At 52.7% G+C, this 461,373-nt stretch carries 430 protein-coding genes, 8 tRNA genes, 3 rRNA genes, 2 other RNA genes, 3 pseudogenes and 1 riboswitch (1 of these 447 only partly in view); of the genes and pseudogenes, 254 read left to right on the forward strand and 192 right to left on the reverse strand.

The annotated features are described in order from the left end of the window. The 4 genes from J4617_RS07380 to rrf (J4617_RS07395) form a co-directional block, all read left to right on the forward strand. Positions 1-103 (forward strand): 23S ribosomal RNA (locus tag J4617_RS07380); the annotation flags it as partial. A gap of 198 nt (positions 104-301) precedes the next feature. Next, a 5S ribosomal RNA gene (gene rrf / locus J4617_RS07385) occupies positions 302-417 on the forward strand. A 14-nt stretch (positions 418-431) separates the two neighbouring features. Further along, a tRNA-Thr gene (locus J4617_RS07390) sits at positions 432-507 on the forward strand. Positions 508-546: 39 nt separating this feature from the next. After that, positions 547-662, forward strand: a 5S ribosomal RNA gene (gene rrf, locus J4617_RS07395). Positions 663-1,490: 828 nt separating this feature from the next. Here the strand turns inward: rrf (J4617_RS07395) and J4617_RS07400 are convergent. The 3 genes from J4617_RS07400 to J4617_RS07410 all read right to left on the reverse strand — a co-directional run bounded on the left by J4617_RS07400 (position 1,491) and on the right by J4617_RS07410 (position 6,232). Continuing rightward, on the reverse strand, positions 1,491-1,712 hold the full coding sequence (locus J4617_RS07400) for a membrane protein (RefSeq protein ID WP_000825645.1): 222 nt from the start codon (positions 1,710-1,712) through the stop codon (positions 1,491-1,493). A gap of 237 nt (positions 1,713-1,949) precedes the next feature. Further along, on the reverse strand, positions 1,950-5,063 hold the full coding sequence (locus J4617_RS07405) for an efflux RND transporter permease subunit (protein ID WP_001273283.1): 3,114 nt from the start codon (positions 5,061-5,063) through the stop codon (positions 1,950-1,952). Positions 5,064-5,074: 11 nt separating this feature from the next. Beyond that, on the reverse strand, positions 5,075-6,232 hold the full coding sequence (locus tag J4617_RS07410; RefSeq protein ID WP_000160383.1) for an efflux RND transporter periplasmic adaptor subunit: 1,158 nt from the start codon (positions 6,230-6,232) through the stop codon (positions 5,075-5,077). 413 nt (positions 6,233-6,645) lie between these two features. Here J4617_RS07410 and envR point away from each other — a divergent pair, with 413 nt between their 5' ends. Continuing rightward, the gene (envR, locus tag J4617_RS07415) at positions 6,646-7,308 is read left to right on the forward strand and encodes an acrEF/envCD operon transcriptional regulator (RefSeq protein WP_001085721.1); all 663 of its coding nucleotides are present in this window, start codon (positions 6,646-6,648) and stop codon (positions 7,306-7,308) included. 26 nt (positions 7,309-7,334) lie between these two features. Here the strand turns inward: envR and J4617_RS07420 are convergent, their stop codons facing one another. From J4617_RS07420 to J4617_RS07480, 13 genes are all read right to left on the reverse strand, one after another. Continuing rightward, entirely contained in the window at positions 7,335-9,410 is a 2,076-nt protein-coding gene (locus J4617_RS07420; RefSeq protein WP_001524655.1) for a bifunctional diguanylate cyclase/phosphodiesterase, read from the reverse strand. A 150-nt stretch (positions 9,411-9,560) separates the two neighbouring features. Then, positions 9,561-9,725 (reverse strand): DUF2556 family protein, encoded by a 165-nt coding sequence (locus J4617_RS07425; protein ID WP_000620015.1) that lies wholly within the window; start codon positions 9,723-9,725, stop codon positions 9,561-9,563. An 82-nt stretch (positions 9,726-9,807) separates the two neighbouring features. Beyond that, complete coding sequence (gene yhdJ, locus J4617_RS07430; protein WP_000642611.1) at positions 9,808-10,692, reverse strand: adenine-specific DNA-methyltransferase; 885 nt, start codon at positions 10,690-10,692, stop codon at positions 9,808-9,810. Positions 10,693-10,777: 85 nt separating this feature from the next. After that, positions 10,778-11,074 (reverse strand): DNA-binding transcriptional regulator Fis, encoded by a 297-nt coding sequence (gene fis, locus J4617_RS07435; RefSeq protein ID WP_000462905.1) that lies wholly within the window; start codon positions 11,072-11,074, stop codon positions 10,778-10,780. 25 nt (positions 11,075-11,099) lie between these two features. Continuing rightward, on the reverse strand, positions 11,100-12,065 hold the full coding sequence (gene dusB / locus J4617_RS07440; protein WP_001219664.1) for a tRNA dihydrouridine synthase DusB: 966 nt from the start codon (positions 12,063-12,065) through the stop codon (positions 11,100-11,102). Positions 12,066-12,725: 660 nt separating this feature from the next. Then, positions 12,726-13,607 carry a 50S ribosomal protein L11 methyltransferase gene (gene prmA, locus J4617_RS07445; protein ID WP_001145846.1) on the reverse strand — a complete coding sequence of 294 codons (882 nt, stop codon included), beginning with the start codon at positions 13,605-13,607 and terminating at the stop codon, positions 12,726-12,728. Between the two features lie 11 nt (positions 13,608-13,618). Continuing rightward, complete coding sequence (panF, locus tag J4617_RS07450; RefSeq protein ID WP_017465405.1) at positions 13,619-15,070, reverse strand: sodium/pantothenate symporter; 1,452 nt, start codon at positions 15,068-15,070, stop codon at positions 13,619-13,621. Beyond that, a complete protein-coding gene (locus J4617_RS07455) occupies positions 15,060-15,302 on the reverse strand; it encodes a YhdT family protein (RefSeq protein ID WP_000340018.1) in 243 nt (80 codons plus the stop codon). Before J4617_RS07455 ends, panF begins: the two co-directional genes overlap by 11 nt. Positions 15,303-15,410: 108 nt before the next feature. After that, complete coding sequence (accC, locus tag J4617_RS07460; RefSeq protein ID WP_000884627.1) at positions 15,411-16,760, reverse strand: acetyl-CoA carboxylase biotin carboxylase subunit; 1,350 nt, start codon at positions 16,758-16,760, stop codon at positions 15,411-15,413. 10 nt (positions 16,761-16,770) lie between these two features. Next, positions 16,771-17,241: an acetyl-CoA carboxylase biotin carboxyl carrier protein gene (gene accB, locus J4617_RS07465; protein ID WP_000354626.1), complete on the reverse strand. Its 471-nt coding sequence runs from the start codon at positions 17,239-17,241 to the stop codon at positions 16,771-16,773. Between the two features lie 392 nt (positions 17,242-17,633). After that, the gene (msrQ, locus tag J4617_RS07470; protein ID WP_001241496.1) at positions 17,634-18,233 is read right to left on the reverse strand and encodes a protein-methionine-sulfoxide reductase heme-binding subunit MsrQ; all 600 of its coding nucleotides are present in this window, start codon (positions 18,231-18,233) and stop codon (positions 17,634-17,636) included. Continuing rightward, complete coding sequence (gene msrP / locus J4617_RS07475; RefSeq protein WP_000723876.1) at positions 18,234-19,238, reverse strand: protein-methionine-sulfoxide reductase catalytic subunit MsrP; 1,005 nt, start codon at positions 19,236-19,238, stop codon at positions 18,234-18,236. A 112-nt stretch (positions 19,239-19,350) separates the two neighbouring features. Then, positions 19,351-20,325: an MDR family oxidoreductase gene (locus J4617_RS07480; protein ID WP_001148246.1), complete on the reverse strand. Its 975-nt coding sequence runs from the start codon at positions 20,323-20,325 to the stop codon at positions 19,351-19,353. A 203-nt stretch (positions 20,326-20,528) separates the two neighbouring features. Between J4617_RS07480 and csrD the strand changes: the two genes are divergently transcribed. The 8 genes from csrD to tldD all read left to right on the forward strand — a co-directional run bounded on the left by csrD (position 20,529) and on the right by tldD (position 32,986). Beyond that, positions 20,529-22,469, forward strand: a complete 1,941-nt coding sequence (gene csrD, locus J4617_RS07485) for an RNase E specificity factor CsrD (RefSeq protein WP_001241381.1) — start codon at positions 20,529-20,531, stop codon at positions 22,467-22,469. A 307-nt stretch (positions 22,470-22,776) separates the two neighbouring features. Then, positions 22,777-23,820: a rod shape-determining protein MreB gene (gene mreB / locus J4617_RS07490; RefSeq protein ID WP_000913396.1), complete on the forward strand. Its 1,044-nt coding sequence runs from the start codon at positions 22,777-22,779 to the stop codon at positions 23,818-23,820. A gap of 64 nt (positions 23,821-23,884) precedes the next feature. Further along, on the forward strand, positions 23,885-24,937 hold the full coding sequence (mreC, locus tag J4617_RS07495; protein ID WP_000802538.1) for a rod shape-determining protein MreC: 1,053 nt from the start codon (positions 23,885-23,887) through the stop codon (positions 24,935-24,937). A 2-nt stretch (positions 24,938-24,939) separates the two neighbouring features. After that, a complete protein-coding gene (gene mreD, locus J4617_RS07500) occupies positions 24,940-25,428 on the forward strand; it encodes a rod shape-determining protein MreD (RefSeq protein WP_000179403.1) in 489 nt (162 codons plus the stop codon). A gap of 8 nt (positions 25,429-25,436) precedes the next feature. After that, positions 25,437-26,030, forward strand: a complete 594-nt coding sequence (locus J4617_RS07505; RefSeq protein ID WP_000210306.1) for a nucleoside triphosphate pyrophosphatase — start codon at positions 25,437-25,439, stop codon at positions 26,028-26,030. Further along, complete coding sequence (gene rng / locus J4617_RS07510; RefSeq protein ID WP_000123188.1) at positions 26,020-27,489, forward strand: ribonuclease G; 1,470 nt, start codon at positions 26,020-26,022, stop codon at positions 27,487-27,489. The genes J4617_RS07505 and rng overlap by 11 nt, the downstream gene beginning before the upstream one ends. Before the next feature lie 106 nt (positions 27,490-27,595). Beyond that, positions 27,596-31,396 (forward strand): AsmA2 domain-containing protein YhdP, encoded by a 3,801-nt coding sequence (yhdP, locus tag J4617_RS07515; RefSeq protein WP_024145772.1) that lies wholly within the window; start codon positions 27,596-27,598, stop codon positions 31,394-31,396. 144 nt (positions 31,397-31,540) lie between these two features. Beyond that, positions 31,541-32,986 carry a metalloprotease TldD gene (gene tldD, locus J4617_RS07520; protein WP_017465407.1) on the forward strand — a complete coding sequence of 482 codons (1,446 nt, stop codon included), beginning with the start codon at positions 31,541-31,543 and terminating at the stop codon, positions 32,984-32,986. Positions 32,987-33,108: 122 nt separating this feature from the next. On the opposite strand, the gene aaeR is transcribed toward tldD, so the two are convergent. Next, complete coding sequence (aaeR, locus tag J4617_RS07525) at positions 33,109-34,038, reverse strand: HTH-type transcriptional activator AaeR (RefSeq protein ID WP_000440300.1); 930 nt, start codon at positions 34,036-34,038, stop codon at positions 33,109-33,111. Between the two features lie 181 nt (positions 34,039-34,219). On the opposite strand from aaeR, the gene aaeX reads away from it, so the two are divergent. The 4 genes from aaeX to J4617_RS07545 all read left to right on the forward strand — a co-directional run bounded on the left by aaeX (position 34,220) and on the right by J4617_RS07545 (position 37,780). After that, a complete protein-coding gene (gene aaeX, locus J4617_RS07530) occupies positions 34,220-34,423 on the forward strand; it encodes a p-hydroxybenzoic acid efflux pump operon protein AaeX (protein WP_000051840.1) in 204 nt (67 codons plus the stop codon). 7 nt (positions 34,424-34,430) lie between these two features. Further along, positions 34,431-35,363, forward strand: coding sequence for a p-hydroxybenzoic acid efflux pump subunit AaeA (aaeA, locus tag J4617_RS07535; RefSeq protein WP_000855134.1), 933 nt, complete (start codon positions 34,431-34,433; stop codon positions 35,361-35,363). 5 nt (positions 35,364-35,368) lie between these two features. Then, complete coding sequence (aaeB, locus tag J4617_RS07540) at positions 35,369-37,336, forward strand: p-hydroxybenzoic acid efflux pump subunit AaeB (protein WP_000510913.1); 1,968 nt, start codon at positions 35,369-35,371, stop codon at positions 37,334-37,336. A 171-nt stretch (positions 37,337-37,507) separates the two neighbouring features. After that, positions 37,508-37,780 carry a hypothetical protein gene (locus J4617_RS07545; RefSeq protein WP_001103887.1) on the forward strand — a complete coding sequence of 91 codons (273 nt, stop codon included), beginning with the start codon at positions 37,508-37,510 and terminating at the stop codon, positions 37,778-37,780. Positions 37,781-37,839: 59 nt separating this feature from the next. Here the strand turns inward: J4617_RS07545 and yhcN-B are convergent, their stop codons facing one another. From yhcN-B to argR, 3 genes are all read right to left on the reverse strand, one after another. Beyond that, a complete protein-coding gene (gene yhcN-B / locus J4617_RS07550) occupies positions 37,840-38,106 on the reverse strand; it encodes a DUF1471 family stress response protein YhcN-B (protein ID WP_000853277.1) in 267 nt (88 codons plus the stop codon). Between the two features lie 103 nt (positions 38,107-38,209). Continuing rightward, the gene (yhcN, locus tag J4617_RS07555; protein ID WP_000695693.1) at positions 38,210-38,473 is read right to left on the reverse strand and encodes a peroxide/acid stress response protein YhcN; all 264 of its coding nucleotides are present in this window, start codon (positions 38,471-38,473) and stop codon (positions 38,210-38,212) included. A gap of 364 nt (positions 38,474-38,837) precedes the next feature. After that, positions 38,838-39,308 (reverse strand): transcriptional regulator ArgR, encoded by a 471-nt coding sequence (gene argR, locus J4617_RS07560; protein WP_001257852.1) that lies wholly within the window; start codon positions 39,306-39,308, stop codon positions 38,838-38,840. Between the two features lie 414 nt (positions 39,309-39,722). Between argR and mdh the strand changes: the two genes are divergently transcribed. The 10 genes from mdh (at position 39,723) to J4617_RS07610 (ending at position 49,345) form a co-directional block, all read left to right on the forward strand. Then, positions 39,723-40,661 (forward strand): malate dehydrogenase, encoded by a 939-nt coding sequence (mdh, locus tag J4617_RS07565; RefSeq protein ID WP_000861586.1) that lies wholly within the window; start codon positions 39,723-39,725, stop codon positions 40,659-40,661. A gap of 119 nt (positions 40,662-40,780) precedes the next feature. Further along, on the forward strand, positions 40,781-41,410 hold the full coding sequence (locus J4617_RS07570; RefSeq protein WP_000723776.1) for a GntR family transcriptional regulator: 630 nt from the start codon (positions 40,781-40,783) through the stop codon (positions 41,408-41,410). Beyond that, a complete protein-coding gene (locus J4617_RS07575) occupies positions 41,397-42,062 on the forward strand; it encodes a GntR family transcriptional regulator (RefSeq protein ID WP_001171581.1) in 666 nt (221 codons plus the stop codon). Before J4617_RS07570 ends, J4617_RS07575 begins: the two co-directional genes overlap by 14 nt. A gap of 210 nt (positions 42,063-42,272) precedes the next feature. Continuing rightward, entirely contained in the window at positions 42,273-43,541 is a 1,269-nt protein-coding gene (locus tag J4617_RS07580; protein WP_000433390.1) for an SLC13 family permease, read from the forward strand. Between the two features lie 32 nt (positions 43,542-43,573). Next, entirely contained in the window at positions 43,574-44,473 is a 900-nt protein-coding gene (ttdA, locus tag J4617_RS07585; RefSeq protein ID WP_000045349.1) for a L(+)-tartrate dehydratase subunit alpha, read from the forward strand. Next, positions 44,473-45,090, forward strand: a complete 618-nt coding sequence (gene ttdB, locus J4617_RS07590) for a L(+)-tartrate dehydratase subunit beta (RefSeq protein ID WP_000162405.1) — start codon at positions 44,473-44,475, stop codon at positions 45,088-45,090. The genes ttdA and ttdB overlap by 1 nt, the downstream gene beginning before the upstream one ends. Before the next feature lie 156 nt (positions 45,091-45,246). Then, positions 45,247-45,489 (forward strand): oxaloacetate decarboxylase subunit gamma, encoded by a 243-nt coding sequence (locus J4617_RS07595; RefSeq protein WP_000180123.1) that lies wholly within the window; start codon positions 45,247-45,249, stop codon positions 45,487-45,489. A gap of 15 nt (positions 45,490-45,504) precedes the next feature. Beyond that, positions 45,505-47,280 carry a sodium-extruding oxaloacetate decarboxylase subunit alpha gene (gene oadA / locus J4617_RS07600; RefSeq protein ID WP_017465409.1) on the forward strand — a complete coding sequence of 592 codons (1,776 nt, stop codon included), beginning with the start codon at positions 45,505-45,507 and terminating at the stop codon, positions 47,278-47,280. 12 nt (positions 47,281-47,292) lie between these two features. After that, on the forward strand, positions 47,293-48,594 hold the full coding sequence (locus tag J4617_RS07605; protein WP_017465410.1) for an oxalacetate decarboxylase subunit beta: 1,302 nt from the start codon (positions 47,293-47,295) through the stop codon (positions 48,592-48,594). A gap of 19 nt (positions 48,595-48,613) precedes the next feature. Beyond that, entirely contained in the window at positions 48,614-49,345 is a 732-nt protein-coding gene (locus J4617_RS07610) for a triphosphoribosyl-dephospho-CoA synthase (protein WP_000602033.1), read from the forward strand. A 33-nt stretch (positions 49,346-49,378) separates the two neighbouring features. On the opposite strand, the gene degS is transcribed toward J4617_RS07610, so the two are convergent. The 3 genes from degS to zapG form a co-directional block, all read right to left on the reverse strand. After that, a complete protein-coding gene (gene degS / locus J4617_RS07615; protein ID WP_000497705.1) occupies positions 49,379-50,449 on the reverse strand; it encodes an outer membrane-stress sensor serine endopeptidase DegS in 1,071 nt (356 codons plus the stop codon). A 92-nt stretch (positions 50,450-50,541) separates the two neighbouring features. Next, on the reverse strand, positions 50,542-51,909 hold the full coding sequence (degQ, locus tag J4617_RS07620; protein WP_000716690.1) for a serine endoprotease DegQ: 1,368 nt from the start codon (positions 51,907-51,909) through the stop codon (positions 50,542-50,544). 156 nt (positions 51,910-52,065) lie between these two features. Further along, a complete protein-coding gene (gene zapG / locus J4617_RS07625; RefSeq protein WP_001519074.1) occupies positions 52,066-52,464 on the reverse strand; it encodes a Z-ring associated protein ZapG in 399 nt (132 codons plus the stop codon). A gap of 192 nt (positions 52,465-52,656) precedes the next feature. On the opposite strand from zapG, the gene zapE reads away from it, so the two are divergent. The 12 genes from zapE to nanQ all read left to right on the forward strand — a co-directional run bounded on the left by zapE (position 52,657) and on the right by nanQ (position 62,870). Further along, positions 52,657-53,781 (forward strand): cell division protein ZapE, encoded by a 1,125-nt coding sequence (gene zapE, locus J4617_RS07630; RefSeq protein WP_001191223.1) that lies wholly within the window; start codon positions 52,657-52,659, stop codon positions 53,779-53,781. A gap of 287 nt (positions 53,782-54,068) precedes the next feature. Further along, positions 54,069-54,497: a 50S ribosomal protein L13 gene (gene rplM / locus J4617_RS07635; RefSeq protein ID WP_000847559.1), complete on the forward strand. Its 429-nt coding sequence runs from the start codon at positions 54,069-54,071 to the stop codon at positions 54,495-54,497. 15 nt (positions 54,498-54,512) lie between these two features. Then, positions 54,513-54,905 carry a 30S ribosomal protein S9 gene (gene rpsI, locus J4617_RS07640; protein WP_000829815.1) on the forward strand — a complete coding sequence of 131 codons (393 nt, stop codon included), beginning with the start codon at positions 54,513-54,515 and terminating at the stop codon, positions 54,903-54,905. Positions 54,906-55,104: 199 nt separating this feature from the next. Continuing rightward, positions 55,105-55,857 (forward strand): DUF695 domain-containing protein, encoded by a 753-nt coding sequence (locus tag J4617_RS07645; RefSeq protein ID WP_000950539.1) that lies wholly within the window; start codon positions 55,105-55,107, stop codon positions 55,855-55,857. A gap of 262 nt (positions 55,858-56,119) precedes the next feature. Next, the gene (sspA, locus tag J4617_RS07650) at positions 56,120-56,758 is read left to right on the forward strand and encodes a stringent starvation protein SspA (protein WP_000257298.1); all 639 of its coding nucleotides are present in this window, start codon (positions 56,120-56,122) and stop codon (positions 56,756-56,758) included. A gap of 5 nt (positions 56,759-56,763) precedes the next feature. Continuing rightward, complete coding sequence (gene sspB / locus J4617_RS07655; RefSeq protein ID WP_000366112.1) at positions 56,764-57,264, forward strand: ClpXP protease specificity-enhancing factor; 501 nt, start codon at positions 56,764-56,766, stop codon at positions 57,262-57,264. A 108-nt stretch (positions 57,265-57,372) separates the two neighbouring features. Continuing rightward, on the forward strand, positions 57,373-58,164 hold the full coding sequence (nanR, locus tag J4617_RS07660) for a transcriptional regulator NanR (RefSeq protein WP_000382926.1): 792 nt from the start codon (positions 57,373-57,375) through the stop codon (positions 58,162-58,164). 134 nt (positions 58,165-58,298) lie between these two features. Continuing rightward, on the forward strand, positions 58,299-59,192 hold the full coding sequence (gene nanA / locus J4617_RS07665) for an N-acetylneuraminate lyase (RefSeq protein WP_001029665.1): 894 nt from the start codon (positions 58,299-58,301) through the stop codon (positions 59,190-59,192). A gap of 115 nt (positions 59,193-59,307) precedes the next feature. After that, the gene (gene nanT / locus J4617_RS07670) at positions 59,308-60,798 is read left to right on the forward strand and encodes a sialic acid transporter NanT (protein ID WP_000108071.1); all 1,491 of its coding nucleotides are present in this window, start codon (positions 59,308-59,310) and stop codon (positions 60,796-60,798) included. A 46-nt stretch (positions 60,799-60,844) separates the two neighbouring features. After that, complete coding sequence (locus J4617_RS07675) at positions 60,845-61,534, forward strand: N-acetylmannosamine-6-phosphate 2-epimerase (protein WP_000054439.1); 690 nt, start codon at positions 60,845-60,847, stop codon at positions 61,532-61,534. Continuing rightward, a complete protein-coding gene (gene nanK / locus J4617_RS07680) occupies positions 61,531-62,406 on the forward strand; it encodes an N-acetylmannosamine kinase (protein WP_017465411.1) in 876 nt (291 codons plus the stop codon). The genes J4617_RS07675 and nanK overlap by 4 nt, the downstream gene beginning before the upstream one ends. Beyond that, the gene (nanQ, locus tag J4617_RS07685; protein WP_000979905.1) at positions 62,403-62,870 is read left to right on the forward strand and encodes an N-acetylneuraminate anomerase; all 468 of its coding nucleotides are present in this window, start codon (positions 62,403-62,405) and stop codon (positions 62,868-62,870) included. Before nanK ends, nanQ begins: the two co-directional genes overlap by 4 nt. An 82-nt stretch (positions 62,871-62,952) precedes the next feature. Here the strand turns inward: nanQ and J4617_RS07690 are convergent, their stop codons facing one another. The 5 genes from J4617_RS07690 to gltB all read right to left on the reverse strand — a co-directional run bounded on the left by J4617_RS07690 (position 62,953) and on the right by gltB (position 72,787). Continuing rightward, the gene (locus J4617_RS07690; protein ID WP_017465412.1) at positions 62,953-64,233 is read right to left on the reverse strand and encodes a cytosine deaminase; all 1,281 of its coding nucleotides are present in this window, start codon (positions 64,231-64,233) and stop codon (positions 62,953-62,955) included. Beyond that, entirely contained in the window at positions 64,220-65,473 is a 1,254-nt protein-coding gene (gene codB, locus J4617_RS07695; RefSeq protein WP_017465413.1) for a cytosine permease, read from the reverse strand. The genes J4617_RS07690 and codB overlap by 14 nt, the downstream gene beginning before the upstream one ends. A 115-nt stretch (positions 65,474-65,588) precedes the next feature. Continuing rightward, a complete protein-coding gene (locus J4617_RS07700) occupies positions 65,589-66,692 on the reverse strand; it encodes a PDDEXK nuclease domain-containing protein (RefSeq protein WP_208290681.1) in 1,104 nt (367 codons plus the stop codon). A gap of 206 nt (positions 66,693-66,898) precedes the next feature. Next, a complete protein-coding gene (gltD, locus tag J4617_RS07705; RefSeq protein WP_000081635.1) occupies positions 66,899-68,317 on the reverse strand; it encodes a glutamate synthase subunit GltD in 1,419 nt (472 codons plus the stop codon). Positions 68,318-68,326: 9 nt separating this feature from the next. Then, on the reverse strand, positions 68,327-72,787 hold the full coding sequence (gltB, locus tag J4617_RS07710) for a glutamate synthase large subunit (protein ID WP_017465415.1): 4,461 nt from the start codon (positions 72,785-72,787) through the stop codon (positions 68,327-68,329). 671 nt (positions 72,788-73,458) lie between these two features. On the opposite strand from gltB, the gene J4617_RS07715 reads away from it, so the two are divergent. The 4 genes from J4617_RS07715 (at position 73,459) to mtgA (ending at position 78,423) form a co-directional block, all read left to right on the forward strand. Continuing rightward, a complete protein-coding gene (locus J4617_RS07715) occupies positions 73,459-74,388 on the forward strand; it encodes a TIGR01212 family radical SAM protein (RefSeq protein WP_001176879.1) in 930 nt (309 codons plus the stop codon). Positions 74,389-74,481: 93 nt separating this feature from the next. After that, on the forward strand, positions 74,482-76,818 hold the full coding sequence (arcB, locus tag J4617_RS07720) for an aerobic respiration two-component sensor histidine kinase ArcB (protein ID WP_017465416.1): 2,337 nt from the start codon (positions 74,482-74,484) through the stop codon (positions 76,816-76,818). Between the two features lie 226 nt (positions 76,819-77,044). Next, positions 77,045-77,698 (forward strand): isoprenoid biosynthesis glyoxalase ElbB, encoded by a 654-nt coding sequence (gene elbB / locus J4617_RS07725; RefSeq protein ID WP_000719822.1) that lies wholly within the window; start codon positions 77,045-77,047, stop codon positions 77,696-77,698. Continuing rightward, positions 77,695-78,423 (forward strand): monofunctional biosynthetic peptidoglycan transglycosylase, encoded by a 729-nt coding sequence (gene mtgA, locus J4617_RS07730; protein WP_000044657.1) that lies wholly within the window; start codon positions 77,695-77,697, stop codon positions 78,421-78,423. The genes elbB and mtgA overlap by 4 nt, the downstream gene beginning before the upstream one ends. Positions 78,424-78,497: 74 nt before the next feature. On the opposite strand, the gene yrbL is transcribed toward mtgA, so the two are convergent. From yrbL to J4617_RS07790, 12 genes are all read right to left on the reverse strand, one after another. Further along, positions 78,498-79,130, reverse strand: a complete 633-nt coding sequence (gene yrbL, locus J4617_RS07735) for a PhoP regulatory network protein YrbL (RefSeq protein ID WP_000602196.1) — start codon at positions 79,128-79,130, stop codon at positions 78,498-78,500. A 248-nt stretch (positions 79,131-79,378) separates the two neighbouring features. Continuing rightward, entirely contained in the window at positions 79,379-79,651 is a 273-nt protein-coding gene (gene npr, locus J4617_RS07740) for a PTS phosphocarrier protein NPr (RefSeq protein ID WP_000216797.1), read from the reverse strand. Continuing rightward, the gene (gene rapZ, locus J4617_RS07745; RefSeq protein WP_000243749.1) at positions 79,648-80,502 is read right to left on the reverse strand and encodes an RNase adapter RapZ; all 855 of its coding nucleotides are present in this window, start codon (positions 80,500-80,502) and stop codon (positions 79,648-79,650) included. Before rapZ ends, npr begins: the two co-directional genes overlap by 4 nt. A 45-nt stretch (positions 80,503-80,547) precedes the next feature. Beyond that, complete coding sequence (gene ptsN, locus J4617_RS07750; protein ID WP_000609332.1) at positions 80,548-81,039, reverse strand: PTS IIA-like nitrogen regulatory protein PtsN; 492 nt, start codon at positions 81,037-81,039, stop codon at positions 80,548-80,550. Between the two features lie 117 nt (positions 81,040-81,156). Beyond that, the gene (gene hpf / locus J4617_RS07755) at positions 81,157-81,444 is read right to left on the reverse strand and encodes a ribosome hibernation promoting factor (protein ID WP_001176589.1); all 288 of its coding nucleotides are present in this window, start codon (positions 81,442-81,444) and stop codon (positions 81,157-81,159) included. 22 nt (positions 81,445-81,466) lie between these two features. After that, positions 81,467-82,900, reverse strand: a complete 1,434-nt coding sequence (rpoN, locus tag J4617_RS07760) for an RNA polymerase factor sigma-54 (protein ID WP_000809020.1) — start codon at positions 82,898-82,900, stop codon at positions 81,467-81,469. Positions 82,901-82,947: 47 nt separating this feature from the next. Beyond that, complete coding sequence (lptB, locus tag J4617_RS07765; protein WP_000224104.1) at positions 82,948-83,673, reverse strand: LPS export ABC transporter ATP-binding protein; 726 nt, start codon at positions 83,671-83,673, stop codon at positions 82,948-82,950. Between the two features lie 6 nt (positions 83,674-83,679). Next, the gene (gene lptA / locus J4617_RS07770; RefSeq protein ID WP_000669770.1) at positions 83,680-84,234 is read right to left on the reverse strand and encodes a lipopolysaccharide ABC transporter substrate-binding protein LptA; all 555 of its coding nucleotides are present in this window, start codon (positions 84,232-84,234) and stop codon (positions 83,680-83,682) included. Next, positions 84,203-84,778 (reverse strand): LPS export ABC transporter periplasmic protein LptC, encoded by a 576-nt coding sequence (gene lptC / locus J4617_RS07775; protein WP_000047845.1) that lies wholly within the window; start codon positions 84,776-84,778, stop codon positions 84,203-84,205. Before lptC ends, lptA begins: the two co-directional genes overlap by 32 nt. Beyond that, a complete protein-coding gene (gene kdsC, locus J4617_RS07780; RefSeq protein ID WP_017465417.1) occupies positions 84,775-85,341 on the reverse strand; it encodes a 3-deoxy-manno-octulosonate-8-phosphatase KdsC in 567 nt (188 codons plus the stop codon). The genes lptC and kdsC overlap by 4 nt, the downstream gene beginning before the upstream one ends. Before the next feature lie 20 nt (positions 85,342-85,361). Then, entirely contained in the window at positions 85,362-86,348 is a 987-nt protein-coding gene (kdsD, locus tag J4617_RS07785; protein ID WP_000018617.1) for an arabinose-5-phosphate isomerase KdsD, read from the reverse strand. 13 nt (positions 86,349-86,361) lie between these two features. Next, the gene (locus J4617_RS07790) at positions 86,362-87,339 is read right to left on the reverse strand and encodes a calcium/sodium antiporter (protein WP_000922742.1); all 978 of its coding nucleotides are present in this window, start codon (positions 87,337-87,339) and stop codon (positions 86,362-86,364) included. 212 nt (positions 87,340-87,551) lie between these two features. Here J4617_RS07790 and mlaF point away from each other — a divergent pair, with 212 nt between their 5' ends. From mlaF to murA, 7 genes are all read left to right on the forward strand, one after another. Further along, positions 87,552-88,364: a phospholipid ABC transporter ATP-binding protein MlaF gene (mlaF, locus tag J4617_RS07795; protein ID WP_000531566.1), complete on the forward strand. Its 813-nt coding sequence runs from the start codon at positions 87,552-87,554 to the stop codon at positions 88,362-88,364. 7 nt (positions 88,365-88,371) lie between these two features. Beyond that, the gene (mlaE, locus tag J4617_RS07800; RefSeq protein WP_000925786.1) at positions 88,372-89,154 is read left to right on the forward strand and encodes a lipid asymmetry maintenance ABC transporter permease subunit MlaE; all 783 of its coding nucleotides are present in this window, start codon (positions 88,372-88,374) and stop codon (positions 89,152-89,154) included. A 4-nt stretch (positions 89,155-89,158) separates the two neighbouring features. Continuing rightward, positions 89,159-89,710, forward strand: a complete 552-nt coding sequence (gene mlaD / locus J4617_RS07805) for an outer membrane lipid asymmetry maintenance protein MlaD (protein ID WP_001193591.1) — start codon at positions 89,159-89,161, stop codon at positions 89,708-89,710. Between the two features lie 18 nt (positions 89,711-89,728). Beyond that, positions 89,729-90,364, forward strand: a complete 636-nt coding sequence (gene mlaC, locus J4617_RS07810) for a phospholipid-binding protein MlaC (protein WP_000476475.1) — start codon at positions 89,729-89,731, stop codon at positions 90,362-90,364. Further along, positions 90,364-90,660 (forward strand): lipid asymmetry maintenance protein MlaB, encoded by a 297-nt coding sequence (mlaB, locus tag J4617_RS07815; RefSeq protein WP_000188844.1) that lies wholly within the window; start codon positions 90,364-90,366, stop codon positions 90,658-90,660. Before mlaC ends, mlaB begins: the two co-directional genes overlap by 1 nt. Before the next feature lie 187 nt (positions 90,661-90,847). Then, complete coding sequence (gene ibaG, locus J4617_RS07820; protein ID WP_001518349.1) at positions 90,848-91,102, forward strand: BolA family iron metabolism protein IbaG; 255 nt, start codon at positions 90,848-90,850, stop codon at positions 91,100-91,102. A gap of 53 nt (positions 91,103-91,155) precedes the next feature. After that, complete coding sequence (gene murA, locus J4617_RS07825) at positions 91,156-92,415, forward strand: UDP-N-acetylglucosamine 1-carboxyvinyltransferase (RefSeq protein ID WP_000357288.1); 1,260 nt, start codon at positions 91,156-91,158, stop codon at positions 92,413-92,415. 58 nt (positions 92,416-92,473) lie between these two features. On the opposite strand, the gene sfsB is transcribed toward murA, so the two are convergent. After that, the gene (gene sfsB, locus J4617_RS07830; RefSeq protein WP_000444167.1) at positions 92,474-92,761 is read right to left on the reverse strand and encodes a DNA-binding transcriptional regulator SfsB; all 288 of its coding nucleotides are present in this window, start codon (positions 92,759-92,761) and stop codon (positions 92,474-92,476) included. Between the two features lie 231 nt (positions 92,762-92,992). Beyond that, a complete protein-coding gene (gene ispB, locus J4617_RS07835; RefSeq protein ID WP_017465418.1) occupies positions 92,993-93,964 on the reverse strand; it encodes an octaprenyl diphosphate synthase in 972 nt (323 codons plus the stop codon). A gap of 257 nt (positions 93,965-94,221) precedes the next feature. On the opposite strand from ispB, the gene rplU reads away from it, so the two are divergent. The 4 genes from rplU (at position 94,222) to cgtA (ending at position 97,093) form a co-directional block, all read left to right on the forward strand. Beyond that, positions 94,222-94,533: a 50S ribosomal protein L21 gene (rplU, locus tag J4617_RS07840; RefSeq protein WP_000271396.1), complete on the forward strand. Its 312-nt coding sequence runs from the start codon at positions 94,222-94,224 to the stop codon at positions 94,531-94,533. A 19-nt stretch (positions 94,534-94,552) separates the two neighbouring features. Further along, a complete protein-coding gene (rpmA, locus tag J4617_RS07845; RefSeq protein ID WP_000940593.1) occupies positions 94,553-94,810 on the forward strand; it encodes a 50S ribosomal protein L27 in 258 nt (85 codons plus the stop codon). A gap of 129 nt (positions 94,811-94,939) precedes the next feature. After that, positions 94,940-95,905 carry a DMT family transporter gene (locus J4617_RS07850; protein WP_000813052.1) on the forward strand — a complete coding sequence of 322 codons (966 nt, stop codon included), beginning with the start codon at positions 94,940-94,942 and terminating at the stop codon, positions 95,903-95,905. Positions 95,906-95,920: 15 nt separating this feature from the next. Then, positions 95,921-97,093, forward strand: a complete 1,173-nt coding sequence (cgtA, locus tag J4617_RS07855) for an Obg family GTPase CgtA (RefSeq protein ID WP_000673556.1) — start codon at positions 95,921-95,923, stop codon at positions 97,091-97,093. Positions 97,094-97,223: 130 nt separating this feature from the next. Here the strand turns inward: cgtA and dacB are convergent, their stop codons facing one another. After that, complete coding sequence (gene dacB, locus J4617_RS07860; RefSeq protein WP_001212674.1) at positions 97,224-98,657, reverse strand: serine-type D-Ala-D-Ala carboxypeptidase; 1,434 nt, start codon at positions 98,655-98,657, stop codon at positions 97,224-97,226. Between the two features lie 247 nt (positions 98,658-98,904). On the opposite strand from dacB, the gene greA reads away from it, so the two are divergent. Continuing rightward, entirely contained in the window at positions 98,905-99,381 is a 477-nt protein-coding gene (gene greA / locus J4617_RS07865; protein ID WP_001148008.1) for a transcription elongation factor GreA, read from the forward strand. Between the two features lie 155 nt (positions 99,382-99,536). Here the strand turns inward: greA and yhbY are convergent, their stop codons facing one another. Next, positions 99,537-99,830 carry a ribosome assembly RNA-binding protein YhbY gene (gene yhbY, locus J4617_RS07870; RefSeq protein WP_001592995.1) on the reverse strand — a complete coding sequence of 98 codons (294 nt, stop codon included), beginning with the start codon at positions 99,828-99,830 and terminating at the stop codon, positions 99,537-99,539. Positions 99,831-99,956: 126 nt separating this feature from the next. Between yhbY and rlmE the strand changes: the two genes are divergently transcribed. The 6 genes from rlmE to J4617_RS07900 all read left to right on the forward strand — a co-directional run bounded on the left by rlmE (position 99,957) and on the right by J4617_RS07900 (position 105,559). Next, positions 99,957-100,583: a 23S rRNA (uridine(2552)-2'-O)-methyltransferase RlmE gene (gene rlmE, locus J4617_RS07875; RefSeq protein ID WP_000145974.1), complete on the forward strand. Its 627-nt coding sequence runs from the start codon at positions 99,957-99,959 to the stop codon at positions 100,581-100,583. A gap of 103 nt (positions 100,584-100,686) precedes the next feature. Next, complete coding sequence (gene ftsH / locus J4617_RS07880) at positions 100,687-102,621, forward strand: ATP-dependent zinc metalloprotease FtsH (RefSeq protein WP_001107480.1); 1,935 nt, start codon at positions 100,687-100,689, stop codon at positions 102,619-102,621. A 104-nt stretch (positions 102,622-102,725) separates the two neighbouring features. Beyond that, a complete protein-coding gene (gene folP / locus J4617_RS07885) occupies positions 102,726-103,574 on the forward strand; it encodes a dihydropteroate synthase (RefSeq protein ID WP_000764711.1) in 849 nt (282 codons plus the stop codon). Then, the gene (gene glmM, locus J4617_RS07890; protein ID WP_000071169.1) at positions 103,567-104,904 is read left to right on the forward strand and encodes a phosphoglucosamine mutase; all 1,338 of its coding nucleotides are present in this window, start codon (positions 103,567-103,569) and stop codon (positions 104,902-104,904) included. The genes folP and glmM overlap by 8 nt, the downstream gene beginning before the upstream one ends. A 222-nt stretch (positions 104,905-105,126) precedes the next feature. Further along, a complete protein-coding gene (gene secG / locus J4617_RS07895; RefSeq protein WP_000272679.1) occupies positions 105,127-105,459 on the forward strand; it encodes a preprotein translocase subunit SecG in 333 nt (110 codons plus the stop codon). Between the two features lie 13 nt (positions 105,460-105,472). Further along, positions 105,473-105,559: transfer RNA gene (locus tag J4617_RS07900), tRNA-Leu, on the forward strand. A gap of 197 nt (positions 105,560-105,756) precedes the next feature. On the opposite strand, the gene argG is transcribed toward J4617_RS07900, so the two are convergent. Then, positions 105,757-107,100, reverse strand: coding sequence for an argininosuccinate synthase (gene argG / locus J4617_RS07905; RefSeq protein WP_000207645.1), 1,344 nt, complete (start codon positions 107,098-107,100; stop codon positions 105,757-105,759). Between the two features lie 343 nt (positions 107,101-107,443). On the opposite strand from argG, the gene J4617_RS07910 reads away from it, so the two are divergent. The 12 genes from J4617_RS07910 to mtr all read left to right on the forward strand — a co-directional run bounded on the left by J4617_RS07910 (position 107,444) and on the right by mtr (position 121,236). Then, a tRNA-Met gene (locus J4617_RS07910) sits at positions 107,444-107,520 on the forward strand. Positions 107,521-107,727: 207 nt separating this feature from the next. Further along, positions 107,728-108,180 carry a ribosome maturation factor RimP gene (rimP, locus tag J4617_RS07915; RefSeq protein ID WP_000105461.1) on the forward strand — a complete coding sequence of 151 codons (453 nt, stop codon included), beginning with the start codon at positions 107,728-107,730 and terminating at the stop codon, positions 108,178-108,180. A 27-nt stretch (positions 108,181-108,207) separates the two neighbouring features. Further along, positions 108,208-109,710, forward strand: coding sequence for a transcription termination factor NusA (gene nusA / locus J4617_RS07920; protein WP_001031038.1), 1,503 nt, complete (start codon positions 108,208-108,210; stop codon positions 109,708-109,710). A gap of 24 nt (positions 109,711-109,734) precedes the next feature. Continuing rightward, positions 109,735-112,413, forward strand: coding sequence for a translation initiation factor IF-2 (infB, locus tag J4617_RS07925; protein ID WP_000133064.1), 2,679 nt, complete (start codon positions 109,735-109,737; stop codon positions 112,411-112,413). A 220-nt stretch (positions 112,414-112,633) separates the two neighbouring features. Further along, the gene (rbfA, locus tag J4617_RS07930; protein ID WP_001040199.1) at positions 112,634-113,035 is read left to right on the forward strand and encodes a 30S ribosome-binding factor RbfA; all 402 of its coding nucleotides are present in this window, start codon (positions 112,634-112,636) and stop codon (positions 113,033-113,035) included. Further along, positions 113,035-113,979 carry a tRNA pseudouridine(55) synthase TruB gene (gene truB, locus J4617_RS07935; protein WP_017465419.1) on the forward strand — a complete coding sequence of 315 codons (945 nt, stop codon included), beginning with the start codon at positions 113,035-113,037 and terminating at the stop codon, positions 113,977-113,979. The genes rbfA and truB overlap by 1 nt, the downstream gene beginning before the upstream one ends. 150 nt (positions 113,980-114,129) lie before the next feature. Beyond that, the gene (gene rpsO, locus J4617_RS07940; protein ID WP_000059465.1) at positions 114,130-114,399 is read left to right on the forward strand and encodes a 30S ribosomal protein S15; all 270 of its coding nucleotides are present in this window, start codon (positions 114,130-114,132) and stop codon (positions 114,397-114,399) included. Positions 114,400-114,640: 241 nt separating this feature from the next. After that, positions 114,641-116,776, forward strand: a complete 2,136-nt coding sequence (gene pnp / locus J4617_RS07945) for a polyribonucleotide nucleotidyltransferase (protein ID WP_001670767.1) — start codon at positions 114,641-114,643, stop codon at positions 116,774-116,776. Positions 116,777-116,885: 109 nt separating this feature from the next. Next, positions 116,886-117,770 (forward strand): lipoprotein NlpI, encoded by an 885-nt coding sequence (nlpI, locus tag J4617_RS07950; RefSeq protein WP_000802069.1) that lies wholly within the window; start codon positions 116,886-116,888, stop codon positions 117,768-117,770. Positions 117,771-117,875: 105 nt separating this feature from the next. Further along, complete coding sequence (gene yrbN / locus J4617_RS07955) at positions 117,876-117,956, forward strand: protein YrbN (RefSeq protein ID WP_010723222.1); 81 nt, start codon at positions 117,876-117,878, stop codon at positions 117,954-117,956. Next, entirely contained in the window at positions 117,949-119,838 is a 1,890-nt protein-coding gene (gene deaD, locus J4617_RS07960; RefSeq protein ID WP_000807244.1) for an ATP-dependent RNA helicase DeaD, read from the forward strand. Before yrbN ends, deaD begins: the two co-directional genes overlap by 8 nt. A gap of 153 nt (positions 119,839-119,991) precedes the next feature. Continuing rightward, positions 119,992-121,236: a tryptophan permease gene (mtr, locus tag J4617_RS07965; protein WP_000224385.1), complete on the forward strand. Its 1,245-nt coding sequence runs from the start codon at positions 119,992-119,994 to the stop codon at positions 121,234-121,236. A 60-nt stretch (positions 121,237-121,296) separates the two neighbouring features. Here mtr and J4617_RS07970 read toward each other — a convergent pair whose 3' ends face one another. Then, a complete protein-coding gene (locus J4617_RS07970; RefSeq protein WP_017465420.1) occupies positions 121,297-121,827 on the reverse strand; it encodes a hypothetical protein in 531 nt (176 codons plus the stop codon). Between the two features lie 158 nt (positions 121,828-121,985). Between J4617_RS07970 and J4617_RS07975 the strand changes: the two genes are divergently transcribed. Next, entirely contained in the window at positions 121,986-122,705 is a 720-nt protein-coding gene (locus J4617_RS07975) for a murein L,D-transpeptidase family protein (RefSeq protein ID WP_000532745.1), read from the forward strand. Here the strand turns inward: J4617_RS07975 and J4617_RS07980 are convergent. The 3 genes from J4617_RS07980 to J4617_RS07990 all read right to left on the reverse strand — a co-directional run bounded on the left by J4617_RS07980 (position 122,683) and on the right by J4617_RS07990 (position 125,750). After that, the gene (locus tag J4617_RS07980; RefSeq protein WP_000130438.1) at positions 122,683-123,690 is read right to left on the reverse strand and encodes an LLM class flavin-dependent oxidoreductase; all 1,008 of its coding nucleotides are present in this window, start codon (positions 123,688-123,690) and stop codon (positions 122,683-122,685) included. The genes J4617_RS07975 and J4617_RS07980 overlap by 23 nt on opposite strands. A 177-nt stretch (positions 123,691-123,867) precedes the next feature. Beyond that, the gene (locus tag J4617_RS07985; RefSeq protein WP_077907188.1) at positions 123,868-124,764 is read right to left on the reverse strand and encodes a U32 family peptidase; all 897 of its coding nucleotides are present in this window, start codon (positions 124,762-124,764) and stop codon (positions 123,868-123,870) included. After that, positions 124,755-125,750 (reverse strand): peptidase U32 family protein, encoded by a 996-nt coding sequence (locus J4617_RS07990; RefSeq protein WP_000421309.1) that lies wholly within the window; start codon positions 125,748-125,750, stop codon positions 124,755-124,757. Before J4617_RS07990 ends, J4617_RS07985 begins: the two co-directional genes overlap by 10 nt. A 216-nt stretch (positions 125,751-125,966) precedes the next feature. Between J4617_RS07990 and J4617_RS07995 the strand changes: the two genes are divergently transcribed. Together J4617_RS07995 and J4617_RS08000 are read left to right on the forward strand one after the other, a co-directional pair. Beyond that, positions 125,967-126,491: an SCP2 domain-containing protein gene (locus tag J4617_RS07995; protein ID WP_000884721.1), complete on the forward strand. Its 525-nt coding sequence runs from the start codon at positions 125,967-125,969 to the stop codon at positions 126,489-126,491. After that, the gene (locus J4617_RS08000; protein ID WP_000908562.1) at positions 126,485-126,988 is read left to right on the forward strand and encodes an N-acetyltransferase; all 504 of its coding nucleotides are present in this window, start codon (positions 126,485-126,487) and stop codon (positions 126,986-126,988) included. The genes J4617_RS07995 and J4617_RS08000 overlap by 7 nt, the downstream gene beginning before the upstream one ends. Here the strand turns inward: J4617_RS08000 and J4617_RS08005 are convergent. Beyond that, entirely contained in the window at positions 126,975-127,292 is a 318-nt protein-coding gene (locus tag J4617_RS08005; protein ID WP_000928379.1) for a GIY-YIG nuclease family protein, read from the reverse strand. The two genes, J4617_RS08000 and J4617_RS08005, sit on opposite strands and share 14 nt — an antisense overlap. A gap of 37 nt (positions 127,293-127,329) precedes the next feature. Here J4617_RS08005 and J4617_RS08010 point away from each other — a divergent pair, with 37 nt between their 5' ends. Continuing rightward, positions 127,330-127,773 (forward strand): YhbP family protein, encoded by a 444-nt coding sequence (locus J4617_RS08010; protein WP_000380404.1) that lies wholly within the window; start codon positions 127,330-127,332, stop codon positions 127,771-127,773. On the opposite strand, the gene yhbO is transcribed toward J4617_RS08010, so the two are convergent. Continuing rightward, positions 127,753-128,271 (reverse strand): protein/nucleic acid deglycase, encoded by a 519-nt coding sequence (gene yhbO, locus J4617_RS08015; protein ID WP_000037599.1) that lies wholly within the window; start codon positions 128,269-128,271, stop codon positions 127,753-127,755. The two genes, J4617_RS08010 and yhbO, sit on opposite strands and share 21 nt — an antisense overlap. Before the next feature lie 130 nt (positions 128,272-128,401). Here yhbO and J4617_RS08020 point away from each other — a divergent pair, with 130 nt between their 5' ends. Further along, complete coding sequence (locus tag J4617_RS08020) at positions 128,402-129,037, forward strand: NAD(P)H-binding protein (RefSeq protein WP_001530791.1); 636 nt, start codon at positions 128,402-128,404, stop codon at positions 129,035-129,037. 66 nt (positions 129,038-129,103) lie between these two features. On the opposite strand, the gene dolP is transcribed toward J4617_RS08020, so the two are convergent. Genes dolP through J4617_RS08040 form a run of 4 tightly spaced genes read right to left on the reverse strand, consistent with a single transcriptional unit; the run spans position 129,104 to position 132,696 of the window. Beyond that, on the reverse strand, positions 129,104-129,679 hold the full coding sequence (gene dolP, locus J4617_RS08025) for a division/outer membrane stress-associated lipid-binding lipoprotein (protein ID WP_000643280.1): 576 nt from the start codon (positions 129,677-129,679) through the stop codon (positions 129,104-129,106). A gap of 9 nt (positions 129,680-129,688) precedes the next feature. Then, the gene (gene diaA, locus J4617_RS08030) at positions 129,689-130,279 is read right to left on the reverse strand and encodes a DnaA initiator-associating protein DiaA (RefSeq protein WP_000893481.1); all 591 of its coding nucleotides are present in this window, start codon (positions 130,277-130,279) and stop codon (positions 129,689-129,691) included. A 21-nt stretch (positions 130,280-130,300) separates the two neighbouring features. After that, entirely contained in the window at positions 130,301-130,696 is a 396-nt protein-coding gene (locus J4617_RS08035) for a YraN family protein (RefSeq protein ID WP_000057285.1), read from the reverse strand. Beyond that, positions 130,654-132,696 (reverse strand): penicillin-binding protein activator, encoded by a 2,043-nt coding sequence (locus J4617_RS08040; protein WP_017465421.1) that lies wholly within the window; start codon positions 132,694-132,696, stop codon positions 130,654-130,656. Before J4617_RS08040 ends, J4617_RS08035 begins: the two co-directional genes overlap by 43 nt. Before the next feature lie 63 nt (positions 132,697-132,759). Between J4617_RS08040 and rsmI the strand changes: the two genes are divergently transcribed. Beyond that, positions 132,760-133,623 (forward strand): 16S rRNA (cytidine(1402)-2'-O)-methyltransferase, encoded by an 864-nt coding sequence (rsmI, locus tag J4617_RS08045; RefSeq protein WP_000812288.1) that lies wholly within the window; start codon positions 132,760-132,762, stop codon positions 133,621-133,623. A 157-nt stretch (positions 133,624-133,780) separates the two neighbouring features. On the opposite strand, the gene J4617_RS08050 is transcribed toward rsmI, so the two are convergent. The 10 genes from J4617_RS08050 to J4617_RS08095 all read right to left on the reverse strand — a co-directional run bounded on the left by J4617_RS08050 (position 133,781) and on the right by J4617_RS08095 (position 143,418). Beyond that, a complete protein-coding gene (locus J4617_RS08050) occupies positions 133,781-134,554 on the reverse strand; it encodes a DeoR/GlpR family DNA-binding transcription regulator (RefSeq protein ID WP_001083900.1) in 774 nt (257 codons plus the stop codon). Between the two features lie 110 nt (positions 134,555-134,664). Further along, entirely contained in the window at positions 134,665-135,708 is a 1,044-nt protein-coding gene (gene gatD, locus J4617_RS08055) for a galactitol-1-phosphate 5-dehydrogenase (protein ID WP_000844174.1), read from the reverse strand. A gap of 43 nt (positions 135,709-135,751) precedes the next feature. Further along, entirely contained in the window at positions 135,752-137,125 is a 1,374-nt protein-coding gene (locus tag J4617_RS08060; protein WP_000490601.1) for a PTS galactitol transporter subunit IIC, read from the reverse strand. A 3-nt stretch (positions 137,126-137,128) separates the two neighbouring features. Next, complete coding sequence (gatB, locus tag J4617_RS08065) at positions 137,129-137,413, reverse strand: PTS galactitol transporter subunit IIB (RefSeq protein ID WP_000824293.1); 285 nt, start codon at positions 137,411-137,413, stop codon at positions 137,129-137,131. A gap of 30 nt (positions 137,414-137,443) precedes the next feature. Then, positions 137,444-137,908 (reverse strand): PTS galactitol transporter subunit IIA, encoded by a 465-nt coding sequence (gene gatA, locus J4617_RS08070; protein WP_000080445.1) that lies wholly within the window; start codon positions 137,906-137,908, stop codon positions 137,444-137,446. Between the two features lie 14 nt (positions 137,909-137,922). Beyond that, positions 137,923-139,194, reverse strand: coding sequence for a tagatose-bisphosphate aldolase subunit GatZ (gene gatZ, locus J4617_RS08075; protein WP_017465422.1), 1,272 nt, complete (start codon positions 139,192-139,194; stop codon positions 137,923-137,925). 197 nt (positions 139,195-139,391) lie between these two features. Then, a complete protein-coding gene (locus tag J4617_RS08080) occupies positions 139,392-140,198 on the reverse strand; it encodes an HPr family phosphocarrier protein (protein ID WP_017465423.1) in 807 nt (268 codons plus the stop codon). Beyond that, positions 140,185-141,612, reverse strand: coding sequence for a PTS fructose transporter subunit IIBC (locus J4617_RS08085; RefSeq protein WP_017465424.1), 1,428 nt, complete (start codon positions 141,610-141,612; stop codon positions 140,185-140,187). Before J4617_RS08085 ends, J4617_RS08080 begins: the two co-directional genes overlap by 14 nt. 26 nt (positions 141,613-141,638) lie before the next feature. After that, the gene (gene pfkB, locus J4617_RS08090; RefSeq protein WP_001520582.1) at positions 141,639-142,553 is read right to left on the reverse strand and encodes a 1-phosphofructokinase; all 915 of its coding nucleotides are present in this window, start codon (positions 142,551-142,553) and stop codon (positions 141,639-141,641) included. Between the two features lie 10 nt (positions 142,554-142,563). Then, the gene (locus J4617_RS08095; RefSeq protein ID WP_000469985.1) at positions 142,564-143,418 is read right to left on the reverse strand and encodes a tagatose bisphosphate family class II aldolase; all 855 of its coding nucleotides are present in this window, start codon (positions 143,416-143,418) and stop codon (positions 142,564-142,566) included. Between the two features lie 333 nt (positions 143,419-143,751). Between J4617_RS08095 and J4617_RS08100 the strand changes: the two genes are divergently transcribed. Together J4617_RS08100 and J4617_RS08105 are read left to right on the forward strand one after the other, a co-directional pair. Continuing rightward, the gene (locus J4617_RS08100; RefSeq protein ID WP_001118363.1) at positions 143,752-144,585 is read left to right on the forward strand and encodes a DeoR/GlpR family DNA-binding transcription regulator; all 834 of its coding nucleotides are present in this window, start codon (positions 143,752-143,754) and stop codon (positions 144,583-144,585) included. A gap of 10 nt (positions 144,586-144,595) precedes the next feature. Beyond that, positions 144,596-145,543, forward strand: coding sequence for a sugar kinase (locus J4617_RS08105; RefSeq protein WP_001027807.1), 948 nt, complete (start codon positions 144,596-144,598; stop codon positions 145,541-145,543). Positions 145,544-145,782: 239 nt separating this feature from the next. On the opposite strand, the gene garD is transcribed toward J4617_RS08105, so the two are convergent. Further along, positions 145,783-147,354: a galactarate dehydratase gene (gene garD, locus J4617_RS08110; RefSeq protein ID WP_001273723.1), complete on the reverse strand. Its 1,572-nt coding sequence runs from the start codon at positions 147,352-147,354 to the stop codon at positions 145,783-145,785. 529 nt (positions 147,355-147,883) lie between these two features. Here garD and garL point away from each other — a divergent pair. The 4 genes from garL to rnpB all read left to right on the forward strand — a co-directional run bounded on the left by garL (position 147,884) and on the right by rnpB (position 151,220). Then, positions 147,884-148,654, forward strand: a complete 771-nt coding sequence (gene garL, locus J4617_RS08115) for a 2-dehydro-3-deoxyglucarate aldolase (protein ID WP_001057715.1) — start codon at positions 147,884-147,886, stop codon at positions 148,652-148,654. A gap of 25 nt (positions 148,655-148,679) precedes the next feature. Then, positions 148,680-149,570: a 2-hydroxy-3-oxopropionate reductase gene (garR, locus tag J4617_RS08120; protein WP_000178106.1), complete on the forward strand. Its 891-nt coding sequence runs from the start codon at positions 148,680-148,682 to the stop codon at positions 149,568-149,570. 97 nt (positions 149,571-149,667) lie between these two features. Continuing rightward, on the forward strand, positions 149,668-150,813 hold the full coding sequence (gene garK / locus J4617_RS08125; protein WP_000706458.1) for a glycerate 2-kinase: 1,146 nt from the start codon (positions 149,668-149,670) through the stop codon (positions 150,811-150,813). 32 nt (positions 150,814-150,845) lie between these two features. Next, an RNA gene (gene rnpB, locus J4617_RS08130) (RNase P RNA component class A) lies at positions 150,846-151,220 on the forward strand. Here rnpB and J4617_RS08135 read toward each other — a convergent pair. Then, positions 151,215-151,568 carry a hypothetical protein gene (locus J4617_RS08135; protein WP_137975355.1) on the reverse strand — a complete coding sequence of 118 codons (354 nt, stop codon included), beginning with the start codon at positions 151,566-151,568 and terminating at the stop codon, positions 151,215-151,217. The two genes, rnpB and J4617_RS08135, sit on opposite strands and share 6 nt — an antisense overlap. Before the next feature lie 598 nt (positions 151,569-152,166). Between J4617_RS08135 and tdcA the strand changes: the two genes are divergently transcribed. The 8 genes from tdcA (at position 152,167) to J4617_RS08175 (ending at position 163,565) form a co-directional block, all read left to right on the forward strand. Beyond that, entirely contained in the window at positions 152,167-153,105 is a 939-nt protein-coding gene (gene tdcA / locus J4617_RS08140; RefSeq protein ID WP_208290682.1) for a transcriptional regulator TdcA, read from the forward strand. Positions 153,106-153,202: 97 nt separating this feature from the next. Continuing rightward, the gene (gene tdcB / locus J4617_RS08145; RefSeq protein ID WP_000548368.1) at positions 153,203-154,192 is read left to right on the forward strand and encodes a bifunctional threonine ammonia-lyase/L-serine ammonia-lyase TdcB; all 990 of its coding nucleotides are present in this window, start codon (positions 153,203-153,205) and stop codon (positions 154,190-154,192) included. A 20-nt stretch (positions 154,193-154,212) separates the two neighbouring features. After that, on the forward strand, positions 154,213-155,544 hold the full coding sequence (gene tdcC / locus J4617_RS08150; protein ID WP_000108129.1) for a threonine/serine transporter TdcC: 1,332 nt from the start codon (positions 154,213-154,215) through the stop codon (positions 155,542-155,544). A 66-nt stretch (positions 155,545-155,610) separates the two neighbouring features. Next, positions 155,611-156,819, forward strand: a complete 1,209-nt coding sequence (gene tdcD / locus J4617_RS08155; protein WP_001001855.1) for a propionate kinase — start codon at positions 155,611-155,613, stop codon at positions 156,817-156,819. Positions 156,820-156,852: 33 nt separating this feature from the next. Then, positions 156,853-159,147, forward strand: coding sequence for a formate C-acetyltransferase (pflB, locus tag J4617_RS08160; RefSeq protein WP_017465425.1), 2,295 nt, complete (start codon positions 156,853-156,855; stop codon positions 159,145-159,147). A gap of 69 nt (positions 159,148-159,216) precedes the next feature. After that, positions 159,217-160,581, forward strand: coding sequence for an L-serine ammonia-lyase (gene tdcG, locus J4617_RS08165; protein ID WP_000622075.1), 1,365 nt, complete (start codon positions 159,217-159,219; stop codon positions 160,579-160,581). Between the two features lie 316 nt (positions 160,582-160,897). Beyond that, on the forward strand, positions 160,898-162,229 hold the full coding sequence (locus J4617_RS08170) for an amino acid permease (RefSeq protein WP_000443187.1): 1,332 nt from the start codon (positions 160,898-160,900) through the stop codon (positions 162,227-162,229). Positions 162,230-162,254: 25 nt separating this feature from the next. Beyond that, positions 162,255-163,565, forward strand: a complete 1,311-nt coding sequence (locus tag J4617_RS08175) for a serine dehydratase subunit alpha family protein (protein WP_001748612.1) — start codon at positions 162,255-162,257, stop codon at positions 163,563-163,565. A gap of 112 nt (positions 163,566-163,677) precedes the next feature. Here the strand turns inward: J4617_RS08175 and J4617_RS08180 are convergent, their stop codons facing one another. Together J4617_RS08180 and J4617_RS08185 are read right to left on the reverse strand one after the other, a co-directional pair. Then, complete coding sequence (locus J4617_RS08180) at positions 163,678-163,842, reverse strand: hypothetical protein (RefSeq protein ID WP_000039326.1); 165 nt, start codon at positions 163,840-163,842, stop codon at positions 163,678-163,680. A 23-nt stretch (positions 163,843-163,865) separates the two neighbouring features. Beyond that, positions 163,866-164,567: a pirin family protein gene (locus J4617_RS08185; RefSeq protein ID WP_000633547.1), complete on the reverse strand. Its 702-nt coding sequence runs from the start codon at positions 164,565-164,567 to the stop codon at positions 163,866-163,868. A 104-nt stretch (positions 164,568-164,671) separates the two neighbouring features. Between J4617_RS08185 and yhaJ the strand changes: the two genes are divergently transcribed. Beyond that, entirely contained in the window at positions 164,672-165,568 is an 897-nt protein-coding gene (gene yhaJ / locus J4617_RS08190) for a DNA-binding transcriptional regulator YhaJ (protein WP_001041026.1), read from the forward strand. A 38-nt stretch (positions 165,569-165,606) separates the two neighbouring features. Here yhaJ and J4617_RS08195 read toward each other — a convergent pair whose 3' ends face one another. The 14 genes from J4617_RS08195 to J4617_RS08260 all read right to left on the reverse strand — a co-directional run bounded on the left by J4617_RS08195 (position 165,607) and on the right by J4617_RS08260 (position 176,002). Then, entirely contained in the window at positions 165,607-165,972 is a 366-nt protein-coding gene (locus J4617_RS08195; protein WP_000384139.1) for a DUF805 domain-containing protein, read from the reverse strand. Between the two features lie 123 nt (positions 165,973-166,095). Continuing rightward, positions 166,096-167,082 (reverse strand): glutathione S-transferase family protein, encoded by a 987-nt coding sequence (locus J4617_RS08200; protein ID WP_021000797.1) that lies wholly within the window; start codon positions 167,080-167,082, stop codon positions 166,096-166,098. Positions 167,083-167,149: 67 nt separating this feature from the next. Then, a complete protein-coding gene (locus J4617_RS08205; RefSeq protein ID WP_001592732.1) occupies positions 167,150-167,542 on the reverse strand; it encodes a DoxX family protein in 393 nt (130 codons plus the stop codon). Between the two features lie 237 nt (positions 167,543-167,779). Then, positions 167,780-168,079, reverse strand: a complete 300-nt coding sequence (locus J4617_RS08210; protein WP_000095496.1) for a YqjK family protein — start codon at positions 168,077-168,079, stop codon at positions 167,780-167,782. Then, positions 168,076-168,474 (reverse strand): phage holin family protein, encoded by a 399-nt coding sequence (locus J4617_RS08215; RefSeq protein ID WP_000785626.1) that lies wholly within the window; start codon positions 168,472-168,474, stop codon positions 168,076-168,078. Before J4617_RS08215 ends, J4617_RS08210 begins: the two co-directional genes overlap by 4 nt. A gap of 2 nt (positions 168,475-168,476) precedes the next feature. Next, positions 168,477-168,782 (reverse strand): YqjD family protein, encoded by a 306-nt coding sequence (locus tag J4617_RS08220; RefSeq protein ID WP_000031219.1) that lies wholly within the window; start codon positions 168,780-168,782, stop codon positions 168,477-168,479. Positions 168,783-168,823: 41 nt separating this feature from the next. Then, on the reverse strand, positions 168,824-169,192 hold the full coding sequence (locus tag J4617_RS08225; protein WP_000877297.1) for a DUF1090 domain-containing protein: 369 nt from the start codon (positions 169,190-169,192) through the stop codon (positions 168,824-168,826). Positions 169,193-169,336: 144 nt separating this feature from the next. Next, a complete protein-coding gene (gene mzrA, locus J4617_RS08230; protein ID WP_017465426.1) occupies positions 169,337-169,720 on the reverse strand; it encodes an EnvZ/OmpR regulon moderator MzrA in 384 nt (127 codons plus the stop codon). Between the two features lie 3 nt (positions 169,721-169,723). Further along, entirely contained in the window at positions 169,724-170,386 is a 663-nt protein-coding gene (yqjA, locus tag J4617_RS08235; RefSeq protein ID WP_000422141.1) for a DedA family general envelope maintenance protein YqjA, read from the reverse strand. Between the two features lie 449 nt (positions 170,387-170,835). After that, the gene (gene sstT / locus J4617_RS08240) at positions 170,836-172,080 is read right to left on the reverse strand and encodes a serine/threonine transporter SstT (RefSeq protein WP_000235363.1); all 1,245 of its coding nucleotides are present in this window, start codon (positions 172,078-172,080) and stop codon (positions 170,836-170,838) included. Between the two features lie 254 nt (positions 172,081-172,334). Further along, positions 172,335-173,303, reverse strand: coding sequence for a TerC family protein (locus tag J4617_RS08245; protein ID WP_001098837.1), 969 nt, complete (start codon positions 173,301-173,303; stop codon positions 172,335-172,337). Between the two features lie 270 nt (positions 173,304-173,573). After that, positions 173,574-174,572, reverse strand: a complete 999-nt coding sequence (locus tag J4617_RS08250) for a Gfo/Idh/MocA family oxidoreductase (RefSeq protein ID WP_017465427.1) — start codon at positions 174,570-174,572, stop codon at positions 173,574-173,576. Positions 174,573-174,660: 88 nt separating this feature from the next. After that, the gene (locus tag J4617_RS08255) at positions 174,661-175,353 is read right to left on the reverse strand and encodes a vancomycin high temperature exclusion protein (protein WP_000951045.1); all 693 of its coding nucleotides are present in this window, start codon (positions 175,351-175,353) and stop codon (positions 174,661-174,663) included. A gap of 151 nt (positions 175,354-175,504) precedes the next feature. Further along, positions 175,505-176,002, reverse strand: a complete 498-nt coding sequence (locus J4617_RS08260; RefSeq protein ID WP_000202969.1) for a M48 family metallopeptidase — start codon at positions 176,000-176,002, stop codon at positions 175,505-175,507. An 85-nt stretch (positions 176,003-176,087) separates the two neighbouring features. Here J4617_RS08260 and rlmG point away from each other — a divergent pair, with 85 nt between their 5' ends. After that, positions 176,088-177,224: a 23S rRNA (guanine(1835)-N(2))-methyltransferase RlmG gene (rlmG, locus tag J4617_RS08265; protein ID WP_000019989.1), complete on the forward strand. Its 1,137-nt coding sequence runs from the start codon at positions 176,088-176,090 to the stop codon at positions 177,222-177,224. Positions 177,225-177,304: 80 nt separating this feature from the next. Here rlmG and J4617_RS08270 read toward each other — a convergent pair whose 3' ends face one another. Continuing rightward, positions 177,305-179,323, reverse strand: a complete 2,019-nt coding sequence (locus J4617_RS08270) for an NADPH-dependent 2,4-dienoyl-CoA reductase (RefSeq protein WP_017465428.1) — start codon at positions 179,321-179,323, stop codon at positions 177,305-177,307. Between the two features lie 170 nt (positions 179,324-179,493). After that, complete coding sequence (gene ygjG / locus J4617_RS08275; RefSeq protein ID WP_001536702.1) at positions 179,494-180,873, reverse strand: putrescine aminotransferase; 1,380 nt, start codon at positions 180,871-180,873, stop codon at positions 179,494-179,496. A gap of 429 nt (positions 180,874-181,302) precedes the next feature. Here ygjG and J4617_RS08280 point away from each other — a divergent pair, with 429 nt between their 5' ends. Together J4617_RS08280 and J4617_RS08285 are read left to right on the forward strand one after the other, a co-directional pair. Then, positions 181,303-182,823 carry a PAS domain-containing methyl-accepting chemotaxis protein gene (locus tag J4617_RS08280; protein WP_000094645.1) on the forward strand — a complete coding sequence of 507 codons (1,521 nt, stop codon included), beginning with the start codon at positions 181,303-181,305 and terminating at the stop codon, positions 182,821-182,823. Between the two features lie 387 nt (positions 182,824-183,210). After that, the gene (locus J4617_RS08285) at positions 183,211-184,776 is read left to right on the forward strand and encodes a methyl-accepting chemotaxis protein (RefSeq protein ID WP_000478471.1); all 1,566 of its coding nucleotides are present in this window, start codon (positions 183,211-183,213) and stop codon (positions 184,774-184,776) included. On the opposite strand, the gene J4617_RS08290 is transcribed toward J4617_RS08285, so the two are convergent. Next, positions 184,773-185,420 (reverse strand): PadR family transcriptional regulator, encoded by a 648-nt coding sequence (locus tag J4617_RS08290; protein ID WP_000983434.1) that lies wholly within the window; start codon positions 185,418-185,420, stop codon positions 184,773-184,775. The two genes, J4617_RS08285 and J4617_RS08290, sit on opposite strands and share 4 nt — an antisense overlap. Before the next feature lie 231 nt (positions 185,421-185,651). Here J4617_RS08290 and J4617_RS08295 point away from each other — a divergent pair, with 231 nt between their 5' ends. After that, complete coding sequence (locus J4617_RS08295) at positions 185,652-186,419, forward strand: siderophore-interacting protein (protein WP_017465430.1); 768 nt, start codon at positions 185,652-185,654, stop codon at positions 186,417-186,419. A 79-nt stretch (positions 186,420-186,498) separates the two neighbouring features. On the opposite strand, the gene J4617_RS08300 is transcribed toward J4617_RS08295, so the two are convergent. Beyond that, positions 186,499-186,574, reverse strand: a tRNA-Ile gene (locus J4617_RS08300). A gap of 125 nt (positions 186,575-186,699) precedes the next feature. On the opposite strand from J4617_RS08300, the gene mug reads away from it, so the two are divergent. Beyond that, a complete protein-coding gene (mug, locus tag J4617_RS08305; RefSeq protein WP_000237776.1) occupies positions 186,700-187,206 on the forward strand; it encodes a G/U mismatch-specific DNA glycosylase in 507 nt (168 codons plus the stop codon). Positions 187,207-187,329: 123 nt separating this feature from the next. Here the strand turns inward: mug and rpoD are convergent, their stop codons facing one another. The 3 genes from rpoD to rpsU form a co-directional block, all read right to left on the reverse strand. After that, complete coding sequence (gene rpoD, locus J4617_RS08310; protein WP_001120159.1) at positions 187,330-189,312, reverse strand: RNA polymerase sigma factor RpoD; 1,983 nt, start codon at positions 189,310-189,312, stop codon at positions 187,330-187,332. Between the two features lie 14 nt (positions 189,313-189,326). After that, entirely contained in the window at positions 189,327-191,072 is a 1,746-nt protein-coding gene (gene dnaG / locus J4617_RS08315; RefSeq protein ID WP_000918865.1) for a DNA primase, read from the reverse strand. Between the two features lie 235 nt (positions 191,073-191,307). Continuing rightward, positions 191,308-191,523: a 30S ribosomal protein S21 gene (gene rpsU, locus J4617_RS08320; RefSeq protein ID WP_001144069.1), complete on the reverse strand. Its 216-nt coding sequence runs from the start codon at positions 191,521-191,523 to the stop codon at positions 191,308-191,310. A gap of 227 nt (positions 191,524-191,750) precedes the next feature. Here rpsU and tsaD point away from each other — a divergent pair, with 227 nt between their 5' ends. Beyond that, complete coding sequence (tsaD, locus tag J4617_RS08325; protein WP_001264391.1) at positions 191,751-192,764, forward strand: tRNA (adenosine(37)-N6)-threonylcarbamoyltransferase complex transferase subunit TsaD; 1,014 nt, start codon at positions 191,751-191,753, stop codon at positions 192,762-192,764. 122 nt (positions 192,765-192,886) lie between these two features. Here the strand turns inward: tsaD and J4617_RS08335 are convergent. Together J4617_RS08335 and plsY are read right to left on the reverse strand one after the other, a co-directional pair. After that, positions 192,887-193,015 (reverse strand): annotated as a pseudogene (locus tag J4617_RS08335) (fumarate hydratase); the annotation flags it as partial. Next, positions 193,014-193,625, reverse strand: coding sequence for a glycerol-3-phosphate 1-O-acyltransferase PlsY (gene plsY / locus J4617_RS08340; protein WP_001272784.1), 612 nt, complete (start codon positions 193,623-193,625; stop codon positions 193,014-193,016). The gene plsY and the pseudogene J4617_RS08335, both read right to left, overlap by 2 nt. A gap of 106 nt (positions 193,626-193,731) precedes the next feature. Here plsY and folB point away from each other — a divergent pair, with 106 nt between their 5' ends. Together folB and bacA are read left to right on the forward strand one after the other, a co-directional pair. Beyond that, positions 193,732-194,091: a bifunctional dihydroneopterin aldolase/7,8-dihydroneopterin epimerase gene (gene folB, locus J4617_RS08345; protein WP_000355776.1), complete on the forward strand. Its 360-nt coding sequence runs from the start codon at positions 193,732-193,734 to the stop codon at positions 194,089-194,091. Between the two features lie 97 nt (positions 194,092-194,188). Next, positions 194,189-195,010: an undecaprenyl-diphosphate phosphatase gene (bacA, locus tag J4617_RS08350; protein WP_001281933.1), complete on the forward strand. Its 822-nt coding sequence runs from the start codon at positions 194,189-194,191 to the stop codon at positions 195,008-195,010. 104 nt (positions 195,011-195,114) lie between these two features. Here the strand turns inward: bacA and J4617_RS08355 are convergent, their stop codons facing one another. Further along, entirely contained in the window at positions 195,115-196,356 is a 1,242-nt protein-coding gene (locus tag J4617_RS08355) for a multifunctional CCA addition/repair protein (RefSeq protein WP_000708447.1), read from the reverse strand. 62 nt (positions 196,357-196,418) lie between these two features. Next, positions 196,419-197,033, reverse strand: coding sequence for a TIGR04211 family SH3 domain-containing protein (locus J4617_RS08360; protein ID WP_001125344.1), 615 nt, complete (start codon positions 197,031-197,033; stop codon positions 196,419-196,421). 241 nt (positions 197,034-197,274) lie between these two features. Here J4617_RS08360 and J4617_RS08365 point away from each other — a divergent pair, with 241 nt between their 5' ends. The 3 genes from J4617_RS08365 (at position 197,275) to hldE (ending at position 203,018) form a co-directional block, all read left to right on the forward strand. Continuing rightward, positions 197,275-198,576, forward strand: coding sequence for an inorganic triphosphatase (locus J4617_RS08365; RefSeq protein ID WP_000046223.1), 1,302 nt, complete (start codon positions 197,275-197,277; stop codon positions 198,574-198,576). 117 nt (positions 198,577-198,693) lie between these two features. Further along, positions 198,694-201,537 carry a bifunctional [glutamate--ammonia ligase]-adenylyl-L-tyrosine phosphorylase/[glutamate--ammonia-ligase] adenylyltransferase gene (gene glnE, locus J4617_RS08370; RefSeq protein WP_017465432.1) on the forward strand — a complete coding sequence of 948 codons (2,844 nt, stop codon included), beginning with the start codon at positions 198,694-198,696 and terminating at the stop codon, positions 201,535-201,537. Between the two features lie 47 nt (positions 201,538-201,584). Continuing rightward, complete coding sequence (hldE, locus tag J4617_RS08375; RefSeq protein ID WP_000867682.1) at positions 201,585-203,018, forward strand: bifunctional D-glycero-beta-D-manno-heptose-7-phosphate kinase/D-glycero-beta-D-manno-heptose 1-phosphate adenylyltransferase HldE; 1,434 nt, start codon at positions 201,585-201,587, stop codon at positions 203,016-203,018. A gap of 159 nt (positions 203,019-203,177) precedes the next feature. Here hldE and J4617_RS08380 read toward each other — a convergent pair whose 3' ends face one another. The 3 genes from J4617_RS08380 to J4617_RS08390 form a co-directional block, all read right to left on the reverse strand. Beyond that, entirely contained in the window at positions 203,178-203,237 is a 60-nt protein-coding gene (locus J4617_RS08380; protein WP_001804776.1) for a type I toxin-antitoxin system Ibs family toxin, read from the reverse strand. 239 nt (positions 203,238-203,476) lie between these two features. Then, positions 203,477-205,156, reverse strand: a complete 1,680-nt coding sequence (locus J4617_RS08385) for a flotillin family protein (protein ID WP_000342878.1) — start codon at positions 205,154-205,156, stop codon at positions 203,477-203,479. Between the two features lie 18 nt (positions 205,157-205,174). Further along, complete coding sequence (locus J4617_RS08390) at positions 205,175-205,795, reverse strand: OB-fold-containig protein (protein WP_000171738.1); 621 nt, start codon at positions 205,793-205,795, stop codon at positions 205,175-205,177. A 257-nt stretch (positions 205,796-206,052) separates the two neighbouring features. On the opposite strand from J4617_RS08390, the gene glgS reads away from it, so the two are divergent. Then, positions 206,053-206,262, forward strand: a complete 210-nt coding sequence (gene glgS, locus J4617_RS08395; RefSeq protein WP_000928927.1) for a cell surface composition regulator GlgS — start codon at positions 206,053-206,055, stop codon at positions 206,260-206,262. 74 nt (positions 206,263-206,336) lie between these two features. Here the strand turns inward: glgS and ubiK are convergent, their stop codons facing one another. Then, entirely contained in the window at positions 206,337-206,633 is a 297-nt protein-coding gene (ubiK, locus tag J4617_RS08400) for a ubiquinone biosynthesis accessory factor UbiK (protein WP_000566824.1), read from the reverse strand. A gap of 132 nt (positions 206,634-206,765) precedes the next feature. After that, positions 206,766-206,964, forward strand: a riboswitch (FMN riboswitch). A gap of 105 nt (positions 206,965-207,069) precedes the next feature. On the opposite strand from ubiK, the gene ribB reads away from it, so the two are divergent. Continuing rightward, positions 207,070-207,723 (forward strand): 3,4-dihydroxy-2-butanone-4-phosphate synthase, encoded by a 654-nt coding sequence (ribB, locus tag J4617_RS08405; protein WP_001076978.1) that lies wholly within the window; start codon positions 207,070-207,072, stop codon positions 207,721-207,723. Positions 207,724-207,926: 203 nt separating this feature from the next. On the opposite strand, the gene dsbI is transcribed toward ribB, so the two are convergent. From dsbI to J4617_RS08420, 3 genes are read right to left on the reverse strand one after another with little or no spacing between them, the layout of a single operon-like run. Then, on the reverse strand, positions 207,927-208,604 hold the full coding sequence (gene dsbI, locus J4617_RS08410) for a protein-disulfide oxidoreductase DsbI (RefSeq protein ID WP_000345576.1): 678 nt from the start codon (positions 208,602-208,604) through the stop codon (positions 207,927-207,929). Positions 208,605-208,618: 14 nt separating this feature from the next. Beyond that, positions 208,619-209,290, reverse strand: a complete 672-nt coding sequence (locus J4617_RS08415; protein WP_000096230.1) for a thiol:disulfide interchange protein DsbA/DsbL — start codon at positions 209,288-209,290, stop codon at positions 208,619-208,621. A gap of 19 nt (positions 209,291-209,309) precedes the next feature. Next, positions 209,310-211,106: an aryl-sulfate sulfotransferase gene (locus J4617_RS08420; protein WP_000460259.1), complete on the reverse strand. Its 1,797-nt coding sequence runs from the start codon at positions 211,104-211,106 to the stop codon at positions 209,310-209,312. A 399-nt stretch (positions 211,107-211,505) separates the two neighbouring features. Here J4617_RS08420 and J4617_RS23135 point away from each other — a divergent pair, with 399 nt between their 5' ends. Continuing rightward, a complete protein-coding gene (locus J4617_RS23135; RefSeq protein WP_000469259.1) occupies positions 211,506-211,682 on the forward strand; it encodes a hypothetical protein in 177 nt (58 codons plus the stop codon). A gap of 66 nt (positions 211,683-211,748) precedes the next feature. Here the strand turns inward: J4617_RS23135 and zupT are convergent, their stop codons facing one another. Beyond that, positions 211,749-212,522: a zinc transporter ZupT gene (gene zupT / locus J4617_RS08425; RefSeq protein WP_000115874.1), complete on the reverse strand. Its 774-nt coding sequence runs from the start codon at positions 212,520-212,522 to the stop codon at positions 211,749-211,751. Between the two features lie 140 nt (positions 212,523-212,662). Here zupT and ygiD point away from each other — a divergent pair, with 140 nt between their 5' ends. Next, positions 212,663-213,451, forward strand: a complete 789-nt coding sequence (gene ygiD / locus J4617_RS08430) for a 4,5-DOPA dioxygenase extradiol (RefSeq protein ID WP_000059619.1) — start codon at positions 212,663-212,665, stop codon at positions 213,449-213,451. Positions 213,452-213,511: 60 nt separating this feature from the next. Here the strand turns inward: ygiD and J4617_RS08435 are convergent, their stop codons facing one another. From J4617_RS08435 to tolC, 3 genes are all read right to left on the reverse strand, one after another. Beyond that, positions 213,512-214,675 (reverse strand): glutathionylspermidine synthase family protein, encoded by a 1,164-nt coding sequence (locus J4617_RS08435; RefSeq protein WP_000442833.1) that lies wholly within the window; start codon positions 214,673-214,675, stop codon positions 213,512-213,514. A gap of 5 nt (positions 214,676-214,680) precedes the next feature. Then, the gene (locus tag J4617_RS08440; protein ID WP_000831520.1) at positions 214,681-215,352 is read right to left on the reverse strand and encodes a DUF1190 family protein; all 672 of its coding nucleotides are present in this window, start codon (positions 215,350-215,352) and stop codon (positions 214,681-214,683) included. Positions 215,353-215,561: 209 nt separating this feature from the next. Next, positions 215,562-217,040 (reverse strand): outer membrane channel protein TolC, encoded by a 1,479-nt coding sequence (gene tolC, locus J4617_RS08445; protein ID WP_072100718.1) that lies wholly within the window; start codon positions 217,038-217,040, stop codon positions 215,562-215,564. Positions 217,041-217,240: 200 nt separating this feature from the next. Here tolC and nudF point away from each other — a divergent pair, with 200 nt between their 5' ends. The 5 genes from nudF to parE are packed head-to-tail and all read left to right on the forward strand — an operon-like array spanning position 217,241 to position 221,645. Beyond that, positions 217,241-217,873, forward strand: a complete 633-nt coding sequence (nudF, locus tag J4617_RS08450) for an ADP-ribose diphosphatase (RefSeq protein WP_001231950.1) — start codon at positions 217,241-217,243, stop codon at positions 217,871-217,873. After that, positions 217,870-218,292 (forward strand): DUF1249 family protein, encoded by a 423-nt coding sequence (locus J4617_RS08455; RefSeq protein WP_000833404.1) that lies wholly within the window; start codon positions 217,870-217,872, stop codon positions 218,290-218,292. The genes nudF and J4617_RS08455 overlap by 4 nt, the downstream gene beginning before the upstream one ends. A gap of 24 nt (positions 218,293-218,316) precedes the next feature. Continuing rightward, entirely contained in the window at positions 218,317-219,144 is an 828-nt protein-coding gene (gene cpdA / locus J4617_RS08460; protein ID WP_000444735.1) for a 3',5'-cyclic-AMP phosphodiesterase, read from the forward strand. Further along, positions 219,144-219,725, forward strand: a complete 582-nt coding sequence (gene yqiA, locus J4617_RS08465) for an esterase YqiA (RefSeq protein ID WP_000105725.1) — start codon at positions 219,144-219,146, stop codon at positions 219,723-219,725. Before cpdA ends, yqiA begins: the two co-directional genes overlap by 1 nt. Before the next feature lie 27 nt (positions 219,726-219,752). Further along, positions 219,753-221,645 (forward strand): DNA topoisomerase IV subunit B, encoded by a 1,893-nt coding sequence (parE, locus tag J4617_RS08470; RefSeq protein ID WP_000195318.1) that lies wholly within the window; start codon positions 219,753-219,755, stop codon positions 221,643-221,645. 124 nt (positions 221,646-221,769) lie between these two features. Here parE and J4617_RS08475 read toward each other — a convergent pair whose 3' ends face one another. From J4617_RS08475 to qseB, 4 genes are all read right to left on the reverse strand, one after another. Then, positions 221,770-222,084, reverse strand: a complete 315-nt coding sequence (locus J4617_RS08475; protein ID WP_000958587.1) for a putative quinol monooxygenase — start codon at positions 222,082-222,084, stop codon at positions 221,770-221,772. A gap of 31 nt (positions 222,085-222,115) precedes the next feature. Next, positions 222,116-222,697: an NAD(P)H-dependent oxidoreductase gene (locus tag J4617_RS08480; protein ID WP_000065416.1), complete on the reverse strand. Its 582-nt coding sequence runs from the start codon at positions 222,695-222,697 to the stop codon at positions 222,116-222,118. Positions 222,698-222,803: 106 nt separating this feature from the next. Further along, entirely contained in the window at positions 222,804-224,153 is a 1,350-nt protein-coding gene (qseC, locus tag J4617_RS08485) for a quorum sensing histidine kinase QseC (RefSeq protein WP_000779327.1), read from the reverse strand. Continuing rightward, positions 224,150-224,809, reverse strand: coding sequence for a quorum sensing response regulator transcription factor QseB (gene qseB, locus J4617_RS08490; protein WP_001221574.1), 660 nt, complete (start codon positions 224,807-224,809; stop codon positions 224,150-224,152). The genes qseC and qseB overlap by 4 nt, the downstream gene beginning before the upstream one ends. 151 nt (positions 224,810-224,960) lie before the next feature. On the opposite strand from qseB, the gene J4617_RS08495 reads away from it, so the two are divergent. The 5 genes from J4617_RS08495 to ftsP all read left to right on the forward strand — a co-directional run bounded on the left by J4617_RS08495 (position 224,961) and on the right by ftsP (position 231,140). After that, positions 224,961-225,353 carry a YgiW/YdeI family stress tolerance OB fold protein gene (locus J4617_RS08495; RefSeq protein WP_000731552.1) on the forward strand — a complete coding sequence of 131 codons (393 nt, stop codon included), beginning with the start codon at positions 224,961-224,963 and terminating at the stop codon, positions 225,351-225,353. A 71-nt stretch (positions 225,354-225,424) separates the two neighbouring features. After that, the gene (locus J4617_RS08500; protein ID WP_017466111.1) at positions 225,425-226,291 is read left to right on the forward strand and encodes an AraC family transcriptional regulator; all 867 of its coding nucleotides are present in this window, start codon (positions 225,425-225,427) and stop codon (positions 226,289-226,291) included. Between the two features lie 110 nt (positions 226,292-226,401). Then, positions 226,402-228,660, forward strand: coding sequence for a DNA topoisomerase IV subunit A (parC, locus tag J4617_RS08505; protein ID WP_017466110.1), 2,259 nt, complete (start codon positions 226,402-226,404; stop codon positions 228,658-228,660). 256 nt (positions 228,661-228,916) lie between these two features. Continuing rightward, complete coding sequence (plsC, locus tag J4617_RS08510) at positions 228,917-229,654, forward strand: 1-acylglycerol-3-phosphate O-acyltransferase (RefSeq protein ID WP_000965730.1); 738 nt, start codon at positions 228,917-228,919, stop codon at positions 229,652-229,654. Positions 229,655-229,727: 73 nt separating this feature from the next. Beyond that, positions 229,728-231,140 (forward strand): cell division protein FtsP, encoded by a 1,413-nt coding sequence (gene ftsP, locus J4617_RS08515; protein WP_017466109.1) that lies wholly within the window; start codon positions 229,728-229,730, stop codon positions 231,138-231,140. Positions 231,141-231,185: 45 nt separating this feature from the next. Here ftsP and J4617_RS08520 read toward each other — a convergent pair whose 3' ends face one another. Genes J4617_RS08520 through J4617_RS08530 form a run of 3 tightly spaced genes read right to left on the reverse strand, consistent with a single transcriptional unit; the run spans position 231,186 to position 234,011 of the window. Further along, positions 231,186-232,493: a TRAP transporter large permease subunit gene (locus J4617_RS08520; RefSeq protein WP_000345260.1), complete on the reverse strand. Its 1,308-nt coding sequence runs from the start codon at positions 232,491-232,493 to the stop codon at positions 231,186-231,188. Between the two features lie 10 nt (positions 232,494-232,503). Further along, entirely contained in the window at positions 232,504-232,986 is a 483-nt protein-coding gene (locus J4617_RS08525) for a TRAP transporter small permease (RefSeq protein WP_001221827.1), read from the reverse strand. A gap of 41 nt (positions 232,987-233,027) precedes the next feature. Beyond that, positions 233,028-234,011 (reverse strand): TRAP transporter substrate-binding protein, encoded by a 984-nt coding sequence (locus tag J4617_RS08530; protein ID WP_000799371.1) that lies wholly within the window; start codon positions 234,009-234,011, stop codon positions 233,028-233,030. A 487-nt stretch (positions 234,012-234,498) separates the two neighbouring features. Here J4617_RS08530 and J4617_RS08535 point away from each other — a divergent pair, with 487 nt between their 5' ends. After that, the gene (locus J4617_RS08535) at positions 234,499-236,670 is read left to right on the forward strand and encodes a YgiQ family radical SAM protein (RefSeq protein WP_001274458.1); all 2,172 of its coding nucleotides are present in this window, start codon (positions 234,499-234,501) and stop codon (positions 236,668-236,670) included. A gap of 202 nt (positions 236,671-236,872) precedes the next feature. Then, positions 236,873-237,067 (forward strand): hypothetical protein, encoded by a 195-nt coding sequence (locus tag J4617_RS08540; protein WP_000525382.1) that lies wholly within the window; start codon positions 236,873-236,875, stop codon positions 237,065-237,067. A gap of 157 nt (positions 237,068-237,224) precedes the next feature. Here J4617_RS08540 and J4617_RS08545 read toward each other — a convergent pair whose 3' ends face one another. From J4617_RS08545 to yqhD, 4 genes and pseudogenes are all read right to left on the reverse strand, one after another. After that, entirely contained in the window at positions 237,225-237,680 is a 456-nt protein-coding gene (locus J4617_RS08545) for an HIT family protein (RefSeq protein ID WP_000128242.1), read from the reverse strand. A gap of 44 nt (positions 237,681-237,724) precedes the next feature. Further along, positions 237,725-239,189 (reverse strand): annotated as a pseudogene (locus tag J4617_RS08550) (DASS family sodium-coupled anion symporter). A 186-nt stretch (positions 239,190-239,375) separates the two neighbouring features. After that, positions 239,376-240,203 (reverse strand): 2,5-didehydrogluconate reductase DkgA, encoded by an 828-nt coding sequence (dkgA, locus tag J4617_RS08555; RefSeq protein ID WP_000013100.1) that lies wholly within the window; start codon positions 240,201-240,203, stop codon positions 239,376-239,378. 105 nt (positions 240,204-240,308) lie between these two features. Further along, positions 240,309-241,472: an alcohol dehydrogenase gene (gene yqhD / locus J4617_RS08560; protein WP_001058722.1), complete on the reverse strand. Its 1,164-nt coding sequence runs from the start codon at positions 241,470-241,472 to the stop codon at positions 240,309-240,311. A 192-nt stretch (positions 241,473-241,664) separates the two neighbouring features. Here yqhD and J4617_RS08565 point away from each other — a divergent pair, with 192 nt between their 5' ends. After that, positions 241,665-242,564 carry an AraC family transcriptional regulator gene (locus J4617_RS08565; protein ID WP_001078198.1) on the forward strand — a complete coding sequence of 300 codons (900 nt, stop codon included), beginning with the start codon at positions 241,665-241,667 and terminating at the stop codon, positions 242,562-242,564. A gap of 63 nt (positions 242,565-242,627) precedes the next feature. Here J4617_RS08565 and yghB read toward each other — a convergent pair whose 3' ends face one another. Then, positions 242,628-243,287 carry a DedA family general envelope maintenance protein YghB gene (gene yghB / locus J4617_RS08570; protein WP_000268444.1) on the reverse strand — a complete coding sequence of 220 codons (660 nt, stop codon included), beginning with the start codon at positions 243,285-243,287 and terminating at the stop codon, positions 242,628-242,630. Between the two features lie 139 nt (positions 243,288-243,426). Beyond that, entirely contained in the window at positions 243,427-244,614 is a 1,188-nt protein-coding gene (metC, locus tag J4617_RS08575) for a cystathionine beta-lyase (protein ID WP_000130262.1), read from the reverse strand. A 251-nt stretch (positions 244,615-244,865) separates the two neighbouring features. Between metC and exbB the strand changes: the two genes are divergently transcribed. Together exbB and exbD are read left to right on the forward strand one after the other, a co-directional pair. Further along, positions 244,866-245,600, forward strand: coding sequence for a tol-pal system-associated acyl-CoA thioesterase (exbB, locus tag J4617_RS08580; RefSeq protein ID WP_000527859.1), 735 nt, complete (start codon positions 244,866-244,868; stop codon positions 245,598-245,600). A gap of 6 nt (positions 245,601-245,606) precedes the next feature. Next, positions 245,607-246,032 carry a TonB system transport protein ExbD gene (gene exbD, locus J4617_RS08585; protein WP_001251476.1) on the forward strand — a complete coding sequence of 142 codons (426 nt, stop codon included), beginning with the start codon at positions 245,607-245,609 and terminating at the stop codon, positions 246,030-246,032. 113 nt (positions 246,033-246,145) lie between these two features. Here the strand turns inward: exbD and J4617_RS08590 are convergent, their stop codons facing one another. The 3 genes from J4617_RS08590 to J4617_RS08600 form a co-directional block, all read right to left on the reverse strand. Then, positions 246,146-247,030 (reverse strand): SDR family oxidoreductase, encoded by an 885-nt coding sequence (locus tag J4617_RS08590; RefSeq protein WP_000019032.1) that lies wholly within the window; start codon positions 247,028-247,030, stop codon positions 246,146-246,148. A gap of 123 nt (positions 247,031-247,153) precedes the next feature. Further along, on the reverse strand, positions 247,154-247,558 hold the full coding sequence (locus J4617_RS08595; RefSeq protein WP_000665658.1) for a hypothetical protein: 405 nt from the start codon (positions 247,556-247,558) through the stop codon (positions 247,154-247,156). Then, a complete protein-coding gene (locus J4617_RS08600) occupies positions 247,545-247,955 on the reverse strand; it encodes a hypothetical protein (RefSeq protein WP_000936444.1) in 411 nt (136 codons plus the stop codon). Before J4617_RS08600 ends, J4617_RS08595 begins: the two co-directional genes overlap by 14 nt. Positions 247,956-248,058: 103 nt before the next feature. On the opposite strand from J4617_RS08600, the gene J4617_RS08605 reads away from it, so the two are divergent. From J4617_RS08605 to J4617_RS08670, 14 genes are all read left to right on the forward strand, one after another. Continuing rightward, entirely contained in the window at positions 248,059-248,562 is a 504-nt protein-coding gene (locus tag J4617_RS08605) for a hypothetical protein (protein ID WP_001650708.1), read from the forward strand. Positions 248,563-248,840: 278 nt separating this feature from the next. Further along, positions 248,841-249,335 carry a TIGR00645 family protein gene (locus J4617_RS08610; protein ID WP_000439335.1) on the forward strand — a complete coding sequence of 165 codons (495 nt, stop codon included), beginning with the start codon at positions 248,841-248,843 and terminating at the stop codon, positions 249,333-249,335. A gap of 306 nt (positions 249,336-249,641) precedes the next feature. Further along, the gene (locus J4617_RS08615) at positions 249,642-251,285 is read left to right on the forward strand and encodes a methyl-accepting chemotaxis protein (RefSeq protein ID WP_001238434.1); all 1,644 of its coding nucleotides are present in this window, start codon (positions 249,642-249,644) and stop codon (positions 251,283-251,285) included. 84 nt (positions 251,286-251,369) lie between these two features. Next, positions 251,370-251,657, forward strand: coding sequence for a DUF2623 family protein (locus J4617_RS08620; RefSeq protein WP_001059119.1), 288 nt, complete (start codon positions 251,370-251,372; stop codon positions 251,655-251,657). A 189-nt stretch (positions 251,658-251,846) separates the two neighbouring features. Beyond that, the gene (gene hybO, locus J4617_RS08625) at positions 251,847-252,965 is read left to right on the forward strand and encodes a hydrogenase 2 small subunit (protein WP_000145429.1); all 1,119 of its coding nucleotides are present in this window, start codon (positions 251,847-251,849) and stop codon (positions 252,963-252,965) included. Positions 252,966-252,967: 2 nt separating this feature from the next. Further along, complete coding sequence (gene hybA / locus J4617_RS08630; RefSeq protein ID WP_001081721.1) at positions 252,968-253,954, forward strand: hydrogenase 2 operon protein HybA; 987 nt, start codon at positions 252,968-252,970, stop codon at positions 253,952-253,954. Further along, positions 253,944-255,122: a Ni/Fe-hydrogenase cytochrome b subunit gene (gene hybB / locus J4617_RS08635; RefSeq protein WP_000017678.1), complete on the forward strand. Its 1,179-nt coding sequence runs from the start codon at positions 253,944-253,946 to the stop codon at positions 255,120-255,122. Before hybA ends, hybB begins: the two co-directional genes overlap by 11 nt. Beyond that, entirely contained in the window at positions 255,119-256,822 is a 1,704-nt protein-coding gene (gene hybC, locus J4617_RS08640; RefSeq protein WP_000083044.1) for a hydrogenase 2 large subunit, read from the forward strand. The genes hybB and hybC overlap by 4 nt, the downstream gene beginning before the upstream one ends. Beyond that, entirely contained in the window at positions 256,822-257,316 is a 495-nt protein-coding gene (locus tag J4617_RS08645) for a HyaD/HybD family hydrogenase maturation endopeptidase (protein WP_001221960.1), read from the forward strand. The genes hybC and J4617_RS08645 overlap by 1 nt, the downstream gene beginning before the upstream one ends. After that, entirely contained in the window at positions 257,309-257,797 is a 489-nt protein-coding gene (hybE, locus tag J4617_RS08650; RefSeq protein WP_000004951.1) for a hydrogenase-2 assembly chaperone, read from the forward strand. The genes J4617_RS08645 and hybE overlap by 8 nt, the downstream gene beginning before the upstream one ends. Next, positions 257,790-258,131: a hydrogenase maturation nickel metallochaperone HypA gene (gene hypA, locus J4617_RS08655; protein ID WP_000544945.1), complete on the forward strand. Its 342-nt coding sequence runs from the start codon at positions 257,790-257,792 to the stop codon at positions 258,129-258,131. The genes hybE and hypA overlap by 8 nt, the downstream gene beginning before the upstream one ends. A 27-nt stretch (positions 258,132-258,158) precedes the next feature. Beyond that, positions 258,159-258,407, forward strand: a complete 249-nt coding sequence (gene hybG, locus J4617_RS08660) for a hydrogenase maturation factor HybG (protein WP_000334887.1) — start codon at positions 258,159-258,161, stop codon at positions 258,405-258,407. A gap of 75 nt (positions 258,408-258,482) precedes the next feature. Continuing rightward, complete coding sequence (locus J4617_RS08665; RefSeq protein ID WP_017466050.1) at positions 258,483-259,535, forward strand: ABC transporter substrate-binding protein; 1,053 nt, start codon at positions 258,483-258,485, stop codon at positions 259,533-259,535. Further along, a complete protein-coding gene (locus J4617_RS08670) occupies positions 259,535-260,245 on the forward strand; it encodes a molybdate ABC transporter substrate-binding protein (protein ID WP_017466051.1) in 711 nt (236 codons plus the stop codon). The genes J4617_RS08665 and J4617_RS08670 overlap by 1 nt, the downstream gene beginning before the upstream one ends. Before the next feature lie 67 nt (positions 260,246-260,312). On the opposite strand, the gene yghU is transcribed toward J4617_RS08670, so the two are convergent. Next, complete coding sequence (gene yghU, locus J4617_RS08675; RefSeq protein ID WP_000774852.1) at positions 260,313-261,179, reverse strand: glutathione-dependent disulfide-bond oxidoreductase; 867 nt, start codon at positions 261,177-261,179, stop codon at positions 260,313-260,315. Between the two features lie 226 nt (positions 261,180-261,405). On the opposite strand from yghU, the gene gss reads away from it, so the two are divergent. Beyond that, a complete protein-coding gene (gss, locus tag J4617_RS08680) occupies positions 261,406-263,262 on the forward strand; it encodes a bifunctional glutathionylspermidine amidase/synthase (RefSeq protein WP_017466052.1) in 1,857 nt (618 codons plus the stop codon). Positions 263,263-263,931: 669 nt separating this feature from the next. Then, on the forward strand, positions 263,932-264,990 hold the full coding sequence (locus tag J4617_RS08685; protein ID WP_017466053.1) for a methyl-accepting chemotaxis protein: 1,059 nt from the start codon (positions 263,932-263,934) through the stop codon (positions 264,988-264,990). Positions 264,991-265,289: 299 nt separating this feature from the next. Here the strand turns inward: J4617_RS08685 and uxaC are convergent, their stop codons facing one another. From uxaC to uxuA, 3 genes are all read right to left on the reverse strand, one after another. Beyond that, complete coding sequence (uxaC, locus tag J4617_RS08690; protein WP_000190180.1) at positions 265,290-266,702, reverse strand: glucuronate isomerase; 1,413 nt, start codon at positions 266,700-266,702, stop codon at positions 265,290-265,292. Positions 266,703-266,713: 11 nt separating this feature from the next. Further along, on the reverse strand, positions 266,714-268,186 hold the full coding sequence (locus tag J4617_RS08695; RefSeq protein ID WP_000437136.1) for a fructuronate reductase: 1,473 nt from the start codon (positions 268,184-268,186) through the stop codon (positions 266,714-266,716). Between the two features lie 110 nt (positions 268,187-268,296). After that, positions 268,297-269,481 carry a mannonate dehydratase gene (gene uxuA, locus J4617_RS08700; protein WP_000815479.1) on the reverse strand — a complete coding sequence of 395 codons (1,185 nt, stop codon included), beginning with the start codon at positions 269,479-269,481 and terminating at the stop codon, positions 268,297-268,299. 404 nt (positions 269,482-269,885) lie between these two features. Between uxuA and J4617_RS08705 the strand changes: the two genes are divergently transcribed. The 5 genes from J4617_RS08705 to iraD all read left to right on the forward strand — a co-directional run bounded on the left by J4617_RS08705 (position 269,886) and on the right by iraD (position 275,016). Beyond that, a complete protein-coding gene (locus J4617_RS08705; protein WP_000784371.1) occupies positions 269,886-271,190 on the forward strand; it encodes an MFS transporter in 1,305 nt (434 codons plus the stop codon). Between the two features lie 395 nt (positions 271,191-271,585). Then, positions 271,586-272,464 carry a carbon-nitrogen hydrolase family protein gene (locus J4617_RS08710; RefSeq protein WP_001137804.1) on the forward strand — a complete coding sequence of 293 codons (879 nt, stop codon included), beginning with the start codon at positions 271,586-271,588 and terminating at the stop codon, positions 272,462-272,464. 38 nt (positions 272,465-272,502) lie between these two features. Next, positions 272,503-273,426: a polysaccharide deacetylase gene (locus J4617_RS08715; RefSeq protein ID WP_000540888.1), complete on the forward strand. Its 924-nt coding sequence runs from the start codon at positions 272,503-272,505 to the stop codon at positions 273,424-273,426. 724 nt (positions 273,427-274,150) lie between these two features. After that, entirely contained in the window at positions 274,151-274,636 is a 486-nt protein-coding gene (locus tag J4617_RS08720) for an Hcp family type VI secretion system effector (RefSeq protein WP_017465454.1), read from the forward strand. Further along, the gene (gene iraD / locus J4617_RS08725) at positions 274,636-275,016 is read left to right on the forward strand and encodes an anti-adapter protein IraD (protein ID WP_000988938.1); all 381 of its coding nucleotides are present in this window, start codon (positions 274,636-274,638) and stop codon (positions 275,014-275,016) included. The genes J4617_RS08720 and iraD overlap by 1 nt, the downstream gene beginning before the upstream one ends. Before the next feature lie 135 nt (positions 275,017-275,151). On the opposite strand, the gene J4617_RS08730 is transcribed toward iraD, so the two are convergent. Then, positions 275,152-276,636, reverse strand: a complete 1,485-nt coding sequence (locus J4617_RS08730; RefSeq protein WP_001286388.1) for an NAD-dependent phenylacetaldehyde dehydrogenase — start codon at positions 276,634-276,636, stop codon at positions 275,152-275,154. A gap of 161 nt (positions 276,637-276,797) precedes the next feature. Between J4617_RS08730 and J4617_RS08735 the strand changes: the two genes are divergently transcribed. From J4617_RS08735 to J4617_RS08750, 4 genes are all read left to right on the forward strand, one after another. Then, a complete protein-coding gene (locus J4617_RS08735) occupies positions 276,798-278,099 on the forward strand; it encodes an FAD-binding oxidoreductase (protein WP_001092814.1) in 1,302 nt (433 codons plus the stop codon). Positions 278,100-278,113: 14 nt separating this feature from the next. Beyond that, positions 278,114-278,488, forward strand: a complete 375-nt coding sequence (locus tag J4617_RS08740; protein WP_000542980.1) for a cupin domain-containing protein — start codon at positions 278,114-278,116, stop codon at positions 278,486-278,488. Between the two features lie 208 nt (positions 278,489-278,696). Continuing rightward, positions 278,697-280,196: an APC family permease gene (locus J4617_RS08745; protein WP_000475953.1), complete on the forward strand. Its 1,500-nt coding sequence runs from the start codon at positions 278,697-278,699 to the stop codon at positions 280,194-280,196. Continuing rightward, complete coding sequence (locus J4617_RS08750; RefSeq protein WP_000100099.1) at positions 280,174-280,731, forward strand: DUF3156 family protein; 558 nt, start codon at positions 280,174-280,176, stop codon at positions 280,729-280,731. The genes J4617_RS08745 and J4617_RS08750 overlap by 23 nt, the downstream gene beginning before the upstream one ends. A gap of 103 nt (positions 280,732-280,834) precedes the next feature. Here J4617_RS08750 and J4617_RS08755 read toward each other — a convergent pair whose 3' ends face one another. Then, entirely contained in the window at positions 280,835-281,518 is a 684-nt protein-coding gene (locus J4617_RS08755; protein ID WP_001275361.1) for a LuxR family transcriptional regulator, read from the reverse strand. 511 nt (positions 281,519-282,029) lie between these two features. Here J4617_RS08755 and J4617_RS08760 point away from each other — a divergent pair. Both J4617_RS08760 and J4617_RS08765 read left to right on the forward strand, forming a co-directional pair. Then, on the forward strand, positions 282,030-283,214 hold the full coding sequence (locus J4617_RS08760; RefSeq protein WP_017465455.1) for an anaerobic sulfatase maturase: 1,185 nt from the start codon (positions 282,030-282,032) through the stop codon (positions 283,212-283,214). A 68-nt stretch (positions 283,215-283,282) separates the two neighbouring features. After that, a complete protein-coding gene (locus J4617_RS08765) occupies positions 283,283-285,022 on the forward strand; it encodes an arylsulfatase (RefSeq protein ID WP_017465456.1) in 1,740 nt (579 codons plus the stop codon). A gap of 47 nt (positions 285,023-285,069) precedes the next feature. Here J4617_RS08765 and ripR read toward each other — a convergent pair whose 3' ends face one another. Then, positions 285,070-285,948 (reverse strand): itaconate degradation transcriptional regulator RipR, encoded by an 879-nt coding sequence (gene ripR, locus J4617_RS08770; RefSeq protein WP_000423170.1) that lies wholly within the window; start codon positions 285,946-285,948, stop codon positions 285,070-285,072. 91 nt (positions 285,949-286,039) lie between these two features. Between ripR and ripC the strand changes: the two genes are divergently transcribed. The 4 genes from ripC to J4617_RS08790 all read left to right on the forward strand — a co-directional run bounded on the left by ripC (position 286,040) and on the right by J4617_RS08790 (position 289,228). Continuing rightward, positions 286,040-286,882 carry an itaconate degradation C-C-lyase RipC gene (gene ripC / locus J4617_RS08775; protein ID WP_001112897.1) on the forward strand — a complete coding sequence of 281 codons (843 nt, stop codon included), beginning with the start codon at positions 286,040-286,042 and terminating at the stop codon, positions 286,880-286,882. A gap of 23 nt (positions 286,883-286,905) precedes the next feature. Further along, positions 286,906-287,433, forward strand: coding sequence for a (R)-specific enoyl-CoA hydratase RipB/Ich (ripB, locus tag J4617_RS08780; RefSeq protein WP_001094307.1), 528 nt, complete (start codon positions 286,906-286,908; stop codon positions 287,431-287,433). A 24-nt stretch (positions 287,434-287,457) separates the two neighbouring features. Then, positions 287,458-288,783 (forward strand): itaconate CoA-transferase RipA/Ict, encoded by a 1,326-nt coding sequence (gene ripA, locus J4617_RS08785; RefSeq protein WP_000982337.1) that lies wholly within the window; start codon positions 287,458-287,460, stop codon positions 288,781-288,783. Between the two features lie 64 nt (positions 288,784-288,847). After that, on the forward strand, positions 288,848-289,228 hold the full coding sequence (locus J4617_RS08790) for a VOC family protein (RefSeq protein WP_000582672.1): 381 nt from the start codon (positions 288,848-288,850) through the stop codon (positions 289,226-289,228). Positions 289,229-289,386: 158 nt separating this feature from the next. Here J4617_RS08790 and J4617_RS08795 read toward each other — a convergent pair. Together J4617_RS08795 and J4617_RS08800 are read right to left on the reverse strand one after the other, a co-directional pair. Next, a tRNA-Phe gene (locus J4617_RS08795) sits at positions 289,387-289,462 on the reverse strand. Between the two features lie 105 nt (positions 289,463-289,567). Then, a complete protein-coding gene (locus J4617_RS08800) occupies positions 289,568-290,275 on the reverse strand; it encodes a DUF554 domain-containing protein (protein ID WP_000234466.1) in 708 nt (235 codons plus the stop codon). 425 nt (positions 290,276-290,700) lie between these two features. Between J4617_RS08800 and J4617_RS08805 the strand changes: the two genes are divergently transcribed. Beyond that, positions 290,701-292,836, forward strand: a complete 2,136-nt coding sequence (locus J4617_RS08805) for an ornithine decarboxylase (protein WP_017465457.1) — start codon at positions 290,701-290,703, stop codon at positions 292,834-292,836. Positions 292,837-292,897: 61 nt separating this feature from the next. On the opposite strand, the gene J4617_RS08810 is transcribed toward J4617_RS08805, so the two are convergent. The 4 genes from J4617_RS08810 to mutY all read right to left on the reverse strand — a co-directional run bounded on the left by J4617_RS08810 (position 292,898) and on the right by mutY (position 296,924). Further along, on the reverse strand, positions 292,898-294,154 hold the full coding sequence (locus J4617_RS08810; RefSeq protein WP_001049804.1) for a nucleoside permease: 1,257 nt from the start codon (positions 294,152-294,154) through the stop codon (positions 292,898-292,900). Positions 294,155-294,370: 216 nt separating this feature from the next. Then, complete coding sequence (mltC, locus tag J4617_RS08815) at positions 294,371-295,456, reverse strand: membrane-bound lytic murein transglycosylase MltC (RefSeq protein WP_000976289.1); 1,086 nt, start codon at positions 295,454-295,456, stop codon at positions 294,371-294,373. A gap of 112 nt (positions 295,457-295,568) precedes the next feature. Further along, positions 295,569-295,844 carry an oxidative damage protection protein gene (locus J4617_RS08820; protein ID WP_000091706.1) on the reverse strand — a complete coding sequence of 92 codons (276 nt, stop codon included), beginning with the start codon at positions 295,842-295,844 and terminating at the stop codon, positions 295,569-295,571. Between the two features lie 27 nt (positions 295,845-295,871). Then, positions 295,872-296,924, reverse strand: coding sequence for an A/G-specific adenine glycosylase (mutY, locus tag J4617_RS08825; protein ID WP_001148956.1), 1,053 nt, complete (start codon positions 296,922-296,924; stop codon positions 295,872-295,874). Between the two features lie 154 nt (positions 296,925-297,078). On the opposite strand from mutY, the gene trmB reads away from it, so the two are divergent. The 5 genes from trmB to J4617_RS08850 all read left to right on the forward strand — a co-directional run bounded on the left by trmB (position 297,079) and on the right by J4617_RS08850 (position 301,268). Further along, positions 297,079-297,798, forward strand: a complete 720-nt coding sequence (trmB, locus tag J4617_RS08830) for a tRNA (guanosine(46)-N7)-methyltransferase TrmB (protein WP_000786890.1) — start codon at positions 297,079-297,081, stop codon at positions 297,796-297,798. Then, positions 297,798-298,124 (forward strand): YggL family protein, encoded by a 327-nt coding sequence (locus tag J4617_RS08835; protein WP_001107574.1) that lies wholly within the window; start codon positions 297,798-297,800, stop codon positions 298,122-298,124. Before trmB ends, J4617_RS08835 begins: the two co-directional genes overlap by 1 nt. A gap of 49 nt (positions 298,125-298,173) precedes the next feature. Next, positions 298,174-298,893: a DUF2884 domain-containing protein gene (locus tag J4617_RS08840; RefSeq protein ID WP_000984827.1), complete on the forward strand. Its 720-nt coding sequence runs from the start codon at positions 298,174-298,176 to the stop codon at positions 298,891-298,893. Between the two features lie 188 nt (positions 298,894-299,081). Beyond that, positions 299,082-300,128, forward strand: a complete 1,047-nt coding sequence (ansB, locus tag J4617_RS08845) for an L-asparaginase 2 (RefSeq protein ID WP_000394189.1) — start codon at positions 299,082-299,084, stop codon at positions 300,126-300,128. Positions 300,129-300,260: 132 nt separating this feature from the next. Then, the gene (locus J4617_RS08850; protein ID WP_000252197.1) at positions 300,261-301,268 is read left to right on the forward strand and encodes a DUF1202 domain-containing protein; all 1,008 of its coding nucleotides are present in this window, start codon (positions 300,261-300,263) and stop codon (positions 301,266-301,268) included. A 91-nt stretch (positions 301,269-301,359) separates the two neighbouring features. Here J4617_RS08850 and hemW read toward each other — a convergent pair whose 3' ends face one another. From hemW to J4617_RS08875, 5 genes are read right to left on the reverse strand one after another with little or no spacing between them, the layout of a single operon-like run. Continuing rightward, positions 301,360-302,496, reverse strand: coding sequence for a radical SAM family heme chaperone HemW (gene hemW, locus J4617_RS08855; RefSeq protein ID WP_017465458.1), 1,137 nt, complete (start codon positions 302,494-302,496; stop codon positions 301,360-301,362). Further along, positions 302,489-303,082, reverse strand: coding sequence for an XTP/dITP diphosphatase (locus tag J4617_RS08860; RefSeq protein WP_001174769.1), 594 nt, complete (start codon positions 303,080-303,082; stop codon positions 302,489-302,491). The genes hemW and J4617_RS08860 overlap by 8 nt, the downstream gene beginning before the upstream one ends. A 7-nt stretch (positions 303,083-303,089) precedes the next feature. After that, on the reverse strand, positions 303,090-303,380 hold the full coding sequence (gene yggU, locus J4617_RS08865; RefSeq protein ID WP_001277203.1) for a DUF167 family protein YggU: 291 nt from the start codon (positions 303,378-303,380) through the stop codon (positions 303,090-303,092). Then, entirely contained in the window at positions 303,377-303,943 is a 567-nt protein-coding gene (locus J4617_RS08870; RefSeq protein WP_001094848.1) for a YggT family protein, read from the reverse strand. Before J4617_RS08870 ends, yggU begins: the two co-directional genes overlap by 4 nt. Positions 303,944-303,961: 18 nt before the next feature. Beyond that, positions 303,962-304,666: a YggS family pyridoxal phosphate-dependent enzyme gene (locus J4617_RS08875; protein ID WP_000997812.1), complete on the reverse strand. Its 705-nt coding sequence runs from the start codon at positions 304,664-304,666 to the stop codon at positions 303,962-303,964. A gap of 17 nt (positions 304,667-304,683) precedes the next feature. Here J4617_RS08875 and J4617_RS08880 point away from each other — a divergent pair, with 17 nt between their 5' ends. Together J4617_RS08880 and J4617_RS08885 are read left to right on the forward strand one after the other, a co-directional pair. Further along, entirely contained in the window at positions 304,684-305,664 is a 981-nt protein-coding gene (locus J4617_RS08880; protein ID WP_017465459.1) for a type IV pilus twitching motility protein PilT, read from the forward strand. A 133-nt stretch (positions 305,665-305,797) separates the two neighbouring features. Further along, positions 305,798-306,484 carry an IclR family transcriptional regulator gene (locus tag J4617_RS08885; protein ID WP_000098321.1) on the forward strand — a complete coding sequence of 229 codons (687 nt, stop codon included), beginning with the start codon at positions 305,798-305,800 and terminating at the stop codon, positions 306,482-306,484. Between the two features lie 46 nt (positions 306,485-306,530). Here J4617_RS08885 and ruvX read toward each other — a convergent pair whose 3' ends face one another. From ruvX to metK, 8 genes are all read right to left on the reverse strand, one after another. After that, the gene (ruvX, locus tag J4617_RS08890; protein ID WP_001285491.1) at positions 306,531-306,947 is read right to left on the reverse strand and encodes a Holliday junction resolvase RuvX; all 417 of its coding nucleotides are present in this window, start codon (positions 306,945-306,947) and stop codon (positions 306,531-306,533) included. Next, on the reverse strand, positions 306,947-307,510 hold the full coding sequence (locus J4617_RS08895; protein ID WP_001053167.1) for a YqgE/AlgH family protein: 564 nt from the start codon (positions 307,508-307,510) through the stop codon (positions 306,947-306,949). Before J4617_RS08895 ends, ruvX begins: the two co-directional genes overlap by 1 nt. Positions 307,511-307,725: 215 nt before the next feature. Continuing rightward, a complete protein-coding gene (gene gshB / locus J4617_RS08900; protein WP_000593243.1) occupies positions 307,726-308,673 on the reverse strand; it encodes a glutathione synthase in 948 nt (315 codons plus the stop codon). A gap of 19 nt (positions 308,674-308,692) precedes the next feature. Continuing rightward, on the reverse strand, positions 308,693-309,424 hold the full coding sequence (gene rsmE, locus J4617_RS08905; protein WP_023203985.1) for a 16S rRNA (uracil(1498)-N(3))-methyltransferase: 732 nt from the start codon (positions 309,422-309,424) through the stop codon (positions 308,693-308,695). Between the two features lie 76 nt (positions 309,425-309,500). Continuing rightward, positions 309,501-310,208 (reverse strand): deoxyribonuclease I, encoded by a 708-nt coding sequence (gene endA, locus J4617_RS08910; protein ID WP_000286133.1) that lies wholly within the window; start codon positions 310,206-310,208, stop codon positions 309,501-309,503. Between the two features lie 95 nt (positions 310,209-310,303). Beyond that, entirely contained in the window at positions 310,304-310,801 is a 498-nt protein-coding gene (locus J4617_RS08915; RefSeq protein ID WP_000856775.1) for a SprT family zinc-dependent metalloprotease, read from the reverse strand. A gap of 78 nt (positions 310,802-310,879) precedes the next feature. Continuing rightward, a complete protein-coding gene (gene galP, locus J4617_RS08920) occupies positions 310,880-312,274 on the reverse strand; it encodes a galactose/proton symporter (protein WP_001113171.1) in 1,395 nt (464 codons plus the stop codon). A 492-nt stretch (positions 312,275-312,766) separates the two neighbouring features. Continuing rightward, positions 312,767-313,921: a methionine adenosyltransferase gene (gene metK, locus J4617_RS08925; protein ID WP_017465460.1), complete on the reverse strand. Its 1,155-nt coding sequence runs from the start codon at positions 313,919-313,921 to the stop codon at positions 312,767-312,769. A 55-nt stretch (positions 313,922-313,976) separates the two neighbouring features. On the opposite strand from metK, the gene J4617_RS08930 reads away from it, so the two are divergent. From J4617_RS08930 to J4617_RS08955, 6 genes are all read left to right on the forward strand, one after another. Further along, a complete protein-coding gene (locus tag J4617_RS08930; protein ID WP_001540882.1) occupies positions 313,977-314,276 on the forward strand; it encodes a hypothetical protein in 300 nt (99 codons plus the stop codon). 59 nt (positions 314,277-314,335) lie between these two features. Beyond that, positions 314,336-314,485: a hypothetical protein gene (locus tag J4617_RS23140; RefSeq protein WP_001751809.1), complete on the forward strand. Its 150-nt coding sequence runs from the start codon at positions 314,336-314,338 to the stop codon at positions 314,483-314,485. Between the two features lie 85 nt (positions 314,486-314,570). Continuing rightward, positions 314,571-314,702, forward strand: coding sequence for an acid stress response protein YqgB (yqgB, locus tag J4617_RS08940; protein WP_000729109.1), 132 nt, complete (start codon positions 314,571-314,573; stop codon positions 314,700-314,702). 8 nt (positions 314,703-314,710) lie between these two features. Beyond that, complete coding sequence (speA, locus tag J4617_RS08945) at positions 314,711-316,687, forward strand: biosynthetic arginine decarboxylase (protein ID WP_001278580.1); 1,977 nt, start codon at positions 314,711-314,713, stop codon at positions 316,685-316,687. Between the two features lie 143 nt (positions 316,688-316,830). Then, a complete protein-coding gene (locus tag J4617_RS08950) occupies positions 316,831-317,562 on the forward strand; it encodes a hypothetical protein (protein WP_000032796.1) in 732 nt (243 codons plus the stop codon). Positions 317,563-317,715: 153 nt separating this feature from the next. Then, the gene (locus J4617_RS08955; RefSeq protein WP_001576357.1) at positions 317,716-318,516 is read left to right on the forward strand and encodes a FadR/GntR family transcriptional regulator; all 801 of its coding nucleotides are present in this window, start codon (positions 317,716-317,718) and stop codon (positions 318,514-318,516) included. Positions 318,517-318,833: 317 nt separating this feature from the next. Here J4617_RS08955 and J4617_RS23190 read toward each other — a convergent pair. Further along, a pseudogene (locus J4617_RS23190) lies at positions 318,834-318,929 on the reverse strand (hypothetical protein); the annotation flags it as partial. 819 nt (positions 318,930-319,748) lie between these two features. Between J4617_RS23190 and J4617_RS08965 the strand changes: the two are divergent. The 6 genes from J4617_RS08965 (at position 319,749) to speB (ending at position 326,068) form a co-directional block, all read left to right on the forward strand. Next, positions 319,749-321,221, forward strand: a complete 1,473-nt coding sequence (locus tag J4617_RS08965; protein ID WP_000379521.1) for a mannitol dehydrogenase family protein — start codon at positions 319,749-319,751, stop codon at positions 321,219-321,221. A gap of 2 nt (positions 321,222-321,223) precedes the next feature. Further along, positions 321,224-322,240, forward strand: coding sequence for a zinc-binding alcohol dehydrogenase family protein (locus J4617_RS08970; protein WP_000853913.1), 1,017 nt, complete (start codon positions 321,224-321,226; stop codon positions 322,238-322,240). Between the two features lie 13 nt (positions 322,241-322,253). Continuing rightward, on the forward strand, positions 322,254-323,261 hold the full coding sequence (locus tag J4617_RS08975) for an Ldh family oxidoreductase (RefSeq protein ID WP_000104231.1): 1,008 nt from the start codon (positions 322,254-322,256) through the stop codon (positions 323,259-323,261). A gap of 38 nt (positions 323,262-323,299) precedes the next feature. After that, positions 323,300-323,794, forward strand: coding sequence for a YhcH/YjgK/YiaL family protein (locus tag J4617_RS08980; RefSeq protein WP_023198643.1), 495 nt, complete (start codon positions 323,300-323,302; stop codon positions 323,792-323,794). Between the two features lie 192 nt (positions 323,795-323,986). Next, positions 323,987-324,943, forward strand: coding sequence for an alpha/beta hydrolase (locus J4617_RS08985; protein ID WP_077907189.1), 957 nt, complete (start codon positions 323,987-323,989; stop codon positions 324,941-324,943). Positions 324,944-325,147: 204 nt separating this feature from the next. Then, positions 325,148-326,068: an agmatinase gene (gene speB, locus J4617_RS08990; RefSeq protein WP_000105552.1), complete on the forward strand. Its 921-nt coding sequence runs from the start codon at positions 325,148-325,150 to the stop codon at positions 326,066-326,068. Between the two features lie 99 nt (positions 326,069-326,167). Here speB and J4617_RS08995 read toward each other — a convergent pair whose 3' ends face one another. After that, complete coding sequence (locus J4617_RS08995) at positions 326,168-326,926, reverse strand: M48 family metallopeptidase (RefSeq protein ID WP_000701824.1); 759 nt, start codon at positions 326,924-326,926, stop codon at positions 326,168-326,170. 275 nt (positions 326,927-327,201) lie between these two features. Between J4617_RS08995 and tkt the strand changes: the two genes are divergently transcribed. Then, positions 327,202-329,193, forward strand: a complete 1,992-nt coding sequence (gene tkt, locus J4617_RS09000; RefSeq protein ID WP_000098655.1) for a transketolase — start codon at positions 327,202-327,204, stop codon at positions 329,191-329,193. A 43-nt stretch (positions 329,194-329,236) separates the two neighbouring features. Here the strand turns inward: tkt and J4617_RS09005 are convergent, their stop codons facing one another. From J4617_RS09005 to J4617_RS09025, 5 genes are read right to left on the reverse strand one after another with little or no spacing between them, the layout of a single operon-like run. Beyond that, on the reverse strand, positions 329,237-329,893 hold the full coding sequence (locus tag J4617_RS09005) for an ATP-binding cassette domain-containing protein (protein WP_017465466.1): 657 nt from the start codon (positions 329,891-329,893) through the stop codon (positions 329,237-329,239). Beyond that, positions 329,887-330,564, reverse strand: coding sequence for an energy-coupling factor ABC transporter ATP-binding protein (locus J4617_RS09010; RefSeq protein WP_023198645.1), 678 nt, complete (start codon positions 330,562-330,564; stop codon positions 329,887-329,889). The genes J4617_RS09005 and J4617_RS09010 overlap by 7 nt, the downstream gene beginning before the upstream one ends. Next, a complete protein-coding gene (locus J4617_RS09015) occupies positions 330,552-331,259 on the reverse strand; it encodes an energy-coupling factor transporter transmembrane component T (protein ID WP_000553285.1) in 708 nt (235 codons plus the stop codon). Before J4617_RS09015 ends, J4617_RS09010 begins: the two co-directional genes overlap by 13 nt. Then, positions 331,260-331,838 (reverse strand): ECF transporter S component, encoded by a 579-nt coding sequence (locus J4617_RS09020; protein WP_000124001.1) that lies wholly within the window; start codon positions 331,836-331,838, stop codon positions 331,260-331,262. A gap of 25 nt (positions 331,839-331,863) precedes the next feature. Beyond that, complete coding sequence (locus J4617_RS09025; RefSeq protein ID WP_000218564.1) at positions 331,864-332,289, reverse strand: PPC domain-containing DNA-binding protein; 426 nt, start codon at positions 332,287-332,289, stop codon at positions 331,864-331,866. Positions 332,290-332,662: 373 nt separating this feature from the next. On the opposite strand from J4617_RS09025, the gene epd reads away from it, so the two are divergent. The 6 genes from epd to J4617_RS09055 all read left to right on the forward strand — a co-directional run bounded on the left by epd (position 332,663) and on the right by J4617_RS09055 (position 338,844). Next, complete coding sequence (gene epd / locus J4617_RS09030; RefSeq protein ID WP_000218338.1) at positions 332,663-333,709, forward strand: erythrose-4-phosphate dehydrogenase; 1,047 nt, start codon at positions 332,663-332,665, stop codon at positions 333,707-333,709. Positions 333,710-333,730: 21 nt separating this feature from the next. Beyond that, on the forward strand, positions 333,731-334,894 hold the full coding sequence (pgk, locus tag J4617_RS09035) for a phosphoglycerate kinase (RefSeq protein ID WP_000111274.1): 1,164 nt from the start codon (positions 333,731-333,733) through the stop codon (positions 334,892-334,894). Positions 334,895-334,995: 101 nt separating this feature from the next. Then, the gene (fbaA, locus tag J4617_RS09040; RefSeq protein ID WP_000034386.1) at positions 334,996-336,075 is read left to right on the forward strand and encodes a class II fructose-bisphosphate aldolase; all 1,080 of its coding nucleotides are present in this window, start codon (positions 334,996-334,998) and stop codon (positions 336,073-336,075) included. Between the two features lie 232 nt (positions 336,076-336,307). Beyond that, positions 336,308-337,168, forward strand: a complete 861-nt coding sequence (locus tag J4617_RS09045) for a small-conductance mechanosensitive channel MscS (RefSeq protein ID WP_000389833.1) — start codon at positions 336,308-336,310, stop codon at positions 337,166-337,168. Positions 337,169-337,368: 200 nt separating this feature from the next. Then, the gene (gene argO / locus J4617_RS09050) at positions 337,369-338,004 is read left to right on the forward strand and encodes an arginine exporter ArgO (RefSeq protein WP_000626863.1); all 636 of its coding nucleotides are present in this window, start codon (positions 337,369-337,371) and stop codon (positions 338,002-338,004) included. A 93-nt stretch (positions 338,005-338,097) separates the two neighbouring features. Then, entirely contained in the window at positions 338,098-338,844 is a 747-nt protein-coding gene (locus tag J4617_RS09055) for an oxidative stress defense protein (protein WP_000669854.1), read from the forward strand. A 265-nt stretch (positions 338,845-339,109) separates the two neighbouring features. On the opposite strand, the gene argP is transcribed toward J4617_RS09055, so the two are convergent. Then, complete coding sequence (argP, locus tag J4617_RS09060; protein WP_000828348.1) at positions 339,110-340,003, reverse strand: DNA-binding transcriptional regulator ArgP; 894 nt, start codon at positions 340,001-340,003, stop codon at positions 339,110-339,112. Between the two features lie 153 nt (positions 340,004-340,156). On the opposite strand from argP, the gene rpiA reads away from it, so the two are divergent. Together rpiA and serA are read left to right on the forward strand one after the other, a co-directional pair. Then, the gene (rpiA, locus tag J4617_RS09065; protein ID WP_000189741.1) at positions 340,157-340,816 is read left to right on the forward strand and encodes a ribose-5-phosphate isomerase RpiA; all 660 of its coding nucleotides are present in this window, start codon (positions 340,157-340,159) and stop codon (positions 340,814-340,816) included. Positions 340,817-341,082: 266 nt separating this feature from the next. Continuing rightward, on the forward strand, positions 341,083-342,315 hold the full coding sequence (serA, locus tag J4617_RS09070) for a phosphoglycerate dehydrogenase (protein WP_001151627.1): 1,233 nt from the start codon (positions 341,083-341,085) through the stop codon (positions 342,313-342,315). Positions 342,316-342,695: 380 nt separating this feature from the next. Here serA and J4617_RS09075 read toward each other — a convergent pair whose 3' ends face one another. From J4617_RS09075 to zapA, 3 genes are all read right to left on the reverse strand, one after another. Beyond that, positions 342,696-343,292: a 5-formyltetrahydrofolate cyclo-ligase gene (locus J4617_RS09075; RefSeq protein WP_031609764.1), complete on the reverse strand. Its 597-nt coding sequence runs from the start codon at positions 343,290-343,292 to the stop codon at positions 342,696-342,698. 20 nt (positions 343,293-343,312) lie between these two features. Continuing rightward, positions 343,313-343,496: non-coding RNA, 6S RNA (gene ssrS, locus J4617_RS09080), on the reverse strand. Positions 343,497-343,537: 41 nt separating this feature from the next. Continuing rightward, entirely contained in the window at positions 343,538-343,867 is a 330-nt protein-coding gene (zapA, locus tag J4617_RS09085; RefSeq protein ID WP_001276011.1) for a cell division protein ZapA, read from the reverse strand. A 166-nt stretch (positions 343,868-344,033) separates the two neighbouring features. On the opposite strand from zapA, the gene J4617_RS09090 reads away from it, so the two are divergent. From J4617_RS09090 to J4617_RS09125, 8 genes are all read left to right on the forward strand, one after another. Next, positions 344,034-344,612 carry a YecA family protein gene (locus J4617_RS09090; RefSeq protein ID WP_000027236.1) on the forward strand — a complete coding sequence of 193 codons (579 nt, stop codon included), beginning with the start codon at positions 344,034-344,036 and terminating at the stop codon, positions 344,610-344,612. 25 nt (positions 344,613-344,637) lie between these two features. Next, complete coding sequence (gene pepP, locus J4617_RS09095; protein WP_000193681.1) at positions 344,638-345,954, forward strand: Xaa-Pro aminopeptidase; 1,317 nt, start codon at positions 344,638-344,640, stop codon at positions 345,952-345,954. After that, positions 345,951-347,129 carry a 2-octaprenyl-6-methoxyphenyl hydroxylase gene (gene ubiH / locus J4617_RS09100; protein ID WP_017465469.1) on the forward strand — a complete coding sequence of 393 codons (1,179 nt, stop codon included), beginning with the start codon at positions 345,951-345,953 and terminating at the stop codon, positions 347,127-347,129. Before pepP ends, ubiH begins: the two co-directional genes overlap by 4 nt. Before the next feature lie 124 nt (positions 347,130-347,253). Beyond that, on the forward strand, positions 347,254-348,456 hold the full coding sequence (gene ubiI / locus J4617_RS09105; protein ID WP_001748678.1) for an FAD-dependent 2-octaprenylphenol hydroxylase: 1,203 nt from the start codon (positions 347,254-347,256) through the stop codon (positions 348,454-348,456). 454 nt (positions 348,457-348,910) lie between these two features. Next, positions 348,911-350,005 (forward strand): glycine cleavage system aminomethyltransferase GcvT, encoded by a 1,095-nt coding sequence (gcvT, locus tag J4617_RS09110; protein ID WP_017465470.1) that lies wholly within the window; start codon positions 348,911-348,913, stop codon positions 350,003-350,005. 25 nt (positions 350,006-350,030) lie between these two features. Then, a complete protein-coding gene (gene gcvH / locus J4617_RS09115) occupies positions 350,031-350,420 on the forward strand; it encodes a glycine cleavage system protein GcvH (RefSeq protein ID WP_001295377.1) in 390 nt (129 codons plus the stop codon). Between the two features lie 162 nt (positions 350,421-350,582). Beyond that, entirely contained in the window at positions 350,583-353,456 is a 2,874-nt protein-coding gene (gene gcvP / locus J4617_RS09120; protein ID WP_001626633.1) for an aminomethyl-transferring glycine dehydrogenase, read from the forward strand. A 455-nt stretch (positions 353,457-353,911) separates the two neighbouring features. Continuing rightward, entirely contained in the window at positions 353,912-354,805 is an 894-nt protein-coding gene (locus tag J4617_RS09125) for a transporter (RefSeq protein ID WP_000819375.1), read from the forward strand. A gap of 47 nt (positions 354,806-354,852) precedes the next feature. On the opposite strand, the gene bglA is transcribed toward J4617_RS09125, so the two are convergent. Beyond that, positions 354,853-356,286, reverse strand: a complete 1,434-nt coding sequence (gene bglA / locus J4617_RS09130; protein ID WP_017465472.1) for a 6-phospho-beta-glucosidase BglA — start codon at positions 356,284-356,286, stop codon at positions 354,853-354,855. A gap of 158 nt (positions 356,287-356,444) precedes the next feature. Between bglA and yqfB the strand changes: the two genes are divergently transcribed. Together yqfB and J4617_RS09140 are read left to right on the forward strand one after the other, a co-directional pair. After that, the gene (gene yqfB, locus J4617_RS09135) at positions 356,445-356,756 is read left to right on the forward strand and encodes a N(4)-acetylcytidine aminohydrolase (protein ID WP_001182976.1); all 312 of its coding nucleotides are present in this window, start codon (positions 356,445-356,447) and stop codon (positions 356,754-356,756) included. Positions 356,757-356,920: 164 nt separating this feature from the next. After that, positions 356,921-357,580, forward strand: a complete 660-nt coding sequence (locus tag J4617_RS09140) for a hemolysin III family protein (RefSeq protein WP_000250289.1) — start codon at positions 356,921-356,923, stop codon at positions 357,578-357,580. 115 nt (positions 357,581-357,695) lie between these two features. Here J4617_RS09140 and ygfZ read toward each other — a convergent pair whose 3' ends face one another. Further along, a complete protein-coding gene (gene ygfZ, locus J4617_RS09145) occupies positions 357,696-358,676 on the reverse strand; it encodes a tRNA-modifying protein YgfZ (RefSeq protein ID WP_000874178.1) in 981 nt (326 codons plus the stop codon). Between the two features lie 249 nt (positions 358,677-358,925). Here ygfZ and sdhE point away from each other — a divergent pair, with 249 nt between their 5' ends. Both sdhE and J4617_RS09155 read left to right on the forward strand, forming a co-directional pair. Further along, positions 358,926-359,192 (forward strand): FAD assembly factor SdhE, encoded by a 267-nt coding sequence (gene sdhE / locus J4617_RS09150; protein WP_000351186.1) that lies wholly within the window; start codon positions 358,926-358,928, stop codon positions 359,190-359,192. Beyond that, complete coding sequence (locus tag J4617_RS09155) at positions 359,173-359,586, forward strand: protein YgfX (RefSeq protein ID WP_000244756.1); 414 nt, start codon at positions 359,173-359,175, stop codon at positions 359,584-359,586. The genes sdhE and J4617_RS09155 overlap by 20 nt, the downstream gene beginning before the upstream one ends. Before the next feature lie 52 nt (positions 359,587-359,638). On the opposite strand, the gene fldB is transcribed toward J4617_RS09155, so the two are convergent. Beyond that, a complete protein-coding gene (gene fldB, locus J4617_RS09160; protein ID WP_001055885.1) occupies positions 359,639-360,160 on the reverse strand; it encodes a flavodoxin FldB in 522 nt (173 codons plus the stop codon). A 112-nt stretch (positions 360,161-360,272) separates the two neighbouring features. Here fldB and xerD point away from each other — a divergent pair, with 112 nt between their 5' ends. From xerD to lysS, 5 genes are all read left to right on the forward strand, one after another. Next, the gene (xerD, locus tag J4617_RS09165) at positions 360,273-361,169 is read left to right on the forward strand and encodes a site-specific tyrosine recombinase XerD (protein ID WP_000434302.1); all 897 of its coding nucleotides are present in this window, start codon (positions 360,273-360,275) and stop codon (positions 361,167-361,169) included. A 23-nt stretch (positions 361,170-361,192) separates the two neighbouring features. Further along, the gene (dsbC, locus tag J4617_RS09170; protein ID WP_000745614.1) at positions 361,193-361,906 is read left to right on the forward strand and encodes a bifunctional protein-disulfide isomerase/oxidoreductase DsbC; all 714 of its coding nucleotides are present in this window, start codon (positions 361,193-361,195) and stop codon (positions 361,904-361,906) included. Between the two features lie 5 nt (positions 361,907-361,911). Beyond that, complete coding sequence (recJ, locus tag J4617_RS09175) at positions 361,912-363,645, forward strand: single-stranded-DNA-specific exonuclease RecJ (RefSeq protein WP_208290683.1); 1,734 nt, start codon at positions 361,912-361,914, stop codon at positions 363,643-363,645. Positions 363,646-363,749: 104 nt separating this feature from the next. Next, positions 363,750-364,848 (forward strand): peptide chain release factor 2 gene (prfB, locus tag J4617_RS09180; RefSeq protein WP_010989230.1). Its coding sequence is split into 2 segments (ribosomal slippage): positions 363,750-363,824 and positions 363,826-364,848, totalling 1,098 coding nucleotides; the frame shifts between segments, so codons are not numbered across the junction. Between the two features lie 9 nt (positions 364,849-364,857). Further along, entirely contained in the window at positions 364,858-366,375 is a 1,518-nt protein-coding gene (gene lysS, locus J4617_RS09185) for a lysine--tRNA ligase (protein WP_000003339.1), read from the forward strand. A gap of 75 nt (positions 366,376-366,450) precedes the next feature. Here the strand turns inward: lysS and idi are convergent, their stop codons facing one another. Further along, the gene (gene idi / locus J4617_RS09190) at positions 366,451-366,996 is read right to left on the reverse strand and encodes an isopentenyl-diphosphate Delta-isomerase (protein ID WP_000133986.1); all 546 of its coding nucleotides are present in this window, start codon (positions 366,994-366,996) and stop codon (positions 366,451-366,453) included. A gap of 264 nt (positions 366,997-367,260) precedes the next feature. Between idi and actS the strand changes: the two genes are divergently transcribed. Then, positions 367,261-368,019: an amidase activator ActS gene (gene actS, locus J4617_RS09195; RefSeq protein WP_000244328.1), complete on the forward strand. Its 759-nt coding sequence runs from the start codon at positions 367,261-367,263 to the stop codon at positions 368,017-368,019. A gap of 79 nt (positions 368,020-368,098) precedes the next feature. Then, a tRNA-Gly gene (locus tag J4617_RS09200) sits at positions 368,099-368,172 on the forward strand. A gap of 131 nt (positions 368,173-368,303) precedes the next feature. Here the strand turns inward: J4617_RS09200 and J4617_RS09205 are convergent. Both J4617_RS09205 and J4617_RS09210 read right to left on the reverse strand, forming a co-directional pair. Beyond that, positions 368,304-369,110, reverse strand: a complete 807-nt coding sequence (locus tag J4617_RS09205) for a DUF1460 domain-containing protein (RefSeq protein ID WP_077907190.1) — start codon at positions 369,108-369,110, stop codon at positions 368,304-368,306. A gap of 274 nt (positions 369,111-369,384) precedes the next feature. Then, positions 369,385-369,636 carry a hypothetical protein gene (locus tag J4617_RS09210; protein WP_001748683.1) on the reverse strand — a complete coding sequence of 84 codons (252 nt, stop codon included), beginning with the start codon at positions 369,634-369,636 and terminating at the stop codon, positions 369,385-369,387. Between the two features lie 208 nt (positions 369,637-369,844). On the opposite strand from J4617_RS09210, the gene vapB reads away from it, so the two are divergent. The 10 genes from vapB to J4617_RS09260 all read left to right on the forward strand — a co-directional run bounded on the left by vapB (position 369,845) and on the right by J4617_RS09260 (position 379,615). Beyond that, on the forward strand, positions 369,845-370,072 hold the full coding sequence (gene vapB / locus J4617_RS09215) for a toxin-antitoxin system antitoxin VapB (RefSeq protein ID WP_000557545.1): 228 nt from the start codon (positions 369,845-369,847) through the stop codon (positions 370,070-370,072). Further along, entirely contained in the window at positions 370,072-370,470 is a 399-nt protein-coding gene (gene vapC, locus J4617_RS09220) for a tRNA(fMet)-specific endonuclease VapC (protein WP_001748684.1), read from the forward strand. The genes vapB and vapC overlap by 1 nt, the downstream gene beginning before the upstream one ends. A gap of 805 nt (positions 370,471-371,275) precedes the next feature. Next, on the forward strand, positions 371,276-371,812 hold the full coding sequence (locus J4617_RS09225; RefSeq protein ID WP_017465475.1) for an STM3031 family outer membrane protein: 537 nt from the start codon (positions 371,276-371,278) through the stop codon (positions 371,810-371,812). A gap of 46 nt (positions 371,813-371,858) precedes the next feature. Further along, positions 371,859-372,491: a YfdX family protein gene (locus J4617_RS09230; RefSeq protein ID WP_000835265.1), complete on the forward strand. Its 633-nt coding sequence runs from the start codon at positions 371,859-371,861 to the stop codon at positions 372,489-372,491. Positions 372,492-373,209: 718 nt separating this feature from the next. Beyond that, complete coding sequence (locus J4617_RS09235) at positions 373,210-373,797, forward strand: fimbrial protein (protein WP_001244643.1); 588 nt, start codon at positions 373,210-373,212, stop codon at positions 373,795-373,797. 119 nt (positions 373,798-373,916) lie between these two features. Continuing rightward, on the forward strand, positions 373,917-376,406 hold the full coding sequence (gene stdB / locus J4617_RS09240) for a fimbrial outer membrane usher protein StdB (protein ID WP_000705488.1): 2,490 nt from the start codon (positions 373,917-373,919) through the stop codon (positions 376,404-376,406). Positions 376,407-376,446: 40 nt separating this feature from the next. Further along, positions 376,447-377,190: a fimbrial biogenesis chaperone StdC gene (stdC, locus tag J4617_RS09245; RefSeq protein WP_000798500.1), complete on the forward strand. Its 744-nt coding sequence runs from the start codon at positions 376,447-376,449 to the stop codon at positions 377,188-377,190. Then, a complete protein-coding gene (locus tag J4617_RS09250) occupies positions 377,187-378,257 on the forward strand; it encodes a fimbrial protein (protein WP_017465476.1) in 1,071 nt (356 codons plus the stop codon). Before stdC ends, J4617_RS09250 begins: the two co-directional genes overlap by 4 nt. Positions 378,258-378,363: 106 nt before the next feature. Next, positions 378,364-378,870 (forward strand): CaiF/GrlA family transcriptional regulator, encoded by a 507-nt coding sequence (locus J4617_RS09255; protein ID WP_000093329.1) that lies wholly within the window; start codon positions 378,364-378,366, stop codon positions 378,868-378,870. Further along, entirely contained in the window at positions 378,857-379,615 is a 759-nt protein-coding gene (locus J4617_RS09260; protein ID WP_000134795.1) for a transcriptional regulator, read from the forward strand. The genes J4617_RS09255 and J4617_RS09260 overlap by 14 nt, the downstream gene beginning before the upstream one ends. A gap of 204 nt (positions 379,616-379,819) precedes the next feature. Here J4617_RS09260 and J4617_RS09265 read toward each other — a convergent pair whose 3' ends face one another. Further along, positions 379,820-380,662 carry a nickel/cobalt efflux protein RcnA gene (locus tag J4617_RS09265; protein ID WP_000503690.1) on the reverse strand — a complete coding sequence of 281 codons (843 nt, stop codon included), beginning with the start codon at positions 380,660-380,662 and terminating at the stop codon, positions 379,820-379,822. Between the two features lie 121 nt (positions 380,663-380,783). On the opposite strand from J4617_RS09265, the gene rcnR reads away from it, so the two are divergent. After that, positions 380,784-381,056, forward strand: a complete 273-nt coding sequence (gene rcnR / locus J4617_RS09270) for a Ni(II)/Co(II)-binding transcriptional repressor RcnR (protein ID WP_000019953.1) — start codon at positions 380,784-380,786, stop codon at positions 381,054-381,056. A 30-nt stretch (positions 381,057-381,086) separates the two neighbouring features. On the opposite strand, the gene J4617_RS09275 is transcribed toward rcnR, so the two are convergent. Next, a complete protein-coding gene (locus J4617_RS09275; protein WP_017465479.1) occupies positions 381,087-382,316 on the reverse strand; it encodes an amino acid permease in 1,230 nt (409 codons plus the stop codon). Positions 382,317-382,457: 141 nt separating this feature from the next. Beyond that, the gene (locus J4617_RS09280; protein WP_017465480.1) at positions 382,458-382,913 is read right to left on the reverse strand and encodes a multidrug/biocide efflux PACE transporter; all 456 of its coding nucleotides are present in this window, start codon (positions 382,911-382,913) and stop codon (positions 382,458-382,460) included. Between the two features lie 103 nt (positions 382,914-383,016). On the opposite strand from J4617_RS09280, the gene J4617_RS09285 reads away from it, so the two are divergent. The 6 genes from J4617_RS09285 to J4617_RS09310 all read left to right on the forward strand — a co-directional run bounded on the left by J4617_RS09285 (position 383,017) and on the right by J4617_RS09310 (position 389,857). Beyond that, on the forward strand, positions 383,017-383,880 hold the full coding sequence (locus J4617_RS09285; protein ID WP_017465481.1) for a LysR family transcriptional regulator: 864 nt from the start codon (positions 383,017-383,019) through the stop codon (positions 383,878-383,880). Between the two features lie 122 nt (positions 383,881-384,002). Then, on the forward strand, positions 384,003-385,181 hold the full coding sequence (locus J4617_RS09290; protein WP_000665980.1) for an acetyl-CoA C-acetyltransferase: 1,179 nt from the start codon (positions 384,003-384,005) through the stop codon (positions 385,179-385,181). A gap of 429 nt (positions 385,182-385,610) precedes the next feature. Beyond that, positions 385,611-386,447, forward strand: a complete 837-nt coding sequence (gene kduI, locus J4617_RS09295) for a 5-dehydro-4-deoxy-D-glucuronate isomerase (RefSeq protein ID WP_000383270.1) — start codon at positions 385,611-385,613, stop codon at positions 386,445-386,447. Positions 386,448-386,503: 56 nt separating this feature from the next. After that, positions 386,504-387,265, forward strand: coding sequence for a 2-dehydro-3-deoxy-D-gluconate 5-dehydrogenase KduD (gene kduD / locus J4617_RS09300; protein ID WP_000602491.1), 762 nt, complete (start codon positions 386,504-386,506; stop codon positions 387,263-387,265). 353 nt (positions 387,266-387,618) lie between these two features. Then, on the forward strand, positions 387,619-389,037 hold the full coding sequence (araE, locus tag J4617_RS09305; protein ID WP_000253650.1) for an arabinose-proton symporter AraE: 1,419 nt from the start codon (positions 387,619-387,621) through the stop codon (positions 389,035-389,037). Positions 389,038-389,149: 112 nt separating this feature from the next. After that, positions 389,150-389,857, forward strand: a complete 708-nt coding sequence (locus J4617_RS09310) for an aspartate/glutamate racemase (RefSeq protein ID WP_000848631.1) — start codon at positions 389,150-389,152, stop codon at positions 389,855-389,857. On the opposite strand, the gene J4617_RS09315 is transcribed toward J4617_RS09310, so the two are convergent. Then, positions 389,829-390,764 carry a LysR family transcriptional regulator gene (locus tag J4617_RS09315; protein ID WP_017465482.1) on the reverse strand — a complete coding sequence of 312 codons (936 nt, stop codon included), beginning with the start codon at positions 390,762-390,764 and terminating at the stop codon, positions 389,829-389,831. The two genes, J4617_RS09310 and J4617_RS09315, sit on opposite strands and share 29 nt — an antisense overlap. Positions 390,765-390,881: 117 nt before the next feature. Here J4617_RS09315 and lysA point away from each other — a divergent pair, with 117 nt between their 5' ends. Further along, positions 390,882-392,144 carry a diaminopimelate decarboxylase gene (gene lysA / locus J4617_RS09320; RefSeq protein ID WP_017465483.1) on the forward strand — a complete coding sequence of 421 codons (1,263 nt, stop codon included), beginning with the start codon at positions 390,882-390,884 and terminating at the stop codon, positions 392,142-392,144. A 9-nt stretch (positions 392,145-392,153) separates the two neighbouring features. On the opposite strand, the gene J4617_RS09325 is transcribed toward lysA, so the two are convergent. Both J4617_RS09325 and galR read right to left on the reverse strand, forming a co-directional pair. Continuing rightward, entirely contained in the window at positions 392,154-393,176 is a 1,023-nt protein-coding gene (locus J4617_RS09325; RefSeq protein WP_000968353.1) for a LacI family DNA-binding transcriptional regulator, read from the reverse strand. A 10-nt stretch (positions 393,177-393,186) separates the two neighbouring features. Continuing rightward, positions 393,187-394,215 (reverse strand): HTH-type transcriptional regulator GalR, encoded by a 1,029-nt coding sequence (galR, locus tag J4617_RS09330; RefSeq protein ID WP_017465484.1) that lies wholly within the window; start codon positions 394,213-394,215, stop codon positions 393,187-393,189. Between the two features lie 592 nt (positions 394,216-394,807). Between galR and aas the strand changes: the two genes are divergently transcribed. Both aas and lplT read left to right on the forward strand, forming a co-directional pair. Next, positions 394,808-396,967 (forward strand): bifunctional acyl-ACP--phospholipid O-acyltransferase/long-chain-fatty-acid--ACP ligase, encoded by a 2,160-nt coding sequence (aas, locus tag J4617_RS09335; RefSeq protein WP_000896109.1) that lies wholly within the window; start codon positions 394,808-394,810, stop codon positions 396,965-396,967. Then, complete coding sequence (gene lplT / locus J4617_RS09340) at positions 396,960-398,162, forward strand: lysophospholipid transporter LplT (protein ID WP_000004679.1); 1,203 nt, start codon at positions 396,960-396,962, stop codon at positions 398,160-398,162. Before aas ends, lplT begins: the two co-directional genes overlap by 8 nt. Positions 398,163-398,248: 86 nt before the next feature. Here the strand turns inward: lplT and J4617_RS09345 are convergent, their stop codons facing one another. From J4617_RS09345 to mutH, 4 genes are all read right to left on the reverse strand, one after another. After that, the gene (locus tag J4617_RS09345; protein WP_000558960.1) at positions 398,249-399,289 is read right to left on the reverse strand and encodes an NADP(H)-dependent aldo-keto reductase; all 1,041 of its coding nucleotides are present in this window, start codon (positions 399,287-399,289) and stop codon (positions 398,249-398,251) included. Positions 399,290-399,479: 190 nt separating this feature from the next. Beyond that, on the reverse strand, positions 399,480-399,698 hold the full coding sequence (locus tag J4617_RS09350; protein ID WP_000758662.1) for a YgdI/YgdR family lipoprotein: 219 nt from the start codon (positions 399,696-399,698) through the stop codon (positions 399,480-399,482). A gap of 169 nt (positions 399,699-399,867) precedes the next feature. Then, positions 399,868-400,581: a TerC family protein gene (locus tag J4617_RS09355; protein WP_000895635.1), complete on the reverse strand. Its 714-nt coding sequence runs from the start codon at positions 400,579-400,581 to the stop codon at positions 399,868-399,870. 181 nt (positions 400,582-400,762) lie between these two features. After that, a complete protein-coding gene (gene mutH / locus J4617_RS09360) occupies positions 400,763-401,458 on the reverse strand; it encodes a DNA mismatch repair endonuclease MutH (RefSeq protein ID WP_001274930.1) in 696 nt (231 codons plus the stop codon). Between the two features lie 682 nt (positions 401,459-402,140). Between mutH and rppH the strand changes: the two genes are divergently transcribed. The 12 genes from rppH (at position 402,141) to recD (ending at position 420,563) form a co-directional block, all read left to right on the forward strand. Beyond that, complete coding sequence (gene rppH / locus J4617_RS09365; RefSeq protein WP_000564481.1) at positions 402,141-402,671, forward strand: RNA pyrophosphohydrolase; 531 nt, start codon at positions 402,141-402,143, stop codon at positions 402,669-402,671. A gap of 12 nt (positions 402,672-402,683) precedes the next feature. Continuing rightward, entirely contained in the window at positions 402,684-404,930 is a 2,247-nt protein-coding gene (gene ptsP / locus J4617_RS09370; RefSeq protein ID WP_000957888.1) for a phosphoenolpyruvate--protein phosphotransferase, read from the forward strand. 215 nt (positions 404,931-405,145) lie between these two features. Then, positions 405,146-406,021, forward strand: a complete 876-nt coding sequence (gene lgt / locus J4617_RS09375) for a prolipoprotein diacylglyceryl transferase (protein WP_000204645.1) — start codon at positions 405,146-405,148, stop codon at positions 406,019-406,021. Positions 406,022-406,027: 6 nt separating this feature from the next. Then, entirely contained in the window at positions 406,028-406,822 is a 795-nt protein-coding gene (gene thyA / locus J4617_RS09380; RefSeq protein WP_000816247.1) for a thymidylate synthase, read from the forward strand. Positions 406,823-407,006: 184 nt separating this feature from the next. Continuing rightward, the gene (locus tag J4617_RS09385; RefSeq protein WP_000744668.1) at positions 407,007-407,477 is read left to right on the forward strand and encodes a prepilin peptidase-dependent protein; all 471 of its coding nucleotides are present in this window, start codon (positions 407,007-407,009) and stop codon (positions 407,475-407,477) included. Continuing rightward, positions 407,468-408,031 (forward strand): prepilin peptidase-dependent protein, encoded by a 564-nt coding sequence (locus tag J4617_RS09390; protein WP_000029153.1) that lies wholly within the window; start codon positions 407,468-407,470, stop codon positions 408,029-408,031. The genes J4617_RS09385 and J4617_RS09390 overlap by 10 nt, the downstream gene beginning before the upstream one ends. Then, positions 408,028-408,435, forward strand: coding sequence for a DUF2509 family protein (locus J4617_RS09395; protein WP_001078532.1), 408 nt, complete (start codon positions 408,028-408,030; stop codon positions 408,433-408,435). The genes J4617_RS09390 and J4617_RS09395 overlap by 4 nt, the downstream gene beginning before the upstream one ends. After that, complete coding sequence (locus J4617_RS09400) at positions 408,420-408,740, forward strand: prepilin-type N-terminal cleavage/methylation domain-containing protein (RefSeq protein WP_000019286.1); 321 nt, start codon at positions 408,420-408,422, stop codon at positions 408,738-408,740. Before J4617_RS09395 ends, J4617_RS09400 begins: the two co-directional genes overlap by 16 nt. Before the next feature lie 15 nt (positions 408,741-408,755). Then, positions 408,756-412,127 (forward strand): exodeoxyribonuclease V subunit gamma, encoded by a 3,372-nt coding sequence (recC, locus tag J4617_RS09405; RefSeq protein ID WP_000946829.1) that lies wholly within the window; start codon positions 408,756-408,758, stop codon positions 412,125-412,127. Between the two features lie 177 nt (positions 412,128-412,304). After that, entirely contained in the window at positions 412,305-415,193 is a 2,889-nt protein-coding gene (ptrA, locus tag J4617_RS09410) for a pitrilysin (RefSeq protein ID WP_017465486.1), read from the forward strand. After that, the gene (gene recB / locus J4617_RS09415; RefSeq protein ID WP_001000533.1) at positions 415,186-418,731 is read left to right on the forward strand and encodes an exodeoxyribonuclease V subunit beta; all 3,546 of its coding nucleotides are present in this window, start codon (positions 415,186-415,188) and stop codon (positions 418,729-418,731) included. Before ptrA ends, recB begins: the two co-directional genes overlap by 8 nt. Then, positions 418,728-420,563 carry an exodeoxyribonuclease V subunit alpha gene (recD, locus tag J4617_RS09420; protein ID WP_001660909.1) on the forward strand — a complete coding sequence of 612 codons (1,836 nt, stop codon included), beginning with the start codon at positions 418,728-418,730 and terminating at the stop codon, positions 420,561-420,563. The genes recB and recD overlap by 4 nt, the downstream gene beginning before the upstream one ends. Before the next feature lie 102 nt (positions 420,564-420,665). Here recD and argA read toward each other — a convergent pair whose 3' ends face one another. Beyond that, entirely contained in the window at positions 420,666-421,997 is a 1,332-nt protein-coding gene (gene argA / locus J4617_RS09425) for an amino-acid N-acetyltransferase (RefSeq protein ID WP_000588964.1), read from the reverse strand. 232 nt (positions 421,998-422,229) lie between these two features. On the opposite strand from argA, the gene amiC reads away from it, so the two are divergent. Beyond that, positions 422,230-423,483, forward strand: a complete 1,254-nt coding sequence (amiC, locus tag J4617_RS09430) for an N-acetylmuramoyl-L-alanine amidase AmiC (RefSeq protein ID WP_000011919.1) — start codon at positions 422,230-422,232, stop codon at positions 423,481-423,483. Positions 423,484-423,592: 109 nt separating this feature from the next. Here amiC and J4617_RS09435 read toward each other — a convergent pair. Together J4617_RS09435 and J4617_RS09440 are read right to left on the reverse strand one after the other, a co-directional pair. Further along, a tRNA-Met gene (locus J4617_RS09435) sits at positions 423,593-423,669 on the reverse strand. A gap of 29 nt (positions 423,670-423,698) precedes the next feature. After that, a tRNA-Met gene (locus J4617_RS09440) sits at positions 423,699-423,775 on the reverse strand. A 207-nt stretch (positions 423,776-423,982) separates the two neighbouring features. On the opposite strand from J4617_RS09440, the gene mltA reads away from it, so the two are divergent. Both mltA and tcdA read left to right on the forward strand, forming a co-directional pair. Further along, positions 423,983-425,080 carry a murein transglycosylase A gene (gene mltA, locus J4617_RS09445; RefSeq protein WP_000678621.1) on the forward strand — a complete coding sequence of 366 codons (1,098 nt, stop codon included), beginning with the start codon at positions 423,983-423,985 and terminating at the stop codon, positions 425,078-425,080. 109 nt (positions 425,081-425,189) lie between these two features. After that, complete coding sequence (gene tcdA / locus J4617_RS09450) at positions 425,190-425,996, forward strand: tRNA cyclic N6-threonylcarbamoyladenosine(37) synthase TcdA (RefSeq protein WP_000117748.1); 807 nt, start codon at positions 425,190-425,192, stop codon at positions 425,994-425,996. A 51-nt stretch (positions 425,997-426,047) separates the two neighbouring features. Here tcdA and rarD read toward each other — a convergent pair whose 3' ends face one another. From rarD to csdA, 3 genes are all read right to left on the reverse strand, one after another. Then, complete coding sequence (rarD, locus tag J4617_RS09455; protein ID WP_077907200.1) at positions 426,048-426,935, reverse strand: EamA family transporter RarD; 888 nt, start codon at positions 426,933-426,935, stop codon at positions 426,048-426,050. A gap of 299 nt (positions 426,936-427,234) precedes the next feature. Further along, positions 427,235-427,678, reverse strand: coding sequence for a cysteine desulfurase sulfur acceptor subunit CsdE (gene csdE / locus J4617_RS09460; protein WP_000184195.1), 444 nt, complete (start codon positions 427,676-427,678; stop codon positions 427,235-427,237). Further along, complete coding sequence (gene csdA, locus J4617_RS09465; protein ID WP_000991053.1) at positions 427,678-428,883, reverse strand: cysteine desulfurase CsdA; 1,206 nt, start codon at positions 428,881-428,883, stop codon at positions 427,678-427,680. Before csdA ends, csdE begins: the two co-directional genes overlap by 1 nt. A 192-nt stretch (positions 428,884-429,075) precedes the next feature. Between csdA and J4617_RS09470 the strand changes: the two genes are divergently transcribed. The 4 genes from J4617_RS09470 to rlmM all read left to right on the forward strand — a co-directional run bounded on the left by J4617_RS09470 (position 429,076) and on the right by rlmM (position 432,074). After that, positions 429,076-429,303 (forward strand): YgdI/YgdR family lipoprotein, encoded by a 228-nt coding sequence (locus tag J4617_RS09470; RefSeq protein ID WP_000750393.1) that lies wholly within the window; start codon positions 429,076-429,078, stop codon positions 429,301-429,303. A 346-nt stretch (positions 429,304-429,649) separates the two neighbouring features. Next, positions 429,650-430,567 carry a glycine cleavage system transcriptional regulator GcvA gene (gcvA, locus tag J4617_RS09475; RefSeq protein WP_000044409.1) on the forward strand — a complete coding sequence of 306 codons (918 nt, stop codon included), beginning with the start codon at positions 429,650-429,652 and terminating at the stop codon, positions 430,565-430,567. Positions 430,568-430,585: 18 nt separating this feature from the next. Then, positions 430,586-430,981, forward strand: coding sequence for a DUF423 domain-containing protein (locus J4617_RS09480; RefSeq protein WP_000203913.1), 396 nt, complete (start codon positions 430,586-430,588; stop codon positions 430,979-430,981). Further along, a complete protein-coding gene (gene rlmM / locus J4617_RS09485) occupies positions 430,974-432,074 on the forward strand; it encodes a 23S rRNA (cytidine(2498)-2'-O)-methyltransferase RlmM (RefSeq protein WP_017465992.1) in 1,101 nt (366 codons plus the stop codon). The genes J4617_RS09480 and rlmM overlap by 8 nt, the downstream gene beginning before the upstream one ends. Before the next feature lie 58 nt (positions 432,075-432,132). On the opposite strand, the gene fucR is transcribed toward rlmM, so the two are convergent. From fucR to fucP, 5 genes are all read right to left on the reverse strand, one after another. After that, the gene (gene fucR / locus J4617_RS09490) at positions 432,133-432,843 is read right to left on the reverse strand and encodes an L-fucose operon activator (RefSeq protein WP_000642330.1); all 711 of its coding nucleotides are present in this window, start codon (positions 432,841-432,843) and stop codon (positions 432,133-432,135) included. Positions 432,844-432,900: 57 nt separating this feature from the next. Further along, positions 432,901-433,323, reverse strand: coding sequence for an L-fucose mutarotase (gene fucU, locus J4617_RS09495; RefSeq protein WP_000920848.1), 423 nt, complete (start codon positions 433,321-433,323; stop codon positions 432,901-432,903). 1 nt (position 433,324) lies between these two features. Continuing rightward, positions 433,325-434,743, reverse strand: a complete 1,419-nt coding sequence (gene fucK, locus J4617_RS09500; protein ID WP_000806780.1) for an L-fuculokinase — start codon at positions 434,741-434,743, stop codon at positions 433,325-433,327. Between the two features lie 100 nt (positions 434,744-434,843). Further along, positions 434,844-436,619 (reverse strand): L-fucose isomerase, encoded by a 1,776-nt coding sequence (fucI, locus tag J4617_RS09505; RefSeq protein WP_000724126.1) that lies wholly within the window; start codon positions 436,617-436,619, stop codon positions 434,844-434,846. A 31-nt stretch (positions 436,620-436,650) separates the two neighbouring features. After that, positions 436,651-437,967 carry an L-fucose:H+ symporter permease gene (fucP, locus tag J4617_RS09510; RefSeq protein ID WP_000528625.1) on the reverse strand — a complete coding sequence of 439 codons (1,317 nt, stop codon included), beginning with the start codon at positions 437,965-437,967 and terminating at the stop codon, positions 436,651-436,653. A gap of 555 nt (positions 437,968-438,522) precedes the next feature. Here fucP and fucA point away from each other — a divergent pair. Beyond that, complete coding sequence (gene fucA / locus J4617_RS09515) at positions 438,523-439,170, forward strand: L-fuculose-phosphate aldolase (protein WP_000440819.1); 648 nt, start codon at positions 438,523-438,525, stop codon at positions 439,168-439,170. Between the two features lie 16 nt (positions 439,171-439,186). Continuing rightward, positions 439,187-440,335 (forward strand): lactaldehyde reductase, encoded by a 1,149-nt coding sequence (fucO, locus tag J4617_RS09520; protein ID WP_000013564.1) that lies wholly within the window; start codon positions 439,187-439,189, stop codon positions 440,333-440,335. A 91-nt stretch (positions 440,336-440,426) separates the two neighbouring features. Here fucO and xni read toward each other — a convergent pair whose 3' ends face one another. From xni to queF, 5 genes are all read right to left on the reverse strand, one after another. Then, entirely contained in the window at positions 440,427-441,182 is a 756-nt protein-coding gene (gene xni, locus J4617_RS09525) for a flap endonuclease Xni (protein ID WP_017465991.1), read from the reverse strand. A 170-nt stretch (positions 441,183-441,352) separates the two neighbouring features. Then, a complete protein-coding gene (gene sdaB / locus J4617_RS09530) occupies positions 441,353-442,720 on the reverse strand; it encodes an L-serine ammonia-lyase II (RefSeq protein ID WP_000626376.1) in 1,368 nt (455 codons plus the stop codon). A gap of 58 nt (positions 442,721-442,778) precedes the next feature. Beyond that, positions 442,779-444,068, reverse strand: coding sequence for an HAAAP family serine/threonine permease SdaC (gene sdaC, locus J4617_RS09535; protein WP_000450462.1), 1,290 nt, complete (start codon positions 444,066-444,068; stop codon positions 442,779-442,781). A gap of 564 nt (positions 444,069-444,632) precedes the next feature. Beyond that, a complete protein-coding gene (gene ppnN / locus J4617_RS09540; protein ID WP_000627973.1) occupies positions 444,633-445,997 on the reverse strand; it encodes a nucleotide 5'-monophosphate nucleosidase PpnN in 1,365 nt (454 codons plus the stop codon). 112 nt (positions 445,998-446,109) lie between these two features. Continuing rightward, positions 446,110-446,958, reverse strand: a complete 849-nt coding sequence (gene queF, locus J4617_RS09545) for an NADPH-dependent 7-cyano-7-deazaguanine reductase QueF (protein ID WP_017465990.1) — start codon at positions 446,956-446,958, stop codon at positions 446,110-446,112. A 68-nt stretch (positions 446,959-447,026) separates the two neighbouring features. Here queF and syd point away from each other — a divergent pair, with 68 nt between their 5' ends. From syd to J4617_RS09565, 4 genes are all read left to right on the forward strand, one after another. Continuing rightward, positions 447,027-447,572: a SecY-interacting protein gene (gene syd, locus J4617_RS09550; RefSeq protein WP_001619865.1), complete on the forward strand. Its 546-nt coding sequence runs from the start codon at positions 447,027-447,029 to the stop codon at positions 447,570-447,572. 611 nt (positions 447,573-448,183) lie between these two features. Continuing rightward, entirely contained in the window at positions 448,184-448,513 is a 330-nt protein-coding gene (locus J4617_RS09555) for a YqcC family protein (protein WP_001522911.1), read from the forward strand. Beyond that, positions 448,513-449,295: a tRNA pseudouridine(65) synthase TruC gene (gene truC, locus J4617_RS09560; RefSeq protein ID WP_001619863.1), complete on the forward strand. Its 783-nt coding sequence runs from the start codon at positions 448,513-448,515 to the stop codon at positions 449,293-449,295. The genes J4617_RS09555 and truC overlap by 1 nt, the downstream gene beginning before the upstream one ends. Before the next feature lie 18 nt (positions 449,296-449,313). Next, positions 449,314-449,763, forward strand: a complete 450-nt coding sequence (locus tag J4617_RS09565; protein WP_000807738.1) for a flavodoxin — start codon at positions 449,314-449,316, stop codon at positions 449,761-449,763. Between the two features lie 148 nt (positions 449,764-449,911). Here J4617_RS09565 and J4617_RS09570 read toward each other — a convergent pair whose 3' ends face one another. Further along, a complete protein-coding gene (locus tag J4617_RS09570) occupies positions 449,912-450,160 on the reverse strand; it encodes a hypothetical protein (RefSeq protein WP_001531815.1) in 249 nt (82 codons plus the stop codon). An 82-nt stretch (positions 450,161-450,242) separates the two neighbouring features. Here J4617_RS09570 and gudP point away from each other — a divergent pair, with 82 nt between their 5' ends. From gudP to J4617_RS09590, 4 genes are all read left to right on the forward strand, one after another. Further along, entirely contained in the window at positions 450,243-451,601 is a 1,359-nt protein-coding gene (gene gudP, locus J4617_RS09575; RefSeq protein ID WP_000097015.1) for a galactarate/glucarate/glycerate transporter GudP, read from the forward strand. Next, on the forward strand, positions 451,598-452,938 hold the full coding sequence (locus J4617_RS09580) for an enolase C-terminal domain-like protein (RefSeq protein WP_017465989.1): 1,341 nt from the start codon (positions 451,598-451,600) through the stop codon (positions 452,936-452,938). The genes gudP and J4617_RS09580 overlap by 4 nt, the downstream gene beginning before the upstream one ends. 20 nt (positions 452,939-452,958) lie before the next feature. Next, positions 452,959-454,299: a glucarate dehydratase gene (gudD, locus tag J4617_RS09585; RefSeq protein WP_000107113.1), complete on the forward strand. Its 1,341-nt coding sequence runs from the start codon at positions 452,959-452,961 to the stop codon at positions 454,297-454,299. Positions 454,300-454,376: 77 nt separating this feature from the next. Next, positions 454,377-455,519: a glycerate kinase gene (locus J4617_RS09590; protein WP_000706479.1), complete on the forward strand. Its 1,143-nt coding sequence runs from the start codon at positions 454,377-454,379 to the stop codon at positions 455,517-455,519. 43 nt (positions 455,520-455,562) lie between these two features. On the opposite strand, the gene barA is transcribed toward J4617_RS09590, so the two are convergent. Continuing rightward, positions 455,563-458,319 (reverse strand): two-component sensor histidine kinase BarA, encoded by a 2,757-nt coding sequence (barA, locus tag J4617_RS09595; protein WP_000186397.1) that lies wholly within the window; start codon positions 458,317-458,319, stop codon positions 455,563-455,565. Positions 458,320-458,376: 57 nt separating this feature from the next. Here barA and rlmD point away from each other — a divergent pair, with 57 nt between their 5' ends. Then, complete coding sequence (gene rlmD / locus J4617_RS09600; RefSeq protein WP_000046853.1) at positions 458,377-459,672, forward strand: 23S rRNA (uracil(1939)-C(5))-methyltransferase RlmD; 1,296 nt, start codon at positions 458,377-458,379, stop codon at positions 459,670-459,672. Between the two features lie 51 nt (positions 459,673-459,723). After that, positions 459,724-461,373, forward strand: partial view of a GTP diphosphokinase gene (gene relA / locus J4617_RS09605; protein ID WP_000226838.1) — the 5' portion only. 585 nt of this gene lie beyond the right edge of the window; 1,650 of the gene's 2,235 nt are visible here — the first part of the coding sequence; the start codon lies at positions 459,724-459,726; its stop codon lies beyond the right edge, outside the window.

The following is a 461,373-nucleotide window of genomic DNA, read 5'->3' on the forward strand; positions in this document are numbered from 1 at the left end:
TCTCCTGAAGGAACGTTGAAGACGACGACGTTGATAGGCCGGGTGTGTAAGCGCAGCGATGCGTTGAGCTAACCGGTACTAATGAACCGTGAGGCTTAACCTTACAACGCCGAAGATGTTTTGGCGGATGAGAAGACAGATTTTCAGCACTGATTCAGAGTTGAGTACGCAATAATTTGCGCAGCAGCAAGGCGGCAAGCGAAGGAAAGGAAGGAGCATACAGAAGTATGTGACTGACTTTACGAGCGCAGGCAACGCCGCTGATGCGATAAAAAATTGCGTACAGAGCACAAAGAATTTGCCTGGCGGCAGTAGCGCGGTGGTCCCACCTGACCCCATGCCGAACTCAGAAGTGAAACGCCGTAGCGCCGATGGTAGTGTGGGGTCTCCCCATGCGAGAGTAGGGAACTGCCAGGCATCAAATTTAGTGTGCTGATATGGCTCAGTTGGTAGAGCGCACCCTTGGTAAGGGTGAGGTCCCCAGTTCGACTCTGGGTATCAGCACCACTTAATACGGTTAAAGTTCGGTATTTGAAAAAGAATTTGTCTGGCGGCAGTAGCGCGGTGGTCCCACCTGACCCCATGCCGAACTCAGAAGTGAAACGCCGTAGCGCCGATGGTAGTGTGGGGTCTCCCCATGCGAGAGTAGGGAACTGCCAGACATCAAATAAAGCAAAAGGCCCAATCGAAAGATTGGGCCTTTTTGCATTTATCTCTCTATGGAAAAAGTTATCGGTTAATGGCGCCGACGCGTTTTATATTTGGTTTATACCCTTCATACTTCAAGTCGCTTATGTGTTGGCTACGGATTACTCGGCCCATTCATGGGCCTCGCCCTGACGGGCCGTCGCACGCGACGTTCAAATCTGCTCCCGGCAGATTTGTCGCTCACCCCAGTCACATAGTTATCTATGCTCCTGGGGACTCACTCCCTTGCCGCCTTTAAGCAACTCGAATTATTTTGGGTATATAACATCTTCGTAGAGTGGATAAAAACCGTTTTAGTCAACGTGATTTCCCGCCATATATCCGCCTGAACCATAGAATGTGAACCGTGTTGAAGTGGATGTACAAACGGCTTTTACTTACGCCTCTAATAAGCAATAGAGATATTCGCTGAGGACTAAGAATCTGGCCCATTAGGCTATTTTATTTGCCAGTTTGGCCCTGGGACAGTGCTCAAAATCCTCATGTATTACGTGTATGCTCCGGTTTTTATCCAGACTGTCTGCGATAATTACGCCTAATGACCACGCTCTAAGTCTTACTGTATAAAGCGTGTTTGTAATGCGGCTTACGATGCTATCAAGCTACAATTTTGTCTGCATCGGACAAGGAATAGAATAAATACCATCGGGATGGGCGAGTAAGAAAAGAGAGCGTTTTATCGTGTTAACTTTCGGGGGACAGGCTGAACAGATTACGTCGCTGAGTATCCTTACGACCTTTATATTATTACTGAAAGCGCGGCATTGCCGCGCCTGCATGTATCATTTAGAAAGCGCAATGATACCCATCGTCAACCCTGCTACCGCCGCAGCGCCGCCAGCAATAGCGCCTGCTGTCTCCCAGTTATCCTGCGTAGTACCTTTCATACATGTATTGGTATGAACCAGCCGCCCTTGATCGTCATAAACCGGTACGCAGGGAGAATCATGTGCACAACCTGCCAATAAGGTGGTAAGCAATGCAACTGGAATTAGTCTTTTCATGGTGTTACCTCATTAATCAGCGTTTCGCGAAGTACAACAACGTAAATGCTGGCTCTAACCGCTGCGAAAACGAGAGTTATTTTACCACCACAGAAAAAATGGCCGACATGAGGAATCATCTCAATTCATGTGAATTGTAAAAACTATGGAGAATGCAAAAGTAAGCGGAGAGGGAGGAATAGCGGAGATAAAGACGTACCGTTTAAAAAGGCGTCCGAAGACGCCTCTGTTTACCGGTTAATCATGATGGCGATTAAATCGGCGTTTTACAACAACGAAGAATACTGGCACGAAGAAGATAGCTAATAAGGTTGCGGTTAACATTCCCCCCATAACCCCTGTGCCTACTGCGTTCTGTGCCCCACTACCTGCGCCACGACTGATAACTAACGGCATTACCCCGAGAATAAAGGCCAGCGAGGTCATTAGAATAGGACGTAAACGCATACGGGATGCTTCCAGCGTCGCTTCAATCAATCCACGTCCTTCTTTTTCCATGAGATCTTTGGCGAACTCGACAATCAGGATGGCGTTTTTAGCAGAAAGGCCAATAGTGGTTAACAAGCCAACCTGGAAGTAAACGTCATTGTTCAGACCGCGCAATGACGCTGCAAGCAGAGCGCCAACCACGCCGAGCGGTACGACCAGCATTACCGAGAACGGAATTGACCAGCTTTCATACAGAGCGGCAAGGCAGAGGAAAACGACAATGAGTGAGATTGCGTACAGCGCCGGCGCCTGGTTACCTGACAACCGTTCCTGATACGACATACCTGTCCAGTCATAGCCAATACCGTTTGGCAGCTGTGAAGCCAGGTTTTCCATTAACGACATGGCTTCACCGGTACTTCGTCCGGGCGCTGCTTCACCGAGCAGTTCCATTGACGGCATCCCGTTATAGCGTTCCAGGCGTGGCGAACCATAAATCCACCGTGCTGAGCTAAAGGTAGAGAAGGGCACCATCTCGCCATTAGCGCTGCGAACATAAAGATTGTTGATATCTCCCGGCAGCATACGGAACTGAGCGTCAGCCTGAACGTATACTTTTTTCACTCGTCCGCGATCGATAAAGTCGTTAACGTAATAGCCGCCCAACGCCGCGGAGATGGTTTCGTTGATATCAGACAGCGAAACGCCGAGCGCCTGCGCTTTTTCTTGATCGACATCCAGCTTGAACTGTGGCGTGTCTTCCAGCCCGTTCGGGCGTACGCGCACTAATAGATCAGGATGCTTCGCGACCATACCCAGGAGTTGATTACGCGCTTTTGTTAACGCATCGTGACCGAGTCCTCCCTGATCAATCAGTTCGAAGTCGAAACCTGTTGCGGTACCTAACTCGACAATTGCCGGCATGTTGAAGGGGAACACCAACCCGTCGCGAATCTGGCTAAAGGCGCGTGTCGCTCTGGCGATAACGGCTTCGACGCTATTTTCTTCACCGTTACGCTCTTCCCAGGGTTTAAGGCTGACAAATGCCATCCCTGAGTTTTGTCCCTGACCGCTAAAGCTAAAGCCGTTTACGGTAAACACGCTTTCGACGTTCGCTTTTTCATTATTCAGGTAGTAATGAGTGACTTGATCCAGCACTTTCTGCGTACGTTCTTGCGTAGCGCCAGAGGGGAGCTGAATCATGGTCAGGAATACCCCCTGATCTTCTTCCGGCAGGAAGGAGGTCGGGAGGCGTAAAAACAGAACCGCCATTCCGACTACAATAAGTAGATAGATAATGAGATAGCGACCCGTATTACGCACGATGCCGCTTACGCTGTTAGTATAGTGGTTAACGCTGTGGTCAAACCTGGTATTGAACCAGCCAAAGAAGCCGCTTTTTTTCTCGTGATGTTCAGCAGATACGGGTTTAAGCAGCGTAGCGCACAGTGCTGGCGTCAGAATCAACGCAACCAGAACGGATAGCGCCATTGCTGAAACAATAGTAATAGAGAACTGGCGATAAATTGCCCCGGTCGAGCCGCCAAAAAAGGCCATCGGGATAAATACCGCAGACAGTACCATCGCGATACCAACCAGCGCTCCCTGAATCTGCGACATGGATTTTTCCGTCGCCTCTCGGGGAGAAAGGTTATCCTCCATCATTACACGTTCAACGTTTTCTACGACCACTATCGCATCGTCAACCAACAGCCCTATCGCCAGTACCATACCAAACATCGTCAGAGTATTGATGGAATAGCCAAAGGCGGCGAGTACCGCAAAAGTGCCTAGCAACACGACAGGAACAGCGATGGTAGGAATCAGGGTTGCCCGGATATTCTGTAAGAACAGATACATTACCAGGAACACCAGAATAATCGCTTCAAACAGCGTTTTTACCACTTCGTGGATAGATATTTTTACGAAGGGCGTTGTGTCATAAGGATAAACCACCTTCATTCCCTGGGGGAAGAAAGGCTGCAGCTCCGCCAGTTTCGCTTTGATTGCGGTTGCGGTATCCAGCGCGTTAGCGCCGGTCGCCAGTTTAATACCGAGACCGGAGGCCGGTTTACCGTTAATGCGCGCTACAACGTTATAGTTTTCACCGCCAAGCTCAATACGCGCGACATCTTTGAGATGAACGACAGAGCCGTCGGTATTGACGCGCAACGTAACTTTGCCGAACTCTTCCGGATCTTTCAGACGCGTTTGGGCGATGATTGAGGCGTTAAGCTGCTGGCCCGGTAATGCTGGCGTGCCGCCCAGTTGGCCTGCCGCAATCTGGTCGTTCTGTACTTTTAACTGGTTGATGACGTCAACTGGCGTGAGCTGGTATTTATTTAGCAGATTCGCATCCAGCCAGATACGCATGGCGTACTGTGCGCCAAAGAGCTGAACGTCGCCCACACCATTCAGACGGCTGATAGAATCCTTAATGTTAGAGGCGACATAGTCAGAGATGTCGTCCTGGGTAGTGTTCGGATTATCTGAAACGAACCCGGCGACCATCAAAAAGCTGCTGCTGGACTTTTCAACGCTAATCCCCTGCTGCTGGACTTCTTGCGGCAGTAAAGGCGTGGCGAGCTGCAATTTATTTTGCACCTGAACCTGCGCGATATCCGGATCGGTTCCGGACTGGAAGGTCAGGGTGATGGTCACGCTACCAGCAGAGTCGCTGGTAGAGGACATATACATCAGGTTATCGATACCGTTCATATTTTGTTCGATAACCTGAGTAACCGTATCCTGTACCGTCTGCGCATCCGCGCCAGGATAGGTTGCAGAAATAGAAACCGCTGGCGGCGCAATGGTTGGATACTGCGCAACGGGAAGTTGCATTATTGCCAGTGCGCCAGCCATCATCAGGATAATGGCCAGAACCCAGGCGAAAATAGGACGTCTAATAAAAAAGTTTGCCATGTACGGTTACCTTATTGCGCCGTTTTCGCTGCAGGAGCATCGGTAGTGGCTTTCACCTGGACGCCCGGTCGCGCTTTTTGTAAGCCGCTGACGATGACCTTATCGCCCGGTTTTAACCCTTCGCTGATGAGCCATTTATCGCCAATGGCCTGCGCCGCCACGACATTGCGGGCTTCGACCTGGCTTTTATCGTTAACCACCATCACCATTGCGTCGCCGCGCGGCGTGCGGGTTACGCCCTGCTGGGGGACAAGGATGGCATTGGGCTGGACGCCTTCATCAATGCGGGCGCGAACAAACATACCGGGAAGCAGACTGTGTTGCGGGTTAGGGAACACCGCCCTGAGCGTGATAGAGCCGGTGCTTTCATCTACGGTAACGTCGGAAAATTGCAGCGTGCCTTTAATCGGGTAGACCTGACCATTTTCCATTACCAGTTGAACCGTGCTACTGGCGCTGTCTTTATGTAGGTTACCTTGTTCGACGGATTGCTTGAGTCGCATAAAGTCGTTGCTTGATTGCGTCACGTCGACATAAATCGGGTCGAGTTGTTGCACGGTAGCCAGTTCAGTTGACTGACCATTAGTCACCAGCGCGCCTTCAGTCACATTAGATTTTCCTATACGCCCGCTGATGGGTGAGGTGACTTTGGTATACGCAAGGTTAATACGCGCGCTTTCAACAGCGGCTTTTGCCGCCACAACGGCGGCATCGGCCTGGCGGGCGTCGGCAATCGCCTGATCATATTCCTGTTGGCTGATATATTTTGTGCCGACCAGTGGAACATAGCGTTTGACCGTCAGGTGCGCGATAGCCGCAGCCGCTTCGCTTTTAGCAAGTTCGCCTTTAGCGCTGTCATAATCGGCCTGATAAGTGGCAGGATCGATCTGATAGAGCGACTGCCCGGCCTCTACATCGCTACCTTCGGTGAAGTTTCTTTTAAGCACGATCCCGCTCACCTGGGGGCGAACCTCCGCAATGCGAAATGCGGACGTACGTCCGGGAAGTTCGGTCGTTACGGCTAGCGGCGCTGTTTCGACCACATGGACGGTGACTTGCGGCTCGCCGGCATGAGCCTGGGTATCTCCCTGGTCATTACAACCGGCCAGCAGCGCAGCAGAGAATATGATGAATGAGGGCAGGAGTGAAAACCTGGCATGTTTCGTCATTACTGTTCCTTAAAAAACCGAAAGCTCGTTATTCACCGGATAACGGTAAGGCGTTAACGCGCGAAAAATAGAATAGCAGTGGGGTATCCTACAAATTATTAGCTTGTGATGTAAGCAATACTTATTTTGGGATGGGGTTCACGGCACATAAAAGCAAAAAAAAAGAACTATTCCCTGTCGTTTCATAATGTCCCGATTAGTAAAATCATGATGTTGAATAACATAAATAGAAATATATATTTTATATGAATGTGTTTTATTAATTTATTTGTTTTTATTATTGATTTGGCGATATTGTGCGAAATAAAAATAGCTGTCTCTCGTCTGACTAAAAAGGACATGATAAAGTTGTTTTTTGTGCTGAGTATTTTATCAGCGTATTTATCGTTTTTATGGTCCAGGATATCTTAATTATGGCGAAGAAAACGAAGGCGGATGCGCTTAAAACGCGGCAACATTTGATTGAAACCGCTATTGCGCAGTTCGCTTTGCGCGGCGTTGCCAACACGACGCTGAATGATATCGCTGATGCCGCTGATGTCACGCGGGGCGCCATCTACTGGCACTTTGAGAATAAAACGCAGTTGTTTAATGAGGTTTGGTTACAGCAACCACCTTTACGCGAACTTATTCAGGATAGGCTTACGGGATGCTGGAATGATAATCCTTTACAGGATCTACGAGAGAAATTTATTGCAGCCTTACAATATATTGCGGCAGTGCCTCGTCAGCAGGCATTAATGCAGATTTTATATCATAAATGTGAATTCCATAATGGTATGATATCGGAACAGGCCATTCGGGAGAAGATTGGTTTCCATCATCAGTCGCTGCTTGAAGTATTACAGCGATGTATGGATAAAAAGCTGATCTCAGGCAGTCTTGATCTGGATGTCATATTAATTATTCTGCATGGTAGCTTTAGCGGAATAGTAAAGAACTGGTTAATGAATCCCACAAGTTATGATCTTTATAAGCAGGCGCCTGCATTAGTCGATAATGTATTAAAAATGCTAAGCCCGGATGGCAGTGTGAGGCAATTAATGCCAAATGAACAACAGGCGGAAGAAGCCTGAGATTATTTTGAGTTGATATTATATATTTACCTTGTGAATATATTGGCAGGGTCCCGAATATCGCGAGCAATTTCCTCTGCCGTACGCGGCTTGCCAAGCAGGAACCCCTGAAGCGTATGGCATCCTAACTGGGTCAAAAATTGTTGCTGCGTTTCATTTTCTACCCCTTCTGCCACAATTTGCAGATTTAACGCTTTCGCCAGCGCGACAATAGCCGCAACAATGGTCGCGCCGTCGCCTGCCTCGCTGAGTTCATGTACGAAAGCGCGATCAATTTTTAGTTCGCACGCTGGAAGACGTTTCAGATAGAGAAGGCTGGAATAACCGGTGCCAAAGTCGTCAATAGAGGCCTTAACCCCCATTTCCGTTAATCTGGTGAGTATAGCGACGCTTTGCTCTGGCTTGTTCATCGCCGTGGTTTCGGTGATTTCCAGAATCAATAAATCGGGACGGATACTGTGTCGGGCCAGGCTCCGCGTAATGGTGTCCACAAGCCCGGGCTGCTCAAATTGTAAGGCGGACAGGTTTACCGCCACTGACCATAAGGCGTATCCCTGTAAGTGCCACTCGCGGAGCTGTCGACACGCCTCGTCTATCACCCAGCTACCGATAGTGACGATAAGACCCGTTTTTTCCGCCAGCGGTAAAAACTGGTCAGGATTCAGTACGCCTTGTTTTGGATGATACCAGCGCAACAGGGCCTCAAATCCTACAATGGGGCCGGCAGGGGCCTGAAATTTAGGCTGGTACACCAGCCTGAGCTCTTGTCTTTCCAGCGCCAGCCACAGGTCATTCATTAGCTGAAGTTGGGTTTGCGCCAGCATATTCATTGATGGCTGAAAGAAATGGTATCCGTTACGCCCCGTATGTTTCGTGTGGTACATCGCGGCATCGGCGTTGAACATCAGTTCCCGTTCGTTTTTTCCGTCCAGCGGATAGAGCGCTATTCCCACGCTAAGGGTGACGACCAGTTCGTACGGATCTATCGTAAAGGGCGCATCTATAGAATGTACCAGCGCGCTGGCAAGGGAAGCCGCTTCGTCAGGCGCGCTGACTTCTGCAAGCAGCACAAATTCGTCGCCGCCAATCCGCGCCAGGGTAAACTGCCCGCTCAGCGGTTGGTTCAGACGATGCGTGACCGCTACCAGTAGCTTATCGCCGATATCATGACCATAAGCGTCATTAACGGCTTTAAAGCCATCCAGATCCATAAACAGTAGCGCGAAAGACGAGCCTTCCCGATTCGCTTTGCTGATGGCCTGTTCCAGACGATCCTCAAGGAGTACCCGGTTTGGTAAACGGGTGAGCGTATCATGCAGCGCCAACTGCGCCAGTTCCTGGTTCGCCTGCGCCAGCGAAGAGGCAAGTAGTGCGGTGCGGGCCTGAAGCCGGGCGTCAAATAAAGAAACCAGAAGAGTAATGCCCAGGATAGTCAGCGCGACCACGCTGACAAGAACAGCCAGCCAGTTGCTATCGACGCCACGATGTTCCATCGGCCAGTTTTGGGGAAAGTGTGCGGCCTTCATGCCGGCGTAATGCATGCCGGCGATAGCTATCCCCATTAATACCGCGGCGCCTGCTCGCCTCAGGGCGACATCTGTTCCCTCATGACGCAGGCGGAACGTGAGCCACAGCGCGCCGCAGGACGCCAGTAGCGCGATAATGATAGAGAGGGCAACCCATGCGCTATTCCAGACGATAATGGAAGCAAATTGCAGCGCCGCCATCCCGGTATAATGCATTGCGCTGATGCCCAGTCCCATCACCAGCGCGCCCGGCAGTAAACGGCGCAGGCGCAGTTTTTCAGCGCTGACCAGCCATAGCGCAAACAGGGAGGAGCCGATCGCGATCAGCATGGAGAGGCCGGTGAGGAACGGATCGAAGCGCATGTTCATCGCGTGATCCATCGCCAGCATCCCGACAAAATGCATCGCCCAAATACCGACGCCCAGCGCGAAGCCGCCGCCCATTAGCCATATTCTGGCGTTTGATCGGGCGCTTCCGGCTACGCGTCCGGCCATATTTAATGCGGTATAGGACGCAAAAATAGCGACAGCAAATGAAACCGCCACAAGGATGTGGTTGTACTCACTAACCGGCATGTATCATTAGCTCATTGGTTATGCAGGAAAAGAACAGGACGAGACAGTATCACCCCTTCTTTTATCCTCAACGTGTTTTAATTCCCTGTTTTTATAAGGGATAAAAGAAATCCGGGTGATAAATAATCATAGGTTAAATCGCCCGGTTCGCTACTCCAGATCGGTACAATTGATCAATTTGAGAGGGTTAACCGAATCCATGTTTCGGCACTTATCCTGTTCAGTTGCCATCAATTCGATCCATTGCATCAAAAGCGCATCAAAAAGAAAAACGGAGACGGCAAAAACAACCAGCCACCAATACTTACGTATCATCGTCAAATCCTGTGTATTCATGCCCATGCGTGCTGGGAATATACATGAAATTTTGACGCTGAAAAGCGGACTTACAATGCTTTTACTTCTCTGAAGATAGCGCGTTTATCCCGACATTTCGCTGCTTTTTGGACAGGTTTTGTGTTTTTCTCTTTTTGACTTTTGCAAGTTCATTTTCTGAATAATGCGAAGTGACGCTCAATCTTCTGAGCCCCATTTTTACGTACTCATTATTGAGTTCAATACCGATAAACTTACGACCTGACGCCGCTGCGACAGCGCCTGTGGTGAAACTGCCCGCGAAAGGGTCCAATACGGTATCGCTCGGGTTAGAAGAGGCCAGTATGATCCGTTTTAACAGCGCGCTGGGCTTTTGCGTAGGATGGTTTTCATATTCATCCATCAGATAACGTACACGAGGAAATGACCAGACGTTGCCCGGCACTTTTTTCTGATTGTATGGTTGGGGCGGGTTTTTTCGATAATCGATTAGCGCGCGCTTAGCGCCCGTGGTGGTTTCGACCAGAATCGCATCACGGTTAAAGGTATAGCTTTTCGGGTTTTTTACCATCATCAGGATCGGTTCATACATAGAACCAAAGTATTTTTTCGCCTGCACCCCGGAACTATCATAGGACCAGACGATACGGCTTTTGATGGTAAAAAGCGTTCGGCATTTGAGATCGATATACGGCATATTTTCTGTGCTATTCATGATGTACATGGTGCCGTGTTTCTTCAGTACGCGGTGGCACTCATCAATGCATTCATACAGCCAGGCCAGAAAAGACGCTTCGTCCCAGGATTCCACCATACCGTCGAAATCTTTTCCGATATTGTAAGGCGGATCGGCAAAAATTAAGTCAATGCTTTCAGAAGGCAGTTTTTTAAGTTCTGTTAGCGCGTCACCGTGAATAATCTTCTTCGATTCATCGCCAAAGTACTGAGGTTCACATTCCGCTTTCATGACCAAATTCCATGTGATGCGTATAAAAAAGGCGCTTCCCCATGCCGAGTAGCGCCTTTTTAAACAAGCAGTTAGCTAATCGAAATTAGTTCATGCCGTATTTTTTTAATTTTTTACGCAGCGTACCACGGTTGATGCCCATCATCAGAGCAGCACGGGTCTGGTTACCACGGGTGTATTGCATCACCATGTCCAACAGGGGCTGTTCTACTTCAGCCAGTACCAGCTCATACAGGTCATTAACGTCCTGACCATTCAGTTGAGCAAAATAGTTCTTCAGTGCCTGTTTAACCGAGTCACGCAGGGGTTTTTGGGTTACCTGATCCTGAGAGTTAACGGTAGAAACGGTCAGTACGTCAGAATTTACGCGTTGTTCGAACATAGTTCTGTCAGCTCTTTATTTCTGTTTACGCAAAATTTTCGAAGTATGCCTCCAACGCCTCCAGCTGTTCGCTGGCGTCCTCAATAGCGTTGAATGTGCGCCGAAACTGGTCGTCTGGAGCGTGCTCCTGGAGATACCAGGAGACGTGTTTACGCGCGATTCGGTACCCTTTTGCCTGACCGTAAAAGTCATGCAGTTCCCGAACATGCGTGCAAAGCAAGCGCTTTACCTCTGCCAGCGGCAGCGGCGGAAGCAGCTCCCCAGTGTCCAGATAATGCTGGATTTCCCGAAAGATCCAGGGTCTTCCCTGAGCTGCGCGGCCTATCATCAGGGCATCCGCCCCTGTATAGTCGAGAACAGCTCTGGCTTTATGCGGGTTAGTAATGTCGCCATTCGCGATAATCGGAATGGAAACTTTCTGCTTAACTGCCCGAATACTGTCGTATTCAGCTTCTCCGTTGAACAAACAGGCGCGGGTGCGGCCATGGATGGTCAGAGCCTGAATACCACAATCTTCAGCCAGTTGGGCAATCTCTACGCAGTTACGGTGTTCCGGCGCCCAGCCGGTGCGAATCTTGAGAGTCACAGGAACGTCCACTGCGTTTACGACCCCGATGAGTATAGACTTCACTAAATCCGGGTACTGCAAGAGGGCTGAACCTGCCAGCTTACGATTCACTTTCTTCGCCGGGCACCCCATATTGATATCAATAATCTGGGCGCCGCTTTCCACGTTAATACGTGCGGCATCGGCCATCTCAACAGGGTCGCTACCGGCAATTTGCACCGTGCGAATTCCTGGCTCATCAACGTGCACCATCCGTAAACGAGATTTATCGCTTTCCCACACTTGCGGGTTAGAAGACATCATCTCGGATACTGTCAATCCTGCTCCCATCTCATAGCACAGCGTCCGGAAAGGTCTGTCAGTAATGCCAGCCATGGGCGCTGCGATCAGGCGATTTCTGAGCTGATATTGTCCGATGCGCATGAGTTAAGAAATGACCATACTGTGACTGCAAGGCGGCGTATATTACGCATTTTTTGCACGAGATGAAAGGCCAAACTTTGAACAATCCACTGTTGTAGATCAATGAATCGTGCTTAAAAACAGCAAAATAAATTTATAATTCAGTAAAATCATAGGTTTATTTATTGTCGGCGGTTTTGTACGCGCTTACAAATTCCCGTAACTTCTCTCTATTTCTTCGACCAGAAACAAGATAAGCGGAATAATCTGCTTTTTTTATAAGCTAATTACCCCAAATGAATGGGATCGCCGTCTCGTTTCAGGACAAGATCACTTCCCGCTGCGCGTGACTTTTCTCCGTTGCCAGTCGGAAGGGGGCGCACAGATGCGCTTTTGTGTTCATGAATGGCACGCATAAATTTTTCCAGCTGTGCTGAAGAGCGCGATAGCGGATGCTGCAGAACAACCCGGACAGCATTACTAAGTACGAGGGCGATGGCTGCGACCCGTTAAAACGCCAGTACCTTTTGTCCGCTGGTAGCAGCTGTTTATCCAGACGGATAGTGACAAAGAAGTCATTTCAGGCATTCATTTGATGAATTTAATGATGTCTCGGTGCCTGAAAGGCGTTAAGGCAGTTGTGTGGAGAAAAGCGTGGCCGGGCGACCACGCTGACAAGAATTATTTCTTACGGCCAGTAATGCGGCACCATTCTTCTTTTTCGACGACCGGGTCGAGAGTGAAAAGCTCGGCGTAAGCATCGCAGACGCTTTCCGCCTGGCTGGCGAGAATACCTGAAAGCCCCAGCAGACCGCACTCAACGGGCAGTACGCTGATTAACGGGGCCAGTTCGCGTAATGGGCCTGCCAGGATGTTAGCGACGACCACGTCGGCTTTCATGGCTTCTGGCTGGTCTTTCGGCAGGTACAGCTCCAGCCGGTCAGACACGCCGTTGCGTTCAGCATTATCGCGACTGGCCTGAATAGCTTGCGGATCGATATCAATACCAATCGCCTTTGCCGCTCCCAGTTTCAGCGCGGCAATCGCCAGAATGCCTGAACCGCAGCCAAAGTCGATCACGGTTTTGCCGTTGAGATCGAGCCCGTCCAGCCATTGCAGACATAAAGAGGTGGTGGGGTGCGTACCCGTACCGAACGCCAGTCCCGGGTCGAGCATCACGTTGACGGCATTCTCGTCCGGAATGTCACGCCAGCTGGGACAAATCCACAGACGCTCGCCAAAACGCATCGGATGGAAATTATCCATCCATTCGCGTTCCCAGTCTTTATCTTCCAGTTGTTCGATTTTATGGGCAAATCCGGCACCCAGCAGCGGATGTTGCTCCAGAATCGCGACAACGTCTTTCATGTCGGTTTCGGCGTCGAACAGACCGATCACATCGGTATCGCCCCACAGACGGGTTTCGCCCGGCAACGGCTCAAAAACCGGCGTATCGTGCGTATCCTGAAAGGTAATGGAAACGGCGCCCGCTTCCATCAGCGCATCACTCAGCTCTTCAGCATTCGCGCCGGTGGTATTCAGTTTCAATTGGATCCATGGCATGGCAAAACTCTTTATTTATCAGTAGACAATACGGTGGCTTGCGAAGCGGAAGAGCCGAATCGGTTTCCGATCAGAAAAGCCAATAAACTTAACAGTAACGCGGGCACAATCGGATGAAAGCCCAGGTACTGAATATTAAATGTGGCAAGCAGGGCATATAGCACGCCGCCCACGATCATGGCGCTTAATGCGCCTGCCGCGTTTGCCCGCTCCCAGTAAAGGCCCAGTACCAGCGGCCATAAGAACACCGCTTCCAGGCCGCCAAACGCCAGCAGGTTGAGCCAAATGATCATCTCTGGCGGTTTCCATGCTGCCAGCAGCAACAGCGCGCCTAGCAGTAATGTAATCGCTGCCGACATACGCTTCAGCCGGATCTCATTTTGCATCTGATCGGGGCGCAGGTTGAGATAGAGATCTTTAATGATCGTCGCGGAACTTTGCAGCAGTTGGGCATTAATTGTTGACATGATCGCCGCCATTGGCGCAGCGAGGAAGATCCCGGCGGCAAACGGCGGCAAAACTTTCACCATTAGCGTTGGGATCACCAGATCCGGCACCGTCAGATCCGGAAGCACCGCGCGACCCAGCGCGCCGGCAAGGTGCATCCCGAACATTAAAATCGCCACGACAATCGTACCGATAATAATGCCCCGGTGTACCGCTTTACTGTCTTTATAGGAGATGCAGCGCACCGCCGTATGCGGCAGGCCAATCACACCAAAACAGACCAGTACCCAAAAAGAGGTCATAAAGGCGGGAGAAAGTATGTCATCGGCGCCCTGCGGCGTTACCAGTTTGGGGTCGAGAGCGTGCAGCGTGTCAATGGCCTGACTTAGACCGCCCGCCGCATGCACCACGCCCACCAGCAGCACTATCGTGCCGACCAGCATCACCAGGCCCTGTAGCGTATCGTTAAGTACGCTGGCGCGAAAGCCGCCAAACGCCGTATAGAGTGCGATACTGACGCCAAATATTAGCAGGCCGGTTTCGTAGGGAATTCCCGCCGCGGTTTCCAGCAGTCGCGCGCCGCCGATAAATTGTACGGTCATTGCGCCAATAAACGCGACCAATAAACTCAGGCTTGCCAACCACACCAGCAGGCGGCTTTGGTAACGCGCGAATAGCATATCGTTAAGCGTGACGGCATTATAGCGACGCGCCAGGATAGCGAATTTTTTACCCAGAATACCCAGTGAAAGCCAGACGGCGGGAAGCTGGATCATCGCCAGCAAGACCCAGCCCAGACCGTATTTATAAGCCGCGCCGGGACCGCCGATAAATGAACTGGCGCTAATATAGGTGGCGGTAAGCGTCATCGCGAGCACGATCCCGCCCATCGAACGGCTGCCAAGAAAATATTCGTTTAAAAAAGTGCCGGCGGTACGCTTGCGCATAGCGTAAATCGAGACCCCGAAGACCACGACCAGATAGGCTACCAGCGGTAGAATGACCTCAAGCTGCATCGTCATCCTCCAGCGAAATATCGCGATAAATGAATTTCACCATCGCCCAGCACAGCAAAATAAAGACCAGCGGCGTCAATAAGCAGGCCATCTCGAACCAGTGCGGCAGACCGGTAATTCCCGGCGAGTCTCCAGGTAAGTAAGCAGCCACTAACCATGCCGCCAGATAGCAAAGGGTCAGCCACAGCGCCCAGCGCGCCTCTTTATGGGCCTGAACAAAACGAGCGTCCATTTTTTGTCCCTTATGGGTGAAGAAAGCGGGAATTGTACATGATGGGGCATCGCTATCCCCAGAAATAAAAAAGGCCGGATTCACCGGCCTTTTGAGATTAACGTGCGATTACTTTTCCTGAAGACCGAGTTTTTTCTCCAGATAGTGGATGTTGGTTCCACCGTGCTGGAAGTGCTCGTCATTCATGATGCGGGTCTGCAGATCGATATTGGTTTTGATACCATCGATAATCAGTTCCTGCAGGGCATTTTTCATACGGGCAATCGCCACATCGCGGTTTTCACCGTAGCAGATGAGCTTGCCGATCATGGAATCATAGTACGGCGGCACCGTGTAGCCCGCGTAGATATGAGATTCCCAGCGAACGCCAAAGCCGCCAGGCGCATGGAAGCGCGTGATTTTGCCAGGGCTTGGCAGGAAGGTGTTCGGATCTTCGGCATTGATACGGCATTCTACCGCATGGCCTCGAACGACAACTTCGTCCTGTGTGATCGACAGCGGCTGACCCGCCGCGATGCGCAACTGCTCTTTGATCAAATCGACGCCAGTAATCATTTCAGTCACCGGGTGTTCAACCTGAATACGGGTGTTCATTTCGATGAAATAGAACTCGCCGTTTTCGAACAGGAATTCGAACGTCCCTGCGCCGCGATAGCCGATGTCTACGCACGCTTTCGCGCAGCGTTCGCCGATATAGCGACGCAGTTCCGGCGTAATGCCTGGCGCCGGGGCTTCTTCAACCACTTTCTGGTGGCGACGCTGCATGGAACAGTCGCGTTCCGCCAGATAGATAGCGTTGCCCTGGCCGTCCGCCAGCACCTGAATTTCGATGTGGCGTGGATTTTCCAGGTATTTTTCCATGTATACCATGTCGTTGCTGAAAGCTGCTTTCGCTTCCGCTTTGGTCATGGAGATGGACTGCGCCAGTTCAGCATCGCTACGAACCACGCGCATACCGCGGCCGCCGCCGCCGCCGGACGCTTTGATGATCACCGGATAGCCAATACGTTTGGCATGAGCGCGGTTCGCATTCATATCGTCGCCCAGCGGGCCGTCAGATCCTGGTACGGTCGGCACGCCCGCTTTTTTCATCGCGGTAATCGCGGACACTTTATCGCCCATCAGGCGGATGGTGTCCGCTTTCGGGCCGATAAAGATAAAGCCGGAGCGTTCAACCTGCTCGGCAAAATTGGCGTTCTCAGAAAGGAAGCCGTAACCCGGGTGGATTGCCACCGCGCCGGTGATTTCAGCGGCGCTAATGATAGCCGGGATGTTCAGATAACTTTTTACGGACGGTGCCGGACCAATACAGACCGTCTCATCCGCCAGCAATACGTGTTTTAAATCGCGATCCGCGCTTGAGTGCACAGCGACGGTCTTGATGCCGAGTTCTTTACAGGCTCGAAGAATACGTAGTGCGATCTCGCCACGGTTGGCGATGACAATTTTATCCAACATGTTCGCCTCGTTACTCGATGACGACCAGTGGCTCGTCAAATTCTACCGGTTGACCACTTTCGACCAGAATCGCTTTCACAGTACCTGCTTTGTCAGCTTCGATCTGGTTCATCATTTTCATGGCTTCAACGATGCACAGGGTATCGCCCACGTTCACTTTCTGGCCCACTTCGATGAACGCTTTCGCGTCCGGGCTTGGGGTGCGGTAGAAAGTACCAACCATTGGGGAGCGTACGATGTGACCACTGATTTCCGCTGCGGCAGGCGCTTCCATTGCTGGAGTAGCCGCTGGCGCGACAGCGTTAGACAGAGCGGGTTGCTGCATCATCGGCGCCGCATAAGCCTGCTGCATCACCGGAAAACCGGCGTTTGCCGTTGTGCGGCTGATGCGAACAGATTCTTCGCCTTCAGAAATTTCCAGTTCGGAGATACCTGATTCTTCAACCAGCTCGATCAGTTTTTTAATCTTACGAATATCCATGAGTGGGTTCCGTACTCTTTGTTTAGTGTGATTGTGACAGGCGTTTTAGCGCCGTCTGTAAAGCATGTGAATGACTGCCGCGGGTAAAATACCGCGCATCTTTGATTTGCCTGTTATGCCGTAGCACCCGAAGGTGAAATTCATGATTTGCCAGTCATTGTGTGGCTATCTTCTGCCATTTTCGGGCAAAAAACAAAATATACCTTCATTGCTCGATTGTCACCCTTTCTGCGAACGAAAATCGCCGTTGGGCAATGTAAAGTCGCACATTATAACTATTTCGTCGCAATTGGCAGCTAAATACTGGTCTTATCAGGGAAGATAATCAACCCGAAACATAAAAAGGACATTACCTGTTTTGCGTTTTGCAATCGACCGCACAGTTCACCAAACTAGCGCCACCACTGGCGAAACTTCCGGTAACGCAACGCTAAAAGGGCTAACGCTAATGCCGCGTAGATGACCGGTTGCGGTGATAAAATCTTTACCGACCACAGGTAATGTATGGGAGCCAGGATCGCGACAAGATAGACGACGTTATGCAGTGTTTGCCAGCGTTTGCCCAATTTACGCTGCGCAAATTGCGTTGAGGTCAACGTTAGCGCCAATAACACCAGCCAGCTAATGATCCCAAGCGTCAAATAAGGGCGTGAAATCAACTCGCTTCCTAACAACGCCAGGTTATGTATCCCCAGTTCCAGTAAGGCATAGCTGGTTAAATGCAGTGTCGCCCAAACGAAACACCATAACCCCAACAGGCGGCGTGTGCGTATCAATAATGGCTGTTTAGCGTAGCGCGCCAGCGGTGAAACCAGCAAGGTGGCGAGCAAAAATTTGAGCGCGGTTCTGCCGGTAAAGTGTTGGATATCCTTTACCGGGTCTGCGCTGAGTCCACCGTGATTTATCGCCCAAAAGAGCCACAGAAGCGGCAAAAAACCGGCAAGATGCAGACAAACTTTTAGCCAGGTTATCTGTTTTACTGTCAGACGCACTTAAAAATTCTCCCGCAAATTGAGACCGCGATACAGCGAAGCGACTTCATTGGCGTAGCCGTTAAACAGCAGCGTCGGCTGCCTTTGCACATCAAGGATACCGCCTGAACCAATAAAGCGTTCGGTAGCCTGAGACCAGCGTGGATGATCCACATGCGGGTTCACATTGGCGTAAAAACCATATTCGTTGGGAGCCGACAAATTCCAGGTGGTTGGCGGACGTTCGCGGGTGAGTTTAATGCTGACAATAGATTTAATACCTTTAAAACCATACTTCCATGGAACGATGAGTCGAATGGGCGCGCCGTTTTGCGGGGGTAACGCCTTACCATAGACGCCAACGGTCATCAGAGTCAGCGGATGCATGGCTTCATCCAGACGTAGCCCTTCGACATAAGGGTATTTCAGTCCGCCGCCAATAAAGCGATCTTTCTGTCCTGGCATATCATCCGGCGCGTATAGCGTTTCGAATGCCACATATTTAGCGTGGCTGGTGGGCTGTGCCTGCGCGAGTAGCTTATATAAAGGGAAACCAATCCACGGCACGACCATGGACCACGCTTCGACGCAGCGCATTCGATAGATACGCTCTTCTAATGGGAAACGATGTGTTAAATCGTCGTAATCCAGCGTAAATGGCTTCGCGACTTCCCCGCTGATTTTCAACGTCCACGGTTCGGTTTTCAGACTTCCGGCATTGGCCGCCGGGTCGGCTTTATCAAGGCCAAACTCATAGAAATTGTTGTAGCCCGTCACCTTATCTTCCGGCGTTAACGCTAAATCGCTTCGCCAGGCGGCAGGCTGACTAAACTCAAGCGGTTTACCGGCAGGCGCTTTCGGACGATCGTTGCCTTTAAACCAACTGAAGAGATCGGCCTGCGCCGTTGAGGGTAAGGATAAGGCGGCCGCGCTGATGCCTAATGCTTTTAGCACCTGTCGGCGCTGCATAAAAAAAGCCGATTCCGCAGTCACATCGGCTTCTGTTAATGGACGTATCTTTTTCATCACAGACTCCCGGTCTACCCACCACAACATGGCGTGTAGTGAATATGACAGGGAGTGTGTCAATGTGTAAAAATAAATAGTTAATTAAGTGTAAATTTTTTTATACGTGACGTTATTTTATCTTCACCAGCGTACGGCCCTGAACCTGATTATTGATGATGGCATCGGCGAACTTCGGCGCATCCGCCAGCGTAATCTCTGTGGCGGCCTGAGCATAGAACGATTCCGGCAGATCCTTAACCAAACGCGCCCAGGCTTCTGCGCGACGTGCCGGTGGGGTCATCACCGAGTCCACCCCTTGCAAACGCACATTACGCAGAATGAATGGCATAACGGTGGTCGGCAGCGCGAAGCCGCCCGCCAAGCCGCAGGCGGCCACGCAACCGCCATAGTTCATCTGTGCCAGCACTTTCGCCAGCACTTTATCGCCAACGGTATCAATTGCACCGGCCCACAGCTGTTTTTCCAACGGGCGAGATTCAGCAAACTCATCGCGGCTGAGAATACGGTTAGCTCCCAGGCTCTTAAGATAGCCGTGGGTGCTTTCACGTCCTGATACTGCTGCAACCTGATAGCCCAGCTTATGCAGTAATGCAACGGCAGTGCTGCCCACACCGCCGCTGGCGCCGGTGACGACAACCTCACCGTCTTGCGGGCGAATACCTGCATCTTCAAGCGCCATGACGCACAGCATGGCGGTAAAACCGGCGGTGCCGATGATCATGGCGTTACGGCTGCTCAGTCCCGCAGGCAGCGCGACCAGCCAGTCGCCTTTAACGCGTGCGCGTTCGGCCAGGCCGCCCCAGTGGTTTTCGCCCACGCCCCAGCCAGTCAGTAGTACTTCCTGGCCTGCATGAAAGCGAGGATCTTCGCTTGCGTGAACGGTGCCGGCGAAATCAATACCAGGAATCATCGGAAAATGACGGATAATTTTCCCTTTTCCGGTGATAGCCAGAGCATCTTTATAATTCAGGCTGGACCAGTGGACATCCACCGTCACATCACCTGCCGGCAGTTGACTCTCTTCGAGATGTTGCACGGATGCGAGGGTTTTACCGTCCTGCTGTTCTAAGATCAACGCCTGCATAACCTGTCCTCACTTTACATGGTAGATTGGAAAAATAGCTACGAAGACTATACTCGCTAATTAAAACGTGATGCCGATGCAACGCAATAAATTGCCAGATAGATCCATTTTGGTAGTATGCCTGCTTCATTGCGCGCCGTGGCGAATTCCGCCTTCAGATTCGCTTTTTCATACTGTTTATAACCGTCGGAGTTAACTCAAGGATGCGATTAACGACGAAATTCTCAGCTTTTATCACGCTGCTCACGGGGTTAACGATCTTCGTGACTCTGATAGGTTGCTCGCTAAGCTTTTATAACGCCGTACAGTATAAGTATGTCAGCCGTGTGCAGGCGACGGCAACAGCCATTGATACGCACCTGGTGACCCATGATATTGTCTCGCTGACGCCGCAAATCGACGAGCTCATGATTGCTTCCGATATTGTGCGTGTCGATCTGTTGCAGGGGGAGCGCAGCGTCTACAGCCATTCTCGCGCCAGAGGTTATCGGCCAGCCGGCACCAGCGACATGTATCGCGAGCTGGTCGTACCGCTGATAAAACATCCAGGAATGTCGCTACGTCTGGTTTATCAGGACCCGATGGGTAACTATTTTCACTCACTGATCACCACGGCGCCGCTGACGCTGGCGATCGGTTTTATCGTTCTGATTTTGTTTTTATCGGTGCGCTGGCTGCAGCGGCAGCTTTCCGGGCAGGAGCTTCTGGAAATTCGCTCCACGCGTATTCTGAACGGCGAACGTGGGGCGAATGTCCGCGGTTCTGTTTACGAATGGCCGGCGCGCACCAGTAGCGCGCTTGATGTATTGCTTTCCGAAATTCAGTTTGCTCACGAACAGCGTAGTCGCCTGGACACCCTCATTCGCTCCTACGCCGCGCAGGACACCAAAACCGGGCTCGGTAACCGTCTGTTTTTTGATAACCAACTGGCGACGCTGCTGGAAGATCAGGAAAAAGTGGGAGTGCATGGCGTGGTGATGATGATCCGCTTGCCAGATTTCAATCTTCTGCGCGACAGCCTGGGAGGCAATCAGGCGGAAGAGCAGATGTTTATGCTTATCAATCTGCTATCGACATTTATTATGCGTTACCCAGGCTCGCTGCTGGCGCGTTATCACCGCAGCGACTTTGCCGTGCTGCTACCGCATCGAACGCTGAAAGAAGCGGAAAGTATTGCCGGACAACTTTTAAAAGCTGTCGATGCGCTACCGGCTAACAAAATGCTCGATCGTGACGATATGGTACATATCGGCATTTGCGCCTGGCGCAGCGGACAGTCCACCGAGCAGGTGATGGAACATGCTGAAGCCGCGGCGCGGAACGCCGCCCTGCAGGGGGGAAATAGCTGGGCTATCTACGACGACACGCTGCCGGAAAAAGGGCGCGGCAATGTGCGCTGGCGCACATTGATTGAGCAGATGCTGAACCGGGGCGGACCGCGACTTTATCAAAAACCGGCGGTCACGCGAGAAGGTCGCGTACATCATCGGGAATTGATGTGTCGCATCTATGACGGTAAAGAAGAGGTGAGCTCGGCGGAGTATATGCCGATGGTGTTGCAATTTGGTTTATCGGAAGAGTATGACAGATTACAAATTAGCCGCCTGATTACGTTGCTGGGCTACTGGCCGGATGAAAATCTGGCAATGCAGTTGACGGTTGAGTCGCTGATTCGTCCGCGTTTTCAGCGCTGGTTGCGCGATACGTTAATGCAGTGTGAAAAATCACAGCGAAATCGCATAATTATTGAACTTGCGGAGGCAGATGTTTGTCAACACATCAGCCGGTTACAACCCATCCTTCGCTTAGTCAATGCGCTTGGCGTTCGGGTGGCGGTGACACAGGCGGGTTTGACGCTGGTTAGCACGAGCTGGATTAAAGCGCTCAATGTGGAATTACTCAAGCTGCATCCGAGTCTGGTCAGAAACATTGAGAAGCGAACGGAAAACCAGCTTCTGGTTCAAAGTCTGGTAGAGGCCTGCGCGGGCACGCCTACGCAGGTTTACGCGACGGGCGTCCGTTCGCGCGGCGAGTGGCAGACGCTGACAAAACGCGGCGTGGCTGGCGGGCAGGGTGATTTTTTTGCCTCCTCCCAACTACTTGACACAAACGTGAAAAAATATTCGCAAAGATACTCGGTTTAACCTGCCGTTTAATTTGTTTTCACGTAGAATAACGCGCGCTGCGCCTCATGGGGGTGTGCTTGTCTGCTCGCCAGATTGTTGCAGCAAATATGCAGGTGAATGACCTTTGACAGGTTGCAAACGAAGGCGAGGATTGCTGCTGATTTTTTCAGCCCTGAGGGACTCAGGCCGAGATTTGTAACAAAGGAAACGAACTGCACTAATTTTCACCGTAGCAGATGATTTTTGCGCCTTGTCGCTGCTGCGTGTGGTTGGTAAAGTAAGCGGATTTTGTTTTCCGCCCCAGCTTTCAGGATTATCCCTTAGTATGTTGAAAAAATTTCGTGGCATGTTTTCCAATGACCTGTCCATTGACCTGGGTACCGCGAATACCCTCATTTATGTAAAAGGACAAGGCATCGTATTGAATGAGCCTTCCGTTGTGGCCATTCGTCAGGATCGTGCCGGTTCGCCGAAAAGCGTGGCTGCAGTCGGTCATGATGCGAAGCAGATGCTGGGCCGTACGCCGGGCAATATCGCTGCGATCCGTCCGATGAAAGACGGCGTTATCGCTGACTTCTTTGTGACCGAAAAAATGCTCCAGCACTTTATTAAACAAGTGCACAGCAACAGCTTTATGCGCCCAAGCCCGCGCGTACTGGTATGCGTGCCGGTCGGCGCGACGCAGGTAGAACGCCGCGCGATTCGTGAATCCGCTCAGGGCGCAGGCGCCCGTGAAGTCTTTTTGATCGAAGAGCCGATGGCGGCCGCGATCGGCGCAGGTCTGCCAGTTTCTGAAGCAACCGGTTCAATGGTTGTGGATATCGGTGGTGGTACCACTGAAGTTGCCGTGATCTCCCTGAACGGCGTGGTTTACTCTTCTTCTGTCCGTATTGGTGGTGATCGCTTCGACGAAGCCATCATTAATTACGTTCGTCGTAACTACGGTTCTCTGATCGGTGAAGCCACCGCAGAACGTATTAAACACGAAATCGGTTCCGCTTATCCGGGCGACGAAGTCCGCGAGATTGAAGTGCGTGGCCGTAACCTGGCGGAAGGCGTTCCACGCGGCTTTACCCTGAACTCAAACGAGATTCTGGAAGCGTTGCAGGAACCGTTGACCGGTATCGTCAGCGCGGTAATGGTGGCGCTGGAACAGTGTCCGCCGGAGCTGGCGTCAGACATCTCCGAGCGCGGTATGGTGCTCACCGGCGGCGGCGCGCTGCTGCGTAACCTTGACCGTCTGTTAATGGAAGAGACGGGCATTCCTGTCGTGGTTGCTGAAGATCCGCTGACCTGTGTGGCGCGCGGCGGCGGCAAGGCGCTGGAAATGATCGATATGCACGGCGGCGACCTGTTCAGCGAAGAGTAGTTGGATACGGGCAGGATTATCCCTGGATTGTCCTGCCTCTCCGACGCGAGAATACGCATAGCCTATGAAGCCAATTTTTAGCCGTGGCCCGTCGCTACAGATTCGCCTTATTCTGGCGGTGCTGGTGGCGCTCGGCGTTATCATTGCCGACAGCCGCCTGGGGACGTTCAGTCAAATCCGAACGTACATGGACACTGCCGTCAGTCCTTTCTATTTTATTTCAAACGGCCCTCGTGAACTGCTCGACAGCGTGTCGCAAACGCTGGCTTCTCGCGACCAGCTTGAGCTGGAAAACCGGGCGCTGCGCCAGGAATTACTGCTAAAAAACAGCGACCTGCTGATGCTGGGGCAGTACAAACAGGAGAACGCGCGGTTGCGCGAGCTGCTGGGGTCGCCGCTGCGTCAGGACGAGCAGAAAATGGTGACGCAGGTTATTTCAACGGTTAACGATCCTTACAGCGATCAGGTCGTTATCGATAAAGGCAGCGTTAATGGCGTATATGAAGGTCAACCGGTCATTAGCGACAAAGGCGTCGTAGGGCAGGTTGTCGCCGTGGCGAAACTGACCAGCCGCGTACTGCTGATTTGCGATGCGACTCATGCGCTGCCGATTCAGGTACTGCGCAATGACATCCGCGTGATTGCCGCCGGTAACGGCTGCACTGACGATCTTCAGCTTGAACATCTGCCCGCCAATACCGATATTCGCGTCGGCGATGTGCTGGTAACGTCCGGACTTGGTGGGCGTTTCCCGGAAGGGTATCCGGTGGCGGTGGTCTCCTCCGTCAAGCTGGACACTCAGCGCGCCTATACCGTCATTCAGGCACGTCCAACCGCGGGTTTGCAGCGTTTGCGCTATCTGCTGCTGTTGTGGGGAGCCGATCGTAACGGCGCCAATCCGATGACGCCGGAAGAGGTTCACCGCGTCGCCAATGAGCGCCTGATGCAGATGATGCCGCAGGTGTTGCCTTCTCCGGATGCGATGGGGCCGCCGGCGCCAGTGCCGGACCCGGCGACGGGGATTACTCAGCCATCTGCGGGCCAGACTGCGCCGGTATCAACGCAACCATCGCCTTCGGGCGCGACCACGCCGCCTGCGCGTGCGCCGGGAGGGTAATGGTGGCGAGCTATCGTAGCCAGGGGCGCTGGGTTATCTGGCTCTCTTTTCTTATTGCGCTGTTGCTGCAAATCATGCCCTGGCCGGACGACATCATTGTTTTCCGGCCAAACTGGGTTTTGCTTATCTTACTGTACTGGATTCTGGCCCTGCCGCACCGCGTAAATGTGGGGACGGGATTTGTGATGGGTGCCATACTTGATCTCATCAGCGGTTCCACACTTGGCGTGCGCGCTCTGTCGATGAGTATTGTCGCCTATCTGGTCGCTCTGAAATTCCAGCTCTTCCGTAACCTGGCGCTCTGGCAGCAGGCGCTGGTGGTAATGTTGCTTTCACTGGCCGTGGACATTATTGTTTTCTGGGCCGAGTTTTTAGTGATCAACGTCTCTTTCAGACCGGAAGTGTTCTGGAGTAGTGTAGTCAATGGCGTGCTGTGGCCCTGGCTCTTTTTGCTGATGCGTAAAGTACGCCAGCAGTTTGCTGTGCAATAAAGGTCGATATGACAACTCTGTATCTTGCTTCCGGTTCCCCGCGTCGCCAGGAATTATTGACTCAACTTGGATTTTCATTCGAGCAGGTCGTGCCTGGTATTGAAGAGCAACGGCGTGCTCAGGAAAGCGCGCAGCAGTATGTTGTTCGGCTGGCACGCGAAAAGGCGCAGGCTGGCGTGGCGCTGGTTCCCCGTGATCTGCCGGTGTTGGGCGCGGATACGATAGTCGTGTTAAACGGCGAGGTGCTGGAAAAGCCGCGCGACGCCGCTCATGCCGCAGAAATGCTGCGTTTGCTTTCCGGAAATACGCATCAGGTGATGACTGCTGTTGCGCTTGCGGACTCGCAGCAGACGCTGGATTGTCTGGTGGTAACGGAGGTGACTTTCCGCACGCTTTCTGCGCAGGATATTACTGGCTATGTCGCCAGCGGCGAGCCTTTAGATAAAGCAGGTGCATACGGTATTCAGGGGCGGGGTGGCTGTTTTGTCAGGAAGATAAATGGCAGCTATCACGCCGTGGTCGGCTTACCGCTGGTTGAAACGTATGAGTTGTTGAGTCATTTTAACGCACTGCGTGATAAAAGGGATAAACATGACGGCTGAATTGTTGGTAAACGTAACGCCATCGGAAACGCGCGTGGCGTACATTGATGGCGGTATTCTTCAGGAAATCCATATTGAGCGCGAAGCGCGACGCGGAATCGTAGGCAATATCTACAAAGGTCGTGTAAGTCGTGTACTTCCAGGTATGCAGGCGGCTTTTGTAGATATTGGGCTGGATAAAGCCGCATTTCTTCACGCTTCCGACATTATGCCGCATACCGAATGCGTGGCGGGCGACGAGCAAAAACAGTTTACCGTGCGCGATATCTCCGAACTGGTGCGTCAGGGACAGGATCTGATGGTGCAGGTAGTGAAAGATCCGCTCGGCACGAAAGGCGCGCGTTTGACCACGGACATCACGTTGCCCTCCCGTTACCTTGTTTTTATGCCCGGCGCGTCACACGTTGGCGTTTCCCAGCGTATCGAAAGCGAAAGTGAACGCGAGCGCCTGAAAAAGGTGGTGGCGGAATACTGCGACGAACAGGGCGGGTTTATTATCCGCACCGCGGCGGAAGGCGTGTGTGAAGAGGATCTCGCGTCTGACGCCGCCTATCTCAAGCGCGTCTGGACGAAAGTCATGGAGCGCAAAAAGCGTCCGCAAACGCGCTACCAGATGTATGGCGAACTGGCGCTGGCGCAGCGCGTGCTGCGCGATTTCGCCGATGCGCAGTTGGACCGAATTCGCGTCGACTCACGTCTGACCTATGAGTCGCTGCTGGAGTTTACCGCAGAATACATCCCGGAAATGACCAGTAAGCTGGAGCATTACAGTGGCCATCAGCCGATCTTCGATCTTTATGACGTGGAAAATGAGATCCAGCGCGCGTTGGAGCGTAAGGTTGAACTCAAGTCCGGCGGTTATCTGATTATCGACCAAACCGAAGCGATGACGACGGTAGATATCAATACCGGCGCGTTTGTTGGACACCGTAATCTCGACGACACCATTTTTAATACCAATATTGAAGCGACTCAGGCCATTGCCCGCCAGCTACGCCTGCGTAATCTGGGCGGCATTATCATTATCGATTTTATCGACATGAATAATGAAGATCATCGCCGCCGGGTGCTGCATTCGCTGGAACAGGCGTTAAGTAAGGATCGCGTGAAAACCAGTATTAACGGTTTTTCGCCGCTGGGACTGGTGGAAATGACCCGTAAACGGACTCGTGAAAGCGTGGAACATGTGCTTTGTAACGAGTGTCCAACCTGTCATGGCCGCGGGACGGTAAAAACGGTGGAAACCGTCTGCTATGAGATCATGCGTGAAATTGTACGTGTTCATCACGCTTATGACTCCGATCGCTTCCTGGTTTATGCTTCTCCTGCGGTGGCGGAAGCGCTGAAAGGCGAAGAATCACACGCGCTGGCGGAAGTCGAAATCTTTGTCGGCAAACAGGTTAAAGTTCAGGTCGAACCGCTTTATAACCAGGAGCAGTTTGACGTCGTAATGATGTAAAAGACCGCGACCCGTACGAGCATTTGCAGGCCGGATAAGGCGTTCACGCCGCCGTCCGGCAAAGCAAGGTTGTGAGTCGTATTTTTTGGCAGACAAGGAGAGACGCGTGAGGCGATTGCCGGGGATTTTATTGCTCACTGGAGCCGCGCTCATCGTCATTGCAGCGCTGCTGGTTAGCGGGCTGCGCCTGGCGTTGCCTCATCTTGACGCCTGGCGTCCAGCTATCCTGAATAAAATTGAGTCCGTGACCGGCGTGCCGGTGGCCGCCAGCCAACTCTCCGCAAGCTGGCAAAATTTTGGCCCTACGCTGGAAGCGCATAATATTCATGCCGCCCTGAAAGATGGCGGCGAACTGTCGATAAAACGCGTTACGCTGGCGCTGGACGTCTGGCAAAGCCTGTTGCATATGCGCTGGCAGTTTCGCGACCTGACCTTCTGGCAACTCAATTTCCGCACCAACACGCCTCTTCAAAGCAGCGACGGCGAAGGCATCGAAACCAGCCGTTTAAGCGATCTTTTCCTGCGGCAGTTCGATCATTTCGATCTGCGCGATAGCCAAATCAGTTTTCTGACGCTTTCCGGACAACGCGCGGAGCTGGCGATCCCACAGCTTACCTGGCTAAACGGCAAAGAGCGGCACCGCGCCGAAGGCGAAGTCAGCCTCTCCAGCCTGACCGGCCAGCACGGCGTGATGCAGGTGCGGATGGATTTACGCGATGACGACGGTTTGCTAAATAACGGCAGAGTCTGGTTACAGGCCGACGATATTGACGTCAAGCCGTGGCTGGGCAAATGGATGCAGGATAATGTGGCGCTCCAGACGGCGCGTTTCAGTCTGGAAGGCTGGATGACGCTCAGTAAAGGCGAAATCGCCGGAGGGGACGTCTGGCTGAAACAGGGCGGCGCAAGCTGGCTGGGCGATAACACGACGCACACGCTGTCTGTCGATAACCTGACGGCGCAGATTAGCCGCGAGCAGCCGGGCTGGCAGTTTTATATTCCGGACACACGGATTACGCTTGATGGTAAACCCTGGCCGAGCGGAGCCTTAACCGTGGCCTGGCTCCCGCAGCAGGATGTCGGCGGCGAGAATCACACACGTAGCGATGAGCTACGCATTCGCGCCAGTAATCTTGAACTGGCGGGGCTGGAAGCATTACGTCCGCTGGCGGCTAAACTGTCGCCTGTGCTGGGCGAAATATGGCAGGCTACGCAGCCGAGCGGAAAGATCGCCACACTGGCGCTGGATATTCCGCTACAGGCGACCGAAAAAACGCGTTTTCAGGCATCGTGGGAAAACCTTGCCTGGAAACAGTGGAAGCTGTTGCCCGGCGCGGAACATTTTTCCGGTACGCTGGCGGGAAGCGTAGAAGACGGGCAGATGAAGGTTGCGATGCAGCAGGCTAAGATGCCCTATGAAACCGTTTTTCGCGCGCCGCTGGAAATTGAAAACGGCGTCGCGACGCTTAGTTGGTTGAAGAATGAGAACGGCTTTCAGCTTGATGGCCGCGACATTGACGTCAAAGCAAAGGCGGTACATGCGCGCGGCGGGTTCCGCTATCTGCAACCGACGGGCGACGAACCGTGGCTGGGCATTCTGGCCGGAATCAGTACCGACGATGGATCTCAGGCGTGGCGCTATTTTCCGGAAAACCTGATGGGCAAAGCGCTGGTCGATTACCTTAGCGGCGCGATTCAGGGCGGCGAGGCGGATAACGCCACGTTGGTTTACGGTGGTAACCCGCACCTCTTTCCCTATAAGCATAACGAAGGTCAGTTTGAAGTGCTGGTGCCGCTGCGCAATGCGACGTTTGCCTTTCAACCCGACTGGCCGGCGCTAAAAAATCTCAACATTGAACTGGATTTCCTGAACGACGGCCTGTGGATGCGTTCGGATAGCGTCGATTTGGGCGGGGTGAAGGCCAGCAAACTCGCGGCGGCGATTCCGGATTATTCCAAAGAGAAACTGCTCATTGATGCCGATATTAACGGGCCGGGAAAAGCCGTTGGGCCTTATTTCGACGAGACGCCACTAAAAGACTCGCTTGGCTCGACGCTGGCGGAGCTCCAATTAGATGGCGATGTGAATGCTCGCTTACATCTTGATATTCCGCTGGACGGAGAACAGGTTACCGCTGAGGGCGATGTCTCGTTGCGTAATAACAGTCTGTTTATTAAGCCGCTAAACAGCACGCTCAAAAATCTGAACGGTAAATTCAGCTTTGTGAATGGCGCGCTAAAAAGCGGGCCGCTGACGGCAAACTGGTTTAATCAGCCGCTTAACCTGGATTTCAGTACGACGGAAGGGGCAAAAGCCTATCAGGTCGCCGTCAACCTGAACGGTAACTGGCAGCCAACGCGTATGGGCGTCTTACCGCCGCAACTGAATGACGCCCTGAGCGGCAGCGTGACGTGGAATGGTAAAGTCGGCATCGATCTTCCATATCACGCTGACACCACTTATCACATCGAGCTGAACGGCGATCTGAGAAATGTGAGTAGTCACTTACCTTCTCCGCTAAATAAACCCGCAGGCGAAGCCATTCCGGTGAACATTCAGGCTGACGGCAACCTGAAAAGTTTTGCGCTAACGGGGAGCGCAGGGAGTAAAAATCACTTTAACAGCCGCTGGTTATTAAATCAGAAGCTGACGTTGGATCGGGCTATCTGGACGACGGACAGCCGGACGATTCCGCCATTGCCTGCTCAACAAGGCGTTGAGCTCAATCTGCCGGCGCTGGATGGCGCGCAATGGCTGGCGTTATTCCAGAAAGGCGCGGCGGATAACGTGAGCAGTTCGGCCGAGTTTCCTCAACGCGTCACGTTGCGTACTCCCGCGCTATCGCTGGGCGGCCAGCAGTGGAACAATTTGAGCGTCGTTTCAGCCCCCTCGCTGAACGGAACAAAAATTGAAGCGCAGGGCCGTGAGGTGAACGCCACGCTGCTCATGCGCAACCATGCGCCGTGGCTGGCGAACATTAAGTACCTGTATTACAACCCTGGCGTCGCAAAAACGCACGCCTCGTCACCAACGCCGACATCGCCGTTGGCTTCGGCGAACACGATTAGCTTCCGCGGCTGGCCGGACTTACAGCTTCGCTGCGAAGAGTGCTGGCTATGGGGGCAAAAATATGGGCGTATTGATGGCGATTTCGCCATCAAAGGCAATACGCTGACTCTGGCGAATGGCCTGATCGATACCGGATTCGCCCGTTTGAAAGCGAGCGGCGAGTGGGTGAATGCGCCGGGTAATGAACGAACCTCGCTGAAAGGTAGTCTGCATGGTAGTAACCTCGACACGGCTGCCGGGTTCTTCGGCATCTCGACGCCAATCCAGAACGCGTCTTTTAACGTAGATTACGATCTGCACTGGCGAAACCCGCCCTGGCAACCTGAGGAAGCCACGCTCAACGGGATTTTACGTACGCGTCTGGGCAAAGGCGAGTTTACTGATCTCAGTAGCGGTCATGCCGGACAGCTACTGCGGCTGCTCAGTTTTGACGCGTTGCTGCGTAAGCTGCGGTTTGACTTCAGAGATACCTTTAGCGAGGGCTTCTATTTCGACTCTATTCATAGTACCGCGTGGATTAAAGATGGCGTCCTGCATACTGACGATACGCTGGTGGATGGGCTGGAAGCGGATATTGCAATGAAAGGTTCTGTTGATCTGGTGCGTCGTCGTCTTGATATGGAGGCCGTTGTCGCACCGGAAATTTCCGCCACCGTGGGCGTCGCCGCCGCGTTTGCCGTTAACCCGATTGTCGGCGCGGCGGTATTTGCCGCCAGTAAAGTGTTGGGGCCGCTATGGAGCAAGGTCTCCATTTTGCGATATCGCATTACCGGTCCGGTCGATGCGCCGCAGATCAACGAAGTTCTGCGCCAACCGAGAAAAGAAAGCCAGCAATGATTTGACGGGGGCGAGGAATTGCCCCACTCTCAGTAAATAGTCATGCCGGACGGCGCTGCGTTTATCCGGTTTGTACAATCTAACAACGTAGTCCGGATCAGGCGTGAACCGCCATCCGGCAGAAATCAACGAGTAGCAAAAACGATGAGTCTGAACCTGGTAAGTGAACAATTGCTAGCGGCGAATGGCCTGAACCATCAGGATCTGTTCGCTATTTTGGGCCAACTGGCCGAACGCCGTCTTGATTATGGCGACCTCTATTTTCAGTCGAGCTATCACGAATCCTGGGTTTTAGAAGACCGCATCATTAAAGATGGTTCATATAATATCGACCAGGGCGTTGGCGTTCGCGCCATTAGCGGCGAAAAAACCGGTTTTGCTTATGCTGACCAGATAAGCCTCCTCGCGCTGGAGCAGAGTGCGCAGGCAGCGCGAACCATTGTACGCGAGAACGGCGAAGGCAAGGTAAAAACGCTCGCCGCCGTAGCGCATCAGCCGCTCTACACCCCCCTTGATCCGCTGCAAAGTATGAGCCGCGAAGAGAAGCTGGATATCCTCAGACGCGTTGATAAAGCGGCGCGAGAAGCCGATAAACGCGTGCAGGAAGTTAACGCCAGCCTGACCGGCGTATATGAATTAATCCTCGTGGCGGCGACCGACGGGACGCTGGCGGCGGATGTCCGTCCACTGGTGCGTTTGTCCGTTAGCGTGCAGGTGGAAGAAGACGGTAAACGCGAGCGCGGCGCCAGCGGCGGCGGCGGTCGCTTTGGTTATGAGTATTTTCTTGCCGATCTCGACGGCGAGGTGCGCGCCGACGCGTGGGCGAAAGAAGCGGTACGCATGGCGCTGGTTAATCTCTCCGCGGTCGCTGCGCCAGCGGGGACGTTACCGGTGGTTCTGGGCGCCGGGTGGCCGGGCGTATTGCTGCACGAAGCGGTCGGGCACGGGCTGGAAGGTGATTTCAACCGTCGTGGGACGTCAGTGTTTAGCGGTCAGATCGGTGAGCAGGTTGCCTCCGCGCTTTGCACCGTAGTGGATGACGGCACAATGATGAACCGTCGTGGCTCCGTTGCTATCGATGATGAAGGTACGCCAGGCCAGTACAACGTATTGATTGAAAATGGCGTGCTGAAAGGATACATGCAGGACAAGCTGAACGCGCGCCTGATGGGCGCTGCGCCGACCGGTAACGGGCGTCGCGAATCTTATGCGCATCTGCCGATGCCGCGTATGACGAATACCTATATGTTGGCGGGGCAGTCAACGCCGCAGGAAATTATCGAATCCGTTGAGTACGGCATCTATGCGCCTAACTTTGGCGGCGGTCAGGTGGATATCACCTCCGGCAAGTTTGTGTTCTCTACCTCGGAAGCGTATCTGATTGAAAACGGAAAAGTCACGACGCCGGTGAAGGGCGCGACGTTGATTGGATCAGGCATTGAAACGATGCAACAGATCTCCATGGTCGGCAATGACCTTAAGCTGGATAACGGGGTGGGGGTTTGCGGTAAAGAGGGGCAAAGTCTGCCGGTAGGCGTAGGCCAGCCGACGCTGAAAGTCGATAACCTGACGGTTGGCGGCACCGCATAACTGCCCGCCTTATCAGGCCTGTGGTGTGTGCCGCCCAGGCCTGATAAGCGCAGCGCCATCAGGAAATGTCAGCCTCGGGTGGCATCTGGCCTACAATCGTCTTCAGCAATTACCCGGTGTTTTTATTTTTCTTTCCCTCGCCCGTGCATCCCCTGAAACAGGTGTGCGACATCGACAAAATAGTCAGTTAACGCGTTAATCACTACCTGCACTTTAAGCGGCAGCTTATCTTTTTCGGTGTACAGCGCGTACACCGGACGGGGATCGGACTGATAGCGAGGCAGCAGGATCTCCAGATCGCCACGATTGATCTCATCGATCACCCACATCAGCGGCACATAAGCGATTCCGGTTCCGGCGGTCAGCCAGCGTACCAGCGTCATCGGATCGTTAGTGACGAACCGCCCCTGTGGAATCAGTCGGGTAGAAATTCCTTCCGGCGCGATAAGTTCAAACTCATTATCCGGGCGCACGCTATATTCCAGCCAGGAATGGCTACTGAGATCGGCGGGTTTTTCCGGGACGCCGTACTGAGCGAGGTAGGGCTTGGCGGCGCACACAACCATCGGCATCGCGCCGAGTCGACGGGAAAACAGGCTGGAGTCTTGCAGCGCGCCCACGCGGATCACCACGTCCAGCCCGTCGGCAATTAAATCCGGAGCCGGAATTCCTGTCACCAGATTGACCGCCAGACCGGGATACTCTTTTAATAATTTTGCGGTAAGCCCGGCCAGCACATTTTGCGCCATGGTTGAAGAACAGCCGATACGCAATGTACCGATGGGCGTGTTATTAAAAGCGTAAAGCTGCTCATGAACATCCTGCACTTCATGCAGCATACGACGGCAGCCCTGATAATAGATTTTTCCAGCCTCGGTAAGCCCAATGCTGCGTGTGCTGCGGTTGAGCAATTTAACCTGAAGCTCATCTTCCAGTTTCGCCACAGTCTGGCTGATGGACGATACGCTCATTTGCAGCTGTCTGGCTGCGGCGGTAAAAGAGCCAAACTCGACAACTTTGGCGAATACCGACATTCGTTTTAATCGTTCCATTATTCACTCTGGCTTAAAAGTGATTTAGATCACATAATATAGATAACAGCATAACAATTACGTTAATATACTATTATTCGAATAAGAGCTATGTCGCTCTCGCCTGGCGTCTCTTGCCCTTCTCTGCGGCGATGTAGCTTAACAATCTATCGCCTGCTCTCTCTCAGAAATCAAGGTCAACATGAGTCTGTTTCCCGTTATCGTGGTGTTTGGTCTTTCCTTCCCACCGATATTTTTCGAATTGCTTTTGTCACTGGCTATTTTTTGGCTGGTGCGTCGGATGCTTGTGCCGACGGGTATCTATGATTTTGTCTGGCATCCGGCTCTGTTCAATACCGCGCTGTATTGTTGTCTGTTTTATTTAATATCGCGCCTGTTCGTTTGAGGTTGAAGTGAAAACACTAACAAGAAAACTCTCCCGTACGGCCATTACCCTCGTACTGGTTATTCTGGCCTTTATCGCCATTTTCCGCGCCTGGGTGTATTACACCGAATCTCCCTGGACGCGCGACGCGCGTTTTAGCGCCGATGTCGTCGCTATTGCCCCGGATGTCGCGGGCCTGATTACCCATGTAAACGTGCATGATAACCAACTGGTGAAAAAGGATCAGGTCCTGTTTACCATCGATCAGCCACGCTATCAAAAAGCGCTGGCGGAAGCGGAAGCTGATGTAGCCTATTATCAGGTACTGGCGCAGGAAAAACGCCAGGAAGCCGGTCGCCGTAATCGCCTCGGCGTACAGGCGATGTCCCGGGAAGAGATCGATCAGGCGAACAACGTCTTGCAGACGGTACTGCATCAACTGGCTAAAGCCCAGGCGACGCGCGATCTGGCTAAACTCGATCTGGAGCGTACCGTCATTCGCGCGCCTGCCGACGGCTGGGTGACTAACCTTAATGTTTATGCCGGTGAATTTATTACCCGCGGTTCCACAGCCGTCGCCCTGGTGAAAAAGAACTCTTTTTATGTGCAGGCCTATATGGAAGAGACCAAGCTGGAAGGCGTGCGTCCGGGATATCGTGCCGAAATCACGCCGCTTGGCAGCAACCGGGTATTAAAAGGTACCGTCGATAGCGTGGCGGCAGGGGTAACGAATGCCAGCAGTACCAGCGATGCGAAAGGGATGGCGACGATAGACTCTAACCTCGAATGGGTGCGTCTGGCCCAGCGTGTCCCGGTGCGTATCCGGCTCGACGAGCAGCAGGGGAATTTGTGGCCTGCCGGTACGACGGCAACCGTCGTGATCACCGGTAAGCAGGATCGTGACGCAAGCCAGGACTCCTTCTTCCGTAAACTGGCGCACCGGCTGCGCGAATTCGGTTAATCGTCATGGGCATTTTCTCCATTGCCAACCAGCACATTCGTTTTGCGGTAAAGCTGGCGTGCGCCATTGTGCTGGCATTATTTATCGGCTTCCATTTTCAACTGGAGACGCCGCGTTGGGCGGTGCTGACCGCCGCGATCGTGGCGGCAGGCCCGGCATTTGCCGCCGGCGGGGAACCCTATTCCGGCGCTATCCGTTATCGCGGAATGTTGCGTATTATCGGGACGTTTATTGGCTGTATCGCCGCGCTTATCATTATTATCTCTATGATCCGCGCGCCGCTATTGATGATTCTGGTGTGCTGTGTCTGGGCCGGTTTTTGTACCTGGATCTCCTCTTTAGTACGGATCGAAAACTCTTATGCGTGGGGACTGTCAGGTTATACTGCGCTGATCATTGTGATTACCATTCAGACGGAGCCGCTGCTTACGCCGCAATTTGCGCTTGAGCGCTGTAGCGAAATCGTCATCGGCATTGGCTGCGCTATTTTAGCGGATCTGCTTTTCTCGCCGCGATCGATAAAGCAGGAGGTTGATCGCGAACTGGACAGTTTACTGGTAGCGCAATATCAGCTAATGCAACTTTGTATTAAGCATGGCGACAGCGAAGAAGTCGACAACGCCTGGGGCGATCTGGTGCGACGCACGGCGGCGCTGGAGGGAATGCGAAGTAATCTGAATATGGAATCTTCGCGCTGGGTACGCGCTAACCGCCGCCTGAAAGCGTTGAATACGCTTTCGCTCACGCTGATTACGCAATCCTGTGAAACTTATCTTATTCAAAACACGCGGCCGGAACTGATTACCGATACATTCCGGGAACTGTTCGAGACGCCGGTTGAAACGGTACAGGACGTCCACAGGCAGTTAAAACGGATGCGGCGTGTCATTGTCTGGACCGGCGAGCGCGAAACGCCCGTCACGCTTTATAGCTGGGTAGGCGCAGCGACGCGCTATCTGCTGCTTAAACGCGGCGTGATCAGTAACACCAAAATCAGCGCGACGGAAGAAGAGATCCTGCAAGGCGAGCCCGTAGTTAAAGTGGAATCCGCTGAACGTCACCATGCGATGGTGAACTTCTGGCGCACCACGCTTTCCTGCATACTGGGGACATTATTCTGGCTATGGACCGGCTGGACATCGGGTAATGGCGCGATGGTGATGATTGCCGTGGTGACCTCGCTGGCGATGCGTTTACCCAATCCGCGCATGGTCTGCATTGATTTTATTTATGGCACTCTGGCGGCGTTGCCGCTGGGATTGCTCTATTTCCTGGTGATTATTCCCAATACGCAGCAAAGTATGCTGTTGTTATGTTTGAGCCTGGCGGTATTGGGGTTCTTTATCGGCATTGAGGTCCAGAAACGGCGTCTGGGGTCGATGGGGGCGCTGGCCAGTACGATTAACATTATTGTGTTGGATAATCCGATGACGTTCCATTTCAGCCAGTTCCTCGACAGCGCGTTGGGGCAAATTGTCGGCTGTATGCTGGCGTTTATCGTCATCCTGCTGGTGCGTGATAAATCCAAAGATCGAACCGGTCGCGTGCTGCTTAATCAGTTTGTTTCCGCTGCGGTCTCGGCAATGACGACCAACGTGGTACGTCGTAAAGAAAACCGTCTGCCTGCGTTATATCAGCAACTCTTTTTGCTGATGAATAAATTCCCTGGCGATTTGCCGAAGTTTCGCCTGGCGCTAACGATGATCATTGCTCATCAACGTCTGCGCGACGCGCCGATACCGGTTAATGAGGATCTGTCAGTGTTCCACCGCCAGCTTCGTCGTACCGCAGACCATGTTATTTCCGCCGGAAGCGATGATAAACGGCGACGCTACTTTGGTCAGTTGCTGGATGAGCTGGATATCTATCAGGAGAAATTACGTATCTGGGAGGCGCCGCCGCAGGTGACGGAACCGGTTAAACGTCTGACGGGCATGTTACATAAATACCAGAACGCGCTTACCGATAGCTAACCCACAAGAACCGATGCCAAAAGCGTCGGTTTTTTTATGACTATACTTATTTGAGATACAAAAACAGCGCAAGAGTGCTCCGGGGCTAAAAGCGTTTCTGGAAGTGAAACCTCTGCATAATGATGCTTAGTAGTAAAACAGACAATTGTCTGTCGGGGATGGTGGCTGGCTATGAATGTCTATACTTTTGATTTTAATGATATTAAAAACCAAAGCGATTTTTATCGCGAGTTTACGCAGACGTTTGGTCTTGCCAGTGAGAAAGTAAGCGATCTTGATACATTATGGGATGCGGTAATGAGCGATATCTTACCTCTACCGCTAGAGATTGAGTTCGTTCACCTGCCTGATAAACTGCGCAGGCGCTACGGGGCGCTGATTTTACTCTTTGATGAAGCGGAAGAAGAGCTGGAGGGGCGGCTACGGTTTAATGTCCGGCATTGAAAAAGCATAAAAAAGCCCCCGGCAGGCGGGGGCAAGTCGTCGGGTTAGACGACGAGGGTTTACTTATACAACTCGGCGGTGGCGTGCCAGTTATCACCTTCTTTTAATTCGATGATGCGATAGCTATTAGCGCCTGCTTTTTCAGCTTTAGCGACGATCTCCTGGCGCATATCCATTGGCGTACTGCCAATCTGCGAGACGGAAATGGTGCCCATCGGTTGCAGATTCTGCGCCTGTTCCGCGTTGACCTGATGTACTGCGGCATTTGCGCCGAAAGAGAGCAGAGTGGCCAGGCCGAGTGATGCGATAATGTATTTCGTTTTCATGATCTTTTATTCCTTTATAGGGTCAACCTCGCGGATTAATGGGCTTTTCTTATGCGATATCTCCGCGAAGCAATGACACGTTATATGCGATGGCAGGTGAATTTTATTTGTACAGTTCGGCAGTGGCGTGCCAGTTGCTGCCGCTACGCGCTTCGGTAATGTGGTAGGCCGTAGCGCCTTGTTCATCCGCTTTTTTGCTCAGCATGGCGTTCATATCCATAGGCGATGAGCCGATAGCGCTGACTGAAACCGATCCGATTGCTTCACGGTTTTGCGCTTGCTCTGCGCTGATAGGTTCTGCGGCGAAAGCGCCAAAAGAGAGAACGGACAGAATACTTAATGTTGCAACAGTGGTTTTGATTTTCATGATTTTTACCTCGTCGAATTCCTTTACTGGGGTCTTTGTTTCGTGACCCTCATCACAAAATTAAGTATACACTAATCACGCGATTAATTAATACCACGCTAATTGTTTCTGCTTTTTAAAGACATTAAAAATTTTATTTTTTATAACGTTATGGAATTAAAATTGCTGTTTTTCGCCGCTGTCATTTAAAAAATAAAAGAAAATCAATTGGTTAAAAAAATTGACATTTTGTGCGTTTTTTTGATTTGTCATTCATGTGGTGAATGTTTAAGGGCATGATTTGCCAAATGATAGCCGTACAGGAAAGCGGCGAGGGGAGAGGACAAAAAGGTGCCTCCGCCGTACGACGACGGAGGAAGTGGGACTAAAGCTCTTGTTCAAAAAGTTCCAGAATGGCTTCGTACAGATCTCTTACGGAAAAGCCGCTGGCAGGCGTAGTGAAGATAGTATCGTCGCCGGCAATCGTGCCGAGAATACCTTCTGCTTTCCCCAGTGAATCCAGCAGGCGCGCGATGAGTTGTGCCGCGCCGGGGCTGGTATGAATCACCACGACAGCGTCGTTATAGTCGATATCCAGCACCAGGTTTTTCAACGGACTGGATGTTGTTGGGACGCCCAGTTCAGCCGGAAGACAGTACACCATTTCCATTTTTGCGTTACGTGTACGCACTGCGCCGAACTTAGTCAACATGCGCGAGACCTTGGACTGATTGATATTTTCAAAGCCCTGATCCTGCAACGCGAGGACGATTTCGCCCTGTGAGCTGAATTTTTCTTCTTTGAGGAGCGCTTTAAACGCTCTTACTAGTTCTTCTTGTTTAGCCGAGCTTCGCATAAGTCACCCGTAATATGGCGGTAGAAACAACATTATTGTGCATACAGATGAATTTTTATGCAAACAGTCTGCCTTGTTTAAGGCTGAAATAATGTTATGAAAGAGCGGAATTTTATCAAATTTCGTTATCAAGAAACATGCCTGTGTCACGCCTCGCAAATAAGATTAAAAGTAAATTAATTGTTATCAAAATGATGTTGTTTTGAGAGGATAGTAGGGTATATTGTCACCACCTGTAGGAACGTTGCTCTCTGGTTGCAGTCGATCCGGATTACGCAAATTAAATGCATAAAAGCCAAAATTGCGCGACTCCGCATTCTTGATGAGTGAGGATTGTAATCATTGAATTTGTGAATTAAGGTCGCCGCCGCGGAGCAATAGACACTTAGCTAATCATATAATAAGGAGTTTAGGATGAAAGTCGCAGTCCTCGGCGCTGCTGGTGGTATCGGTCAGGCGCTGGCATTACTTTTAAAAAACCAACTGCCTTCAGGTTCAGAACTCTCCCTGTACGACATCGCTCCAGTGACTCCCGGTGTGGCCGTTGATTTGAGCCACATCCCCACCGCTGTAAAAATCAAAGGTTTCTCCGGTGAAGACGCAACCCCGGCGCTTGAAGGCGCTGACGTAGTACTGATTTCTGCGGGTGTGGCGCGTAAGCCGGGTATGGACCGTTCCGACCTGTTTAACGTTAACGCCGGCATCGTGAAAAACCTGGTGCAGCAGATCGCTAAAACCTGCCCGAAAGCGTGCGTGGGCATTATCACCAACCCGGTGAACACCACCGTTGCGATTGCGGCGGAAGTGCTGAAAAAAGCAGGCGTATACGACAAAAACAAACTGTTTGGCGTTACCACGCTGGATATCATCCGCTCTAATACCTTTGTCGCAGAGCTGAAAGGTAAGCTGCCAACGGAAGTTGAAGTGCCGGTGATTGGCGGACACTCCGGCGTGACGATTCTGCCGCTGCTGTCGCAGATTCCAGGCGTAAGTTTTACCGAACAAGAAGCGGCTGAGCTGACTAAACGTATTCAGAACGCCGGTACTGAAGTCGTCGAGGCGAAAGCCGGCGGCGGATCGGCAACCCTCTCTATGGGTCAGGCTGCCGCGCGTTTCGGTCTTTCTTTGGTTCGCGCTCTGCAGGGCGAAAAAGGCGTGGTGGAATGCGCCTATGTGGAAGGCGACGGTCAGTATGCCCGTTTCTTCTCTCAGCCGCTGCTGCTGGGTAAAAACGGTGTAGAAGAGCGTAAATCCATCGGCACACTGAGCGCTTTCGAGCAACATTCGCTGGACGCTATGCTGGATACGCTGAAAAAAGATATTCAGTTGGGTGAAGATTTTATTAATAAATAAGCTGTTCCTGCCCGATGCCGGGGCTTTTGCTCCGGCTTCTTTGACTGTAAACAAGCCACGAAATCAAGTACTAAATCTGCTAAACTCCTCACGTCTTATCGGTTATTAACGAGAACGTCGTGAAAAAGATCCAAAGAACGCAAACCCGCGATCACATTACGCAAATGCTTCGCTATGAAATTCTTTCCGGCAATATAAAAGCGGGAGAAGAACTCGCGCAGGAAAGTATTGCGGAGCAGCTTGGTCTTTCACGAATGCCGGTTCGAGAAGCGCTACAGTCACTCGAACAGGAAGGTTTTTTAATCCGACTGCCCAACAGGCACATGCAGGTCGCGCATCTTGAGGCCGATCGCGTGAGTCATATTTTTCGCGTGATTGCCGCGATGGCCGCCGAAATGTTTTCGCTGATACCCAGCGAAGTAGGCGATGCCCTCCTGATACGTGCGCAAGCGCTGGCTGTCGCAGAAGACAAATCCTGCGAACTGGAGTGTCATGCGATGCTGATTTCTTATGTGAATAACCGCTATCTGGAAAAGGTGTATCAGCAGTTCCTGGACGGTTATGTCTCTTATGTTATTTTGCATCTGAAAAAAGATAATCAGGAGTCGGCGCAGCTTTTCGCTGAACTGGCTGACGTCATACGCCAGGGGCGGCGTGATGAGATTGGGCAAGTTATGCAGCGTTATTTCCTCTCTTTAGCAGAAATAATGCGTCAACATATGAAGGATTGGGAAAGTGCAGAAGCCTAAGTTAGGGAAGATTAAGCTTCTTTCAGCGAAAGAACAGGTCGCGGCAGTGCTGCGTAAAGCGATTCTTTCGAGGGAGTTAGTGGAAGGGCAGGAGATTACGTTAGAAGGCATTGCCGGAATGGTCGGCGTGTCCAGTATGCCAGTGCGCGAGGCGTTTCAGATTCTGGCGGCGGATGGGCTGATAAAAGTGCGCCCTAATAAAGGGGCGGTGGTGTTGGGCATCAATGAACAAACGATCCGTGAACACTATGAAATTCGCGCGCTGTTAGAAAGTGAGGCGGTGGCTAAAGCTTCTCGTCCTGGCACCGATATCTCGCGGATAGCCCAGGTGCATTATGCCGCTGAAAAGGCTCTCGCGGAAAATAACTCGGCGGAATACTCCGACCTGAATCAGGCATTTCATATGGAAATATGGAATGTTGCTGGCAACGAAAAAATGAAAATGTTGCTCTGTAATATGTGGAACGGCCTGTCGATGGGCCATAAGGTCACCGAAGAAGAGTATGCCGTGATTTCCATTCAGGAACATAAAAGTATTCTGCAAGCTCTTGAACTTCATGATGAAACATTGGCACGCCAGCGCATGCGCGAACACATTATTCGCTCAATGGAGAATATGCTGACCCGCTATGTTGGTGACCCTTCTGCCTGATCTTTTCGCCTGCGTGAGCATCGCAGGCGCTTCAACCAATTCTTCAATTCTATTAATCACGTCCAGTAACGATCTAACCACGATCTTGATGTAGATCCCACTCCTGCATCTTTCCTGAGAAACGATTTGACTTAGTTTTTTTATGGGAATAATTTCTCCCTGTCAACATTGGATACAATATCATATATCATTGATTGGATAATTATAAATATGGAACCCATTACCCTTACCTTATGTTTATTGGTGTTCGCTATCGTCATGTTTGTATGGGAAAAAGTGCCACTGGCCGTCACTTCCATGATTGTCTGCGTGGCCTTAGTGATCACCGGCGTTCTGAATATCAAACAGGCCTTTGCTGGCTTTATCGACACTAACGTCATCCTCTTTGTCGCGATGTTCATCGTGGGCGGCGCGTTGTTCGAGACCGGTATGGCAAACAAAGTGGGCGGCGTCATCACGCGCTTCGCGAAAACAGAAAAACAGCTGATCTTCACCATTATGGTGGTGGTGGGTTTGATGTCTGGCGTCCTTTCTAACACCGGTACCGCTGCGGTTTTGATTCCGGTGGTGATCGGCGTGGCGGCAAAATCGGGCTTCTCGCGTTCTCGTCTACTGATGCCGCTGGTTTTCGCCGCTGCGTTGGGCGGTAACCTGTCGTTAATTGGCGCGCCGGGAAATCTTATCGCGCAGTCTGCGCTACAGAATATTGGCGGCGGCTTTGGCTTTTTTGAATACGCAAAAATCGGTCTCCCGATGCTCATCTGCGGCATTCTCTACTTCCTGACTATTGGCTATCGCTTTCTGCCGAATAATGCGACCGGCGGTGAGGTGGGGAGCGTCGGGGAGCAACGTGACTACAGCCATGTTCCACAGTGGAAACAACGGCTCTCACTCGTGGTGTTGATCGCAACGATCCTCGGCATGATCTTTGAGAAGAAGATCGGTGTCAGCCTGGCCGTGACCGGTTGTATTGGCGCTCTTGTGCTGGTAGTAAGCGGCGTACTCACGGAAAAACAGGCCTATAAAGCCATTGATTCACAGACTATTTTTATCTTTGGCGGCACCCTGGCGCTGGCAAAAGCGCTGGAAATGACCGGGGCAGGTAAGCTGGTTGCGGACTATGTAATCGGCATGCTGGGGCAAAACTCCTCACCGTTCATGTTGCTGATCGCCGTTTTCGCCTTATCCGTTGTGATGACCAACTTTATGTCCAATACCGCAACGACAGCGCTGTTGGTGCCGGTGAGTTTGTCCATTGCCGCAGGTATGGGGGCCGACCCGCGTGCGGTTCTGATGGCGACGGTCATTGGCGGTTCCTGCGCCTACGCAACCCCTATCGGTATGCCTGCCAACATGATGGTGCTCTCCGCGGGTGGCTATAAATTTGTCGACTACGCTAAGGCCGGTATTCCCCTGATTATCGTTTCAACCATTGTCAGCTTGATCCTGCTGCCAATCCTTTTCCCTTTTCATCCGTAATTAACGGAAGCTGTTCTGACTAAGGAGCATTTATGAGCAAAAGTGAACAGATATCCCATATGACCGACGTTATGGCCAAGTTTGTGGGATATACCGGCAAAGTTTTGCCTGATGATGTCACTGCAAAACTGGAAGATTTGCATAAGAAAGAGACCAGTAAACTGGCCGACGTCATCTTTACTACCATGATTGAGAACCAGCGTCTGGCGAAAGAGCTGGATCGACCTTCCTGCCAGGACACCGGTGTCATTCAGTTTCTGGTGGAGTGCGGGACGAACTTTCCGCTGATTGGCGAGCTGGAAGCGTTGTTGCGTGAGGCGGTGATCAAAGCAACTGTAGATTCTCCGCTGCGCCACAACAGCGTAGAAACTTTTGATGAATACAACACCGGTAAAAACGTGGGTAAAGGTACGCCGACGGTCTTCTGGGAGATCGTTCCCAATTCCGATCAGTGCAGCATTTATACCTATATGGCGGGCGGCGGTTGTTCTCTGCCGGGGAAAGCGATGGTGCTGATGCCGGGTGCTGGCTATGAAGGCGTGACCCGCTTTGTACTGGATGTGATGACCAGCTACGGCCTCAACGCGTGTCCGCCGCTGCTGGTTGGCGTGGGCGTAGCGACCTCTGTTGAAACGGCGGCACTGCTATCGAAAAAAGCGCTGATGCGTCCGATCGGTTCGCATAACGAGAATGAGCGTGCAGCCTCGCTGGAAAAAATGCTGGAAGACGGCATTAACAAAATTGGCCTGGGGCCGCAGGGGATGTCCGGTAATACCTCCGTTATGGGCGTGAACATTGAAAACACCGCGCGTCATCCTTCTACCATCGGCGTGGCGGTAAACGTCGGCTGCTGGTCGCACCGTAAAGGGCATATCGTTTTCGATAAAGATTTGAATTACACCATTACGTCTCACAGCGGAGTGAATTTCTGATGACTAAAAAAATCCTGACTACGCCAATTAAAGATGAAGATTTAGCGGATATTAAGGCTGGCGATATTATTTATCTCAACGGTCATATTGTTACCTGCCGTGACGTAGCCCATCGCCGTTTAATTGAAGGTGGTCGCGAACTTCCGGTAGATGTTCGCGGCGGCGCTATTTTACACGCTGGCCCCATTGTCCGCCCAATTAAAGGCGAAGACGATAAGTTTGAAATGGTCTCCGTTGGACCAACCACCAGCATGCGTATGGAGAAATTCGAAAAAGAGTTTATTGCGCAAACCGGTGTCAAATTAATTGTTGGTAAAGGCGGTATGGGTAAAGGTACCGAAGAGGGCTGTGCTGAACACAAAGCGCTGCACTGCGTATTCCCTGCCGGTTGTGCGGTTGTAGCCGCCGTGTGCGTGGAAGAAATTGAAGATGCCCAATGGCGCGATCTGGGGATGCCGGAAACGCTGTGGGTCTGTCGGGTTAAAGAGTTTGGCCCGCTGATTGTTTCTATTGATACCCATGGGAATAATCTGTTTGAACAGAACAAAATTATTTTTAATCAGCGTAAAGAGATCGTCGCTGATGAAATATGCCAGAACGTAAGTTTCATCAAATAAACCTGATTACGTAAATTGCACGATAATGGTGGTAATACGTTATGACGATAATAATAACCAAGGGCTCTGGCCGGGGGCGGCTCAGGGAAATCCACCCTTATTATTTCATCGTCATAAATAGCCCCATTATCGTGCCTCCTGCCTGAAGGCTATTTTATGACTAATGCAGCTCTGCTATTAGGTGAAGGCTTCACCCTGATGTTCCTCGGCATGGGATTCGTGCTGGCGTTTCTGTTCCTGCTGATTTTCGCCATCCGCGGCATGTCCGCCGTGATTACTCGCTTCTTCCCGGAACCCGTCGCCGCGCCCGCACCGCGTGCCGTTCCCGTCGTGGACGACTTCACCCGCTTAAAGCCGGTGATTGCCGCCGCCATTCACCATCACCGCCTTAACGCTTAATTCCCGGAGGGATCCATGACTATTGCCATTACCGACGTCGTCCTGCGTGACGCCCACCAGTCCCTGTTCGCCACCCGCCTGCGTCTTGACGATATGCTGCCGATTGCCGCTCAGCTCGACGACGTGGGCTACGGCTCCCTCGAATGCTGGGGCGGCGCCACCTTTGACGCCTGCATCCGTTTCCTCGGCGAGGACCCGTGGCTGCGCCTGCGCGAACTCAAAAAAGCCATGCCCAAAACCCCGCTGCAGATGCTGCTGCGCGGCCAGAACCTGCTCGGCTACCGCCACTACGCCGATGATGTGGTGGAGCGCTTCGTTGAGCGGGCGGTGAAAAACGGCATGGACGTGTTCCGCGTCTTCGATGCCATGAACGACCCGCGCAATATGAAAGCCGCCCTGCAGGCGGTGCGCAGCCACGGCGCGCACGCCCAGGGGACCCTGAGTTACACCACCAGCCCGGCGCACACCCTGCAGACCTGGCTGGATTTAACGGAGCAACTGCTGGAAACCGGCGTTGACTCGATTGCCATCAAGGATATGTCCGGCATTCTCACGCCGATGGCGGCGTATGAGCTGGTCAGCGAAATCAAAAAACGTTTTGAGGTGCGCCTGCACCTGCACTGTCATGCCACCACCGGGATGGCGGAGATGGCCCTGCTGAAGGCCATTGAAGCGGGCGTCGACGGCGTCGACACGGCGATTTCCTCCATGAGCGCCACCTACGGCCACCCGGCCACCGAAGCGCTGGTGGCAACGCTTGCCGGCACGGAACACGACACCGGGCTGGATATCCTGAAGCTGGAAAACATCGCCGCGTACTTCCGCGAGGTGCGCAAAAAGTATCACGCCTTTGAAGGCCAGCTGAAAGGCTATGACAGCCGTATTCTGGTGGCCCAGGTGCCGGGCGGAATGCTCACTAACCTCGAAGGCCAGCTGAAGCAGCAGAACGCGGCGGACAAGCTGGACCAGGTGCTGGCGGAAATCCCCCGCGTGCGCGAGGACCTCGGCTTTATCCCGCTGGTGACCCCCACCTCGCAGATTGTCGGCACCCAGGCGGTGCTCAACGTGCTGACCGGGGAACGCTACAAAACCATCGCCAAAGAAACCGCCGGCATTCTGAAAGGCGAGTACGGCCACACCCCGGTGCCGGTTAACGCCGCGTTACAGGCCCGCGTGCTGGAAGGGGGCGCTCCGGTGACCTGCCGTCCGGCGGATTTACTCAAACCGGAACTGGCTGAACTGGAAGCGAACGTCAGGCGCCAGGCGCAGGAGAAGGGCATCACTCTGGCGGGAAACGCCATCGACGACGTGCTCACCGTGGCGCTGTTCCCGCAAATCGGCCTCAAATTCCTTGAGAACCGCAATAACCCGGCGGCGTTTGAGCCACTGCCGCAGGCGGAAGCCGCGCAGCCGGTGGCAAAAGCAGAGAAGCCTGCCGCTTCCGGTATCTACACCGTGGAAGTGGAAGGCAAGGCCTTTGTGGTGAAGGTCAGCGACGGCGGCGATATCAGCCAGCTTACTGCGGCTGTTCCGGCGGCCTCTTCCGCACCGGTTCAGGCTGCCGCTCCCGCAGGCGCCGGCACCCCGGTCACCGCGCCGCTGGCGGGCAACATCTGGAAGGTGATTGCCACCGAAGGCCAGACGGTGGCCGAAGGCGATGTGCTGCTGATTCTGGAAGCCATGAAGATGGAAACCGAAATCCGCGCCGCGCAGGCCGGGACGGTACGCGGTATCGCGGTGAAGTCCGGGGATGCGGTTTCCGTGGGCGACACCCTGATGACGCTGGCGTAACGGAGAACTGAAATGGAAAGTCTGAACGCCCTGCTTCAGGGCATGGGGCTGATGCACCTTGGCGCGGGCCAGGCCATCATGCTGCTGGTCAGCCTGCTGCTGCTGTGGCTGGCGATAGCGAAGAAGTTCGAGCCGTTACTGCTGCTGCCGATAGGCTTCGGCGGTCTGCTCTCCAACATCCCGGAAGCGGGTATGGCGCTGACCGCGCTGGAAAGCCTGCTGGCGCATCACGACGCCGGGCAGCTGGCGGTGATTGCCGCGAAGCTTAACTGCGCGCCGGACGTGCACGCCATTAAGGAAGCATTAGCGCTGGCGCTGCCGTCGGTGCAGAGCCAGATGGAGAACCTGGCGGTGGACATGGGCTACACGCCGGGGGTGCTGGCGCTGTTCTATAAAGTGGCGATTGGCTCCGGCGTCGCGCCGCTGGTCATCTTTATGGGCGTCGGCGCGATGACCGACTTCGGCCCGCTGCTGGCCAATCCGCGCACCCTGCTGCTCGGCGCGGCGGCGCAGTTCGGCATCTTCGCCACCGTGCTGGGGGCGCTGACGCTGAACTACTTCGGCCTGATTTCCTTCACCCTGCCGCAGGCGGCGGCCATCGGCATCATCGGCGGCGCGGACGGCCCGACGGCGATTTATCTGTCGGGCAAGCTGGCGCCGGAGCTGCTGGGGGCCATCGCGGTGGCGGCGTACTCGTATATGGCGCTGGTGCCGTTAATCCAGCCGCCGATTATGAAGGCGCTGACCAGCGAGACGGAGCGGAAAATCCGCATGGTGCAGCTGCGCACGGTGAGTAAGCGGGAAAAAATCCTCTTCCCGGTGGTGCTGTTACTACTGGTGGCGCTGCTGCTGCCGGACGCCGCGCCGCTGCTGGGGATGTTCTGCTTTGGCAATCTGATGCGCGAAAGCGGCGTGGTGGAGCGTCTGAGCGACACGGTACAGAACGGGCTGATTAATATCGTGACCATCTTCCTCGGGCTGTCGGTGGGCGCAAAACTGGTGGCGGACAAGTTCCTGCAGCCGCAGACGCTGGGCATTCTGCTGCTGGGGGTGATTGCGTTCGGGATTGGGACGGCGGCCGGGGTGCTGATGGCGAAGCTGATGAACCTGTGCAGTAAGAACAAAATCAACCCGCTGATTGGCTCCGCCGGCGTGTCGGCAGTGCCGATGGCGGCCCGCGTATCGAACAAGGTGGGCCTGGAGTCGGACCCGCAGAACTTCCTGCTGATGCACGCGATGGGGCCGAACGTGGCCGGGGTGATTGGCTCGGCCATTGCGGCGGGCGTGATGCTGAAATACGTGCTGGCGATGTAATCCAATCTAACCGGGGGCAGTGATTCTGCTCCCGCAAAATGAGGACACAGTAATGAGTGAAATGGTTGCGTTTCGGCAAGGTACATCCATGCCATCCAGAGAAACCATCTTGCGTTATGTTGTTGAGACGGTGAATCAGATAACTGAGCTTGAGCCAGCACTGCATTTGCTGCCGTGGTCTGGCGTCAACTCAGCAATATATGAGCAACGTTTTGCACAGTGTTACGACGAGGGGCTTTGTGCCGCACAGACGTCGGCACCGAATGTTCCGCAGGGGATTCTGCCATCGACCGATTGGGCTCAGGGTATCGGGTTACTCTGTTTTGCCGCAGGGTATATGAGCGCAGGCGAGCGGCCATTAACACACAATCAGTTATGCGATTTCGTCAAACAGGCGGCTGTTGGTTTATCGCCGATTGAGGAGGAGGCGGCGAGCGGTTTCTCGACGGTACGTAGTATTGCATTACCCGTATTCAGGCGATTACAACGCGATGGTCACGCGTCTCGGATCCTGCTGTTACAAACGTTGCTGCATCTGGTCGCCTGGAAAAGCGCATCGCAGTATGCGCGTCAACAGGCGCAACGACTGCTCTGGATGGGCGGCATTCTGGGGGAAGGGGGCGAGTCTGGCTTATTGGCACTCGATAAGGCGCTGCGTGAAGAGGCCGTCGGGGAGAAAAGTCTCCCCGCTCTGCTGATCTTCACGAGTTTCCTGGCGCATTTTCCGGCAGGGCCAGTCTTTATTGACTAGTCGTCGAACGACGCAGGCAAAAGCTGCGTCGTTTTAGTTCGACGCCGGGTATTCCTGCACCGTCACCTGGAACGTGAGCTGCTTATCATCTCGCATCACCACGACCGGAATGACAGAGCCCGGGCGGATTTCCGCCACCTGATCCATCGTCTCCAGCGCGGACACGGCGGGTTTATTATTGACCGAAATAATCAAATCATTAACCTGAATACCGGCAAGCGCGGCGGGGCCGTTTGGCGTTACTTCATTAACGACAATGCCCTGAATCGGGTCCATGCCGCTACCCTGCTGCGCGTGCAGCGGCGCGATTTCTCGTCCGCCAATACCGATATAGCCGCGAATCACGCGACCGTCGCGGATAAGCTTATCCATAATTTTCGTGGCTAGCTGGAAGGGAATCGCAAAACCAAGGCCTTCCGGCGTTTCGCCATCGTTACTCTTATCAAAAGAGAGGGTGTTGATCCCCATCAGTTCGCCTAACGAGTTGACCAGCGCGCCGCCGGAATTACCGTGGTTAATCGAGGCGTCGGTCTGGAGAAAATTCTGTCGCCCCGTCGGGTTCAGGCCGATACGACCCGTTGCGCTGATGATTCCCTGGGTGATGGTCTGTCCCAGATTATATGGGTTGCCGATAGCCAGTACGACGTCGCCAATATGCGGTGTACGCTTTGTATTAATCGGGATGGTAGGCAGCCCGCCAGTGGCGTTGATCTTCAGCACCGCCAGGTCGGTAAGCGAATCGGAGCCAACCAGTAGTGCTTCAAAGACGCGGCCATCCTGTAGCGCGACGATAATCTGATCGGCATCGTTAATCACGTGCTTGTTGGTAATAATATAACCGCGTTGATCCATGATCACGCCGGAACCCAGCGTGCGGATCTCCAGTTGATTATGCGCGGTACTGTTCATACTGCGGTTATAGACGTTGACGACGGCAGGCGCGGCGCGGCGAACCGCAAAATTATAACTGGCTGGCGTCTCATCGGTACTGTCGAATTGCGGGACGGCGATAGGATTAATTTTGCGCAAAGAAGGCATGACGGCCAACAGAATAGCGCCGACAATTAAACCTATTGCGACCGAACGTAAGAGCTTCACAAACATGATGGAGGCGTCGTTAAAAAAGGGAACGGCAGCAGCATACCATGAGTTAACCGGACATCACATCGCAGGCTGATGCCCGGTTTAAGACAGGATTAGCGCAGCAATAGATAAATGTTCTCGTTGCCGCGTACTACCTGAAGAGCAATGATGGACGGTTTTGCCGCCATCACTTTACGCATTTCGGCGATAGAACTGATGCGATCGCGATTAACGCCGATGATAACATCATCTTTTTGCAAACCGGCCTGCGCGGCAGGACTGCTTTTTTCGACGCTATCAACCTTAACGCCTTTCGTCCCGTCTTTCAGTTGGCCGTCGCTCAACGTCGCGCCTTGCAACGCCGGGGCGATCATTTCGGCGCTGGCGGAAGAAGAGGTATTGGAATCCAGCGTGACTTCCACCTCCAGCGGCTTACCATCGCGCAGCAGGCCCAGCTTCACTTTCGTGCCCGGTTCGGTGGTGGCGATACGTGAACGCAGTTCGGCAAAGCTATTCAGCGGCTTACCGTTAAGACTGATAATCACGTCTCCGGATTTCACCCCGGCCTTCGCCGAACCTGAATTGGGTAAAACCTCGCTGACAAAAGCGCCACGCTGAACGTTCAGTTTGAATGCCTTGGCGATATCAGCGGTCATTTCAGTGCCTTTAATTCCCAGCAATCCGCGTTTGATTTCGCCGAACTGAATCAACTGCTGCGCCAGCGTCTGCGCCATATTGGAAGGAATAGCAAAGCCAATGCCGATGCTCCCGCCCCCTGGCGCGAGGATCGCGGTATTAATCCCGATCAGCTCGCCGTTCAGGTTAAGCAGCGCGCCGCCGGAGTTGCCGCGGTTAATAGAGGCATCGGTTTGAATAAAGTTCTCAAGCCCTTCCAGATTAAGCCCGCTGCGTCCCAGCGCTGAAATAATCCCGGAGGTGGCGGTTTGTCCAAGACCAAACGGATTACCGACCGCCACGGCGAAATCGCCGACGCGGAGTTTGTCGGAATCGGCGATGGCAATTTGCGTTAACTTGCTGGGATTCTGAATTTGTAACAGAGCGATATCGCTCTGGTCGTCGCCGCCGATCAGCTTCGCGTCGAATTCGCGTCCGTCATTCAGTTGAATGCTGATCTTCTGTGCCTGATTAATCACATGATTATTGGTTAATACATAGCCTTTCGCGGCATCGATAATCACCCCCGAACCGAGTCCTTCAAACGGCTGGGACGGCTGGTCTGGCAGATCCTCGCCAAAGAATTTTTTAAACTCCTCCGGCACTTTTTGGCTCTGGGCGGCGGTTCCCTCGACTTTTACGCTGACGACAGCAGGCAGCACTTTCTCCAGCATAGGGGCAAGGCTTGGCAGCGTCGCCTGGCCTGGCACCTGGCCTGGTATCGATGCAAGGGCTGGAAACGGCGCCGAAAGAGTTAACCCGACACTTAACGCTAATGCACTTAACAGCTGGGTGTGTTTTTTCATGGATGCTGCTCTCGTACCTTGAATGAACGGATAGACAATTCAAAACAGATTGATGTTATTGAATTTTCAGCCTGGTAACAATGATAATAGCTGGGACAGGAAAGATAGAGAGAGGGCGCAAGCGATGCGCCCGATAAATTTCTTAACGGCGTGCGATTAATCGCGTTTCGCGCCGCTACGTAACAGGCCAGACGCGCCTTCAGAATAATCACGTGGCATTTGTACTGGCGCCTGATCGTTGCTCGCCTCAGACTCCGCCAGACGGTTACGGAACGGATTCGACTCCGCAGACATTTCCGGCAGCAGGCTGCTGGAGCTTTTCGCCATATGCTGATACAGCTGGCGGTAATCATGCGCCATGGTATCCAGCAGTTCCGCGCTGCGGGCAAAGTGGCTAACCAGCTCTTCACGGTACTCTTCCAGCTCAGCTTTGTTTTTTTCCAGTTCGTACTGCAATGCCTGCTGTTGACGTAACTTACGATTACCAAAACGCATGGCCACGGCACCAATGATGATACCGACGACTAATCCAATTAGCGCATATTCCCAGGTCATGAACATCTCCCGTTGTCTTATGTTTCCGTAGGGTGTTGGCTCCAGGCTCCATGCCCGCGCCTGATTATGCCACTATAACCGCTAATTTCGTAGAAGTGGAATCCCGACAGCATATCGCGTAGTGTAGAACGGCCTTTTTTTCGTCAGCCGTGAACGACGGCACATCGATTTTCAAGGAATAACAATAACATTATGCAAAGCCTTTCCCCTACATCGCGTTATCTCCAGGCACTCAACGAAGGCACCCATCAGCCTGACGACGTACAGAAAGAGGCGGTCGACCGTCTGGAAACCCTTTATCAGGCGCTCACCGCGAAAAAATCGTCGGCTACGCCACCCGGCGGTCTGATAGCGCGACTGGGGAAATTATTAGGCAAAAACGAACCGGACGCGCAAATACCGGTTCGCGGGCTGTATATGTGGGGGGGCGTGGGGCGCGGCAAAACCTGGCTCATGGATCTCTTCTACCACAGCCTGCCGGGCGAGCGAAAACTACGCCTGCATTTTCATCGGTTTATGCTGCGCGTGCATGAAGAACTTACCGCGCTACAGGGACAGATCGATCCGTTAGACATTATTGCCGATCGGTTTAAAACCGAGACGGACGTACTGTGTTTCGATGAGTTTTTCGTCACCGATATTACCGACGCCATGCTGCTGGGCGGTTTAATGAAAGCGCTGTTTGCACGCGGCATTACGCTGGTCGCGACCTCCAATATTCCGCCGGATGAACTCTACCGCAACGGTTTGCAACGCGCCCGCTTCCTGCCGGCTATCGATGCCATTAAACAGCACTGCGACATTATGAATGTGGACGCCGGCGTCGATTACCGGCTGCGGACGCTGACGCAGGCCCATTTATGGCTAACGCCGCTTAATAATGAAACCCGGCGGCAAATGGATAAACTGTGGCTGGCGTTAGCGGGGGCCGCACGAGAACACGCTCCGACGCTGGAAATCAATCATCGCCCTTTATCCACCCTGGGCGTTGAAAACCAAACGTTAGCGGTCTCTTTCGCTACGCTGTGCGTCGAGGCCCGCAGCCAGCATGATTACATTGCGCTCTCAAGGTTATTTCACACGGTTCTGCTGTTTGACGTGCCGGTCATGACGCCGCTGATGGAGAACGAAGCGCGCCGCTTTATTGCGCTGGTGGATGAGTTTTACGAGCGCCACGTTAAGCTGGTGGTCAGCGCCGCCGCGCCGTTATATGAGATTTATCAGGGGGAGCGCCTCAAGTTTGAATTTCAGCGCTGTCTGTCACGCCTGCAAGAGATGCAGAGTGCGGAGTACCTCAAGCGGGAGCATATGCCGTAAGCCGGACAAGCGCAGCGCCCCGGCATTCTGTGCAACCTCCCCGACCGAGGGTGAACCAGGCCTGAACAAAACCCGCGGCAAATCGCAAAAAGGGGTCGATCTTTGACCTGGACTTCTCTATAATCCTGCGACCCCACGTTACAAGAGAGTTTTTTCCCAAACTTTCTCTGTGCCGGCCAAACATATCCGAGGGGGTAGGTTTACCGGACTTTGTCGTGTGAACCTCAACTATTTAAAACGTTTGGGTGTTCACCAACGTGTAACTTATTTATTTGGGTAAGCTTTTAATGAAAACTTTTACAGCTAAACCAGAAACCGTAAAACGCGACTGGTATGTTGTTGACGCGACCGGTAAAACTCTGGGCCGTCTGGCTACTGAACTGGCTCGTCGCCTGCGCGGTAAGCACAAAGCGGAATACACTCCGCACGTAGATACTGGTGATTACATCATCGTTCTGAACGCTGACAAAGTTGCTGTAACCGGCAACAAGCGTACTGACAAAGTGTACTATCACCACACCGGCCACATCGGTGGTATCAAACAAGCGACCTTTGAAGAGATGATTGCCCGCCGTCCTGAGCGTGTGATTGAAATCGCGGTTAAAGGCATGCTGCCAAAAGGCCCGCTGGGTCGTGCTATGTTCCGTAAACTGAAAGTTTACGCGGGCAACGAGCACAACCACGCGGCACAGCAACCGCAAGTTCTTGACATCTAATCGGGATTATAGGCAATGGCTGAAAATCAATACTACGGCACTGGTCGCCGCAAAAGTTCCGCAGCTCGCGTTTTCATCAAACCGGGCAACGGTAAAATCGTTATCAACCAACGTTCTCTGGAACAGTACTTCGGTCGTGAAACTGCCCGCATGGTAGTTCGTCAGCCGCTGGAACTGGTCGACATGGTTGAGAAACTGGATCTGTACATCACTGTTAAAGGTGGTGGTATCTCTGGTCAGGCTGGTGCGATCCGTCACGGTATCACCCGCGCTCTGATGGAGTACGACGAGTCCCTGCGTGGCGAACTGCGTAAAGCTGGCTTCGTTACTCGTGACGCTCGTCAGGTTGAACGTAAGAAAGTCGGCCTGCGTAAAGCACGTCGTCGTCCGCAGTTCTCCAAACGTTAATTGTTTTCTGCTTCGGCAGACAACTGTTAGCGAAAAAACCCGCTTCGGCGGGTTTTTTTATGGCTAAAGTCCGAATCCAGTCTCTTTTCCTCCCTATCTTTAGCATTATTCTCATCTTATTCATCTTTCATGCACGCTCAGAGAAAAGGAAGTCGCAGTGGGATTTTTTAACTCATTGTTTACTAAGAAAGAGTCGTTAATGCTGTCGAATAAATGGGAATTCTTTATAACAACGGTGGATGACCATGTTACGGGGATACGTGTGGATATCGGCGCCATTCAGGATGAAAAATTTGATCGCCTTATCCATACCGGGTTCTTACGTGTTCATTACACCAACTGTTATGAAAATGGTTTACCGCAGCCCGATGAAACACAGCGTTTAAATCGTATAGAGGACTGGCTTGATGAAAAGGGGAAGACGTTTCCGATCTGGCTGGTGGGTGTGGTTACCCAACAAGGCTGGCGCGATTTTGTGTTCATGTCGGAAGAGGATCTTAACTGGGAAAAGACGCTGGATAAATTGCTCGCTGGTGGCCCGGAAATCTCTTTTAGTTATAGAGAGAGTCACAATGATAAAGGAAACTTTTACCGCCAGTTCTTGTATCCAACCCGATACGACTGGAACTGGATACACGATTCCCGTGTGTGCCGGGGATTACAGGAACAAGGTGATGATCTGACGCTTCCGCGCGCTATTGATTATTATGCGACATTGCCTACAGAGGTCGCAGCGCGCGACCTGGCGCAAGATATTGCTGCATTACCGTATGGCATAACGCTGGTCAGTATTCGAATGAATGACCCGCAACAGGGGTTTATGGCGTCTTTTATCAGCACCGATGCTCCGCAACAATGGCATATGACAGAAATCACTTGCCAGCTTACCGATCTGGCTGAAAAACATGGCGGCAGTTTTGATGGCTGGGGCGCACCGGTAGTACAGGCATAACAGGCGAAAGACAATATCTCAGGTGGGGCGAGCATTTCAGACCAGGAATATCTCTTTTTCCTCATTTCCAGAATCGACTCACCACAAAGGTCACAAAATCTGGTAAACTATCATCCAATTTTCTGCCCAAATAGCGGGGAATGTTCATTTTTTGTCTCGTTTCTGAGCAATGATGGCTTTTTTCGCCCTGGGTGACATAACATCTGGCTGGTCACATTGTGGCTGGTAGCAGTAAAAATTCTGAATATACCTGGAGGTTTTCATGGCTGTCGCTGCCAACAAACGTTCGGTAATGACGCTGTTTTCTGGTCCTACTGACATCTATAGCCATCAGGTCCGCATTGTGTTGGCTGAAAAGGGTGTTAGTTTTGAGATCGAACATGTGGAAAAGGACAATCCACCTCAGGATCTGATTGACCTCAACCCGAATCAAAGCGTTCCGACACTGGTGGATCGTGAGCTGACCCTGTGGGAATCTCGCATCATTATGGAATATCTGGATGAGCGTTTCCCTCATCCGCCGCTGATGCCGGTTTATCCGGTCGCGCGCGGTGAAAGCCGTCTGTACATGCACCGTATTGAAAAAGACTGGTATACGCTGATGAACGTCATCGTAAACGGGTCTGCTTCCGAGGCCGACTCTGCGCGTAAACAACTGCGTGAAGAGCTGCTGGCGATTGCGCCGGTATTTGGTCAGAAACCGTATTTCCTGAGCGACGAATTCAGCCTGGTTGATTGCTACCTGGCGCCTCTCTTGTGGCGTTTACCGCAGTTGGGTATTGAATTCAGCGGCGCAGGGGCGAAAGAGCTGAAAGGCTATATGACCCGCGTCTTTGAACGTGATTCTTTCCTGGCTTCTTTAACCGAAGCTGAACGTGAAATGCGCCTCGGTCGGGGTTAACCTGTATGGATTTGTCACAGTTGACGCCGCGTCGTCCCTATCTGTTGCGTGCTTTCTACGAGTGGTTGCTGGATAACCAGTTGACTCCGCATCTGGTGGTGGATGTGATGCTGCCTGGCGTGCATGTCCCTATGGAATATGCGCGCGATGGGCAAATCGTCCTCAATATTGCGCCGCGGGCGGTAGGTAATCTGGAGCTGTCTAATGATGAAGTGCGTTTTAATGCGCGCTTCGGCGGCGTTCCCCGTCAGGTTTCTGTGCCTTTGGCTGCGGTGCTGGCGATTTACGCCCGTGAAAACGGCGCAGGCACCATGTTTGAGCCTGAAGCCGCCTATGATGAAGACGTTGTCAGCTTAAATGATGATGACAATACCGCAGGCGCGGAAAGCGAGACCGTGATGTCCGTCATTGATGGCGATAAGCCCGACCACGATGACGACAGTAGTCCTGATGACGAGCCGCCTCCGCCGCGTGGCGGACGTCCGGCACTGCGCGTAGTAAAATAATCAACAGGCCCTGAAGGGCCTGTTTTGTTTGGCCTCCTCGCGGGTTCACCCTGCTTTTGAAGCTGTGTTACGATAAGCTTGCTATTATTTGCCACCGACCACTCATGAATGGACGTTATGAACGCATTTGATTCGCAAGCAGAAGATTCACCGACATCCCTCGGGCGTAGTTTGCGCCGCCGCCCGCTGGCGCGTAAAAAACTGTCTGAAATGGTTGAGGAAGAGCTGGAGCAGATGATCCGCCGTCATGAGTTTGGCGAGGGAGAACAGCTACCGTCTGAACGTGAATTAATGGCCTTCTTCAATGTGGGACGTCCCTCCGTGCGTGAAGCGTTAGCTGCGCTGAAACGTAAAGGTCTGGTGCAAATCAATAACGGCGAACGCGCCCGCGTCTCGCGCCCCTCTGCTGATACCATCATCAGCGAACTGTCGGGTATGGCGAAAGATTTTCTTACTCATCCTGGCGGCATCGCTCACTTTGAACAGCTACGGCTTTTCTTTGAATCCAGCCTGGTACGCTATGCGGCGGAACATGCCACCGACGAGCAGATCGCGTTGTTAACGAAAGCGCTGGAAATTAATAGCCAGTCGCTGGATGACAACGCGCTGTTTATTCGTTCGGATGTCGAGTTTCACCGGGTGTTGGCTGAAATTCCCGGCAATCCGATCTTTATGGCTATTCATGTTGCTCTGCTGGACTGGCTAATCGCCGCTCGCCCAAGCGTTCCCGATCGTGAGCTGCATGAACATAATAACGTGAGTTATCAACAGCATATTGTGATTGTTGATGCCATTCGCCAGCGAGATCCCGATAAAGCGGATCGCGCTCTGCAAACCCACCTCAATAGCGTTTCCGCTACCTGGCACGCACTCGGTAAAAAAAGTCAAAAAATGCGGTAGCGATCGCACCTCCGATCCCGGTTTAGTGAAGCAGATCGCACTATAAGCGTTCTGTATTATTTGCTGCTTATTTGATCTGGTATAACAGGTATAAAGGTAGGTAGTTAATATATTCATCATCCGTAGAGGTAGGTATGGCAAAAGCATTGCAAGGCGTAATGGCGGCGTTGTTGACCCCATTTGATCATCAGCAGCAACTGGATAGCGAAAGCCTGCGCCGTCTGGTGCGTTTTAACATCGGGCAGGGTATCGACGGGCTGTACGTTGGCGGTTCCACCGGGGAAGCATTCGTACAGAGCCTTGCTGAAAGAGAGCAGGTACTGGAGATTGTCGCCGAAGAGGCGAAGGGAAAAATCACGTTGATCGCCCATGTCGGGACGGTAAGCACCGCAGAAAGCCAGCAGCTTGCCAGCGCCGCAAAGCGTTACGGTTTTGATGCGGTCTCTGCGGTGACGCCTTTTTATTACCCTTTCAGTTTTGAAGAGCACTGTGACCATTATCGGGCAATCATTGATTCCGCAGATGGATTGCCGATGGTGGTATACAACATTCCGGCGTTAAGCGGCGTAAAACTTACCCTCGATCAGATCAATACGCTGGTGACATTACCGGGCGTGAGCGCGCTGAAGCAAACCTCCGGCGATCTCTTCCAGATGGAGCAGATCCGCCGCGCGCATCCGGATCTGGTGCTGTACAACGGTTATGACGAAATCTTCGCTTCCGGCCTGCTGGCGGGCGCGGACGGCGGTATCGGCAGCACATACAACATTATGGGCTGGCGTTATCAGGGGATTGTTCAGGCATTACGTGAGGGCGATGTGGCGAAAGCGCAGCGCCTGCAAACCGAGTGCAATAAGGTTATTGATTTACTGATTAAAACCGGCGTATTCCGCGGCCTGAAAACGGTCCTGCATTATATGGACGTGCTATCGGTGCCGCTGTGTCGTAAACCGTTTGCGCCTGTTGATGAAAAATACCTGCCGGCGCTCAAGGCGCTGGCTCAACAACTGATGGAAGAAAAGGCGTAACAGCATAATGCCGGGGGCGCTACGCTTGCCCGGCCTACAACAGTGCGAACAGTAGGCCGGATAAGGCGGAGCCGCCATTCGGCATAACGACAACAAAAATCGTCGGGAGAGTAAAATGAGTACTTCTACCCAGAACATCCCGTGGTATCGCCATCTCAACCGGGCGCAGTGGCGGGCATTTTCCGCTGCCTGGCTGGGATATCTGCTTGATGGTTTTGATTTTGTGTTAATTGCTCTTGTACTGACTGAGGTACAAAGCGAATTTGGGCTGACGACGGTACAGGCGGCAAGCCTGATTTCTGCGGCTTTTATCTCTCGCTGGTTCGGCGGGTTATTACTGGGCGCGATGGGCGATCGCTATGGGCGTCGTCTGGCGATGGTCAGCAGCATCATTCTGTTTTCGGTGGGAACCCTGGCATGCGGGTTTGCGCCCGGTTACACCACCATGTTCATCGCCCGACTGGTGATTGGTATGGGCATGGCGGGCGAATATGGTTCCAGCGCGACCTATGTGATTGAAAGCTGGCCAAAACATTTACGCAATAAAGCCAGCGGTTTTCTGATTTCCGGCTTCTCCGTCGGCGCGGTCGTTGCCGCGCAGGTGTACAGCCTGGTGGTGCCTGTCTGGGGCTGGCGCGCGCTGTTTTTCATTGGCATTTTGCCAATTATCTTCGCTCTCTGGCTGCGGAAAAACATTCCGGAAGCGGAAGACTGGAAAGAGAAACACGCGGGTAAAGCGCCGGTACGCACGATGGTCGACATTCTTTATCGGGGCGAGCATCGCATCATCAACATTTTAATGACTTTCGCCGCCGCCGCTGCGCTGTGGTTCTGTTTTGCCGGTAACCTACAAAATGCTGCGATTGTGGCGGGGCTGGGACTACTGTGCGCGGTTATCTTTATCAGCTTTATGGTGCAGAGCAGCGGTAAACGCTGGCCCACTGGCGTCATGCTGATGCTGGTGGTACTGTTTGCTTTCCTCTATTCCTGGCCGATTCAGGCGCTATTACCCACTTATCTGAAAACCGAGCTGGCCTACGATCCGCATACGGTGGCGAATGTCCTGTTCTTTAGCGGATTTGGCGCGGCGGTTGGTTGCTGCGTAGGCGGTTTTCTTGGCGACTGGCTGGGAACGCGTAAAGCATATGTCTGTAGCCTGCTGGCCTCGCAAATCCTCATTATTCCGGTCTTTGCGATTGGCGGCACAAACGTCTGGGTTCTGGGTCTGCTACTGTTTTTCCAACAGATGTTGGGGCAGGGGATTGCCGGGATTCTACCGAAACTGATCGGCGGTTACTTCGATACCGATCAGCGCGCGGCGGGGCTGGGCTTTACTTATAACGTCGGCGCGCTCGGCGGCGCGCTGGCGCCGATCCTGGGAGCGCTGATCGCTCAACGTCTGGATTTGGGCACTGCGCTGGCATCGCTCTCTTTCAGCCTGACGTTTGTCGTGATCCTGCTTATTGGGCTTGATATGCCGTCTCGCGTACAGCGTTGGCTACGTCCGGAAGCGTTACGCACCCACGATGCTATTGACGACAAACCGTTCAGCGGAGCCGTACCGCTTGGCAGTGGTAAAGGTGCCTTTGTAAAAACGAAAAGTTAATCCGCTTGCCCGGTTTTTAACCGGGCAATATCTGTAAGGGAGTAGTATGTCGTTACTTGAACAACTGGATAAAAATATTGCCGCTTCTGGCGGCCTGATTGTCTCCTGCCAGCCCGTTCCGGGCAGTCCGCTGGATAAGCCGGAGATTGTAGCGGCAATGGCGTTGGCAGCGGAACAGGCGGGCGCGGTTGCGGTGCGTATTGAAGGCATAGACAACCTGCGTATGACCCGCTCGCTCGTTTCGGTACCCATTATCGGCATTATCAAACGCGATCTGGACGACTCTCCAGTGCGCATTACCCCTTTTCTCGACGATGTAGATGCGCTGGCACAGGCCGGAGCAGCTATTATCGCCGTTGATGGAACCGCTCGGCAACGGCCGGTAGCCGTTGAGGCGTTGTTGGCGCGCATTCATCACCACCATCTACTGGCGATGGCCGACTGCTCATCCGTGGACGATGGTCTCGCCTGTCAACGGTTGGGCGCGGACATTATCGGCACGACAATGTCCGGCTACACCACCCCCGATACGCCGGAGGAACCCGATCTGCCCTTAGTCAAAGCGTTGCATGACGCCGGATGCCGGGTAATAGCCGAAGGGCGCTATAACTCGCCAGCACTGGCAGCGGAGGCGATCCGCTATGGCGCATGGGCGGTGACGGTGGGGTCCGCCATTACCCGTCTGGAACATATCTGTGGATGGTATAACGACGCATTAAAAAAGGCGGCGTCATGACTACGTTAGCAATTGATATTGGCGGGACTAAACTTGCCGCCGCGCTCATCGACAAAAACTTGCGCATTAGCCAGCGTCGCGAGCTACCGACCCCCGCGAGCAAAACGCCGGATGCGTTACGTGAAGCATTAAAGGCGCTGGTTGAACCACTACGGGCAGAGGCGCGTCAGGTAGCGATAGCTTCTACCGGGATCATTCAGGAAGGGATGCTGCTGGCGCTAAACCCCCATAATCTGGGCGGCTTGCTACACTTTCCGTTAGTACAAACACTGGAAACGATCGCTGGCCTGCCGACGCTGGCGGTGAACGACGCGCAGGCGGCGGCCTGGGCCGAGTATCACGCGCTCCCTGATGATATCCGCGATATGGTATTTATCACCGTTTCAACCGGCGTTGGCGGCGGCGTTGTCTGCGACGGCAAACTCCTTACCGGAAAAGGCGGTCTGGCCGGGCATCTGGGACACACCCTGGCGGACCCACACGGGCCCGTATGCGGCTGTGGACGCGTTGGCTGCGTAGAGGCCATCGCCTCCGGACGAGGGATGGCCGCGGCGGCGCGGGACGATCTGGCGGGATGCGACGCCAAAACCCTATTTATTCGCGCTGGCGAAGGTCATCAGCAGGCGCGATATCTGGTAAGCCAATCCGCGCAGGTAATAGCGCGGATGATCGCCGATGTGAAAGCGACTACCGACTGCCAGTGTGTGGTCATTGGCGGCAGCGTAGGGTTAGCTGAGGGATACCTGGAGCAGGTTCGCGCGTTTTTGATGCAAGAGCCTGCGCCTTATCACGTGGCGCTGAGCGCCGCTCGCTATCGGCATGACGCAGGATTATTAGGCGCTGCGTTGTTAGCTCAAGGAGACACATTATGATGATGGGGGAAGTACAGTCGTTGCCTTCTTGCGGGTTGCATCCGCGATTGTTGGATGCCTTGACTCTCGCGCTGGCGGCAAGGCCGCAGGAGAAAGCGCCGGGGCGCTATGAATTGCAGGGCGACAATGTCTTTATGAATGTAATGCAGTTAACGACGCAAATGCCGGCCGAGAAGAAAGCGGAATTGCATGAACAATACATTGATATTCAGCTACTACTAACCGGCGTCGAGCGTATTGCGTTTGGGATGTCCGGTGCCGCTCGCCAGTGCGAGGAGATGCACGTTGAAGAGGATTACCAGCTTTGTAGTCAAATTGTCGACGAGCAGACTATTACGCTGCAAGCGGGGATGTTTGCTGTGTTTATGCCGGGAGAACCGCATAAACCGGGATGTGCAGTGGGTGAGCCAGATGACATCAAAAAAGTGGTAGTGAAAGTACGCGCCAGTCTGCTGGCGGCCTGAATCTCTTGCCGGAGCAGTCTTCCGAACGCAGCCCCTTACGGGGCTGCGTGGTGAATGTGCCGGAGAGCGCGGGTATGACGGGTTAACGCTTAAACGTCACGGCTTCCGGCTGGGTCAGGTGCAGCGTCGTCTGGCTCGGCACCGTCTCGGCAATAACCCGCCCGTGGCGAATCGAGTAACGGGCAGGCGTCTGGCGACGTACCGCATCGAATCCATTCTCAGCGGGTAAGATAACCAGATTCGCGGCATTGCCGACGCTCAGACCGTAGTCCTGTAAATGCAGGGTTTTTGCGCTGTGGGTAGTGATCAGATTTAACCCGTCGTTGATTTGCCCATACCCCATCAACTGGCAAACGTGTAACCCCATATGCAACACCTGCAGCATATTTGCTGTGCCTAATGGATACCACGGGTCGAAGACGTCATCATGGCCAAAGCAGACGTTGATCCCCGCCTCCAGCATCTCTTTCACTCGCGTGACGCCACGACGTTTCGGGTAAGTGTCAAACCGCCCTTGCAGATGAATATTCACCAGCGGGTTGGCGACGAAGTTAATCCCCGACATTTTCAACAGGCGGAACAGGCGTGACGCATACGCGCCGTTGTACGAGTGCATAGCCGTGGTGTGGCTGGCGGTCACGCGCGCCCCCATGCCATCACGATGCGCCAGCGCCGCGACCGTTTCGACAAAGCGAGACTGCTCGTCATCAATTTCGTCGCAGTGCACATCGATCAAGCGATCGTATTTCTGCGCCAGGGCGAAGATTTTGTGCAGCGATTCAACGCCATATTCCCGAGTGAACTCAAAGTGCGGAATGGCGCCAATAACGTCAGCGCCCAAACGCACGGCTTCCTCTAACAGCGCTTCACCGTTGGGATAAGACAGAATACCTTCTTGCGGAAAGGCGACGATTTGCAGGTCTACCCACGGCGCAACCTCTTGCTTCACTTCCAGCATGGCTTTCAGCGCGGTGAGCGTAGGATCTGAAACGTCAACGTGAGTACGAACGTACTGGATGCCGTTAGCCATCTGCCATTTCAGGGTCTGCATCGCGCGCGCTTTCACATCTTCATGCGTGAGCATTGCTTTACGTTCTGCCCAGCGCTCAATCCCTTCAAACAGTGTGCCGGACTGGTTCCAGCTCGGTTCACCCGCCGTTTGCGTGGTATCCAGGTGGATATGTGGCTCAACAAACGGTGGAATAGCCAGGCCGCCTTCGGCATCAAGCACTTCGCCCTGCGGTAACGATGCGGCTTCCTGAGGCTCAATCCGGCTAAAGCGCCCGTTTTCAATCGTAAGCTGCCATAATCCTTCGTGTCCCTGCAGACGCGTCTGACGAATGGTGATGTTATTGTTCTGCATGGCTGACCTCTGGTGATTTAGCAAGGCTGCGGTTGAAAAGTGGATTCAGCAGGATATAGCTGAAGACGCCGCCGAGTACGGCGTTGACGGGCACAATACCAGGAGCATAATGTCCGGCGGCGATGCCCAGCGCGACGGAAAGAATAGCAATCCAGTTAACGGGAATAAAGCGCACGGTGTTGAAGTCGGCATAGCGGCGGCGGTTCAACAGATAGTCGGCAATAATCACTCCGCCAATCGGTGGGATGGCAGATGACAGGAACGTCAGCCAGCCGACAAAATTATTGTAAAGCCACAGCGCGCACACGGTACCGATAATCCCGTTCACCACCGACAGCGTGCGGCTGGAAAGACCGGTAATATTGGCGAAGCCCAGACCCGATGCGTACAGCGCGTTATCGTTGGTGGTCCATATATTCAGGCCGAGCACCACAATCGCGGGCAGCAGCAGCCCCTGCGCTATCATCACGTCAGAGATATCCGCCTGACCGACAGCGGCAGCGCCTGCCGCGCCAAAGATAAACATCAGCGAGTTGCCGAGGAAAAAAGCGATCATCGCAATCAGTACGGCGCTTTTGGCATGACGCCCGAAGCGGACGAAGTCGGCGGTCAATGTACCGGCGCTGACAAACGATCCCACCACCAGCGCCAGCGCGCTGGAAAAATCCAGCGGCGTCTGCGGCACTATCGTTTTTAAATGCTCCAGCCCACCCACGCCGCTGATCGCCAGCCAGACGGAGTAGCTGCCCAGTATAACGATCGCGGGTACGGCAATGATAGACAAAATGGTCAACGCCGAGATGCCGAAAAAAATGGTCAGGGTCATCAGTAGACCCGAAACGGCAATCAGAATATTGGCATCAATGCCCGTCGCTTTACTGACCGGAATAGCGAACATCGCTACGCCAACGCCAAACCAGCCTACCTGTGTGCCGCCTAGCAGCAGCGAGGGAAGCCATGATCCTTTAACGCCAAAGGAGTAACGTGCAAGGAGGTGGGTGGAGAGTCCGGTTTTTGCGCCGATGTAACCAAGAAATGCAGTGTAGATACCGAGGAGGAGATTACCGAAGAGAACTGCGAGGAAGAAATCATTATAAGAAAGACCGGTGCCGAGTGTCCCTCCGGTCCACATACTGGCGGAAAAAAACGTTAAACCCAACATGACAAACGTCAGTGGAATCACGCCCTTCCGCGCCGCCAGAGGGACGGGGCCCTGGCTATAATTGTTGTCCTGCGACACAACGCCTCCATGAATTTTGCCCAAAAAATCCGCCGCATAATATACAGTTCTCAGAATAAAGCAAACGTTTTCGTATGATATTTTTTTGATAATTATTCATGGCATTAATTGTTCGCTAGTTTTTCTCCGTTGTCAGTGAACCACCGCGTGTGAGTTGAGTTTCCAGCATGGTTTGCGAACGAATAAGTTCGTCTGTGAGTAATTTTTCGTCGGGCAACTGCACTTTGTATTCGCTCGCCATGATGGTGTTTGGCAGGCCAGTCAGCGCGTAATGCGCTTCCCCCGCGCCTTTCCCTGCGCACAAAACCAGGCCGACTGGCGGGTTTTCTCCGGGTATTGTCCAGTGCTCTTTGGCATAGTTCAGGTACATATTCATCTGCCCGGCATCCGCATAACCGAATTTGCCTACCTTCAGGTCAACGAGCAACAGGCAGCGCAAGCGACGATGGAAGAACAGCAGATCGACGCGGAACCAGCTATCGTCTATGCGTAGTCGGCGTTGGCGGCCAACAAAAGCAAAATCGTCACCGAGCTCCAGCATAAAGTCCATCAGGTGGCTGAGCAGCGCGTCTTCGAGGTCTGATTCGGAATACTCGTCCTTCAGGTTAAGAAATTCCAGAATGAACGGGTCGCGTATGGCTTGCTCCGGCAAAACGTTTGGCTCGGCGGGTGCAGGCTGCTGCAACATGGCGGATTTGTCGTGGGACAGTAGCGTTCGTTCGTAAAATTGAGTGGCGATTTGCCGATCGAGTTGCCGTACGGACCAGCCGTTACGTAGCGTCTCTTTCTCGTAAAAAGTGCGGGCATTGGGATTTTTTACCGACAAGAGGCGGACATACGCCGACCAGGGGAGTGGGAATGTTTTGGCGAGCGGTATGAGATTTGAAGATTCCGCAGACAGTGTCTGCGGAATTTCAATATGTTGAAAAAAAAGATAAAATGTACGAATTTGCCATAGGTTTCTGGTGGAAAAACCGCGCTTATAGCGCTGACTTAAATCTACCGATAATCGTTCGATAAGCTGGGTGCCATAGGCCGCTCGCGCTTCTCCTCCCTGTTCAAATTCGACAATGCGTCGGCCAATTTCCCAGTAGGTGGCAGTCATAATGGCATTGATGCTGCGCACGGTCTCGGTACGTGCCGTATCGACCAGACGAATAATACCGTCATGAATTTGCTGATATTCATCAGACTGTGGCGCTAAAGTTGGATTCGTCATGTCATCCCTTACGTGATAGTTTCATTGTGAAATTAGAACGCTATCAATACGCTTCAGGCGTAAACGGATCAATCTATGAACGGATTTTACATGGCATTACATCTCGATTTACGAGCGGGTTTCCAGAATCGGCAGGAGAGATATTGAGGAGAGGAATATCGGCTCCCCAGCCATCAGCCAAGGCAGTAAGCGGGGAGCCGGAAGGGTTATACTTCGAGGTAGTTCATAATCCCGTCAGCCGCTTTACGGCCTTCCGCAATCGCCGTCACCACCAGATCGGAACCGCGCACGATGTCGCCACCGGCGAAGATTTTCGGGTTGCTGGTCTGGAAAGCATTATCGCTGCGTTCCGGCGCGATAATTCGTCCCTGCGAGTCCAGTTCCACGCTGTGTTTCGCCAGCCATTCCATGCTGTGTGGACGAAAACCAAACGCCATCACCACCGCATCAGCCGGAACCACATGCTCGGAACCGGCGACGATCTCTGCCCGCCGACGGCCTTTGGCATCCGGTTCGCCCATTTCAGTGCGCACCATTTTTACGCCGCTCACTTTGCCGTTGGCATTGACTTCAATGCCCAGCGGTTGAACGTTAAACTGAAATTCGACACCTTCCTCGCGCGCGTTCTTCACTTCGCGTCTGGAGCCCGGCATGTTCTCTTCATCACGACGATAAGCACAGGTTACGTGCGTTGCGCCCTGGCGTATGGAAGTGCGTACGCAGTCCATTGCGGTATCGCCGCCGCCCAGCACCACCACGCGTTTGCCTTCCATGCTGACATATGGTTCGTCGCTGGTTTCGCCAAACCCCATGATCTGCTTCGTATTGGCGATCAGGAACGGCAGAGCGTCGAAAACCCCGTCCGCATCTTCATTTTCCAGCCCGCCGCGCATCGACTGATAGGTGCCGACGCCAAGGAATACCGCATCGTAATCTTTCAGCAGATCTTCAAGCTGTACATCACGACCCACTTCGGTATTAAGTTTGAACTCAATACCCATGCCGGTGAAGATCTCACGGCGGCGGGTCATGACTTCTTTCTCCAGCTTGAAGGCCGGGATACCGAAGGTCAGCAGACCACCGATTTCCGGATGGCGATCAAAGACCACCGCCTTCACGCCGTTGCGGGTCAGCACGTCGGCGCACGCCAGCCCTGCCGGACCTGCGCCGATTATCGCTACCCGTTTGTCCGTCTGGCGTACGCCGGTCATATCCGGGCGCCAGCCCATCTCAAACGCTTTATCGTTGATATAGCGCTCAATGTTACCGATGGTCACTGCGCCGAACTCATCGTGCAGCGTACAGGAGCCTTCGCACAGGCGGTCCTGCGGGCAGACGCGGCCACACACTTCCGGCAGGGTGTTGGTCTGGTGCGATAGCTCAGCCGCCTCAAAAATACGCCCTTCGTTAGCCAGTTTCAGCCAGTTCGGGATGTAGTTATGTACCGGACATTTCCACTCGCAGTAGGGGTTACCGCAGGACAAACAGCGATCCGCCTGGGCTTTCGCCTGACCTTCGGAAAACGGTTCGTAGATTTCAACAAACTCGATCTTACGGATCTTCAGCGGTTTCTTCGGCGGATCAACGCGCTGCAGGTCGATAAATTGATAAACATTCTGGCTCATTTCAATTCCTTACTGCGCCTGCACGCGCAATTCTGCCGCACTACGACTACGGTGGCCCAACAGGGCTTTGACATCGCTGGACTTGGGCTTAACTAACGCGAATTGGGTTGAGAAGCTTGACCACCTGGACAGGATCTCTTCGCCGCGTTGCGAACCAGTATGTTGCACGTGCTCGGTGATCAGGCCGCGCAGATGCTCTTCGTGGATAGCCAGCGAATCAACGTCCAGTACTTCTACCAGTTCCGGGTTCACGCGTTTACGGAATTCGCCATCTTCGTCCAGCACATAGGCGAAGCCGCCGGTCATCCCCGCGCCGAAGTTAACGCCGGTTTTACCCAGCACGCAGACGATGCCGCCGGTCATGTATTCACAGCCGTTGTCGCCGATGCCCTCTACTACGGTAATCGCCCCGGAGTTACGCACGCCGAAACGTTCGCCCGCGCGGCCCGCCGCGTACAGACGGCCACCGGTGGCTCCATACAGGCAGGTGTTGCCGATAATGCTGGCTTTATGACTGAGGAAGGCGGAACCTACCGGCGGTCTGATGGCGATCAAACCGCCTGCCATACCTTTACCGACATAGTCGTTGGCATCGCCAGTCAGATATAACTCTACGCCGCCCGCGTTCCACACGCCAAAGCTCTGGCCTGCGGTACCGCTGAAGTGTGCTTTAATCGGATCGGAAGCCAGCCCCTGATCGCCGTGGGTCTGTGCGATGTAGCCGGAAAGCGACGCGCCGACGGAACGATCGGTGTTGCGGATGTCGAACCAGAAGGTTTTGCTCTGGCGCGCATCGACAAACGGCTTCGCCTGCTGCAACAGTTGCGCATTCAGCACGCCGTTATCAAACGGCGGGTTATTCTCGGTGCAGTACAGCGCTTTACCCGGATGAGGTTCAGCGGTTTCCAGTAGACGAGACAGCGCCAGCTTCTGCTGTTTAGCGGTGAAGCCCTCCAGCTCTTTCAGCAGGTCGGTGCGGCCAATCAAATCCACCAGGCGGGTCACGCCAAGCGAAGCCATCAGCTCGCGCACTTCGCGGGCGATAAATTCAAAGTAGTTGGTTACTTTGAACGGCAGGCCGTGATAGTGGTTCTTACGCAGTTTTTCATCCTGCGTCGCCACGCCGGTTGCGCAGTTGTTCAGATGGCAAATGCGCAGGTATTTACAGCCCAGCGCCACCATCGGGCCGGTGCCGAAGCCGAAACTTTCCGCACCGAGAATTGCCGCTTTAATGATATCGACGCCGGTTTTCAGACCGCCGTCCACCTGCAGACGAATCTTGTGACGCAGACCGTTGGCGACCAGCGCCTGCTGGGTTTCAACAAGTCCGAGTTCCCACGGACAGCCCGCATATTTCACCGAAGAGAGCGGGCTGGCGCCGGTACCGCCGTCGTAACCGGCGATGGTGATCAGATCCGCATAGGCTTTCGCCACGCCGGTCGCGATGGTGCCGACGCCCGGTTCGGACACCAGCTTCACGGAGATCATCGCCTTCGGGTTGACCTGTTTGAGGTCGAAAATGAGCTGCGCTAAGTCCTCGATAGAGTAGATATCGTGGTGCGGCGGCGGGGAGATCAGCGTCACGCCCGGTACTGAATAGCGCAGTTTAGCGATATACGGAGTGACTTTATCCCCCGGCAACTGACCGCCTTCGCCCGGTTTCGCGCCCTGCGCGACTTTAATCTGAATCACATCGGCATTCACGAGGTAGGCCGGCGTCACGCCAAAGCGGCCGGAAGCCACCTGCTTGATGCGCGACACTTTATTGGTGCCGTAGCGCGCCGGGTCTTCACCGCCTTCGCCGGAGTTGGAGTTACCGCCGAGGCTGTTCATCGCTTCGGCCAGCGCTTCGTGCGCTTCCGGACTTAATGCGCCGATAGACATGGCTGCGGTATCAAAGCGTTTAAACAGCTCACTGGCGGGCTCAACCTCGTCGATAGTCACCGCCTCGCCGTCTGGATGTATCGCCAGCAGATCGCGCAGCGTTGCCGCCGGACGCTCATTGACCAGTTTGGCGTATTCCTGATAATCGCTGTACTCGCCGCTCTGTACCGCCTGTTGCAGAGTACGCACGACATCCGGGTTATAGGCGTGATATTCGCCGCCGTGGACGTACTTCAGCAGGCCACCCGGGCTAATGGGTTTGCGCGCCAGCCAGGCGCGTTTGGAGAGATTCAGCAGATCCTGCTGGAAGTCATCAAAGCTCGCGCCGCCGATACGGCTGACCACGCCCTGGAAGCACAGGTTTACCACATCATCGTGCAGTCCGACCGCTTCAAACAGTTTGGAGCAGCGGTAAGAGGCAATGGTCGAAATGCCCATTTTGGACATAATCTTGTACAGCCCCTTGTTGATGCCGTTACGGTAGTTCTGCATCACGGTACGGTAGTTTTTGGCGATGGCCTGGGTATCAATCAGACGCCCCAGCGTTTCGTAGGCCAGGTACGGATAGATGGCCGTTGCGCCAAAGCCGAGCAGTACCGCAAAGTGATGCGGATCGCGGGCGCTTCCGGTTTCTACGATGATGTTGGCGTCGCAGCGCAGGCTTTGATCGACCAGACGAGTCTGCACCGCGCCCACCGCCATCGGCGCGGGGACCGGCAGGCGATTCTTACCGATATTGCGATCCGAGAGGACCAGCAGCACGGTGCCGTTGCGCACCATCTGTTCCGCTTTATCGCACAGCGCCTTAACCGTCGCGTCCAGTGTGGTTTCGGTGACATCAAAGGTAATATCAAGCCAGTCGGCGCGGTAGTGATGCTCGCTCATGGTGGTGAGCTGTTTGAAATCGGAGTACAGCAGAATTGGCGATTTAAAACTCAGGCGATGGGCCTGACCTTCCGCTTCGCAGAAGACGTTCATTTCGCGACCGATGCTGGTGGCGAGCGACATGACGTGCGCTTCACGCAGCGGGTCGATAGGCGGGTTAGTGACCTGCGCGAACTGCTGGCGGAAGTAGTCGTAAATAATACGCGGCTGGCTGGAGAGCACGGCAAAGGGGGTATCGTCGCCCATTGAACCGACGGCTTCCTGGCCGTTTTCGCCCAAAACGCGGATAACCGAGTCCAGCTCTTCGGCGCTGTAGTTAAACTGTTTTTGATAGCTGGCGAGCAGGTCATCGTCCAGTTCGCGGCTACCGACTTCTTCATCAGGCAGCTCTTCAAACGGCACCAGGCGGCGGACGTTTTTCTCCATCCACTCTTTATATGGATGGCGGCTTTTCAGGTCGTCATCGGTTTCCGCGGAATGCAGAATACGTCCGCCGCGGGTGTCGATCACCATCAGCTCGCCTGGGCCGACGCGGCCTTTCTCGACCACTTCATCCGGCTGATAGTCCCAGATACCGACTTCGGAGGCGCAGGTGATCAGCTTGTCTTTGGTAATGACGTAGCGCGCCGGGCGCAGGCCGTTACGGTCAAGGTTACAGGCGGCGAAGCGCCCGTCGGACATCACGATGCCTGCCGGACCGTCCCACGGCTCCATATGCATGGAGTTAAAGTCAAAGAAGGCGCGCAGATCCTGGTCCATATCGGGGTTGTTCTGCCAGGCGGGCGGCACCAACAGGCGCATGGCGCGGATGATGTCCATCCCGCCTGCCAGCAGCAGTTCCAGCATGTTGTCCAGCGAGCTGGAATCCGAACCGGTTTCGTTAACAAACGGCGCAGCGGACTGTAAATCCGGGATCAGCGGCGTCTGGAATTTATAGGTACGGGCGCGCGCCCACTGGCGGTTGCCGGTGATAGTGTTAATCTCGCCGTTATGCGCCAGGTAGCGGAACGGCTGCGCCAGCGGCCAACGCGGCACGGTGTTAGTGGAAAAGCGCTGGTGGAACAGGCAGATGGCCGATTCCAGACGCAGATCCGCAAGATCCAGGTAGAAGCGCGGCAGATCCGCCGGCATACATAGACCTTTATAAATGTTGACCAGGTTCGACAGGCTGCATACGTAGAAATCTTTGTCGTCCTGCAGACGTTTTTCAATGCGTCGGCGGGCGATAAACAGACGGCGCTCCATATCGCGCGGACGCCAGCCCGCCGGAGCGTTGACAAAAATCTGCTCAATACGCGGCAGGGAGGAGAGGGCGATTTCACCGAGCACGCCTTCATTGGTTGGCACATCGCGCCAGCCGACAATCGACAGGGTTTCCTGTTGTAATTCTTCTTCGACAATATGGCGTGACGCGGCGGCCAGTTCAGGATCTTTATTCAAAAAGATCATCCCGACGGCGTAGTTTTTGGCTAAGCGCCAGCCGCGCTCTTCGGCCACGATGCGAAAGAAACGGTCAGGTTTTTGTAACAGCAAGCCGCAACCGTCGCCGGTTTTACCGTCGGCAAGGATCGCGCCACGGTGCTGCATCCGGGCCAGCGCGTGTATGGCAGTACGCACTACCTTGTGGCTAGGTTCGCCTTCTATGTGGGCGATCAGGCCGAAACCACAGTTATCCTTCTCAAGGGATTTATCGTACAACATATCAGTGAACCTCCCCAGGCTCTACGGGACGCTCTCCCAACCGACGGCGCGCGGGCACAGCAAGAGCATGGCGACGGGGCTGGCGCATCATACGCTTACCTCGCATTCGCCCTCTTTGTGTCCTTTGCGCATTGGTAAATACGGTTAAGAGGGAATCTCAATTACTGCATAAATATGATGAGCAGACGGCTCATCCAGAAAGCTTCCAGCGGATCCCCAACTTATCGGGAATCCACACCCAGGTCAAATGGCAAACTGATTTATGCAAAAGTGTGCTGTAGCACAGATAACTTTTTGAATATATTGAAATTAAAAGGTTTTTTATAGAGGGGCTGCTAATACGGAGCGGCAGAAAGCCTGTGATCTGTCTCACTATAAGAGCCGCTCGCCAGACGTTATCTGACCTTTCTTTTTCAAAAATCTTGGCATTTTATGCTGTTTTAAGCGTGAGCAGTATTGAATGCTACTGTTTTTATCGATGACCCAGCAGACGCTGAAAAAAGAGGGGAATATCAGGAAAAATCATCAGCGGGATTATGAATGAAATATCGTTTATTTTGCTTGATTATGCAATTGGTAAAAGCCTTCCGGGACGATTGATCCAGGTCATCGCCAAAGGAGACTAAAAATGGCAGGCTTTGGCCTCTTTTTAAGAGGCGGTCTATCAGATTATGCAGTTACAGAAATTAGTCAATATGTTTGGTGGGGATCTTTTACGTCGGTATGGGCAAAAGGTTCATAAGCTGACGCTTCATGGCGGTTTTAGCTGCCCTAACCGCGACGGCACCATCGGGCGTGGCGGTTGCACCTTCTGTAATGTCGCCTCTTTTGCCGATGAGGCGCAGCAGCATCATTCGATTGCCGAGCAGCTTGCGCATCAGGCGCATCTGGTGAACCGCGCTAAACGTTATCTGGCCTATTTCCAGGCCTACACCAGCACCTTTGCGGAAGTGCAGGTGCTGCGTTCCATGTATCAACAGGCGGTCAGCCAGGCCAGTATCGTCGGGTTATGCGTCGGTACGCGTCCGGATTGTGTCCCGCAGGCAGTAGTAGATTTACTGTGTGAATATAAAGATCAAGGCTACGAGGTATGGCTGGAACTGGGATTGCAAACCGCGCACGATAAAACCCTGCACCGAATTAACCGCGGGCATGACTTCGCCTGCTATCAGCGTACCACCCGGATTGCCCGGGAGCGCGGGCTGAAAGTGTGTGCGCATCTGATTGTGGGGCTGCCGGGAGAAGGGCAGGCAGAATGCCTGCAAACCATGGAGCGTGTGGTGGAGACGGGCGTTGACGGTATTAAACTGCATCCGCTGCATATTGTGAAAGGCAGTACGATGGCCAAAGCCTGGGAAGCGGGGCGGCTGAACGGCATCGAACTGGACGACTACACGCTAACGGCAGGTGAGATGATTCGTCATACGCCGCCGGAGGTGATTTATCACCGAATTTCAGCCAGCGCTCGCCGTCCGACGCTGCTTGCCCCGCTGTGGTGCGAGAATCGCTGGACGGGGATGGTTGAGCTGGACAAATACCTGAATGAGCATGGCGTACAGGGCTCTGCGCTGGCCCGTCCCTGGATACCACCTGTAGCGTAGCGTGATGAGGGGCGCTACGCATATTTCGCACAATATTCAACGCGGTTCCCATAATTGGGTATTATGTGCGAAGTTGTGGTGAAGGAATCCTCTATGAAGCAAATTCGTATGCTGGCGCAATACTATGTCGACCTGATGATGAAATTGGGTCTGGTGCGCTTTTCCATGCTCCTGGCGTTGGCATTGGTGGTGCTGGCGATTGTCGTGCAGATGGCGGTGACCATGGTGCTGCATGGTCAGGTTGAAAGTATCGACGTTATTCGTTCCATCTTTTTTGGCCTGTTAATTACGCCCTGGGCGGTCTATTTCTTATCCGTTGTTGTTGAACAACTGGAAGAGTCAAGGCAGCGACTGTCGCGTCTGGTGCAAAAGCTGGAGGAGATGCGCGAGCGCGATCTCAAGCTTAACGTACAGTTGAAGGACAATATTGCCCAGCTTAATCAGGAAATTGCCGATCGCGAAAAAGCGGAAGCGGAGCTGCAAGAGACATTTGAACAGCTAAAAGTAGAAATTAAAGAGCGTGAAGAGGCGCAAATCCAGCTAGAACAGCAATCCTCTTTTCTGCGTTCCTTTCTGGACGCCTCGCCGGATTTGGTTTTTTATCGTAATGAGGATAAAGAATTTTCCGGCTGTAACCGCGCAATGGAATTGCTAACCGGCAAGAGCGAAAAACAGCTGGTGCATTTGAAGCCGGAAGATGTGTACTCTCCCGAAGCGGCGGAGAAAGTCATTGAAACCGACGAAAAAGTATTCCGCCATAACGTCTCCCTGACCTATGAACAGTGGCTGGATTACCCCGACGGACGAAAGGCCTGCTTTGAAATTCGTAAAGTGCCTTATTACGACCGTGTCGGTAAACGTCATGGCTTGATGGGATTTGGTCGTGATATTACCGAACGTAAGCGTTATCAGGACGCGCTGGAGCGCGCCAGCCGCGACAAGACCACGTTTATCTCTACCATCAGTCATGAGCTGCGCACCCCGCTTAACGGCATCGTCGGTTTAAGCCGCATCCTGCTGGATACCGATCTCACCGCCGAACAGGAAAAATACCTTAAGACAATCCATGTCTCCGCCGTGACGTTAGGCAATATTTTCAATGATATCATTGATATGGATAAGATGGAGCGGCGTAAGGTTCAGCTTGATAAGCAACCCATTGATTTCACCAGCTTTATGGCCGATCTGGAAAACCTTTCCGGTTTGCAGGCGCAGCAAAAAGGGCTACGTTTTGTGCTTGAGCCGACGCTGCCGTTGCCGCACAAAGTCATTACCGACGGAACGCGTCTGCGCCAGATTTTATGGAATTTGATCAGCAATGCGGTGAAGTTTACTCAGCAGGGCCAGGTGACGGTGCGGGCGCGCTATGATGAAGGCGACATGCTGCACTTTGAAGTGGAAGATTCCGGGATCGGCATTCCGCAGGATGAGCAGGATAAAATTTTCGCCATGTATTATCAGGTGAAAGACAGTAACGGCGGCAAACCGGCAACGGGTACCGGTATCGGGCTGGCGGTCTCCCGTCGGCTGGCGAAAAATATGGGCGGCGATATTACCGTTTCCAGTCTGCCGGGCAAAGGATCGACCTTTACGCTAACGGTTCATGCGCCAGCGGTGGCGGAAGAGGTGGAGGACGCCTTTGATGAAGATGACATGCCGCTGCCCGCGCTGCATGTTCTGCTGGTCGAAGATATTGAACTGAACGTGATCGTGGCGCGTTCGGTACTGGAAAAACTGGGTAACAGCGTGGATGTCGCGATGACCGGCAAGGCGGCGCTGGAGATGTTCGCGCCAGGCGAATATGACCTGGTCTTACTGGATATTCAGCTACCGGATATGACGGGTCTGGATATCGCCAGAGAACTGACCCGTCGCCACACGCGGGAAGATTTACCGCCGCTGGTAGCGCTTACGGCTAACGTTCTGAAAGATAAAAAAGAGTATCTGGACGCTGGTATGGACGATGTGCTGAGTAAGCCGCTGTCGGTGCCGGCCTTAACCGCGATGATTAAAAAATTCTGGGATGCCACCGATAAAGAGGAGAGTACCGTGACGCCTGAAGAGAGCGATAAAGCGCAAGCGCTGCTGGATATCCCGATGCTGGAACAATACATCGAGTTGGTTGGGCCTAAATTGATCACCGACGGTCTCGCGGTGTTTGAAAAAATGATGCCTGGCTATTTAAGCGTGCTGGAGTCCAATCTGACGGCGCGTGACAAAAAAGGCGTCGTTGAGGAGGGGCATAAGATTAAAGGCGCCGCCGGTTCGGTAGGGCTGCGTCATCTGCAACAGCTTGGCCAGCAAATCCAGTCGCCGGATCTTCCCGCCTGGGAAGATAACGTCGCGGAATGGATTGAAGAGATGAAGCAGGAGTGGCAGCACGATGTCGCGGTGCTGAAAGCCTGGGTGGCAAACGCGGAAAAAAAATGACCCCGGTTTGACCGGGGTGCGCGAATACTGCGCCAACACCAGGGAAATCGTGGCTGCGCCGTGCTTATTATGATGATGTCAAAGGCGCAGTCCTGTTTTCAGGCCGCACGCAGTTAAGATAGCAAATCCTAAATGATTTGTTACATGAATCATTTAAATGTGTGAAGCGTAGCATTTTAATCAAAATTATTAATGGGCTTGAGTCGGTTGCAGGAGGATGTTCACCATGAAAAAAATTGGCGTAGTGCTCAGCGGATGCGGCGTCTATGACGGCACCGAAATTCATGAGGCCGTTCTGACGCTGTTGGCCATTGCCCGCAGCGGCGCGCAGGCTGTCTGCTTCGCGCCGGATAAACCACAAGCGGATGTTATTAATCACCTGACCGGCGAAGCGATGGCGGAAACGCGTAACGTTCTGATTGAGGCGGCGCGTATTACGCGGGGCGATATTCGTCCCCTGTCCCAGGCGCAGCCAGAGGAGCTGGATGCGCTCATTGTGCCCGGTGGTTTCGGCGCGGCGAAGAACCTGAGTAATTTCGCCAGCCAGGGGAGCGAATGCCGGGTGGATAGCGATGTCGTCGCGCTGGCGAAGGCCATGCACCAGTCCGGCAAGCCGCTGGGATTCATCTGTATCGCGCCCGCAATGTTGCCGAAAATCTTTGACTTCCCGCTACGTCTGACAATAGGGACGGATATTGATACCGCTGAAGTACTTGAAGAGATGGGCGCCGAACACGTACCTTGCCCGGTTGATGATATCGTTGTGGACGAGGATAACAAGGTCGTGACCACCCCTGCCTATATGCTGGCGCAGGATATCGCTCAGGCGGCAAGCGGCATTGATAAATTAGTGTCGCGCGTGCTGGTTCTGGCGGAATGAGCAAACGACGCATCGCGCCGTTAACGTTTTTGCGCCGTCTACTTTTACGTATCCTTGCTGCGCTCGCCGTCTTTTGGGGCGGCGGCATTGCGCTGTTTAGCGTGGTTCCGGTGCCTTTTTCGGCGGTGATGGCGGAACGGCAGATTAGCGCCTGGCTAAGTGGAGAATTTGGTTATGTGGCGCATTCTGACTGGGTCAGTATGGCGGATATCTCGCCGTGGATGGGGCTGGCGGTAATTGCGGCGGAAGACCAGAAGTTCCCTGAGCACTGGGGCTTTGATGTTCCGGCGATTGAAAAAGCGTTGGCGCATAATGAGCGGAATGAGAGCCGTATTCGCGGCGCCTCTACGCTTTCGCAGCAAACGGCGAAAAATCTCTTTTTATGGGATGGACGCAGTTGGGTGCGCAAAGGTCTGGAGGCTGGGCTAACGCTGGGCATTGAAACTGTCTGGAGCAAAAAACGCATTCTCACGGTTTATCTGAATATCGCGGAGTTTGGCGATGGTATTTTTGGCGTGGAGGCTGCGGCACAACGGTATTTTCATAAACCTGCCAGTCGCTTGAGTGTGTCTGAAGCCGCGTTGCTGGCGGCGGTATTGCCAAATCCGTTACGCTATAAGGCGAATGCGCCGTCTGGCTATGTGCGTAGCCGGCAGGCGTGGATTATGCGCCAGATGCGACAACTGGGCGGGGAATCTTTTATGACGCGCAACCAGCTTAATTAATTTTGCCGATTGGCGGCGCGAACGCCTTATCCGGCCTGCGATCTGTGTCGTCCAGGCCTGATAAGCACAGGCCATTAAGCTTCGTGAGAAGTAAGCGCCAGCCGTTTCTTGTCTTTTGGCTGCGCGTCCCTCTCCAGGGCAACGGCCAGCGCAGGCTGGGCGATAAACCGCTGCCACACTCTCTCCAGTTTGCGTTCACAGCACCATGTTGACCAGGTCGCCAGCGGGATAAAGGTACTTTCCCCCAGATTGTCGCAAACCACCGGAACCACTTCTGACTCGCTGATACGCTGGCACAGGATATTTTGCGGCTTCAGCGACATCGTCACAATATGGTTATCCAGCAGGTAACGTTTCAGTTTTTTCAGTAGCCGCCGCAGGACAGCGACATCCTCTTCATAACGACATTGCGCGGCGAACTCGGTCAGGGTAATAGAGGGCGCGCCGTTGAAATCGGTAATCATGTCGTAGACATAGCCGGTGCCGCAATCGGTTTCTACCGTGCCGTAATAACGGGGGATAGCGCTCCAGTCCGTCAGGTAGCGGGACAGATGTGCATAGTAGCTCAGTTCACGCCGAATCTCTTTATCACCGCCGTGGTCACGGTTGTAAATAACTTTTATGCAACGCCGGGCATTATCCGGATGCGTATAGCATTTACGATGTCGACCAGCGCCCAGCGGAGTCTGTTTCGATAAGAGGATCATGGCAAGTCCTGGAAAAATTTATTCACATAAATTTAGTATGGACAAAGAACTTAAACAAAACCTAAACGAAATTTTTTAAGGTTTTCTTAATGTTTTTATGCATAGGTAAAGCGCACGAAATGTACAAATCTTACGAAAGGGCGGGGCTGCGGGACAAGAGGCAGGCAGGCGTAACACGCCCGGTTTTGGGGGGACTGTCATCAAATACCGGGACGGCGTTGGGGGAAATAGGGTATAGAGGGGGAGGTTTAGTCTTCGTCAAAGCCGGAATTGAACAGCGCGATAACCGCCGCCAGCGCTTCAACTTCTTGCGGGCCGGTGGCTTCAATTTCGATCTGACGCCCTTTGGCGGAGTCGAGCATTAACAGCGCGATGACGCTGTTTGCTTCCGCTTCGGTGCCTTCGTCATTGCGTAATAGCACCTCGGCGTCAAACCCCTGCATCAGTTCGAAAAGCTTCATGGCAGGCCGGGCATGCATGCCCAGCTTATTGGTGACTTCAACTGTTTGCTTTACGGTCATGTTTTGCGTTTTTCCAGCGTGCGATGGCGAGACTGGACATTTTTACCGCGCGAGCGGAAGTAGTCTGCCAGCTGTTCTGCAATATACACCGAACGGTGTTTCCCGCCGGTACAACCGATAGCGACGGTAAGGTAGCTGCGGTTGTTGGTCTCCAGCATCGGTAACCATAGCTCAAGATAGCTGCGAGTCTGATAGATAAAATTGTGAACTTCTGTGTGTCGGTCAAGAAACGCGGCTACCGGCTTATCAAGCCCGGTCATGGGGCGCAGTTTTGGATCCCAGTGCGGGTTGGGCAGAAAGCGGACATCAAACACATAGTCCGCATCAATCGGGATACCATGTTTAAAGCCGAAGGACTCAAATACCATCGTCAGTTCACGCTCGCGTTTGCCCAACAGCCGGGTACGCAGCATCTCCGCCAGCTCATGGACGGACATTTCTGAAGTGTCGACGATCAGATCCGCACGTGAGCGTAACGGCTCCAGCAAGTCACTCTCTTTATCGATCGCACTCTCTAAAGAAAGATTTTTGCTGGAAAGCGGATGCAAACGGCGCGTGTCGCTGTAGCGGCGAATCAAGGTATTGCGGTCGGCGTCAAGAAACAGCAATTGCGGCGAGAAAGCGCCAGGCAGATTATTCATCGCCTGTTCAAAAATCTCAGGTGATTCAGGCATATTGCGCACATCAATGCTGACGGCGGCGGAAATCTGGCGATCGGCCAGCGTTCGCGCCAGATCGGGCAACAGCACGACGGGGAGGTTATCCACGCAGTAAAATCCCATATCTTCCAGCGCGCGCAGAGCGACAGATTTACCTGATCCGGAACGCCCGCTGACGATCATCAGTACCATGTACCGTTTCTCCTCACAACGACAGAAAGAAATGCCATTGAGTTGTTATGCCTCATTCTGCTCACCTTCGGTGTCAGTAATGATTTGATACAGCTCTTCATCATTCAGCGCCGCGCGCAGGCGGCGGCAGATCGTTTTATCCGCCAGACGTTTCGCCACCAGCGACAGCGTGTGCAGATGCGTTTTAGTTTGATCGGCGGGCACCAGCAGGGCGAAGAGGAGATCGACCGGCTGGTTATCGATGGCGTCGAACGCGATCGGCGTTTCGAGCTGAACGAACACACCGACGGCGCGTAAGGTATCTTCTTCCAGTTTCCCGTGCGGGATGGCGATACCATTACCAATACCGGTACTGCCCATTTTTTCGCGTGTCAGAATGGCTTCAAACACGACCTGAGGAGGTAAACTGAGCTGTTTTGCCGCCAGTTCGCTGATGATTTCCAGCGCGCGTTTCTTACTCTGACAATGAACGCCGCTACGCGTACACTCCTGGTTAAGTACACTGCTCAGTTGTAGAGTCGTATCGTTATTTATCATAATTTCACCTAAGAACCTGTCCTGTCAGGTTGATGGCCAGGTTCGGAGCGCTAACTGTACAAATGGCCCGTTGTGTCACACAACAGGCCGTCCTGCACTGGCTAACTGCCCGGACAATTAGTGTTGTTTCAGTTTATCTTTATGCCTGGTTAACTGCCTTGCCAGTTTATCAATCAAGCCGTCAATGGCGGCATACATATCCTGGCCTTCCGCGCTGGCGTGAATTTCGCCGCCATTAACGTGTAGCGTCGCATCCGAGATGTGCGTGACCTTCTCCACTTTCAACACCACGTATACCTGATTAATCCGCTCAAAATACTGTTCAAGTTTGGCGAATTTCGTCGTCACAAATTCACGCAGGGCTTCAGTAATTTCGACATTATGTCCGGTGATATTGAGCTGCATAGTGTCTTCCTTATCGGTTGGGTCAAACCAGCTGTTTGCGTTGGTTTGACGGCGGAATGGATAAAGACTCTCGGTACTTCGCAACAGTGCGGCGCGCCACCATGATACCCTGTTCTGACAGCAGAGAGGTTAACTTGCTGTCGCTCAGCGGTTTCGCGGGGTTTTCCGCCGCAATTAACTTCTTCACCAGCGCGCGAATCGCGGTGGAAGAGGCTTCGCCTCCGCCTTCGGTATTGACGTGGCTGGAAAAGAAATATTTGAGTTCAAAAATACCGCGCGGGCTGTGCAAATACTTCTGCGTGGTCACGCGGGATATAGTGGATTCGTGCATCTCGACGGCCTGGGCGATATCCGCCAGTACCATCGGTTTCATATATTCTTCGCCCTGTTCAAAAAAGGCTTGCTGTTGCTCGACGATGCAGCGACTGACGCGCAGCAGCGTGTCGTTGCGGCTTTCAAGGCTTTTTATCAGCCATTTCGCATCCTGTAAATTACTGCGGATGAACTGGCTGTCGGCATCGTTGCGCGCGCTATTGCACATGGCGGCATAGTGCTGGTTAATCTGTAAACGGGGAATACTGTCGCTATTAAGCTCCACCGTCCAGCGACCGTTATGCTTGCGTACCAGCACATCCGGGATAACGTACTCCGGCTCGCCGGTCTGGATCGATTGACCGGGTCTGGGATCGAGCGACTGAATCAGGTTTACCGCCTCTTTCAGCACCTCTTCTTTCAGTCGGGTAACGCGCATCAACGTGCGGAAATCGTGATTGGCCAGCAGATCAAGGTGATCGCAGATAATAAGCCGCGCCTCTTCCAGCCACGGCGTGGATTTGTCGAATTGTGAAAGCTGGATCAGCAGACAGTCGCGAAGATCTTTTGCCGCGACGCCTACCGGATCAAAACGCTGAATGCGCTTCAGAACGGCTTCAACCTCATCGAGATCCACCTCTACATCGCCCATGCTTTCGCGAATTTCGTCCAGGGATACGGTGAGATAACCGGTATCATCTACCGCATCGACAATAGATGTCGCAATAGCGCGATCGGTGTCCGAGAAGGGCGTTAGCTCAACCTGCCACATCAGATAATCCTGCAACGACTGCGTTGTTTCGCCCTGATAGACGGGCAGCTCATCGTCGATATAATCGCCGCTGGGGCCGGACGGCGTCCCGGCGGTGTAAATTTCATCCCAACTGGCGTCAAGCGGCAGCTCTTCCGGCATCTCTTTTTGTTCGAGCGCGTCGGCGGTATCGAGAGGATCGTTATCCTGAGGTTGCTGAGTGTCGATTTCGTCATGAAGATCGGTTTGCTCAAGCAGCGGGTTATTTTCCAGCGCTTGCTGGAGTTCCTGCTGAAGTTCCAGCGTAGACAACTGCAACAGACGGATGGCCTGTTGTAGCTGAGGCGTCATCGCCAGTTGTTGGCTAAGCCTGAGTTGCAAACCTTGCTTCATATTCAGAGTCGTTTTCTCCCGCTAGAGCAGCATAGCCCTCTACCCTATCAGAGTCTGAAGTCTTCCCCAAGATATACACGCTTAACGTGTTCGTCTTGCAGGATTTCTGTCGGCGTACCGTGGGCAATAAGGTGGCCCTGGCTCACGATATAGGCGCGTTCACAGACTGCCAGCGTCTCACGGACGTTATGGTCGGTGATCAGCACGCCGAGCCCGCTATCGCGCAGATGCTCGATAATGCGTTTGATGTCGATAACGGAAATCGGGTCAACGCCGGCAAAGGGTTCATCCAGCAGGATAAATTTGGGATTAGCGGCCAACGCGCGGGCTATTTCTACACGACGGCGTTCACCACCGGACAGCGCCTGTCCCATGCTGTCGCGCAGATGCTCGATATGAAACTCTTCCATCAGCTCGTTGGCGCGGTCTTCTCGCTGTTCTGCGGTCAAATCGTCACGAATTTGCAGTACCGCCATCAGGTTATCAAATACGCTGAGACGGCGGAAAATAGAGGCTTCCTGCGGCAAATAGCCGATACCGCGGCGCGCGCGCGCGTGCAGCGGCAGCAGACTGATATCTTCATCATCGATGATGATATTGCCCGCGTCACGCGGCACGATACCGACGACCATATAAAAGGTGGTGGTTTTACCCGCGCCGTTTGGACCGAGCAGCCCGACAATCTCCCCGGAGTTAACGGTCAGACTGACATCTTCCACTACGCGACGGCCTTTATAGGCCTTCGCCAGATTCTTTGCAGTTAATGTTGCCATAACGAATTAGTTACTCTTCTTTTGCGCCGGAGTCTGGCCTTTGTTTTTGTCTTGCAACTGCGACGGCACCAGAACGGTGGTGACGCGTTTGCCTTTCTCGCTGAAGGCCTGCATTTTCTGCTCTTTCACCAGGTAGGTGATTTTGTCGCCGGTAATGTTGCTGTCAAGCTGCTCCAGATAAGCGTTGCCGGTCAGCACCACAAAATCTTTCGCCAGCTCGTAATGCATATGGGAAGCGTGGCCTTTCACCGGCTTACCGTTGTCCTGCATCTGGTAGAAGGTGGCCGGATTGCCGTAACCGTCGATCACCTCTTTCCCCTGTTCGCCGCCAGGGCGGGTAACCACGACTTTATCGGCGTTGATCTTAATCGTGCCCTGGGTCATCACCACGTTGCCCGTAAAGGTCACGACGTTGCCTTGCATATCCAGCGACTGTTGATCCGAGTCAATATGAATAGGCTGTTCGGTATCGCCCGTGACGGCGAAAGCCGGAATGCTGGCGGCCAGCAGCGAGCCGGCAAGCATAAGATTAAGGCTGAGTTTGTTTGTTTTGAATTTCATAAGAGGTTCTAACCTTTTCAATCAGCTCGGCGTTCTTGCTGCGTAAGTTACCGCGCATTTTCAGTCCGCTGGAGTTAAATGTTGTGCCGTATAACGTCACCAGATCGTTCGAGGTAACATCCTGCGTCACCAGATTAATCTGCGCGTTATCGGTGGTAATTCTGCGTAATTGAGCGTCAGGCACCAGGGCGTTGACTTCAACATGGCCATACAGATAGAGCATCCGATCGTTAGTCAATTTGGCTTTATCGGCCTTGATCGACCATGTCGGCACCTTATCCTTATCAAAGGTGGTTAATACCGGTTGCGTAAACCATGAGACCGCCTGATCGGAAAAATATTCAACGTGCTGCGCAATCAGACGATAGCTCAACGCGCCTTCCGGACTGTACACGACGGTATCCGTATGCTCGCTTTTATACGTGGGATCGTTGCTGTTGACCATCACGGCAGCAGGATCGTCTTTATCCGCCAGATTGATACCAATCAGTACCAGAATGGCCAGCGACAGTAGAATGATAACCCAACGTCTGGTTTTACTCATATCGATTGCCCTTTGGCCTCATCCAGCTTGCCCTGCGCCAGCAGCAACAAGTCGCACACCTCACGTACCGCGCCGCGCCCGCCGACAATGTGCGTCACATAGTCAGCGCGGGGGATCAGCAGCGGATGCGCATCCGCAACGGCAACGCTTAACCCCACTTTTTCCATCACTGGCCAGTCAATCAGATCATCGCCGACATAGGCAACATTTTCCGGCGCAATGGCCAGTTTTTCCAGCAGATCGCTAAAGGCGATCAGCTTATTCGACTGTCCCTGATAAAGATGGACAATCCCCAGCGTGGCGCAGCGATCTTCTACAAGTTTAGCCTTTCGTCCGGTAATAATGGCAACCTCGATATTGGAGGTCAAAGCACAGCGAATACCATAGCCGTCACGAACGTTGAAAGCCTTCAGCTCTTCGCCGTTATTGCCCATATAAATCAGGCCGTCAGACAATACGCCATCCACGTCCAGGATGAGCAGGCGGATATTCTCCGCTTTGGTCATGACATGGGGGCTGACGGGGCCATAACAGGTCGCAAGCGACGCACCTGCTTTACTCATCGTTAATTATCCTTGAGTTTCTACACGACGCCTGCACGCAGGAGATCATGCATATGTAACACACCGAGTAACTGGTCGCCATCAGCAACCAGTACGGAGGTGATATGGCGGGACTGCATTAAATTCAGCGCATCGACGGCGAGAATACCGGGACGCACGCGAATGCCCCCTGGCGTCATCACCTCGGCGATCCCCAACTGGCGCATATCGCCGCCCATATCGAACACGCGACGTAAATCGCCGTCGGTGAAGATACCGTCGATCTTCATGGATTCATCGCAAATGACGGTCATACCGAGATTTTTACGCGTAATTTCTAACAGCGCATCACGCAGGGTGGCATGTTTATTAACATGCGGGATTTCATCGCCAGTATGCATAATATCGCTTACGCGCAGCAGTAGCTTACGTCCCAGCGCGCCGCCAGGATGCGACAGAGCGAAATCCTCGGCGGTAAAGCCGCGCGCTTTTAACAATGCCACGGCGAGCGCGTCGCCCATCACCAGCGTTGCGGTGGTACTACTGGTAGGCGCCAGTCCTAACGGACACGCTTCTTTGGGCACTTTAACACACAGATGCACATCTGCCGCACGCGCCATGCTGCTTTCCGGTCGCCCGGTAATGCAAATTAACGGTACGTGCAGACGTTTAAGCACCGGTATTAGCGCCGCGATCTCGCTGGATTCGCCGGAGTTGGAGATAGCGATAACCACATCCTGCGGTGTAACCATCCCCAAATCGCCGTGCGCGGCTTCGCCCGGATGTACAAAAAAGGAAGAGGTGCCGGTACTGGCGAACGTGGCGGCCATTTTCCGTCCGATATGGCCGGATTTCCCCATCCCCATGACCACCACTTTTCCGGTGCAGTTGAACATTTTTTCACAGGCCAGCGTGAAATGCTGGTTGATATATTGATCAAGCTCCGCCAGGCCTTCACGTTCAATTTCCAGGACCTCTTTGCCTGCCTGCTGAAAGTCAAACCCCGGTTGCAACGCTAAATGCGACATAATCCGTTTCCAGTTATCCAACAAGAAGTGGCGATAGCCAATAGAGCATCGCCAGCCATACGATAAACCCGCCGGTCAGCAGTATACCTGCGCCCCGACCAATCTGGCGCGGATGCCGCCAGCAAAGTAAAGCGAAAACCACGCTAACCAGCAACATCACGCTATAATCTCGCCCAAACGCCAGCGGGTTGATCTCCCCCGGCGCGATCAGCGCAGGCAGTCCCAGCACGATGGCGAGATTAAAAATATTGGCGCCAATGAGATTACCAACGGCAATATCATTTTCGCCTTTTCGCACGCCGGCAATCGCCGTCGCCAGCTCTGGCAGACTGGTGCCGACAGCGATGACTGTCAGACCGAGCGTTAATTCACTCATGGCGAAATAATTCGCCAGCACCGTAGCGTTATCGATTACCATGCGCGTCGCCATCGGCATGATGACCAGCGCAATGCCCAGCCATAAGAACGCGACGGGGAGCCCGCCTTCGCGTGGCAGCTCCGCCAGTTGTTCGCGGGTGAGGCTGTCATTCCCCTGGCGTTCGGCCAGACGCGCGATTTTAACAATGAATAACAGCCATAGCACAGCCAGAAGCAGGAGAAAGATACCATCACTGCGGCTTAACTGTCCGTCATGCAGTACGGAACCGGCTACCACGCTAACAAATAACATTAATGGCAATTCGCGACGTAAAACATCGGAATGCACGGTAAATGGACGAACCAGCGCCGCCAGCCCTAAGATCAGCAAAATATTGGTGATGTTAGAACCGAGCGCCGCGCCGACGGCCAAATCGAGCTGGCCGTGTAGCGATGCGGCGACCGACACAATAATTTCCGGCAGCGAGGTGCCGATACTCACGACCGTCATCCCGATGATCAGCGGGGGAATACCGAATGTACGGCATAAAATAGAGGCCGCAAACACCAGACGATCGGCGCCGTAGGCCACCAGAAGCAAACCAATTATGAGTAGCGCCATCGCTAAAAGCATCTAAAGTCCTTTCTTCAGGTATACTCGCCGGTCCCCTGGAAGGGATATCTGGAAGCCGTAACGAAGTCCTAATTTTGACTTTATGCGGCTAAAAAGTAAAACGAATGCCAGCTTTCGCTAACCCTGTCAGTTAATATTCTGTAATTATGTCGAACCCATGGTTAAATTCAGCGCCATGGTTACCTCAACAAGGCAATACGAAGGATGAATCAATGGGTCAGTCTGCGGCCAATTTAGTCGATATGCGCGACGTCAGCTTTTCCCGTGGCGAACGCTGCATTTTCGATAATATTTCCCTGACGGTGCCGCGCGGGAAGATCACGGCGATCATGGGGCCGTCGGGCATCGGTAAAACCACGCTGTTGCGCCTGATTGGCGGACAGATCCCGCCGGATAAGGGCGAGATCTTATTTGATGGCGAGAATGTGCCGGCCATGTCCCGTTCGCGGCTCTACACCGTCCGCAAACGTATGAGTATGCTGTTTCAGTCGGGAGCGCTGTTTACCGACATGAACGTGTTTGACAATGTGGCCTATCCGCTACGGGAGCACACCAATTTACCCGCGCCGCTGCTAAAAAGCGTCGTGATGATGAAACTGGAAGCTGTCGGGCTGCGCGGCGCGGCAAAACTGATGCCTTCCGAGCTCTCCGGTGGAATGGCGCGCCGCGCCGCGTTGGCGCGCGCCATCGCTCTGGAACCGGATCTCATCATGTTCGATGAGCCGTTTGTTGGCCAGGACCCGATTACCATGGGCGTTCTGGTGAAGCTGATTTCAGAATTGAACAGCGCGCTGGGCGTGACCTGCGTGGTGGTCTCGCATGATGTGCCAGAGGTGCTCAGTATTGCGGATCACGCCTGGATCATGGCGGACAAAAAAATCGTCGCTCACGGTAGCGCTCAGGCGTTGCAGGAGAATACGGACCCGCGCGTGCGTCAGTTCCTTGACGGTATTGCCGACGGGCCGGTTCCGTTCCGCTATCCGGCGGGCGACTATCACCTTGATTTACTCGAAACAGGGAGTTAAGCCACTCATGCTGTTAAATGCGCTGGCAGCACTCGGACACAGCGGGATCAAAACCGTCAGGACGTTCGGGCGCGCCGGGTTAATGTTATTCAATGCGATTATCGGTAAGCCGGAGTTTCGCAAACATGCGCCGCTGCTGGTGCGCCAGCTTTATAATGTGGGCGTCTTGTCGATGCTTATCATTATTGTCTCCGGCGTATTCATCGGTATGGTGCTGGGGCTGCAAGGCTATCTGGTTCTGACCACTTACAGCGCGGAGACCAGTCTTGGCATGTTAGTGGCGCTTTCGCTGCTGCGCGAGCTGGGGCCGGTGGTCGCGGCGTTGCTGTTTGCCGGGCGGGCCGGGTCGGCGTTGACGGCGGAAATCGGCCTGATGCGGGCGACGGAGCAGCTCTCCAGTATGGAGATGATGGCGGTCGATCCATTGCGCCGGGTGATTTCGCCGCGCTTTTGGGCGGGCGTGATTTCGTTGCCGCTACTGACCATTATCTTTGTGGCGGTCGGTATCTGGGGCGGCTCGCTGGTCGGCGTAAGCTGGAAAGGAATCGACGCCGGGTTCTTCTGGTCCGCGATGCAGAATGCCGTCGACTGGCGTATGGACCTGGTGAACTGTCTGATAAAGAGCGTGGTGTTCGCCATTACGGTAACATGGATTGCGTTATTCAACGGTTATGACGCAATACCAACTTCTGCCGGGATTAGCCGGGCAACGACGCGTACCGTGGTTCACGCATCGTTGGCCGTTCTGGGGCTGGATTTTGTGCTGACCGCACTGATGTTTGGGAATTGAGTTCATGCAAACGAAAAAAAATGAAATTTGGGTAGGCGTTTTTTTGCTGGTAGCGTTGCTGGCGGCGCTGTTTGTTTGCCTGAAGGCGGCAAATGTGACCTCTATGCGCACGGAGCCGACCTATAAGGTTTATGCGACCTTCGATAACATCGGCGGTCTGAAAGTGCGTTCCCCGGTACGCATCGGCGGGGTGGTTGTCGGGCGGGTTGAAGATATCTCGCTTGATCCGAAAACATACCTGCCGCGCGTAACGCTCGACATCGAAGAGCGTTATAACCATATTCCCGATACCAGCTCGTTGAGTATTCGTACTTCCGGGCTGCTGGGGGAGCAATATCTGGCATTAAACGTCGGTTTTGAAGATCCTGAGCTGGGAACGTCTATCCTCAAAGATGGGAGTACGATTCAGGACACCAAGTCTGCAATGGTGCTGGAAGATATGATTGGCCAGTTCCTTTATAACAGCAAAGGCGACGACAATAAGAATTCTGGCGATGCGCCAGCCGCAACGGAAGGTCATACTGAAGCCACAACGCCCGCGGGCGAAACGAAATAATCTCAGGAGAATTGAGGCATGTTTAAACGACTGATGATGGTGGCCCTGCTGGTCATTGCGCCATTAAGCGCAGCAACGGCAGCGGATCAGAGCAATCCTTATAAACTGATGAACGAGGCGGCGCAGAAAACTTTTGATCGCCTGAAAAACGAACAGCCGAAAATTCGTGCCAATCCGGATTACCTGCGAGACGTTGTTGATCAGGAACTTCTGCCGTACGTGCAGGTAAAATATGCCGGCGCGCTGGTGTTGGGCCGCTACTACAAAGAGGCGACCCCGGCGCAGCGTGAAGCCTATTTTGCAGCGTTTCGCGAATACCTGAAACAGGCATACGGTCAGGCGCTGGCGATGTACCACGGTCAGACTTACCAGATAGCGCCTGAGCAACCGCTGGGCGATGCGACCATTGTGCCTATCCGTGTAACGATTATCGATCCCAACGGTCGTCCGCCGGTACGCCTGGATTTCCAGTGGCGCAAAAACACCCAGACCGGCAACTGGCAGGCGTATGACATGATTGCGGAAGGCGTCAGCATGATCACCACCAAGCAAAATGAGTGGAGCGACCTGCTGCGTACTAAAGGCATCGACGGCCTGACCGCACAACTGAAATCTATCTCTCAACAGAAAATTACTTTGGACGAGAAACAGTAATGACGCCGCAACTCACCTGGACGCGTGAGGCGGACACTCTGGTGCTGGCGGGAGAGCTGGATCAGGACGTGTTGGCGCCGCTATGGGACGCGCGCGTAGAAGCGATGACTGGCGTTACCCGTATCGACCTGAGCCAGATCTCCAGGGTGGATACGGGGGGACTGGCGCTGCTGGCGCACCTTGTGAACCAGGCAAAAAAGCAGGGCAATGCCGTGTCGCTGTCTGGCGTTAACGACAAGGTTTACGCGCTGGCGCAATTATATAACTTGCCCGAAGACGTACTTCCCCGTATGTAATGAATGCCGGATGGTTTATCCGGCCTACACTTCGCATGATCCCCGTAGGCCGGATAAGTTGCGTTAGCAGCACCATCCGGCACTTTTACCGCGCTGATTTATCAGCGTAATCTTTTGCTTATTTAAGACGGCGCGACTTTGCTCTAAGATGTTGGGCTGTTTTCACTATTTGACGAATAAAGAACCCATGGAAAATCATGAAATTCAGAGTGTGCTGATGAATGCCCTCTCCCTCCAGGAAGTCCACGTCTCCGGCGATGGCAGTCACTTTCAGGTTATTGCCGTGGGCGAGATGTTTGACGGCATGAGCCGGGTCAAGAAACAGCAAACGGTCTATGGGCCGCTAATGGAGTACATTGCGGACAACCGTATCCATGCCGTATCGATCAAAGCGTATACCCCGGCGGAATGGGCGCGCGATCGTAAACTTAACGGATTTTAAGCTACGGGTAACCTGCCGGTAGCGGAGATGAATGCTTAACTGAGAATACAATAATGGATAAATTTCGTGTACAGGGGCCAACGACGCTCCAGGGCGAAGTCACAATTTCCGGCGCCAAAAACGCCGCGCTGCCGATCCTGTTCGCCGCTCTGCTGGCAGAAGAACCGGTAGAGATCCAAAACGTTCCAAAACTGAAAGACGTGGATACGTCGATGAAGCTCTTGAGCCAATTAGGCGCGAAAGTGGAACGCAATGGATCGGTACATATTGACGCCAGCCAGGTGAACGTGTTCTGCGCGCCTTATGATCTGGTTAAGACCATGCGCGCCTCGATATGGGCGCTGGGGCCGCTGGTTGCCCGTTTTGGTCAGGGACAAGTCTCTCTGCCGGGGGGCTGTACTATCGGCGCGCGTCCGGTTGATCTGCATATTACCGGTCTGGAACAACTGGGTGCGACCATCAAGCTGGAAGAGGGCTACGTAAAGGCCTCCGTCGAAGGACGTCTTAAAGGGGCGCATATCGTGATGGATAAGGTCAGCGTCGGCGCGACCGTCACCATTATGTGTGCCGCCACGCTGGCGGAAGGGACGACCATCATTGAAAACGCCGCGCGCGAGCCGGAAATTGTCGACACCGCTAACTTCCTGGTTACGCTGGGGGCGAAGATCGCCGGGCAGGGCACCGATCGTATTACGATCGAGGGTGTAGAGCGTCTGGGCGGCGGCGTTTATCGTGTGCTGCCGGATCGTATCGAAACGGGGACTTTCCTGGTGGCGGCAGCGATCTCTCGCGGCAAAATCCTCTGCCGTAACGCGCAACCGGACACTCTGGACGCGGTACTGGCGAAACTGCGCGATGCTGGCGCGGATATCGAAGTGGGCGAGGACTGGATTAGTCTGGACATGCACGGCAAACGACCGAAGGCGGTCAATGTCCGTACCGCGCCGCACCCGGCATTCCCGACCGATATGCAGGCGCAGTTCACGTTGCTGAACCTGGTGGCGGAAGGGACGGGCTTTATCACTGAAACCGTCTTTGAAAACCGTTTTATGCACGTGCCTGAACTCAGTCGCATGGGCGCGCGTGCGGAAATTGAAAGCAATACCGTCATATGTCATGGCGTAGAAACGCTCTCTGGCGCCCAGGTCATGGCGACAGATCTGCGGGCATCTGCGAGCCTGGTGCTGGCGGGCTGTATTGCGGAAGGCACGACGATTGTGGATCGCATTTATCACATCGATCGCGGTTATGAGCGCATCGAAGACAAACTGCGCGCGCTAGGCGCGAATATTGAACGCGTGAAAGGCGAATAACCTTCTGTACGCTGAATAACCCCCGCGAACGCGATTGCGGGGGTTGTTTTACAGACACTTACTCTACATTCTGTTTGTCTTTATTACGCGCTCTCATAAGCCGCGTTCTGTCGATAAACTCATGCGTGCGCGGATCGTGATAACGCGATGGCCAAATAACCCAGGGTTCCGTTCCCAATGCTTTCGCAATAATCAACTCTCCTTTCGGCCACGGGCGCGTTAATGCATTGGCCAGCGTGGATGAACTCAATCCATTCCGGCGTGACTCAGCGGCCATTGAAGTCCCTTTTTTACGTAGTCCGGCAATGATATCGGCCGGATGCCAGTCAATAAGCTTGCTTTCCATACATCCATCACTCCTTAGGTTAATCACTTACGGTTTTAACAACCCGACGACGTTCGATACTATAACGCTTCGTGAAGGAATGTTCTAAAAAGTTCATGTAAGTGGCGGCAATATTCAGAATATGCCAGGGGAAGTCCTGGATGAGTATGTGAAAAACAGGCGATAGGGTATCTGGAGTTTATTAGAACTTAATGGGATATCCCGCGCAGTACGCGGGATAAGAGAACGGCATTAACGATCGCGCTGCACCGCGATGTGTGCGAGACCGATTAGCGCCTCACGCCATGGGGTATTCGGCAATATCTGCAACGCGGATATCGCTTTGTCGGCTTCTTCTTCCGCTCGCTGACGCGTCCATTCCAGCGAGCCGCAGGTGGTCATCGCTTCCAGAACCGGTTCCAGAAGATGACGGCCATTACCTTGTTCAATAGCGGTACGGATCATCGCTGACTGTTCTGGCGTACCGTGGCGCATGGCGTGAAGCAACGGTAAGGTGGGTTTGCCCTCATTGAGGTCATCACCCACATTTTTACCGAGATGCTCGCCGTCGGCACTGTAATCCAGCAGATCGTCAATGAGCTGGAAAGCCGTACCAAGGTAGCGGCCATAGTCCTGCAACCCTTTCTCTTGCTCAGGCGTACAACCGGCAAGAATACCGGAGCACTGGGCGGCGGCTTCGAACAGACGGGCCGTTTTACTGTAAATCACCCGCATGTAATTTTCTTCGGTAATGTCCGGGTCATTCACGTTCATCAATTGCAGCACTTCGCCTTCTGCAATCACGTTGACCGCTTCCGACATCACTTCCAGCACTTTTAACGAGCCGAGGCTGGTCATCATCTGGAAGGCGCGGGTATAGATAAAGTCGCCGACCAACACGCTGGCGGCATTACCGAAAGCGGCATTTGCCGTCGCTTTGCCGCGACGCATATCGGATTCATCCACCACATCATCATGTAGCAGCGTCGCCGTGTGGATAAACTCGATCAGAGCGGCGATAGTCACGTGCGCGTTACCCTGATAACCCACCGCGCGCGCGGCAAGAACGGCAATCATCGGACGAATGCGTTTTCCGCCGCCGCTAATAATGTAATATCCTAGCTGATTAATCAGTTGAACGTCGGAATTAAGCTGTTCAAGGATTGTCGCATTGACACCCGCCATATCTTGCGCGGTTAACTCGTTGATTTTTTCTAAATTCATCGCAAAAGCCGGGCTTATCGCCCCGATTATCCCATGTCTGAATGAGGTAACGTAGGGTTTATGGTTAGAAATATACCCTGATTGTACTGAAAAAACGCCGCAGATAAACGTTACCGTATGCGTTGTGTTTTTTTTCTTCATGTATTGATGGTAGCACTTGTCAAAGCCGTGCAATTTGCGTAATATTCGCGCCCTATTGTGAATATTTATAGCGCGCTCTGAATCATTGAAAGGTGTGCGCGGAAGCGGAGTTTTTTATGTACGCGGTTTTCCAAAGTGGTGGTAAACAACACCGAGTAAGCGAAGGTCAGACCGTTCGCCTGGAAAAGCTGGACATCGCAACTGGCGAAACTATCGAGTTCGCTGAAGTTCTGATGATCGCAAACGGTGAAGAAGTCAAAATCGGCGTTCCTTTCGTTGATGGCGGCGTAATCAAAGCTGAAGTTGTTGCCCACGGTCGTGGCGAGAAAGTTAAAATCGTTAAGTTTCGTCGCCGTAAACACTACCGTAAGCAGCAGGGCCATCGTCAGTGGTTCACTGATGTGAAAATTACCGGCATCAGCGCTTAAGATTAGGGGAGCAGATTAAATGGCACATAAAAAGGCTGGCGGCTCGACTCGTAACGGTCGCGATTCTGAAGCTAAACGTCTGGGCGTAAAACGCTTTGGCGGTGAAGCAGTTCTGGCAGGCAGCATCATCGTTCGTCAACGTGGTACTAAATTCCACGCTGGCACCAACGTTGGTTGCGGTCGTGACCACACTCTGTTTGCTAAAGCAGACGGTAAAGTGAAATTCGAAGTTAAAGGCCCGAAAAACCGTAAATACATCAGCATCGTTGCTGAGTAAGTTTTTTGTGGTCCGGTAACGGATGAAAGCCCCGCACCTGTTGCGGGGCTTTTTACATTCGATGGCCGACTAAAATATACCCGTGTGGCTGTGCGAATGCCGTTAACGGGTCTTTGCAGGGAACACGGCATGAAGCAGCAGGCAGGCATTGGCATTCTTTTAGCGCTCACTACCGCGATGTGCTGGGGAGCGTTGCCAATAGCAATGAAGCAAGTGCTGGAGGTGATGGAGCCTTCAACCATTGTCTTCTACCGCTTCTTAATGGCCAGTATTGGCCTCGGGGCGATACTGGCAGTAAAAAGAAAGCTGCCGCCGCTGCGTATTTTTCGTAAGCCGCGCTGGTTGGTGTTATTGGCGATAGCGACCTGCGGACTGTTCGGTAATTTCATTTTGTTCAGTTCTTCCCTGCAATATTTAAGCCCAACCGCGTCGCAGGTTATCGGCCAGCTCTCGCCGGTTGGCATGATGGTCGCCAGCGTCTTTATTCTGAAAGAAAAGATGCGCGGTACGCAGGTGATTGGCGCGCTGATGTTATTGAGCGGGCTGGTGATGTTTTTTAACACCAGTCTGATCGAGATTTTTACCCGACTGACCGACTACACCTGGGGCGTTATTTTTGGCGTAGGCGCGGCGATGGTGTGGGTGAGCTATGGCGTGGCGCAAAAAGTATTATTGCGACGTCTGGCCTCGCAGCAGATCCTGTTTTTACTGTACACTTTATGTACGATAGCGCTCTTGCCGCTGGCAAAACCGATGGTGATAGCGCAACTGAGCGACTGGCAGCTCGCCTGTTTGATTTTCTGCGGGCTAAATACGCTGGTAGGATATGGCGCCCTGGCGGAAGCGATGGCGCGTTGGCAGGCGGCGCAGGTGAGCGCGATAATCACGCTTACACCGCTATTTACCCTGCTGTTTTCAGATCTTTTATCTATGGCCTGGCCCGATTTCTTCGCCAGACCGATGTTAAACCTTTTAGGTTATCTCGGTGCGTTTGTCGTGGTTGCGGGCGCGATGTATTCCGCCATTGGTCATCGTATTTGGGGCGGTTTACGCAAGCATGAAACGGTGGTTTCGCAACCCCGCTCAGGCGAATGATTTACGGAGAATAAAATGAAGTTTGTTGATGAAGCATCGATTCTGGTCGTTGCAGGCGATGGCGGTAATGGCTGTGTGAGCTTCCGCCGCGAAAAATATATCCCGAAAGGCGGCCCGGACGGCGGTGATGGCGGCGACGGCGGCGACGTCTGGATGGAAGCCGATGAAAACCTGAATACGCTGATCGATTACCGCTTTGAAAAATCGTTCCGCGCTGAACGTGGTCAGAATGGCGCGAGCCGGGACTGTACCGGTAAACGCGGTAAAGACGTGACCATCAAAGTGCCGGTCGGTACGCGCGTTATCGACCAGGGAACCGGTGAAACGATGGGCGACATGACCAAACACGGTCAGCGTCTGTTGGTCGCGAAGGGCGGCTGGCATGGGTTAGGCAATACCCGTTTTAAATCCTCGGTTAACCGTACGCCGCGCCAGAAAACCAATGGTACGCCGGGCGATAAGCGCGACCTGCTGCTGGAACTGATGCTGCTGGCGGATGTCGGGATGCTGGGGATGCCAAACGCCGGTAAATCAACGTTCATTCGCGCGGTATCGGCAGCAAAACCGAAAGTCGCGGACTATCCGTTTACCACGCTGGTGCCGAGCCTTGGCGTGGTACGAATGGATAGCGAAAAGAGTTTTGTGGTGGCCGACATTCCGGGGTTGATCGAAGGCGCGGCGGAAGGCGCGGGCCTGGGGATTCGCTTCCTGAAGCACCTCGAACGTTGCCGCGTACTGCTGCACCTCATTGATATCGATCCGATCGATGGTTCCGATCCGGTGGAAAACGCCCGTATCATTATTGGCGAACTGGAAAAATACAGCCAGGATCTGGCGGCTAAACCGCGCTGGTTAGTGTTCAACAAGATCGATCTGATGGATAAAACCGAAGCGGAAGAGAAAGCGAAAGCAATCGCCGAAGCGTTGGGCTGGGAAGGGAAATACTATCTGATTTCCGCTGCCAGTCAGCTAGGGGTGAAAGATCTCTGCTGGGATGTGATGACCTTTATCATCGAGAATCCGATTGCGCAGGCTGAAGAAGCAAAACAGCCGGAAAAAGTCGAGTTCATGTGGGACGATTATCATCGCCAGCAGTTGGCTGAAGTGGAAGAAGACGCAGACGATGACTGGGATGACGACTGGGATGAAGACGACGAAGAAGGCGTCGAGTTCATCTACAAACGTTAATCTCGTAGCCGGATGGCGCTTACGCTTATCCGGCCTATAAAAGCCAACGGGCCGCATTTGCGGCCCGTTTTATTATGTTCGTTGTAGGCCGGATAAGACGCGTTAGCGCCGCCATCCGGCAATAATGCACTCAGTTATTCTGATAAATATCCTTGTACAATCGACTCTCGAAGCGTACCAGCGGAATACGTCGATTACGCTGATCGGCAGGTGGAACCGCGTAGCCGGACAAATACTGTACAAATGCCATCCGTTGCCCGCTTGCGGTGGTAATAAAGCCCGCCAGATTATACACGCCCTGCAGTGACCCGGTTTTCGCTGAAACCTTACCGTCTACGCCCGCCTGATGCAGCCCGGCGCGGTATTGTAATGAACCATCATAGCCCGCCAGCGGCAGCATAGAGATAAAGTTCAGCTCGTTATCGTGTTGGGCGATATATTGCAGCACCTGCATCATCGTGGCGGGAGCGATCAGATTATGGCGAGAAAGACCGGAACCGTCGGCAATAATGGTATTGGCGATATCAATTCCCGCCTGTTGGCGCAGGATCTGGCGAACGGCATCCGATCCCGCCCGCCAGGTGCCAGGCACGTTAAACCTGACATGACCAATCATCCGAAAAACAGTATCGGCGATCATGTTGTCTGACTTTTTCAGCATAATCTTAAGCAGATCGTGCAGTGGCGCCGACTGTTTACTGGCGACGATCGTTCCGGGCTCGTTAACCTGCGTCTGGCGCAGTAGCGTGCCGCGGTAAGTTATCCCGGCCTCTTTCAGTTCCTGCTTGAGGATCGCGCCCGCGTAGCTGGCGCCGTCCTGAATAGCAAAGGCCAGCGGCAGCGGGTCGGCGCGCTGTGGTAAACAGCCGGTAAGCGTATAACGGTTCAAATCGCCAGGCACAACATCCAGCTCGCAATACTGCGCGTCTGCCGAACCGCGCGGCAGAGTCCGTACCTGGCTGAACATCGTTACCGGATAATAAGAGGCCACGCGAATAAAGGCTAAATCGTTTGGTTTTTGCGCGCTATAAAGCGACACAGAAAAACAGTTGCGGTCAACAATGGCGGCGGCGGGAGGCGCGCTGAAACACTGCGTCAGGTCGTTCCACGGCCAGCCTGGCGCTTTATCGTGGCTGGCGAAAATCGACGTGTCGATAAGCACATTGCCGTCGATTTGCGTGACGCCGGACTTTTTCAGCGTCGCGACCATATTGCGAATATCCTGACGTTTTAGCGTTGGATCGCCACCGAAGCGCGCAATTAAGTCACCTTTCAGGATGCCGTTATCGACGTTGCCTTTAGTCTCCAGCGTGGTCGTAAAACGGAAATCCGGGCCGAGTTGAATCAGCGCCGCCAGCGCGGTAATCACCTTTTGGGTACTGGCGGGAAGCGCCATCTGCTGACTATGATAATCAATAGCCGGCGCGGGCGCGCCAATCTTTTGCACCATCAGCGCGAGGTTGGCGCCGGCCGGAAGCTGTTTGATGTATTCGTCAATATTCGCGGCCTGAACGCTGAACGCTATACTGGTGGTCAATCCGATGATAAATCTGGAAAATCGCATAATCTCGCGCTAACACCCTGGAAACAAGCCGTCATACTACGGCGCAACGCCCTAAAAAGTAAACGATGACCCATAGGGAACTCCAGGGTAAAATGGTTATCAAAGAGGAAATTGTAGCTGACCTGGGACTGCGCGCCCGGGTTGGTGTTTTTTTGCTTCTGACCCTGGTATGGCATATGCCGGGGCTGGCTTAGCAGCCGGGGTAGAGTTCATTGCCCCCTACAGGAATGTTCAAGAGGTATAACAAATGCAAGCTATTCCGATGACCTTACGCGGAGCCGAAAAACTGCGCGAAGAGCTGGATTTTCTGAAATCTGTGCGCCGTCCTGAAATCATCGCCGCTATCGCCGAAGCGCGCGAACATGGCGATTTAAAAGAAAACGCGGAGTATCATGCTGCACGCGAACAGCAGGGTTTCTGCGAAGGGCGCATTAAAGATATCGAAGCAAAACTGTCGAATGCGCAGGTGATTGATGTCACTAAAATGCCGAACAATGGTCGCGTGATTTTCGGCGCTACCGTCACGGTGCTGAACCTGGACACCGACGAAGAGCAGACCTACCGCATTGTTGGCGATGATGAGGCGGATTTTAAGCAAAATCTCATTTCGGTAAACTCGCCAATCGCTCGCGGTCTGATCGGCAAAGAGCAGGATGACGTCGTGGTGATCAAAACGCCTGGCGGCGATGTGGAATACGAAGTGCTTAAAGTGGAATACCTTTAAGCAGTACTCAATACGCAAATTGTTGGTGTATTGTAAAGAAAGGAAAAAGGCCGCATAGCGGCCTTTTATCAACGGAGAGAGCGTGGCATTTTGCTCTCCTGCTCGTGGAAAACCCCTCGTTTTACACAGATTTTGTGTTCGACTTTAGGATATCCTTAACGCGGCAGCGAGATTTTACGCTCTTTAGTTGGGCGATACAGCACCAGCGTTTTACCGATGACCTGTACGTTACAGGCGCCGGTTTCGCGCACGATAGCGTCCACGATCAAGGTTTTTGTTTCGCGATCTTCCGAGGCGATTTTCACCTTGATAAGTTCATGGTGCTCTAACGCTTGTTCAATCTCGGCCAGTACCCCTTCGGTCAAACCATTATTGCCAAGCATAACAACAGGCTTGAGCGGATGTGCCAGACCTTTTAGGTGCTGTTTTTGTTTAGTACTCAGATTCATCGTATATTTTTGCTTACGTTGGGATTGAAAACGGGTCATTCTACCGCCATCTCCCTTATATCGCCAAATAGGCGTGTAGAAATTTACGCCATTGGCTACGATGAACTGCCCCGACGGGAAAGTTAAATGACAGGTAAAAAGCGTTCTGCCAGCTCAAGCCGCTGGCTTCAGGAACACTTTAGCGATAAATATGTTCAACAGGCGCAGAAAAAGGGGCTACGCTCCCGTGCCTGGTTTAAACTTGATGAAATACAGCAAAGTGACAAACTTTTTAAGCCGGGAATGACGGTAGTCGATCTCGGCGCTGCGCCAGGAGGCTGGTCACAGTATGTGGTCACGCAGATTGGCGGCAAAGGCCGCATCATCGCTTGTGATCTTTTACCTATGGATCCTATCGTTGGTGTGGACTTTCTTCAGGGCGATTTTCGTGATGAACTTGTCATGAAAGCGTTACTGGAACGCGTGGGTGACAGTAAAGTACAAGTTGTCATGTCGGATATGGCACCAAACATGAGCGGAACACCGGCGGTGGATATCCCCCGCGCCATGTATCTGGTGGAGCTGGCGTTAGAGATGTGCCGCGATGTGCTGGCGCCAGGCGGAAGTTTTGTAGTGAAGGTGTTCCAGGGCGAAGGTTTCGATGAGTATCTAAGGGAAATTCGCTCCCTGTTTACGAAGGTTAAAGTTCGTAAGCCGGACTCTTCGCGTGCGCGTTCGCGTGAAGTGTACATTGTAGCGACCGGGCGAAAGTGATAACCGGCAGATTTCAGACGTAAGGTTTGAAAGAAACTGGATATAGAGTATCCTGACGCTGTTTTTAACACAGTTGTAATAAGAGGTTAATCCCTTGAGTGACATGGCGAAAAACCTAATACTCTGGCTGGTCATTGCCGTTGTGCTGATGTCAGTATTCCAGAGCTTTGGGCCCAGCGAGTCTAATGGCCGTAAGGTGGATTACTCTACCTTCCTGCAAGAGGTCAATCAGGACCAGGTTCGCGAAGCGCGTATCAACGGACGTGAGATCAACGTTACCAAGAAAGATAGTAACCGTTACACGACTTACATTCCGATTAATGATCCGAAGCTGCTTGATAACCTGCTGACTAAAAACGTCAAGGTTGTTGGCGAACCACCTGAAGAGCCAAGCCTGCTGGCTTCTATCTTCATTTCCTGGTTCCCGATGCTGTTGCTGATCGGCGTCTGGATCTTCTTCATGCGTCAGATGCAGGGCGGCGGTGGCAAAGGCGCCATGTCGTTCGGTAAGAGCAAGGCGCGTATGCTGACGGAAGATCAGATCAAAACCACGTTTGCTGACGTTGCGGGTTGTGACGAAGCGAAAGAAGAAGTGGCGGAACTGGTCGAATACCTGCGTGAACCGAGCCGTTTCCAGAAGCTGGGCGGTAAAATTCCGAAAGGTGTCCTGATGGTCGGCCCGCCGGGTACCGGTAAAACCCTGCTGGCAAAAGCCATTGCGGGTGAAGCGAAGGTGCCATTCTTTACGATTTCCGGTTCTGACTTTGTGGAAATGTTCGTCGGTGTCGGCGCGTCTCGTGTGCGTGACATGTTCGAACAGGCCAAGAAAGCGGCGCCGTGCATTATCTTCATCGATGAAATCGACGCCGTAGGTCGCCAGCGTGGCGCAGGTCTGGGCGGCGGTCACGATGAACGTGAGCAGACGTTGAACCAGATGCTGGTTGAGATGGACGGCTTCGAAGGTAACGAAGGTATCATCGTTATCGCCGCAACTAACCGTCCGGACGTTCTGGACCCGGCGCTGCTGCGTCCAGGCCGTTTTGACCGTCAGGTGGTGGTAGGCCTGCCGGATGTGCGCGGTCGTGAGCAGATTCTGAAGGTGCATATGCGTCGCGTACCGTTAGCGACGGATATTGATGCGGCGATCATTGCGCGCGGTACGCCGGGCTTCTCCGGTGCTGACCTCGCGAACCTGGTCAACGAAGCGGCGCTGTTTGCCGCACGCGGCAACAAACGCGTTGTGTCGATGGTTGAGTTCGAGAAAGCGAAAGACAAAATCATGATGGGCGCCGAACGTCGCTCCATGGTGATGACGGAAGCGCAGAAAGAGTCGACCGCGTACCATGAAGCGGGCCACGCGATTATCGGTCGCCTGGTGCCGGAACACGATCCGGTGCACAAAGTGACGATTATCCCGCGCGGTCGTGCGCTGGGCGTGACCTTCTTCCTGCCTGAAGGCGACGCGATCAGCGCCAGCCGTCAGAAACTGGAAAGCCAGATCTCCACCCTGTACGGCGGTCGTCTGGCGGAAGAGATCATCTACGGTGCCGAACATGTTTCTACCGGGGCGTCGAACGATATTAAAGTCGCGACTAACCTGGCGCGTAACATGGTGACTCAGTGGGGCTTCTCCGACAAACTTGGTCCGCTGCTGTATGCGGAAGAAGAGGGCGAAGTGTTCCTCGGCCGTAGCGTCGCAAAAGCGAAACATATGTCTGATGAAACTGCGCGTATCATCGACCAGGAAGTGAAAGCGCTGATTGAACGTAACTACAATCGCGCTCGTCAGATCCTGACTGACAATATGGATATTCTGCACGCGATGAAAGATGCGTTGATGAAATATGAAACCATCGATGCGCCGCAGATTGATGACCTGATGGCGCGTCGTGAAGTGCGTCCGCCTGCGGGCTGGGAAGATCCAAACGGTACCAATAACTCTGACAGCAATGGTACGCCTCAGGCGCCGCGTCCGGTTGATGAACCACGCACGCCGAACCCGGGCAACACGATGTCAGAGCAGCTGGGCGACAAATAAGCATTTGTTTTACAACATTATGTTTAGCGCTCACCGAAACCCTGGGGCTTGCCCCGGGGTTTTTCTTTTTTTAACTCACCATAAATAAAACAGGGATTTTGACCATGAAACTCTTCGCTCAGGGCGCCACGCTCGATCTCACTCATCCGCATGTTATGGGGATCCTGAACGTAACGCCGGATTCGTTCTCCGACGGCGGCGCGCATAACACGCTGATTGAGGCGGTGAAACATGCGAATTTAATGGTGAATGCCGGGGCGACAATTATTGATGTGGGGGGGGAATCAACGCGACCAGGCGCGGCGGAAGTGAGCGTGGAAGAAGAGCTGGATCGCGTTATTCCGGTACTGGAAGCAATCGCGCAACGTTTTGAAGTGTGGATTTCTGTGGATACCTCTAAACCCGAGGTGATCCGTGAAGCGGCAAGGGCGGGCGCGCATATTATCAATGATGTCCGTTCACTCTCCGAACCCGGCGCGTTGGAAGCGGCAGCGGAAACCGGCTTGCCGGTCAGTCTTATGCACATGCAGGGCAACCCCAAAACCATGCAGGAGGCGCCGAAATATGACGATGTCTTTGCCGAGGTGAATCGCTACTTTATTGAGCAAATAGCACGTTGTGAGAAGGCCGGCATCGCAAAAGAGAAATTGTTGCTCGACCCAGGATTCGGTTTCGGTAAAAATCTCTCTCACAATTATACCTTACTGGCGCGACTGGGTGAGTTTCATCATTTTAACCTGCCGCTGCTGGTGGGCATGTCACGTAAAACGATGGTTGGTCAGTTACTTAACGTGGGACCATCAGACCGTCTGAACGGTAGCCTTGCGTGCGCGGTAATTGCCGCGATGCAGGGCGCGCAGATCATTCGCGTCCATGACGTCAAAGAAACCGTAGAGGCAATGCGGGTGGTGGAAGCCACTCTGTCTGCAAAGGGAAACAAACGCTATGAGTAATCGTAAATATTTCGGTACCGATGGGATTCGCGGACGTGTAGGCAATGCCCCCATTACACCTGATTTCGTGCTTAAACTGGGTTGGGCTGCCGGAAAAGTGCTGGCGCGTCATGGCTCGCGTAAAATCATTATCGGTAAAGATACGCGTATTTCCGGCTATATGCTGGAGTCCGCGCTGGAGGCGGGCCTTGCCGCTGCGGGACTGTCGGCCTCGTTTACCGGACCTATGCCAACGCCAGCCGTCGCCTATCTGACGCGGACTTTCCGCGCGGAGGCGGGTATCGTTATCTCGGCTTCGCATAACCCGTTCTATGATAACGGCATTAAATTCTTCTCTATCGACGGTACGAAACTGCCTGACGATGTGGAAGAAGCCATCGAAGCCGAAATGGAAAAAGAGATCACCTGCGTAGACTCCGCCGAGCTGGGGAAAGCGAGCCGCATCGTCGATGCCGCCGGACGCTATATTGAGTTCTGTAAAGGCACCTTCCCGAACGAACTGAGCCTCAATGGCCTGAAAGTGGTTGTGGATTGCGCCAACGGCGCTACCTACCATATCGCGCCGAATGTGCTGCGCGAGCTGGGCGCGACCGTTATCGCCATCGGCTGTGAGCCAAACGGCGTCAACATTAACGAAGAAGTGGGCGCGACCGACGTGCGCGCGTTGCAGGCGCGCGTGTTGGCGGAGAAGGCGGACCTCGGCATCGCGCTTGACGGCGACGGCGACCGGGTCATCATGGTTGACCATGAAGGCAATAAAGTCGATGGCGATCAGATCATGTATATCATCGCGCGCGAAGGGCTGCGCCAGGGACAACTGCGCGGCGGCGCGGTGGGGACGCTGATGAGCAATATGGGGCTGGAGCTGGCGCTCAAGCAGCTTGGCATTCCGTTTGCCCGGGCGAAAGTGGGCGACCGCTACGTGTTGGAAAAATTGCAGGAAAAAGGCTGGCGCATCGGCGCGGAAAACTCTGGTCACGTTATTCTGCTGGATAAAACGACCACTGGCGACGGTATTGTAGCGGGGCTACAAGTTCTGGCGGCGATGGTGCGTAATCATATGAGTCTGCACGATCTGTGCAGCGGTATGAAAATGTTCCCGCAGATTCTGGTTAACGTGCGTTACACCGCCGGTAGCGGCGATCCGCTGGAAAATGAAGCGGTGAAAGCGGTAACGGCGGACGTAGAAGCCACGCTCGGCAATCGTGGGCGGGTACTGCTACGTAAATCCGGTACCGAACCGTTGATTCGCGTGATGGTTGAAGGCGAGGATGAAGCGCAGGTTACGGCTTTCGCCCATCGTATCGCGGATGCGGTAAAAGCCGTTTAAGCGTTTAAGTGACTAAAAAGGCGGCGGTTGCCGCCTTACTGCCCGCAAAAAACAACGTTTTTGCTGTTTTTTTCCGCAGTTGATACAATGCGCTTAAATTGCCCTTGCGAAGGTCATTCGCTTTGGTTAGTATTCACACCCGCTTCAGTGGGAAACAGTAAAAATCCCGCTTTATTGGTAGAAGCATTGGTACGCGGCAACTCCGCAAGGAACAGGTTGATTATGTACGAAGCTCTTTTAGTTGTTTTCCTTATTGTGGCAATTGGTCTTGTAGGCCTGATCATGCTGCAGCAAGGTAAAGGCGCTGATATGGGAGCCTCCTTCGGAGCAGGCGCTTCCGCTACGCTATTTGGTTCAAGTGGTTCTGGTAACTTCATGACCCGAATGACGGCGGTATTGGCGACGCTGTTCTTCATCATCAGTCTGGTGTTGGGTAATATCAATAGCAATAAAACCAATAAAGGAAGCGAGTGGGAAAATCTGAGCGCGCCGGCGAAGACCGAGCAAACTCAACCTGCTGCACCGGCTCAGCCGGCCAGCGATATCCCGCGCTAATAGCAGTGTCCGTGCCGAGGTGGTGGAATTGGTAGACACGCTACCTTGAGGTGGTAGTGCCCAATAGGGCTTACGGGTTCAAGTCCCGTCCTCGGTACCAATATTCCAGAAAAGAGACGCTGAAAAGCGTCTTTTTTTTCGTCTGTTATTTGTGGTTGTCTGTAGGTCGGATAAGGCGTTTACGCCGTCATCCGACATTATTACAACCCATGATGGCGCTACGTTTATCAGGCCTACAGACACCTTATATTCCGCGCATAAAAAAGGCCGCTTTCGCGGCCTTAAAATGATAAATGTTTACTTCGCTTTGTTTTCCAGATTCTCAACCTGCGGCAGACCGGTCGCGGAAGAGGCGGTTAACAGACCCGCTTTCGCGTAGCCGAACAGTTTCTCGCGGGTATCGGTAATGTCCAGATTACGCATGGTCAACTGACCGATACGATCGTCCGGTGAGAATACGGACTCGCCTTTCTCCATGGTCAGACGCTCAGCCTTATAGGTCAGGTTGTCGGACACGGTGTTCAGGATGGAGTAGTCGTTGCCGCGACGCAGCTCCAACGTCACTTCACCGGTAATCTGGCTGGCGACCCAACGTTGCAGGCCGTCACGCAGCATCAGCGCCTGCGAGTCGAACCAGCGGCCCTGATACAGCAGTTTACCCAGCTGACGACCATGAGAATGATACTGTTCAATGGTGTCTTCGTTGTGAATACCGGTCAACAGACGCTCGTAAGCGATGTGCAGCAGCGCCATTCCGGGGGCTTCATAAATACCGCGGCTTTTTGCTTCAATGATGCGGTTTTCAATTTGGTCGCTCATGCCCAGGCCGTGACGGCCGCCGATGCGGTTTGCTTCCAGCATCATCTCAACATCATCGCTGAAGGTTTTACCGTTCAGGGCAACAGGGTGACCCTGTTCGAAGCGGACGGTCACCTCTTCTGCCGGGATCTTCACGCTCTCGTCCCAGAACTTCACGCCCATAATCGGGTTGACGATCTTGACGCTGGAGTTAAGAAACTCCAGATCTTTCGCTTCATGCGTGGCGCCGAGCATGTTGGAGTCGGTGGAGTAGGCTTTTTCAACGGACATTTTATAGTCGAAACCGCAGGCAATCATAAATTCAGACATCTCATGGCGACCACCCAGCTCATCGATAAAGTCGGTATCCAGCCACGGTTTGTAAATCTGTAATTCAGCATTCGTCAGCAGGCCGTAACGATAGAAACGTTCAATATCGTTGCCTTTATAGGTACTGCCGTCGCCCCAGATATTCACGCCGTCTTCTTTCATCGCGGCGACCAGCATCGTGCCGGTTACGGCACGGCCCAGAGGCGTGGTATTGAAATAGGTCAGTCCGCCAGTCGTATTATGGAAAGCGCCGCACTGAATCGCTGCGATCCCTTCTGCAACCAACTGCTTGCGGCAATCAATCAGGCGAGCATTCTCTGCGCCATACTCCATTGCGCGACGAGGAATGGCGTCATAGTCATCCTCATCCGGTTGTCCCAGATTCGCAGTATAGGCATATGGGACAGCTCCTTTTTGTCGCATCCACAGCAGCGCGGCGCTGGTGTCCAGACCGCCGGAAAAAGCGATACCAATACGTTGACCTGCTGGAAGATGCTTAAGAATCGTCGTCATAGAATAGAACCCTGCTTGATTGACTGATAATGAGATCGGTTTCTGCTTTAGTGCATTTTTATGCAAAATAAATGAGTTTTCATTTAATCATCTTTTAGCAGAGACAGGAAGCGTTTAGTGAAGGTTTACTGAAATAACGTTGTGAAATGCGTGTATAAGCCGGAGAGGTGGGATGAGTATAACGAAGAGTGATATTCATTCATCTGCATATTGGGAATAGGGTTGACATAACTCATGCCAGGTCACTATACTGTGCGCAGATTTTACGTCCCGTCCTCGGTACCAAATCCCAGCAGTATTTGCAAATTTTGCCCAAAACGAGTAGAATTTGCCACGTTTCAGGCGCGGGGTGGAGCAGCCTGGTAGCTCGTCGGGCTCATAACCCGAAGGTCGTCGGTTCAAATCCGGCCCCCGCAACCACTTTCCCTTAGAGTTCTTTTTCAAATATACTGTGAAGATTATGTCCTTCGTAGCTGGATTTGAAAAAAATTCTTTCGGAAGGTACACCAGACCGCCGTTGCGGTTATAGGGTTCAGTTATCTAAAGCCCCGATTTATCGGGGTTTTTTGTTATCTGACTACAGAATAACTGGGCTTTAGGCCCTTTTTTTATGTCTTGGGGGTGGGCTTGTCCACATTAGAGCAAAAATTAACAGAGATGATTACAGCGCCAGTTGAAGCCTTAGGCTACGAGCTGGTCGGCATCGAATTTATTCGCGGTCGCACATCCACACTGCGCATCTATATTGATAGTGAAGATGGCATCAATGTTGATGATTGTGCTGATGTGAGCCACCAGGTAAGCGCGGTGCTGGACGTTGAAGATCCTATCTCCGTGGCTTACAACCTTGAAGTCTCGTCACCGGGTCTCGACCGTCCTATGTTCACTGCCGATCATTATGCGCGTTTCCAGGGTGAAGAAGTCGCGCTGGTTCTTCGCATGGCGGTACAGAACCGTCGCAAGTGGCAGGGCATTATCAAAGCGGTGGACGGTGAAATGATTACCGTCACAGTCGAAGGCAAAGATGAAGTGTTCGCGCTGAGTAATATCCAGAAGGCGAACCTGGTTCCCCACTTTTAACAGTCTGGATGAGGTGAAAAGCCCGCGATGAACAAAGAAATTTTGGCTGTTGTTGAAGCCGTCTCCAACGAAAAAGCGCTGCCACGCGAAAAAATTTTTGAAGCGCTGGAAAGTGCGCTGGCGACAGCAACAAAGAAAAAATATGAGCAGGAGATCGATGTTCGTGTAGAAATCGATCGTAAAAGCGGTGATTTTGATACTTTCCGCCGTTGGTTGATCGTTGAAGAAGTGACCATGCCGACGAAGGAAATTACGCTGGAAGCGGCGCGTTTTGAAGACGAAAGCCTGAATGTCGGCGACTATGTTGAAGATCAGATTGAATCTGTCACCTTTGACCGTATCACCACGCAGACTGCGAAACAGGTTATCGTGCAGAAGGTCCGTGAAGCTGAACGGGCGATGGTTGTCGATCAGTTCCGCGACCAGGAAGGCGAAATCGTCACTGGCGTGGTGAAGAAAGTGAACCGCGACAATATCTCTCTGGAAATTAAATCCGAAGGGATGGCCGGTAACGCTGAAGCGGTGATTCTGCGTGAAGATATGCTGCCGCGCGAAAACTTCCGCCCTGGCGACCGTATTCGCGGCGTGCTGTATGCTGTTCGACCGGAAGCGCGTGGCGCGCAGTTGTTCGTCACCCGTTCCAAGCCGGAAATGCTGATCGAACTGTTCCGCATCGAAGTGCCGGAAATCGGCGAAGAAGTGATTGAAATTAAAGCGGCGGCTCGCGATCCGGGTTCTCGTGCGAAAATCGCAGTGAAAACCAACGATAAACGTATCGATCCGGTCGGCGCTTGCGTGGGGATGCGCGGCGCGCGCGTTCAGGCGGTCTCTACCGAACTGGGCGGTGAGCGTATTGATATCGTGCTGTGGGATGATAACCCGGCGCAGTTCGTCATTAATGCGATGGCGCCGGCAGACGTCGCGTCTATCGTGGTGGACGAAGATAAACATACCATGGATATCGCCGTTGAAGCCGGTAATCTGGCGCAGGCGATCGGACGTAATGGTCAGAACGTCCGCCTGGCTTCGCAATTGAGCGGCTGGGAACTCAACGTAATGACCGTTGATGACTTGCAGGCTAAACATCAGGCTGAAGCACATGCCGCTATCGAGATCTTTACTAAATATCTTGATATTGATGAAGAGTTCGCGACCGTTCTGGTAGAAGAAGGTTTCTCCACGCTCGAGGAACTGGCCTATGTGCCAATGAAAGAACTGCTGGAAATTGACGGCCTTGATGAGCCGACCGTTGAAGCACTGCGCGAGCGTGCTAAAAACGCACTGGCCACTCTGGCGCAGGACCAGGAAGCAAGCCTCGGTGATAACAAACCGGCTGACGATCTGCTGAATCTGGAAGGATTAGATCGCGATATGGCTTTCAAACTGGCGGCTCGTGGTGTTTGTACGCTGGAAGATCTCGCCGACCAGGGCATTGATGATCTGGCTGATATCGAAGGGTTGACCGACGAAAAAGCCGGTGAGCTGATTATGGCTGCCCGTAATATTTGCTGGTTCGGCGACGAAGCGTAATAAACTGTAGCAGGAAGGAACAGCATGACAGATGTAACCCTAAAAGCGCTGGCCGCAGAGAGACAGGTTTCCGTGGATCGCCTGGTACAGCAGTTTGCTGATGCAGGTATCCGGAAATCTGCTGACGACTCTGTGTCCGCACAAGAAAAACAGACTTTACTGGCGCACCTGAACCGCGAAGCGGTTTCTGGTCCCGATAAACTGACGCTGCAGCGTAAGACGCGCAGCACCCTGAACATTCCAGGTACCGGTGGAAAAAGTAAATCGGTACAAATCGAAGTCCGCAAGAAGCGCACCTTTGTGAAACGCGATCCGCAAGAGGCTGAACGCCTGGCCGCGGAAGAGCAGGCGCAGCGTGAAGCGGAAGAGCAAGCCCGTCGTGAGGCAGAAGAACAGGCCAAACGCGAGGCGCAACAAAAAGCTGAACGCGAGGCCGCAGAACAAGCTAAGCGTGAAGCCGCTGAAAAAGCGAAACGTGAAGCTGCGGAAAAAGACAAAGTGAGCAATCAACAGACTGACGATATGACCAAAACCGCCCAGGCCGAAAAAGCCCGCCGTGAGAATGAAGCTGCAGAGCTGAAGCGTAAAGCGGAAGAAGAAGCACGTCGCAAACTCGAAGAAGAAGCGCGTCGTGTAGCAGAAGAAGCTCGCCGCATGGCGGAAGAAAACAAATGGACCGCAACGCCTGAGCCAGTAGAAGACACCAGTGACTATCATGTCACCACTTCTCAGCACGCTCGCCAGGCCGAAGACGAAAACGATCGTGAAGTAGAAGGCGGTCGTGGTCGTGGCCGTAATGCAAAAGCGGCGCGTCCGGCGAAAAAAGGCAAACATGCCGAATCCAAAGCCGATCGCGAAGAAGCGCGTGCTGCGGTTCGCGGTGGTAAAGGCGGCAAGCGTAAAGGGTCTTCTTTACAGCAAGGCTTCCAGAAGCCCGCTCAGGCCGTTAACCGTGACGTGGTGATCGGTGAAACCATCACCGTTGGCGAACTGGCGAACAAGATGGCGGTTAAAGGCTCTCAGGTCATCAAAGCGATGATGAAGCTGGGTGCTATGGCCACCATCAACCAGGTTATCGATCAGGAAACCGCACAGCTGGTTGCCGAAGAGATGGGCCACAAAGTTATCCTGCGTCGTGAAAACGAACTGGAAGAAGCGGTAATGAGCGACCGTGATACCGGCGCTGCGGCTGAACCACGCGCCCCGGTTGTGACCATCATGGGCCACGTTGACCACGGTAAAACCTCTCTGCTGGACTACATTCGTTCCACGAAAGTAGCCTCTGGCGAAGCGGGCGGCATTACTCAGCACATCGGTGCCTACCACGTTGAAACTGACAACGGGATGATCACCTTCCTGGACACCCCGGGCCACGCCGCGTTTACTTCCATGCGTGCTCGCGGCGCCCAGGCAACGGATATCGTGGTTCTGGTGGTAGCGGCAGACGACGGCGTGATGCCGCAGACTATCGAAGCTATCCAGCACGCGAAAGCGGCAGGTGTGCCGGTCGTGGTTGCGGTGAACAAAATCGATAAGCCGGAAGCGGATCCGGATCGCGTTAAGAACGAACTGTCCCAGTACGGCATTCTGCCGGAAGAGTGGGGCGGCGAGAGCCAGTTCGTTCACGTGTCTGCGAAAGCGGGCACCGGTATTGACGAACTGCTTGATGCTATCTTGCTGCAGGCCGAAGTTCTGGAACTGAAAGCGGTACGCAAAGGTATGGCGAGCGGCGCGGTTATCGAATCCTTCCTGGATAAAGGTCGTGGTCCGGTGGCTACCGTGCTGGTTCGTGAAGGTACGTTGCATAAGGGCGATATCGTGCTGTGTGGCTTCGAATACGGCCGCGTGCGTGCGATGCGTAACGAACTGGGTCAGGAAGTGCTGGAAGCGGGTCCGTCCATTCCGGTGGAAATCCTCGGCCTGTCCGGCGTTCCGGCTGCGGGTGACGAAGTGACCGTCGTTCGCGACGAGAAGAAAGCGCGTGAAGTTGCTCTGTATCGTCAGGGTAAATTCCGTGAAGTTAAACTGGCGCGTCAGCAGAAATCTAAACTCGAGAACATGTTCGCCAACATGACCGAAGGCGAAGTTCACGAAGTGAACATCGTGCTGAAGGCCGACGTACAGGGTTCTGTGGAAGCGATCTCCGACTCCTTGCTGAAACTGTCTACCGACGAAGTGAAAGTGAAGATCATCGGTTCTGGCGTAGGTGGTATCACCGAAACCGACGCGACCCTGGCTGCGGCGTCCAACGCCATTCTGGTTGGCTTCAACGTTCGTGCCGATGCCTCTGCGCGTAAAGTGATCGAATCTGAAAGCCTGGATCTGCGTTACTACTCCGTCATCTATAACCTGATCGACGAAGTGAAAGCGGCGATGAGCGGTATGCTGTCTCCGGAACTGAAACAGCAGATCATCGGTCTGGCTGAAGTGCGCGATGTGTTCAAATCGCCGAAATTCGGCGCGATCGCGGGCTGTATGGTTACCGAAGGTACAATTAAACGCCATAACCCAATCCGCGTTCTGCGCGACAACGTGGTTATCTATGAAGGCGAGCTGGAATCCCTGCGCCGCTTCAAAGATGACGTTAACGAAGTCCGTAACGGCATGGAATGTGGTATCGGCGTGAAGAACTACAACGACGTTCGCGTTGGCGATATGATTGAAGTATTCGAAATTATCGAGATCCAACGTACCATCGCTTAATCTTCGTCGTCTTTTGGGCCGCAACGGCGTTGGCTGCGTTCGCTCACCCCGGTCACATAGTTATCTATGCTCCCGGGGATTTACGAGCTTGCCGCCTTGTTGCAATCCAAAATCCTTAGAAGATGATTAGGCGTAGGCCGGGTAAGCGAAGCGCCACCCGGCAAGAAATTTAAAAAGGGGCTTATGGCCCCTTTTTTGTCTTTATTCTGGAGAATTTATTATGGCGAAAGAATTTGGTCGCCCTCAGCGCGTAGCGCAAGAGATGCAAAAAGAGATCGCAATCATCCTGCAGCGCGAAATTAAAGACCCGCGCCTGGGTATGATGACCACCGTTTCCGGTGTCGAAATGTCCCGTGACCTGGCCTATGCCAAAGTGTTTGTCACTTTTTTGAACGACAAAGATGAAGACGCAGTAAAAGCGGGCATCAAAGCGTTGCAGGAAGCGTCTGGTTTCATCCGCAGCTTGCTGGGTAAAGCGATGCGTCTGCGCATCGTGCCGGAACTGACCTTCTTCTACGACAACTCGCTGGTGGAAGGGATGCGTATGTCCAACCTGGTGACTAACGTGGTGAAACATGACGAAGAACGTCGTGTGAACCCGGACGACAGCAAGGAGGACTGATGAGTCGTCCTCGTCGTCGTGGCCGCGACATTCACGGCGTTCTGCTGCTGGATAAGCCGCAGGGTATGTCCAGCAATGACGTGCTGCAGAAAGTTAAGCGCATCTACAATGCTAACCGCGCCGGGCATACCGGCGCGCTGGACCCGCTGGCGACCGGCATGTTGCCGATTTGCCTCGGCGAAGCGACAAAATTTTCGCAGTACCTGCTGGATTCTGACAAACGCTATCGTGTTATTGCCCGTCTGGGGCAGCGCACGGATACCTCTGACGCCGATGGTCAAATCGTGCAGGAGCGTCCGGTGACTTTCAGCGCTGAGCAGCTTGCGAGCGCGCTGGAGACCTTTCGTGGGGATATCGAACAGATTCCCTCGATGTATTCGGCGCTGAAGTATCAGGGCAAGAAACTGTACGAATATGCCCGCCAGGGTATCGAAGTGCCGCGCGAAGCCCGCCCGATTACCGTCTACGAACTGCTGTTTATTCGCCATGAAGGTAACGAGCTGGAGCTGGAAGTTCATTGCTCCAAAGGCACCTATATTCGTACCATTGTTGATGATTTAGGTGAGAAACTGGGCTGTGGCGCGCACGTAACGTACCTGCGTCGTCTGACGGTCAGCAAGTATCCGGTGGATCGTATGGTGACGCTGGAGCATTTGCGCGAGCTGGTAGCACAGGCGGAACAGCAGGGCGTTCCGGCGGCGCAGTTGCTCGATCCATTATTGATGCCAATGGACAGTCCAGCTTCGGACTATCCTGTTGTTAATCTGCCGTTAACATCTTCGGTATACTTCAAAAATGGCAACCCGGTTCGTACCACGGGCGCGCCGTTGAAGGGACTGGTTCGTGTGACGGAAGGTGAAGACGATAAATTTATCGGTATGGGCGAAATTGACGACGAAGGCCGTGTCGCGCCTCGTCGGCTGGTAGTTGAGTACCCAGCGTAATGTCGCTTCGTCTTGCGATAAGAGAGCGCTGCGAGTAGAATACCGCCGCTTAACGTCGCGTAAATTATTTAACAGTTTACGCGGCGTACACTGGGATCGCTGAATTAGAGATCGGCGTCCTCTCATTCTTAAATACTTTGGAGTTTTAAAATGTCTCTAAGTACTGAAGCTACAGCTAAAATCGTTTCTGAGTTCGGTCGTGACGCAAACGACACCGGTTCTACCGATGTTCAGGTTGCTCTGTTGACTGCACAGATTAACCACCTGCAGGGTCACTTTGCAGAGCATAAAAAAGATCACCACAGCCGTCGTGGTCTGCTGCGTATGGTTTCTCAGCGTCGTAAACTGCTCGACTACCTGAAACGTAAAGATGTTGCACGCTACACCGCGCTGATTGAGCGTCTGGGTCTGCGTCGCTAATTCTTTCGAGTTTCAGAAAGAGGGGGCCTTCATGGCCCCTTTTTTCCAGCAGATGGCAGCAATTCGCTGGAAACTAATGTATTGTTGCTATGAATGATCTTCCGTTGCAGAGGTTCGCGCGGCTAATGAGAGGCTTTACCCATATCAGGGTTAGGGTTGTCATTAGTCGCGAGGATGCGCAGAAGATCGGGTATTAACGACGGCGCGTATTATGCCGTCAAAAATTGGAAAGGATATTATTTTGCTTAATCCGATCGTTCGTAAATTCCAGTACGGTCAGCATACCGTTACGCTGGAAACTGGCATGATGGCGCGTCAGGCCACTGCCGCTGTTATGGTAAGCATGGATGACACCGCCGTATTCGTTACCGTTGTCGGCCAGAAAAAAGCCAAGCCAGGCCAAGACTTCTTCCCACTGACCGTTAACTATCAGGAGCGTACCTACGCTGCTGGTCGTATCCCGGGCAGCTTCTTCCGTCGTGAAGGCCGTCCAAGCGAAGGCGAAACCCTGATTGCGCGTCTGATTGACCGCCCGGTTCGTCCGCTGTTCCCGGAAGGCTTCGTTAACGAAGTGCAGGTTATTGCGACCGTCGTTTCCGTTAACCCGCAGGTTAACCCAGACATCGTTGCCATGATCGGCGCATCCGCTGCGCTGTCGCTGTCCGGCATTCCGTTCAACGGCCCAATCGGCGCGGCGCGCGTAGGTTACATCAATGACCAGTACGTGCTGAACCCGACCCAGGACGAGCTGAAAGAAAGCAAGCTGGACCTGGTGGTTGCCGGTACCGAAGCGGCTGTGCTGATGGTGGAATCCGAAGCTGAACTGCTGAGCGAAGACACTATGCTGGGCGCGGTGGTATTCGGTCACGAGCAGCAGCAGGTTGTTATCCAGGCGATCAACGATCTGGTGAAAGAAGCCGGTAAACCGCGTTGGGACTGGCAGCCGGAAGCCGTCAACGACGCGTTGAACGCGCGTGTTGCTGCGCTGGCTGAATCTCGTCTGAGCGACGCGTACCGCATCACCGATAAACAAGAGCGCTATGCTCAGGTTGACGTAATCAAATCCGAAACCATCGAGCAGCTTATTGCAGAAGATGAAACTCTGGATGCTAACGAGCTGGGCGAAATCCTGCACGCTATCGAGAAAAACGTGGTGCGTAGCCGCGTACTGGCAGGCGAGCCGCGTATTGATGGCCGTGAAAAAGACATGATCCGTGGTCTGGACGTGCGCACTGGCGTACTGCCGCGTACTCACGGTTCCGCTCTGTTTACCCGTGGTGAAACGCAGGCGCTGGTTACCGCAACTCTGGGTACTGCCCGTGACGCGCAGGTGCTTGATGAACTGATGGGCGAGCGTACTGACAGCTTCCTGTTCCACTACAACTTCCCTCCGTACTCCGTAGGCGAAACCGGCATGGTCGGTTCTCCGAAGCGTCGTGAAATTGGTCACGGTCGTCTGGCGAAGCGCGGCGTGCTGGCAGTGATGCCGGACATGGATAAATTCCCGTACACCGTTCGCGTGGTGTCTGAAATCACCGAATCCAACGGTTCTTCCTCTATGGCTTCCGTGTGCGGCGCTTCTCTGGCGCTGATGGACGCTGGCGTGCCAATTAAAGCCGCCGTAGCAGGTATCGCTATGGGTCTGGTGAAAGAAGGCGACAACTACGTTGTACTGTCTGACATTCTGGGCGACGAAGATCACCTGGGCGATATGGACTTCAAAGTGGCGGGTTCCCGCGACGGTATCTCTGCGCTGCAGATGGATATCAAAATTGAAGGTATCACCAAAGAGATCATGCAGGTTGCGTTGAACCAGGCTAAAGGTGCGCGTCTGCACATCTTGGGCGTGATGGAACAGGCGATCAACGCGCCGCGCGGCGATATCTCTGAATTTGCGCCGCGTATCCATACCATCAAGATCAGCACGGACAAGATCAAAGACGTGATCGGTAAAGGCGGTTCTGTGATCCGCGCGCTGACTGAAGAGACCGGCACCACCATCGAAATCGAAGATGACGGTACTGTGAAGATCGCGGCGACCGACGGTGAAAAAGCGAAATACGCTATCCGTCGTATCGAAGAGATTACCGCGGAGATCGAAGTCGGCCGTATCTACAATGGTAAAGTGACCCGTATCGTTGACTTTGGCGCGTTTGTTGCCATCGGCGGCGGTAAAGAAGGTCTGGTTCACATCTCTCAAATCGCGGATAAGCGTGTAGAGAAAGTGACCGACTATCTGCAGATGGGTCAGGAAGTCCCGGTTAAGGTTCTGGAAGTTGACCGCCAGGGCCGTGTACGTCTGAGCATTAAAGAAGCAACCGAGCAGTCTCAACCTGCGGCTGCGCCGGAAGCTCCGGCGAGCGAACAGGCCGAGTAAGGTAGCCTTTTGCCCTCCGCAGTGCGGAGGGCTTTAGACCTGGCTGGACGCCTTGTTGAGCCACCGGGGAACAGGACGTTCATTCAATCGTTGTCTTCGGGAGTGGGAAATGAAGCCTTTTTTGCGCTGGTGTTTCGTTGCGACAGCACTTACGCTTGCAGGATGCAGTAATTCCGCCTGGCGTAAAAGTGAAGTCCTCGCAGTACCATTGCAACCGACTTTACAGCAGGAAGTGATTCTGGCGCGTATGGAACAGATTCTTGCCAGTCGGGCTTTAACCGATGACGAACGCGCACAGCTTTTATATGAGCGCGGAGTGTTGTATGATAGTCTTGGTTTGAGGGCATTAGCGCGAAATGATTTTTCACAAGCGCTGGCAATCAGACCGGATATGCCTGAAGTATTCAATTACTTAGGCATTTATTTAACGCAGGCAGGCAATTTTGATGCTGCCTATGAAGCGTTTGATTCTGTACTAGAGCTTGATCCAACTTACAACTACGCGCACTTAAACCGCGGTATCGCATTGTATTACGGCGGCCGTGATAAGTTAGCGCAAGATGATCTGCTGGCGTTTTATCAAGACGATCCCAATGATCCTTACCGCAGCCTGTGGCTGTATCTTGTTGAGCAGAAGCTTAATGAGAAGCAGGCGAAAGAAGCGTTAAAAGCACGCTTCGAAAAATCGGATAAAGAGCAATGGGGATGGAACATTGTCGAGTTCTACCTGGGCGACATTAGCGAAGCAACGCTGATGGAAAGGCTCAAGGCGGACGCAACGGATAACACCTCGCTCGCTGAGCATCTCAGTGAAACCAACTTCTATTTAGGTAAGTATTACCTAAGTCTGGGGGATTTGGACAGCGCCACGGCTCTGTTCAAACTGGCGGTGGCCAACAACGTTCATAACTTTGTTGAGCACCGATACGCATTGTTGGAATTATCGCTCCTGGGCCAGGACCAAGATGACCTGGCAGAATCGGACCAGCAATAGCTGACGAACATATCAGCCCGTAATCTTTTTGATTGCCATCACCTTCGCGGGTGAGGGCGTTGTTGTTCGTTAATACACCTACTTTGAGCCGGTTCACACTTTTCAATGAAAATTGCAGATCAATTTCATGATGAGTTATGTAGACTGGCCGCCATTAATTTTGAGGCACACGTACTACATGGCTGAATTCGAAACCACTTTTGCAGATCTGGGGCTGAAGGCTCCTATCCTTGAAGCCCTTACCGATCTGGGTTACGAAAAACCATCTCCAATCCAGGCAGAGTGCATTCCGCATCTGCTGGGCGGTCGCGACGTGCTGGGCATGGCCCAGACCGGTAGCGGCAAAACCGCAGCGTTCTCTTTACCGCTGCTCAACAATCTTGATCCTGAGCTGAAGGCACCTCAGATTCTGGTGCTGGCGCCAACCCGCGAACTGGCGGTACAGGTTGCCGAAGCCATGACGGATTTCTCTAAACACATGCGCGGCGTAAACGTGGTTGCCCTGTACGGCGGTCAGCGTTATGACGTGCAGTTACGCGCCCTGCGTCAGGGGCCGCAGATCGTTGTCGGTACGCCGGGACGTCTGCTTGATCACTTAAAACGTGGCACTCTCGACCTCTCTAAACTGAGTGGTCTGGTGCTGGATGAAGCCGACGAAATGCTGCGTATGGGCTTCATCGAAGACGTTGAAACTATTATGGCGCAGATCCCGGAAGGTCATCAGACCGCTCTGTTCTCCGCCACCATGCCGGAAGCGATTCGTCGCATTACCCGCCGCTTTATGAAAGAGCCGCAGGAAGTGCGCATTCAGTCCAGCGTGACTACCCGTCCTGACATCAGCCAGAGCTACTGGACTGTCTGGGGCATGCGTAAAAACGAAGCGCTGGTGCGTTTCCTGGAAGCGGAAGACTTTGATGCGGCGATTATCTTCGTGCGTACCAAAAACGCGACCCTGGAAGTAGCAGAAGCGCTGGAACGTAGCGGCTACAACAGCGCCGCGTTGAATGGCGATATGAACCAGGCGCTGCGTGAGCAGACTCTGGAACGCCTGAAAGATGGTCGTCTGGACATCCTGATCGCTACCGACGTTGCGGCACGTGGTCTCGACGTTGAACGTATCAGCCTGGTGGTGAACTACGATATCCCGATGGACTCCGAGTCCTACGTTCACCGTATCGGTCGTACCGGCCGTGCGGGTCGCGCCGGTCGCGCGCTGCTGTTCGTTGAGAACCGCGAGCGTCGTCTGCTGCGCAACATCGAACGCACCATGAAGCTGACCATTCCGGAAGTGGAACTGCCGAACGCAGAACTACTGGGTAAACGCCGTCTGGAAAAATTCGCCGCGAAAGTTCAGCAGCAACTGGAAAGCAGCGATCTGGATCAGTACCGTGCGCTGCTGGCGAAAATCCAGCCGTCTGCTGAAGGCGAAGAGCTGGATCTCGAAACGCTGGCCGCCGCACTGCTGAAAATGGCGCAGGGCGAGCGTCCGCTGATTCTGCCGCCGGATGCGCCGATGCGTCCCAAGCGTGAATTCCGTGACCGTGACGACCGTGGTCCGCGCGATCGTAACGACCGTGGCCCGCGTGGCGATCGTGAAGATCGTCCGCGTCGTGAACGTCGTGACGTTGGCGATATGCAGTTATACCGCATTGAAGTGGGCCGTGATGACGGCGTTGAAGTTCGTCATATCGTGGGCGCTATCGCTAACGAAGGCGACATCAGCAGCCGTTACATTGGTAACATTAAGCTGTTCGCGTCTCACTCCACCATCGAGCTGCCGAAAGGTATGCCGGGCGAAGTGTTGCAGCACTTCACGCGTACCCGCATTCTGAACAAGCCGATGAATATGCAGCTGTTGGGTGATGCGGTTCCGCACGCGGGCGGCGAACGTCGCGGCGGTGGTCGTAGCTTCAGTGGCGAGCGTCGTGAAGGCGGTCGTAATTTCAGCGGCGAACGTCGTGAAGGCGGTCGTGGTGATGGTCGTCGCTTCAGCGGCGAACGTCGTGAAAGCCGTGGTCCGCGTCGTGATGACTCTACCGGTCGCCGTCGTTTCGGCGGTGATGCGTAACTCACGCTGACCTGCGCATTCACAGCGTAAAGTAAAATATACAGCCCCGATCGTCACAATCGGGGCTTTTTTTATTTCTTTTGTACTCGTGTACTGGTACAGTGCAGCGTATTGAGAGATAGTCACACTATAAATGACTGGAGAGAGAGCTGAATGGCAACACTTACCACCACCCAAACGTCACCTTCGCTGCTTGGCGGCGTGGTGATTATCGGCGGCACCATCATTGGCGCGGGGATGTTCTCCCTGCCGGTGGTCATGTCCGGGGCGTGGTTCTTCTGGTCGATGGCGGCGCTGGTCTTTACCTGGTTTTGTATGCTGCACTCCGGGCTGATGATTCTCGAAGCCAACCTTAACTACCGCATTGGTTCGAGTTTCGACACCATCACCAAAGATCTGTTGGGCAAAGGCTGGAACGTGGTCAACGGCATTTCTATTGCCTTTGTGCTCTACATCCTGACTTACGCCTATATCTCGGCGAGCGGCTCAATTCTGCATCATACCTTTGCTGAGATGTCGCTGAACGTTCCGGCGCGAGCGGCAGGTTTTGCCTTTGCGCTGCTGGTGGCGTTTGTCGTGTGGCTGAGTACGAAGGCGGTCAGTCGGATGACGGCGATTGTGCTGGGCGCGAAAGTGATTACTTTCTTCCTGACCTTCGGCAGCCTGTTGGGGCACGTTCAGCCTGCCACGTTGTTTAACGTGGCTGAAAGCCACGCGTCATATACGCCGTACCTGCTGATGACGCTGCCATTTTGTCTGGCCTCTTTTGGTTATCACGGTAACGTACCGAGCTTGATGAAATATTACGGCAAAGATCCGCGTACCATCGTCAAATGCCTGATTTATGGGACGTTACTGGCGCTGGCGCTCTATTCCGTCTGGCTGCTGGGGACGATGGGCAACATCCCGCGTCCGGAATTTATCGGCATTGCGCAGAAAGGCGGCAATATTGATGTGCTGGTACAGGCGTTGAGCGGCGTGCTGAACAGCCGCAGCCTGGATCTGCTGCTGGTGGTGTTCTCTAACTTTGCGGTCGCCAGTTCCTTCCTTGGCGTGACGCTGGGGCTGTTTGACTATCTGGCGGATCTGTTTGGTTTTGATGACTCGGCAATGGGGCGTTTTAAAACGGCGCTGCTGACTTTCCTGCCGCCGATGATTGGTGGCCTGCTGTACCCGAACGGTTTTCTGTACGCCATTGGCTATGCAGGTTTAGCTGCAACTATCTGGGCGGCCATTGTGCCTGCGCTGTTGGCACGTAAATCTCGCGAACGTTTCGGCAGCCCGAAATTCCGCGTCTGGGGCGGTAAACCGATGATTGCCCTGATTTTGGTCTTCGGTGTTGGCAACGCGGTTATCCATATTCTGTCGAGCTTTAATTTGCTGCCGGTGTACCAGTAATTGAACGAGCCGGATGAGCTGTTTTCATCCGGCAATATTTCACAAGTCCGCGAAATGGTATCAAATAAAACCCTGTTTATTATAAAGTTCTTCGGCGAGTGCTTCCCCGTGTTCATCGAAAAAAGCATCGGCGATAGTTAAATTTTCTGCCTTAGGATTTGCCGTTATTCTGCTACCATTGGCGTCAAATTCGAGCGCGATGGCGATCTCCGAACCCCACCAGTAATAATAAATTAGCGCAAAATTATTTTCCCCTGGCGTAATAAATTTCTCGATTCCCCGCACACAGGCCATGAGTGGCATGAAGATTTCATAGCTCTCTGAGAGAAATATGAGATCCATCGTGACTATCTGTGTTTCTTTATTAAAGTTGATATGTTCAGCATAAATATTCTTTTCACTTTCACCAGAATTACATGTGGCAAGATTGTTAAGCATTTTTGCAGGATCGCCGTACAACCTTTGCTCCTCAGTAAACCATGGCAACCAGTCGTCATAGTCTTTAATATTTGTTGCCGGTGAATGGAAAAATTTCTTGAGGTTACTCTCGGTAATATGTGCATGAAGAAAAAAGGAAGCAGGTTCACTCATGATGATTTTCTCTGGTAATAAGTCGATTTATTCATATCCCTGTTCGGCCATGATAAAACGATTACTATTTTATAAAAGTACAGAACTGGACCTTTCCTCTATTTCATATCATAGGAAAATATATACTTGAACTGGTTCAGAATAAGCGGAATACGAAAATGGGGCGTAAAGGACTACTCGCTATTGTATTATTGAGCCTGTTTATCGCTTTTATTTTAAAATTTTTCTGGCTCACTCCGTACGATGAAGACGTTTACCTGCCAGTGGAAAAACCTGTCGCATCGTCTTTAAAAATCATTCACCCCGGCGACCAGTTATTTATCCGCATTCTGAAAGCGGAAGATAAGCTGGAACTGTGGGCAAGCGCCAATAACAAGCCTTACAAACTCTACAAAACCTGGACTATATGCGCATGGTCTGGTGGCTTAGGGCCAAAACATAAACAGGGAGACGGTAAAAGCCCGGAAGGCTTTTATGCCACCAACAAAGGGTTGCTTAACCCAAACAGCCGCTATCATCTGGCATTTAATATTGGCTACCCGAATGCTTACGATCGGGCAAATGGCTACACCGGTGATTTCATTATGGTTCACGGGAACTGCGTTTCGGCCGGTTGCTATGCCATGACCGATGCCGGTATTGAAGAGATTTATCAACTGGTGGCGCAGGCGCTAAACAGCGGGCAGAAGAGCGTGCCTGTCCATATCTTCCCATTTACGATGAATGACGAAAATATGCGCCAGGCGCAAGCATGGCCGGAATATAATTTCTGGCGTATGTTGAAGCCCGGCTATGATTACTTCGAAAAAAATCGCCGATTGCCAACCATCACCGTTGAAAATCGGCGTTATAAAATCAGCCCAACAACTCTTCCTTAACATCCATCGCCAAATCAAACGAATGCAGCCGCGCCTGATGATCGAAAATCTGCCCGTTGACCATAATTTCATCCGCCTGGGTCTCCCGCAGGATGGATTCCAGCCCGTGGCGGACTTTCGCCTTATCACCGACCAGCGACATACTCAGCGCCTGTTGCACGCCATACTGCTCGGATGGCGACCAGAAGGTCTCCATATTCTCAATCGGCGGCGGCAGTTGGCCGGTTTCCCCACGGCGTAGCTTCACGAAAGCCTGCTGCATGGAGGTAAACAGGAATTCGGCGTCGCGGTTGCTGTCGGCGGCGATAATATTGATACACACCATCGCGTACGGTTTTTCCAGCCGCGCTGAAGGTTTGAACTGGGTACGGTACAGATGCAGCGCCTGGAACAACATATCCGGCGCGAAATGCGAAGCAAAGGCGAACGGCAGGCCAAGCTGGGCCGCCAACTGTGCGCTATACAGGCTGGAGCCCAACAGCCAGACCGGGATCTGCTCGCCGTAGCCGGGCACCGGGCGCACATGCGGATTAGGATCGCGAGCGTCGAACCAGTCCACCAGCTCTGCGACATCGCGTGGAAAGTTATCGATATCGCCGCTCATATGGCGACGCAGCGCGCGCATCGTCGGCTGATCGCTACCCGGCGCGCGTCCCAACCCTAAGTCGATACGTCCCGGGTAGAGCGTATTCAGCGTGCCGAACTGCTCGGCAATCACCAGCGGTGAATGGTTAGGCAGCATCACGCCGCCGGAGCCAAGATGTAATGTTGTGGTATTGGCCGCCAGATAACCAATCAATACCGAGGTCGCCGCGCTGGCGATACCGGTCATGTTGTGATGTTCTGCCAGCCAGTAGCGGTGATAACCGCGCTTTTCAGCCAGCCGTGCGAGATCCAGCGAGTGCGTGAAGGCTTCTTTTGCCGAAGATCCTTCAGGGATCGGCGCCAGATCCAGCACCGAGAACGGAATAGTTTTGTCAGTCATAACGGCTCACTTTGTTACCGGTTAATCTTTTAATACTGCATTAAAGATTAGCGAATGTTGTTAACAAAGTGAGCTTTATGAGACTGACGGCAAAAACAATGCCCGATAGCGCTGCGCTTATCGGGCCTACGGGATCGCTATTTGTAGGCCAGATAAGGTCTTTATGCCGCCATCCGGCTAGGCCTGTAGCTCCAGCCCGGCCAGCCGCTTCCAGTAGCCGTTGCAGTCGCTATGCGCGGCAAGCGCTAATGGCGCGCCGCCGTTTTCGTTAGCGCGAAAGGCATCAAGCATGGCAAATGTCTCCGTACCCAACGGCGACAGCCGCACGATATCGACCAATCCCTGCATCGACGTCAGTTCGTTGCCAAGGTTATAGACATAGCCGCTCATGGTCTGAATACCGTTAAGCACAAACACCTGCTGATTCTCTTGCGAGAGCACGTCACGACCGTTTGGATACTTGATACAGCAGGTTTCGCACTCATCTTTCGGGCGGTCTTCCGAACGGGCGGTAAAGCAGCGAGCGGAGTAGGCCAGCGGCAGATGCCCGTAGCTCAACACTTCCACTTCAAACTGATTGCGGATGCCCAGTTCATCGCACTGATTAAGCAAATTCACCAGCCAGTCGCGGGACAGCTCCACCGGCATACACCAGCGTACCATGCCTTCTTTCAGCAACCGGCGCAGCGTGACCGCGTTGTAGCAGTTCAGCGCATGGCCGGCGACAAACGGCAGTTTGCGCTCGGCGCACAGATTCACCACGCCAAGATCGCTGGCTTCCAGCAGAAAATCGCCGTTGTCCACATAGCGTTTCAGCTCGCTTAATTCAGATGACGCCTGTACCAGCGCCAGGGTGGAGAGCGCCACCTGCTTACCGCTGGCGGCGAGGGATTTCGCCATTTCCAGCCAGTCGCCGACTTTGGTTGCGCGACGCTTGCTGCACACCGCTTCGCCCAGATAAATGACATCAGCGCTGCTTTTTGCGGCCTGCTGATAAAAATCTTCCAGCGTCTCTTTCGGCCAGTAATAAAGCACCGGTCCTAAGGAATATTTCATAGCTCCTCTCACTGCCATTTACGGTGATATGCGCCAAGCGTGGTTTGGGTGCCTTCGGACATCGCGCCGAGCGTCTCCATCCAGTCGCGCTGTGGAACGAAGTTTTGCGGGGCGGCTTTGCAGCGATCGATCGCCTGGCGCCACACTTTCGCCACCTGGCTGACGTAGGCCGGGCTGCGCTGGCGGCCTTCGATCTTCACCGAAGCGATGTTCGCCGCCATGAGCTCCGGCAGCAGTTCCAGCGTGTTCAGGCTGGTTGGCTCCTCCAGCGCGTGATAGCGCTCGCCGTCCACTAAATAGCGGCCTTTACACAGCGTTGGGTAGCCTGCGTTTTCGCCATCCTGGTAACGGTCAATCAGGACATCATTCAGGCGCGATTCCAGCCCCTGCGGCGTTTGCTGCCAACGGACAAAGCGGGCGGGAGAGCAGGCGCCGACGGTATTGGGCGACTCCCCCGTCAGGTAGGAAGAAAGATAGCAGCGACCTTCCGCCATAATGCACAGGCTGCCAAACGCGAATACCTCCAGCGGCACCGGCGTGACGCGGGCCAGTTGTTTTACCTGGTGAATCGACAGTACACGCGGCAGTACTACACGGTGGACATCAAAGTTGCGGTGATAAAAGCGAATCGCCTCTTCGTTGGTTGCCGAGGCCTGAACGGAAACATGGCGCTCAATATGCGGGTAACGCTCTGCGGCATATTCCAGCATAGCGAGGTCGGCAAGAATCAGCGCGTCGGCGCCAAGCTGCGCCGCCATATCCACGGCGCGCTGCCAGCGGGCATAGCCGTCCGGATGCGCAAAAGTATTAATGGCGATGTGTAATTTGCGGCGATGCTGGTGAACAAAACTCACCGCTTCCTGCAATTTTTTTTCGGTAAAGTTAAGGCCGGCAAAATGACGGGCATTGGTATCGTCTTTTAACCCGATATAAACGGCGTCAGCGCCGTTTTCGATGGCCGCCTTCAGCGCCGGGAGATTTCCGGCAGGGCAGAGCAGCTCCATAATTTATCCTGAGGGTTACGTCTGAGACGCAAAATTGTTAACGAACAGGGATTTTAGTTAACCTTGCTGCGACAATTTTTGATTTAAGGCAGTTAAAGGCGTATTGGTAACACCAATAATGGGGTAGAAAATCAGACCCAATTGTTGATTTACGCCGCCATGTGATTTATTGGATATGGCAAAATAACAGGACTATTGAAACAGGGAGTAAAGCTCGTGTTAGATAAACTGCGTTCACGCTTAGTCCATGCTGGCCCGTCTCTGATGAGTGTACCGGTTAAACTGACGCCCTTTGCGCTAAAGCGCCAGGTTCTGGAACAGGTTCTGAGCTGGCAGTTTCGTCAGGCGCTGGCCGATGGAGAGCTGGAATTCCTCGAAGGTCGTTGGTTAAGCATTCATGTTCGTGACATCGACTTAAAATGGTATACCACGGTTGAAAATGAAAAGCTGATCGTTAGCCAGCAGGCGGATGCTGACGTCAGTTTTAGCGCCGACGCCAGCGATCTGCTAATGATCGCCGCCCGTAAACAGGACCCGGATACGCTCTTTTTCCAGCGTCGACTGGTCATTGAAGGCGATACTGAGTTAGGGTTGTATGTGAAGAATCTGATGGACGCCATCGAACTGGAGCAGATGCCGAAAGCGTTACGCGTTATGCTGCTGCAACTGGCGGATTTTGTTGAGGCGGGAATGAAAAACTCGCCGGAAACCAAACAGACCTCGGTAGGTGAACCATGCTAATTCGAGTAGAAATTCCTATTGATGCGCCTGGTATTGATGCGCTGTTACGCCGTTCATTCGAAAGCGATGCGGAAGCGAAGCTGGTTCACGATTTGCGTGAAGATGGTTTTCTGACGCTCGGACTGGTGGCCACGGATGATGAAGGTCAGGTGGTGGGCTATGTCGCCTTTAGCCCGGTTGATGTGCAGGGCGAAGATTTACAGTGGGTCGGCATGGCGCCGCTGGCGGTCGATGAAAAGTATCGCGGGCAAGGGCTGGCGCGCCAGTTAGTGTATGAAGGGCTGGATTCGCTCAACGAGTTCGGCTACGCGGCGGTCGTGACGCTGGGCGATCCGGCGTTATATAGCCGCTTCGGTTTTGAACTGGCCGCACATTACGATCTTCACTGCCGTTGGCCCGGTACGGAAAGCGCTTTCCAGGTACACCGTTTGGCTGAGGATGCGCTGGAGGGCGTGACGGGGCTGGTGGAGTATCACGACCACTTCAATCGTTTTTAAGCACCGGCGTTTGCAGGCTGGACAGCAGCGCCTCAAACGCTTCGCGTTCCGTCACAAGGCGCTCTTTCTGGCGCTTTGTGAGCTGTTTGATGCGATACTCTATGCGCAGGGCCAGCGAGCGATCGCCAACCTGCGCCGCAAACGCCAGCGTTAACTCGCCTTTTCCCCGTAATGCTTTTGCGCCTTTTCCCGTTTGATGCTGCCTGTAACGACGCGCCACATCGGTGGTTATTCCGGTGTAAAGCGCATTGTCTGCAGTACGAATCAGATACAGATACCAGGGTGTCATTGTCGCCATCAGCATGATAATTTTCAGGTTCCCAGTATAAGCGAGAATAAAGATGGACACACTTACCGCTATTGGCCGTTGGCTGGCGAAACAACACGTGGTGACCTGGTGCGTACACCATGAGGGAGAGCTGTGGTGCGCCAATGCGTTTTATTTGTTTGATGCGCAAAACGTCGCGCTGTATCTGTTAACGGATGATAAAACCCGCCATGCGCAAATGTCTGGCGCGTGCGCGCCAGTTGCGGGAACGGTCAATGGTCAGCCGAAAACGGTGGCGCGCATTCGCGGCGTACAGTTTAAAGGGGAAATTCGCCGTCTGGAGGGGCAGGAGAGCGACGCCGCGCGTAAAGCTTACCTTCGTCGCTTCCCGGTCGCCAGGGTGCTGCCAGCGCCGGTATGGGAAATCCGGCTGGATGAAATTAAATTCACCGACAACACGCTGGGGTTTGGTAAAAAACTGCACTGGTTACGCGACTCACGCGCCCAGCAGGCGTAGCGCCTCGCGGTTAAATGCCGGCAGGTCGTCAGGCGTGCGGCTGGTCACCAGCTGATCTTTATCGACGACGACTTCCTGATCGTAAAATTCCGCGCCCGCGTTCTTCACATCGATAATAATCGGTTTCACCGCCGTGAGTTTGCGGCCACGAATGACATCGGCGCTGATCAACAACTGTGGGCCGTGGCAAATGGCAAAAACCGGTTTACCGCTGTTAACGAAATCGCGGGTAAAATCCACGAAACGGCTGTCGCCGCGCAGGTAGTCCGGCGAATGACCTCCCGGCAATAGCAAGGCGTCGAACTCGTCGGGACGAACGTCATCAATAGCCTTATCAATGGTGACGCTGGCCTCGCCTTTTTTTCCTTTCACCGTTTTACCCGCCTCTTTTTCGATGGTGATGACCTCATGGCCGGCCTGACGGAATTCTGCTGCCGGCGAGGTAAATTCTGAATCTTCAAATTCATCGGTAATCAAAACGGCAATTTTCTTACTCATGCGTTTCCTCCGCAGTGGTGGCGTCGGGTAAGGCAAATTTTCCACAATGATGGATACTTACCTCGTAGACTATTAAGCCTGGTCGATAGGGCCGAGAGTGCAAGGTGGACAAATCTGTAAAGGAGCGAGGATGAGTCAGGTACTGATTACCGGCGCGACCGGACTGGTCGGCGGACATCTGCTGAGAATGTTAATCAACACGCCGCAGGTGAGCGCTATCGCCGCGCCGACGCGTCGCCCGCTGACGGATATTGTCGGCGTTTATAACCCTCACGATCCGCAGCTTACCGACGCGTTAGCTCAGGTGACCGACCCGGTGGATATTGTTTTTTGCTGCCTGGGCACGACCCGGCGTGAAGCGGGAAGTAAAGCGGCGTTTATTCATGCGGATTATACGCTGGTGGTTGATACCGCGCTGACCGGGCGTCGACTGGGCGCGCAGCACATGTTGGTGGTCAGCGCAATGGGAGCAAACGCGCACTCTCCGTTTTTCTACAATCGGGTGAAAGGAGAAATGGAGGAGGCGTTAATCGCGCAAAATTGGCCTCGTTTGACGATTGCCCGACCTTCTATGCTGCTCGGCGACAGAACAACGCGGCGGGTGAATGAAACGCTTTTCGCTCCGCTATTCCGGCTGTTGCCAGGAAACTGGAAATCGATCGATGCGCGGGATGTGGCGCGGGCCATGCTGGCGGAAGCGCTGGCGCCAGCACAAGAAGGCGTGACGATTCTGACCTCATCGCAACTGCGGGAAAAAGCGGAGTAGCGAAGCCGGATGATTTACCGGATGGCGACGCGGTTTACACATTCTTATCGCCACCCGGCACACCGGTTACTTGATATACGTAAAGGCGGTGGTCACGCGTTTCACGCCGCTCACCCGGCTGGCGATGTCTGCTGCCGCTTTACCTTCACGTTCAGTCACCAGGCCCAGCAGGAACACTTCGCCATTCTCGGTGGTGACTTTCACATTTGACGATTTTACCTGATCGCTGGTCAGTAGCTGTGAGCGAACTTTCGTGGTGATCCAGGTATCGTTAGAGGCGGTCCCCAGGCCGATAGGCTGACCCTGGCGAATCTCGTTATAGACCTCGGTGGTGCCTTCAACGCCCATCGCTATCTGTTTCGCGCGTGCGGAGAGTTCGCTGTTTGGCGACTGGCCCACTAACAAAACTTTGCCCTGATAAGCCGTGACATTGATGCGCGTCTCTTTTTTGATTTGCTCATCTTTCGACAGCGCGCTGCTGACACGCAGTTCCAGCGTTCCGTCATCCACCTGGGTGCCCACGCTACGCGGGTCGGTTGCGGCTTTGGTGCCGACGGCTGCCGTACCCACTACCGCGGCGGCGACGCAACCTTGCAATAGCAACGCAGAAATAAGGACTGCGAGCGGCGAAAATGCCTTCATGTGTACTCCTTAATCATCCTGGTGAGGAAAAAGCGTGTTATCGATCAAATCGCACAGGCAGTTTACCGTCAGCATATGCATTTCCTGAATGCGCGCGCTGTGGTGTGAAGGGATACGAATTTCGACATCCTGCGGCCCTAATAGTCCGGCCAGCTCGCCCCCGTCATACCCGGTTAGCGCCACAATGGTCATGTCACGTGTGACGGCTGCTTCAACGGCTTTTACGATATCGCGACTATTACCACGCGTAGAGATCGCCAATAAAACATCGCCTGCATGTCCCAGCGCCCGGACTTGTTTTGCATAAACTTCATCGTGCAGGCGATCGTTAGCGATCGCAGTTAAGACCACATTATCGGTATTTAGTGCAATGGCGGGTAAACTGGGTCGCTCCGTTTCAAAGCGGTTAATCATGCTGGCAGCAAAATGCTGTGCGTTGGCCGCGGACGTCCCGTTTCCACAACAGAGGATTTTGTTGCCGTTAAGCAGGGAATGAACCAGCGTCATGGCGGCGCGGGAAATGGCATCCGGAAGCGCTTCCGCCGCAGCAATTTGAGTTTGAATGCTTTCTGTAAAGCAAACTTTGATTCTTTCGAGCACGCTAATCCTTAAAATCTTCAATTATGAGTGGTCGTTAAACGCATCCCGAAACCACTCAATCTCATTTCCGGTGAAGGCTAACACATCGAACCGACAATCCACAGTATCAAAACTCCCATTCTGGCGGGCGAGCCACAAGCGGGCAGTATGTAATAATTTGTGTTGCTTGCTGCGGGTCACACTGGCCGCCGCGCCGCCATAAAGCCCGGAGCGCCGATAGCGGACCTCAACAAAAACCGTCGTTTTTCCGTCGCGCATGATCAGATCGATTTCGCCGCCGCGCTCGCGCACGTTGGCGGCGATAAACCGCAGTCCTTTGCTTTCCAGCCAGCGACGCGCGGCAGCTTCCCACGCGTCGCCAGCCTGTTTACGCGTTAGCTGGCGGGAACAATCTCCCCTTGCTGGTATTTGAGCCATGATAACTTCCTGTTAATCACACAATCCGGGCTGGCGGTTAATGCGCCGGTATTGCCATTGATCTCAAATCCCTGCACCTGACGCATCTGCGAAAAGTGGTTTGCCAGCGTCCAGGCATCCACGCCCATGGCGTACATCCGCGCCAGAGAATAGTCGTTATGTACAGCGCTCAGCGCCTGCTGCATCAACGGCATATTGCCGCCTGCCAGCATAGGAATTTCACTGTATTGTAAACCCTCCATTTCCAGACGGAAGTCAGGGCCGGAGGTGCCTTGCGCGCTGCGAGAGCTGGCATACAGCGTCGCGCCGCTCTGGGTGCCGTTACGCATGGCGATCATCGGTTTGATAAAGCCAATCTCTTCCGGCGTAGCCAGAATATAGACCGCGTCTACGCGTCCGCCGCCGGTGATTTGCGCGTCGGTCGGCGGCGCAGGGATAGTCAGACCGCCAATGGTGACGCCAGGCTGTGCAGGCACGCTGGCGGCGACCGGACTGCCCGTCAACGCGATACCCGCGCCGCCGTTCACGCCCATTTTCAGCTCGGCTACGGAGCCGAATTTTTGCTGTAACACGATGCCGCCGCCCAGTTTTTGCCACTCCTGGGTGAAGGCGTTCGCCACGCGATCGCCAAGCGTGCTGCGTGGGATCAACAGCAGCGGCGACTGCTTGCCCTGGTCATAAATATGATGCGCCGCGTCACGGGCTTCATCTTCTGGAGAGAGCGCGAAATAGCAGATATTAGGGAAGCTACGTACCGTTTCCGGCTGGTTGAGCGCCAGCACGTTGAGCGGCGTGTTGCTTTTCATCAGCGCTTCCACATTGTTTTTCAACAGCGGCCCGACCACGATACTGGCGCCGTCTTGCTGAACCTGAGCAAGCACCTGATCCAACGGCTGGGAAGAGGTATCGTAGATTTTTAATTCAGCGGAGGGATCCGCCGGCGCGCTTGCTGTAGCAGGGGGAGTTTGTGGCGCGCTGACTGGCGTAGCGGACTGGGCTGGAGCGTCATCAGTCAGATCGCTCACCGAGGCCTGCGACGGACTGGCGACGCCGTTGGTCATTTGTGGTTGCGTCTCCTCCACGCCAGGTTCTACTGGCGCATCAGGCGCGGCGGCAGGCTGCATCTCTACCGCCTGGGTGCCGAGGTTTTTCGCGGCTTCGAAACCTTGCTGGATGGTACGGCCAAACACGGCAGCCTGACCGTTCAGCGGCAGCAGCAGAGCGATTTTGCTGGTGGAAGCTGGTTTAAAACGTTGTACATTGACGAGCTGCGTCGGCAGCATTTTCGCCCCCGGATTTTGCGGGTAGCGTTTTTGCCAGTCGGCGATCCCAGCTTTCAGCATGTCTGGATCGTTGCGGTTGTCAAACCAGACGCGTTGCAGATCCAGCCAACCCTGAAGCACATTTTCATCAGCGTTGATAACCAGCGTCCTGGCCTGATCCGGCGTCATGGCGGAGAGCGCCTGCCAGGTGGCGTCGATATTTTTTTGTTTATCTTTCGCCGCCAGTAGCGGTTCCTGGGCGATTAACGCCCGCAACAGGGTAAGCGACGGGCGTCCCTGGCTGGCAACGATCTGCGCCTGCCAGTAACGCGCTTGCTGATTTGGCGCAAAGTCGGCGGGTTTTAGTTTATCCAGCAAGGCCTGCGCGCCTGCGACATCTTTTTGCGCCAGTTTGATTTCTACCGCTAATAAAGACTGTTCGCGACGCTGGGTATCGTTCAGATTTTGCGGGAGTTGGTTGAACAACTCGACGGCCTGCTGGCTTTTTCCTTCTTTCAGCAGTGCATGAATGGCGAGTAATTGCCAGTTGGTCTTGCTATCATCTGCGCTTTGCTGCATCTGATGCAGGTAAAAGGCGGAGTCAGCTTGCGCTGAACCCTGCATATAGGCTGCGCTTTGATCTGGCGCCTGGGTGCCGCACCCGGCGAAAAGTAGCGCAGCCAGGACGACAGGCAGCGCGCGTGCGGCGTTCAAACGAGAAAATGTTGAGGGTACCATACTGTATCCAGTGATATTTTTTTACGCAATGCTCAATATTAAATCGGCAATACGGACGACACAATGAAACAAAACGAATCGGCGGATAATTCTCAGGGCCAACTCTTTATTGTACCTACTCCTATCGGTAATCTGGCGGATATCACCCAGCGTGCGTTGGAGGTGTTACAGGCTGTAGATCTGATTGCCGCCGAGGATACTCGTCACACCGGTTTATTGCTGCAACATTTTGGGATTAATGCCCGATTGTTCGCGCTGCACGACCATAACGAACAACAAAAAGCGGAAACGCTGGTCGCGAAGCTAAAAGAAGGGCAGAACATTGCGCTGGTTTCCGACGCCGGTACGCCACTAATTAATGACCCCGGCTATCACTTGGTGCGTACCTGCCGTGAAGCGGGGATTCGCGTGGTGCCGCTACCAGGGCCATGTGCGGCGATTGCCGCCCTGAGCGCCGCTGGCCTGCCATCTGACCGTTTCTGCTATGAAGGCTTTTTACCGGCGAAATCCAAAGGCCGCCGTGATGCGCTAAAAGCCATTGAAACGGAACCGCGAACGCTGATTTTTTATGAGTCAACCCACCGCCTGTTAGATAGCCTGGAAGATATCGTCGCGGTATTGGGAGAATCCCGTTATGTGGTGCTGGCGCGTGAGCTGACCAAAACCTGGGAGACGATTCACGGCGCGCCGGTCGGCGAGCTGCTGGCGTGGGTCAAAGAAGATGAAAACCGTCGCAAAGGCGAAATGGTGCTGATTGTCGAAGGCCATAAAGCGCAAGAAGACGACCTGCCCGCCGACGCGCTGCGCACGCTGGCGCTGCTACAGGCAGAACTGCCGCTGAAAAAAGCGGCGGCGCTGGCAGCAGAAATTCACGGCGTGAAGAAAAATGCGCTGTATAAGTATGCGCTGGAGCAGCAGGAAGAGTAAAAGCGAGCGCCCGGGAACCGCCTTTTATCGCCATCGCGTTAATACTCAATCAGGTGATTGATGTGGGTAAATTGATGGGGGCATTGGGCGGTGATAGCGGGCCGGGCCTTTCCTTCGAGCTTACTCTCGCGATCAGCAACGCATAACCGACTCCTTTTTAGACGATCATTAATTCCACGCCTGTTTTCGCTAATGCCGCTTTATCCTGTTTGCTGATAGTGTCATCGGTTATCACACAGTTGATCTTGTCCATCGGCAATACCTGGTTAAAGCCGCGACGGTTAAATTTGGTCGCGTCCAGTACCGCGATAACTTTGTGTGCCGCCGCCGCCATGACGCCGCTAATGGAATAACCTTCGTTAAACGTGGTAATACCGTTTGTCGCATCAATACCATCCGCCCCGACAAACATGACATCGGCGCTGATGCCGTGTAGCGATCGTTCCGCAATCGTGCCGTGCATTGAGTGGGTTTTATGCCGTACCGTACCGCCGCAGACCACCAGCGTGAGATCTTTATTTTCTGATAGCGTAAAAGCGGCAGGCAAGCTGTTAGTGATCACCGTAATATTGCTTTTTCGCGCGAGCGCTTCCGCAATCAGTAATGTTGTGCTCCCGCTATCCAGAATGATGGTCATTCCTTCTTCAACCATTGCCGCAGCCGCCTGGGCAATCCGCTTTTTCGGATCGCTGGCGAGTTGATACCGATCTTCCAGAATGACTTCCTGATTGTCGCCTTCCGCCAGATGACTTCCCGGTTTTGCCGCGCCGCCATGAAAACGGGTGACAAGGCCTTTCTCTTCCAGCAGACGCAGGTCAGCACGGATAGTCACTTCAGAAATACCAAAGGTATTTGAAAGGTCCATCACCAGCACGCTGCCTTGCGTATTAATCAGGTCGACAATTTTATTTCTTCGCTCAAATGAGTTCATATTGATTTGCCTGATAATTAACTGTAACTAGTTTAATCGAAGGATTGCGAAAGGTGAACGCTAAATTTCGAAAGGAAATGTGAGCCAGCGCAGGTTGCTGGCTCGTACCATCAGGAAAGTTGAAGTAAGATTTTGCCCTGCATGGGCGCGCCATTAAGCGCTTTGACTGCTTCTGCAAAGCTTTCCGCATCGCCGCGATGGGCAATGAGAGGGGTCAGTTGAAGACGTTTTTCAGCCAACAGGCGCGCTGCGGTTTCCCATTCTTCTCCTGGCCATGGCGCGGAGTAGTTCATCCAACTGCCGAGGAGCGTGAGCTCTTTACGCAAAATTAGCCCGAATGTACGCGTTGTCAGGGTGAGATCGTGATGTAACGTCCCCACCAGCGCCAGTTGCGCGCGCGGCCCGGCGATATCGATAGCCAGCGAGACGGTCTGGGGAGTTCCTGCCGTTTCGAGAACCAGTTGATCAAACTGAATGTCGGACAACGCGGTCTGGATGTCGTCGGCGGTCATTTCCCGGCTATTACAGGTATGCGTTGCGCCGAGCGCTTTCGCCAGTTCCAGTTTCTGCGGATTGATATCAATCGCCGTTACGCTTCGCGCGCCCAGTTCCCGCGCGCACTGTAAGGCCAGCAGGCCAATTGTCCCGGCCCCGACGATAATTACGTTTTTCCCCTCGCAGCCCTGCGCCAGATGAAAGGCGTGTAAGCCCACGGTAATCGGTTCGATAAACGCGCCATCTTCAATCGGCATATCAGACGGCAAGCGGAAAAGATTGGCCCGTTTGACCACCACATATTCCGCATTACCACCTTCGCTGCGCGATCCTACAAACTGATACTGTTTGCATAAAGAAAAGTAACCGCGTTCGCATTGCGGACAGTGAAAGCAGGGAAGAAGCGGGACACAAGCGACGGCATCGCCGGGCTGCATATCCGTTACGCCTGTGCCGTAGGATTCAACGTAGCCGCTGAATTCATGACCTAACGTAATAGGATAATAATGGGCGCCCTGCGCGAAAATACGCGGGATATCCGACCCGCAAAGCCCTGAGCTAACGACCTTGACCAACACATCGTCCTCGGCTTGCAGTTGTGGTAAGGGACGTTCTTCAACGCGCACGTCTCCCTCAGCGTGAATAACCACTGATTTCATAACATTCTCCAGGAAGGTGAGGGGAGCGATTGCTCCCCTAAAATTAAGAGGCGATTTGACTTTGCTGTAGCGCCGTGGCTTTCTCAGCCGCGACAAACTGTCGGGCGCGACGCCAGGTCAGCAGTACGCCGGCCAGATAGATAATGGCAATGACGGCGAAGCCGACGATATTCTGCCAGGTAAAAAGTTGAATCAGCAGCCAGGTGATGGGGGAACCGCCCTGATCCAGCGAGGCGACTTGTCCGCCTGCTTTTAGCGCTCCGGCATTGGCAGCCAGCTGGGTATGCAGGCCAATCGTCTGGGTGGCTATCCACAGGGTGATACCCATAATAATGACACCTGAAATCAGCGTGCGGAACAGGTTGCCCTGGTGTACCGCGACCGCCATCGCAATAAAGAAACCGATGGTGGCGAGGTCGCCGAACGGCAGCACCTGGTTCCCCGGTACTAAGACGGCAATCAGGATGGTCAGCGGAATGAATATCAGGCTCGCGGAGACAACAGAGGTATGACCGAGCAGTAGCGCTGGATCAAGGCCTATCAGGAACTCCTGCCCGCCAAATTTGGCCTGTAGACGTTTACGCGCATGTTTCGCGATAGGCGTTAGGCCATCCATAATAGGTTTAATGACGCGTGGCATAAGCAGCATCACCGCTGCGGTTTTGACCGCCAGTTGCAGAACGGCTTTGGCGTCGTAGCCTGCCAGTACACCAATCACCAGCCCCATCACGAAGCCGACAGTCACCGGCTCGCCAAACGGTCCGAAGCGTTTCTGGACATCATCTGCGCTAAAGTGAATACGATTGAGGCCCGGAATTTTCTCGATAATGGTATCAACGAGCACCGCCACGGGGCCCAGGTACGCGGATGAGCCGTGTGGGATAGCAATCCCCTCGAGGCCAAAATAGTCGCGGGTATCTTTGGCAAACCAGTCCCCCAGTTTGTAGACAAAGGCGGCATGAACCACAACGCCCAGAATCCCCAGCCAGTATGAACCGGTCGCCAGATGCAGCATGGCGCCCGTGAAGGTCATGTGCCAGATATTCCAGATATCAACATTCACCACGCGGGTCATGCGGGTCACCAGCATCAGGACGTTAACCCCGATGGCGACAGGGATCGCGACCAGCGCGATTTGTGACGCCCAGGTCATGGGCGATGAACCTGGCCAGCCGACGTCAATAACGTGGAGATTGATTTGGAAATGTTCCGCCATGGCTTTCGCCGCGGGGCCGATAGAATCCAGCATCAGGCCGATGACCAGACCAATACCCACGAAGCCGATACCAATATGCAAACCCGATTTAAAACAATCCCCAAGCTTCATTCCCAGCAGTTTAGAGAACACGATGATCACCAGAGGCAACATCACCGTTGGGCCTAAGTCGAGGATATAACGCATTATTTCGCTAAACATACGTTACCCCATGAGAATGGACAGAATTTTTTGCTGTAATGCTTCAATACCCACGCCGGAAACAAAAGGCATACCGTGAACGACGGGAATATCGCCGAAGGCGCGATCGACCCTGGCAGTGGTACAGATAAGATCGGCGCCGTCCATATAGGTTTCGATTTCGGTGACCCGGCATTGCACTAAGTCGAGCTCAATATGGTTGGCATCACATAGCTCTTTAATTTCTTCCGCAGCCATCGTTGAGGTTGCAACCGCACCGCCACAGGCCACAATTACTTTACGTTTCATAGGGTATTCCTCATTATTATCAATTTATTATCAAACCTGGACGCACTGCTCAGGCTCAAGGATGGTTTCCTGAAAGCGTATCGCCAGTTCGGCATCCGGCGCGCTTAACAGGGCATCGAGGGTGCTCGGGTTCTGTAGCTCACTAAACAGGCGGCGCAGAAGTTTTAGCTGTGCCGCCGGGTTTTCAACGATTAAGGCGATGATTAACGAAACGGCAATCTCTTCGTCATCATCCGCCTGTTGAAACATGACCGGCTTATCTGGACGAATCAGATAGATAGCGGGTGATTTCGCATGAACCGCCTCGCAATGAGGGATAGCGACGGCGTGACGCTCCAGCGCAATGCCGGTAGGAAAAGACGCTTCACGTTCCACCAGCGCCTGCGGATAACTATCATGTACCACGCCTTTCGCCAGCATCTCTTTGCCAATGTGCGCCAGCGCCTGTTGGCTCGAGTCGAATGTGATTCCGGTTCGGACAAATAGTTGGCTCATAAATTCTCCATTATTCAGGCGACATCCGGCGTGCAACCGAAGCGATAAGCGCGCAGAACATCCTGAATTTTGTCAATAATCAGGTTATGCGGCGTAGGGGTGAGCACGCCCTCAGACAGGCGTTCAAACTGTACGGGCATAAACTGGCTAATTAATCCCAGCGGCAATGTGACGTTGTTCAGATTGGCGATTAACTTCTCTACGCTTTGACGAATACGCGGGTGCGGCCAGTAATAGCGAATACGGTCAGACAAACTAAAGTGGATGTCGACCATCGCCTGGCTCCAGGTTGGACGGTAGTATTTTTTCCAGTAGCCTGGTTCGTTGAGCATCACTTCATCGATAACTTCCATCACGCGGCTACGTTGTTCCGGGGATACCAGTTCATTTTCCATTTGCGCAAGTGCGAAAATGGCTTCGCGCAGCGCGAAAGTGAGCGCCGGGCCGACCTTCAGAATGGCGTAATGATCGCGAACGAGGGCGCGGTAGGCCTGGCGAGTTTGGTAATCAGTCGAATGCGCTTCATAGACCATCGGCGTTTCTTTTATCCATGCGGAGAGCGCCTGTGCCGCCTGCGGCTGATAATGAATAATCTGGGTATGATCAAATTCAACGCCCGGCTGCACCACAATGGCGATCACGCGTGACAGTGCTTCTTCCAGACCTGATTCACGAAACGCGATTTGGTGAGTTTCCAGCGTACGGGCAGCATCGACTTCGCGGGTGACATGAACGCTGCCGATGGTACTGGCTTCACCGCCAGGAACGGGCACTTCCGTGCCGATGACATAAGTCAGATGGCATTTTTGTTCTTCGTTTGCGGTCTCTTCTGCTGCTTTACAAAGCACGGCGGCACGGCGTGCAACGACCATCGGATCCAACGGTGTCGGGTCGTCAGCGCAGGACATCGACGCGTCCAGGTGAATTTTGCTAAAACCAGCGGCGACATACGCTTTTATTAACTCAACTGACTTTTCCATTGCCGCCGCTGCCGGTTCGTTCTGCCAGCAGTTAGGCCCTAAATGATCGCCGCCAAGAATCAACCGCTCACGTGGAAATCCCACTTCCTGAGCAATGCCATAAACAAAATCACGAAAATCAGCCGGTTTCATTCCGGTATAACCGCCAAACTGATTCACCTGATTGGATGTGGCTTCAATCAATACCTTGTTGTCAGTATTGAGATCGAAAAGCAGAGCTGATTCGATAACCAGGGGATGAGCAGAACAAACTGAACAGATGCCCAGATGTTCTCCTGCTTTATGACGAGCAATTATTTCTTTCACTTTTATCTCCGAGTTCTTTCGTTTTTCTTCTTCGAAAGAATTTATAGGCTTTCGTAATGTTGTTTTGTGATTTTGATCTGATAAATGAAAGTTGCGAAAGGAAATGTAAGGTAACGAAATGGTGTGTAATGTCTGTAACTTCACTTTGTCATGAAAAACCGTACCCGCCGGAGCGGGCACGGAGGAACAAATGAAGGCTAATTAAACAATCGAGATAGCCAACTGCGCTTTGGCTGCATGACTTCTGGTGGTGGGGTAACGGGAACGGTGATCATCTCGCCTGCACCAGAGGTGATAAGTTCCCCGATTTCACGTAGTGCCTGCTGTGCATCTTCGCCCTGCGCCCGGAACAACAAGCGATGCCCCTTTTTCGCGCCGAGCGACACCACTCGCATCAGGTTTTTCCCGTCCACCGGGCCGGAGGCGCTATCCAGATTTTCTACCGTAATGTGGCTTTGAAACTGTTTGATAAACTTCACCAGTACCGCACTGGGTCTGGCATGTAAACCATGCGGATTATGGATGACAAACGTTGCCTGCTCACCCTCCTGCAACTCCACGGCTGCTGGCGTATTGGTCGTCGATCCAGTCAGTAGCGCTAAAACCTGACTGGGGGATTCGGCTTTAGCCAGTGCTTGCAGAATAGCGTCATCGCTGAGCACGCGAGTCAGTTGGCGCAAAATCTCAAGATGTTCATTGGAGCGCGCGGCAATTCCGGTGACCAGATACGCGGTATTGCCGTCACCCCAGTCAACGCCGTGGCGAAAAACGATTACCTTTACACCGGTTTGTAATACCGCATCGCGAGACTCTGGCGTACCGTGTGGGATCGCGATTCCATTTCCCAGATAAGTGGAGATCTGTGCTTCGCGATCCAACATGCCGCGTAAATAGTCAGTCGTGGTATTGCCAGCCGCAGATAACTTTTCCACCACACGGTGCAGAGCGGTGACTTTATCGAGGCGCTCATCGCTGATAAAAATATCGTGTTCACAGAGCTGCATTCTGACCTCCAGCCTTTGCTACAGGAGTTGTGTTGACTGAATTTTTGCGCACAGCCCACAATCTCCATAGGCCAAGCATCACCGCACCACATGCAGAGCCCGCAAGGATACATAACACCCAGGCCAGCGGCTGACTCACCAAAGGTAAAATTAAGAAGCCGCCGTGAGGAGCCGGAACCTGAATACGCAAGCTGTAGCTAAGTACTGCGGAAATGCTGGAAGCAATCATCATCATCGGGATGACACGCAAAGGATCTTTCGCTGCGAAAGGAATCGCGCCTTCAGTGATGTGTGTACAACCGAGGATATAGTTAACCATGCCTGCGGCACGTTCTTCCTCGCTAAAACCTTTTGGAAAGAAGGTGGTCGCCAGAGCAATTACCAGTGGTGGAGTAATACATGCGGCAGACACACCAGCCATAAAGTAGAAGTTGCCCTGGCCCAGTAAAAGCGTGCCGGTGACATAAGCGGCTTTGTTTACCGGGCCGCCAAAGTCAAAAGAGCACATTGCACCCACCACAATACCCAGCAATATTGGATTCGCTTCCTGTAGCGATGCCAGCCAGTTCATCATGCTATTATTGATAGCTGCGACAGGTTGCCCAAGCAGCGACATCAACACGCCAATAACCAGTACGCCAATGAGCGGCATAATAAAAATCGATTTCAGGCCTTCATACTGACGCGGTAAGCCTTCGAGTCGATTCTTTACCCATAACATCAGGTAACCGGCGGCGAATCCGGCAATTATCCCACCGAGAAATCCTGCTCCGGTAGCATTTGCCAGTAAGCCGCCGACAAACCCAGCCACCATCCCTGGTCTGCCAGAAATAGAGAATGCAATATAAGCGGTAAAGACCGGAACCATAATCGAAAAGGCTTGCTGACCGATTTTCATTAGCATAGCGGCGGTTGCATTGTATTCAGCTGAATTAGGATCAGCGGAATAAATCCCCCATAAAAACGACATCGCAATTAATATGCCTCCGGCAACTACAAAAGGTAGCATATTTGAAACACCACTCATCAGGTGCTTATAAATTTGTCGCCCCAGTGATTCTTTTTCGATAATTTCCGTGCTGGTGGTTGATTCGCCTTTACGTATTGGGGCTTCACCATTAATAACTTTGTTAATCAGCTCCGCAGGATGATGGATTGCTTCTTTTACCGGTACTTCAATAACCGGTAAACCATTAAAGCGATCAGGTAAGACATCTTTATCCGCCGCAATAATGACTCCGGCAATATCTACCAGATCAGCAGGTTGAATGGCATTTTCAACGCCACTGGCACCATTGGTTTCAACTTTTATTTCAACAGATAATTTTTTCGCGGCATTTTTTAAGGCTTCTTCAGCCATAAATGTATGCGCAATACCGGTAGGGCAGCCGGTCACTGCAATGATCTTTTTCATAAGCAGACCTTATATTGTAATTTAACCTACAGCTTTCTGACGTGGATTTGCGAAAGTAAGGTTTCTATTGCCGCAAGTTGGCCTAGTCCGGCAGAACTTGCGACATCAGCTCCTGTTGCACTGGCAAGAGATAAGGCATATTCCACTTCTCCTGTAGATAACCACTGGCTGAGAAAGGCGGCCAGTGCAGCATCGCCTGCACAGGCGGAGCTCACCAAATCAACCGTTGGCGCGCTACAAAACCAGTAATCAATCCCATTGGAGAAATACATTCCTTTAGCGCCAAGGGTTAGCAGAACATTTTGTGCACCAAGTGCATGTAAAGTGGTTAGAGTATTTTTCGCATCATTGTCGTCAGAGACAGTTAAACCGAATATTGCTTTAACCTCTTCATCATTTGGTTTAATTAATAACGGTTTGAACTCCAGTAACTGACGTAATGACGGATGACTAATATCTAAAATTACGCCGATATTTTTTTGCTGACAAATATGCATAATTTCTGCGTAAAAGCGGCTTTCAATACCTTGTGGCAGGCTGCCGCTTATCACCAGATAGTCTGCATCGGGCAGTTGCGAAATAATCGTGATAATTTGTTGTTTACATTCATCTGGAATATATGAGCCAGGGTTGACCAGTTTATATTCCTGCTTACCGTCATGAATGAAAATATTAATCCGCGTGGGTTCTTCTACCCATGCTGGTGTGACTGGCATTTTTCGGGTACGCAGGCTTTCTACAATATAATGCCCGGTGAAACCACCAAAAATGCCTAATATATGCGCAGGTATTTGAAAGTGATCCAGAACCAGCGCAACATTTACCCCTTTACCATTTGGGCAAAACTCGGTGTGGTGAGTGCGATTGACAATATTTGGCTGTAAAGGATCGCTAAATATATTCATATCAATCGCGCTATTAAGTGTTAGCGTGTAGATCACAGGCGATTCCTCACAGTTGCCCTTCACAGCCGCAAACATGAATTACTTTGCGTACCACCTCTTTCATCGCCTGTTTTGCTGGTTGCATATAGTGGCGGGGATCATTGGCTTTCGGGTTTTGTAGGAAATACTCTTTTAAGGCGTCGGAGAAGGCGATTTTCAGTTCGGTGGCGACATTGACTTTGCATACCCCAAGGCTGATGGCCTGGCGAATATCGCTTTCTGGCAAACCAGATGCCCCATGCAATACCAGAGGGATATCCACCAGAGCGCGTATTTCTGCCAGTCGCTCAAAATCAAGTTTAGGTTCAGCGGCATACATGCCGTGTGCCGTGCCGATAGCAACCGCCAGCGAATCAATGCCGGTGCGCGCCACAAACTCACGTGCTTGCTGTGGGTTGGTGTAAAGGGCATCTTTGCTGTCTACCACTAAATCATCTTCGATCCCACCCAGGCGGCCCAGTTCTGCCTCCACGCTGGTGTCGTAGCGATGGCAAAAATCGACCACGCTTTTCACCAGCGCCACATTCTCTTCAAAGGGAAAGTGGGAACCATCGATCATGACTGAACGAATCCCTGCCATAACTTTGCTTTCAATATCGGCTAACGATTCATGATGATCCAGATGAATGGCCAGTGGCAGATTGTATTCACGAGCCAGATCGCCCGCGATCGCCACAATGTTACCCATTCCGGCATAGCTAAACGTGCCTGGTGTTCCGGCAACGATCAGCGGTGAGCGCATTTCTGCGGCGGTTTCTACCACCACCTGCAAGGTTTCCAGGTTATGGATGTTAAAGGCTGGCACGGCATAGCCTGCATGCTGGGCCTTCTGGAGCATATTTTTACTGGAAATAATGAACATAGTGGTCTCCGTTTATAACTTTCGAAATTAAAGTTTAAAATAAAAATAACCTTCGTTTTGAAAGTAATGTAACGATCATTGCCACACATGATTGTGATCATCAACACAAAAGCAGGATAATCTTTCTTAAATGAAAGAAAAAGTGTGGATTTAAATTTTGTTTTGTAAGTAAATGGGAGATGTGAAAATTCTATAATTACTTGATTTTATTGTGATGTTTTCCATTGAGCATTCGGTGACGTGGTGCAAAATTGACATCCCCTGTCAGAAGTTTAAAAATGAAAGTTAAAGCACGGGATAACTTCCCGACGAAGCGGAAAAAAAGGGTATGTTGTGGCAAAACCATCTACCAGCCTGTTGAAAAGGCGTCTGGACATTGCCGAAATCGTCCGTAAAAACGGCGAAATAAAAGTAGACGATTTGGCTGAAATGTTATCGGTTTCAGGGGTAACGATCCGTAATGATCTCAATTACCTGGAGCAACAAGGCTATCTGAAACGCTCCTTTGGCGGAGCGATTTACACGGCCCAACCCGTCAGAGCAGCGGTAAGCCATGAAGTGGTGCAGTCGCAGGCGTTAGAGCATAGCGTAGAGCTTGAACTGGCTAAGCAAGTTGCCCGTCTGGTCTGCGACGACGATACCGTGTTTCTGGGGGCCGGAGAGGTGTTGCGTAAAGCGCTTCCTTTCCTGGGCGATTATCGGGATCTGTGCCTTATCATCAACGATCTTAGCCATGTTGCACCGGCCCGTGATTATATCGATGGTGAAATTGTGTTGTTGGGCGGTGTACTGGGGCATAGTGGTCAGGCGTTGGGGGGCGAAATCGCCATCCAATCTTTGCAACAATTTCAACCGTCATGTTGTCTGGTGATGGTGGACCATATCAGCGAGGATGGCACGCTCAACGTGAAAAACGAAAGTGCAGCTGCTTTGCTAAGTGAATGCCTGCGCCTTAGTGGACAGAGTATTGCCGTGGTGGCGCAGCGTCCGATTCATGATGTGGCGCGTTATCCGGTAGGAAAACTGAATACGCTGAGCGCGATTATTACGCCACAGATTGTCGCCGCTGAGTACCACTCACGGTTTCTGGCCGACGGCTTAACCAACAGCTATACCAATAACGAATGTCTGACCTGGATAAACCCGACCCTGCATCAGGCAAGATGAAGGACAACGCATGAACATAACAATCGCAACATTGGGTGAATTGCTCGTCGAGTTTCTGGCAAAAAAAGAGAACCAGGGATTTTCCTCACCGGGGGAATTTTGGGGGCCGTATCCCAGTGGGGCGCCTGCCATATTTGCCGATCAGGTTGCTAAACTTGGTTTTCGTTCATTGTTGTTTAGCTGTGTTGGCAACGATGCCTTTGGCGTTATGAATATTACCCGCTTGTCGCGCGATGGCGTAAATGTACAGGGAATTTCCGTACTGCCGAACGCCACAACAGGCAGTGCTTTTGTCAGCTACCGAAGCCAGGCCCAGCGAGATTTTATTTTCAACATGCCGGACAGTGCGTGCGGTTTGCTGAGTGCCGACCACCTTGATGAAACATTACTTAGGCAATATCGCCACTTTCATATTATGGGATCATCATTATTTTCCTTTCGTTTGATCGATGCCGTACGCAAGGCGATCAGCATTGTAAAAGAAAATGGTGGCACAATTTCTTTCGATCCTAATATCCGTAAAGAGATGCTAAAGATCCGCGAAATGTCGCAGGCCTTTGAATATATTCTTGACTACACGGATTTCTTCCTGCCAAGCGATGGCGAACTGGATTATTTCGGCCTGAGCAAATCCCGCGATGAAGAGAAAATTGTCGCAAGGCTTCACAAGCGTGGAATTGCCCATGTCATCATTAAACGTGGCGCTCGTGGAGCCAGTTACTATTCAAAAGACGAACAACATCATGTGGCTGGGTATCCGGTGAAGGTGGTTGATCCTACAGGCGCTGGCGATTGCTTTGGCGCAACCTTTGTCAGCCTGTTTCTTGCGGGATATTCCGTACCCGATGCTTTAGCCCATGCTAATGCCGCAGGATCGCTGGCTATCTCTGCGCGTGGGCCGATGGAAGGCACGTCCACGCTGGCACAAATTAAAGAATTGATGAGGCAGCAGAATTAAGTAAAGGTGATTAATAGGCTGTCGTTATATTCGACATACCTCAAATTGCATGTGCTGCGACTCAAATTAGTGAGAAACGTAAGGTTGCGCCTGGCATAGAATTTCAATTTATTGAATTTGAATGGTTTTATGGTGGGTTAGATGTTTTTGCCATATCCGGTATGAACATGGCGCAGTTTATCAAACATATGAAAACATGGCCCTTAAGCCATGTTTTGCGAGGCGCTTTCCAGAATAGATCAGGTCACAGGTGCCGGGTTAAACACTGCCAGCTGGTTATGCAATCCCCATTGATCTGAGAAAGTCTTTTTCCGGCCGCTGGCGACATCGAGAATAAAGTGAAATAGCTTCCAGCCCACATCTTCGATTGTCTCTTCACCCGTGGCGATGGTGCCTGCATTGATATCCATTAAGTCATACCAGCGGTTCGCCAGCTCGGTACGCGTCGCCATTTTAATGACCGGCACCGCCATCAGCCCGTACGGCGTGCCGCGTCCGGTGGTAAAGACCTGTACGGTAATGCCGGAAGCGACCTGCTGCGTGCCGCAGACGAAATCGCTGGCGGGCGTCGCGGCGTAAATCAGGCCGCGTTTGGTGGGGCGCTGGCCCGGCGACAATACTTCGACAATGGCGCTCTTACCCGATTTAGCGATAGAGCCCAGCGCTTTTTCCACGACGTTCGCCAGGCCGCCTTTTTTGTTGCCGGGGGACGGGTTAGCGCTGCGATCGGTTTTCCCCATATCAAGGTAGTTATCGTACCAGGCCATTTCATCCAGTAGGCGTTTACCCACGGCTTCGTTGATGGCGCGCGGCGTCAGAAGATGAATGGCATCGCGCACTTCGGTGACCTCCGAGAACATGACGGTCGCGCCGCAGCGTACCAGCAGATCGGAAGCATAACCCACCGCCGGGTTTGCCGTGACGCCAGAAAACGCATCGCTGCCGCCGCATTGCATCCCGACGACCAGCTCGGAGGCCGGGCAGGTTTCGCGCTGGCGCTGGTTCAGTTTCGTCAGATGGCGTTCGGCGACCCGCAAAATATCGTCGACCATTGATTTAAAGCCGACATGCTGCTCGTCCTGTAAACGCACAATACTGGCGCTTTCAACGGCGATGGCGGGAACATCCTCGGTGCCTTCCAGCAGCCGTTCCGGCTGCAGTTTTTCGCAACCGAGGCCAATCACCATCACTTCGCCGCCAAAATTGGGGTTGAGCGCGATATTATGAATCGTGCGAATCGGCACGACCGCCGCTGGCGCGTTGATTGCCACGCCGCAGCCGTACAGATGGTTTAGCCCTACAACGCCATCGACATTCGGGTATTTGGGCAGGAGATCGCGCTCAATTACTTTCACCACATAATCGACCACGCCCGCCACACAGTGCACGCTGGTGGTAATGCCAAGCAGATTTTTGGTGCCGACGCTGCCATCGGCGTTACGATAGCCCTCAAACGTGTAGCCTTCCAGCGGCGGCAGCGGTTCCGGTACTTTGGTCGCCAGCGGTAGCGTATTCAGCGGCGGCGCTTTTGGCAGTTCAACCAGCGACTCGTCGATCCAGCTTCCGCGCGGGATGTCGCGTACCGCATAACCGATGACTTCGCCATAACGGATGATTTCGCCGTGAGCGGGGATATCCGTCAGAGCGACTTTATGGCCTTGCGGAATATGTTCAGTCAGTTCCAGGCCATCCGGAAAACGTGTTCCGGCTTTAAGGCCGTGGTCATTAACAATAATTGCGACATTATCGGTTTCATGTACTTTTATATAAAACGCCGATGGCGATTCCTGGCGAATTTCGATATTGGCCATTGTTCAACATTCTCCAGCCTAGATGATAGAAATAGGATTATCTATTTTGGTTATGGTTAAATCGTTAAATCTCAATATAAGAAATAAAGTTCATGCATAATGAAATAAGAATGACAGGAGTATAAATATAAGAATGTGATCCAGATCACCGCAAATTATGAAATTTTTTATGTAGGCCGGGTAAAGCGTAAATGTGTGCATTAGCGCCCAGTATCATGGGCGTATGCTCAAAAATAAGCGTTAAACAATCCCTTTTTAATGAGCGTTTGCACAATGATTATCCGCCATAGGCTGTTTATACTGAATGGCGAATTCAGTGTATCTGACGAGTTATTTGAAAATATCATGATAATAATAAAAGACGATAAAGATATCAGAACGGTATATTGTGCTACAGGATGTGTACCACATTAGAAATAGAATGCGGAGACCCATTCTGATTTCAGATAAGCATTTTATTGTCGTTGCTATAAGTTATGGTGGCGGCATCACATGTAGAGAATTAAAGAAATAAGCGAAGGTATAAGCGATGAATAACGCTATTTTCCCGAATAAGTTTAAAGCGGCGCTGGCGGCGCAACAGGTGCAGATTGGCTGCTGGTCTGCACTGGCAAGCCCAATCACCACCGAAGTTCTCGGTCTGGCGGGATTTGACTGGCTGGTACTGGATGGCGAACATGCGCCGAACGATGTGACCACCTTAATTCCGCAGTTAATGGCATTGAAAGGCAGCGCCAGCGCGCCTGTAGTACGTGTGCCAACCAATGAACCGGTCATTATCAAACGGATGCTGGATATTGGGTTTTATAATTTCCTGATCCCCTTTGTTGAAACGCAAGAGGAAGCGGCTCGCGCCGTCGCCTCGACGCGTTACCCGCCGGAAGGCATTCGCGGCGTCTCCGTTTCTCACCGCGCGAATATGTTCGGTACGGTGCCTGATTACTTTGCGCAGTCGAACAAAAACATCACCATTATTGTTCAAATCGAAAGCCAGTTGGGTGTCGACAATGTTGATGCCATCGCCGCAACGGAAGGCGTTGATGGCATTTTTGTCGGCCCAAGCGATTTGGCCGCCGCGCTGGGTCATCTCGGCAATGCTTCTCACCCTGACGTGCAGCAGACGATTCAACATATTTTCGCCCGCGCTAAAGCGCACGGTAAACCGTGCGGCATTCTGGCGCCGGTAGAGGCGGATGCCCGCCGTTATCTGGAATGGGGCGCGACCTTTGTCGCCGTTGGCAGCGATTTAGGCGCATTCCGCGCCAGCACGCAGAAGCTTGCCGACACCTTTAAAAAATAATCCTGGTATGGAAAGAGAGAACGCTATGACGATGAAAGTTGGCTTTATTGGCTTAGGCATCATGGGTAAGCCCATGAGCAAAAACTTACTGAAAGCAGGGTATTCGCTGGTGGTGTCCGATCGTAATCCTGAAGCGATTGCTGACGTCATTGCCGCAGGCGCGGAAACGGCCTCTACGGCGAAGGCGATCGCTGAACAGTGTGACGTCATCATCACGATGCTGCCTAACTCTCCGCATGTGAAAGAGGTTGCGCTGGGCGAGAACGGTATCATCGAAGGCGCGAAGCCAGGAACCGTATTGATTGATATGAGTTCTATCGCGCCGCTGGCAAGCCGTGAAATCAGCGATGCGCTGAAGGCGAAGGGCGTTGAGATGTTGGATGCGCCGGTCAGCGGCGGCGAGCCGAAGGCGATTGATGGCACGCTGTCGGTGATGGTGGGGGGCGATAAAGCCATTTTCGACAAGTACTACGACCTGATGAAAGCGATGGCGGGTTCCGTGGTGCATACCGGCGATATCGGCGCAGGCAACGTCACAAAACTGGCTAACCAGGTGATCGTGGCGTTGAATATCGCCGCCATGTCTGAAGCGCTGACGCTGGCGACTAAAGCGGGCGTCAACCCGGATCTGGTCTATCAGGCGATTCGCGGCGGTCTGGCTGGCAGCACGGTACTGGATGCGAAAGCGCCGATGGTCATGGACCGAAACTTTAAGCCAGGTTTCCGTATCGATCTGCACATTAAAGATCTGGCGAATGCGCTGGATACCTCCCACGGCGTTGGCGCGCAGCTCCCGCTGACCGCCGCCGTTATGGAAATGATGCAGGCGTTACGCGCGGATGGACACGGTAATGACGACCATAGCGCGCTGGCGTGCTACTACGAAAAACTGGCGAAAGTGGAAGTCACTCGCTAACGACGTTGTGCCCGGATGGCGTGTAGCGATCCGGGCCTGAATTTCAGGCTGGATAAGTGAAACGCCATCCGGCGTTGTGCAGTAACAGGCTACCACTATGAAAATCGTAATTGCCCCCGACTCCTACAAAGAAAGCCTTTCTGCCGCCGAGGTAGCGCAGGCGATAGAAAAAGGATTTCGGGAAATTTTCCCCGATGCGCAATATGTCTCTGTTCCGGTTGCCGATGGCGGCGAAGGAACGGTCGAAGCCATGATTGCCGCGACGCAGGGCGTTGAACGCGCCGCATGGGTGACCGGGCCGTTGGGTGAAAAAGTGAAAGCCTGCTGGGGAATGTCCGGGGATGGTAAAACCGCGTTTATTGAAATGGCGGCGGCCAGCGGACTGGCGCTGGTTCCGCCAGAAAAACGCAACCCTTTGATTACAACCTCGCGGGGAACGGGGGAGCTGATATTGCAGGCGCTGGAAAGCGGCGCAAGCAATATCATTATCGGCATTGGCGGCAGCGCGACAAATGACGGCGGCGCAGGGATGATGCAGGCGTTAGGCGCAAAACTGCGCGATGCAAACGGCGCGGATATCGGTTACGGTGGCGGAAGCCTTCATTGTCTAAGCGACATTGATATTTCAGAGCTCGATCCCCGTTTAAAACTCTGCGCGATTCGTGTCGCTTGCGATGTCTCTAATCCTCTGATCGGCGACAACGGCGCATCACGAATTTTTGGGCCGCAGAAAGGCGCGACCGAAGAGAACATTGTTGAGCTGGACAGAAATCTTGCTCACTATGCCGACATCATAAAAAAATCGCTGAATGTCGACGTAAAGGCGGCGCCCGGCGCAGGCGCGGCAGGCGGTATGGGGGCGGCGTTAATGGCTTTTCTCGGTGCGGAATTACGCAGCGGGATCGAAATTGTCACGGCGGCACTGAATCTGGAGGAGCATATCCACGACTGTACGCTGGTGGTGACGGGAGAAGGGCGGATTGATAGCCAAAGTATTCGCGGTAAAGTGCCGATTGGCGTCGCGAATGTGGCGAAAAAATATCATAAGCCAGTGATTGGCATTGCCGGCAGCCTGACGCACGATGTAGGGATAGTGCATCATTATGGCATCGACGCTGTCTTTAGCGTACTCACGCGCATCGTGACGCTGGAGGAGGCTTTTCGGGGCGCTTTTGACAATATTTATCGGGCATCCAGAAATGTTGCTGCCGCTCTGGCGATAGGAATGCGCAGCGCAGGGTGACAAAGTCGCGCGAACCCTCTATACTGCGCGCCGAAGCTGACCAGACAGTCGCCGCTTCGTCGTCGTCCTTTCGGGGAGACGGGCGGAGGGGAGGAAAGTCCGGGCTCCATAGGGCAGGGTGCCAGGTAACGCCTGGGGGGGAAACCCACGACCAGTGCAACAGAGAGCAAACCGCCGATGGCCCACGCAAGTGGGATCAGGTAAGGGTGAAAGGGTGCGGTAAGAGCGCACCGCGCGGCTGGTAACAGTCCGTGGCACGGTAAACTCCACCCGGAGCAAGGCCAAATAGGGGTTCATAAGGTACGGCCCGTACTGAACCCGGGTAGGCTGCTTGAGCCAGTGAGCGATTGCTGGCCTAGATGAATGACTGTCCACGACAGAACCCGGCTTATCGGTCAGTTTCACTTCTTCATGCAAAAAACCGTCAGTGTAAGCTGGCGGGTTTTTGCTTTTACCGGGCGACAGGATGAATGACAGTCCACGACGCTATACCCAAAAGAAAGCGGCTTATCGGTCAGTTTCACTTCTTCATAAAACCCGCTTCGGCGGGTTTTTGCTTTTACAGGGCGGCAGGATGAATGACTGTCCACGACGCTATACCCAAAAGAAAGCGGCTTATCGGTCAGTTTCACCTCTTCATAAAACCCGTCAGTGTAAGCTGGCGGGTTTTTGCTTATCAGGCCGGTGAGGGGTATAGAGGTTCCAGAAGACGCCAGCGTCACCATTCGGCAATTAATTGACAGCCGTGGTGACATAATATTATTCGTTTTTGTGATGAGAAACACAAAACGCTATGGATTGCGCTCTTTTTAGTTGAAGTGAAAAGCAATCGATTTCTTTCACAAAATTACATCCTGAAAAACAGCAAGAAAGCGGTGTAAATTATTTGTTGTAAATGAAAATTAAATGTATGAAATATTTTGGTTAAAATTTTATTAAATGTTTCTTTACAAACAAATAAGGTAAAAAAATGTGACGCGTAACGGTTTTTAAGCGCATTTACCTTCGGTTTATACTTAAATTTGAGAAATTACGCTTTAAATTTAACGCTGGAATTGCCGATAAAATGTCCCGTAATTGATTGAAATATCGTCTTCATGGGATGTCGAAAATAGGAGATAAAATAGGCTGGTTATCGCCATAATATATCGTTATCCCGACCCTGTTTTTTGATTGAAATCAGGCTAAGTTGCTGTTTTGTTTTTGTAACTCATTGAAGTAATGGGTTTTCTTTATTTAATAAAGACCATGTAAAAACTGCGGTAAGTTAATTTGTGAGTGGTCGCACATAACCTTTAAGATTTAATTTGCTACACTTCCTGCCGTTCACAATGTTATTTCAGAGCGGTAGATATGAATACTCTTGTTCTCCCTAAAACACAGCATTTGGTGGTCTTTCAGGAAGTCATTAGAAGTGGTTCTATCGGTTCTGCCGCAAAATCGTTAGGGTTAACCCAACCCGCCGTCAGTAAAATCATTAGCGATGTTGAGGCCTATTTTGGCGTTGAGCTAATTGTACGTAAAAATACCGGCGTTACGTTGACCGAAGCGGGACAGGTACTGCTTTCCTGGTCTGAATCTATCACCCGCGAAATGAAAAACATGATCAACGAGATGAACAGTATGACGTGCAATACCGTTGTCGACGTCTCGTTTGGCTTTCCTTCGCTGATTGGCTTTACCTTCATGTCCGATATGATTCATAAGTTCAAAGAGGGCTTTCCAAAAGCACAGGTATCCATGTACGAAGCCCAGCTCTCTTCATTCCTGCCGGCCCTGCGCGACGGGCGGCTGGACTTTGCTATCGGTACGCTCAGTAATGAAATGCAACTACAGGATCTGCATGTCGAGCCGCTGTTTGAATCAGAGTTTGTCCTGGTAGCCAGCAAGTCCCGAACATGCACCGGCACCATCACACTGGAATCGTTAAAAGACGAACAGTGGGTGTTGCCGCAAACGAATATGGGCTACTACAGCGAATTACTCACCACTCTACAACGAAATGGCATCAACATCGAAAACATTGTTAAAACAGATTCCGTTGTCACAATATATAATCTTGTTCTCAATGCTGATTTCTTAACTGTTATTCCCTGCGATATGACCACGCCTTTTGGCTCTAATCAATTTATCACGATACCAATCAAAGACACGTTACCCGTCGCACGTTATGCGGCGGTATGGTCTAAAAATTATCGTATCAAAAAAGCCGCTTCAGTATTAGTAGAATTGGCTAAACAATATTCATCATATAATGGATGCAGACGCAGGCAGTTAATAGAAATTGAATGATATGGAATAAACATATTTAGCGAAATTGACGTCACCTGTTTCTTTTGAACAGTGGGCAACGGTAACTTATTTTTAATACCCAGGTTAAGAGGTTATAATGCACATTACATACGATCTCCCGGTTGCAATTGAAGATATCCTCGAAGCGAAAAAAAGACTGGCGGGGAAGATATATAAAACGGGAATGCCTCGCTCTAACTATTTTAGTGAACGTTGCAAAGGCGAAATATTTCTCAAGTTTGAAAATATGCAGCGTACGGGTTCATTTAAAATTCGTGGCGCTTTTAACAAACTTAGCTCGTTAACGGAGGCGGAAAAACGTAAAGGCGTCGTGGCCTGTTCCGCAGGTAATCATGCACAGGGCGTTTCTCTTTCTTGCGCAATGCTGGGTATTGACGGCAAAGTCGTGATGCCGAAGGGCGCGCCAAAGTCAAAAGTGGCGGCCACCTGTGATTATTCGGCGGAAGTGGTGCTCCACGGTGACAACTTCAATGACACCATTGCTAAGGTGAGTGAAATTGTCGAAACCGAAGGCCGCATTTTTATTCCGCCTTACGACGATCCAAAAGTCATTGCCGGGCAGGGCACTATTGGTCTGGAAATTATGGAAGATCTGTACGATGTCGATAATGTCATCGTGCCTATTGGCGGCGGTGGTTTAATTGCAGGTATTGCCATTGCGATTAAATCGATTAACCCGACCATTAAAGTTATCGGCGTACAGGCCGAAAATGTTCACGGTATGGCGGCGTCTTATTACGCTGGCGAAATAACCACGCACCGAACGACCGGCACCCTGGCGGATGGTTGTGATGTCTCCCGCCCGGGTAATTTAACCTATGAAATTGTTCGTGAATTAGTCGATGACATTGTTCTGGTTAGCGAAGATGAAATTCGTAACAGCATGATCGCTTTAATTCAGCGCAATAAGGTTATTACTGAAGGCGCTGGCGCTCTGGCCTGCGCCGCACTATTAAGCGGGAAATTAGATAGCCATATTCAGAACAGAAAAACGGTCAGTATTATTTCTGGCGGCAATATCGATCTTTCTCGTGTATCACAAATTACGGGTTTAGTTGACGCTTAATCTTTTCGTGAGGATAGGATATGAGTACTACTGATAGCATTGTATCCAGCCAGGCAAAACAGTCGTCATGGCGTAAATCGGACACGACGTGGACGCTGGGTTTATTTGGTACCGCCATTGGCGCCGGGGTGCTGTTTTTCCCTATCCGCGCCGGGTTTGGCGGGCTTATCCCCATTCTGCTGATGCTGGTTTTAGCTTACCCCATTGCGTTCTATTGTCACCGGGCGCTGGCGCGTCTGTGTTTATCCGGATCTAATCCGTCCGGCAATATTACGGAAACGGTCGAAGAGCACTTTGGTAAAACGGGCGGGGTAGTTATCACGTTCCTTTACTTCTTTGCGATTTGTCCGCTGCTGTGGATTTATGGCGTCACCATCACTAACACGTTCATGACGTTTTGGGAAAACCAGTTGCAGATGCCAGCGTTGAATCGCGGTTTCGTGGCGCTGTTCTTGCTGCTGCTGATGGCCTTTGTGATCTGGTTTGGTAAAGATCTGATGGTTAAGGTGATGAGTTACCTGGTATGGCCGTTTATCGCCAGCCTGGTGCTAATCTCATTATCGCTGATTCCTTACTGGAACTCGGCGGTTATCGATCAGGTTGATCTCAGTAATATCGCGCTGACCGGGCACGATGGCATACTGGTTACGGTGTGGCTGGGCATCTCTATCATGGTGTTCTCCTTTAACTTTTCGCCCATCGTCTCTTCCTTCGTGGTGTCTAAGCGGGAAGAGTATGAGAAAGAGTTTGGCCGCGAATTTACCGAGCGTAAATGTTCACAGATCATCTCGCGCGCCAGTATGCTGATGGTCGCCGTGGTGATGTTCTTCGCCTTTAGCTGCCTGTTTACGCTCTCTCCACAGAACATGGCGGATGCGAAAGCGCAGAACATTCCGGTACTTTCCTACCTGGCCAACCATTTCGCCTCTTTGTCGGGGACAAAATCTACTTTTGCAACGGTGCTGGAGTATGGCGCGTCTATCATCGCGCTGGTTGCTATTTTCAAATCTTTCTTCGGTCACTACCTGGGGACGCTGGAAGGGCTGAACGGCCTGGTGCTGAAATTCGGTTATAAAGGCGATAAAACCAAAGTCTCTATGGGCAAGCTTAACACCATCAGCATGATCTTCATTATGGGGTCTACCTGGGTCGTAGCTTACGCAAACCCGAACATTCTGGACCTGATTGAAGCGATGGGCGCGCCGATTATCGCCTCGCTGTTATGCCTGCTGCCGATGTACGCCATTCGTAAAGCGCCGTCGCTGGCGAAGTACCGTGGTCGTCTGGATAACGTGTTCGTCACCCTGATTGGTCTGCTGACCATCCTGAATATTGTCTACAAATTGTTCTAATCCTCACGTTTAGCCTGCGTTCCGCCCCAGGGCGTGGACGCAGGCTGACATCGACGGAGGCACTACATGAATGAATTTCCGGTCGTTCTGGTCATTAATTGCGGATCATCTTCTATCAAATTCTCTGTACTGGATGTCGCTACCTGTGATGTTTTAATGGCGGGAATAGCAGATGGGATGAATACTGAAAACGCCTTTTTATCTATTAATGGCGATAAGCCGATAAACCTCGCGCACTCTAATTATGAGGACGCGTTAAAAGCCATTGCCTTTGAGCTGGAAAAACGTGATTTAACGGATAGCGTGGCATTAATTGGTCACCGTATCGCGCACGGTGGAGAGCTATTTACGCAGTCCGTCATTATTACCGATGAGATTATCGATAATATTCGTCGGGTATCACCTTTAGCGCCGCTGCATAATTACGCTAATTTAAGCGGCATTGACGCGGCGCGGCACCTTTTCCCGGCCGTGCGTCAGGTGGCGGTATTTGATACCAGTTTCCACCAGACGCTGGCGCCGGAAGCCTATTTGTACGGATTGCCGTGGGAATATTTTTCCAGCCTGGGTGTGCGTCGCTACGGCTTTCACGGTACGTCGCATCGCTATGTTTCGCGGCGCGCGTATGAACTGCTTGACCTCGATGAAAAAAACTCGGGTCTGATTGTCGCGCATCTGGGCAATGGGGCGTCTATCTGCGCGGTACGCAATGGTCAGAGCGTGGATACCTCAATGGGGATGACGCCGCTTGAGGGGCTGATGATGGGCACTCGCAGTGGCGACGTTGATTTCGGCGCGATGGCGTGGATAGCCAAAGAAACCGGGCAGACGTTGAGCGATCTGGAGCGAGTGGTGAATAAAGAGTCCGGTTTGCTCGGCATCTCCGGGTTGTCATCCGACCTTAGAGTCCTGGAAAAAGCCTGGCACGAAGGACATGAGCGCGCCCGGTTAGCGATAAAAACGTTTGTCCACCGTATCGCCCGTCACATTGCCGGACACGCGGCATCGTTACATCGGCTGGATGGCATTATTTTTACCGGCGGTATTGGTGAAAATTCAGTATTAATTCGCCAGTTGGTCATTGAACATCTGGGCGTGCTGGGGCTTACGTTAGACGTTGAAATGAATAAGCAGCCGAATTCTCACGGCGAGCGCATTATTTCCGCTAACCCTTCTCAGGTTATTTGCGCTGTTATTCCCACGAATGAAGAGAAAATGATTGCCCTTGATGCCATTCATTTAGGCAACGTGAAAGCACCAGTGGAATTTGCATAACTTAACGGCTGTTCTGTAGAGAGATTATTTTTCATGAAGGTAAATATCGATACCAGCGATATGCTGTATGCCGAAGCATGGCGTGATTTTAAAGGTACGGACTGGAAAGAAGAAATTAATGTCCGTGATTTTATTCAGCATAACTATACGCCCTATGAGGGGGATGAATCTTTTCTCGCCGACGCGACGCCAGCGACCACGGCGTTGTGGGAAAAGGTGATGGCGGGAATACGTATCGAGAACGCGACCCATGCGCCGGTGGATTTCGATACCAACATCGCGACGACGATTACCGCGCACGATGCGGGGTATATTGAAAAAGATCTGGAAAAAATCGTCGGTTTACAAACGGATAAGCCGCTTAAACGCGCTTTGCATCCGTTTGGCGGCGTTACCATGATCAAAAGTTCATTCCACGCTTATGGCCGCGAAATGGACGCCGATTTTGAATATACCTTTACCGACCTGCGGAAAACCCATAATCAGGGCGTATTCGATGTTTACTCGCCGGATATGCTGCGCTGCCGTAAATCCGGCGTATTAACCGGTTTGCCGGATGGTTATGGTCGCGGGCGCATTATTGGCGATTATCGCCGCGTCGCGCTGTATGGTATCCGTTATCTGGTGCGCGAACGCGAGCTGCAATTCGCCGACCTGCAGTCGAATCTGGAGCAGGGACAGAATCTTGAGGCGACGATTCGCCTGCGTGAGGAGTTGGCGGAGCATCGTCGCGCGCTGCTGCAAATGCAGGAGATGGCGGCGAAATACGGCTACGATATCTCCCGCCCGGCGCGGAACGCGCAGGAAGCGGTACAGTGGCTCTACTTCGCTTATCTGGCGGCGGTAAAATCGCAAAATGGCGGTGCAATGTCGCTGGGAAGAACCGCCTCGTTCCTTGATATCTACATTGAGCGCGATTTCAACGCGGGCCTTCTGACAGAGCAGCAGGCGCAGGAACTGATCGACCATTTCATCATGAAGATCCGCATGGTGCGTTTCCTGCGCACGCCGGAATTTGATTCGCTCTTTTCCGGCGATCCGATCTGGGCCACCGAAGTTATTGGCGGGATGGGGCTTGATGGCCGCACGCTGGTGACGAAGAACTCCTTCCGTTATCTGCATACCCTGCACACGATGGGGCCAGCGCCGGAGCCGAACCTGACCATACTGTGGTCAGAAGCGTTGCCGGTGGCATTCAAGAAATATGCTGCGCAGGTCTCCATCGTGACCTCATCTTTGCAGTATGAAAACGACGATTTAATGCGTACCGACTTTAACAGCGACGATTACGCCATCGCTTGTTGCGTCAGCCCGATGGTCATCGGTAAGCAGATGCAGTTCTTCGGCGCGCGCGCCAACCTTGCCAAAACGTTGCTGTACGCTATCAATGGCGGCGTTGATGAGAAACTGAAAATCCAGGTTGGGCCGAAAACCGCGCCGTTAATGGATGAGGTGCTGGATTACGACGCGGTAATGGAGAGCCTCGACCACTTTATGGACTGGCTGGCGGTGCAGTACATTAGCGCGCTGAACATCATTCACTACATGCACGATAAGTACAGCTATGAAGCTTCGCTGATGGCGCTGCACGACCGTGATGTGTATCGGACGATGGCGTGCGGCATCGCCGGACTGTCGGTGGCGGCGGATTCCCTGTCCGCCATCAGGTACGCTCAGGTGAAGCCGATCCGCGACGAAAACGGCCTTGCCATCGACTTTGCTATTGAAGGCGAGTATCCGCAGTACGGCAACAACGATGAGCGCGTGGACAGCATCGCCTGCGACCTGGTGAAACGCTTTATGCAAAAAATTAGCGTGTTGCCAACGTATCGCAATGCGGTGCCGACGCAGTCCATTTTGACCATCACCTCGAACGTCGTGTACGGGCAGAAGACCGGCAATACGCCGGATGGACGTCGCGCCGGAACGCCGTTCGCGCCGGGGGCGAACCCGATGCATGGTCGTGACCGCAAAGGGGCGGTGGCCTCGCTGACGTCGGTGGCGAAACTGCCGTTTACCTACGCCAAAGACGGTATTTCGTACACCTTCTCGATTGTGCCTGCGGCGCTCGGGAAAGAAGATGCGGTGCGGAAAACCAATCTGGTCGGCTTGCTGGACGGCTATTTCCATCATGAAGCACAGGTGGAAGGTGGGCAGCATCTGAACGTCAATGTCATGAACCGTGAAATGTTGCTGGATGCGATTGAACATCCGGAAAACTACCCGAACCTGACGATCCGCGTTTCCGGCTATGCCGTGCGCTTCAATGCGCTGACGCGTGAACAGCAACAGGACGTTATTTCGCGCACCTTTACTCAGGCGATGTAACGTGAACGGGGCGATCGTGTGGATCGCCCCGCAACGGATCTTCGCTGAACGGTAATCTTAGGGGGAGATATGATTAGCGCATTTGATATTTTTAAGATTGGCATTGGACCTTCAAGCTCCCATACCGTTGGGCCAATGAATGCAGGAAAATGTTTTATCGATCGGCTGATCGACAGCGGCGACCTGCCGCGAACGACGCGCATCACGGTTGATCTTTACGGATCGCTATCGCTGACGGGCAAAGGCCACGCGACCGATACCGCCATCATTATGGGCCTGGCGGGCAATACGCCGCAGGATGTCAATATTGATAGCATTCCGGCGTTTATCCAGGAGGTTGCCCGCAGCAGCCGTTTATCGGTGGCGGGTGGCGCGCATGTGGTGGATTTTCCCGTCGCCGACAGTATTCTCTTTCACGCTGAAACCCTGGCGCGCCATGAAAACGGTATGCGTATTACCGCCTGGAACGGACAAGCGCCGCTTTTACACAAAACGTATTACTCTATTGGCGGCGGCTTTATTGTCGAAGAGGAGCGTTTTGGTCAGTCGCACGACGTAGAAAAATCGGTGCCGTATGATTTTCATTCCGCCAGCGAACTGTTGACGCTGTGTGAAAGACAGGGGCTCTCGGTTTCCGGCCTGATGATGCAAAATGAACTGGCGTTGCGGAGCAAAGAGCAGATTGACGCTGGCTTTGCCCGCATCTGGCAGGTGATGGCGACCGGAATTGAACGTGGCATGAATACTGAGGGCGTGCTGCCGGGGCCGCTGAACGTTCCACGCCGCGCGGTAGCGTTACGGCGTCTGCTGGTCTCCAGCGATAATCTCTCCCGCGATCCGATGAACGTCATCGACTGGATTAACATGTTCGCCCTGGCCGTGAGTGAAGAGAACGCGGCGGGTGGGCGAGTGGTCACCGCGCCGACCAACGGCGCGTGCGGCATTATTCCCGCGGTGCTGGCCTATTACGACAAATTCCGTCGTCCGGTCAATGCCAACTCTATCGCCCGTTATCTGTTGTCGGCGGGGGCAATTGGCATGCTGTACAAGATGAACGCCTCGATATCCGGCGCGGAAGTGGGGTGTCAGGGCGAGGTTGGCGTCGCGTGTTCGATGGCGGCGGCAGGGCTGACAGAACTGCTGGGCGGTAGCCCGGCGCAGGTCTGTATTGCGGCGGAAATTGCGATGGAGCATAACCTTGGCCTCACCTGTGACCCGGTGGCGGGTCAGGTACAAATCCCTTGTATTGAACGTAATGCGATTAACGCCGTTAAAGCGGTAAATGCGGCGCGAATGGCGCTACGCCGTACCTCTGAACCGCGGGTTTCGCTCGATAAAGTAATCGAAACCATGTACGAAACGGGTAAAGACATGAACGACAAATATCGCGAGACGTCGCGCGGCGGTCTGGCGATTAAAGTCGTTTGTGGATAGGCCCGACAGGCGCAGAGTGAGCAGGCTATGGGATAACGTAGAAGACAGAAGTTGAGAAAAGGGCGCACCAACGTGCGCCCTTTTTTGTTGTGATATGCGTCAAATAGAGAAAATAACAACATTAAACCAATAGTAAATAGAAAAGAATTCTTAACCCACAAGAAATGAAGGTGTTTTATTGGTAAGTTTTTCTCTTATCGTGCGCGTATGATTTTCTTATTACAAGAAAGTACCTGCACCTCACGTTCTGCATATCGCCTTGCTGCGGCACGAAAAATAAAAAAAAACCTCTACCTACACATTGAGCGAGAATTCTATGGAATCGGCTAGTAATACCAGCGTAATCCTCGACGCATCAGCCCCGGCGCGTCGGGCAGGGATGACAGAAAGCGAATGGCGTGAAGCCATCAAATTTGATAGTACCGACACCGGTTGGGTCATTATGAGTATCGGGATGGCGATCGGCGCAGGGATCGTTTTTCTTCCTGTCCAGGTCGGCCTGATGGGACTTTGGGTCTTTTTACTCTCTTCTATTATTGGCTATCCGGCCATGTACCTGTTCCAGCGGCTGTTTATTAATACGCTAGCGGAATCCCCGGAATGTAAAGACTACCCCAGCGTGATCAGCGGCTATCTGGGCAAAAACTGGGGTATTTTATTAGGCGCGCTGTACTTTGTGATGCTCGTCATCTGGATGTTCGTCTATTCTACGGCGATTACTAACGACAGCGCCTCTTATCTGCATACTTTCGGCGTAACGGAAGGATTACTTTCCGATAGTCCATTTTATGGTCTGGTGCTGATCTGCATCCTGGTGGCGATTTCCTCACGCGGTGAAAAATTACTGTTCAAAATTTCCACCGGCATGGTGCTGACCAAGCTACTGGTAGTGGCGGCGCTGGGTGTCTCTATGGTGGGTATGTGGCATCTGTATAACATTGGCGCGCTGCCACCGATGGCCCTGCTGATTAAAAACGCCATTATTACCCTGCCATTTACGCTGACCTCGATTTTATTTATCCAGACGTTAAGCCCAATGGTGATCTCTTACCGTTCACGCGAAAAATCTATTGAGGTCGCACGCCATAAAGCGCTGCGCGCCATGAATATCGCGTTTGGCATCCTGTTCGTTACCGTCTTTTTCTATGCGGTTTCCTTCACCCTGGCGATGGGGCATGACGAAGCGGTGAAAGCCTACGAGCAGAATATTTCCGCCCTGGCGATCGCCGCGCAATTTATTAGCGGCGATGGCGCTGGCTGGGTCAAAGTGGTTAGCGTAATTCTGAACATCTTTGCCGTCATGACCGCCTTCTTTGGCGTTTATTTAGGATTCCGCGAAGCGACGCAAGGCATTGTGATGAATATCCTGCGCCGCAAAATGCCCGCCGAGAAGATTAAGGAAAATCTGGTACAGCGCGGCATTATGATTTTCGCTATTTTGCTGGCCTGGAGCGCCATTGTGCTCAACGCGCCGGTACTGAGCTTCACCTCTATTTGTAGCCCTATCTTCGGTATGGTGGGCTGTTTAATTCCGGCATGGTTGGTCTACAAGGTTCCCGCATTGCACAAATATAAAGGCGCTTCGTTGTACCTGATTATTATTACCGGTCTGCTGCTATGCGTTTCTCCGTTCCTGGCATTCTCTTGATATACCTGAGATTAAGGTTGTTGTTATGTTTGAATCTAAAATAAATCCATTGTGGCAAAGTTTTATTCTGGCCGTACAGGAAGAAGTAAAACCGGCGCTGGGGTGTACTGAGCCAATTTCACTGGCGCTGGCGGCAGCGGCGGCGGCGGCTGAACTTAACGGCACAGTTGAACGCATTGACGCGTGGGTTTCGCCCAATCTGATGAAAAATGGTATGGGCGTTACCGTTCCAGGAACGGGAATGGTAGGGCTACCGATCGCCGCGGCGTTGGGCGCGTTGGGCGGTGATGCGAAAGCCGGGTTGGAGGTGTTAAAAGACGCTTCCGCTAAAGCCGTTGCCGATGCAAAAGCGATGCTGGCCGCTGGACATGTCGCGGTGATGTTGCAGGAGCCATGTAACGATATCCTGTTTTCACGGGCGAAAGTGTATAGCGGCGATAGCTGGGCATGTGTCACGATCGTCGGCGATCATACAAATATTGTGCGGATAGAAACCGACAAGGGTGTGGTATTTACCCAGGCCGATAATGCGCAGGAAGAAGAAAAAAACTCGCCACTGGGAGTGCTGTCTCATACCTCGCTGGAAGAGATCCTGGCGTTTGTGAATGCGGTGCCCTTTGACGCTATCCGCTTTATTCTCGATGCGGCCAGGCTAAACGGCGCGTTGTCGCAGGAGGGACTGCGTGGTTCCTGGGGGCTGCATATCGGTTCGACGCTGGCCAAACAGTGCGATCGCGGTCTGCTGGCGAAAGATCTCTCCACGGCGATTTTGATCCGTACCAGCGCGGCGTCAGACGCCAGAATGGGCGGCGCCACGTTGCCCGCGATGAGCAACTCCGGCTCCGGCAACCAGGGGATTACCGCCACGGTGCCAGTCATGGTGGTTGCTGAACATGTCGGCGCCGATGACGAGCGCCTGGCGCGCGCGCTAATGTTATCGCATTTGAGCGCTATCTATATTCACCATCAGCTTCCGCGTTTGTCGGCGCTGTGCGCGGCAACTACGGCGGCGATGGGCGCGGCAGCGGGTATGGCGTGGCTGATAGATGGTCGTTACGACACTATCGCAATGGCTATCAGCAGTATGATTGGTGATGTCAGCGGGATGATTTGCGATGGCGCGTCGAATAGCTGCGCGATGAAAGTCTCTACCAGCGCGTCGGCGGCGTGGAAAGCCGTACTGATGGCGTTGGATGATACGGCGGTGACCGGAAACGAAGGGATTGTGGCGCACAATGTCGAACAATCTATTTCGAATTTGTGTTCGCTGGCGTGTCGCTCAATGCAGCAGACCGACAAGCAGATCATCGAGATTATGGCCAGTAAAGCGCATTAATAATAACGCCCCGGCATGACGTCGGGGCAGCGTGTTGCCCGATGGCGCTGCGCTTATCGGGTCTACCCGTTATCAGCCGGATCGGGCGCTTGCGCCGCCATCCGGCATGATTTCAGGCTGCGGCCTCTTCTTCTGCCAGCCGGGCTTCGGCGTCCGCCACGATGGCTTCCAGTTCGGTTAGCATCTCTTCATAGCCCAGCGGCACAGTGGCGCTCATCGCCTCCTGTACGGCAGGTTTTACCACGGGCTGACGTTTCTTCGCCGATTTTTTACTCATCTTGCGACTCCTTTTCTGGCTGGCTACACCGGTAAATCTACCAGTAACGCGCGCAGCGGCGTATCGGCAACCAGCGTAATGTTAGGTTCATCACGAATAAATGCGCCATCTCCGCAGGTTAACGCCTCGCGTTCTTCGTTGTGCGTCATCGCGTGGAACGTACCGTGAATCGACTGCAAATAGGCGCGCGGCCCGTGAAGCTGGAAATTAAGCGATTCGCCTTTCTCCAGCGTAATATGATGTACCCAGACCTGTTGGCGCAGTTGTAAGCTGTTTTGCTCACCGTCGGGCGAGGCAAGAAGCTGTTGTTGCGCCGCCAGGAGTGGGATTTTTTGTACCAGCGTGTTTTCCCGTTCAGGACAGGCGTCAAGCCACAGTTGCATTCGGGTTAACGGCTTAACTTTGCTGATATTATGTTCGCTGTAGCTAATGCCCGGCTGCGCGGCGAGCAGTAACGCTTCGCCCGCTTTAGCCTGTACATGGTTGCCGTCGCTGTCGCGGTATTCCGCTTCGCCGTCCAGAATCAGGTTTAAAATATCCACCTTTGGATAAGTTCGAGGCTGAAAAGAGGCGCCCGGCGCCAGCACTTCCTGGTTCAGTACGCGCAACGACGCGTAGCCCAGCAGTGTAGGGTCGAAGTAGTGTCCAAAGGAGAAGGTATAGCGGGCCTGTAGCCATCCGTAGTCTGCCTGTCCACATTGTTTGGCGGTTCGGGTCGTAATCATCGTTATTAACCTCTCTTTACTTCCTTTTATGTTAAGGGGCTGGACGCTGCATTGTTAGCCAGATATTCTGCCCGGTATGTTCAAATTTCCTGAATGAGAACGTTATGGCTAAAGAGAGAGCGCTGACGCTTGAAGCATTGCGTGTGATGGACGCCATTGACCGCCGGGGCAGTTTTGCCGCAGCGGCTGATGAGTTGGGGCGGGTGCCCTCCGCGCTGAGTTACACCATGCAGAAGCTGGAAGAAGAGTTGGACGTTGTACTGTTCGATCGCTCCGGCCATCGTACAAAATTCACCAACGTCGGACGTATGCTGCTGGAACGCGGGCGGGTATTGCTGGAAGCGGCAGACAAGTTAACGACGGATGCTGAAGCGTTGGCCCGCGGTTGGGAAACTCATCTGACGCTGGTCACTGAAGCTCTGGTACCGACGCCTGCTTTTTTTCCGCTGATCGACCGGCTGGCCGCTAAAGCCAATACGCAGCTTTCATTGATTACCGAAGTACTGGCTGGCGCATGGGAGCGGCTTGAGCAGGGACGGGCGGATATCGTCATCGCTCCGGATATGCATTTTCGATCGTCGTCGGAAATTAACTCCCGTAAGTTGTATACGCTTATGAATGTGTATGTCGCCGCGCCTGACCATCCTATTCATCAGGAGCCGGAGCCGCTTTCGGAAGTGACGCGGGTTAAATACCGCGGCGTAGCGGTAGCGGATACCGCGCGCGAGCGGCCGGTATTAACGGTGCAACTGCTGGATAAGCAGCCACGTCTGACGGTAAGCACGATTGAAGATAAACGTCAGGCGCTGCTGGCCGGGCTTGGCGTCGCGACCATGCCATATTCGATGGTGGAACAGGATATTGCCGAAGGGCGGCTACGCGTGGTCAGCCCGGAATCGACCAGCGAAATCGATATTATTATGGCCTGGCGGCGCGACAGTATGGGGGAGGCAAAAGCCTGGTGCCTGCGGGAAATACCTAAGCTATTCGCCGGAAAATAAATAGCGCGCGGCGCTTTAAAAGCGGCGCCGCGCCGCCATCAGGAAAAACGTTTCGGATCGGGGCCGAAGCGGTTGTCGCCCGGCGTACCATTCTGGCAGTTGAACGCGATGATGATAAGCCAGCCGATAATGGGGATAAGTAGCAACAGTAGCCACCATGCGGAGCGGTCAGTGTCATGCAGACGACGGAACTGCACGGCCCACCACGGTAAAAAGATCAGAACGCCGTAAATGGTGGTCAGAACGCCTTCACCCCCGGCGCGTTGCCAGCCAAGCATGGCGTCCAGCAGGCCCAACACAAAGGTAAAGATGATATTGACCAGAATAAACATCCAGTACTCTTTGCGTCGCGCGCGGCCGCCAAATCCCAGATAATTTTTTAAAACCTTTAAATACCAATCCATTTTCGCCTCAATAATGGTTCAATCACTTGTTTTTAAAGTAATCAAACTAAGAATAGCCGCGAATGAAATGTTGGTAAATATTTGTGGTATTTATTAATAAGGCATCCCGGAGGACGCCTGAAATTAGCCAAAGCGCACGTCGCGCCCGTGAGGTTCGAGCAGATCCTGCCACGGTCCGACAGAAATGATACCCGTGGGGTTAATCGTTTTATGGCTACGGAAATAGTGGTGACGAATATGGTCCATATTAACAGTTTCAGCAATGCCCGGTATTTGATAGATATCGCGCAGGAAACCGTACAGATTCAGGTAGTCGCTGATTCGGTATTTGTCGCATTTGAAATGAGTCACGTAAACCGGATCAAAGCGTACCAGGGTCGTCCATAAGCGGATATCCGCCTCGGTCAACTGGTCGCCCGTCAGATAGCGGTGCTGTCCGAGAATCTGTTCCAGGCGCGCCAGCGCAGTAAATACCTTGTCTACCGCTTCATCATACGCTTGCTGGCTGGTGGCGAAGCCTGCTTTATAAACGCCGTTATTAACGTTGTCATAAATCCAGCCGTTTAACTCGTCAATTTTGCTTTGCAGCGCGGGGGGATAGTAATCCCCGGCTTTAGCGCCCAGCCCATCGAAGGCGGAGTTAAACATACGAATGATTTCGGCGGACTCGTTGCTGACGATAGTATGATTTTTTTTATCCCATAAGACCGGTACGGTGACGCGGCCGCTGTAGTGTGGATCGGCGTGCAGATACAACTGGTAGAGAAATTCATGCTGATAGAGGGTATCGCCGGTGGCCGCCGGAAAAGTATCATCAAACGTCCAGCCGTTTTCCAGCATCAATGGATTCACGACGGAAACCGGAATAAACGGCTCCAGACCTTTCAGTTTACGGAAAATGAGCGTGCGATGCGCCCAGGGGCAGGCAAGGGAAACGTACAGATGGTAACGATCTTTTTCTGCGGCGAATCCGCCTTCGCCGGAAGGTCCGGGCGCGCCGTCAGCGGTAAGCCAGTTGCGGAAAGCCGACGCTGAACGCTGAAATTTCCCCCCGGAAGATTTGGTGTCATACCAGGTGTCGTGCCAGACGCCATCGATCAGTTGTCCCATGTCTCTCTCCTTCAGATGACAAAAGCGAGGCGCTATTCCCTCGCTTTTTTAATTGAGTATAGATTGCTTACCACTTTTTATTCAGCAGACGGTCAAGGCTGAACGCGCCAGGCCCGGTTAACGCCAGTAATAAGAATCCGCCGGCAATGGTCAGGTTTTTCATAAACATCAGCGAGTTTACACCTTCTGCAAAATTGCTATGGAAGATCAATGCCGTCAGCAACGTAAAACCAGCGGTAAAAAGCGCAGTGGTGCGGGTGAGGAACCCCAGCAGAATCGCCAGACCGCCGCCGAACTCAAGCAGTATGGTGAGCGGCAGCAGGAATCCTGGTACGCCCATCGCTTCCATATACTGCTGTGTGCCCGCATAGCCGCTAATTTTTCCCCATCCTGCGGTAATAAACAGAACTGGCATTAAAATACGCGCTATCAGTACACCAACATCTTCTAATTTTTTCATTTTATTCTCCAGGGGGCCGATTCGGCGGCTGCTGCTATTTTCATGAGCAATGACGCGGTTTGGCGCATCATTGTTATCGCTGGAGAGAATCATAAACGTGGCGTGCAGGAATTGTTAGCAAGGAAAATTGCCAAATTTTTTCAAAAAATTTGAGTGATTGCTAAAGAGACGATATGCATAAAAGTATCGCGCCACCAGGTGATAACCTGATGGCGCGATGCTATAAAAGAAAAGATATTAACCGCGGAGCTGTTGTTGACGGAGGGTAGTTTTTACCAGGCGCCAGGCGCTCCAGATACCCAGGCCGCGTTTCGCCCAGCGTACCAACATATTAGGATGACGGATGGTCCAGATGGCCATTACGCTGCTACCGACCAGCGCCCAGGAGCGCAGGCTTAACACCGTATTCCAGCCGCGATCGTACGCGCCGGTGGTCTCCAGCCAGTCGCGACGGCTGGCGGACAGATCCAGCCGTTGCTGCTGGATCTGACTGAGAAGCAGCGCTTTACGTTTTTCGCGTTCGCCTTTGCTGCTCACGACTGATCGTCCTCCAGAATTTGCCGATCGTTAGCCAGTTCGTGCCGCGTATGGCGCAATAGCGTGGACTGACGCGCTTTGCGCAAAGTCCAGATGCCGCCGATTAGCGCAAGCACTAACAGCACAACTGTGGTAGCGATCATCGCGTTCAAACGGTACTGAGGATCGATAGCCCAGATGACCAGAACCATCAGGCTCATTAAGCCAAACGCCGCGAAGAGCATGGTAAGACCTACCATCAGCAAAAGCTGAAAGAGGTTCGCTTTCTCTTCTTCCAGTTCTACTACCGCCAGTCGCAGCCGGGTTTCCACCATCTCAACGATAATGGTGACAATCCGCTGCCCGATACCCAGTACGCTTTTGCCTGGTCCTTGTGCCTGTCGAGAGTCCGCCATAATTAACGACGCGTCAGCAGTACGCCCAACACCAGACCGACAGCGGCGCCAATGCCTACGCCTGTCCAGGGATTTTCGCGCACATAATCATCGGCGCGGGCGGCGGCGACGCGAGTCTGTTTGGCAATCACATCACCCGTTTCGCCCAGGCGGTAACGGCTCTCTTTCAGCGCGCGCTCGGCTTTGCTACGAATCTTACTCAACTCTTCTTTCGACTTTTCGCCCGAAGAGCTCAGCACTTCTTCAAGCGTATCGGTCAGGGATTTCAACTCAGCGCGCAGATGTTCCGTAGTGTTATCTTTCGACATAGTTTTCTCCAGGTGAGTGAGTATTTACATTCGGCGTTAATTTAGTAGTCTCTGGCCTCAAGTTTTTTTAGCTCATCCTGAGCCTCGGCCAGCTTACGTTCACGTTTGTCTATTTTATCCGCATCGCCTTTTGCTTTTGCCTCGGCTAAATCACGTTGGCGTTCGGCTACCTCTTCTTTTTGCTCAGCGATCTTTTTCTGATGCTCGGCGCGCAGCTTGCTGTCAGTACAATTGGCGCGTACTTCGCTGAGCGCCTTGTTCAGACCCTCAATACGGCGCTGATTGTTGTGCTTTTCAGCGTAGCTAATTTCCTTTTGTATATCCTGCTCTTTTTCCTGACAAAGCGAATTAGCGTAGCTACCGGCGCTAAGTGTAAAAAGCGTGATAGCCAAAGCGATGCGGTATTTCATTCCTGAACTTTCCCTTATGTTCGGACCCGTTGTCCGGGGCGGTGATCCCGATAATAACGCGGTGGGTTAAACACCGCTTTATTAATCATAGTCATTAAACAATGAAATCACCAAAGTGAGTGATATGATTCGGATTCCTGGAGATTAGCCAAAGCGGTGTGAGCTTTCCCGTAAGCGGGACAGCCACTGTACCGTTTCGTTGTCATCGTCCTGCTGAGCGACGACATAACCGTGTGGTAACGTTTGATCAAGCACTGTTTTTGCTGCGGCGCTTTGCGCAGGGGAATCGAAGGTAATGAGCAACATGTCATTTTTAGGCGTAATGCTTTTAAAATGAATGCCGTTCGCATCCAGATGATGCAGAACTGAGAAGCCGTCTGGCATACTGACGCCCTGGTTAACCGCGCGAATGGCTAGCGTCGACTCTTGCTGACGCAGCGTTGACCACGTCATCATGAGTATGGTCAGCATCAGTAGAAAAGCGCTGATCCAAATGAGTTGTCGGGCAGTTATGCGTGGTTTAAGCATAAGTTATCCCCGGCTCCCATACTTCTTTTTCCACAGCATGACCAGTGAACCCGCCAGGCCAAAAAAGAGCAGCACCACGGGCAGCAGCATCAGGCATGACATTAACTGATCTTCATACTTCATAAAGACGGGCGTTTTGCCCAGCAGATAGCCCAGCGACGTCAGGATAAGCACCCACAACAAGCCGCTCATCCAGTTGAAGAACTGAAAGCGCGCGTTATTCAGGCCGGATATGCCGGCAATGGTGGGCAGCAGCGTTCTGACAAACGCGATAAAACGGCCTATCAATAATGCCGACAGGCCGTGCTTATGGAAAAGGTGATGGGCGCGTTGATGATAATGTGCGGGGAGATGAGAGAGCCAGTTTTGCACGGTGCGGGTATTCCCCAGCCAGCGGCCCTGAATATAGCTCACCCAGCAACCCAGGCTGGCCGCGACGGTAAGCAGCAAAATGGTTTGTGGAAAACCCATCGCGCCTTTGGCGATCAGCACGCCGACCAGGATCAACAGGCTGTCGCCAGGCAAAAAGGCGGCAGGGAGCAGCCCATTTTCCAGAAACAAAATCATAAATAACACAAAATATAACATGCCAATCATGGAAGGATTGGCCAGTGTTTCAAAGTCCTGAGCCCACAGGGCATTCAGCAATTGAGTCAGTAGTTCCATTCAGTATTCCTGGAGAATCGGTTAACGTCACGCCGGTGATCTGAGGTTTGCACTGCCGCAACAGAGTTGGAGTTTTTATCAGCGTTGCGGAAACGGCAAATTCGCGGCCTGAACTATTCCTTGTTAAGTTGTGAAGTAAGCAAGCACTAACACACAAAAATTCAAAATGCATCTAATTGTAACAAAGGTCAACGAAGTCCGTTATAGAAATTACGCGTCGTTGAGCTTTGATTTTGCTTATCGCAAGGGAGGGTGGCGAGAGGATTTACACAGGCTGACACTTTATACTTTACGCTGACCGAGCGCCGCGGCAGACGCCATCTACATATAACGTTACGCGAGGATGTTGCGCGTGAACATCAATTCGCTTTCCATCACAGCCTATGGATTGGGAGATTCAGATCTATCGTTACGCCGGATGGCATACGCCATCCGGCATCGATAATCACTTAGCTACGCAAGGCGTTATTCGCCAGACGTTCGTCCTCTGCCTGGCAGGCTGCCGCAGTGAACAGAACATCGGTAGACGAGTTCAGCGCCGTTTCACACGAATCCTGCAATACGCCGATAATAAAGCCGACCGCTACTACCTGCATCGCGATATCGTTCGGGATGCCAAACATGTTGCACGCCAGCGGGATCAGCAGCAATGAACCGCCTGCCACGCCGGAGGCGCCGCAAGCACACAGCGAGGCCACCACGCTCAGCAGCAGCGCTGTAGGCAGATCCACCGGGACGCCTAACGTATGGACTGCCGCCAACGTCAGAACCGTAATGGTAATTGCCGCGCCGGCCATATTGATAGTGGCGCCCAGCGGAATGGAAACGGAGTAAGTATCCCTGTCCAGATTCAGCTTTTCGCACAGCGCCATATTCACTGGAATATTGGCGGCAGAGCTGCGGGTAAAGAAGGCATAAACGCCGCTTTCACGCAGGCAGGCGAACACCAGCGGATAAGGGTTGCGACGAATTTTCCAGAATACCAACAGCGGGTTGACCACCAGCGCGACCAGCAGCATACAGCCAATCAAGACGACCAGCAGGTGCGCATAACCCCACAGGGTAGAGAAGCCGGTGGTTGCAAGCGTTGATGAAACCAGACCAAAAATACCGACTGGCGCGAAACGGATCACCAGTTTCACCATAAAGGTCACGGCGTTAGACATATCGTTCACGAGGTTTTTGGTGGTTTCATTGCCATGACGCAGGGCAAATCCCAGACCGACGGCCCATACCAGAATCCCGATATAGTTAGCGTTCAGCAGCGCGTCGATGGGGTTCGACACCATGCTCATCAGCAGACCGCGCAAGACTTCTACAATGCCGGACGGCGGCACGATATCCTGGGCGCTACTGGACAGATGCAGCGTTGAAGGGAAGGCGAAGCTGAACACAACGGCCGCCAGCGCGGCTGAAAAGGTGCCTAGCAGGTAAAGAAAGAGAATAGGGCGAATATTGGTTTTTTGGCCGTGCTGGTGGTTGGCGATCGAGGCCATTACCAGCATCAGCACCAGAACGGGGGCGACCGCTTTTAAGGCGCCGACGAACAGGGTGCCAAGCAAGCCAACCGCTTCTGCCGCAGGCTTAGAAATCCATGCCAGTAAAATCCCCAGTACCAGACCCACTAAAATTTGTTTAACCAGACTGCCTTGCGCTAAACGCTGCAGTAGCCCTGATGCTCGTTGCGTAGCCATTTCATATTCCTTGTATTGTGTTGCTGGTCATCCCCTGCACGCTCTTACGGCGCATCTTTCAGGATGTAACAAAGTGTTTGCCTGGTTGAGTATAAGGAAAGTTGAAGGTTCGGGAAGCGAAATATCCTGGATTTTTTGCTGTGATCATGTTTTATAACTTTATATTAACAGTATTGTGACATGTTAAACAAAAACGCCCGACAGGTGTGCGCTGCCGGGCGTTTTTGACGGGGCAGGTTTACCCCGATAAAAGATTATTGCGCTCGTAGTTTCTTATCGCGCTGATGGTTAACCCAGGCGTTAATCACCAGCGTAATGGTCAGAATGCCAAACACTACGCCCAGCGAAATCGCGATAGGAATATGGTAGAAGTCGACGATCAGCATCTTAATGCCGATAAAGACCAGAATGACCGCCAGACCATATTTCAGCATCGAGAAGCGTTCCGCCACGCCGGACAGCAGGAAGTACATCGCGCGCAGTCCTAAGATGGCAAACAGGTTAGAGGTCAGTACGATGAACGGGTCGGTGGTGACCGCAAAGATCGCCGGAATACTGTCAACGGCGAAGATTACATCGCTGAGCTCAACCATAATCAGCACCAGCAGCAGCGGCGTGGCATACAACAGGCCGTTTTTACGTACGAAAAAGCGCTCGTTCTCGATCGTATCGGTCATACGCAGATGCCCGCGCAGCCAACGCACCATCGGTTTTTCGCCAATGCCGGATTCGTCTTCCTTCGCCAGCGCCATTTTTACGCCGGTAAACAGCAGGAAGGCGCCGAACACATACAGCAGCCATTCGAACTGAGTGATAAGCCAGGTACCGGCGAAAATCATGATAGTACGCAACACGATCGCGCCAAGAACCCCATACACCAGCACCCGGCGTTGCAGAGCCGGAGGGACGGAGAAATAGCTAAACAGCATCAGCCAGACAAAGACGTTATCTACGGCCAGCGACTTCTCAATCAGATAGCCGGTAAGGAACGCCAATGCCTGCGGGTCAGCAACTTCGCGCCCTTGCGTTTCAGCCAGATACCACCAGAAAGCGGCGTTAAACAGTAGCGAGAGCGTTACCCACAGGATTGACCATCCTGCCGCTTGTTTCATCGACATCGCATGTGCGCCACGGCGTCCCTGCAACAACAGGTCGATGGATAGCATTATCACCACAACAACCGCGAATCCACCCCATAATAATGGCGTACCAACAGTATTCATTATTTCTCCCTATGCAAAAAAAAAACGGCTAACGCCGAATGGCATTAGCCGTTGCTTTTATGCATAGACCTTGCCATTCGGCAAGGTCTCACTTACAACAATAAAGGAATACGCTGACGCATTCCTTTATGGCTGCCCGGTGACCGGATGTGGTTTTGCACACATCGTAATGACGATCGACCGGCAATGAAGTTACTCCCCTTTGCGCGTAACAAAGTATGACAGGCCACGCGTAGAGTCAATGGCCTGTAACATATGATTTACATAATTTTACGCAGTAAGGGGATGAGTCAGATCGTCCGCCGGGAAGATGACCCCGGTTTGACGGCGTATTTCTGTCAGCCATTTTGCCGTGGCGCGACTTAGCGACAACCCCGGATGTTCCACGGCATGGTTTTCAATAAGCTGGGCAAACGCCCCGGCTTCATACAGCATGGTATTAATATGCTGAAGCTGGGTCAGATCCTGCATCAGCGCGCCGCGCGGCGCAAAACACACTTTCTGGCATTCCGACAGCTTTTCAATGACCAGCGATCCCCTCTCGCCCTGAATTTCACTGGCCAGTACCGAGTCGCTGACTTTGGAATGCTGTAGCGTGACGCTAAAATCGCCGTAATCCATAACCACGACGCCGTGCGCATCTACTCCGCTTTCCAATAAATTCGCCGACGCCTGAACACTGCGCGGCTCGCCCCATAGCGCGATCGCCGACGCCAGACAGTAATACCCGATATCCATAATCGAACCATTGGAGAAGGCCGGATTAAACGTATTCGGATTTTCACCGTTCAGATAGCGCTGATAACGTGAAGAGTACTGGCAGTAATTTAGGAATGCTTTATGCATTCTGCCGATTTTCGGCAACGATTCCCGCAGCAGCAGGAAATTGGGCAGGCAGGCGGTTTTAAAGGCTTCAAACAGTACCCGCTGATTATCGCGCGCGCAGGCGATAGCGGCATCAACCTCCGCCAGGTTAGAAGCCAGCGGCTTTTCGCACATGACATGCTTTTTATGCTGCAAAAAGCGCTGCGTCTGGGAGAAATGCAGGGAATTCGGGCTGGCGATATAAACCGCCTCAATCGCGTCGCTTTGCGCCATCGCTTCCAGCGAGGTAAACAGATGCTCGACGGGATAATCATTTGCGAAAGACTGCGCCTGTTCAAGACTACGGGAGTAAACGGCGGCGAGCCTGAATTTGCCGGTTTCATGGGCGGCGTCGACAAACTGGCGCGTGATCCAGTTAGTCCCAATTACAGCGAAACGTATCATAAACGTCAGCGGACTCCAGAAAGGGATTTTTCGTCAATGTAGCACGCCTTTCCGCCCTTGCCAGTGCGCTGCGACGCACTCTGGCATTTTACTGGCGAGAAGGGCACCCGTGTGCGCTATCAGCCCCAATAGTGACGCCAGCGCCCAGATATTTAGGCTGACGGTGCAAAATTTTGGCATCCAGCACCGCGCTAACCCGCGCCAGCTTTTCCCGAAGTCGTGTGTAGGTTCCGTGCCTTTTATTCAGATCCGGCGCGTTAACGCCGATAGCGTCAATGCCATATTGTTGCGCCAGCCAGATCGCCCGTTGATTATGGAATGCTTGCGAGATAATCGTAATGCGGCTTTCGCCAAACACTTTCCGGGCGCGAACTACGGAGTCCAGCGTGGAGAATCCGGCATAATCACAAAAAATGGCCGCTTCCGGCACACCTTTCGCTATCAGCGCCTGCTGCATCGCCGAAGGTTCATCGTACTCTTTTTTGCCGTTATCGCCGCTGACTAACAGCCACTTCACTTTACCGGCGTGATACAACGCGGCGGCAGTATTAATCCGCCGGGTAAAATACCGATTGCCGGGTTTAGCGCCTAACACCAGCCCGACGTTGCGGGCGGGAACGGTCTGAATATCATTCCATGTCAGATGCTGCGAGGCGTTGACGATAAGCCAGTTGGAATAGAAAAGCGCGACGCCTGCTGCGACAAGCAGAAAACACGCCACTGTTAACGCCCGGCGTGTAAAACAGAGGCGGCGGATAAAACGGGCACATTGTGAGAGCATGGTTGTTGCGCGGTTCCGTTGGCGGTGGATAAAAAATACCCTCTACAGATCGTCATCCTTGACGTGGCGGCAGGCAATGAGCGAAATGTGAACGCGCCGATTTTATGCCCACGCCGTTAAAAAGATACGGGGGAAGGGGCATTTTCAGAATTTATTGTGCCGACAGCGCCTGATGCGTCAGCCACAGTCGCGTATCAAACTCCAGTTGATGGTACTGCGGCTCCATATGGCAACAGAGCTGATAAAACGCTTTGTTATGATCTTTCTCTTTCAGGTGTGCCAGTTCGTGAACCACAATCATCCGTAAGAATGGCTCCGGGGCGTTGCGAAACACGGTGGCGACGCGGATCTCCGCCTTTGCCTTGAGCTTGCCGCCCTGAACGCGCGAGACAGCGGTATGCAGTCCCAGCGCATTTTTCAGCACATGGATCTTGCTGTCATACATCACTTTATTGATGGGCGGCGCATTGCGCAGAAACTGACTTTTCAGTTCCTGAGTATAGTGATATAGCGCTTTGTCAGTGGCGTAATCATGCGCGCCGGGATAACGTTTTTCCAGCACCGCTCCCAGGCGCTGCTCGGCGATTAAGGTGCGCACCTGGGCAAGGAGATGTTCCGGATACCCCTGAAGGTAAGTTAGTGAGGTCATCAAAGCTCCATGTTGCTGATAAAAAGTGTATACTCACGCACCCTTTTCAGGGATAACGCCGCAATTTTACCATTCAGGAGGCCTAATGAGCCACGTAGACGACGGTTTCCGTTCACTGACGCTGAAACGTTTTCCGCAAACGGATGATGTTAACCCGCTTCTGGCGTGGGAGGCGGCCGATGAGTATCTGCTGCAACAGTTGGATGAGACGGAAATTCGCGGCCCGGTGCTGATCCTGAATGATACGTTTGGCGCGCTAAGCTGTGCGCTGGCGGAGCATTCGCCATACAGTATTGGCGATTCGTATTTAAGCGAACTGGGTACGCGAGAGAATTTACGCCATAACGGCATCGCGGAGTCCAGCGTAACGTTTCTCGACAGTACCGCTGACTACCCGCAGGCGCCGGGCGTGGTATTGATTAAGGTACCGAAAACGCTGGCGTTGCTGGAACAGCAGTTACGCGCTTTGCGTAAGGTCGTTACGGCGCAAACGCGTATTATCGCCGGCGCGAAAGCGCGAGATATTCATACCTCTACGCTGGAACTGTTTGAAAAAGTGCTGGGCCCAACCACGACGACGCTGGCGTGGAAGAAAGCGCGCCTGATTAACTGTACCTTCAGTCATCCGCAACTGGCCGACGCGCCGCAAACGCTAAGCTGGAAACTGGAAGATACAGGCTGGACGATTCACAACCATGCGAATGTGTTTTCTCGTACCGGATTGGATATCGGCGCGCGCTTCTTTATGCAGCATTTGCCGGAAAACCTCGACGGGGAGATTGTCGATCTCGGCTGCGGCAATGGGGTGATTGGCCTGAGCTTACTGGCGAAAAATCCGCAGGCGAACGTGGTATTTGTCGATGAATCGCCGATGGCGGTAGATTCCAGCCGTTTGAATGTAGAAACGAACCTGCCGGAAGCGTTCGAACGCTGCGAATTTATGATCAACAATGCGCTCTCCGGCGTGGAGCCGTTCCGTTTTAACGCTGTGTTCTGCAACCCGCCGTTCCACCAGAAACATGCGCTGACGGATAATATCGCCTGGGAGATGTTCCATCATGCCCGCCGCTGCCTGAAAATCAACGGCGAACTGTATATTGTGGCGAACCGCCATCTGGACTATTTCCACAAGCTGAAGAAGATTTTCGGTAATTGCGCGACGATAGCAACCAACAATAAATTTGTTATTTTGAAAGCGGTGAAGCAGGGACGCCGTCGATAAGGCGCTCAAGCGTCATACCGGCCTATAAAACCGGTATGACGACGTAAGCCCGATAAGCGCAGCGCCATCAGGTAAAGTCGTTAAATCTCCAGCGCCAGTCGGGTGCCCTGGGCAATCGCCCGTCGGGCATCCAGCTCCATCGCGACATCGCATCCGCCGATAAGATGTACCGTTTTACCTGCGGCGCGTAACGGGTCCGCCAGCTCGCGGCGAGGTTCCTGTCCGGCGCAGATCACCACATGATCCACTTCCAGCAACTGCGGTTCGCCGCCGATCAAGAGATGTAATCCGTCGTCGTCGATCTTCTGGTAACTGACCGCCGGGATCATCTTCACGCCGCGCGCCAGTAACGTCGCGCGATGGATCCAGCCGGTGGTTTTACCTAACCCTTCGCCCGGCTTGCTGGCTTTGCGTTGCAGCATGACGATTTGCCGTGGACTACGTGCCAGGCGCGGGCCTTCCGGGCGCAGACCGCCTGCCTGTTGCAGGCTGGTATCAATTCCCCATTCCGTACAAAATTCAGCAATATTTTGGCTGGTGGATTCGCCGTGCTGGCTCAGATACATGGCCGTGTCAAAACCGATCCCGCCGCAGCCAATGATCGCCACTCGCTTACCAACCGGCGCTTTATCGCGCAATACCTCCAGGTAGGTCAATACTTTTGGATGATCGATACCGTCTATCGGCGGGCGGCGCGGTACTATTCCGCAGGCGAGGATCGCTTCGTCAAACGGCTGAAGATCCTCTGCGTTCACCCGTTGGTTCAGTTTCAGCGTAACGCCAGTAACATCGATCATTCGACGGTAGTAGCGCAGCGTTTCATAAAACTCCTCTTTACCCGGGATCTGCCTGGCGATAGTAAACTGACCGCCAATTTCACTCTGAGCGTCAAACAGCGTGACATGATGGCCGCGCGACGCGGCGTTAATCGCGAAAGCCAGCCCCGCCGGGCCTGCGCCGACAACGGCCAGGTTCTTTTTGCGTATGGCCGGCGTTATCGGCATGTGGGTTTCGTGACAGGCGCGCGGGTTCACCAGACAGGAGGTCACTTTGCCGATGAAGATCCGATCCAGACAGGCCTGATTACAGCCGATACAGGTATTGATCTCATCTGCGCGTCCGGATTGCGCTTTAGTCAGGAATTCAGCATCGGCAAGGAAGGGACGCGCCATCGACACCATATCGGCATCGCCGCGCGTCAGGATCGTCTCGGCGACCTGCGGATCGTTAATGCGATTGGTCGCGATCAGCGGAACCGACACATGACCTTTGAGTTTCCGTGTCACCCAGCTAAAGGCGCCACGCGGTACTGGCGTGGCGATGGTCGGGATTCGCGCCTCATGCCAGCCAATGCCGGTATTAATTAGGCTTGCGCCTGCGGCTTCAATGGCTTGCGCCAGTTGTACCGTTTCGTCGAACGTGCCGCCATTTTCCACCAGATCGAGCATCGACAGGCGATAGATAATAATAAAGTCGTTCCCTACCCGCTGGCGTACCGCGCGTACTACCTCAACCGCGAAGCGCATACGGCTGGTATAGTCGCCGCCCCATTCGTCATCGCGATGGTTAGTTCGCCGCGTGAGAAATTCATTAATCAGATAGCCCTCTGATCCCATCACCTCTACGCCGTCGTAGCCTGCTTCCCGCGCCAGCTGCGCGCAATGCGCGAAGTCGTCGATTAACTGCAAGATTTCATCATGCGTCAGTTCATGCGGCATAAAGCGGTTGATTGGCGCCTGAATTGCCGACGGCGCGACCAGGTGCGGCTGATAGCTGTAACGCCCGGTGTGCAGAATTTGCAGCGCGATTTTACCGCCTTCCGCATGTACGGCATCGGTCACCACGCGGTGAGGCGTTAATTGGCTGGCGTCGTTCAGCATCGCGCCGCCGGTCATCACGACCCCGGAGGGAACGGGCGCAATACCGCCGGTGACGATTAACGCTACGCCGTGTCGCGCGCGCTCGGCATAAAATGCCGCCAGGCGCTCGGCGCCATCAGGATGTTCTTCCAGACCCGTGTGCATCGATCCCATCAGCACGCGGTTTCTGAGAGTAGTAAAGCCCAGATCGAGCGGGGCGAACAGCGACGGGTAGCTCATAAGCGTATCCAGTATGTAAAATTATTGTTATGTGGTCGGATGAGTTACTACTGTAGCCGTCGCGAGGTAAAAGGGAAAAGGGGAATGTGGTGATTGTGATGGGATTCAAAAAAGAGGCCGCGACCCGGGGAAAACAGGCCGGATAAGCATAGCGCCATCCGGCATCGTGTTTAAACCTCTTCAACGCTCACCTGCATCGCCGCCAGCGCATTACGCGCTGATTTCAATACCTGTTCGCACAGTTCAATGGTTAGCGTGAGCGGTGGCTCGATACGAATTGTTTTCGCATTATTCAGCGTACCAGCGACCAGCACGCGTTGACGGAACATCTCACTGGCAAAACGGTAGCCCGTTTCGTTATCGACAAATTCAATGGCCATCAACATACCTTTGCCGCGCGCCTCGTGTACCAGATTGGGATATTCACGCGCAAGTTGTCGAAAACCATCCAGGAGCGTATCGCCTTTTTGTTCCGCCTGGGCCGGGAGATTTTGCTCCAGCAGGACGTTAATGGTCGCCAGCGCGGCAGCACAAGCCAGCGGATTACCGCCAAAAGTGGTGGTATGCAGGAAGGGGTTGTCGAACAGAACCGAAAACACCTCTTCAGTCGCGATGGTGGCGCCAATCGGCATCACGCCGCCGCCCAGGGCTTTCGCCAGACACAGAATATCAGGCTGCACATTTTCGTGCTCACAGGCAAACATCTTGCCGGTACGCCCCATGCCGGTTTGTACTTCATCCAGAATCATCAGCGCGCCGAATTCGTCACAGAGCTTACGTACCTCTGTCAGGTATCCCTGCGGCGGCAGGATCACGCCGCCTTCACCCTGAATAGGCTCCAGAATCACGGCTGCTATCTCGTCGCCCGTTTTTTTGCCTTCGCTAAATGCCATGCTCATCGCGTCGATATTGCCAAACGGCACATGGCGGAAGCCCGGCAGTAAAGGCATAAAGGGTCTGCGGAAGGTGGATTTGGCCGTGGCGGAGAGCGCGCCCAATGATTTGCCATGAAATGCGCCGCTGGTGGCGATAAAGGTAAACTTGCCGCGCGGCGACTGATACGCTTTTGCCAGTTTTAGCGCCGCTTCGACGGATTCGGTGCCGCTGTTACAGAAAAAGCTGTACTTGAGTTTCCCCGGTGTCAGCGCCGCCAGCGTTTTTGCCAGCATCGCCCGCAAGGGGTCAAGTAACTCCTGGCTGTGGAGAGGTTGTTTTGCGAGTTGATTCTGGACGGCGGATACCACAACAGGATTACGGTGCCCCACGTTAAAGATGCCAAACCCCCCAAGACAGTCGATAAACTCCTGCCCCTGGGTGTCGACAAGCGTATTCAAACTGCCCGCTTGCCACTCTACGGCTCCGTAATCCCCGCCGGCGGTAACAGATTTCCGGTATTCCAGAAATCCTGGATTTACATGCTCTTTAAAGTAGTCAATGACCTCTCGGTTTAGTGCTTTCATTTCCTCATGGTTTAGCGTTCGCTTCTCGATGAGATTCAGTGCGTGCGCGCTACAGGCCAAAGCCGATGCGCTGGAAGGTAACCTGTTCAAAATGAGCTCCAGAGGGCCGTGTATCACATGATACTGAATTAAGTATTGCAGGGATTAGCGGGGGTCTAAGCCCATAGTGAAAATCGGGATAAACACCAGGAATAATCACATTTACACAACATTTAATGTCATGTGTTAACAATTGGATGCATTTTGAGCAGATCTTGTTTTACGGTTTACGGTGTGTTGCGTTAGAGGCGGCGTGAGAAAAAGGTGAGCCAGGGCAGATTTTAAAGAAAAAGGTTGTCCACGCTAAACAATTTCATAATGAAAATAAGGCGCAGGATGAGGTGAAAATCGTACAAATATTAAGGATTAATCGCAAATTGCGATCCAGAGCAATTTTAACAACTAAAGATAAATAGATTAGCGCCGAAATAACATCCGAGCGAAAAATTAACATCCAGATAACCTGCACAGGACGCTATCATGTCTTCTCATCCCTACGTCAGCCAGCTAAATACCCCGCTGGATGATGATACCACTCTGATGTCTACGACCGACCTGGAAAGCTATATCACTCACGCCAATGACACTTTTGTCCAGGTGAGCGGCTATCAGTTAAACGAGTTACTGGCGCAGCCACATAATCTGGTGCGTCATCCGGATATGCCGAAAGCTGCCTTCGCAGATATGTGGTATACCCTAAAACAGGGCGAACCGTGGAGCGGCATTGTGAAAAACCGGCGTAAAAACGGCGACCATTATTGGGTGAGGGCCAACGCGGTACCGATGATACGTGAAGGGCGTGTGACGGGATATATGTCGATCCGTACCCGCGCCACGGATGATGAGATTGCCGCCGTCGAGCCTTTATATCAGGCGCTAAATGAAGGGCGGTGTAGTAAACGTATTCATAAAGGCCTGGTGGTTCGTCAGGGCTTGCTGGGCAAACTGCCCGCTATGCCTGTTCGCTGGCGAGTGCGTAGTATTATGGGGCTAATGGCCGTAATGCTGGCGTTGGCGTTGTTCGGTACGGATGCCTCATGGCAGGCGTTGCTGTTGGGCGCGTTGGCGATGCTGGCAGGTACGGCGCTATTTGAATGGCAAATTGTGCGTCCCATTGAAAATGTGGCGACGCAGGCGCTGAAAGTGGCGACCGGCGAACGCAACAGCGTACAACATCTTAATCGTAGCGATGAGTTGGGGCTGACGCTGAGGGCCGTGGGGCAGCTTGGCTTGATGTGCCGCTGGCTGATCAATGACGTATCAAGTCAGGTTTCCAGCGTCAGAAACGGCAGTGAAAGGCTGGCGAAGGGTAACAATGATCTGAACGAACACACCCGTCAGACCGTGGAGAATGTTCAGGAAACGGTAACGACCATGAACCAGATGGCGGAGTCCGTGAAGCTCAATTCCGAGACGGCTTCCGCTGCGGATAAGCTTTCCATGGCGGCCAGTAGCGCGGCGACTCAGGGAGGTGAGGCGATGGATACGGTGATTAAAACGATGGATGATATCGCTCACAGTACGCAACGTATCGGGACGATCACCACGCTAATTAACGATATCGCTTTTCAGACGAATATCCTGGCGCTGAATGCGGCGGTAGAAGCGGCGAGAGCGGGCGAGCAGGGGAAAGGGTTTGCCGTGGTTGCTGGCGAGGTACGTCATCTTGCCAGCCGTAGCGCTAATGCGGCGAACGATATTCGTAAATTAATTGACGCCAGCGCAACAAAGGTGCAGTCAGGCTCCGAGCAGGTTCACGCCGCAGGCCGTACCATGGATGACATTGTAGCCCAGGTGCAAAATGTCACCCTGCTTATCGCACGGATCAGCCAGTCGACGCAGGAACAGACAGATGGGCTTTCCAGCCTGACTCGCGCCGTGGACGAGTTGAACCGCATAACCCAGAAGAATGCGGCGCTGGTGGAAGAGAGCGCACAAGTCTCCGCGATGGTAAAACACCGTGCCAGCCGGCTGGAGGATGCGGTCACGGTACTGCATTAAATTTATTTGTAGGTCGCAACGGTAATGACGTCCGCCCGGTAGCAACAAGCTTACCGGGCGGATGCGCTCTGATAGAAGGCGGTGCCTGCCATCATAGAGAGTATCAGTGGCCTGTGATGTTAAAAATAATGTGATATTTATTCCTTCTCCCTTGTCTACCTATTAATAGGTATAAACTCAGTTAATAAATAAGAAATGGTTAACCTTTTAGCGTATTTCTTTCATTATTAGTGCCAATTTATGTCACTTTTGGTTCATCTTTCTGTGAACAATAAATATTACTTACTAATAATGCTCCGAAATAAAAAGCGATCAATATCATAAAGTTAGTAACATTATTGCCGATAAATCTTCCTGTATGAGGATATGCAATCCCAGGGAGAAAATATGTTTTTGCATAACATTAAAATACGTTCAAAATTATTTATGGCCTTTGGCTTATTCATTGTTCTCATGGTGGTGAGTTCCGCTCTGTCTTTGTTTAGCCTTGATCGGGCTAATACGGGTATGCAGAACATTATTACCAATGATTATCCCACCACGGTAAAAGCCAATCTGTTAATCGATAATTTTAATGATTTCATCATCGCGCAGCAGCTCATGTTACTGGATGAAGAGGGGCGCTGGAGCCAGAGTTCGCAGAAAGAGCTGGATGAAATAAGCCAGCGTATTACGGCGTTACTGGATGAGCTTTCCAGCAATCGTCACGATGCGGCTTCGCAGAAAATCATTACCGAGATCCGTGAAGCGCGCCAGCAATACCTGGAGTCCAGATTCCGTATTTTGCAAGATATTCAAAGCCATAATCGTCAGGCGGCCATTCAGGAGATGATGACCAGAACGGTGCAAGTGCAAAAGGTCTATAAGGACAAAGTTCAGGAACTTATCGCCGTTCAGGATGCGCAGATGCACAACGCGGGCGTGCAGGTCGAAGGAGATTTTAAAACTAACCGGACGCTGTTAATTACCCTGGCGCTGATAAGCATCGCTGCCGGATGCGTAATGGGATGGTATATCGTACGTTCCATTACCCGACCGCTTGATGACGCAGTACGCTTTGCCGAGGCGATTGCCGATGGCGATCTGACTCGCCATATCACCACCGACTATAAAGATGAAACAGGCGTACTACTGCAAGCATTAATGGCGATGAAAACGCGTCTGCTGGATATCGTACAGGAAGTGCAAAACGGTTCGGAGAGTATCTCCACGGCGGCGGCGCAAATTGTCGCCGGTAACCAGGATTTGGCCGCGCGTACGGAAGAACAGGCCAGCTCGGTTGAAGAAACGGCGGCGTCGATGGAACAGATTACCGCCACGGTTAAAAACACAGCTGACCATACCAGTGAAGCGACCAAACTCTCTGCCGGCGCCGCCAGCGTAGTGAAAAACAATGGGGAGATGATGAATCAAGTGACGCAGAAAATGCGCGTCATTAACGATACGGCAAATCGTATGTCGGATATCATCAATATCATTGATTCCATTGCCTTTCAGACCAATATTCTGGCGCTGAACGCGGCGGTTGAAGCGGCGCGTGCGGGCGAACATGGACGTGGTTTTGCCGTTGTCGCCGGAGAGGTTCGCCAGTTGGCGCAAAAGAGCGCCTCGTCAGCCAGTGAAATCCGTAATTTGATTGAAGATTCAACCAGTCAGACTCAGGAAGGGATGCACCTGGTGGAGAAAGCCAGCGCCCTGATTAATGGCATGGTGGACAACGTCGAAGAGATGGATGTGATATTACGCGAGATTGGGCAGGCCAGCCGCGAGCAAACTGACGGTATTTCGCAGATTAACAGCGCGATTGGCCTGATTGACGCCGCCACGCAACAAAACTCCTGCCTTGTGGAAGAGTCTGTTGCCGCCGCAGCGTCGCTGAACGAACAGGCGTTACATTTAAAAGAGCTGGTTAACGTGTTCCGCGTCCGCGAAGAGGACACGCAGCCCGCTTAATCCAGTTCGGCGATTTCCAGCGCCGCGCGATCAATCACGCCGATAATGCGTTTGATTTGCGCGTCGTTGATATCGCTGTGGTTTATCCGCAGATCCAGCACGGCCTTGAAGTTATCCAGCGCCCGCTTCATCTGCGGATTTTTACGTAACTCCATGCCCACACAACGGGCTTTTAGCCGCGCCTGAATATGCGTCAGGTGTTCGCGATTTTCATCAAGCCATTGCGCGCCGTTCGCGGTAATCGCGATTTTTTTCCGCCCGCCTTCTTCGTCGCTAATCGTGATAAATTGCTGATCCTGTAAAAAATCCAGCGTAGGGTAGATCACACCAGCGCTTGGCGTATAGCCGCCCCCCGTCAGGTTTTCTATCGCTTTAATCAGTTCATAGCCGTGGCTGGCGTCCCGGGTCAGGATATCAAGAATGACCAGCCGAAGCTCCCCGTGGCCAAAAAATCGCTGACGTCGACCACCGCCCTGTCCATGACGACCACAGCCGTGTCCGTGACGGTGTTCGCCGCCGCAACTGGCGTTCTCATGCTGATGCGCGCTATGGCAGCCTTCATGCTGATGTTCGCGATCTTTACAGCAGCCGTCGTGCTTATGATCCCGGTTTTTGCAACACCCTTCATGTTGATTTTGCATCATTGTCTCCTGTTTATTTAGATGTATCTAATTTATATCTAAATGATGATTTTTAGCAAGGGCAAAAGCGATTGTTTATATAATCTATTAATTTATAAGGTTTTATTGTAAGGTTATAGTTAACGACGCGTTGCCAGAACACTATCAAAAAACAGTTGCATTTTTACTGATTAACAATCATTATCATTTAAAATTTTAATTTAGATATATCGTATTACTTCACGAAGGCAAAAAATGACGACATCATCCGCACGCTATCCACAGCGTGTTCGTAATGAACTGCGTTTTCGCGAGCTGATCGTTCTGCGGGTAGAACGTATTAGCGCAGGATTTCAGCGGATCGTACTTGGCGGCGAGGCGCTGGACGGTTTCATCTCCCTGGGCTTTGACGATCACACGAAAGTTTTTTTCCCTGAGCCAGGCTGTCGCTTTACGCCTCCGACAGTCACTGAGGAAGGCATTATCTGGGGGGAGGGCGTTCGCCCGGTCTCCAGGGATTACACGCCGCTGTATGACGAGGCGCGTCGCGAGCTGGCGCTGGATTTCTTTATCCACGATGGCGGCGTAGCCAGCCGTTGGGCAATGGAAGCCCGTGAAGGCGATACACTGACGATCGGCGGGCCGCGCGGTTCGCTGGTGGTGCCGGAAGATTATGCCTGTCAGGTTTATGTCTGCGATGAGTCCGGTATGCCTGCGCTACGTCGTCGTCTGGAATCGCTTAGCCGTCTGCCTGCGCGCCCTGCGGTAACCGCGCTGGTGAGCATTCAGGATGCGGCATATCGCGATTATCTCGCCCATTTGACGGATATTACTGTGGAATATGTTGTTGACGGCGATGAACAGGCAATGCAAACGCGCCTGTCGCAGCTGACAATACCAGAATCAGACTATTTCATCTGGATTACTGGCGAAGGCAAAACGGTAAAACGTTTAAGTCAGTGCTTTGAAAAGGGGTTTGATCCACACCTGGTACGTGCGGCAGCCTATTGGCATCGTAAATAGCGGTATGGGGTGAGCCCTGTCAGAAACAAAAAGGCCACTCTTTAGAGTGGCTTAATTATATGATTTTAAAGCTAAAATTTGGTGGCCCCTGCTGGACTTGAACCAGCGACCAAGCGATTATGAGTCGCCTGCTCTAACCACTGAGCTAAGGGGCCGTGGCGGTGGATTATAATGTAACTTTACGCTGTAATCCAGCCGTAACCGTGCGGGTGCTGTTTTTATAAACAATGTGTTTTCAACCCGTTATACTTAAAGAACGTTGTATTGCTCAGGAGTAATAATGGTTAAGGACATACTGGCGCCAGGGCTACGGGTGGTTTTTTGCGGCATCAATCCGGGACTCTCCTCGGCGAATACCGGCTTTCCGTTTGCGCATCCCGCGAATCGTTTTTGGAAAGTTATTCATTTGGCCGGTTTCACCGATCGACAGTTGAAACCGGAAGAGGCGGAAAAATTACTGGATTTTCGCTGCGGGGTAACGAAACTCGTCGACCGACCGACGGTACAAGCGACTGAGGTGAAGTTGCATGAATTACGTAGCGGCGGACGAAACCTGATTGAAAAAATAGAGGACTACCAGCCCGCGGCGCTGGCGGTGCTTGGTAAACAGGCTTTTGAACAGGGATTCAGCCAGCGCGGTATCGCCTGGGGTAAACAAAAGATCGCCATTGGCGCGACGATGGTGTGGGTGTTGCCGAATCCCAGTGGCTTAAACCGAATTAAAACGGAAAAACTGGTCGAGGCCTATCGCGAACTGGATCAAGCGCTCATTATGCGTGGGCTATAGCAATGGGGAATGAGGGCGCGAATACTCGCGCTGTGTAGAAATTCTGCAGGCCAAATAGGGCGCTTGCGCATGGCCTGATAAAAAAACGCCGCCTTGCGGCGGCGTTTATACGTGTGCGGCGAATTAATCGTCGAGGAAGCTGCGCAGCACTTCAGAACGGCTCGGGTGGCGCAGTTTACGCAGCGCCTTCGCTTCGATCTGACGGATACGTTCGCGGGTAACATCGAACTGTTTACCCACTTCTTCCAGCGTGTGGTCGGTGTTCATATCGATACCGAAACGCATACGCAGCACTTTCGCTTCACGAGCGGTCAGGCCAGCCAAAACGTCGTGAGTGGCGGCACGCAGGCTCTCGGTAGTGGCAGAGTCCAGCGGCAGCTCGAGGGTGGTATCCTCGATGAAATCACCCAGATGCGAATCTTCATCGTCGCCGATCGGCGTTTCCATGGAGATTGGCTCTTTGGCAATCTTCAGCACCTTACGAATTTTATCTTCCGGCATCAGCATCCGTTCAGCCAGCTCTTCCGGCGTTGGCTCGCGGCCCATCTCTTGCAGCATCTGGCGAGAAATACGGTTGAGCTTGTTGATGGTCTCAATCATATGCACCGGAATACGGATGGTGCGCGCCTGATCGGCGATAGAGCGGGTGATCGCCTGACGAATCCACCAGGTAGCGTAGGTGGAGAACTTGTAACCACGACGGTATTCGAACTTATCTACCGCTTTCATCAGACCGATGTTGCCTTCCTGAATCAGGTCAAGGAACTGCAAGCCACGGTTGGTGTATTTCTTAGCGATAGAAATAACCAGACGTAAGTTCGCTTCAACCATCTCTTTCTTCGCACGGCGGGCTTTCGCTTCCCCGATGGACATGCGACGGTTGATGTCTTTCACCTGTTCGATGGTCAGACCGGTCTCTTCTTCAATCTGCCGCAGTTTTTGCAGGCAGCGTTGCACTTCTTCCGCGACATCGTGCAGTTTTTCCGACCACGGTTTGTTCATCGCGATAGCGGCATTGAACCAGGTTTCGCTGGTTTCATTACCGGTAAACAGCGTGATAAAGTTCTTCTTCGGCATTTTGCACTGCTCGACGCAGAGCTTCATGATCAGACGTTCCTGGGTACGCACGCGATCCATCATCACGCGCATACTGTTGACCAGATAGTCGAATTGCTTCGGTACCAGACGGAACTGTTTGAACACTTCAGACAGCTTCAGAATCTCTTCCTGCGCGGCAGCATGGCTGCGGCCTTTCGCTTTGATGGTGTCGCGCGTAACGACGTATTGCGCGCGCAGCTCAGCGAATTTTTCGCGTGCCAGTTCAGGGTCAATGCTGTTGTCGTCATCGGCGGCGTCATCGTCGCCGTCTTCTTCATCTTCGTCTTCGTCATCATCCAGGTCTTCCTGGGAGAGTTCAGAACCGACGTGAGTTGCGGTCGGCGCCATCTCTTCTTCCGCGTTCGGATCGACAAAGCCGGTGATAAGATCGGACAAACGAGCCTCTTCAGCCTCAACGCGATCGTACTGTTCCAGCAGATAGGTAATGGCTTCCGGGTATTCGGCAACGGAGCATTGAACCTGGTTGATCCCGTCTTCGATACGTTTAGCGATGTCGATTTCGCCTTCCCGGGTCAATAGTTCAACAGTGCCCATTTCACGCATATACATGCGTACCGGGTCAGTCGTACGACCGATTTCAGACTCAACACTGGACAGAACTTGTGCAGCAGCTTCTTCCGCATCTTCATCGGTGCTGGTGGTATTTTCAGCCAGCAGCAGATCATCGGCATCAGGCGCTTCTTCCATTACCTGAATACCCATGTCGTTGATCATTTGGATGATATCTTCAATTTGATCTGAATCGACGATATCTTCCGGCAGATGGTCATTGACCTCAGCATAGGTCAGATAGCCTTGCTCCTTACCACGGGTGACAAGAAGTTTCAGCTGTGACTGCGGGTTTTGCTCCATAAGACGGTATCCACACTTATTCGTTTGATTGGTGTCGACGGTATAGCTGTCGACATTTAAAGCGAGGGCATACTTATATTTTGGCCGCTGCCTCTCACTGCGGCTGTCGGGGGCTTCCCGATCGATATGCGGCATTTAAGCCGTTAAATTCATTTTCTGGCCAGCTCCTGGTTTAACGTCCAGAGCTCTCGGCGTTCTTCGCTGCTTAAACCATGAGTGCGATCGCGAGCGATCAGCTCTTCTTGTCGCAGTTGCAGCAGCGAATCAAACATATGGTTGAGTGAGTCGGTAAAGGTTTTTTCGGCAATCGCCTTATCTGCTATATCGTCCCACATCGATAATTTTTCAAGGGTCGCAGCATCATTTGTGCCACGGTAGAGTTCCAGAAGTTGTCCGGTAGTAAGACCTGGCTGAGCCAAACAAGTTTTGACCAATTCTTTAAATAAGCCAAGTCCAGGCAGCTTATTCTGATCCAGCGCGTCTAATGGCGGCACTAACGGCGCGAGATCCGGGTTTTGCACCAGTAATCCTATCAGTATACGCATGGTCGTGCGTTTTAGCTGCGGAGCCGGGCGGGAAACGCCGCTTTCCGCCTGTTTTGGCACTAAACGATCAAGCTGACTATCATCGAAAATGCCTAACTTCAGCCCCAACGTCTGGCGCAGCTGAATACGGTGCGCGTCGCCAGGCACCTGATTAATGAGCGGCAGCGCCAGCGCGGCTAACTGCGTGCTGCCATCCGGCGAGCTTAAATCCACCTGCGGCAGGAGGCTATTAAACAGAAACGTAGAGAGCGGCTGCGCCTGCTCCATCCGCGCTTCAAAAGCCGCCTTGCCTTCTTTACGCACCAGCGTATCCGGGTCTTCGCCGTCAGGTAAAAACATAAAGCGTACCTGCCGACCGTCGGTCATATAAGGCATTGCTGTTTCCAGCGCTCTCCAGGCGGCATCACGGCCAGCCCGGTCGCCGTCGTAACAGCAAATCACGTTGTTCGTCGCCCGGAATAACATATGCATATGGTCTGCCGTGGTTGAGGTACCCAGCGAAGCGACCGCATAGTTAATGTCGTATTGCGCTAGTGCGACGACATCCATATAACCTTCGACCACAAGCAAGCGTTGCGGTTCAGCACTATATTGCTGAGCCTCATAAAGACCATATAGCTGGCGGCCTTTATGGAAAATGTCCGTTTCCGGAGAGTTAAGGTATTTCGGCGTGTCGTTCCCCAGAACTCGGCCGCCAAAACCAATCACCCTGCCGCGTTTGTCCCGAATAGGGAACATGACCCGATTACGGAAACGATCGTAAGTGCTGCCCTGCTCGTTATTGACCAGCATTCCGGCATCCAGCAACAATGCCTTGTTATCGCTGTTATTACCGAAGCGCTTTAACGCGTTATCCCACCCTGGCGGCGCGAAGCCAATGGCGAAACGCTGAATAATTTCAGCGCTCAGACCGCGCTTTTGCAGATAGTCACGCGCAGGTTTTGCCGCAGGATGGGTAAGCGACTGCTGATAAAAGTCATTCAGACCATTCATCAACTGATAGAGGTTTTGCCGTTGATGGCGCTCTATCTGGCTAAGCCCGGTGCCTGCTTCATAGGGAATTTCCAGGTTATGCATGGCCGCTAATTCTTCGACGGTTTCGACAAATTCGAGTTTGTCGTAATTCATCAAAAAGTCGATCGCATTGCCATGCGCGCCGCATCCAAAGCAGTGATAAAACTGTTTTTCACCGTTTACGGTGAAAGAAGGGGTTTTCTCATTATGGAATGGACAACACGCGTGATAGTTCTTGCCCTGTTTCTTGAGTTTTACGCGCACGTCGATCAGATCGACGATATCGGTTCTCGCCAGCAGGTCATTAATGAATACGCGTGGGATTCGTCCAGCCATATGCCCCTTTTATACACGTCATTCTTCAGGCTGCCGTAGTGTTGGCTACGTTCGCTCACCCCTGTCGCTGACTTGCGTAAGCGCCGGGGACTTGCTCTCTTGCCGCCTGGACGCAGCATGAATGATTTTGTGTATATGCTAATGCATAAACGAAAACAAGCCGCGCATTCCTTTCGGAAGCACGGCCTTACAACTACAACTCGATCTGAATTGAGAGCAGCCCGCTCTCAAAAGATTAGTACAGACGAGTACGGCGTGCGTTTTCGCGAGCCAGTTTCTTCGCGTGACGTTTCACTGCAGAAGCTTTAGCGCGCTTACGTTCGGTCGTCGGTTTTTCATAGAACTCACGACGACGAACTTCCGCCAGAACACCTGCTTTTTCGCAGGAACGCTTGAAGCGACGCAGAGCTACGTCGAACGGCTCGTTTTCACGTACTTTAATTACCGGCATGTGCCTCTCACCTTTGATTAATTCGGTTTGCCGCTGGCATCAACGCCAGCTTATTTCAAAATGGTGCGGAATTTTACTGCAATTGCTGCTGCTTTGTAAAGCACCGCGGCCTTTTTTGAAAGGGACTTTTATAAGGGGAGGGAGTATACACGAAGTCGGGACTGAGGGTATACATCCACCCGCATTCGACCTACACTGCGCGGTATTAGAGCGAGGTAAAACAAGTCATGCGTGTACTGGGTATTGAAACATCCTGCGATGAAACCGGCATCGCTATTTACGACGACAAAAAGGGTCTGTTAGCCAACCAATTGTATAGTCAGGTGAAATTACATGCTGACTACGGCGGCGTAGTGCCTGAACTGGCTTCCCGCGATCATGTGCGTAAAACCGTGCCGCTGATTCAGGCGGCATTAAAAGAAGCCGGTCTGACGGCGAGCGATATCGACGCGGTGGCCTATACCGCAGGCCCGGGCCTGGTCGGCGCGCTGCTGGTCGGCGCAACCGTCGGGCGTTCACTGGCATTTGCCTGGAATGTGCCGGCCATTCCTGTACACCATATGGAAGGTCATCTGCTGGCGCCAATGCTGGAAGATAATCCCCCGGAATTCCCGTTTGTGGCGCTACTGGTCTCCGGCGGACATACGCAGCTCATTAGCGTGACCGGAATCGGTCAGTACGAACTGCTGGGAGAGTCGATTGACGATGCCGCCGGTGAAGCGTTTGATAAAACCGCCAAATTGTTGGGGCTGGATTATCCTGGCGGCCCGATGCTGTCGAAAATGGCGTCGCAGGGGACGGCGGGGCGTTTTGTCTTTCCGCGCCCGATGACCGATCGTCCGGGGCTGGATTTTAGTTTTTCCGGTCTGAAAACCTTTGCCGCTAACACCATTCGTAGTAATGGCGACGACGAACAAACTCGCGCTGATATTGCGCGCGCTTTTGAAGATGCGGTCGTGGATACGCTGATGATCAAGTGCAAGCGCGCGCTGGAAAGCACCGGTTTTAAGCGTCTGGTCATGGCGGGCGGCGTCAGCGCTAACCGCACGCTGCGCGCGAAGCTTGCCGAAATGATGCAAAAACGCCGCGGCGAAGTGTTCTATGCGCGCCCGGAGTTTTGTACTGACAACGGGGCGATGATCGCCTATGCCGGAATGGTGCGGTTTAAGGCGGGCGTTACGGCGGATCTTGGCGTAACGGTACGTCCGCGCTGGCCGCTGGCCGAGCTGCCGGCGGCGTAAAAGCGGAGAAAGGGGGCGACATCATGCCGCCCCAACGGGTTTACAGCAAAACGATGGGCATCCACAACAGCCTGGAGACGATCAGCAGCACCAGGAAGATCAGGCCGAAAATCGCGCCTAACCACGCCAATGGTGGAAGGGTGACGCGCGGCGGATTCGATATGTACGCCCATCACCAAGCTATTGCCGGTCAACCCTTGTGAGCCGATCCCCAGACGGTTGAGGCCCTCTTCCAGACGCAGTTCCAGCTCAATCTTTCTGGCGTTTCTTTTTCAGCTTCGTCCAGATTTTCGTCTCCTGGCGACGCCACAGACGCTGGATGTTGTCATGATGGCGCAGCAAAATGAGACATGACAGCATCGATACCGGGAAGGTGAACTGCGGTTTAAACCACCAGACGTAAAACGGCGCAATCAAGGCGCTGACAATCGCCCCTAACGATGAATAACCGCTTAACAGGACCGTCAGCAGCCAGGTGCCAGCCATGACGCCGGTTAAATCCCAGCCGATGGGCGCAATGGCGCCAAACGCGGTTGCTACGCCTTTCCCGCCTTTAAAGCCAAAAAAGACCGGCCAGATATGCCCCAGACAGGCGGCGATAGCGATAAGCCCCAGCCAGAAAGGGGTAACGCCTAACGCATACGCGCCCCAGACGGGCAACATGCCTTTAAGGATGTCAAAAATAAGTACCGCGACAGCCGCTCCCTTGCCACCGATTCGTAATACGTTCGTCGCGCCCGGGTTGCCGGAGCCGCTTTCTCGCGGATCGGGCAGCCCGGCGATGCGGCAAACCAGAATGGCACTGGAAATTGAGCCGCAGAGGTACGCGAAGAGGATCATTCCAGGCGCGATTGCACTCATAAGCTGTTCCGTATTGAAAGTGTCGTTTTATTTACTATTTCTGTGGATAATACGCACATTTCGCCGGAAGTGGTATCCGGGTTAGCCAAAAAGCAGGCAGGTCGTGATGGATATTGTATTTATAGAGCAACTTTCGGTAATCACCACTATCGGTGTTTACGACTGGGAACAGACTATCGAGCAAAAACTGGTGTTCGATATCGAAATGGCGTGGGATAACCGTAAGTCGGCGAAAAGCGATGATGTCGCAGATTGTCTAAGTTATGCGGATATCGCCGACACGGTGATAAATCATGTCGAAGGCGGGCGTTTTGCTCTGGTCGAGCGCGTGGCGGAAGAGGTGGCGGATCTGCTGCTTAGCCGATTTAATTCTCCGTGGGTTCGCATCAAACTGAGCAAGCCTGGCGCCGTCGCGCGCGCGGCGAACGTAGGGGTAATTATTGAGCGTGGCAATAATCTGAAATAAAAATAAATAATTTTATATTTTTTAAACCAAACGGTTATATATGGGGTCTTAACGCGAGATCCATTTTTGCAGTGTTTTTCATTTTAGGGGTTTATTGATGAGCGATATGCACTCGCTGCTGATAGCGGCAATTTTGGGTGTGGTCGAAGGATTGACGGAGTTTTTGCCGGTATCCAGCACGGGCCATATGATTATTGTGGGTCATCTGCTGGGGTTTGAAGGCGATACGGCCAAGACATTCGAAGTGGTGATTCAACTTGGATCTATTCTGGCGGTCGTGGTGATGTTCTGGCGGCGGTTGTTTGGTCTCATCGGTATTCACTTTGGCCGCCCGCTACAGCGTGAAGGTGAAAGTAAAGGTCGATTAACGTTGATTCACATCCTGCTGGGCATGATTCCGGCGGTGGTGCTGGGGTTAGTCTTTCATGACACGATCAAGTCGCTATTTAACCCGATTAACGTGATGTACGCGCTGGTGGTAGGCGGTCTGTTGCTGATTGCCGCCGAGTGCCTGAAGCCGAAAGAACCGCGCGCGCCGGGGCTGGATGATATGACGTATCGTCAGGCGTTTATGATTGGCTGTTTCCAGTGTCTGGCGCTGTGGCCGGGCTTCTCGCGTTCCGGAGCGACCATTTCCGGTGGGATGCTGATGGGCGTCAGCCGTTACGCCGCCTCTGAGTTCTCGTTCTTACTGGCTGTGCCGATGATGATGGGCGCAACGGTTCTGGATCTCTACAAAAGTTGGTCATTCCTGACCGCAGCGGATATTCCGATGTTCGCGGTGGGCTTTGTGACGGCGTTTGTGGTGGCGCTGATCGCCATCAAGACTTTCCTGCAACTGATTAAGCGTATCTCGTTTATTCCGTTTGCGATTTACCGCTTTGTGGTGGCGGCTGCCGTTTACGTCGTCTTCTTCTGATGATTGACCGTGCCGGATGGCGGCGTACCGCCTTGTCCGGCCTAACTGTTTTGTCGGTCTGATAAGCGCAGCGCCATCAGGCAATTTATCGTGCCGGATGGCGTTTAGCTGGCGGGGTTCGGGCAGCGCTTCTCTTTCCAGTTGGCGACCGCTGCAATTCGTCGCTTCGTCAGTTCCTCGCGAATCTCAATGCCCTTAAATCCGGCCTCCACCACCTCTTTCGTCGGTACCGCTTGGGCCACCTGCCAGGCTTCGCGCAGCCAGCGCCCCTGCGGGTAATCCGACGCTTCAAAGCCGGTACGTCCACGGACATCGGCCTCGCTGGTCAGCGCAATCTGCTCGACGCGCTGCGGTTTACGCCATGCATCAATGGCGTCAAACAGCTTAACGATCGTTTTCGGCTGGAGTATCGGAAAGGTGTGGATCAGATCGTGGTACTCGGCGACCAGTTTAGCTAAATCACGCAGGTCATTGGGGACGCGCAAACGCTGGCATAACTGTTCGACCAGTTTCACGCCCGCCGGGCCGTGACCATGATGGCGCGGCCAGAGGTTTTTCGGCGTTAAGCCTTTGCCCAGATCATGACAAAGCGTGGCGAAACGGACATCAAGCTGCGGACTGAGCATGGCGGCCATCGACAGTGTCATCAACGTATGAACTCCGGTATCAATTTCCGGATGCCACTTTGCTGGCGCGGGTACGCCAAACAGCGCGTCGATTTCCGGAAACAGGACGCGCAGGGCGCCGCAGTCGCGCAATACCTGGAAGTAAACCTGCGGATTGCGGGTGGTAAGCGCATTTTCCGTCTCTTTCCATACCCGTTCCGGCGTCAGATGTTCCAGCTCGCCTGCCGCGGTCATTTCGCGCATTAGCGCCAGTGTTTCATCGGCGATACGGAAACTCAGATGAGCGTAACGGGCGGCAAAACGCGCCACGCGCAATACGCGCAAGGGATCTTCGCCAAACGCGGGAGAGACATGGCGCAGTAGACGCGCCTCCAGATCCCGGCGCCCGTGGTAAGGGTCGATAATCTGGCCGTCATCGTCGCGCGCCAGAGCATTAATGGTCAGATCGCGACGCTGGAGATCGGCTTCCAGGGTAACGTCCGGCGCGGCATAACAGGTGAAGCCCGTGTAGCCGGAACCGGATTTACGCTCGGTACGCGCCAGCGCGTATTCTTCGTGAGTTTGCGGGTGGAGAAACACAGGAAAATCACGGCCTACCTGCTGGTAGCCCGCATCAAGCATCTCCTGCGGCGTGGCGCCGACAACGACCCAATCTTTATCTTTAACCGGTAGCCCTAACAACGCATCCCGAACCGCACCACCGACCAGATAAATCTTCACGCCACTTTCCTTTTAAAAACGATCATCCTCTAATGATAAGACAGTGCCGCAGAGAAGGCGATTTAGTTCATCCAGCGGTCTTTGCGTTTACGGCTTGGGATCATATGCGGCAGCACCAGCCCTAACAGCAAGCCAATACCCAATACACCGCCGCCATACATAAACCACTGCATAATAATGGTGCGCTGTTTGTCATCCAGTTGCAGATTCGCGGCGCTAACTTTTTTCTGCGCGACAATCAGCTCGTTTTTCAGCTTCTGGTTCTCTTCTTTTAGCCCGTTGATGACGCTGTCGCTTTGCGCCACTTTCTGCTGCATATCGGCGGTGCGCTGATTCCACGTGGTATCAATATTGTTGAGTTTATCGGTTAACGTTTTGACCTGATTTTCCAGATCCGGCACGCGGGTACGCAGGCTTGGTGTGGTATTCAGTTCTTTTAACGGTATCCAGGCAGTACGACCAGAACTGTCTTTAATTTGACCATAGTTGGCATCGCTCTGTAAGAGCGTGACTTCCTCGCCGGCGTTGACGGTACCCACAAGGCGATAATTATCTCCCGGACCGCTGCGGACCCAGGTATTCAGTTCATCAGAAACGTAACGCGTCTCTTCAGCATGAGAGACGGCGGTGGCGCTAAGCGCAAGTAAAGTTAGTCCAATCAGGCGTAATTTTGGCATCAGGCTGTCGTTATTGTCAGAGAAAGTGGAACGATAGTAACGGCATCAGTGTCGCTACGCAAAGTAGTCGACATCAATCGGAATCATCTGTGTCGCCTTTGCCGCTACGTCAAACTTTTACGCCCGTCAAATTGCTCGTTGCATGGCAATTTGGCGCAAAATACTATCTACTGACAAAAATAATGCGGGTAAGTTCGCCAAGAATCTTCCCAGATGTGACATAACCCATAAGTACAAGGCCATGGCTCAGGAAATCGAATTAAAGTTTATCGTCAATCACGACGCCGTAGATGCGCTGCGAAATCATCTTCATACGCTCGGCGGCGAGCATCATGCGCCCAGCCAGTTGCTGAATATCTACTTCGAAACGCCTGATAACTGGCTACGCCGCCATGATATGGGGCTGCGTATTCGTGGTGAAAATGGGCGCTATGAAATGACCATGAAAATTGCCGGCCGGGTAACGGGGGGGCTGCACCAGCGACCCGAATACAATGTCGCGCTAAGCGAACCCGTGCTGGATCTGACGCAACTTCCGGCGGAGGTCTGGCCTGATGGCAACCTGCCCGCCGGCCTGGCATCAAGCGTACAGCCGCTGTTCAGTACCGATTTTTACCGGGAAAAATGGTGTCTGGACGTTGACGGCAGCAGGATTGAAATTGCGCTCGATCTCGGCGACGTAAAAGCGGGCGAGTTTGCCGAACCGATTTGTGAGCTGGAGCTTGAGTTGCTTCGCGGCGATACGCGCGCCGTGTTAAAACTGGCGAAGCAACTGCTGTCGCAAACCGGTTTGCGTCAGGGCAGTCTGAGTAAGGCGGCGCGAGGTTATCACCTGGCGCAGGGGAATGCGCCGCGAGAGAATACACCAACGGCAATTCTGCGGACTGCCGCGAAAGCCACGGTAGAGCAAGGGCTGGAGGCCTCGCTGGATCTGGCGTTGTCACAGTGGCAGTACCATGAAGAGCTCTGGCTGCGCGGCGACGAGTCGGCGAAAGAACATGTGCTGGATGCTATGGGATTAGTGCGCCATGCCTTAATGCTTTTTGGTGGCATTGTTCCACGTAAAGCGAGCGCTCACTTACGTGATCTACTTACCCAGGCGGAAGCGACGATGACATCCGCGGTGTCCGCCGTCACAGCCGTTTATAGTACGCAAACGGCGATGGCGAAACTGGCATTGACGGAATGGCTGGTGACGAAAGCCTGGCAGCCATTTCTGGACGCGAAGGCGCAGGCCAAAATGGCCGATTCTTTTAAGCGTTTCGCCGACATTCATCTTTCTCGTCATGCTGCTGAATTAAAAAAAGTTTTTGGACAACCGCTGGGTGATAAGTATCGAGACCAGTTGCCGCGTTTGACTCGCGATATCGACAGCGTTTTACTGCTGGCCGGGTATTATGATGCGATGGTCGCGCAGGCATGGCTGGAAAACTGGCAGGGATTGCGTCACGCCATTATTACCGGGCAACGTATTGAAATTGAACATTTCCGTAATGAGGCCATTAACCAGCAGCCGTTCTGGTTGCACAGCGGAAAACGATAATCAGAACCGTAGAAAGCGCCTGATGACGCTGCGCTTATCAGGCTTACGGTATGCGGACTTGTAGGCCGGATAAGGCGAAACGCCGCCATCCGGCATTATTTAAAGGATATCCCCTAAATGACGCCGCTCTCCTCACCCTTATCGCAGTACTGGCAGACCGTTGTTGAGCGCCTACCAGAAGGATTTACTGAGACATCGCTTAGCGTGCAGGCGAAGTCAGTACTTACATTTAGCGATTTTGCGCTGGATAGCGTGATAGCGCATCCGGAGTGGCTTGCCGAACTGGAATCCGCATCGCCGCAGGCTGATGAATGGCGACATTATGCTGGCTGGTTACAGGAGGCGTTGGCAGGTGTCTGTGACGACGCCTCGCTGATGCGTGAACTGAGGTTTTTTCGTCGTCGCATCATGGTACGCATCGCCTGGGCGCAGACGCTGTCGCTGGTGGACGATGAGACTATTTTACAACAGTTGAGCCATCTGGCGGAGACGCTCATTGTGGGGGCGCGCGACTGGCTGTATGCCGCCTGTTGCCGCGAATGGGGAACCCCCTGTAACCCGCAGGGCGTTCCGCAGCCGCTCTTGATTTTAGGCATGGGCAAGCTGGGCGGCGGCGAACTGAATTTTTCGTCTGATATCGATCTGATTTTCGCCTGGCCGGAACATGGCGAGACTCGGGGCGGGCGTCGTGAACTCGATAACGCCCAGTTTTTTACGCGTCTCGGGCAGCGGCTGATCAAAGCGCTGGATCAGCCCACAATGGATGGTTTTGTCTATCGGGTGGACATGCGCCTGCGACCGTTTGGCGACAGCGGCCCGCTGGTACTGAGTTTTGCCGCGCTGGAGGATTACTATCAGGAGCAAGGACGCGACTGGGAACGCTACGCTATGGTGAAAGCGCGGCTAATGGGCGATAACGACGACGCCTGGTCTCGTGAATTACGCGCCATGCTGCGGCCTTTCGTTTTCCGCCGCTATATCGATTTCAGTGTCATCCAGTCGCTACGTAATATGAAAGGGATGATCGCCCGCGAAGTGCGACGCCGCGGTTTGAAAGACAACATTAAACTTGGCGCGGGCGGTATTCGGGAAATTGAGTTTATCGTGCAGGTATTCCAGCTCATCCGCGGCGGGCGCGAGCCGTCGCTACAGTCGCGTTCGTTACTGCCAACGCTGGATGCTATCGCTGCGCTGCATTTGCTGCCTGAGAATGACGTGGCGCAACTGCGCGTGGCCTATCTTTTTCTACGTCGTCTGGAGAATCTGCTGCAAAGCATCAATGACGAACAGACGCAAACGTTGCCTGCCGACGATCTGAATCGGGCGCGGCTGGCCTGGGGAATGAAGGCGGAGAACTGGCCGCAGCTTGTTGGCGAACTGACGGATCATATGGCTAATGTACGCCGCGTATTCAACGAATTAATTGGCGATGATGAAGCCGATACCCCGCAGGAGGAAGAACGTTCAGAGCCGTGGCGTGAAGTATGGCAGGATGCGCTACAGGAGGATGATTCGACGCCAGTGCTGGCGCATTTAGCCGATGAGGATCGGCGACAAGTTCTGACCCTCATCGCTGACTTCCGTAAGGAACTGGATAAACGCCCTATCGGCCCGCGCGGGCGGCAAGTGCTGGACCAACTGATGCCGCACCTGCTTGCTGATGTCTGTTCTCGCGAAGACGCCGCTGTTACGCTATCGCGGATAACGCCGTTGCTGGCGGGGATTGTCACTCGCACCACCTATCTGGAGCTGCTGAGCGAATTTCCCGGCGCGCTGAAACACCTGATTATGCTCTGCGCCGCTTCGCCAATGATAGCGAGCCAACTGGCGCGTTATCCGTTGTTGCTTGATGAACTGCTCGACCCCGGCACGCTTTATCAGCCGACGGCTACCGACGCTTACCGCGACGAATTACGCCAATATTTGCTGCGCGTGCCGGAAGAGGACGAAGAACAACAACTGGAGGCATTACGCCAGTTTAAACAGGCACAGCTTTTGCGGATTGCGGCGGCGGATATTGCCGGTACGCTGCCGGTGATGAAAGTAAGCGATCACCTCACATGGCTGGCGGAGGCGATGATTGATGCTGTGGTGCAGCAGGCGTGGACGCAAATGGTTGCGCGTTATGGTCAGCCAGCGCATCTGGACGAGCGCCAGGGGCGGGGGTTTGCGGTTGTCGGTTATGGCAAGTTGGGCGGATGGGAGCTGGGCTACAGTTCCGATCTGGATCTCATCTTCCTGCATGACTGTCCGATGGACGTCATGACCAACGGCGAACGCGAAATCGACGGGCGGCAGTTTTATCTGCGCCTGGCGCAGCGCATTATGCATCTGTTCAGTACGCGCACTTCCTCCGGCATTTTGTATGAGGTGGATGCGCGTCTACGCCCCTCTGGCGCGGCGGGAATGCTGGTGACTTCAGCGGACGCGTTTGCCGATTATCAGCAGCATGAAGCCTGGACCTGGGAACATCAGGCATTGGTACGCGCTCGCGTGGTATATGGCGACCCGCAGCTTACCTCACAGTTTGATACGGTGCGCCGCACTATCATGACGACGGCGCGCGACGGCAAGACATTGCAGACTGAAGTGCGTGAAATGCGCGAGAAAATGCGGGCGCATCTCGGCAATAAGTATCGCGATCGTTTTGATATTAAAGCTGATGAAGGCGGTATTACGGATATTGAGTTTATCGCGCAATATCTGGTACTGCGCTACGCTCATGAAAAACCTAAATTAACGCGCTGGTCTGATAACGTGCGCATCCTGGAACTTCTGGCGCAAAACGGCATTATGGATGAACACGAGGCGCAGGCGCTGACGGTAGCCTACACCACACTGCGTGATGAACTGCACCACCTGGCGTTGCAGGAGCTTCCCGGTCATGTGGCGCAGACGTGTTTTAGCAAAGAGCGCGCGCTGGTGCAGGCAAGCTGGCGGAAGTGGCTGGTAGCCGTTTGAATTATGCTATTATCGCGCGCAAATTTTGAATCTCTCAGGAGACAGGAATGAAAGTAAATCTGCCAGCGTTTGAACGTGCAGGCGTCATGGTTGTGGGTGATGTAATGCTGGATCGCTATTGGTATGGCCCCACTTGCCGTATTTCACCGGAAGCGCCGGTGCCCGTGGTTAAGGTAAATACCGTTGAGGAACGTCCGGGCGGCGCGGCGAACGTGGCGATGAACATTGCGTCTCTGGGAGCGAACGCCCGTCTGGTCGGCCTGACGGGTATTGATGACGCCGCGCGCGCGCTGAGCAAAACGTTGGCGGAGGTCAATGTGAAGTGCGACTTCGTTTCTGTGCCGACGCATCCGACGATTACCAAACTGCGCGTGCTATCACGTAATCAGCAGCTCATTCGTCTTGATTTTGAAGAGGGCTTTGAGGGGGTGGACCCGCAGCCGTTGCATGAGCGTATCAACCAGGCGCTGGGATCGATCGGCGCGCTGGTATTGTCCGATTATGCCAAAGGCGCTCTGACCAGCGTGCAGACTATGATTTCCCTGGCGCGCCAGGCGGGCGTGCCGGTGCTCATCGATCCGAAAGGAACGGATTTTGAACGTTACCGCGGCGCCACGCTGCTGACGCCAAACCTTTCTGAATTCGAGGCGGTCGCGGGGAAATGTAAAAGCGAAGACGAACTGGTTGAACGCGGCATGAAGCTCATTGCCGATTACGACCTTTCCGCGCTGTTGGTCACGCGTTCCGAACAGGGAATGACGCTGCTGCAACCGAATAAAGCGCCGCTACATATGCCGACGCAGGCGCAGGAAGTTTATGATGTTACCGGTGCGGGCGATACGGTGATCGGCGTGCTGGCGGCGACGCTGGCGGCGGGAAATACCCTGGAGGAGGCGTGTTATTTCGCCAATGCGGCGGCGGGCGTAGTGGTAGGTAAACTCGGGACGTCAACGGTTTCCCCTATTGAGCTGGAAAACGCAGTGCGCGGACGCGCGGATACCGGCTTCGGCGTTATGACCGAAGAGGAGTTGAGACAGGCCGTCGCCAGCGCGCGTAAGCGTGGCGAGAAAGTGGTCATGACCAACGGCGTTTTCGATATTCTGCACGCGGGCCATGTCTCTTATCTGGCGAACGCGCGCAAACTGGGCGACCGCCTGATTGTTGCGGTCAATAGTGACGCCTCGACTAAACGCCTGAAAGGCGAAAGCCGTCCGGTTAATCCGCTCGAACAGCGTATGATCGTGCTGGGCGCGCTGGAGTCAGTCGACTGGGTTGTCTCTTTTGAAGAGGATACGCCGCAACGACTGATTGCCGGTATTCTGCCGGATCTGCTGGTAAAAGGCGGCGACTATAAGCCGGAAGAGATCGCGGGCAGCGAAGAGGTCTGGGCCAACGGCGGCGAAGTCATGGTGCTGAACTTCGAAGATGGTTGTTCCACGACCAATATCATCAAAAAGATCCAGACCGAGAGCGAGAAGTAAAACCGCGACATCAGGCGTTACAGACGCTGTGGGCGCTGATTTTGAAGGCGCGTCGGACATTTTGTTTCGACGCGTATCTCGCGGTTGACGCTGCTTTTTTTTCGACCTAAAGTAAAGGAATAAGGGTGAGAGGGGATCTCTCCCCCCTCTGATTGGCTGTTAGTAAGCTGCGAAACTTATCAGTAACAGAACAATCAGTATGATGACCTGGTGCATCATAACCCTTTCCTTATTAAAGCCCCTTCCTCGGGAGGGGCTTTCCCGTTTCAGCCCCTTGCTGACATCGCGATTGTTGGTGAGTGGCCTGTCTGGCGCAAGGGCTTTCTCCCGCCGATTTTGCGTTACTGGATCGCCCACGCAAAATGGCCTGCTGGTCATAACGCTTTGTACAGACAAGGTGGAAAAAAGATAAAAAAATCCCCGGTCTTATGACCAGGGACAGGAGATATGGCGGGGGGTTATTGCTCTTTTATCGTTGCTTCGCGATTAATCTCATCCGTTGCCGATGAAACCAACGGCGTGGTCAGCGCCTTTAGCGAGCCGCCGGCGATGCCAATCTCGTTTAACAGCGAATCGATCAGCGGCGCCTGGGTACGATAGGTGAGCGCGGCAGATAAGGCTTGTTCCGCCAGGTTTCCCCCGTTAGCGCCGCCAGCGGCGACGTCGCCCGCCGTCGCGCCGCGATTGAGGCCATCGACCTGAATAATCTTAATGCCGTCGATGGATTTCATCGGTTCAACAGACTTCTCAATAACAGCAGGCAACGATTGTAAGAGCGCTAGTTTAAATTTGAGGCTGGTTTGTTCGTCAGATAGTACGTTGATAGCGTCATTCAGCGCCCGTTGCGCTTCGGCTTCCGCCAGACCTTTTTTACGCGTTGCTTCCGCCAGTTCGATGATAGCGGCGGCTTGCAATTCTGCCGCTTCTTTCTCTGCTTTTGCCCGAACGGTCAGTTCGACCGCTTTGGTTTCCGCATCCTGCGCCGCGGCGATCAGAGCGACCTGCTTGGCGCGATCCGCTTCGGCGGTCTGGCGGGTGGTTTCTACGTTTTGCTGGGCGCGAACCGCATCGGCCAGCGCGTCGTTGGCGCGCGCTTCCGCTTGCGATTGCTGCTCGGATTTGGCGGCAATGGCGATAGATTTCGTCTGGTTGGCGATTTCTGTCACCTGTTGCTGTTCGATCTCTTTAATACGTACTTCACGCTCGGCCTCAACTTTCCTGGACCGTACTGCTTGCTCACGTTCGATCTCCGTCTCCTGGATCTGCCGCTCAGCAAGAATGCGCGTCTGTTCTGCTTCACGATGGCGCTCGGCCTCAAAAGCGGCAATTTTGGCGTTTTGTTCGGCGGTGCGGGTTTTAACCTGTTGCTCCTGCTCCAGAGTCATAAAGGCTTCTTGTTGCTCGATTTCCAGCTTGCGCTCAAGCGCGTCGCGGTTCTTTTCGCGCACCGCCACTTCCACATCCTGTTCCACTTCATTACGTTCACGACGGCGGCGTTCGGTTTCCTGCGTCAGTTTCGTCAGACCTTCGGCATCAAAGGCATTGTTTGGATTGAAATGCTCTTTGGACGTTTGGTTAAAGTTGGTTAATGAGACGCTTTCCAGTTCCAGGCCGTTTTTCGACAAATCTTCCGCAACGGTGTTTTGTACGCCCTGAACGAAGTTTTCACGCGTATCCTGTAGCTCATGCATCGTCATCTGGGCCGCGGTAGCGCGTAAGGCGTCAACGAATTTATCCTCAACCAGCATACGCAGATCTTCCGGTGACAGCGTTCGCTGGCCAAGCGTTTGTGCGGCGGTGGCAATACCTTCAACAGAGGGTTTTACACGTACGAAGAAAGCGACGACCACGTCAACGCGCATACGATCTTTGGTGATCAGGCTATCGACGGTAGCACGGCTAACTTCAAGTTTTAGGGTATTCATATTGATCGGAATAATTTCGTGAAAGATTGGCATCACAATAGCGCCGCCGCTCATCACCACTTTTTGCCCGCCAAGCCCGGTACGGACAAACGCCTGTTCCGCAGATGCGCGGCGATAGAGGCGAGCAAAAATGATCCCGATAATTAGTAAGACGATAACCGCCACGATGGCGGTAAACATCCATGATGGCAATATGCCAAAAACATCATCCATTATGTAAGTTCCTCTCAATTAGACATAGAAGTTACGCTCAGCCAAATAACGCGTTGCGGAAAGTCGGCAGACAATCAGCACCTTGTCTCCTTTTTTAAATTCTTTTCCCTTTTCGGGTTCCAGCAGTAAATAGTGAATCTGGCCGAACTTATCGGTAAATTTTCCTTCGCAAGGTGTGCCGGCGACGGCGGCGTGGCCGGTAATAATCGCCATGCCGCCGATAAATTCCTCTTCCCGGAGGGCGGAGCTTTCATCTCTGGGTAGCCAGGGCGCGAGGATTTTTCCGCTGTAATGCACGGCAAAGACCGACAGGACAATGCTTAACGGGACCAGCAGCAGATTGCTGAGCGGCGCCTGCCAGAGCATGATCCCGCCATGCTGGATGAGGATACCGAAGAGGCCGAAATAGCCGGCCAATAGACAGAGGACGACCAGGGCGGGAACGCGTCCAATATTCAGATAATGAAGCGCCTGGCCCGCAGGGCCGGATGACAGGGCGTCATAATGATCGAGATGGGCGTCGAGCGCGCCTGAAAGAAAGTGGCCAAAAATCAGAGAAATCATCTCCAGCACGCCGATAAAGAAAACGAACGCAATGGCAAACAGATAGGGGCTGTTATACTCCGCAAATAAGGTCATATTTTCTATCCTTGTCGCCGCCTTCAGAAGGGTGTTCGCGTGATAATTTTCATGCTTGTTATTTCACTGCGTTACAATATCATGTGACCCATATCTCCTTAAGTCCGAAAAGCGATTTATCCGTCGTTATCTTTGGTGAATATTGTGATTTTGCGCATTAAATTTGCGCACGTTATGTATAAAACCGCCGTACATATAGGGAAATACTGAAATCAGAAAAAGCATATAGCCTTAACAGAATTCAATAACTGGAGGGTATGCTGATGAACAACAATAACGTCTATTCACTAAATAATTTTGATTTTCTGGCGCGCAGTTTTGCCAGAATGCAGGCGGAGGGGCGTCCTGTTGATATCCAGGCGGTAACCGGCAATATGGACGAGGAGCACCGCGACTGGTTTTGCAAGCGTTACGCGCTTTACTGCCAGCAGGCGACTCAGGCGAAAAGGTTAGAATTAGAACACTAATGCAGGCTCCCTTATACAGGCGCAGGGCATTATTCAGATCTTATATGAGCGGGCCGTCAGGCCCGTTCACGTTTTTACTCTTGTGGATCGACTGGCGGAATGGCGGGCGCAGGTTTTACTTCTTCAGGCTTGTCGCGAGCTTCCAGTTCGCTGAGGCGTTGCTCCAGCAGCGCCAGTTTTTCCCGGGTGCGCAGCAAGACCTGAGTCTGGACATCAAACTCTTCGCGGCTCACCAGATCGAGACGCGTCAGCTGAGATTGCAGCGTTTGACGGATTTTTTTCTCGATATCTTCCCCGAACTCGCGAATACCTTTCGGCATTGACTCATGAACCTGGCGTGCGATTTGCTCAATTTTTTTCGGGTCAATCATTGTGGTTTCCCTGAACTGGTAAGTGTTAGCTCTTATTGTAGTGCGATATGTGGACGCCATAAACCAGAATTGTGTGACGTCATACGGAGTAAAGGCGTTGATGAAGGTAATCAATAGCGTTATAGTTAACCCGCTTATTCTCAGGGCGGGGCGAAATTCCCCACCGGCGGTAAATCAGCGATGTTTAACGCATTTCTCATCACGGCGCGCCGTGACGGAACGCGGAGAGCAGGTTGAAAGCCCGCGAGCGCTTTTTGCCATAGCGAAAAGGTCAGCAGATCCGGTGTAATTCCGGGGCCGACGGTTAAAGTCCGGATGGGAGAGGGTAACGATCCAGTCGGGCATGGACCCGCTCACGTTATTTTTTTGCCGCTTGTCGGCACTCCTAAGACTGCCCTGATTCTGGTAACCATAATGTTAATGAGGTTTTTTTACCATGAATCAGACGCTACTTTCCTCTTTTGGTACGCCTTTTGAACGTGTTGAACTTGCACTGGATGCGCTGCGTGAAGGACGCGGTGTGATGGTGCTTGATGATGAAGATCGTGAAAACGAAGGCGATATGATTTTCCCCGCAGAGACGATGACCGTAGAACAGATGGCGTTAACCATTCGTCACGGTAGCGGTATTGTTTGCCTGTGTATTACTGAAGACCGTCGTAAGCAGCTCGACTTGCCAATGATGGTGGAAAACAACACCAGCGCCTACGGCACCGGTTTTACCGTGACCATTGAAGCCGCAGAAGGCGTGACCACCGGCGTTTCCGCCGCTGACCGTGTCACTACGGTGCGTGCGGCAATTAAGGATGGCGCAAAACCGTCCGATCTTAACCGTCCGGGGCACGTTTTCCCACTGCGCGCTCAGGCGGGCGGCGTGCTGACGCGCGGCGGTCATACGGAGGCGACCATCGATCTGATGACGCTGGCCGGTTTTAAACCTGCAGGTGTACTGTGCGAGTTGACTAACGACGATGGGACGATGGCGCGCGCGCCGGAGTGTATCGCGTTTGCAGGCCAGCATAATATGGCGGTGGTCACGATTGAAGATCTGGTGGCTTACCGCCAGGCGCATGAGCGCAAAGCCAGCTGATCGAACGGATCATGGTTGAAAAAAGCCGATGAGATGTCATCGGCTTTTTACAGACAAAAAACTGTCAACCTATATCAGGACTAGTCACCTTTCGGTGCCATATCGTTCAGTTTCAAAGAACGACGAATAAGCTGAATGGTAAAATTATTGTGAGAAAAGCAGAGGCCTGAATGCAGACCTCTGCTTTGGTTTATCTATTCAGGTTATTTTCCTCTGGCCAGTTTCAATGCCCAGGCGCCGCTCATCACCAGCAGCAGAATCAGGCACAACCCAAAGGCCAACATACATGCCTGCGCCATGTTCATAAAGTGCCAGGGCGGAAGCAGATACCAGCCTTCGGACTGCTGGTAGAGATCGACAAACCACTGCTGTACGCTACTGAGCGTTACGCCATCAGGGACGATAGGCGCGTCATAACCGCAGTCTCCGGTAGGTTTAAACCACTCCGGTGCCCATTCCGCCAACGGTAAGTTGAAAGGAAAGGTAGGGTCAGTCGAACATCCTTGCACGCCAAAAAGTGAATCGGGGTCCGCATTATGTACCGCATGATGGATACCATTAAGCTTAATAGAAAACTTAATGCCCATAATGCTGCCATAAAACGCCGCGATGCAGCCAATCAGCTTCAGCACGATATTTTTGGGATTTATCGCCGCAATCACCCCGCCAATTACCATCACAAACATCGCGTAACGAATGTAAACACACTGTTCGCACGGCGCCATGTAGAGGTAGATTTGGAAGAACGAGTGCGCCAGGATAATTAACCCTCCCATCGCGATGGCCATTAACAGCCACAGAAAGCGCTGTTCCTGCCATCTCACCAGCGTATCCACTGGTCTTGCGCGTAGGTCTCGCCATAATCCCTTAATAAAATCCATAATCGTTTCCCTGCTTATTTTTTAGTGGCCAGTTCCCGAACGAGTTCAGCCATAGAATCGATGGATTTGATGTTTTTGGTATAGATAAGGTACTTGCCGTTGACGACGTAAGCCGGAACACCCTGAATTTTGGCAACGTCATAGGCGGCTTTCCATTTTTCCAGAGTCTCCTGAACGGCAGGATCTTTCAGCGCTGCTTCAAAATCAGCCTGGCTCATGCCTGCGGCGTCCAGCCCGGTTTTAATAAATGCCGCCGGATCTTTCCCATCTGACCAGCGCTCTTTCTTATCATGGTAAGCCGCATACCAGGCGAACTTCGCTTTTTTGAATTGTGATTTAGCATCAAATAACGAAATCCCGGCAGCTTTATCTTTGGCGATCAGGACTGCAAATACTTCGCTGGCCTGTTTGCCATATTCGCCTTTTGTTTCCAGGTGGAACGGGGTGAACGTAACGAGATCGGCTACTTTATCAGAAACCGGACCTGTTACGGCTTTGTCATATTTGTAGCAGAAAGGGCAGGCATAGCTAAATACCTTAATCAGCGTTTTATCAGCATTAGGAATTGGTTTCTCCAGAACCATATAATCTGTGCCCTCGGTAAAAGCCGATGCCGCAAAAGGAGTGACCAATGCCGCGGTTAATACTACGCTTTTAAATAAAGAGGTAATCCATTTAGATGACATATTAATTCCTTCCCGTTATTTATTTAAACATTTGCGTTGGATGAACCAGTAATGCACGATAGTGAGTCTGGTTGGGTTTATCCGACAGCACATCAATTTCAACTTTCACTTCTTTCGTTTTATAGTCAATCTCATTCAGTTTGCCGACTGTGGGTTTACCAACGTCGAACAGGTTAATAGAACCGCCAAAGCCGAACATGGTGTCGCGGTCTTTTTGATATTCAACAACCGAGGTAATAGGACTATAGAAATCATATCCACGTTCTTTACCGTATTCCCAAACTTGTTGTACGGTGCCTTTCTTCTCATCGATCTTATATTCGACAAAACGGGAATACTTCATGGTCGGTAGAGCCGGTTGCTCCAGGCCGCGACCATCGCCGTTATCAAAGACCGTTAACGTGCCTTTGCTGGAAAGCCATGCCGTATGTTGGGTATAGGTGAAATCGAAATCGGTGTCCTTACACTTGCCGTTTTCGTCACAGGTCAACGGCTTACCATGATCGTCTACCGGTTTCAGCAATTTACTGGCTAGCTGCTTATTCCAGCCTTTAGACGGTGCCAGTATCCATTTCACCTGCTTATCGCGACCAATTTTTACAATACCCTGATGGCGGGAAGAAAGGATGATGGAGTCGTCTTTCGCGTCATAAGCGATAGAGTTGACGTGCGCCCAGTTACGACCGGCACCAACGCCAAGCGCATCGCCATACGGCGTATCCGGTTCGAGTTTCGCCTGCTGTCCGGCATGGGCCAGATCGACGTTCACGCATACTGCGCCCGCATCCAGCGCGCCGAGCAGCGCATCACGCATAGGGTCGAGGATTTTGGTTAAATCCCAAACGTCTACTACGCGGCCAGACTTATCGACCTCAATGATTTGGTCACGAATAGTATGAACATGTATGCCGTCTTCTTTGCGGTAATCTCGTTTGCCGACGCGCAGCAGTACGGTGCCATTCACGGTTTCGATGGATTCATGAGACGCATCCAGGAACCCGCGCGGCAGTTTGTGATCGGCAAGAATTTGCCCCATCATGTCAAACTCGTACCAGTGTTGGCCCTGCACCGCGGTAAAGGTGCCGCGAGGCGTTTCACGAATACCCATCAGGTAGCCGCGTTTGTTGATATTCATATCGTGGCCGTCGTAGAAGGTATCTTGATCCAGCCACCAGCGGTATTCACCCTGGGTGTCAACCACAAACGTATAAGGGGCGATATCGAAAGGCAAAGCACCGCCCGCCGGACCGGCATCAAGAATACCCGCATTTTTATCTTTTTCGCCGTGCCAGTGAAATTCAGCGCCCTGCGGCGTAAAGGTATGGGTATTTACCAGATAAAGGCGATCTTCAAATCCTGGCGCGACTTTAATAACTTTCGTTTGCTGGAGATCTGAAATAGAACGGTTATCCATATAATGGTTGACGATGGCGGACGTCTGCACCACATAGTCATCCTTCATGGCTTTGCCGTTTTCTTTATATTCTACCGTGACGTTGTTGGCAAATTTCTGATAAAGGCCAAAAATAGGAATACCGTCATAGGTTTCTAAAGACTCTTTCCCAACGGTATAAGTAACAGGAACGCCTTTTTCCCCTTTGCCATGTACAGTAACTTTAACGTCTGAAATAATATGGCTATCTAATTCCACCAGCGCGGTGAGAGGGGCATTTCCGTAAGGATCGACAACGACTGCGCCTAATTTTCCTGCGGGCTGTGCCGGTTGAAAACCTGCGGCAAACGTACTGGCTGCGGTGAGTCCGCATGTCAGTGCGACGGCACCGGCAAGTATTGTTTTCCGGTATTGGTCAAACATGGATATATCTCCTTATATACAACTTCTAAATATAATACTTCTGAATATACTATGTTTTTATGAATAATAAATGAGGTAAATGATTGGTCTTTAAATATAAGTCATGATGCTGTTACTTATTTTAAAGTATATTCTGTATCAATATTTTTTAATTGCCTGAGTGAGTCGATAGTAGGAGTGTGATATTTTAAGAACAATATAAATTAGTACGAAGTGTGATCTTATCGACATTGTTTTCTGCTTAATACCTCTTTCATTATTGTGTTTCACCACTGATTTATATGATCAAAATCATTTATTTGTTCCACAAATATGCCAGTATATGAATACGTCAAAATAAGGGTATGTAAAATTTTAACGTTAAATGTTTAGTGATGTTAAATTTTAAGGGTAAAAAGGATGTTTATTGCCTGGTATTGGATAATATTAATCGTTCTGGTGGTAGTAGGGTATATTTGCCATATGAAGCGTTATTGCAGAGCGTTTCGGCAAGACAGAGATGCATTACTTGAAGCGCGAACGAAACGTTTTCGCCAGACGAGCGAAGGCGACAGCGTGATGAATGAGCAGAAATAGCGCATATCCTTGACGGGCAGCCGGATGTTGCCTGGCTAAAGGCCTGCATCCGGCGCGACGTTTCTCTTAACCGATACCTATCGTCTGCAAAATGACGAGACTGAGCCCCATGATGGACATACCGCAAAGCACGCCATAGCTGGGGTTATTGTTAGGATCGATCTCTTTTGCCAGCGGCATCAGTTCATCGACGGAGAGCGCCACCATAATGCCGGCGACTGCCGCCATGATAGCCGCCATAACGATCGGTGAAACCAGGCTGCCCAAAATCAGCCACGCCAGTACGCCGCCAAGAATTTCCGCCATGCCGGAGATACCGGCCCAAAAAATCGCGGTACGTTTTGAGCCCGTCGCGGCATAAACCGGGCCGGCAACCGCCAGACCTTCAGGAATATTGTGCAACGCCACCGCCAGTGCGATGCCGAAACCCAGTTCAAGATTGCTGCTGGCAGTGACAAAGGTGGCGATCCCTTCCGGAAAGTTGTGCAGACTAATGCCGAGCGTCAATAAAATCGCAGTGCGTTTTATCGAGCCGGGAAGCGGCTGCTGCCTTTTTTGCACCAGATCCTGCGGATGAGCGTGAGGAAGCAGGCGGTCCAGCCCGAAGTAGCCCAACAGGCCGATAATAAACATTCCGTAGCCCAGTACAGGCGACATCCCCTCGGTATCAAGCGCGGCGGGCAGCATCTCCATCAGCGAGATAAGCAGCATGATCCCTGCGGCGAAGCCCAGCGAAAAAGCCAGCACGCGGTTAGACGGTTTTTGGCCGAGAACGCCAAGAAACGCGCCAATAAAGGTGGCGGCGCCCGCCAGTAAGGTCAGAATAAGTGGTACTGACATCCATTACTCCTTATCAATTTGCCGTCCGAACCTGACCTTCAAAATAACTGATGATCTTCATCATAGTTATCTGAGTTCTTCCTCTGTGAAGAAAGCGTATGGTGATGTTAACAAAATGTCTTTCCTGTAAGGATAACATCATGTCTTTAACGTGTATGCCAGCATTGTTTTTGGGGCATGGCAGCCCGATGAACGTGCTGGACGATAACGATTATACCCGCGCCTGGCGGCGATTGGGGGAAGCCCTACCGCGACCACAGGCGATAGTGGTGGTGTCGGCGCACTGGTATACCCGTGGGACTGGCGTCACAGCGATGGAAAGGCCGCAAACTCTCCATGATTTTGGCGGTTTTCCGCAGGCGCTGTATGACATGCATTATCCGGCTCCTGGATCGCCTGCGCTGGCGCAGCGTCTGGTTGAACTGTTGGCTCCCGTTCCCGTCGCGCTCGATAAAGAGGCGTGGGGATTTGATCACGGCTCCTGGGGCGTATTGATCAAGATGTACCCGAATGCGGATATCCCGATGGTGCAGCTTAGTGTTGATAGTACCAAACCGGCGGCATGGCATTTTGAGATGGGTCGTAAACTGGCGACGCTGCGTGACGAAGGTGTGATGCTGGTGGCTAGCGGGAATGTGGTTCATAACCTGCGGACTGTGCGTTGGCACGGTGACAATATACCGTATCCCTGGGCGGCGTCATTTAATGACTTTGTGAAAGCCAACCTGACGTGGCAGGGGCCGGTAGAACAGCACCCGCTGGTGAATTATCTGCAACATGAAGGGGGCGCCTTATCGAACCCGACGCCGGAGCACTTTTTGCCTTTGCTGTATGTACTTGGCGCCTGGGACGGCAAGGAACCTATCACCATCCCGGTCGACGGTATTGAGATGGGCAGTATAAGTATGTTGTCGGTGCAGGTGGGGTAGCCGGATAAGGCGCGGAATGATTGCCCGATGGCGCTACGCGCATCGGGCTTACAGGAGAATCTATCCTTCGACAAAAATATGCGGATAGAAGCGGGAGAGATCCTGGGTGATCAGCGCCCGATCTTCACGGATACCAATTCCGGCGGGCTGATCGTTAATCAGCCAGCTACCAATCAGGGTGTAACTGTCGCCGAATTTTGGCAGCGGATAGAACTGTTGCACGATCATACCCTCTTCGCCATACGGGCCTTCCACGGATTCGATCGTTTTACCGTTCTCAATAATCGATACGTTCGCCCCTTCGCGGGAGAAGATCGGTTTCACGACATATTTATCCATTGGCGGATGTTCGTCTTCGGCGAAATACGCAGGCAACAGATTCGGATGGTCAGGGAACATCTCCCACAACAGCGGCAACAACGCTTTATTGGAGATAATGCTTTTCCAGGCCGGTTCCAGCCAGCGCACGCCGGCATCTTCCAGCTTGGTGGAAAACATCTCGCGCAGCATAAATTCCCACGGATAGAGCTTGAACAGGTTCGCAATGACCTGATCCTGCAGATCCGTAAATTGGCCTTTTTCCCCCAGACCAATATCGTCGATATAGAGAAATTCGGTGGCGATTTCCGCTTCGGCCGCGCAGTCCTGTAAATACTGAATGGTGCCGCGATCCTCAACCGTATCGCGACAGCAGGTGAGATGCAGCAACTGAAAACCGTACTGCTCGCGAAGTTCAGCAAAGCGTTCAATCAGCTTTTCCTGCAGGCTATTAAACTGATCGCTGCCTTCCGGCAGATTGCCCGCGTTGATCTGATCTTCCAGCCAAATCCACTGAAAAAACGCCGCTTCATACAGCGATGTTGGCGTGTCGGCATTATTTTCGAGCAGCTTAGGCTCGCCGATACCGTCCCAGGCCAGATCGAGGCGGGAATAGAGCGACGGTTGTTGCGTTTGCCAGGACTGGCGAACAAAACCCCAGGTATGTTTTGGAATACGAAACTTCGTCATCAGCTCATCGCTGGCGATGACGCGTTCTACTACCTTGAGGCACATCTGGTGCAGCTCGGCGGTAACGTCTTCCAGTTTTTCCACCTGGGCGAGCGTTAACTTGTAATAAGCGTCTTCACACCAGTACGGTTCACCATACATAGTGTGAAAATTAAACCCGTATTCAGTCGCTTTATCGCGCCAGTCCGGGCGCTCGGTAATACTGACTCTTTCCATGCGTATCAGCCGCCCATCGAACGTGTTGAAGTACCGGCAGCGCTACGCTGCATGGTGCTCTGTTTGGCGACGGATTCGCCAAAACCGCCGCGGGTAACGGTTGTTGTGGTGGCAGGTTTCGGCGCCATCGCGGTTTTCGGTACGGTCATTGTCCGGCCCGGTTGCGCCGCGCCGTAGTTTTTACCTGCCGCATCGGTATATTTGCCGTATGCAGGGCTGGCCGGGTTTTTCGAGCTAAACAGCGGCTGTTGCGCAAAGCCTGCGCCGCCGCCCATCAGACGCCCCATCATGTAACCTGCCATAAGCGGCATCCAGAAACTGCCGCTGGATTGTTGGGCCTGCGCCTGATTTTCCGGCGCCATGCCAGCCTGTGCGGGCGCTTGCTGGCACTGACCTTCGCCAAACTCAGCGACGCAATCTTCGCGTGTAGCGTACTTAGGCGCAGTACGTTCGGCCTCTTTCAGCGCATTGTTATACGCGGTTGTACACTCCGCGCTTTTGCCCGGATTCGCCGCTGAACAGTCATCAGCGTTTTGATACAGCGATACGGTTTCATCGCTTTTTTCACAGCCAGCCAGCATAAAAACAGCCGTAACCGCCAGGGCGACCGGCGTTAAATGCCGCGCGCCCCAGCTTTTGCGAAATGATGCGTGATGGATGGATTTTGTCCGTTTCATATTTGTCTTCCAGGACCCAGTGGTAAATACAACATGCGTTCAGAATAGAGGATGACTGGTCGAAATTGAAGCGAGAAAAGGCGAGAATGCGGCGGAATAGCAGGATCTTTACGTTGTCTTACGTTCAGGCGCGGCTTTATGACAGGTAGCGCCGCGCTTACCAGACCTACAAGGGCACAGGTCTGATAAGCGCAGCGCCAGCGAATAACTTATCTATGCCGGAATGGATTGCCGTTATTGCTGTTGGCGCGAGCGGCGGTCGGCTGTACTGCCGGCGCGGCGCTATGGGCATTATAACCGTCTGCGGCAGCATCCTGATCTGGCGTTTCCGGCGCTACGCTTTCCGGCGACGTCGGGATAGGTTTACCCAACGTACTGTTAAGCGCGAGCAGATCCTGCTCGTTCAGCGTACCGAGCGCATATTTGATATTTAACTGATTAATCAAATAGGTATAACGCGCGTTGGCCAGTTGCTGCTTGGCATCATACAGAGTGGTGGTGGCATCCAGTACGTCAACAATGGTACGTGTACCGACCGAGTAACCGGCTTCCATTGCATCCAAAGAACTTTGCGCGGAAACGACTGCCTGTTTATACGCGTTGATGCTGCTGATGGAGGCGTTAATATTGTTAAAGGAAGAACGTACGGTCTGCACCACGCTACGGTGCGCGCTTTCCAGCTGTTCGCTTGCGCCGACGAAGTTATACTGCGCCTGTTTTACCTGCGAGTTAACCATCCCGCCTTGATACAGCGGCAGGGAGAAGTTCAGGCCGATTTTATTCTGCCCCATGTTGCTATCGTCGTACTGGGCGGAGTTGGTTTTAGAACCGCTATAAGAGGTATCAGAAATGCCGGTTGAGGCCGTTAAATTCAGCGTCGGCAGATGGCCATCCTGCGCCTGACGGATTTGCTCGCGCGCCAGATCCTGACTTAAACGCGCCTGCAACAGCGACAGGTTACGGTTTTCCGCTTCCTTCAGCAGCGCATTAACAGCTTTGGGTTTGTCGGTTTTAAAATGCTCGACGTTAAGCGACGCCAGCTCCGGGTAATAATTGCCGGTCACCTGGCGCAGCTCTTCTACCGCGTTATCCAGGTTGTTGCGGGCGGTCACTTCATTCGCCAGTACGGTATCATATTGCGCACGGGCGTTTTGCACGTCGGTAATGGCGACCAGACCCACGTTAAAACGTTGCGTCGTTTGATCTAACTGACGGTAGATAGCCTCTTTTTGCGCCTGGGTATAGGAAAGCACATCAATAGCGTTCAATACCTTAAAATACGCGTTCGCGGTATTGAGGATCAGCGTCTGCTGATCGGTCTGATAGGTGACATCCTGAATGCCTGCTGCTTTTTCTTGCAGGGTGAGCCCACGCCATTTCGACATATCAAATAGCGTCTGCGTTAATTGCAGGGAAGCGCTGGTTTCATTGGAGTTGATACCGTTCGCATCGCGATAACCGTTGCTGTAGGTGTAGTCGGCACCTAAACCCAGTTGCGGCAGTAAAGGACTACGCGCTTCGTTAATTTTTTCGAATGCAGCATCGCGATCGGCAGCGGATTTACGCAATTCCGGGTTGCTCAGGCGTGCTTGCTGATAAACTTGCATCAGGTTCTCTGCCTGGCTTAGTGTGCTGAACCCCGACAGGCTCAGGCCGATAAGGATGGGGAGCAATTTCTTCATTTGCATTCCTTGTTGTGAAGCAGTATTTAGCGCTGATCAATTTGTAAAAATAATTGCTGATTCTAGCAGAATCCGCCACTGCAAAAAGTTGGCGTTACGTGCCATACGAGCCTTAATTGGCACCAATTTACCACAAGGGTGATAAAACAGCAGTCAACCACCCTTGAAATTCATCATTTAATCATTATTGCTAGCAGGGCAGCACAATGCGTAAATCAGACAACTTGCCAGTTACTTTCACCAAAAGCGATGTAGAAATTATTGCACGGGAAACGCGCTATCGCGGTTTTTTTTCATTGGATGTGTATCGATTCCGCCATCGTTTATTCAACGGAGAAATGAGTGGCGAGGTAAAGCGCGAAATTTTTGAGCGCGGGCACGCCGCCGTCTTGCTACCCTTTGACCCTGAACGCGACGAGGTGGTGCTGGTCGAACAGATTCGTATTGCCGCGTATGACACAAGCGTTACGCCGTGGCTGCTGGAGATGGTCGCCGGCATGATAGAAGAAGGCGAAACCATTGAGGCGGTCGCCCGGCGGGAGGCGATGGAAGAAGCAGGGCTGACCGTGGGCCGTACCCGACCGGTCATCAGTTACCTGGCGAGTCCTGGAGGAACCAGCGAGCGCTCATCTATTCTGGTGGGTGAAGTGGACGCCACGACCGCGGCAGGTATTCATGGTCTGGCGGATGAAAACGAAGATATTCGGGTTCATGTGGTAAGCCGGGAGCAGGCATACCAGTGGGTAGAAGAGGGGAAAATCGACAACGCAGCCGCAGTCATCGCTTTGCAATGGCTTCAGTTGCATCATCAAGAGTTAAAAAACGAGTGGAAAAAATGAAGCGTTATACACCTGACTTCCCAGAAATGATGCGTTTGTGCGAAACCAATTTTTCGCAATTGCGCCGCCTGCTGCCGCGCAATGACGCCCCCGGTGAAACGGTGAGCTATCAGGTGGGCAACGTACAATATCGGTTAACGATTGTGGAATCGACCCGATACACTACGCTTGTAACGATCGAGCAAACGGCGCCAGCCATCACCTACTGGAGCCTGCCGTCGCTGACGGTGCGCCTCTACCATGATGCGATGGTGGCTGAAGTGTGTTCAAGCCAGCAGATCTTTCGCTTCAAAGCGCGGTATGATTATCCAAATAAAAAGTTGCATCAACGCGACGAAAAGCATCAAATTAATCAGTTTCTGGCCGACTGGCTACGATTCTGTTTAGCACATGGAGCGATGGCGATTCCGGTTTATTAGCGTCGTGAAACCTAAGGACACCATTTGGAAAGCCTGTTAACCCTACCTCTGGCTGGTGAGGCCCGAGTCAGGATTTTACAAATTACAGATACTCACCTGTTTGCCGAAAAGCATGAAACGCTGTTAGGCGTCAATACCTGGGAAAGTTACCAGGCCGTGCTGGAGGCTATTCGGGCGCAACAGTATGAATATGATCTGATCGTGGCGACCGGCGATCTGGCGCAGGATCAATCCGCTGCGGCTTATCAGCATTTTGCTGAGGGTATCGCAAGCTTTCGCGCGCCTTGCGTTTGGCTACCGGGCAATCATGATTTTCAGCCGGCAATGTACAGCGCGCTGCAAGAGGCGGGGATTTCCCCGGCTAAACGCGTGTTAATCGGTGAACAATGGCAGATTTTGTTGCTGGATAGCCAGGTGTTTGGCGTCCCGCATGGCGAACTGAGCGAGTTCCAACTGGAATGGCTTGAGCGTAAGCTCGCCGATGCGCCAGAGAGGCAGACATTGCTCCTGTTGCACCACCATCCGTTGCCGGCAGGGTGCAGTTGGCTGGATCAGCACAGCTTGCGTAATGCTGGTGAGCTGGATAGCGTGCTGGCGAATTTCCCGCGTGTAAAATATCTGTTATGCGGACATATTCACCAGGAGCTGGATCTTGACTGGAACGGTCGCCGTCTGCTGGCGTCGCCGTCAACCTGCGTACAGTTCAAACCGCACTGCGCGAACTTTACGCTGGATACTATCGCGCCGGGCTGGCGTACGCTGGAGCTCCGGGCGAACGGCGTCCTGGAGACGGAAGTGCATCGCCTGCAGGATACCCGGTTCCGACCCGATACCGCTTCGGAAGGATACTGATGTCTACGCTTCTCTATTTGCACGGATTCAACAGTTCCCCTCGCTCGGCAAAAGCGTGCCAGCTAAAAAACTGGCTGGCGGAGCGTCATCCGCATGTCGAGATGATCGTCCCTCAACTACCGCCGTATCCTGCCGATGCGGCGGAGTTGCTGGAATCTCTCGTGCTTGAGCATGGCGGTGCGCCATTAGGGCTGGTAGGATCGTCGCTGGGTGGTTATTACGCCACCTGGCTGTCGCAATGTTTTATGCTGCCGGCTGTGGTGGTGAATCCCGCCGTGCGGCCCTTTGAATTACTGACCGACTATCTCGGTCAGAACGAGAACCCCTACACCGGGCAGCAATATGTGCTAGAGTCTCGCCATATTTATGATCTTAAAGTCATGCAGATTGACCCGCTGGAAGCGCCGGACCTGATCTGGCTACTGCAACAGACGGGCGATGAAGTGCTGGATTACCGCCAGGCGGTGGCATATTACGCCTCCTGCCGTCAGACAGTGACCGAGGGTGGTAATCACGCATTCACGGGCTTCGAAGATTATTTCAACCAGATTGTCGATTTTCTTGGACTGCACAGTTGCTGACAATCAATTCGAATTGCTAATTAAACCATGACGCAAACTTATAACGCTGATGCCATTGAGGTACTCACTGGGCTTGAGCCGGTACGCCGCCGCCCGGGGATGTACACCGATACGACCCGTCCCAACCATTTGGGTCAGGAAGTAATTGATAATAGTGTGGATGAAGCACTGGCAGGTCACGCCAAACGCGTGGATGTCATTTTACATGCCGATCAATCGCTGGAAGTGATTGACGACGGACGCGGGATGCCGGTGGATATCCATCCGGAAGAGGGGGTTCCGGCGGTAGAACTGATCCTCTGTCGGCTTCATGCCGGCGGTAAATTCTCCAATAAGAACTATCAGTTCTCTGGTGGTCTGCATGGGGTGGGGATTTCGGTCGTGAATGCCCTGTCAAAGCGCGTGGAAGTGACCGTGCGCCGCGACGGTCAGGTCTATAACATCGCGTTTGAAAACGGCGAAAAAGTGCAGGATTTGCAGGTTGTCGGCACCTGCGGTAAACGTAATACTGGCACCAGCGTCCATTTCTGGCCGGACGAAAGTTTCTTCGACAGCCCGCGTTTTTCTGTCTCTCGCTTAATGCACGTTCTGAAAGCAAAAGCGGTGCTGTGTCCCGGCGTGGAAATCACTTTTAAAGATGAAGTGAATAACAGCGAGCAGCGCTGGTGCTACCAGGATGGCCTGAACGACTATCTGGGCGAAGCGGTAAATGGCCTGCCGACGCTGCCGGAAAAGCCGTTTATCGGTAATTTTAACGGTGAAACGGAAGCGGTTGACTGGGCGCTATTGTGGCTGCCGGAAGGCGGCGAATTACTGACGGAAAGCTACGTCAACCTGATCCCGACCATGCAGGGCGGCACTCACGTGAATGGCCTGCGTCAAGGGTTGCTCGACGCGATGCGCGAATTTTGCGAATACCGCAATATTCTGCCGCGCGGCGTCAAACTGTCGGCGGAAGATATCTGGGATCGCTGCGCTTATGTGCTTTCCGTGAAAATGCAGGACCCGCAATTTGCCGGGCAGACCAAAGAGCGTCTGTCGTCGCGTCAATGTGCGGCATTTGTTTCCGGCGTGGTGAAAGATGCCTTCAGCCTGTGGCTGAACCAGAACGTGCAGGCGGCGGAACAACTGGCAGAGATGGCGATTGCCAGCGCGCAGCGGCGACTGCGCGCCGCAAAAAAAGTGGTGCGCAAAAAGCTCACCAGCGGTCCGGCGTTGCCGGGGAAACTGGCGGACTGTACCGCGCAGGATCTTAATCGGACCGAGCTGTTCCTTGTGGAAGGGGATTCGGCAGGCGGTTCCGCCAAGCAGGCGCGCGATCGCGAATATCAGGCGATCATGCCGCTCAAAGGTAAGATCCTTAACACCTGGGAAGTCTCTTCCGATGAAGTGCTTGCCTCGCAAGAGGTGCATGATATTTCCGTGGCGATCGGTATCGATCCGGACAGCGACGATCTGAGTCAGCTGCGCTACGGCAAGATCTGTATCCTGGCGGATGCGGACTCCGATGGTTTGCATATCGCTACTCTGCTTTGCGCGCTGTTTGTCAGACATTTCCGCGCGCTGGTGAAGAATGGTCATGTCTATGTCGCGCTACCGCCGCTATACCGTATCGATTTGGGTAAAGAGGTCTATTACGCGCTGACGGAAGAAGAGAAGGCGGGCGTACTGGAACAACTGAAGCGTAAGAAAGGCAAGCCGAACGTACAGCGTTTCAAAGGCCTGGGTGAAATGAACCCGATGCAGTTACGCGAAACCACGCTTGATCCAAATACTCGCCGCCTGGTGCAGCTCACCATTAGCGATGAAGACGATCAGCGTACTAACGCGATGATGGATATGCTGCTGGCGAAGAAACGTTCTGAAGATCGACGCAACTGGCTACAGGAAAAAGGCGATCTCGCGGATCTCGACGTGTAACGGTTGTTGCACGCTTTATCCGGTCTGCGTGGCGCAGGCCGGATAAGCGAATCCGACATGACGCCGCAGCCTGATGGCGACACTTGCGCATCGCATCAGGGAGACGTCAGACGAGGGTAATAACTTAAACGCCGGATTCCAGAATACGAATATTCATTTCCAGCACATCGTCTTTTACCGCGTCGCTGTAGGCTTTCATATGCGGGGTTTGCAGATGCGCCTCAAGGTGCGCAACGCTTTCCCACTGTTCAATCATCACGATCGAGTCAGGCGCCAGAGTCTGAAAACTCACGCCCGCGGCATGATCCACCATCGGCGCGTAACCGTGGCACCCCTCTTCTTTAAGAACGGTTGGAATAATTTTCGCAAACTGGTCGAGGACGGCCTGACGGTGATGTTGGCCCGGACGTGTGCGAATTTCGGCAATGACGGTAAGCATGGTTAACTCCTTCTAATTCCAGGATGACCAGTTAAGCAAAAATTTCGCTCAGATGCTTGCGATATTCTGCGGTATAGCGCGGAACATCCGGCATTTTAATCACGTCGTTGGCAATAAACGTTGGCAGCGCGTCCATGCCCAGGAACTGGTTGGCTTTATGGAATGGCAGATAGACGCCATCTACGCCTACGCCGTGGAAAAATTGATCTTTTTCGGTAAATGCTTCCATCGGCGCGTTCCACGTCAGTGACAGCATATATTTTTTCCCCTGCACCAGACCGCCGGAACCGTACTTTTTAGCGGCATCGGAACGCGTGCGGCCATCGCTGGCATAGAGCGTACCGTGACCTTCGGTAAAGACATCATCCATATATTTTTTTACTGTCCATGGCGCGCCCATCCACCAGCCTGGCATCTGCCAAATCACCACGTCAGCCCAGACGAAATTCTGCACCTCTTCTTTAATGTCATAGTCGCTGTCGGCGCGGACGATCTTAACCTGATGACCCAGATCGCGCAGCAGCCCATCGGCAACTTCGGTCAGGGTGTCATTCAACTGGCCGTTGGAGTGCGCGAATTTTTTCGCCCCGTTGATAATCAGGATGTTACTCATTTTGTGTCCTCAAGAAATGCGTTTGCTGCTGATTCTACGCTGACGGGCGGTGCGGTGAAATTAGCAAAATGTGCAAAGTCTTTTGCGTTTTTGGCAAAAATCTCTGCTACCAGCGTACTACGGCCTCAAATCCACCTTCCGCGGCGTTGCCAAACGACACCGTCATGCCGTGCAGCGTAGCGATGCGGCGGACGATTGATAATCCCAGACCGCTGCCGGTCACACTTTGGCCTGGCGGGCGGTAAAAACGCTCGCCGATATGCGTCAGAATCTCTGGCGCTACGCCGGGGCCATTATCTCTGACGGTGAAGCTGCGGGCATGTAAGGTAACGTCGACGACGCTGCCCTGCGGACTGTAGCGAATCGCATTATCCAGCAGGTTACGCACTAACAGGCTTAAGAGTAGCGGCTGGCCGGTACGTATGACGTCATGGGCGTTAAGCTGTAAACGCACGTCGATATTCGCCTGCTGCGCCGGATGATAAATATCCATTACCGCGGACTGCAGCAGCTCTTCCAGCGAAATCTCCGCTACATCCTGCAAATTATTGAGCGAGTCGAGACGCGATAACGTCAGTAGCTGATCGACCAGCCGCGTGGCGCGATCGATCCCCGCATGGAGCTGGGTCAGCGCTTTATCACGCGATAGCGGATCGTCGCCCGAGAGCTGCGCCACCTCGGTTTGTACTTTCAGCGCGGCCAGCGGGCTGCGCAATTCATGGGCGGCGTCGGAGGTAAATCGCCGTTCGCGCACCATCATGGAGTGGATGCGGCTAAAAAGCTGATTAAGCGCTTCGACCAGTGGGCGAACCTCGCTCGGTACGCCTTTGGCGTCGAGCGGCGTTTCCGATTCCGGCGACCGGAAGCGTAGCGCCTGCGCCAGTTTTTTCAACGGTCTGAGCTCGCGGTGAAGCAGGAGCAATAAAATCAGCAGCATGAAGGGAAGGGCGATCAGCCACGGCGTTAATTGCGCCGCTACGATCGCCAGCGCCATATCTTCGCGGTAATCCCACTCCTGACCGACGACGATACGATACTTGCCGTCCGCCGAGTTCAACCACAAAAAACGCCAGAGGTCGTTGTCATCCTTCAGATAGCCATTGTCGAAACCTTCCCGGCGATAGCGATACGGAATATCCTGGCCGTTGTCGCCATCATGCAGCAACATTTTGCCGTCAGCGGAAAAGATGGCGAACGCCAGCGCATCGTCATCGATATGCCCATGTTTTAATTTCTTTGGCGTATGCGCCATGCGCTGCGGGGCGTTGATCTCGTTAAGATCGAGGGTGCTAAGCCGTCTGGCGAACAACATCAACTGTGTGTCAAACAGCTCGTCGACATTATCCGTCGTCTTTCTCCAGGCCACAAAACTGGAGATTGCCCAGGTGATGGAGACCAGAATCAGGAAAATAAGCGTCAGCCTGACGCGCAGGCTGAGACGTTGCGTCAATTTCATGCGTCACCCAGGGTGTAGCCGATGCCGTGCACGGTGCGAATAAATTCGCTGCCGAGCTTGCGGCGTAAATGATGAACATGGACTTCCACTGCATTGCTGGACACGTCGTCATCCCAGTTATACAGCTTCTCTTCAATAAGCTTGCGCGGTAGCACGCGACCTTTGTTGCGCAGTAAGAGTTCCAGCAACGCGAACTCTTTTGGTTTTAGGGCCAGTGGTTCGCCGGCAAGCGTCGCGACGAGATTGCCTGGATTGAGCGTCACCTGGCCGTGGCGCAATTCGCTACTGGCCTGACCGCTGGCGCGGCGTACCAGCGCCTCCAGACGGGCGGCGACCTCAATGAGCGCGAAAGGTTTACATAAATAGTCATCGGCGCCCAGACGTAGCCCCTCGACGCGCTCTGCTAACGCGTCGCGCGCCGTCAGGATCAGTACCGGTTCCTGTTTACCCTTTTCGCGCCATTCGCGCAAAATATCCCGTCCGTCCATGCCTGGCAGCGTCAAATCTAAAATAACCGCATCATAAGGCGCGCTGTAAAGCGCCTCTTTGCCCGGACGTCCCTCGGTAAACCAGTCGACGCTGAAACCCATTTTACTCAGGCCCGCTTTTATGCCATCGCCAATAAGTGTGTCATCTTCTACCAGTAAAATTCGCATCTGTTCTTCCTTGCGGTAACTCGCGTTACCGTCAGTTAACCTTGTCGCCGCAGGCGATGTACAGAAAAAAAGATTCTTTTTTTGCCTTAAGAAGTTGTTAAGGATTACCTTATTAAATGGATCTGAAACGACATGAAAGGGAAAAGTAATCATGAAAAAATTAGCTGCAATCGTTGCCGTTATGGCACTGTGTTCTACCCCGGTTCTGGCGGCTCAGCAGGGCGGTTTCTCCGGCCCGTCGGCGACGCAAACGCAAGGCGGCGGATTTGTCGGCCCGAACGGCAGCAGCACGACGGTAGAGAGCGCTAAATCGCTGCGTGACGATGCGTGGGTAACGTTGCGCGGGAATATCGTCGAGCGCATTTCCGACGACCTGTATGTGTTTAAAGATGCGACCGGTACTATCAATGTGGATATTGACCACAAGCGCTGGAACGGCCTGACCGTAACCCCGCAGGATACCGTTGAAATTCAGGGTGAAGTGGATAAAGACTGGAACTCTGTCGAAATCGACGTAAAACAGATTCGTAAAGTGAATCCGTAATCCCACATTGCGCAAGATCGGTCAGGATTCACAGCCGCCCGGTGGGCAGAATAGGCCACAAGGAGGCAGTGATGAATGACCTGATCAGCGCGGCTTATTCCGAACGTCTGCGGCGCATTTGCGACCACATTGAGCGTCATCTGGATGAGCCTCTGTCGATTGAGGCGTTAAGCCGGATGGCGCACAGCTCGCCGTTTCATTTTCACCGGCAGTTTACCACCTGGAGCGGGCTTCCGCTCTATCGCTATATCCAGTGGTTGCGTTTGCGCCGCGCGTCATGGCGGCTGGCGTTTAACCCGCAGGATAAAGTTATCGATATCGCGCTGGATGCCGGGTTTCAGAATCCGGAGTCGTTCACACGTGCTTTCAAAACCGCGTTTGGTCAAAGCCCGCGCCGGTTTCGGCAATCGCCGGACTGGCTGGCCTGGCACCAACGCGTTCCTAAACTTGCGTTACAGGAGCAGCATGTCATGGACGTAAAAATCGTTGAATTTCCACCTACCCGCGTCGCGATGCTGACGCATCTGGGGCATCCGGATAAGGTCAACGCCAGCGCGGCGAAATTTATTGCATGGCGGCGCGAAACGGGGCAGTCGCCGATTGCCAGCAGTCAAACTTTTGGTATTGCCTGGCACGACCCGCAGACGACGCCGCCGGATCAATTCCGCTTTGATATCTGCGGCAGCGTCCGCCAGCCGATAGCCGAAAATGACGTTGGCGTGGTGAATAGCGAGATTCCTGGCGGGCGCTGCGCGGTGGTGCGCCATCAGGGATCGCTCGACAGCCTCCCGGAGAGCGTGTGGTATTTATTCCGCGAATGGCTACCCGCCAGCGGTGAGACGCTGCGCGATTTTCCGGTCTTCTTCCAGTACCTGAATTTCGTCCATGAGGTCGCGGAACATGAGCTGCTGACGGATATCTATCTGCCGCTTCGTTAACTTCCTCGCAACCTGTCTCACGGTTTGTGACTCAGACCGTGAGATAGGGTATTATCTGCGGCAATATTGCCGTCCGAACGGTCAGCATGCAGATTGAGGATCCCCTGTTAATGAGCGATATGGCAGAGCGCCTTGCGCTACATGAATTTACGGAAAACGCCTACTTAAACTACTCCATGTACGTGATCATGGATCGTGCGTTGCCGTTTATTGGCGACGGCCTGAAGCCGGTACAGCGCCGCATCGTCTATGCGATGTCAGAGCTGGGGCTGAACGCCAGCGCTAAATTTAAAAAATCCGCCCGTACCGTCGGTGACGTACTGGGTAAGTATCATCCGCACGGCGACAGCGCCTGCTATGAAGCCATGGTGCTGATGGCGCAGCCGTTCTCTTACCGTTACCCGCTGGTCGATGGCCAGGGAAACTGGGGCGCGCCGGATGATCCGAAGTCATTCGCGGCAATGCGTTATACCGAATCTCGCCTGTCCAAATATGCCGAGCTGCTGTTAAGCGAACTCGGTCAGGGGACGGCGGACTGGGTGCCAAACTTCGACGGCACGATGCAGGAACCGAAAATGTTACCGGCGCGTCTGCCGAACATCCTGCTGAATGGCACCACCGGTATAGCAGTGGGCATGGCAACAGATATCCCGCCGCACAACCTGCGCGAAGTGGCGAAAGCGGCGATTACGCTGATTGAGCAGCCGAAAACGACGCTGGATCAGTTGCTGGATATCGTCCAGGGGCCGGATTACCCGACCGAAGCGGAGATCATTACCCCACGTGCGGAAATTCGTAAAATTTACGAAAACGGGCGGGGCTCCGTGCGTATGCGCGCGGTATGGACCAAAGAAGACGGCGCTGTGGTAATTTCCGCGCTGCCGCATCAGGTCTCTGGCGCGAAAGTGCTGGAGCAGATTGCTGCGCAGATGCGTAATAAAAAACTGCCGATGGTGGACGATCTGCGCGATGAATCAGATCACGAAAACCCGACGCGTTTAGTGATTGTGCCACGCTCCAACCGTGTGGATATGGAGCAGGTGATGAACCATCTGTTCGCCACCACCGATCTGGAAAAAAGCTACCGTATTAACCTGAACATGATCGGTCTGGATGGTCGTCCGGCGGTGAAAAACCTGCTGGAGATCCTCACCGAGTGGCTGGCGTTCCGCCGCGACACGGTACGCCGTCGTCTGAACTATCGTCTGGAGAAAGTGCTTAAGCGCCTGCATATCCTCGAAGGTTTGCTGGTGGCGTTTCTCAACATCGACGAAGTGATTGAGATTATCCGTAACGAGGATGAGCCGAAACCCGCGCTGATGTCGCGTTTCGGCATCAGCGAAACCCAGGCGGAAGCGATTCTCGAACTGAAACTGCGCCATCTCGCCAAACTGGAAGAGATGAAAATTCGCGGCGAGCAGGACGAGCTGGAAAAAGAGCGTGACCAGTTGCAGGGCATTCTCGCGTCTGAACGCAAAATGAATACCTTGCTGAAAAAAGAACTACAGGCAGATTCCGATGCCTATGGCGACGATCGCCGTTCTCCGCTGCGTGAGCGCGAAGAAGCTAAAGCGATGAGCGAACACGACATGCTGCCGTCCGAACCGGTGACTATCGTGCTGTCGCAGATGGGCTGGGTGCGCAGCGCCAAAGGTCATGATATTGATGCGCCGGGGCTTAACTATAAAGCGGGCGACAGCTTTAAAGCCGCGGTGAAAGGTAAGAGTAATCAACCGGTGGTGTTTATTGATACCACCGGGCGCAGCTATGCTATTGATCCCATTACGCTTCCGTCGGCGCGTGGGCAGGGCGAGCCGCTGACCGGCAAACTCACGCTGCCGCCGGGGGCGACTGTAGAGCATATGCTGATGGAAGGCGATGACCAGAAACTGCTGATGGCGTCGGATGCGGGCTACGGCTTCGTTTGTACGTTTAACGATCTGGTTGCCCGTAACCGTGCCGGTAAGGCGTTGATTACACTGCCGGAAAATGCGCACGTCATGCCGCCGCTGGTGATTGAAGACGAGCACGATATGCTGCTGGCGATTACCCAGGCCGGACGGATGTTGATGTTCCCGATAGACTCTCTGCCGCAGCTGTCGAAAGGCAAAGGGAATAAGATCATTAATATCCCCTCTGCAGAAGCGGCGAAAGGCGATGATGGACTGGCGCACCTGTACGTGCTGCCGCCACAAAGCACTCTGACTATCCATGTCGGGAAGCGCAAAATCAAACTGCGCCCTGAAGAGTTACAGAAGGTGGTCGGCGAACGCGGACGCCGTGGCACATTAATGCGCGGCCTGCAGCGTATCGATCGCATTGAGATTGATTCGCCGCATCGCGTAAGTCATGGCGACAGCGAAGAGTAAGAGAGGGGCGCCCGTAGGCCGGACAAGGCATCTAAGCCGCCATCCGGCGCTCTGCCGTTGCCGGATGACGACGCAGTAGCGTCTTATCCGGCCTACGGTTTCAGATCGGATTAACATTAAAATTTCCCGTAAAACCGTTGTTTATTCGTGCATTGCGATTAACAATACGTTTTTCCAGAGAGCCACACTTACCAAAATCCTAACCTGAATTTCAGGTGACGTAGAATGCCGGGCTCTTAGGCCTTCAGAGGTTGTTATGCTATATATTTTTCGTCTTATTGTTACCGTTATTTACTCCATTCTGGTCTGTGTTTTCGGTTCTATTTACTGCCTTTTCAGCCCACGTAACCCAAAACACGTGGCGACGTTTGGACATATGTTCGGTCGTCTGGCCCCGCTGTTTGGCCTGAAAGTGGAGTGCCGCAAACCCGCCGACGCGGAAAACTATGGCAATGCTATCTATATTGCTAACCACCAGAATAATTATGATATGGTCACGGCGGCGAATATTGTGCAGCCGCCAACGGTGACGGTGGGGAAAAAAAGCCTGCTTTGGATCCCGTTTTTTGGGCAACTGTACTGGCTGACCGGTAATCTGTTGATTGACCGTAATAACCGCGCCAAAGCGCATAGCACCATTGCGGCAGTGGTTAACCATTTTAAAAAGCGCCGTATTTCTATCTGGATGTTCCCTGAAGGTACGCGTAGCCGGGGACGCGGTCTGCTGCCGTTTAAAACCGGCGCGTTTCATGCGGCTATCGCGGCTGGTGTGCCGATCATTCCTGTCTGCGTTTCCAACACCTCTAACAAAGTCAATCTAAACCGCCTGAACAACGGACTGGTTATTGTGGAAATGCTGCCGCCAGTCGATGTCAGCGAATATGGTAAAGATCAGGTTCGCGAGCTGGCGGCCCACTGCCGTGCGTTAATGGAGCAAAAAATCGCGGAACTTGATAAAGAGGTTGCGGAACGTGAAGCGACCGGTAAGGTTTAAGCAGTCTTACTCTGTTATTGTAGAAATCATTTTTTCAGGCACAACTCTTTAGCCTGTTTTACATGGAGCTTATATGTCATTCAGTCGGCGTCAGTTTCTTCAGGCATCGGGAATCGCACTATGTGCAGGCGCGATTCCCCTCAGGGCGAATGCTGCCGGTCAGCAACAGCCGTTGCCTGTTCCGCCGTTGCTGGAGTCCCGTCGCGGGCAGCCGTTGTTTATGACGCTACAGCGAGCGCACTGGTCCTTTACGCAAGGCACGCGCGCGCCGGTCTGGGGAGTGAACGGTCGTTATCTGGGGCCGACAATCCGCGTCTGGAAAGGCGATGACGTTAAACTCATCTATAGCAACCGCCTGGCGGAAAATGTCTCCATGACGGTTGCTGGTTTACTGGTGCCGGGGCCGCTGATGGGTGGCCCGGCGCGTATGATGTCGCCGAACGCGGACTGGGCGCCGGTGTTGCCGATTCGTCAGAGCGCCGCGACGCTGTGGTATCACGCTAACACGCCTAACCGCACTGCGCAGCAGGTGTATAACGGCCTGGCCGGAATGTGGCTGGTCGAAGACGACATTAGTAAAACGCTGCCCATTCCGAACCATTACGGCGTGGATGATTTTCCCGTCATTATCCAGGATAAACGGCTGGATAACTTTGGGACGCCGGAGTACAGCGAACCGGGAAGCGGTGGTTTTGTCGGCGATACGCTGCTGGTGAACGGCGCGCAAAGCCCCTATGTCGAAGTGTCCCGCGGCTGGGTGCGGTTACGGTTGTTGAACGCCTCGAACTCGCGGCGCTATCAGCTTCAGATGAGCGATGGCCGGGCGCTGCATGTGATTTCAGGCGATCAGGGCTTTTTACCTGCGCCGGTTTCCGTCAAACAGTTGTCACTGGCGCCCGGCGAGCGGCGTGAAATCCTGGTTGATATGACCAACGGCGACGAAGTCTCGATCACCTGCGGGGAAGCGGCCAGCATAGTCGATCGGATTCGCGGTTTCTTTGAGCCTTCCAGTATTCTGGTTTCGACCCTGGTGCTGACGTTACGGCCAACCGGATTGCTGCCGCTGGTGACCGATAATCTGCCGATGCGTCTGTTGCCGACGGAGATCATGAGCGGCGCGCCTGTCCGCAGTCGGGACATCAGTCTTGGCGACGATCCGGGGATTAACGGCCAACTGTGGGATGTGAATCGCATTGATATTACCGCCCAACAAGGCACCTGGGAGCGCTGGACGGTACGCGCCGATATGCCGCAGTCGTTCCATATTGAGGGCGTCTCTTTCCTGATTCGTAACGTCAACGGCGCTATGCCGTTCCCGGAAGATAGAGGCTGGAAAGATACCGTCTGGGTGGATGGGCTAGTCGAATTGCTGGTCTACTACGGTCAGCCGTCCTGGCCGCACTTCCCGTTCTATTTCAACAGCCAGACGCTGGAAATGGCTGACCGCGGCTCGATTGGGCAAATGCTGGTGAATCCGGCGTCGTAAAGGCGTCCGAGTACGGGTCTGAATAGCGCAGACCCGTCAGGGTTTTCAGGAAGGAGCAAACAGCGTGGGAAGCAGCAGACTCAACTGCGGGAAGTAGCAAATCATCGCCATGACCATAAAGAGTGCCAGAAACATCGGTAATAGCGGTTTGACGACTTTATCAATACTGATTTTGCCGATACTGCAACCGACGAACAAAATAGTGCCTACCGGGGGCGTACACAGTCCGATGGTTAAATTGAAAACCATAATAATGCCAAAATGGACAGGGTCGATTCCCAGATGTTGAGCAATGGGAAGGAAAATAGGCGTAAAGATCAGAATAGCCGGGGTAATATCCATAAACGTCCCGACGAGTAACAAAATGAGATTGATAATCAGCAAGATGACCCATTTATTTTCGGACACGCTGGTAATCATTTCATTAATCAGTTCAGGAACATCAGCATTGGTCATCGCCCATGACATTCCCATTGAGCAGCCGACCAGTAAGAGAACAATAGAGCTGGTTACTACCGAATCCAGCAGAATATCGCGCAACTTACTCACATTAATTTCTCGATAAATGGCCGCCAGCGCCAGGCTATAGATTACCGCGATCGCAGAGGCCTCTGTTGGCGTAAATACGCCGCCGATAATGCCGCCGATAATAATAAATATCAGCAACAGGCTGGGCAATGAATCGCGGAATACCGACAGAAACTGCCGCAGGTTGATGCGTTCGGCAACCGGGTAATGGTGGCGATGGGCATACAGCGCCGCTACCGTCATTAAAGCCAGCGCGGTTAAGATGCCGGGCAGGTAGCCCGCCAAAAACAGGGCGGCGACAGAGGTGCCGCCGCTAGCCAGCGAATAGACAATTAGCACGTTGCTGGGCGGGATCATCAGGCCAATCGGCGCCGAAGCGACGTTGATCGCCGTAGAGAACGCCGGAGAGTAGCCCTCTTTTTCCTGTAATGGCGACATGATGCCGCCCACCGCGGCCGCAGAAGCGACAGCCGAGCCGGATATCGCGCCAAACAGGGTGTTCGCCAGAATATTGCAGTGCGCCAGCGAACCGGGAAGGCGGCCAACTAACGCCTGAGCCAGATTCACCAGGCGCCGGGCGATTCCCCCGGTATTCATGATATTGCCGGCTAACACAAAAAAGGGGATCGCCAGCAGCGTAAAGCCATCGAGACCGACGGTCATTTTTTGCGAAATAACCGAGATTGCCGCATCCGGGGGAAGGGCTATCAGGATTGAGAATAAGGACGACAGCCCGATAGCGAATGTAATAGGAACGCCGACCGCCAGCATAATGGCAAAGCTGCCAAATAAAACAATTATTGGGTAAATATATTCAAAGTCCATATATCCCTCGTTAGCGAAGATGGCGCTGATGATAATTATCAATAACGTTCACAATGGTGTAGTACACCAGGATGACGCCGCTAATCGGCATGACCCAATAGACTTTATCCATAGGCCATTTTAATACCGGGGACATTTGGCTGACGTGCGCCGCTTTTTCAACAATAATATCACCGCCGTACACCATAAAAATCAGCGCGAACACGGTAATAATCACCTGAATGATACTGTCGAGCATGAGGGCGGGCGTTCGGGAGAGTTTTTGCGCTAACAAATCGATAGCTAAATGTTTTTTTAATCCGGCGGTATAGACGCCGCCTAACAGAATCATCCACATAAAAAGAATCTGGGTGAATTCGTCGAGCGTGCTGCTTGGCGCGTTGAATATAAAGCGCGCCGCCACCTGCCAGGATACGCAGGCAACCATGACCGCCAGAATAATACAGCAGCACCCAGCCAGTATTTTGTTCAGTGCATTGGTGAGTATTCGCATATTACATCCTGTAAAGGGCAGGAGAACCCTGCCCGGCAGATTTACATATTCTCGATGTATTCCAGATCCTTCGCTGACTGAGCGTCTTTTGCGCGGAACTCATCAAACAAGGGCTTAACACGCTGTTTGAACGCGGATTTATCAATATCAACAACGGTCGCGTTCATGGCCTTCATGCTCTCATAAGCCTCTTTTTCCGCGGCGGGCCAGATGACATCTTTCATTTGCTGCATGGATTCATCTGCGGCTTTATATAACGCTTTCCGCTCTTTATCGCTCAATTTGTTAAGTACTTTGGTACTGATGACCAGGACATCCGGCACCATCGTGTGCTCGTCGCGGGAATAGAATTTCGCCACCTCCGCATGACGCATATCGGCATAAACCACGGGGTTGTTTTCGCCGCCATCGACCACGCCTTGCTGGAGCGCGGTATAGAGTTCGCCTTGCGCCATCGGCGTCGGCACGCCGCCGAGCGCTTTCACCATCGCGATAGCGCTGGGGCTTTGCTGCACTCTGATTTTCATACCGGCTAAATCGTCGGGTTGAGTGATGGGCTTACCAGCGTAAAAACTGCGGGCGCCGCCGTCGTACCAGGTTAAGCCGACGAAGCCTTTGCTTTCGGAGGACGCGAGAATGCGTTTCCCTAAGTCGCTTTTCAGTACGTTGTAGTAGTGATCGCGGTCGCGGAATAAAAACGGCAGGCTAAACACGCTATATTCCGGCGCAAAAGACTCCAGCGATGCCGCATTGACTTTCACCATTTGCAGAGCGCCGGAGTTCATCAATTCCAGCGATTCACGTTCGTTGCCCAGCGTGGCGTTGGGGTAAATACGAATATTTAATTCGCCGTCCGAATAGGCTTTCGCTTTGTCGGCCAGATAGCTCATCGCTTTGTGAACGGCGTGGCTTTTATCCTGATTGTGGCTCAGTTTCAGCGTCGTTTTGGCGAGCGTTGGAAATGCCAGCAGCAAACAGCCGGCCAGTAATACCGCTGATGTTGTGAATGAACGTGTGTTTTTCATATCTGCTTCCTTATAGGTTGGGATTCCTGTGGTTATCGTTGATTAATTAATAACCTGCTGATACGTAAGGTATTGCGTAGGGGAAAGGCGTGGTGATGGTGTTCTTTATCCCCTGAATTCTGTCAGCCAATTTAATTTAATCAATAGACCAAAGAAAGAGATCTGGTTCACAGAAGAAAGTCATGGTAAAAACAGCGCCGTGAGCAATTCAGCGAGGTTTTTTTATATGCTGCTGATAATGTGATGTTTATTTGCTTTTTGTTGTTATGGCAATACTGCGTTTTTAGACGTGGGTATAATTAATTGCATACCAATTTGGAGACATTCATAAGACCAATTTCAAACGCCTCAGGCCAGGCCGTTGAAAGTTGTTTCTATTTCGCGCCAGCCCTGCATATAAGGCGATAATCTCCTTCATTTTCGCTATAGATACGGCTTATAATCCCCGACCTTTGATTATTTTTTTGCCAATCGTTTTGGAAGCAATATGAGCGCTATCTCCCTGATCCAACCGGATCGCGACCTTTTCTCCTGGCCGCAGTACTGGGCCGCCTGCTTTGGGCCGGCGCCGTTTTTGCCGATGTCACGTGACGAGATGGATCAACTTGGCTGGGATAGCTGCGACATTATTCTGGTAACCGGCGACGCCTACGTCGACCATCCGAGCTTCGGCATGGCGATTTGCGGTCGTATGCTGGAAGCGCAGGGCTTCCGCGTGGGGATCATCGCCCAGCCGGACTGGAACAGCAAAGACGACTTTATGCGTCTGGGAAAACCGAACCTGTTCTTCGGCGTCACCGCCGGCAACATGGACTCGATGATCAACCGCTACACCGCCGACCGTAAGCTGCGCCACGATGACGCCTACACCCCGGATAACGTCGCGGGCAAACGCCCGGACCGCGCCACGCTGGTCTATACCCAGCGTTGCAAAGAAGCGTGGAAAGATGTCCCGGTGATCCTTGGCGGCATTGAGGCCAGTCTGCGCCGTACCGCGCATTACGACTACTGGTCTGATACTGTGCGTCGTTCAGTGTTAGTCGATTCCAAAGCCGACATGCTGATGTTTGGCAACGGCGAGCGTCCGCTGGTGGAAGTGGCGCACCGTCTGGCAATGGGCGAAACCATCGATCAGATTCGCGACGTGCGTAACACTGCGATTATGGTTAAAGAAGCGCTGCCTGGCTGGAGCGGCGTCGACTCCACTCGTCTGGACACGCCGGGTAAAATCGATCCAATTCCCCATCCCTATGGTGAGGATCTGCCGTGCGCGGATAACAAGCCGGTCGCGCCGAAAAAGCAGGAAGCTAAAGCGATTACCGTGCAGCCGCCGCGTCCGAAGCCGTGGGAAAAAACCTATATCCTGCTGCCATCCTTTGAAAAGGTGAAAGGCGACAAGGTGCTGTACGCCCATGCGTCGCGTATTCTGCATCACGAAACTAACCCTGGCTGCGCGCGGGCGCTGATGCAAAAACACGGCGACCGCTATGTCTGGATCAACCCGCCCGCCATACCGCTCTCCACTGAAGAGATGGATAGCGTGTTTGCGCTGCCGTATCAGCGTGTGCCGCACCCGGCTTACGGCAATGCCCGTATTCCGGCCTATGAGATGATCCGCTTTTCGATCAATATCATGCGCGGCTGCTTTGGCGGCTGCTCTTTCTGCTCGATCACTGAACATGAAGGGCGCATCATTCAGAGCCGTTCAGAAGACTCTATCATCAACGAGATCGAAGCGATCCGCGACACGGTGCCGGGGTTTACCGGCGTGATCTCCGATCTGGGCGGTCCTACCGCGAACATGTATATGCTGCGCTGTAAGTCGCCGCGTGCGGAGCAGACCTGTCGTCGCCTGTCATGCGTCTATCCGGATATCTGTCCGCATATGGATACTGACCATACGCCGACGATCAATCTTTATCGCCGCGCCCGTGAGCTGAAAGGCATTAAGAAAATCTTAATTGCCTCCGGCGTGCGCTACGACATCGCCGTAGAAGATCCTCGCTACATTAAAGAGCTGGCGAGCCATCATGTGGGCGGCTATCTGAAGATTGCGCCGGAGCATACTGAAGAAGGTCCGCTGTCGAAAATGATGAAGCCGGGTATGGGCAGCTACGATCGCTTTAAAGAGTTATTTGACCTTTACTCTAAACAGGCCGGAAAAGAGCAGTATCTGATCCCATATTTTATCTCCGCGCATCCGGGCACGCGGGACGAGGATATGGTGAATCTGGCGCTGTGGCTCAAGCGCCACCGCTTCCGTCTGGATCAGGTGCAGAACTTCTACCCGTCGCCGTTGGCAAATTCGACCACCATGTATTACACCGGCAAAAACCCGCTGGGTAAAATTGGTTATAAGAGTGAAGATGTGGTGGTGCCGAAGGGAGACAGGCAGCGTCGCCTGCATAAGGCGCTGCTGCGTTATCACGATCCGGCGAACTGGCCGCTGATTCGCCAGGCGCTGGAAGCGATGGGGAAAAAGCATTTGATTGGCGGTCGCCGTGAGTGTCTGGTGCCTGCGCCGACCATTGAAGAGATGCGCGAAGCGCGTCGCCAGAACCGCAACACGCGCCCGGCGTTGACCAAGCATACGCCGGTGGAACATCAGCGGCAGGGGCTTGCTGCGAATAAGAAGCGCGGGAAAGGCGCAGGGCGTTAATTACCTTTGAATCTGTTGCTTCTGGAAGCTAATGTTTCTGGAAGTAACAGACATCTAAATATATTGTGTCGATCTTTAGTAATTGCTAAATTACGGGGAGCTTTATATTTTATTTAAATATTATTGATTGTATAAATTAATTATATATTACCTTAATGATTAAGGCATGATGCTTGTATACAGCCCCAGAGGAGGGGATATCATGGGTATGATTATTATTCCCTGTTTTATCGTAATTGCTATAATAGCTGTTGTTATATTCATAATGGCTATTAAAGCATGTAATATGGAAAAACGTGAAGACAGGCAAATGACTCTTGCAGGGATAATTTTAATGGGTGTTATTGCCGCTATTCCTGGATGGTTTTTGTACGAAATATTTAGCCACGCGCCGTAATATTTAACCTACCAGGGTTGATATATTAAAATAGATAAGAAGTATATAATCTAAGGTATAATGCCTGACGGCGCTGCGCTTATCAGGTCTATGAATAGCACAGTTTTGTAGGCCGGATAAGGTGCTTACACCGCCATCCGGCAGAAGTGCTCCGTATTTATGCCTCACGAATTCTGGCCGCCAGCGCGGCCAGTTTTTCATCATCAGCCCGTTCATGATCGTGTGACGACAGATATCCTTCATACTGTTCGAAAAATTTATTCTGCCGCGATTCAATCGGTTTCCAGTGGGTTAAATCGCCAGTACCGTGCATGGGGCTTAATTTACTGTGCACATGGTCTACGCCGAAACCTTCGAAGAACATTCCCGTACGACTGACATCCGGGAAAGCCTTATCCAGTTTCTTCGCCACTTTTTGGGTCGCCAGCATCAGGTCCGCTAACGCCTGCGGCGGTAGATCGAACGCGTAGCTGGGGTAATGTTTTTTCGGGATCACTACGGTAAACCCATCGGTATTCGGAAAAATCGACAAAAAAGCCAGGTGATGCTCATCTTCCCAAACTTTATGACAAGGTGCTTTACCTTCAACTATTTGACAGAAAATGCAGGTCATTCCATTTCTCCGTTAACCGAGGGGCTTATCGATGCGTTAAGCGTTTAATACAACCCTAACACTTTCCACCATGCGAGGCCGACTGTCAAAAAGACCGCCTGATTAAAGAGACTGATAATAAATCCCGTTCGCCACCAGACGCCCGTCGGTACATAGCCGGCGCCAAAAAGAATGGGGCCGCGTGCGTGGGTATACTGCGTAAGAGAGCAGTACAGGCTGCTGGTAAACGCCAGCATGAGCGCCATCGGCGCCGCCGGTATATTCAGATGCAGACCGACGCCCAGAAATACCGCATACAGCGCGGCGATTTGCGCGTTGCCGCTGGCGAAAAAATAGTGGGTATAAAAATAGGCTGCGTTAAGCAGCAGCAGGATGATTATCCAACTGGTTCCATGCATCGTGCTGCCGATGCTGTCGCCAATCAGGTTGCCAAACCAGCTGGTGAATCCTAGTTTCTTCAACTGGTTAGCCATCATCAGCAGCGCGGCAAACCAAATCAACGTATCCCAGGCGCCTTTTTCGCTTTTAACGTCTTCCCAGGTGAGCACGCCGCTCAGTAATAAAATAGAGAGACCGACAAAAGAGGCCGTCGTGGCATCCACGCCGAGCGAGCTGCCAAAAATCCATAGCACCAGCAACACGCCGACGGTCGCCAGCATGAGCCACTCGCCGCGCGTCATACTGCCCATTTGCGCCAGCTCTTTGCGCGCCAAATCCGGCGCATCCGGCGTATGTTTAATTTCCGGACGGGTCAGCCAGTAGACCAGCAGCGGGACGATAAGAAAAGAGACCAGGCAAGGCAGGAGCGCGGCGATAAACCAGCTTCCCCAGCTCAACGTAACGCCGGCGTTCGCCGCCAGTTTTACCGCCAGCAGGTTACCCGTATAACCGGTCATAAACAGTGCGGCGGTGACGTCGTTAACATTGCCAATACAGGTGATCAGAAAGGTGCCGATTTTGCTGCGAGACTCATCTTCCGGATGTGAATCAAAGCTGCGCGCCAGCGAGTCGGCGATCGGGTAAATCACGCCGCCGCAGCGCGCGGTGTTACTGGGCATCGCGGGGGAGAGGATCAGATCGGCAAACGCCAGACCATAAGCCAGACCCAGCGTTCGTTTACCTAACAGACGGATCATTTGTAGGGCGATACGCCGACCCAGCCCGGTTTTGATAAACCCACGGGCAATCATAAAGGCGACGACGATAAGCCAGATCAACGAACTATTCAGCTCGCTCAAGGCCGTGGTAATCGCGCCGCTGGCCGTTTTGTCGCCGGCAGCATAGGCGAGCGCAAAGACGGTGATACCAATAATACCGACCGCGCCAATAGGCAGCACTTTCGCCACGATAGAGGCGATCGTCGCGACAAAAATAATCGCGGAATGCCAGGCCGGCGCGCTTAACCCGGAAGGGGGCGTTAGCTGCCACAGTCCGGCGGCGATAACCAGAATAAGAATGAATGGGAGCCATTTGACGCCCTGAGATTTTTTTTCCGCCACAATCACACATCCATAAATATTTTATATGCGTTAAGTAAATTCATAATAAATATGAATAATTATTCACAAAATCAGAATAATTCTGCGCTTGTGTGTGGGGGAAATATACTGTTAAATGCGCGTAATTGTTTCTTAATGTTTCGGAATGCAAAAAAGCCCGACGACATCGTCGGGCATGGCGTGCGATAAATCTGGCTTAACCGCCGAACTGATCCGGATCGGGGCCGAGGCGCTTGCCTTGATCCAGTTTTGCGATCTCGCCTAATTCATCTTTATCGAGACGGAAATCCCAGACAGCAAAGTTTTCCGCGATACGGGAAGGGGTGACGGATTTCGGAATGACGACCAGCCCGCAGTCCAGATGCCAGCGAATAACAATCTGGGCGGGCGTTTTGCCGTATTTATCCGCCAGTTCGCGAATCACTTTCTGATCGAATACGCCTTCGCCGCCCTGCGCCAGCGGGCTCCAGGACTCGGTCTGGATTTTATGCGTCGCATTCCACGCATGTAGCTGGCGCTGTTGCATCAAGGGGTGAAGCTCGATCTGGTTGATCACAGGGGTAACGCCGGTTTCATCGATCAGACGCTGGAGGTGATGGATCTGAAAGTTACAGACCCCGATACTCTTTACCAGCCCCTCTTTTTGCAGCGCGATCATGCCTTTCCAGGCGTCGACATAGTGATCGATAGCCGGTACGGGCCAGTGCATCAGATAGAGATCGAGATAATCAAGCTGCAGTTTTTTCAGGCTCTCCTGCAGGGCTTCGCGGGGACGTTTTTGATCGTCATTCCACAACTTGGTGGTGATAAACAGCTCTTCCCGCGCTACGCTCGCTGCTTTTAGCGCTTTGCCGACGCCTTCTTCATTCTGATATGCTGTGGCGGTATCAATCGATCGATAGCCCACCTCCAGCGCTTTATGAATCGCCGCGATCACCTCTTCATTGCTTGCTTTCCAGACTCCCAGCCCAAGTTGTGGCATTACGTTGCCATCCTGTAGCCTGATAATGGTTGGATTAGCCATGATGTGTTCCTCTTTTAATTGGCTCGCCGGAGTCGGGTCCGGCGAGACTAAGTGACTTAAGTCTGGACGAAATGGCCAAAAACGAAAGTCAGAGGCGAAAAAACCTTAGCGCGCCGCTTCATAAATCCGACGGCTGACATCCAGCGTAATATCCTGATTTTCACCTAAATTTGTGCATCCATGCGCCTCAAGTTTAGCCAGTAGCGCCGGAATAGTGCTGCCATCCAGACCGTAATCGGACAGACGGGTAGGCACGCCCATCTGTTCAAAGAAACGGCGGGTGGCGGCAATGGCGGCATCAATACGCTCGTCGTCGGAACCGTCGGTGATATTCCATACACGTTCAGCATATTGCAGGAGTTTTGCACGTTTAACGTCTCGTTTTTCGTTCCATAGCGCAGGCAGAATGATAGCCAGCGTCTGGGCATGATCGAGACCGTGCATCGCGGTAAGCTCATGGCCCAGCATATGCGTCGCCCAGTCCTGCGGAACACCAGCGCCAATCAGGCCATTCAACGCCTGAGTAGCGGCCCACATCACGTTGGCGCGGACGTCATAATTTTCAGGCTCTTGCAGCGCTTTGGGACCTTCTTCGATCAGTGTGAGTAAAATACCTTCGGCGAAACGATCCTGAATTTTGCCGTTAACCGGGTAAGTGACGTACTGCTCAACGGTATGGACGAAAGCATCCACGACGCCGTTCGCAACCTGGCGCGGCGGCAATGTATAGGTGTAGACCGGGTCCAGTACGGCAAACACCGGTTGCACGAACGAGGAGTGGAAGGCCTGTTTGTCGCCAGTGGTTTTACGGGAAATGACTGCGCCGGCGTTCGATTCTGAGCCGGTTGCCGGTAGGGTCAGCACAGACCCCATCGGGATTGCGCTACGAATCTCAGTACCGCCGGTTTCCAGAATGTGCCACGGATCGACGCCGTCCGTATACTGCGCCGCTGCGGCGATAAATTTGGTGCCGTCCAGTACGGAACCGCCGCCAACGGCCAGCAGGAAGGTAATATTTTCGTCGCGCACAAGCTGCACGGCCTTCATCAGCGTTTCATAGGACGGGTTCGGTTCAATACCGCCAAACTCCCGAACATCCAGTCCTTTTAACGCTTCCTGAACTTGCGCCAGTACGCCGGTCTTTTTCACGCTACCGCCGCCATAGGTAATCAGCACGCGGGCGTCCTGCGGGATTTGATCGCGAAGATCGACGATAGCGCCTTTACCAAACAGAATGCGGGTAGGGGTATGTAATTTGAAATTGTTCATTGCTCATTCCCTTATGTGGGTAAAAAGAGGGCAGGCGGCTGTCTGCCTGATGGTCATCATTGTGGTCTTGTGAGGGATGTCTCTCAATGCACATTTCTGCCAATGTTTTGCCTATTTCTCCAGAATGCTGGAGAAAATCGCTAAAAATGCGCACAATCCAGCGGAGTGGATTTGATGAAAAAATGGCGCGTTATGAATCGTGAAGCAATTTGCTTACAGTTGGCGGATAAAATTAATCATTTAAAAAATAATGATAAAATAATCAGCGAGCGGCTGGCGGGCATTCGTCTGTTGTATGGTGTTGAACCGGGGCCGCGCACGCCGGTCATGTATCAGCCTGGCATCATATTTCTCTTTTCCGGCCATAAAATTGGCTATATTAATAAGCGCAAGTTTCGTTATGACGCTAATGAATATCTCTTACTGACCGTGCCGCTCCCTTTTGAATGCGAGACCTGGGCGACGCCGGAGGTACCGCTGGCCGGTATTCGGCTCGATATTGATGTGCTGCAACTGCAAGAGTTGCTCATGGACATTGGCGAAGATGAGCGTTTCCAGTTGCCGATGGCGGCCAGTGGGATTAACTCCGCCACGCTGTCGGACGAGATTTTATGTGCGGTGGAAAGATTGCTGGATGTGATGGAGCGCCCGCTGGATGCGCGGATTCTGGGAAAACAGATTATTCGCGAAATTCTTTATCATGTGCTGATGGGGCCGCGCGGCGGGGCGCTGCTTGCGCTGGTTAGTCGCCAGACGCACTTTAGCCTGATCAGTCGCGTACTTAAACAGATCGAAATGAAATACACCGAGAACCTGAATGTTGAGCAACTGGCGGCAGAAGCGAACATGAGCGTGTCGGCGTTTCACCATAATTTTAAGGCGGTCACCAGCACCTCGCCGTTGCAGTATTTAAAAAGCTACCGACTGCATAAAGCGCGGATGATGATGATTCACGACGGTATGAAGGCCAGCGCCGCGGCGATGCGGGTCGGCTATGAGAGCGCATCGCAGTTTAGCCGGGAGTTTAAACGTTATTTTGGCGTTACGCCGGGCGAAGATGCGGCAAGAATGCGGACAATGCAAGGGAGCTAAGTGGGGCATCCCGCCACGGGTCAACGAAGCGTAACCGGGCCATCCTGGCCGATTATGGATACGTCAGGCGTTACAGTATTTCTTTTTAATCACCACGACCAGCGTACCTAACAGCCCGGCGACCAGTAGCGCGACGGGAAGGATCATTAAAAATGTCATTACCTGGTCTTCATGGCGCTTAACAAACGGGATCATACTGAGCGCGTAGCCGAAGCTGGTCACGACAGTCACCCACAGCAGGCCGCTTAACCAGTTAAAAAACTGAAACCGGCGGTTGGACAGGCCGGAAATACCCGCCATTGTTGGCAGCAGAGTGCGGACAAACGCCAGAAAGCGCCCGGCAAGCAACGCTAACAAACCGTGACGGTCAAACATACAGGTGGCGCGCTGATGATATTTTGCCGGAAGCTGCGCCAGCCAGCCTTTGACGGTACGCGTATTACCGAGCCAGCGTCCCTGGATATAACTTAGCCAGCAGCCGAGACTGGCCGCAGTGGTGAGAATGCCAATCGTCGGCAAAAAATGCATCACATCCTGGGCGATCAACGCGCCTGCCAGTAGCAGCAGACTATCGCCAGGTAAGAATGATGCTGGCAGCAGACCATTTTCTAAAAATAGCGTGGCGAACATGACAAAGTAGACGACGCTAACAACGTGTGGATTCGCCAGCGCGGCAAAATCATGTTGCCAGAGCGCAGCGATAATATCTTGAATGACAGCCATGAACTTTCCTGTGGAACAGCATTTATGCTTTTATTCGCCTATTGTACTCCTGAATCGTCCGGGATGCCTTGATCCCGGACGCAACAAACGCAGACTTTTCCACGGAAATTGTCTGCATATATGTCCATCCCCGGCAACTTTACACAATTCTGGCGAAGCCGGCGGCTAAATCAGCGATCAAATCATCAACACTCTCTAAACCAATATGCACCCGGACCAGCGTACCGGTAAAATCTACGCCGCCTGCGGGACGAATCGCGGCGATCTGTTCCGGCTGATTAGCAATTATCAGCGATTCGTAGCCTCCCCAAGAGTAGGCCATACTGAACAGCGAAAAGTTATCCAGATAGGCTGATAATTCTGCCTCGGTCAGCTTTTTATTGAGCACAAAGGAGAACAGACCGCTGCTGCCTGTAAAGTCTCGTTTCCAGAAGGCATGACCTTTGCTACCCGGCAGGGCCGGATGATTAACGCGCGCGACCTGAGGATGGTTCGCCAGCCATGCGGCGATTTTGAGGCTGCTTTCTTGATGCTGGCGCAGTCGGACACCGAGTGTGCGCAGACCGCGGCTGGTCATATAAGCCGTGTCGGCGTCGAGCATTTGCCCCATCAGATAGGCGTTTTCCCGCAATTGTTCCCAGCAGCGCGCATTTGCAACGGCAGTACCGACCATCGCATCAGAATGACCAATCAGATACTTAGTGCCCGCCTGGATAGAGATATCAATATCGAATTCCAGAGCTTTGAACAGAACGCCAGCCGCCCAGGTATTATCAATCATGATGACGGCTTCTGGCGCGACGCGTCTGACCGCACTAACAATGCTCGGAATATCATGTACTTCCATGGTAATAGAACCGGGGGATTCCAGAAATACGACTTTCGTGTTCGGCTGAATATGTTGCGTGATATCAGCGCCGATGAGCGGGTCGAACCAGCTTGTCGTCACGCCCAGTTTGCCGAGAATTTTGCTGCAGAAATCCTGGCTGGGTTCATAAGCTGTGTTGGTCATCAGGATGTGGTCGCCCTGCTCAACGAATGCCAGAATGGTGTTGGCGACCGCCGCCGCGCCGCACGGGAAGAGCGCGCATCCGGCGCCGCCTTCCAGTTCACACATGGCTTCCTGGAGCGAAAAGTGGGTCAGCGTTCCCCGGCGTCCGTAAAATAATTCGCCGTTGGCGAGATTGCGGGTAGCGTGTTTTTTGGCCTCGACGGTGTCAAACACCAGTGAAGAAGCGCGTTGAATCACACTATTCACTGAGCCAAGCGTGTATTTTTTGCTGCGTCCTGCGTTTACCAGTTTGGTATCCAACTGTTTATCCGTCATGTTGCGTTTCCTGATTTTAACCGTCTGGATGTCTAAACTAGCATGAATATAACCATCTGCACCCTGGCGACGTGTGATACAGATGAAAATTTTGCCAAAATAAAAACAGGTGGCTTTTTTAATGCGTAAGCGCAAAGAAAAAGCAGTAAAGGTGCGGCAGTATGTAAATAGTAATGAGAACGACTATCAATTCGACGTTGTTTTGATATTATTATGCTCAGATTTTGTGATTTGCGTCCTGGAGATACAGAGTGGGTAATAATTTGATGCAGACGGATCTTTCCGTCTGGGGCATGTATCAGCACGCCGATATTGTCGTGAAGTGCGTGATGATTGGTTTGATTCTGGCGTCAGTCGTCACCTGGGCTATCTTCTTCAGTAAAAGCGTTGAATTTTTCACGCAAAAGCGCCGCTTAAAGCGCGAACAACTGCAATTAGCCGATGCGCGCTCTTTAGATCAGGCTTCCGACATTGCGGCAGGTTTCAGCGCAAAAAGCCTCAGCGCACAGCTCATCAATGAAGCGCAGAATGAACTGGAACTCTCTCAGGGCAGCGAAGATAACGAAGGGATTAAAGAACGTACCGGCTTCCGTCTGGAACGTCGCGTCGCAGCGGTTGGCCGCTACATGGGACGAGGCAACGGTTATCTGGCGACGATCGGCGCCATTTCCCCCTTCGTCGGGTTGTTTGGCACCGTATGGGGCATTATGAATAGCTTCATCGGTATTGCGCAAACGCAGACCACCAACCTGGCGGTGGTCGCTCCTGGTATTGCGGAAGCGCTGCTGGCGACGGCGATTGGGCTGGTAGCCGCGATCCCGGCGGTCGTCATTTACAACATCTTCGCACGTCAGATAGGCAGTTACAAAGCGACGCTGGGTGACGTGGCGGCGCAGGTATTGCTGCTGCAAAGCCGCGATCTCGATCTGAATGCGAGCGCCAGTGCGCAGCCGGTACGCGCCGCGCAGAAATTACGGGTAGGGTAATGCGTCATGGCAATGCGTCTTAACGAGAACCTGGATGACAACGGCGAAATGCATGAAATCAACGTGACGCCGTTTATCGATGTCATGTTGGTTCTGCTGATTATCTTTATGGTGGCTGCGCCGCTGGCGACGGTAGACGTCAAGGTGAATCTGCCCGCTTCTACCAGTACGCCACAGCCGCGCCCGGAAAAACCGGTTTATCTGTCGGTGAAAGCGGATAACACCATGTTTATCGGTAACGATCCGGTGACGGATGATACGATGATTGCCGAGCTAACGGCCCTGACGGAAGGGAAAAAGGATACTACGATTTTCTTCCGTGCGGATAAAACCGTAGAGTATGAAACCCTGATGAAAGTGATGGATATGCTGCATCAGGCGGGCTACCTCAAGATTGGTCTGGTCGGCGAAGAGACCGCGAAAGCGAAATAAGTATTCTGCTGACGCTGTAGGCCGGGTAAGGCGAAGTCGCCACCCGGCTTTTTTTATTGCCTAAGATGGCGCCTTGCTTAACAGAATTGCGCCACCTTAATCGACTTCATGCGTTAGCCTAAATGTTCCCCGCCGCACACGCCGTGCACTTCTGCGGTAACGTAACTTGATTCCTGGCTTGCCAGATAGACATACACCGGCGCCAGCTCTGCCGGTTGACCGGCCCGCTTCATTGGCGTCTGCTGGCCAAACTGCGGAATTTTATCCTGTGTTTGGCCGCCGGAAATTTGCAGCGCTGTCCAGATAGGGCCAGGCGCGACAATATTCACGCGAATTCCTTTTTCCGCCACCTGTTTCGCCAGGCCGCGGCTGTAATTAAGGATTGCCGCCTTGGTTGCCGCATAATCCAGCAGGTGCGGACTGGGCTGATACGCCTGGATAGACGACGTTGTGATAATACTGGCGCCTTTTGGCAGCAGCGGAATCGCTTCCTGGGTTATCCAGAACAGGGCAAAAACGTTAACGGCGAAGGTTTGCTGAAATTGCTCGCTGGTCAGATCTTTTATCTCCGGGATTGCCGTCTGTTTACCGGCTACCAGCGCCAGAATGTCCAGCCCGCCCAGCGCTTCACGCGCCTTATGGACCAGCGAACGGGCGAAAGATTCGTCGCTAAGATCGCCTGGCAATAACACCGCTTTACGGCCGCACTCCTCAATCAGCGCTTTAACCTGCTGGGCGTCCTCTTCTTCCGCTGGCAGATAGTTGATCGCGACATCTGCGCCTTCACGCGCGTAAGCGATAGCGGCAGCGCGCCCAATCCCGGAGTCGCCCCCTGTCACCAGCGCCTTACGATCTTTAAGGCGACCACTGCCGACATAACTTTTTTCACCACAGTCAGGAACAGGCGTCATTTTCGCCTGGACGCCGGGCGCCGGCTGTTTTTGCTTAGGATACTCGCCGGTGTAATACTGCGTGGTAGGGTCGTATAGATGAGACATTGAGCTTCTCCCTTCAGGTTGAACACCCTTTAAGCGTAGACACTTTTACTACCGTAAGAGGGAGAATCAGAACGATCCTTATGCTTCGCCCGTATTCACAACAGAGTTAACTAGCCATGAAGGTTATTTTTCTCGCCGTGCGACGGTGGTGACGTTGCGCGTCCGGTAGTCGCCATCGGAAAGCTTACGCGTCAGACGTAGGGTTGCCGTCTCGCGAGCCAGCAGATGCTGCCAGTCACTTTCAAGACGAGACATAATTTTGTCTCGTAATTCAGGATGCTGCTCGATAATGGCATTGATGGTCGCGCCATAAATCTCCTCTTTGACCTGTAACGCATACATCTCCCGTCGGTTTTGCCACTTCAGGCGTACTAACGCCGCCGGTATGGATACCACCTCCTGCGTTACCTTTTCCAGGGTGGCATTTTTGCTGGCGATTAGCGCTGCAAGATTTTGCTTTAAGATAAATTCATCACTTTTATGGTTGTCTAAAGCCAAATAAACGTTATTGTCTTCAACTTCTTTCATCTTTATCTTCCAGTGAATAAAATAGCGGCATATCGGTTTCGCGAGTGATTAAATTAAGCCAAATGGCATTGCCTTTTTCATTTATCATTGCGGTTTTATCCGCCAGTATTTTACTTAGCGTTTGGGCATCAATATCGCCTTCTGCCTGTAGTGCGTTTATCAGGCGGGCAAACGTTTCAATTTTAGCCACACAATACAGACGTTCTTTAATATGACGGTCGCGTTCTTCAAATAATACGTTTCTGTGTTGCCCGGCAGCGTTAGCGCTAATTAAAATATCGGGCTCGTAATCGCTGAGTTTTGTCTTTCCCTTAGGCAAATTTTTACTGTTTTCTGTGGCTTCAGGGGGCGGCGATGACAGGCGAAAATGAGAGGAAACCAGATGCTCAGGAAGCATGACTAAATATCCTTTACGATCAGTGGTATACTATTTTTAATAGTGTAGGTTTCGTTGACAATAACATGGCGTAATTTTAAAATCAAAAAAAATGGAGCCTGCTATGAACAGTATTTTTTATTCTGTTATTATATTGCTATTACTGACCGGCGCGATACTCTTCCTGATGTGGGAGGTTAATAAAAAACGTCCTGGTGGAAAAGTCGTAAATTTAAATCAAACTGAACCCATGACAAAGGAAGAGGGCGAAGATCATTTCTCAGTATTAATGAATTCGATAACGCCGGTATGGTACTGGCGCGTTAACCATGAATATATCGATTTCCTTCATGCAACGATAAAACGAATGACAATGACTGAGTTGAATGAAACGCCTGGATTATTTGACGCACAGCGTCGTTGCAGCGACCTTAACTCTGCCGTTTATAAGTATTACGACAATATTAAGAAGCGTTGTCTGAACGGAGAAAAGGTGCCGTATTCGGATTTGGACGTCCTTAATTTACGCCAGTGTTTTCGCGAGTTCAGTCTTGAAGCCTACCCGGCATTGGTCGCGCTGGTATGGCCGGAATATCAGCGCCCGCAGGTTAACCCGGATGAGATTTAGAGCCTATCCCATTAGGGCTATTTTACTTGCCATTTTGGACCTGGGCAGTGCTCGCCAAAACGCGTTAGCGTTTTGAACGCCGCTTGCGGCGGCCCGAAGGGCGAGCGTAGCGAGTCAAACCTCACGTACTACGTGTACGCTCCGGTTTTTGCGCGCTGTCCGTGTCCAAACTGGCTGCGCCAATAACGCCTGGTGGGATAGGCTCTTAACTGCATGTTGATCTGATGTTGCATGGTTGAGATATACTGTTGCTGGTTTTAGTTACCTGACAGGTCCCTATGGAACGCTTTCTTGAAAATGTAATGTATGCGTCTCGCTGGCTGCTCGCGCCGGTGTATTTTGGCCTCTCTTTGGCGCTGATCGCTTTAGCGCTAAAATTTTTCCAGGAAATTCTACACGTTCTGCCGAACGTTTTTGCCCTGGCGGAAGCCGATCTGATTCTGGTGCTGTTATCGCTGGTTGATATGACGCTGGTCGGCGGATTGCTGGTAATGGTCATGTTCTCCGGGTATGAGAATTTTGTCTCTCAGCTGGATATCTCTGCGGGCAAGGAGAAGCTGAACTGGCTGGGGAAAATGGATGCGACTTCGCTAAAAAATAAGGTGGCGGCATCGATAGTCGCTATCTCTTCCATTCACCTGTTACGCGTGTTTATGGATGCGAAAAACGTCCCGGATAACAAATTAATGTGGTATGTCATCATCCATCTGACCTTTGTCCTGTCGGCGTTTGTGATGGGCTATCTGGACAGATTGACGCGGCATAACCATTGAGCCGCCGTCCACGGCGGGGCAGTCGGGCAAAGGATGCTGAGCCCGGCTGTAAAATAGCGCTTCTTTAACGGTGGATAACCGTCTCCCTGCAGCCTTACGCAATATTTTTACTACATCTATTCATTTACCCAGTAATAAGACTAAAAGATTTTCTCTGCGTTCACAGATATATAACATCTGCGGGTACGTGAACGGCGATAACTGTAAAAAAATGGAGAATGCATTATATATTCTCCGCGCCTTGCCGATAACGAGAGTGCGTCATCGTCTGATGACTAATCTCTTATATTCAGCAAGGAAATTCATATGCGTTTGCTGCAAAACTTTACTATTCGTATGGTCATGCTGACGATACTGGGACTTTTTTGTCTACTCTGGTCGGGGGTGGGTTTATACAGCGTCCATGCTTTATCCGAAGTTTCGGAAGGAAATGATATTGACCGGCATCTTGTGCGGCAAATGACGGTGCTAAGCCAGGGTAACGATCAATATTTCCGCTTTGTTACCCGCCTTAGCCGCGCGATGGATGTAAAAATCGGCGGCGGCACGCCCGATTTTGCGCCCGCCCGGCAGTCGCTCGAGAATATGCGTCAGAAGCTGGAGGAGATGAAAGCGCTATCGCCAGGGCCGATGAACCCTGATATCTCAAGGGAGGTGTTGTCCAACTGGCAGGCCTTGCTGGAGAAAGGCGTCGTTCCTCAAATGCAACTGGCGCAGCAAGGATCGCTGACCGCCTGGAGCGAACATGCCAGTACGGTCACGCCCGCACTCAGTCGCGCGTTCGGCGCCAGCGCGGAACGGTTTAGTCATGAAGCTGGCGCCATGCTGGATAACACCCGCGTGATGGTCGATGGTAAAACCTATACCATCCGCATCCTGCTTATCACGGCGGTGATTCTGGGCATTGCTATCCTGATTTTTACCGATCGCTATCTGGTTGCAATGATGGTGAAACCGCTGGAGCGCATCCGTCAGCAATTTCAGCGCATCGCGCAAGGCGATCTTAGCCAGCCGATTGAAGCGTTGGGGCGTAACTGCGTAGGCCGGTTGGTGCCGCTACTACGCGCGATGCAGGACAGTTTACGCGAAGCCGTGAGTACGATCCGCGCCGGAAGCGACAATATCTGGCGCGGCGCGACGGAAATTTCTACCGGTAATAACGATCTCTCTTCCCGAACGGAAGAACAGGCCGCCGCGCTGGAAGAAACTGCCGCCAGCATGGAACAGCTTACCGCAACGGTGAAAATGAACGCCGAACACGCCCGCCAGGCGAGTCAGCTTGCGGATGCCGCCTCGCTAACGGCAGGAAAAGGCGGTGAACTGGTTTCCGATGTGGTAGAAACAATGAACGGTATTTCCGCCAGTTCGCAGCAGATCGCCGAAATTACTACCGTGATTAATAGTATTGCTTTCCAGACCAATATTCTGGCCTTGAACGCAGCGGTAGAAGCGGCCAGAGCGGGCGAGCAGGGACGCGGCTTCGCGGTGGTCGCCGGTGAGGTACGTAACCTGGCCAGCCGCAGCGCGGGGGCGGCGAAAGAAATTGAAGCCTTAATTGGCGAATCGGTACGTCGCGTAGCGCAAGGCGCGCAGTTGGTCCAGGAGACCGGCGCGACGATGGACGCCATCCTGCGCGGCGTCACGGAAGTGACGACGATTATGAAACAGATCGCGTCCGCCTCCGAAGAACAGAGTAAAGGTATTTCTCAGGTTGGCGTGGCGATCACGCAAATGGATAGCGTTACGCAACAAAACGCCGCGCTGGTTGAGCAGGTTTCCGCGGCGGCGGCGGCGCTGGAACGGCAGACGGAGGATTTGCAACGCTCCGTACAGCAGTTCCGGCTTTCCGCTAGTGAGCCGCAACAACGCGTAACGGCGAAAGCGGCGCCTGGCGTTCAGAGAATGGCGTCGGCTCCCGCACAGTCTACTGATGAATGGGTTTCCTTCTGATGTGAAGCAAAAAAGCGCGTAATGCGCTGGCCTTCATTTAATTAGTCGCTATATAATTTATTATATAGCGACTAAGGAGGTCAGATGAATAATCATTTTGGGAAAGGGTTAATGGCTGGGTTGCACGCGCCATATGCATATAGCGCGCATCATGCGGTGAATTTCTGTTCTGAGTATAAACGTGGCTTTGTATTGGGTTTTACACACCGTATGTTCGAAAAGACCGGCGATCGTCAACTTAGCGCGTGGGAGGCCGGAATTCTGACGCGTCGCTATGGTCTGGATAAAGAAATGGTGATGGATTTCTTTAAAGAGAATCATTCCGGGATGGCGGTTCGCTTCTTTATGGCCGGTTATCGACTCGAAGGTTGATCCAACAGGGGTATTATCTTGCTTTAATTAATTACACTATCGCCTCTTCCCTTCGTTTTACTGTTCCGTCGAAGTATTATGGCGCACATAACCATAAAAAAAGTGTGGTAAATGGCGTACCGATCGCAATAACTTCTTCGCGAACAGTGCAAAATAAAAGCCAGGTCTTCGTAACGGAATAACTATAAAATGACTGGAGATAATACTCTCATCACTTCTCACGGCATTAACCGTCGTGATTTCATGAAGCTTTGTGCAGCACTGGCCGCTACTATGGGGCTCAGTAGCAAAGCCGCCGCAGAAATGGCAGAATCGGTATCCAATCCACAGCGTCCGCCCGTTATCTGGATTGGCGCTCAGGAGTGTACCGGTTGTACCGAATCACTGCTTCGTGCTACACACCCAACCGTTGAAAACCTCGTTCTGGAGACCATCTCTCTGGAATACCACGAGGTACTTTCCGCCGCATTCGGTCACCAGGTCGAAGAAAACAAACATAACGCTCTGGAGAAGTATAAAGGGCAATATGTTCTGGTGGTGGATGGTTCTATCCCACTAAAAGATAACGGTATCTACTGCATGGTTGCCGGCGAGCCGATCGTGGATCACATCCGCAAAGCCGCCGACGGCGCAGCCGCGATTATCGCTATCGGTTCCTGCTCGGCATGGGGCGGCGTTGCTGCGGCTGGCGTAAACCCAACCGGCGCTGTCAGTCTGCAGGAAGTCTTACCGGGCAAAACGGTTATCAATATTCCAGGTTGTCCGCCAAACCCGCATAACTTCCTGGCGACCGTCGCGCATATCATCACTTACGGCACGCCGCCGAAGCTGGATGCGAAAAACCGTCCAACCTTTGCCTATGGCCGTCTGATTCATGAGCATTGCGAACGTCGTCCACACTTCGACGCAGGCCGTTTTGCCAAAGAATTTGGCGACGAAGGCCACCGTCAGGGCTGGTGTCTCTACCATCTTGGCTGTAAAGGGCCGGAAACCTGGGGCAACTGTTCTACGTTACAGTTCTGTGACGTTGGCGGCGTCTGGCCAGTGGCGATCGGTCATCCTTGCTATGGCTGTAACGAAGAAGGTATCGGCTTCCATAAGGGCATTCACCAGCTTGCTCATGTCGAAAACCAAACTCCGCGTTCAGAGAAACCTGACGTCAATATGAAAGAAGGCGGCAATATCTCTGCGGGCGCTGTCGGTCTGCTTGGCGGCGTAGTCGGTCTGGTTGCCGGCGTCAGCGTGATGGCGGTACGTGAACTGGGGCGTCAGCAAAAGAAAGATAACGCTGACTCACGGGGAGAATAACCGTGAACAGACGTGACTTTATTAAAGCAGCCTCCGGTGGAGCATTGCTGTTGGGCGCCGCGCCGTCTGTCAGCCATGCGGCTGCAGAAAACCGTCCGCCGATTCCAGGTTCGCTGGGCATGCTGTATGACTCCACTCTGTGCGTGGGCTGTCAGGCCTGCGTCACAAAGTGTCAGGATATCAACTTCCCGGCGCGTAACCCGGAAGGGGAGCAGACCTGGTCGAACAACGACAAGCTGTCGCCGTATACCAATAACATTATCCAGGTATGGCGTAGCGGCACGGGCGTGAACAAAGATCAGGAAGAGAACGGCTATGCCTACATCAAGAAACAGTGTATGCACTGCGTCGATCCTAACTGCGTTTCCGTTTGCCCGGTGTCGGCGCTGAAAAAAGATCCGAAAACCGGCATCGTCCACTATGACAAAGATGTCTGCACCGGCTGCCGTTACTGTATGGTTGCCTGCCCGTACAACGTACCTAAGTACGACTACAACAACCCGTTTGGCGCGCTTCACAAGTGTGAGTTGTGTAACCAGAAAGGCGTTGAGCGTCTGGATAAAGGCGGTTTGCCTGGGTGTGTGGAAGTTTGTCCGGCAGGGGCCGTCATTTTCGGTACTCGTGAAGAGCTGATGGCGGAAGCGAAAAAACGTCTGGCCCTCAAACCAGGCAGTGAATATCACTATCCGCGCCAGACGTTGAAAACGGACGACACCTATCTGCATACGGTGCCTAAATACTACCCACACCTCTACGGTGAAAAAGAGGGCGGTGGTACTCAGGTGCTGGTGCTGACAGGCGTTCCTTATGAAGATCTGGATCTGCCGAAGCTGGATGACCTTTCAACCGGAGCGCGCTCCGAGCATGTTCAACACACGCTTTATAAAGGCATGATACTACCCCTGGCTGCGCTGGCGGGCTTAACCGTGCTGGTTCGTCGTAATAGCAAAAACGACCATCACGATGGAGGAGACGATCATGAGTCATGATCCAAAACCGCTGGGCGGAAAAATCATCAGTAAACCGGTCATTATTTTTGGACCGTTAATCGTCCTGTGTATGCTCCTTATCGTGAAGCGTCTGGTCTTCGGGTTGGGCTCCGTTTCCGACCTGAACGGCGGTTTCCCGTGGGGCGTCTGGATTGCCTTTGACCTGTTGATCGGCACCGGCTTTGCCTGCGGCGGTTGGGCGTTGGCATGGGCGGTGTATGTCTTTAACCGTGGGCAATACCATCCGTTGGTGCGCCCGGCGTTGCTGGCAAGCTTGTTTGGTTACTCGCTGGGCGGCCTGTCGATCACTATCGACGTCGGTCGTTACTGGAACCTGCCGTACTTCTACATTCCAGGTCACTTCAACGTGAACTCGGTACTGTTTGAGACGGCGGTCTGTATGACCATCTACATCGGCGTGATGGCGCTGGAGTTTGCGCCTGCCCTGTTTGAACGTCTGGGCTGGAAAGTGTCGCTCAAGCGTCTGAATAAGGTGATGTTCTTTATTATCGCGCTGGGCGCGCTGCTGCCGACGATGCACCAGTCCTCAATGGGGTCATTGATGATCTCGGCGGGCTATAAAGTGCATCCGCTATGGCAAAGCTATGAAATGCTGCCGCTGTTCTCGGTTCTGACCGCGTTTATCATGGGCTTCTCCATTGTCATATTTGAGGGGTCGCTGGTTCAGGCAGGCCTGAAAGGAAACGGTCCGGATGAGAAAAATTTGTTTGTTAAGCTGACGAATACCATCAGCGTGCTGCTGGCGATTTTCGTCGTCCTGCGCTTTGGCGAACTGATTTATCGCGACAAGCTGTCCTATGCGTTTGCCGGCGATTTTTACTCCGCTATGTTCTGGATTGAAGTCGTCCTGATGGTCTTCCCGTTAGTGGTGCTGCGTGTGGCGAAACTGCGTAATGACTCTCGTATGCTGTACCTGTCGGCGCTGAGCGCGCTGTTGGGCTGCGCGACGTGGCGTCTGACCTATTCGCTGGTGGCATTCAACCCGGGTGGCGGCTACCACTACTTCCCAACCTGGGAAGAATTGTTGATTTCTATTGGTTTTGTGGCTATTGAGATTTGTGCATACATCGTACTCATTCGTCTACTGCCGATACTTCCTCCTTTAAAACAAAACGATCATAATCGTCATGAGGCGAGCAAAGCATGAGCCAGAGAATTACTATTGATCCGGTAACCCGTATTGAGGGTCATTTACGCATTGACTGCGAAATTGAGAACGGCGTCGTATCCAAAGCATGGGCGTCCGGCACCATGTGGCGCGGTATGGAAGAGATCGTGAAGAACCGCGATCCGCGCGATGCGTGGATGATTGTGCAGCGTATTTGCGGCGTTTGTACGACAACTCACGCGATCTCTTCCGTTCGTGCGGCAGAAAGCGCGCTGAATATTGATGTTCCCGTCAACGCGCAGTATATCCGTAATATTATTCTGGCGGCGCATACCACCCATGACCACATTGTCCATTTCTACCAGCTCTCTGCGCTGGACTGGGTAGACATTACCTCTGCGCTGAAAGCCGATCCGGAAAAAGCTTCTGCGATGCTGGATGGCGTGTCGAGCTGGCACCTGAACAGCGCGCAAGAGTTCACGAAAGTTCAGAACAAGATCAAGGATCTTGTCGCCAGCGGTCAGTTAGGTATTTTCGCCAATGGCTACTGGGGGCACCCGGCAATGCAGTTACCGCCGGAGGTCAACCTGATTGCGGTCGCCCACTATCTGCAGGCGCTGGAATGTCAGCGTGACGCTAACCGCGTGGTGGCGTTGCTGGGCGGTAAATCGCCGCATATCCAGAACCTGGCGGTCGGTGGGGTGGCGAACCCGATCAATCTCGACAGTATCGGTACGTTGAACCTTGAACGCCTGATGTACATCAAATCGTTTATCGATAAGCTGAGCGATTTTGTCGAGCAGGTGTATAAAGTGGATACCGCAGTCATCGCGGCCTACTATCCGGAATGGCTGGAGCGCGGCAAAGGCGCGGTGAACTACCTGAGCGCGCCGGAATTCCCGACCGACGGTAAAAACGGCAGTTTCCTGTTCCCGGGCGGTTACATTACCAATGCCGATCTGTCGACATACCGTCCGATCACCTCTCACTCCGACGAATTCCTGATTAAAGGTATTCAGGAGAGCGCGAAGCACGCCTGGTATAAAGATGAAGCGCCGCAGGCGCCGTGGGAAGGCACCACGATCCCGGCTTACGACGGTTGGTCGGATGACGGTAAATACTCATGGGTCAAGTCGCCGACATTCTACGGCAAAACCGTCGAAGTCGGGCCGCTGGCGAACATGCTGTGTAAACTGGCTGCAGGTCGTGAATCCACGCAGACCAAGCTCAATGAAATCATTGCGCTTTATCAGAAGCTGACCGGCAAAACGCTGGAAATGGCGCAACTTCACTCTACGCTGGGTCGTATCATCGGGCGTACCGTTCACTGTTGTGAACTGCAAAACATATTGCAGGATCAATACAACGCGCTGATTGTAAATATCGGCAAAGGCGATTACACCACGTTTGTGAAGCCGAACATTCCGGCGACGGGCGAGTTCAAAGGCGTGGGCTTCCTGGAGGCGCCGCGCGGTATGCTGTCTCACTGGATGGTGATTAAAGACGGCATTATCAGTAACTATCAGGCGGTGGTGCCATCGACCTGGAACTCAGGTCCGCGTAACTTCAACGATGACGTGGGGCCGTACGAACAGTCGCTGGTCGGTACGCCGATCGCCGATCCGGCGAAGCCGCTGGAAGTGGTACGTACCATCCACTCCTTCGACCCTTGCATGGCGTGCGCGGTACACGTGGTGGACGCCGATGGCAATGAAGTGGTCTCGGTGAAGGTTTTGTAATGCGGATATTAGTCTTAGGGGTCGGCAATATTTTGCTGACCGATGAAGCCATCGGGGTGCGTATTGTTGAAGCGTTAGAGCAACGATACACCCTGCCGGATTTCGTTGAGATTCTGGATGGCGGTACGGCGGGAATGGAACTTCTTGGCGATATGGCGAATCGGGATCATTTGATCATTGCCGACGCCATCGTGTCGAAAAAGAACGCGCCGGGAACCATTATGGTACTGCGCGACGATGAAGTTCCGGCGCTGTTCACCAACAAAATCTCCCCCCATCAGCTTGGACTGGCCGACGTATTGTCGGCCCTCCGCTTTACCGGCGAGTTTCCGAAGAAACTGACCCTGGTCGGCGTTATTCCACAGTCGCTGGAACCGCACATCGGCTTAACGCCAACCGTCGAGGCGATGATTGAACCTGCGCTTGAGCAGGTTCTTGCTGCGCTGCGTGAATCCGGCGTCGAAGCAATTCCTAAGGAGACGGCGCATGTCTGAAACGTTTTCCGGATTCGACACGGCGCCCGTCGCCCGGGTTCAGGCGGCGTTTGAAGAGATAGCCCATCGTTCGATGCACGATCTTTCGTTTCTGCATCCGACTATGCCAGTGCATGTCTCTGATTTTACGTTATTTGAAGGACAATGGACGGGCACGGTAATTACGCCGTGGATGTTAAGCGCATTAATCTTCCCTGGCCCGGACCAGATCTGGCCCGGGCGTACCGTCGGTGAAAAACTCGGTCTGCAACTGCCTTATGGCACGATGACCTTTACCGTTGGCGAACTGGAAGGCGTTTCGCAATATCTTGCCTGCTCGTTGATGTCGCCGCTTTCCCGTAGCCTGTCGCCGGAAGAGGGCGTCCGGCTGGCGGATGACTGCGCGCGGATGCTGTTATCTCTGCCGGTAAGCAATCCTGATGCGCCGCAGACAAGCCGGCGTGCGTTGCTGTTTGGCCGTCGGAGCTGTGAGAATGCATGAGCTGTCTCTTTGCCAAAGCGCCGTTGAAATTATTCAGCAGCAGGCAGAACAGCACGGCGTGGCGCGCGTCACCGGCGTATGGCTGGAGATAGGCGCGCTTTCGTGCGTTGAAGAGCGCGCGGTTCGTTTCAGCTTTGACATCGCCTGCCAGGGAACTTTAGCGCAAGGGTGCGAATTGCACATCGACTACAGACCGGCCCAGGCCTGGTGCTGGGATTGCAGTCAGGTGGTGGAAATTCTCAGGCATGACGCGCAATGTCCGCATTGTCATGGCGATCGCCTGCGGGTGGATACCGGCGATTCGTTGAAAGTAAAGAGTATTGAGGTCGAATAACCCGCATTTTATTTCAGGTGGTTAATTATGTGTATTGGCGTCCCCGGTCAGGTGCTGGCCGTCGGAGATGATATTCACCAGCTTGCGCAGGTGGAAGTGTGTGGCATCAAACGTGATGTCAATATTGCTCTGATTTGTGAAGGTAAGCCAGCCGATCTGATAGGGCAATGGGTATTGGTACACGTTGGTTTTGCGATGAGCATCATTGACGAAGACGAAGCGAAAGCCACGTTAGATGCGCTGCGCCGCATGGAGTACGACATAACCAGCGCGTGATCCCTTAATCACCTCTATTATATCGCTCTATAATCGTTGTATAATTATTTATATATCGATTATGGGGCGAAACCTATGAATAAATTTTTGCGCCAGCTCTCTCTGCTGGCGTTGCTTTTTTGCTGGCCGTTAATGTCACAGGCGGCGCGTACTTTTACCGATCAAATTGGCCGCCAGGTCACGGTTCCGGACACCGTCGACAGAGTGGTGGTGCTCCAGCATCAAACGCTCAATCTCCTTGTACAGATGAATGCCACTGACAAAATCGTTGGGGTCATGGCGAACTGGAAACAGCAATTAGGCGACGGCTATGCGCGTCTGGCGCCGGAACTGGCGCAAAAAGCCTCGCTGGGCGATCTAACGCACGTTGATCCTGAAAAACTGGTGGCGCTGCGCCCGCAGGTGGTGTTTGTCACGAATTACGCTCCGCAGGAGATGATCGACAAGATCAGCCGTCTTGGCATTCCGGTAGTGGCGATTTCGCTGCGCCATGATATTGCTGGCGAGCAGGCTAAAATGAACCCGACCCTGGCCGATGAAGAGCAGGCTTATAATCGCGGGCTGCGTGAAGGAATAACGCTGATTGGCGATATCGTCAATAAACCGCAAGAGGCGAAAGCGCTGATTGAGGCGATGGATAAAGGTCGCAAGATGGTCAGCGACCGTTTGCAGTCGGTTCCTGAAAATGAGCGGGTTCGCGCCTATATGGCGAATCCGGAGCTGACCACCTACGGTTCCGGTAAATATACCGGTCTGATGATGGCCCATGCGGGGGCGCTGAATGTAGCGGCATCCTCGGTGAAAGGCTTTAAGCAGGTGACAATGGAGCAGGTGATCGCCTGGGATCCACAGGTGATCTTTGTCCAGAATCGCTATCCAAAGGTCGTCAATGAGATCCTGCACAATCCCCAGTGGCAGGTCATTGACGCGGTGAAGCATCATCGGGTTTACCTGATGCCAGATTATGCCAAAGCCTGGGGATATCCGATGCCGGAGGCGGTGGGAATCGGCGAACTGTGGATGGCGAAAAAACTCTATCCGGAAAAATTCCACGGTATTGACATGCAAAAGGCTGCTAACGACTGGTATCAACGTTTTTACCGTACTGACTATCAGGGCGTACAGTAATGCGAATACTGGCTGCGGGGAGCTTGCGCGTCGTCTGGCCGCAGCTAATGACGGCGTTTCAGGCGGATGCGGTATGTGATTTCGGTCCGGCGGGGCTGTTACGTGAACGCATCGAAGCGGGCGAAGCATGCGACTTTTTTGCTTCGGCGAACCTGGCGCATCCACAGGCGCTGTTGGAAAGCGGGCGGGCGCTGCGGGTCGCGCCTTTTACGACGAACCGTTTGTGCCTGAGCGTGCGGGCACAGGCGATGCGTGAAGGCGAGGACTGGCTGTCGCTATTAACCCGGCGGGATCTGCGGATCGGCACCTCAACAGCAGGTTGCGATCCTTCCGGCGATTATACGCAGCAGCTTTTTTCGCGGATGGGCAAGGAGGGCGAAGCGATCCGAAAACGCGCGGTAGCGCTGGTTGGCGGCAGACAGACTTTGCCGTTACCGGCGGGCCGGCTGGCGGCGGAATGGCTCATCAATCATGATTACACCGATATCTTTATCGGCTATGCCAGCTATGCTCCCAGGCTACGGCAGGTTAATTCGCTGCGAGTGGTGGATATCCCGGAACCTTATAATCCCGTGGCTGAATATGGCTTTGCCTGCCTGAGCGAGCAGGGAAAAACGCTTGCCGACTTTTTACTGTCAGCACGGGCGAGGTTGATTCTCATGCAACATGGGTTTAGTGAAGCGCCGAATATGACACACTCGCAGAACTGATAAGCGAAGCGTCAGCAGGGAATACCATGCCGGATGACGACATTACTACCTCATCCGGCATCATGGTTTAACTTTGACGTTTATCTTCGGTATGGTTTTCGAAGTCGCTGGCGTCATGGCGTTCGTGAAGCTGTTCGTTCAATGGGCCGTTGGTCCGGTTGACAATGCGCCCCCGCTTTACCGCCGGACGTTCGGCTACCTGCTTCGCCCAGCGTTGTACGTTTTGATAACTTCCGGCATCCAGAAACTCCGCTGCATCATAGACATTCCCCAGCACCACGTTGCCGAACCACGGCCAGATGGCCATATCGGCAATAGTGTACTCTTCTCCCGCGACATACGGGTGGTGAGCTAACTGCTTATCCAGCACGTCCAGCAGACGCTTGGCTTCCATGGTGAAGCGATTAATGGCGTACTCAATTTTTACCGGCGCATAATGATAGAAATGACCGAAACCGCCACCGAGGAACGGCGCCGCGCCCTGTAGCCAGAACAACCAGTTAAGGGTTTCTGTGCGCTTAGCCAGATCCTGCGGCAGGAAATGGCCAAACTTATCCGCCAGATAAACAAGAATTGCGCCCGACTCAAAAACCCGAATCGGCGGGTTGTGTGAGTTATCGCGCAGCGCCGGAATTTTTGAGTTCGGATTGATGTCAACAAAGCCGCTGGAGAACTGATCGCCCTCGCCGATGCGAATCAACCAGGCGTCATATTCGGCGCCGGTCACGCCCAGCGCCAGGAGCTCTTCCAGCATAATGGTCACTTTCTGGCCGTTAGGCGTCCCCAGCGAATAAAGCTGTAACGGATGTTTGCCGACGGGCAGCGTTTTGTCGTGCGTCGGGCCGGAAACCGGGCGATTAATGTTAGCGAACGCGCCGCCGCCGGATTTATCCCACGTCCAGACTTTTGCGGGTTGATAAGTATTATCTGCCATATTGACCTGCCTTCACAGTGGTGGTGTTGAAGTAGTGTAGCAGCTTGCTAGTCGGACATTTAACCGATTGGGACATTCCGGCGAGTGAAATTTTAACCTTCTGGCCTCAGTGTGCCTTATTGAGGTGTATGATTATGTCGACCTCTGTCCGGTTAGTGTCACAGAGCAGACAATCAGAGCGAAATCACGCCAGGCTGCTCAGGCGGTCTTGTTTTGAGGTAAGTGCATGAGCAAAGGAACCACCAGTCAGGATGCCCCCTTCGGGACATTATTGGGTTACGCCCCCGGCGGCGTAGCGATCTACTCTTCAGATTACAATTCCCTCGATCCGTGGGACGACGACGACGCAGCTTTTCGTAGCTACATCGACGATGAATACATGGGGCATAAATGGCAGTGCGTGGAATTTGCCCGCCGTTTTCTCTTTCTGAATTATGGCGTTGTTTTTACTGACGTCGGCATGGCCTGGGAAATCTTCTCGCTGCGTTTTCTGCGCGAGGTCGTGAATGACAATATTTTGCCTTTGCAGGCCTTCCCGAACGGTTCGCCGCGCGCGCCGGAGGCCGGGGCGCTGCTCATCTGGCAAAAGGGCGGCGAGTTTAACGAAACCGGGCACGTTGCGATTATCACCCAGCTCCTGGATAACAAAATTCGTATTGCTGAGCAAAACGTTATCCACACGCCATTGCCGCCAGGGCAGCAGTGGACTCGCGAACTGGAAATGGTTGTAGAAAACGGGTGTTACACCCTGCGCGACACCTTTGATGACACGACGATTTTAGGCTGGATGATCCAGACCGACGACACGCAATACAGTTTGTCACAGCCTGACATCGCGAATCAGTCGCTGGCGATTCGCAGCGCAAGACTGCCAGAGAAAGGTCAGTTTGACGGTCCGTGGCTGGATGAGCGCGATCCGTTACAAAAAGCCTATGTACAGGCGAACGGACACGTTATCAATCAGGACCCGTACCAGTATTTTACCATCACCGAGAGCGCTGAACAGGAGCTTATCAAAGCGACCAATGAGTTGCATTTGATGTACCTGCACGCCACGGACAAAGTTTTAAAAGACGATAATCTGCTGGCGCTATTCGATATCCCCAAAATTCTTTGGCCGCGCCTGCGTCTCTCCTGGCAGCGCCGTCGTCACCATATGATCACCGGTCGTATGGATTTCTGCATGGATGAACGCGGGCTGAAAGTCTATGAATACAATGCCGATTCCGCATCATGCCATACCGAAGCGGGATTAATTCTCGAAAAATGGGCTGAGCAGGGCTATACCGGTAAAGGGCATAACCCGGCAGAGGGCTTAATTAACGAGCTGGCAGGCGCCTGGAAACACAGTAAAGCGCGTCCTTTCGTCCATATCATGCAGGATGATGATATCGAGGAGGACTATCACGCGCAGTTTATGCAGCAGGCGCTGCATCAGGCCGGCTTCGCGAGCAAAATCCTCCGCGGGCTGGGCGAGTTGCGCTGGGATGACGCCGGGCAGTTGATCGATGGCGACGGACGGCTGGTGAATTGTGTCTGGAAAACCTGGGCGTGGGAAACGGCGATGGAGCAGATACGCGAAGTCAGCGAGACGGAGTATGCCGCAGTGCCTATTCGTACCGGGCACCCGGAAAATGAAGTCCGGCTGATTGATGTATTACTGCGCCCGGAAGTGTTGGTGTTTGAACCGCTGTGGACGGTGATCCCGGGCAACAAAGCGATCCTGCCCATCCTGTGGTCGCTGTTCCCGCATCATCGCTATTTGCTCGACACGGATTTTACCGTTAACGATGAGCTGGTGCAGACCGGCTATGCGGTAAAACCGATCGCCGGACGTTGCGGTAGTAATATTGATTTGGTGAGCCATCAGGAAGAACTCCTGGATAAAACCAGCGGCAAGTTCGCCACGCAGAAAAATATCTATCAGCAGTTGTGGTGCCTGCCGAAGGTCGCCGGGAAGTATATTCAGGTCTGTACGTTTACCGTGGGCGGTAACTACGGCGGTACGTGCCTGCGCGGCGATGATTCATTAGTCATTAAAAAAGAGAGCGATATTGAACCGTTAATCGTCATCAAAGCGTAACGGGGTCATTCTCGTCGGGATATCGGCGTGGGTGCCGATATCCCGCCTGTTGTGTTTACCAGCGAACGGCTATCAGCCTGCCATTTACTGGTAACATATGAGAAATAATATCACAAATTATTCTTAACTTTTCTGACGCAGGCGGTGACGCTCGCCGCGTTGGCGCATCCGTTTCCTGATTTTCGACTAATCGATACTTTTTGCGGCTGGTTACGCTGCCCCCATTCCTTTGGATTTAGGTCATGCCTGTTTGGCTGGTAAACGGACAGCATAATATATTGATGAGTCCAAATGATATTATTGGTCATATAAAAAGTTTACGTTAGGTTATTTTTCTATTGCAAAAGTTTGCGTTTAAACCCTGTCTGCAATCTTCGTGGCGAGATATAGCTACACCTAAGTAAATGCAGTTAATTATTATTCAGCTATTGTTGTCAGCCTTGTAAATAATATTTCCGTATAAAGCGAAGCGACTTCCATCATGACTATTAATGGTATTGTTGAATAGTTTACCTTGTAATTATTTAAGTTTGGTGGACGTTTTGTCTTATTCTGGTGAGCGTATGGTTATGGCAGATGACAGCCGATTTTTCATTATGTTAGCATGAGTTGATAATACTTTATCCAGGCATAGATCAGGATGTCCACATATAATAAGGAGAATGGTATATGTTTAAAAAAGTATTAGGCTTGCGCCACTGGAATAATAATGTTGTCAAAATACCGCCGCCAGCAGTAGAATCTGGCGCTAATGCGTCTGACGTGGTGGTGGATACTCCTGAGCCTTATGAGCGGATACTGTGTCAAAAAATTCTGATGGGGATCTCGACGATCGATATCATTCGTAATGCCATCATTAAGTCCTGTGAGCAGCTCAACATTGAAAAAGAACGCATTAATGAACTTAACGAACAGAATGATAAAGCCAGAAGTTCATTAAAATCGCTCGTGGAATTTATCACCGAAATTGGCACGACTTCATCGGATATTGGCTGTCGTATGGGCGACTTAAATACCTCCTTAACGCAAATTAATGCGTGTATTAAAGAGATACAGAAGATCGCTAACCAGACCAATTTGATAGCGATTAACTCCGCGATCGAGGCCGCGCGCGTAGGGGATGCCGGGCGTGGCTTTAGCGTTATTTCGAAAGAAGTGAAAAACCTGTCCGAAGATGTTAAACACAGTTCGAAAAGCGTCAGTACGTTAACCTCTGTAATCAAAGATAATACGGCCAGAGTGAGTGAGGTGCTGGATAACCAACAGCCGGTTATTGATAATATTACGACTAACATAAATCAAATTGTGGAGTCTATTGGCATCGTCATCGATAAATCGCTGAGCATGAAATCGGTCATGCAGTACATCTCTACGGTGCAGTTTTTGAATATTGTTAAAGTTGACCATGTTATCTGGAAAATGGAAGTCTACAAATTACTCTTAAATAAAGACATAAACAGCAAAATAACGATGCACGATCAGTGTCGGCTGGGGAAATGGTACTACGGTTTTGAAGGGCAGCAGTTTAGCAATTACTACAGTTTCCGTAGTCTGGAAGCGCCGCATAAAGAGGTGCATAGCGCTGGTCACTCTGCGCTGAACTATTTTGCCGCAGGCGATATGAATGCGATGTCGCAAGAACTCGACAGAATGGAGCGCTCCAGTAATGAGGTGGTTAACCAGCTGGAAATGCTGGCTGTCGATTTATTAAAAGAAACCACACTGTGAGGTCATGAGTTATTACCGTATAACCAACAGGAGCCATCATCAACAGGACTGATGTATCACACTTTCTGCACTGGAGTTATTCCGGACAGAGAAAAAAAGCATGACGCAGAAGATGGCTGTGTTTGTTTACCCGAATCACTTACCTTAGTAAGTGATTCGGGATTAATCAGCAACCTCTTTGCTTTTTATCGGCGGCCAGACTTTGGCTGGAAAAGTGCGTTACTGCTAAATTTCTCACTCTCTTACCGCCTTCCTGCCCCTCGAAATACCTGAAACCTGTGCTCACAGATTAATAGCGATTATTTAATCGTGAAATAACGCTGGGCATTATTGAAGCAGATATCCTGAACCATACGGCTTAGCATCGCTTCATCATCAGGAATCTCTCCGTCCTGCGCCCACTGTCCCAGCAGGTTACAGAGAATACGCCGGAAATATTCATGTCGCGTATAAGAAAGGAAACTGCGGGAGTCGGTCAGCATCCCGACAAACTGACTTAACAGTCCCATTTGCGACAGTTGCTCCAGTTGGCGCAGCATCCCGTCTTTCTGATCGTTAAACCACCAGCCGGAACCGAACTGCACTTTTCCGGCAATTCCCGGCCCCTGGAAGTTACCGATCATGGTCGCCAGGACTTCGTTATCACGTGGGTTCAGGCAATAGAGGATAGTCTTGGGCAGTTCATTGGTCACATCCATACTGTCGAGCAAACGGGAGAGCGCCCAGCTAATGTTATTATCGCCAATAGAGTCAAAGCCGGTATCCGGCCCGAGCAGGCGGAACATACGGGTATTATTGTTACGGATCGCGCCAATATGTAGCTGCATCACCCAGCCGCGCGCGGCGTACTGACGGCCCAGCCAGACCAGCACCGCCGTGGTAAACTGGGCGATCTCAAGTTCGCTCAACGTTTCGCCTGCCAGACGTTTGCCCAGAATGGCGTCAAGCTGCGCGTCGTCGGGCACCGGCGCAAATCGCAGCGTTTCAATGCCATGATCGGACGCGCGGCAGCCGCAGGCGGCGAAATGGTCGAGGCGGCGAGTGAGCGCCTGACGTAAATCGTCGAAACGGGTAATGCTGACATCTGCCGCCGCTTCCAGTTTCCCCAGGTAATCGACAAAGCCGTCCAGTTCGATTTTGAAAACTTTGTCGGGGCGCCAGCTTGGCGCGACTTCAATATCAATGCTGTCGTCGGCGGCTATCTGGCGGTGATATTCCAGAGAATCTATAGGGTCGTCGGTGGTTCCGACCATCCGCACATTCATCTGCTGCATAATACCGCGCGCGGAAAAGGCCGGCGTCGCCAGTTTCTCATTACACTGCGTCCAGATACTTTCCGCGGTATCCGGTCCGAACAGCGTACCTGTAATGCCAAATGGACGGCGTAGTTCAAGGTGCGTCCAGTGATACAGCGGATTGCCCAGCGTTTTTGGAACGGTATTGGCCCAGGCCATATATTTTTCATAATCGCTGGTCTCTTTGCCGGTGATCAGCGACTCATCCACGCCTGCGCTTCGTAGCGCTCGCCATTTATAGTGGTCGCCTTCCAGCCAGATCTGACCGAGGTTATCGAAACGGCGATCGTCGGCGATTTCCTGCGGACTTAAATGGCAGTGGAAGTCATAAATCGGCATGGGCGCGGCGTATTTATGGTACAGCGTGCGGGCAATGTCGTTTTTAAGTAGAAAATCTTCAGTCATAAACGTAGCCATGATTTATCTCCTTACTTAGCCAGCGCTTCTACCGTGGCTTTCGCGCCATTCTGCAATAGCTGTTGGTAAGCGTCGGTAACGGCTTGCACAAATTCGTGGTTCTTCGGCAGGTCGTTGCCAAAGATAGACTCGATGGCCAGTAGCCCGCGAACGCGTTCTTCCGGCGTCTGATATTGCTGATGAATCGCCTGATACTGCGCGAGCAGCGGATCGACGACATCAATGGTTTTACCTTGCTCATCGACACCGCCGACGTAACGCATCCATCCGGCGACGCCCAGCGTCAGGCGGCGATAGTCATCGCCCTGTTGCAAGTGCAGGCGCACCGGGTCCAACAAACGCTGCGGCAGTTTCTGACTGCCATCCATCGCGATCTGCCAGGTGCGGTGTTTCAACGAGGGGTTAGTGAAACGCGCAATCAACAAATTCGCATACCCTTCCAGATCGGTGCCTTTCGGCATTGATAACGTCGGCGCTTGTTCATCAAGCATCAGCGCCAGCGCCGCGCGACGGTAAGCCGGGTTGGTCATGGTATCGGCGATAGTGTCATACCCGCCGAGATAACCCAGATAGGCGAGGAAAGAGTGGCTGCCGTTAAGCATACGCAGCTTCATCATCTCAAACGGTACGACGTCTGCAACGAATTGCGCGCCGACGGTGTCCCAGTCCGGGCGACCATTCACAAAGTTATCTTCGATGACCCACTGGCGGAAGGGTTCGCAGGCGATAGCGCAAGGATCATAAACCCCTAACTGGTCGGCAACCAGTTGTAGCGTCTCTTCGGTCGCTGCCGGAACAATGCGGTCAACCATGGTGCAGGGGAAGGTCACATTGTCGGCAATCCATGCGGCGAGGGCGGCATCGCGAGCTTTCGCCAGGCCGAGGACGGCAGCCTTCGCGACGTGACCATTCTCGCGCACGTTATCACACGACAGCACGGTAAAAGCTTTCAGTCCTTGCTCCCGGCGCATGTTTAGCGCTTCGACAATATAGCCAATGGCGGATTTAGGCTGCTGTGGATGGGCAAGATCGTTTTGGATCAGCGGGTTATTGACATCAAGCTCGCCGCTGGCGGGGTCGGTGCAGTAGCCTTTTTCGGTCACGGTTAAGGAGACGATGGCGGTTTCCGGGCGCGCCATTGCCGCCAGAATCCCTGCATGGCCGTCGAATTCAGGGTGCAGCGCTTCTTTCATTGAACCGATAATTTTCAGTTCGGTGCTTTCTGCGCCGCGTTCTGCAACGGTGTACAGCAGATTTTGCGCTTTCAGGTTCGCGATCAGCCGCGCGTCGTTACCCGGCATCAGGTTCACTTCACAAATGCCCCAGTCGCTGTCGCTCTTTTCCAGTAGATGATGGGTAAAGAGCGCCTGGTGCGCGCGGTGAAACGCCCCGCAGCCCAGATGCACAATACGGGATACCAGACGTGATTTGTCCCAGTTTGGGCGGGCGACGGAAACCTGGGCGGTGGCGATATTCTGTTCCATTGCAAACTCCTGTCATTCGACGTCTTCGCCCGCGATCTCCGGGGCGAGGCATGTTGCTATTGCATTGAGTAGGGGAAATCGCATGACGCGTCGCGCCATGCGAAAGAAGGTTATTTGCTAAAGAAAGCGCGCTGGATAGCCAGTTCAACGCCGCGGACTTCCGCAAGCCCTTTCAGACGGCCAATGGCGGAATAACCCGGATTCGTTTTCTTCTTCAGATCGTCCAGCATCTGATGACCGTGGTCCGGGCGCATTGGGATCAGATCGTCGCTACCTTCGGCTTTACGACGGTGCTCTTCTTCCACAATCGCTTTAACGACTTCATACATATCCACATCGCCGTGCAAATGGGCGGCCTCGTGGAAGGTCTTCGGATTCTCTTCGCGCAGCGTAGAACGCAGATGCGTAAAGTAGATGCGCGGACCAAATTGCTTGATCATATCAACCAGATCGTTGTCGGCGCGCACGCCGTAAGATCCGGTACACATGGTGAAGCCGTTCGCCATGCTATTAACGGTTTCCACCATCCATTGCATGTCTTCAATGGTAGAGACAATGCGCGGCAGGCCGAGAATAGGGCGCGGCGGATCGTCAGGGTGAACGGCCATACGCACGCCAACCTCGTCGGCAACCGGAATAATGGCTTTCAGGAAATAGGCAAAATGTTCACGCAGTTTTGCTTTATCGATATCTTTATACGTCGCCAGGTGTTGACGGAACTGATCCAGCGTATAGCCTTCTTCCGCGCCAGGTAAACCGGCAATAATGTTGCGGGTCAGACGTGCTTTGTCTTCCTCGCTCATGGTGGCGAAACGTCGCTCTGCCTGAGCAATCTCTTCTGCCGTATAGTCGGCTTCTGCTCCCGGACGCTTCAGGATATGCAGTTCGAACGCGGCGAATTCAATCTGGTCAAAACGCAACGCTTTTGAACCATCCGGCAATACGTATTCCAGATCCGTACGTGTCCAGTCCAGCACCGGCATAAAGTTATAGCAAACCGTATAGATACCGCATTGCGCCAGGTTACGCAGCGTTTGCTGGTAGTTTTTGATCCATAAATCGTACTGACCGGTGTGGGTTTTGATATCTTCGTGGATAGGTACGCTCTCTACCACAGACCACTCCAGACCCGCCTCTTCAACGATAGCTTTACGTTTCTGGATCTCGTCTATCGACCAAATTTCTCCATTCGGGATATGGTGTAACGCCGTTACCACGCCGGTTGCGCCAGCCTGGCGTACATCTGACAGCGTTACCGGGTCGTTAGGTCCGTACCAGCGCCAGGTTTGTTTCATATCTCGTTTCCTCTTCTTGCGATAACGTCTTCGTGGTTGACCCATTGCCAGCCAACATCGAAACGTGCTTTGTAAACCCGTTCTGCCCCCTAAATTCAACCAAAATTTTTCTCATGTCAACCTTATTGTCTAAATTGGCTAACCAAATCACAAATATCATCATTCACGGTCTGCCAATTTTATTTATTTGATCTGCGTCAATTTTTGCTGGGTGAAAAGCATTCACCATTCAACTTGAAATGAGTTGATGTATTTATTTCAAGAATATTAAGGGCGGGAGTTGCCGCCAGATTTTGACCGGTCCGGATGAGAAAATATTGATTGGTCAACCAATTTTTGTGATTTCAGTTTTCCCGCTACAGGTCAGACGGCGCGGAGCTAATGTTTTTTAACGAGGCTTTATCATGAAGATGACAAAATTAAGATGGTGGATTATCGGCCTGGTCTGCGTAGGGACCATCGTAAACTACCTGTCCCGTAGCTCGCTTAGCGTTGCGGCGCCAGCGATGATGAAAGAACTCCATTTTGATGAGCAACAATATTCCTGGGTGGTGAGCGCCTTCCAGCTTTGTTACACCATTGCGCAGCCGATCACCGGCTATTTGATGGATGTCATCGGACTGAAAATCGGCTTCTTTATCTTTGCCTTGTTGTGGTCGCTGATCAACATGGCGCACGCGCTGGCCGGCGGCTGGATAAGTCTGGCATTTCTGCGTGGTCTGATGGGGCTAACCGAAGCGTCAGCGATTCCGGCCGGGATTAAAGCCAGCGCCGAATGGTTCCCGACGAAAGAACGCGGTATTGCGGGGGGACTGTTTAATATCGGTACTTCGATTGGCGCGATGCTGGCGCCGCCGCTGGTGGTCTGGGCGATGCTGACCTTTGCTGATAGCGGCATCGGTACTGAAATGGCGTTTGTGATTACCGGTGGGATCGGCGTGCTGTTCGCCATCACCTGGTTCCTGATTTATAACTCGCCAAATAAACACCCGTGGATCACCCACAAAGAGCTGCGTTATATCGAAGACGGCCAGGAAAGCTATCTCCAGGACGATAATAAAAAACCGGCCGTTAAAGAGATCGTTAAAAAGCGTAACTTCTGGGCGTTGGCGATTACCCGTTTTCTGGCTGACCCGGCATGGGGAACGCTGAGTTTCTGGATGCCGCTGTATCTGATTAACGTGATGCATCTGCCGTTAAAAGAGATCGCCATGTTTGCCTGGCTGCCGTTCCTGGCGGCGGACTTTGGCTGCGTTGCAGGCGGTTTCCTGGCGAAGTTCTTCATGGAAAAGATGCACATGACCACGATCAATGCGCGTCGTTGTAGCTTTACCATCGGCGCTGTTTTGATGATTTCGATCGGTTTTGTCAGCATTACGACTAACCCGTATGTCGCCATTGCATTGATGAGTATTGGCGGTTTTGCGCACCAGACGCTGTCTACCGTCGTGATTACCATGAGCGCTGACCTGTTCAAGAAAAATGAGGTCGCGACGGTTGCCGGTCTGGCAGGATCTGCGGCATGGATGGGACAGTTAAGCTTCAACCTGTTTATGGGGGCATTGGTCGCTATTATCGGTTACGGCCCGTTCTTCATTGCACTCAGTCTGTTCGATATTATCGGCGCCATCATCCTGTGGGTACTGATTAAAGATCCAGAAAAGCACCACCCGCCAATGACGGAACAGCCGCTGGCGTCTCACCGCTAAAGCTGTCTCGGTTTCACTGGCCTGATAAGCGAAGCGCTACCGGGTTCTAACGGCCACCTTCGGGTGGCCGTCTTCATTACCCTTATCGGTAAAAATACGCGTTGGTTTTATACCAGCGCGTTATCATTTAGTTTGCCTGATTATTTTCAGATGCTGAAAATAATATTGTGGTAAGGGTTATTGTTTTTCGCCTGGATTTTTATCGACTCTCTGTCTCGCTGCGATCATCGATAAAGTCCCCTTTATGTAAATAAAGGTTCAATGCTTCTACTCTTTTCCCCATATATTTTGCGCAGCTTCACAAAAAATAACCTGATGTCGTAATGTCCACTCCCTAATATTCTCCATGCGCTATACGTTAATTTAAGTTTAAATTTCATGCCGGGGATATCACGATGCCACGTAATTTTACTGTTTCAGCCTGTCAGTATATTGTTACTGAAATAAACACTTTTGAAGATTTCATAACAAAGGTAAGGATACTTCTTAATAAAAGTCAGGGAGCTGATGTCGTTATCTTCCCGGAGCTATTTACCATTGAGCTATTTACACTATTGAAAAAATGGCAAGAAAGACCCATTTCACACCTTACTTTAATTGATCAGTTCACGGATGCCTATAAGCAGCTTTTTCAACAGGAAGCTAAAGAAAGAGGACAGTTCATTATTGCTGGCTCTCATCTGGAGCAGACCGGAGCAGATCGCTATGAGAATGTTGCGCATATATGGGGACCCGACGGCGAACATTATGCTCATAGTAAGACGCATATCTTCCCGGCTGAACGGGGTTGGTATACTCAGGAAGGCGATAAAATGGCTGTTTTTCAACTGCCATTTGCAAAGGTGGGTTTTAATATTTGTTATGAAGCAGAAATACCGGAGTGTGCCGCGACGCTGGCGGAACAGGGTGCGGAGTTAATTTTAACGCCTTCCGCTACGTTTACTGAACAGGGATTTTGGCGAGTCAGACATTGTTGCCACGCACGTTGTATTGAAAATCAAATTTATCTTGTTCACTGTTGCCTGGGCGGAAACCCGGGTGGACCACTGCCAGGCTGCTGGGCCCGAAGTTCAATTTTAAGCCCCTGTGATGTCGTGTGGAAAAATCCACAAGGTATTATCGCAGAGGCGCACGTCAATCAAGAGGATGTCATTTCAGGAGAAATTAACCTCGATGTTCTATATGAAAATAGACTTGGGGGGGCAGCAACAACGTTCAAGGACAGACGCAGAAAAGCAGGCATATATAATATCTGGCCATCACACATTAAATAACAGAATGTGTCCCTTCTATGTATTAGCTGGAGGTCGTTATGGGATATTTAAAATTACCTGAGGGTAAAAGGATTGCGGTCAATCTTGGTGTTGATGTAGATGCTCAGTCTTTATGGCTGGGCGGATTTAATCGACCGTCGCCATCCTTTATGTCACGAGGAGAGTTTGGTGCTCAAGTTGGCGTACCAAGGCTTCTGAAATTGTTCAAAGAAAATAATATCAAAACCACCTTTTTTATTCCCGGACACACTGTAGACACCTTCCCGGAAATCATTAAAGCAATTTTTGATGCCGGGCATGAAATCGCTCACCATGGCTACTATCATGAAAATCCGACGCTGGTGAATCGTGATACAGAACGCCGACTTATGGATCTGGCGTTCGCCTGTTATAAAAGACATTTCGGCATACGCCCTGTGGGATACCGTTCTCCCTATTGGGATTATAGCGAGAATACGCTGGATCTTCTGGAGGAAGCCGGTTTTCTCTATGACAGTAGCCTGATGGCGAGAGATCTTGTGCCTTACCATCCTCAACGTTGGCAGGTGAATTGGGAGACGGGAAATATCGCAGGCCCGGCCAGCGCGATTCTGGAAATTCCTGTTAGCTGGTATCTGGATGATTTTCCCGCACTGGCGTATACCGGCAACCAGGAGGGGATGAGCGATACTGACGGTGTTCTGCGACGCTGGAAGGATATTTTTACCTATGCTTATCACCATCAGGAAAACGGTTTATATGCGATGGCCCTTCATCCGCAGATAATCGGTCATGGGCATCATATGATGATGTTGTCACGTTTGATTGAACATATTAAAGGGCATGATGGCGTATGGTTTGCAACCTGTGAAGAGATAGCCAGTGTCTGGGTGGATGACGAAGAGGATCGACAAAAAATGCTCCGTCCTGATGTTCGTGGCGTAGCGCCGGTTCCGGATGATTATGGCTGGCCAGGCAAATGATATCACCTCATGACAATGTTAATATCAGTCGGGTAACGGATTACCCGGGCAGAAGTTACCTGTTTGCCCGCTCGTTAATGCATATTGTCCATCAGAAAGGGAGACTATCCCGGGACGTATAAAATCTTTTTTATTTCGGTCAAAACGTTAATCAACGAGAATAGTTTTTTTTTGATTTAAATCATTTTTTAGTGTTCACAGGAAAATAAGCAAATAGCATTTATAATGTGAGTATTAAGAAAAATAAAATTTCCATAGTGATTAATTTTTATTTAACGCTTTGATTTTTAATGTTTTTGTATGTGTTAATTGATGTAAATCAATTTGGATTTTTTTATTAAATAAGTAAAAATTAAGTTGATATTTGCTTTTTGATGTGTTTTTTATATATAGCTGATTATTATTCTGAAATGTCAATTTTTGAATAACGACGCTGTGATACCGGCACCAGGGATACTTTGCGATAAAAGGGATTGAATATGGCAGAGAGCGTTCAGTATAACCTCAATTGTATTTGGCCACAGCGGGCCAAAACCCTCTATTGCTTTGCAACCAGCGGAATAACGTTCATCAGACGTGGGTAAACGTCGGCAAAATCCCTGCAAACCTGGCGCTTTTCACGCTGTGTTTTTTGGTCGTTGCGCTTTTAATAAGAGTCACAAGCGCTGGCCGCCGGTATTCGTCTGGCTGCTGAACTGCCACCTGATCAACAAGGAGATAAATCATGGATGCGATTTTTTTAAAGCTCGACAATATCAAAGGCGAAAGCCAGGTTGAAGGCTTTGAAGATCAGATAGAGATCATGTCTTATAGCCACAATGTGGCAATGCAGGTAAATAACGATGTTAGCCTCACTGAGCGGACTTCCGGGCGCGCGCATGTTGGTGAAATGTCGCTCACCAAATTTGTCGACCTCGCCACGCCTGTGCTCAATGAGTACTGCTGTAGCGGGAGGCTAATTAGAACCGTGGTGCTGCCGTTGTGCCGCAATGACGACGGCAAAATGCGGTCGCTTATCGTTTATACCCTGACAAACGTGCTGATATCACAACTCAGTGTTAGCGGCGGCGCCGGCGGTAAGCCGGTGGAAACGATGTCGCTGAACTTCACGAAAATCGAATGGCAAATCACTGCCGAGAAATCAGACGGCGCTCAGCAGGAGTCCAGAACGTCAGTATGGGATCTGGCGATGGACCAGATAGGGAAATGATGATGACGCCAACCATTCCGGTCGCGCTATTCGACAGGCTCTTGGTTGAGGGGATAAGCCCACATGAATTGGTACGACGCAAGTTAATGTGTTTATTCAACTCTTGCGCCGTGCCAGGTGGCGAGACATTACCGCCGCTGCTCACTCGGGGTATGCCGGAATGGCACGAGGTGAATGTGGGTGACAAACGGGTTCTCAACTGGTTTTGCCGTGAGCTTCGCGCTGCTATTTTACGTTATGAACCGAGCATCAACATGCTGAAAGTCAGTGTAAAAGATGCCCATCATCAGACGCTGGCGTTGTCTTTGGAAGCGATGTTACAGGATGAGTCTGAACCGTTAAGGCTGGAGATAGCCTACTCTAACGGTAGATGGCGCTAGTAATGCAGGAAGGAACGCCGGGCCGGGCGTTTAACATTATCCCAAAAGCAAAAAAACGCAGCGAGCGAACCTGATAATCAGGCAGACAGTCCACCTTTCGGTATGGTTGATCTGCCTGCATCATTTTCAGGATGGTTAATAACGGACCATGACCGATTTAAGTTCGGTATAGTCATCAATAAACGCGCTGCCAAATTCACGACCAATGCCCGATCCTTTCATCCCTCCAAAGGGTACCGCGGGATCGAGGAAGGTATGCATATTGACCCACACCATGCCAGCATCAATATCTTCAGCGTAGCGTAATGCCTTAGATATATTTTCCGACCACACACTTGCAGCAAGGCCGAATGGCGAATCGTTGATATGCGAAAGCGCCTCTTTTTCATTCTGATAACCGATAAAGCTACAGACAGGGCCAAAGGTCTCCTCGTGCATCAGCGTACTGTTTTTACTACGCACTTTTACCGCTGTCGGCTGTAAAAAGTACCCTTCGCCGGGTAAAGTTTCACCGCCGTAAACAATGGTATCCCCTTCTTCCCGTGCACGTTGAATCAGACGCAGCACTTTTTCAAGCTGAACCTGATTCGCCAGCGGGCCCATCACCGTTTTTTCATCTAAAGGCGAGCCGGGCACGATCTCCGATAACCGTTGTCTGAGGAGCGTCATGACCGTATCCAGTTTTTCCTGGGGCAGATAAAAACGCTCTGCGGCAGCACAAATCTGTCCTTGATTCAGATAACCGGCTTCAAGAATACCGTTGACCATGGCTTGTGCCGTGAGATCATTGAGAAACAGCGCTGCATTTTTCCCTCCCAGTTCGAGGGTAACGCGTTTTCCTGACGATGTTGCCGAACGCCGGACTTTCTCACCTGTCGCAACTGACCCGGTGAAACTCACTTTGGCGCAATCTGGATGCGCGATCAGCTGTTGCGCTATCTCACCGCCAGCACCGTTTACCACGTTAATTACGCCATCAGGGAAACCTGCCTCTTTAGCCAGCTCAGCAACTCGCAGCAGTGTCAGCGGGGTATATTCACTTGGTTTAATGACGATGGTGCAGCCACATACCAGCGCTGCGGCCAGCTTCCAGATAGCAATCATAATGGAGAAATTCCACGGCACAATACCGACGACCACCCCAATGGGTTGGCGTTGGGTAAACGCGGTGTATCTCTCTTCTCCCATTGATGGCAGGGAGACATTCAGCGTTTCACCGGTTATTTTTCCTGCCCAACCGGCAAAGTAACGCAGGAAGGCCACTGACTGATCGAGTTCAAGACCGCGCGACAGCATAATCGTTTTACCTGAACAGACGCTTTCCAGTTGAGCTAACTCTTCACGATGAGCGGCAAGAGTATCAGCCAGTTTCAGCAGTAATGCGCCGCGTTGTAACGTTGGCATTTTACGCCAGACATCAAACGCCCGTCTGGCGCTCTGCATGGCCTCTTCTGCCTGCGCAGGGGTTGCCGACACAACGTCGGCGATGATTTTGCCGGTGGCTGGGTTAGTGACCGAGAAGTTCGTGCCGTTTCCGGCCTGACGTTCACCTGCAATAAATTGTCCGTGTCGTTGGCGTAAAAAAGTCGTTACTTCGGCAAGTAATGTCACGTCGCTCATCAGAAGTGCCTGTAGGTCAGGAATGTACGTTTTTCCATCTCAACATACTTGCCTGGAACTGAATATCGTTCCAAAGAACGTCATTCTTCCGGACGATATTTTGTAAAACGTTACCGTGCTGTGATAGCGGTCTTAGTCAAGCGTGATGACAAGGTAACGCGATGAATACAAAAATCGATGCGTTGAATTACTACGGCGCGACGAAAAAATACCCGTTGCATTTTCCTGCTCTGCAAGACGATATTGATGCCGATGTGGTGATCATTGGCGGTGGCTTTTCAGGCATCAATACCGCGCTGGAACTGGCGGAGCAGGGGATCACTAATGTTGTCGTTCTGGAAGCCCGCCATCTTGGGTATGGCGGCACCGGGCGAAACGGCGGTCAGGTGATGGCCGGTATAGGTCACGACATCGAAGCCGTTAAAAAATATGTAGGCGCAGCGGGAATGGAGACGCTGTTTAAAATCTCGAACCTCGGCGCAGGTATTATTCGGGAGCGAATTCGTAAATACCATATTGATGCTGATTTTGTCCCCGGATATGGTTATCTGGCCTACAACCAGCGGCAGTTAAAAACGCTGCAACAATGGGAAAAAGAATTCAAAGCTGCTACGCCGGAAGATGATATTGAACTCTATACCGGTAAAGACGTGCAGCAGGTTATTGGTTCCGACGTCTACTGCGGTGTTCTCAAGCATATGGGGGGAGGGCATGTCCACTCGCTGAATTTATTGCTGGGCTCCGCTCAGGCTGCGAATTCGCTGGGGGTGAAGATATTCGAATATTCACCTGTGGTTGAGGTCAGTTACGGTAAAACTGTGCGGGTACGTACTGCGATGGGCAGCGTAAAAGCGGCCAAATTGCTGTGGGCCTGTGATAGTTTTCTCAATAATCTGGAACCAGAAATTTATAAGAAAACGCTGGTTACTTATTCTTATCAGGTCTCTACAGAACCTCTCTCCAGCGAGCTTGTTGAGCGGATCAGTCCCTTGCGCGGGGCTTTTAGTGATATCCGCCCGGTGATAAATTACTACCGTCTCACAAAAGAAAACCGTCTGCTGTTTGGCAGCGCCACAAGGTTTCTTGAATATACCCCGCACGATTTTGCTGCCTGGAACCGCACTCTGTTGACGGAGGTCTTTCCTTATTTGAAAGACGTTAAAATCGATTTTGCCTGGGGCGGACCGATGGCCTGTAGCGCGAATCTGTTTCCGCAGATTGGCACGCTTCGTGAACACAATAATGTTTTTTATGTTCAGGGTTATTCCGGATTTGGCGTCACGCCTTCCCATATTGTATGCAAAATCCTGGCCGAAGGAATAAATGGCGGTTCCGAGCGGTATCGTCTGATGAGTAGCATTCCCCACGCGACAATTTATGGTCGCGACAGTCTACGTCTATTGCTGGTCAGTGCGGGAAAACTGATACATCAAACAGCCGGTTTCTGGAAAGGCCGGAATTAACCAGGAGAACATTAATGCACGCTTTTAAACTCAATCAACCTGTTCCTGAATTACAGCCAATCGGGAGTGTCAGCCTGTTGGGGGCGTTGCCAACAGAAGGCGATCCCCAGGTCGCCGTTGCGATGATTTACGGTAAACCTGAGGACGTATTTACCTGTGGACTGTTTTCATCGACCCGCGGCGGTTTCACGATGATTTATCCCTTTACCGAGCACGCAACCGTGCTGGAAGGGGAAGTGGAACTCACTGTCGCGGGTCAGGAACCGATACGTTTTTCACCGGGCGATAGTTGGTTTGTTGAACAGGGAACCGAAGTGGCATGGAAAGTTTTAACGCCCCGTTTTGTAAAACATTATCTGGCAAACGTTGAAAGCCATAAACAGGGTTGAATCCTTTAATTGTTCGTCAGTAGCGTTGGCATCACTGGGGAGAATAACGCGCTCCCCACTTGCTATTAGCGCATGCGGGGACGGCGTCACAACGTTATTTACCGTTATCCCTCTTCAGGACGATACCTGTTAGATACGGTGCCTGCCATAAATAAGCGTTATTCCGGAGCGGTAATTTATTGTTGTAATAATAGTGAAGAGGTTGACCATGTTTAAAAACAGACTTGCCAGCCATCTTGAACGTGGCGTTATTGGTTTCCCCACGACGCTTGCCAGCTCCGTCGGGCTGATTATGGCAAGCCCGGTGATCCTGACCGTGACCAGTGGTTTTGGCTCAGGGGGAGATACCTTTGCCCTTGCGGTATTACTGGCATTTATTATGATGCAAGCGCAGATTACCACCTTTGCCGAAGCAGCAACGCTTATTCCCACGACTGGCTCCGTCTACGACTATATCTCCTGCGGGATGGGGCGTTTTTTCGCTATCACCGGTGCGCTTTGCGCTTACCTGATCGTACACATTTTTGCCGGCACGGCAGAAACGATTCTCGCTGGCGTCATGGCGCTGGTGAACTTTGAGTCTGTTAGCGAACACGTGGCCATGCAGCACAATACCTGGATGGTTGGTGTCGGCATGGTAGTGGTTTTCGGGATACTGAATGCCATTGGTGTTGAAGTATTTGGCAAGGTGGAGGTATTTCTTACTTTCGGTATGTGGACTACCCTGACCATCTTCGGTTTATGCGGGATCCTGTTATCCCCGGTCACTCATCATTCCGGGTGGTTTGGCGCACCGCTTGATGTCAGTAATCTTTCTGGTCTGTTTGGTTATATTGGCATGGCGATGTTTATGTTCGTCGGTTGTGAACTGGTCACGCCAATGGCGCCGGAAATTAAAAAAGCGCATCGTACGATTCCCAGAGCGATGGCGCTTGGCCTTTTAGCGGTGGCAGGTTGTATGTTCCTCTATGGCGCTGCGATTAACCGGCAAGTAAATAATGTGGTTGTCGATGCGGCAAACCATATCTTTTTACTGGATACGCCGATGGCTATTCCCGCCTTTGCCAATCGTGTCATGGGACATGTCGGGCAATACTGGCTGGGCGTGGGGTTGTTGTTAGCGGGATGTGCGACGATTAATACGCTGATGGCGGCAGTACCGCGTATTATATACGGCATGGCGCTGGACGGCGCTTTGCCGCGGTTTTTGACCTGGTTGCACCCCCGCTTTAAAACACCGGTCATCGCCATCGCATTCGGTGTTGCGATTCCCTGTTTACATGCCTGGTATCTGAACGGTGATATCGACCACATTGTTCCGCTGATCCTCGCTGCGGTCTGCGCCTGGGGGGTAGCTTATCTGCTGGTAACGTTATCGGTCGTTATCTTACGTATTCGGCGCCCCGATTTGCCACGCGCTTACCGGGCCCCCTGGTTTCCCTTACCTCAGATTATTTCGAGCGTGGGTATTATTATCGCCATTATTAATATCGCGCCTCCAGGAATGAACAGTCGGGATGTACTTATACCATTCGGTATTATGCTTGGATTGACTGCCGCCTATGCCTTATTCTGGACATTATGTGTGCAACGGGTTAATCCTTTCCTCCCGCTTCCGGTAGAAGAGGTCGTGGAACGGGCTATGGGCAATTATGAAAAGCGAAACAATGAAGAGATGACGCCAGATGTCCTCCGTCCCCTGGTTTAAGAACGCATTAATGAATATGGTGTTACGTGATTTGAGCGGCTGGCGTTGTGAAAAATTGACCGAACATAGCGCCGTGCTGCATCTGAATGCATTTACCCAGGTTATCTGCCATGTTCAGCAAAAACGGTTATTCATGGCCAGTATTCACAGTTGTGAATTCAGGGTGAAAGGCACAATCAATTATCCTTTGCAGGGCAAAATTCGCGTTCATCAGCCCGGATGGCTGAAACGTTATCCCGTCATTTTTACTGGCAGCAAAAGTACCGCCGGGCTGATTAACTATCTTAATTGTTTCCCCAATTTACAACAGGCACTGAGTGAACTGGATTATCGTCGGTTTACGCTGGTTTTACATCATAAGGAATGGTATTGCGGCATTGAGCTATGGGCTGCTAGCGAAGTGGTTTGTAAAATGCCGCCGCTGCGCCGTTATCTGCGGCTTGAGCGGCACCAGCGTGTTCTTCTGCTTAGTGTGATAAATATGATCAATCAGGCCATGAATCAATGGCTGCAACAGGATACCGACGCCAGATAATATGACATTTTATTGAGGCATCAGCTCAGAGAGTGGTATTAATTCAGGCATATATGACAATGGGGAAAAGACCCGCAATTGACGCGGGTTAAAAAGCACGCTTTCACATATGCTGTGAATGTTGTACCGAAGACATTCTGGTTCGGGAAACCAGTTCCGTGCGATTTATCACTTCTGTTTTAGCAAAAATATTACGTAAATGCGTTTTCACTGTTGAGAGAGAAATATTCAACTGACGGGCAATCAATTTGTTGCTGGCCCCTTCGCAGACCATTCCCACAATTTCACGCTCTTTGGCGGTCAATATTGACGCCAGATCGTTGTCTTCCTGAAGAGAATCATGAATCGCCAGTCCCAGTAATGGTTGTACTGCCTGGGCTCGCAAACGCTCTTCGCTGGAAAAAGGTATATCGCGCATTAATGAAATGCCCGCGATAATACGATGGCCCCGACGAATAAAGATCTCAATCATGTCGCACACATGATTAGGTAGCATAAATTCATGATAATAATGGCGATGTCGGGCACAGATACCGGGCGTCATCGTCGCTACGGTAACAACCTGTTGGCCGAACCGGGAAGGCGATAGCGGGTCTAATGGTTGAAAATGCTCCAGATATTGTTGGTGTGTGCTATTAGAAATGTTATGTAAAACATAGGCTTCTGGCTTTAAATAAGCATTAACACGATAAAAAACCGCCGACGACAGAGGAATGAGTTGCGCAATGCTCTGTAAGCAATGGAGAGTGATCCCGTCATTATGGCCAGTAGTTGATAAGGCTGACATGTTATCTCCTTCCATCCGGATGAGCGCGTCGGGGCGCAGTAAAATAGTGGTATGTTGAAACATACAATTTACATTCGGTTAACACAATCATTCACATGTTAATAATGTGACGTATGTTGCGGTATTTTTTATAACATCTTGAAAATAAATGATTTTAATTTAAATCCTGTCTGGTTTTCTAAAAAATAATTTAAAATTATTAATATGATTTTTTTCTGTCGCGGTTGACTCATCTCCTGAAAATGCCGTGGGTTCTCGTCCTTCAGGACGATATTATTTTGAGACGCCTGTTCTATGATTTTCTGTAATAGCGCAGGTTAACAGAGACTTAATTTCTGGTTCAGACAGGATTTGCTAAATAACGTTTCAATAGCGTTATGCGCTATGCAGAAAACCGGCGTATCAATAGATACAGCCTGCTCTCGGCATTCTGCCCGCAGCGCCAGACGAACGCTATTGCGAAATGTGAGTCATTTCTCCGCATCAGAAATGATAACTACAGGACAGAATAATGTTGAATCTCAACACATTACGGCAACAACAAATCCCCGTAATGACGGAATATCGCGCGCAGATACCCTTTCATATTCTGGCAAAACCCATAGGCCCTGCATGTAATCTGGCCTGCCGCTATTGTTATTACCCACAGGGCGAAACGCCCGTAGAAAAAATGAATGAATCAACGCTGGAGATTTTTATTTGTCGCTATATTGCGGCGCAACCTGCCAGTGCGCGTGAAATTAATTTTGTCTGGCAAGGCGGTGAACCGCTTTTAGCCGGAATCGGTTTTTATAAAAAGGTAATAGCGCTTCAACAACGATATGCGCCTGACGGCGTGACGATCAGTAATAGTCTGCAAACGAATGCGACGTTGTTAAACGATGCCTGGTGCCGTCTGTTTCGCGACAATAATTTTACTATTGGCATCAGTCTTGAGGGCAGTGAAGACTTGCAAAATCATCATCGTCCGGGCAAACGCGGCGAGGCCAGCTATCCGGCGGTGTTGCGGGGAATCACATTGTTACAACACTATCGAGTCGATTTTAATGTACTGATTGTCGTGCATGATGACATGGCTCGCCATGCGGCAGCCATCTACGATCATGTTGTTAGCCTTGGCGCTCGTTATCTGCAATTTCAGCCACTGATGGACGAAGGCAACGCCCTACAGCAACGTTACCAATTGAGTGCGGATAACTGGGGACGTTTCATGATTGATATCTGGCGTCAATGGCGCAAACGCGGTGATATGGGACGGGTTTTTGTGATCAACATTGAACAGGCATGGGCACAATATTTTACGCATATCAGCGCCACCTGTGTCCATTCCGCCCGCTGCGGCACGAATCTGGTCATGGAGCCGGACGGCAAACTCTATGCCTGCGATCATCTGATTAATAGCCAGCATTACCTGGGACAGCTTTCTAATAATACGTTAGCGCCAGCCGTAGATTCCGCAACCCGGCTTCCCTTTGGTATTAAGAAAAGCCAGCGCCGGGAGTGTCAACGGTGTTCTGTGAAAATAGTCTGCCAGGGAGGCTGCCCCGCACATATCAACAGTGCCGGCTACAACCGACTTTGTAGCGGCTATTACTCTTTTTTCACGGAGATTCTGGCTCCGCTACGCGCCTGGCCCCGGAATCTGAATGGACTGAAGGCCTGGCGTGCTGACGTTATGGGCAGATTTTCGGGCTGATGGTCCCTCTTGCCGCATTTGCCTGCCGCTCTTGTACAACACCCGTAGTCTGAAATGGAGAATAAGCCGTGAAAAAAGAAGTAACACTTGCCACACTCAGCATTATCTTCTCCGGTACGGCACACAGTACGCAAAACGAACGTCCTGATATTATCGTGATTATCGCTGATGATATGGGATATTCTGATATCACTCCCTTCGGTGGGGAAATCCCAACGCCTAATTTGCAGGCGATGGCTGAGAACGGCGTGCGGATGAGTCAATATTACACGTCTCCCATGTCTGCTCCCGCCCGTGCGATGCTATTAACCGGGAACACCAGTCAGCAAGCGGGTATAGGCGGTATGTGGTGGTATGAAAATACCATAGGTAAGGAAGGCTATGAATTGCGCCTGGCTGATCGGGTGACGACCATGGCTGAACGCTTTAAAGATGCTGGTTACAATACGCTGATGGCGGGTAAATGGCATCTTGGTTTTACGCCAGGCTCGACGCCAAAAGATCGGGGCTTTCGTCATTCTTTCGCCTTGATGGGGGGAGGCGCCAGTCACTTTGATGATGCCGTGCCGCTGGGAACCGTGGAGATATTTCATACCTATTATACCCGTGACAATCAGCGCATTTCACTGCCCTCCAGTTTTTACTCCAGCGAAGCCTATGCCAGCCAGATTAATCGCTGGATCAGCGAGACGCCACGGGAACAACCTATCTTCGCGTGGTTGGCCTTTACTGCGCCACATGATCCTCTGCAGGCGCCGGATGAATGGATTAGTCGTTTTAAAAGTCAGTATGAACAGGGCTATGCAGACGTCTATCGTCAGCGTATTGCTCGTTTGAAGAAACTGGGTTTCCTGCGTGATGACATACCTCTGCCAGGACTGGAACTTGATAAAGAATGGCAGGCGATGACCCCGGAACAGCAGAAATATACGGCGAAGGTGATGCAGGTTTACGCTGCTATGATCGCCAATATGGATGCACAGATTGGTACCGTTATTGAGACATTAAAAAAGACCGGGCGCGATAAAAACACGATTTTGGTCTTCTTAAGTGATAATGGGGTGAATCCGGCAGAGGGCTTTCACTATGAATCTGAACCAGATTTTTGGAAGCAATTCGATAATAGTTACGAAAATATTGGTCGTAAAAATTCATTTATCTCTTATGGTCCCCACTGGGCTGATGTCAGCAATGCGCCTTATGGTCGCTATCACAAAACGACCAGCGGTCAGGGGGGAATTAATACCAGTTTTATGATTTCCGGTCCTGGTATCATCCATCATGGCGCCATAGATAACGCCACGATGGCGGCGTATGATGTTGCGCCCACGCTCTATGAATTTGCAGGTATTGATGCCAGTAAATCATTATCTGAAAGACCGACACTGCCAATGATCGGCGTGAGTTTTAAACGCTATCTGACCGGTGAAAGTCTGCACGCGCCTCGCACACAATATGGTGTTGAACTCCATAATCAGGCGGCCTGGATAGATGGGGAATGGAAATTACGTCGTCTTGTCACAGTATTCCCACAGGCGGGTAATGCGCCATGGGAATTATTCAACCTGCAACGTGACCCCCTGGAAACGCATAATCTCGCAGCAAATTATGCGGATAAAGTGAAAATACTGAGCAGCGCATATGAGGCATTTGCAAAACAGACAATGGTGCTTTATGCCAAAGGCAAGCTTATCGATTATGTGGGTATCGACAGTAAAACCGGGCGTTATCTGGCTGTCGATCCACAGACATTGCAGCCAGTTCCTGCTCCGTTAGCGATTCCTTTAGACACAAAATCGGACCAATAATTATTGGTTACGTTTCAAATGATTATTCAACGCTCACATAACCGCATTCAGCCAGTGACTTTCAGGATGAAGTTTCTCAGCGTTGGCGATGTATCGCCGCGCCGGTATGCCAGAGCCAGCTTTGCGACGGGCATCTGGTCTGCAACGGGGCGGTATACTACTCCCTTGACATTAACCTGTCTCATTGAATCTGGAACCATCGACACGCCCATCTCTGCCGACACAAGGTTAATGACTGACGAAATTTGCGGCACGAGTTGACCAATTTTCGGTTCAAAGCCCGCTTTACCGCAGGCCTTGATCACTGCGTCATAAAGCGACAGGCCGATTTCACGTGGGAAGAGTAAAAAAAACTCATCTTTGAGAATCGAGAGTGCAATCTGTTTACACGCCGCAGCAGGATGCGTTTCTGCCAGCACAATAACCATTGGCTCTTCAGACAGTAACCTGAGCTGGAACCGTTCATTGCCTGTAAAACCAGGTCTCAGAAAGGCAACATCCAGCGATCCTTCATTCAATTCATCAGCCAGTTGAGTTGTATTTCCTTCCTCAAGCTGCAAACGAACGTCAGGATAAGCCCGCTTGAAAGTACGGATTGCGCCGGGCACCACACTGTTAAATGCCGCAGAGGCAGTAAAACCCACCCTTAACACGCCCGATTCCCCTCTGGCAACACGCTGCGCCGCCAGCACGGCTCTTGTCGCGGTAGCAGGCATCCCTTTAACAACATCATAAAATGCTTTTCCAGCCTCGGTTAATTCCGCGCCATGAGGCACTCTCCGGAATAGCTGCGCTCCCAGCTCTCTTTCCAGATCCTTAATCTGTTGGCTTAGCGGCGGCTGACCTATGCCTAATTTTGTCGCAGCCCGCGTGAAATGCCGCTCTTCAGCGACGGCGAGAAAATAGCGAATATGGCGCAGTTCCATCCTCATCTCCAAAAGCAATTAAGAATGGCACCATCATATATTGGAAGAATGAAACCAGCGAGCGCATAGTGAGGTTAACAGGAGGTGCAATATGCCCGATATTTCTCATACACCGACACGTAGCTGGCTTTTTACCCCAGCAATTCGACCAGAACGTTTCATAAAAGCAGTTGAAAGTGCGGCGGACATTTCTATTATCGATCTTGAAGATTCCGTCACCCCGAATGACAAGGCGCAGGCCCGGAAAATTGCGATGCAGTTCCTTTCATCCCGACCAAACTCATCGCTGAAAATAGCATTAAGAATTAATGGAATGAATACTCATGCTGGCATTGAAGACCTGCATATGTTACTGGAATGCCGTTTTTTTCCTGATTACATTATTCTTCCGAAAACAGAGTCAGCCGCGCACCTGCAAATCGTGGATAGTCTTATCATGATGGCTGGTTCTGATACTCGCCTTATTGGCATTATTGAGTCAGTTGTTGGGCTTAATGCCGTAGAGTCTATTGCGGACGCCACCCCCAGACTCTGCGGGTTGATGTTTGGCGCCGCAGATATGGCGGCTGACATTGGCGCCACACCCGCCTGGGAGCCTCTTGCGCTGGCGCGGGCCAGAATAGTGGCTGCCTGCGCTATGAAAGGGCTTCTTGCAATAGATGCTCCCTTCTTTGATATAGGCGATTTTTCAGGTCTGAAAGAGGAAACGCTGCAGGCGCTCAGTTTTGGTTTTTCTGCAAAATCGGCTATTCACCCCGCTCAGATTAGTGTAATCAACGCCGCATTTACTCCTACAACGGCAGAAATTAATCATGCTCGTGCAGTACTGACAGAGAATGCCAAAGGCGTCGGGATCGTTAGCGGCATGATGATAGATGCAGCCGTTGCCCGTCAGGCCCGGAGATTACTCGCCCGGGCAGGGATCTTTTCCTGATTTTATTAACAGAGGAATTGATTATGAACACGTTATTACCCGCTTATAAAACCATTAGCGAGGGGCGCTACCGAGAAATTTCGGGTCTTTACTGGGAGGATTTTCATCCCGGTGATGTTTTTGAACATCGTCCCGGCCGGACGGTTCTGGACGCCGATAATGTGTGGTTTACACTGCTCACTCTCAATGTGCAGCCGGTCCATTTCGATGCGGCTTACGCCAGCAAAACGGAATGGAAAAAGTTACTGGTTGATTCAACGTTCACTCTGGCGCTTTTAACCGGTATGAGCGTGCGTACTGTCAGCGCCAAGGTCGTGGCCAATCTTGGCTGGGATAAGGTACAAGCCGTCCATCCGGTTTTCGCAGGGGATACACTTTATGCTGAAAGCACTGTACTCAGCAAACGCCTGTCAAATAGTCGCCCGGGACAAGGCATCGTTACCGTTCGGACATGTGGTATTAACCAGAATGGTGTAGAGGTCATGCGCTTCGAACGAACAATGTTAGTTTATTGCTGTGGATGTTCGCCTGAAGAAGACGCCGCTTATTGAGAAATCGCCCTGAGGTTTAGAGTCATGATGAATGTTAATGCAGTGTATGCCGAAAAATGCGTGACGCCTGACGAGGCGGTTACTTTAATTACCTCCGGCAGTCACCTCTCTATGGGAATGTTTGCAGCAGAGCCTCCAGCTTTGCTGAATGCGCTGGCAAAGCGAGCGAAAAGGGGAGAAATCAACGATCTGCGGGTTTACTGTTATGAAACAGCCAGCATTGCCGGGAACACTATTTTCCGTTATGAGCTAAGTGACTATATTCATCTCTACAGTATGTTTATTACCGGTATTGAACGGGCTTTAATACGTCAGGGGATTGAGAGTTCCGGGCGAAAAATAGTTAACTATGTACCTTCAAATTTTCATCAGGCGACGCGATTACTGGCTGATGATATTGGTATTGATACCTTTATTCACACCGTGTCCCCTATGGATAAGTATGGCTATTTTAATTTTGGAACTGGAAACGATTATTCCACCCGGATTGCGAGGACAGCTAAAAAGCTTATTGTCGAAGTTAACAAATATATGCCGCGCGTTCATGGAGAAGGTGCTGCAATCCATATTTCAGAAATTGACGCCATTGTTGAAAACCATGTCCCTTTAATTGAACTACCAATACGTACTGCCGTAGCCGAAGATATTGCTATCAGTCAGATTATCGCTTCTCTTGTGCCAGATGGCGCTTGTCTCCAGATGGGGGTCGGCGCATTACCGGAGCTCATCTGTAATGCGCTCAAGGAACATAATGATCTGGGGGTCCATACAGAGGCGCTGAATCCGGGGTTGGTAAGTTTGATTCAACAAGGCGTCGTTACCAACCAGCGTAAAAATATCGACCGGGGAATGTCTGTATTTACTTTTGCTATGGGACAAAAGGATATGTATGACTATCTCAACGACAACCCCTCTTTTTTTAGTCGGCCTGTCGATTATGTTAACGATCCGGGGATCATTGCGCAAAATGAGAATGTTGTCTCCATTAACGCTACCTTACAAATCGATCTCACTGGTGCCTGTAACTCTGAATATTTGCTTGGACACCAGTACAGCGCTTCAGGAGGGCAATTGGATTTTGTCAGAGGCGCATATGCATCTAAAGGAGGTCGTTCCATTATTACGACCCGCTCAACGGCCGCGAATGATACGATTTCTCGTATTGTTCCCCGCCTTGAGGGGCCTGTAACAACCCCACGAACGGATACGCACTGGATAGTCACTGAATTTGGCTCCGTAAACCTGAAGGGGCTCTCTTCAACCGAGCGTGCGCTCAGCATCATTGAATTGGCACATCCCAATTTTCGGCAGCAACTTAGAGTAGATGCAAAAAAAATGCATCTGATTTAAAAGTAGGTTAATGCTATTTTTTAATGTAGCATCCCTAAAATATAAACATCATGAGTCTATTCAAATGATAATTGACAGAATTGATCACCTTGTATTAACGGTATCTGATATATCAACCACAATAAGATTCTACGAAGAGGTACTTGGTTTTTCTGCGGTAACATTTAAACAAAACAGAAAAGCGTTAATATTTGGAGCGCAAAAAATTAACCTCCATCAGCAAGAAATGGAGTTCGAACCAAAAGCGAGTAGACCAACGCCGGGATCTGCCGATTTATGTTTTATTACATCGACACCGATAAATGATGTTGTGTCTGAGATCTTACAGGCAGGCATTCCCATTGTTGAAGGCCCGGTTGAGAGAACTGGAGCCACAGGCGAGATAATGTCTATCTACATCAGGGACCCTGATGGAAACTTAATTGAAATTTCGCAGTATGTTTAATGTTAAAACTTACTATTACTGCCTTTATTATGATCACGCATCCGTTTATATTGGTCTAATGGAGATCATATGGCAATAATTTCTGGAAAGAGTCTATGTTCAAACTTATTGACTTGAAGACATCGAGGTATTCATAAGAAAGCATAAAAAAGGAAAGGTGGTGCCCGGACTCGGAATCGAACCAAGGACACGGGGATTTTCAATCCCCTGCTCTACCGACTGAGCTATCCGGGCAACGAGGCGCATTAAACCGTAATCGCCTCGCTTCGTCAACGAAATTTCTTCAAATCAACGTAGACTGCACAATCTATCACCACTTTGTTGTTATTGCACGCAGAATCAGGCAAAAAACATCGCCCATGCGGCGGAGATCGGCATCGCCAGCAACAGCGCCGGGAGCATATTCACTACCGGAAACATTTTGATTCCACATACACGCAAGCCGGTCGCCACCAGCAGCAGTCCGCCCACGGCGCTAAAGTCGCCCATCATTGCCGGCGTAGTCAGTGGAAGAATGAGGGTGGCGCAGGCGGCAAGCGTTAACTGGATAATCAACATCGGTGCGCAAATCGCCGAAACGGCGATGCCAAGCGAACAGGCGAAAATTATGGCAGTGAAAAAATCCAGAAAAGATTTAGCGATCAAAATGTTTGGATCGCCGGTCATCCCTTCATGCATCGCGCCGAAAATACCGGTGCCGCTGGCGCAAAAAAGTACAATGATAGCGACGTAACTTTGAATAAATGAGTCGTGTGTCGGTTTCTTACCCGATGCCATAAATAATTGTTGGATTTTCGCGACTGCGCCATTAATGCCTTTTTCCAACAAACAAAACTCGCCGATGAGCGCGCCGACCAGCGTCGCCAGCACCATCACCGGAAGATTAGCGCACTTCATCACCAGCAGAATACCAATTCCCAGAGAGCACAGACCAAAAATAGACGTCATTGAGACGCGAATCCGTTCTGGCAGACGCTGACTTAACAGCGCGCCAATAACGCCGCCGAATAAAATTGCGCCAGCGTTAATAAAAGGTCCAATTACCACAATGACTCCTGTTATTTGTCTTTCAAATTGCCTTATTATCACGCGATTAAGCTGTTAATAGCTTGATTATCTGTGACGTATAGAGCGCTGATTTTACCTTGCGCCGTCTGGTGAAAGGTGCCATGATTGCGCGAAATTTCTCCTGCCAGCATGGGGCTCGCCGGGATGAACATAGCGCCTTTATATTGTCTTCACTGTCGCCTGACTGCGCGAGGTTTGCCCCTTTCTTTCCTTTTTTTTGTCGTCCCCGCTATGCGGTGAGGGCAGCGCACGCTCACTGCAGGACAACAGTAAAATCAGAAACAGTCTGTTTTTACTGATGTCTGGCGGTCGGAGCTGGTATCCAGTTTGACCCGGCATCTCGTTGGGCAAGGCATCGGGCCTTGTCCGGGGTTACTCTACTCCCGAAACGGGTATTTGCGCTTATGAAATCAATGAATATTGCCGCCAGCGGTGAACTCATCCCCCGCCTCTCCACCCACCGAAACGTAGTGGCGCTGGACAGTACCGACTTTACCGATGTGGCCGCAGTCGTCATTACCACTGCCGACAGCCGTAGCGGTATTCTGGCGTTGCTTAAACGCACCGGTTTTCACCTGCCGGTGTTTATGCTTGCGGATGAACCCGTTAGCGCGCCTGTCGGCGTTACGGCGGTAATAGGCGGGAACGCGCAGGAATGGCTGGAGCTGGAAAACGCTGCCTGTCGCTACGAAGCGGAACTTCTGCCGCCCTTTTATGGCACCCTGACCCAGTATGTCGACATGGGGAATAGTACCTTTGCTTGCCCGGGGCACCAGCATGGCGAGTTTTTTAGAAAACATCCCGCAGGCCGCCATTTTTATGACTTTTTTGGTGAAAACCTGTTTCGTGCGGATATGTGTAACGCCGATGTGAAACTTGGCGATCTGCTAATACATGAAGGTTCTGCCAAACACGCGCAGAAATTTGCGGCAAAAGTGTTTAATGCGGATAAAACCTACTTTGTGCTGAATGGAACTTCGGCGGCGAATAAAGTGGTCACCAATGCCCTGCTGACGCGCGGCGATCTGGTGCTGTTTGATCGTAATAATCACAAATCCAACCACCACGGCGCCCTGATTCAGGCCGGGGCGACGCCGGTCTATCTTGAAGCGGCGCGTAACCCGTTTGGTTTTATCGGTGGCATTGATGCGCACTGTTTTGATGAAACGTACCTGCGCGACCAGATTCGTGACGTGATGCCGGAAAGCGCCGATGCATCGCGTCCGTTCCGCCTGGCGATCATTCAACTGGGTACCTATGACGGCACTATTTACAACGCCCGTCAGGTGGTGGATAAAATCGGGCATCTCTGCGATTACATTCTGTTTGACTCCGCGTGGGTAGGCTATGAGCAGTTTATCAATATGATGGCGGATACCTCGCCGTTGCGGCTGGAGCTTAATGAAAACGACCCTGGGATCTTTGTGACCCAATCGGTACATAAGCAACAGGCGGGGTTCTCACAAACCTCGCAGATCCACAAAAAAGATAACCATATTCGCGGCCAGGCGCGTTTTTGCCCGCACAAACGCCTGAACAACGCCTTCATGTTGCACGCTTCGACCAGTCCGTTCTACCCGCTGTTTGCGGCGCTGGATATCAATGCCAAAATCCACGAAGGGGAGAGTGGTCGCCGCCTGTGGGCGGAGTGCGTTGCGCTGGGCATTGACGCGCGTAAAGCCATTCTCGCCCGTTGCAAACTGCTTCAGCCCTTTATCCCACTGGTGGTTGACGGCAAGCCGTGGCAGGCACATCCGACGGAGACCATTGCCAGCAATCGTCGTTTCTTCAGTTTTGAGCCCGGGGCGAAATGGCATGGCTTTGAGGGTTATGCGGATGACCAGTATTTTGTCGACCCCTGTAAACTGTTACTGACCACGCCAGGTATTGATGCCGATAGTGGGCGGTACACCGAATTCGGCATCCCGGCGACCATTCTCGCCCACTATCTGCGTGAGAACGGTATTGTGCCTGAGAAGTGCGATCTCAACTCGATTCTATTCTTGCTGACGCCCGCCGAGAGCGAAGAGAAACTGGCGCGGCTGGTCGCGATGCTGGCGCAATTTGAACGGCACATTGAAGACGATACGCCGCTTGCGGATGTATTGCCGACGGTTTTTCAGAAATACCCGGTGCGCTACCGCGATTACACCCTGCGTGAGCTATGTCAGGAGATGCACAATCTGTACGTTAGCTTTGACGTTAAGGATCTGCAAAAAGCGATGTTCCGCAAAGAAAGCCTGCCGCATGTGGCGATGAACCCACAGGATGCCAACAGCGCCTTTATTCGCGGCGATGTAGAGCTGGTGCGTATCAGCGAGGCGGGCGGGCGTATTGCTGCCGAGGGGGCATTGCCATACCCGCCGGGCGTACTGTGCGTGGTGCCGGGGGAGATTTGGGGCGGCGCGGCGCAGCGTTATTTTTTGGCGCTGGAAGAGGGCATCAATCTGTTGCCTGGTTTTTCGCCGGAATTGCAGGGGGTATATAGCGAGACCGATGCCGATGGAATTCAACGCTTGTACGGATATGTTTTAAAGTAACGTTGCCTGCAGGCCGGATAAGGCATTTACACCTTATCCGGCCTGCGAAACAGGGCAAGGATTAATGTGCAACGGGTTGCGAACTTGCCGGAACGCGAACGTGTTTGTATTTGAACAAGGCTACGAACGCGAAGGCCAGCACCAGCGAGTAGCCTGCGAAGATGAGCCACACGGTCTGCCAGTCGGTAATGCCGTTTTGAGTGTAATACTCCACCACTTTACCGCTCACAATGCCGCCCAGGATACAGCCGAAGCCATTGGTCATCATCAGGAACATCCCCTGCGCGCTGGCGCGGATTTCCGGGCGTACTTCTTTTTCGACAAACACCGAGCCAGAAATGTTGAAGAAGTCGAAGGCGCAGCCGTACACAATCATCGACAATACCAGCAGAACGGTACCGAACGGCGTCGGGTCGCCATAAGCGAACAGGCCGAAACGCAGCATCCACGCCACAATACTGATAAGCATAACGTTCTTAATACCATAACGGCTCAGGAAGAACGGAATGGTCAGGATGAATAACGTCTCAGAAATCTGCGAAATCGACATCATCACCGAGGCGTGCTGCACGATAAAGCTACTGGCGAATAGCGGATCTTTATCAAAGCTATGCAGGAAGGTGTTGCCAAACATGTTGGTGATCTGCAGTTCCGCGCCCAACATCATGGAGAAGATGAAGAAAATCGCCATCCGCTTATTTTTAAACAGCGCAAAAGCGTCAAGGCCCAGCATTGATGTCCAGCTCTGGTTTTTCTGTTGGTTCGCCACCGGAATGTGCGGCAGGGTAAAGGTAAACAGTACCAGCAGAACGGAAAGCGTCGCGCCGATATAAAGCTGCATATGGCTCAGCTCGAAACCGGAGAAACTCACGCCCCACATCGCCAGAATAAAGCCAATGGTGCCCCAGATACGGATAGGCGGGAAGTCAGTCACAATATCCATGCCGGCAGACTGCAGGCGGTAATACGATATGGTATTGATCAAGCCCAACGTCGGCATATAGGCCAACGAGTTAAGCAGGATCACAAAGAACATCGCCCCAGGCGTAGTGACTTCCGCGGCCATGAATAGCGTGATGGCGCCGACGACATGACACAGGGCATAGACCCATTTCGCGCTCAGCCATTTGTCAGCCACAATGCCTAACAAGGTCGGCATAAAGACGGCGGCAATCCCCAGTGAACTATAAACTGCGCCAATAGATGCGCCGTCAAATTTTAAGGTGACGAACATATACGAGCCCAGGGTAGTGAGCCAGCTTCCCCACAGACAGAACTGCAGAAAAGAGAGTATTTTAAGCTGCAGCTTAAGATTCATGTTAATTTCCTCACACCTGAGAGCGGATGAATGTTTTAAAAGGCACATTTGCCGTTGTGATTTGGTGTGATTCTATCAATGAGAGGCGGGCTTTTTTTGTTACCTGTGACAAATATTTGCAAACAATTTCTGCTTGCAAAGCAAAAGGGTGACGGAGTTAACACTTTTACCTTTCCCGCCTCTGTCATTTGCCAACCAGAGGCGGGATGCGATGGTTTATCGGCGGCGATACGATCGCTGGGCGGAATTCACCTTATACAGATAGCGGCGCGACTCCGCAGATGGATGTCGGGTGGTTAATATCTGGTACACATCCCCCGGCGACATGCGGTTAATCATATTCGCGGCCTGAATCTTATCGTTCGAGAATACGCGTAATACGCTGCCTGCGCCGCCATTGTAGGCGGTAATGACCGCATAGCGCCGCGACGTCGGATTCTCAATACCGCTCAGATAGACATTATTCAACATCGCCAGATACGCTGTGCCGGTATCGATATTGCTGGCGGGGTCGAACAGGAAGTTACGGCTTGGCGTGCCGGACTTACCCTGAGAACGGAAAACATCTTTCCCGGCGCTGTGTTGCACCACCTGCATCAGGCCCAGCGCATCCGCGTGGCTGACCGCATACGGGTTAAACGAGGACTCCGTTTGCATAATCGCCAGAATCAGCGACTCGTCAACGCCGTATTTACGGGAGGCCTGGCGTACCATGCCAATGTATTTATGCGCGCGTTTATCAAGGTGGTTCGGCACCAGATTAATGGTGACGCTGTAAATAATACGCAGGCCGTTACTGCGGCTTTTGAGCCGCGTTTTCAGCAAGTAATCCGCGAATGTCGTGGCGCGGCCTTCCCAGCGAATAGGCTGGCCGGTATTGTCGAGGACCTGACCATACAGGAAGGGTTCTTTAGAAATTTTTATGTCATCGACATCGGAGTAAAGATCGACGGAGGTTGGGTCGTCACCCATGAGCAACGTTTTAATAATGGCCCGGCGCAGATGTGCGGTAGGTTCCGTCCCGGCGATGGTTTCAACGGTAATGGTCCCATCATCAAAGTTGATGTGGCTACGGGTCTGGAACTGATCGGTATATTTGACGTAGTCTTTCGGCCCGGCGATCAGGACTTCCTTATATCCCCACAGATTTTCAATATTGTTGGCAAATTGCCCCATCAAAATATCAAAGCCGTTGGTATCCTTGACCCAGGCTTCATTATACGTCTCGCCTTTTTTGGTCGAACTGGAGCAGGAGATGAGCAACGGCGCAATAACAGCAAGCGCGAGTAATTTTTTCATCATTCCGGGAGTGCATGTTGTGTTGTCGTTATGCCATGTTGCCGGGCAGCGGCGCTAAGGGCTTATCCGGCATAACTCACAGGCCGAATAAGCGCAGCGTCATTCAGCAACGGGCCTATTTTTTATCTTCCGGCGTATAACCTTCGATATGAACGTCTTTGCCTTCGAACAGGAAGCTCACCATCTCCTGTTCCAGCAGCTTACGGTGCTCGGCGTTCATCATGTTGAGCTTTTTCTCGTTAATCAACATGGTCTGCTTATGCTGCCACTGCGCCCACGCGTCCTTAGAGATCTCGTTATAGATACGTTTTCCCAGTTCGCCAGGGTAGAGCTGAAAATCTTGCCCTTCAGCGTCGCGTTGCAGGTAAGTACAAAAAATCGTTCTGCTCATAAGTCATCCTCTTCATCGACCGGGGCGTTAAACTGGCGCTCCGGTACGTAACTGCTGTAACAAGCGCTCCACGGGGGCCGCCAGTCCGACTGACGGCGGTTGCGCTAAGTTATACCAGAGCGCGCTGCCTTCATCCATGCAGGCGTCCAGTGACGACACGGGAAGCCACATAGGCACAATATCCAGATGGAAATGGCTAAATGTGTGGCGAAACGCATTAAGCTGGGTCAAATTATCAGCGTTAACATGCCGTTGCGCCAGCCATTCACGTAATTCATCTTCTCTGGCGAACTGCGGAAAGCAGTAGAGTCCGCCCCATAAACCGCTGGGAGGACGCTGCGCCAGGAAAATCTCCTGATTATGCTGTAACAATAAAAAGTAACCCGTCCGCTCCGGCAACGTCTGTTTCGGTTTCTTGCCCGGATAGCGTGACCAGCTTTCATGCGCAGCGGCGATACAACCGTTTTGCAGCGGACACAGGGTGCACTTTGGTTTTGAACGCGTACAAACCATCGCGCCCAGATCCATCATCGCCTGATTAAAACGCTCCACGCCGCGTGCGGGCGTCACTTGCTCGCTCAACGTCCACAGCGTATTCTCCACCTCTTTTTTTCCAGGCCAGCCGCTAACAGCATAACAGCGAGCCAGCACACGTTTAACGTTTCCATCAAGAATCGGATAATGTTTACCTAACGCGAGGGAGAGAATCGCGCCGGCGGTTGAGCGCCCGACGCCGGGTAGCGCGGCGATTTCGGCAAAAGTTTGCGGGAATTCTCCACCGTGAAGCGTCGCCACCTGTTGCGCCGCTTTATGCAAATTACGCGCGCGGGCGTAATAGCCGAGCCCGGTCCATAAATGGAGCACTTCATCCAGCGGCGCATTCGCTAAATCCGTCACTGTGGGAAAGCGCGCCATAAATCGCTCAAAGTAAGGAATCACCGTCGTCACCTGCGTTTGTTGCAACATGACTTCCGAGAGCCATACTTTGTAAGGCGTCTTGTTAATTTGCCAGGGCAGCGTTTTCCGCCCGTATTTGTCGTACCAGTCCAGAACCTGGGCTGAAAATTGAGACGCTTGCATGGAAACTCATTCATTATTGCCGGGGGCAAGATTGCAGCACAGAGGCCGCAGGGTGTAAACCGGAACTTTCCGCAGTGCGCTTCATGCTTGCATCCGGCAACTAACTTTGGATAATGCCCGTTTTCAGAACTCAAACACAGCAGACTACACTTTTATGAAAAACGACGTCATTTCACCGGAATTTGATGAAAACGGTCGCCCGCTGCGCCGTATTCGTAGTTTTGTTCGTCGCCAGGGGCGACTGACAAAGGGGCAAGAGCACGCGCTGGAAAACTACTGGCCGGTGATGGGCGTCGAGTTCAGCGAAGCGCCGGTAGATTTCGCCACGTTGTTTGGTCGCGAAGCGCCGGTGACGCTGGAGATTGGTTTTGGCATGGGGGCGTCTCTCGTGGCGATGGCGAAAGCGCGCCCGGAGCAGAATTTCCTCGGCATTGAAGTGCATTCACCCGGTGTCGGCGCGTGTCTGGCGTCCGCTCATGAAGAGGGCGTTGAAAACCTGCGCGTCATGTGCCACGACGCGGTAGAAGTGTTGCATAAAATGATTCCTGACAATTCTTTATCGATGGTTCAGCTCTTTTTCCCTGACCCGTGGCATAAAGCGCGTCATAATAAACGCCGTATCGTTCAGGTGCCGTTTGCTGAACTGGTATTGAGCAAGCTGAAATTGGGCGGCGTTTTCCATATGGCGACCGACTGGGAAGCGTATGCGGAACACATGCTTGAAGTCATGTCTTCTATCGACGGGTACAAAAATCTGTCAGAGAGCAATGATTATGTACCGCGCCCGGAATCGCGCCCGGTAACGAAATTTGAACAACGTGGCCATCGTCTTGGTCATGGCGTATGGGACTTAATGTTCGAGAGGGTGAAATAATGGCAAAGAACCGTAGTCGTCGTCTGCGTAAAAAAATGCACATTGACGAATTCCAGGAATTAGGATTTTCGGTGGCATGGCGTTTTCCGGAAGGTACATCTGAAGAGCAGGTCGATAAGACTGTCGATGACTTTATTAATGACGTTATTGAGCCTAATAAACTGGCGTTTGACGGCAGCGGCTACCTGGCCTGGGAAGGGCTGATTTGTATGCAGGAAATCGGTAAATGTACCGAAGAACATCAGGCGATTGTGCGTAAGTGGCTGGAAGCGCGCAACCTTGAAGAAGTCCGAACCAGCGAACTTTTCGACGTTTGGTGGGACTAATAAGTACAGGGTCGGCAAATGCCGGCCCGCTTTGTCTTGAGGGAAAGTTATGATGCGCAAAACGCTGCTGGCGGCAGTACTAACGTTTACGGCGATGGCCGCTCATGCAGATTACAAATGCAGCGTCACGCCGCGTGACGATGTGATCCTGAGTCCACAAACGGTGCAGGTGAAAGGTGAAAACGGCAACCTGGTGATCACGCCGGACGGCAATGTGATGTACAACGGTAAGCAGTACACCCTTAGCGCCGCGCAGCGCGAGCAGGCGAAAGATTACCAGGCGGAACTGCGAAGCGCGCTGCCGTGGATTGATGAGGGCGCCCGATCGCGCGTCGAAAAAGGCCGCGTGGCGCTGGATAAAATCATCGCTAAAGAGGTGGGCGAAAGCAGCAACATGCGTAGCCGTCTGACGAAGCTTGATGCGCAATTAAAAGCGCAAATGAACCGCATTATCGAACATCGTACGGACGGCCTGACGTTCCACTATAAGGCTATCGACCAGGTGCGTGCCGACGGTCAGCAGTTGGTGAATCAGGCGATGGGCGGTATTTTGCAGGACAGCATTAACGAAATGGGCGCCAAAGCGGTGCTTAAAGGCGGCGGCAATCCTTTACAGGGCGTGATGGGCAGTCTAGGTGGTTTGCAAACCGCTATCCAGAACGAATGGAAAAACCAGGAGAAAGATTTCCAGCAGTTTGGCAAAGATGTCTGTAGCCGCGTAGTGACCTTAGAAGATAGCCGCAAAGCGCTGGTTGGCAGCCTGAAGTAATCTTTCCTTTTTAAACAATGGCGCAGATCGTATCTGCGCCTTTTTATTCTGTTTTTTCCTGCATTTTGTTATCCATCTCTAAAAAATACTCTCTGTCGGATATATATCGCTGGTTAATCGTATGGCGTCACATTATTCGCCTGCAATATAGAGATAATGCGACCAGTTGACATAACTGGAGATATAACATGGAGTTTTTCAGGAAAACGGCATTAGCTGCTCTGGTAATGGGTTTCAGCGGCGCAGCGTTCGCTTTACCGAATATCACCATCTTAGCGACCGGCGGAACGATCGCTGGCGGCGGTGATTCAGCAACAAAATCAAATTATACGGCAGGTAAAGTCGGCGTCGAAAATCTGGTGGATGCCGTTCCTCAATTGAAGGACATTGCGGTAGTGAAAGGCGAGCAGGTCGTTAACATTGGCTCGCAGGATATGAACGATGAAGTCTGGCTCACGCTGGCGAAAAAAATCAATACCGAGTGCGACAGCACCGACGGTTTCGTGATCACCCACGGTACTGATACGATGGAAGAGACCGCTTATTTCCTCGATCTGACCGTGAAATGCAATAAACCGGTGGTACTGGTCGGCGCGATGCGTCCCTCCACGTCAATGAGCGCAGATGGCCCGTTCAATCTTTATAATGCGGTAGTAACAGCGGCTGATAAACAGTCTGCCAACCGCGGCGTGCTGGTGGTAATGAATGATACCGTCATGGACGGACGCGACGTCACTAAGACCAATACGACTGACGTGGCGACGTTTAAAGCGGTTAACTACGGCCCGCTGGGTTATATCCACAACGGTAAAATTGACTACCAGCGTACGCCAGAGCGTAAACATACCACCTCCACCCCGTTCGACGTGTCGAAGCTGACCGCGTTGCCGAAAGTCGGTATCGTTTATAACTATGCGAATGCGTCCGATCTGCCGGCAAAAGCGCTGGTAGACGCGGGTTATGACGGGATCGTGAGCGCAGGCGTGGGTAACGGCAACTTGTATAAAACGGTCTTTGATACCCTGGCGACCGCCGCGCACAACGGTACGGTAGTGGTGCGTTCTTCACGTGTGCCGACTGGCGCAACCACGCAGGATGCGGAAGTTGACGATGCAAAATACGGCTTTGTCGCTTCCGGCACGCTGAACCCGCAAAAAGCGCGTGTCTTACTGCAACTGGCGTTAACCCAGACTAAAGATCCAAAACAGATCCAGACGATGTTCAATCAGTATTAAAGATAATGCCCCGGTCGGAAGGCCGGGGCTATCTTTGGAAGACCTCTCGCACAACCAACACTATTATCTTGCTAATTATCATTCTGGTTATGATAATCGTGGGCGTCATGTCTCTGGACGGGAGGTCCACAAGTGGTTCGACAATGGATTGCTGGCGCAGCGCTGTTTGCCCTGATTTCAGGCTATAGTTGGGCAGAGGTTGCTCAACCCTCCGATAACATCTTAAAAGAACAGTTTAGTAAGCAGTACCACGGCATACTTAAACTGGATTCCATTACCTTAAAAAATCTTGATTCGACGGGCAATCAGGCCACCTGGTCTGCCGAAGGGGATATTTCTTCCCGTGAAGATATGTATACCGGCGTTGGTATGGCGGCGGATTATTATTTTGTTGAAAAAACCTGGACCAAAGATCGTCCCGTTAAATTTTCTGCCATGTTAACCAGTAAAGGGACGCCAGCCTCTGGCTGGACGGTGAACTATTACTCATTACAAATGGCAGCCAGCGATCAGGGCCGGGCTATTGACGACATTAAAACGAATGATAAATACCTGATCGTCAACAGTGATGACTTTAACTATCGGTTTGGCAACATTGAAGCCTCATGGCGTGCGCAGAAAGCGTCGATCCCCGGTCTTGAAGAACAACTCTCTGCCCTGGATAAGAAAATAGCGGTAGCTAAAAAAGAAGCGGACGCGTATTGGGGAAAAGGCGCTGATGGGAAACCGTTGACCCGCGCCGAGGCGTTTAAAAAGACGTTAAAAGAGCGCGATGATTATGTAAAAGCCAACGATAGCAGCGTATATGCCGAGAAATACGAAAAAGAGGTCTATCAACCGGCATTAGACGCGTGTCGTAAGCAGAGTGAGCCGTGCAATGAAGCGGCTATTCAGCAGAAAAGAGATTTAGACATACACGAGCAACGGCGGCAGGTATTTTTGAAATCAGAAGAGCTGCGTCGAAAAGCGCAGAATGACTGGATAACGTTAGAGAAAGGACAATATCCGCTGAATATAGCGGTACAGAAACTTCAGATGCAACAGAGTGATATCCGTGTGAAAATTATGGATATTAATGACGGTTACGAGCGCTGGAAAAAAGATACGGACGATTTGCGTCGTAAAGGGGTTATTAAATAATGCGCTTGCCGGCGGCGCATTAACCGCCACAGGTCGGTAAGCGTCGCGCCATCAGGTATTTTACCCGCTGGCGCTACAGGCTTATTCCTTGTTATTCCGCGAGAAACAACTCAAGAAGAGAGTTTAAAAACAGTTTACCGTGACGGGTAATCTGCCAGTATTGCTCGCATTCTGTCAGGTAGCCCTGGGCAATAGCCTCGTTGATTGGCTGACGAATAACCGCTTCCGTAAGCCCGGTGTAGTCGACAAATTCGGCGCGAGGCGCGCGCTCCAGCAACCGAAAACGATTCATAAAGAACTCAAAGGGTTTATCGTCATCACTCACGTCACGCTGGCTTTCCAGGTAACGTCCCTGCATATAACCGCGTGGGTGACGGGTTTTGGTGGTGCGCAAGATCCTGCCGTCCGGGAAGGTGACTTTACCGTGGGCGCCGCAGCCAATACCCAGATAGTCGCCAAAGCGCCAGTAGTTCAGATTATGCTGGCACTGATAACCGGGTTTGGCATAGGCCGACGTTTCGTATTGCTGATAGCCCGCGGCGGTTAATAACTGGTGGCCCTGCTCAAAGATATCCCACAGAGCGTCATCGTCCGGTAAAACCGGCGGACGCGAACCGAACAGAGTGTTGGGTTCAATCGTCAATTGATACCATGAGAGATGCGGCGGATTAAGCGCAATCGCCTGTCGCAAATCGTTCAGCGCCTCTTCCAGCGTTTGATCCGGCAATCCATGCATCAAGTCGAGGTTAAAGCTGCGTAGCCCAAGCCCATTTGCCAGTCTTGCTGCCCGCATCGCCTCTTGTGGACCGTGAATACGGCCAAGGCGTTTCAGCTTAGGCTCACTAAAGCTCTGTACGCCAATGGAGATCCGGTTTACGCCGGCGCGCTGATAGTCGATGAAGCGGTCGGCTTCGACCGTGCCGGGGTTCGCTTCCATGGTAATTTCCGCATCCGCCGCCAGATTCAGGCGCGCACGCACGCCGTCCAGCAGCGTTTGCATCGCCGGCCCGGAAAGCAGGCTTGGCGTACCGCCGCCAATAAAAATGGTCTTTACTTCACGCCCTTGCGCCCAGGCGATGTCGGCATCCAGATCGCTTAACAGATGCTGGACGTAGTCGTCATGCGGCACCTCGCCCTTCAACGCATGGGAATTGAAGTCGCAATATGGACATTTTTGTACACACCAGGGAATATGAATATAAAGACTGAGCGGCGGTAGTTTAGCCATTGCGTAACGCATCCAGCAGCAGCTTGAGCGCTTGTCCACGGTGGGAAATCGCGCTTTTTTCTTCACGGGTCAGTTCTGCGGCGGTTTTGCCTTCAGACGGTACGAAGAAAATGGGATCATAGCCAAATCCGCCATTTCCGGCCGCCTGGCGAGTAATGACGCCAGGCCAGCTACCGTGACAGACTATCGGTGTGGGATCTTCGGCATGACGCAAATAAACCAGTACACAATGGAATCGCGCCTGGCGTTTGTCGTCCGGAACATCTCGTAGAGTATGCAGCAGTTTTTCCAGATTTTGCTGATCTGTCGCGTTTTCGCCAGAATAGCGCGCGGAATAGATACCCGGCGCGCCGCCTAAAACGTCAACGGCCAGACCGGAGTCATCGGCAATGGCGGGCAGACCGGTCATTTTAGCGGCATGGCGCGCTTTGAGAATCGCGTTTTCAATAAACGTCAGGCCGGTTTCTTCCGCGGAGTCAACGCCCAGTTCCGTTTGCGCTACCACATCAAGCCCAAAATCGCTTAACAGCGACGCGAGCTCGCGCACTTTACCGGCGTTGCCGGTTGCGAGAACAACTTTTTGCATGGAATACCTACTCAGTTAACGCCGCAATTTCCGGCGGGATCTGTTGCGGGTGAATAATTTTTACCTGTTTGTGACGGCCCAGCTCGCCTTTTTCGATGACGATCTGACTTTTCGCCACGCGAAACTGTTTACCGAGAAACTTGATCAGATGGCTGTTTGCCTGACCGTCAACCGGCGGGGCAGTAATGGCGACTTTCACCTCGTCGCCATGTAAGCCCACAATACTGTCGCGGCTGGCTTTCGGCTGAATATAAAGCCGTAACACCAGACCGTCTTCGCAGCGAGTCACAGCACTCATAGCGCCATCCACAGCCCCGGCAGCAACATGTTGCCTGTCGCTTGTAAGACTTCAGCGATCCCCATATTAACGACATACAGCAGCAGCACCAGAACCATCGGCGAGAAGTCGATGCCGCCCATCGCAGGCAGTATACGGCGAATCGGGCTGAGCAGCGGCTCGGCAAGCTGAATCAATACATATTCAATCGGGCTACGACCCTGGCTCACCCAGCTCATGATAGCCATGACCAGCAGCACCCAGAAGATCAGCAGGCCGATTGTTTTAAGCAAGATAAGCACTGCGGCAATCCAGATAATCGCCTGAAACGTAATGACCTTAAACAGCACTATCGCCTTAATAACGCTAAGAATAAACGCCACCAGCAGGGAAGCGCTGTCAATCGGCCCCATTGGCGGGATAATACGACGCAGCGGTCCGATGATGGGCTGCGTAATTTTCACCACGAACTGGGAGAAAGGGTTGTAAAAGTCACAGCGGGCCCACTGCATCCACACGCGCAATAATAGCACCATGGTATACAGCTCAATTACCGTTGAGAGCAGGAAGGTCAACGTATTCATGGCGTTCCTCAGTTTTCCTTAATTTTTTGTGTAATCACGAGCACCAAAGATAGCGGTGCCGATGCGCACCATTGTGCTACCTGCCGCAATCGCGGCTTCCATATCGTCGCTCATACCCAGAGATAGGGTATCAACGTCAGGGTAGCGCGCTTTCAGCCCGGCAAATGCTACAGCCATTTGACGTGCGACTTCAAACTGCCTTACATAATCTGACTCTGGCGCCGGGATCGCCATCAGTCCGCGAAGCCGCAGACGCGGCAGTGTTGCCACCGCCGCGGCCAGCTCATCCAGTTCCGCCAGCGGAATGCCTGATTTGCTGTTTTCATCGCTGATATTAATTTGGATCAGAACATTTAGCGCCGGCAGATTATCCGGACGCTGTTCGCTCAGCCGCGAGGCGATACGCAGGCGATCGATGGTATGACACCAGTCAAAATGCTCGGCCACCAGCCGACTTTTGTTGGACTGTAAAGGGCCAATAAAGTGCCAGTGCAGGCCTTCCACTTTCGCTTCCTGAAAGTGGCGGATTTTTTCCACCCCCTCTTGTACATAATTTTCACCAAATGCCCGTTGTCCGGCGGCAATGGCTTCTGCGATGTCGCTCGCAGGTTTGGTTTTACTCACTGCAAGCAACGTAACTTCTTCTGAAGAGCGGCCACAACGTGTCGCCGCGGCGGAGATTTTGTCCCGGATGTATGCCAGGTTATGCGCGATATCGTTCATTTTCCGAGGATGTTTATATGAATATGGAAGAAATTGTGACGCTTAGTGTAAAGCATAACGTCTCGGATCTACACCTGTGTAACGCCTGGCCTGCGCGATGGCGCAAACAAGGACGCATGGAGACCGCGCCTTTTACCGCGCCTGATGTCGACAGGCTTCTGCTTGATTGGCTTAATGACGCGCAACAATATCAGTGGCGAACGCACGGTCAGCTTGATTTCGCCGTTTCGCTGTCTGGCACGCGGCGCCTGCGCGCCAGTGCGTTCACACATCAACAGGGAACGTCGCTGGCGATACGGCTATTGCCCGAGCGTTGTCCTGATCTGGCGGAAATCCAGACGCCGCCGATAGTACCCGCACTGCTTGCCAGCGAGAACGGACTGATTCTGGTCACTGGCGCTACTGGCTGCGGGAAATCCACTACTCTGGCGGCGATGGTGGGACATCTTAATCAACATGCCGATAAACACATCCTGACGCTGGAAGATCCTATTGAGTACCGTTACACCAGCAAGCGTTGCCTGATACAGCAGCGGGAAATCGGCCAGCATTGCGCTACTTTTGCCGCCGGGCTGCGCGCGGCGTTGCGTGAAGATCCCGATGTCATTTTGCTGGGAGAGCTGCGTGACAGCGAGACCATTCGCCTGGCGCTGACGGCGGCGGAAACGGGGCATCTGGTACTGGCAACCCTGCATACTCGCGGTGCGGCGCAGGCGGTGGAAAGATTAGTGGATAGTTTTCCGGCGCAGGAAAAAGAACCGGTACGCAGCCAACTGGCGGGTAGTCTGCGCGCCGTACTATCACAAAAACTGGAGGTCGACAGACAGGATGGGCGCGTGGCGTTGTTTGAATTACTGATTAATACGCCAGCCACAGGGAATTTGATCCGTGAAGGCAAACTCCATCAGTTGGCCCACGTGATACAAACCGGGCAGCAGCAGGGGATGATGACATTCGCCCAGAGCGCGCAATGGCGTCAGGTGCAGGGACGGCTGTAGCGAAGATGGCGGCGTAGGGGGGGGGAGGAAAGTGTTGACTGGCGCGGTGGATTGAACGGCATGCAGGCTTGTATCCTGGCGAACCGGCGTTAAAATCGCAGCTTTGTTAAAACCACAGCGAAGCCATTTAACGATGTCATCACAACCGAATCAAAGCCTGATAGATGGCATTCGCTGTCTGCAATATCTGGTTTCCAGCGACCGTGCTATCGGATGTCGCGAGCTTGCCCGGCTGATGGATATTAATACCACGCGCGTTAATCGCCTGTTAATGACGATGGCCTCTATTGGACTCACGATGCAGGATGAGCACCGACGCTATTTACCCGGGCCAGGCATTCATGCTTTGGCGGCGCAGGCGATTCGCGGTTCAGCGCTGTTCTCCCATGCGTTGCCTATCCTTGAGCGCCATGCGCCCAAAGACATCGTGGTGGCATTAGGCGTGCTATGGGAAGACCAGATTATCTATATTTATCACTCTGCGCCGGGTTCGCAGGGAAGTCAGGCGCTGGCGGGGTTTCGCATGTCCCCGGCCTGGCAGTCGGTAACAGGAGTGGCGTTACTGGCGGCAGAAAGCGATGAGGCGCTAATGCAGCGTTTTAGTCCGGAGCAGTGGCGTAATCTGGCGCCGCATGTGGCGCAGCAGCGCCAGCGGGGATACGTGCTGTGGCATCACGCTGATGGTGAAGTTTCTATGGCGCAACCGCTAGACAAGCACGCCGCAGCGCTGGCCTTTGCGGGAATGTGGCGGATTGATGAGGCGGAGGCGGCTGCGCGTTTACAGGCGTTGAAGGCATTAAACCAGCTTATTGCCCAGTAAGCCTGGCAACCGTGACCGCGTTATCCGCCTGCTGACAAAAACGGCTTTAATACCCCTGTTCAAAATAGCTTTCGAGGATAATCACGGCGGAGGCCGAGTCCACTTTGCCTTTGTTCAGCGCGCGATACCCACCTCGTTCAAACAGACCGGAGCGTGCTTCAACGGTGCTGAGTCGTTCATCGTGCAGCGTGACAGTTACCCCGAAACGCCCATGAATACGGTTGGCGAATTTACGTGCGCGCGCCGTCAGCGGTTGCTCAGTGCCATCCATATTAAGCGGTAGCCCGACAATAATTTCGTCTGGCTGCCACTCTTTCAGCAAACGTTCAATGAGCGTCCAGTCGGGCGTGCCGTCCTGTGCTTTGATTGCCGGAAGCGGACGGGCGGTGCCGGTAATGCGTTGTCCTATTGCAACGCCGATGCTTTTTGTGCCGAAGTCAAAGGCCAGTAAGGTGTCGCTCATCAGGCGTGCCCCGCAACGCCAGGCATGGTCAGAATATCAATGCCAATAAGTTTTGCCGCTTCGCGCCAGCGCTCGGCAATGGGCGTTTTGAACAAAATATTGAGATCGGCGGGCGCGGTAAGCCAGGCGTTATCAAGCAATTCTTGTTCAAGCTGGCCTTTATCCCAGGAGGCGTAGCCCAGCGCGACCAGCACATCGGAAGGCTGTTGTTGGGTACCTAACGTTTCCAGCACATCGCGGGAGGTGGTAATCACGGTATTGTCTGAGATACGAATGCTGGAGGCGAAACGTGACGGCGGAGTATGGAGAATAAATCCGCGATCTTCCGCCAGCGGGCCGCCGAGCATCACGGCTTTATCAAGACGAATTGCCGAATCGCGCGGTTCCGGCGTAATTTTTAGTTTTTCCAGAATCCCTTCAATTTGCAGATTTTCCAAAGGCTTATTAATAATAATCCCCATAGCGCCATCCTGGTTGTGCTCGCAAATATACACTACGGAACGGCGGAAAATCGGGTCCTGGAGCGCAGGCATGGCAATAAGAAAGTGATGCTGTAAATTCATTGTCAGAGGTTCTGTTTCCTGGTTCAAAAAAACGACAGCGTTCAGTATGTGGGGAAAGCGGACGGTTGTCACTCATATAAGCCGTCTTTTGCCAAAGGACGGCTGCCTTATCGGGCAATAGACTGCCGGATGGCGATGCTGATGCGCCGCCTTATCCGACCGGGGCGGCGTGATTGCTCAGGCCCGGTAAGCGCACGCCACCGGGCAATAAACCTTTACTTCGCCAGACGCGCTTCGATGGCGTCCATCAACATCCCGGTGATAGAGATCGGGTATTCCGCTTCAATTTCACGCACGCAGGTTGGGCTGGTCACGTTAATTTCCGTTAAGCGGTCGCCGATAATATCCAGACCGACGAAAATAAGCCCTTTGGCTTTAAGCGTCGGCCCAACGCGGCGGGCGATTTCCCAGTCGCTTTCGCTCAACGGACGGGGTTCGCCGCGACCACCAGCCGCCAGGTTGCCGCGGGTTTCGCCGCCCTGCGGAATACGCGCCAGGCAGTAAGGCACCGGCTCGCCGTCGACGACCAGTACGCGCTTATCGCCATCTTTGATAGCGGGCAGATAGTTCTGCGCCATGCAGTAGCGGTTGCCCAGCTCGGTCAGCGTTTCGGCAATAACGCCTATGTTAGGATCGCCTTCCTTAACGCGGAAAATGGACGCGCCGCCCATACCGTCCAGCGGTTTCATAATGATATCGCCGTGCTTTTCCCAAAACGCTTTGAGCTGCGCTTTATTGCGCGTTACCAGCGTTTCCGGCGTCAGGTCGGCAAACCAGGCAGTATACAGTTTTTCATTACAGTCGCGCAGGCTTTGCGGTTTGTTGACGATCAGCGTCCCTTCCTCTTCAGCGCGTTCCAGAATATAGGTCGCATAAATAAACTCGGTATCAAACGGCGGATCTTTACGCATCAGGATAACGTCGAGGTCGGCAAGTTTAATCTCCTGCTCGCTGCCGAACTCGTACCATTTATCGTAATTTTGCTCCACGTTCAACGTTCGCGTGCGGGCGCGGGCTTCGCCGTTAATCAGATAAAGGTCGGCCATCTCCATATAATGAAGTTCATAACCACGACGTTGGGCTTCCAGCAGCATAGCGAAACTGGTGTCTTTCTTGATGTTGATGTGTGCGATGGGGTCCATCACGATGCCGAGCTTGATCATTATTTTCTCCGTTAACGCTTCATCCTAAGTCGCCAAAACGCACCTGTAGCGCGGTAATGGCGGTGAGCGCGGTTGTCTCAGTACGCAGAACGCGAGGTCCTAACAGAATATCAGTAAACTGATAGCGCGCGGTCATCGCGATTTCGTCCGCCGACAGCCCGCCTTCCGGGCCGATTAGCAGTCGGACGCGTTCAACCGGCAGCGGCAGAGTGTTGATGCTGGCATGGGCGCGCGGATGAAGATTGAGCTTCAGCCCGGAATCTTGCTCGGCGCACCAGGCTTCCAGCGCCATCGGCGGGCGAATTTCCGGCACCCGGTTACGCCCGCATTGTTCGCAGGCGGCGATGGCGATCTTTTGCCACTGCTGGCGCTTTTTGTTCAGACGTTCACTATCCAGTTTAACGCCGCAGCGCTCAGAGAACAGTGGCGTAATGAGGCTTACACCCAGTTCGATCGATTTCTGGATAGTAAATTCCATTTTTTCACCGCGCGACATCACCTGGCCCAGATGGATATGTAGCGGCGATTCACGATCGTCGATTTCGCCTTTCATCACTTGCACTTCAACGCTTTTCTTACTGGCGCTAATGATTTCAGCATCGAATACCTGATTACTGCCGTCAAACAGCTGTAACGCTTGTCCCGCTCCCATGCGCAGTACACGACCAATATGGTTGGCCGCATCTTCGCATAACGAAATCTGCGTACCGGACGTCAACAATTCAGGGTGATAAATGCGGGGAATACGCATAATAAAAAAATCCGCGTCATGGCCCCGGCGTTTGGCTATCCAGGGCATGGGTTAACAAGAATCCCGCTAGTGTAGGTTAGCTCTTTCGCGCCTGGCAAGCGCGTTGCACATAGGGATTATGATTACCCTGGACCTTCGCGATACGCGCATCGCGCTCGCACTCCCAGGCGGTAACGGGGTACTGCTTATCCCAGACGTTAAAAAGCTGCGTTTGTTGGCGGGAAAGTTTCAGTTGGTATTGGTCGCGCATATAAAAATAAGTGCGGGCGATTGCGCCACGGGCGCGGGCGGGCGGCTCGGCGAGCTTCGCTTTGAAATCTACTTTCATGGCGCACTGCCCGTACTGACCTTCGCCGCCGTTCCACTGGCTATACATAAAGTTGCCGCGATCGCCATTCACTTCGCCAATCGCGGGTTGCAGGTTATGCATATCGCTTTCCATTTTGCGGTAGACCGGGTCTTTAGCGCAGTTTTTTCGCCCGCCGTCCTGCCAGCACTGGCGCTGATGACCGAATTGCCAGGCGGGGACAACGTGCTCCCACTCAATGCGTCTGGCGCGATTCTCGTTTTTACGCACCTTATAGCCGCAGGACTCCAGGTCTACGACGCCTTTTTTACCCTGCCAGCGGATTTGGCACCCGCAGTAAAAGCTGCCGGGCGCGTCAGCATTGACTTTGACGCTCGCCGCTTTGGCCTGAGAAAAATTGTTAATGCCATCGGCCAGGGCCTGGCCTGAAAACGCTGCGGCCAGCAACACAGCGGCAAAAGAGAAATTACGGTACATTGCACACTCCATAGCAAAACGAGCCCGCAACGTAACGAAAGTTGTGTCTGTATGCAATCAGTCCGCTCAGGAAAGTTCCCGGACGTTTCGGGAAACTACCCGGCGACCAGTGGTTCGCCGCAGTGAACGCAACGATAAACCGCTTCGCCGCGTACTACGCGGTTATGACGGCGGACGGTGAGTTGATGTTGCTGGCATTGGCAATGGTAGGGAAAGGTATTGCGCCGTACGGATTGCAGCGCAAATTGATGAGTACGTCTGGCCGGAACGCCCAGCACGCTTTCCATCATCCACTTCCATTCCTTGCCATGCGGAGCCTTGCGTCCGAAGTGCTTCCACACCAACAGATGCGCCAGTTCATGCGGCACGACCTCTGCTATAAAGGTGTCGATGTTTTCCAGCAGTAACACCGGGTTGAGGCGGATTTCGTAGCTCTCCAGCCAGGCGGTGCCCGCCGAGGTGCCGCGTTGCGTATACACCAGTTTCGGCTCCGGATAATGTCTATCGAGCTTGAGGTTCGCCTGGGCGAGATTTTCCCGCAGACGGCGCATCACGGCCTGCTGGATAGCGATAGGGAGACGAGGGGTTTTCATAGCGGCAGAGAATAGTGCGACGGAAGAGGGACTGCAAGAAAAACGCTTCCTCCTGTGGCAGGAGGAAGCGTGGAGGGATTAGTCGTGGGCGCCGATTTCGCGCAGTTTACGACCTTTCATCAGGTTACGTTCAATGTGTTCCAGCGAAACGTGTTTGGTTTCCGGCACCAGCCACAGGGTCAGCAGGATAAACAGCACGTTCAGGCCAGCGTAGACCCAGAAGGTGTTGGCGTTACCCAGATTGTTCAGCATGGTCAGGAACGTTGCGCCGACGATCATATTGGCGATCCAGTTGGTCGCGGTGGAGCAGGTGATGCCGAAATCGCGGCCTTTCAGCGGCTGGATTTCGGAGCACAGTACCCAAATCAGCGGACCAGCGCTCATCGCAAATCCAATGATGAACATCAGCAGCATAGCGATAGCGAAGTATTGCGCAGACGGCGAATGGATGCCGATGTGCATCATCGTACCCAGAATCCCCATACCAATCGCCATGACCAGGAAGCCCAGCGTCAGGGTCGGCTTGCGGCCCCAGCGGTCAACCAGGCCGATAGCGATGAAGGTTGCCAGCACGTTAGTCAGACCAACAATAACGGTGCCCCACATCTGCTCCGTGGTATTCGTGTACCCCGCCAGTTCGAAGATTTTCGGCGCGTAATACATGATGACGTTCATCCCGGTAAATTGCTGCATGACCTGCAACAAAATGCCAAGAAACACGGCGCGGCGGAAGTTGCTGTTCTCTTTGAACAGCGCCCAACCGCTCTGTTTAACCTGCAAACTTTCGCGAATTTCATCGAGCTCACGTTTTGCTTCCGCACTGGTGTCACGCAGGCGCAACAGGACGCGTTCAGCATCATGGAAACGGCGTTTCGCCGCAAACCAGCGCGGGCTGTCCGGCAGGAAGAAGACGCCGATCAGCAGCAAAATGGCCGGGATGATGATCACGCCGAGCATCCAGCGCCATGCGCCGCTGTAGCTGAACGCGGTGTCGGACAGATAAGCGCCCAGAATCCCGATGGTGATCATGAGCTGGTACATTGAGATCATACTGCCGCGAATTTTTTCCGGCGCGATCTCTGACAGGTACAACGGTGCAGTGTAGGAAGCGACGCCGACGGCCAGACCCAGCAGCACGCGAGAAATAATCAGGACTTCAACGTTAGGCGCCGCAGCGGAGAACAGCGAACCGGCGACGAACAGGATAGCGCCGATCATCAGGCTTTTTTTACGACCCAGCTTAAAGGAGAGCCAGCCGCTGCCGACAGCGCCGACGGCCGCGCCAAACATCATGGAGCTGACCACCCATTCCTGAGTGTGTGCGGTAATCTGAAACTCGTCGGTAATGAAGGGTAAAGCACCGGCGATAACGCCGATATCCAGGCCAAAAAGTAATCCTGCCAGGGCTGCAAGAAAGCAGACAAAAAATGTCATGGCCTTGTTGGAACGCCCTTGTTTTTTATTGTCAGGCATTATGCCCTCCGGTTGGGTTAGCAATTTTATCGATGTTAAGAGTAGGTGAGTACGCCGTAAAAAGATGTGAGGCTAATCACAATGGTGTAATCGTTTACACTACTATTTATCTCGGTGATTATTTAATTATCTGAAAAATAATAGTTTTAATAATCTTATAACCATATCAATCGCCTGGCATTTAGACAAAGTTGAAAAATTATGTAATATTTTCATCGCAGAATTAGCATACCGATAGTGATGTAGTCAGTTCTTAATGAAAATGAATGTAACCGCTTTCATGATGACTGAAACTGAATGATAAAAAGTGTAGTCGAAGAAACGAAAGGGGAGAGTGGATTGTGCTGCGCATCACAAAAAGGTCAGTATAAATTCACGCTGGAATATCTGATAACGTTGCGTGTATCAGCAATGATAAAGGCCAGCAGAGCGCTGGCCTTGATAAGTACGGTATGGTTTCCCTGACTGAAAAACAGCGTCAGGCGCGGGCGATTATTTCAGACCGGCAGCATCGCGCAGCAGTTGCGCTTTGTCGGTTTTTTCCCATGGGAAGTTTTCGCGACCGAAGTGGCCGTAAGCCGCAGTTTCTTTGTAGATCGGGTGCAGCAGATCCAGCATCTGAATCAAGCCGTACGGGCGCAGGTCGAAGAATTCGCGCACCAGCAGAATCAACTGTTCAGCAGGCACTTTTTCAGTACCGAACGTTTCCACCATGATGGACGTCGGCTCCGCTACGCCGATAGCGTAGGAGACCTGGATTTCACAGCGATCCGCCAGACCTGCCGCCACGATGTTTTTCGCGACATAACGCGCAGCGTAAGCTGCAGAACGGTCAACTTTAGACGGATCTTTACCGGAGAAGGCGCCGCCGCCGTGACGCGCCATACCGCCGTAGGTATCAACGATGATCTTACGACCGGTCAGACCACAATCGCCCATCGGGCCGCCGATAACAAAACGCCCGGTTGGGTTGATAAAAAACTTAGTGGACGTATTTAACCATTCAGACGGCAGAATGGGTTTGATGATCTCTTCCATCACCGCTTCTTGCAGCGATTTTTGGTCGATATCTTCTGCGTGCTGCGTAGAGAGAACCACGGCGTCGATACCGACGATTTTGCCGTCGTCATACTGGAAAGTGACCTGGCTTTTTGCATCCGGACGCAACCATGGCAGGGTGCCATTTTTACGCACTTCAGCCTGACGCTGTACCAGACGGTGCGCGTAGGTGATTGGCGCAGGCATCAATACGTCGGTTTCATTTGTCGCGTAGCCAAACATCAGGCCCTGGTCGCCCGCGCCTTGTTCCAGCGGGTCTGCGCGGTCAACGCCCTGGTTGATATCCGGAGACTGTTTGCCAATTGTGCTCAGTACCGCGCAAGAGTTGGCGTCAAAGCCCATGTCGGAATGCACATAGCCAATTTCGCGCACCGTATTACGGGTAATCTCTTCGATATCGACCCAGGCGCTGGTGGTGATCTCACCGCCAACTAAAACCATGCCGGTTTTAACGTAGGTTTCACAGGCGACGCGTGCTTTCGGATCCTGTTGCAGGATAGCGTCCAACACGGCATCAGAGATTTGGTCTGCGATTTTGTCAGGATGCCCTTCTGATACGGACTCAGACGTAAAAAGGTGTTTTGCCATATTTAATTTCACCTAAGGAGAATTTAGTTAGCTCAAACTGTTGTGCGGAATAGTCATGACAGAAGATTCTACCATGAGTCTGAAGGTCGCTGACACTGGCAGTCTGAGTGTTAATCAGTATGGATGGATTAACATCTGGACGGCTATTTTAGGTCACTTCTTCGCCCAATTTCCAGCTTTTTTTGAAGGCCGTCGCAATGTCGGTCAAAATCAGGCGGTAAACGTTTCTGATAATGCTGACATTATGCGCATTTATGCTTTGCTTTTTTTCTGCGTTCTGGGTATAAAACGCGACGCGCGGCTCATACAAAAGCACACGACGTTTTCTTCGTGTCGCCACTTCCAGCCGGGTTAAAACGTTGCTTTGGCTTGTGGGTTCGTCTTACGAGGCGGCCGTGGAGGTGATACGAGATAATGAACCGTTGTATTCTGCTGAATCTGTCGCATCGTTCTGGTGCGCGCATGTCCCCCGCAATCTGCATCTCTGCTTTGCATACCTGCCGATGTTATACCCATCTCGGCGCTTCTCAGGATTCCAGAGCCGGCAATGGCGCTGAAGACTGAACAAGGGCGCTCTTGTTAACGCAAGAGTTTTCTCGTGGTTTCGCCGAACCGTTATCTGTGAGTTCGGTTACGTGTTTACAATGATATGAAAAAGAAACCGGTCGCGCAGGCGGAGCATCAGCGCTATCTGCTGGAAAATCCGCTTGTCTATGGGTTGTTATCGCGTCTTCGGATTGCGATAGTAGTCAACTGTTTTACACTTGCTAATAAAAATTGAGGTTCGCTATGTCTGACGACATGTCTATGGGTTCGCCTTCGTCAGCAGGCGAACAGGGTGTACTACGCTCCATGCAGGAGGTTGCAATGAGCTCCCAGGAAGCCAGCAAGATGCTGCGCACTTACAATATTGCCTGGTGGGGCAATAACTACTACGACGTCAACGAGCTGGGCCATATTAGCGTATGCCCCGATCCCGACGTACCGGAAGCGCGTGTCGATCTTGCCAAACTGGTGAAAGCGCGCGAAGCGCAAGGTCAGCGTCTGCCGGCGCTGTTCTGCTTCCCGCAGATCCTGCAACACCGTTTGCGTTCAATTAACGCGGCGTTTAAGCGTGCGCGTGAATCTTACGGTTATAACGGCGACTACTTCCTCGTTTATCCGATTAAGGTCAATCAGCATCGCCGCGTGATCGAGTCCCTTATCCATTCCGGTGAACCGTTGGGGCTGGAAGCGGGGTCAAAAGCGGAATTGATGGCGGTGCTGGCGCATGCCGGCATGACCCGTAGCGTGATCGTCTGTAATGGTTATAAAGACCGTGAATACATTCGGCTGGCGCTGATTGGCGAGAAGATGGGCCATAAGGTTTATCTGGTCATCGAAAAGATGTCTGAAATCGCGATTGTGCTGGAAGAGGCCGAGCGCCTGAATGTGGTTCCTCGCCTGGGCGTGCGTGCGCGTCTGGCCTCTCAGGGGTCCGGTAAGTGGCAATCCTCCGGCGGCGAAAAATCAAAATTCGGCCTGGCGGCGACCCAGGTGCTGCAACTGGTGGAGACCCTGCGTGACGCCGGGCGTCTGGACAGTCTGCAACTGTTGCACTTCCACTTGGGATCGCAGATGGCGAACATTCGCGATATCGCGACCGGCGTGCGCGAGTCCGCGCGTTTCTATGTTGAGCTGCATAAGCTGGGCGTTAATATCCAGTGCTTCGACGTGGGCGGCGGTCTGGGCGTGGATTATGAAGGTACCCGCTCGCAGTCCGACTGTTCGGTGAACTATGGCCTGAACGAATATGCCAATAACATCATCTGGGCGATTGGCGATGCCTGCGAAGAGCATGGTTTACCGCATCCGACGGTGATTACCGAGTCTGGCCGCGCCGTCACTGCGCACCATACGGTACTGGTCTCTAACATTATCGGTGTGGAGCGTAACGAATACACGGATCCGACTGCCCCTGCTGAAGATGCGCCGCGCGCGCTGCAAAATCTGTGGGAAACCTGGCAGGAGATGCATAAACCTGGCACCCGCCGCTCGCTGCGTGAGTGGCTGCATGATAGCCAAATGGATCTGCACGATATTCATATCGGCTACTCTTCCGGCGCGTTTAGTTTGCAGGAGCGCGCCTGGGCGGAGCAACTTTATCTCAGCATGTGCCATGAAGTGCAGAAGCAACTGGACCCGCAAAACCGTGCGCATCGCCCGATTATCGACGAACTGCAAGAGCGGATGGCGGACAAAATGTACGTCAACTTCTCGCTGTTCCAGTCGATGCCGGACGCGTGGGGAATCGATCAGCTCTTTCCGGTGCTGCCGCTGGAAGGGTTAGATCAGGTACCGGAACGTCGTGCCGTGCTGCTGGATATAACCTGTGATTCCGATGGCGCTATTGACCACTATATCGATGGCGACGGTATCGCCACGACGATGCCGATGCCGGAATACGATCCAGAGAATCCGCCGATGCTCGGCTTCTTTATGGTCGGCGCCTATCAGGAGATCCTCGGTAACATGCACAACCTGTTTGGCGATACTGAAGCGGTTGACGTATTTGTCTTCCCGGATGGTAGCGTCGAGGTTGAACTGTCGGACGAAGGCGATACCGTTGCGGATATGCTGCAATATGTGCAACTGGATCCAAAAACGTTGTTAACGCATTTCCGCGACCAGGTAAAACAGACGGATCTGGACGATGCGTTGCAGCAGCAGTTCCTTGAGGAATTTGAAGCGGGACTGTACGGTTATACTTATCTTGAAGATGAGTAATTAAGAGTATTCCACTTGTGGGTCGATTTAATTATTTAAATCGACCCTTTTATATTTTATAAATTCTTAATTATCAGCGCGTCGCTTCTCTATGTAATCTTATGGGCCTACAATCCCCCTAATAATTAAAAAGGGGTGTGAGTATGAGCAAATTTAAATTTAATGCCGTCATTGTTGGCTTGTTTTTGCTGTTAGGCGGCTGTTCCAGCGGAATGCAATCTAATAATGGCTCTTCATCCGACGTCGGCACCGCCTGGGGCGGCGACGTGCATTCATCGGTACAAAGCGTTTCGGTAGAACGTGCCGATCGAGAACCTGCCGAAATGGTGGTAATAAATTACTCCACTCAATATCCGTCAGGTTACGATAAAGTTTATAGTATACGTATCAGCGATCTTGAATATGCTGTGCGCGACGCTAATTTTAATTCAATTCCAATTACTCGTCGCTACAACGCATCAATGGGACAATGGCAATATAGTATTCCTGCAAGATCAGGGATGAACTATCAGTTATATATTCGTAATTACAGTCATGATACCAATTACGAAATCGTCGCAACGGTTGATGGCCTGGACGTGTTGAACGGAAAAGCAGGCTCGCTGAATCATCATGGCTATATTGTTAACGCCGGCGACTCACTGGCGATTAAAGGGTTTCGCAAAGATAAACACACTGAGGCGGCATTCCAGTTCGCCGACGTAGCTGACGCTTATGCGGCCCACTCCGCGCAGGGCGATGTACGCAACATCGGCGTCATCGGCTTTGCCGCCTTTGCATTGCAGGGTAAAGCAACAAATACGCTACCGCCTTGTTCCTCGCAGGCTTTCCCGGCGGACAATAACGGGTATGCGCCGCCGCCCTGCCGCAAATAAACCCGGCATCAAACGTCAAATATGCGTTATGGGAATCAGTGCCTTTCCTGCCGAGTCTGGTGGGGAAGGACTGTGTGACGCGCATAGCCGTAGGTTGTGGGAAAGAAACGACCACTCTCTGACAGGGAAATTGTTTACCATAAACATTAGGATTTGTTTACACTACCCTCAAGTGGAGCAATTGCTGTCTACATAGGTATGTGCATGGAACAAATTTTAACCAAGCGGCGCTATTTTGATATAGGGCTGCAAATAGAAGAACTACTCTATTCAGGGGTATTTAAAGCTGGCGAGCGACTTCCGGCGGAGAGAGAACTTAGCGAGCGTTTTCAAACCAGCCGCACGACGATTCGTGAGGCGATTATTATGCTTGAGCTGAAGGGAGTGGTAGAGGTTAAGCAAGGCGCAGGCACTTACTTTATTGATAGTCTGGAGAAAATCAATCAAAAAGCGCTCTTGCCTTACTCAGACATTGGCCCCTTTGAATTGCTACAGGCCCGGCAGGTCATCGAAAGCAACATCACCGGTTTTGCCGCTACGCAAATAAGATTTAATGAACTTAAGCAGCTTAAACGTATTATTGAGCAGCAGGAAAAGCAGATTGGCGGCGACAGCGACAAATTTGAAGAACTGGATCGCCAGTTCCACAATATCATCGCGGAATCCACGCAAAATCGTGTATTAATGAAACAATCTGCCGAGCTGTGGCGGGCTGTCAGGACCGAAAATCCGCGCTGGAAGCAGTTAAACTATAAGTATTTACATAAGAAAGAGTTAAGAATGAAATGGGTGGAAGATCACCGTAGTATCTTCCTTGCATTGCAAAAACGCGATGCTGAGCAGGCCAGACAGGCCTCGTGGACCCATCTTGAAAACAGTAAAAATGAGCTGGTAAAAATCTTCCAACAGGATGATTCGCTGGAAGATTTTGATGATTTTTTCTTCGCCACCTGACGGCTATTTTCAGGCGGATGACATTTTTGTCAGCGATTAACCGGGCCTGCCGCCAAAAACAAGCCCGGAGAGAGGGAATCAGGCTTCGTAAACGCTCAGCTTATCCCAGTCAAACTCTACGCCAATGCCGTAGGTGTCTGGTGCCACGGCGCGATAATTGTCGACCACCAGCGGATGTTTGGTATATTGATCGATCGGGAAACTGTGAACCTCCAGTCAGCCAGTCTCGAATGCGGAAACCAGTCTGACGTGTAATTCCTGCATACCGAGCGAGCATACCAAACGACCGCTATTCGTCGACAGACGCGCCGCCTTCAACCAGCCATTTTCCACAGCGGCAGTTTTTCACGTTTGCCTTTCAAATCCCAAAGGGCGATATCCACTGCAGACATCGCAAACGACGCGATGCCTCCGCAACCCATATAGTGAATATGCTATTCCATAAAGTCATAGATATCGTCAATCGCAGCGCCTCTTTCCCTGACAGTACCGGGGCAAGATCGTGGTCGATCATCGCTTTAATTGCATACCCTCCCTTTCCGCCGGTATAGGTATATCCGGTGCCAGTTGAACCGTCTTCCAGCGTAATCGTCGTGGTTACCAGTTCGAAATGGCTATTATGCCATGTTTCGCGTCAACTAAGACCTCGGTCAGAGGAGCTTTGAAAGCTTTGTTTCAACGTACCTAATCTGCGTCTTCATCAATTTTTTCCTTTTTTCAATCAATGGATTAATTTGCCAATTATGTCTAAAGGTGGCTCACTCCTCATCTCTTTAGCAGCGACCCGGATGATCAAAACCGTAACTGATGTTCTTAGGTTAACGTTGATGCTGATAATAAATTGAGCTCATTAATTCACTAGACAAATTATCAGGTTTGGTTTGCTGTATTTCGGGTGATTATTGAACCAATCATGCGTGACATATACGCTCGCAGCGGGCGTGTTATTCAATAAGCTATTGTTTTTCATGGTGTTTAATGATTACTGGTTGTATGGGTGGTATGCCAATTCGTGGCCGATTTTTCTAATCAAAATCACGCTTTTGTGAATCGTAAAATTTATCCTGACAAGTGCATTTTATAACCAATTGATAAATAAATTATTTTTATTCATTGGCTATTAGTCAGCATACCAGGGTGAAGAATCCGGTGCCGTGAGTGTGATCATATTCACGGATTTTGGTATGCTGTTTAAGCAGAATTGGTAAACAAAACAGGAGTGGGAAAAATTCATGGACACCATAGCTCGCCAGTTAGACGCCGCAAGGCACCAATTCAAAACGACTTATTCACGTCAGGGGATGGAAGCCAACATCGTACATATTGGATTTGGCGCCTTTCACCGTGGTCACCAGGCTGTTTATAACGATCTCACGAATGAGATAACCGGCAACCGCTGGGGGATTTTTGAACTGAATCTGTTCGGCGATGCGGAGCTGGTGGATGCGCTAAATGCGCAAGAGGGGCTGTTTTCAGTGGTGGAAACGTCAGCCAGCGCCATCAATAGTCGCCTGGTTCGTACCGTCACCGGCGCGTTGCATACGCCGAAGTCAGGTATTCAGGCGGCGATCGAGAAGCTGACTGAGCCGCAGGTAAAAATTGTTTCGTTGACGATAACGGAAAAAGGTTACTGCACCGATCCGCGGTCCAGAACGCTCGATCTCAGCCATCCGCTCATCAAACACGATCTTGCCGATCCTGAACATCCCCGGTCAGCACTCGGACTAATCGTCGAAGCGCTACGGATACGCCGCCAGCAAGGGCTTCCCCCGTTTAGTGTACTGTCGTGCGATAACATTCCGGAAAACGGTCATTTGACCAAAACGGCGATCGTTACGTTTGCCGATAATCTCGATCCGCAGCTGGCGGCCTGGATAGCGAAGCATGTCACCTTTCCTGGCACCATGGTCGATCGCATCGTGCCGGCAATGACGCCAGAGCAATTTGACATGATTAAAGACCAGATCGGTTTTGCCGATCCCTGCGGCATCGTATGCGAGGATTTCCGTCAGTGGGTTATCGAAGATAATTTCGTTGCCGGTCGTCCTGACTGGGATAAAGCAGGGGCGATGTTCGTCTCGGACGTGCTTCCCTATGAAGAAATGAAACTTCGTATGCTGAATGGCAGCCATTCGTTTCTCGCCTATAACGGCAGCCTGGCCGGATATGAGTTTATCTATCAGTGCATGGAAGACGACGCTTTTAAAACCGCCGTACATCATTTAATGACGGAAGAGCAGGCAAAATCGCTGCGCCCGAATTTGGCGGTAGATGTACATCAATATGCGCAGTTGCTCATTGAGCGATTCAGCAACCCGAATATTAAACATAAGACCGGACAGATTGCGATGGACGGTTCTCAGAAGCTGCCTCAGCGGGCCGTCGATCCTTATCTGACGCTCCAGGCGCGCGGCGTTAAGGGCAGGGCGTTGGCGACGCTGATTGCGGGCTGGCTCCATTACGTCATTAATACGCTCTCTCAGGGGCAGAGCGTGGCCGACCCGCTCAATGATACCTTCAATGCGGCTATTAAAAATAAAAACACGCGATGGGAACAAGCGCTGTCTTTGCTGCAGATAAATAGCATCTTTGGAACGCTGGCCGGCGACAACGCAGATTTTTTAAACGACATTCAGCAGGCCTTTAACCATATTGAATTACATGGCGTCACGGCCACCATTCACCGTTTATCTTCAAAGGGTTAAGTATGAAAACGCTTATCTGTAATAATCCGGGAAATATCGAATACATTGAAAGAGATATTCCTCATTTAAAAGACGATGAAGTACTGTTAAAAATTAAAGCGGTTGGTATTTGCGGCACCGATATCCATGCGTTTGCCGGCCGCCAGCCCTTTTTTGCCTATCCGCGCGTGCTGGGTCATGAAATTTGCGGCGTGGCTGAAATGTTGGGTAAATCGTGCAGCACGGCGAAGGTCGGCCAACGCTATAGCGTTATTCCCTGTATTCCTTGCGGCGCTTGCGCAGCCTGCCGGGAAGGAAAAACCAACTGCTGTGAGAACGTCTCGCTGTATGGTGTTCACCAGGACGGCGGCTTTAGCGAATATCTGGCCGTTCGTGAACAAAATCTGGTTGAACTGTCGGATAACCTCACCGACAGCGCGGGCGCGCTGGTTGAGTGTTTCGCCATCAGCGCCCATGCAGTACGCCGCGCTGACGTGAAGCCGCAGCAAAACATTGTGGTGGTCGGCGCCGGGCCGATTGGGCTGGCCGCCGCCGCGATAGCAAAAGCCAAAGGCGCTCGCGTCGCGGTAGCTGATATTGACGCCGAACGCCGTCGTCTGGTCGCCGAAAAGGTAGGCGTTGCAACGCTCGATCCGTCGTCAGACGACTATATTGATGCGCTGAAAGCCTGTTTCTCCGGTGAATTAGCCGGCACTGTGCTTGATGCCACCGGCAATAAATCCTCCATGAGCCGCGCTGTCGATCTGATTCGTCACGGCGGAAAAATCGTCTTCATCGGGCTGTATATCGGCGAGCTCGTCATTGACGATCCGACCTTCCATAAAAAAGAGACCACGCTATTGAGCAGCCGTAACGCGACGCGGGAAGACTTCGAATGTGTCATTGAGCTAATGGCTCAGGGCGCTATTAGCGAAACAATGATGAAAAACCAGGAATTCGATTTCTATACGTTCGGCAACCAGTACCAGAAGAACGTGGTAGAAAACAAAAAATTGGTTAAAGGCGTTATCAAATTTTAATAGCGGGATAGTTATGTCAACAATATTAGTCAAAGAAAATGAATTGAAAGCGCTGGCGTTTAATAAACTCACCCAGGCGGGCCTTGACGCGCAAACGGCGCAGCAGGTAGCCGACGTTTTGGTTCATGCCGATATTACCGGCGTTCACTCCCACGGCGTTATTCGCGTAGAGCACTATTGTACCCGCCTGAACGCAGGCGGGCTCAATCCAAAAGCAACATTCAGCATTGAACAGATTTCGCCTTCTGTCGCTATTCTGGACTCTGATGATGGAATGGGACACTGCGCGCTGATAAAGGCGACAGACCACGCTATTAGTCTGGCGAGAGAGACGGGGCTGGGCTTCGTCAGCGTCAAAAATACGTCCCACTGCGGCGCGCTCTCGTGGTTTATTGAGCAGGCGACAAGCCAGGGAATGGTGGCTATCGCCATGACGCAAACGGATACCTGCGTTGCGCCGTATGGCGGCGCGGAGCGCTTTCTGGGGACTAACCCAATCGCCTTCGGCTTCCCCGTTAAAGACAGCCATCCGATGATCGTCGATATGGCGACCAGCGCCATTGCGTTTGGTAAAATTCTGCACGCCAAAGAAACCGGGAAACCAATAGGTCATGGCCTGGCGCTGGATAAAGAGGGACATATCACTACCGATCCGCATAAAATTGAAAATCTGCTGCCCTTTGGCGGACACAAAGGTTCTGGTATTGCCCTGGCGATTGATGCGCTCACGGGCGTCCTGATGGGGGCAAACTTTAGCAACCATATTGTTCGGATGTATGGCGACTATGACAAGATGCGCAAGTTAGCGAGTCTGGTTATCGTTATTGATCCGCAGATGTTGGGCAATCCGCTGTTTTCCTCAATAATGAGCACAATGGTCAATGAGCTAAGGGCTGTAAAACCGATGCCCGGTGTTGATAAAGTGCTGGCGCCAAACGATCCGCAAATCGCCTATAAAGAAAAATGTTTAAAAGAAGGTATTCCTGTGGCTGAAGGTATTTACCAGTACCTGATTGGCTGATAATTATAATCACGACCATTATTTAGGATAACTATAGTATGCTATATGGAAATATAGAGCAGCTTACTTTATTACCTTACGTTAACCACATTATTAAAAAACTTATCATCGAAGCGGTGAAGATAGCTGAAGATCAGCCTGCTGGTAGATATGAACTTTCTTTCCCGGAGTCATTTCTTATGATAAGCGAAGGAGAAACGCACTCTTCGTTAAACCGCAAAGCTGAACTTCATAAAAAATATATCGATGTTCAGATTTTACTAAGCGGTTATGAAGAGATTGGCTATTCCAACAAAATTGATACCAGGATAAAGGAGCTTGAGCATCTTCCTGATGACATCATCTTTCCTGAATGTGTCGCTAATGAGCAGTTCGTTACATTAAATCCTGGCGATTTCGCGCTTTTTTATCCTAACCAGATCCACCGTCCGCTTTGTACGCGTGGTAAACCTGCGCCGGTTAAAAAAGCGATTGTGAAAATTCCGGCCACGGCATTTAGCGAGTCAAGCTCGCCATGCCAGGCGAAGGAATAAAGAAAGCGCCAAATGCAATTCAGGAAGAGACCTTCAAGTCATCCTGAATTGCAGCCAGAATGAATAAGGTGGCACTTTTCTGACTTCAGAGCCTTTTCGCGTTGGGGCTAATCGCGGAAAGGCTTTTTACGTTCTGTAAAAAGAGGATGCGGGGTCTCCCCGGTAAATAAGTGAAAATAATACAAATCGATTTTGATGTTATTTTTGTTCAATCTGAATAATATGGTCTTTTACACGGAAAGTGATTGGCGAGGTGTTATGAATCATATTTTTAAATTAGCATTTATTTTTATTATCAATATTATATTTTTAATAAATGCTTCAGCAACAACGATGGACAAAGATAAATTTGTGGAAGCGAATGGTATCAAAATTCATTACGTTGAAGAGGGCGAGGGGCCTCCGCTGCTGTTGATTCACGGTGGTGGTCTGACGGCGAAAAGTTGGCAGGGATTAGCGAAAGAGGCATCTCGATATTTTCGCGTCATCATGCCGGACAGTCGTGGACATGGATTGACGAATAACCCGCAAGGAACGTTTAGCTATGATCTGATGGCGGAAGATATGGCGGCTTTTGTTAAAGCGCTGAAGCTGGAAAAACCGCTGGTGATGGGTTACAGCGATGGCGGCATGGTCGTTCTGAAGTTAACCAGCCGATACCCGGATCTAGCGCGCGCTGCTATCGTCGGCGGCGCAACGCATCGCTTTGCTACGACCCATTACATGCAGGGGATGGAAATTTTTTATGGTAAAGGAATGCCTCAGGGGCAATTGACGGATCGCGATCTGGATAAAATGGCTTCGGATGCGCCCGGGATGGTTAAATTTTATCAGAACATGCATCATCCAGAGCAAAAAGACTACTGGCGCACGTTCCTCAAAGGTGTCTGGCCAATGTGGACAACGCCCACATCGCTGGCGGAAGAAGAGGTGAAAAAAATCCACATTCCTGTGCTATTACTGGACGGCGACCGGGATGAATTTTTCACCGTTGAAGAAGTTACCGAGCTGTACCGGCTGCTGCCTCAGGCGGAGATGACCCTCATTCCCGGTAGCGGTCACGCCATTTTCCAGACGCCAGGAAAAACACCGCTGTTTTACGCATTAGTGCTTGAGTTTTTACAGCGGCAAATCCCTAAGGCCTCTTAACTGACCGCGATGGACGTATGAGCCTACTGATTTGCGCTGGATATATATTTTTTTCGGGCGTTGTCTACTGTACCTGGCTAAACTGACTTCAATAATGCGGTCTGTCAGAGTAAACTTTGAGCCGTAAACAAATTCAAACCCTTCCTCGTCGGGCCTAACGACGCGGGAGGGTTTTTTTATATTGACTAAGAAGAGGTTTTTGCCATGAGCACCTTAGGTCATCAGTACGATAACTCACTGGTTTCTAATGCGTTTGGTTTTTTACGTCTGCCAATGAACTTCCAGCCGTATGACAGCGATGCCGACTGGGTGATCACTGGCGTACCGTTTGATATGGCAACGTCCGGTCGCGCTGGCGGCCGTCATGGCCCGGCGGCGATCCGTCAGGTGTCGACCAACCTCGCCTGGGAACATCACCGTTTCCCGTGGAATTTTGACATGCGCGAGCGCCTGAACGTCGTGGACTGCGGCGATTTGGTGTATGCGTTTGGCGATGCCCGTGAAATGAGCGAAAAATTACAGGCGCACGCTGAAAAACTGCTGTCTGCAGGCAAGCGTATGCTCTCTTTCGGCGGCGACCACTTCGTCACGCTGCCGCTGCTGCGCGCCCACGCGAAACATTTTGGCAAAATGGCGCTGGTACATTTTGACGCGCATACCGATACCTACGCTAACGGCTGCGAATTCGATCACGGCACGATGTTCTACACCGCGCCGAAAGAAGGCCTGATCGATCCGCATCATTCGGTACAGATCGGTATTCGCACTGAGTTTGACAAAGACAATGGCTTTACCGTGCTGGATGCCTGCCAGGTCAACGATCGCGGCGTGAATGATATTCTCGCTCAGGTGAAACAGATCGTCGGCGATATGCCGGTCTATCTGACCTTTGATATCGACTGTCTGGACCCGGCGTTTGCGCCTGGCACCGGTACGCCGGTGATCGGTGGTTTGACCTCCGATCGCGCCATTAAGCTGGTACGTGGTCTGAAAGATCTGAACATTGTCGGTATGGATGTAGTGGAAGTCGCGCCGGCTTACGATCAGTCGGAGATCACCGCTCTGGCGGCCGCGACGCTGGCATTAGAAATGCTCTATATCCAGGCGGCGAAGAAGGGCGAGTAAGTTGTTTTGCCGGATGGCGCTGCGCTTATCCGGCCTACGGCTGATTGATGCTTGTAGGCCGGATAAGCGCTCACGCCGCCATCCGGCACTGTTCGGGGGTTATTTGATTCCGTCCGCGCTCATACGATCGCGCACATGCTGTGCGCGTGCGGCGGACGCCGGGTGATCGTCGAACATCGAGCTTTGACGACCCGCTTCCAGTTTTGCCAGTTTCTCAAAGCTGGTGGCGAGTCCTGCCGGACTGATACCGCGTTTGCGCAACAGATCGTAAGAATAATCATCCGCTTCGGACTCCTGACGCTGAGAGAACTGCGAGTTCACCAGTTTTTCGCCAAGATCGCCAAGCTGTGATTGCGACAGGCTGCCGACTACGCCTCCTGCCGATGCCGCCGCAACACGAACGGCGTTAGTGCCCAGCGCGACCTGCATCCCTTTCTTTACATGACCCAGCGCGACATGGCCCATTTCGTGGCCGATCACGGCTTCAACTTCGTTGTCGGTCATCATATCCATCAGTCCGCTGTAGACGCGGATACAACCGTTCGCCATTGCAAACGCGTTGACGTCTTTCGTCTCGTAAACCTTATAGTTCACCGGCTGGCCGTTAATGTTATCCCCCAGCGCGGCGGCAATTTTTGCCAGTCGTTTAGCGTATTCGCTGCTCGCCGGCGCGATTTTCGCTTTGCTGTCGAGCTCTTGACAGGATTGATCGCTCAACGCTTTTACCTGCGCATCGCTTAACGTATAGGCCTGAAAAGCTTCAGCGCCCGAAGAAAGCAGTCCATTAGAGTCCATATTCTGGCAACCGGTCAGCACCGTCGCCATGCCCAAAGCAAGCAGTAAAGCGCGAATTTTCATTTTTCTCTTCCATACGAATTAATATTATTTTGAAATGCGCTCGTTGCAGATGAATTAGCGCCTGGGTTAAGTATAAAGAAAAGCGTGGCAGGCAAGTTAGCTAATTGCGCAACATGCGAGCACGATCCGGAGATTTCTGAAGCGGTAAAAGGATGTTCCATGTACATGACGCGCGGCTTGGGGTAAATTGTTGGCAAATTTTCCGGCGTAGCCCAAAACGCGCTGTCGTCAAGTCGTTACGGGCATGGCCTTTCAACATCCGATCTGGAGTCAAAATGTCCTCACGTAAAGAGCTTGCCAATGCTATTCGTGCGCTGAGCATGGACGCAGTACAGAAAGCCAAATCCGGTCACCCGGGTGCCCCGATGGGTATGGCTGACATTGCCGAAGTCCTGTGGCGTGATTTCCTGAACCACAACCCGACCAACCCGTCCTGGGCCGACCGCGACCGCTTTGTGCTGTCCAATGGCCACGGCTCAATGCTGATTTACAGCCTGCTGCACCTCACCGGCTATGACCTGCCGATGTCCGAACTGCAGAATTTCCGTCAGCTACATTCAAAAACCCCGGGTCACCCGGAAGTGGGCTACACCGCTGGTGTTGAAACCACTACTGGCCCGCTGGGTCAGGGTATTGCCAACGCCGTCGGGATGGCGATTGCCGAGAAAACTCTGGCGGCGCAGTTTAACCGTCCTGGCCACGATATCGTTGACCACTTCACCTACGTCTTTATGGGCGACGGCTGCATGATGGAAGGCATTTCTCACGAAGTGTGCTCTCTGGCTGGTACTCTGAAACTGGGCAAACTGATCGCGTTCTATGATGACAACGGTATCTCTATCGATGGTCACGTTGAAGGCTGGTTCACCGATGACACCGCGAAACGTTTTGAAGCCTACGGCTGGCATGTTATCCGTGGCATTGACGGTCACGATGCCGATGCCATTAAACGCGCCACGGAAGAAGCTCGCGCCGTGACTGACAAACCGTCCCTGCTGATGTGCAAAACCATCATCGGTTTCGGTTCGCCGAACAAACAGGGTACCCACGATTCCCACGGCGCGCCGCTGGGCGACGCGGAAATCGCGCTGACCCGCGAACAGTTGGGCTGGAAATACGCGCCGTTCGAAATCCCGTCTGAAATCTACGCCCAGTGGGATGCGAAAGAAGCCGGCCAGGCGAAAGAGTCTGCATGGAATGAGAAATTCGCGGCTTATGAGAAAGCCTTCCCGCAGGAAGCTGCTGAATTCACTCGTCGTATGAAAGGCGACATGCCGGCTGACTTCGATGCGAAAGCGAATGAGTTCATCGCTAAACTGCAGGCGAATCCATCCAAAATCGCCAGCCGTAAAGCGTCCCAGAATACCATCGAAGCCTTCGGTCCGCTGTTGCCGGAATTCCTCGGCGGCTCCGCTGACCTGGCTCCTTCTAACCTGACCCTGTGGTCCGGTTCGAAAGCGATTAACGAAGATGCCGCAGGTAACTACATTCATTACGGTGTGCGCGAATTCGGTATGACCGCTATCGCCAACGGTATCGCCCTGCACGGCGGTTTCCTGCCGTACACCTCCACCTTCCTGATGTTCGTCGAATATGCCCGTAACGCAGTGCGTATGGCAGCGTTGATGAAACAACGTCAGGTGATGGTGTACACCCACGACTCCATCGGTCTGGGCGAAGATGGCCCGACGCACCAGCCGGTCGAGCAGGTGGCAAGCCTGCGCGTAACGCCGAACATGTCCACATGGCGTCCGTGCGACCAGGTGGAATCCGCGGTGGCGTGGAAATATGGCGTAGAGCGTCAGGATGGCCCAACCGCGCTGATCCTCTCCCGTCAGAACCTGGCGCAGCAGGAACGTACTGAAGAGCAACTGGCGAATATCGCCCGCGGTGGTTACGTACTGAAAGATTGTGCGGGCCAGCCGCAGATTATCTTCATTGCGACCGGTTCAGAGGTTGAGCTGGCGGTTGCCGCTTACGAAAAACTGACTGCCGAAGGCGTGAAGGCGCGCGTGGTTTCCATGCCGTCCACCGACGCGTTCGACAAGCAGGATGCGGCTTACCGTGAATCCGTGCTGCCGAAGGCGGTCTCTGCGCGTGTGGCGATTGAAGCGGGTATCGCTGACTACTGGTTCAAATACGTCGGCCTGAACGGCGCTATTGTCGGGATGACCACCTTCGGTGAGTCTGCTCCGGCAGAGCTGTTGTTTGAAGAGTTTGGCTTCACGGTGGACAACGTGATCGCCAAAGCGAAAGCACTGCTGTAATCCTTAATACGGCATAAAACGGGTCGCTTCGGCGACCCGTTTTTTATTCTCCCTTTGACAACCTGCCGTTTTCCAGCCGTACCACCCGTGAAAAATGACGCCGGGTAAACGCAGCGTCATGGCTAATCGCCACGACGCTGGTTCCCCGTGCCCGGCATGTCGCCAGCCAGTGTTCAAATACGGTTAGCCAGTGGGCGTCAAAATCCCGGCTGGGTTCATCCAGCAATAACACAGGCGGCGCCATCGCCTCCAGACTGGCGACCGCCACCATCCGGCGCTGCGCGGCGTGCAGATCAAGCGGGTGTGCCTCGGCGACGTCCGTTAGCTGGCATAACCGCAGCGCGGCCTGCATGCGCCGTGAAATTTCCTCTGCCGATAAGCGTTGTAGTTTCAGCCCAAAAGCGACCTCTTGTGCGACATTGCTGTGGAAAATCTGGTTTTCCGCTTCCTGAAAGAGTACGCCGATAGCGGCGGCGCGTTGACGATTTTTAAGCTGCGCAATCGGCTCTCCATTAAGCGTTACCGAGCCGGAAGTGGGGGAAAGCAGGCCGGCCATAATCCGTAACAGCGTTGATTTTCCCGCGCCGTTATCGCCGGTCAACGCCAGCCATTCGCCGTCCTGAAGTTCAAGCGAGATAGCGTGCAGACAGTCGGCTGCGGCATCCGGCCAGCGATAAGCGACCTGATTTAACGTCAACATAATGGGGTTAGCGCTCCGTCGCGCAATTGCCATACCCGCTGGCATCGCGTCAGAAAAGGAAAGTGATTACGTTCAAAAAGCACAATGAGAGAATGACGTTCCAGCGCCCACTGTTGTAACCGTTCCAACAGTGTCCCGGTGGCCGCTGAGGTCAGTCGACTGAAGGCTTCATCAAGAACTAATAGTCTGGGCTGCATGGCAAGCGCGCTGGCAATTACTACCCGCTGCGTTTCGCCGCCGGAGAGCGTGCCGGGATGGCGATGGCGTAACGACTGGCAGTTTGTCAGAGTCAGCGCCTCGTCAATGCGCCGTAGAATTTCTGCTTCATGGAGGCCGAGATTCTCCGGGCCAAACGCCACCTCTTCCTCTACGCTAAAGGTACAGCCGGAAAGCTGTAAATAAGGCGATTGCTGCACCAACTGGATGGTGGGCGACTGTTCTACCAGCGGGAGCCGCCCGATAGGGACGCCAAGCAGTAAGCCTGTGCCGTCAATATCACCGGGGAGATAATCCGGATACCAGCCAGCCATCAGTTGCGCCAGCGTACTTTTTCCGCTGCCGTTATCGCCGACTATCGCCACTATTCCGGGTGTTGAATAGTGGAAATCAAAACATGCCGGCGGGCGTGTCGCATCGGACGGAAGATAACGAAACTGCTCTAACCTAACCATATCCATACTCCCGCTTCCGCCACTATTAGCAGTACCATGCCATACCGCGCAACCCGTTGTAACACGCTATCTTTCGGCGCCCACAGCGTGGTTCGGGCTCGATGCAGTCGAAACCCCCGCATATCCAACGCCGCGCCGCGTATTGTCAGATCGTTAAGCGCATTTTGCGTAAGCGGCACGATCAGCGCAGGCATCGCCCGTAGCCGCTGATACCAGCCTTCATCCAGCGGTACGCCGCGCGCGCGCTGGGCTTCATGAACGATCGTCAGTTGTCGTTTGAGTTGTTCGACGACCAGCAGCGGGCCAGCGAACAGGTAAGCGATGCCGGGGGGCAGACGTGAAGCGAACAGGGCGCGAATAAACCGCTGAACCGGCACATACTGCATCCATAGCTGCGACGTCGACACGATCGCCAGCAGACGTAGCCATAGCGTAACGGCATATACCCAGCGCTGCGGATCGCGAGGCTGCCCGCTTATCCATTCCGTTAGCCAACCGCCATGTACCAGCCATAGCCCAAACCCTAAAGACAGCATCAGCCAGGCGACATACTTCGCCCGCCGCCGCGTTGATTTCAGCGCCAGCAGACAGAGGAAGGCCGCCGCGCTATAAACCGGGAGCACGGTCTGCGCAGGGAGTAGCAGCGTGGTGCAGGTCGCCAGCGCCCATAAGGTTAACGAGGTAAACGGATGCATTTAGCGTACGGCTGACATCGCAGGAAAATGCCGTGTCGTACGTAACGGTAGCTGACGCAACAGCACCCAAACGATGATCGCCGTCAGAATTTTATCGACCAGATTAGCGCCTATGACGGTAATCGCGACTGACTCCACCAGGTTTTGGCCCATTGAATGCATCCAGGCGACGAACAAATCAGCGCCGCTACCGGTAACGCCGCCAAAAAGCGCGGTACGAAGCGGTACGGCGACCAGCGTCACCGCCAACGTAATGACGACCCCGCTGACGATCACTTTGGGCAGGGTACGAAACCAGCCTGCGCGCGCCAGCCACCCGGCGACCAGACCGATAACCATCGCTACCGGGGCAAACGCGGCAGCGATAGGGTCGGTAAGCAGCCCCCACAGCAAATTGGTCAGAAGCCCAGTCAACATGCCGATGAACGGCCCTAACAGTACCGCGCTAATTAAGGTGCCGATCGAGTCGAGAAAAATAGGCAGCTTCAACATGCTAATAAGCTGTCCGCCAATCATATTGATGGCAATAGCGATGACAATCAGCACCAGAGACTGGCTGGAAAACGGGCGACGCGCCATAAAGTACCTCTTAAAGAGTCGTCAATTAACGGGAAGAAATATGCAGTTCGTCATAACCGGAAATGGCGCACGGTTGACGGCTGAACGTCAGCGCTGGCAGCTCGCCGATAACCAGTTCCAGCGTGGTACGCACGGTACACCCTGGCATCATATGGCCGCCGAGCATGGCCCCGTAGGGATCCGATACCGCGAGATGCAGATGCTCGCCGGTCAATTCAAGCGTGCCGTTTAGCGAGATAACTTCAAACGTGCCGGTGAGCGATGTGGTCGCCTCTTGCCCGGCATAACGCAGCGCAACGTCGGTCAGACTGCCGGTACACCCTGCAATCCAGGCGGCATGTAATTGGTTCTGTTGCACAAAGGCGTGTAATTGGGAAAACACTTCCTGGCCGGGAAGCAGACGAAGCGCGTAAAAGCGCGCTGTAGAGGCATTGTGGTGAGATACAGTCATCGTTACAGGACTCCGAGACTCGGACGTGGCGCTGATAATATAGACGCTGGCGACAGCGCTTTCTGATATAAATCAGTATTTGTGACGCGACGATGAAAAGATCTGACGGATGTACTGGTGATTCTTAAATATGGAATAAATTGCAGCGTAAGCGGCCATGAAATGTGATGCAGGTCAGATAACTGTCTTCTTCGACTGGACAAACATTCCTTTTATTCCCCGTTTCGCTTATTCTAGCTGAAGCGTTTCAGTTAATTAAATGTTCGACAATTAACCAATCAGTCGCAGTTTGCGACAGGTGAGGTTTTACTCGACGATGAGCTGCATTACTCTGTCAGCCTCATCTGAATCGGGATAGCCTTGCAGGAGACCTATGACCGTACGCATAGCGATTAATGGCTTTGGTCGCATCGGGCGTAACGTGGTTCGTGCTTTGTATGAATCCGGACGTCGGGCGGAAATTACCGTGGTGGCCATCAACGAGCTGGCGGATGCCGCAGGCATGGCGCATTTGTTGAAATACGATACCAGCCACGGGCGTTTTGCATGGGAGGTTCGCCACGAGCGCGAGCAGCTTTTTGTCGGTGACGATGTCATTCGTATTCTGCATGAAAGAACGCTGGCGGATCTGCCGTGGCGCGAACTGGGCGTGGATGTTGTGTTGGATTGTACGGGCGTATATGGCAACCGGGAGCATGGCGAGGCGCATATTGCCGCTGGCGCGAAGAAAGTGCTCTTTTCTCATCCGGGCAGCAACGATCTTGACGCCACCGTCGTTTTTGGCGTGAACCAGAACCAACTGCGTGCGGAACATCGTATTGTCTCAAACGCGTCCTGTACCACGAATTGCATAATTCCCGTCATTAAATTGTTGGATGATGCTTACGGCATCGAGTCTGGTACCGTCACGACGATCCACTCCGCGATGAACGATCAGCAGGTGATCGACGCGTATCACTCCGATCTACGGCGCACGCGCGCGGCCAGCCAGTCGATTATCCCGGTAGATACAAAACTGGCGGCAGGCATTACGCGTATATTCCCGCAGTTTAACGACCGTTTTGAGGCGATTGCGGTGCGCGTTCCAACCATTAATGTGACGGCGATCGATTTAAGCGTAACGGTGAAAAAACCAGTAAAAGCCAGTGAAGTCAACCAGTTGCTGCAAAAAGCAGCACAAGGTGCATTTCATGGTATAGTTGACTATACGGAATCACCGTTGGTCTCGATAGATTTTAACCACGACCCGCACAGCGCCATTGTTGATGGCACGCAAACCCGGGTCAGTGGCGCCCACCTGATCAAGACGCTGGTCTGGTGCGATAATGAATGGGGCTTTGCTAACCGGATGCTCGACACCACGTTAGCGATGGCCGCAGTTGGTTTCAGGCTCGACGCGTCAGCGTCGACAAAACTTTAAGCATCATTGAGAGGATTCACCATGTCTGTAATTAAGATGACCGATCTGGATCTGGCCGGGAAACGCGTTTTTATCCGTGCGGATCTGAACGTACCTGTTAAAGAAGGGAAAGTGACCAGCGACGCGCGTATCCGCGCTTCTCTGCCGACCATCGAACTGGCTCTGAAACAGGGCGCGAAAGTGATGGTAACTTCCCACCTGGGTCGTCCTACCGAAGGCGAGTACAACGAAGAATTCTCTCTGCTGCCGGTTGTTAACTACCTGAAAGACAAACTGTCTAACCCGGTTCGCCTGGTCAAAGATTACCTGGACGGCGTTGACGTGGCCGAAGGTGAGCTGGTGGTTCTGGAAAACGTTCGCTTTAACAAAGGCGAAAAGAAAGACGACGAAGCGCTGTCTAAAAAATACGCCGCCCTGTGTGACGTATTCGTGATGGACGCCTTTGGTACTGCGCACCGCGCGCAGGCTTCTACCCACGGTATCGGCAAATTTGCTGATGTTGCGTGCGCAGGCCCGCTGCTGGCCGCTGAACTGGATGCGCTGGGTAAAGCGCTGAAAGAACCGGCTCGTCCGATGGTGGCTATCGTTGGTGGTTCTAAAGTATCTACCAAACTGACCGTTCTGGATTCCCTGTCTAAAATCGCTGACCAGCTGATTGTCGGCGGCGGTATCGCCAACACCTTCGTTGCCGCTCAGGGCCACAGTGTCGGTAAATCCCTGTACGAAGCTGACCTGGTTGACGAAGCAAAACGTCTGCTGACCACTTGCGATATCCCGGTTCCGACCGATGTTCGCGTTGCCACCGAGTTCTCCGAAACCGCACCGGCGACTCTGAAATCCGTTAACGACGTGAAAGAAGACGAGCAGATCCTGGATATCGGCGATGCTTCCGCTCAGCAGCTGGCTGAAATCCTCAAGAATGCCAAAACCATTCTGTGGAACGGCCCGGTTGGCGTGTTTGAGTTCCCGAACTTCCGTAAAGGGACTGAAATCGTGGCGAATGCCATCGCTGATAGCGAAGCGTTTTCCATCGCTGGCGGCGGCGACACCCTGGCGGCAATCGACCTGTTCGGCATTGCTGACAAAATTTCCTACATTTCTACTGGCGGCGGCGCATTCCTCGAATTCGTGGAAGGTAAAGTTCTGCCAGCCGTAGCGATGCTCGAAGAGCGCGCTAAGAAGTAATCGTTACGGGCAGGGATTCCTGCCCGTTGATTTATCGCCGATCTGACATTCAGGGCGGCCCGTGTTTTTTCCCAAAGCCCGACGATACAGGACAACGAAACATGTCTAAAATTTTTGATTTCGTAAAACCAGGCGTGATCACTGGTGATGACGTACAGAAAGTGTTCCAGGTAGCAAAAGAAAACAATTTTGCTCTGCCGGCAGTTAACTGCGTGGGCACTGATTCCATCAACGCTGTTCTGGAAACCGCTGCAAAAGTTAAAGCGCCGGTCATCGTTCAGTTCTCCAACGGCGGCGCGTCCTTCATCGCGGGTAAAGGCGTGAAAACTGACGTACCTCAGGGCGCGGCAATCCTGGGCGCTATCTCTGGCGCGCATCACGTTCACCAGATGGCTGAACACTACGGCGTTCCGGTTATCCTGCACACTGACCACTGCGCGAAGAAACTGCTGCCGTGGATCGACGGTCTGCTGGACGCGGGTGAAAAACACTTTGCGGCTACCGGTAAACCGCTGTTCTCTTCTCACATGATTGACCTGTCTGAAGAGTCTCTGCACGAAAACATCGAAATCTGCTCCAAATACCTGGCGCGCATGTCCAAAATTGGCATGACTCTGGAAATCGAACTGGGTTGCACCGGTGGTGAAGAAGACGGCGTGGACAACAGCCACATGGACGCTTCTGCTCTGTACACCCAGCCGGAAGACGTTGATTACGCGTACACTGAACTGAGCAAAATCAGCCCGCGTTTCACCATTGCCGCTTCCTTCGGTAACGTACACGGCGTTTACAAGCCGGGTAACGTGGTTCTGACCCCGACCATTCTGCGTGATTCTCAGGACTATGTTTCTAAGAAACATAACCTGCCGCACAACAGCCTGAACTTCGTTTTCCACGGTGGTTCCGGTTCTACTGCTCAGGAAATCAAAGACTCCGTAAGCTACGGCGTAGTGAAAATGAACATCGATACCGATACCCAATGGGCAACCTGGGAAGGTGTTCTGAACTACTACAAAGAAAACGAAGCGTATCTGCAAGGTCAGCTGGGCAACCCGAAAGGCGAAGATCAGCCGAACAAGAAATACTATGACCCGCGCGTATGGCTGCGTGCTGGCCAGACTTCGATGATCGCTCGTCTGGAAAAAGCATTTAAAGAACTGAACGCGATTGACGTTCTGTAATATAGTCTGCTGATTGAAATGGCTTCCCTCGGGAAGCCATTTTTTTATCGTTATTTCCGGAGAGCGGCGTTAGTTAGCGCTTTCATCCGGCCAACTCACAGTGTACCTGCCTTTTTTGGTTTTGGGATGATGCCGAAAAATGGCATATTCCTCTGTTTTTGTTTACCTTTAAAAAGTTCTTTTCGTGAGAATGATCTCATTTGCTTGTTTTGCTATGACCAAGGAATATTGAATGGAAGATTTGAATGTTGTCGACAGCATAAATGGTGCGGGCACCTGGCTGGTACGCAACCAGGCGTTATTGCTCAGCTATGCTGTGAATATTGTTGCGGCTATCGCTATTATCATCATCGGCTTGATTGTAGCGCGCGTGATCTCCAATACGGTAAATCGTCTGATGCGTGCGCGTCATATTGATGCGACAGTAGCCGACTTTCTTTCTGCGCTGGTGCGCTATGGGGTTATCGCTTTTACGCTGATTGCGGCTCTGGGTCGCGTGGGGGTTCAAACCGCCTCGGTTATTGCCGTACTGGGCGCCGCTGGTTTAGCCGTTGGCCTGGCATTACAGGGATCGCTCTCTAACCTTGCGGCTGGGGTATTGCTGGTTATGTTCCGTCCGTTCCGCGCCGGTGAGTATGTCGATTTGGGCGGCGTTGCCGGTACGGTACTTAACGTGCAAATCTTTTCCACGACAATGCGCGCGGTAGACGGCAAAATTATTGTGATTCCGAATGGCAAAATTATCGCGGGAAATATCATCAACTATTCTCGTGAGCCGGTTCGCCGTAACGAATTCATTATTGGGGTGGCCTACGATTCGGATATCGATCAGGTGAAACAGTTGCTCACGACGATTATCGAGTCCGACGATCGTATTTTAAAAGATCGCGAAATGACGGTGCGTTTGAATGAGCTGGGCGCCTCATCGATTAATTTTGTGGTGCGTGTCTGGAGTAAAAGCAGCGACCTGCAAAATGTCTACTGGGACGTGCTGGAACGTATTAAACGTGAATTCGACGCCGCTGGTATTAGCTTCCCGTACCCGCAGATGGACGTCAATTTTAAACGCGTGAAAGATAACGCCGCGGAGTAATTTTCCTCCCGTGCTGCCTGCCGGTGCTGCGTTTATCCGCCTCCAGTATTCTCTGGTTATTGAGCGGATAAGCGTAGCCGCCATCTGTTATTCAGTCTCTTCATTAGCTTTTCTTATTAGTGATTAAAATTATCAATTTCCGCTAATAATATTCCCGCGCTATAGTCTGCCTTTAAGAAAAACAGCTCAGGGTAGTTAACGTGATATCTTATTATTTTCAAGGGTTTGCCCTTGGCGCCGCCATGATCCTTCCGCTTGGCCCGCAAAATGCGTTTGTGATGAATCAGGGAATTCGTCGCCAGTACCACCTCATGATAGCGCTGCTTTGCGCGTTAAGTGATTTAGTCCTGATTAGCGCCGGTATTTTTGGCGGCAGCGCGTTGCTGATGCAGTCGCCGTGGCTGCTGGCGCTGGTCACATGGGGCGGGGTCGCGTTCTTGTTATGGTACGGTTTTGGCGCGCTGAAAACGGCAATGAGCAGTAATCTGGAGCTGGCCAGCGCCGAGGTTATGAAGCAGGGGCGCTGGAAAATTATTGCTACGATGCTGGCGGTAACGTGGCTGAATCCGCACGTTTATCTGGATACGTTTGTCGTGTTGGGCAGTCTCGGCGGACAACTGGCTATGGAGCCAAAGCGCTGGTTCGCCCTCGGCACGATTAGCGCGTCGTTCTTATGGTTTTTTGGGTTAGCGCTACTGGCGGCCTGGCTTGCGCCTCGACTGCGTACGGCGAAAGCTCAACGCATTATCAACATTCTGGTTGGGGTGGTGATGTGGCTTATCGCCTTCCAACTGGCGCGGGAAGGCGTCGCGCATATGCACGCGCTTTTCAACTAAGCGTTGTCTGATGGACAACAGGCCGATATCCGCTAAGCTTGCCTGCATGCGCCCTGTATATCAGGGCAATGACTGCAATATGGAGGAGAGACTGTGAAGTTCAAAGTGATGGCCCTGGCGGCATTAGTGGGTTTAAGTGCAATGTCGGCGCAGGCAAGCGAATTGCCGGAAGGCCCGCACATCGTGACTTCCGGTACGGCAAGCGTCGATGCTGTGCCTGATATCGCCACCTTAGCGATTGAAGTGAACGTCGCGGCGAAGGACGCGGCGACGGCGAAGAAGCAGGCCGATGAGCGCGTGGCGCAATATCTTTCCTTCCTTGAGCAAAATCAGATTGCGAAAAAAGACATTAGCGCGGCGAATCTGCGCACGCAGCCGGATTATGATTACCAAAACGGTAAAAGCATTCTGAAAGGGTATCGCGCGGTGCGAACCGTTGAGGTGACGCTGCGTCAGTTAGATAAACTCAATTCGCTGCTGGACGGCGCGCTGAAGGCGGGTCTGAACGAGATTCGTTCGGTATCGCTGGGCGTGGCGCAACCGGACGCCTATAAAGACAAGGCCCGCAAAGCCGCCATTGATGACGCGATTCATCAGGCGCAAGCGCTGGCAGCCGGTTTTAACAGCAAATTGGGGCCGGTTTACAGCGTTCGTTACCATGTCTCTAATTATCAGCCGAGTCCGGTGGTGCGAATGATGAAAGCCGCAGATGCTGCGCCGGTATCTGCGCAGGAAACTTACGAGCAGCCGACCATTCAGTTCGACGATCAGGTCGATGTGGTATTCCAGCTTGAACCTGGAACAGGGCAGACGTCGACAACGGCCGCCAGCACGCAGTAATCTTGCCCGGCCTGGGCGCTTCCAGGCCGCGTTTTCTCCCGGTGTTCTCGTTTTTTGCTCCGTATTACGCATTGAAATGAAGATTTGCTAATACGGTGAGCGTTTTGAATCGCCTTGTCGCCAGCAAAAAATAGCCAATGGCGCGTCGTTTTTTGCCGCCTGAACGCAATGATTTTGTGATGAACTTCAAAGAAGTGACGAGGGAATAAGGGGTCATGCAGGCCGGATAAGACGTTCACGCCGCCATCCGGCATTCATAGAGAGGCTAATCCTGACGCAGCACCTTGTGCCCGTACTCCAGCAGCGCGTCGGTCACTTTGCGCATCATCCGGCTTTCCGGGGCAAAGCGGTGCCAGTAAAGCATCCGGCGCTGCAGCAAACCAGGCGTTAAGTTGATCAACTCGCCGCTTTCCAGCTCTTTCTCAATCTGCAGGTGAGGGATCATGCAACAGGTCGTGCCCTGACGCGCAAGCTGTACAAATGCTTCGGATGAATTAACGATATGGCACGGCACGCTGCCGGGCGGTAGATCGAAATTCTGTTGCAAAAAGGCCTGATGCATATCATCCAGATGGTCGAACGCGACGGCGGGCGCTTTTAGCAGCGACGACCGGGTAACGCCATTGGGGAAATAGCGCTCGGCAAACGGCCTTGACGCGACAAACAGATAGTCGAGCGCGCCCAGTTTGTCTACCAGGCAACTGGGCAGCGCCTGATGCTGGATACTCACCGCGCCCACCACCTCGCCGCGACGCAGACGTTCTTGCGTGCGCGTTTCATCTTCCACCTGTAAATTGAGACGGATAGGGGAGTCCGCCAGTACCGGCGCCAGCGCCGGAAGCAGCCAGGTCGCCAGACTGTCGGCGTTAACCGCCAGCGACAGCAGCAGCGGCGTAGAGCCGGTTTGTTCATCGCCCAGCCACTCTTCTTCCAGCAGTTCAACCTGACGCAGCAGAGCCAGTAATTTTTGCCCTTGCTCCGTGGGGCGAGGAGGAACGGTACGCACCAACAAAGGTTGTCCGAACATATTCTCAAGCTGTTTTATGCGCTGTGAGACAGCGGATTGCGTGATGCACAGCTTCTGGGCGGCGCGCTCGAATCCTCGTTCACGTATAACGGCATCCAGCGCCTGTAGTGTTCTGTAGTCCGGACGTTTCATTGTTGTGTTATGCTCCTGTTATTTTTTTCCGCACTATGACATAAATTTGCCGTCGGTACAGATGAAATCCGTAGCCTGTGTACGGACACGGAGATTTTTCCCGACAATGTTCTATAATGCGGCTGTATTTTCACACCACAGGCGAAACGATCTATGACGCAGGATGAACTGAAAAAAGCGGTAGGATGGGCGGCACTTCAGTATGTACAGCCCGGCACCATTGTGGGCGTTGGTACAGGCTCAACGGCCGCACACTTTATTGATGCGCTGGGCACAATGAAAGGCCAGATTGAAGGCGCGGTCTCCAGCTCGGACGCCTCGACTGAAAAACTCAAAGGCCTCGGTATTCACGTGTTTGATCTCAACGAAGTGGATAGCCTGGGTATCTATGTCGACGGCGCGGACGAAATCAACGGTCATATGCAGATGATCAAAGGCGGCGGCGCGGCATTAACCCGTGAGAAAATTATTGCTTCCGTGGCGGAGAAATTTATCTGTATTGCGGATGCCTCTAAACAGGTGGATATTCTTGGCAAATTCCCGTTGCCGGTCGAAGTGATTCCGATGGCGCGCAGCGCGGTCGCTCGTCAACTGGTGAAGCTGGGCGGGCGTCCGGAGTACCGTCAGAACGTGGTCACGGATAACGGCAACGTGATTCTGGATGTTTATGGTATGGAAATCCTTGATCCCATCGCGCTGGAAAACGCCATTAACGCGATTCCGGGCGTCGTGACCGTAGGGTTGTTCGCCAACCGTGGCGCCGATGTCGCACTGATCGGCACGCCGGACGGGGTGAAAACCATCGTAAAATGATCCCGCCAGGCGTATTTCCTGCCGCGTAAAAAATTCGGTCAGGGCAAATTTGGTGACATGTATCACGTTTAATCGTTTGCCCTGCCGATCCCTCCAAAGAAAAAGTTATTCCCGGTATTTTCATCTGCTATTTCCCGCTGTATGCGATTCCTTCACGACGCTGGCGCAAACGTTCATATTGCCGTGATAATTTTTTTTGATATGTTGAAGGACGGATGCAAATCCACACACAACATCAGATGGCAAAAAAAGACAGGATCGGGGAAATGGCAAAGGTATCGCTGGAGAAAGATAAAATTAAATTTCTGCTGGTTGAAGGGGTGCATCAAAAGGCGCTGGAAAGCCTTCGTGCGGCAGGTTACACCAACATTGAATATCACAAGGGCGCGCTGGACGCTGAACAGTTGAAAGCGTCCATCCGCGATGCCCACTTCATCGGTCTGCGATCCCGTACTCATCTGACAGAAGAAGTGATTAACGCCGCAGAGAAGCTGGTGGCGATTGGCTGTTTTTGCATCGGCACCAACCAGGTGGATTTAAATGCGGCGGCAAAACGCGGTATTCCGGTCTTTAACGCGCCATTCTCGAATACCCGTTCCGTGGCGGAGCTGGTGATTGGCGAGCTATTGCTGCTGCTGCGCGGCGTGCCGGAAGCGAACGCCAAAGCGCACCGCGGCGTATGGAATAAACTGGCGGCGGGATCGTTCGAAGCGCGCGGTAAAAAGCTTGGCATTATCGGTTACGGCCATATCGGAACGCAGTTGGGCATTCTGGCGGAATCGCTGGGGATGCATGTCTATTTCTATGATATTGAAAATAAACTGCCGCTCGGTAATGCAACTCAGGTGCAGCATCTGTCTGAATTGCTGAATATGAGCGATGTGGTCAGTCTGCACGTACCTGAAAACGCCTCCACCAAAAACATGATGGGCGCAAAAGAGATTGCCCTGATGAAGCCGGGTTCGCTGCTGATTAACGCCGCGCGCGGTACGGTAGTGGATATCCCGGCTTTGTGCGACGCGCTGGCGACGAAACATCTGGCGGGGGCGGCTATCGACGTTTTCCCGACGGAACCGGCCACTAATAGCGATCCGTTTACCTCTCCGCTGTGCGAATTCGATAACGTGATCCTGACGCCGCATATCGGCGGCTCGACGCAGGAGGCGCAAGAAAACATCGGTCTGGAAGTCGCAGGAAAACTGATTAAGTACTCGGATAACGGCTCGACGCTTTCCGCCGTGAACTTCCCGGAAGTGTCGCTGCCGCTGCACGGCGGTCGTCGCCTGATGCACATCCACGAAAACCGCCCGGGCGTATTGACCGCGCTTAACCAGATCTTTGCCGAGCAGGGCGTTAACATTGCCGCGCAGTATCTGCAAACCTCCGCCCGAATGGGGTATGTGGTGATTGATATAGAAGCCGATGGCGATGTGGCGGAGAAAGCGCTGCTGGCGATGAAGGCGATTCCGGGCACCATTCGCGCCCGTCTGCTGTACTAATTTCCTCTAAATGGGCAGGAGATGACCTGCCCATCCTTTCTCTGGTTTCCCTGCCTCAACATCTCTTCGTGTAACGCATACATTCTGTTTTCGAGCCTTGCCGCAATTGGTAATTAAAGGCAGCGTTGCGTGTTGTACAGCAATAAAAGGAATTTACGATAAGGGCTCAGCATAGCGCTGAAACGGGAAAGCCCCTACCGAGGCAGGGGCTCTAAAAAGGAAAGGGACGATGATGAGATACGTCATCATGCTGCTGATCCTGTTAATCATCGCTTGCCCAGCATATTAACAGTGAGTACGCAGGAGGGAGGTTCGCCTCCCTCACCCTTCACCGAGAAATTTAGGTCAAAAAAGCGACGCTGTCAATCGACAAAACACGGCTACCACTCCCAAATTTTGGACGGCGTCACCACCGCAGGCAGCGGGATATCCCACTCTTCAACTGGCAGTTTTTCTACTAACTGGCAATCATGCGCGTAGCCCACAGGTAGGATCTTATGCTGCTGCCAGTTTTGCAACGTACGGTCATAAAATCCGCCGCCCATCCCCAGGCGCTGCCCGCCTTCGTCAAACGCCACTAATGGCGTTACCAGCACATCCAGCTTTGCCAGCGGCAATACGTCGCGGACATCAAGCCGTGGCTCCTGGATCTTTAAGCGGTTGGTCACCAGCGCACTCTGCGGATGATAGTGCAGGAACAGGAGGTTGCCAGGGCTAAAGGGATGAAGAACCGGAAGGTAGACGCGCTTGCCCGCTTGCCATAGCTGTTCAATCAGCGGCTGGGTGTCGAGTTCGCCATCAAAGGAGAGAAACACGGCGACAGTGTGCGCCATCACGACGGGAGGAAAGCTGAGCATTCGGGCGGCGGCCTGTTGACCAAAGCGGCGTTGCTGATCTGGCGTCAGCGCACGGCGACGTTGCCGAATCATTCGGCGGATTTCTTGTCGGGATAAAGAGAGTTCGGGAAGTTGCGTCATGGCTGTCGCCAGTCAGAAGGGGAATCTCCGAGATGCCGCCGCAGGCTGTAACCCTTGAACCCTTGGTTCAAGGTGAATGTGTCGTCACAGTTTTAAGGCTTCTCGGACGAACCGAGCATGCTCACCAACCGCGGAGCGCCACATTCTTGTGGTATGAAATATCGGCTCAGGGGACTGGCCCGCTTGCAAACATCTCAGAGAAATTCTGTTTTCACAATCACTTTACCATAGTAAAGCGAAAAGTGTTATTCAAAGTTTTGGCCCGTTTTTTCGGTTATGCGACCTTGATCAAGCAACGCCTGTTCGATGGTCTGTTGTAGCATCCGAATACGTTGTTCCATGCTCGCCGCGTAATCGCGGGTCTTCGCTTTTTCCTGAGTTAACTCATAGCTGATATTCAATGCGGCAATGAAAACCAACTGCTCAGTATTTGTGACTCTAGTGCGAACTTTCAGATCTTGCAACCGCTGATTCAGATCGTCCGCAGCCTGATTCAACGCATCCCTTTGGTCAGGCGGGCAATTCACTCGCAGTGAACGGCCAAATATTTGGATATCGACGGGTTGTGCAGACATGCCACCTTCCTGCTGATTGACTGCGCTGCCTTCGTCTCCAGACCCAGGGTCCGCGAAGGGGCGACACTATAGCTACCCTGGTGTGAAGATACAAGCCCTTTTCTGGTTCACCAGGGTCCAAAGTGGTAGCATATCATGAATATCCTCCCTTTGATGACGAATGCTTATGTCTATACAGAACGAAATGCCTGGTTACAACGAAATGAACCGGTTTTTGAATCAACAAGGGGCCGGTCTGACCCCGGCTGAAATGCATGGTTTAATCAGCGGGATGATTTGCGGCGGCAACAACGACAGCTCATGGCAGCCGCTGTTGCACGATCTGACGAACGAAGGTCTGGCCTTCGGGCATGAGCTTGCTCAGGCGCTGCGCAAAATGCACGCGGCGACCAGCGACGCGCTGGAAGACGACGGCTTTCTTTTTCAGCTTTATCTGCCTGAAGGCGACGATGTCAGCGTATTCGATCGCGCAGATGCCTTAGCCGGGTGGGTTAACCACTTTTTGCTTGGCCTCGGCGTAACGCAGCCTAAACTTGATAAAGTCACCGGCGAAACGGGTGAAGCGATTGACGACCTGCGTAATATTGCGCAGCTTGGTTATGATGAGAGCGAAGATCAGGAAGAGCTGGAGATGTCGCTCGAAGAGATCATCGAATATGTCCGTGTTGCGGCGCTGTTATGTCATGACACTTTCACGCGCCAACAGCCGACCGCGCCGGAAGTGCGTAAACCGACGCTACACTAAGAAAAAACGAAATGGAGGCCATGTCATGACTCAGCAGGAATACCAACGCCGTCGCCAGGCATTACTGGCGCAAATGCAGCCCGGCAGCGCCGCGCTGATCTTTGCCGCGCCGGAGGCGACGCGCAGCGCAGACAGTGAATATCCGTATCGCCAGAGTAGCGACTTCTGGTATTTCACCGGTTTTAACGAACCGGAAGCCGTGCTGGTACTGATTAAGAGTGATGACACCCACAACCACAGCGTTTTGTTCAACCGCGTTCGCGACCTGACGGCGGAAATCTGGTTTGGTCGCCGTTTAGGACAGGATGCCGCGCCGGAAAAACTGGGCGTTGACCGGGCGCTGGCGTTTAGCGAAATCAACCAGCAACTCTTTCAGTTGCTTAATGGTTTGGATGTGGTGTACCACGCGCAGGGCGAATATGCGTATGCCGACGAGATTGTTCTGGCTGCGCTGGAGAAGCTGCGTAAAGGCTCCCGCCAGAATCTGACCGCGCCGGCCACCATGACTGACTGGCGACCGATCGTCCATGAGATGCGCCTGTTCAAATCGCCGGAAGAGATTGCTGTCCTGCGCCGCGCCGGGGAAATTAGCGCGCTGGCGCATATCCGCGCGATGGAAAAATGCCGTCCGGGGATGTTTGAGTATCAGCTGGAGGGGGAAATTCACCACGAATTTAATCGCCACGGCGCGCGCTATCCCTCCTATAACACCATTGTCGGCAGCGGCGAAAATGGCTGTATCCTGCATTACACTGAAAACGAAAGTGAAATGCGCGACGGCGATTTAGTGCTTATCGACGCGGGCTGTGAATATAAAGGTTACGCGGGCGACATCACGCGTACTTTCCCGGTGAACGGGAAATTCACGCCAGCTCAGCGTGAAATTTATGACATCGTTCTGGAATCGCTGGAGACCAGCCTGCGACTGTTCCGTCCTGGCACCTCTATTCAGGAGGTGACCGGCGAAGTCGTGCGCATCATGATAACCGGGCTGGTGAAGCTGGGGATTTTGCAAGGAGAGGTTGATCAACTGATTGCCGAAAATGCGCATCGTCCTTTCTTTATGCATGGCTTGAGCCACTGGCTGGGGCTGGATGTTCATGATGTCGGCGTTTATGGGCCGGATCGCTCCCGCATCCTGGAGCCGGGCATGGTGCTGACCGTAGAGCCAGGTCTCTATATCGCGCCGGATGCCGACGTGCCGGAAGCGTATCGCGGCATTGGCGTTCGAATTGAAGATGACATTGTCATTACCGAAACCGGTAATGAAAACCTGACCGCTGGCGTTGTGAAGAAGGCGGATGACATTGAAGCATTAATGGCGGCGGCGCGGCAGCAATGAGCGTCATTATCGTTGGCGGCGGCATGGCAGGCGCGACGCTGGCGCTGGCCATCTCTCAGTTCAGTCATGGGACGTTGCCGGTACACCTGATTGAAGCGAAAGCGCCTGAAGCCGACGATCATCCCGGCTTTGACGCCAGAGCGATTGCGCTGGCGGCGGGCACTTGCCAGCAACTGGCGCGAATTGGCGTCTGGCAGGCGATTTCCGATTGCGCAACGGCAATCAACACCGTACACGTCAGCGATCGCGGCCATGCCGGATTTGTGACTCTCGACGCGCAGGACTACAGTCTGGCAGCGTTGGGGCACGTTGCGGAGCTGCATGATATCGGGCTGCGTCTGTTTGCGCTCTTGCGTAAAGCGCCAGGCGTTACGCTGCACTGCCCGGAGCGCGTAGCCAGCGTGTCGCGTACCCAACAGCAGGTTAACGTCACTCTGGAAAACGGCAATGTGATAGCTGGCAGCGTGCTGGTGGCGGCTAACGGTACCCACTCCGCGCTCGCGTCAGCCTGCGGCGTTGACTGGCATCAGGAGCCTTACGAACAGTTAGCGGTGATAGCGAATGTCGCGACCGCTATCCCGCATCAGGGACGCGCCTTTGAACGTTTTACCCCCAATGGCCCGCTGGCGATGTTGCCGATGTCGCATGGCCGATGTTCGCTGGTTTGGTGTCACCCGCTCGACCAGCGCGATGAGGTGCTGAGCTGGTCCGACGCGCAGTTCTGCCATGCATTGCAGGCCGCGTTCGGCTGGCGGCTGGGGCGAATTACTCAGGCCGGTAAGCGCAGCGCGTATCCGCTTGCCCTGACTACGGCGGCGAAAGTGTTTTCTCACCGGACTGTCGTGGTCGGCAATGCGGCGCAGACGTTGCATCCTATCGCCGGACAAGGGTTTAATCTCGGTCTGCGCGATGTCATGAGCCTGGCGGAAACGCTGGTCGCGGCACAGGACGCGGGCGAGGATATTGGCGCCTGGCACGTGTTATCGCGCTATCAGCAGCGTCGTCAGGTTGACCGGGATACGACGATTGGCGTAACGAACGGTCTGGTCCATCTGTTTGCAAATCGTTGGGCGCCGCTGGTTATTGGGCGCAATATCGGTTTAATGGCGATGGAATTATTACCGCCTGCACGCGATGCGCTGGCACAGCGGACCTTAGGTTGGGTTGCGCGTTAAGCAGATCTGTAGGCCGGATAAGGCATTTATGCCGCCATCCGGCATCGTGTTCGTAAAAATACCGGATGGCAGCTTCGCCTTATCCGGCCTACGGTTTGATTGTTCCGGTTTCTAGGAGTAAATAGTGCAAAGTGTTGATGTAGCAATAGTTGGCGGAGGCATGGTGGGACTGACTGTCGCCTGCGGCTTGCAGGGGAGCGGCTTGCGCGTTGCGGTACTGGATCACGTTGTCCCCCAGCCGTTGGCGAACGATGCCCCGCCTCAGCTTCGGGTGTCGGCGATTAATGCCGCCAGCGAAAAACTGCTTACCCGTCTTGGCGTATGGTCAAACATTGTGGCGCGACGGGCAAGTTGCTACCACGGTATGGAAGTCTGGGATAAAGACAGCTTTGGCCGTATTACGTTTGATGACGCAAGCATGGGATATAGCCATCTGGGGCATATTGTTGAAAACAGCGTCATTCACTACGCATTGTGGCAAAAAGCGCAGCAAGCGGCGGATATCACCTTAATGGCGCCAGCGGAGTTACAGCAGGTTGCCTGGGGAGAGAACGACGCCTTCCTGACTTTAAAAGACGGCGCGATGTTAACCGCGCGTCTGGTGATTGCCGCGGATGGCGCCAACTCCTGGCTGCGTAACAAAGCGGATATTCCCTTAACTTTCTGGGACTACCGTCACCATGCGCTGGTAGCGACTATCCGCACCGAAGAGCCGCACGGCGCGGTTGCTCGCCAGGTGTTTCATGGTGAAGGTATTCTGGCGTTTTTGCCGTTAAGCGATCCGCATCTGTGTTCCATTGTCTGGTCGCTTTCTCCGCAGGATGCGGAGCGTATGCAACAGAGCGGCGACGAGGCGTTTAACCAGGCGTTGACTATCGCCTTCGATAATCGGCTGGGCTTATGCCGCCTGGAAAGCGAACGGCAGGTTTTTCCGCTGACGGGCCGCTATGCTCGCCAGTTTGCCGCGCATCGTCTGGCGTTAGTCGGCGATGCCGCGCACACCATCCATCCGCTGGCAGGGCAAGGCGTCAACCTCGGCTTTATGGACGCGGCCGAACTGGTGGACGATCTGCGTCGGCTTCAGCGCCAGGGCAAAGACATTGGCCAACATCTTTATCTCCGTCGTTATGAGCGTAGCCGTAAACATAGTGCGGCGATGATGCTTGCCGGGATGCAAGGTTTTCGTGACCTGTTTGCCGGCGAAAATCCGGCAAAAAAATTGCTGCGCGACATCGGACTGAAACTGGCGGATACGCTCCCCGGCGTCAAACCCCAACTGCTTCGCCAGGCAATGGGGCTAAACGACCTTCCGCAATGGCTTCGTTAAGCGTCTGACTGCACGCCAGCAAGAGTTTGAAACCCGTCACACTTTGCTTTCCCGGCTATCGCGCCGGGGGGCTTTCCTCGTTTGAAATAATCTAATTTCACCGCTTATTTCGCATTATATTTTCTAATGCCACTATTTTTTGCGAACGAGATTTTCGACATTTTTTCCACATTTAATATTAATTTATGTTGTGATAAATCGTATCAGCTTCATTTTTATGGAGGTTATTTAGCGTAATAGTGGTTTTTTGTGCTGATGGGGTTTTGGCGTTTTTTAGTCATAAGCTAATGTGATGGTAAATTCAGCCTTATGGTTTAGCGCCTGGTTCGGTGGTAAGTTCAGGAGCAAGAGAACGTTTGCGTCGGCGCAGGAAAAAGGGCGTCGATGCCAGGTTTCGTGGCGAAGATTTCCCATGAAAATGGTTGTTAGCCCCCGCTAATTCAACGAGGAAAAGATGGCCCAACAGACGCCTTTGTACGAACAACACACGCTATGCGGCGCCCGCATGGTCGATTTTCATGGCTGGATGATGCCCCTGCATTACGGCTCTCAGCTTGATGAACACCACGCTGTGCGCACCGATGCCGGGATGTTTGATGTATCGCATATGACCATTGTCGATCTTCATGGCAGCCGTACACGAGAGTTTCTACGTTATCTGCTGGCCAACGACGTCGCGAAGCTAACGAAGACGGGTAAAGCCCTCTACTCCGGTATGCTTAACGCATCGGGCGGCGTGATTGATGACCTTATCGTCTACTACTTCACTGAAGATTTCTTCCGTCTCGTTGTTAACTCCGCCACCCGCGAAAAAGACCTCTCCTGGATTACCCAACACGCTGAACCTTATGCCATCGACATTACCGTTCGTGACGACCTGTCGCTGATTGCGGTACAGGGGCCGAATGCGCAGGAAAAAGCGGCGACTCTGTTTACTGACGAACAGCGCCATGCAGTAGAAGGTATGAAGCCGTTCTTCGGCGTTCAGACGGGCGATCTGTTTATCGCCACCACCGGTTATACCGGCGAAGCGGGCTATGAAATCGCCATGCCGAATGAAAAAGCGGCGGATTTCTGGCGTGCGCTGGTGGAGGCGGGCGTGAAGCCGTGCGGTCTTGGCGCGCGCGACACGCTGCGTCTGGAAGCAGGCATGAACCTGTACGGTCAGGAGATGGATGAAGGTATCTCTCCGCTGGCGGCTAATATGGGATGGACTATCGCCTGGGAACCTGCTGACCGCGACTTTATTGGCCGTGAGGCGCTGGAGATGCAGCGTGAAAAAGGCCATGAGCAGCTTGTCGGTCTGGTGATGACCGAGAAAGGCGTATTGCGTAATGAACTGCCGGTGCGTTTTACCGATGCGCAGGGCAATCAGCAAGAAGGCATTATCACCAGCGGGACGTTTTCCCCAACGTTGGGCTACAGCATTGCGCTGGCGCGCGTTCCGGCGGGCATCGGCGAGACGGCGATTGTACAAATTCGTAACCGTGAAATGCCGGTAAAAGTGACTAAACCTGTTTTTGTGCGTAACGGCAAAGCCGTCGCGTGATTCATCCTTTTTTGGAGATTAATTGATGAGCAACGTACCCGCAGAACTGAAATACAGCAAAGAACACGAATGGCTGCGTAAAGAAGCGGATGGCACTTACACCGTTGGCATTACTGAACACGCTCAGGAGCTGTTGGGCGATATGGTTTTTGTTGATCTGCCGGAAGTCGGCGCGACCGTAAGCGCGGGCGACGACTGCGCCGTGGCGGAGTCCGTAAAAGCGGCGTCCGACATTTATGCGCCGGTAAGCGGTGAGATCGTGGCGGTAAACGATGCGCTGAGCGACTCCCCGGAGCTGGTGAACAGCGAACCGTATGCCGGTGGCTGGATCTTTAAAATCAAAGCCAGCGATGAAAGCGAACTTGAATCGCTGCTGGATGCCACTGCGTATGAAGCATTGTTAGAAGACGAATAATGTTGTGCCGGATGGCGCTAATGCTTATCCGGCCTACTCACTGCAACGCGAATTATTTTGCGTATTCGTTTTCGCACGCGTAGGCCCGGTAAGCGTCAGCGCCACCGGGCAACTGAGTTAGAGACAATCACGATTCACTGCACGTTTCAGGAACCATCGCCCATGACACAGACGTTAAGCCAGCTTGAAAACCGCGGCGCTTTCATTGAACGCCACATCGGACCGGACGCCGCGCAGCAGCAAGAGATGCTGAATGTGGTTGGCGCCGAGTCGTTAAACGCGCTGACAGGTCAGATTGTGCCGAAAGACATTCAGCTCGCGACTCCGCCGCAGGTTGGCGAGGCGGCAACCGAATATGCCGCACTGGCGGAATTAAAAGCCATCGCCGGGCGTAACAAGCGCTTCACGTCCTACATTGGCATGGGCTACACCGCCGTGCAGCTACCGCCGGTTATCCTGCGCAACATGCTGGAAAATCCAGGCTGGTACACCGCTTATACCCCGTATCAACCGGAAGTCTCTCAGGGGCGTCTGGAAGCGCTGCTCAACTTCCAACAGGTGACGCTGGACCTGACGGGGCTGGACATGGCTTCCGCCTCGCTGCTGGATGAAGCGACCGCCGCCGCCGAAGCGATGGCGATGGCAAAGCGCGTCAGCAAACTGAAAAATGCCAACCGGTTCTTTGTCGCCTCTGATGTCCATCCGCAAACTCTGGACGTCGTGCGTACTCGCGCCGAAACCTTTGGCTTTGACGTCATTGTGGATGACGCGGCGAAAGCACTGGATCACCAGGATGTGTTTGGCGTGCTGTTGCAGCAGGTTGGCTCCACGGGCGAAATTCACGATTACAGCGCGCTGATTAGCGAACTCAAAGCCCGTAAAGTGATTGTCAGCGTCGCCGCCGACTTTATGGCGCTGGTGCTGCTTACCGCGCCGGGTAAACAGGGCGCGGACATTGTTTTCGGCTCTGCGCAACGCTTCGGCGTACCGATGGGGTACGGTGGCCCGCATGCGGCGTTCTTTGCCGCCAAAGACGAATTTAAACGCTCCATGCCAGGCCGTATTATCGGCGTCTCAAAAGATGCGGCGGGCAATACCGCACTGCGCATGGCGATGCAGACTCGCGAGCAGCATATCCGCCGTGAGAAAGCGAACTCCAACATTTGTACCTCGCAGGTACTGCTGGCTAACATCGCCAGTCTGTATGCCGTTTATCATGGACCGGTTGGACTGAAACGCATTGCGAATCGTATCCACCGCCTGACCGATATTCTGGCGGCAGGTCTGCAACAGAAAGGCTTAAAGCTGCGTCATGCGCACTACTTTGACACGCTGTGTGTGGAAGTAGCTGATAAAGCTGCGGTACTGGCGCGTGCGGAAGCGGCAGAGATCAATCTGCGCAGCGATATTCATAACGCGGTGGGTATTACGCTCGATGAAACCACCACCCGTGAGAATGTGGCGCAGTTGTTCAATGTTTTGCTGGGCGACAGCCACGGTCTGAACATTGAAACACTGGATAAAGACGTGGCGCTTGATAGCCGTTCCATTCAGCAAAGTATGCTGCGTGACGATGCGATTCTGACGCATCCGGTATTTAACCGTTACCACAGCGAAACCGAGATGATGCGCTATATGCACTCGCTGGAGCGTAAAGATCTGGCGCTGAACCAGGCGATGATCCCGCTGGGTTCCTGCACCATGAAGCTGAACGCCGCCGCCGAGATGATTCCTATCACCTGGCCGGAATTCGCTGAACTGCATCCGTTCTGCCCGCCGGAACAGGCCGAAGGATATCATCAGATGATTAGCCAGCTTTCTGACTGGCTGGTGAAACTCACCGGGTACGACGCCGTCTGTATGCAGCCTAACTCCGGCGCACAGGGGGAATACGCGGGGCTGCTGGCGATTCGTCACTATCACGAAAGCCGCAACGAAGGGCATCGCGATATCTGCCTGATTCCGGCCTCTGCTCACGGCACTAACCCTGCTTCTGCACATATGGCAGGAATGCAGGTGGTGGTTGTGGCGTGTGATAAGAACGGCAACATCGACCTGGACGATCTGCGGGCAAAAGCAGAACAACATGCTGCGAACCTCTCTTGCATCATGGTGACCTATCCGTCCACCCACGGCGTGTATGAAGAAACGATCCGTGAGGTGTGTGAAGTTGTGCACCAGTTCGGCGGTCAGGTTTACCTTGACGGCGCGAACATGAACGCTCAGGTCGGCATTACCTCACCGGGCTTTATTGGCGCGGACGTTTCGCATCTTAACCTGCATAAAACTTTCTGCATTCCGCACGGCGGCGGTGGCCCAGGCATGGGACCGATCGGCGTGAAAGCGCATCTGGCACCGTTCGTACCGGGTCATAGCGTGGTGCAAATCGAAGGCATGTTAACCCGTCAGGGCGCGGTTTCTGCGGCGCCGTTCGGTAGTGCCTCTATCCTGCCAATCAGCTGGATGTACATCCGCATGATGGGCGCAGAAGGCCTGAAGCAGGCAAGCCAGGTCGCGATTCTTAACGCTAACTACATTGCCAGCCGTCTGAAAGATGCCTATCCGGTACTGTATACCGGTCGCGATGGCCGTGTGGCGCACGAATGTATTCTTGATATTCGCCCATTGAAAGAAGAAACCGGCATCAGCGAGCTGGATATTGCCAAGCGTCTGATCGACTACGGTTTCCACGCGCCAACCATGTCGTTCCCGGTGGCGGGTACGCTGATGGTTGAACCGACGGAATCTGAAGGTAAGGCCGAGCTGGATCGCTTTATCGATGCGATGCTGGCTATCCGCGCAGAGATTGACCAGGTGAAAGCCGGTGTCTGGCCGCTGGAAGATAACCCGCTGGTGAACGCGCCGCACATTCAGAGCGAACTGGTCGCCGAGTGGGCGCATCCGTACAGCCGTGAAGTTGCCGTATTCCCGGCAGGCGTGGCAGACAAATACTGGCCGACGGTGAAACGTCTGGATGATGTTTATGGCGACCGCAACCTGTTCTGCTCCTGCGTACCGATTAGCGACTACCAGTAATTTACTGATTCGACTGTTTTCTAAAGGCGCTTCGGCGCCTTTTCAGCTTGTTAATAAAGTGCGTTTTGTTTATGTCGGATGCAGTGTGAGCACCTTATTCAGGCTACAAAGTGTTACTAATTCAATATATTACAGTAAATCGTTGGCTCCTGTCAGGCAACCTGGCGTTTGTATCAGTGTATTAGCCAGAATTAAATTACCGGTTTTTTAGAGCCTAATGATTCATTGTGCATCATTTTTACCTTGCTGTTATTTAATCAAAACAACACAGTATATTTACATATAGTTACAAATAGTTTCTCTCCGGAATCGTTATTTACCTCTCAATATAGTTACAAAAATTTCCGTATATTAAATTCATCAAGCTATTAATTTAAATTATAAATTAAAAATAAGCATAAATAACGTAAATATTTATTAACTTAGCGCTTTGTTTTTTATACCTGGAGGGAATAATGAAACGATTTATATTTCTGCCATTAATGACATATTTTCTATTAATGAATGCAATGGCAGCTAACGGAGAAAATAATCCCAGTAATCTATTAGGTGCACCAGTTAATACCGCTATTTCTGGTGGTTCAGTATTGCCGGAAGGAAAGTTATTAACCGCCGTGAATAGCTCATTTCGCGATAAAGATCATCAAATCGAGGGGCACGGAAGTCCGGATGTTTACTCCCAGATATGGTTATTGAAGATTCGTTACGGTTTGACCGACAGACTGGAATTATCAACTGTGGGTTCCTATATCAATAACAAACGAGACAATCTGTCTCCTGAGCACATAGAGGGAATGGGCGACCAATCGGTGGGGGTCAATTATGCTTTAATGAGCCAGCGAAGAGGTGATCCGTTTTGGGTTACGGTAGGTGGGGCAGTATTACTACCCACCGGGCAAGATGGAGATAATCATTTGCCTGGGAATAGCGCCTGGGGAGGAAGAGTAACACTCACTTTAACAAAATTATTTACTCCTAACATTAAAGGGGATATGGGTTTTGTATATCAGGGACCATTTGAGCGCGGTAACCAGGACGTGAAACGAGGTAACGAATTCCAGTGGAATACCCAGGTGCGGTATATGTTTAGCGATTTACCGCTGGATCTTGGTCTGGAAAGTGCCTACAGCAATAATGCCTCTGGAACGAAAAAACTGTCTAATGGCAGTGTAATTAATAACCATTCTGGAACTACCGAATGGGTTGTTGGTCCGTCATTTAATATCGCCGTCGATTCACTGAAATTATGGTTTGGTGCCGGAGCCTTCTTCCCGGTAATGCAGGAAGCGAAGTCGCCAACCAAAATGGAAGATGTACGCTGGGAATTTAAAATAGGTAAGACCTGGTAAGACTCGTTCCAAGTGTTACCCGCCGACTGGCGGGTAACATGCAGGAGTTAAAGCTTCTCGCCGTTGCTGGCAATCACCTCTTTGTACCAGTTGAAGCTCTTCTTACGCGAACGCGACATATCGCCCGTACCGTCATCGTGCTTGTTCACGTAGATGAAGCCGTAGCGCTTGCTGTACTGACCGGTGGTGAACGACACGCAGTCGATGCAGCCCCACGGCGTGTAGCCCATCAGGTCGACACCATCGTAAGTCACCGCTTTTTTCATCTCTTCAATATGGGCGCGCAGGTAGTCAATGCGGTAGTCGTCGTTGATGCTGCCATCTTCTTCTACTTTGTCGTAAGCACCAAAACCGTTTTCGACAATAAACAGCGGCTTTTGATAGCGTTCGTACAGTTCACACAATGAATAACGCAGGCCCACCGGGTCAATCTGCCAGCCCCAGTCAGAGGCTTTAACATAGGGGTTCGGTACGCTGCCTTCAAAACCGGAAATCGCATCGCCGCTACCGCCTTCGGCTTTGACCGCGTTGGTCATGTAATAACTGAAACCAAGATAATCGCAGGTGCCTTCGCGCAGCACTTCAAGATCGCCATCTTCCATTTTGATGTTAAATCCGCGGCGCTCCCACTCGTTCAACACATAGGACGGGTAGTAGCCGCGCAGCTGTACATCGGTAAAGACGTAGCGTTCACGCATCGACTCCTGAGCAAACATCACATCTTCTGGTTTACAGGAGAAAGGATACAGCGCGACCATCGCCAGCATACAGCCAACTTTCATCTGTGGATTAATACGACGTGCCGCTTTTACCGCCAGCGCGCTGGCGACAAACTGATGATGTAAGACCTGATACATGGTTTCTTCTGGATTCTCATGCTCGGTATACACCACGCCGGAACAGCAGTAGCCAAACAGCGGCGCGCGCCAGTTTCGCTGGTTGTTAATTTCGTTGAAGGTCATCCAGTATTTGACCTTATGTTTGTAGCGTTCAAACACGACTTCAGCAAAGCGGACAAAGAAATCAACCACTTTACTATTGGTCCAGCCGCCGTAGTGCTGTACCAGATGTAATGGCATTTCAAAGTGAGAAAGGGTAATGACCGGTTCGATGTTGTATTTGAGTAACTCATCAAACATGTCGTCGTAGAATTTCAGACCGGCCTCGTTTGGCTGGGATTCGTCGCCATTCGGGAAGATACGCGTCCAGGCAATAGAGGTACGGAAGCATTTGAACCCCATTTCGGCGAAAAGACGGATGTCTTCTTTGTAATGTCCGTAAAAATCCACCGCCTCGTGGTTCGGATAGTATTTGCCAGCAACGACATTCTGGGTGATTTCGCGTGGCACGCCGTGTGCGCCGCCGGTTAGCACGTCGCAGATGCTGGGGCCTTTACCGTCTTTATTCCAGCCGCCTTCAACCTGGTGTGCAGCAACCGCGCCGCCCCATAAAAAATCTTTTGGCAAGGTGAGTTTTCTCATTGTTGCATAATCTCAATTTATTTAGTCTGTTATCATTCATTCTGCACCAAGTGGCATGTAAAGCGTACGCAAAATTCCAGGATGCTCGCGTGTCGGAGCAAGAACACATTCAGATCGTAACATCCACTTCAAGGGGCCATATTCAGGGGGATAACCACATGCAGCCAAACGACATTACTTTCTTTCAACGTTTCCAGAATGACATTCTGGCAGGGCGTAAAACCATCACTATTCGTGATGCCTCCGAGTCCCACTTTAAAGCAGGCGATGTGCTACGCGTGGGGCGGTTCGAAGATGATGGCTATTTTTGCACAATCGAAGTGACAGGAACGTCAACTGTGACGCTGGATACGCTGAACGAAAAACATGCGCAACAGGAAAATATGTCGCTTGATGAGCTGAAACGGGTCATTGCTGAAATCTATCCCAACCAGACGCAATTTTATGTGATTGATTTTAAATGCCTTTGATAAATATGAACGCGTGTTAGTTGAGTTTTTGTAATTAACTTATTGAATAATAAGCAAAATTTAATTTTGCGAATTTATTTTTAGCTAACATGTGTTCACTGGAACCATTCTCAGTTACGCTAGAGGCGCAGTTCATCGTTATGAACGTTTCTCCGGAGTAAGTTATGGTGCAAAAACCATTAATGACGCAGGGATATTCGCTGGCTGAGGAAATCGCCAACAGTATTAGCCACGGCATTGGATTGGTATTTGGTATTGTCGGCCTGGTGCTGTTGTTGGTTCAGGCGGTAGAGGCGAATGCGGGTATGACGGCTATCGCCAGCTACAGTTTATATGGCGGGAGCATGATCCTGCTTTTTCTTGCCTCAACGCTTTATCATGCCATTCCTCATCAGCGGGCAAAAATCTGGTTAAAGAAATTTGATCACTGCGCTATCTATCTGCTCATTGCCGGAACCTATACGCCATTTCTGCTGGTAGGTCTGGATTCGCCGCTGGCGCGCGGACTAATGATTGTGATCTGGAGCCTGGCGCTATTCGGTATCCTCTTCAAGTTGACGATTGCGCACCGATTTAAAGTGCTTTCACTGGTTACGTATCTGGCAATGGGCTGGCTGTCGCTGATAGTGGTTTATCAGTTGGCGATTAAGCTGGCGATAGGCGGCGTGACGCTGCTAGCGGTAGGTGGCGTCGTTTACTCGCTGGGCGTAATTTTCTATGTTTGCAAACGCATACCTTATAACCACGCCATCTGGCATGGCTTTGTGCTGGGCGGCAGCGTGTGCCACTTCCTGGCCATCTATTTGTATGTGGGACAGGCGTAATTCCCGGATGCCCGTGCCGGATGGCGGCGCTGTCGTACTTTATCCGGCCTACGAGAACAGCACGTGCGAGCCTGATGGCGTTGCGCTATCAGGCTATCCGGCTTTTAACGTGATATCACTCTTCCAGCGAGTAGGGCAGCGGGACGATATGCAGGGTGTTGGCATCGTCGCGAACGCGGAAGACGCTTTCGGCTTCTAAATCGTTATTCATGACGGCCTGAACCAGTAACTGACCATCGTCCAACTGCGTCGCCGCCAGAATAGCGCCGGTACGACGCCAGTTCTCGCCCATCTGTAGCTCCAGATCTTCTCCTGCTTCCGGTACCCGGCTGGCTTTGCCCGCCAGCAACCAAAGCGCGCGTTTATTGGCGCCGCGGAATTTTGCCCGTGCGACCATCTCCTGTCCGGTGTAGCAGCCTTTCTTGAAGCTGATACCGCCCAGCGCCTGTAGGTTAGTCGCCTGGGGGATAAATTGACCGCTGTTCGCCGCGTCAATCACCGGAATGCCTGCTTCAATATCCAATGCCAGCCACTGTTGGCTGTTATTCAGTTCGGCTTCGCCATGCAACTTCTCCGTTAACATGTTGGCCGTCGCGACATCGGTGACAAGCAGGAATCGTTCCGCAGGATGTTCAAACCATAGCAGCGTGGAGGCGCCGTCTCTGACCACCTGATTTTCGCTATTGGGCAGTACGCTAAAGACATTAGCCAGCGCCGCGCGGGCCTGAAAACCGGCCACGCCAAGCAATACGCGTTCGTCATCCGGCGCGATGACCACTTTGGAAAATACGGCGTACTTTTTCAGCTCCGTTAATTGTGCTTCACGCACGCTACGGCGTTCAATCCAGGCGAAACCGTCGCGCTCACGGAACAGGCGCAGAGTGCTCCACATCTTACCTTTAGCATCGCAGTGGGCGGCGAGAAGGTGTTGCTGCTCAGTCATCTGGCTTACGTCAGCGGTGACCTGGCCCTGAATATACTTTTCACTGTCTACGCCGGTAATGGTCGACAGCGCCCAGTCGTCAAGCGCGATCAGCGTCAGCGGCAGGCGGGCTGACGATGAAGGATGACGCGGTGGAAAGGAGATAAAAGCCATAAATAATGTCCTGGTTAGCTGCAACAATAATGGTTAATGGTAAAAGAGCCATCGGTCATTGCAAGTGCTTTAAATAGCCCATTGAGAGCGGATTGATCGTTTTGCGAGGCGGTATCCAAAATGGATGAACATATTGATTCCCAGCCTTTTATTTCGCGATCGCGTTCCAGATTACTGAGATTCCCGTAAAACAACGCCAAAAACACGTTACAATAGCCCGGTACTTCATTTTCGCGAGGCAGGAAGAACATGGATATTCACAATAAAGCACGTATTCACTGGGCATGTCGTCGCGGTATGCGCGAACTTGATATTTCCATCATGCCGTTTTTTGAACATGAGTACGATAGTTTAAGTGATGAAGAAAAGCGTATTTTTGTCCGTTTGTTGCAGAGTGATGACCCGGATTTATTTAACTGGTTAATGAATCACGGTAAACCGGCTGACGCTGAACTGGAACAGATGGTCCGACTCATTCAGACACGGAATCGGGAACGTGGTCCTGTGGCAATCTGATTTACGCGTCTCATGGCGCGCTCAGTGGATCTCATTGCTCATTCATGGGCTGGTTGCCGCGGTGATTTTATTGATGCCCTGGCCGCTGAGTTATACCCCGTTATGGATGATACTACTGTCGCTGGTCGTGTTTGACTGTGTACGTAGCCAGCGCAGGATTAATACCTGCCAGGGAGAGATCAAGCTACTCATGGACGGGCGCTTACGCTGGCAGGGGCAGGACTGGACGCTCTTGCGTCCGCCCTGGTTACTGAAGAGCGGGATGGTGTTGCGTTTACGCGCAGAGTCTGGACGTCATCAGCATTTATGGCTGGCGGCGGATAGCATGGAAGAAGCGGAATGGCGTGAGTTGCGTCGGATACTGTTACAGCAGCCGATATCAGGCCAACACTGACGGAACGGCATAAACGCGGTTCCGTCGAGAGGGAAATACAGCGAGTAAGGCTTCAGGCGTAGTGTTCGGCCATTTCGCCGAGAATTTGTTCACACCAGGTCTGTATACGCTCATCGCTGAGATCGTACTGGTTCGTTTCATCCAGCGCCAGGCCGACAAACAGTTGCCCATCCGCAATGACCGGTTTATTGCTGGTAAATTCGTAGCCTTCTGTGGGCCAGTAGCCGACAAATTTAACGCCTTTGAGGGCAAGTTTGTCATGCAACATACCCAGCGCATCCAGGAACCACTCACCGTAGCCGAGCTGGTCGCCCATACCGTAAAGCGCAACGATTTTGCCTTCCAGATTGAGATCGTCCAGTTGCTCCCAGACGGCTTCCCAGTCCTCCTGAATTTCGCCAAAATCCCAGGTGGGGATGCCTAAAATGAGCACGTCGTACTGCTCCATTAAGGCGGGGGCGTCATCCTTGAGGTTATGTAATGTCACCAGCTCCGGGCCGAGGATATCGCGAATTTTCTCTGCGGCCATCTCGGTGTAGCACGTGCTGGAACCGTAAAAAAGACCCATGTTCATTACGTTACATCTCGATTCTGCTATAGCGTTGCGGGTAGTGTAACAGAATCACTGCATTCACGGCACAATGAGGCATAATGCACCAAAAGTAAGCGTGAAGTAGGGAGCGCGAATGGAACAGGATTTAGCGCGTATTGAGCAGTTTCTGGATGCCCTGTGGCTGGAACGAAATCTGGCGGAAAATACATTAAGCGCGTATCGTCGCGATTTATCGATGGTCGTTGCGTGGTTGCATCATCGCGGAAAAACGCTTGCGACGGCGCAGGCTGATGATTTACAAACGCTATTGGCTGAACGGGTGGAGGGCGGATACAAAGCGACCAGTTCCGCACGCCTGTTAAGCGCTATGCGGCGCTTCTTCCAGCATCTGTACCGTGAAAAGTATCGTGAGGATGATCCGAGCGCGCAGTTGGCCTCGCCTAAGCTTCCGCAGCGTTTACCGAAAGACCTTAGCGAGGCGCAGGTTGAGCGGCTCTTGCAGGCGCCGCTTATTGATCAACCTTTGGAGTTGCGCGATAAAGCTATGTTGGAAGTGCTGTATGCCACCGGTTTGCGCGTGTCGGAACTGGTGGGGCTGACAATGAGCGATATCAGTCTGCGGCAGGGCGTGGTGCGGGTTATCGGTAAAGGCAATAAAGAGCGGTTGGTGCCGTTAGGCGAAGAGGCGGTATATTGGCTGGAAACGTATCTGGAGCATGGGCGTCCCTGGTTACTCAATGGCGTATCGATTGACGTATTATTCCCCAGCCAGCGTGCGCAGCAGATGACGCGGCAGACCTTCTGGCACCGTATTAAACATTATGCGGTACTGGCTGGAATCGATAGCGAAAAACTATCGCCGCATGTTTTACGTCACGCTTTCGCCACGCATTTGCTGAATCACGGCGCCGACTTGCGCGTTGTACAAATGCTACTTGGGCATAGCGATCTTTCGACGACACAAATTTATACGCATGTCGCAACGGAGCGTTTGCGTCAACTTCATCAACAGCACCATCCGCGGGCATGAGTGCTGACAGGAAAGGATAGTTTATGAAAAAGCGTTTTATGATGTTCACTTTACTGGCGGCGGCGTTTTCAGGCGTGGCCCATGCGGATGATGCGGCTATCCGTCAGTCGCTGGCTAAGTTGGGCGTTCAGAGTACGGAAATTCAGGCCTCGCCAGTGGCAGGGATGAAAACCGTCCTCACTCACAGCGGCGTACTGTACGTCACTGATGACGGCAAACATATTATTCAAGGGCCGATGTATGACGTGAGCGGCGCGCATCCGGTAAACGTGACGAACAAACTGCTGATGAGCCAGCTAAATGCGCTGGAAAAAGAGATGATCGTCTATAAAGCGCCGGATGAGAAACATGTCATTACTGTTTTTACCGATATCACCTGCGGCTATTGTCATAAGCTACATGAAGAGATGAAAGATTATAACGCGCTGGGGATCACGGTTCGTTATCTGGCCTTCCCGCGCCAGGGGCTGGAAAGCCAGGCGGAGCAGGATATGAAATCTATCTGGTGCGCCAAAGACAAAAACAAAGCGTTTGATGACGCCATGGCAGGTAAGGGCGTGAAACCGGCAAGCTGTGACGTGAACATTGCTGATCATTATGCGTTGGGCGTGCAGTTGGGCGTTAGCGGTACGCCAGCCATTGTATTGAGTAACGGCTATGTGGTGCCTGGCTATCAGGGACCGAAAGAGATGAAAGCGTTTCTTGATGAGCATCAAAAACAGACCAGTGGTAAATAATACGCGTGAAACAACAGAGACAACTTCGTCGGCGCGAGGCTGATGAGACGGCGGAACTCCCCGCCGATCTTCCTCCATTACTACGACGTTTATATGCCAGCCGGGGCGTTCGTAGCGCCCACGAACTGGAGCGCAGCGTGAAAGGAATGCTGCCCTGGCAACAGCTTAGCGGCATAGATAACGCGGTGGAGATCCTCTACAACGCCTTTCGCGAAGGTATCCGCATTATTGTTGTTGGCGATTTTGACGCCGACGGCGCGACCAGTACTGCGCTAAGCGTATTGGGAATGCGTGCGTTGGGATGTGACAACATCAGTTATCTGGTGCCTAATCGCTTTGAGGACGGCTACGGTTTAAGCCCGGAAGTGGTCGATCAGGCGAAGGCGCGCGGCGCGCAGCTTATCGTCACCGTAGACAACGGCATTTCATCCCACGCCGGCGTAGCGCATGCAAAGACGTTGGGGATTCCGGTGATCGTGACCGATCACCACCTGCCAGGCGACACGTTGCCGGATGCCGAAGCGATTATTAATCCCAATCTGCGCGACTGCGAATTCCCGTCTAAGTCGCTGGCGGGCGTCGGCGTGGCGTTTTACCTGATGCTGGCGTTGCGAACATTTTTGCGCGACAAAGGATGGTTCGACGAGCGCAACATCGCGCCGCCGAATCTGGCGGAGCTGCTGGATTTAGTGGCGTTGGGTACGGTAGCAGACGTTGTGCCGCTGGACGCTAACAACCGTATTCTGACCTGGCAAGGGCTAAGTCGTATTCGTGCCGGGAAATGCCGTCCGGGAATTAAAGCGTTGCTGGAGATATCGAATCGCGATCCGCAGCAGCTTGCCGCCAGTGATTTAGGCTTCGCGTTGGGGCCTCGCCTGAATGCCGCCGGCAGGCTGGATGATATGTCCGTTGGCGTGGCGTTACTGTTGTGCGACAACCTCGGCGAAGCGCGTGTTCTGGCCAGCGAGCTGGATGCGCTTAACCAGACGCGCAAAGAAATAGAGCAGGGGATGCAGGCGGAAGCGCTTATCCTGTGCGAAAAGCTTGAGCGCAGTAGTGAAACGCTTCCGGGCGGTCTGGCGATGTATCATCCTGAATGGCACCAGGGCGTGGTCGGAATTCTGGCGTCGCGCATTAAAGAGCGTTTTCACCGCCCGGTGATCGCCTTTGCGCCTGCGGGCGACGGCACGCTAAAAGGCTCAGGCCGATCGATTCAGGGGGTGCATATGCGCGATGCGCTGGAACGGCTGGATACGCTTTACCCTGATCTGATGATCAAGTTCGGCGGTCATGCGATGGCGGCGGGATTGTCGCTGGAAGAGCATAAATTCGAGCAGTTTCAGCAACGTTTTGGCGAGCTGGTGACGGAATGGCTCGATCCTGCCCTGTTGCAAGGCGAGGTGATCTCCGATGGTCCATTAAGCGCGGCGGAGATGTCTATGGAAGTGGCGCAACTGTTGCGGGATGCCGGACCGTGGGGGCAAATGTTCCCGGAACCGTTATTCGATGGTCGTTTCCGTCTGCTACAGCAGCGTCTGGTGGGCGAGCGTCACCTCAAGGTGATGGTGGAGCCTGTCGGCGGCGGCCCGCTGTTGGATGGCATCGCATTTAATATTGATACGACCTGTTGGCCGGATAACGGCGTGCGGGAGGTAGAACTGGCTTATAAACTGGACATTAACGAGTTTCGCGGCAACCGTAGTTTACAGATTATTATCGATGATATTTGGCCGCTATGATCGGGGCGATTTAACAACACTTTCGCTGTAATTAAGGGGCGAAATCCGCTAATATTTCGCCCTTATAACCGCATTTTGACAAGTCAAATAAAAGAAATCAGACCATGTTTGAAATTAACCCGGTGAATAACCGCATTCAGGACCTCACGGAACGCACCAACGTTCTTAGGGGGTATCTTTGACTACGATGCTAAGAAAGAGCGTCTGGAAGAAGTAAACGCCGAGCTGGAACAGCCGGATGTCTGGAACGAACCTGAGCGCGCGCAGGCGCTGGGAAAAGAGCGTTCATCGCTCGAAGCGATCGTCGATACGCTTGATCAAATGACTCAGGGGCTGGACGACGTTTCCGGGCTGCTGGAACTGGCGGTAGAAGCTGACGACGAAGAGACGTTTAACGAAGCCGTCGCGGAACTGAATACGCTGGAAGAGAAGCTGGCGCAGTTGGAATTCCGCCGGATGTTCTCCGGCGAGTACGATAGCGCCGATTGCTATCTCGATATTCAGGCCGGTTCCGGTGGTACTGAAGCACAGGACTGGGCCAGCATGTTGCTGCGTATGTATCTGCGTTGGGCGGAAGCGCGCGGCTTCAAGACGGAAGTCATTGAAGAGTCGGAAGGGGAAGTCGCCGGCATTAAGTCCGCGACTATCAAAATCTCCGGCGAATATGCCTATGGCTGGCTGCGCACTGAAACCGGCGTACATCGTCTGGTGCGTAAAAGCCCGTTCGACTCCGGCGGTCGCCGTCATACCTCGTTTAGCTCCGCGTTTGTGTATCCGGAAGTGGACGACGATATCGATATCGACATTAACCCGGCGGATTTGCGTATCGACGTCTATCGCGCGTCTGGCGCAGGCGGTCAGCACGTTAACCGTACGGAATCCGCCGTGCGTATCACCCATATTCCAACCGGAATCGTGACGCAGTGCCAGAACGACCGTTCGCAGCACAAAAACAAAGACCAGGCCATGAAGCAGATGAAAGCGAAGCTTTATGAACTGGAGATGCAGAAAAAGAACGCTGAAAAACAGGCGATGGAAGACACTAAGTCCGATATCGGCTGGGGAAGCCAGATTCGTTCCTATGTCCTGGACGATTCCCGCATTAAAGACCTGCGTACTGGGGTGGAAACCCGCAATACACAGGCGGTACTGGACGGTAGTCTGGATCAATTTATCGAAGCAAGTTTGAAAGCAGGGCTATGAGGAATCAACATGTCTGAACAAAACGCACAGGGCGCTGACGAGGTAGTCGATCTTAACAATGAAATGAAGGCACGTCGCGAGAAGCTGGCTGCACTGCGTGAGCAGGGTATCCCGTTCCCGAACGATTTCCGTCGTGACCGTACCTCAGACCAACTGCACGCAGAGTTTGACGCGAAAGAAGCTGAAGAACTGGAAGCGCTGAATATTGAAGTGTCCGTCGCGGGCCGTATGATGACTCGCCGTATTATGGGTAAAGCCTCTTTTGTTACCCTGCAAGACGTAGGCGGCCGTATTCAGCTGTATGTGGCGCGCGATGATCTGCCGGAAGGCGTTTACAACGAGCAGTTCAAGAAGTGGGATCTTGGCGATATCCTCGGCGCGAAAGGTAAGCTGTTCAAAACCAAAACCGGCGAGCTGTCTATCCACTGCACCGAACTGCGCCTGCTGACGAAAGCGCTGCGTCCGTTGCCGGATAAATTCCACGGCCTGCAGGACCAGGAAGCGCGCTATCGCCAGCGTTATCTGGATCTCATCTCTAACGATGAATCCCGTAACACCTTCAAAACCCGTTCGAAGATCCTGGCTGGTATTCGCCAGTTTATGGTTGCTCGCGGCTTTATGGAAGTCGAAACGCCGATGATGCAGGTGATCCCAGGCGGCGCGTCTGCCCGTCCGTTTATCACCCATCACAACGCGCTGGATCTGGACATGTACCTGCGTATCGCGCCGGAACTGTACCTCAAGCGTCTGGTGGTTGGCGGCTTCGAACGCGTATTCGAAATTAACCGTAACTTCCGTAACGAAGGCATCTCCGTGCGCCATAATCCTGAGTTCACCATGATGGAACTCTATATGGCGTATGCGGACTACAAAGACCTGATCGAGCTGACTGAGTCTCTGTTCCGTACGCTGGCGCAGGATGTTCTGGGCACCACCCAGGTTCCGTACGGTGATGAAGTGTTTGACTTCGGTAAGCCGTTCGAAAAACTGACCATGCGTGAAGCGATCAAGAAATATCGTCCGGAAACAGATATGGCTGATCTGGACAACTTCGATTCCGCGAAGGCGATTGCTGAAAGCATCGGCATTCACGTCGAGAAGAGCTGGGGTCTGGGCCGTATCGTCACCGAGATCTTTGACGAAGTCGCTGAAGCGCATCTGATTCAGCCGACCTTCATCACCGAATATCCGGCTGAAGTGTCTCCGCTGGCGCGTCGTAATGATGTGAACCCGGAAATCACTGACCGCTTCGAGTTCTTTATCGGCGGTCGTGAAATCGGCAATGGCTTTAGCGAGTTGAACGATGCGGAAGACCAGGCGCAGCGTTTCCTGGATCAGGTTAATGCAAAAGCGGCGGGCGACGACGAAGCCATGTTCTACGACGAAGACTACGTGACGGCGCTGGAACACGGTTTACCGCCGACAGCGGGTCTGGGAATTGGTATCGACCGTATGGTGATGCTGTTTACTAACAGCCACACGATTCGCGACGTTATTCTGTTCCCGGCGATGCGTCCGGTGAAATAAGATGTAAATTGCCGGATGGGGCATTAGCCGCCATCCGGCATCTCTTTGTTCAGGCGTAGCGCCATCAGGCAATCTTTAACGCTGGCAGTAATTGAGCAGTCGTTCACGCGCTTGTTCGTCTGACGCTTGCATGACCATCCACGGGCTAAATGCCCACGGCGTAGCGAGAAGGCTTTTCCATACGCTTTTAAATTCGCTCCACTGATAGTCCATCACCTCTTCGCTGTTAACCTGTAACACACTGGTTGCCCGCGCGGCAAATACCGGACAGACTTCATTTTCCACAATACCGTTTGGATCTGTCGCCCGATAGCTGAAGTGCGGATAGACGGGGGTGAGATCGGTAATTTCCACGCCGAGTTCGAACCGACAACGGCGGATGATCGCCTCTTCGGTGGTTTCGTCTTGTTGCGGATGACCGCAAACCGAATTCGTCCACACGCCTGGCCAGGCTTTCTTGCTCAGCGACCGTCGTGTTACCAGCAACTGACCATCTTCGTTAAATAGCCAGCAGGAGAAAGCCAGATGCAAAGGCGTATTAAGCGTATGAGCCGCATACTTTTCCAGTGTGCCGGAAGGCTTATCCTGCTCATCCAATAAAACGACATGTTCCTCAGTCATGAAAGCTCCTGAAAATTAAAATGACCCGGCAGCATGGCCAGGCCATATACTCAGACGATCAGCGTAGCGCATAACAGAAAGAAAGGCATTACCAAAACAGGCCCTGACAGAACGCAGACGAGCACCATTGTGCCGTGAGTCGATATTATGCTGGCATATCGGATATTCGCGGCATCATCATCCGCGCGGACCCTTTCCGGCGTCAATGGATTGGGCATACGGCATTTGGCTGCTATCATAAGGCGTCTGTCAATAGAGTGAGGAATGGTTTTGAGCGCAGGACGCCTGAACAAAAATAGCCTGGGTATTGCGGTGCTGTTATGCACAGGGCTGCTGCTGGCGGGGTGTTCCAGTAATTCCGGCTCAGGAACGTATTCCGGCTCCGTCTATACCGTTAAGCGCGGCGATACGTTGTATCGTATATCGCGCGCTACGGGAACCAGCGTGAAAGAACTGGCCCGACTGAATGGCATTTCTCCGCCTTATACTATTGAGGTGGGGCAGCGAATTAAAGTGCGCGGCAGCGCAAAGAGTAGCAGTTCAACACGCAAAACCAGCAATAAAACAGCAACAAAAACTGCTGCGGTCAGACCGTCATCTTCGGTGCCAAAATCCTCCTGGCCGCCGGTGGGGCAGCGTTGTTGGGTATGGCCTGCTAACGGTAAAGTGATTTTACCTTATTCCACCGCGGAGGGCGGAAATAAGGGGATCGATATTGCGGGCGCGCGCGGAACGCCTGTTTATGCGGCGGGAGCGGGTAAAGTTGTCTATGTCGGGAACCAGCTGCGCGGTTACGGCAATCTCATCATGATTAAGCACAATGAAGATTACATTACGGCTTACGCTCATAATGACACCATGCTGGTTAATAATGGACAAAGCGTTAAAGCGGGGCAAAAAATCGCTACGATGGGCAGCACGGATGCCGCATCCGTAAGACTACACTTCCAGATTCGCTACCGGGCGACGGCCATCGATCCGCTGCGTTATCTGCCGCCGCAGGGGAGTAAACCGAAGTGCTGACGGCGAATTAATCGCCAGTCAGCCAGTAAGTCTCTTGCCAACCAGAGCGTAAGGTTTATAATGCCTTACGCATCTCAAAGCGGGCGTAGTTCAATGGTAGAACGAGAGCTTCCCAAGCTCTATACGAGGGTTCGATTCCCTTCGCCCGCTCCAGACAAATATCTTCTAGTATTTACTAAATCCACGAATTTACAGCAATTTTCCGTGTCGGCCCCACAGTACACAGGGTTTCAATACCTATGTCGGACGGCTATTATCAGCTGGCGACTCCGGTAATGACTTTATCATTCAGCCCGCAGCACAACGATGCCCGGTCTGGAATGCATGTATTCCATAAACGGTGTGTCCACCACTTTTCTGTTTGCGGCCAATGAGGAGGCGTTCCTGAACCACACCTGTTCATCATGGCGAACTACGATACCCACATGTGAAACGTCCAGCCCGTCAAGCGGGGAGTAGACACCGATATAATCCCCGTTTTTTAGGTGGTTCATGACCTGCTGGTTGATGGCTCTTCCGGGAATGTAATTTATTTTACGAGGATGGATGCCCAGACCAGGAATGTACTCGCCGCCATCAGGTTTATGGTTAAGCTGCTTGTCAACAACGACATAATCAGGGCTGATATCCGGCGTTACATCCCGTGCATTACGCGGTGTTGCGGCGAACCAGTCAGAGAAGAAGTGCCGGCGGCTGAGATAAGCAACTTTGCCCGCGGCGTAGCGAGTCCTGGCAAGATTATGCAGAAACGATTTCTGATTATCGCTGCGGGCCAGGGCTTCAACGTAATCAGCCAGGGTAAAGCAGTCCACGCCGTTGAAATTCGCTACAAGGACTTCGGGGATGCCGGGCCCACCGATGAGCGTATCCGCCTGATAAGGTGTTCCGAGAAAAGCAGACGATACGCGGCTGATAACTTCTCCATGGTTTTCGCCTTTATAAGGAATGACATCCGACTGGATAATCCGGCTTATTTTTTCTGCCGTAACGCTGTCCATGCTGGTCTGATATTTTTCTGTGCCAGGGACGGCACAGGCCGTCAGATGCGCCGACATAAGCAAAATTGTCCATGCATTTACCTTCATTATCATCTCCGGAAAGGTTCAAATCCCTTTTTTACCTTTACCGGAAATGGTTGTGATGGATACAGAAAAACGCCAGAGGTTGATTACAGGTTGAGTAATATGAACGCTGATGATGATAAATGTGAAGATCATCATACGACTTTATTCGCCGTTGTTTTTTGCCTGATCGTCAAAGCCAACATGCCCCTTCAGGCTGGCTTATAAGTCAGAGTGTAGATTGCGACGTGTCCGATCAGCGATTCTGACGCGTCCACCTCGGTGTGGCGGTCGTCGCTGACGATCACTTTGACATGGAGAATTTTGTACTCACTGAATGTTCGAACCGGACCACCTCCCAAGAGGTGAAGGAATAGTCCATCAGACGGATTTCCTGTCGCGCGGTCTCAATTATCTTAAGAACAAGCTGGAGATCTGTACCTTCCGGATAAAATCCTGCCTCAATGATGGCTGCGTAAGTATGCGGTACTGGCGCACGCCGAGCCAGACCGAGCAAACCGGGCAGAAGCCATGGGCACATATGTTTTTTATGCATTGTTTGCATGGTATTTCCTTCATTGGATGTATTCAGAAATGCCGGAGTCGGGGAAACTCGCTTTCCCCGATTGCCGGGGTTGGACAAGGATGCCCTGCGGAGTGCGCGTCATGTGACTGGATTATTTTTTCCTGTATATCTCTTTGACATATACATCGCCTCTACTCATAATGGATATACGCGTTGTATATCCAGAAAGGAGGCAGTTATGCACACAACACTTTTTTTTAGTAACCGGACCCAGGCAGTCAGATTGCCTAAATCGATATCCTTTCCGGATGATGTGAAACATGTCGAAATCATTGCGGTTGGCAGAAGCAGAATCATTACTCCAGTCGGAGAATCCTGGGACAGCTGGTTCGATGGCGAAGGCGCCAGTACTGATTTTATGAGTACCAGAGAACAACCCGCAGTACAGGAACGGGAAGGATTCTGATGCTGAAATTCATGCTTGATACCAATACCTGTATTTTCACCATCAAAAATAAGCCCGAACACGTCAAAGAACGCTTCAACCTCAATACATCCCGAATGTGTATCAGCTCCATCACCTTAATGGAGCTGATTTACGGTGCTGAAAAAAGCCTGGCGCCGGAGCGTAATCTTGCCGTCGTGGAGGGATTTATCTCCCGCCTTGAGGTTCTGGATTACGATACACAGGCAGCGATACATACCGGTCAAATCCGTGCCGAACTGGCCCGCAAGGGAACACCTGTCGGGCCTTATGACCAGATGATTGCTGGCCATGCCCGTAGCCGCGGACTGGTCGTCGTCACAAACAATCTCCGCGAGTTTGAACGCATTCCGGGTATCCGAATCGAAGACTGGTGCTAATTTCTGCATCAGATGTTATCCCCGGATTCAAACTCTTTTCCGGATTTAGTGGCACAGTCAATTTGGTTACCTGCTTAATGGTGGTTTGCATCACATTTTTAGCTGGTGGTATTTTTTTATGTTGACTGGAGATATCTGCCAACAGCATAACTTTTACGGCCAGATAATAAATAAAAGAGTACCAAAATGTCGTATTCTGACATGTTTACGAAGGGAGTACCGCTCCCTTCTTTTTTTGTTTCCTGGATACTCACTGAACAATGCCGTTACTGCCCGATAACTGCCGCATCCCCCTCTCCATAGCCGTTTCCTGCAACTTAAATCACAGACGTTGATTTACCAGGCCGATAGGCCTTCTTTCCCGTTATATACCCTTCATACTTCAAGTGGCTTATGTGTTAGCTACGGATTACTCAGTCCATCCATGGGCCTCGCCCTGACGGGCCGTCGCATGCGACGTTCAAGTCTGCTCCCGGCAGATTTGTTGCTCTCCCCGGTCACAGCGTTATCTATGCTCCCGGGGACTCACTCCCTTGCCGCCTTTCAGCAACTCAAATTATTTTTGGTATATATCAGTGAACTTCTATTTTTGTCAGTTTTTATTTTCCAGTTTATTTATTATTAAATACTGTTTCTGGCCTGGATATATTTTCGTGAATAGCCTCCCGACAGCCGGAGATAAAGTTATTTGCTGGCGTAACAGTGCTCATAATTTAAAAGATTTATTTATAGTTTGTTATCACGGAAAGATTTTAACTTAATACATGCCAGTAAGGCATCAGGTAAAATAACCGGAGAGAAGAAGATGAACAAAATGCTATTAGCCGGAAGTACCGGTATTGTTCTGCTGTCTGCTGCAGCCAGTCCGGTATGGGCAGACGATAATGCCAGTACATTTTCACTTGGATACGCCCAGTCCCATACTAATCACGCCGGGACGTTGCGTGGGGTACGGCTGGCAAACAACTATGAAATGTCACCGGACTGGGGGATGACAACCTCATTTGCATGGCTAAATGGAAGCCAGCGCTATTCCGATGAAAGCAGTAATGGTCGTGTAACAACCCGTTATTACTCCCTGCTTGCAGGCCCCTCATGGAAAATAAATAACCAGTTAAGTCTGTATAGTCAAGTGGGCCCCGTATTATTGCATCAGCGTGATCACGGGATAAATGAGTCTGACAGTAAGGTCGGATATGGTTATTCTGCTGGCGTGGCTTATACCCCGGTCAGTAGTGTCGCTATAACTCTGGGTTATGAGGGAGCGGATTTTGATGCTACCCATAACAGCGGAAGCCTTAATAGCAATGGTTTTAATCTTGGCGTGGGTTACCGGTTCTGAATAGGATAATCCGATAAAAAATGTTACTTTGTGGAGATGATGGATTATGAAAAGCCATATTATGCCAGGCGTTGCGCTGATGGTTATCCTGTTTTCAGGAAATATTATGGCCGCAACAAACATGACTGATAACGTTACTCTGAATAATGACAAGATATCCGGACAGGCCTGGCAGGCCATGCGTGATATCGGAATGTCGCGATTCGAGTTGTTTAATGGTCGCACCCAAAAGGCGGAACAACTGGCTGCGCAAGCAGAAAAACTCCTGAACGATGACAGCACTGACTGGAATCTGTATGTCAAATCAGATAAAAAAGCCCCAGTTGAAGGAGACCACTATATTCGGATAAATTCATCGATTACGGTAGCAGAAGATTATCTCCCTGCGGGCCAGAAAAATGATGCTATTAATAAAGCAAACCAGAAAATGAAAGAAGGAGATAAAAAAGGGACTATAGAGGCCCTGAAACTAGCAGGCGTCAGTGTTATTGAAAATCAGGAACTCATTCCTCTTCAGCAAACCCGTAAGGATGTGACCACAGCGCTTTCCTTGATGAACGAAGGAAAATACTATCAGGCAGGTCTATTACTGAAATCAGCTCAGGATGGCATAGTTGTAGACTCTCAGTCAGTTCAGGAATCACCCACGCACTCCGTGCAGCACGACGCCGCGCATTAATATCCCCCAGCCTGCTGTATACATTACAGCAGGCAGCATTATGTCTGACAGCTATTACCAGTTTGTTCTTTGCTGTCGGCATTGTTTTTAAATTTCATCCGCGAAGTTCAGAAATGTCAGGGTACCTGCATTTATATCTATTGTGATGCCCATCACAAATACAGAAGAATATCATTTCATTTATTATTTTTTATTCCTTCCACTTATGATGGTTCATAATGATTTATTAAGTTAATGTTTTGGAATTAAATGCCTTTTACTTGCGTTATATCTAGTTTTTTATGCTACCAGTAATTTCATTGTTATATATGATTAGTATTATGTTTTGTAAATATCCAGTGTAATGGAAAAGCAAAACATACATTCCCGATAACATATTACAAAATATTTCATGTCCGCTGCGAATATCTGTCTGTTAGGTATTCACCCGCTTATAATTACATTAAAAAGTATTTCTTTGATGATTATTCTTAAATTACGATCATAATCATCGATCGTATCGATCTATTTTTATTGTTTTAATTTGAATAAGAATTTTCTTACAACTGATTAGGCATTAGCTGAAATCAATATTTTTCGATGGAAAGTTCAGGTGCTTCGTTTAACACCAGGCGTTTATTATTCATACGAATCTTTTCTGAACGCTTTCATTAATACCCTCAGAGTTGTTTTCAGCCTTTGCAAAATAATTCTCATTCACCCAAAGGACATATTATCTATGCGTAATAAAATAATACTTGCCATGGCGGCTGCCGGTATGATGTATGGCGCTTCTGTATATGCAGTCGATCCACCCACAGCAGGCCCGTTCGGCTCAGGTAAAATTCTTTTCACTGGTACCATCACCAACTCACCCTGTGATATCGCACCGGGCGACGATGCGATCACCGTTCCGTTTGGACAGATTTCTTACCGTAAACTGAATACCGCCGACGCAACTACGGAATCAAAACCGTTCACCATTCATCTGCAGAACTGCGCCTTCGATCCGAATGATGCAGGTTCAAATCCTGCTGGCTCCGCAGGGAAAATGTCTAAAGTAACCGTCTCTTTCAGTGGCACAGCTGATACCTCAGGTAAAGCTTACGTCAGCACCGGCAGTGCCCAGCATGTTGGTGTGCAGCTTCTGAAAAGTGACAATACCTCACTGATTACACCTAATACCCCGATGCCGGATGGCGAAGCTCAGCAACTGCAAGCCGGGAATAACGAACTCAACTTCTTTGCCCGCCTGATAGCCCTGACAGGTGCCGCAACTCCTGGCGATGTTAACGCATCCGTCACCTACACCCTGAAATACCTGTGATTTCACGCGGTAAATAACGACAGGGAGAAGCCGTCCACGGAGGGGATCGGACGGCTTTTATATCTGACTGTGCCTGCGGGCTGTCTGTTACACGGACGACAACACGAAAGCGCCATGCCATGAAAATTACCCGGCTTGCCATTCTGATTACCCTGACATTTTCCGTCCTGAAGTCGCAGGCCACGGAGTTCAATGCCAGCCTGCTGGACAGCGGGAACCTGTCTAACGTGGACCTCACGGCCTTCAGCCGCGAGGGGTATGTGGCGCCCGGTAACTATATTCTCGATATCTGGCTCAATGACCAGCCGGTACGGGAACAGTATCCGGTCAGGGTTGTACCGGTTGCCGGACTCGACGCGGCCGTCATCTGTGTGACAACAGACATGGTGGCCATGCTGGGTCTTAAGGATAAGATTATTCATGGCCTGAAACCCGTTACCGGTATCCCGGACGGGCAATGCCTTGAGCTGCGCTCCGCTGACAGTCAGGTACGGTACAGCGCTGAAAATCAGCGTCTGACCTTCATTATTCCCCAGGCCTGGATGCGTTATCAGGACCCGGACTGGGTGCCCCCTTCACGCTGGAGCGACGGCGTCACCGCCGGCCTGCTTGATTACAGCCTGATGGTCAACCGCTATATGCCGCAGCAGGGGGAAACCTCTACCAGCTACAGCCTCTACGGCACCGCCGGGTTTAATCTCGGCGCCTGGCGATTGCGGAGCGATTACCAGTACAGCCGTTTTGACAGTGGGCAGGGCGCATCACAGTCCGATTTTTATCTGCCGCAGACGTATCTGTTCCGTGCCTTGCCAGCACTGCGCTCAAAACTGACGCTCGGACAGACGTACCTCAGCTCCGCTATTTTTGACTCCTTCCGCTTTGCCGGGCTCACTTTGGCCAGCGATGAGCGCATGCTGCCGCCCTCTCTTCAGGGGTATGCCCCGAAAATTAGCGGCATTGCGAACAGTAATGCACAGGTCACCGTCAGCCAGAATGGTCGCATTCTGTACCAGACCCGGGTGTCGCCGGGGCCTTTTGAGCTTCCCGACCTGAGCCAGAATATCAGCGGCAACCTGGATGTCAGCGTCCGGGAAAGCGACGGCAGCGTCCGGACCTGGCAGGTCAACACGGCCAGCGTTCCCTTTATGGCACGCCAGGGGCAGGTTCGCTATAAGGTGGCCGCCGGACGTCCGCTGTACGGAGGTACGCATAACAACAGCACGGTCAGCCCTGACTTTCTGCTCGGGGAGGCCACCTGGGGAGCATTTAACAACACGTCGCTGTATGGCGGCCTCATTGCCTCCACCGGCGACTACCGGTCCGCTGCGCTCGGGATCGGCCAGAATATGGGGCTGCTGGGCGCTCTGTCTGCGGACGTCACCCGTTCAGATGCGCGGCTGCCGCACGGGCAGAAGCAGTCCGGTTACAGCTACCGTATCAACTATGCCAAAACGTTTGATAAAACCGGCAGTACCCTGGCGTTCGTCGGATACCGCTTCTCGGACCGCCATTTTCTGTCCATGCCGGAGTACCTGCAGCGTCGGGCCACTGACGGCGGCGATGCATGGCATGAAAAACAGAGCTACACCGTGACTTATAGCCAGTCCGTTCCGGTACTCAACATGAGCGCGGCCCTCTCGGTAAGCCGGCTCAATTACTGGAACGCACAGTCCAACAATAACTACATGCTCAGCCTCAACAAGGTGTTCAGTCTCGGCGACCTTCAGGGACTCTCGGCCTCGGTGTCGTTTGCCCGTAACCAGTACACCGGCGGGGGTAGCCAGAACCAGGTCTACGCCACCATCAGTATCCCGTGGGGAGACAGCCGCCAGGTGAGTTACAGCGTACAGAAAGATAACCGGGGCGGCCTGCAGCAGACCGTGAATTACAGCGATTTCCATAACCCGGACACTACATGGAACATCAGCGCCGGTCATAACCGTTATGACACCGGCAGCAACAGCAGCTTCAGCGGCAGCGTGCAGAGCCGTCTGCCGTGGGGCCAGGCGGCAGCGGACGCCACCCTGCAGCCCGGACAGTACCGCAGCCTGGGCCTGAGCTGGTACGGCTCGGTGACTGCCACCGCCCACGGTGCCGCTTTCAGCCAGTCGATGGCCGGGAATGAGCCCCGCATGATGATAGATACCGGAGACGTGGCCGGTGTGCCGGTGAACGGCAACAGCGGGGTGACCAACCGCTTCGGGGTGGGCGTGGTGAGCGCCGGCAGCAGCTATCGCCGCAGCGATATTTCGGTTGATGTGGCCGCCCTGCCGGAGGACGTGGACGTCAGCAGCTCCGTCATCAGTCAGGTACTGACGGAGGGCGCGGTGGGCTACCGGAAGATTGACGCCAGCCAGGGGGAGCAGGTGCTCGGTCATATCCGGCTGGCTGATGGCGCAAGTCCGCCGTTTGGCGCCCTGGTGGTGTCCGGGAAAACCGGCAGAACCGCGGGGATGGTCGGAGATGGCGGTCTGGCCTACCTGACAGGTCTCAGCGGGGAAGACCGCCGGACCCTGAATGTGTCCTGGGATGGCCGGGTGCAGTGCAGACTCACCCTGCCGGAAACGGTGACACTCAGCCGGGGGCCGCTGTTACTGCCCTGCAGATAAAAATATCCCTGTAACAGAGCAGGTCTAAAGGAGAAAACAGGTGAAAAACAGCAGAAGAAGCCGTGTGATTTTACTCGCACTGGCGGCAGCATGGAGCCAGTACAGCCCGGCGGCCGTCAATGTTGACCGGACCCGTATTATCATGGATGCGCCGCAGAAAACGGTGGCCATCACGCTGAATAACGATGACAAAACCACGCCGTTCCTGGCGCAGTCCTGGGTGACGGACGCTGACGGGGTGAGAACCGATGCGCTGATGGCGCTGCCGCCGCTGCAGCGTATTGATGCCGGACAGAAATCCCAGGTCCGTATCACCCAGGTTCGTGGGCTGACAGATAAGCTCCCTCAGGACAGGGAAACGCTGTTCTGGTTTAACGTGCGGGGCGTTCCCCCGAAGCCGGAAGACGACAACGTCCTGCAGCTGGCCATGCAGAGCCAGCTGAAACTGTTTTACCGTCCGAAAGCCATTATCAGAAGCAGCAATGACCAGCCGGAAAGAAAGCTGACCGCTGAGCGGAATGCGGGACACCTGACCCTCAGAAACCCGACGCCGTACTACATCACTGTGGCGTGGCTGGGAGCAGACCGTAGCCACAGGCTCAGCGGTTTCCGCGAGGGCGTGATGGTGCCGCCCCTGGGGAACCTGCCTTTAAAGGCTGTTCTGCCGGCAGAAACCCGGACGCTGTGGGTGGGGTATATTGATGATTACGGGGGACTGCAGATGAATCGCTACACCTGCGATGCCCTGAACTGTGCGTTTAAGGACGCAGGGGCGACATCATGACAGGAAGATTATTCAATATGAAATCACTGATACTGTCAGGTGTATTTTTTTTCTTTGCTGTCTGTGATTCTGCGCAGGCAGCTATCGAATGGTCATATTGTAATGCCACTGGGAGTGTTAACATCCAGAATATTAATATTAAAGCAGGGCAATATGGCACAGGTGATGAACTACAGACAATTAAAGACATTCCCTTCAGTTATACCTGCATAACTGCAATTAATACTTATTCAGAACCTTATAATGCCACTATCAGTCTTAAGAATGTGCAACCAATGGTGGAAGCCCTGAAAAAGAGCGGTCTTGGTATGGAGTTGTTTATTCAGGAGGGTAGTCGAGATCCTGTTAAATTTTCATGGCGGGAGATACAGGCAGGTTTTGCCGGCTGGTCCAGCTCAAAGATATTTGGTCAAGAGTTGGAACAGAATAAAACATATAATCTGAGTGGAAAACTTACTGTACGTATTTATGTTGAACAAAGTTTTAAATATGGTTTTTTGAACATAAACGTTCCGGCAAGTACATTTGATATTCTTCCCTATAAACCATCAACCGTACCGTCACCAACTAAACCGTATACACCTTTGTCGGTTTCTGCCTTTAATATCAGGATGATTCCTGACAACTCAGGCAAGGTTATTATTTCTCCTTCTGCTACCATCAAAATGGGGCATTTTTATACGGAATATAAGGAAACCATGGTGCCCAGGGAAGTACCTTTCACCGTTACAGCACAACAGAATGTCGGAACGCAGATCCCGTTCGACGCCCCGCTGGCTATAGAGTTCAGGACCAACGGTCTGACACTGGCAGATGCTGACAGCGCCGTGCTTCTTAAGAATGATAAACAAGAATACAATGGTTTCAGACTGTCGGTAATTGATGTGGATAATAACACACCAGTTAAATTTAATATGAAAACAGATATGGGATCTATCCATCTTGATAACGGTGCCGGTGGCAAAATTATAAAACAGTATAAAGCAAAGGTCGAAGCTATACCCGGTGCGGTAATTAAAACAGGTGCTTTTTCAGCCGCAATGACAGTGATTGTTACTTACAATTAGCAGAATTAAATACCATTTCCTGATAGTTAATTAAAAATAGATATAAATTTATCTTTATGATTATTTTTTCTTCTCGGTCTTTTTCACTAAAAAACGGAGAGTCTGCATGTCTTCTGATAAATCAAAAGAGAAGATAGTTTTTTCAGGTAACGATATTCATTATCCCGGACAGACCAACCATGATGCCTGTTTTATTCCGGAAAGCGTCCGCCAGTATGCCGACGAGCCCCTGTATATCATTGTGGCACACTGGTGCCTGTTGCAGCAGAACTGGGTTCAGCGTAACCAGATAGCAGAGGCGTTTCACATCACGGCCAGACGGGCCAGCTACCTGATTGCCTATCTGCGAAGCAAAACATCGCGGGTGGTCAGCATCTGCCGTCACCAGACCCTGCCTAATAAAGCACGACGCTATGAGATTTATGTTATCCGGGTTCTTGACAGTCCCACCCCGTCCACGCGCCGTGAAAAAGCCGGACCGCCGCTGGTATCAAAACGCCGGGTCGGTAATGGTGACAGGTCGATGGCAAATGAACTGTGGAACCGGCTGTGCAGTAACAGAAATGCGGGAAAGATCCTGAAAAAGAAGGAGGATGAGGATGACGGAACATAACCGGATGCCGGCCCGGCAGATTATCGTTTACGGTGACTGCTGGCCGGTGACGATCGCCGTGGCACACCTGGTCCGAAGATTTCTGCCGGGCTGCAACTGTGAAACCGCATACAGGCTGCCTGTTCTGTTGCAGCAATTACGTCGGAAACCGGAGGCCATACTGATACTGTGTCTGCGTCCCCGTGAACATCTCTTTTTGTTCTATTCCCTGAGACAGATACTGCCGGACTACCCGGTTATGATTATCAGCGATGAGCTGTTTTTCAGCGACCGGGTGGTACTGAAGGTATACGGCGGCATCCCGGCGCTGCTGGAGCAGGAACTGGCGGAGATACTTATTCGGTGGCGGCGGGATGAACAGTGGGCCGGGGGCGCACGCCTGCGCAGGACAGGAGGGCTGGACGCCTTTTTGTTATCTCCGGATCCGGTGACGGGCTTTCTGGAAGTGCCACCGATATTTAACAATCCGAAGCGGTTGATGAACTATATGGATCAGTTGATGCACCGGGAGATACTGGCATGTGGAGTGAGCCTGGCCCAGTTACGCTTGCTTCAGGAAGTTTACCGTGGACGAGGAAGGTTGTCAGCGTTGTGTGGAAGGCTGAATACACAGGAGAAGCAAATCTGGCAGGACAAATACCGGTTACTGGTGAAGCTGGGAATGCGGAACCGATTACGGGAACTGCTGTTTGGTACCCGGTTTTGTAAATCACTGCAGCGAACTCCGTTTATCGCGCCGCAATAACCCGCCTCCGGCGACCCTATCCAGAAACACTGACACGCCGGCTACACCCGGTGGCGGTGGGGTATGTTTTGCCTGTAGTGGAGTAAAATACAGAATTCAGGCGGGACGCTGAATGTATGGCCTTTCATACCGTTTGATAAGTAAAAACGCTTCTGGAATGAAACCCGACGTGAATGATACGGCCTGAGCAGAAGCGTTACATATTTACTGCATGATCCCGGTATAGCCATGAATTCCCATATACACGCCGACCAGACCAATCAGAATGCTCGAAAAATAGGGCGCCCGCCGGGCAAGCGTCGAAAAACCACTCCAGCGCTTTGCTGCCTGTTGAACGCTTATCGCCGCGCCAACGCCTACCGTCACCAGCGTTAATGCCAGGCCAAGACTAAAGCTCAGCACCATCGTGGCGCCCAGTGTAAACGCTTTAAGCTGGATACAAATCAGTAAAACGGTGATCGCAGCCGGACAGGGGATAAGCCCTCCGGTCAGGCCGAACAGCAGGATCTGTCCATTAGTCACTGTTTGACCATCAAAACGGCGTTGAATATCGGCAGCATGGGCGCGTTCATGGGCATCCTGATACGCTTTTGACGTTGCACCTTCCGGATGTATGTGACCATGATGGTCGTGGTCGTGGTCGTGGTCGTGGTCGTGGTCGTGGTCGTGGTCGTGGTCGTGATGGTGGTTTCCCGCCAGCCACTGCTGCTCGCCTCGCCATGTCCGCCAGAACATCCAGCACGCGGTGCTCAGAATAATAATCGCAGAAATTAACTGCAGCCATGGTTCCACTGATTGTGCGGTGAATGCCCGGCTAAGATACATCCCACCCAGCGCGATTAACCAGACGATCGCGGTATGAGAAAGCGTTGCTGCCAGACCGAGCATGACGGCCTGTTTAACCGTACCTTTAATGGCAATGATAAAAGCCGCCATCATGGTTTTGGAGTGCCCTGGTTCAAGCCCGTGCAAAATACCTAATAAAATGGCGCTGGGAATGAAGAACCAGCCGTTTCCTTGCTGAAGAAGTGTCGAAAATTCACCCATGAGAATGATTCTTAGTTGTTTTATGTGGGCGTCATTCTACTCCCCCCCAGTATGGAATACTACCCCCCAGTAGCATCGTAATGCTATAATTTGTATTCGTTAATGTTAGTGAGGTGTTGTAATGTCACATACCATCCGGGACAAACAAAAGCTTAAAGCCAGAACCAGCAAGATTCAGGGGCAGGTGATAGCGCTAAAAAAAATGCTGGATGAACCGCATGAATGCGCGGCCGTGTTACAACAGATCGCGGCGATTCGCGGCGCGGTAAATGGCTTAATGCGCGAGGTGATTAAAGGGCATCTGACCGAACATATCGTTCATCAGAGTGATGAAGCCAGACGTGAAGAAGATCTGGACGTAATATTAAAGGTGCTGGATTCTTATATAAAATAGCCGGGAGTTATATCCCGGCTATCTTTTACTTTAGCCGAAAAACATCACCGATACGCAAAGTAAACCGACGACCAACGTAATGAAATTACCTACTGAACGGTAGGGTTTCAATGCCGGTATCAGGTACGTTGACAACGTGGGCATAATAAACAGAATCATCGCAATGAGCGGGCCGCTAATGGCATAAATCATAGAGATGGCATTCGGGTTAATACAGCAAATAATAAACGTAATCCCGGAAACCAGCATGATAGACAGCGCGCGATTGAACGCCCGGCTTTTTTTCACGCCAACCTGCTGTAGGGTGGTTCTTACCATTTCGGTTGCGCCCTCGATGACGCCGAAATAGGTGCCGAGGAAAGATTTCGACATGGCCACGACGGCAACGATAATACCGGAAATAGAGAGCCAGGCCGGCGCATTGGGCATCATCGAGAGCGCGGAAAGGATGGTAACGCCTTCGTTGCGCGCGTCTTCAATGTATGACGGCGGAATGGAGAGCAGGCAGCTAAAGACAAAGAACAGCACGCTCAGGCAGATAATCAGATAGGCGACCTTCATGATCTTTTTGCATTTATCCATGGCCTGATCGCCAAAATTTTCCCGTCTGTCGATGGCAAACGTCGAAATAATGGGCGTATGGCTAAAAGCAAAAACCATCACCGGAATAGAAATCCATACCTGGTGCAACGTGTGACTATCCAAAGACATCTGCCCGGTCAGTAACGAGGGTTGCCAGCTTCCGGTTAAGTAGAGCGAAAGGAACAAGAAGTAAGCGATAAGTGGAAAGACTAAAAAGCCCATTACGCGAAGAGTGGCATGTCTTCCCATTAAGAAAATCATATTCAGGATAAGTACTACGCCGAAGCTAACTGCCATCCGGATGCGAATATTTATCTGAATATGCTTCGCTAATTGTTCTGTCAGGGAATTGGTAATCGCCACAGCATAAATTAACACCACGACAAAAAACGCAATGAAATAAAGCGTGGTAATAATACTGCCGATTTTCTTGCCGTAATAATGAGTAACGGCGCCAGTAATTCCCTCACCGGCAGAAGTCTTTGAGGAAAGAATAAACTGACACAGCGCCTTATGCGGCCAGTATGTCAGAGGCCAGGCGACCAGCGCGGTAATAAATAGCACGATTGCGCCTGCCGATCCCAACTGGATGGGAAGGAAAAGAGTGCCTGCGCCTACAGCCGTTCCGTATAATGCAAAACTCCAGAGAGTCTCATCTTTTGACCAAATTTTAGACATTATTTGAATTTATCAACTATAAAACACACAAAAAGAAGAGCAATTTACCATAAATAGCGTCAGTTGGGGGCGTTTTAAGCAGATAGATGTCGTGGAGGAGGAGGGCCGGGAGCGTTGCGATCCCGGCAAAAAAGAGCAATATCATGCACTAACGCGCTGTTGGCGGCGGGTCACTATTCGTTGGCGTAAAACATCGTATGCCCAGTTGTACAGCATCGTGTACGGCAAAAAGAACAGGAAGAAACCAATTTCCAGGGTGAATGCTTGTAGCAGGCTGACATTCAGTACCCAGGCGACAATACTCACGCCAATGACAATAAACCCACTTTCAAATCCTAACGCATGGAATGCGCGCACTTTGGCGGTTCGTCTCACCTGATGCGCAGGCCACAGTCGATCAAACAGAGCGTTATAAATGATATTCCAGATCATGGCCGTCGTTGCCAGCAATATTGTCAGGCCGCCCATCTCCAGCACCGAGCGCTGCATTAGCCAGGCGGTCGTTGGCGCCAGTATTGCAGTCGCAATACCTTCAAAACAGACAGCATGGAAAATACGCTCCGGCAGCGAGCGACGTTGTATGGCGTCATGTTGCATAAACGAAAAAACCTTACTCTTAATCGAACTAAAGAAATTTCCGCTATTTTATCGTTTAATATGATACCTAAAAGATAACATCCATCGATAAAGTAGATAGGTTATGCGTTACTCACCTGAAGCGTTAATGGCATTTGTTGAGACCGTCTCTTGCGGTTCGTTTTCTGCGGCGGCGCGCCGCCTGCGTAAAAGCCAGTCCACCATTAGTACCGCCATTGCGCATCTGGAGGCGGATCTGGGATTTTCATTATTTGATCGATCATCGCGCCAGCCCGTTCTGACCGAAGAAGGAAAACGGGTGCTTAGCTACGTTCAGGCTATTTTATCGGCGAGCGACCGTCTGGATGAGGTGGCGCTGACGTTATCCGGCGAGACGGAGGCAAGGCTCACGTTCGTCCTCTCTGATACCCTGCACCCTGACAGTCTGGAAGAGTTAATGGTGCAGTTTGATCGTCAATTTCCGCATACCGAGTTTGAATGCTTGATCGGAGAAAATGATGATGTTATCGACCTGCTGCAAAAAGGGCGCGCCCAGATAGGCCTGATTGAAGCGCGTGATGACTATCCCACAAACATTGGCGCGACGCGTCTGCCTGTTCAAAGCTGGATGGGGGTTTATGTGGCGACCACGCATCCGTTGGCGTCGCAGACGAACCTGCAATGGGAGCAACTGCATACCTGGCGCGAGCTGCGTCTGAATACCTACCTTGAATCTAATGCCAACATTACGCGCGGCCCGGCCTGGTCAGCGCCAAACTATTTATTACTGTTGAGCATGGCGGTTCAGGGATTTGGCTGGTGCGTATTGCCCTGCGCGCTGGTGGAAGAGTTTGCGGCGGAAAAACCGCTGGCGCAGCTGGATGTTCCTGGCTGGCCGAGGGCGATTGCTATTGATTTGCTGTGGAACAAGAAGACGCCGCCCGGAACGGCGGGGAACTGGCTTCGCTACCATTTGCAGCAGAAATAAGCTGCGCCACCGTCAAATCAGCGTCATTTCCTTTGTGATAAAACTCACTTTTTTTAAACAATCAAGATAACTAATTTTAACAATGCTCTACTATGGCGGTGTCATTTTGCGCTGAGGTGGTAATGAAAGAGGTTGTGATAGTGGGGGCTTTACGGACACCCATCGGCTGTTTTCAGGGAACGCTGGCCCGTCATTCCGCCGTCGAGCTGGGGAGCATGGTCGTAAAAGCGTTAATTGAGCGCACCGGCGTGGACGCTAACGCTATCGATGAGGTCATCCTCGGTCAGGTGCTGACGGCTGGCGCCGGGCAGAATCCGGCGCGCCAGTCAGCCATCAAAGGAGGGCTGCCGACTACCGTTTCCGCTATTACCATTAATGACGTTTGTGGTTCCGGTTTAAAAGCGTTGCACCTGGCGACGCAGGCTATTCAGTGCGGCGAAGCGGACATTGTTATTGCGGGCGGGCAGGAGAATATGAGCCGTGCGCCGCATGTCCTCAATGACAGCCGTACCGGCGCGTTGCCTGATGCCGACAATCTGGTGGATAGTCTGGTACATGATGGCTTATGGGATGCCTTCAACGATTATCACATTGGCGTGACGGCAGAAAACCTGGCGCGGGAATATGGCATCAGCCGCGAGTTACAGGATGCTTATGCGCTCAGTTCGCAGCAAAAAGCCAGGGCCGCGATTGATACCGGACGTTTTAAAGATGAGATTGTCCCCATCGTCACGCAACGTAATGGGCAGACCGCAATTGTCGATACGGATGAACAACCGCGGGCCGACGCCAGTGCGGAGGGGTTAGCCCTGCTGCATCCGGCGTTTGATAGTTTAGGTTCGGTGACGGCGGGTAATGCCTCCTCAATCAACGATGGCGCCGCCGCGGTGATGATGATGAGCGAGGCGAAAGCCCAGGCGCTGGGGCTGCCGGTGCTGGCGCGCATCCGCGCGTTTGCCAGCGTCGGCGTCGATCCTGCGCTAATGGGGATTGCGCCGGTATATGCTACCCGGCGCTGTCTGGAGCGTGCCGGCTGGCAACTGACGGAGGTCGACCTTATCGAAGCCAACGAAGCGTTTGCCGCCCAGGCGTTGTCGGTAGGAAAAATGCTGGAATGGGATGAGCGACGGGTAAACGTTAATGGCGGCGCGATTGCGCTGGGGCATCCTATTGGCGCTTCCGGCTGTCGAATTCTGGTTTCACTGGTGCACGAAATGGTTAAACGCGACGCGCGTAAAGGCCTGGCGACGCTGTGTATCGGTGGTGGCCAGGGCGTTGCTTTAACCATTGAACGCGATTGATCCTGCGCCAGCCATCCTTTTTCTGCTTCAGTATTCCGTCATAAAAAGCCCTCTATCACGAGGGCAAAGCCAGTGACAGAACCCCCTTTTTCGTTATAGCGCAGAACGTCTTGCCGCGTCGGGCATTGCAGACGCATACCGCTTTTAATTCAATTCGCACATCAGACTCCGTTCCAAAACAAGCTCCAATTTTTATCTGAGTAACCGCATACAGCATCTGGCGCGCATGTCTGAAAATCAGACAAGTGCGTAAGTTTTAGCGCCGTTCGTGATCGCTACAGCAGTTTTAAAAATAACCAACCATATAAATGAAACGTTGTTTTATTTATTGTTGAAAACCTTTATCCAGGCGACTATGATGCCGTTAAATAAAACAAAACAGTGTTTTGATTTTATGCCATTGCGATCGATTTATCATTGGAGGGAAAAGTGGACGTAAGGCAAAGTATCCATAGCGAGCACGCTAAAACGCTGGACACCCAGGCGCTGCGACGCGAGTTTTTAATAGAAAATATTTTTGTCGCTGATGAATATACGATGGTCTACAGCCATATCGACCGTATTATTGTCGGCGGCATTATGCCCGTCAGCCATCCCGTTGAAATCGGCGGAGAGGTGGGTAAACAGCTTGGCGTTTCCCGGTTACTGGACCGCCGCGAGCTGGGCGTCATTAATATTGGCGGCGCGGGCGCCATTATCGTTGACGGGCAGCGCCATGATATTGGTCATCGTGATGCTCTGTATATTGGTAAAGGGGCGAAAGAGCTGGTCTTCGTCAGCAATGAGGCGAGCAGACCGGCGAAGTTTTATTACAACTGCGCGCCAGCGCATACCGCTTATCCGACGAAAAAAGTGTCGCCTGCCGACGTTGCGCCCGTCACCTTAGGCGATAACCTCACCAGTAACCGTCGCACCATCAATAAATACTTCGTACCGGATGTACTGGAAACCTGTCAGCTCAGTATGGGACTCACCGAACTGGCGCCCGGCAATCTATGGAACACCATGCCATGCCATACCCATGAGCGCCGTATGGAGGTGTACCTCTATTTCAATATGGAAGAGGACAGTTGCGTTTTCCATATGATGGGGCAGCCTCAGGAAACCCGTCATATTGTGATGCGTAATGAACAGGCGGTTATTTCCCCAAGCTGGTCAATACATTCCGGCGTTGGCACCAAAGCCTATACGTTTATTTGGGGCATGGTGGGAGAAAATCAGGTCTTCGATGACATGGATCACGTTGCGGTACAAGATCTGCGCTAGTCGCGACCGGTGATAACGCCTGTGCGTGGCAGGCATGACAAAAATAAGGATTAACAATGATTTTGAATGCATTTTCTCTTGAAGGTAAAGTCGCGGTTGTGACGGGGTGCGATACCGGATTGGGGCAGGGGATGGCGTTAGGGCTGGCGGAAGCGGGCTGTGACATTGTCGGTATTAACATTGTTGAACCGACGGAAACTATTGCGCGCGTCACCGCTCTGGGACGTCGTTTTTTAAGCCTGACAGCCGATCTGCGCCAAATCGATGGTATTCCGGCGCTACTGGAACGGGCGGTGGCGGAATACGGTCATATTGATATTCTGGTGAATAACGCGGGTTTGATCCGTCGTGAAGATGCGATTGATTTCACGGAAAAAGACTGGGATGACGTCATGAACCTGAACATCAAGAGCGTGTTCTTTATGTCTCAGGCGGCGGCAAAACATTTTATTGCCCAGGGCAACGGCGGCAAAATTATTAATATCGCGTCTATGCTTTCCTTCCAGGGCGGCATTCGCGTTCCGTCTTATACCGCGTCGAAAAGCGGCGTAATGGGAATAACGCGTCTGATGGCGAACGAGTGGGCGAAACACAATATCAATGTAAACGCCATCGCGCCGGGCTATATGTCCACGAATAATACCCAGCAATTGCGCGCTGATGCACAACGTAGCGCCGAAATTCTCGACCGTATTCCGGCTGGACGTTGGGGGCTACCGGGCGATTTAATGGGCCCGGTAGTCTTCCTGGCATCCAGCGCCGCTGATTATGTTAACGGCTATACCATAGCGGTAGATGGCGGTTGGCTGGCGCGTTAATCCGCTACTGACAAATGCGTTTCTGGGAAAATCGACGCTTTGGCCGAAAAAACTGATAAAGCCCTGTCCTCGTACAGGGTTTTTTTATGATCTCATTAGCATAGTCCATATTGTGAGTTTAACTTAATCCATATATTGTTAAATAATAGCTATAATCAATGATTTAAATTATTGAAATATTGGTGGTTTGAAAAAATATCTGGCAACGGCGTTAAATTTAAAAAGTGTAATATCCATCACATATCGCTATAGCGTAGCCATTTAATCCATATTTATGCCGTTTCCAGCCTGACACTTGAGGAAGAGTATCCCGTACTTTCAGGCTATGTCTTACTCTGTTGTGGCAGGAAAATATGGTCTCTATTAATCATGACTCTGCTTTAACGCCGCGTTCGCTTCGCGACACACGACGTATGAATATGTTTGTTTCGGTTTCTGCAGCGGTAGCGGGACTGTTATTTGGTCTGGATATCGGCGTTATCGCCGGGGCGCTGCCTTTTATTACCGACCATTTCGTGCTGACCAGTCGGCTGCAGGAGTGGGTCGTCAGCAGTATGATGCTTGGCGCGGCAATTGGCGCATTATTTAACGGCTGGCTTTCATTCCGGCTGGGGCGTAAGTATAGCCTGATGGCCGGCGCGATTTTGTTCGTGCTCGGCTCGCTGGGGTCGGCGTTTGCTTCCAGCGTGGAAGTATTGATTGGCGCCCGCGTGATACTGGGCGTAGCAGTAGGGATTGCCTCCTATACCGCGCCGCTTTATCTCTCTGAAATGGCAAGTGAAAATGTTCGCGGCAAAATGATCAGTATGTATCAACTGATGGTGACGTTAGGCATTGTGCTGGCTTTTTTATCCGATACGGCATTCAGCTACAGCGGCAACTGGCGCGCGATGTTGGGCGTGCTGGCGCTTCCTGCGGTGTTGCTCATTATTCTGGTGGTATTCTTGCCGAATAGTCCGCGTTGGCTGGCGCAAAAAGGTCGCCATATTGAAGCGGAAGAGGTGCTGCGTATGCTGCGCGATACCTCGGAAAAAGCCCGTGATGAACTGAATGAGATTCGGGAAAGCCTCAAACTCAAGCAGGGCGGGTGGGCATTATTTAAAGCTAACCGCAATGTTCGCCGCGCCGTGTTCCTCGGTATGCTGCTACAGGCAATGCAGCAGTTCACCGGCATGAACATCATTATGTACTATGCGCCGCGCATTTTTAAAATGGCCGGCTTTACCACCACGGAACAGCAAATGATCGCCACGCTGGTGGTCGGGCTGACCTTTATGTTCGCGACGTTTATCGCCGTCTTTACGGTCGATAAGGCCGGGCGTAAACCGGCGTTAAAAATCGGTTTCAGCGTAATGGCGTTAGGGACATTGGTGTTGGGCTACTGCCTGATGCAGTTTGATAACGGTACGGCATCAAGCGGCCTCTCCTGGCTTTCCGTTGGGATGACGATGATGTGTATCGCCGGTTACGCGATGAGCGCCGCTCCGGTGGTGTGGATACTGTGTTCGGAAATCCAGCCGCTGAAATGCCGTGATTTTGGCATTACCTGTTCAACCACGACAAACTGGGTATCGAACATGATCATCGGCGCGACATTCCTGACACTGTTGGACAGCATTGGCGCGGCAGGTACATTCTGGCTTTACACCGCGCTGAATATCGCTTTTATCGGCATCACCTTCTGGCTGATTCCGGAAACCAAAAATGTCACCCTGGAGCATATCGAACGCAAGCTAATGGCGGGCGAGAAGCTAAGAAATATTGGCGTGTAATCACCCCTCCCATGCCGGATGACGCCTGTTATCCGGCATGATGAAAAATAGACTGGAAACGGATGTGTAAGTTTGTTTCACTGCCATAATGCTTTAAAAAAAGGAGAGCGCAGTGAAAACGATCGGGCTGTTGGGGGGGATGAGCTGGGAATCGACTATCCCTTATTACCGTTTAATCAATGAAGGCATTAAACAGCAGCTGGGAGGCCTGCACTCGGCGAGCTTACTGCTGCATAGCGTAGATTTCCACGATATTGAAGTATGTCAACGCCGCGGCGAGTGGGATAAAGCGGGCGATATCCTGGCGCAGGCCGCGCAGGGGTTACAGCAGGCGGGCGCAGAAGGCATTGTGCTGTGTACCAACACCATGCATAAAATCGCGCACATTATTGAATCTCGTTGTTCTCTGCCTTTCCTGCACATCGCGGATGCTACCGGGCGAGCTATCGCCCGTCAGGGGTTGCATCGCGTGGCGCTATTAGGGACCCGCTATACGATGGAGCAGGATTTTTATCGCGGGCGGCTGGAACAGCAATTTGCGATTGAGACCATCGTGCCGGAGGCGGACGATCGGGCGCGTATCAATCAGGTGATTTTTGACGAGCTCTGTCAGGGGACATTTACTGACGCGTCGCGCCACTATTATTTACAGGTTATCGAACAACTGGCTGCGCAAGGCGCGCAGGGCGTTATTTTTGGCTGCACTGAAATAGGTTTGCTTGTTTCCCAGACGCAAAGCGCGCTACCGGTTTTCGATACCACGGCAATTCATGCCGCAGATGCCGTGAGCTTTATGCTTTCGTCATCGGCCCCAGAATAACCTCCAGCGGTTCGACCAGGCGCGAAAGGTGCGTTTGTAAATGCTTACTGAAGGCGTCAACCAGCGCGGAGGCGGGGCGGTGTAGCGGGCGAATCAGGCTGACGGTAAAGGGCACGTCAATGCTGAAGCGGCGAACGGTGACGCCGCTGGCGGCATAGTCCAGCGCGGTTAGCGGGTTAACTATCGAAACGCCCGCCCCGGCGCGCACCATCGCGCAGACGGAGGCCGCGCTATGCGTTTCCACCACCATTCTGCGCTTCACCTGATGTTCGGCAAATAACGTATCCAACAACTGTCGATAGCTGTCCAGGCGGGAGAGGCTGATAAAGTTTTCCCCCTGAAAATCGTCTGGCATCAGTACCGTTTTGGCGGCAAGCGGATGGTCGCAGGGCAGTACGCACACTTCATTTAGCGTTAGTAACTCGGTACGGGTTGTTCCTGCCGGGGCATGAAGTGTCTCCGTCAGCCCTAAGTCGTGGCGCTGGGCGGAGAGCCACTCTTCCAGCAACGGCGACTCCTGCGGCACAATATTCAGGCTGACATCCGGATAACGCGCCAGAAAAGGCGGTAGTAACGGCGGCAAAAAGGATTGTGAAAACACCGGCAGGCAGGCGATAGAGAGTTCGCCCTGACGGAACTCGCGCAGACTTTCCGCCGCGCTGACGATGCGATCCAACCCATACCAGGAGCGTTGTACCTCTTCGAACAGGCGTAGCCCTTGCACCGTCGGATGTAAGCGCCCGCGTGTGCGCTCAAACAGCGTTAATCCCAGCACTTTCTCAAAACGCGCCAGCTCGCGACTGACGGTAGGCTGCGAGGTATGCAGCAGCCGCGCCGCTTCGGTGAGATTTCCGGCGGTCATTACGGCATGAAAAATTTCAATGTGACGTAAATTAACGGCAGCCATACGTTTCCCTGAATCATTTATCCCATATCATTTTTGCATAGACTGACAATAAAACGATATTTTTTATTCTTTCTAAGGTATGGCGTAATCGTTAAAAAGCCTGTTCCGGAGTTTGTTATGTCATTGCCGCATTATTACGCTGAAACTGACCTTAACGCTGAAAATTTGCTCAGATTGCCTGCTGAATTCGGCTGTCCGGTCTGGGTCTATGACGCGCACATTATTCGCCGTCAGATAGCCGCCCTGCAGCAGTTTGACGTCGTGCGTTTTGCGCAAAAAGCCTGTTCGAACATTCATATCCTGCGCTTAATGCGCGCGCAGGGTGTCAAGGTGGATTCTGTTTCATTGGGGGAGATCGAACGTGCGCTGGCGGCGGGCTACGATCCGCAAACGTGCCCTGATGATATCGTTTTTACCGCCGATGTGATTGACGCCGCCACGCTGGCGCGCGTCAGTGAACTGCATATTCCGGTCAATGCCGGCTCGGTAGATATGCTGACGCAGCTTGGTCAGGTTTCGCCTGGGCATCGCGTCTGGTTGCGCGTGAATCCTGGCTTTGGTCACGGCCACAGCCAGAAAACCAACACCGGGGGCGAAAACAGCAAACACGGCATCTGGCATAGCGATCTTCCGGCGGCGCTGGCGGTAATGCAGAAATACCGACTGAAACTTGTCGGTATCCATATGCACATTGGTTCCGGCGTCGATTATGGCCATCTGGAGCAGGTTTGCGGCGCGATGGTACGCCAGGTGCTGGAATGTGGTCAGGATGTGGAGGCGATTTCGGCAGGCGGCGGACTCTCGATACCTTATCGTGAGGGAGAAGAGCCCGTTGATACGCGCCATTACTATGGCCTGTGGAACGCGGCGCGCGAGCAAATCGCCCGCCATCTGGGACATGCGGTCAAACTTGAGATCGAACCTGGACGTTTTCTGGTGGCGCAATCGGGCGTGCTGGTAACGCAGGTGCGTAGCGTAAAACAGATGGGAAGCCGCCATTTCGTGCTGGTAGATGCGGGTTTTAACGATCTGATGCGCCCGGCGATGTACGGTAGCTATCACCGTATTTCGGCGCTGACGGCGGATGGTCGCGCGCTTGAAAATGGCCCGTGGGTCGAGACGGTGGTCGCCGGGCCGCTATGCGAATCAGGCGATGTTTTTACGCAGCAGGAAGGGGGAATGGTTGAAACACGCGCCTTACCTGCGGTCATCCCCGGCGATTACCTCGTATTGCACGATACCGGCGCGTACGGCGCGTCTATGTCATCGAATTACAACAGCCGCCCGCTCCTGCCGGAAGTGCTGTTTGACAATGGACAGGCGCGGCTGATCCGCCGTCGTCAGACCATTGAAGAGCTGTTAGCGCTGGAGATGCTCTGAAGCGCATCATTAGGCCGGACGTTGAAAAAACGGGCCTGCGGCGACGGACTCGCGCAGAATCAGCGTGCCGGTAAAGGGTGGGATCGGGGCGACCGGCTCGCTGTTCGCCAGACGAACGGCCTGATCGATCGCGGTGGCTATCATATCCTCGATGGGTAAATAGACTGTTGAAAGCCCCGGTTCAAGCCAGGTTGCGCCCGGCGCATCGTCAAAACCAAACAGCGACACATCCTGCGGGATGCGTAATCCGGCCTGGCGCAGCGCTTTTGCCGCGCCCAGCGCCGTGTCATCATTACAGGCGAATAGCGCGCTAAACGTGACGCCTTCTTCCAGCAATTCCCGGCAGGCGTCATAGCCGCGCGTCAGCGTGTAATCGCCGTATTTCACTTTTGCCGGTTGCCAGGGAATACCATACTTTTCCAGCGCCTTGCGATAACCCGCTACGCGTGATGTGCCGGTGGGAGTATGAACAGGCAGCGTAATACAGGCGATATCGCGATGGCCCTGCGTAATCAGATATTCCACCGCCTGGAATGCCGCCGTCTCCTGCTCGAAGAAAATAGCGCGATCGCGGGCCTGAGTGACGTTGCGATTAATAATCACCAGCGGCATTTCCGTGGCGTCAATCAACGACAAAATCGCCGGCTCATCCATATAGCGAGTGTAAAGAATAATAGCGTCGCACTGTCTGTCGGCCAACATTTGTACGGCTTTCTGCTCTCGTTCCGGCGTATCGTGACCATCGGTGACGATCAACTGCTTGTTATGAAACTCCGCCTGGCGCGACGCCCGGCGCAACAAACTGCCAAAATAGAAGCCGTCAAACGTAGAGACGACCAGACCGATGCTGTTGCTGGTGCGATTCGCCAGCGAGCGTGCCAGCAGGTTGGGGCGATAGCCCAGAGCCTGCATCGCCGTAAACACTTTCTGGCGCGTGCTTTCTTTTACCTGCCCCGTCCCATTCAGCACTCGTGAGACGGTGGCCTTTGATACGCCCGCATGGCGGGAAACATCCAGCATTGTCGCCATCATGCTACCCTGATTAATCGGTTGTCGACAGGTGCCTGGTATCCGTCGGCGTGGATACCGAATGTCGGCGTACCAGTGTCGGACTAAATACATGAGTTACTTCTGGCGTAGGGCATTTCCCTGCCAGCGCTAAGGCCAGCTCCGCCGCCTGTGTCGCCATGGTGACGATCGGATACCGAATGGTGGTCAGTCGGGGGCGCACATAGCGTGAGACCAGTACATCATCAAAACCGATGAGCGATACTTCGCCCGGCACCCCCACGCCATTATCATTTAATACTCCCATCGCGCCGGCCGCCATCGAGTCGTTATAGCAGGCCACCGCGGTAAAATTTCTGCCGCGACCTAATAACTCAGTCATCGCCTGCTCGCCGCCGCTTTCATCCGGTTCGCCGAACGTCACCAGCCGATCGTTAGCCGGGATATGGCTTTCCGCCAGCGCATCGTAATAGCCCCTCAGGCGATCTTCGGCATCAGAGATGGTGTGGTTGGAACAGATATACCCAATACGCGTATGACCTTGCTGGATCAGATGTCGGGTCGCCAGCCATGCCCCGTAACGGTCATCCAGCGCGACACAGCGGTGTTCTAACCCCGGTAAAATGCGGTTAATCAGCACCATGCCGGGGATTTGCTTCATTAATGAGGCCAGGTCCGCATCCGGAATCATTTTGGCGTGTACCACTAACGCTGCGCAACGATGACGAATCAACTGTTCAATAGCCTGACGCTCTTTTTGTTCGTTATGATACCCGTTGCCAATCAGTAAAAAATTGCCGGTGTGATACGCCACCTGTTCAACGGCTTTCACCATCGCGCCGAAAAAAGGATCGGAAACGTCGCCGACCACCAGACCGAGGGTTTCCGTTGCCTGCTGTGCCAGCGCGCGCGCGTTGGCGTTAGGGTGATAGCTCAGGGACTCCATTGCGCTGGTCACCGCCAGCCGGGACGCTTCGCTGGCTTTTGGCGAATCGTTAATAACGCGAGAAACGGTGGCGACTGAAACACCGGCCAGTCGGGCTACATCTTTTATGGTCGCCATGATAATACCTATAGTGGGTAAACGCTTACATTACGCCAGTTTTACGGAAAATGAACGTCTGTTCAAGCCTCTTGCCCCGCCGTATCGGGCAAATGTGACCTGCACGGGAGAAATGCGTCTGTAAAGTGACAATACAAATCTTTCGTTACAGTTTGCGAAGCGCTGTTGCGATTGTCTGCTGGCAGGCCAGCGAGTCAGGTTGATAGAGTGGTGATCCCAGAGGTATTGATAGGTGGAATCAACGTCATTGTTGATCACACGAATTACACCAACCTGCGTAGAGATGCGCAGGTTTTTTTTTGTTTCGCCTGAACCTGTAACAGTAACGGATAATTTACACAACTCGTTGCATTTCCGTTTATTCCTTTGCGTTTTCGGACTGGCGATGCAGACGCGCGAAGCCCACAATCAAGATCCCAGAGGTATTGATTGGTGAGATTATTCGGTACGCTCTTCGTACCTGTCTCTTGCACCAACCTGCGCGGATGCGCAGGTTTTTTTTCGAACCTATTTTGCTATCGCTCCTGTTACGCAACTCGTGTAATCTGCCACAATTCATGTTTTAGCGAATTGTCGGCCAAAGGGAGTTGAAATGCTGTTTGGATTTTTCCGTAACCTGTTTCGCGTGCTTTATCGTGTGCGCGTCACTGGCGATGTCCGGGCGCTACAGGGGAACCGGGTCTTAATTACCCCCAATCACGTTTCATTTATCGATGGTATGTTACTGGCGCTGTTTTTGCCGGTACGGCCTGTCTTTGCGGTATATACCTCCATCAGCCAGCAATGGTATATGCGCTGGTTAACGCCGCTGATCGATTTTGTGCCGCTCGACCCCACTAAACCCATGTCCATTAAACACCTGGTGCGTCTGGTGGAACAGGGGCGTCCAGTGGTGATTTTCCCGGAAGGGCGGATTTCCGTGACCGGCTCGCTGATGAAAATTTATGACGGCGCAGGCTTTGTGGCGGCAAAATCGGGCGCAACCGTCATTCCGCTCCGCATTGACGGCGCGGAGCTTACCCCTTTCAGTCGCCTGAAAGGTCTGGTTAAACGGCGCTTATTCCCCCGCATTCAGCTTCATATTTTACCGTCGACGCAAATACCGATGCCGGAAGCGCCGCGCGCGCGCGACAGACGTAAGATAGCGGGTGAGATGCTGCACCAGATCATGATGGAAGCGCGTATGGCGGTGCGCCCGCGCGAGACGTTATACGAATCGTTGCTGGCGGCGCAATATCGTTACGGCGCGGGTAAAAACTGTATTGAGGACATTAACTTTACGCCGGATACGTATCGTAAGTTACTGACCAAGACGCTTTTTGTTGGCCGGATTCTGGAAAAGTACAGCGTTGAGGGCGAGAAAATCGGTTTAATGCTGCCGAATGCCGCCATCAGCGCGGCGGTGATTTTCGGCGCGGTTTCTCGTCGCCGCATTCCGGCCATGATGAACTACACGGCGGGGGTAAAAGGGCTGACCAGCGCGATTACCGCGGCGGAAATTAAAACGATTTTTACCTCCCGCCAGTTCCTCGATAAAGGTAAATTGTGGCACCTGCCGGAACAGCTAACGCAGGTTCGCTGGGTTTACCTGGAAGATTTAAAAGCGGACGTCACACCCGCCGACAAGCTGTGGATTTTTGCCCACCTCCTGGCGCCGCGACTGGCGCAGGTAAAACAGCAGCCGGAAGACGCGGCGATCATTCTTTTTACCTCCGGCTCGGAAGGGCACCCGAAAGGGGTGGTGCACAGCCATAAAAGCATTCTGGCGAACGTCGAGCAGATAAAAACGATTGCGGATTTCACCGCCAATGACCGTTTTATGTCGGCGCTGCCGCTCTTTCACTCGTTCGGTTTGACGGTGGGCCTGTTTACGCCGTTGTTGACCGGCGCGGAAGTATTTCTTTATCCAAGTCCGCTGCACTATCGCATTGTGCCGGAACTGGTCTATGACCGTAACTGTACCGTGCTGTTTGGTACGTCAACCTTCCTCGGCAACTATGCGCGCTTTGCCAATCCGTATGATTTTTATCGCCTGCGCTATGTGGTGGCCGGTGCGGAAAAACTTCAGGAGAGCACCAAACAACTGTGGCAGGATAAATTCGGTCTGCGCATTCTTGAGGGCTACGGGGTAACGGAATGCGCGCCAGTAGTCTCGATTAACGTGCCGATGGCGGCTAAGCCTGGCACTGTTGGCCGCATTCTGCCTGGCATGGACGCGCGTCTGCTGGCGGTGCCCGGTATTGAAAACGGCGGTCGGCTACAGCTGAAAGGGCCGAATATCATGAATGGCTATCTGCGCGTGGAAAAACCGGGCGTGCTGGAGGTGCCGTCGGCGGAAAACTCCAGAGGCGAAACTGAGCGCGGCTGGTACGACACGGGCGACATTGTACGCTTCGATGAAAATGGTTTTGTGCAGATTCAGGGGCGCGCGAAACGCTTTGCGAAAATTGCTGGCGAAATGGTCTCGCTGGAGATGGTCGAGCAACTGGCGCTTGGCGTTTCGGCGGACAAAATGCACGCTACCGCCATTAAAAGCGATGCCAGCAAAGGTGAAGCGCTGGTACTGTTTACGACTGACAGCGAACTCACCCGAGAAAAGTTACAGCACTATGCTCGTGAACACGGTATTCCGGAACTTGCCGTCCCGCGTGATATCCGTTATCTGAAGCAGCTTCCCTTGCTTGGCAGCGGGAAACCCGATTTTGTGACGCTGAAAAGTTGGGTGGATGCGCCGGAACAACATCATGAGTGAGTCAGTACGTACTAACACCTCCATCTGGTCGAAAGGGATGCTGTCGGTGATTGTCGCGCAGTTTCTCTCGGCTTTTGGCGATAATGCGCTGCTGTTCGCGACGCTGGCACTGCTGAAAGCTCAGTTTTACCCGGACTGGAGCCAGCCTGTTTTGCAAATGGTGTTTGTGGGCGCTTACATTCTTTTTGCGCCGTTTGTCGGCCAGATAGCGGACAGCTTTGCCAAAGGCCGGGTGATGATGGTCGCCAATGGTCTTAAACTGGCGGGAGCGGCAGGTATCTGCCTCGGCATAAATCCTTTTGTCGGTTATACGTTGGTCGGGATTGGCGCGGCGGCTTATTCTCCGGCGAAATACGGTATTCTGGGCGAACTGACGACGGGCGATAAGCTGGTGAAAGCCAATGGCCTGATGGAAGCCTCTACGATTGCGGCGATTTTGCTCGGTTCCGTCGCGGGCGGCGTATTGGCCGACTGGCATGTCATCGCTGCGCTGGTTGCCTGCGCGTTGGCCTACGCTGGCGCAGTGGCGGCGAACCTGTTTATCCCGAAGCTTGTGGCGGCGCGTCCAGGACAATCCTGGCGGTTGTCGGCGATGACGCGTAGTTTCTTCAGCGCTTGCGTTGTCCTTTGGCGTAACGGTGAAACGCGTTTTTCGCTGGTGGGGACCGGGCTATTCTGGGGCGCAGGCGTGACGCTGCGTTTTCTGCTGGTGCTGTGGGTGCCGGTGGCGCTGGGGATTACGGATAACGCCACGCCGACTTACCTGAACGCCATGGTGGCGGTAGGCATTGTGGTCGGCGCGGGCGCGGCGGCAAAACTGGTGACGCTGGAGACCGTATCGCGCTGTATGCCCGCCGGGATTTTGATTGGCGTTGTGGTTGCGATCTTCTCATTACAGCACGCATTGCTGCCTGCTTATGCCTTGTTGCTGTTGATAGGTATGCTGGGCGGCTTTTTTGTGGTGCCGCTCAACGCTTTGCTCCAGGAGCGCGGTAAGAAGAGCGTTGGCGCCGGGAATGCCATTGCCGTACAAAATCTGGGCGAGAATAGCGCCATGCTATTAATGCTGGGACTGTACTCGCTGGCGGTGCTGGTTGGCGTTCCGGCAGTGGCGATAGGTATCGGCTTTGGCGTGCTGTTCGCGCTGGCGATCGCGGCGCTGTGGATCTGGCAGCGCCGGCAGGCATCATACTGAGTGAATATGCCGGGCGGCGAGTGCGTGTTATCGGGCTTACATTGTCTCTGTAAGCCCGGAAGCGTAGCGCCACCGGGCACTGACCATCACGGCGCCGGATAGGTATAAACCTGATGCGCCGCCTCAATCTCCGCCAGAACCTCTTCGCTTAACGTCAGATGCAGACTTTCCACATTCGTCTTGAGCTGCGCCATCGTGGTTGCGCCCAGTAACGTACTGGCGACAAACGGCTGGCGGCGAACAAAGGCCAGCGCCATCTGCGCCGGATCAAGATTGTGACGCTTCGCGATATCGACGTAGGCGGCAACGGCTTTTTGCGCCTGTTCGCCGCTGTAACGTGTGAAGCGGCTGAACAAGGTATTCCGCGCGCCTGCGGGTTTGGCCCCGTTCAGGTATTTACCGGTTAATGTGCCAAACGCCAGACAGGAGTAGGCGAGCAATTCAACACCTTCATACTGGCTGACTTCCGCCAGCCCGACCTCGTAGCTGCGGTTTAACAGGCTATAGGGGTTCTGGATCGTGACAATACGCGGCAGGTCATGTTTTTCCGCCAGATGCAGATAGCGCATAACGCCAAACGCTGTCTCATTTGAAACGCCAATATAACGAATCTTACCCGCTCGCTGAAACTCACTTAGCGCGTCTAGCGTCTCCAGTAGACTTACTACTGGCGTGGAGTCCGTCCAGTTATAGCCGAGTTTACCGAAGCAGTTAGTGGGGCGCTGCGGCCAGTGCACCTGATACAAATCCAGATAGTCGGTCTGCAATCGGGTCAAACTGTCGTGTAGCGCTTCGCGAATATTTTTACGATCCAGCGCCTGATGAGGCCGGATGCCTTGATCATTATTACGTGCCGGTCCGCTAACTTTGCTGGCGATGATCAGTTTTTCACGGTTGCCGCGTTTGGCGAGCCAGTTACCGATATAGGACTCCGTCAGCCCTTGTGTTTCCGGGCGCGGCGGTACCGGATACATCTCGGCGGCATCGATAAGGTTAATGCCATTTGCGATGGCATAGTCGAGCTGTGCGTGAGCGTCGGCTTCGCTGTTTTGTTCACCAAATGTCATTGTGCCCAGCCCTAGCGTACTTACTTCGAGCGAGCTGTGGGGTATACGGTGATAGTGCATAGCCGTTTCCTTTTTATTATGAAGTCAGAAATTCCCGACAAAGGACAATAAAAATGGCAGAGGGAAGGCAAAAGGGAAAGTAAAATTGCAGGCTGCGCGGCGTAATTGTTACCGGGCGTGGTCGCCACGCACCGTTACGGGACGCAGCCTGAAGGCTTGCAGAACGCTGACCTCGATCACAGGCCACCGCTTAACGTTCGATGATTTGAGACACTTCGTCACGGTTGATTTGCATCTCGTTTCCCTGTGCATCGGTATAGCTGACCAGACCGGTATCATCGTCAACTTGCGGTTTTCCATCGGTCAGGATCATACGACCATCTTTCGTCGCCATTACATAATCGCTGCTGCATCCGGATACCGCAAAAGCCAACCCTACTGCGGAAATTACAACTGCCCACTTTTTCATCCGTTTGTCCTCACATAGCCTGCATCTGATAATAGTCTGTTAATCATATGTCTGATAATAGTCTAGTAATAACGCGCAGCTCTGCATGTCGGAAGCAGCAAAATCTTAATCTGTGAGAAGAAAGGAAATAAAGTGAGTATTCGCTCCCCGGCGGGGGAGCGAGACAGGATTACAGCGGATTCTTTTTATTACGCAACAGGTTCAGGCTCTCTACTGCGATAGAGAAGAACATGGCGAAATAGATATACCCTTTCGGAACGTGAACGTCGAAACTTTCCAGAATCAGGGTAAAGCCAACCAGGATCAGAAAGGAGAGCGCCAGCATTTTTACCGACGGATGACGATCGACAAACTCGCCGATGGGCCGTGCCGCAAACATCATGACGCCCACGGCAATAACGACTGCCGCCATCATAATAAACAGATGATCGGAGAGGCCAACCGCTGTGATAACTGAATCAAGGCTGAAAATAATATCCAGCAGCATAATCTGCACTATTGCGCCCAGGAAAGAAGAAACCCGGGTTTTTAACCCTTCTTCTTCGCCTTCGATGGACTCATGGATCTCCTTGCTGGCTTTCCAGATTAAAAATAACCCGCCCAGTAACAGAATGAGATCGCGGGCGGAAATCGCTTCGCCGAAAAGCTCAAACAGCGGATTAGTCAGCCGAGTGACCCAGGCGATTGACGCCAGCAGCGCCAGGCGCATAACCATCGCCGCCGCCAACCCAAGCCGCCGTGCGTGGTTTCGTTGCGCCGTAGGAAGTTTTGCTACCACCAGAGAAAGAAAAATAATGTTGTCGATCCCAAGTACAATCTCCAGCAGCGTCAGCGTACCGAGCGCCAGCCAGGCATTAGGATCGGTTATCCATGCAAATAACATCGAACAAAGTCCTGCCAAAAAAAGAAGCGGTAATTATAGGCCCGTCGAGTGACGGGCGAAAGCCCAGGCTGAATTTGCGCAACCAGGAACGGTGTAAAATAGCGGCGACAATACGCTTACGTTTATCGAGCGTCGGTCCGACGCGTAGCCATAGCGGAGGCGCATTTGCGTGTAATGGACGTTACGGATTTTGCAATAAAAAATGGCGAGCCAGCAGCGCCTGCGTAAAATTTTTTTTCAGATAAAATCCACGCGGTAGCGTCAAAATAGGTTCCCCGCGCGCGCCGATAGCCTCGGTGAGCGCCCTGGCATTGGCGGCTTTGGGTCGCAGTTGCAAGACTTCGCCATGACGGGCGGTAATGCGTTCCACCTGGCCCAGCACTATCATGTCCATCAGCTCTTCCCAGTCGAGGCGTAGCTGCCTGTCCTCTTCTTCACTCGGACTCCAGAGTAGCGGCGAACCTACGCGGCGTTCGGCTAACGGTATGCTGCGATCGCCTTCGACCGGCACCCATAGCACGCGCTTCAATTTATGCCGTACGTGACTTGTCTCCCAGGTCACGCCGCTGTTACCGGTTAACGGCGCCACGCAGACAAAGGTTGTTTCCAGAGGACGACCCAGACTATCCACCGGGATGGTTTTCAGTTCTACGCCTAATGCGGCGAAATCCTGCTCCGGCTTGCTCCCGGCGCTGGCGCCGAGCCAGATCTCCAGCAAGACGCCGATCCAGCCTTTGTCTCGCTTCAAATCTTTAGGCGTGGTAATGCCGGCCATCGCCGCCAGCTCGCCTAACGTATAGCCGGAAAGCTGCCGCGCCTGGGCTAACAGCAATGCTTCCGAAGCAGGCGGAGTCAGTAGCGGACAAAGAGCGGACATGACAATTACCTTAGGTCAAAAAATGAGCAGTGATTTTATACCGTATGGGCAGAGTTTATCTTTTTCTGTGTCTTATATTCAATAGACTGATTTTTATTGCCTTTTTTGTGTTGTTTCTTCGTGTTGCGCAACGCTGAAGCGGGTTTTCCAATTCTGGTCACTGACAATAAACAGGATCTTACACTATGTTATCCACAGAAAGTTGGGATAACTGTGTAAAACCACCACTACTGTTTCCATTTACAGCCTTGACGTGCGACGAAAATCGAAAATTCAGACAAATAGTGCGTAAGTTATTGGCACAATCTGTGGATAAAACCGACGCTGGTTGATCTTTCATCAGCATAAGGATCTTAGATGTGATGCTTGTCACGCTTTATGAAGGTGGCATGTAAGATTTGTCTATAACACAATGAATATAAGGCACTATTTTTACTGTTTTCAGTATGAGGAATTCAGACTGTTCTGGGTTTTCCCGTGGTAATTCCATACTTCTTCACAACTATATCCACAGAAAAGGTGAATAAAATGGCGCAAGGGCGTCATCATCTGTTTATAACTCGGCTATTTACTGTGAGTTATTCAATTGTTATTAGGCTGTGTCACTATTACAGAGTGGTTTACCGCCTCACTGGAGTATGAAACAATCGTTCATATATAAGGTTTATGTTGAGGTAGTCCGGTGATTGATGACGATGGCTACCGCCCAAATGTAGGTATCGTAATTTGTAATCGTCAGGGGCAGGTGATGTGGGCCCGGCGATTTGGTCAGCACTCCTGGCAGTTCCCGCAGGGCGGGATAAATCCAGGGGAGTCGGCAGAACAGGCGATGTACCGGGAACTGTTTGAAGAAGTTGGGTTAAGCCGTAAAGATGTGCGGATCCTTGCTTCTACTCGCAACTGGTTGCGTTACAAGTTACCAAAACGTTTGGTGCGTTGGGACACAAAGCCGGTATGTATCGGCCAGAAACAAAAGTGGTTTCTTTTGCAGTTAATGAGCGCCGACGCCGAAATCAATATGCAAACCAGCAGTACGCCGGAGTTTGACGGCTGGCGCTGGGTAAGTTACTGGTATCCGGTTCGACAAGTGGTGTCATTTAAACGCGATGTCTACCGCAGGGTAATGAAAGAGTTTGCAAGTGTTGTCATGGCGCTTCAGGATAATCCCCCTAAGCTACAAAGCGCGCCTGCTTATCGACGTAAAAGAGGTTAAGCCACGCAAATTATGCTCACTCGCCTGCGCGAAATAGTCGAAAAAGTGGCCAGTGCGCCGCGTCTGAACGAGGCGCTGAATATTCTGGTCACGGATATCTGTCTTGCGATGGATACAGAGGTTTGCTCGGTTTACCTGGCCGATCATGACCGACGCTGTTATTACCTGATGGCGACGCGGGGGTTGAAAAAACCGCGTGGTCGAACCGTTGCGCTTGCGTTTGATGAGGGGATCGTCGGTCTGGTGGGCAGACTGGCGGAACCCATTAACCTTGCCGATGCGCAAAAACATCCCAGCTTTAAATACATTCCTTCGGTAAAAGAGGAGCGTTTTCGCGCGTTTCTCGGCGTGCCGATCATTCAGCGTCGCCAACTTCTCGGCGTGCTGGTCGTACAGCAGCGCGAATTGCGCCAGTACGATGAAAGCGAAGAGTCTTTCCTCGTCACGCTCGCTACGCAGATGGCGGCTATCCTGTCACAGTCGCAGGTCACAGCGCTGTTCGGGCAATACCGGCAGACGCGAATCCGCGCGCTTCCTGCGGCGCCGGGCGTGGCTATCGCAACGGGCTGGCAAGACGCGACCATGCCGCTGATGGAACAGGTTTACGAAGCGTCTACGCTGGATACCTCTCTTGAACGCGAACGACTGACCGGCGCTCTGGAAGAGGCGGCGAACGAATTCCGACGATACAGCAAACGCTTTGCCGCCGGCGCGCAAAAAGAGACGGCGGCCATTTTCGATCTGTACTCACACCTGCTTTCAGACGCCAGACTGCGTCGCGAACTCTTCGCCGAGGTCGACAAAGGCGCTGTTGCGGAGTGGGCCGTTAAAAAAATCATCGAAAAATTTGCCGAGCAATTTGCGGCGCTAACCGATAACTACCTCAAAGAACGTGCGGGAGACTTACGCACGCTGGGGCAGCGGCTGTTATTCCATCTTGATGATTCAGTTCAGGGGCCAAACGCCTGGCCGGAACGTTTTATTCTGGTCGCGGATGAGCTGTCGGCGACCACCCTGGCGGAGCTGCCGCAGGACAGGCTGGCGGGCGTTGTGGTGCGCGACGGCGCGGCAAACTCGCATGCGGCGATTATGGTGCGCGCGCTCGGTATCCCGACCGTCATGGGCGCTGATATCCAGCCTTCGGTGCTACATCGCCGTACGTTGGTGGTGGATGGCTATCGCGGTGAATTACTGGTCGATCCTGAACCCGTGCTTATTCAGGAATATCAGCGGCTCATTAGTGAAGAGATAGAACTCAGTCGTCTGGCGGAGGACGACGTCAATCTTCCCGCCCAACTGAAAAGCGGCGAGCGAGTCAAAGTGATGCTGAATGCCGGGCTCAGTCCCGAGCATGAGGAAAAGTTAGGCAGTCGGATCGACGGTATCGGCCTGTACCGTACTGAAATTCCCTTCATGCTGCAAAGCGGGTTTCCCTCGGAAGAAGAGCAGGTGGCGCAGTATCAAGGGATGCTGCAAATGTTTAACGATAAACCGGTGACGCTGCGGACCTTGGATGTGGGAGCGGATAAGCAACTGCCCTATATGCCGATCAGCGAGGAGAACCCGTGTCTGGGCTGGCGCGGGATCCGCATTACGCTGGATCAGCCGGAGATCTTTTTGATCCAGGTCCGCGCGATGCTGCGCGCCAATGCGGCGACTGGCAACCTCAGCATTTTGTTGCCGATGGTCACCAGTATTGATGAAGTCGATGAAGCGCGACGTCTGATCGAACGCGCCGGGCGCGAGGTCGAGGAGATGATCGGCTATGCGATCCCGAAACCGCGTATCGGCATTATGCTGGAAGTGCCATCAATGGTATTTATGCTGCCGCATCTGGCTAACCGGATCGACTTTATCTCGGTCGGCACCAACGATTTAACGCAATATATCCTGGCGGTAGATCGCAACAATACCCGCGTGGCCAGTATTTACGACAGTCTGCATCCGGCTATGCTGCGCGCACTGAGCATGATTGCGCAGGAAGCCGAAAAAAATGGCCTCGATCTTCGCTTGTGCGGCGAGATGGCGGGCGATCCGATGTGCGTGGCGATTCTTATCGGTCTGGGATATCGCCATCTTTCGATGAATGGCCGTTCGGTAGCGCGTGTGAAATATCTGCTGCGGCATATCGATTTTGAAGACGCGCAAACCCTTGCCAGACGCAGCCTTGAGGCGCAGATGGCGACCGAAGTGCGTCATCAGGTGGCGGCGTTTATGGAGCGCCGCGGGATGGGGGGATTGATTCGAGGAGGGTTGTAACGACTGGAGCGGGAAAAGAGAGTGACTGTGGATTCACGGCGCAGACAACACGCCTGCAAGATAAAAGACAATGCGTATACATATCTTTTAACGGTAATCGGCGTCTCGCTTTTAACCCTTGTGCTATTATTCGCACCTTTGGAGCGTCTGCAACGCGCAGGCGCGCTTATCAATCGCTATCTCTTCAGCGAAATAACAAGAAATTGTGGTGACAGATGACCAGTAGCTATCTGCATTTTCCGGACTTTGATCCGGTCATTTTCTCAATTGGGCCCGTCGCGCTTCACTGGTATGGCTTGATGTATCTGGTGGGGTTCGTTTTCGCGATGTGGTTGGCGGTGCGTCGCGCTAACCGTCCGGGAAGCGGTTGGACCAAAAACGAAGTTGAAAATTTACTCTATGCAGGTTTCCTGGGGGTCTTCCTGGGGGGACGTATTGGCTATGTCCTGTTTTATAACTTCCCTCTGTTTCTGGATAACCCGCTCTATTTATTCCGCGTCTGGGACGGCGGCATGTCCTTCCACGGCGGGCTTATCGGCGTGATACTGGTGATGATTATCTTCGCCAGGCGCACGAAGCGCTCGTTCTTTCAGGTGTCTGATTTTATTGCGCCGTTAATTCCGTTCGGCCTGGGCGCCGGGCGTCTGGGCAACTTTATCAACGGTGAATTGTGGGGGCGCGTCGATCCTGACTTCCGGTTTGCCATGCTCTTTCCTGGCTCACGCGCGGAAGATATTGCGCTGCTGCCGTCACATCCGCAATGGCAGCCTATTTTTGATACCTACGGCGTATTGCCACGCCACCCTTCCCAGTTGTATGAACTGGCATTAGAAGGCGTGGTGCTGTTTATCATCCTTAATCTCTTTATTCGCAAACCGCGTCCGATGGGCGCAGTCTCCGGATTATTCCTGATTGGCTATGGCGCGTTTCGTATCATTGTTGAATTCTTCCGCCAGCCGGACGCGCAATTTACCGGCGCGTGGGTACAGTACATCAGCATGGGGCAGATTCTCTCTATCCCGATGATTATCGCTGGCGCGATCATGATGGTTTGGGCATATCGCCGCCGCCCGCAGCAACACGTTTCCTGAGGAACCATGAAACAGTATTTAGAACTGATGCAAAAAGTGCTGGATGAAGGCACACAGAAAAACGACCGTACCGGCACCGGCACGCTTTCCATTTTTGGCCATCAGATGCGTTTTAACCTGCAGGAAGGCTTTCCTCTGGTGACGACGAAACGCTGCCATTTACGTTCAATTATTCACGAACTGCTATGGTTTTTGCAGGGCGATACCAACATCGCTTACCTGCACGAAAATAATGTCACCATCTGGGACGAATGGGCTGATGAGAACGGCGATTTAGGCCCGGTTTATGGTAAGCAGTGGCGTGCATGGCCAACACCGGATGGCCGCCATATCGATCAGATCGCCACGGTCTTAAGCCAGCTTAAAAACGACCCGGACTCTCGTCGTATTATCGTTTCTGCGTGGAACGTCGGCGAGCTGGATAAGATGGCGTTGGCGCCGTGTCACGCCTTTTTCCAGTTTTATGTCGCAGATGGAAAACTCTCCTGTCAGCTTTATCAGCGCTCCTGCGATGTGTTCCTCGGTCTGCCGTTCAACATTGCCAGCTACGCGTTACTGGTGCATATGATGGCGCAACAGTGCGACCTGGACGTCGGCGATTTTGTCTGGACCGGCGGCGACACGCACCTGTACAGCAACCATATGGAGCAGACGCACCTGCAATTAAGCCGTGAACCGCGCGCGCTGCCGAAATTGGTCATTAAGCGTAAACCCGATTCGCTTTTTGACTACCGGTTCGATGATTTCGAAATTGAAGGCTATGATCCGCACCCCGGTATTAAAGCGCCGGTCGCTATCTAAGCGCTGACGATCCTGCCATAACCGACGTCATCGCGCGTCGGTTTTTTTTACCCTTCGTCTCAATCTTCGGCGCGGATTCCTGAAATTTTGCAACGCGCTGCAAGACATGAACTTTTTTCCGTAACGCGCCGAACAATCTGTATTTGGCGCTCGTTATTTTTCTTCCGCCCGCCATACTGCCGACATGAAAAAACAACAGGGCTATACGCTCATTGAAACGGTGGTCGCGATGTCGCTCATTATCATTCTCAGCGCCACAGGACTTTATGGCTGGCAACGCTGGCAGCAGCAACAGCGCCTGTGGCAAACCGCATGTCAGGTGCGGGATTACCTGCTGCAACTTCGTGAGGACGCTCACTGGCATAACCGCGATCACATTCTTCGCGTGGTCAGCGAAGGCGGTTCATGGTGCTTTGTCAGCTCTGTTGCTACGCAAACATCGTGTACGCCATCTTCCCCCTTTGTGTTTACGCCCGACTGGCGTGATGTCGTCCTTGCCGATATCACGCCGTCGTTAGCCTTCTTTGGCTTGCGCAATACGGCATGGGCAGGGCACATCGTACTGAAAAACGCTGCCGGAGAGTGGCGTCTGGTCGTCTCCTCCTGGGGGCGAATCAGGCTATGCGAGCGTAATGAGGCCGCCACGTGTCAATAACCACGCGGGGGTTCTCGCTACTGGAAGTTGTGCTGGCGATGGCGATAGGTTCCATTTTACTGCTTGGGTCCGCACGATTTTTACCGGCGCTACAGCGTGAAATCTGGCACAACACGCGACAGTTATCGCTGGAAGATGAAATCTGGCAGCGAACCTATACCGTAGCGAAGCATCTTCAACGTGCGGGTTACTGTCATGGTCACTGTATTGGCGAAGGGTTACATCTTGCCGAACAGGGGCAATGCGTCATCGTTCAGTGGGACGGGAATAATAACGGTGTCTGGGATACCATACCGGCGAAAGAGGCCGACCAGACCGGGTTTCGTGTGAAGGATAACGTTCTGGAGACATTACGCGGAGCAACATCTTGCCAGGGTAAGGGATGGGAAAAAATGACCGATCCCAATACGGTACTCATCACGGCGTTTACCGTTGAGCGCCGGGATATAACGGGATTCTCGCCAGTGCTCATGCTGCATCTGCGCGGCGCCAGCAAAGCCGAGCCTCAGACGGTTATTGACGCGCAATACAGCGTAACGGGATTTAATCTGTGAATCGGGAACGTGGCGCTTCTTCGCTAATACTGGCGCTTTTAATACTGATTCTGGGCAGTCTGCTACTGCAAGGCGTAAATCAGCAGCAGGCCAGCTATGCCGCCCGCGTGACGACGCAGAGCCTGGCGATACAACGCCAGGCGCTTGTGCAGTCGGCGCTGGAATGGGGACGGGGGCAGCTATGGTCAGGCGTAACCGAAATGGAATGTCGGCGCTATTCCTCTTCAGGAGCGAGAGTCTGTTTGCGGAGATTATCGGGGGATGAGGTGGTGATGGCGGCGCAAGATGACGGCATGACGTTATGGCGTTTGGGCAACGTCATTCAGGGAAGCATTGTCTTTTCTCCCCACGGCTGGAGCGATTTTTGTCCGTTAAAAGAGGTGGCGTTATGTCGCATCCCCTGAATTTACAACGCGGGTTTAGCCTCCCGGAAGTTTTAGTGGCGATGGTTCTAATGGTAATGATCGTCACCGCGCTGTCAGGCTATCAGCGGGTATTAATGCACAGTTTTGCATTACGACACCAGTATCTCCAGATCTGGCGGCAGGCGTGGCAGCAAACGGCGCTGTATCCATTTTCGCCTGCTGACGACTGGAAGGCCAACCGGATGCAGACAACGCAATCGGGATGTGTCAGCATCAGCGTCACGATGGTTTCACCCTCTGGCAGGCAGGGGCAGATGACGCGCTTGCATTGTCCAAATCGTTAATCGTCAGGAGTAATTATGTTAAGGGTCTACCACTCCAATCGTCTGGATGTGCTGGAAGCGTTGATGGAATTCATCGTCGAACGCGAGCGGCTGGATGATCCCTTTGAACCAGAAATGATTCTGGTACAAAGCACGGGTATGGCGCAGTGGCTGCAGATGACCCTTTCACAAAAGTTTGGTATTGCGGCGAATATCGCTTTTCCGTTACCGGCGAGTTTTATCTGGGAGATGTTTGTCCGCGTGTTGCCGGATATCCCCAAAGAAAGCGCTTTCAGCAAACAAAGCATGAGCTGGAAACTGATGACCTTGCTGCCGCAGTTGCTGGATAAGGATGAGTTTGTACTGCTGCGCCATTATCTGACCGACGACACCGATAAACGCAAACTCTTTCAGCTTTCCGCGCGCGCCGCCGACCTGTTCGATCAGTATCTGGTTTATCGGCCTGACTGGCTTACGCAGTGGGAAGCGGGAAAAACCGTGGAAGGTCTGGGAGAGGCGCAAAACTGGCAGGCGCCGCTGTGGAAAGCATTGGTGGAATATACCGCCGCGCTGGGGCAGCCGCGCTGGCATCGCGCCAATCTCTACCAACGCTTTATTCAAACGCTGGAAAGCGCGACCGCCTGCCCGCCAGGGTTGCCGTCCCGCGTTTTTATTTGCGGCATTTCCGCGTTACCGCCAGTGTATCTCAGAGCGTTGCAGGCGCTGGGCAAACATATTGAAATCCATCTCCTTTTTACTAATCCGTGTCGGTATTACTGGGGGGACATTAAAGACCCTGCCTGGCTGGCAAAACTCATGGCTCGCCAGCGTCGTCACAGTTTTGAAGACCGTCATTTACCGTTGTTCCGTGAAAACCAGAATCCGGAAGCCTTATTTAACAGCGACGGTGAACAGGATATCGGTAATCCGCTACTGGCCTCATGGGGAAAACTGGGGCGGGATTATATCTACCTGCTATCTGAACTGGAAAACAGCCAGGAGCTGGATGCGTTTGTTGATATTACGCCAGATAATCTTTTGCATCGGATTCAGGCGGATATCCTTGAACTGGAAAGCCATGCGGTGGCGGGCGTAAATCTTGAGGAGTATTCGCGCAGCGACAATAAGCGTCTGCTCGATCCCGAGGATAACAGCCTCTCTTTTCACGTTTGTCACAGCCCGCAGCGCGAGGTGGAGATACTGCACGATCGCCTGCTGGCGATGCTGGAAGCCGATCCGACGCTAACGCCGCGCGACATTATCGTTATGGTGGCTGATATTGACAGCTATAGCCCGTTTATCCAGGCGGTATTTGGTAGCGCGCCAACGGAGCGCTATCTGCCTTATGCTATTTCCGATCGGCGGGCGCGTCAGTCACATCCGGTGTTACAGGCATTTATCAGCCTGCTTTCGTTACCGGACAGCCGCTTCGTCTCCGAGGATGTTCTGGCGTTGTTAGACGTACCGGTATTGGCTGCCCGCTTTACGATCAACGAAGAAGGGCTGCGTTATTTGCGCTTGTGGGTCAATGAGTCAGGCATTCGCTGGGGAATTGACGATGACAACGTACGCGAGCTGGAACTTCCTGCCACAGGGCAGCATACATGGCAATTTGGCCTGACGCGTATGCTGCTGGGGTATGCGATGGAAAGCGCCCAGGGCGAGTGGCAGTCGGTTCTGCCTTATGACGAATCCAGCGGTCTGATTGCCGAGCTGGTCGGGCATCTGGCTTCGCTGCTGATGCAGCTTAATATCTGGCGGCGCGGTCTGGCGCAGGAGCGACCGCTGGAAGAGTGGCTGCCCGTTTGTCGCGACATGCTCAATGATTTCTTCCTGCCCGATGCGGACACGGAAGCGGCAATGACATTGATTGAACAGCAGTGGCAGGCCATTATCGCCGAAGGCGTTGCGGCGGAATATGGCGACGCGGTACCGATTTCGCTACTGCGGGATGAACTGGCGCAGCGTCTGGATCAGGAACGTATTAGCCAGCGCTTCCTGGCGGGCCCCATCAATATTTGTACGCTGATGCCGATGCGTTCCATTCCGTTCAGAGTCGTTTGCCTGCTGGGAATGAACGACGGCGTATACCCGCGCCAGCTTGCGCCGTTGGGCTTTGACCTGATGAGCCAAAAACCCATGCGCGGGGATCGTAGCCGTCGCGACGATGACCGCTACCTGTTTCTGGAAGCGTTAATCTCGGCGCAGCAGACGCTGTATATCAGCTACATCGGTCGCTCCATCCAGGATAATAGCGAACGCTTTCCCTCTGTACTGGTGCAAGAATTGGTGGATTACATCGGGCAAAGCCACTATTTGCCGGGCGACGAAACGCTGACCTGTGATGAGAGCGAAGCACGAGTCAAAGCGCATATTACGCGTCTGCATACCCGTATGCCTTTTGATGCGCAAAATTACCAACCCGGCGAACAGCAAAGTTATGCCAGAGAGTGGTTGCCTGCGGCGAGTCAGTCGGGGAAAGCGCATTCTGACTTTGTGCAGCCGCTTCCTTTTACGATGCCGGAAACATTGACTCTGGAAAGTCTGCAGCGTTTTTGGGCCCATCCGGTACGCGCATTTTTTCAGATGCGGCTTCAGGTTAATTTCCGCTCGGAAGAGAGTGAGATTCCTGATGCGGAACCGTTTGAATTAGAGGGATTGACGCGATATCAACTTAACCAACAGTTGCTCAATACGCTGGTTGAAGAGGACGACGCCGAACGCTTGTTCCGCCGTTTCCGGGCTGCGGGAGAGTTGCCTTACGGCGCGTTTGGCGAAATATTCTGGGATGCGCAATGTCAGGAGATGCAGCAACTGGCAAGCCGGGTTATCGCCTGTCGTAAGCCGAGCCAAAGCCTGGAAGTGGATCTGCTTTGCAATGGCGTTCAGCTAACCGGCTGGCTACCGCAGGTACAGGAGGATGGATTATTGCGCTGGCGTCCCGCTTTAATCAGCGTGGCGCAAGGTGTGAAACTTTGGCTGGAACACCTTGTCTATTGTGCCAGCGGCGGGAGTGGCGAAAGTCGTCTGTTTTTGCGCAAAGAGGGAGAATGGCGATTTCCGCCACTTGATAAAGCGCAGGCAATGGCTTACCTGGCGCAACTGATTGAAGGCTACCGGGAAGGCATGTCTTCTCCGCTATTGGTACTGCCGGAAAGCGGCGGCGCATGGATAAAAGCCTGTTATGACGCTGAAAATGATGTCATGTTAGACGACGATGACACCTTACAGAAGGCCAGAACAAAGTTTCTACAGGCTTATGAAGGCAACATGATGGTGAGCGGCGAAGGCGAAGATATCTGGTATCAACGTCTTTGGCGTCAGCTGGAATCTGAAACGTTGCAGGCTATCATTGCGCAGTCCCGACATTACCTGTTACCGCTGTTTCGTTTTAATCAGTCTCGTTGATTGTATGAAAATCGCGCCATTAAAAGGCTTCGACTATGATGCGCTCTTCGTCACGGACTGATTACTGATAAAAAAATGCTGCCTGGTTCAGCACAATAATATCCCGTTCCGCTCAGGTCGATGGTTTACGTGACCATACAGATGAGTGGGAATGAAAGTTAATGATGAGGTCCGTGAATGCCCCGCAGCACCTGGTTCAAAGCGTTATTGTTATTGGTCGCCCTCTGGGGGCCTGCAGTTCAGGCGGATATCGGTTGGCAACCGCTGCAAGAAACTATCCGTAAAAGCGATAAAGATACCCGGCAGTATCAGGCGATACGTCTTGATAATGACATGGTGGTGTTGCTCGTATCCGATCCGCAGGCTGTAAAGTCGCTTTCAGCGTTAGTGGTGCCCGTTGGATCGCTTGAAGATCCTGAGGCTCATCAGGGGCTTGCTCATTATCTTGAGCATATGTGCCTGATGGGGTCAAAAAAATATCCGCAGGCGGATAGCCTTGCCGAATACCTTAAAAGACATGGCGGTAGCCACAACGCCAGCACCGCGCCTTATCGAACAGCCTTCTACCTGGAGGTTGAAAACGACGCGCTTCCAGGTGCCGTAGATCGACTGGCCGACGCCATTGCCGCGCCATTGCTCAATAAAAAGTATGCCGAACGCGAACGAAACGCGGTGAATGCCGAGCTGACGATGGCGCGCACCCGCGACGGTATGCGTATGGCGCAGGTAAGCGCCGAAACCATTAACCCGGCGCATCCAGGCTCGCACTTTTCTGGCGGCAATCTGGAAACGCTAAGCGATAAGCCGGGAAATCCGGTGCAACAGGCGTTGATCGCTTTTCATGAAAAATACTATTCATCTAATCTGATGAAGGCGGTGATTTACAGTAATAAACCCTTGCCGGAACTGGCGAGTATTGCCGCCGCAACCTATGGTCGCGTGCCGAATAAACAGATTAAAAAACCGGAAATTACCGTACCTGTCATCACCGAGGCGCAGAAGGGCATCATTATTCATTACGTGCCGGCGCTACCGCGTAAAGTGCTGCGCGTGGAGTTTCGTATTGATAACAATAGCGCGCAGTTCCGTAGCAAGACCGATGAACTGGTCTCTTATCTGATTGGCAATCGTAGCCCGGGGACGCTCTCTGACTGGCTGCAAAAACAAGGACTGGTCGAAGGTATTAGCGCGGATTCCGATCCGATTGTTAATGGTAACAGCGGCGTATTTGCCATTTCGGCAACGCTGACTGATAAAGGTTTGGCCAATCGTGATGAAGTCGTCGCGGCTATTTTCAGCTATCTCAATACGTTACGTGAAAAAGGGATAGATAAACGTTACTTTGACGAGCTGGCGCATGTGCTGGATCTCGACTTCCGCTATCCGTCGATTACCCGCGATATGGACTATGTCGAATGGCTGGCGGACACTATGATCCGCGTCCCGGTAGCGCATACGCTGGATGCGGCGAATATCGCCGATCGTTACGATCCTGCCGCTATCAAAAATCGCCTGGCGATGATGACGCCGCAGAATGCGCGCATCTGGTACATCAGTCCCCAGGAACCCCATAATAAGATTGCGTATTTTGTGGATGCGCCTTATCAGGTCGATAAGATTAGCGAACAGACGTTTAAAAACTGGCAGCAAAAAGCACAGAGCATTGCGTTGTCGCTGCCGGAGTTAAACCCCTATATTCCTGATGATTTCACGCTTGTTAAGAATGACAAAAACTACGTGCGGCCAGAACTGATTGTCGATAAAGCGGATTTGCGCGTGGTTTATGCGCCGAGTCGTTATTTCGCCAGCGAGCCAAAAGCTGACGTGAGCGTGGTATTGCGTAACCCGCAGGCGATGGACAGCGCCCGCAATCAGGTACTGTTCGCCCTTAATGATTATCTGGCGGGAATGGCGCTCGATCAGCTCAGCAACCAGGCGGCAGTGGGCGGCATTAGCTTTTCCACTAACGCCAACAATGGTCTGATGGTCACTGCGAACGGTTATACCCAGCGTTTGCCGCAGCTTTTCCTGGCGTTGCTGGAAGGATATTTTAGCTACGACGCCACGGAGGAACAGCTGGCGCAGGCGAAATCCTGGTATACGCAGATGATGGATTCTGCGGAGAAGGGAAAAGCCTACGAACAGGCGATTATGCCGGTGCAGATGATTTCGCAGGTGCCTTATTTTTCCCGTGATGAACGTCGCGCTTTGCTGCCGTCCATTACGTTAAAAGAGGTGATGGCCTATCGTAATGCGTTAAAAACGGGCGCTCGTCCGGAATTTCTGGTTATAGGAAATATGAGCGAAGCCCAGGCGACCTCTCTGGCGCAAGATGTCCAAAAACAGCTCGCGGCGAACGGATCGGCGTGGTGTCGTAACAAAGACGTGGTGGTTGAGAAAAAGCAGTCCGTAATATTTGAAAAAGCGGGCAGTAGCACCGACTCCGCGTTAGCCGCGGTCTTTGTCCCGGTCGGCTACGACGAGTATGTCAGCGCCGCCTACAGCGCGATGTTAGGTCAGATTGTTCAACCGTGGTTTTACAATCAGCTACGAACCGAAGAGCAACTGGGATACGCCGTTTTCGCCTTTCCGATGAGCGTTGGCCGTCAGTGGGGAATGGGATTCCTGCTACAGAGCAACGATAAACAGCCCTCTTACCTGTGGCAACGCTATCAGGCATTTTTCCCTGACGCCGAGGCGAAGCTGAGGGCGATGAAGCCGGAAGAGTTCGCCCAAATTCAGCAGGCGATCATTACGCAAATGCGCCAGGCGCCGCAAACGTTGGGCGAAGAAGCATCCCGTTTAAGCAAGGATTTCGATCGGGGTAATATGCGCTTTGACTCGCGTGATAAAATCATCGCTCAGATAAAATTGCTGACGCCACAAAAGCTTGCCGACTTCTTCCACCAGGCGGTGGTGGAACCACAAGGTATGGCAATATTGTCACAGATTGCCGGTAGCCAGAATGGAAAAGCAGAATACGTGCATCCGACAGGCTGGAAAGTGTGGGATAACGTCAGCGCATTGCAGCAAACGTTACCTCTAATGAGCGAAAAGAATGAATGATGTCGCCGAGACTCTTGATCCTCTGCGCTTGCCCCTGACAGGCGAGCGTCTGATTGAAGCATCAGCGGGCACAGGCAAAACGTTTACTATCGCGGCGCTGTATCTGCGGTTATTGCTCGGTTTAGGCGGCAGTGCCGCATTTCCCCGTCCGTTGACCGTTGAAGAACTGCTGGTGGTAACCTTTACGGAGGCCGCCACTGAAGAGCTGCGTGGGCGAATCCGCAGTAATATCCATGAGTTGCGCATCGCCTGTCTGCGGGAAAGCACGGATAATCCGCTGTATGCCCGCTTGCTGGAAGAAATTAGCGACAAAAAGCAGGCCGCGCAGTGGTTATTACTGGCGGAACGACAAATGGACGAGGCCGCGGTCTTTACCATCCACGGTTTTTGCCAGCGTATGCTCAGCCTGAATGCTTTCGAATCCGGTATGTTGTTTGAGCAACAGCTTATTGAAGACGAATCTTTGTTGCGTTATCAGGCCTGCGCCGATTTCTGGCGGCGTCATTGCTATCCGCTGCCGCGCGACATCGCGCAGGTGGTGTTTGACGTGTGGAAGGGACCGAAGGCGCTCTTAAAGGATATCGATCGTTATCTGCAGGGCGAAGCGCCGGTCATTAAAGCGCCGCCATCGCAGGAGGAGACGCTGGCATCGCGCCATGAACAGATCCTGGCGCGCATCAACCAGGTGAAGCAGCAGTGGTGTGAGGCGGTTAGCGAGCTGGACGCGCTGATCGAATCATCCGGCATCGATCGCAGAAAATTCAACCGCGGCAATCAGGCAAAATGGATCGAAAAGATCACCGCGTGGGCGCAAGAAGAGACTAAAAATTATCAATTACCTGAGGCGTTGGGAAAATTTTCACAGCGTTTTTTAGCTGAGCGCACCAAAGCTGGCGGCGTGACGCCCCAGCACCCATTGTTTGTCGCCATTGATAACCTGTTGGGCGAACCGCTATCGATTAAAGATCTGGTTCTTACCCGAGCGCTCTCAGAGATCCGTGAAACGGTGGCTCAGGAAAAACGCCGGCGCGGCGAGCTGGGGTTTGACGATATGCTCAGCCGTTTAGATACCGCGCTGCGTAGTGAAAGCGGCGAGGCGCTGGCTGCGGCGATTCGTACCCGTTTTCCGGTGGCGATGATCGATGAATTTCAGGATACCGACCCACAACAGTACCGTATTTTTCGCCGTATCTGGCGACATCAACCCGATACGGCGCTATTGCTGATTGGCGATCCTAAACAGGCGATTTATGCGTTTCGTGGCGCGGATATCTTTACCTACATGAAGGCTCGCAGCGAAGTGAGCGCGCACTATACGCTTGACACTAACTGGCGCTCCGCGCCGGGGATGGTGAATAGCGTTAACAAGCTGTTCAGTCAGATGAACGACGCCTTTATGTTCCGCGATATTCCCTTCAGTCCGGTAAAGTTTGCGCCCAGAAACCAGTCGCTGCAATTTAAAGTGAATGACGCGCCTCAACCGGCGATGACCCTGTGGCTAATGGAGGGGGAAAGCTGCGGTTCGGGCGATTATCAAAGTTATATGGCGCAGGTGTGCGCCACGCAAATTCGCGACTGGCTGCGCGCCGGGCAAACGGGCGACGCGCTGCTGACGAACGGCGATTCGTCGCGGCCCGTTCGCGCCTCGGATATTAGCGTGCTGGTGCGCAGCAGGCGTGAGGCCGCGCTGATACGGGATGCGCTGACCTTACTGGCGATCCCCTCCGTCTATCTTTCTAACCGCGACAGCGTATTCGAAACGCTCGAAGCGCAGGAGATGCTGTGGGTGTTGCAGGCGGTGATGGCGCCCGAACGTGAGAATACGCTGCGTAGCGCTCTGGCGACATCAATGATGGGCCTTACCGCGCTGGATATCGAAACGCTTAACAATGATGAAAATGCGTGGGATGCGGTTGTCGAAGAGTTTGATGGCTACCGACAGATTTGGCATAAACGCGGCGTGATGCCTATGCTGCGCGCGCTAATGTCGGCGCGCAATATTGCTGAAAACCTGCTGGCGACGGCGGGAGGTGAACGTCGGCTGACGGATATTCTGCATATTAGCGAACTGTTACAGGAAGCCGGTTCGCAGCTGGAAAGCGAACATGCGCTGGTGCGTTGGCTGGCGCAACATATCCTTGAACCCGATAGCAATGCTTCCAGCCAGCAACTACGTCTGGAAAGCGATAAGCATCTGGTGCAAATCGTCACCATTCATAAATCGAAAGGTCTGGAATACCCGCTGGTCTGGTTACCTTTTATCACCCATTTCCGCGTGCAGGACCAGGCTTTTTATCACGACAGGCACTCCTACGAGGCGGTGCTGGACCTTAGTCACGCCGAAGAGAGCATAGCACTGGCGGAAGCCGAACGCCTGGCGGAAGACCTGCGCCTACTTTATGTCGCGCTGACCCGTGCAGTGTGGCATTGCAGCCTCGGCGTCGCGCCGCTGGTACGGCGTCGCAGCGATAAGAAAGGCGAGACGGATGTGCACCAAAGCGCGCTTGGGCGACTCCTGCAAAAAGGCGAACCGATGGATGCCGCAGGCCTTCGCGCCTGTATTGAGGCGCTATGCGACGAGGATATCGTGTGTCGAACGCCAGGCAACACGGATAACGACCGCTGGCAAATTGCCGCTGCATCGCATGCGGAACTCAGCGCCAGAACGCTGCAACGCCTGCTTTATGATAGCTGGCGCGTCACCAGTTATTCCGGTTTGCAGCAGCGGGGACATAGCGTGGCGCAAGATCTTATTCCTCGTCTCGACATTGACGCCGCAGGCGTTGGCGAAGCGGCGGAAGCGCCGGCAATGACGCCGCATCACTTTCCTCGCGGGGCATCGCCGGGAACATTTTTGCACAGCCTGTTTGAAGAGCTTGATTTTACTCAACCGATAGACCCCCAATGGGTACAGGAAAAACTGGAGCTGAGTGGTTTTGAAACGCGATGGGAGCCCGTACTTACCCGCTGGCTGGACACCGTGTTACACGTTCCCCTTAACGAGACGGGCGTTAGTCTGAGCGTGCTGACCGAGCGTGAAAAACAGGTCGAAATGGAGTTTTATCTGCCGATTGCCCAGCCGCTTACCGCCGGAGAGCTGGATGCGTTGATTCGTCGGTACGACCCGCTTTCAGCAGGTTGCCCTGCGCTGGATTTCATGCAGGTTCGCGGCATGTTAAAGGGCTTTATCGACCTGGTGTTCCGTTATGAGGGGCGCTATTATCTGCTCGACTATAAATCTAACTGGCTGGGCGAGGATAGCGCCGCTTATACCCAGACGGCGATGGCTGCGGCTATGCAGGCGCATCGCTATGATTTGCAGTACCAGCTTTATACGCTGGCATTGCACCGTTACCTTCGTCATCGCATGGCGAATTACGACTATGAACGCCATTTCGGCGGCGTCATCTATCTCTTTTTACGCGGGGTGGATAGCGAACGTCCGCAGCAGGGTATTTTTACCACTCGTCCTGCGGCGGCGTTAATTAACCAACTGGATGATATGTTTGCAGGTGAAATGAGTGAGGAGGCGCAATGACAATCCAGGAGCGGTTGCTGGAGGCCGTTGAACAAAAACTCTTACGGCCCATTGATGCCCAGTTTGCTTTAACCGTCGCCGGTAACGACGATCCCGCCGTGACGCTGGCGGCAGCGCTGCTTAGTCATGACGCAGGTGAAGGTCACGTGTGTCTGCCGTTGTCGCGTTTAACGTTAACGGAGGAGGCGCATCCCTTACTGGTCGCCTGGATAAGCGAAACGGCTACGCCAATCGACTGGAAAAAGCGGTTACTGGCGTCTGCGGCGGTTAGCTGCGGCGATAGCCCCGCGCCGTTAATTCTGTGCGGCGATCGTCTCTACCTGAATCGCATGTGGTGCAACGAGCGTACGGTTGCGCGCTTTTTTAACGAGGTTAACCAGGCCATCGCCGTAGATGAAGATCAGTTATCCCGTATTCTGGACGCGCTATTCCCTCCGACAGACGAGGTGAACTGGCAAAAGGTGGCCGCCGCCGTAGCGCTAACTCGCCGTATCTCCGTGATTTCAGGCGGTCCCGGCACCGGTAAAACCACCACCGTCGCGAAGCTGCTGGCGGCATTAATTCAAATGGCGGATGGCGAACGTTGCCGTATCCGGCTGGCAGCGCCGACCGGGAAAGCGGCCGCACGCCTGACGGAGTCGCTCGGCGCGGCGTTGCGTCAGCTTCCACTTACCGATGCGCAGAAAAAGCGTATACCGGAGGACGCCAGTACGCTGCACCGACTGCTAGGCGCACAGCCCGGCAGCCAGCGATTACGCCATCATGCGGGCAACCCGCTGCATCTGGACGTGCTGGTGGTCGATGAAGCATCAATGATTGATTTGCCGATGATGTCACGTTTGATTGACGCTCTGCCGCCGCACGGGCGGGTCATTTTTCTTGGCGATCGCGATCAGTTGGCATCCGTTGAGGCGGGCGCTGTGTTGGGCGATATTTGCGCCTATGTCAACGCAGGGTTTACGGCGGAACGCGCTCGACAGCTAAGTCGACTAACAGGGAGCGCCATTCCGGCGGGGGCCGGAACGCAAGCCGCGTCTTTACGCGATAGCCTCTGTTTGTTGCAAAAGAGCTACCGTTTCGGCAGCGATTCTGGCATCGGCAAGCTGGCGGCGGCGATTAACTGCGGCGACAGGTCGGCAATCCAGGCTGTTTTTCAGCAGGGGTTTAGCGATATAGAGAAGCGTACATTGCAAAGCAGCGACGATTATGCCGGGATGCTGGATGAAGCGCTGGCGGGCTATGGGCGCTACCTGCGGTTGCTGCATGAAAAAGCGGCGCCGGAGGCAATCCTTCAGGCTTTCAATGAGTATCAACTGCTTTGTGCGCTGCGCGAAGGCCCATTTGGCGTGAGGGGACTGAATGACCGCATTGAGCAGGCGATGGTGCAGCAACGAAAAATTCAGCGGCATCCGCACTCTCGCTGGTATGAAGGGCGTCCGGTAATGATTGCGCGCAACGATAGCGCGCTGGGGTTATTTAACGGCGATATTGGTATTGCGCTCGATCGCGGGCAGGGGTTACGCGTCTGGTTTGTGATGCCGGACGGCACGATCAAGTCCGTTCAGCCCAGCCGTCTGCCGGAACATGATACAACCTGGGCGATGACGGTACATAAATCACAGGGGTCTGAATTTGATCACGCCGCGCTGATTTTACCCAGCCAGCGTTCGCCGGTCGTGACGCGGGAGCTGGTGTATACCGCTGTTACGCGGGCGCGGCGGCGGTTATCGCTGTATGCCGATGAACGGATCCTGGCAGGCGCGATTGTGACGCGTACGGAACGGCGCAGCGGGTTAGCCACCTTATTTGATGAAGTCAGTCGTACCGGATAAGACGAGTTCTCGCCGGATGGCGACGCGTAGCGTCTTATCCGGCCTCCAAATGATGCTTTCGAGCGTAGGCCTGATAAGCGCAGCGCCATCAGGCCCACCTTGTTATCCTAAATCCGCCATCAGCACCTTTGAACGTCGCTGATAGTTATACATTTTTTTCTTGCTCTCAGGCAGTAACTCAATATCGACAGGCGTAAAACCGCGCTCCTGAAACCAGTGAATACTGCGCGTCGTCAGCACAAACAATTTACGCAGCCCCATTTGCCGCGCCTGGGCGGCAACCCGCTCCAGAAGCACTTCTCCACGCGATGAGCTGCGGTAATCCGGATGTACCGCTACGCAGGCCATTTCGCCTATTTTCTCTTCCACAAAAGGATACAGCGCCGCGCAGGCGATAGTCATATTATCGCGCTGAATAATGGTAAATTTATCGATCTCCATCTCCAGTTGTTCACGGGAACGGCGTACCAGAATGCCCTGCTGTTCCAGTGGGCGGATAAGCTCCAGAATACCGCCAATATCGTTGATGGTGGCGCGGCGGATCTGCTCGGCGCTCTCCATGACGATCTGCGTACCGATACCGTCACGCGAGAACAGTTCCTGTAATAGCGAGCCATCTTCCTGATAGCTGATCAGATGGCAACGACGAACGCCGCTACGACAGGCTTTTACCGCGCCGCGCAAAAAACGTACGGTTCCGGAGTTGTAGTCGCCCTGCGCTTCCAACTCTTCCACCCGCGCCTGTGCTTCATTCGGGAAGAGTTCAGAAATGATGCCGCCCTCGCTATTGGTAACGCCCTGAGAAGAACAGAAACCGATCATTTTTTCCGCTTTCAGTTTAACGGCGAGTTGAGTGGCAATCTCTTCTGAGGTCAGATTAAAACTTTCGCCGGTCACTGAGACGGCGACCGGCCCCATCAGAACGATCGCGCCGTTATCCAACTGGCGGTTGATCGCATCTTCATCAATGCGCCGGATACGGCCGCTATGACAGTAGTCCACGCCATCATCAACGCCCAGCGGCTGCGCAATGGTGAAATTGCCACTGACGACATTAATGTGCGCGCCCTGCAACGGCGTATTGTTCAGACTCATCGACAGACGGGCGGTAATATCAAGCTGGAGTAAACCGGCGGCCTGTTTCACCAGCTCCAGTGCTTTGGCGTCCGTCACCCGCGTGTTTTTGTGGTAAATCGGTTCATGATGATGCGCGGCCAGATTGGCGTCGATTTGCGGTCGCGCGCCATACACCACGACAAGGCGAATACCGAGGCTATGCAGTAGCCCGATATCGCTAACGATGCTGGAAAAATTGTCATGCTCAATGGCTTCGCCGCCGAGCATAATGACAAAGGTTTTTCCGCGATGGGTGTTGATATAGGGAACTGAATGGCGAAACCCTTCTACCAGTTCGGTTTTACGTTCCTTTATCATTGCGCGCCCCACTAGTGAATTATTATTCGAAATTAGTGTATTTTTATTCTGTTTTTGCCCTCTGTGCAAGCGTAAATTTTATGCGGTCCGATCGCTTTTCTTAGTAATGCCGTGAATATAAAAAGAATGTTTACCCTTTTATAGATGACAGATTATGCGTCATTCGCTAAAGTTTCCGGTCAATTTGGATGAACTTTGTATGATCTCTATTTAGTTTTTGCTCGGGAGAAGCATGTCGGGAGCCAATTCAGCAATCAGCCGTCGCCGTTTACTACAAGGCGCGGGCGCCATGTGGCTATTAAGCGTGAGCCAGGTCGGGCTGGCTGCCGTAAGCCAGGTCGTTGCGGTGCGTATCTGGCCTGCGTCCAGCTATACCCGCGTCACGGTAGAGTCGAATCGTCTGCTGAAATATAAACAATTTGCCTTAAGTAACCCGGACCGCGTGGTAGTAGATATTGAGGATGTGAATCTGAACTCGGTGCTTAAAGGCATTGGCGCGCAGATTCGCAGCGACGATCCGTATATCAAATCCGCAAGGGTAGGGCAGTTTGATCCTAAGACTGTGCGTATGGTCTTTGAGCTAAAACAAAACGTGAAGCCGCAGCTATTTGCGCTGGCGCCTGTGGCAGGCTTTAAAGAACGTCTGGTGATGGATCTTTATCCTGCCAATGCGCAGGATATGCAGGATCCGCTGCTGGCGCTGCTGGAAGACTACAATAAAGGCGATCTGGATAAACAGGTGCCGCCTTCGCAAAGCGGGCCGCAGCCCGGTAAAGCGGGGCGCGATCGTCCCATTGTCATTATGCTTGATCCGGGACACGGCGGCGAAGACCCCGGCGCGATAGGCAAATACAAAACACGTGAAAAAGACGTGGTGCTCCAGATAGCCCGCCGCCTGCGCGCGTTGATCGAAAAAGAAGGCAACATGAAGGTCTATATGACGCGCAATGAAGACATCTTCATTCCGTTAAAAGTCCGGGTGGCGAAAGCGCAGAAACAGCGCGCCGACCTGTTTGTCTCTATTCATGCGGATGCCTTCACCAGCCGGCAGCCTAGCGGTTCATCCGTATTCGCACTATCGACCAAAGGCGCCACCAGTACCGCGGCGAAATATCTGGCGCAAACGCAGAACGCCTCGGACTTAATTGGCGGCGTGAGCAAAAGCGGTGACCGTTATGTCGACCATACGATGTTCGATATGGTGCAATCGCTGACCATTGCCGATAGTTTGAAATTCGGTAAAGCGGTGTTGAAGCAGCTTGGTAAAATTAATGACCTGCATAAAAACAAGGTCGAGCAGGCGGGGTTTGCGGTGTTAAAGGCGCCCGATATTCCGTCTATTCTGGTCGAGACGGCGTTTATCAGTAACATTGAAGAAGAACGCAAGCTCAAGACCGCGACGTTCCAGCAACAGGTCGCAGAGTCGATTCTGGCGGGCATTAAAGCGTATTTTGCCGATGGGGCGACGCTGGCGAGAAGAAGTTAACCTGAGATGACGGCGAGTTTATTGCGCGGGTAAGTAGGATGCTGCCCGCACTGTCGTTGCGGACCAGACGACAGATACAAAAAAACACCCGTAAGGGTGTTCATTAAGTTGGTTGCGGGGGCCGGATTTGAACCGACGACCTTCGGGTTATGAGCCCGACGAGCTACCAGGCTGCTCCACCCCGCGTCCGTCTAAACTTGCATTCTCATTGTAATTGGTTGCGGGGGCCGGATTTGAACCGACGACCTTCGGGTTATGAGCCCGACGAGCTACCAGGCTGCTCCACCCCGCGTCCGTGGATGCGCACTATACTCCGCTGAGCTTTTGTTGCAACCCTTTTTTCATATAAATCGCTAATTTCTCATGAATTGCGCAAATACACCGCAGATAGCGCGATTTTTAAACGAATTTACATAATGAGATCGCGATCGCATTTCATTACTCCGGACGGTTTGTTATCTTCACCGGGCACTTTCGATTACGCAGAAGACGAGACACCATGAAAGGACGTTGGGCAAAATATGTGGCGACAGGCGTAATGCTGGCAATGCTGGCTGCCTGTTCATCAAAACCGACCGATCGCGGTCAGCAATATAAGGACGGGAAATTTACCCAGCCCTTCTCCCTGGTAAACCAGCCGGACGCAGTGGGTGCGCCGATTAATGCTGGTGACTTTGCCGAGCAGGTCGACCAGATCCGTTCCGCGTCGCCGCGTTTATACACCAATCAAAGCAACGTCTATAACGCTGTCCAGAACTGGTTACGTTCCGGAGGCGATACGCGCACTATGCGCCAGTTTGGTATCGATGCCTGGCAGATGGAAGGCACCGACAACTACGGTAACGTCCAGTTCACGGGCTACTATACGCCCGTCGTTCAGGCTCGCCATACGCGCCAGGGCGCGTTCCAGTATCCTATCTATAGTATGCCGCCAAAACGCGGACGCTTACCGTCCCGCGCTCAGATCTACGCAGGCGCGCTGAGCGATAAGTACATCCTGGCCTGGAGTAATTCGCTGATGGATAACTTTATTATGGATGTCCAGGGAAGCGGTTATATTGATTTCGGTGACGGTAGTCCGCTGAACTTCTTTAGTTATGCCGGTAAAAACGGCTGGCCTTATCGCAGTATTGGTAAAGTGCTTATCGATCGCGGTGAAGTGAAAAAAGAAGATATGTCGATGCAGGCTATACGCGAATGGGGAGAGAAGCACAGCGAAGCGGAAGTGCGTGAATTACTGGAGCAGAACCCGTCGTTCGTCTTCTTTAAGCCGCAATCTTTTGCGCCGGTCAAAGGCGCCAGCGCTGTACCGCTGATTGGGCGAGCATCCGTCGCCTCCGACCGCAGCATCATTCCGCCTGGCACGACCTTGTTGGCGGAAGTACCGTTGCTGGATAACAACGGTAAATTTAGCGGTCAGTATGAGCTACGTTTGATGGTCGCACTGGATGTCGGCGGAGCGATTAAAGGCCAGCACTTTGATATTTACCAGGGAATTGGCCCGGATGCCGGGCATCGTGCCGGATGGTATAATCACTATGGTCGCGTCTGGGTGTTAAAAAGCGCGCCGGGCGCCGGTAACGTGTTTAGCGGCTGATTGTGGTATTCTGCGACAACCGGATTGCCCGATAACGCGATCGCTATCGGGCCTGAAAATAGTGAGCAGGGGTGAGGAATAACCTCACCTTTTTTTATTCTGAGGTCATATGTCAGTGGTGATAAGTGATGCCTGGCGCCAACGCTTTGGCGGCACCGCGCGTCTGTACGGTGAAAAAGCGCTGCAGCGGTTTGCTGAGGCGCATATCTGCGTCGTGGGAATCGGCGGGGTGGGATCATGGGCGGCAGAGGCGCTGGCGCGTACGGGCATCGGCGCGATTACGCTGATTGATATGGACGATGTCTGCGTGACCAATACGAACCGTCAGATCCATGCGTTGCGTGATAACGTCGGGTTGGCGAAAGCGGAAGTGATGGCCGAACGGATTCGGCAAATTAACCCGGAGTGCCGGGTAACGGTTATCGATGATTTCATCACGCCGGATAATGTGGCGGGTTATATGAACGCGGGTTTTACCTATGTCATTGACGCCATTGACAGCGTTCGTCCAAAAGCCGCGCTGATTGCGTACTGTCGCCGATATAAGGTTCCTTTAGTGACCACTGGCGGCGCGGGCGGGCAGATCGATCCGACGCAAATCCAGGTCGCTGATTTGGCGAAAACCATCCAGGATCCGCTGGCGGCAAAACTGCGCGAGAGATTGAAACATAATTTTGGCGTAGTGAAGAACAGTAAAGGTAAACTGGGCGTGGACTGCGTTTTTTCCACCGAAGCGCTGGTTTACCCACAGGCGGACGGTTCCGTATGCGCGATGAAAGCTACCGCAGAAGGGCCAAAACGGATGGATTGCGCCTCTGGCTTCGGCGCGGCGACGATGGTGACGGCAACGTTCGGTTTTGTCGCCGTTTCCCATGCGCTGAAGAAGATCATGGCTAAAGCGGCGCGACAAGAATAAAAGGACGGGGCGGAGTGTCACGCAGACGCGTATCCGGCCCTGCGCCCTTCGTTAGCGAAAGAAGCGCTGTACCCTGCCGAACACCGGTTTCAGACGGGCGCGGAGATAATGGGAATATAAATTTTCAGATATGCATAGAAACAACCCGAACCATACTGCACAAAAGCAGAGCAGTTCCGCGTAATTAATGTGCTCGCCAAATATCATAATGGCAAGTAAGAACTGTAAAGACGGCTCTATATATTGCGCCAGTCCGGTGACAATCAACGAGGTGTGATTTAACGCGATGGCAAATAATACCAGTGGAATGATCGTCACTGGCGCCGTCATGACATACAAAAAGAAAGGAGTATTAGTGGATATAATTGGTCCGCTATCGCTAAAGAGAAAAATTAATAGTGAGACAGGCAATGCCCATAATGTTTCAATCGTTATCGATGTCATCACATCATAATGTATAAACTTTCGCGCCAGGCCATATAGCGCAAATGATAATCCCATGGTTAGCGCCAGCGCCGGGAAATGCCGTAACATGATAATTTGAAAAGTCAGGCCACAGACACCAGAAAAAACGGCGATGGCCTGAAACAACGACAGTTTTTCTTTAAGAAAAATGCATCCCAGCGCAATAACAAATAGCGGGTTGATAAAATAGCCGAGGCTGGCATCAAGCACCAGATGATGGGTTAGCGCATAAATAAAAGATGACCATGAGACAATCATCAAAAGTCCGGCGATCATGCAGAAGAAAAAAGATTTTTTATCTTTCCAGGCATCATGAAATCGCGTTCGCTGCCGAAATAACAATCTTACTGCCAGTAATAATGGAATTGACCAGAACACCCGGTATATCAATATTTGTGCGAGATTTCCCCCTGATAAATATTGATAATATAAAGGTGTTAACCCCCATAATATAAATGCCAGTACCACAAACATGGTACCGCTACGCAGATATTTTTCCACTTATCCATATCCTGTTATAACTTCACCCGATGCGTATGAATTTTCCAGTTCTCCTGCTACGCTACATCGAGTGGCTTTATTTACTCTAAAATCTTCACGCCGTTTTAACATGGATTCTAACATTGTAATTTCATTGTGATAGCTGATAAAAATCAAAAGAATGTTTATCAGGGAAATCTGACGCCGAAACTAATAAAGTGACTGGATTATTTTATCTGCACCGCCTGACCGCCGCGGACGGCGCTGTCAGGCGACAGAATATTTACGCTATTTCACCCCTTATGCGTTGCGGCAACAATCGCTTCGCTCAGCGCGTTCAGCCCCTGACTGCGTGAGGCGCTAAGCTGGGCGCGTAAACCCAGCTCATCAAACAGCGCCAGCGGTGAACGAGCCTGCAACTCGGCGGCGTTTTTTCCTTCCACCGCGGTGAGCAATACCGCCAGCAGGCCGCGGACAATCCGCCCCTCACTGTCGCCGAAAAAGTGCATCGTTCCGTTATCTGACTGGGTAAAGCCCAGCCAGACGCGGTTCTCGCAGCCGGCTATCTCTTTCGCCTGCGCTTTGCATTCATCCGGCAGAGCGGGGAGCTGTTTTCCTAACAGAATCAACTGACGATATTTATCCTCCCACTGGGTCAGCGGGAGAAAGATAGCGCGTAACGTCTCTTCCGTTACCGTTGTGCCGAACGGGTGTCCGGTATAAAGAGGGTTTGTCATTAATCCACCAGCAGTTCCAGCGCGCGGTCAACGGCGTTAACCAACGCATCCACATCATGTTGGGTATTATACGGCGCAAAAGAGGCGCGCAGAGTCCCTGTGACGCCAAGTTCCGCCAGCAATGGCTGGGCGCAATGTTGCCCGGCCCGGAGCGCAATACCGTATTCCGCCAGCAGTGTCACCATATCGCCGTGGTGCACGCCGACAAAATCAAAGGCCAGAAGGCTGGAGTCCTGGCAGCGGAACGAACGAAAGCCCGGGCGTTTCGCCAGTGCGTCTTCCGCCAGCGTCGCCAGCCCGCGGCTCCAGTTTTCGGCCTGTTCAATATCGATATCGGACAGCCATTCCAGCGCAGCGCTCAGGCCGATGACCCCGGCGACGTTCGGCGTCCCCGCTTCCAGCTTCCAGGGAGCGCTTTGAGTGGTGAAGCCTTCAAAGCTAACGTCACGGATCATCTTGCCGCCGCCGAGCCAGGGCGACATCGCCTCAAGAAGCTCCGGCTTACCGTACAGCACGCCGATACCGGTCGGGCCATACAGTTTGTGAGCGGAAAAAGCATAAAAATCGATATCAAGCTGCTGAACATCCGCCGGGAAGTGTACCGCGCCTTGCGCGCCATCTACCATCACGACCATTCCCGCTGCGTGAGCGGCGCTGATAGCGCTTGCGAGATCCGGGCAGCCGCCCGTTACGTTCGACATTTGCCCCAGCGCCAGAATCCGGCTGCGCGACGTGATCAGTTCCGGCAGACGCTCAACATCAGGAAGACGTCGGTCATTAAGCGGCAGTTTTATGACCTGCGCGCCGGTTTGTTGCGCCACCATCAGCCAGGGCACAAGGTTGGCGTGATGCTCGGCGACGCTAACGATAATTTCATCGCCGGGGCGCAGACGAGGACGGGCGTAACACTGCGCCACCATGTTGATCGCTTCGGTGGTGCCGCGTGTCCAGACGATACTTTTTTCATCGGGCGCGTTTAACAGTCGCGCCGCTTTTGCTCTGGCCGCTTCATATTGCGCTGTCAGGCGCTGCGCCTGCGCAAACTGGCTACGATGAACGTTACCGGCGCTCAAACAATAAAACTGGTGCGTGGCGTCAATGACTGCCTGTGGCTTTAATGCCGTGGCGGCGCTATCGAGATAAACACCCGCATCGGCTAGCGCGGGAAACTGCGCGCGAAACTGCGTGGGATTAAAAGCGTTCATGATATTCCTCGGTTCAGTTTACCGATCGTGGCGTAAAAGCGCGGCTGATACAAGGTTTGTCCTAACCATCGGAATCGTCTGTATATCCTGGCGAATTATGTAAAGGAGGTTATGCTGAATAATGTTAGGCGAATGTTTAAGCCTGTTACGGAGTCCGCTTTAAATAGCACAAACAGCTTTAAGGAGAAGAAGATGAAAAAGACTGCCGCAATTATCTCTGCATGTATGCTGACTTTTGCCCTGAGCGCCTGTTCCGGTCCTAATTACGTTATGCACACCAATGATGGACGTAGCATTGTGACCGACGGTAAACCCCAGACCGATAACGATACCGGTATGATTTCGTATAAAGACGCTAATGGCAACAAACAGCAGATCAATCGTACTGACGTGAAAGAGATGGTGGCTCTGGAAAACTAACCGTTTGTTATACAAAAAAAAGCACCGCAATATGGCGGTGCTACATTAATCACTATGGACAGACAGGGTAAATGTACAGGAAGTGAAAAAGGGTAGTCTCGCTACCGTGGTCTGAATCGCAGACCAATTGCAAACACAACAACACAACATCACAACCGTAAGCCAAAAGCCCATCAGAACACGCATTCCGATAAAACTTTTCGTTCCGGCTCAGGAAGTGCCGCCACTATAGGTATTTGCTGGTAGAACCTCAACGGACAATTTATAATGTCTCAGATTAAAAAAACTAATAGGTTACATGTTGTTACCTATTTGTTAAATTCATTCGACATTAAGTCCAGAGGCCATGTCAAAACGATTACCTCCTTTAAATGCGTTACGCGTTTTTGATGCTGCCGCGCGCCATTTGAGCTTTACGCGAGCAGCGGAAGAACTTTTTGTGACGCAGGCCGCAGTAAGCCACCAAATTAAGTCACTTGAGGATTTTTTGGGGCTAAAACTGTTCCGCCGCCGCAATCGTTCGCTGCTGCTGACGGAAGAAGGCCAAAGCTATTTTCTCGACATTAAAGAGATATTTTCCCAGCTCACGGAAGCAACGCGTAAGCTCCAGGCGCGCAGTGCCAAAGGGGCGCTGACGGTGAGTTTACCGCCCAGTTTTGCCATCCAGTGGCTGGTGCCCAGGCTCTCCAGCTTTAACTCAGCTTATCCGGGAATTGACGTTCGGATACAAGCCGTTGACCGTCAGGAAGATAAACTGGCAGACGATGTCGATGTCGCGATTTTTTATGGCCGGGGAAACTGGCCGGGCTTGCGCGTCGAAAAATTATACGCAGAATATTTACTGCCCGTCTGTTCTCCTTTATTACTCACAGGCGAAAAACCGTTAAAAACGCCGGAAGATCTGGCGAAACACACGCTATTGCACGACGCCTCCCGGCGTGACTGGCAGGCCTATACTCGTCAGTTAGGGCTCAACCATATTAACGTTCAGCAAGGGCCGATATTTAGCCACAGCGCGATGGTGCTACAGGCCGCTATTCACGGACAGGGGATCGCGCTGGCGAATAATGTTATGGCGCAGTCGGAAATTGAAGCCGGGCGACTGGTGTGTCCATTTAACGATGTTCTGGTGAGTAAGAATGCTTTTTATCTGGTTTGTCATGACAGCCAGGCAGAACTGGGTAAAATAGCCGCCTTCCGTCAGTGGATTTTGGCGAAGGCGGCGACGGAGCAAGAAAAATTCCGTTTTCGTTACGAACAATAATTAACTTAGGGTATGACCATGACCAGCCGTTTTATGCTGATTGTCGCCGCTATCAGCGGTTTTATTTACGTTGCTCTGGGCGCGTTCGGGGCGCATGTTTTGAGTAAAACCCTGGGCGTGGTTGAAATGGGCTGGATTCAGACCGGCCTGCAATATCAGGCGTTCCATACGCTGGCGATCTTTGGCCTGGCGGTGGCGATGCAGCGCCGTATCAGCATCTGGTTTTACTGGAGCAGCGTTTTTCTGGCGCTGGGCACGGTGCTGTTTAGCGGCAGCCTGTACTGCCTTGCGCTTTCGCATCTGCGCCTGTGGGCGTATATCACGCCTGTCGGCGGCGTCAGTTTCCTGGTGGGCTGGGCGCTATTGCTGATTGGCGCCATTCGTATGAAACGTAAGGGCGCGAGCCATGAATAAAGTTGTATTGCTCTGCCGTCCGGGGTTTGAAAAAGAGTGCGCTGCAGAAATTACCGATAAAGCGGGAAAACGGGAAATATTTGGTTTTGCACGCGTAAAAGAGAACGCAGGCTATGTCATTTATGAATGCTACCAGCCGGAAGATGGCGAAAAGCTGATTTCAGAACTGCCGTTCAGTTCGCTGATTTTCGCCCGCCAGTGGTTTGTGGTGGGGGAACTGCTGCAACATTTACCGCCGGAAGACAGAATTACGCCGATTGTCGGCATGTTGCAGGGCGTAGTGGAAAAGGGCGGCGAGCTGCGGGTTGAAGTCGCCGACACCAATGAAAGTAAAGAACTGATGAAGTTCTGCCGCAAATTTACGGTGCCGCTGCGCGCGGCTTTGCGTGATGCGGGCGTATTGACGAATTATGAAACGCCGAAGCGTCCGGTCGTTCATGTCTTTTTTATCGCGCCAGGATGCTGCTATACCGGCTATTCGTTCACACATAACAATTCACCGTTTTATATGGGCATCCCGCGTTTGAAGTTTCCGTCTGATGCGCCGAGCCGCTCAACGCTGAAACTGGAAGAGGCGCTCCACGTTTTCATCCCGGAAGATGAGTGGGATGAACGTCTGGCGAACGGCATGTATGCGGTGGATTTGGGCGCCTGTCCCGGCGGATGGACGTACCAGTTAGTGAAGCGCAATATGTGGGTCTACTCCGTAGATAACGGCCCAATGGCGCAAAGCCTGATGGACACCGGACAGGTGACCTGGTTGCGTGAGGATGGCTTCAGGTACCGTCCGAACCGGAATAATATTTCATGGATGGTCTGCGATATGGTGGAGAAGCCGGCCAAAGTCACCGCGTTAATGGCGCAGTGGCTGGTGAACGGCTGGTGCCGGGAGACGATTTTTAACCTTAAACTGCCGATGAAAAAACGCTATGAAGAGGTGTCGCATAACCTGGCGTATCTTCAGGCGCAGTTGGATGAGCATGGCGTTAATGCGCAGATCCAGGCGCGTCAGCTTTATCACGATCGCGAAGAAGTGACGGTACACGTGCGTCGGTTGTGGGCGGCTGTTGGCGGGCGTCGCGACGAGCGATAAAAACGCGCTGCCGTCATCCGGCGCGTCATCAGCGCCGGATGACGCACGCTTATCCGGCCTATGACTGCGGCGCATCTGAAACAATATGCGTCACGTCATCCAGATGGCCGATGCGCGCCTCTCCTGAACGATTAAATTTACTTTTATCAATCAATAATAAAGACTGCGAGGCGCGCCTGAGCAGGATAGATTTAAAATCGGCGTTGATCGCATTGGAGTCCCACAGATCGCCGCCGCCGTCGATCCCCTCACAGGAAAAGATGAACAGATCGATATCAAGCGATTTTAGCTGTGAGATAAGCGACGGATTAACATAACAGCCATATTTACGTTCAAGCTGGCCGCCGGAACTTATCAGCGCAATGCGTTCGCGTTTTCCCAGCTCCTGACAGATAGGATGGCTATTGGTAAAAACCTGAATGGGAATATCCGGCAACTGGCGGGCCAGATACCAGCAGGTTGAACTGGCATCCAGCGCAATCGTCATTCCTTCTTCTATCCACGCTAACGCTTCACGGGCAATATCGGCTTTGTGCGCATAATGGCTTTTCAGGCGGATATGGAATGGATCGCCGCTGTCCTGATTTTCACGATGAATATATTTAGCTCGTCCGTGATTACGCAGCACTTTTCCCTGCGTCTGTAGTTCACTGAGATCGCGGCGGATGGTCTCTTTACTGACGTTAAGCCGGGTGGCCAGCGCTTCGGTGGTCAGACTTTTATGATTGATCAGCAGATCGACTATCGCTTGTTGGCGTGCCGCTTTCATTTTTCTCACCCCATCATTCGATGAACGCCCGCGTCATGCGGGCGCACCGGCAAGAGATTACGGCGTTACCCCTTTTTTTAAAAGAATATTTCCGTACTTCGCGCACTCACCTGTGATAACGATCGCAAACGCTTTTTGCGCCCGCTCATAAAACGCATAACGGTCGATACGAACGATATCCGGGCACGGCGCTTCTAATGACAAAGCATCGCGATAGCGCGCTTCAACGCTGGGGTCGAGCGTGTCGCCTTCCACGGCGGCCATCATTACCAGCGGCGGGGCGTAGCTATCCAGCTCAAAGAGCGGAATAATTGCCCGCAGTAGATCGCTGACGCTAAGACCATCGGCGCGAATCACCTGTGGGCCCAGGCTATGCGCGGGAAAGTGAGCGTCGGAAAAAATGATTTCGTCCCCGTGGCCCATCTCGGCCAGCACTTTGAGCAGTGTCGGGGAAATTAACGGTGAAATGGTTTTTAGCATTTCATACTCCCTCAATAATTTCGGGTTCGGTTTGCGGCCAGAAATAGCGATACTGATAATTGACCTGCGCGCGCGCCTGCTCCGGGCTACTAAATTCGCCTACGCCGTACCAGCCAAACATGGCAGCGCCGGCCACGGTGGTTTCCGCGTCGTCCAGCACTTTGATAGGGATATCAAGTTGATTCGCTTTAATTTGATTCCACAAAGCGTTGCGACTGCCGCCGCCAACCAGTAACAGTTCTGTGGCGTTAAAATGGCCGATTTTCTCCAGCGTGCGCAGATTACGCTGAAGTTGCGCCGTCAGGCCTTCCAGCGCGGCGCGATAGAAATGGCCGCGGGTGGTATTGAGCGTCACGCCCTGCCAGCCTGCATTTTGGCAGGCGAGCAGATCGCACTGCATCCGTACGCCTTCCGCGCCAGCGGGAATAGCGCGCGCTTCGTCGATCAGCGTTTGCCATGGCGTTTCCGGCGTCCACAGCAGTTTTCGTACCCATTCGAGTACGCCGGAGGCCAGCCACTGCATTCCGGGGTTATAAAGCCCCGACTGACTGTCCAGTTCACAGGTCGAGCCCGGATACTGACTGAGCAGCGAGGTATCCACCTGACCGCTGCGCACCATCAGAATCTCCCAGGTTCCGGAGGAGAGCACTGGTTCACCTTGCTGCGCGCCAGCGCCGAATAACGCGAACTGAGTATCGTGTCCGGCAGAGATCACCGGCACACCCGCCGGGAGACCGAGTAGCCTGGCCGCGTCTGTCTGTAGCGTGCCTATCGGGGCGCCCGCTTCCACGATACGCGGGAACAGGCGGCGCGCCAGGCCCGTCGCCTGCAGGATTTCCGGACTAAAGTCGCGCTGATGGATATCCAGTAGCTGGCTGGTGCCTGCCATAGTGATATCGGTCGTAAACTCACCGGTCAGACGGTGGTTAATCAGCGACGAGATAAACAGCCAGCAGTGAGCTTGTTCCAGCAGGCGCGGATGATTCTCTTTAAGCCAGACCAGTTTATACAGCGTGTTAAAGCTGAACGCGCCGACGCCGGAGAGCGTCTGCAATTGCCGGGGCGAGATAAAGCGCTCAATCGTTTCCATCACGGCGGCGGTTCGCGGGCATTTCCAACTGATGACCGGGTAGAGCAGCTTACCCTGCGCATCGACCAGCGCGCCATCGACGCCGAAAGTAGTCACCGTAATACCGCGAACAACACACTCCGACAGGGCGCTGGAGAGTGACCTGCAGCAGTCGGCGAAACGTTGCAGGATGGCGTCCAGCGACCACTGATGCCAGGCGCTATTTTCTGCGGCAATGTCGCTGGCGTTAGCGGTTGAGGCGCGGGCGACAATTTTCCCCTGGCGATCAACGGCGATCGCCCGAACGTTTGTCGCACCGCAGTCGAGAACCAGGATAACGTCTTGTTTCATAGATAACTCCATAAACGCCGCCCGATGGCGCTACGCTTATCCGGCCTACGGTTCACGAGCCCGTAGGCCCGGTAAGCCTGCGCCACCGGGCTAAGCCGCATTAACGTTTATACAGCGGGCCATAATTCTGGCAGGCGCGATAATCCTGGCCTTCGATATCCATACCGTGAGCCGCCCAGGCGGAAGGGCGGTAGATCTTCGCCTCCTCCACGTTGTGCATACATACCGGGATACGCAGCATCGCGGCAAGAGTAATAAAGTCCGCCCCTACATGGCCGATGGTGAGTACGCCGTGGTTAGCGCCCCAGTTCGCCATCACCGAATAGACATCGGTAAACGGGCCTTTGCCGGTAAGACGCGGCGCAAACCAGGTGGTAGGCCAGGTAGAGTTGGTGCGGGCATCAAGCTGATCGTGCATCGCTTTCGGCAGTTCGACGCTCCAGCCCTCGGCGATTTGCAGCACTGGTCCCAGGCCTTTGATGATATTCACGCGGGTCATGGTGAATGGCACGCCGCCTTCGGTCAGGAAACGGGATGAGTAGCCGCCGCCGCGGAAGTATTCGTGAATCGCCGGGCACCATTCGGTGGCCGCCAGACACGCATCCGCCTCTTGTTGGCTGATTTCCCAGTGTGGTTTCATGGTCGGCTTGCCTTCGCTGTCGCGCTGTTTACAGGCACCGTCCAGAGCGGCAGAACCGGAATTAATCAGGTGAATAATGCCGTGCTCCGCCAGTCCGCTAAGCGCCTGGCCGGTGACGCGTTCTACGGCTTCCGGCGACCAGTAGGTTCGCACGTCGGCGAATATCTGCGCGGTACCGGTGAGTTGATGGCCAAACAGCATCGCTACGCCGTTCAGACTGTCATTTTCGGTGGCGACGACAAACGGTTCGCGTACGCCGTTCCAGTCAAAAGAACTATTGAGCAGCGCTTCGGCGGTATCGCCGTTCGGGTATTGATCGGTCCAGTGGCGCTGGCCCTGGAAGCCGGCGGCAATGGCGTTGTAGCCCAGCGATTCTTCAACTAACCCTTTGTCCGCCAGCGTCTTGTTGCCCTGCATCATGTCGCGAATACACATCGCCATCAGCAGGCTCTCTTTTAACACCGCGCGGTTCTGGGCTTCATTGCGCTTATACTGCGAGGCGTTCTGATCTTCGCCGTAGCGGAAGTTTTTATCCGCCCACGCCAGCGCCATCTCCAGTTCGGCCTCATCATAAATTTTTTGATCGATACGGCGGCGCAGTTCGGTCATATCTACCGCTTGCACCTTCATGCCCAGCCAGGATTCAAAGAAGTTATGATCGACAATGGAACCCGCGATCCCCATCGACACGCCGCCGACGGAGAGGTAGCTTTTGCCTTTCATGCTGGCTACCGCTAACCCTGCCCGCGCAAAACGCAGTAGTTTTTCTTCGACGTCGGCAGGAATGGAGGTATCGTCGGCATCCTGCACGTCATGGCCATAAATGGAGAACGCCGGAATGCCTTTCTGGCTGTGCGCCGCCAGCGCTGCGGCAAGGTAAACCGCCCCGGGACGCTCTGTGCCGTTAAAGCCCCAGATGGCTTTCGGACGCATCGGGTCCATATCAATGGTTTCGCTGCCATAGCACCAGCACGGCGTAACGGTAATGGTCACGCCCACGTTCTGGCTACTGAATTTTTCTTCACAGGCGGCGGATTCCGCCATTCCGGCAATACAGGTATCCGCAATGACGCACTCCACCTGAGCCCCGCAGGCGTGGCGGATTTTCTCGGTGATGAGCGCCGCCGTCGCTTTCGCCATATTCATGGTTTGCTCTTCGAGTGACTCGCGTACGCCCATACGACGTCCATCAATCACCGGGCGGATACCGATTTTCGGTAAGCTGATTTTTTTCATGACAGATTCCTCACGTTATTCGGATAAATGTTCAGTTTGTCGCCGCTTGTGAACGGAAACGGGCAAAAATGAAGATGACGGCAAAGCACAATGCCGGAACCAGTTCGGCGGTCGGGATTTTGCCTGCGGCGTCGCTAACGAAGCCCATTACTGGCGTGACAATACCGCCGCCAATGATGGTCATGACGATAAAAGACGAGCCGTACTTAGTGTCCTGTCCCAGATTTTTGATACCCAACGAGAAGATGGTCGGATACTGGATTGACATAAATGCGCTACACAACGTCAGCGCCAGCAGGCCGATATGTCCGCCGCTAAAGGCGGAAATCAGACACAGGAGCATGGCAAGCAGGGCATAGGCGGCCAGCACTTTATGCGGCGCGAAGCGGCTGATAAGCCAGGTCCCGGTGAAACGGCCGATAAAGAAGCACACCATCGTGCCGGTCAGGTAGTTGGCGGCGAAACCGGGCGTCATTCCAGGGATCTCCTCAATGGCGTAGCGGATCAGATAGCTCCAGCAGGCGGTTTGCGCCCCCACGTAGCAGAACTGCGCCAGCACCGCCCAGCGCCAGTGGCGGATACGGATGAGTCGGGAGAGAGAAGATAAGAAAGAGCTTTGTTTAGCATCGCTATGATCGTCACTTTGCAGGGCCGGAAATTTGGTCAGCATAATCAGCAGCGCAACTACTAATACGATGGCGACGATAATCATGTATGGCGTTTGTACCGATAACACCAGGCTGTGTTTATAGGCGCTAAGCTGATCCGGCGTCATTTTATCAAGCGCTTCTTGTGATTGATGCGGCACGTTAGACAAAATAAGGCTTTGCCCAAACACAACGGCGATAATAGCGCCAAAGGAGTTAAAAGTTTGCGCCAGATTAAGCCGGAAATGTCCACCGCTTTCTGGACCTAATACCGTCACAAAAGGGTTGGCCGCAGTTTCAAGGCAGCCTAAACCAGCGGCGATGATAAACAGGCCAATTAAAAACAATGTGTAATTCATTATCTCGGCGGCAGGCCAGAATAATGCGGCGCCAACAGCATACAAAAAAAGCCCGGTGATAATCCCTGCTTTATAACTGAGTTTTTTCATCAAAATCCCAGCGGGAATTGGAATGACGAAATAACCGAAATAAAAGGCTGACTGAATAAGCCCGGCTTGAAAGTTAGTTAGCGTAAAAGCTTGTTGAAACTGCGGTAATAAAATGTCATTCAGATTATTGGCGACGGCCCACAGAAAAAATAGCGAGCAAAGTAAGGCGAATGGAATAATGTAGCGCTTGCTCTTGCTTTGCTCTGCATCCACAGCACGAAAACTCTGCGTTTGTATTGTTGTGTTTCCCATAGCATCCTCATCGGTTCAGAAGCTTTTGCGTGCGGTCGGTTCTGGTCACCAGACCGTAAAATTAGGTGAGTTCGCTTTTCTTTCCGGTAATAAATTGGCGTCCGGAATGAACTCATGGATTCATTTTCAAATAAAAAAGGCCTTTTAATATGATGGCGGTCACATTTATACCTGAGAGCAGAGCGTTCTGTGATTATCATCACTTTAATTTCCATAAAAAAATGACCGTTTGAGATGTTTAATTTAAAAAACCACAGACTGAATGCCCGAATTAAATTATTGCCACGAAAACGGGCAGTAGTAACTTATTCTTCATTTTTGCCCGTTTTAAAAAATATTATTAAGAGCGGGCATTTATCGGCGAGAGAAACGGTAGTCGTCTGGTTTATCGTGGCGAATTAATTGATGTGAATCACAAAATATCGTTATTTAAATTCCCTTCTCTTTATTCAGTATGATGATAGTTGCTAACTATTCGATTATTTCAATAGGACAGCAGCGCGATGCGAAAGGCGGTTTTGTTGTCTCATTTTGAATCACAGAGAGAGGTAAATAATGGAACGAAATAGACTGGCGCGGCAGATTATTGATACCTGTCTGGAAATGACGCGGTTAGGGTTAAATCAGGGGACGGCAGGTAACGTGAGCGTACGTTATCAGGGCGGATTGCTGATTACGCCGACGGGGATCCCCTACGAGAAGCTGACAGAGTCGCACATTGTCTTTATTGATGCTGACGGTCAGCATGAGCAGGGCAAGCTGCCTTCCAGCGAGTGGCGTTTTCATATGGCGGCATACCAGACGCGCCCTGACGCCAATGCCGTGGTACATAACCACGCTGTCCATTGTACGGCAGTCTCGATCCTGAATCGCCCGATTCCGGCGATTCACTACATGATTGCCGCCGCGGGGGGGAACTCTATTCCCTGCGCGCCCTACGCCACTTTTGGCACCCGCGAACTTTCTGACCATGTTGCCGTGGCGCTTAAAAATCGTAAAGCGACGCTGTTACAGCATCACGGGCTTATCGCTTGTGAAGAAAATTTAGACAAAGCGTTGTGGCTGGCGCATGAAGTGGAAGTGCTGGCGCAGCTCTATTTAAGTACGCTGGCCATTGTCGATCCGGTACCGGTACTGGATGACGAGGCGATCGCTATCGTACTGGAGAAATTTAAAACTTACGGATTACGTATTGAAGAGTGATGTCAGGAGACAGGCGATGGCGAACAGAATGATTCTGAATGAAACGGCATGGTTTGGCCGGGGAGCGGTGGACGCATTAACCGATGAGGTGACGCGCCGCGGTTATCATAAAGCGCTGATTGTTACCGATAAAACGCTGGTGCAATGCGGTGTGGTCGATAAGGTGACAAGCAGAATGGATGCCGCAGGGCTGGCGTGGGAGATCTATGCGGGCGTGATCCCTAATCCTACTATTTCCGTTGTCCAGGAAGGGCTTAAGGTCTTTACCCAAAGCGGCGCGGACTATCTCATCGCCATTGGCGGCGGTTCTCCGCAGGATACCTGCAAAGCGATCGGTATTATCAGTAACAATCCGGAATTTGCCGATGTGCGCAGTCTGGAAGGGCTATCGCCGACCCGTAAACCCAGCGTGCCGATTATGGCGATCCCGACAACGGCGGGAACTGCGGCGGAAGTCACTATCAATTATGTGATTACCGATGAAGAGAAACGGCGCAAATTCGTTTGTGTCGATCCGCATGATATTCCGCAGGCGGCATTTATCGATGCCGATATGATGGACGGTATGCCGCCCGCGCTGAAAGCAGCAACGGGCGTGGATGCGCTAACCCATGCTATTGAAGGCTATATTACCCGGGCCGCATGGGCGCTGACGGATGCATTACATATCAAAGCCATTGAGATTATTGCTGGCGCGCTGCGCGGCGCCGTAGCCGGAGAAAAAGAGGCCGGTGAGGCGATGGCGCTGGGGCAATACGTTGCCGGGATGGGGTTTTCCAATGTGGGGCTGGGGCTGGTGCATGGGATGGCGCATCCGCTGGGCGCGTTTTACAACACGCCGCATGGCGTCGCGAATGCTATTTTGCTCCCGCATGTGATGCGTTTCAATGCCGGGTCTACCAACGAGAAATTCCGTGATATCGCCCGGGCGATGGGGGTGAAGGTAGAAGGATTGAGCCTTGAAGAGGCGCGTAATGCCGCAGTGGAAGCCGTATTTACGCTAAATCGCGATGTGGGAATTCCGCTGCATTTGCGTGATGTCGGCGTTCGAAAAGAGGATATCCCGGCGCTGGCGCAGGCAGCGTTCGATGATGTCTGTACGGGCGGCAATCCGCGTGAAGCGAGTCTGGCGGACATTGTCGAACTGTATCATATCGCCTGGTAATTTTGCCGGATGGCGCTGCGCTTATCCGCTCTACATTTCGTGCAGTCCTGTAGGCAGGATAAGGCGTTCACGCCGCCATCCGGCAACAAAACTACCGCGCCAGCCGTAGCTGCTGTAAGTTTCCGTCGATATGTAAATCGGTTTGCAGACGTGCAATATCGCGGCAAAGAAATGCCATTTCTTTATGCGTCTCAAGCTTTTTGCGCCACTTTTCCGGCACCTCGTCCAGATGGGCGTAAATTCCCTCCAGATTTTGAAACTGAACCAACAGCTGGGTCGCGCTTTTAGGGCCGATACCGGCAACGCCGGGGACTTTCGAACTACTGATTCCTGCCAGACCCCAGTAATCCGGCAACTGCCGGGGGAGTACGCCAAACTCTTTTTCAATAAACGGCGCGTCCAGCCAGCGTTTCTGGAAGTAGTCGCGAATGCGCAATCCCGGAGAGAGCAACTGGCAATAGCCTTTATCGGTTGACACAATGGTTGCCTGGTGTCCGGCTTCGGTAACTTTTAGCGCCAGCGTCGCCGCCAGATCGTCCGCTTCGTTACCATCTGATGCCCAACAGCGTACGCCGCGCTGTTCAAACGCGGCGCGTAGGGCGGGCATTTCATTATGTAAATCGTCAGGCATCGGCGGACGTCCTGCTTTGTAGTCCGGCAAACGCTGATGACGCCAGCCGCTGCTGCGCGCGTCGTCATCAAATACCGCTACGGCATGGGTTGGCTGGCTGTGAATAATCAATTGATCGAGCGCGTGTTGGCAGGTTTCCACACAGGGCGATCCCTGAACGGCGTGAATACGGCGAATCAAATTGAGCGCGTCGACGATAAGCAGATGAGCAGCCACGGTGTTCTCCCTTACAAACCTGCGCGTAGGGTAACATTCACGGCGGGGGGAGGCGAGCATTGCGAAATAGCGCTATCCGTAGGCCTGATAAGCGAAGCGCCATCAGGCAACAAAAGCCGGATGGCGGCGAGCGCCTTATCCGGCTTACAGATCCTAAAATGTGCTGAGAATTAATCGCAGGTAACGATCTTCATCGCCAGGCCGCCGCGCGAAGTTTCGCGGTACTTAGCGTTCATGTCTTTACCGGTTTCGTACATGGTCTCAATCACTTTATCGAGGCATACGCGCGGTTCGCTGGTACGGCGCAGCGCCATACGCGCGGCGTTGACCGCTTTGACTGAAGCAATTGCGTTACGCTCAATGCAGGGAACCTGTACCTGACCGGCAACCGGATCGCAAGTTAACCCCAGATTATGCTCCATGGCGATTTCTGCGGCGATGCACACCTGCGCCGGGCTACCGCCCAGCAGCTCGGCCAGACCCGCTGCCGCCATGGAACAGGCCACGCCGACCTCTCCCTGACAACCCACTTCGGCGCCGGAAATAGAGGCGTTCATCTTATACAGCGAGCCAATCGCGCTGGCGACCAGCATATAGCGAGCAAGCGAGTTAGCATTTACTTCGCGGATAAACTTGTCATAGTACGCCAGCACCGCCGGAACAATACCACATGCGCCGTTAGTCGGGGCAGTGACTACTCGTCCGCCTGCGGCATTCTCTTCGTTCACCGCCAGCGCGAACATATTGATCCAGTCGACGACCGCCATCGGATCGGTGGTGGTCTTATCCTGACTGACCAGCATCCGACGCAGCGCCGCCGCGCGACGCGGAACGCGCAGTTTGCCCGGCAATACGCCCTCGGTGGTGATACCGCGCTCAATACCGCTGCGCATTACCTCCCAGACCCTGGCGAAGTGCTGCTCCAGCGCTTCTTTACTGTGCAGAGCCAGTTCGTTTTGCATCATCAGACCGGAGAGCGACAAACCCGTCTCCTGGCAGTGGCGCTGTAAATCCGCGGCGGTTTTGTAAGGGTACGGTACGTTAACGGGTTCGCTATTCGTCAAACCAAAGTGCTCTTCATCGACGATAAAGCCGCCGCCGATGGAGTAGTAGGTTTGGCTGTAGAGCGCTTTATCGCCCGCCAGCGCGGTAATACGCATCCCGTTCTCATGCAGAGACAGGTTGTCGGCGTGGAAATTCATGCACTTATCGACCGGAAATTCGACTTCATGCTGCCCATTAGCCAGTAGTAAACGCCCATGGGTGTTCACATCCTGGATAAAGGACGGAATGGCGTCGATATCGACGGTGTCCGGCAGATTCCCCGCCAGGCCCATAATAATGGCGATATCAGTGTGGTGGCCTTTACCCGTCAATGACAGAGAGCCGTAGACATCCACCACGACGCGGGTGACATCTGTAAGGATATGGCGGGCAATCAGATCGTCCGTGAACTGCTTGCCTGCTTTCATTGGTCCGACGGTGTGAGAACTGGAAGGGCCAATGCCGATTTTAAAAATATCGAATACGCTAATCATAGGGCATCCATTGCGGTTGTATCATAGAGAAGCGCCGCGGTAAGCGGCGCTAAAGGACTTAGCTGAACAGTGAGTAGAAAATAGCGGAGATGGCAATCAGGCCCATAATCACAACGAATACGTTGCTGATATGACCGCTGTACTTACGCATTGCCGGTACTTTCTGGATGGCATACATCGGCATCAGGAACAGAATCATCGCGATGATCGGGCCGCCCAGGGTTTCAATCATGCCCAGGATGCTGGGGTTCAGCGTCGCCACAATCCAGGTGGTGACCAGCATGAACAGCGCGGTAATTTTATTCAGTTTGTTGATTTCGATGGATTTACCTTTACCACGCAGCGATTTAATCACCATCCCGTTAAAGCCTTCACGCGCGCCAAGGTAGTGGCCGAGGAAGGATTTGGTGATAGCAATCATCGCAATGATCGGCGCCATCCAGGCGATGATCGGCGCGTTAAAATGGTTCGCCAGGTAAGACAGAATAGAGATGTTCTGCTCTTTTGCCGCTGCCAGATCTGCCGGCGTCAGGCTCAGCACGCAGCTGAAGACGAAGAACATCACGGTCAGCACCATCATGATGTGGGCGAAGGCCAGAATTTTAGAACATTTCTTCTCAGCGCCTTCACCGTACTCTTCACGCTTCGCAACCGCGAAGGAGGAGATGATCGGGGAGTGGTTGAAAGAGAAAACCATCACCGGAATCGCCAGCCACAGCGTCATCCACAGACCGTTACCGGTAGACGCGGCGGAATCAAAGGACAGAGTTTCCAGCGCCGCGCCGTTCCACTGCGGGATCAGGTACAAGGCCAGCAGCATCAGCGCAGCGACGAACGGGAATACCAGGATACTCATCGCCTTAACGATCATTTGCTCGCCGAAGCGCACGATGGTCATCATGCCAACAATCAGGATCAGGGAAAGAATCGCCCGCGGCGGCGGATTAATCGCTAACTGGTGGGTCAGGAAGCTTTCCACGGTATTAGTAATCGCCACGCTGTAAACCAGCAGGATGGGGTAAATCGCGAAGAAGTAAAGCAGGGTAATCAGTTTACCTGCGCCGATACCGAAGTGTTCCTCAACGACTTCAGTGATGTCTTCACCCGGATTTTTACCGGACAGCACGAAGCGGGTTAAACCACGGTGTGCGAAAAAGGTCATCGGGAAAGCGAGAATCGCCATGATGATGAGCGGAATCATGCCGCCGACGCCTGCGTTGATCGGCAGGAACAGAACGCCCGCGCCGATAGCCGTGCCGTAAAGGCCCAGCATCCACATGGTATCCGTTTTGCGCCATGCGCTTCGAGAGTCAATCGAAGCAATAGTGCTGGTCTGAGTGGTTTCCATCTATTTCTCCTGGAGGATGCTAAAAATCAGGTTGCTGGTCTAATCCAATGAAAAAAGACCTGATCGTAAAATGAAATCTGCTTAGGGACGCTTTTTATATAATTTTTCGCCGTAATAATTTTCGGGCGGAAAGATACATTTAAGTGATGAATCTATCAGTGATCCCGATCTCAAATGCAATAATCCGCTTCTTACATGGATAAATTTGGACCATTAATCTATTAAAAAAACGTCATAACGAATTTCCGGGCGCGAAGGCTACCATTAACGATATAAGGCCGGAAAGATTGGGGCGCAAGATACGGAGGTTTGACTATAAAAATCAAGGTTTTTAGTGAATTCTGGCGAAGAATAAGAGTTTGAACCGATAAATCACGGTAAGAGGAGTGAAGTAAACGTTTGCCTGGCAATCTATTTATGATGAATTATAAATGGTGTTTATAAAACAATGCGGGCTATGCCTCTGATGATCATCATAAAAAATGAAGGCATGCGTTAATTGCCATACCGCAATGAAAGGAATGGGAGAAGCGCCCGGCTGCTGGCGGCAACCGGGCATAAGCGCTAAGCGCAGATCTCGTAACAGGGGATGTAGGCGGAACCCGGCAATTTCATACGATGCTGCGCGACGAATCCCTGCAGCAGATCGTCCATGCGACGCATCATTTCTCGATCGCCGTGGATTTTATACGGACCATTAGCTTCAATGGCGCGTATCCCGACCTCCTTCACGTTCCCCGCGACAATACCGGAGAAGGCGCGTCGCAGATCCGCCGCCAGAATCTCAACCGGCTGATCCGGGTACAGTTTCAGGTTGGCCATATTCTCATGCGACGGCTCAAACGGCACCTGCAGATCCGGTGCAATACGCATCGACCAGTTAAAACTATAGGCGTCGCCAGTATCGCGGCGATTCTCTTTCACTTGCGGCATCGCTTTCTTCATCAGCCGCGCTACCTCCGCCGCATCGTCAATGATGATGCGGTAATGACGGCGGGCCGCTTCGCCCAGCGTATGGGTAATAAACTCATCCAGCACGCGGAAGTAATCGGCGCTCTCTTTTGGTCCGGTCAGGATCAGCGGCAGCACCTGATTTTTATTGGCTGGATTCATCAGAATTCCCAGCAAATAAAGCAGCTCTTCCGCCGTACCCACGCCGCCCGGGAAGATGATGATACCGTGTGCGATACGGACGAACGCTTCCAGGCGTTTTTCGATATCCGGCATGATGATCAGTTCGTTCACCAGCGGGTTAGGCGGTTCAGCCGCAATAATGGAAGGTTCAGTCATGCCGATAAAGCGGCTGTCTTTATAGCGCTGCTGTGCGTGACCGACCGCCGCGCCCTTCATGGGGGCTTCCATCGCCCCAGGGCCGCAGCCGGTGCAGATGTTCAGCTCGCGTAATCCCAACTGCGTGCCGACGCGACGGGCATACAGGTACTCGTTTTCGTTAATTGAGTGGCCGCCCCAGCATACCACCATGTTTGGCGCTTCGCCGACGTGCAGCGCCCGGGCGTTGCGCAAAATGGAGAACACCAGATTGGTGATATGTGTTGAGCTTTCAAGATCCAGATGCTGGAAACGACCAGCATTGTGGATCTGCCCATTCACAAAGAGAATGTCGCGCAGCACCGCGAACAGGTTAGCCTGTAGCGCACGAATAATCCGCCCGTCAACAAAGGCGTCTTCAGGCGGATTAATCAATTCCAGCTTCACGCCGCGCTCGCGGCGCAGTACGTTAATATCGAAATTTTCAAAGCGGGACAGCAGCTCTTTGCTGTTGTCGGTCAGGCTGCCGGAGTTAAGAACGGCAAGTGAACAGTTACGAAACAGTTGATACAGGTCGCTACTGGCCGTGCGTTTCAGCATGTCCACTTCCAGTTGCGACAACATATCCATTGAGCCAAGCGGGCTAATATGTGTAATCAAGTAAACTCCTTATGGGACGCAACACGCCATTCCCTGTTGATTACAATAGCCCTGGCTGATGACCTTTCACAACCTTACATGCGCAATCCGGCACGCAAAATTGACAAAAAAATTACTGTCGCGCCAGCCTGCCCGTGGCGGGCAGGAAATCGGTATTGCTGCGCCAGGGATTAATGTCCAGCCCGCCGCGGCGGGTATAGCGCGCATAAACGCTTAACGTTTCCGGCTGGCAGAAGCGCAGAATGTCATTAAAAATACGCTCTACGCACTGCTCGTGAAATTCATTATGGTGACGGAAGGAGACCAGATAACGCAGCAGTTTTTCCCTGTCGATTTTGCGCCCGCGATACTGAATTTGTATCGAGCCCCAGTCCGGTTGGTGGGTGATCAGGCAGTTGGATTTCAACAGATGGCTGACCAGCGTCTCCTCTACTTGCTTCTCGCCGCTGACCGCATGTTGCAGATAGTCGGTAGTAAACTGGTAGTTGTCGATACTGATATCCTGATCGTCAATACAGGCGCCGTGGAAATGGGCGACAGGCTGTCCTTCCAGCTCATCAAGACGATGAAGCCTCACGCTAACGTTGCCCTGCGCGCAGGCGCGCAGATCGCGCTCCAGCGTCTGGCGCACCGTCTCCCAGGTGTCAAAGCGCGTCTGGTTAAAGCTGTTCAGATACAGTTTAAAGCTTTTGGATTCGATTAAATTAACGCTGGTGTAATCCAGTTCGACATGCCCGACGGCGACCTGCGGAAGACCCTGGCTGTTAAGCCAGGAAAGTTCATACAACGTCCAGATATCCGCGCCGTGGAACGGCAAATTATCGGCTGTTAATCCGAGCGGGTCACGATTCAAACTGCGCGGTACACCCTGCAGCAGGCTGACGTCATAATTGTCCCGGTAATCCGTTGATTTTCCGAGAGTCAGGCCATCGAGAGCCTGATGGTTTTCATAAGAAGACATGTTTCACCGTCATAAACCAGATACACTATGCGCCAAGTGTATCCTGGCTTTTATGAAGAGAGAAACTGGTGGACGAACTGACAGCGCAGGCATTGAAAGCCTTTACGACGCGTTACTGCGACGCGTGGCAAGAAAAACACGGTAGCTGGCCGTTGAGCGAAGAACTGTATGGCGTACCTTCTCCGTGCATTATTTCTTCAACCCGCGATGCCGTTTACTGGCAGCCGCAACCTTTTGAAGGCGAAGAAAATGTAAACGCGGTTGAACGCGCCTTTGATATTATGGTACAACCTGCGCTCCACGCGTTTTACACCACGCAGTTTGCTGGCGACATGCCCGCGCAGTTTGCGGATGAAAAGCTTACGCTACTGCAAACCTGGAGTCAGGATGACTTTCGGCGCGTGCAGGAAAATCTGATAGGCCACCTGGTCACGCAAAAGCGGCTCAAGCTTCCTCCCACGCTTTTTATTGCGACGCAGGAAAATGAGCTTGAGGTCATTTCGGTCTGTAATCTGTCCGGCGAGGTGATTAAAGAAACGCTGGGCACCCGTAATCGCACCGTTCTTGCCGTAACGCTTGCGGAATTCCTTACGCAACTTAATCCTCTTCTGTAATCGTTTGCCCTAACGGGTGTGAGAGATCTCTTACAAAGTCTGTAGGAGATCGCCAGGATATCAGCGGATACTGAGTTCCGTTTTCTTATGTAAGTCTATATAAAACAAATAATTAAAATGTTTTTGCGCACTTTCATATGAAAATTTACTTAAGGTATTGTCTGTAAGCGTCTTGTAAGACAAGGTGAAACAGGCGATTCTATCTTCGTCGACAGGGAGTCGTACAACGAAGCGAACGTCAGGATGATGACGCTTCAGCAGGACACGCCAGGATGGTGTTACAAGGAAAGGCTTCAGGATGAAGCAAAGTGGAAAGCGCAGGATGCGTTAAAGGACACCTCCAGGACGGAGAACGAGAGCCGATCAGGATGTTCGGCGGGTCTGGATGACCAGGGACGCTTCAGGATGAAGCTATCACATCGGGCGATGTGCGCAGGATGCAAACGTTCAGGATGAACAGGCCGTAAGGTCACAGGAAAAGTTGTCACGGATGAGCAGGGAGCACGAAAAGTAGCTGGAATGCTGCGAAACGAACCGGGAGCACTGTTTATACAGTGCTCCCTTTTTTTTGTTATTCTTCGCGCCAGATTTTCATCATTGAGGTTTTTAACATGACGACTCATGACCGTGTGCGTCAGCAGTTACATACGCTTGAAACGCTGCTGCGCGAGCATCGCCACTGGCGGCAGGATGCGCCGCAGGCGCACCTGTTTACCAGCACCCAACCATTTTTTATGGATACCATGGAACCGCTGGAATGGCTGCAATGGGTATTGATCCCACGTATGCATACCCTACTTGATAATGCGCAGCCGCTGCCCGAGGCGTTTGCCGTCGCCCCTTATTATGAAATGGCGCTGGCGGCGGATCATCCGCAGCGGGAGGCGATCCTGGCGGTTTTGCAGGATCTGGATGCGCTATTCGCCCGCGATAAATCCTGATGCTGGAGATCCTCTATCAAGACCCGTGGCTGGTTGCCGTGAATAAACCCGCAGGCTGGCTTGTTCACCGGAGCTGGCTGGATCGCGACGAAAAAGTCGTGGTCATGCAAACGGTGCGCGACCAAATCGGGCAGCATGTTTTTACCGCCCACCGTCTCGACAGACCCACGTCGGGCGTACTGTTAATGGGGCTGTCCAGCGAAGCGGGACGCCGTCTGGCGCAGCAGTTCGAGCAGCACCACATCCGTAAACGCTACCATGCCATTGTGCGCGGCTGGCTGATGGATGACGCGGTACTGGATTATCCGCTGGTGGAAGAGCGCGATAAAATTGCCGATAAATTCGCCCGCGAAGATAAAGCGCCCCAGCCGGCTGTAACGCACTATCGCGGACTGGCGACGGTCGAAATGGCAGTGCCGACCGGACGTTATCCCACCACGCGTTATGGTCTGGTTGAGCTGGAACCAAAAACGGGACGCAAGCACCAGCTTCGTCGTCATCTGGCGCATCTGCGTCATCCTATCATCGGCGACAGCAAGCATGGCGATTTGCGACAAAACCGCAGTGCCGCAGAGCATTTTGCCTGTCGTCGCTTGATGCTTCATGCCAGTCGGCTTGAACTGACGCACCCCTTCACCGGACAGCCGTTGATAATTCAGGCCGGGTTGGATGAAACCTGGATGCAGGCGCTGACACAGTTTGGCTGGCGTGGACTTCTCCCTGACAATGAAAGGGTTGAGTTTACGGCGGCGTCCCGGCAGGATGAGACTCATCAGGCATAATTCAGGGAGATACGCATAATGGCAGAAATTGGTATTTTTGTCGGGACCATGTATGGCAACTCACTGCTGGTGGCGGAAGAAGCGGAAGCGATCCTCGCCAGACAGGGCCACAGCGCGACCGTGTTTGAAGATCCTGAACTGTCCGACTGGCAGCAATATCAGGATAAGGTTGCGCTGGTCGTTACCTCGACGACCGGGCAGGGCGATCTACCGGATAGCATTGCGCCGCTCTTTCACGGCATTAAAGATACAGTCGGTTTTCAACCAAACCTGCGTTACGGGGTGATTGCGCTAGGTGATAGCAGCTACCCCAATTTCTGTAATGGCGGCAAACAGTTTGATGCCCTGTTGCAAGAGCAAAGCGCGCAGCGGGTGGGGGAGATATTATTCATTGACGCCAGCGAACATCCGGAGCCGGAGAGCCAGTCCAATCCCTGGGTTGAAAACTGGGGAACTTTACTTTCCTGAGGTAAATCCCTCCCCCCTACGGGAGGGTACCTTTTCGTTTGCTTGCGTTGCCAGTAAGCAAATAACGACCTGTATACAGTGTAAAGTAACTGAATCGTGTTAGCTTTGGGCATATGCCCGCAAAAGCGGCAGTTTTTTACGGGCGTTTTCATGTAATCAAGCGACCTGTTTCACATTCTTCTCTTTTTATTCCTCCTGCGTCGACGCCGACGCCTTCTGATTTCATTTCCGTGAAGTGGCTTCCACTGTCCTGGGCTTTTGCCATAAACAGGCGTAATTCATCGCCAAAATACTGTGTTGTTGCACGGTGAGTGTGTGTGGCGCGCTTTTTATACTTCTCCTGCCAGTGAATAAAAGCATGCAGCGTGCAAAGCAAACGACCTAATAAAAGCTGCAACAAGGAAACGTTATCTCTGATTCCCTACCGGTTGTGCAGTTCAGAGTGAGCGTAGCTAACGCGAAATTTCAGGAGTGCAACAATGAGTTCATTAAGTCACGCGGCGAGCAGTGCGGAGAAACGCACGAACGCCCGCTACTGGATAGTGGTGATGCTGTTTATCGTCACATCCTTCAACTACGGCGACCGCGCCACATTGTCCATTGCCGGCTCAGAAATGGCCAAAGATATCGGCCTTGATCCGGTAGGTATGGGCTATGTTTTTTCTGCTTTTTCATGGGCCTATGTTATCGGGCAGATCCCGGGCGGCTGGCTGCTGGACCGCTTTGGTTCCAAACGCGTCTATTTCTGGTCTATTTTCATTTGGTCAGTCTTCACCCTGTTGCAGGGTTTTGTCGATATCTTTAGTGGTTTCGGCATTATTGTCGCCCTCTTTACGCTTCGTTTCCTGGTCGGTCTGGCGGAATCGCCTTCTTTCCCGGGCAACAGTCGCATTGTTGCAGCCTGGTTCCCGGCGCAGGAGAGGGGAACGGCGGTGGCCATCTTTAACTCCGCGCAATACTTTGCCACGGTTATTTTCGCGCCGATTATGGGCTGGCTGACGCACGAAGTGGGCTGGTCGCATGTCTTCTTCTTTATGGGCGGGTTAGGGATCATCATCAGCTTTATCTGGTTGAAAGTTATCCATGAACCAAATAACCATCCGGGCGTAAATAAGAAAGAGTTGGAGTACATCGCAGAAGGCGGCGCGCTGATCAATATGGATCAGAAAGACACCAAAGCGAAAGTACCGTTTAGCGTCAAATGGGGCCAGATCAAACAGCTGCTGGGCTCTCGTATGATGATTGGCGTTTACATCGGTCAGTACTGTATTAACGCATTGACCTATTTCTTTATTACCTGGTTCCCGGTCTATTTGGTCCAGGCGCGCGGCATGTCGATTCTCAAAGCGGGCTTTGTCGCCTCGGTTCCTGCAGTCTGCGGCTTTATCGGCGGCGTGTTGGGCGGCATCATTTCCGACTGGCTGATGCGTCGTACTGGCTCCCTGAATATCGCGCGCAAGACGCCGATTGTGCTGGGAATGTTGCTGTCAATGGTTATGGTGTTCTGTAACTATGTGAACGTGGAATGGATGATCATCGGCTTTATGGCGTTGGCCTTCTTCGGTAAAGGTATCGGCGCGTTGGGCTGGGCAGTAATGGCGGATACCGCGCCGAAAGAGATCAGCGGTCTTTCCGGCGGCTTGTTTAATATGTTCGGCAATATCTCCGGTATTGTGACGCCAATCGCGATTGGTTACATCGTTGGCACCACCGGTTCCTTCAACGGCGCGTTGATCTATGTCGGCGTACATGCCCTGGTGGCCATCATCAGCTATCTGGTGCTGGTAGGCGATATTAAGCGTATTGAACTGAAACCTGTCGCAGGACAATTATCATGACAACGCAATCCAGTCCCGTTATTACGGACATGAAGGTCATTCCGGTTGCCGGACATGACAGTATGCTACTCAACATCGGCGGCGCGCATAACGCGTACTTCACCCGTAACATCGTCATCCTCACCGATAACGCCGGGCATACTGGCGTCGGCGAGGCGCCGGGCGGAGAAGTGATTTATCAGACGCTGGTCGATGCTATTCCGATGGTATTAGGCCAGGAAGTCGCCCGCCTGAACAAAGTGGTGCAGCAGGTGCATAAAGGCAACCAGGCCGCTGATTTTGACACCTTTGGCAAAGGCGCATGGACGTTTGAACTGCGGGTTAACGCGGTGGCGGCTTTGGAAGCGGCGCTGCTTGATCTACTGGGACAGGCGCTTAATGTGCCGGTCTGTGAACTGTTAGGGCCAGGTAAACAGCGCGATGCCGTCACCGTGTTGGGCTATCTCTTCTATATTGGCGATCGCACTAAAACCGATCTGCCGTATCTGGAAAGCACGCCGGGCAGCCATGAATGGTATCGCCTGCGCCATCAGGAAGCGCTGAACAGCGACGCGGTCGTGCGGCTGGCGGAAGCGTCTCAGGATCGCTACGGCTTTAAAGATTTTAAACTCAAGGGCGGCGTGCTGCCGGGCGAACAAGAGATTGATACCGTTCGCGCGCTAAAAAAACGCTTCCCGGACGCGCGTATTACCGTGGATCCGAACGGCGCCTGGCTACTGGATGAAGCCATTGCGTTGTGCAAAGGGCTGAATGATGTACTGACCTACGCGGAAGATCCGTGCGGCGCGGAGCAAGGATTCTCTGGTCGTGAAGTCATGGCGGAGTTCCGCCGCGCGACAGGACTGCCGGTGGCGACCAATATGATTGCCACCAACTGGCGTGAAATGGGACACGCGGTGATGCTCAACGCGGTAGATATTCCTCTTGCCGACCCGCATTTCTGGACCCTCACCGGCGCCGTTCGCGTGGCGCAACTGTGCGATGACTGGGGGCTAACCTGGGGCTGCCATTCGAATAACCATTTTGATATTTCACTGGCGATGTTTACCCATGTCGGCGCGGCGGCGCCAGGCAAACCCACCGCTATTGATACGCACTGGATCTGGCAGGAGGGCGATTGCCGCCTGACTAAAAATCCGCTGGAAATTAAAAACGGCAAAATTGCCGTTCCGGATGCGCCAGGACTGGGCGTGGAGCTTGACTGGGAACAGGTGCGAAAAGCGCATGACGCGTATAAAAAGCTGCCAGGCGGCGCGCGTAATGATGCAGGCCCGATGCAATACCTGATCCCCGGCTGGACTTTTGACCGCAAACGCCCTGTTTTTGGTCGTCACTAATTCTGAATAAGGACACAGTTATGAGTACTCAATTTACGACGCCTGTAGTGACTGAAATGCAGGTTATCCCGGTTGCGGGTCATGACAGTATGCTGATGAACCTGAGCGGCGCGCACGCCCCGTTCTTTACGCGCAACATCGTCATTATTAAAGATAACTCCGGCCATACCGGGGTTGGCGAGATTCCGGGCGGCGAAAAAATTCGCAAAACGCTGGAAGATGCGATCCCACTGGTGGTGGGAAAAACGCTGGGTGAATATAAAAATGTCCTGACCGCCGTTCGCAACCAGTTTGCCGATCGCGATGCGGGCGGACGCGGCTTACAAACGTTCGATCTCCGTACCACTATCCATGTGGTGACTGGCATTGAAGCGGCAATGCTTGACCTTTTGGGCCAACACCTGGGCGTCAACGTCGCTTCGCTGTTAGGCGACGGTCAGCAGCGCAGCGAAGTCGAAATGCTGGGTTATCTGTTCTTTGTCGGCAATCGCAAGGCCACGCCGCTGCCGTATCAGAGCCAGCCGGATGAGCAATGCGACTGGTATCGTCTGCGCCATGAAGAGGCGATGACGCCGGAAACGGTAGTGCGTCTGGCGGAAGCCGCCTATGAAAAATACGGCTTCAACGACTTCAAACTGAAAGGCGGCGTGCTGGCGGGCGAAGAAGAGGCCGAGTCAATCGTGGCGCTGGCGAAACGTTTCCCACAAGCGCGCGTTACGCTCGATCCAAACGGTGCCTGGTCGCTGAACGAAGCGATCAGCATTGGTAAATACCTGAAAGGTTCTCTGGCCTATGCAGAAGATCCGTGCGGCGCGGAGCAGGGTTTTTCTGGTCGTGAAGTGATGGCGGAATTCCGTCGCGCGACCGGATTACCGACGGCCACCAATATGATAGCGACCGACTGGCGTCAAATGGGGCATACGCTGTCGCTGCAATCCGTCGATATCCCGCTGGCGGACCCGCACTTCTGGACTATGCAAGGCTCTGTACGCGTGGCGCAAATGTGTCATGAGTTCGGTCTGACCTGGGGATCGCACTCTAACAACCACTTTGATATTTCGTTGGCGATGTTTACCCATGTTGCCGCGGCGGCGCCGGGCAAGATCACCGCGATCGATACCCACTGGATCTGGCAGGAAGGCAACCAACGTCTGACTAAAGAACCGTTTGAAATTAAAGGCGGCATGGTGCAAGTACCGACCAAACCGGGGCTGGGCGTTGAGCTCGATATGGATCAGGTGATGAAAGCGCATGAGCTCTATCAAAAACATGGCTTAGGCGCGCGTGACGACGCGATGGGAATGCAGTACTTAATTCCTGGCTGGACGTTTGATAATAAGCGTCCTTGCATGGTGCGTTAAGTCAGAACCGGTTCCGTAAGGAACCGGTGCTTCTCTGGGTGTATGCTTAACAGGATCAACATGCGTAAGGACGACTTATGAAAATAGTGATCGCACCAGACTCGTATAAGGAAAGTTTGAGTGCTCTTGAGGTAGCGACCGCCATTGAACAAGGATTTCGCGAGATCTGGCCTGACGCCGATTACCTGAAATTGCCGCTGGCTGATGGCGGAGAAGGTACTGTCGAAGCGATGGTTGAAGCGACGGCGGGTCGAATCGTGCATGTTGAGGTCACCGGGCCGTTGGGGCATCGCGTCAATGCGTTTTATGGGCTTTCCGGCGATGCGCGTTCCGCGTTCATTGAAATGGCGGCCGCCAGCGGGCTGGAGCAGGTGCCGCCCGCGCAACGCGATCCGTTGAAGACCACGTCATGGGGAACTGGCGAGCTGATCCGTCATGCGCTGGATGCGGGCGTTGAGCATATCATTATTGGTATCGGCGGTAGCGCCACCAACGATGGCGGCGCGGGGATGGTGCAGGCGCTGGGGGCCAGGCTACGGGATGCGCAGGGCAATGATATTGCGCAAGGCGGCATTGGGCTGGAAACACTCGCCAGCATTGATATCAGCGGCCTGGATAAGCGTTTGTCGGCGTGCCATATAGAGGTCGCCTGCGATGTCACGAATCCCCTTACCGGCAAAGAGGGCGCGTCTGCGGTTTTTGGTCCGCAAAAAGGGGCGACGCCGGAAATGATTGAACGCCTGGATACGGCATTGACTCGCTATGCGCATTTGATTGCCCGCGATCTGCATGTCGATGTGTTGGATCTGGCAGGCGGCGGCGCGGCAGGCGGCATGGGGGCGGCGTTATACGCGTTTTGCGGCGCGCAGCTACGGCGTGGCATTGAGATTGTCACCGATGCGCTTCATCTGGAAGCGTGTCTTGCGGATGCTGATTTAGTCATCACCGGCGAGGGACGCATCGACAGCCAGACCATTCACGGTAAAGTCCCTATTGGCGTGGCAAACATCGCCAAACGGTATAACAAGCCGGTAATTGGTATTGCGGGTAGCCTGACGGCGGACGTTAGCGTGGTTCATGAACATGGGCTTGATGCGGTTTTCAGCGTGATTTATACCATCTGCACGCTGGAGGACGCGCTGAAGAATGCGAGTGAAAACGTACGAATGACCGCGCGCAACGTGGCTGCAACGCTGAAAGCGGGGCAACAGTTACGCTGAGTTGTAGGCCGGATAAGGCGGTCACGCCGCCATCCGGCGAATATCAGCCTAATATCTTCTTCGCTTCACGCGCGACATTATCCATCTCATCCAGCAGCTCCAGAAACTCAGGCTCCAGCTCCTCTTCGTGGACGCCGCTGCGAAGCTGTTGCTCAATAAGCTGGCAAAGGTTCTTCATCCGCGGTACGCCGCTATAGCCGCAGCTCCCGTGTAGCTTATGGACCAGATCGACCAGGCCGTTGGGATTTTCTCCCACCAGTTGTTCTTCAATTTTGTTGCGCACTTCCGGCAGAAAATCAATCAGCATTTGCAGCATATCCCGCGCCAGATCGGGCTTACCGGCAGCCTGGCGGAGCGCAAGCTGCCAGTCGAGCGTTGCATTCGGATTGAAGATAAATTCAGCTGGTTCCGGCGCCATCAGGCGCGCTGCTACGTTGGCGCCAGGTTTATAGCGCAGCAACAGATTATGCAACTTCTCTTCTTCTATCGGTTTAGCCAGATAGTCGTTCATGCCCGCGCTGAGCAACTTCTCTTTTTGCCCGGCCATCGCATGTGCCGTAACGGCAATAACCGGTGTTTGCTGCTGATGAGGAAGCTGGTGAATCAATTCGCAGGCGCGTATGCCGTCCATATCCGGCATCTGAATATCCATCAAAATCAGATCAAACTGCATTTGTTTCGCCCGATCCACCGCCTGATGTCCGCTATCACAAAGCTCTACGTGCTGGACTTTATCTTCCAGTAACGCGCCGATAAGCTTCAGATTAGCGGGATTATCATCAACCGCCATAACCGTCATGGTGATTTTACTGGTATCCATTAGCAGCGGTTCAGGATGGTGATTCAACTGGCAATATTCTGTCAGCGCTGGCAACAGGCGCGTTGACGTCAATGGTTTTAACAGACAGGCCGCCGCGCCTCCTTGTTTCAGCTTTTCGGCGTTAATTTGCGCATGGCAAGGTAGCGCCAGCAGTAGAAAGTCCGTCATTGACGCCGCTTTCGCCAGACGTTCATGCTGCATGGTGAGCGGCTCGCGGAAGGTCACCGGAACGCTCAAAATCATAATATCGTAGTGCGCTAACGGCAGCGCGGAGAAGGTCGGGCTGTAAACCACTTCCACCGGCGTGTCGCTCAGTAGATCCAGGGTACATTGCGCGGCGGTAGCATTCGGTTCGATATAAGCCAGTCGTTTCCCGGCCAGACACGCGGTCGACGGCCCGTCAATAATGACATTTGGGTTAAGATCAAGATTAATATGAAACCAGAAGGTCGAGCCGCGATTAGGCTGGCTGTGGAAAGAGATATCCCCGCCCATTTCGTTGACCAGCTTTTGCGTAATCACCAGCCCAAGCCCGGTGCCGCCGTGACGGCGAGAAATACTGGCATCGGCCTGGCGAAACGCCTGAAACAGTCGAGACTGGTCGCGTTCCGGAATGCCGATCCCCGTATCGCGGATCTGCACTTCAATCTGTACTTTGGTGTTACTGAGCGCCCGCTTTTCTACCAGAATATCGATATTGCCACTCTCGGTGAACTTAATGGCATTGCCCACCAGATTAGTAATGACCTGTTGCAGGCGCAGCGGGTCGCCAATCACATTATCCGGGACGTCGTTTTTAATATTTAACGTCAACTCCAGCCCTTTATCATGCGACGAGTGGGCCAGCAGCGTAACCACTTCATCCAGCGTATTACGCAGTGGAAAAGGGATACTTTCCAGAATGAGCTTACCGGCTTCCAGCTTGGAGAAATCAAGCACGTCATTAATGATCGCCAGCAGATTATTCGCGGAACGCTCAATGGTGTTCAGATGGTCACGCTGGGTGGGGTTCAGCTCCGTTTTTAATGTCAGGCGGGTAAAGCCAATGACGCCGTTCAGCGGCGTTCGCAGTTCGTGCGACATGTTCGCCAGGAACTCCGACTTAATACGCGCCGCTTCCTGGGCGCGCTTTTTCGCCAGATCCAGCTCAACGTTTTGGATTTCCATCTGCTCAAGGGTTTCACGCAGGTCCGAGGTGGCCTGATCGATATTATGCTGCATCTCTTCGTGATAGGCGGCAAGCGACATCGCCATGGAATTAATGCCGTTTTTCAGCATGTCCAGCTCGCCCAGCATAAATCCTTCCACCCGGCTATCCAGTTGTCCGCGGCGAATGCGGTCAACGGTATTCACCATATTACGGATAGGCCCGGTGACATCGCGCATAAGCCGCCAGCCAAAGATCAGCGCAATGCCAATACAAAAAAGCATCATTACGCTGGAGATAAAAATCTCTTTGTATTGCTGTAGCCTTACCGACTTGAGATCCAGTTCAAGCGCCACATACCCCAGCATATTTTTGGTATTTTTTGCGTCGGCAATCGCTGACTCGTCCGGCGAATAGCTCTCCGAGATAATCGGGGTGCGCAGAATCATAATATCGCCGTGGCGATCGACGCTCAGACGACGTGGAAACGGCGCTCCGGCGGGAAGCTGCATCTGTGAGGGGTCCAGATGGAAATTAGACGTTACAAACAGGCGGTTATGATCGTCATAAACGGAAATTGCCCGCACAATATCAGAGTGTCTGCGGTGCAGGACGCTGATAAGTTGGCCGATAGACTCTCGGTTTTGTAAGTTCATACCATATTCGCTGGAGACGGCGAGCGGTTCAATAATACTGGCGCCGGCATCTTCCAGTTGACGCTGCAGGTCGTTATAGCGGTGCACTACAAAAAAGATACTGAGCAGCAAACCTATCAGGACGGTCGGGGCCAGGATCAGAATCATCATGCGTGCGCGCAGGCTGTAGTTGGTCATGGAGTTCCGTTATGGGACAATTAGGGTCACACTGTTAAATTGAGAAAAACCTGGTCGATGGCGCAATTCTACTCTGCAAAACGGCGCGTGACGACGCGTCAGATCATAACCGTTAAAGTCAATGACCTCGATTCATTTGGTCAGGGCGTAGCCCGTCATAACGGAAAGGCGCTGTTTATCCCCGGTTTATTGCCTGAGGAAAGCGCAGAAGTCATTATTACAGAAGATAAAAAGCAATTTGCCCGCGCACGCGTTTCGCGCCGTTTGAATGATAGCCCGGAACGAGAAACGCCGCGCTGCCCGCATTTTGGCGTCTGCGGCGGTTGTCAGCAACAGCATGTCAGCATCGCCCTGCAACAACGCAGCAAAAGCGCGGCGCTGGCGCGTTTGATGAAACACGAGGTGAATGACATCATCGCCGGCGCGCCCTGGGGTTATCGGCGTCGTGCGCGGTTAAGTCTGAATTGCCCGCCGGATAAACCGCTGCAAATGGGATTTCGCAAAGCGGGTTCCAGCGATATCGTCAATGTCGAACAGTGCCCCGTTTTGGCGCCCCAGCTTGCAGCATTGCTGCCCCGAATCAGGGCGTGTCTGGCGAGTTTACACGGCACCCGACATCTTGGGCATGTTGAGCTGGTACAGGCGGGAAGCGGTACGCTGATGATTCTGCGCCATACCGCGCCATTAAGTGCGGCGGATAAAGAAAAACTGGAACGCTTTTCGCATTCTGAGGGATTGTCTCTGTTTCTGGCGCCGTTTAGCGAGATACTGGAAACGGTATCTGGCGAAGCGCCCTGGTATGATTCGCACGGCTTACGTTTAGCCTTCAGTCCGCGAGACTTTATTCAGGTTAATGAGGCGGTAAACCAGCAAATGGTCGCCCGCGCGCTGGAGTGGCTTGATGTGCGCGCCGAGGATCGTGTCCTGGATCTGTTCTGCGGAATGGGGAATTTTACGCTGCCGCTGGCAACGCGCGCGGCAAGCGTGGTAGGGGTTGAGGGCGTTCAGGCGCTGGTAGAAAAAGGCCGTGAAAACGCCATCCGCAATGGTTTACATAATGTGACATTCTTCCATGAGAACCTGGAGGAAGATGTCACGAAGCAGCCGTGGGCGAAAAACGGCTTTGACAAAGTCTTACTCGATCCTGCGCGTGCGGGGGCTACAGGAGTGATGCGACATATTATAAAATTAAAACCTATTCGCATTGTTTATGTATCCTGTAACCCGGCGACGCTGGCGCGCGATAGTGAAGCGCTGGTCAATGCGGGATATGAGGTTACGCGTTTAGCGATGCTCGACATGTTCCCGCACACAGGACATCTGGAATCAATGGTTCTGTTCGAGCGCATGTAATGATTACCGGCTTACCGATTTCGGTAGGCCTGGTCCCTTAAGGAGAGGACGATGGTCGCGGTAAGAAGTGCACATATTAATAAAGCTGGTGAATTTGATCCGAAGAAGTGGATCGCAAGCCTGGGAATTTCCAGCCAGCAGTCGTGTGAGCGCTTAGCCGAAACCTGGGCGTATTGCCTGCAACAGACACAAGGACATCCGGATGCGGATCTGTTGCTGTGGCGTGGCGTGGAGATGGTAGAAATTCTTTCCACGCTGAGTATGGATATCGACACGCTGCGGGCGGCGCTACTGTTCCCTCTGGCCGACGCCAACGTAGTCAGCGAAGATGTACTGCGCGAAAGCGTCGGCAAATCTATCGTTACCCTGATTCATGGCGTGCGCGATATGGCGGCGATCCGTCAGCTAAACGCCACTCATAACGACTCTGTTTCTTCGGAGCAGGTTGATAACGTCCGTCGAATGTTATTGGCGATGGTGGATGATTTCCGCTGCGTGGTGATCAAACTGGCCGAGCGAATCGCTCATTTGCGCGAAGTGAAAGAGGCGCCGGAAGATGAGCGCGTGCTGGCGGCGAAAGAATGTACCAACATCTATGCGCCGCTCGCTAATCGTCTGGGCATCGGGCAACTGAAGTGGGAACTGGAAGACTACTGTTTCCGCTACCTGCATCCGGCGGAATACAAACGCATCGCCAAACTGCTGCATGAGCGCCGTCTCGATCGCGAACATTACATCGAAGAGTTTGTTGGACATCTGCGCGCCGAAATGAAAAACGAAGGCGTGCAGGCGGAGGTCTACGGACGACCAAAACATATTTATAGCATCTGGCGCAAAATGCAGAAAAAGCATCTGGCGTTTGATGAACTCTTTGACGTGCGCGCCGTGCGTATTGTCGCTGAACGTCTGCAGGACTGCTACGCCGCGTTGGGGATAGTGCATACGCACTATCGTCACCTGCCGGATGAATTCGATGATTATGTCGCTAACCCGAAACCGAACGGTTACCAGTCTATCCACACCGTGGTCCTGGGACCGGGCGGTAAAACCGTTGAGATCCAGATCCGTACCAAACAGATGCATGAAGACGCCGAACTGGGCGTGGCGGCACACTGGAAGTATAAAGAAGGCGCCGCGTCCGGCGGCGTGCGCTCCGGTCATGAAGACAGAATTGCGTGGCTGCGTAAGCTGATCGCCTGGCAGGAAGAGATGGCCGATTCCGGCGAAATGCTGGATGAAGTGCGCAGCCAGGTGTTTGACGATCGGGTCTACGTTTTTACGCCAAAAGGCGACGTGGTTGACTTGCCTGCCGGATCTACGCCGCTCGATTTTGCTTACCACATCCACAGCGATGTTGGGCACCGCTGCATTGGCGCTAAAATCGGCGGCCGTATTGTGCCATTCACCTATCAGTTGCAGATGGGTGATCAAATTGAAATTATCACTCAGAAGCAGCCGAATCCCAGCCGCGACTGGCTGAATCCAAACCTGGGCTATGTGACGACCAGCCGCGGACGCTCGAAAATTCACGCCTGGTTCCGCAAGCAGGATCGTGACAAAAATATCCAGGCTGGACGGCAGATCCTCGACGATGAGCTGGCGCATTTGGGGATTAGCCTGAAAGAGGCCGAAAAACATCTGCTGCCGCGCTACAACTTTAATGAGCTGGAAGAGTTGCTGGCGGCGATAGGCGGCGGCGAT

It is taken from the genome of Salmonella sp. 32010601201800023SM (assembly GCF_017572235.1).
In the GTDB taxonomy this organism is placed as follows: Bacteria; Pseudomonadota; Gammaproteobacteria; order Enterobacterales; family Enterobacteriaceae; genus Salmonella; species Salmonella enterica.

Excerpts from the sequence above, each read along its gene's own strand:
- J4617_RS08595 (WP_000665658.1), bottom strand. The coding sequence starts at position 247,558 with ATGAAAGAAGTTGAAGACAATAACGTTTATTTGGCTTTAGACAACCAT.
- J4617_RS08810 (WP_001049804.1), bottom strand. The coding sequence starts at position 294,154 with ATGAATCTTAAGCTGCAGCTTAAAATACTCTCTTTTCTGCAGTTCTGT.
- tkt (WP_000098655.1), top strand. The coding sequence starts at position 327,202 with ATGTCCTCACGTAAAGAGCTTGCCAATGCTATTCGTGCGCTGAGCATG.
- sspB (WP_000366112.1), top strand. The coding sequence starts at position 56,764 with ATGGATTTGTCACAGTTGACGCCGCGTCGTCCCTATCTGTTGCGTGCT.
- mdh (WP_000861586.1), top strand. The coding sequence starts at position 39,723 with ATGAAAGTCGCAGTCCTCGGCGCTGCTGGTGGTATCGGTCAGGCGCTG.
- serA (WP_001151627.1), top strand. The coding sequence starts at position 341,083 with ATGGCAAAGGTATCGCTGGAGAAAGATAAAATTAAATTTCTGCTGGTT.
- rapZ (WP_000243749.1), bottom strand. The coding sequence starts at position 80,502 with ATGGTACTGATGATCGTCAGCGGGCGTTCCGGATCAGGTAAATCTGTC.
- dolP (WP_000643280.1), bottom strand. The coding sequence starts at position 129,679 with ATGAAGGCATTTTCGCCGCTCGCAGTCCTTATTTCTGCGTTGCTATTG.
- J4617_RS09260 (WP_000134795.1), top strand. The coding sequence starts at position 378,857 with ATGACGGAACATAACCGGATGCCGGCCCGGCAGATTATCGTTTACGGT.
- uxaC (WP_000190180.1), bottom strand. The coding sequence starts at position 266,702 with ATGGCTACGTTTATGACTGAAGATTTTCTACTTAAAAACGACATTGCC.
- speB (WP_000105552.1), top strand. The coding sequence starts at position 325,148 with ATGAGCACCTTAGGTCATCAGTACGATAACTCACTGGTTTCTAATGCG.
- csdA (WP_000991053.1), bottom strand. The coding sequence starts at position 428,883 with ATGAACGCTTTTAATCCCACGCAGTTTCGCGCGCAGTTTCCCGCGCTA.
- ftsH (WP_001107480.1), top strand. The coding sequence starts at position 100,687 with ATGGCGAAAAACCTAATACTCTGGCTGGTCATTGCCGTTGTGCTGATG.
- mtgA (WP_000044657.1), top strand. The coding sequence starts at position 77,695 with ATGAGCAAACGACGCATCGCGCCGTTAACGTTTTTGCGCCGTCTACTT.
- rpmA (WP_000940593.1), top strand. The coding sequence starts at position 94,553 with ATGGCACATAAAAAGGCTGGCGGCTCGACTCGTAACGGTCGCGATTCT.
- hldE (WP_000867682.1), top strand. The coding sequence starts at position 201,585 with ATGAAAGTAAATCTGCCAGCGTTTGAACGTGCAGGCGTCATGGTTGTG.
- gudP (WP_000097015.1), top strand. The coding sequence starts at position 450,243 with ATGAGTTCATTAAGTCACGCGGCGAGCAGTGCGGAGAAACGCACGAAC.
- infB (WP_000133064.1), top strand. The coding sequence starts at position 109,735 with ATGACAGATGTAACCCTAAAAGCGCTGGCCGCAGAGAGACAGGTTTCC.
- ubiH (WP_017465469.1), top strand. The coding sequence starts at position 345,951 with ATGAGCGTCATTATCGTTGGCGGCGGCATGGCAGGCGCGACGCTGGCG.
- fis (WP_000462905.1), bottom strand. The coding sequence starts at position 11,074 with ATGTTCGAACAACGCGTAAATTCTGACGTACTGACCGTTTCTACCGTT.
- yqgB (WP_000729109.1), top strand. The coding sequence starts at position 314,571 with ATGAAAAAGAAACCGGTCGCGCAGGCGGAGCATCAGCGCTATCTGCTG.
- J4617_RS08895 (WP_001053167.1), bottom strand. The coding sequence starts at position 307,510 with ATGAATTTACAGCATCACTTTCTTATTGCCATGCCTGCGCTCCAGGAC.
- J4617_RS09345 (WP_000558960.1), bottom strand. The coding sequence starts at position 399,289 with ATGCACTATCACCGTATACCCCACAGCTCGCTCGAAGTAAGTACGCTA.
- J4617_RS08435 (WP_000442833.1), bottom strand. The coding sequence starts at position 214,675 with ATGGAAAGAGTCAGTATTACCGAGCGCCCGGACTGGCGCGATAAAGCG.
- araE (WP_000253650.1), top strand. The coding sequence starts at position 387,619 with ATGGTCTCTATTAATCATGACTCTGCTTTAACGCCGCGTTCGCTTCGC.
- rarD (WP_077907200.1), bottom strand. The coding sequence starts at position 426,935 with ATGTTTGTGGTACTGGCATTTATATTATGGGGGTTAACACCTTTATAT.
- tdcC (WP_000108129.1), top strand. The coding sequence starts at position 154,213 with ATGAGTACTACTGATAGCATTGTATCCAGCCAGGCAAAACAGTCGTCA.
- J4617_RS08670 (WP_017466051.1), top strand. The coding sequence starts at position 259,535 with ATGCGAATACTGGCTGCGGGGAGCTTGCGCGTCGTCTGGCCGCAGCTA.
- J4617_RS08220 (WP_000031219.1), bottom strand. The coding sequence starts at position 168,782 with ATGTCGAAAGATAACACTACGGAACATCTGCGCGCTGAGTTGAAATCC.
- J4617_RS08645 (WP_001221960.1), top strand. The coding sequence starts at position 256,822 with ATGCGGATATTAGTCTTAGGGGTCGGCAATATTTTGCTGACCGATGAA.
- mreC (WP_000802538.1), top strand. The coding sequence starts at position 23,885 with ATGAAGCCAATTTTTAGCCGTGGCCCGTCGCTACAGATTCGCCTTATT.
- J4617_RS08790 (WP_000582672.1), top strand. The coding sequence starts at position 288,848 with ATGATAATTGACAGAATTGATCACCTTGTATTAACGGTATCTGATATA.
- J4617_RS08010 (WP_000380404.1), top strand. The coding sequence starts at position 127,330 with ATGGACACACTTACCGCTATTGGCCGTTGGCTGGCGAAACAACACGTG.
- J4617_RS07595 (WP_000180123.1), top strand. The coding sequence starts at position 45,247 with ATGACTAATGCAGCTCTGCTATTAGGTGAAGGCTTCACCCTGATGTTC.
- zapG (WP_001519074.1), bottom strand. The coding sequence starts at position 52,464 with ATGACCTGGGAATATGCGCTAATTGGATTAGTCGTCGGTATCATCATT.
- plsC (WP_000965730.1), top strand. The coding sequence starts at position 228,917 with ATGCTATATATTTTTCGTCTTATTGTTACCGTTATTTACTCCATTCTG.
- lplT (WP_000004679.1), top strand. The coding sequence starts at position 396,960 with ATGAGTGAGTCAGTACGTACTAACACCTCCATCTGGTCGAAAGGGATG.
- J4617_RS08385 (WP_000342878.1), bottom strand. The coding sequence starts at position 205,156 with ATGGATGATGTTTTTGGCATATTGCCATCATGGATGTTTACCGCCATC.
- J4617_RS09255 (WP_000093329.1), top strand. The coding sequence starts at position 378,364 with ATGTCTTCTGATAAATCAAAAGAGAAGATAGTTTTTTCAGGTAACGAT.
- secG (WP_000272679.1), top strand. The coding sequence starts at position 105,127 with ATGTACGAAGCTCTTTTAGTTGTTTTCCTTATTGTGGCAATTGGTCTT.
- J4617_RS09565 (WP_000807738.1), top strand. The coding sequence starts at position 449,314 with ATGGCAGAAATTGGTATTTTTGTCGGGACCATGTATGGCAACTCACTG.
- J4617_RS07425 (WP_000620015.1), bottom strand. The coding sequence starts at position 9,725 with ATGATACGTAAGTATTGGTGGCTGGTTGTTTTTGCCGTCTCCGTTTTT.
- ptrA (WP_017465486.1), top strand. The coding sequence starts at position 412,305 with ATGCCCCGCAGCACCTGGTTCAAAGCGTTATTGTTATTGGTCGCCCTC.
- sdhE (WP_000351186.1), top strand. The coding sequence starts at position 358,926 with ATGGATATTCACAATAAAGCACGTATTCACTGGGCATGTCGTCGCGGT.
- J4617_RS09590 (WP_000706479.1), top strand. The coding sequence starts at position 454,377 with ATGAAAATAGTGATCGCACCAGACTCGTATAAGGAAAGTTTGAGTGCT.
- J4617_RS08170 (WP_000443187.1), top strand. The coding sequence starts at position 160,898 with ATGGAATCGGCTAGTAATACCAGCGTAATCCTCGACGCATCAGCCCCG.
- J4617_RS07690 (WP_017465412.1), bottom strand. The coding sequence starts at position 64,233 with ATGCAGAACAATAACATCACCATTCGTCAGACGCGTCTGCAGGGACAC.
- recC (WP_000946829.1), top strand. The coding sequence starts at position 408,756 with ATGTTAAGGGTCTACCACTCCAATCGTCTGGATGTGCTGGAAGCGTTG.
- tdcB (WP_000548368.1), top strand. The coding sequence starts at position 153,203 with ATGCACATTACATACGATCTCCCGGTTGCAATTGAAGATATCCTCGAA.
- J4617_RS07405 (WP_001273283.1), bottom strand. The coding sequence starts at position 5,063 with ATGGCAAACTTTTTTATTAGACGTCCTATTTTCGCCTGGGTTCTGGCC.
- hybO (WP_000145429.1), top strand. The coding sequence starts at position 251,847 with ATGACTGGAGATAATACTCTCATCACTTCTCACGGCATTAACCGTCGT.
- J4617_RS09265 (WP_000503690.1), bottom strand. The coding sequence starts at position 380,662 with ATGGGTGAATTTTCGACACTTCTTCAGCAAGGAAACGGCTGGTTCTTC.
- sspA (WP_000257298.1), top strand. The coding sequence starts at position 56,120 with ATGGCTGTCGCTGCCAACAAACGTTCGGTAATGACGCTGTTTTCTGGT.
- J4617_RS08270 (WP_017465428.1), bottom strand. The coding sequence starts at position 179,323 with ATGAGCTACCCGTCGCTGTTCGCCCCGCTCGATCTGGGCTTTACTACT.
- nanQ (WP_000979905.1), top strand. The coding sequence starts at position 62,403 with ATGATGATGGGGGAAGTACAGTCGTTGCCTTCTTGCGGGTTGCATCCG.
- J4617_RS08000 (WP_000908562.1), top strand. The coding sequence starts at position 126,485 with ATGCTAATTCGAGTAGAAATTCCTATTGATGCGCCTGGTATTGATGCG.
- J4617_RS08805 (WP_017465457.1), top strand. The coding sequence starts at position 290,701 with ATGAAATCAATGAATATTGCCGCCAGCGGTGAACTCATCCCCCGCCTC.
- truB (WP_017465419.1), top strand. The coding sequence starts at position 113,035 with ATGAGTCGTCCTCGTCGTCGTGGCCGCGACATTCACGGCGTTCTGCTG.
- recD (WP_001660909.1), top strand. The coding sequence starts at position 418,728 with ATGACAATCCAGGAGCGGTTGCTGGAGGCCGTTGAACAAAAACTCTTA.
- yghU (WP_000774852.1), bottom strand. The coding sequence starts at position 261,179 with ATGGCAGATAATACTTATCAACCCGCAAAAGTCTGGACGTGGGATAAA.
- J4617_RS08885 (WP_000098321.1), top strand. The coding sequence starts at position 305,798 with ATGTCATCACAACCGAATCAAAGCCTGATAGATGGCATTCGCTGTCTG.
- exbD (WP_001251476.1), top strand. The coding sequence starts at position 245,607 with ATGGCAATGCGTCTTAACGAGAACCTGGATGACAACGGCGAAATGCAT.
- folB (WP_000355776.1), top strand. The coding sequence starts at position 193,732 with ATGGATATTGTATTTATAGAGCAACTTTCGGTAATCACCACTATCGGT.
- mlaE (WP_000925786.1), top strand. The coding sequence starts at position 88,372 with ATGCTGTTAAATGCGCTGGCAGCACTCGGACACAGCGGGATCAAAACC.
- fbaA (WP_000034386.1), top strand. The coding sequence starts at position 334,996 with ATGTCTAAAATTTTTGATTTCGTAAAACCAGGCGTGATCACTGGTGAT.
- fucO (WP_000013564.1), top strand. The coding sequence starts at position 439,187 with ATGGCGAACAGAATGATTCTGAATGAAACGGCATGGTTTGGCCGGGGA.
- fucR (WP_000642330.1), bottom strand. The coding sequence starts at position 432,843 with ATGAAAGCGGCACGCCAACAAGCGATAGTCGATCTGCTGATCAATCAT.
- zapE (WP_001191223.1), top strand. The coding sequence starts at position 52,657 with ATGCAAAGCCTTTCCCCTACATCGCGTTATCTCCAGGCACTCAACGAA.
- J4617_RS08665 (WP_017466050.1), top strand. The coding sequence starts at position 258,483 with ATGAATAAATTTTTGCGCCAGCTCTCTCTGCTGGCGTTGCTTTTTTGC.
- J4617_RS08615 (WP_001238434.1), top strand. The coding sequence starts at position 249,642 with ATGCGTTTGCTGCAAAACTTTACTATTCGTATGGTCATGCTGACGATA.
- garK (WP_000706458.1), top strand. The coding sequence starts at position 149,668 with ATGAAAATCGTAATTGCCCCCGACTCCTACAAAGAAAGCCTTTCTGCC.
- tsaD (WP_001264391.1), top strand. The coding sequence starts at position 191,751 with ATGCGTGTACTGGGTATTGAAACATCCTGCGATGAAACCGGCATCGCT.
- ripR (WP_000423170.1), bottom strand. The coding sequence starts at position 285,948 with ATGGAACTGCGCCATATTCGCTATTTTCTCGCCGTCGCTGAAGAGCGG.
- J4617_RS07400 (WP_000825645.1), bottom strand. The coding sequence starts at position 1,712 with ATGAAAAGACTAATTCCAGTTGCATTGCTTACCACCTTATTGGCAGGT.
- deaD (WP_000807244.1), top strand. The coding sequence starts at position 117,949 with ATGGCTGAATTCGAAACCACTTTTGCAGATCTGGGGCTGAAGGCTCCT.
- parE (WP_000195318.1), top strand. The coding sequence starts at position 219,753 with ATGACGCAAACTTATAACGCTGATGCCATTGAGGTACTCACTGGGCTT.
- tcdA (WP_000117748.1), top strand. The coding sequence starts at position 425,190 with ATGTCAGTGGTGATAAGTGATGCCTGGCGCCAACGCTTTGGCGGCACC.
- J4617_RS08710 (WP_001137804.1), top strand. The coding sequence starts at position 271,586 with ATGCCACGTAATTTTACTGTTTCAGCCTGTCAGTATATTGTTACTGAA.
- lgt (WP_000204645.1), top strand. The coding sequence starts at position 405,146 with ATGACCAGTAGCTATCTGCATTTTCCGGACTTTGATCCGGTCATTTTC.
- yggU (WP_001277203.1), bottom strand. The coding sequence starts at position 303,380 with ATGAGTGCTGTGACTCGCTGCGAAGACGGTCTGGTGTTACGGCTTTAT.
- J4617_RS08715 (WP_000540888.1), top strand. The coding sequence starts at position 272,503 with ATGGGATATTTAAAATTACCTGAGGGTAAAAGGATTGCGGTCAATCTT.
- yhcN (WP_000695693.1), bottom strand. The coding sequence starts at position 38,473 with ATGAAAATCAAAACCACTGTTGCAACATTAAGTATTCTGTCCGTTCTC.
- J4617_RS09005 (WP_017465466.1), bottom strand. The coding sequence starts at position 329,893 with ATGTTGACGTTAAATCAGGTCGCTTATCGCTGGCCGGATGCCGCAGCC.
- queF (WP_017465990.1), bottom strand. The coding sequence starts at position 446,958 with ATGTCTTCTTATGAAAACCATCAGGCTCTCGATGGCCTGACTCTCGGA.
- J4617_RS07420 (WP_001524655.1), bottom strand. The coding sequence starts at position 9,410 with ATGCCGGTTAGTGAGTACAACCACATCCTTGTGGCGGTTTCATTTGCT.
- hybC (WP_000083044.1), top strand. The coding sequence starts at position 255,119 with ATGAGCCAGAGAATTACTATTGATCCGGTAACCCGTATTGAGGGTCAT.
- J4617_RS07480 (WP_001148246.1), bottom strand. The coding sequence starts at position 20,325 with ATGCAGGCGTTGATCTTAGAACAGCAGGACGGTAAAACCCTCGCATCC.
- murA (WP_000357288.1), top strand. The coding sequence starts at position 91,156 with ATGGATAAATTTCGTGTACAGGGGCCAACGACGCTCCAGGGCGAAGTC.
- gatB (WP_000824293.1), bottom strand. The coding sequence starts at position 137,413 with ATGAAACGTAAAGTAATTGTGGCCTGTGGCGGTGCGGTTGCAACCTCA.
- ripA (WP_000982337.1), top strand. The coding sequence starts at position 287,458 with ATGATGAATGTTAATGCAGTGTATGCCGAAAAATGCGTGACGCCTGAC.
- J4617_RS09400 (WP_000019286.1), top strand. The coding sequence starts at position 408,420 with ATGTCGCATCCCCTGAATTTACAACGCGGGTTTAGCCTCCCGGAAGTT.
- J4617_RS09275 (WP_017465479.1), bottom strand. The coding sequence starts at position 382,316 with ATGTCTAAAATTTGGTCAAAAGATGAGACTCTCTGGAGTTTTGCATTA.
- prmA (WP_001145846.1), bottom strand. The coding sequence starts at position 13,607 with ATGCCATGGATCCAATTGAAACTGAATACCACCGGCGCGAATGCTGAA.
- greA (WP_001148008.1), top strand. The coding sequence starts at position 98,905 with ATGCAAGCTATTCCGATGACCTTACGCGGAGCCGAAAAACTGCGCGAA.
- csrD (WP_001241381.1), top strand. The coding sequence starts at position 20,529 with ATGCGATTAACGACGAAATTCTCAGCTTTTATCACGCTGCTCACGGGG.
- hpf (WP_001176589.1), bottom strand. The coding sequence starts at position 81,444 with ATGCAGCTCAATATCACCGGACATAATGTCGAAATTACTGAAGCCCTG.
- J4617_RS08420 (WP_000460259.1), bottom strand. The coding sequence starts at position 211,106 with ATGTTTGACCAATACCGGAAAACAATACTTGCCGGTGCCGTCGCACTG.
- gatA (WP_000080445.1), bottom strand. The coding sequence starts at position 137,908 with ATGAGCCAACTATTTGTCCGAACCGGAATCACATTCGACTCGAGCCAA.
- J4617_RS08500 (WP_017466111.1), top strand. The coding sequence starts at position 225,425 with ATGAATGACCTGATCAGCGCGGCTTATTCCGAACGTCTGCGGCGCATT.
- J4617_RS08915 (WP_000856775.1), bottom strand. The coding sequence starts at position 310,801 with ATGAAAACCCCTCGTCTCCCTATCGCTATCCAGCAGGCCGTGATGCGC.
- gcvH (WP_001295377.1), top strand. The coding sequence starts at position 350,031 with ATGAGCAACGTACCCGCAGAACTGAAATACAGCAAAGAACACGAATGG.
- J4617_RS08295 (WP_017465430.1), top strand. The coding sequence starts at position 185,652 with ATGACGACATCATCCGCACGCTATCCACAGCGTGTTCGTAATGAACTG.
- yhbO (WP_000037599.1), bottom strand. The coding sequence starts at position 128,271 with ATGAGTAAGAAAATTGCCGTTTTGATTACCGATGAATTTGAAGATTCA.
- J4617_RS08835 (WP_001107574.1), top strand. The coding sequence starts at position 297,798 with ATGGCAAAGAACCGTAGTCGTCGTCTGCGTAAAAAAATGCACATTGAC.
- J4617_RS07970 (WP_017465420.1), bottom strand. The coding sequence starts at position 121,827 with ATGAGTGAACCTGCTTCCTTTTTTCTTCATGCACATATTACCGAGAGT.
- hypA (WP_000544945.1), top strand. The coding sequence starts at position 257,790 with ATGCATGAGCTGTCTCTTTGCCAAAGCGCCGTTGAAATTATTCAGCAG.
- nanA (WP_001029665.1), top strand. The coding sequence starts at position 58,299 with ATGGCAAAAGCATTGCAAGGCGTAATGGCGGCGTTGTTGACCCCATTT.
- J4617_RS07545 (WP_001103887.1), top strand. The coding sequence starts at position 37,508 with ATGAATGTCTATACTTTTGATTTTAATGATATTAAAAACCAAAGCGAT.
- rpoD (WP_001120159.1), bottom strand. The coding sequence starts at position 189,312 with ATGCCGCATATCGATCGGGAAGCCCCCGACAGCCGCAGTGAGAGGCAG.
- metC (WP_000130262.1), bottom strand. The coding sequence starts at position 244,614 with ATGACGGATAAACAGTTGGATACCAAACTGGTAAACGCAGGACGCAGC.
- J4617_RS07455 (WP_000340018.1), bottom strand. The coding sequence starts at position 15,302 with ATGGACGCTCGTTTTGTTCAGGCCCATAAAGAGGCGCGCTGGGCGCTG.
- J4617_RS07675 (WP_000054439.1), top strand. The coding sequence starts at position 60,845 with ATGTCGTTACTTGAACAACTGGATAAAAATATTGCCGCTTCTGGCGGC.
- J4617_RS08995 (WP_000701824.1), bottom strand. The coding sequence starts at position 326,926 with ATGAAAATTCGCGCTTTACTGCTTGCTTTGGGCATGGCGACGGTGCTG.
- J4617_RS08520 (WP_000345260.1), bottom strand. The coding sequence starts at position 232,493 with ATGGACTTTGAATATATTTACCCAATAATTGTTTTATTTGGCAGCTTT.
- lptB (WP_000224104.1), bottom strand. The coding sequence starts at position 83,673 with ATGGCAACATTAACTGCAAAGAATCTGGCGAAGGCCTATAAAGGCCGT.
- csdE (WP_000184195.1), bottom strand. The coding sequence starts at position 427,678 with ATGACAAACCCTCTTTATACCGGACACCCGTTCGGCACAACGGTAACG.
- xerD (WP_000434302.1), top strand. The coding sequence starts at position 360,273 with ATGGAACAGGATTTAGCGCGTATTGAGCAGTTTCTGGATGCCCTGTGG.
- gltB (WP_017465415.1), bottom strand. The coding sequence starts at position 72,787 with ATGTTGTACGATAAATCCCTTGAGAAGGATAACTGTGGTTTCGGCCTG.
- ftsP (WP_017466109.1), top strand. The coding sequence starts at position 229,728 with ATGTCATTCAGTCGGCGTCAGTTTCTTCAGGCATCGGGAATCGCACTA.
- rpsO (WP_000059465.1), top strand. The coding sequence starts at position 114,130 with ATGTCTCTAAGTACTGAAGCTACAGCTAAAATCGTTTCTGAGTTCGGT.
- J4617_RS08980 (WP_023198643.1), top strand. The coding sequence starts at position 323,300 with ATGCTATATGGAAATATAGAGCAGCTTACTTTATTACCTTACGTTAAC.
- J4617_RS08040 (WP_017465421.1), bottom strand. The coding sequence starts at position 132,696 with ATGGTACCCTCAACATTTTCTCGTTTGAACGCCGCACGCGCGCTGCCT.
- panF (WP_017465405.1), bottom strand. The coding sequence starts at position 15,070 with ATGCAGCTTGAGGTCATTCTACCGCTGGTAGCCTATCTGGTCGTGGTC.
- J4617_RS08105 (WP_001027807.1), top strand. The coding sequence starts at position 144,596 with ATGAACATAACAATCGCAACATTGGGTGAATTGCTCGTCGAGTTTCTG.
- J4617_RS08760 (WP_017465455.1), top strand. The coding sequence starts at position 282,030 with ATGTTGAATCTCAACACATTACGGCAACAACAAATCCCCGTAATGACG.
- J4617_RS09350 (WP_000758662.1), bottom strand. The coding sequence starts at position 399,698 with ATGAAAAAGTGGGCAGTTGTAATTTCCGCAGTAGGGTTGGCTTTTGCG.
- qseB (WP_001221574.1), bottom strand. The coding sequence starts at position 224,809 with ATGCGAATTTTACTGGTAGAAGATGACACACTTATTGGCGATGGCATA.
- mlaB (WP_000188844.1), top strand. The coding sequence starts at position 90,364 with ATGACGCCGCAACTCACCTGGACGCGTGAGGCGGACACTCTGGTGCTG.
- J4617_RS08930 (WP_001540882.1), top strand. The coding sequence starts at position 313,977 with ATGACAGAAGATTCTACCATGAGTCTGAAGGTCGCTGACACTGGCAGT.
- ansB (WP_000394189.1), top strand. The coding sequence starts at position 299,082 with ATGGAGTTTTTCAGGAAAACGGCATTAGCTGCTCTGGTAATGGGTTTC.
- J4617_RS08480 (WP_000065416.1), bottom strand. The coding sequence starts at position 222,697 with ATGAGTAACATCCTGATTATCAACGGGGCGAAAAAATTCGCGCACTCC.
- J4617_RS08205 (WP_001592732.1), bottom strand. The coding sequence starts at position 167,542 with ATGAAAAAATTAGAAGATGTTGGTGTACTGATAGCGCGTATTTTAATG.
- nlpI (WP_000802069.1), top strand. The coding sequence starts at position 116,886 with ATGAAGCCTTTTTTGCGCTGGTGTTTCGTTGCGACAGCACTTACGCTT.
- ptsP (WP_000957888.1), top strand. The coding sequence starts at position 402,684 with ATGCTCACTCGCCTGCGCGAAATAGTCGAAAAAGTGGCCAGTGCGCCG.
- gcvA (WP_000044409.1), top strand. The coding sequence starts at position 429,650 with ATGTCAAAACGATTACCTCCTTTAAATGCGTTACGCGTTTTTGATGCT.
- J4617_RS07990 (WP_000421309.1), bottom strand. The coding sequence starts at position 125,750 with ATGGAGCTGCTCTGCCCTGCCGGAAATCTCCCGGCGCTGAAGGCGGCC.
- ptsN (WP_000609332.1), bottom strand. The coding sequence starts at position 81,039 with ATGATAAATAACGATACGACTCTACAACTGAGCAGTGTACTTAACCAG.
- J4617_RS08755 (WP_001275361.1), bottom strand. The coding sequence starts at position 281,518 with ATGTCAGCCTTATCAACTACTGGCCATAATGACGGGATCACTCTCCAT.
- tolC (WP_072100718.1), bottom strand. The coding sequence starts at position 217,040 with ATGCAAATGAAGAAATTGCTCCCCATCCTTATCGGCCTGAGCCTGTCG.
- J4617_RS08685 (WP_017466053.1), top strand. The coding sequence starts at position 263,932 with ATGTTTAAAAAAGTATTAGGCTTGCGCCACTGGAATAATAATGTTGTC.
- gcvT (WP_017465470.1), top strand. The coding sequence starts at position 348,911 with ATGGCCCAACAGACGCCTTTGTACGAACAACACACGCTATGCGGCGCC.
- pgk (WP_000111274.1), top strand. The coding sequence starts at position 333,731 with ATGTCTGTAATTAAGATGACCGATCTGGATCTGGCCGGGAAACGCGTT.
- mutH (WP_001274930.1), bottom strand. The coding sequence starts at position 401,458 with ATGTCCGCTCTTTGTCCGCTACTGACTCCGCCTGCTTCGGAAGCATTG.
- J4617_RS09045 (WP_000389833.1), top strand. The coding sequence starts at position 336,308 with ATGGAAGATTTGAATGTTGTCGACAGCATAAATGGTGCGGGCACCTGG.
- J4617_RS08260 (WP_000202969.1), bottom strand. The coding sequence starts at position 176,002 with ATGACCTCACTAACTTACCTTCAGGGGTATCCGGAACATCTCCTTGCC.
- mlaC (WP_000476475.1), top strand. The coding sequence starts at position 89,729 with ATGTTTAAACGACTGATGATGGTGGCCCTGCTGGTCATTGCGCCATTA.
- pepP (WP_000193681.1), top strand. The coding sequence starts at position 344,638 with ATGACTCAGCAGGAATACCAACGCCGTCGCCAGGCATTACTGGCGCAA.
- lysS (WP_000003339.1), top strand. The coding sequence starts at position 364,858 with ATGTCTGAACAAAACGCACAGGGCGCTGACGAGGTAGTCGATCTTAAC.
- rpsI (WP_000829815.1), top strand. The coding sequence starts at position 54,513 with ATGGCTGAAAATCAATACTACGGCACTGGTCGCCGCAAAAGTTCCGCA.
- rpsU (WP_001144069.1), bottom strand. The coding sequence starts at position 191,523 with ATGCCGGTAATTAAAGTACGTGAAAACGAGCCGTTCGACGTAGCTCTG.
- ripB (WP_001094307.1), top strand. The coding sequence starts at position 286,906 with ATGAACACGTTATTACCCGCTTATAAAACCATTAGCGAGGGGCGCTAC.
- J4617_RS09075 (WP_031609764.1), bottom strand. The coding sequence starts at position 343,292 with ATGACGCAACTTCCCGAACTCTCTTTATCCCGACAAGAAATCCGCCGA.
- argR (WP_001257852.1), bottom strand. The coding sequence starts at position 39,308 with ATGCGAAGCTCGGCTAAACAAGAAGAACTAGTAAGAGCGTTTAAAGCG.
- folP (WP_000764711.1), top strand. The coding sequence starts at position 102,726 with ATGAAACTCTTCGCTCAGGGCGCCACGCTCGATCTCACTCATCCGCAT.
- mutY (WP_001148956.1), bottom strand. The coding sequence starts at position 296,924 with ATGCAAGCGTCTCAATTTTCAGCCCAGGTTCTGGACTGGTACGACAAA.
- argP (WP_000828348.1), bottom strand. The coding sequence starts at position 340,003 with ATGAAACGTCCGGACTACAGAACACTACAGGCGCTGGATGCCGTTATA.
- bacA (WP_001281933.1), top strand. The coding sequence starts at position 194,189 with ATGAGCGATATGCACTCGCTGCTGATAGCGGCAATTTTGGGTGTGGTC.
- J4617_RS08390 (WP_000171738.1), bottom strand. The coding sequence starts at position 205,795 with ATGACCTTATTTGCGGAGTATAACAGCCCCTATCTGTTTGCCATTGCG.
- J4617_RS08050 (WP_001083900.1), bottom strand. The coding sequence starts at position 134,554 with ATGAACTCATTTGAGCGAAGAAATAAAATTGTCGACCTGATTAATACG.
- mug (WP_000237776.1), top strand. The coding sequence starts at position 186,700 with ATGGTTAAGGACATACTGGCGCCAGGGCTACGGGTGGTTTTTTGCGGC.
- yqjA (WP_000422141.1), bottom strand. The coding sequence starts at position 170,386 with ATGGAACTACTGACTCAATTGCTGAATGCCCTGTGGGCTCAGGACTTT.
- J4617_RS08250 (WP_017465427.1), bottom strand. The coding sequence starts at position 174,572 with ATGATACGTTTCGCTGTAATTGGGACTAACTGGATCACGCGCCAGTTT.
- J4617_RS08965 (WP_000379521.1), top strand. The coding sequence starts at position 319,749 with ATGGACACCATAGCTCGCCAGTTAGACGCCGCAAGGCACCAATTCAAA.
- J4617_RS08695 (WP_000437136.1), bottom strand. The coding sequence starts at position 268,186 with ATGGAACAGAATATCGCCACCGCCCAGGTTTCCGTCGCCCGCCCAAAC.
- J4617_RS09015 (WP_000553285.1), bottom strand. The coding sequence starts at position 331,259 with ATGCATCCGTTTACCTCGTTAACCTTATGGGCGCTGGCGACCTGCACC.
- iraD (WP_000988938.1), top strand. The coding sequence starts at position 274,636 with ATGATGACGCCAACCATTCCGGTCGCGCTATTCGACAGGCTCTTGGTT.
- J4617_RS07645 (WP_000950539.1), top strand. The coding sequence starts at position 55,105 with ATGCTGTCGAATAAATGGGAATTCTTTATAACAACGGTGGATGACCAT.
- J4617_RS07975 (WP_000532745.1), top strand. The coding sequence starts at position 121,986 with ATGGGGCGTAAAGGACTACTCGCTATTGTATTATTGAGCCTGTTTATC.
- gcvP (WP_001626633.1), top strand. The coding sequence starts at position 350,583 with ATGACACAGACGTTAAGCCAGCTTGAAAACCGCGGCGCTTTCATTGAA.
- J4617_RS07790 (WP_000922742.1), bottom strand. The coding sequence starts at position 87,339 with ATGCTTTTAGCGATGGCGCTACTCATAATTGGTTTGCTTCTGGTGGCC.
- yrbN (WP_010723222.1), top strand. The coding sequence starts at position 117,876 with ATGAAAATTGCAGATCAATTTCATGATGAGTTATGTAGACTGGCCGCC.
- J4617_RS08605 (WP_001650708.1), top strand. The coding sequence starts at position 248,059 with ATGAACAGTATTTTTTATTCTGTTATTATATTGCTATTACTGACCGGC.
- J4617_RS08740 (WP_000542980.1), top strand. The coding sequence starts at position 278,114 with ATGCACGCTTTTAAACTCAATCAACCTGTTCCTGAATTACAGCCAATC.
- lptC (WP_000047845.1), bottom strand. The coding sequence starts at position 84,778 with ATGAGTAAAACCAGACGTTGGGTTATCATTCTACTGTCGCTGGCCATT.
- qseC (WP_000779327.1), bottom strand. The coding sequence starts at position 224,153 with ATGAAATTGACGCAACGTCTCAGCCTGCGCGTCAGGCTGACGCTTATT.
- glnE (WP_017465432.1), top strand. The coding sequence starts at position 198,694 with ATGACGCCGCTCTCCTCACCCTTATCGCAGTACTGGCAGACCGTTGTT.
- J4617_RS09480 (WP_000203913.1), top strand. The coding sequence starts at position 430,586 with ATGACCAGCCGTTTTATGCTGATTGTCGCCGCTATCAGCGGTTTTATT.
- ubiK (WP_000566824.1), bottom strand. The coding sequence starts at position 206,633 with ATGATTGACCCGAAAAAAATTGAGCAAATCGCACGCCAGGTTCATGAG.
- gshB (WP_000593243.1), bottom strand. The coding sequence starts at position 308,673 with ATGATCAAGCTCGGCATCGTGATGGACCCCATCGCACACATCAACATC.
- J4617_RS09355 (WP_000895635.1), bottom strand. The coding sequence starts at position 400,581 with ATGTTATTTGCATGGATAACCGATCCTAATGCCTGGCTGGCGCTCGGT.
- rng (WP_000123188.1), top strand. The coding sequence starts at position 26,020 with ATGACGGCTGAATTGTTGGTAAACGTAACGCCATCGGAAACGCGCGTG.
- idi (WP_000133986.1), bottom strand. The coding sequence starts at position 366,996 with ATGACTGAGGAACATGTCGTTTTATTGGATGAGCAGGATAAGCCTTCC.
- argA (WP_000588964.1), bottom strand. The coding sequence starts at position 421,997 with ATGATAAAGGAACGTAAAACCGAACTGGTAGAAGGGTTTCGCCATTCA.
- yhaJ (WP_001041026.1), top strand. The coding sequence starts at position 164,672 with ATGGCTAAAGAGAGAGCGCTGACGCTTGAAGCATTGCGTGTGATGGAC.
- dsbI (WP_000345576.1), bottom strand. The coding sequence starts at position 208,604 with ATGGATTTTATTAAGGGATTATGGCGAGACCTACGCGCAAGACCAGTG.
- degQ (WP_000716690.1), bottom strand. The coding sequence starts at position 51,909 with ATGAAAAAACACACCCAGCTGTTAAGTGCATTAGCGTTAAGTGTCGGG.
- barA (WP_000186397.1), bottom strand. The coding sequence starts at position 458,319 with ATGACCAACTACAGCCTGCGCGCACGCATGATGATTCTGATCCTGGCC.
- J4617_RS08005 (WP_000928379.1), bottom strand. The coding sequence starts at position 127,292 with ATGCTGATGGCGACAATGACACCCTGGTATCTGTATCTGATTCGTACT.
- pflB (WP_017465425.1), top strand. The coding sequence starts at position 156,853 with ATGAAGGTAAATATCGATACCAGCGATATGCTGTATGCCGAAGCATGG.
- J4617_RS08530 (WP_000799371.1), bottom strand. The coding sequence starts at position 234,011 with ATGAAAAACACACGTTCATTCACAACATCAGCGGTATTACTGGCCGGC.
- metK (WP_017465460.1), bottom strand. The coding sequence starts at position 313,921 with ATGGCAAAACACCTTTTTACGTCTGAGTCCGTATCAGAAGGGCATCCT.
- sdaC (WP_000450462.1), bottom strand. The coding sequence starts at position 444,068 with ATGGAAACCACTCAGACCAGCACTATTGCTTCGATTGACTCTCGAAGC.
- J4617_RS08215 (WP_000785626.1), bottom strand. The coding sequence starts at position 168,474 with ATGGCGGACTCTCGACAGGCACAAGGACCAGGCAAAAGCGTACTGGGT.
- fucP (WP_000528625.1), bottom strand. The coding sequence starts at position 437,967 with ATGGGAAACACAACAATACAAACGCAGAGTTTTCGTGCTGTGGATGCA.
- rpoN (WP_000809020.1), bottom strand. The coding sequence starts at position 82,900 with ATGAAGCAAGGTTTGCAACTCAGGCTTAGCCAACAACTGGCGATGACG.
- aaeB (WP_000510913.1), top strand. The coding sequence starts at position 35,369 with ATGGGCATTTTCTCCATTGCCAACCAGCACATTCGTTTTGCGGTAAAG.
- J4617_RS09285 (WP_017465481.1), top strand. The coding sequence starts at position 383,017 with ATGCGTTACTCACCTGAAGCGTTAATGGCATTTGTTGAGACCGTCTCT.
- J4617_RS07505 (WP_000210306.1), top strand. The coding sequence starts at position 25,437 with ATGACAACTCTGTATCTTGCTTCCGGTTCCCCGCGTCGCCAGGAATTA.
- actS (WP_000244328.1), top strand. The coding sequence starts at position 367,261 with ATGGTTTTGAGCGCAGGACGCCTGAACAAAAATAGCCTGGGTATTGCG.
- J4617_RS09210 (WP_001748683.1), bottom strand. The coding sequence starts at position 369,636 with ATGCATAAAAAACATATGTGCCCATGGCTTCTGCCCGGTTTGCTCGGT.
- garL (WP_001057715.1), top strand. The coding sequence starts at position 147,884 with ATGAATAACGCTATTTTCCCGAATAAGTTTAAAGCGGCGCTGGCGGCG.
- fucA (WP_000440819.1), top strand. The coding sequence starts at position 438,523 with ATGGAACGAAATAGACTGGCGCGGCAGATTATTGATACCTGTCTGGAA.
- J4617_RS08545 (WP_000128242.1), bottom strand. The coding sequence starts at position 237,680 with ATGACCTGCATTTTCTGTCAAATAGTTGAAGGTAAAGCACCTTGTCAT.
- vapB (WP_000557545.1), top strand. The coding sequence starts at position 369,845 with ATGCACACAACACTTTTTTTTAGTAACCGGACCCAGGCAGTCAGATTG.
- yhbY (WP_001592995.1), bottom strand. The coding sequence starts at position 99,830 with ATGAATCTGAGTACTAAACAAAAACAGCACCTAAAAGGTCTGGCACAT.
- J4617_RS08730 (WP_001286388.1), bottom strand. The coding sequence starts at position 276,636 with ATGAGCGACGTGACATTACTTGCCGAAGTAACGACTTTTTTACGCCAA.
- J4617_RS09140 (WP_000250289.1), top strand. The coding sequence starts at position 356,921 with ATGGTGCAAAAACCATTAATGACGCAGGGATATTCGCTGGCTGAGGAA.
- J4617_RS08225 (WP_000877297.1), bottom strand. The coding sequence starts at position 169,192 with ATGAAATACCGCATCGCTTTGGCTATCACGCTTTTTACACTTAGCGCC.
- oadA (WP_017465409.1), top strand. The coding sequence starts at position 45,505 with ATGACTATTGCCATTACCGACGTCGTCCTGCGTGACGCCCACCAGTCC.
- J4617_RS07715 (WP_001176879.1), top strand. The coding sequence starts at position 73,459 with ATGCAGTTACAGAAATTAGTCAATATGTTTGGTGGGGATCTTTTACGT.
- amiC (WP_000011919.1), top strand. The coding sequence starts at position 422,230 with ATGTCGGGAGCCAATTCAGCAATCAGCCGTCGCCGTTTACTACAAGGC.
- tdcD (WP_001001855.1), top strand. The coding sequence starts at position 155,611 with ATGAATGAATTTCCGGTCGTTCTGGTCATTAATTGCGGATCATCTTCT.
- J4617_RS08750 (WP_000100099.1), top strand. The coding sequence starts at position 280,174 with ATGTCCTCCGTCCCCTGGTTTAAGAACGCATTAATGAATATGGTGTTA.
- J4617_RS08135 (WP_137975355.1), bottom strand. The coding sequence starts at position 151,568 with ATGTCACCACGGCTGTCAATTAATTGCCGAATGGTGACGCTGGCGTCT.
- dkgA (WP_000013100.1), bottom strand. The coding sequence starts at position 240,203 with ATGGCTAATCCAACCATTATCAGGCTACAGGATGGCAACGTAATGCCA.
- J4617_RS08745 (WP_000475953.1), top strand. The coding sequence starts at position 278,697 with ATGTTTAAAAACAGACTTGCCAGCCATCTTGAACGTGGCGTTATTGGT.
- rlmE (WP_000145974.1), top strand. The coding sequence starts at position 99,957 with ATGACAGGTAAAAAGCGTTCTGCCAGCTCAAGCCGCTGGCTTCAGGAA.
- rbfA (WP_001040199.1), top strand. The coding sequence starts at position 112,634 with ATGGCGAAAGAATTTGGTCGCCCTCAGCGCGTAGCGCAAGAGATGCAA.
- J4617_RS09555 (WP_001522911.1), top strand. The coding sequence starts at position 448,184 with ATGACGACTCATGACCGTGTGCGTCAGCAGTTACATACGCTTGAAACG.
- kdsC (WP_017465417.1), bottom strand. The coding sequence starts at position 85,341 with ATGAGTAAAGCAGGTGCGTCGCTTGCGACCTGTTATGGCCCCGTCAGC.
- aaeR (WP_000440300.1), bottom strand. The coding sequence starts at position 34,038 with ATGGAACGATTAAAACGAATGTCGGTATTCGCCAAAGTTGTCGAGTTT.
- J4617_RS07850 (WP_000813052.1), top strand. The coding sequence starts at position 94,940 with ATGAAGCAGCAGGCAGGCATTGGCATTCTTTTAGCGCTCACTACCGCG.
- mltC (WP_000976289.1), bottom strand. The coding sequence starts at position 295,456 with ATGATGAAAAAATTACTCGCGCTTGCTGTTATTGCGCCGTTGCTCATC.
- nudF (WP_001231950.1), top strand. The coding sequence starts at position 217,241 with ATGCGTAAATCAGACAACTTGCCAGTTACTTTCACCAAAAGCGATGTA.
- J4617_RS08415 (WP_000096230.1), bottom strand. The coding sequence starts at position 209,290 with ATGTCATCTAAATGGATTACCTCTTTATTTAAAAGCGTAGTATTAACC.
- aas (WP_000896109.1), top strand. The coding sequence starts at position 394,808 with ATGCTGTTTGGATTTTTCCGTAACCTGTTTCGCGTGCTTTATCGTGTG.
- ygfZ (WP_000874178.1), bottom strand. The coding sequence starts at position 358,676 with ATGGCTTTTATCTCCTTTCCACCGCGTCATCCTTCATCGTCAGCCCGC.
- arcB (WP_017465416.1), top strand. The coding sequence starts at position 74,482 with ATGAAGCAAATTCGTATGCTGGCGCAATACTATGTCGACCTGATGATG.
- J4617_RS09580 (WP_017465989.1), top strand. The coding sequence starts at position 451,598 with ATGACAACGCAATCCAGTCCCGTTATTACGGACATGAAGGTCATTCCG.
- uxuA (WP_000815479.1), bottom strand. The coding sequence starts at position 269,481 with ATGAAACAAACCTGGCGCTGGTACGGACCTAACGACCCGGTAACGCTG.
- J4617_RS08975 (WP_000104231.1), top strand. The coding sequence starts at position 322,254 with ATGTCAACAATATTAGTCAAAGAAAATGAATTGAAAGCGCTGGCGTTT.
- rlmD (WP_000046853.1), top strand. The coding sequence starts at position 458,377 with ATGGCGCAATTCTACTCTGCAAAACGGCGCGTGACGACGCGTCAGATC.
- J4617_RS09235 (WP_001244643.1), top strand. The coding sequence starts at position 373,210 with ATGCGTAATAAAATAATACTTGCCATGGCGGCTGCCGGTATGATGTAT.
- bglA (WP_017465472.1), bottom strand. The coding sequence starts at position 356,286 with ATGAGAAAACTCACCTTGCCAAAAGATTTTTTATGGGGCGGCGCGGTT.
- degS (WP_000497705.1), bottom strand. The coding sequence starts at position 50,449 with ATGTTTGTGAAGCTCTTACGTTCGGTCGCAATAGGTTTAATTGTCGGC.
- epd (WP_000218338.1), top strand. The coding sequence starts at position 332,663 with ATGACCGTACGCATAGCGATTAATGGCTTTGGTCGCATCGGGCGTAAC.
- fucI (WP_000724126.1), bottom strand. The coding sequence starts at position 436,619 with ATGAAAAAAATCAGCTTACCGAAAATCGGTATCCGCCCGGTGATTGAT.
- fucU (WP_000920848.1), bottom strand. The coding sequence starts at position 433,323 with ATGCTAAAAACCATTTCACCGTTAATTTCCCCGACACTGCTCAAAGTG.
- rplU (WP_000271396.1), top strand. The coding sequence starts at position 94,222 with ATGTACGCGGTTTTCCAAAGTGGTGGTAAACAACACCGAGTAAGCGAA.
- J4617_RS08060 (WP_000490601.1), bottom strand. The coding sequence starts at position 137,125 with ATGTTTAGCGAAATAATGCGTTATATCCTCGACTTAGGCCCAACGGTG.
- hemW (WP_017465458.1), bottom strand. The coding sequence starts at position 302,496 with ATGGCTAAACTACCGCCGCTCAGTCTTTATATTCATATTCCCTGGTGT.
- J4617_RS08860 (WP_001174769.1), bottom strand. The coding sequence starts at position 303,082 with ATGCAAAAAGTTGTTCTCGCAACCGGCAACGCCGGTAAAGTGCGCGAG.
- mlaD (WP_001193591.1), top strand. The coding sequence starts at position 89,159 with ATGCAAACGAAAAAAAATGAAATTTGGGTAGGCGTTTTTTTGCTGGTA.
- J4617_RS09315 (WP_017465482.1), bottom strand. The coding sequence starts at position 390,764 with ATGGCTGCCGTTAATTTACGTCACATTGAAATTTTTCATGCCGTAATG.
- lptA (WP_000669770.1), bottom strand. The coding sequence starts at position 84,234 with ATGAAATTCAAAACAAACAAACTCAGCCTTAATCTTATGCTTGCCGGC.
- J4617_RS08020 (WP_001530791.1), top strand. The coding sequence starts at position 128,402 with ATGAGTCAGGTACTGATTACCGGCGCGACCGGACTGGTCGGCGGACAT.
- mreB (WP_000913396.1), top strand. The coding sequence starts at position 22,777 with ATGTTGAAAAAATTTCGTGGCATGTTTTCCAATGACCTGTCCATTGAC.
- J4617_RS08175 (WP_001748612.1), top strand. The coding sequence starts at position 162,255 with ATGTTTGAATCTAAAATAAATCCATTGTGGCAAAGTTTTATTCTGGCC.
- J4617_RS08950 (WP_000032796.1), top strand. The coding sequence starts at position 316,831 with ATGAGCAAATTTAAATTTAATGCCGTCATTGTTGGCTTGTTTTTGCTG.
- J4617_RS09010 (WP_023198645.1), bottom strand. The coding sequence starts at position 330,564 with ATGGTTAGGTTAGAGCAGTTTCGTTATCTTCCGTCCGATGCGACACGC.
- gudD (WP_000107113.1), top strand. The coding sequence starts at position 452,959 with ATGAGTACTCAATTTACGACGCCTGTAGTGACTGAAATGCAGGTTATC.
- rlmG (WP_000019989.1), top strand. The coding sequence starts at position 176,088 with ATGAGCCACGTAGACGACGGTTTCCGTTCACTGACGCTGAAACGTTTT.
- J4617_RS23135 (WP_000469259.1), top strand. The coding sequence starts at position 211,506 with ATGTTTATTGCCTGGTATTGGATAATATTAATCGTTCTGGTGGTAGTA.
- trmB (WP_000786890.1), top strand. The coding sequence starts at position 297,079 with ATGAAAAACGACGTCATTTCACCGGAATTTGATGAAAACGGTCGCCCG.
- J4617_RS09225 (WP_017465475.1), top strand. The coding sequence starts at position 371,276 with ATGAACAAAATGCTATTAGCCGGAAGTACCGGTATTGTTCTGCTGTCT.
- J4617_RS07605 (WP_017465410.1), top strand. The coding sequence starts at position 47,293 with ATGGAAAGTCTGAACGCCCTGCTTCAGGGCATGGGGCTGATGCACCTT.
- J4617_RS08180 (WP_000039326.1), bottom strand. The coding sequence starts at position 163,842 with ATGAGTAAAAAATCGGCGAAGAAACGTCAGCCCGTGGTAAAACCTGCC.
- J4617_RS08620 (WP_001059119.1), top strand. The coding sequence starts at position 251,370 with ATGAATAATCATTTTGGGAAAGGGTTAATGGCTGGGTTGCACGCGCCA.
- nanK (WP_017465411.1), top strand. The coding sequence starts at position 61,531 with ATGACTACGTTAGCAATTGATATTGGCGGGACTAAACTTGCCGCCGCG.
- J4617_RS08540 (WP_000525382.1), top strand. The coding sequence starts at position 236,873 with ATGGGTATGATTATTATTCCCTGTTTTATCGTAATTGCTATAATAGCT.
- npr (WP_000216797.1), bottom strand. The coding sequence starts at position 79,651 with ATGACCGTAAAGCAAACAGTTGAAGTCACCAATAAGCTGGGCATGCAT.
- thyA (WP_000816247.1), top strand. The coding sequence starts at position 406,028 with ATGAAACAGTATTTAGAACTGATGCAAAAAGTGCTGGATGAAGGCACA.
- J4617_RS08495 (WP_000731552.1), top strand. The coding sequence starts at position 224,961 with ATGAAAAAATTAGCTGCAATCGTTGCCGTTATGGCACTGTGTTCTACC.
- dacB (WP_001212674.1), bottom strand. The coding sequence starts at position 98,657 with ATGCGATTTTCCAGATTTATCATCGGATTGACCACCAGTATAGCGTTC.
- sfsB (WP_000444167.1), bottom strand. The coding sequence starts at position 92,761 with ATGGAAAGCAAGCTTATTGACTGGCATCCGGCCGATATCATTGCCGGA.
- J4617_RS08095 (WP_000469985.1), bottom strand. The coding sequence starts at position 143,418 with ATGTTCATTATTTCCAGTAAAAATATGCTCCAGAAGGCCCAGCATGCA.
- elbB (WP_000719822.1), top strand. The coding sequence starts at position 77,045 with ATGAAAAAAATTGGCGTAGTGCTCAGCGGATGCGGCGTCTATGACGGC.
- tdcG (WP_000622075.1), top strand. The coding sequence starts at position 159,217 with ATGATTAGCGCATTTGATATTTTTAAGATTGGCATTGGACCTTCAAGC.
- sdaB (WP_000626376.1), bottom strand. The coding sequence starts at position 442,720 with ATGATTAGCGTATTCGATATTTTTAAAATCGGCATTGGCCCTTCCAGT.
- tdcA (WP_208290682.1), top strand. The coding sequence starts at position 152,167 with ATGAATACTCTTGTTCTCCCTAAAACACAGCATTTGGTGGTCTTTCAG.
- ispB (WP_017465418.1), bottom strand. The coding sequence starts at position 93,964 with ATGAATTTAGAAAAAATCAACGAGTTAACCGCGCAAGATATGGCGGGT.
- J4617_RS08875 (WP_000997812.1), bottom strand. The coding sequence starts at position 304,666 with ATGAACGATATCGCGCATAACCTGGCATACATCCGGGACAAAATCTCC.
- accC (WP_000884627.1), bottom strand. The coding sequence starts at position 16,760 with ATGTTGGATAAAATTGTCATCGCCAACCGTGGCGAGATCGCACTACGT.
- J4617_RS08185 (WP_000633547.1), bottom strand. The coding sequence starts at position 164,567 with ATGATTACGACCCGAACCGCCAAACAATGTGGACAGGCAGACTACGGA.
- truC (WP_001619863.1), top strand. The coding sequence starts at position 448,513 with ATGCTGGAGATCCTCTATCAAGACCCGTGGCTGGTTGCCGTGAATAAA.
- endA (WP_000286133.1), bottom strand. The coding sequence starts at position 310,208 with ATGTACCGTAATTTCTCTTTTGCCGCTGTGTTGCTGGCCGCAGCGTTT.
- J4617_RS08440 (WP_000831520.1), bottom strand. The coding sequence starts at position 215,352 with ATGAAACGGACAAAATCCATCCATCACGCATCATTTCGCAAAAGCTGG.
- rlmM (WP_017465992.1), top strand. The coding sequence starts at position 430,974 with ATGAATAAAGTTGTATTGCTCTGCCGTCCGGGGTTTGAAAAAGAGTGC.
- kdsD (WP_000018617.1), bottom strand. The coding sequence starts at position 86,348 with ATGTCGCATTTAGCGTTGCAACCGGGGTTTGACTTTCAGCAGGCAGGC.
- J4617_RS09470 (WP_000750393.1), top strand. The coding sequence starts at position 429,076 with ATGAAAAAGACTGCCGCAATTATCTCTGCATGTATGCTGACTTTTGCC.
- mzrA (WP_017465426.1), bottom strand. The coding sequence starts at position 169,720 with ATGCTTAAACCACGCATAACTGCCCGACAACTCATTTGGATCAGCGCT.
- J4617_RS08200 (WP_021000797.1), bottom strand. The coding sequence starts at position 167,082 with ATGGGACAACTGATCGATGGCGTCTGGCACGACACCTGGTATGACACC.
- J4617_RS07580 (WP_000433390.1), top strand. The coding sequence starts at position 42,273 with ATGGAACCCATTACCCTTACCTTATGTTTATTGGTGTTCGCTATCGTC.
- J4617_RS08820 (WP_000091706.1), bottom strand. The coding sequence starts at position 295,844 with ATGAGCAGAACGATTTTTTGTACTTACCTGCAACGCGACGCTGAAGGG.
- J4617_RS08525 (WP_001221827.1), bottom strand. The coding sequence starts at position 232,986 with ATGCGAATACTCACCAATGCACTGAACAAAATACTGGCTGGGTGCTGC.
- vapC (WP_001748684.1), top strand. The coding sequence starts at position 370,072 with ATGCTGAAATTCATGCTTGATACCAATACCTGTATTTTCACCATCAAA.
- ttdB (WP_000162405.1), top strand. The coding sequence starts at position 44,473 with ATGACTAAAAAAATCCTGACTACGCCAATTAAAGATGAAGATTTAGCG.
- galP (WP_001113171.1), bottom strand. The coding sequence starts at position 312,274 with ATGCCTGACAATAAAAAACAAGGGCGTTCCAACAAGGCCATGACATTT.
- cgtA (WP_000673556.1), top strand. The coding sequence starts at position 95,921 with ATGAAGTTTGTTGATGAAGCATCGATTCTGGTCGTTGCAGGCGATGGC.
- ripC (WP_001112897.1), top strand. The coding sequence starts at position 286,040 with ATGCCCGATATTTCTCATACACCGACACGTAGCTGGCTTTTTACCCCA.
- hybE (WP_000004951.1), top strand. The coding sequence starts at position 257,309 with ATGTCTGAAACGTTTTCCGGATTCGACACGGCGCCCGTCGCCCGGGTT.
- recB (WP_001000533.1), top strand. The coding sequence starts at position 415,186 with ATGAATGATGTCGCCGAGACTCTTGATCCTCTGCGCTTGCCCCTGACA.
- tldD (WP_017465407.1), top strand. The coding sequence starts at position 31,541 with ATGAGTCTGAACCTGGTAAGTGAACAATTGCTAGCGGCGAATGGCCTG.
- dusB (WP_001219664.1), bottom strand. The coding sequence starts at position 12,065 with ATGCGCATCGGACAATATCAGCTCAGAAATCGCCTGATCGCAGCGCCC.
- J4617_RS08290 (WP_000983434.1), bottom strand. The coding sequence starts at position 185,420 with ATGATGCAAAATCAACATGAAGGGTGTTGCAAAAACCGGGATCATAAG.
- J4617_RS07410 (WP_000160383.1), bottom strand. The coding sequence starts at position 6,232 with ATGACGAAACATGCCAGGTTTTCACTCCTGCCCTCATTCATCATATTC.
- J4617_RS08475 (WP_000958587.1), bottom strand. The coding sequence starts at position 222,084 with ATGCTTACCGTCATTGCCGAAATTCGCACACGTCCGGGCCAACATCAC.
- hybG (WP_000334887.1), top strand. The coding sequence starts at position 258,159 with ATGTGTATTGGCGTCCCCGGTCAGGTGCTGGCCGTCGGAGATGATATT.
- plsY (WP_001272784.1), bottom strand. The coding sequence starts at position 193,625 with ATGAGTGCAATCGCGCCTGGAATGATCCTCTTCGCGTACCTCTGCGGC.
- J4617_RS08870 (WP_001094848.1), bottom strand. The coding sequence starts at position 303,943 with ATGAATACGTTGACCTTCCTGCTCTCAACGGTAATTGAGCTGTATACC.
- yqiA (WP_000105725.1), top strand. The coding sequence starts at position 219,144 with ATGTCTACGCTTCTCTATTTGCACGGATTCAACAGTTCCCCTCGCTCG.
- glmM (WP_000071169.1), top strand. The coding sequence starts at position 103,567 with ATGAGTAATCGTAAATATTTCGGTACCGATGGGATTCGCGGACGTGTA.
- sstT (WP_000235363.1), bottom strand. The coding sequence starts at position 172,080 with ATGGCTACGCAACGAGCATCAGGGCTACTGCAGCGTTTAGCGCAAGGC.
- J4617_RS23140 (WP_001751809.1), top strand. The coding sequence starts at position 314,336 with ATGAACCGTTGTATTCTGCTGAATCTGTCGCATCGTTCTGGTGCGCGC.
- fucK (WP_000806780.1), bottom strand. The coding sequence starts at position 434,743 with ATGAAACAAGACGTTATCCTGGTTCTCGACTGCGGTGCGACAAACGTT.
- garR (WP_000178106.1), top strand. The coding sequence starts at position 148,680 with ATGACGATGAAAGTTGGCTTTATTGGCTTAGGCATCATGGGTAAGCCC.
- J4617_RS08565 (WP_001078198.1), top strand. The coding sequence starts at position 241,665 with ATGAATCGTGAAGCAATTTGCTTACAGTTGGCGGATAAAATTAATCAT.
- parC (WP_017466110.1), top strand. The coding sequence starts at position 226,402 with ATGAGCGATATGGCAGAGCGCCTTGCGCTACATGAATTTACGGAAAAC.
- J4617_RS09025 (WP_000218564.1), bottom strand. The coding sequence starts at position 332,289 with ATGACTGTATCTCACCACAATGCCTCTACAGCGCGCTTTTACGCGCTT.
- J4617_RS07980 (WP_000130438.1), bottom strand. The coding sequence starts at position 123,690 with ATGACTGACAAAACTATTCCGTTCTCGGTGCTGGATCTGGCGCCGATC.
- J4617_RS08720 (WP_017465454.1), top strand. The coding sequence starts at position 274,151 with ATGGATGCGATTTTTTTAAAGCTCGACAATATCAAAGGCGAAAGCCAG.
- dsbC (WP_000745614.1), top strand. The coding sequence starts at position 361,193 with ATGAAAAAGCGTTTTATGATGTTCACTTTACTGGCGGCGGCGTTTTCA.
- J4617_RS08085 (WP_017465424.1), bottom strand. The coding sequence starts at position 141,612 with ATGAAAAAGATCATTGCAGTGACCGGCTGCCCTACCGGTATTGCGCAT.
- rsmE (WP_023203985.1), bottom strand. The coding sequence starts at position 309,424 with ATGCGTATTCCCCGCATTTATCACCCTGAATTGTTGACGTCCGGTACG.
- gss (WP_017466052.1), top strand. The coding sequence starts at position 261,406 with ATGAGCAAAGGAACCACCAGTCAGGATGCCCCCTTCGGGACATTATTG.
- nanR (WP_000382926.1), top strand. The coding sequence starts at position 57,373 with ATGGACGTTATGAACGCATTTGATTCGCAAGCAGAAGATTCACCGACA.
- J4617_RS08035 (WP_000057285.1), bottom strand. The coding sequence starts at position 130,696 with ATGGCTCAAATACCAGCAAGGGGAGATTGTTCCCGCCAGCTAACGCGT.
- accB (WP_000354626.1), bottom strand. The coding sequence starts at position 17,241 with ATGGATATTCGTAAGATTAAAAAACTGATCGAGCTGGTTGAAGAATCA.
- nusA (WP_001031038.1), top strand. The coding sequence starts at position 108,208 with ATGAACAAAGAAATTTTGGCTGTTGTTGAAGCCGTCTCCAACGAAAAA.
- mlaF (WP_000531566.1), top strand. The coding sequence starts at position 87,552 with ATGGGTCAGTCTGCGGCCAATTTAGTCGATATGCGCGACGTCAGCTTT.
- J4617_RS09205 (WP_077907190.1), bottom strand. The coding sequence starts at position 369,110 with ATGATAATGAAGGTAAATGCATGGACAATTTTGCTTATGTCGGCGCAT.
- rsmI (WP_000812288.1), top strand. The coding sequence starts at position 132,760 with ATGAAACAAAACGAATCGGCGGATAATTCTCAGGGCCAACTCTTTATT.
- J4617_RS08195 (WP_000384139.1), bottom strand. The coding sequence starts at position 165,972 with ATGGATTGGTATTTAAAGGTTTTAAAAAATTATCTGGGATTTGGCGGC.
- nanT (WP_000108071.1), top strand. The coding sequence starts at position 59,308 with ATGAGTACTTCTACCCAGAACATCCCGTGGTATCGCCATCTCAACCGG.
- J4617_RS08610 (WP_000439335.1), top strand. The coding sequence starts at position 248,841 with ATGGAACGCTTTCTTGAAAATGTAATGTATGCGTCTCGCTGGCTGCTC.
- J4617_RS08535 (WP_001274458.1), top strand. The coding sequence starts at position 234,499 with ATGAGCGCTATCTCCCTGATCCAACCGGATCGCGACCTTTTCTCCTGG.
- yrbL (WP_000602196.1), bottom strand. The coding sequence starts at position 79,130 with ATGATCCTCTTATCGAAACAGACTCCGCTGGGCGCTGGTCGACATCGT.
- J4617_RS09290 (WP_000665980.1), top strand. The coding sequence starts at position 384,003 with ATGAAAGAGGTTGTGATAGTGGGGGCTTTACGGACACCCATCGGCTGT.
- ruvX (WP_001285491.1), bottom strand. The coding sequence starts at position 306,947 with ATGAGCGACACCTTACTGGCCTTTGACTTCGGCACAAAAAGCATCGGC.
- argG (WP_000207645.1), bottom strand. The coding sequence starts at position 107,100 with ATGACGACGATTCTTAAGCATCTTCCAGCAGGTCAACGTATTGGTATC.
- speA (WP_001278580.1), top strand. The coding sequence starts at position 314,711 with ATGTCTGACGACATGTCTATGGGTTCGCCTTCGTCAGCAGGCGAACAG.
- ibaG (WP_001518349.1), top strand. The coding sequence starts at position 90,848 with ATGGAAAATCATGAAATTCAGAGTGTGCTGATGAATGCCCTCTCCCTC.
- rcnR (WP_000019953.1), top strand. The coding sequence starts at position 380,784 with ATGTCACATACCATCCGGGACAAACAAAAGCTTAAAGCCAGAACCAGC.
- J4617_RS09250 (WP_017465476.1), top strand. The coding sequence starts at position 377,187 with ATGACAGGAAGATTATTCAATATGAAATCACTGATACTGTCAGGTGTA.
- aaeX (WP_000051840.1), top strand. The coding sequence starts at position 34,220 with ATGAGTCTGTTTCCCGTTATCGTGGTGTTTGGTCTTTCCTTCCCACCG.
- stdB (WP_000705488.1), top strand. The coding sequence starts at position 373,917 with ATGAAAATTACCCGGCTTGCCATTCTGATTACCCTGACATTTTCCGTC.
- J4617_RS09020 (WP_000124001.1), bottom strand. The coding sequence starts at position 331,838 with ATGGCGCGTCGCCCGTTTTCCAGCCAGTCTCTGGTGCTGATTGTCATC.
- mtr (WP_000224385.1), top strand. The coding sequence starts at position 119,992 with ATGGCAACACTTACCACCACCCAAACGTCACCTTCGCTGCTTGGCGGC.
- J4617_RS09125 (WP_000819375.1), top strand. The coding sequence starts at position 353,912 with ATGAAACGATTTATATTTCTGCCATTAATGACATATTTTCTATTAATG.
- J4617_RS09280 (WP_017465480.1), bottom strand. The coding sequence starts at position 382,913 with ATGCAACATGACGCCATACAACGTCGCTCGCTGCCGGAGCGTATTTTC.
- J4617_RS08600 (WP_000936444.1), bottom strand. The coding sequence starts at position 247,955 with ATGCTTCCTGAGCATCTGGTTTCCTCTCATTTTCGCCTGTCATCGCCG.
- J4617_RS08280 (WP_000094645.1), top strand. The coding sequence starts at position 181,303 with ATGTCTTCTCATCCCTACGTCAGCCAGCTAAATACCCCGCTGGATGAT.
- yqfB (WP_001182976.1), top strand. The coding sequence starts at position 356,445 with ATGCAGCCAAACGACATTACTTTCTTTCAACGTTTCCAGAATGACATT.
- rpiA (WP_000189741.1), top strand. The coding sequence starts at position 340,157 with ATGACGCAGGATGAACTGAAAAAAGCGGTAGGATGGGCGGCACTTCAG.
- J4617_RS09385 (WP_000744668.1), top strand. The coding sequence starts at position 407,007 with ATGAAAAAACAACAGGGCTATACGCTCATTGAAACGGTGGTCGCGATG.
- yqhD (WP_001058722.1), bottom strand. The coding sequence starts at position 241,472 with ATGAACAATTTCAAATTACATACCCCTACCCGCATTCTGTTTGGTAAA.
- gatD (WP_000844174.1), bottom strand. The coding sequence starts at position 135,708 with ATGAAATCAGTGGTTATTCACGCTGAGGGAGACGTGCGCGTTGAAGAA.
- garD (WP_001273723.1), bottom strand. The coding sequence starts at position 147,354 with ATGGCCAATATCGAAATTCGCCAGGAATCGCCATCGGCGTTTTATATA.
- J4617_RS08735 (WP_001092814.1), top strand. The coding sequence starts at position 276,798 with ATGAATACAAAAATCGATGCGTTGAATTACTACGGCGCGACGAAAAAA.
- J4617_RS08245 (WP_001098837.1), bottom strand. The coding sequence starts at position 173,303 with ATGAATACTGTTGGTACGCCATTATTATGGGGTGGATTCGCGGTTGTT.
- yghB (WP_000268444.1), bottom strand. The coding sequence starts at position 243,287 with ATGGCTGTCATTCAAGATATTATCGCTGCGCTCTGGCAACATGATTTT.
- ribB (WP_001076978.1), top strand. The coding sequence starts at position 207,070 with ATGAATCAGACGCTACTTTCCTCTTTTGGTACGCCTTTTGAACGTGTT.
- lysA (WP_017465483.1), top strand. The coding sequence starts at position 390,882 with ATGTCATTGCCGCATTATTACGCTGAAACTGACCTTAACGCTGAAAAT.
- J4617_RS08360 (WP_001125344.1), bottom strand. The coding sequence starts at position 197,033 with ATGCCAAAATTACGCCTGATTGGACTAACTTTACTTGCGCTTAGCGCC.
- mltA (WP_000678621.1), top strand. The coding sequence starts at position 423,983 with ATGAAAGGACGTTGGGCAAAATATGTGGCGACAGGCGTAATGCTGGCA.
- kduD (WP_000602491.1), top strand. The coding sequence starts at position 386,504 with ATGATTTTGAATGCATTTTCTCTTGAAGGTAAAGTCGCGGTTGTGACG.
- J4617_RS07700 (WP_208290681.1), bottom strand. The coding sequence starts at position 66,692 with ATGACGAATCCAACTTTAGCGCCACAGTCTGATGAATATCAGCAAATT.
- dnaG (WP_000918865.1), bottom strand. The coding sequence starts at position 191,072 with ATGGCTGGACGAATCCCACGCGTATTCATTAATGACCTGCTGGCGAGA.
- J4617_RS08455 (WP_000833404.1), top strand. The coding sequence starts at position 217,870 with ATGAAGCGTTATACACCTGACTTCCCAGAAATGATGCGTTTGTGCGAA.
- J4617_RS08880 (WP_017465459.1), top strand. The coding sequence starts at position 304,684 with ATGAATATGGAAGAAATTGTGACGCTTAGTGTAAAGCATAACGTCTCG.
- J4617_RS08285 (WP_000478471.1), top strand. The coding sequence starts at position 183,211 with ATGTTTTTGCATAACATTAAAATACGTTCAAAATTATTTATGGCCTTT.
- J4617_RS08365 (WP_000046223.1), top strand. The coding sequence starts at position 197,275 with ATGGCTCAGGAAATCGAATTAAAGTTTATCGTCAATCACGACGCCGTA.
- zupT (WP_000115874.1), bottom strand. The coding sequence starts at position 212,522 with ATGTCAGTACCACTTATTCTGACCTTACTGGCGGGCGCCGCCACCTTT.
- ttdA (WP_000045349.1), top strand. The coding sequence starts at position 43,574 with ATGAGCAAAAGTGAACAGATATCCCATATGACCGACGTTATGGCCAAG.
- yhdJ (WP_000642611.1), bottom strand. The coding sequence starts at position 10,692 with ATGAAAGCGGAATGTGAACCTCAGTACTTTGGCGATGAATCGAAGAAG.
- msrP (WP_000723876.1), bottom strand. The coding sequence starts at position 19,238 with ATGAAAAAGATACGTCCATTAACAGAAGCCGATGTGACTGCGGAATCG.
- J4617_RS08705 (WP_000784371.1), top strand. The coding sequence starts at position 269,886 with ATGAAGATGACAAAATTAAGATGGTGGATTATCGGCCTGGTCTGCGTA.
- hybB (WP_000017678.1), top strand. The coding sequence starts at position 253,944 with ATGAGTCATGATCCAAAACCGCTGGGCGGAAAAATCATCAGTAAACCG.
- rplM (WP_000847559.1), top strand. The coding sequence starts at position 54,069 with ATGAAAACTTTTACAGCTAAACCAGAAACCGTAAAACGCGACTGGTAT.
- J4617_RS08970 (WP_000853913.1), top strand. The coding sequence starts at position 321,224 with ATGAAAACGCTTATCTGTAATAATCCGGGAAATATCGAATACATTGAA.
- gltD (WP_000081635.1), bottom strand. The coding sequence starts at position 68,317 with ATGAGCCAGAATGTTTATCAATTTATCGACCTGCAGCGCGTTGATCCG.
- yhcN-B (WP_000853277.1), bottom strand. The coding sequence starts at position 38,106 with ATGAAAACGAAATACATTATCGCATCACTCGGCCTGGCCACTCTGCTC.
- J4617_RS08590 (WP_000019032.1), bottom strand. The coding sequence starts at position 247,030 with ATGTCTCATCTATACGACCCTACCACGCAGTATTACACCGGCGAGTAT.
- J4617_RS09230 (WP_000835265.1), top strand. The coding sequence starts at position 371,859 with ATGAAAAGCCATATTATGCCAGGCGTTGCGCTGATGGTTATCCTGTTT.
- J4617_RS07985 (WP_077907188.1), bottom strand. The coding sequence starts at position 124,764 with ATGGCAGTGAGAGGAGCTATGAAATATTCCTTAGGACCGGTGCTTTAT.
- galR (WP_017465484.1), bottom strand. The coding sequence starts at position 394,215 with ATGGCGACCATAAAAGATGTAGCCCGACTGGCCGGTGTTTCAGTCGCC.
- envR (WP_001085721.1), top strand. The coding sequence starts at position 6,646 with ATGGCGAAGAAAACGAAGGCGGATGCGCTTAAAACGCGGCAACATTTG.
- J4617_RS09090 (WP_000027236.1), top strand. The coding sequence starts at position 344,034 with ATGTCTATACAGAACGAAATGCCTGGTTACAACGAAATGAACCGGTTT.
- glgS (WP_000928927.1), top strand. The coding sequence starts at position 206,053 with ATGCTGATGAACAACAATAACGTCTATTCACTAAATAATTTTGATTTT.
- J4617_RS08840 (WP_000984827.1), top strand. The coding sequence starts at position 298,174 with ATGATGCGCAAAACGCTGCTGGCGGCAGTACTAACGTTTACGGCGATG.
- zapA (WP_001276011.1), bottom strand. The coding sequence starts at position 343,867 with ATGTCTGCACAACCCGTCGATATCCAAATATTTGGCCGTTCACTGCGA.
- J4617_RS08080 (WP_017465423.1), bottom strand. The coding sequence starts at position 140,198 with ATGCAGCTCTGTGAACACGATATTTTTATCAGCGATGAGCGCCTCGAT.
- fldB (WP_001055885.1), bottom strand. The coding sequence starts at position 360,160 with ATGAACATGGGTCTTTTTTACGGTTCCAGCACGTGCTACACCGAGATG.
- J4617_RS08255 (WP_000951045.1), bottom strand. The coding sequence starts at position 175,353 with ATGCTCTCACAATGTGCCCGTTTTATCCGCCGCCTCTGTTTTACACGC.
- J4617_RS09325 (WP_000968353.1), bottom strand. The coding sequence starts at position 393,176 with ATGATGGCGACAATGCTGGATGTTTCCCGCCATGCGGGCGTATCAAAG.
- ygiD (WP_000059619.1), top strand. The coding sequence starts at position 212,663 with ATGTCTTTAACGTGTATGCCAGCATTGTTTTTGGGGCATGGCAGCCCG.